Here is a 461,373-nt window from a genome sequence, read left to right on the forward strand (position 1 = left end):
GGCGTTAAGGTAAATGGCAGTTGTTCAAAACCAAAGTGAGCTTGATACATACGACGACCTAGCTTAGTGAGACACTGCCACTCTATATTGAGAAAGTAAGCAATTACTCTTCATCAGGGAACCACTGCTGAAGAAGATCACGTGAACGCTCCAACTCATTTTGCCAAGTATTCACACCCACGATCGTTGGCTTAAGCAAGATCACGAGCTCAGTTTTTTGCGTTAACTGATTGGTATTACGGAACAAATGACCTAAGGCTGGAATATCACCGAGGAATGGAACTTTAGAGGTCACATCACTGGTGTTGGATTTCATCAAACCACCAATAACAACCACATCGCCATCTCGAGCTCGAATCACTGAGTCAGACTCACGAATAGAGCTTTTCGCCAAAGGAAGCTGCACCACACCCGTTGTAGAACCAAGGTTGAGCTCTTTCACTTCTTCCTCGACCTCAATAACGGCTGGGTGAACATGTAAGAATACGCTACCTTTATCATCTATCTGAGGGGTCACATCTAAGGAGATACCCGAAAAGAACGGAGTTAACTCAACCTCAGGTGCGACGTTCGCGTTGTCACCACTGCCTACCGCGCTAGATAAATCCGTCACGTAGTATTCGTCAGTACCCACTTTGATAACCGCTTTCTGGTTGTTTGCAGCTGTGACTCGTGGGCTTGATAGAACGTTCAGGTCACCTTGAGTATCCATAAAGCTCAATACCGCTTCAAAACTGCCATCTGAGATCGTTACGTTGGTTTGCCCGCCTAACAAAGAGCTGATCGCATCTAATGGAGGCAAAGTTCCACCAGGTCGATCAATTACCACACCGCCGCTGCCAATCGACTTAGATAAATTAGACCAGCTAATACCTTGTTGGTAACCATCACTCAAGGTTACTTCCATGATTTTGGCTTCTAGGATAACTTGACGCTGCAGGCGTTTTTGAGAAATACCTAAGAACTCTCGAACCTCACGAATTTCGTCAGGGTAAGCACGCACTGTAATCACACTCGCTTGCGGGGTCACGACAACGCTTTGCCCATCGCCCGAGCCAATTAAGTGAGCAACCGCCGCTTCAAGCTGTGGCCAAAAATCACTTTCAGAGGTCGTTTCAATCTCTGTACCACCATTCGATGTCGAGTTTGATGAATTAGAAGAGTTAGATGAATTTGACGAGTTTGAGTTCGAGTTTGAAGAGCTCGATGAATTCGAATCTGAGTTAGAGATCGTACCGGTGGTGATCGTCGTTAGTGAGCGACCAGAGCGCTTAACTTGTAAGTAATCGACAGGGATCGTTACGGTGCGAAGACCGGCAGGATAAACTTGAATCACTTTGCCACGCTTTTCAATATCGTAGCCATACATATCTTGAGCAACAGCCAGTACCTCATCTAACGTCACGTCCGTTAGATTAAGCGTAAGGTTTCCAGACACACTTGGGTGAATAGCCGCACTATATTCCGTACCTTTCACTAAGCTGGCAAAAAAAGTTCTCGCTTCAACGCCTTTTGCCTGAATACGAAAACGCTTAACCGTTTCCATCCCCGGAGACATCGAGTCAGAATTAAGCTGAGGCATAAGGTCATCTTGAACCGACGAAGGCAGCTCATGAAGCGCTCTGCTATTGGCTTCATTAATTGATTCGTTTAAAGACTCTTTAATCTCAACAGGATCTCTATGCCCCATCGAACAGCCGACTAAAGATGACACTAGGATTGCTACTACAAGTTTACGCATGTCTTCACTCTAACCTTAATTATTCTTAACATCTAAAGAGAACATCTCTAATTTCCACTGCTTAGAGCTTCTCTGCAGAGTGACGTATTCTGGATCTATGTTCTTAACTCGGTACCCTCTGATCGTTTCCCCTTGTCCGAGAATCTGACCATTCATAATCGCATAGCAAGGCGTATCTCCCTTACACACGATGCTTTCTAAAGAAGGCAAGCGATAACGAGTTGGTGCTTTCTTAGCAGGCGCCGTTTTCTGTTGAGGTGAAAGCCAGCCTAATGGCGCCGTGGGATCTTGCTCAGCCCACACAAAAGAGCTACTAAATAGCAAGGACAACAAAAGAGTTCTAACCACCGATAAACTCCTGTCTAGTACCTAATGTGTAAACCTCGAACACCAGTCGAGCTTTAGGATATTCTTCTACTGAGTATTCAAATGTGCGCCAGTAGTAACTCACAGGTAGAGACTCAAGTGCTTGAAGGTAAGCTGAGATATCAAAGTAACTGCCGGTTAGCTCCATTCTTACAGGGTGAAGAAAGTAGCCTGAATATTCGCTGGTCTCTTTATTGTTCGAAATCGCTTCTGGTTTTAATGACTCTAGCGATTCAAGCTTTAGTCCATTACCGGCGTTAAGAACGCTCTCCAGTAACTGCGACATTTGAGAAGGTGTGATTAATCCATCAACAATCTGAGAAAGCTGAAGAGAGAGATCTTGGCTCTCCACCAGCAGCTTTTTGTACTCTCGATTAATTTCTTTGTCTGGGTCTTTGTTTAACTGAGCTTGCAGAACAAGTAACTCACCTTGCTGCCTTTGATTCGATTGAGTCAGGCTGCTCGCCTTGGCATTTTTAGCTTGTAGATCGAGATACGCAGGCTCAACCAATAAGGTGAACAACAACATCGATAGGCCAACAAAACCACACACAAAAAGTAGCCATTTTTCTCTTTGACTTAATGCAAGAAACTTATCGCTCAGCTGGTTCCACTGCTGCATTATTTACTCTCCCGACGAGTACTTAGCTCAAACGTCACCACATCCTGATCATTACGGCCAATTTTTAGTTTTTCAAAAGTGCGTCCGACTAAATTAAGCTCACTTTTAAACTGACCAATCCAGTTCGGAACGACATTTGCGTTACGAGCCAAGCCACTAAGATCTAAAGTATCGTGGGTCATGTAGATGTGCGAAAGAGAAATGTCATTTCGGCCTAATTTAGCTAAGGAATTCATGACGCCAGAATACCCGACTTGTTGGGATTCGTCGTATTGTCCAACAGCCTTCAAAGCCTCTTTTTTAGCCTCAGTCTCACGTTTGAGACGCGCAACCGCCGCGACTTTCTCTGGAGACGGTTTATGCTGAGTTAACTTACTATTCAATTGGTTAACTTGCTTGTTAAGTTGATTCGAGTCTTGTTGCAGGGCTGTTAGCTCTTTATCTAGATTAGAAACTTGATACTGCATTGCGAAGTAACCACCAAGCATCAAAACACAAATTACTCCCCAGCTCGCAACAACATTGGTCAGCGTAAAATATTCTTTTTTAGGCTTAAGGTGTTCAGGGTAAAGATTGACCTTAAACGTCTCTTTTTCAGCTGCAAGTTTAAGCAACAAACTCTCTGAATTATCACGCTCACCTTCAACCAACAGTGAAACTGTCGAGCTCAATGTACTGTTTAAGGCACTTTGTAACTCTGCTTCATCTTCTTCGTCACAACAGATTTTAAGCTGGTGAAGCTGGGTGCCTTTAATTTGAGAAGAAAGGTAATCAATCGAGCGTTGAAGCTCTAAAGCGAGGCCATCTAACTGCAGAGCACTTAACGCAACACCCGTTAAAGGTGGCACAACACTGCGGATGGTTCTTTGAAAACAAACGGTATTTTCGACAAACGCACCCAATTTAAAGTGTGAATTGACGCTACGTTGTAAAAGAATGAAATTAGACAGTTCGCCTGCACTGTAACCCCAGATTTCATCTTCAGGAGCAACACCTATTAATTCAACCTGAGCCGAATTAGTGATATTCAAAAGCTTGTCCAACAGCTTTTTAGGCAGGACATATACTTGCAGCTTGTTCGACGTTGGTAACGCGACCGCACTCGCAGTAATTTCCGTGACTCTTTCTGAAACAAGATCTTTGAGTAAAAAAGGCAGTGCTACCGACCATTCACTCTCTGGAATGTCCGGTTTATCAATTTGGTAGGTTTGGTAGTAGTTAGCACAGACAATCAGTTGGACGCTATTACTGGTAAACGCCTCACTGCTAAGCGATTTTTTTAGCGCACTCTCCCAGTCCCCATTAACCACGGGAATGCTGGCTACTTGAGGATCTTGTTCTGTCGATGAAATATAAATGGCGTCATTGCCCAGCAAGACAACTTGCGAGCTACCTTTATTATTCGTTGGCTTTATTTTGTCTAAAATCGCTTTAAAATTCATTCTTAACTACTACTCTTACGCCATCGATTTCTTCGTCCAACTTTGACAACAGATTCCGCTTTCGCGGCTTTTTCTGCTTGATTAGGCAAAGGGATAATTTGTTGTTCTTCGTCGAAATATCTCCCTTGATAGCCGTTAATGCCTAACTCTATCAAGGTATTCTTTTCTTGTTTTGTCTCGACTCCAACGGCAATAACTTGAGTTGGAGAATCACCACACGCCCCAATTAAGCTGCGAACAAACAGTTGGTTCTCATGCCTTTGGTCGATTTTCTTTATTAGGCTTCGATGAAGCTTAATATAATTAACCTTCAAATCCTTTATATAGTGAGTGCTAACAATGGTTCGCCCAGCTTGGCCAACCACAACTTTACACCCTAAACCTCGCAACACCTTTGCCACCGGTCTCATATAATCAAGATGAGCAATCAAGTGCCCTTCTGGAAACTCAAACGCAAGCTGAGAGCGGTGTTGAGCAGAGAGCTGTAACAACTCACTCCTAAACCACTTAAAGTGCTGTTTATTAGCAAACGGGGTAACATTCAGATTCACTGAATAGTTGATAGGTTGAGTTGATTCTTTCAACGATTTCAACACAACCTTTAGAACCGATTGGTCCATTTGAGCTTGATAACCCACTTGCTCTACCGCAGGCATAAATCGAGACGATTTCAATAAACCTTTGTCAGGATCCTGAATTCTAGTAAATATTTCTCTATGCAATTCATTGACTTGACCAGATTCCGGCATAAGATAACACCGCTGAGCAAAGATTACTAAATTTTCAGGAAGCAGCGCTTTATCAAGTAATGTTCTCCAACGAACACTGCCTCTATCAAGCTCATTCTTATTCTCTTTCGGGTAACGGCTCCAGTTATTAATACGCTCTAACTGAGCACTCTTTAGTGCCGTTTCCGTTTCATCCATGATCTGGCTATGACGCTCACCTTCGGTATACATGGTCACACCAATATGACACCAGTTATCCGACTCTAAAGGCTCTGGCGGAGTTAGCTTATCTAACTGCCTTAAACACTGAGCAGCCAAGGTCGCAATATCTTTTGCGCCCTGATGAGGGATAAATACAGCAAAGTCCGCTTCGTAATAGCGAGAAAAAATGACATCGGGATAGCGTTGAACGATATTCGACAGTACTTCACCGACTTCAATAATAAAGCCGTCTGTGGTTTGCTTATCGTTAGCATCACTAACTTGCTCCCATTCGTCGATACGTATCAGTAACACACCGCCTCGAGCACCACTTTCATGCAGTGCCGATTCCAGCTTATTATCGAATAAAACTCGGTTTGCCGTTCCCGTGAGTTTATCTAGGAAAGTATGGGTACGAATAAAGGTATCAAAGCGACTTCGTTCTTGACGAGCATCTTGTAGCTCTTCAATCAATACATCTAAGGCTTCGCTTGCGGTATAAGGCCACTCTCGCTCATCTCCCTTTGCATGAGCTTCAACCTGACCGGCCAAGATCATTCTTCCTCGCTCTTCCAAGATTTCAGAACCCATGAGTTGTTCTTTCAACCAACGAACACCGCGAGCAAGACAGAACAGAACCAATGCGACAGCCAAAGTAATTGACCACATCGCTTCCATTGAGTAGTTGTAGCCAATATAAGGAGGAAGTGCTTTAAATTCGATTCGGTAGCCTTCATTACGCTCTAAAATGAAGCTTTTCTCATAAAGACGATTGGGATCAATTTGTGGGGAGGTATCTTTGAAACGATAAACGATGCCGGTCTTGTTCGAGAGTTTCATCTCAACAATATTGCTCGCCTGCAACATCTTAGGCATCCAACGCTGCATTGAATACGCGGCGTCAGGGTCTTCCATCTCTTTATCTACAACGTCGACAATGCCAACCAAATAATGGTCTAAATATTCCTGTCCAATACGCTTAAAGGAAAGTGTGCCACCAATAAAAAGAATGAACATCGCGCTGATCACTATCACGGTGACAAATGCGACCAATCGAGTGCTCAATTTTAGTGTCGGGGTATATCTCATGAATAACGAAATCCTTTTCAACTCACATTATACCGTATTGCTACTTATACTATAAATTGACGTTGTAAATAAAGCGTTAAGAATTGTAGGTAACAAAAAGCCGCGATGAACGCGGCTTTTTCCAATTTAATACTGTCTTTATAATATATTAAAAACAGGGATCAAAATGGGATGTCATCATCAAAATCCATTGGCGGCTCATTATATTGAGGTTGAGCCTGCTGAGGAGCTTGTTGAGGTGCTTTTGGCTGCTGTTGAGCGGGAGCACTGTATTGTTGTTGCTGTTGTTGTGGCTGCTGTGGCTGACCCCAACCACCTTGCTGTTGGTTGTTACCCATGCCACCTTGAGCAGGAGCACCACCTTGAGCACGGCCGCCAAGCATTTGCATTACACCATTGAAGCCTTGAACAACCACTTCAGTTGTGTAGCGATCTTGACCGCTTTGATCTTGCCATTTACGTGTTTGAAGTTGACCTTCAATGTAAACTTGAGAACCTTTACGTAGGTACTCACCAGCAACTTCCGCAAGCTTGCCAAACAGAGCAACACGGTGCCATTCTGTTTTTTCACGCTGCTCGCCAGTTGCTTTATCACGCCATGACTCTGACGTTGCAATGGTAATGTTCGCTACTGCGCCGCCATTTGGCATGTAACGAATTTCAGGGTCATTACCTAGGTTACCCACTAATATAACTTTGTTAACTCCACGGCTAGCCATGATTTGCTCCGTCTAAATTCATAGTCTCAGAAAATTTTAGCGCACAAGAATAGCATGCTTTTCTACAGTGATAAATCGCATTCCTATTCTCTCCTCACTACAAAGAATAAAAACGTAACAAATCATGATATTCAGAGCGATGTTGCTTTTTTCTCCACTTACAAACCACTCATTTACTTTGATAATTGATATTCAACGCAAGTCACTATCAAGGCGCTAGAGAAGCTAAAGCCTGCATGACAACGTGGAATCTAATCCCACTCAAACAGGACGTTTCAATGAGAAAATCAAGATACGCTCGCACTTTACACTTTCTGTGCATCGACCCAAACGATACCTATCTACATGTAAAAGAGATAGAAAAGCATTTATCTATTGTTCTCTACAAAATGACACCCGACGAATTAATGCTAGTTGATAGAAAGCAGAGTAACCGGATCTTGCTCGTCGATTACAGAGAGGTACCACAACTACTGATTATTTGTCCTAACCTGACTGTTATGTGGAAAAATCACGAAATCATTTTATTCAATGTCCCCCAGCAACTTCCAACCTCAGAGCTTCTTACCTATGGGGTACTAAAAGGACTCTTTTACAACACTGAACAAAAGGACAAGATTGCTCGTGGTCTTCAAGAAGTCATTGATGGCGATAACTGGCTGCCAAGGAAGGTAACCAATCAACTGTTGTTTTATTATCGCAATATGGTCAATACCAACACCACACCAACCAATGTTGATTTAACCATTCGTGAGATCCAGGTGATTCGCTGTCTTCAATCCGGGTCTTCAAACACACAAATCGCCGATGACTTGTTTATTAGTGAGTTCACGGTTAAATCTCACCTCTATCAAATATTCCGTAAGCTTGCGGTAAAAAATAGAGTTCAAGCGATAGCATGGGCAAACCAGAACCTGCTTGCATAATCGACCCACCTCTTAGTCTGACGATAATTTTGAGGGAAGCTCTAGTAAACCATGGCTATTGTTGCTGAATTTTCTACATAACTTATGCTAGAGTTGCCCTCAGAAATATCAACCACTCAGGTTGAATCAATAATTATTATAGATAAAGGGTCTTATCATGATCAAAAAGTGCCTTTTCCCGGCAGCTGGCTACGGTACACGTTTTTTACCTGCAACCAAGTCAATGCCTAAAGAAATGATGCCTGTAGTAAACAAACCTCTGATTGAATACGGTGTAGAGGAAGCTATCGAAGCTGGTATGGATGGAATGTGCATCGTTACTGGACGTGGTAAGCACTCGATCATGGATCACTTTGATAAAAACTACGAGCTTGAGCACCAGATTAGCGGCACCAATAAAGAAGACCTATTGGTTAATATCCGTGAAACGATTGAAGCGGCAAACTTCACCTACATTCGTCAACGTGAGATGAAAGGCCTTGGCCATGCTATTTTAACGGGTCGCGAACTTGTAGGCGATGAACCGTTCGCAGTAGTACTTGCTGATGACCTTTGTGTGAACGAGCAACAAGGCGTGCTAGCTCAGATGGTTGCGCTATACAAACAGTTCCGCTGTTCTATTGTTGCTGTACAAGAAGTTCCAGAAGAAGAGACTCACAAGTACGGTGTTATCTCTGGCGAAATGATCAAAGATGACCTTTTCCGAGTTGATGACATGGTAGAGAAGCCAGAGCAAGGTACAGCACCAAGCAACCTAGCGATCATTGGTCGTTATATTCTGACTCCAGATATCTTTGAATTAATCGAGCAGACAGAACCAGGTAAAGGCGGCGAAATCCAGATCACTGATGCATTGCTAAAACAGGCAAAAGCAGGCTGTGTATTGGCTTACAAATTTAAAGGCCAACGTTTTGACTGTGGTAGTGTTGAAGGCTATATCGAAGCAACAAACTACTGCTTCGAAAACCTATACAAGAAAGACCAGCAGCAAATCGAGCTAGGTAAACACTCGACCAAGAAAGAAGCATAACGACTGGTTAATCACTAACGTTACTGATTTTAGAAAGGGCGACTCTTTGAGTCGCCCTTTTTGTTTACTGTTTTTTTATCCAGTAAAACTTTGCACAAATCTCACTCTATGTAATACTTTAGCCACTTAAAATTACATGGTCTATTGAGATGGATAAAATAGAAATTAGAGGCGCTCGTACGCATAACCTCAAAGACGTCAACCTAACCATTCCACGTGACAAACTGACTGTCATCACCGGATTATCGGGTTCAGGAAAGTCGTCACTTGCGTTTGACACACTCTACGCAGAAGGTCAGCGTCGTTATGTTGAATCTCTGTCTGCTTACGCTCGTCAATTTCTATCTCTTATGGAAAAGCCTGATGTCGACCATATTGAAGGTCTGTCTCCAGCTATCTCAATAGAACAAAAATCGACTTCACATAACCCTCGCTCAACCGTCGGTACCATTACCGAAGTCTATGATTACCTCAGATTATTGTATGCGCGAGTAGGCGAACCTCGCTGTCCAGACCACAACATCCCTCTAGCAGCACAAACCATCAGTCAAATGGTCGATAAGGTCTTAGAACTGCCTGAAGGCTCAAAGATGATGTTGATGGCACCGATTGTCAAAGAGCGCAAAGGTGAGCATGTTAAAACACTGGAAAACTTAGCTGCGCAAGGCTTTATCCGAGCCCGAATTGATGGTGAAACCTGTGATCTATCCGATCCACCAGCACTTGAACTTCATAAGAAGCACACCATTGAAGTTGTGGTAGACAGATTCAAGGTTCGTCCTGATCTTCAACAGCGTTTAGCCGAGTCATTCGAGACCACATTAGAGCTCTCTGGCGGTATCGCTGTCGTCGGCTGGATGGACGAAACGGATCAAGAAGAGATCGTATTCTCTGCTAACTTCGCTTGTCCTAAATGTGGTTACAGCATGCAAGAGCTTGAGCCTCGCCTGTTCTCATTTAATAACCCAGCAGGAGCCTGTGGTACGTGTGATGGTCTTGGTGTTCAACAGTATTTTGATCCAAGCCGAGTGATTTTAGATGAGAACCTAAGCATTGCTGAAGGTGCGATAAAAGGTTGGGATCAAAAGAACTACTACTATTTCCAGATGCTAACGTCGCTGTCAGAACATTATGGTTTTGATCTGTATGCGCCATTTAATTCTCTACCGAAAAAGACTCAAGAGATCATTCTAAAAGGATCAGGTCGAACTGAAGTGGAATTCAAGTACATCAATGACCGAGGTGATATTCGAGTTAAGCGTCATCCATTCGAGGGCATTTTAAATACCTTAGAGCGCCGTTACCGTGATACTGAATCTAGCGCGGTGCGTGAAGACCTTGCCAAATACATCTCAACCAAGTCGTGTTCTAGCTGTGATGGCACTCGCCTGAGACTAGAAGCTCGCAATGTTTTCATTGGTGATACCACACTTCCGGAAATCGTTGAACTTAGCATTGCTGACGCACTACAATTTTTCCAAGAATTGAAGCTAGACGGTCAACGTGGGCAGATCGCAGATAAAGTGATGAAAGAGATCAATGATCGTCTGCATTTCTTAGTCAACGTTGGTTTGAACTACCTTAACCTATCACGCAGTGCTGAAACGCTGTCTGGTGGTGAGGCGCAACGTATTCGTTTGGCGAGCCAAATCGGTGCCGGTTTAGTTGGCGTTATGTATGTACTTGATGAGCCATCAATTGGTCTCCACCAGCGCGATAATGAACGTCTATTGCAAACCTTAATTCACCTGAGAGACTTAGGTAATACGGTACTTGTTGTGGAACATGACGAAGATGCAATTCGTTGTGCTGACCATGTTATCGATATCGGTCCAGGAGCAGGGGTGCACGGTGGTCACGTGGTGGCAGAAGGTACCATGCAAGACATCATCGAAAACCCGAACTCTTTGACAGGCCAATACCTGAGCGGTGCTAAAGAAATTGCAGTGCCTGAAAAGAGAACGCCTATCGACAAGAAAAAGGTCGTCGAGATCGTTGGCGCAACGGGGAACAACCTAAAGAATGTGACCGCGACAATTCCTGTTGGCTTGTTCAGTTGTATTACGGGCGTATCAGGTTCGGGTAAATCAACGCTTATCAACGATACCTTCTTTAAAGTCGCCCACACTCAATTAAACGGTGCCACGACTGCAGTTCCAGCAAAGCACAAAAAGATTAAAGGGTTAGAACATTTTGATAAGGTAATCGACATAGATCAAAGCCCTATCGGTCGTACACCAAGATCAAACCCTGCGACCTACACAGGGATTTTCACCCCTATTCGTGAACTATTCGCGGGCACTCAGGAATCACGTTCTCGTGGTTACAAGCCAGGTCGATTCAGCTTTAACGTTCGTGGTGGTCGTTGTGAGGCTTGTCAGGGAGACGGCGTAATCAAGGTAGAGATGCACTTCTTACCCGATGTGTATGTGCCTTGTGATGTGTGTAAAGGTAAGCGCTATAACCGTGAGACTCTAGAGGTCCGCTACAAAGGTAAAACCATTGACGAAGTTCTAGAGATGACTGTGGAAGATGCTCGTGAATACTTCAACCCGGTACCTGTTATCGCTCGTAAGCTGCAAACTTTAATGGACGTTGGCCTCTCTTACATTCGCTTAGGGCAAGCAGCTACAACCTTATCTGGTGGTGAAGCTCAGCGTGTTAAATTAGCGCGTGAACTGTCTAAACGAGACACGGGAAAAACCTTATACATTCTCGATGAGCCAACAACAGGCCTTCATTTCCACGATATCCAGCAGCTACTGACGGTATTACATAGACTGCGTGATCACGGTAATACAGTTGTCGTGATTGAGCACAACCTAGATGTCGTTAAAACAGCAGACTGGATCCTAGATCTTGGCCCAGAAGGTGGGCAAGGTGGTGGTGAGATTGTTGCAGAGGGTACACCTGAAGATGTGGCGTTAGTCGAAGGTTCACACACTGCTCGCTTCCTTAAGCCTATGTTAAATTTGAAGTAGGTGTAAAATAGCGCCCTGCGGGCAGACAGAAAAATGTTAAAGTAACAGAGCTTGTTTCAGAAGGAACAAGCTCTGTTTTTATAAGGTTAGGGATTTATGGCAACAATACACACTAGCGGTACTCAGCTAGAAAATCAGGTCACTCAGCTACCACTCAACAAAGCATTTCTGGCTTCTTTAGCTGTTGTATTCTTGTTAGCTATGCATTTTTTTATGCCGAATCCTGGTGGTTCGGGCCTTGCTCTATCCTTTAACCCTACCACTTGGCTAGCGCTAAGCTTCACGCTAGCGATTGGCTTTTACCAACTCGCGACCAATCGAGTACTCAAGTATTCCAAATTAACAATTGGCTTGTTGATTAGCTGCATCATACTCACGCTACCCATTTTATACAGCAATGCTGCACCTCAAGGAGCGTCAGGACGCTTGCTTGGATTGTGGGCGGGCTTTGCCTTATTTGTGGTGCTGCAGCAATTTAAGTTCAGCAATAAACACAAGCAACGTATGTTGTGGTTCATTGTACTTGCTGTTGTTATACAAGCACTATTTGGCTATGTGCAATATTTCTTATTAGAACCTGGCAACCTATTTGGCTACAACACTGCTGCAAACCGACCATATGGGATATTTCAACAACCGAATGTAATGGCAAGCTTTCTTGCTACTGGTTTTGTGCTGTCCGCTTACCTTTTAGCAAGGCAGCCGGCTAAATATAACCATAAGATCAGCGAATCATTCCTACTGTATTTAACTCCAACCTTAACCGTGCCCTTGCTGATCATCATTGCATCACGTACCGGATGGTTGGCCGCTGTCATTGGGTTTATCTGCATTCTGCCCTATCTATACAAGTTCTCGACCAAGAAACGCTTCTACGGATGGTGCGCATCAGTGCTCGTCGGTGTCTTCGTCGCTTTTTCGGTGATCAGCCTAAGTGCGACTGATAGCCTCGCTAGCAAGAAAGCGAACCTAGAAAGCCCGCGCGCTTATACGTTCCCGCAAGCTTTAGATATGATGATCGAAAAGCCATTTACAGGTTATGGTTACGGGAAATTTGAGTCTGAATACACGCTATATACAGCTCGCCAACATCAACTCAACTCGAACTATCATCCAGGTCTTCCTTCAATGGATCACCCGCACAATGAGTTCCTGTTTTGGGGAGTTGAAGGGGGGATTGTACCAATCATCGGAATCTTGATTGCTGCAATATTGGTGATGTCACGCATAACAAGTTCAGCAAAGGGAACACGTCTAGCCCTGCTCGCGTTATTTATCCCAATCCTTTTGCACTCTCAACTTGAGTATCCTTTTTACCACTCGGCGATTCACTGGATAATATTCATTATATTGATTTACTGGGTAGATCAGCGCTCTTCCCGACATTATCAACAGTCGTTCAGTATCATCAGCAAGACCCTATTTAGAGTGTTGAGCTTAGTGCTCCCTATTTTGGTCAGTTTTTATATGTTGAGCGCCCTGCACACCAACTATGTACTGACTAAGTTTGAACTGTCTAAGCCGAAAAATCCGGACATTCTTAAGCAGGTAACGAACCCAGTGGTGTGGAAAGATCGCTACGATTGGGATATATACAGCACTTACCTTAATATCGGCCTCTACAAAGCCGACCCGAGCCTTATACAGCCTTACATCGATTGGTCACTGGAGATCATTAAGAGCAAACCAAGACCGGCTTTCTACAGCAATCTGATTCTGGCGTATCAAGGCCTAGGAGAAGAAAGTAAAGCAGAGCAAATTCGTAGCGAAGCGAACTTTTTATTCCCTAACAGAGACTTTTCAAAGGTTCAGTATAAGAAAGTGTCACAAGCAGAAGATAACGTTTCGTCTGCAGAATAATGTTAAGAATTCGCAACGCAAGCTTCACTTAGTAGGCAGTAGGAGCTTGGGGTAGATACAAAAAAGCGCACGATCTCTCGTGCGCTTTTCTTTTTAATTTCAGTTCATGCAGCTACTTCAAAACATCTTTTAGCGCTTTTAGGCACAACGCGACATTCTCTTTACGAGCACCGTAACCCATTAGGCCGATACGCCATGCCTTACCAGCCAAAGAGCCAAGCCCAGCACCGATTTCAAGATTATATTCTTCTAAAAGCTGCGTTCTGATCTTAGCCTCATCAATTCCTTCTGGGAAATAAAGTGCATTAAGCTGCGGCAGGCGGCTCTCTTCATCAACCACAAACTTTAACCCTAGAGCTTCTACGCCTTCTTTAAGCTCTTGGTGCATCGCATGATGACGAGACCACGCATTATCTAAGCCTTCATTTTTCAACAAAACCAGCGACTCATGCAGAGCATAAAGGCTGTTCACGGGTGCGGTATGGTGGTAGCTACGCTTACCTTCTCCACTCCAGTAACCTAATACTAAACTTTGATCCAAAAACCAGCTTTGCACTGGTGCTTTACGGGCTTTCATTTTATCAACCGCACGCTGAGAGAAAGTCACTGGAGATAGCCCTGGCACACAAGACAGACACTTTTGGCTGCCAGAATAAACCGCATCAAGCTGCCACTCATCAACCAGCAATGGCACACCACCTAATGATGTCACTGCATCAACAATCGTTAACGCATCAAACTGACGAGCGACAGCAGAGATAGCTTGAGCATCAGATAACGCTCCGGTTGATGTCTCTGCATGCACAAATGCAACAGCAACGGCATCGGGGTTTTCTGCCAATGCTTGTTCTACCTTTTCAACTGAAACGGGCTTGCCCCATTCGTCATCAACAAGGATCGCTTCGCCACCACAACGCACCACGTTTTCTCGCATACGCTCACCGAAGACACCGTTACGACAAACAATCACCTTTTCACCAGGCTCAATCAAGTTAACAAAACAGGTCTCCATACCTGCACTGCCCGGTGCAGAAACGGCAATCGTAAATTCGTTTTCAGTCTGGAAAGCGTATTTAAGAAGCTGTTTCAGTTCATCCATCATCGCAATAAACAGCGGATCTAGGTGACCTATGGTTGGACGGCTCAAAGCCTGTAACACTTGAGGTGAGATATCTGAAGGACCAGGTCCCATTAACGTTCGGTGTGGTGGATAAAAGCTATCGATAGCAGTAGTGAGTGGTAAATTAGACATGTACATCCCTTACGTTAATGTTGTGAACAATCCACCCTAAAGCAAATTGATTACCTCAGCAATTAGCCATAAGTATTGAGGTCAAACCACTGTCACATAATTGTTAAAATTATTTTTCAATTATCTCAAGTTACGGATTGACATTGTTACCACAAAAACGTTCAATGAAACGGCTATCTAGCAGAAGAGGAGCACTGCCCAGGCAGATGTTTTGTGGAACCGCATTTCCAATACAAAACATTTATGGGGAGCAGTGCCGAGATAATAAAAGGATGCAGGACCTTTATTATCGGTTGAGCGGGCTGAATCCCGTCAACTGTCGCCATTTCTATATGGTGAAGAGCTTCTGAGGTTACTATTCTAATAATTCCTCTCTTTTTGCTCTAAAACTCTCTTCGAAAAACATCGGACGTTGGATTACCCAACCGTAATTTTATTTTAGGAAGTCGTGGGAGATATATCGTGAGTGCATCTAATGTAGCTGGTTCTTTTAATGTCGCTAAGTTTGGTGGAACAAGTGTTGCCAACTTTGAAGCAATGAGCCGTTGTGCTGCCATTATTGAAAACAACTCAAACACGAAACTGGTCGTGAGTAGTGCATGCTCTGGTGTCACTAACTTGCTGGTTGAACTAGCAAATGGTGTTCAAGACAAAGCTCGTCGTCAGGAACTAATGGCGCAATTAGCGGACATTCACAACGCAATTCTTGACCAACTCGCAGATCCAATCAGCATCGAAAAAGAAGTCCACAGCATTCTTGATGACATTGCGAGCGCTGCAGAGGCCGCATCATTCCAAACAAGTACTAAACTGACGGATCACCTTGTCGCATGTGGCGAGTTGATGTCGACACACATCTTGGCTCAGATCATCTCTGAACGAGGCACTCCTGCTGTTCGCTTTGATATCAGAGATGTGATGCGCACTAATGATGATTTTGGTAAAGCCGAACCTCAACTAGAAGATATTGCCGCTCTAGCGCAAGAGAAACTGATTCCACTTTGCCAACAACAAGTTGTCGTTACCCAAGGTTTTATCGGCGCTGATAGCGAAGGTAACACCACGACTTTAGGCCGCGGTGGCAGTGATTACTCAGCAGCACTGATTGCCGAATCTGTACAGGCGATTGGTCTAGAAATCTGGACGGATGTTCCAGGTATCTACACCACAGATCCTCGTATTGCACCTAAAGCTTCTCCTATCCCAGAGATCAGCTTTAGTGAAGCATCGGAAATGGCAAACTTTGGTGCAAAGATACTGCACCCTTCAACTCTAGTACCTGCATTGCGCCACCAAATCCCGGTATTTGTCGGCTCTTCTAAAGCACCAGAGTTAGGTGGAACTTGGATTCGCCAAGAAGTTGAAAGCTCACCATTATTCAGAGCACTTGCTCTTCGTTGCAACCAAACGATGGTTACGCTTCGCAGTGCAAACATGTTCCATGCTTACGGCTTTTTGGCGAAGGTATTCGAGATCCTTGCTAAACATAAGATCTCAGTCGATCTCATCACGACTTCAGAGATCAGTGTCTCACTGACTCTCGATCAAACAGACACATCAGGTGGTGCTCCTGAGTTACCAGAAGCTGCTCGACTGGAGCTTGAAGAGTTGTGTTCTGTAGATATTGAACACGACCTATGCCTTGTTGCGCTTATTGGCAACAACATGAGTGAAAATAAAGGCTATGCAAAGCAGGTGTTTGGCACTCTGGAAGATTTCAATCTACGTATGATTTGTTACGGAGCAAGCCCACACAACTTGTGCTTCTTGCTAGATGCATCTGTTTCTAAGTTGGCGATCCAAAAACTTCACCAAGAGTTATTTGAATAAGGCGATGGTTAATTAATTGGTTTTAATTAACCAAACCCCAGATACAAAAAGGGTTGCTCTTGAGCAACCCTTTCTCTTTTTTACTTTACGAACCAAAGCTCGTCATAGATTCAAACTAGTTAATGTTTGGACCTAACCACTTCTCAGCTTCCAACATATCCCAGCCCTTACGAGCAGCATAGCTATCCACTTGATCCTGTTGAATCTGTGCAATAGCAAAGTATCTAGCATCAGGGTGTGAGAAATACATACCCGACACTGAGGCACCTGGCCACATTGCGTAACTCGTGGTTAGTGACATGTCGATGGCTTTTTCAACGTCCATCAACTCCCACAACGTGCCTTTCTCTGTATGTTCTGGGCAAGCAGGGTAACCCGGAGCTGGACGAATACCTTGGTACTTCTCTCGAATCAAATCGTCGTTAGACAAATCCTCATCAGGCGAGTAACCCCAAATGTCCTTTCTCACTTCTTTGTGTAAATATTCTGCAAACGCTTCAGCCAAACGGTCCGCAACCGCCTGAATCATAATCGCATTGTAATCATCACCATTAGCTTTATATTCATCAGCAAGCTCTCGCTCACCAATACCGCCAGTAACCGCAAAGCCACCAATCCAGTCAGCTTTACCGCTTTCTTTTGGCGCAATGTAATCAGACAAACAGTAGTTAAAGCCTTTTGGTTTCTCTGTTTGTTGACGAAGATTGTGTAGAACTTTTAGAACTTCGGTACGAGATTCATCGGTATACACCTCAATATCATCACCAACACTGTTCGCTGGGAACATGGCACACATACCACGCGCTTCAAGCAGCTTCTCTTTCTCTACGCGATCCAGTAAATCATTAGCATCTTTGAATAAACGTTTTGCCTCTTCACCCACTTCTTCATGATCAAGGATTGCAGGGTATTTACCAACCAATGACCATGTCATAAAGAATGGAGTCCAATCGATGTACTGACGCAAAGTTGCCACATCAAAATCATTGAAGATATGAACTCCCGGCTTAGCGGGTGCCGGTGGCGTATACGCATCCCAATCGATAGCAACTTTATTGGCACGAGCTCTTTCAAGCGTGACAGGCTTGGTACGAGGCTTCTTACGATTGTGCTGATCTCGAACGCGATCGTAATCGATATCCAGCTTCTCAACGAAAGCGGGTTTCAATTCATCAGAAAGTAGTGAAGTACAAACACCCACTGCACGCGAGGCATTATTTACGTATACAACAGGTTCTGAATAATTCTGCTCAATCTTAACTGCTGTGTGAGCTTTAGATGTGGTTGCGCCGCCAATCAGAAGAGGCAGCTTGAAACCCTGTCTCTCCATTTCTTTAGCAACATGTACCATTTCATCAAGAGACGGTGTAATCAGCCCAGACAGGCCAATAATGTCGACATTCTCTTCTTTCGCTACCTTGAGAATCTTCTCGCAAGAAACCATCACACCTAAGTCGATAATTTCGTAGTTATTACACTGTAAAACCACACCAACGATATTTTTACCGATATCGTGAACGTCACCTTTAACGGTCGCTAACAAAATCTTACCGTTAGTTGCGCCCACTTCTTTGGATGCATTAATGAATGGTTCTAAATGGGCAACCGCCTGTTTCATCACACGCGCAGACTTTACAACCTGTGGTAAGAACATCTTACCTTCACCAAACAGGTCACCAACAACGTTCATTCCGTCCATTAGAGGACCTTCAATCACTTCAATAGGACGAGAGGCATTAACACGAGCTTCTTCGGTATCTTCAACAATAAAGTCGGTGATACCTTTTACCAAAGAGTGCTCCAAACGCTTCTCTACAGGCCAAGTTCGCCACTCTAATGCAGATTTATCTTCAACCTTACCAACAGCACGCTCTAGGTATTCGGTCGCCATATCCAGCAATCTTTCAGTCGAATCATCACGACGGTTTAGTACGACATCTTCAACAGCATCACGCAGATCTTCTGGAACATTATCGTAAATTTCCAACTGACCAGCGTTTACAATGCCCATATCCATACCGTTTTTAAAACAGTGATATAGGAATACCGCGTGAATAGCCTCACGGACGTAGTTATTACCACGGAATGAGAATGAAACATTCGACACACCGCCAGAGATCATCGCATGCGGGAGATCGCGTTTGATGTCTCCTACTGCTTCAATGAAATCAACCGCATAGTTATTATGCTCATCGATACCAGTAGCCACTGCGAAAATATTCGGGTCAAAAATAATATCTTCTGGTGGGAAACCGACTTCATCAACAAGAATGTTGTAGGCATTGGTACAGATTTCGACTTTACGCTCTCGAGTATCAGCCTGCCCGACTTCATCAAACGCCATCACGATGACAGCAGCACCATAACGACGAACTAATTTGGCTTGCTCAACAAACTTCTCTTTGCCTTCTTTTAGAGAGATTGAGTTAACGATGCCTTTGCCTTGAATACACTTTAGGCCAGCTTCGATAACTTCCCACTTAGAAGAATCGACCATAACAGGTACTTTCGAGATTTCAGGTTCTGAAGCACATAGATTCAGGAATTTAACCATACACGCCTCGGCGTCTAGCATCCCTTCATCCATGTTGATATCGATAATCTGAGCGCCATTTTCGACTTGCTCGCGAGCAACACTCAATGCTTCGTCGTAAAGCTCTTCTTTGATCAAACGCTTGAAACGCGCAGAACCAGTGACATTGGTCCGCTCACCTACATTCACGAACAAAGATTCTTTAGCTATCGTCAGTGGCTCTAGTCCCGAAAGACGACAAGAAACTGGTAAGTCTGGCAATTGACGCGGCGTTACACCTTCAACGGCCTCAGCCATTTCACGGATATGCTCTGGAGTAGTACCACAACACCCACCAATTAGGTTCAAGAAGCCACTTTCAGCCCACTCTTTAACATGTTCAGCCATATCCTCAGGAGAAAGGTCATACTCGCCAAATGCATTAGGCAAACCCGCATTAGGGTGAGCAGAAACATTGCACTCTGAGATACGAGACATCTCACCGACATACTCACGCAGTTCATCAGGGCCCAATGCACAGTTCAATCCAAATGAGATTGGTTTTACATGACGAAGGGCGTTGTAGAATGCTTCTGTCGTCTGTCCTGAAAGGGTACGACCTGATGCGTCAGTGATGGTACCGGAAATCATCACTGGAAGAGCAATACCCACCTCTTCAAAAACAGATTCAACGGCAAAGGCACACGCTTTCGCGTTTAACGTATCAAAGATAGTTTCAATAAGAATTAAATCTGAACCGCCCTTAATGAGCGCGCGAGTCGATTCAGAATAGGCTTCAACCAGTTCGTCAAAGCTAACATTACGGTAACCTGGATCGTTTACATCAGGCGAGATAGAACAAGTTCGGTTGGTTGGACCTAATACACCCGCGACGAAGCGAGGTTTATCTGGGGTCTTTGCAGTCCATTCATCAGCTGCTTCACGAGCAAGCTTGGCAGCAGCAAAGTTAATCTCTTCACTAAGGCTTTCCATATCATAGTCGGCCATAGCGATGGTTGTAGCGTTAAAGGTATTGGTTTCGAGGATGTCAGCCCCAGCTTCCAAATACTCCATATGGATATCTTTGATAAGCTTAGGCTGTGTAAGAACTAAAAGGTCATTGTTGCCCTTCAAGTCACTGTGCCAATCAGCAAAGCGTTCACCACGATAGTCTTGCTCTTCCAATTTATAATCCTGAATCATGGTGCCCATGCCACCATCAATCAGTAAAATTCGTTGCTTCAACAGAGCGTCAATCTTTTGCCTTACATTACTTCCCACGGTACAACCTCATTCCTTTAATTATCCCTCCATCCTATCACACATTAAAAAGGAGTCTAGACGTCTAAAAAAGGAAATTGATTACTGAGTCATGACAAAAAAATGTTTGCTATTTGAGCATGAGACAACGAAAATTCATATTCATACTTTGTTACATGTTGGAATCCCAATGTCGGTCTATTACACCTTATGCTTCTTGTCCGCTGCAGCCATGCTTATTGCTTTCGTGAATACAAAAATTGGTAAAATGCAGACAACCATCGCCATCACAGCTGGCTCAATGATGTTATCTCTATTGATTATCATTGCGGGACAAAATAATTGGTTCCAATTGGCAGACATTGCCTCAGAGACCGTTGCCAGTATCAATTTTGAAGATTTCCTTCTAAAAGGGATATTAGGATTCTTACTATTTGCAGGCGGTTTGGGAATCAAATTACCAAACCTAAAAGACCAGAAATGGGAAATAACAGTACTCGCGTTAGGTGCTACGCTGTTTTCAACATTCTTTATCGGTTTTGTGCTGTACGGGTTTTGCCAGTTCATCGGTATTCAATTTGATCTGATTTACTGCCTACTCTTTGGCTCGCTAATCTCTCCAACCGATCCCATCGCCGTGCTAGCAATAGTAAAGAAACTCGACGCTCCCAGAAGAATCTCTACTCAAATCGAGGGAGAATCTCTATTCAACGATGGTTTTGGCTTAGTTATCTTCGTAACCCTATTTACTATCGCATTCGGCACAGAAGCGCCAACCGTCGGTAGTGTGACCATGCTATTCGTTCAAGAGGCAATTGGCGGCATCGTCTACGGTTTTGTTTTAGGTCTTGTATTCCATTACCTAATCAGCAACACCGACGACCACTCGATGGAGTTGCTATTAACCATCGGCATTCCAACTGCTGGTTATGCGTTTGCTGAAGTTCTACATGTATCAGGACCATTAGCGATGGTGGTCTCAGGTATCATGATTGGTAACTGGACTCGCTTTATCGGATTCTCAAAAGAGAGTGAAGATCACTTAGATCATTTCTGGGAATTGATAGATGAATTCTTAAACGGCGTATTATTCCTACTAATTGGTATGTCGATGCTGTTATTCAAATTCCACCAAGAAGATTGGATCTTAATGGCTTTCGCAGTCCCTCTAGTATTGAGTGCACGTTACTTGAGTGTTTTCTTGTCTTACATCGGATTTAAACGCTTTAGAACTTACAACCCGTGGTCGATTAAGATTCTAACTTGGGGTGGTTTACGCGGTGGCTTAGCACTAGCCATGGCACTTTCAATCCCTTCAGGTATCTGGGTAATTGAAGACAAAGCAATCGATGTTAAAGAGATAATCCTTGTCATGACATACGCCGTTGTTGTGTTTTCTATTCTGGTTCAAGGCTCAACTATCACTCCTATGATAGAGAAAGCAAAACAAGCAGAGAAAGAGCTAGATTAACACCTAGATAGATCAACCAAGGCCGCCTACTTTAGGTGGCCTTTTTATACCCAATGGAAGTCAAACTCACCAATTCCCATACTGAAGCTATCGCTGAAAGGTATGCGTGGAACATAGAGCTCATATCGATATTTGATACCACTATTATTGGAGTAATCGAAAGCCTTAATTTCGGGGGAGCACTAAATTTGGCCAGAACTCGTTCAGAAGGTTAAGTCATACTGAGAACTCGTTCTTCTGCTCACTCGTTAGTCTACCCAATAACCCACTCTCAAGTTATATAAGCTTCAATCGAAAGGCTTCACCTTTCACCTGGAAACAAAAATAACGGGACTCAACGTCTCGCTAGAATAGCGTTAGTTATTAACAGGACTACGGAGCTAGATGAGTGGTGAACAGAAAGCTTTAGCTTTGAACTAAGTCATTAAATACAGCAAGGCTGCACTAAATCAGTGTTCGATAGAGATAGCTAAAGGAACACATGGTACTTCAAGTGATACTTGTAAAAATGACAGGAATAAAAAGCGCTAGCATTTCTGCCGAGACGTGCAGACTAGAGTCTTAAATATGGCAAGGCTGGAATGAGTAGGCACTCCGGAGATTCGAGCACGCAGGTGAGCTAGGAGCGCCTAGTTATCCCAACATTACTTCGTAGAAGCAGCAGATACAAAAAAGCCCCAGTATTTCTGCTGAGGCTTAGTATATGGAAAGGTTGGAGGTTTAGACTCCCAACACGCGCTGTTTTGGTAAGTAGGAGAATCCGCGGCTTTGCTAATGGCGTATATTATACCAATCCGGAAAATTAACTGATCAGGTCAATCCAATCTCTTGTACACATTTTTGTGACGCAATCTTTGCACTCAAGAAATCCATTCCAAGCGCTACAGACCTTCGAAACAATATCGTTATAATCAATGAAGTTTTGGTTTGCTAGATAGTGTTGCCTTAACCAACTCCACACTTGCTCTATAGGGTTAAGCTCTGGTGAGTATGGCGGCAATTTGATAATACTGACATTATCAAATGGGTTAGCAATATCATCGGTATGCCATCCTGCGCCATCCATTATTACCACTGAATGACGGTCTTTTTCTGTGACTTTAGATATCTGCTCTAGATGGTTTATCATGATGTCTTTGTTAACCCAAGGGACGACCATTGCCTCACCAATCCCTCTCGATGGGCACACTGAGCCAAACAAATAAGCGTATTCAAATTGCTGCTGTTTTACTACGCGAGGTCTCGTTCCACGAGTAGCCCAAAGACGTGTTGTTGTGTTCTGCTGACCAAACCTAGCTTCGTCTTGAAACCAGACATCAACACTCTCTAGCCCAATATGGTCGGGGATCTTAAGGATCGTTTCGATTTGGAATTTTTTTAAAATCGTCTTGTATTTGCTGTGATTGTTTAGGGTGTTTGGAACGAGAAGTTATCCAAGAAAAACCCATGTGGTCGAGGAGATAATAGATGGAATTAGGGTGGTAGTGCTTGTCAAAGTGTTTAACGATGTAGTCATGTATATCGCTTCCAACAAGGCGGCCACCAGAAGGTGATTCAGCTTCTTTTTTTATGAAGGCACTGAGTTGAGCCCGCTGCTCATCGGTGAGGTATGCAGGCCTACCAGTCCGAGGTTTTTCTTGAAGTCCTTCTAGGCCTTCTTCAAAAAAAATCCGAACCCATTTATTGACACTGGTTCGACTGACTTTGAGAAATTTTGCAATTTGTGTACGAGAGAGGCCGTCTTTAAAGTGTGCGAGCGCAAGTAAACGCATCTTCATCTGAATGGTTTTTTGCTGGCTCGCAAGCTTTTTGAAGTCAGTGTTATTAAGGCTATCCATGGCTAAATTTCACAATAATTCATCAATCTTAATTAGATCACATTTTTACTTTAATTGGTATTAGATTCAGAAAGCAAAAAGGCTCTAGCATTTCTGCTAGAGCCTTAAATGTGGCAGGGGTGGAGAGATTCGAACTCCCAACACGCGGATTTGGAATCCGCTGCTCTGCCAATTGGAGCTACACCCCTAAAACTTTCATTACTTCCAGATTCGAAAAAACCTCGCACTAGGCGAGGTTATCGAATAAGTGGCGGAGTGGACGGGACTCGAACCCGCGACCCCCGGCGTGACAGGCCGGTATTCTAACCAACTGAACTACCACTCCGCAGTGGTCAACTCACTAAGTGAGCGTCCATATCTCCAGGTCGGTCAACCTAAAGATTTAATTTAAAGCCTGGCGATGTCCTACTCTCACATGGGGAAACCCCACACTACCATCGGCGCTATTGTGTTTCACTTCTGAGTTCGGCATGGAATCAGGTGGGTCCACAATGCTATGGTCGCCAAGCAAATTTTAAAATTCGGAAAGCTGCTTCTCTATCTAATAGAGCTATAAAAGTATCTCTTCAAACTCATTCAAGGTCTGGTCTTTCTTTGAGTCCACAAAACCCCTTGGGTGTTGTATGGTTAAGCCTCACGGGCAATTAGTACAGGTTAGCTCAATGCCTCGCAGCACTTACACACCCTGCCTATCAACGTCGTAGTCTACGACAACCCTTTAGGACACTTATAGTGCCAGGGAAAACTCATCTCAAGGCTCGCTTCCCGCTTAGATGCTTTCAGCGGTTATCGATTCCGAACTTAGCTACCGGGCAATGCCATTGGCATGACAACCCGAACACCAGAGGTTCGTCCACTCCGGTCCTCTCGTACTAGGAGCAGCCCCTTTCAATTTTCCAACGCCCACGGCAGATAGGGACCGAACTGTCTCACGACGTTCTAAACCCAGCTCGCGTACCACTTTAAATGGCGAACAGCCATACCCTTGGGACCGACTTCAGCCCCAGGATGTGATGAGCCGACATCGAGGTGCCAAACACCGCCGTCGATATGAACTCTTGGGCGGTATCAGCCTGTTATCCCCGGAGTACCTTTTATCCGTTGAGCGATGGCCCTTCCATTCAGAACCACCGGATCACTATGACCTGCTTTCGCACCTGCTCGAATTGTCATTCTCGCAGTCAAGCGGGCTTATGCCATTGCACTAACCACACGATGTCCAACCGTGTTTAGCCCACCTTCGTGCTCCTCCGTTACTCTTTGGGAGGAGACCGCCCCAGTCAAACTACCCACCAGGCACTGTCCGTAATCCCGATTCAGGGACCAACGTTAGAACATCAAAACTACAAGGGTGGTATTTCAAGGACGACTCCACCACATCTAGCGACGCGGTTTCAAAGTCTCCCACCTATCCTACACATGTAGGTTCAATGTTCAGTGCCAAGCTGTAGTAAAGGTTCACGGGGTCTTTCCGTCTAGCCGCGGGTACACTGCATCTTCACAGCGATTTCAATTTCACTGAGTCTCGGGTGGAGACAGCGTGGCCATCATTACGCCATTCGTGCAGGTCGGAACTTACCCGACAAGGAATTTCGCTACCTTAGGACCGTTATAGTTACGGCCGCCGTTTACCGGGGCTTCGATCAAGAGCTTCGACCGAAGTCTAACCCCATCAATTAACCTTCCGGCACCGGGCAGGCGTCACACCGTATACGTCATCTTACGATTTTGCACAGTGCTGTGTTTTTAATAAACAGTTGCAGCCACCTGGTATCTGCGACTCTCGTCTGCTCCATCCGCAAGGGACTTCACTGATAAGAGCGTACCTTCTCCCGAAGTTACGGTACCATTTTGCCTAGTTCCTTCACCCGAGTTCTCTCAAGCGCCTTGGTATTCTCTACCCGACCACCTGTGTCGGTTTGGGGTACGATTCCTTACAATCTGAAGCTTAGAGGCTTTTCCTGGAAGCATGGCATCAATGACTTCACTACCGTAGTAGCTCGACATCGTATCTCAGCGTTAATAGCGGTCCGGATTTACCTAAACCACCCGCCTACGTACTTGAACCTGGACAACCGTCGCCAGGCCCACCTAGCCTTCTCCGTCCCCCCATCGCAATTGTAAGAAGTACGGGAATATTAACCCGTTTCCCATCGACTACGCCTTTCGGCCTCGCCTTAGGAGTCGACTTACCCTGCCCCGATTAACGTTGGACAGGAACCCTTGGTCTTCCGGCGAGGGAGTTTTTCACTCCCTTTATCGTTACTCATGTCAGCATTCGCACTTCTGATACCTCCAGCAGCCCTTACAGACCACCTTCAACGGCTTACAGAACGCTCCCCTACCCCACATACCCTAAGGTACGTAGCCGCAGCTTCGGTGTATAGCTTAGCCCCGTTACATCTTCCGCGCAGGCCGACTCGACCAGTGAGCTATTACGCTTTCTTTAAATGATGGCTGCTTCTAAGCCAACATCCTGGCTGTCTGAGCCTTCCCACATCGTTTCCCACTTAGCTATACTTTGGGACCTTAGCTGGCGGTCTGGGTTGTTTCCCTCTCCACGACGGACGTTAGCACCCGCCGTGTGTCTCCCGGATAGTACTTACTGGTATTCGGAGTTTGCAAAGGGTTGGTAAGTCGGGATGACCCCCTAGCCTTAACAGTGCTCTACCCCCAGTAGTATTCGTCCGAGGCGCTACCTAAATAGCTTTCGGGGAGAACCAGCTATCTCCAGGTTTGATTGGCCTTTCACCCCTAGCCACAAGTCATCCGCTAATTTTTCAACATTAGTCGGTTCGGTCCTCCAGTTGATGTTACTCAACCTTCAACCTGCCCATGGCTAGATCACCTGGTTTCGGGTCTAATCCTAGCAACTGTACGCCCAGTTAAGACTCGGTTTCCCTACGGCTCCCCTAAACGGTTAACCTTGCTACTAAAATTAAGTCGCTGACCCATTATACAAAAGGTACGCAGTCACACCACGAAGGTGCTCCTACTGCTTGTACGTACACGGTTTCAGGTTCTATTTCACTCCCCTCACAGGGGTTCTTTTCGCCTTTCCCTCACGGTACTGGTTCACTATCGGTCAGTCAGTAGTATTTAGCCTTGGAGGATGGTCCCCCCATATTCAGACAGGATATCACGTGTCCCGCCCTACTCGTTTTCACTGATTATGATGTGTCGGTTACGGGGCTATCACCCTTTACTGCGAGACTTTCCAGACTCTTCACCTGCATCATTAAAAGCTTAAGGGCTAATCCAATTTCGCTCGCCGCTACTTTCGGAATCTCGGTTGATTTCTCTTCCTCGGGGTACTTAGATGTTTCAGTTCCCCCGGTTTGCCTCCTGTTGCTATGTATTCACAACAGGATACTTACTTATGTAAGTGGGTTTCCCCATTCAGGAATCCCAGACTCAAAAGGTTATTACTACCTAATCTGGGCTTATCGCAAGTTATTACGCCTTTCATCGCCTCTGACTGCCAAGGCATCCACCGTGTACGCTTAGTCACTTAACCATACAACCCGAAAGGGTTTCTATTTGCTTTCACTTTAAAAAGTGAAGACAAATAAGCGTATGGCAACTAACCAAGGTTTTTGGTTGTCATCAAGAAGGGTTAATTCTCAATGACTGTTTGCCGGACTCAATTGTGATTCAAACAAGTTTGAATCGAATACAAGACACTTGAATGTGTTTGTTGTGTTTATCTAATGAAAGATAAACATTGAGAACTTTTAAATTTGATTGAATTACTCGTAAGTAAATCAATCAGTCAGCTTTCCAAATTGTTAAAGAGCTAGATTTCTTTCGAAACCATTTTTAAATATTTTCAGATAAAAACACTTAAAGATGGTGGAGCTATGCGGGATCGAACCGCAGACCTCCTGCGTGCAAGGCAGGCGCTCTCCCAGCTGAGCTATAGCCCCATCTTTGTATCTAGTCGATATTGGTGGGTCTGAGTGGACTCGAACCACCGACCTCCCGCTTATCAGGCGAGCGCTCTAACCAGCTGAGCTACAGACCCAATATCGTCTCTTAACTTTTCTAAACCTAATCAATCTGTGTGGGCACTCATCGTGACTATCTTCGTATAAGGAGGTGATCCAGCCCCAGGTTCCCCTAGGGCTACCTTGTTACGACTTCACCCCAGTCATGAACCACAAAGTGGTGAGCGTCCTCCCCGAAAGGTTAAACTACTCACTTCTTTTGCAGCCCACTCCCATGGTGTGACGGGCGGTGTGTACAAGGCCCGGGAACGTATTCACCGTGACATTCTGATTCACGATTACTAGCGATTCCGACTTCATGGAGTCGAGTTGCAGACTCCAATCCGGACTACGACGCACTTTTTGGGATTCGCTCACTATCGCTAGCTTGCTGCCCTCTGTATGCGCCATTGTAGCACGTGTGTAGCCCTACTCGTAAGGGCCATGATGACTTGACGTCGTCCCCACCTTCCTCCGGTTTATCACCGGCAGTCTCCCTGGAGTTCCCGACATTACTCGCTGGCAAACAAGGATAAGGGTTGCGCTCGTTGCGGGACTTAACCCAACATTTCACAACACGAGCTGACGACAGCCATGCAGCACCTGTCTCAGAGCTCCCGAAGGCACACCTGCGTCTCCGCTGGCTTCTCTGGATGTCAAGAGTAGGTAAGGTTCTTCGCGTTGCATCGAATTAAACCACATGCTCCACCGCTTGTGCGGGCCCCCGTCAATTCATTTGAGTTTTAATCTTGCGACCGTACTCCCCAGGCGGTCTACTTAACGCGTTAGCTCCGAAAGCCACGGCTCAAGGCCACAACCTCCAAGTAGACATCGTTTACGGCGTGGACTACCAGGGTATCTAATCCTGTTTGCTCCCCACGCTTTCGCATCTGAGTGTCAGTATCTGTCCAGGGGGCCGCCTTCGCCACTGGTATTCCTTCAGATCTCTACGCATTTCACCGCTACACCTGAAATTCTACCCCCCTCTACAGTACTCTAGTTCACCAGTTTCAAATGCAGTTCCGAGGTTGAGCCCCGGGCTTTCACATCTGACTTAATGAACCACCTGCATGCGCTTTACGCCCAGTAATTCCGATTAACGCTCGCACCCTCCGTATTACCGCGGCTGCTGGCACGGAGTTAGCCGGTGCTTCTTCTGTTGCTAACGTCAAGAGACAGCGCTATTAACACTACCCCCTTCCTCACAACTGAAAGTACTTTACAACCCGAAGGCCTTCTTCATACACGCGGCATGGCTGCATCAGGCTTTCGCCCATTGTGCAATATTCCCCACTGCTGCCTCCCGTAGGAGTCTGGACCGTGTCTCAGTTCCAGTGTGGCTGATCATCCTCTCAGACCAGCTAGGGATCGTCGCCTTGGTGAGCCATTACCTCACCAACTAGCTAATCCCACCTAGGCATATCTTGACGCGAGAGGTCCGAAGATCCCCCTCTTTGGCCCGTAGGCATTATGCGGTATTAGCCATCGTTTCCAATGGTTATCCCCCACATCAAGGCAATTTCCTAGGCATTACTCACCCGTCCGCCGCTCGACGCCCATTAACGCACCCGAAGGATTGTTAGTGTCGTTTCCGCTCGACTTGCATGTGTTAGGCCTGCCGCCAGCGTTCAATCTGAGCCATGATCAAACTCTTCAATTTAAGATTTTGTCGGCTCAATGAATACTGACTTCAAAACTACAAAAAGTAATTCTAAAGCTATTATCTTTCCAACAGAAAGATAATGAATTGACTGTGCCAAATACCTTCTTTCTACAAGAGAAAGTAGTTATTCGTATTGGTCACTCAGTTCATTGAAACCAAATTTGATTCCGAGGAATCTGTTTTACTTCTCTTTAAAAAGGGAAGATAAAACGTTTTGATATTCATCAACGAGTGCCCACACAGATTGATAGGTTTAAATTGTTAAAGAGCTTGTTCTCTAAAAAGAGAACGCTTTCAGTGCCTTAGCACTTAAGCAGGACGCGTATAATACGCTTTCTACTTTGAAAGTCAACATAAAATACTAAGAAAACTCAGAACTCTATGGTGACTTGTCTATTTAATAGACAAAGTCGAATTTAAAGCCTGGCGATGTCCTACTCTCACATGGGGAAGCCCCACACTACCATCGGCGCTATTGTGTTTCACTTCTGAGTTCGGCATGGAATCAGGTGGGTCCACAATGCTATGGTCGCCAAGCAAATTTTGCTTTTACTTTCAGCTTTTTTAAAAACTGAAGGCAAAATAATCTGGAAAACTGATTTAAAAGTCTCTTTCAAACTCATTCAAGCGTTTGGTATTTCTATTGAGTCCACAAAACCCCTTGGGTGTTGTATGGTTAAGCCTCACGGGCAATTAGTACAGGTTAGCTCAATGCCTCGCAGCACTTACACACCCTGCCTATCAACGTCGTAGTCTACGACAACCCTTTAGGACGCTTATAGCGCCAGGGAAAACTCATCTCAAGGCTCGCTTCCCGCTTAGATGCTTTCAGCGGTTATCGATTCCGAACTTAGCTACCGGGCAATGCCATTGGCATGACAACCCGAACACCAGAGGTTCGTCCACTCCGGTCCTCTCGTACTAGGAGCAGCCCCTTTCAATTTTCCAACGCCCACGGCAGATAGGGACCGAACTGTCTCACGACGTTCTAAACCCAGCTCGCGTACCACTTTAAATGGCGAACAGCCATACCCTTGGGACCGACTTCAGCCCCAGGATGTGATGAGCCGACATCGAGGTGCCAAACACCGCCGTCGATATGAACTCTTGGGCGGTATCAGCCTGTTATCCCCGGAGTACCTTTTATCCGTTGAGCGATGGCCCTTCCATTCAGAACCACCGGATCACTATGACCTGCTTTCGCACCTGCTCGAATTGTCATTCTCGCAGTCAAGCGGGCTTATGCCATTGCACTAACCACACGATGTCCAACCGTGTTTAGCCCACCTTCGTGCTCCTCCGTTACTCTTTGGGAGGAGACCGCCCCAGTCAAACTACCCACCAGGCACTGTCCGTAATCCCGATTCAGGGACCAACGTTAGAACATCAAAACTACAAGGGTGGTATTTCAAGGACGACTCCACCACATCTAGCGACGCGGTTTCAAAGTCTCCCACCTATCCTACACATGTAGGTTCAATGTTCAGTGCCAAGCTGTAGTAAAGGTTCACGGGGTCTTTCCGTCTAGCCGCGGGTACACTGCATCTTCACAGCGATTTCAATTTCACTGAGTCTCGGGTGGAGACAGCGTGGCCATCATTACGCCATTCGTGCAGGTCGGAACTTACCCGACAAGGAATTTCGCTACCTTAGGACCGTTATAGTTACGGCCGCCGTTTACCGGGGCTTCGATCAAGAGCTTCGACCGAAGTCTAACCCCATCAATTAACCTTCCGGCACCGGGCAGGCGTCACACCGTATACGTCATCTTACGATTTTGCACAGTGCTGTGTTTTTAATAAACAGTTGCAGCCACCTGGTATCTGCGACTCTCGTCTGCTCCATCCGCAAGGGACTTCACTGATAAGAGCGTACCTTCTCCCGAAGTTACGGTACCATTTTGCCTAGTTCCTTCACCCGAGTTCTCTCAAGCGCCTTGGTATTCTCTACCCGACCACCTGTGTCGGTTTGGGGTACGATTCCTTACAATCTGAAGCTTAGAGGCTTTTCCTGGAAGCATGGCATCAATGACTTCACTACCGTAGTAGCTCGACATCGTATCTCAGCGTTAATAGCGGTCCGGATTTACCTAAACCACCCGCCTACGTACTTGAACCTGGACAACCGTCGCCAGGCCCACCTAGCCTTCTCCGTCCCCCCATCGCAATTGTAAGAAGTACGGGAATATTAACCCGTTTCCCATCGACTACGCCTTTCGGCCTCGCCTTAGGAGTCGACTTACCCTGCCCCGATTAACGTTGGACAGGAACCCTTGGTCTTCCGGCGAGGGAGTTTTTCACTCCCTTTATCGTTACTCATGTCAGCATTCGCACTTCTGATACCTCCAGCAGCCCTTACAGACCACCTTCAACGGCTTACAGAACGCTCCCCTACCCCACGTACCCTAAGGTACGTAGCCGCAGCTTCGGTGTATAGCTTAGCCCCGTTACATCTTCCGCGCAGGCCGACTCGACCAGTGAGCTATTACGCTTTCTTTAAATGATGGCTGCTTCTAAGCCAACATCCTGGCTGTCTGAGCCTTCCCACATCGTTTCCCACTTAGCTATACTTTGGGACCTTAGCTGGCGGTCTGGGTTGTTTCCCTCTCCACGACGGACGTTAGCACCCGCCGTGTGTCTCCCGGATAGTACTTACTGGTATTCGGAGTTTGCAAAGGGTTGGTAAGTCGGGATGACCCCCTAGCCTTAACAGTGCTCTACCCCCAGTAGTATTCGTCCGAGGCGCTACCTAAATAGCTTTCGGGGAGAACCAGCTATCTCCAGGTTTGATTGGCCTTTCACCCCTAGCCACAAGTCATCCGCTAATTTTTCAACATTAGTCGGTTCGGTCCTCCAGTTGATGTTACTCAACCTTCAACCTGCCCATGGCTAGATCACCTGGTTTCGGGTCTAATCCTAGCAACTGTACGCCCAGTTAAGACTCGGTTTCCCTACGGCTCCCCTAAACGGTTAACCTTGCTACTAAAATTAAGTCGCTGACCCATTATACAAAAGGTACGCAGTCACACCACGAAGGTGCTCCTACTGCTTGTACGTACACGGTTTCAGGTTCTATTTCACTCCCCTCACAGGGGTTCTTTTCGCCTTTCCCTCACGGTACTGGTTCACTATCGGTCAGTCAGTAGTATTTAGCCTTGGAGGATGGTCCCCCCATATTCAGACAGGATATCACGTGTCCCGCCCTACTCGTTTTCACTGATTATGATGTGTCGGTTACGGGGCTATCACCCTTTACTGCGAGACTTTCCAGACTCTTCACCTGCATCATTAAAAGCTTAAGGGCTAATCCAATTTCGCTCGCCGCTACTTTCGGAATCTCGGTTGATTTCTCTTCCTCGGGGTACTTAGATGTTTCAGTTCCCCCGGTTTGCCTCCTGTTGCTATGTATTCACAACAGGATACTTACTTATGTAAGTGGGTTTCCCCATTCAGGAATCCCAGACTCAAAAGGTTATTACTACCTAATCTGGGCTTATCGCAAGTTATTACGCCTTTCATCGCCTCTGACTGCCAAGGCATCCACCGTGTACGCTTAGTCACTTAACCATACAACCCGAAAGGGTTTCTATTTGCTTTCACTTTAAAAAGTGAAGACAAATAATCGTATGGCAACTAACCAAGGTTTTTGGTTGTCATTAAGAAGGGTTAATTCTCAATGACTGTTTGCCGGACTCAATTTCGATTCAAACTAAGTTTGAATCACTCTTTATTTCCACTTTTAAAAAGTGAAGACAAAAAGCCAAGACACTTGAATGTGTTTGTTGTGTTTATACCGTTCTTATTAACTAAGAGCAGATAAACATTGAGAACTTTTAAATTTGATTGAATTACTCGTAAGTAATCAATCAGTCAGCTTTCCAAATTGTTAAAGAGCATAAAGCAAAAAGCTTTAATCAATAACTTACGTTATTAATTAAAGCTCTGGCTTTAACTAAATCTAAACCATCAATCTGTGTGGGTACTCATCAAAGATATCTTCGTATAAGGAGGTGATCCAGCCCCAGGTTCCCCTAGGGCTACCTTGTTACGACTTCACCCCAGTCATGAACCACAAAGTGGTGAGCGTCCTCCCCGAAAGGTTAAACTACCCACTTCTTTTGCAGCCCACTCCCATGGTGTGACGGGCGGTGTGTACAAGGCCCGGGAACGTATTCACCGTGACATTCTGATTCACGATTACTAGCGATTCCGACTTCATGGAGTCGAGTTGCAGACTCCAATCCGGACTACGACGCACTTTTTGGGATTCGCTCACTATCGCTAGCTTGCTGCCCTCTGTATGCGCCATTGTAGCACGTGTGTAGCCCTACTCGTAAGGGCCATGATGACTTGACGTCGTCCCCACCTTCCTCCGGTTTATCACCGGCAGTCTCCCTGGAGTTCCCGACATTACTCGCTGGCAAACAAGGATAAGGGTTGCGCTCGTTGCGGGACTTAACCCAACATTTCACAACACGAGCTGACGACAGCCATGCAGCACCTGTCTCAGAGCTCCCGAAGGCACTCCTGCGTCTCCGCTGGATTCTCTGGATGTCAAGAGTAGGTAAGGTTCTTCGCGTTGCATCGAATTAAACCACATGCTCCACCGCTTGTGCGGGCCCCCGTCAATTCATTTGAGTTTTAATCTTGCGACCGTACTCCCCAGGCGGTCTACTTAACGCGTTAGCTCCGAAAGCCACGGCTCAAGGCCACAACCTCCAAGTAGACATCGTTTACGGCGTGGACTACCAGGGTATCTAATCCTGTTTGCTCCCCACGCTTTCGCATCTGAGTGTCAGTATCTGTCCAGGGGGCCGCCTTCGCCACTGGTATTCCTTCAGATCTCTACGCATTTCACCGCTACACCTGAAATTCTACCCCCCTCTACAGTACTCTAGTTCACCAGTTTCAAATGCAGTTCCGAGGTTGAGCCCCGGGCTTTCACATCTGACTTAATGAACCACCTGCATGCGCTTTACGCCCAGTAATTCCGATTAACGCTCGCACCCTCCGTATTACCGCGGCTGCTGGCACGGAGTTAGCCGGTGCTTCTTCTGTTGCTAACGTCAAGAGATAGCGCTATTAACGCTACCCCCTTCCTCACAACTGAAAGTACTTTACAACCCGAAGGCCTTCTTCATACACGCGGCATGGCTGCATCAGGCTTTCGCCCATTGTGCAATATTCCCCACTGCTGCCTCCCGTAGGAGTCTGGACCGTGTCTCAGTTCCAGTGTGGCTGATCATCCTCTCAGACCAGCTAGGGATCGTCGCCTTGGTGAGCCATTACCTCACCAACTAGCTAATCCCACCTAGGCATATCTTGACGCGAGAGGCCCGAAGGTCCCCCTCTTTGGCCCGTAGGCATTATGCGGTATTAGCCATCGTTTCCAATGGTTATCCCCCACATCAAGGCAATTTCCTAGGCATTACTCACCCGTCCGCCGCTCGACGCCCTTAACGTTCCCCGAAGGTTCAGTTAAGTCGTTTCCGCTCGACTTGCATGTGTTAGGCCTGCCGCCAGCGTTCAATCTGAGCCATGATCAAACTCTTCAATTTAAGATTTTGTGACTCAACGAATACTGACTTCAAAACTAATATTTACCGAAGTAAACATGTAATTCTAAAGCTATTACCCCTCTCTTCTTAAATAAATAGGAACAGAATGGTAATGAATTGACTGTGCCGAATAACTACAAGTAGTTAAACGTATTGGTCACTCAGTTCATTGAAATCAAGTTTGTTACCGAAGTAACTGTCATTACGCTCTTTCGAAAAAGAACCAATAACGTTTTGATATTCATCAACGAGTGCCCACACAGATTGATAGGTTTAAATTGTTAAAGAGCTTTGCTTTCAGTGCTTTAGCACTCAAGCAGGACGCGTATAATACGCTTTCCACTTTGAAAGTCAACATAAAATACTAAGAAAACTTAGAACTCTATGGTGACTTGTCTACTTAATAGACAAAGTCGAACTTTTGTCTTCACTTTTAAAAAAGTGAAAATAAATTTAAAGCCTGGCGATGTCCTACTCTCACATGGGGAAGCCCCACACTACCATCGGCGCTATTGTGTTTCACTTCTGAGTTCGGCATGGAATCAGGTGGGTCCACAATGCTATGGTCGCCAAGCAAATTTTGCTTTTACTTTCAGCTTTTTTTAAAAACTGAAGGCAAAATAATCTGGAAAACTGATTTAAAAGTCTATCTCTTCAAACTCATTCAAGGTCTGGTCTTTCTTTGAGTCCACAAAACCCCTTGGGTGTTGTATGGTTAAGCCTCACGGGCAATTAGTACAGGTTAGCTCAATGCCTCGCAGCACTTACACACCCTGCCTATCAACGTCGTAGTCTACGACAACCCTTTAGGACACTTATAGTGCCAGGGAAAACTCATCTCAAGGCTCGCTTCCCGCTTAGATGCTTTCAGCGGTTATCGATTCCGAACTTAGCTACCGGGCAATGCCATTGGCATGACAACCCGAACACCAGAGGTTCGTCCACTCCGGTCCTCTCGTACTAGGAGCAGCCCCTTTCAATTTTCCAACGCCCACGGCAGATAGGGACCGAACTGTCTCACGACGTTCTAAACCCAGCTCGCGTACCACTTTAAATGGCGAACAGCCATACCCTTGGGACCGACTTCAGCCCCAGGATGTGATGAGCCGACATCGAGGTGCCAAACACCGCCGTCGATATGAACTCTTGGGCGGTATCAGCCTGTTATCCCCGGAGTACCTTTTATCCGTTGAGCGATGGCCCTTCCATTCAGAACCACCGGATCACTATGACCTGCTTTCGCACCTGCTCGAATTGTCATTCTCGCAGTCAAGCGGGCTTATGCCATTGCACTAACCACACGATGTCCAACCGTGTTTAGCCCACCTTCGTGCTCCTCCGTTACTCTTTGGGAGGAGACCGCCCCAGTCAAACTACCCACCAGGCACTGTCCGTAATCCCGATTCAGGGACCAACGTTAGAACATCAAAACTACAAGGGTGGTATTTCAAGGACGACTCCACCACATCTAGCGACGCGGTTTCATAGTCTCCCACCTATCCTACACATGTAGGTTCAATGTTCAGTGCCAAGCTGTAGTAAAGGTTCACGGGGTCTTTCCGTCTAGCCGCGGGTACACTGCATCTTCACAGCGATTTCAATTTCACTGAGTCTCGGGTGGAGACAGCGTGGCCATCATTACGCCATTCGTGCAGGTCGGAACTTACCCGACAAGGAATTTCGCTACCTTAGGACCGTTATAGTTACGGCCGCCGTTTACCGGGGCTTCGATCAAGAGCTTCGACCGAAGTCTAACCCCATCAATTAACCTTCCGGCACCGGGCAGGCGTCACACCGTATACGTCATCTTACGATTTTGCACAGTGCTGTGTTTTTAATAAACAGTTGCAGCCACCTGGTATCTGCGACTCTCGTCTGCTCCATCCGCAAGGGACTTCACTGATAAGAGCGTACCTTCTCCCGAAGTTACGGTACCATTTTGCCTAGTTCCTTCACCCGAGTTCTCTCAAGCGCCTTGGTATTCTCTACCCGACCACCTGTGTCGGTTTGGGGTACGATTCCTTACAATCTGAAGCTTAGAGGCTTTTCCTGGAAGCATGGCATCAATGACTTCACTACCGTAGTAGCTCGACATCGTATCTCAGCGTTAATAGCGGTCCGGATTTACCTAAACCACCCGCCTACGTACTTGAACCTGGACAACCGTCGCCAGGCCCACCTAGCCTTCTCCGTCCCCCCATCGCAATTGTAAGAAGTACGGGAATATTAACCCGTTTCCCATCGACTACGCCTTTCGGCCTCGCCTTAGGAGTCGACTTACCCTGCCCCGATTAACGTTGGACAGGAACCCTTGGTCTTCCGGCGAGGGAGTTTTTCACTCCCTTTATCGTTACTCATGTCAGCATTCGCACTTCTGATACCTCCAGCAGCCCTTACAGACCACCTTCAACGGCTTACAGAACGCTCCCCTACCCCACGCACCCTAAGGTACGTAGCCGCAGCTTCGGTGTATAGCTTAGCCCCGTTACATCTTCCGCGCAGGCCGACTCGACCAGTGAGCTATTACGCTTTCTTTAAATGATGGCTGCTTCTAAGCCAACATCCTGGCTGTCTGAGCCTTCCCACATCGTTTCCCACTTAGCTATACTTTGGGACCTTAGCTGGCGGTCTGGGTTGTTTCCCTCTCCACGACGGACGTTAGCACCCGCCGTGTGTCTCCCGGATAGTACTTACTGGTATTCGGAGTTTGCAAAGGGTTGGTAAGTCGGGATGACCCCCTAGCCTTAACAGTGCTCTACCCCCAGTAGTATTCGTCCGAGGCGCTACCTAAATAGCTTTCGGGGAGAACCAGCTATCTCCAGGTTTGATTGGCCTTTCACCCCTAGCCACAAGTCATCCGCTAATTTTTCAACATTAGTCGGTTCGGTCCTCCAGTTGATGTTACTCAACCTTCAACCTGCCCATGGCTAGATCACCTGGTTTCGGGTCTAATCCTAGCAACTGTACGCCCAGTTAAGACTCGGTTTCCCTACGGCTCCCCTAAACGGTTAACCTTGCTACTAAAATTAAGTCGCTGACCCATTATACAAAAGGTACGCAGTCACACCACGAAGGTGCTCCTACTGCTTGTACGTACACGGTTTCAGGTTCTATTTCACTCCCCTCACAGGGGTTCTTTTCGCCTTTCCCTCACGGTACTGGTTCACTATCGGTCAGTCAGTAGTATTTAGCCTTGGAGGATGGTCCCCCCATATTCAGACAGGATATCACGTGTCCCGCCCTACTCGTTTTCACTGATTATGATGTGTCGGTTACGGGGCTATCACCCTTTACTGCGAGACTTTCCAGACTCTTCACCTGCATCATTAAAAGCTTAAGGGCTAATCCAATTTCGCTCGCCGCTACTTTCGGAATCTCGGTTGATTTCTCTTCCTCGGGGTACTTAGATGTTTCAGTTCCCCCGGTTTGCCTCCTGTTGCTATGTATTCACAACAGGATACTTACTTATGTAAGTGGGTTTCCCCATTCAGGAATCCCAGACTCAAAAGGTTATTACTACCTAATCTGGGCTTATCGCAAGTTATTACGCCTTTCATCGCCTCTGACTGCCAAGGCATCCACCGTGTACGCTTAGTCACTTAACCATACAACCCGAAAGGGTTTCTATTTGCTTTCACTTTAAAAAGTGAAGACAAATAAGTGTATGGCAACTAACCAAGGTTTTTGGTTGTCATCAAGAAGGGTTAATTCTCAATGACTGTTTGCCGGACTCAATTTCGATTCAAACTAAGTTTGAATCACTCTTTATTTCCACTTTTAAAAAGTGAAGACAAAAAGCCAAGACACTTGAATGTGTTTGTTGTGTTTATACCGTTCTTATTAAATAAGAGCAGATAAACATTGAGAACTTTTAAATTTGATTAACATGACTCGTAAGTCAGTTAATCAGTCAGCTTTCCAAATTGTTAAAGAGCTTGATTCAATAAAATGAACCATTTTTAAAAACACTTAAATAAATGTGCTTAAAGATGGTATCCCGTAGGGGAGTCGAACCCCTGTTACCGCCGTGAAAGGGCGGTGTCCTAGGCCTCTAGACGAACGGGACTAGGTTACTCTTAACTGTTTAAACATATCAATCTGTGTGGGTACTCATCGTAAATATCTTCGTATAAGGAGGTGATCCAGCCCCAGGTTCCCCTAGGGCTACCTTGTTACGACTTCACCCCAGTCATGAACCACAAAGTGGTGAGCGTCCTCCCCGAAAGGTTAAACTACCCACTTCTTTTGCAGCCCACTCCCATGGTGTGACGGGCGGTGTGTACAAGGCCCGGGAACGTATTCACCGTGACATTCTGATTCACGATTACTAGCGATTCCGACTTCATGGAGTCGAGTTGCAGACTCCAATCCGGACTACGACGCACTTTTTGGGATTCGCTCACTATCGCTAGCTTGCTGCCCTCTGTATGCGCCATTGTAGCACGTGTGTAGCCCTACTCGTAAGGGCCATGATGACTTGACGTCGTCCCCACCTTCCTCCGGTTTATCACCGGCAGTCTCCCTGGAGTTCCCGACATTACTCGCTGGCAAACAAGGATAAGGGTTGCGCTCGTTGCGGGACTTAACCCAACATTTCACAACACGAGCTGACGACAGCCATGCAGCACCTGTCTCAGAGTTCCCGAAGGCACACCTGCGTCTCCGCTGGCTTCTCTGGATGTCAAGAGTAGGTAAGGTTCTTCGCGTTGCATCGAATTAAACCACATGCTCCACCGCTTGTGCGGGCCCCCGTCAATTCATTTGAGTTTTAATCTTGCGACCGTACTCCCCAGGCGGTCTACTTAACGCGTTAGCTCCGAAAGCCACGGCTCAAGGCCACAACCTCCAAGTAGACATCGTTTACGGCGTGGACTACCAGGGTATCTAATCCTGTTTGCTCCCCACGCTTTCGCATCTGAGTGTCAGTATCTGTCCAGGGGGCCGCCTTCGCCACTGGTATTCCTTCAGATCTCTACGCATTTCACCGCTACACCTGAAATTCTACCCCCCTCTACAGTACTCTAGTTCACCAGTTTCAAATGCAGTTCCGAGGTTGAGCCCCGGGCTTTCACATCTGACTTAATGAACCACCTGCATGCGCTTTACGCCCAGTAATTCCGATTAACGCTCGCACCCTCCGTATTACCGCGGCTGCTGGCACGGAGTTAGCCGGTGCTTCTTCTGTTGCTAACGTCAAGAGATAGCGCTATTAACACTACCCCCTTCCTCACAACTGAAAGTACTTTACAACCCGAAGGCCTTCTTCATACACGCGGCATGGCTGCATCAGGCTTTCGCCCATTGTGCAATATTCCCCACTGCTGCCTCCCGTAGGAGTCTGGACCGTGTCTCAGTTCCAGTGTGGCTGATCATCCTCTCAGACCAGCTAGGGATCGTCGCCTTGGTGAGCCATTACCTCACCAACTAGCTAATCCCACCTAGGCATATCTTGACGCGAGAGGCCCGAAGGTCCCCCTCTTTGGCCCGTAGGCATCATGCGGTATTAGCCATCGTTTCCAATGGTTATCCCCCACATCAAGGCAATTTCCTAGGCATTACTCACCCGTCCGCCGCTCGACGCCCATTAACGCACCCGAAGGATTGTTAGTGTCGTTTCCGCTCGACTTGCATGTGTTAGGCCTGCCGCCAGCGTTCAATCTGAGCCATGATCAAACTCTTCAATTTAAGATTTTGTCGGCTCAATGAATACTGACTTCAAAACTACTGTGTAATTTTAAAGCTATTATCTTTCCAACAGAAAGATAATGAATTGACTGTGCCAAATACTTTCTTTCTACAAGAGAAAGTAGTTATTCGTATTGGTCACTCAGTTCATTGAAACCAAAGTTGATTCCGAGGAATCTGTTTTACTTCTCTTAATTAAAAGAGAAGATAAAACGTTTTGATATTCATCAACGAGTGCCCACACAGATTGATAGGTTTAAATTGTTAAAGAGCTTCTCTTCGTTGTGACTTACATCACTTCGGAAGAGGCGGCCATTCTAGCGATTTAATTCTCAGTGTCAAACACTTATTTGGAATTAATTCCTACTTTCTAAAAGTAGAAGCGAATCATCGCTTAAAGCTAGTTGCCTTACTAACATTTCTCGCTGAAGCCTTGTGGCGTCTGCCGTGTCAGTGAGGCGGCATTATAGAGATGTTCATCACATTGGCAAGTGTTTATTAAAGAAAGATGCAAAAATAACGATTACATGGCGAATAAATACTCAAAGCCTTATTTGTGCAAGTTTAACTACAGAGTACTTACAAAATAACCACAGACTTATCCACAATTGCTCTGATTTTCATCCTAGAAAACAAAAAAGCTGCCTCATGGCAGCTTTTTAAATGGCAACGAGTCTAAATCCCAGAACCATATTGCTCTCCATCATCTTCATGGAGACCACATTCGCGTTTCAACCCATTAAAACGAGTTTCCTCTTCAGTCATACCCGGTTCCCACTTCTTAGTTGTATGTGTATCTCCAACAGAAAGGTAACCCTGCTCTCGAAGCGGGTGATAACCGAGACCATGCTCTTCTAGGTAATAGTGAACATCTTTATTCGTCCAATCGATTACCGGCAAAAATTTAAACACACCATTTTGGATAGATAAGATTGGCAAATTTGCACGCGATTGAGATTGCTCTCTTCTTAAACCGGAAAACCATGTCCCAGCCTCGAGCTCATCCAACGCTCTTCTCATCGGTTCAACTTTATTAAGCTTGTTGTACTTCTCTATCCCTTCTATACCTTGATCCCAAAGTTTTCCATATTGCGCTTCTTGCCAATTAGGGCTCTGTTGGGCGCGAAAGACTTGAAGGTTTAGAGTCAACTTCTGACTTAACTCATCAATAAAGCGATAGGTCTCCGGAAATAGATACCCTGTGTCAGTCAAAATAACCGGAATATCTGGTTTTGCTTGGGTCACTAGGTGCAACATCAATGCTGCTTGGATTCCGAAACTAGAAGACACAACATGTGTCCCTTCTAAATTATCTAAAGCCCACTTAACTCTTTCTAATGCGGTTAGCTGCTCTAACTCTGCGTTGATTTGTCCAAGACGAAGTATTTGCTCCGTCTTAGTCAATGCGAGTAGCTCTGCTAACTTCAATTTTGAAGCGACAGAATTATGCATGCAGATCCCTCTTGGAAATGATCACCTCTTCGATGATGCCAGCTCGGATTGTAAAATCACCGAACCCTTCTTTGTCGTTGCGTTCTGTAGCCCAACGTCCCACCAGCGCATCAATCTCTTCTAAGATCTGAGCTGATGTGATGTTCTCTTTATACATCTTAGGGATACGAGTTCCGGCCTTGTTGCCACCTAGGTGCATGTTGTAACGCCCCGGAGCCTTACCCACTAAACCAAGTTCAGCCAACATTGCACGACCACAACCGTTTGGACAACCTGTGATTCGAAGGATGATGTTATCTTCTTCTGGTAATCCATGTTTCTTCAGAATGTCTTCAACATCCGTTACAAACTCAGGAAGAAAACGCTCAGCTTCAGCCATTGCTAAGGGACATGTTGGGAAAGCCACACACGCCATTGAGTTTTTACGCTGCTCGGAAACGGCATCATCCATCAGACCGTATTGACGTGCCAGCTTTTCAATTTTTGCCTTTTGGCTCTTAGGTACACCTGCAACAATTAGGTTTTGGTTCGCTGTCATGCGGAAGTCACCTTTGTGGATCTTCGCTATTTCAGCAACACCTGTTTTCAGAGCTTTACCCGGAAAATCAAGTAAACGACCATTCTCGATGAATAACGCCAAGTGGTGCTTACCATCAATGCCTTCCGCCCAACCAATGCGATCACCACGGCCAGTAAACTCATAAGGACGGCTTTCAGAAAATTCTACGCCTGCACGCTTTTCTACTTCTGCTTTGAATACATCAATACCAACACGGTCTAGTGTGTATTTGGTTTTTGCATTCTTACGGTTTGAACGGTTACCCCAGTCACGCTGAGTCGTTACCACCGCCGCTGCTACATCTAACGTTTTATCTAATGGCACAAAACCAAAGTCGTCAGCTTTACGTGCATAAGTAGAGGTATCACCATGTGTCATAGCAAGACCGCCACCGACTAACACATTAAAGCCCACCAGCTTTCCGTCTTCAGCAATAGCAACAAAGTTAAGATCGTTAGCATGGACGTCCACATCATTTTGCGGAGGAATGACAACCGTCGTCTTGAACTTACGCGGTAGGTAGTTGCTACCAAGGATAGGTTCTTCATCCGTTGTTTCTAGTTTTTCACCATCTAACCAGATTTCTGCATAAGCACGAGTCTTCGGTAATAGATGTTCACTGATCTTTTTCGCCCACTCGTAAGCTTCTTGATGAAGTTCAGATTCAACCGGGTTTGTCGTACATAGAACATTTCGGTTTACATCACCCGCTGTCGCAATTGAATCAATGCCAATGCTATTTAGCGTTTGGTGCATCAACTTAATGTTCGGCTTCAAGACACCGTGGAACTGAAACGTTTGACGAGTTGTTAGACGAATTGAACCGTAAGAGGTACTTTCGTCTGCGAACTTATCAATCGCCAACCACTGCTTAGGGGTAATGATGCCACCAGGCATACGAGCACGAAGCATGACGTTATGTAACGGTTCGAGCTTTTGTTTGGTACGTTCGTTACGAATATCACGGTCGTCTTGTTGATACATACCGTGGAAACGAATCAACTGAAAGTTATCAGCAGTAAAGCCACCTGTTATGCGGTCTTGGAGATCTTGTTCAATCGTACCGCGTAGGTTATTACTTTCACGCTTAAGACGCTCATTGTCAGCCAAAGGTCCAAGTACTTGACCTAGCACTTCTTGCTCTATTACTTGCTTGCTCATTAGTACACATCCCTTTGGTAACGTTTCGCTTTACGTAAATCATTAATATATTGTTCAGCTTGCTCGCGGCTCTGGTTGCCATGCTTTTCCGCTATCGAAACTAACGCTTCATGAACATCTTTAGCCATTCGAGTCGCATCGCCACAGACATAGAGGTACGCGCCCTCTTGCAGCCATTGCCACACCTGCTCTGCTTGTTCGATTAAACGGTCCTGAACATAAACCTTTTCTTTTTGGTCACGGCTAAAGGCAACATCGAGCTTAGTTAGCGCGCCAGACTTGAGGTACTTTTGCCATTCAACTTGGTATAAGAAATCTTGAGTAAAGGTACGGTCACCAAAGAACAACCAGCTTTTTCCTTCAGCATCATTGTTTTCACGCTCTTGAACAAAACTGCGGAACGGTGCGATACCGGTACCCGGGCCGACCATGATGATTGGTGTATTGTCGTCTTGTGGTAATTTGAAGTTATTGTTGTTCTCAACAAACACCTTCACTTCACCACCCTCTTCAAGACGTTGAGCTAAGAAGCTAGAAGCTCCGCCTAAACGAGACTCTTCGCCTTTTTGGTATTCAACCAAACCAACCGTCAAGTGAACTTCTTCATCTACTTCTGCTTGGCTTGATGCAATAGAATAGAGACGCGGTGTCAGCTTACGTAACAGGCCAATTAACTCATCAGCCGATAGCTTAGTTTTCTTCTCAGCTAAAACATCGACAACTTGAGTATTACCCGCGTATTCACGAAGCTTGTCTTTATCTTCCACCAGCTTGATTAACTTCTTGCTGCCCGATAACTCAGCAAACTTAGTCACAAGTTGAGGGTTTGAAGTGGTAATCTCAAATTTACTCACTAGCGCACTATGGATAGATAGATTCTCACCATCGACATCGACACTTTCGATACCCGATAACCCAACCTTAGAAAGAATCTGATTTGCGAGTTCTGAACTGTTTTCATACCATACGCCTAGCGCATCGCCGGGTTGGTAGGTAATGCCCGACTCATCAAGATCAATCTCGATATGACGAACATCTTTACCCGAGTCACGACCCGTGATCTTTTGACTGGTTAATAGTGTCGCTGTATATGGATTTTGTTTGGTGTATTGCGAATGACCGGCAGCTGCTTGGCCTACTGGTAACTGAACGATATCAGCCTCGGCACCTGTCGATAGCGTTTCTTGAACTTGTGATAACGCTTTAGCGCGCCATTCCGTTGCTGACTCTTCGTAATCAACATCACAATCAAGGCGATCGACAAACGATTTCGCACCAAGCTTAGCGAGGAAGTTATCGAAGTCTTTAGCCGTTTGGCAGAAGAACTCATAGCTTGAGTCACCTAAACCAATCACACCGTATTGTAGGTTTGATAATTTTGGCGCTTTCTTCGATTGTAGGAATTCATGCAACTCAATAGCGTTATCAGGGGCTTCGCCCTCACCATTGGTTGAAGCCACAAAAATGACGTGTGTCTCTTTGGCTAGGTTCTTACCTTTATAATCACTTGCATCGAAAAGCTCGACAGCAATACCTAAGGCTTTTGCTTCTGCCTCTAGCGATTCAGCGACGCCTTTAGCATTACCGGTTTGAGAAGCGAAGATAATGCTGAGCTTACCCGCTGGCTTAGCCGCTACTGCAGCGGCCGCTTGAGCGATTGGCGCAGCAGCACCGACAGGCTGAGCTTGGCTCACTCCCCAAAGGTAACCACTGACCCATGCCAGTTGCTGTGAAGACAGTTCAGAAACAGTTTGCTGAAGATGACCCAATTGTTGGTCATTAAGTGGTGCTGCTAGCCCAGGTAACTCATTAGCCCCAGACTGTGCATTATTATTTTGTGAAGACTCTTTCTTATTTAAAGACATGGTCACGACATCCCTAATCATTGCGTGACGATAGATTAACCACTCCTTTTAATAACAAGAAAGAATAGAAAAGTATGTTTTATAACTTTTTGGAAGTAAAAACCGATTGAAACGCAAATTGACTTACTGGTTTTCAATACGCACTTGCTGAAAGCCAACCGCCATTGCCGATTTAGATGCTAGGTCTAAATCCGCGTAATGGCACTCTTCACCATGAACATCAGTAAGCAGAACAAAGCCACCTCCCATATGGCGAAACTCCACAACCCAAGACCCTTCTTGAATTGAGGGCTCTATGATTGCTTCAACTAACAGATTTTCTCTATATAAATTTCGTAATTCATTGAGTGTCATATTCCATCCCTTGCTTTGACCTCACTACATAGACCTTATAAGAATAGACGCAAATTGGCTCTCTGTATTAAGGATGGTCGAAAGTGATGAATGTGCTAACTAATTCCAGAAAGATATAATCAATAGATATAAAAAAACGCCACTTAATAAAGTGGCGTTCTTAAAATTCGTTCTAAATTTGCTTTATATGGCCTAGAAGCGCACTTCAGCACCAGCAAACCAACCATCGACCATGACAAAGCTCTTGCCTAGTTCTGAGCTAAAGAACTCATCCGAATCTAAATCGATAACACGGTAACCACCACGCAGGGCAATTTCAGATTCTGATACTGGAATTCGGTACTGAACACCCGCCATCAAGTCAGTGCTCTTAATACCACTGCTATCACCGAACTCCATCGTACCAATGATATCGAAGTTAGTGTCCGGCACATTGATCTCTGCGTTACCGTAGAAGCTCCACGTGAACTCATCAAACGTCGATGTTTTCGCACCTGTTGCTTTTGGTTCAATGTAATTCGAGTTTGAGTATTGAGTAAACGTCACACCCGCATCGAAGTTCATCTGCTTGTGATCTAACAACGTGTAATAGAAGGTGTAGTCGTACTTATCGAAAGCCAATGAATCTGCATCAACAGAAGTATAGCGAAAGCTAGCGTTTGGTAGCATCGGGGCATTATGCTCAAATGCGAAATACAACGAAGGTGAGTTAGAATCGTCATCTTGTCTAACTTCGTTTAGCTTTGTACTTCCCCACCACATATCGGCACCGACTTTAGCCGTGTAAGAAAACTCTTCTTCAGCAGACACTGCTGAACTTAAAGATAGCATTCCCACTAAAGCAATTAATGGCATTTTATTCATTTGAGATAGCTCCAATTCCATATCGTAGTGCTAATTGTATGCACATTCATAGATTATTGGGGAAAATTCTACCACACATCTTAAATTCTAAAACGATAAACCGCTGACGAGTAAAGATTTGACGGCACGATGACCTTAGTAACGTCTCTGGTTAGAACTGTGTACAAAATTTTTGAAAAACCACACACCGATTGCAATCACGATCAACCAAGGCAGTAACTTAAACACGACGCCCATCATACCTAAGACCAACATGACTAATAACGCCACTCCGGTTGCAGCCAATACCGTCATAAACGTAATACCAGTGACAAGTAGAGTCGCAACGAAAATAAGAACAAATATTAATTCAAACATAATGGTCTCCCTAATGAGTTAATGACCTATCTTTCCTACTTTCTAACATTGCAGCTTCCATACCAAGTATGCCAACCCTATAAAATCCTTATTTATCAGATAAATAAAAAGCCACACATCTTCATGCGTGGCTTTTCGGAAACTTATAGTGGTAAATTTAACCTCTAGTGGCGAATTTAACCTTAAGTTTTTAACTTAGAGGGAGCTTAAACATTTAGCTCTTTAGGGATCTTAGCCAATGCTGTTTGCATCACTTCAATACCTGCACCTTTCTTATGTGCGTTTTCACTGATGTAGCGACGCCATTGTCTTGCACCAGGCATGCTTTGAAACAAACCAAGCATGTGACGAGATATGTGACCTAAGCTTGCGCCATTTGAAAGTTCACGCTCGATGTACGGGTACATCTCTTCGACAACCTGTGAGCGCTTCTTAATTGGTGTGTCTAAACCAAAGATCTGTTGATCAACTTCAGCCAAAATAAATGGGCTATGGTAAGCCTCACGACCAATCATCACACCATCAAGGTGTTGCAAGTGCTCCTTAGTTTGCTCAAGAGTAGTAATGCCACCATTCACGGCAATCACCAGATCAGAGAAATCTTTCTTGATTTGGTATGCACGATCATAATCTAGCGGTGGGATCTCACGGTTCTCTTTCGGGCTAAGGCCACTCAACCACGCTTTACGCGCGTGAATAGTAAATTGCTCACAGCCACCTTTTTCAGAAACCGTCGAAACAAACTTAGTTAGAAACTCATAAGAGTCTTGGTCATCGATACCGATACGCGTTTTCACGGTAATTGGAATATCAGTGACTTCTTTCATCGCTGAAACACAATCTGCCACCAACTCGGGCTCAGCCATCAAGCATGCACCAAATCGACCATTCTGAACTCGGTCTGAAGGGCAACCTACGTTAAGATTCACTTCATCATAACCGCGTTCACCAGCAAGCTTGGCACAAGCAGCAAGATCAACCGGGTTTGAACCACCGAGTTGAAGTGCAAGAGGATGTTCTTGCTCGTTATATTCTAGGAAGTCGCCCTTACCATGTAAGATCGCGCCCGTTGTTACCATTTCCGTGTACAGAAGAGTCTGCTGAGAAAGCAAACGGTGAAAGTAACGACAGTGGCGGTCAGTCCAATCGAGCATGGGTGCAACAGAAAGTCGGTTACTAGCGTATTTACTGGTTTTATTAGTGTTTGTCATGATTCAGTCTCAATTAATACTGTACAAACATACAGTGAATTACCTAGAATTAAACGGAATTACTTCCTGTAGTACCCCTCAAGTACCCCTTTAGGAGTTGGACAATGGCAAGTTATACCATCGAGACCAGAAAGCTAAAAAGCGGTGAACCAAGGTTCAAGGTAACAATCATCGTTAAAAAGAATTCGCGCATTATACACAGGGAAAGCAAAACTCTAAAAAAGAAAGCACTCGCTAAATCTTTCGGTAAAAAAAGGGTAGCTGAACTAGAAGCTCAAGGGGTACTCAATCAGCCAAAAACAGTCCCCCTTTCGGTACTCCTCGATTTATTCATGTCCGAACGAGATCTTTGGGACAATACAGGCCGCACCAAACGCTATGTGATTAAGATGCTTAGGGATTGCGACATCGCCCAAGTTGAGAGTAATCAGCTACGAACTAGCGACTTAATCGAGCACTGTAAAAACAGAAAAGGCGCAGGAACCAAACCCGCAACGATTTATCATGATATTGCTTACCTACGTTCTGTAATGAAAAAGTCTAAGCCTGTCTTCAACATCGACACCAATCACCAGATATTTGATGAAGCCGTACCTGTTCTGATTGATATGGGGTTAGTCGGTAAAAGTCAGAAACGAACACGCCGCCCCACATCTGAAGAACTGAAACTCTTAAAGCTTGGATTAGAACAACGTGAATCTTTCCGGCCAAACGGCACAACTCGAATCCCGTTCACCGATATTCTTGAGTTCAGCATTCTTACTTGTATGCGAATTGGTGAAGTCTGCAAGCTACGTTGGGAAGACCTCAATCAAGAACACAAAACGATACTCGTTAGAGATAGAAAAGACCCAAGGAAGAAAGAAGGTAATCATATGATTGTGCCGTTGCTTGGTGAGTCATTTGAGATTGTGCTAAAGCAGCCAAATAAAGGTGAGCTTATTTTCCCGTACAACTCACGAAGTGTGAGCACGGGGTTTCAGAGAGTTAGGAACGAATTAGGTATTGAGGATTTGAGGTACCACGATTTAAGAAGAGAGGGAGCGAGTCGATTGTTTGAGAAAGGGTACTCCATTGAAGAAGTAGCTCAAGTAACTGGGCATCGAAACTTGAATATTTTATGGCAAGTTTATACTCAGCTATTTCCACATAAACTGCATAATAAATAAAATTTAAACCCGTAAAGCGATTATGGGTCTCACACCCAAAAACAAAATAGGTGTGAGCACCTGAGTGGTCTATCAGTATCGATTTTGCTAATTAAACACTATATCAAGTAGCAAAATGGCTTTTGAATATCTTTCTATCAACTCTTTGGAGCACTACCCCAAAGTAAAGCTGTCTCACTTCCTAAAAGTCCTGCCAAGTAATCAATTCCCTGATGCTGCACAGTGAGGAGTACCCCACTATATGCCCCATTCATTTGCGTCAAAGCACATGATGTAGCACTTGCTTTTTCTACATTGAAATACGCTCCCTTACGCACTAAATTTCCAGTAACAGTACAAATACCATTAACAATAAATGAACCGTCAGCAAAGATTTCCCAAGTAGTACCATCAGTATCAGTATGCGTTCCTACAATTTCAGCCAACGGCAAAGAATCTGAAACTTTGTTCATCGAGTACGCTAAGTTCCTACCGTTAAAAGTAGCTTTTAGCTCCACAGAGGTATCATTAAAGTCTGCTGTTATTTCTTGGCTGCTATCTTTCAAGAAATCAACCTCGTCAGCATACGTTACACCTACGGCCTTCATCTGATTCTTGGTTGTAGTCGCGCTATCGGTAAAATAGACGCTATCACTTCCGAAATCCCCCACAATCAAATTATTTTCAGAACGAGAAGAATCAACTAACAGCACCGCAAAATCTGTACTATTAAAATAAATCCCATTGTTTGAAAATGAATCATTGCTTTCTGAGGTCGAACTGTCCTCATCACCGCCGCCACAACCTCCTACTAGAAGTAATACAGACGTAATTAAAAATACTGTTGATCCTTTCATCTCAATTATCCTTATTTACAAAAGCTCGAGCAAAAACTAGCAATCGCAAATAAGATAAAATAATAAATAATTATAATTTCAGTGTGATTTATGAAGTGAGTTTTGCTTTCACAACACGCCCATCTTTGACAAAGCGATACCCATTTTTTAACGTACCGCTTCTTTTGCCCCCTGTTTTAGCCATTCTTTTTACCCTCTAAAATTGTTTCAATGATGGTTAAGCGTTTATCTTGCTTCCATAACACAACGAGTAACGCTATCCAGGTCGGCGATAAGCCCATGCTGTTCAGTGAGACGAGTAGCTCCATTACTTACCCCTGAATTTAAATGAAAAGAACTCCAGTAAGTAACGCACCATAGAGCGAAAACCAAACGTGTCGATGACCACTGCGCCCACTATGTACCAATAGTACTCGGGCACAAATTCCAACGCTTTGAAGCCTTCTTGCACATACTCGGCATAGTCTGGGATAAACGATAAGATCAGAGGAACAAACACCACCAAGAGAATGAACTCGTCTTTCAGGCCGCGATCTTTGAGGCTCACCCTATCTAAATCGGCGGCCTGTTCATCCCCAGACTGTAAACGCTTCACTTGGGCTCGGTGACGCTCTTGCTCGATCTCATCTTGTCGTTTGAGAGCGTTCGCTTTATTGATGCCATGCTGCTTGTAGGCATCAATACCACCGGTAATGAGGTTTGCGATGGCGCCTATCATGCGTAAACCCGTTTATCGAGCTCCACATGAGGCCCATCTTTAAAGCTAACCCAATCCCCACCCCAGACAATAGGGACATTCAGCTCTTGCGCCGCTTGTTTAAACGCCCAACTGACTTGCTCGTAATAACTAAAGCCCCATGTGACTTTGTTGTTTTCGTCATACACGACAAAATCGATGGCATGCCCCGTTTGGTGCCGGCTTTTTTTGCTGTAGCCGTCTAATTGGCTGGCGCCTTTTTTGAAGAGTGCATTTTGCTCTTTGGCCGTTCGCTTTCCCGAGGTAATACCAAAATCAAAAGGGGTTAACTCAATCGCCCTGCGAACCACGCGCTTGAGATCGCCATGAACCCCAATCATGCGTGACTCACTTCTTGCTGATAACGCAAACTGACTAAGTGCCTTATCCACGGTTTTTTTGTTCATGAAATACACTCCTAGTAAAGTGAAGAGCACAACGAGCGCACTCAACTTTTGAATGACCATTATTCGAAGTCCGGTAACTGAGTCACCAGTAACGCTCTGGCTGTTGCTCGCTTGGAGAGAACCTCTTGAGGGACGTCAGCACCGGTTTCTACTTGGCGTACTAAGTAAAAATCTGTGGCTTCAAGGTATTGCTTAGCGAGCTGTCGTCGAGCGTAGCTCATGCTTTCCCGTACCATCGCCTCGTTAAGAACCACCTCTCTGTCTTGAACAAGGTAGTCACCCAAATTGCTTAATACGTCGTTGGTTAACTCAATATCAAGCGTCTCACAATCCTCTCTAGGCTGCGGTGCATTAACGGAGACAATGAGTCCCATGCGATTAACTTGTACTTTCATTGAATGAAGCCTCATTCTCTTTGCTTACCCTTAAATCGACTCCTGAGCCCATTCGAACTTGCATTTTTGTTGCTCCCTTGGGGATAACAATCGTGTGTATTGGGGAGGTTCTGGTGGTTGATTCGCCTAACTGATAAGTGCATTGCTGATGCATTAGAATGTCATTTTCATCATTGAGAGCCTCAATGCTATACCTTAGATAGGTTCTAAACGCCTCAATCGTAGATCGTCTTGAAGGCGCAACGTTTAAAGTCACCAATGAGAGCTCACAGGGGCGTAAAGGAAATTCCACACTATAGATACTCAAAGCACTGTCTGTGAATGCCACTGAAAAATTGCTATCTACATCAACAGATAAACCTTCGCCGCCTAATCGAGGGCTGTAAGATGGGTTATAAATGTCAATCATACGAACTCACCTACGCGGACCTTGTCACCAGCAACACCTTCTAGCATCAGGGCCTTGTTACTTTTAATCAGCACATGACCACCGGCGACAACCTCAATAAGCCCTTGAACCAAAACAGGGTGATCATTATCTTGAGAGGCTTGAATAAAGAGTCCTTTTCGCTCTTCGTTTCCCGCAATATTTTGCTCATCTCCCGTTAAATCCAGATGGCCCGTCTCAACCTTTTGCAAGGTGTAAAGGTCAGCAAGCTTCTCCACAGTTAGCTTGTCATTTTGAATGCGCGTCTTCACTTCTGCTTGAACGGTACTGACAGTGATGGGGGTTAAGATTTCGCTAATCGTGACGGAATTATTAATATCGATGTTTTGAGATTTGGTGCTGATGGGAATGTCCGCCACTTGATATTCAACCGTGACCAGTTCCGCCTGATGGTTAAAAAGTTCAAGCTCATCAAAACGAGTGATATCCACCGTATCACCCCGCCCGATTTCTGTAGGACGTAACGCGTCTCCGCGAAGCATGAGGGAGTGGCTGGCTTCACGAATGATGAGGTATTTGCCTGCCTGACCCGCGTTAAACTGAATGCTTTCGCCCGCGTTTAAGGTATGGAGTTGTTTCATTTCTTACGCCCCGAGACTAAATAGGCCATGGTCATTAACGTGCCGAGAATGCCCACCATAAGAGACACGTTTTTCAACAGCTCATTATTGCTTTCGTTCTCACCCGTTTGCTCTCTTGCTTTGGAAGCGTTCGCCATGGCAATCGCGGCTTTGGTGGTTTCCGTTTGTTGACCCGCCATGGATTTAATCGAATCTATCGCGTGCTCGCTCAGGTTCGTGTTTGCCCCTATCGCGTACTCACTCAGAGCAGCGTTGGACCCTAATGCACTCTCACCAAAGCTAAACGCGCCATCCAGTGCGCTTTCACCAAAACCAAGCGACGCATCTACGCTATCTGACGCCAAATCTAAGGCGTTATTGCCAAAGTTAAACGCCTCTTCTGCGGTCTTACCCGCCACCGCCATGGCACCGTGATCAGTCATGCTTAAATTAATGTCAGAGTTTTCTATCCCTGACAGAGCAAAGCCGTTGTTATCACCACCAATGCCCAGACTGTTGTTTTTGTTGGTGGTCGTGGTGATGGTTTTCGCATTGCTATTTGATTTACTCCGTCCACCCATATCATCAAACCTTATTTGTAATACGTGCTCATTCTTGTGGGTCTCAATCTCTCGCACGGGCAATTGCAATTTACGTTGAATGTAGCGATAAGCGCCGCGCTGATTAAAGTGAGCGCGAATAGAATCAAACCCATTCGCCACTCCGTGATTGAGAGCACTGAGCGTCCCGATGGCCATGTCACCCGCTAAAGCCACCACAACCAACTCCTTAGCGCCGGAGGGGTATTGCTCGCCGCGTAACAACATGAACGTGTCTTCGACTCGATAGAGGGACTCTCGCCCCGCTTTCACTTCAATTTCAGCTTGCTTGATGTAGTCACCAAGCGCTTTACTTAATTTCGGCTTGGCGTTTCCCCACGTTTCAGGAATTAAGTTACTTTCGAGTAAAAACATACAGCGCAAAAAGCGCCACGAGCGCTATTCCCCACCACGGTATGCCGTTATGACTGCCAAAGTTCATTGCGCCGGCCGTAAAGCCGCTGTTATTGGTGGTATTGGAGGTGTTCCCAGACGTTGCAGGTCCCGATGAGCCCCCCGTCAAGCCTCCGCCCCCCGTTAAAGAGGTGAGTGAGCCTAGCATTAGCGAAATACTCCTAATTTATAAGCAAGGTAGAGCAAAGCCATCACCGCAATCGCGGTTAAGGTTTTGTTGAGCCCCTGACTCACACCAACCCCAAGTGCCGTTCCAAGCCCCAGACCGCCCAAACCGATAAAAAGTAATGGCATGCGCTAATCCTTGAAGAGAACAATGAGAAGAACCACCACCAAGAGCGCCGCTATCCCACCACCGACATAAAGCAAGGTGTTATCTTTCGCCACGACAGCGCCACCTTGTGGCGTCGTCACGGCATTGCCATTATTGTCGACCACTGGGGTGTTTGGCTGCTGCGTGGTGTTGGGATTAGACGAATTCGCGTTGTGGCCAAATAACCAATCGGCATTTTCTCCCACGCTATCGAGTGCCCCTTCACCAAACTCCAACAGGTCATCAAAAAAGCTCATGCGTGCTCCTTAGTATTTACCTGCGAGCATTTCAGGGCGAACCACTTTGACCGATTCAATCAAAATAGGAATTGAGCCGGCTACGTCACTTGTGGTCACTGAAAATTTCAAATTAGAGCTGTGTTGTGTTGGAAAAAGCTCATCAATAGAAAAGCCACGCACAATCGGATCAAAGTGAAAATAACCGGCTTGCGGGGTACGTTCGTTCCGTTTGGCATTCGCTTCATTGATGAACTTGTTGGCTTCGTACTCTTTCACAAAGTCACGCTCAATTTCGAGCTTAGTAATGCCCGCGTGCATAAAGTGCGCTCGGCGCAAACTGATTAACGGGCTTGATACTAAGCTCGTAAACTCGTTTACCCCTGCGGCGTTCGCCGGCATGGTTTCACGCTTTATCATTGGAACCAAGATACGGGCAGGTTGCGCATTGGTGACCCAAGCATGAACCTGGATAGACAGGGGATCACCGCTGGCTTTCTCTTTGAACTGAACATCCAAATGAATGTTATCGCCCGCCTCCGTCACGAGTCCTGTGTAGCGAACCCCATTTTTAGTGCGAGCGGTAATGTCACTGAATGGGATCACGTAATGGCCAGTCGTATGAGCACGTTGCTTGTAGCGCTCTAACATCAGGATTTCACTGCCCGTTAAGACATAGATTTCCTCTGCATTCAGCGTAATCGACAAGCGTTCAATCTCGGCGGCCTCGGCATTCGTCTCTAGCACTAACTCATGGTAAGTTGGCCCAACAGGAATAGGCAGCGTGCCTTTTTGTCCCCAAGCGGCCCCGACCATGGAATTCAGTTTGATTGGTTTTACTGACATGTTTGTCTCCCCTTAAAACCAGCCACGTTTGCCGTTGATGAGTTGTTTGACTGCTTCTAACGTTGAGACGTTATTAATGATGGCAATCATCAGTAAGGTCAGTACAACAGCAATCAAGATGTTTTTATGCTGAGCTTTCATAAACTCCCCTGTCTCTCGACGTTGGATTTCGAACAGATACATTGAGTCTTTATAGAAGTGGAGTTGCGTTTAAAAAGAAAGGGGATTTAACCTATAGGTTGGACGGGTAACCTATAGGTTAAAAAGGCCGGTTATCGGTAGTTCAAATTGAGTCTTGAGCCTGACTGACAGTTCAGCGCCTTATGCTCAATATTACCGATACCATCACGGATCAAGAGGTATTCCGCGATCGGTTTTCCAATACGTTGCTTGTTGACCTTAGCGGATTTCAACGTCGCAATAGTATTCACATCCAACCCGCGTTTATCCGCAATCCATTGAGCATCACTCATGGAATTCACCGCGCCCACCCACCAAACGCTGGATTGCTCGGTCACGGTTTTCGGTACCTCTTGACCTCGTTGAAATATGGAGTGCACCACAAGGCCATACTGACGCCCGCCACGCAACAGCTCACCCGCACGACCTCGAAGTTTGCCAGAGGTTTCTACGCAGGAGGCTAACTCTTCTATCACCGTATAGAGCCGGCTTGCTCGGCCGTTCCCTACCGACCACACCACTGACGCGAAAAATTCTAACTCTTCATAGGTTGCCCCATTGGCTGGAATGTACGCCAACTTAAACGAGCCGCCACGACGACGCGCCATCACCAGCGATTTCACAAACGCTAGACGTGACTTCGTGCCGTGGCACATTTGCCCTTGAAACTTACTCCCCGCGTAATTGGCGTAGGGGTCAAAAAAAACTGCTTGTGCGGTTTTAGGGATTAACCCTAAATACTTAACGGCTGAGGTTTTTCCTCCTCCCGTTCCCGCTACATAGAGGGTGTGTTCAGCATCAAAGGATGGGTTAGCATTAACGGGATTCGGTAGGGCTAGGGGTTTTGGTTTGTTCACCCTCGACCTCCTTAGCTTGTATCAAGACGGCCATTTGTTGTTTAGACGTGTAGATCAAGCCCAAAACAGCAAGCACTAACGTGGCCTCTTCGATGTAGTCCCCAAATACTCCCATCAAGGTTGAACCATGTTTGGCAAAGACCGGTTGCGCGGCATCAATGACGGCTTTTTTACCTTTACCGTCAAATTCAAACTCAACCCCTGAAATAATGGACGTGGCTTGTTCGGTCAAGGCGAACACAATATCCAGTAACCCTGCCATGGCTTCGGTTTTATCTTCGGTTTCGGTTGAATCGGTTAGGTTAACCGAATCGGTCTCACCTTGCTCCTGTTGTTCAAGCTGATCAATGACCGCCCCAAAATCCCCCCAATCATCCACCGCCGCAGGCTCATCCAACAAGACCTCATTAGTTTGCTCCATGCTCCCCTCCTTGCGCTTGTTCGGTTGTGGCTTTCGGTTTGGGTAGCAGTTGAGAAAATGCCCAGAGGAGGAAGATAACCGACACCAACGCTGCTATGACTCGTTTAAAGGAAAACGTGCCTTGGGTGTTTTCTGCTTCTTCATCGTCGGCGGTTTCGGTTACCTCTCGGTTGGAAACCGCGTCTTTACTGGTTTCCTGTGTTTCTTCCTGTTCGGTTAACCCCTCGGTTAGCTCGGTTACCTCTATTCGGTTAGGTTCGGTTATCAAAACCGGATCAACCACCAACGGTTTCTCGGTGACCGTCGGTTGAAGTTCGGTTGAGTCAGCGACAAGATTCGCTTTAATGAACTTAGTCACTTCATGGCTATGTGAGCTGTTACCGCACTTCGGGCAACGGTAATACATCAATCCAATGTTGCGGCTGTTTTTAGGCGGTTCCCCTGTAGCGATGAGCTTCCCTTCCCCCACTTGATGGGCGCTGGCGACCGACTGACAAACTGGACAAGATATATACCCACGGATTGGGTTTTTATGTTCAGCCATGCTCCACCTCTGCACTTTCAATCTCATCAAGCTGCTGCTTTTGAGCCTCTACGACTGAGCGGTATTTCAGGCGAGCCACCCCATTGAGCTTTTCGAGGTGTTCAAGCTGCTCAAACAAGTTAACGGGAAGGCCTAACGCCTCCAGTGAAAGGTTGCCGCTCATCAACATTCCCATGGCTTTTTTCATGAGTGCGCCGGTGTCCATTTCTTTAAAACGGTCAATTTCCACTTTTAGGCTGGCTGTCAGCTTATCAGCCGCATCGAGGGCGGCTAAATCTCGTTGACACTCCTCAAGCGATAGTCTTTTCATTGTCTTCCTCTGTCTCTCGACGTTGGTATTGGATAAAGGCCCCTGATTCACATCGTTGGCGTGGGTTAAGTCACTCCCAACCTTCCATTTATCAGGCTGAGAGTGGTGTGCTTATCAATGGGGATTTTCGCCCCCATCGATAACGGTTTAAGCAAGCATTGAACCCCTTTCACGCTCCAACCCGTCACGTCCATCAACGCTTTTTCGAGCGGGGATATCTCCATTTCCGGCGGTGGGTTACACTTATTTTCAGTGCTCCAAGGTAAAGCGCTCCGCGCTTCTTGCACTTGCTTCAGATCCGATTTTTTAACCAATCGAAAGTGCTCGCTGCATGTCTCAATAAGTTTTCCGAACCAACGAAAACCAACCACACGTTTGGTCTTCTCACCGTACTTATTAAACTGCTCTTCATAGGCTAATTTGGCTTTGTTACCTAATTCACAAAAACCCTTCCATCTAGAGTTATCAGCGTGATCACGAAGTGAATCAAGTTCTTCATCGAATGCGGTATCTAATGGTTTAGCTCTTCGGAGTTGACGCCAAAGCCCCACTGCAGGAGAGCCCGATTGAGAAAATTGCTTAATTCTATGAATTGATGCCCATGCACGAGCCGATAAAGCATTTTCATCCGCTTCTTTCTCTGGCATATGAGCACCATTAATGTTTTTGGAAATGTATTTAATGATGTAGCCCGTTGCCGTCCCTTTCGATGGATCACATTGCTTAGCCAAGAAACGTTTTTCCTGAAGTTTCTTTGTTTTAAGCTCTTCATTATCTTCCTCTATAGCGATCTGACGGCATATATCCACTAGTTGCTCAAGCTGCTGTTTAGGACAATACAAAAACAAATGCGCGTGAGGAGTCCCATCTTTATGTGGTTCCGCCACCCGAAGACCAAACCAATCAACTTGATGTTTTTTGAAGAGAGCTCTCGCTCTTTTCCACTGAGCCATCAAATTTATATGGGCTTCTTTCGGTGTACACCCAACCCAATGCTTTGAGCTTCGGTGATACTTTCCCGGTAAAGTCCAAGTAATAAACACCCCTTCATAACCTAAATCGATCGCTCTTTCTTCGTCACCTCTAGAACGTACCACTAGCTCAATACGACGATTTTCATGATTCGCCGTCGTTCGTTTCACCACTTCACTCAAATCAAAAACGGTGTCGGTCTCTTCACTGACGACAACCATCGACTGAACATAATTTTCGGCTTCTATCTGCTTGCGGCGCCACATTTCAAATGAACGACTCGATACGTAACTTCTTTGCGCTTTTTCGCCCCCAACCCGCTCAAGTGCTATTTGAGCGAACTCAATATATTGATTCCGTAGATAAATGAGCTTGCGCACTAAATATCGAACATCCAAACAACGACGAATTGCACTTTCGTATTCACGCTCACAATCCTCAAGCGGCATCTGTTCGGTAATATATAACTTCGGAGGCTCAAGGTGGATTTCCTTCATCTGGGTTTCAATCGCTTGATAAGCCATATCTAAAGCAGACAAGTAGCTTTCCTTTAGCTCTACTTGGCGGATGTCATAGTGGAACACTTCGGTCAGGTTTAACGCCAAACGTTCCAACGCTTCGTCATTGGTCAGCGTAAAATGATCAAGTTGAATGTACGGTCGCAGCTCTGAGCACACGACTGGTTTGGGTTTGGCCTCTTTACGAGCATCTGCAAAGGGAAACTTATCTTCAATAATGGGTGAAAGTTTTAGGGCATGACTGAACACATCAACAGTAAAGAGTTCGAGATTTTTTCTATCAGGATTCTTACGCTTTTTACGCTTGATAAGTTGATGTTCAATATCCTCCTGAACAACACGGGGGAGCAGCTTAAAAAAATGATGACCAATTGACGTCTCTAGAGAAAAACGAGTCGCTTCATCACGGCTGGCCTGCTCTTTGAGCTGCTCCTCTACATTAAGATTTGTGTCTTGCATAGCTCGATACTCGCTTACTTATCAATTTAGCTTGTTGCTCAATCAACTCGCGTTGACGCGGCGACTTTGCATGACGATATTGATAGCGCTTAATCATCAATTTCAGATCATAGAATCGAATCTCTGTTGGTGTTTGCATGTCTACACCTCAAGACTTTCAAGTAATTCAATAGCTTCTTCAAATTGACCCAAAACAACAGAGAGATAACTATCCTCCTCGGAGTTAATAGATGGGTTCAACTGGCTTTCAATTAATCGATGTAACAACTTAGCTTCACTGGAATGAGTAAAATCGATGTTGATAGAATGCATAGGGGTTTCCATAATTCCTCCTCATCCATTCACTGATTGCCAATCGGTTTTTGCTAGCTCATATCGTTTCTCGATATACATAGCTAAATCTTCCACCCTGATCAGCGTTGGACTCCGTTCAGAGTCGCGTAGTTTGAAAGTAGGCACAGGAAAGTCATACGCCTTAGCTTTCTGCTCTGCGGTTTTCGGCAAAATCCCAAAAAACTCCTGACTTACGGCCTTTAATTCAACTGTCGGACTCTCGAAACGAGCCAGCAATGCGAAGTACATATTCATCTGGTCACCTGTGATACTCTGGTTTATTCAAGACGATCTAGAGCAATTAAGTAGCTCTAATCTTGCTCACTCACGGATGAGCACATAATGAGCTCAAAAAGCAATTTAAACGCTCAATTGTAATTATATAAGCACTTTATTGACTCCAAAGGGAGGGAGAATGGACATAATTGATGATAAATTATTAGAATTAAAAAAGATGACCGGCACGATTCGGAATATCGATTTGGCAGAAAGCTTAGGAGTTTCGTCGTCTACCATTCAGAACTGGCGTGCTCGTGGAAAAATACCGAAACACATAATCACGAAAGCTGAAGAAATCTCCTTGCACGGTAGCCTTGCTCCTACCAGCAGAGGGTATGTCTCAGTCAAACTCTATGAAGTCGAAGCCAGTGCGGGTTCAGGTTCACTTGTCGAAAACGAAGATCCCTCCGCTCTCCTCTTCAGCGAAAAATACCTGCGTAAAGATCTCGGTTACAAACCAGAAAATGTATTCCTCTTGTCTGTTCGTGGTGACAGCATGGCGCCAACGCTCAAAAACCAAAGCTTGGTTATGGTCAATAAAATTGATGATTTTGCGTCAGATGGGATCTATGTATTTCGGTTTGAAGGCGCCTTGTTAGTTAAGCGTCTGCAATTCTTACCTGAAGGAATCGAGGTAGTAAGCGATAACCCAATTTATAAAACGTGGGAGATCAGCAAGAAAGATTTAGAGCACAAAGACTTTCAAATCATTGGTGAGGTGGTTTGGTCAGGTCAGATAATATAGAGGTTATTAGAGTTGGCTATTAAATTTTCCCCTAAAGTAGGGCAAATACTTATGTGTGATTTTTACGGCTTAAAGCAGCCTGAAATGGTAAAGAATCGCCCCGTTTTGGTTGTAGGCACTAAGCCTGACGGTCATCAACTGGTAACCGTCGTTGCATTGAGCACTGTCGCTCCTGAGAAACCACAAAACTACCATATGCAGTTAGAAGACAACCAATTGCCTAGAAATAAGTTTTTTAGCAGAGGGACAACTTGGGTTAAGGCTGACATGATTTATACACTTAGCTTCGAACGTTTTAACTATGTATCTCTTGGAGTGGATAATGGGAAGCGAGTCTACTTCAAAAATAGATTAGGTAGAGAAAGCATGAAGAAGGTCTACTCCTGCGTTCTGCATGGCTTACATTTGGGCAATTTAAGCGATCACCTCTAATCTACTGTAATTACTCCTAATTACTAAAAATTGTACGTATATCGTATAAATGTATTTGCTTTTTCCCAGTCTGCAACATATGATCATCTTGTCAAAGCTTCTTTGGTTTACGCCAAAACGGAGCGCTAAGACTACATTTTTGAAATGTAGCCAGCCCACTTATCAGGCGATAACAAGCCCGCGTGGTGCTGCTGTAAAGACCCTCGCTTAGGCGGGGGTTTTGTCTTTTCTGGAGAAGCAAAACTTCTAACTAGTACTCCTATAGTACCCCTCAAACTAGCTCAGCCCTTGCTAAGGCTGCTTAATCAGTCCAATCGAGCATTGGAGCGACAGACAATCTACATGAATGTGTCATGGTAAAGTACCCTGGTAGCGAGTCAAAAAAATATGCTGGAATACCCAGCAAAAGCAAGGTCGGCTATTGTAAGTGCTATGCCCTGTTTGTGCTATATGAACTTTACCTCATACTTTTTTATAAACCTATTCACCAGTTCTCTAATTCAGCCTCATTAATCAGTTATGCCTTGAGTCACACTGTCATTTTGAGTTACCTTGTCTTATTCAAAGTCGTGGGTCACAATACGCTCTGTACCTGACTTTAATAGAAATCATTGGCTCCCAAAACGTAGTAACCTAGAAATAGGGTTTAAATAGGGATGTCCGATTGAATGGTGAAAAATTTGGACCACACATTAATAGAGCAAGTTGAAGGGATATGTGCATCGCGAGGCGTTAGATTAACACCTCAAAGAAAGCGAGTGTTTGAGCTCATCCTCTCTAATAAAAAAGCCTCCAGTGCTTATGAATTATTAGAGCAGTTGAAAGTCAGTGAACCGCAAGCCAAGCCACCTACAGTATATCGCGCTTTGGATTTCTTGTTGGAGCAAGGTTTCATTCACAGAGTTGAGTCAACCAATAGCTTCATATGCTGCTGCTCTTGCAATGCCAACAAACATTTCTCCCAACTACTGATCTGCGATAAATGTGGCACTGTGATAGAACTGCAGGACGATGCGCTTGTCACCCTACTCGCCAGTAACGCTGAGAAGCATGGCTTTCAATTGACGAATCATGTCATTGAATCGCATGGCATTTGCCAATCTTGCTCCTCCGAGATGAAAGAATAAGATTATAGAAGAACATTATGCGCGCTGAATTTGTAAACCCGTTTTTAGCTTCTTTGATGAACGTATTAAAAACGATGGCTTCTCTAGAATTGAAGCCACAAAAACCGAGAGTTAAGAAAGATGAAATCGCTCGTGGTGATGTATCCGGCCTAATTGGTATGGTGGGTACACAATCTCGTGGCTCTATGTCGATCACCTTTGATGAAGGTCTCGCTCTCGAAATCATGGAAAACATGCTTGGTGAACGACCAAACGGCCTCAACGAAGAAGTGACTGATATGGTGGGTGAAATCACTAACATGGTGACTGGCGGTGCGAAACGTATTCTTGCGGAAAGCGGTTTTGACTTCGATATGGCAACACCAATCGTGGTTTCCGGTAAAGGTCATACGATTCGTCACAAGTGTGATGGGGCAATCATCATCATGCCTTTCTCCTCTCAATGGGGTAATGCTTTCATCGAGATCTGTTTCGAATAACAGCTGTTTATTTCTAGCAGTACTGAGTATCAACTCAAAGAAGGTTGGCATCATGCCAGCCTTTTTTATTACCTGCGATTTAACCAATGCTTGCTATACAGATACAAAAGCGCCAACCCGAAGGTTGGCGTTTTTTTGGTGCTATCAACTCAATTAAGCTTTAAGCGCTTTAAATGCGTTGATTAGACCGTTAGTTGAGCTGTCGTGAGACGTTACTTGAGCATCGTCAGCAAGCTCTGGAAGAATTTGGTTTGCTAGTTGCTTACCAAGTTCTACACCCCATTGGTCGAAGCTGAAGATGTTCCAGATAACGCCTTGAACGAAGATCTTGTGCTCGTACATCGCGATTAGGTTACCTAAAGAGCGAGGGTTGATTTGCTTAACAAGAATAGAGTTCGTTGGACGGTTACCTTCAAATACTTTGAAAGGTACAAGCTCAGCCACTTCTTCAGCTGTTTTGCCAGCCGCTAGGAATTCAGCTTCCACTGTCTCTTTTGTCTTACCGAATGCTAGTGCTTCAGTTTGAGCAAAGAAATTAGACATCAACTTCTGGTGGTGATCAGATGCTGGGTTGTGGCTGATAGCAGGAGCAATAAAGTCTGATGGGATCAGCTTAGTGCCTTGGTGAATCAGTTGGTAGAAAGCGTGCTGACCGTTTGTACCTGGTTCACCCCAGATGATAGGACCAGTTTGGTATTCTACTGGATTGCCGTCACGGTCAACAAATTTACCATTCGATTCCATGTTGCCTTGTTGGAAGTAAGCCGCAAAACGGTGCATATATTGATCGTAAGGTAGAATTGCTTCTGACTCAGCGCCGTGGAAGTTGTTATACCAAATACCGATAAGCGCAAGGATTACTGGAATGTTGCTTTCAAACTCAGTTGAAGCAAAGTGGTTATCCATCTCGTGAGCACCTTCTAGTAGCTCAACGAAGTTATCGAAGCCAACAGATAGTGAGATAGAAAGACCGATTGCAGACCATAGTGAGTAACGACCACCAACCCAGTCCCAGAATTCGAACATGTTGTCAGTATCAATACCAAACTCAGCGACCGCAGTTGCGTTAGTTGATAGTGCTGCGAAGTGTTTAGCTACGTGTGCGTTGTCACCCGCTTCAGCCAAGAACCAATCACGTGCAGAGTGCGCGTTAGTCATTGTTTCTTGAGTCGTGAATGTTTTAGATGCCACTAAGAATAGCGTTGTTTCTGGGTTAAGAGGCTTAAGTGTCTCAACGATGTGAGTGCCATCTACGTTAGAAACGAAGTGCATGTTTAGGCGAGTTTTGTATGGCGTTAGTGCTTCAGTCACCATGTATGGACCAAGATCCGAACCGCCGATACCGATGTTTACAACATCAGTGATCTCTTTACCTGTGTAACCTTTCCACTCACCAGAAACGATGCGGTGTGTGAACAGTTCCATTTTTGCTAGTACAGCGTTAACTGCTGGCATTACGTCTTTGCCGTCAACCATTACTGGCTTGTCGCTACGGTTACGTAGAGCAGTGTGAAGTACTGAACGACCTTCAGTCTTGTTGATTGCATCACCACCGAACATTGCTTCGATTGCAGACTTAACTTCAGTCTCGTTCGCAAGAGCAAATAGGTGCTGCATAGTTTCAGCATCGATAAGGTTCTTAGAGTAATCCACTAAGATGTCAGAACCGAAACGAGTAGAAAAGCTCTCGAAACGCTTTGCATCTTGAGCAAACAGCTCTTTCATATCCATATCTTGAGCAGACTCAAAATGTGCCGTTAGAGCTTTCCACGCTTGTGTTTGCGTTGGGTTGATATTTTTCAACATGGTATCTATCCCGATGTTACTGTAGGTTTTATTCTAAACGTCACCTGGGTGATGAATAGAACCCCCGATTAGGCGAAAGTTTATATTTTTCTGTGATGACCAAACCGCGTCACCACTGAAAGATTCTTTGTAATTTTTTTTCACTACGTATTATGCCGCATATGAAGAGCTGTACCTTGAGATAAATCAGGATTAGATTTCCTGACAGAAGAATCGGTACAGACTCTAGCTCTAACATAATTAAATGTGAGCGATACCTGATAAATTCAAGTTCAAAAGATAGCGTTAAACCACTTTTTTTCCAAATACATTATAAAGGATGGCGTATGTGGATTCAGAAGACTATACACCTAAATGCACGAAAGCGTGGATTTCATCTCATTACTGATGAAATTGAACAACAGATACACGATATCAACTCTCTATCTGTTGGTTTATTACATCTTTTTATCCAACATACCTCTGCCAGCCTCACGCTAAACGAGAACGCTGATCCTACCGTCCGTACCGATATGGAGTCGCACTTTAATAAGTTTGTCCCAGAGCGAGCGCCCTACTACAGACACACCTATGAAGGTGATGATGACATGCCTGCCCACATTAAAGCATCGACACTTGGCACCAGTGTGACAATACCAATTAGCAATGGTCGTTTAGCTTTAGGAACATGGCAGGGTATTTATACCAATCCGGAAAATTAACTGATCAGGTCAATCCAATCTCTTGTACACATTTTTGTGACGCGATCTTTGCACTCAAGAAATCCATTCCAAGCGCTACAGACCTTCGAAACAATATCGTTATAATCAATGAAGTTTTGGTTTGCTAGATAGTGTTGCCTTAACCAACTCCACACTTGCTCTATAGGGTTAAGCTCTGGTGAGTATGGCGGCAATTTGATAATACTGACATTATCAAATGGGTTAGCAACATCATCGGTATGCCATCCTGCGCCATCCATTATTACCACTGAATGACGGTCTTTTTCTGTGACTTTAGATATCTGCTCTAGATGGTTTATCATGATGTCTTTGTTAACCCAAGGGACGACCATTGCCTCACCAATCCCTCTCAATGGGCACACTGAGCCAAACAAATAAGCGTATTCAAATTGCTGCTGTTTTACTACGCGAGGTCTCGTTCCACGAGTAGCCCAAAGACGTGTTGTTGTATTCTGCTGACCAAACCTAGCTTCGTCTTGAAACCAGACATCAACACTCTCTAGCCCAATATGGCCGGGGATCTTAAGGATCGTTTCGATTTGGAATTTTTTTAAAATCGTCTTGTATTTGCTGTGATTGTTTAGGGTGTTTGGAACGAGAAGTTATCCAAGAAAAACCCATGTGGTCGAGGAGATAATAGATGGAATTAGGGTGGTAGTGCTTGTCAAAGTGTTTAACGATGTAGTCATGTATATCGCTTCCAACAAGGCGGCCACCAGAAGGTGATCCAGCTTCTTTTTTTATGAAGGCACTGAGTTGAGCCCGCTGCTCATCGGTGAGGTATGCAGGCCTACCAGTCCGAGGTTTTTCTTGAAGTCCTTCTAGGCCTTCTTCAAAAAAAATCCGAACCCATTTATTGACACTGGTTCGACTGACTTTGAGAGATTTTGCAATTTGTGTACGAGAGAGGCCGTCTTTAAAGTGTGCGAGCGCAAGTAAACGCATCTTCATCTGAATGGTTTTTTGCTGGCTCGCAAGCTTTTTGAAGTCAGTGTTATTAAGGCTATCCATGGCTAAATTTCACAATAATTCATCAATCTTAATTAGATCACATTTTTACTTTAATTGGTATTACTTAGGAGAGCACCGAGATTGTGGTGGAAGCCGAACTGTGATTGCTACGATGCAAGGTGAGTAGACTGATTGAAAACAAGATCTCCTTAATAAAAACAATATCTTGTTAATAAAAAAGAGTGGTGTGTTTCCACGACCACTCTTATAAAAATAGTATTTGGCCTACTGTAGGCCGAAAGGTTTAGAAGGGCTGGTTTATCATAACCCTAAAGGCCCCTTCGTCACCACCTCGCGCCAACTCAGCACGTACAACAATACCTTCCACTTGGAAACGCACCGCGCCACCTAAGCTCCATTTCATGTCCGAGTGCAGTGTTTTGATGTCGTACTCATCGGCAACGCGCCCTAATTCAGCAAACGCTACCCATTGCCACCAAGGCAAATCGTAGTAGTTTATCAGTGGGATATCGCCAAGTGGTTGCCAGTCAGGAAGTACTCGGTACTCAGCAGAATAATGAACTGCAGAGCGACCGTGATAACGACCTCCGGTATAACCTCGTAAACGATACAAGCCACCCAATCGAGCTTGCTCCGTTTCTGGTGGGCGAGCACAATCTTGCCCAGAGCAGTTATCCCACGTTGGCGTGTCAGCGGTATAGAAATCAAATGCTAAAACTTGTTGATCGAATAAGTCCCCTAAAGGACCTAAAGCAAAGTACTGGCTATTTTGGAAGGTCCACTTAAGCCACAAGTCATCGTTAGACCAACTCTCTGCGCCAGTGGTGAACTCAAGGTTAGTGTGAGAACCTCTGGTCGGGTTGCGTGTGCTATCACGGTTATCCCAATCAAACGCCAAACTAAAGCCTGTTGCCTCTTCGGTATTATTTAAACCTTCCAACTCACGAGCAGTATAAAAAGGCGTAAATAGAATCGAACTGACACCCGATTCGATTGGCGAAGCAAAGCTCACATCTTTGATTGGCTGAAAAGCACCGAGTAAACCGTGTTCTGCAACGTTGCCCCAAGGTAGCAAATACTTAAACTCAAACTGATAGTTTTGCTCTAAGCCATCAGCAATGGTTTTGTCATCGATAGATGAATCATTATCGCCTTGAGAACCAATGTAATACGGGTTGTCGTTGAAGCGCGCTTGATACATCTGAGTGCTAAACAATACGTTCTCAGACAAGGCATAGTTAAAAGCCGATAGAAAACCGACGTAACTGTCTTTGTCTGAATAGAGTGCCATACCAAACAGAGCGGCTTGAGGTTGCCAAACACCCTTTGCGACACCCGCAACCCCAAAGGTGTTACCCATGGTTTCGGTGCTGAAGTAGAAAGGAACAAAGGCTGAATCTTTTTCTTCACTCACAGCGGAAGAAGAAAAGCTGACACCGAGTAATGTCATTGCAGACATTAGCCAGCTTCGAGTCGTTCGCTTGAACATAATTTACTTATCAAGATCCATGATTACTTCACATATTCCATCGCAACACGCGAAGTCAGCTTAGTGACTAACTCGTAAGCGATAGTGCCGATATGTTCAGCCACTTCTTCTGAAGGTAAATCTTTACCCCACAGAGTCGCTTCATCGCCGACTTTATCTGCCGCATCAGGGCCTAGATCAACTGTTAGCATGTCCATGGACACACGCCCTGCGATTGGTACTTTTCGTCCATTAACGAATACTGGGGTGCCGTTAGGTGCAGTGCGAGGATAACCATCGCCGTAACCAATTGCGATAACACCAACCTTGGTATCACGCTCACTGGTCCAGTTACCACCATAACCCACACTTTCACCAGCCTTCACATCACGAACCGCAATTAAGTGTGAAGTCAGAGTCATCACCGGCAAAAAGCCCAGCTCTTGCGCTGATTTATCAACAAACGGAGAAACACCATAAGAGATGATTCCCGGACGAACCCAATCAAGGTGGCTGTCTGGCCAAGCGAGTAAACCCGCAGAGGCAGCAAGTGAACGCTCCCCTTCACAACCTTCAGTAAGCGACAAGAAAAGCTCTGTCTGTTCAACGGTGGTTGCTCTATCCAGTTCATCAGCACAACCGAAGTGGCTCATGTAACGTAGAGGTTTGGCAACATTCGCACATTGATGCAAACGCTCAACAAAGTTTTGGTATTGCTCAGGGCGAACACCTAATCGGTGCATACCACTGTCGACTTTTAGCCATACCACAACGGGTGTTTCCAAATCCGCATTCTCTAGCGCGCTTAATTGCTCTTCACAATGCACCACCGTTTGAATGTTATTGGTCACCAAGATTGGCAAATCGCCCGAAGAGTAAAATCCTTCCAGCAACAAAATAGGTTTAACAATGCCACCAGCACGAAGTTGTAACGCTTCTTCAATACGCGCCACACCAAAAGCATCAGAGCTTTTTGAATGCTTGGCTATATGCAGTAAGCCGTGTCCGTAGCCATTGGCTTTCACAACAGACATGACCTTGCACTGAGGAGCCTTCGACTTTATCTGGTTCAGGTTATGTTCGAGCGCGTTTAAGTCAATGCTCGCCGTCGCCGCTTTCATGTAAGTCATTAGCGATTACTCATCATCAAATGCAGGGCCTGCATAGTTATCAAATCGGGAGTGTTGGCCTTGGAACGTAAGACGAACAGAACCGATCGGACCGTTACGTTGCTTACCAAGGATGATCTCAGCAATGCCTTTCAAGGAACTATCTGGGTTATAAACCTCATCACGATAGATGAACATGATCAAATCGGCATCTTGCTCAATCGAACCTGATTCACGCAAATCCGAGTTTACTGGGCGCTTATCAGCACGTTGCTCTAGGGAACGGTTAAGCTGAGAAAGTGCCACAACCGGAACGTTGAGCTCTTTTGCTAACGCTTTCAATGAGCGAGAAATCTCGGCGATTTCAAGAGTACGGTTATCAGATAACGAAGGTACACGCATTAATTGAAGGTAATCTATCATGATCATAGAGATACCATCGTGTTCACGAGCGATACGTCGAGCACGAGAACGCACTTCTGTTGGCGTTAGACCCGAGCTGTCATCGATATACATATTCTTCTTATCCATCAGAATACCCATACTCGACGAGATACGAGCCCAATCTTCATCATCTAGCTGACCAGTACGAATCTTGGTTTGGTCTACGCGAGAAAGTGACGCAAGCATACGCATCATCAGCTGTTCGGCTGGCATCTCTAGCGAGAAGATTAAAACCGGTTTGTCTTGCTTCATCGCCGCGTTTTCACACAAGTTCATCGCAAATGTGGTTTTACCCATCGATGGACGAGCAGCAACAATAATTAAGTCAGAGCCTTGTAGACCTGCTGTTTTCTTGTTGAGGTCGTTGAAGCCAGTATCGACACCTGTCACACCATCTTGCGGCGTTTTGTATAGGATCTCGATACGTTCTAGCGTCTTCTCTAGAATGCTATCAACGTTTTGTGGACCTTCGTTTTCACTTGCACGGCCTTCGGCAATCGCGAAGACTTTACTTTCAGCAAGATCAACCAGCTCTTCCGAAGTACGACCTTGAGGGTCATAACCAGAATCAGCAATCTCATTCGCGACACCAATCAGGCTACGAACAAGTGCACGTTGCGCTACGATATCCGCATACGCATTGATGTTTGCGGCACTTGGTGTGTTTTTCGCTAAGTCAGCAAGGTAAGCAAAGCCACCCACTTCTTCAAGTTGCTCACGCAGCTCTAAATGTTCAGAGAGTGTAATAAGATCCAGAGGAGAACTTTCTTCAAGGATATCCTTTACCGCTTCAAAGATCAGACGGTGAGGACGGCTATAAAAGTCTTTGGCCACAACCTTTTCGGCAACTGTATCCCAGCGTTCGTTATCTAATAACAAACCGCCAATAACAGATTGCTCAGCTTCTAATGAATGTGGCGGGACCTTGATGGCGTCCACCTGATCGTTGGCTGATTTCTGACTTTTGGTATCCACTATGACTACACTCAATAACTAATAATGATCGTTCATTATACCCAAGAACATCCGTTTGTAATCCGATCCTATGAGTTTGTTTTATTCTTCAGGAAGAATTTACCTATTGCTGACGGAATTAACCAAGGGTAGCATTACGATCCTGCCATTCACTCACTGTATAACTAGAGGTATGCGTGTCCAAATTATTGGCTCTGAGCACTGGTCTTCTAAGCACTGGTCTCCTGAGCGCTCCGATGGCCTTAGCTGATGATGCTAAAGACTCTGTTGATGCAATCCTCGACTCTATAGTAGTTTCAGAACCTACTTCTGAGCCGATCGTCGTTGCACCGACACCTGAAGAAAAAGATATGGATATCGCACCGAGTGATACAAGTGATACAGAACTGCCGAGCCCGCTAAAAACGGAAGTCGAATTTGGATATCAGTCGCATACTGGTAACTCTGATTCACGAGCGCTTAACGCACGCCTTAACGGTGAGTACACGGCTGGCCGTCATAGAACCAGTGGTGAATGGAAATACTACAACCTCTACAAAGATGGCGAAGAAGATAAAAGGCAATCGACTTACTCAGCTCAGAGTGACTACAAGTTAAGCCCTAAAACCTACCTTTACGGCAGTTTCAAAGGAGTCGACTCGAGATACAGTGCTTACTTTAAGGACTACACAATTTCGAGTGGTCTGGGTTACCAGTTTTCGAATACCGAAGAGTTTGTATTGGAAGTCGAAGTGGGCCCAGGTTTTCGTTACCAAGAGCCAAACCTCGATGAGATCGACGATGATGACATCATCTTCCCAGAGATTGTTGAAGAGGCAATTTTCCGTGGCAACGTGAATACGTCATGGCAGGTGTTGAAGAATTTGCAGCTCAAGGCAGACGTGACGCTTGTCTCTGGTCACAGTAACCTAAAGTTTGATACTGAGTTAGAAGCCATCAACGATATTACTGACAATATCGCGCTGAAGATCGCTCACTCTCGCCAGTACCACGATAAAGTGCCTGAAGGCTTAAGCAAACAAGACTCTGTTCTATCGATCAACTTGCTCTTCCAGTTCTAATCTTAGGCCACCTCTAACCTTGAGAACAACTTGTTCAGCAATAACAGCTTATGGATCACCGTAAGCTTTTTACCTACTGTAGCACTTCCTTGTACTTTCCTATATTCCAGACATAAAAAACACCAGCCGAAGCTGGTGTTTAAAACTTTCAAAAGAAAGAATTCGTCTTGGTACTGAAATTACTCAGCTGCAACGATAGCGATTTTCGCAGTAGCAAAAACTTCAGAGTGAAGTTGGATGCTTACTTCGAATTCGCCGATGTTACGTAGAGCGCCTTCAGGTAGGCGTACTTCGCTCTTAGCTACTGCAACACCTGCCGCTGTAATAGCGTCAGCGATGTCACGAGTACCGATAGAACCGAATAGTTTACCTTCGTCACCAGCTTTAGAAGCGATTGTAACGCCTTCTAGAGTGTTAACGCTCTCTGCACGAGCTTCAGCAGCAGCTAGTTGCTCAGCAACTTTAGCTTCTAGTTCAGCACGACGAGTTTCGAACATAGCAACGTTGTCTTTAGTTGCCATAACTGCTTTACCCTGTGGGATAAGGAAGTTACGAGCGTAACCAGATTTAACGTTTACTTGGTCGCCAAGGCCACCTAGGTTACCGATCTTATCAAGTAGAATAACTTGCATTATCTTAGTCCTCTTAAACTATTATTAACTATTACCGATTACTGATGCTTGTCAGTGTACGGTAGTAGAGCTAGGTAACGAGAACGCTTGATAGCGCGAGCTAGTTGACGCTGGTACTTAGCGCTTGTACCAGTGATACGGCTAGGTACGATTTTACCAGCTTCAGTGATGTAGTTTTTAAGAGTTGCTACGTCTTTGTAGTCAATCTCTTGTACGCCTTCTGCAGTGAAACGGCAGAATTTACGACGACGGAAGAAACGAGCCATGGGCTATCTCCTGATCTTAAATTTAGTAAAGCGGTCTTTCACAATTATCGAAATAACTATCAATGACCTAAAACAAGTTGAGAATTTTTTAAGGCGTTAAGCCAAAAAAGAATTACTCAGCAGCTGCTTCTGGTTTAGCTTCTGTACGCTCTTCGCGACGAGGAGCACGCTCTGCACGCTCTTCTTTTTGCTTAAGCATAATAGATTGCTCAGTCACAGCGCCTTTAGTGCGCATGATCATGTTACGTAGAACTGCATCGTTGAAACGGAAAGCAGTTTCTAGCTCGTCAATCACTTCTTGACCAGCTTCAACGTTCATAAGAACGTAGTGAGCTTTGTGAAGCTTGTTGATTGGGTAAGCCATTTGACGACGACCCCAGTCTTCTAGACGGTGGATAGTACCGCCTGCTTCAGTGATAGAACCAGTGTAACGCTCGATCATGCCAGCAACTTGCTCGCTTTGATCAGGGTGAACCATGAATACGATTTCGTAATGACGCATTTGGTTGCTCCTTACGGATTATTAGCTTCCACGAGTGGCCCGGTCGTCCAGAGGAAGCAAGGAACTAAAGATAAATGACCGAGTTTTAAGGACGGCAAATGTTATAGAAAGAACCCGGTATTGGCAAGCGCTATTTGGTGAATAATGAAACAGTTTTTCTGTCGCCATCTAGCCATCCGACAAACCGATGGATTTTGCTATAACAGCCTAAAAAGAAACGCCCACCAGCAAGTGGTGAGCGCTAATAAATTCATAGACTTAAAGCAGCGTTAACGCATTACTGAGCTAAACGCTGTCTTACCGCTTCGAACAGGCAAATACCCGACGCCACAGAAACATTTAAGCTCGATACGCTACCTGCCATTGGAATCTTAATCAGATCATCGCAAGTTTCACGAGTTAAACGACGCATACCGTCACCTTCTGCACCCATAACTACCGCAAGAGGACCCGTTAGCTTCGCTTGATAGATATCATGCGTTGCTTCACCTGCCGTACCCACAAACCATACGCCCTGCTCTTGCAGTGCACGCATTGTGCGAGCTAGGTTGGTTACGCGCACGAGAGGAACCGTTTCAGCTGCGCCACATGCAACCTTGCTTACCGTTGCTGTTAACGGCGAAGAGCGATCTTTAGGTACGATAACAGCAGCGACACCTGCGGCATCCGCGTTACGTAGACAAGCGCCTAGGTTATGAGGGTCTGTTACGCCGTCTAGAACTAACAGCAAAGGCTGTTCGTGCTGCGCTAGGATATCGTCTAGGTGAGTTTCATTAAGCTGCTTAGCAGGCTTCACCTTAGCAATAAGACCTTGGTGATTCGCACCTTGTGCTTTTTCATCCAACGGCTTACGACCCATCTGTTGAATCGACACACCAAACTGTTGCAGTTGGTTCAGTAATGGAAGAAGACGCTCGTCTTGGCGACCTTTCAATACATACGCTTCGATAAAACGTGCAGGATCTTTTTCTAGTACGGCTTTCACCGCGTGAATACCGTAAATAAATTCGTTACTCATTGTCTCAAGTTACTCTTATTGCTCAGAGATGAATGACATCAATGCCGATGCATCCCTCTCTGTGTTGTTCATTTCGAGAGTATGCGTCTTACGCCTGATACTCTCGCATTAAATTAAATCAGTTAGGCGCTAAACCTGATTAGCACAGCGCCTTATTAGCCTTAAGATTTATCAGTCTTAAGACTTATCAGCCTTTGGCTTACGGCTTGCTGCACGCTTTTTCTTTGCGCGAGCTTTAGCAGCACCGGTTTTATTCGCTGGCTTTTTCTTCTTAGCAGGGCCTTCGCTGCTTCCGTCAGGTCGCTTAGTTGGCTCAACCATAGGCTTCGCTGATACACCTGGCTTATTACTCTTCACTGCTGAGCGCTTCTTGCTTTTCGCCTTTTTCATCGCTTCTGCTGCACGCTTCTTGGCTGTTTTGCCTTTGCCACGCGGCTGACGATCAGTGTCTTCTAAGTCAAAGTCGATTTGGCGAGTTTCTAAATTAACCGCAGAAACCTTCACTTTAACCGAATCACCCAAGCGGTAGATATTACCTGAGCTTTCACCCACTAGACGCTGACCAACAGCATCAAATTGGTAGTAATCATTCGCTAGCGCTGAGATGTGTACCAAGCCATCAATGTGCAGTTCAGTTAGACGAACAAAGAAGCCAAAACCAGTCACGTTGGCAATCACACCATCCATCACCTCACCGACATGGTCTTGCATGTATTCACACTTCAACCAGTCGTTTACTTCACGCGTTGCGTCATCAGCACGACGTTCAGTCATTGAACACTGCTCGCCGTAGAAGTCCATATCATCGAAAGTGTAGTGGTAACCACCAGTTGGCGTCCAACGTTCGCTGTTACGACCTTCTTCTTTCGCAATAAGGTACTTAATCGCACGGTGCAATAGCAAATCTGGGTAACGACGAATTGGCGAGGTAAAGTGAGCATAGCGTTTAAGAGCTAAACCAAAGTGACCCGCGTTATCCGCGTTGTATACCGCTTGCTTCATTGAGCGTAGCAGCATGGTTTGGATTAATTCACGATCTTCACGTTCATTAATCTGTTGCATCAGTTGTGCATAGTCTACTGGTGATGGCGACAGACCACCTTCCAGTGTTAAACCTAATTCACTTAAAAAGCTCTTGAAGCCCATTAAGCGCTCTTCGCCCGGAGTTTCGTGAACACGGTACAGCGCAGGCTCTTTCGCTTTTTCTACGTAAGATGCCGATGCGATATTCGCAAGAATCATACATTCTTCGATGATCTTGTGTGCATCGTTACGAATTACTGGCTCAATACGGTCAATCTTACGATCCGCATTGAAGATAAACTTAGTTTCTACCGTTTCAAATTCAATCGCACCACGTTCGTCACGCGTTTTCTTAAGCACCTTATACATCTTATGAAGCTCTTCAAGATGTGGTACTTCAGGTTCGTAACGCTCACGTAATTCTTCATTGCCATCTAAGATCGCGCCTACTTTGTTATAAGTAAGACGAGCATGAGAATTCATTACCGCTTCGTAGTGCTTGTAGCCTGACAGTTTACCTTTGTCTGAGATAGTCATCTCACACACCATACATAAACGGTCTACCTGAGGGTTCAATGAACACAAACCATTTGAAAGCACTTCTGGCAGCATTGGCACGACTTGTGACGGGAAGTATACCGAGTTACCACGGTTAATCGCTTCTTTGTCTAGCGCTGTATCTGGGCGAACGTAGTAACTTACGTCAGCAATCGCTACCCATAGACGCCAGCCGCCGCCTTTCTTCGCTTCACAGTAAACCGCATCATCGAAGTCACGCGCATCTTCACCATCAATGGTAACCAATGGCAGTTTACGCAGGTCTACACGTCCTTCTTTTGCTTCTTCAGGAACATGCTCACCTAGGTTTTCGATTTGCTTATCTACCGCTTCAGGCCACTCTTGTGGGATCTGGTGAGTACGGATCGCGATCTGCGTTTCCATACCCGGCGCCATGTTTTCACCAAGAACTTCGGTTACTTTCCCCATCATGTTACGAGAACGACCACCGCGATCCGTAATTTCAATCACAACCACATTACCCATTCGAGCACCGCCTTTATGCTCAGTAGGGATCTGGATGTCGTGACTAATACGTGAATCATCAGCAACAACGTAAGAATGGCCGTACTCTAGGAAGAAGCGACCAACAAGTGGCGTTTTACGCTCTTCAAGCACACGAACCAAGCGACCTTCACGACGGCCACGCTTACTGTTGTCAGTAGGCTGAACCAATACGTAATCACCGTGCATGATGGTTTTCATCTGATGATGCGGCAGCACGATATCATTGTCTTTACCCACACTGCCGTCTGGGCGAACCCAACCATGACCGTCTTTATGACCAATCACATAGCCTTTGATCAGTTCCATCTTCTCAGGCAATGCGTAGCACTGACGACGAGTAAAGATAAGCTGTCCATCACGCTCCATTGCACGCAAACGACGACGCAGCCCTTCATATTGTTCCTCTCCAGCAAGACCCAAAGCTTCGAATAGATCGTTGCGGTTCATCGGAATATTCGCGTCTGTTAGAAACGAAATAATGAACTCTCGGCTTGGTACTGGGTTATCGTAATTTTTCGACTCTCGGTCGGCAAAAGGATCAACAGTGGTTGTCGCTGTCGTATTTTCTGACGTTGGTGTGTTTTTTGACATAGGCGGGCCTGCTTAAGCAAGGAAGGTATATACCCCTAGTATATCTGATGCTAGGGGTAAGCTACAGATATGCTTTAGAAAACACTCAAATAACCTCAGATTGATACATATCTTCACTTTGTGAAACATCGCTTCATAGACGTGGATTATCATCAAAATTTCAAGCAAACGATAAAACAAACGTTTGCGCCATGAATGAAATACACTATTATCCACGCACTTTACCAACTCCTGTTCTGGGTATGATATGAAACTAAAACGCACTTTATTGGCTTCAGCTATGGCGAGCCTAGCGCTGTTCCCATTCGCAAGTTCGGCAATGGAAAAGGCTGACCTGATGATTACCGATGCGATGGTTCTAACCATGAACCAAGACAAAACGGTTTATGAAAGCGGTACTGTTGTCGTCAAAGACAACAAAATCATTGCGGTTGGTGATGCTTCACTAGAGAAGCAGTACCAAGCTAAGCAAGTGTTAGACGTTGATGGCGATATCGTTATGCCAGGTCTCATCAATACCCATACTCATGTATCAATGACAGTTTTTCGTTCGTTGGCCGATGATGTGCCAGATCGCCTACACCGCTACATCTTCCCGCTAGAGAAGAAGCTAGTATCGCGAGACATGGTACGCATTGGTGCCAACCTAGGTAACGTTGAAATGGTGAAAGGCGGTGTGACCACTTACGCCGACATGTACTACTTCGAAGATGAAGTCGCAAAAACCGTCGATAAGATCGGTATGCGTGCCATCCTAGGTGAAACGGTGATTAAGTTCCCAGTCGCCGATGCGGCCAACGCCGAAGAAGGCATTAAGTACGCGTTGAACTTCATTGAAGAATACAAAGATCACCCACGCATCACACCAGCGTTTGCCCCGCATGCGCCTTACACCAACACCACAGAGATCCTTCAGAAAATATCTAAACTATCCCTAGAATTAGATGTTCCAGTAATGATTCACCTTGCAGAATCACACCGTGAAGAAGAGAAAATCGCAGAGCGTTCTGATGGATTGTCCCCGGTTCAATACATGGACAGCATTGGCGCACTCAACAAGAACTTGGTGGGTGCACACATGATCCTCGTTGACGAACATGATATCGAACTGGTGAAGAAATCGGATATGGGCGTGGCTCATAACATGAGTGCTAACATCAAGTCAGCAAAAGGTGTCTCACCTGCCCTTAAGATGTATGACGAGAACGTGCGTATCGGTTTAGGTACTGATGGCCCAATGTCTGGTAACACACTGAGCACCATTGATGAGTTCAACCAAGTCGCTAAAGTTCACAAGCTAGTTAACAAAGATCGTGCTGCGATGCCGCCGATCAAAGTGATCGACATGGCGACCATGGGCGCAGCAAAAGCGCTGCACATGGAAGATAAGATCGGCTCTCTTGAAGCAGGCAAACTGGCTGACATCATAGTGATCGATACTAAGGCGCCAAACATGGTTCCAGTCTACAACCCATACTCAGCACTGGTGTACTCAGCTAACTCAGGCAATGTTCGTCACTCCATCGTTGATGGCAAGATCATCATGCAAGATCGCGACATGCTAACGGTAGACGAAGATAAGATTCGTCAAGAAGCACTCGATTTCACCAAGGCTGTTCGTGAAACGGTGATTGAGTCTGGTGAGGTGGTTCAATAAACTCGCAATCGAATAGCATGACCTCCTAAACGTAAAAAGCCCCGCACTAACTAAATTAGGCGGGGCTTTTTAAGTCTTGTTTCCTGTAACAATGAGTGCAGGGATCATTACAGGTTTTTTGTTCGGTATTACCAGAATACGTCTCGACGCTTTGCTCGAGCAATAATATTGTCTGGCATTCTCTGTTCCAGACCGCTACGAAGCACAGTGATACGTCTGTGTTGTCTTTGGTCTGCGGTTACCGAATTATACAACCAACGGTAAGCATCTTCATAATCCAATGGGCTACCGTAGTCACGTAACAAGAGTTCCGCTAAGTGAATGCTCGCACTTAAGTTACCCATCGAGGCTGCTTCACGTAGATACGGAATCGCACGCTCTTGATCTTGTTGTACCAAAGTACCACGAGAGTAATAACGACCTAACTGCTCTAATGCAGCGGGTAAACCTTGATGTGCCGCGTTTTCCATATAGTAAAGGCCAAGCTCTACATCTTGTGGAACACACACACCCCAAGCCAACATATCACCGTATAAAAACTCATAAGAAGGCAAGCTAATACGCGTTGCACGAGCAACGATATCTTCAACTAACTGGCACTTATCAGCTTTCACTCGCTCTAGATGTTGATTATTTTCGATTAAATTAATCAGTTCAGCTTCTGTATATATTGGAACGGGCTCTCCCACATCAGCCAAATTAGCATGACTCAAGGGTGAGCTCAGCGCCATTATTAATGAAGCTGCCACAATTCGTAGCTTCATACCTGCACTCTATTATCTGTCGCTAAAGTTATCTATTGAGGGGTGCAGAGGATTTCTACACGCACAAAACAGGGTGAACTTCACTTTCCATGATATCTGTATCGGCAATAACCCCGACGGCTTTAGACAAAACTTGCCGCTAATGGGCAATATTTTGCCTGATGACGCTTAAAAGATCACCATCAAAGAGTGAACGGCTAAATTGCAGGTATTAAAAAGCCGACTTAATAAAGTCGGCTTTTAGAAAACTATTTTATTATCAAAGCACTGTTCGTGCCTGGTAATCACTCAGCAGGCATTATGCGCCGTATGGGTGAACCTTGATGATAGTTTCGTTACGATCTGGGCCAGTTGATACGATATCAATTGGAACGCCAGTTAGGTCTTCGATACGCTTGATGTAATCTAGAGCAGCTTGTGGAAGCGCGTCGATAGATTTAGCACCAAATGTGTTTTCAGACCAACCAGGCATTGTTTCGTAGATTGGCGTCGCTTCTTCGAATGACTCAGCAGCCATTGGAGAAACTTCTAGGATAGAACCATCTTTCATCTTGTAACCAGTACAGATTTTTAGTTCTTCTAGCCCATCTAGAACGTCTAGTTTAGTTAGACACATACCAGATAGAGAGTTGATTTGGATTGCACGACGCATAGCAACAGCATCGAACCAACCAGTACGACGTAGACGACCAGTTGTTGCGCCAAACTCGTGACCAACATCGCCTAGGTGTTTACCAACTGGGTCTTGCTTCTCAAGGCCATCGTATAGCTCAGTAGGGAATGGACCTGAACCAACACGAGTACAGTAAGCCTTAGTAATACCAAGGATGTAACCGATGTGACGAGGACCGAAACCAGAACCTGCAGCAACACCACCAGCAGTCGTGTTAGAAGACGTTACGTATGGGTAAGTACCGTGGTCGATATCTAGTAGCGTACCTTGAGCACCTTCGAACATGATCTTGTCGCCGCGCTTACGTGCTGCGTCTAGTTCGTCAGTTACGTCGATAACCATCGCAGTTAACATATCTGCGTAGCTCATCGCTTGCTCAAGAACTTCTTCGTAGCTTACTGTTTCAGCTTTGTAGAAGTGCTCTAGTTGGAAGTTGTGGAATTCCATCACTTCTTTTAGCTTCTCAGCAAATGCTTCTTTATCGAAAAGGTCGCCAACGCGTAGACCGCGACGAGCAACTTTATCTTCGTAAGCAGGACCGATACCACGACCCGTTGTACCGATAGCTTTAGCGCCACGAGCGATTTCACGCGCGTTGTCGATTGCAATGTGGTACGGAAGAATTAGAGGACAAGCTTCAGAGATGAAAAGACGTTCACGTACTGGAATACCGCGATCTTCAAGAGGCTTCATTTCTTTTAGAAGTGCGTCAGGCGATAATACTACACCGTTACCAATAACACATTTAACGTTATTACGTAGGATGCCTGATGGAATTAAGTGAAGAACGGTTTTTTCACCGTCAATTACAAGTGTGTGACCTGCATTGTGACCGCCTTGGTAGCGAACCACGTATTTTGCATCTTCAGTTAAAAGGTCAACGATTTTACCTTTACCTTCATCACCCCATTGGGTGCCTAGAACGACTACGTTATTTCCCATCTTTCCAATTTCTGTTGCTAATTAAAAATGGATTCTAGCACTGAATCACACTTCTTGCAGTCACTTTTTGTTCATAAACGTTAACGCTGTACAAAAATAAACCAGCCATAACTGGGGGCAGATGTGTAAAGATACTGATATCATTGCTTTTTTACAGACAAAAGGCAGAACCATGTCTCAATCAATTTGGCTCGCTATTGGGCTCGTACTTATTGTGGAAGGGCTCGGCCCCTTGATTGCACCCAATGGCTGGAGAAACATGGTCGCGCAACTGAGCGAGCAACCAGACACGCAACTGCGCCGCATTGGAGGCTGTCTTGTGGTGGCTGGAGCGGTTATCGCTTTCATGACCTACCGCTAGGTTTCTATAAGTACTAATCTGTTTATAAGTACCACTCTGTTAAGCGCCTTCCCTCGCGCCCCAATAGCGAATCCGCAAACATGTCTCGTCCTGAAATAGGTCATAGAAAACAAAAAGGCTCCCATAATAGGAGCCTTTTGAGTTTTAACGTATTTTGCTTATTGAACTAAGCATTCGCTAACGCATCAGCTTATTTTGCTGGAGCGCCGCTTGCTTGATTCATGTATTGGAAGAAGTCAGTCTTCGGATCCAGTACTAGAATGTCGCTCTTATCGCTAAATGATGTCTCATAAGCTTGCAATGAACGCATGAAGCCGTAGAACTCAGGATCTTTGCTGAACGCATCAGAGTAGATCTTCGCTGCTTCTGCATCCGCATCACCACGAGTGATTCGAGCTGTACGGTCAGCTTCAGCAAGAACTGTTGCCACTTCTAGCTCAGCTTGAGCACGGATAACTTCCGCTTTCTCACGACCTTGAGAACGGTGTCTACGAGCAACCGATTCACGTTCTGCACGCATACGGCGGTAGATAGATTCACTGATTTCGTCAGGAAGGTTAATCTTCTTCATACGAAAATCAACAACTTCAACACCTAAATCAGCCATCGCACTTTCTGCCGTTCCAGACAAAACGTTTTCCATGATCTTATCGCGTTCGCCATCAACTTCTAGTGCTTCTGCAGCCGCTACCGTTGTGACGACTTCGCTATCAGCAGAGTCTGGCAGGATGTCCTTGTTGCGAGGGCCTGACACGATCTGCTTAATTTCACGAGAACCAATTTCAGAACGAAGAACATCTGTCACTTTACGCTCAAGAAGTGCTTCTGCCGTCATGATATTACCGCCACCGGTACTCAGATAGAAACGTCCAAAATCAGCAATACGCCATTTTGCGTAAGTATCAATTAGAACGTCTTTTTTCTCTGATGTTACGAAACGGTCAGAACGGCCATCCATCGTTTGAATACGAGCATCAAGTACTTTTACGCGATCAAACATCGGTAGTTTAAAGTGCAGACCTGGTTCATAGATTCGTGATACGCCGTTGTCATCGAGAACTCGACCAAAACGAATTACCATGCCACGCTCACCTTCTTGAATCACAAACACTGACATCAATAGAAGGGCAATCGTCACAACTAATACAGGGATCATTAATTTACGCATTATTAGTATCTCCCTTGGCGTGAACTGTCTGAACGAGTTTGAGTGCTAGGCTTTGGATCCGCTTGAGTTTCTAACTCAATTTGATCGTAAGTTGATGATGCTTTTGCAGGGCGAGAGCCCGACTGAGAACCACCTTGTGCGCCTAGCTTATCAATTGGTAGGTATAGCAAGTTACCGCTTGATTCAGAATCAATCAGGACTTTCGATGTGCTTGAGTACACTTTTTCCATTGTATCTAGGTACATACGGTTACGTGTTACTTCAGGAGCAGCTTGGTATTCAGGTAGCAGTTTCTCGAATTGAGCAACTTGACCTAGAGCACCATTAACTGTGCGCTCTGAGTAACCCACCGCTTCTTTCTTCAAACGCTCAGCACGACCTGTTGCTTTTGGAAGAATGTCATTTCGGTAAGCTTCAGCTTCACGCTCGAAACGCTCTTCATCCTCACGAGCCGCGATAGCATCATCAAATGCATCTTTCACTTGCTCAGGTGGACGTGCTGACTGGAAGTTCACATCAACAATCAGAATACCCATATCGTAGCTATCAATAATACGGTTCAACGTTTCTTGAGTGCTTTGACGAATCTGCTGACGACCACTTGTCAGGATACTATCCATTAGTGAGTCACCAATTACCGCACGAAGCGCGGAATCGGTTGCTTGGCGTAAACTGTCGTCTGCATTCGTTACACGATACAAGTACTTGTATGGGTCAGAAACACGGTATTGAACACCCATTTCAACGGTCACAACGTTTTCATCTTTCGTTAGCATCGTGCCAGCAGCACGTAGAGAACGAATCGCTTGAACGTTTACTAGTTGCTCATCACTGATTTCATCGATGAAGCGTGGGTGCCAGTTAAGACCAGGTTCTTCGATACGGTCGAACTGACCCAGTCGAAGTACTACTGCTCTTTCTGCTTCGCCAACGGTGTAGAAACCAGCGAAGAACCAGATAGCAATAGCAATAACGGCAATGACACCAAAGCCAATTGCACCGCCACCACCAATAGATGGCCCGTTACCGTTGCCACCCTTTTTACCAAACTTGCCACCTAACTTTTGACTTAGTTTATTAAATACTTCGTCTAGATCTGGCGGTCCTTGATCTCGGCCGCCGCGATTATTTTTATTACCCCAAGGGTCATTATCGCGGCCGTTATTATCGCCGTTGTTGTTATTTCCAGGCTCATTCCACGCCATTAGAAAGCTCCATCATTTGATATGACGTTATACTGTAGCAGTCTCTTTGGTAACGATAAAGTCACCTAAGAGCGCCCCTTCTCTTTTTTCAAGTTTAGACCAATCTATTTGTTGCATTCGGATATCTATCAACAAGTTACCATTTTCATCATACTCTTCCTGTTGAATACATTTCATCTCGAAGAATAAGCTGCGAATACGGCCCTGATGTTGATGTGGAATACACAACCGGAATTGAACCATCTGGCTAGCTAAACGCTCAGTTAAAGCTTCAAACAGCAGTTCAATACCTTCTCCTTCCATTGCAGAAACCCAAACAGCGCGAGGTGCGCCCTCTTCGTCTCTTTCAATTCGAGGTTTTTGGTCTTCCATGCAGTCAATTTTGTTCATGACTACAAGGGTTGGCACTTCATGAGCATCGATTTCTTCTAATACTTCATGAACAGCCTGAATGTTCTCACGAAAACGGTCATCACTGGCATCAACAACATGTAACAAAATGTCAGCTTCCTGCGTCTCTTGTAATGTTGCCTTGAACGCAGCGACCAAGTCGTGTGGTAGATGACGGATAAAACCTACGGTATCTGCGAGAATTGCAGGCCCGACATCTGCCAAATCAATCTTACGTAGTGTTGGGTCTAAGGTTGCAAACAGTTGGTCTGCCGCATAAACACCCGCACTTGTGATGCGATTGAAAAGTGTTGATTTCCCTGCGTTGGTATAACCAACCAAAGAAATTGTTGGGATTTCAGCTCGATTACGAGCACGTCGTCCTTGTTCACGCTGCTTAGCGACTTTCGCTAAACGACGCAGTATTGCCTTTATACGGTCACGCAACAAACGTCGGTCGGTTTCCAGTTGAGTTTCACCTGGACCACGAAGACCAATACCACCTTTCTGCCTTTCAAGGTGAGTCCAACCACGAATCAATCGGGTAGAGATATGACGAAGTTGAGCGAGCTCAACTTGTAGCTTACCTTCATGAGTTCGCGCACGTTGTGCAAAGATATCTAAGATCAAACCCGTGCGATCAATCACACGACATTTACACAATTGCTCGAGGTTTCGCTCTTGGGCAGGAGATAGGGAGTGGTTAAAAATCACAATTTCAGCACCGGTTAGCTGAACAGCTTGTGCGATTTCTAGGGCTTTACCTTCTCCAACGTAGTATTTAGGGAGTGGGGATTGTCGGCTACCAGTAATCACTTGTAGCGTTTCTACCCCCGCTGAGGAGACCAGCATTTCACATTCACTTAGGTCTTCCCACTCTCCCTCTTGCGTGAAGTTGATATGAACAAGTACGGCTCGCTCGCCGGATTCATAACGGTCAAACAAGCAACCAACTCCTTATTACAGCGTAAGCTGTATCAATTGAACGATTAATCTTCAGTCTTCTCTGGACGATCAGATGGCGTGCGTTGCTCGCCGCTGTGGTGACTAACTGCGCGTGCAGGTACCACAGTAGAAATGGCATGCTTGTAAACCATTTGGTTTACTGTGTTCTTCAATAAGATCACGAATTGATCGAAAGACTCGATCTGACCTTGCAGCTTAATGCCGTTGACAAGATAGATAGAGACTGGAATGCGCTCACGACGGAGTGCATTTAGGAATGGGTCTTGTAGCGATTGCCCCTTAGCCATTTTATTTTCCTTATTTGTATTTTGTTGTAATTATTTAGCTAGTGGTGCACAAAAAGGTGCGGCCTTTGCATCTGAGCTAAATGAATAAAAAAACTCCGTTGTTATTGAAAGGCTGTGATTTTTTAAAAGCCTCAATAACGGATCCTTTCCAGAGTATATTCACGCAAAAGCGATCACATTATACACAGCAATACTAATCAGATGCTATTGCATCTGAAAGAGTTTCTAACGCTTGATCAATGTTTTCGCTATCTAACCAAGTTAAATCATCCCAACTGCGCAACCAGGTGATTTGTCGCTTGGCCAACTGACGGGTTGCACAAACACCACGGAAAACCGCTTCGTCTAAATCACAATTACCGTCTAAATAATCCCACATCTGCCTATAACCAACGCATCGGATCGATGGCAGTTCAGGATGAAGATCTTCTCTGGCGTGCAACGCCTTCATTTCCTCTTCAAATCCTGCTTCTATCATCTTCTCGAAACGCAGCTCAATGCGGCGATGGAGTTCTTTCCTTTCCTTGGGAGCTATTGCAAATTGTTTTACACGAAATGGCAGGCTATCGCCTTTCGTTTGAGTTAGCTCTGTTAATGTTTTACCCGAAATTCGGTAAACTTCCAATGCCCTTGAAAGCCTTTGTGGATCATTTGGGTGTATTCTTTCAGCGGATACGGGATCTATCTCTCTTAATTGATCGTGCAATGCCTGCCAACCTTGTTCGATAGATTCAGCTTCAATCTGCTTACGAATCTCTTGATCCGCTGCGGGTAATGGCGATAAACCTTCCAACAATGCTTTGTAGTAAAGCATTGTGCCACCAACAAGTAGCGGAATTTTGCCTTCCGCTACAATCTTATTCATTTCATTGATCGCATCACGACGAAAATCTGCCGCAGAATATGCTTCGCTTGGATCCAAAATATCAATCAAGCGATGAGGTGCAAGTGCAAGCTCTTGCGCATCCGGTTTAGCGGTGCCGATATCCATGTCTTTGTAGATAAGTGCCGAATCGACGCTGATGATCTCTACTGGGTATTTCTGACGTAAGCGGATAGCTAAATCTGTTTTTCCTGACGCCGTTGGGCCCATTAAAAACAACGCTAAAGGTAATTTTTCAGTCATGATATTTTGTATTTGCTTCTCTGTTTTAGCGCTTTTTAGCAAAGGGCTTTGTGTCGCGACGTATTCAGCTAAAAAGACAAATGTCGTCGCGAAAAAATTAAACCGTAAACGCGGCTATAGTCGCTGAAAAGTCGATAGGATTAACAAACTCAGGATCATCTAATGGAAGTAGACCATGCCAAAGTTGTTCAAGTTCCCCAACTAGTTGAACCGCTTCAGATAAAGTGTAGTCGCTTTTTACTTGTGCGGTTTGAATCCCGATCCAGTTAACCAATGATGGCAACAGGTCACTGGAAACATTAGCCGAGTGATTATCGACAATCTGAGCATTTAATGAAGCCGCGTAAGATAACAGATCTGGGATCAGAATTTGTAAGTTTTGCTGCCTTAAAGGAGAAGGTACGCCCATCACCATTACCGCCTCACTGTTTCGCGCCTTAAGCTCAATCCCCAGTAATGCCAGTGTTTGGCTCAACGCCTTCGCAACTTCGACAAGCTCACTGCCAAGCTTAATCGATAAGGGCACCAATAGTGGTTGGCTTTTTAACGCCCCCCCTCGAGTATCAAGCTGACCAACAACACGCAACAATTCAGCCTTAGCCAAAGAAACCAACACACTGCCGTTCTTATTACCCATCACCAGATACTGACGTTCCACAATCGAGACGGCTTTGCCCAAGTCCGTTACAGGTGCTCTTGGCTTCAAGTTAACGGGATTCTGTTGAGCAGGCTTAGCTTCTTTATTTTCTTTATTTTCTAAGTTGTCTCTGGTTTCTACTGGTGCCACATGCTCTTGAGAAAGTGAAGGCTGTACAACTTGCTCATCAAAATCTGGCGTTTTCAGAAGCTCTTTATAGGCTTTCACTTCTCGCTTAGATGGCGCGGGTTCACCATGATGTTGGTGTGGCTCTTTCTCTTTTTTAGGTTCAGGTCGAGACTCAATCCACTCTTGGCGAGGAGAGCCTGTAAAGTTGCTTTCACTAGCAGACGAGCTTCGGCCAGCTAATGAACTTGGACTGGTTGATGAGCTTGGGCTAATTGATGAAACATAATGTCGCCCGCCATCATTAACGTTGTGTTGAGGCTTGTCATGAACCTGCTCAGATTCGGCTTTTCTCGGGTAGGCTGGTGTTTGCTCAATAGCATGTCGCTCCCTATCTGAGACCTGTGCATCATCCGAGTTAGTCGGTGTCCTGTTTGCTGGCTCAGCGAACCCCGTACTATTACCAATGTCAGACATCGAACCATCTTGTTGATAATTCGACGCTTCCGATTGGTGGAAAGCAGACTGATTGATAGGTGCAGCATCGATCTGCTTGCTCTGCGCTAAACCATCGCTCAATGCTTGGTAAATAAAGTCATGCACAAGGCGCGCTTGATGAAAACGCACTTCATGTTTTGCAGGGTGGACATTCACGTCCACCTGATGTGGGTCGAGTTCAATGAACAACACATACGTCGCGAATTGGTCTGGACGCAGGCTGGTTTCGTAGCTTTGACGAATCGCATGATTGATCAGCTTGTCACGCATCATACGACCATTCACATAGCAGTATTGCAGGTCGCTTTGTTGTCTTGCTCCTTCTGGCGTGGTGATCCAGCCATGAAGTTTTAGGCCTTGATGCTCAAGTTCGATCTTAAGCATATGACGAACAAAAGGATTGCCACATACCGCAGCGATTCGCTTTTCTGCTTGAACTTGTGTTTTTGCAGCGCGGTACTGACGAATCATCTTGCCGTTATGACGAAGGTTGATCGTCACATCAAAACGACTCAATGCGATGCGTTTAAGCAACTCATCAATATGGGTGAATTCAGTTTTCTCGGTGCGTAAGAATTTGCGGCGTGCTGGCGTATTAAAGAACAGGTCCAACACCTCAACCGAAGTGCCAATAGGATGCGCCGCAGGCTGCAGTTTCACCTGCATATCACGGCCTTCACTGTGTGCTGCCCAAGCTTGATCTTGAGTGGCAGGGCGTGACGTCATGGTTAAGCGCGCAACCGAGCTAATACTCGCCAGCGCTTCACCACGGAAACCGAGGCTGACGATCGCCTCTAGGTCATCAAGAGTGTGGATTTTGGAGGTAGCATGACGACTCAGTGCCAAGGCAAGCTCATCTTTTACGATGCCTTTACCATTGTCACGAACGCGGATCATCTTGGCGCCACCTTTCTCGATATCAATATCGATACGAGTGGCACCCGAATCCAAACTGTTCTCAACCAACTCTTTTACAACAGAAGCGGGTCTTTCTACCACCTCACCCGCTGCGATTTGGTTAGCTAACCGAGCTGGCAGTATTTTGATCGTCATATTTATAGCTACCTTACTGCCATTGATGGAAACGCTGCTACGTTTGCACTAGTTCTTATTTTTTATCATTGATATACCTGAAGCTGTTTAGCATTCCCAAGACTACTTGTGAGGAATAATCAACACTTGGCCGATAGCTAGACTGTCAGATCTTAGCTTATTCGCTTGGCGAATGCTGTTGACGCTCACGCCGTATTTCGAAGCTATCTTGCCAAGGTAATCACCTCTTGCAACTTTGTGTTTGCGCAGAGGAACATCTTTAACTTCAACCGTAATACGTAACTTTTGGCCTACTCTCACCGTCTCTGATTTCAAACGGTTCTCACGTTTAATATCAGCCACCGACACTTTATAGCGGCTGGCGATCTTACCTAGGTACTCTCCAGACTTAACCGTGTGAGTGATGGTCTTCGTTTTAACCGCACTGCTTGATGATGAAGTTGAAGCACTGCCTGGAATCTTAAGTACTTGGCCAATTGCTAGGCTGCTCGATTTCAGATTGTTGAACTTCATCAACGTCTGTGTCGACGTACCATATTTGCTCGCAATCACAGACAAATACTCGCCACGAGAGACTTTATGTAGGCTCACGCTGCCCGTTGATGACGTTGCGTTAGACAAAATAATCCCTTCAGGCGGGTTAGCCTTCAAATACTTAACCACCGCTTTAGTCACTGCTCGTGCCAATTTATCTTGGTGCGAACGTTGGAAAAGAAGCTTCTCTTCCGTCGGATTCGAAATAAAACCTGTCTCTACCAGTACTGATGGGATCTGTGGTGAACGTAATACTGCTAAGCTGGTGTTAATCGGCTTGCTATTGTGCAGTTTCGCAACCTTACCCATTTCAGACAGAATTGCCGTTGCCAGTTTGTAGCCCTCTTTTTGAGAGTGGCTAAACTGCAAATCAAGCAGGGTTTGGTTTACGTTCTTATCATCAATATTGCTTGTGAACGCTGCACCGCTACCACCAAGCAATTCAGACTGTTTCTCTTTATTCTCAATCCAGCGTGAGATCTCGGTGTTAGCACGTCGAGTATTCAACACAAATACCGAACCACCTCTTGGTTGAGGCGTCGTAAAGGCGTCGGCGTGAATAGAGATCAACAGGTGAGCTTCATTCTCTCGAGCAATCGCAACACGTCGATTCAGGTTCACAAAGTAATCAGCATTACGAGTCATACGAGTTTTGATCCCCGGGACCGCATTCAGTTGAGCTGCTAACTTCTTAGAAATACTCAGAGTCGCGTCTTTTTCGTATTTACGCGTAGGACCAATCGAACCTGGGTCTTCACCACCGTGGCCAGGATCAATCACAATTAGAATATCTTTCTGGCGCTTAACCTGATTAATGTTCTTACTTACCGTTGGCTTACTCGGTGTCGATGTCGCTTTACTTGCCGCACCATGAGGTAAGTCGATCACCAAACGGTGTCCATACTGACCACCTGGAGTCGGGCTCAGTTTGAATAATTCAGCTTTAGACGACTTCTTTAACTCAAAAACCAAGCGATAGGTGTTTTTGTCTGGCGGTGAGCTCTTACGAATCTTAGATAGAACAGGGCTGTCTTTCACCTCGACCGGTAACTTAGTCGCAAGACTGGTATTTTTTAAATCAACCACTAAGCGACTCGGGCTACTCAGGGTGAAATAGCTAAAGTCCGCTTCTGATTTTAAGTCGATAACCACACGAGTTTCTTCTGGAGAAGGCCAAACCCTTAAACTTTTCAGTGAGTTTGCAGAAACAAGTGAAGAAAACAGTATAGAAAAAACAGCAGCCATCATGGCCACTGTTGAAATAAGGCGTTTAGAAATCAACATAACTCCAACTGACTAAGTAAGCGCTGTCCGTATTCACTATTAGCGGTTAAAGAAACAACACGGTGATCGTCTTGGTAACGAATATCAATATCCAAATCGGCTTCTGGTAGCATCCCATAACCTTTCTCAGGCCACTCAACCAAACAGATAGCATCCGGCGTAAAATAGTCACGAATTCCCATAAACTCTAACTCTTCAGGATCTGCTAGGCGATAAAGGTCAAAGTGGTACACCTGCCAATCTGCAAGTTGATAAGGTTCAACTAGAGTATACGTTGGGCTTTTTACATTTCCTTGATGGCCAAGTGCTTTTACAAAGCCACGACTGAAAGTCGTTTTACCTGCGCCAAGATCACCATGCAGATAAATAGTCGTCTGCTGTGAGCAAAGATTAGAAAGCTCCGTTCCTAATTGAATCGTTGCTTGTTCATCTTTCAAAGTAAATTGTTTCGTGCTCATGAATACGTTCTCTAAAAATCGATCGTTGACTATATAAAAATCAAAAGAACAAGAATAGTAAACCGTGATGCTTTTGGGAGACAAGCACTCAAGTGTAAGTTCTATGAAAAATACTGATCAAAACGCGTCTGTTCTGGTCAACACCACTAAGATCCGTTAAGATCCGCCCCCATTTTTGCCGAACCTAATTTTAATTAGCCTTATCTCTAATTGTAAAACAGAGAAAATAAGAAATAAGCCATGAATCTAGACCATCTTGCTGAAAAAATTAAAATCTGGGGAAAAGAGCTGGGCTTTCAAAAAGTTGGCATCTGCGATGTTGATTTAAGTGAACACGAAGCCCCTCTTCAAGCATGGCTAGATGCTGGCAACCACGGCGAAATGGATTGGATGGCTCGACATGGGATGATGCGTGCACGTCCTGATGAACTTCACCCAGGCACAATTCGAGTGATCAGCGCTCGAATGAACTACCTACCACCAGAAGCTCAGTTCGCCTCTAACCTAAGCGATACCACTCAAGGCTACATCAGCCGCTATTCTTTAGGCCGCGACTATCACAAATTGTTCCGTAACCAGTTGAAAAAGCTAGGACAAAGAATTGAAAAAGAGGTCGAGGGTTTAGACTCACGCCCTTTCGTCGATTCAGCGCCCATTTTGGAAAGACCACTCGCTCAAAAAGCAGGGTTGGGCTGGACAGGTAAACACTCATTAATTCTTGATAAAGACGCTGGCTCTTGGTTCTTTCTAGGGGAGCTGTTAGTTAACATCCCTCTTCCCACGGATGAACCCAGTGTTGATGAGTGCGGCAAATGCACCGCATGTATCACTTCTTGCCCAACGGGTGCCATTATTGCTGATGGCGTGGTTGATGCGCGCAAATGTATTTCGTACTTAACCATTGAATATGATGGTGTGATCCCTGAAGAGTATAGAGATGCCATTGGTAACCGTATCTACGGTTGCGATGATTGTCAGTTAGTTTGCCCGTGGAATCGTCATGCCGAACTCACAGAGCAAACAGACTTTCACCGCAGAGAAGATTTCCAAGAAGCCGATCTGGTTTCACTTTCAAGTTGGGACGAAGCAACCTTCCTAAAGAAAATGGAAGGCTCAGCAATCAGACGTATCGGCCACACCCAGTGGTTACGCAATATCTTTGTTGCGATGGGCAATGCACCATTTCAACAACGCATTATTGAAACCCTGGAGTCTCATCAAGGCAAAAACGAAATGCTTGATGTGCATATTGAGTGGGCTTTGAATAAACAACTACAGCAGTTACCCAACGCTAGCAGTGTGCAAGAAGATAGCTCTACGCAGAAAAATAGCTGTGTGCAAAAAAGTAACAGCAAAATCTCCACCAAAAAGCACAGACTGATACGTATAGTAGAGAAAGGACTACCAAGAGACGCCTAGCCCTTTTGGTATCAACGATTGACAGCGACACCCACATCGATAGTCCAATATTTAAGACAACTCGTTGCACATAATTTTAGAACAATGTTTGACCTTGTTCTCAATTCTAACAATGTGGAAAAAATTCAGAACTCTCGTAAACTTCCGACACCCGAGCAAAGTTAAACACAGTACCGATAAATGATTAAGATCAAAAAACAACAAGTTAACAATCTTTTATTAAATCCAAGATAGGCATCCAACTTGATAAAAAACAACAAGTTACAATCGCTGCAATTCATCTAATATATTGAAAACAAGAAAGATCTTTTAGGGATAGGTAAAGAATTAAGCCTGAAACAACTTTATCAACCAAGTTATCCACACCTAACATTTTGTGGATAAGTCTGTTTATAGATGTGAAAAACCTCAAGTGTCTGCTTCAGAGACCTGATATTTACTAGCATTTCAGTTGCTAAGAAAAATTTAAGACAAAAAAATATCCACCATGATGGAGGATTATTTGCTTTTTTGGGGGATTATGCTTCGCAGCATTAAAGAAAGAGCGTGACCTTTGTGGTCGCCTTTAAACTCTGTGATCTAAAGAAAAACACGGTGGTTTAAAGAGTCTTAATAGCTTTTTTAGAAGAAAGCTGGAGCGATACATCGGGTTCGAACCGATGACCTCAACCTTGGCAAGGTTGCGCTCTACCAACTGAGCTAGTATCGCATAAGTTAACCGCTATCGCGTTTAACTGTAATGTGGTTGCGGGAGCCGGATTTGAACCGACGACCTTCGGGTTATGAGCCCGACGAGCTACCAAACTGCTCCATCCCGCGTCCGGATGCATTGTTTAAGACAATGAGACTAAACCATTTTCATCTTCAGCATAAAGCGTGAGAGAGAATTTGGAGCGATACATCGGGTTCGAACCGATGACCTCAACCTTGGCAAGGTTGCGCTCTACCAACTGAGCTAGTATCGCATTAGTTAGTCGCTGCTCTTACTGCCTTGGGCAATAGATAGCGCTTAACTGTAATGTGGTTGCGGGAGCCGGATTTGAACCGACGACCTTCGGGTTATGAGCCCGACGAGCTACCAAACTGCTCCATCCCGCGTCCGAATGCATTGTTTAAGACAATGAGACTAAACCATTTTCATCTTCAGCATAAAGCGTGAGAGAGAATTTGGAGCGATACATCGGGTTCGAACCGATGACCTCAACCTTGGCAAGGTTGCGCTCTACCAACTGAGCTAGTATCGCATTAGTTAGTCGCTGCTCTTACTGCCTTGGGCAATAGATAGCGCTTAACTGTAATGTGGTTGCGGGAGCCGGATTTGAACCGACGACCTTCGGGTTATGAGCCCGACGAGCTACCAAACTGCTCCATCCCGCGTCCGAATGCATTATTTAAGTCAATGACTCTGTTCTCTAAAAAGAGAGAATTTGGAGCGATACATCGGGTTCGAACCGATGACCTCAACCTTGGCAAGGTTGCGCTCTACCAACTGAGCTAGTATCGCATTAGTTATTCGCTGCTCTTACTGCCTTGGGCAACAGATAGCGCTTAACTGTAATGTGGTTGCGGGAGCCGGATTTGAACCGACGACCTTCGGGTTATGAGCCCGACGAGCTACCAAACTGCTCCATCCCGCGTCCGGATGCATCAATTAAGTTGATGATTCTTCCCTCTCTCTTCGAAAAGAAAGTGGAGCGATACATCGGGTTCGAACCGATGACCTCAACCTTGGCAAGGTTGCGCTCTACCAACTGAGCTAGTATCGCATTAGTTAATCGCTGTTCATACTGCCTTGGGCAACAGATAGCGCTTAACTGTAATGTGGTTGCGGGAGCCGGATTTGAACCGACGACCTTCGGGTTATGAGCCCGACGAGCTACCAAACTGCTCCATCCCGCGTCCGAATGCATTATTTAAGTCAATGACTCTGTTCTCTAAAAAGAGAGAATTTGGAGCGATACATCGGGTTCGAACCGATGACCTCAACCTTGGCAAGGTTGCGCTCTACCAACTGAGCTAGTATCGCATTAGTTATTCGCTGCTCTTACTGCCTTGGGCAACAGATAGCGCTTAACTATAATGTGGTTGCGGGAGCCGGATTTGAACCGACGACCTTCGGGTTATGAGCCCGACGAGCTACCAAACTGCTCCATCCCGCGTCCGGATGCATTGTTTAAGACAATGAGACTAAACCATTTTCATCTTCAGCATAAAGCGTGAGAAAGAATTTGGAGCGATACATCGGGTTCGAACCGATGACCTCAACCTTGGCAAGGTTGCGCTCTACCAACTGAGCTAGTATCGCATTAGTTAGTCGCTGCTCATACTGCCTTGGGCAACAGATAGCGCCTAACTGTAATGTGGTTGCGGGAGCCGGATTTGAACCGACGACCTTCGGGTTATGAGCCCGACGAGCTACCAAACTGCTCCATCCCGCGTCCGGATGCATCAATTAAGTTGATGATTCTTTAAATTGGAGCGATACATCGGGTTCGAACCGATGACCTCAACCTTGGCAAGGTTGCGCTCTACCAACTGAGCTAGTATCGCATTATAAAAGGTCTTTCACCTTTCGATTACCGCTTTCGCCGTAACCTACAAATTGGAGCGATACATCGGGTTCGAACCGATGACCTCAACCTTGGCAAGGTTGCGCTCTACCAACTGAGCTAGTATCGCAATCTGAAAACGTCTTTCTCCGTTCAGGGCTGCGAATTATAAGAGCATTTTTTTGTGATGCAAGTCCTTAATGCAAAATTACGAAACTTTTTACTCAACTGCTGTAAAAGCACACAGATTTGCAAAAAAAACGGCTCTTATGTCCCTGAAAAGTTAGATAAACGTGATCATTTTATTCGACTAGATGTTAATAATCGTTTTTCGGTAGTACTGCAGCTCGGCGATCGACTCTCGAATATCGTCTAACGCAAGGTGACTTCCCGACTTAGAAAAACCATCTAACACTTCAGGTTTCCAACGACGAGTCAGCTCTTTCAGAGTGCTTACGTCAACATAGCGGTAGTGGAAGTACTCTTCTAACTCTGGCATGTGCTTGTATAGGAAACGACGGTCTTGACCAATGCTGTTGCCACAAATTGGTGACTTACCTTTTGGTACCCATTTTTCAAGAAACTCAATGGTTTGTTGGATGGCATCTTGCTCTGAAACCGTGCTTTCTTGAATTCGCTTCACGAGGCCGCTGCCAGTGTGAGTCGTTGTACACCACTCGTCCATCTTGTCCAATTCACTCTGAGGTTGGTGAATAGCCAAAACAGGTCCTTCAGCCAGGATGTTAAGCTCACTATCAGTAACGATAGTAGCAATTTCAATGATTTTATGAGTTTCAGGATCAAGTCCTGTCATCTCTAGATCAACCCAAATGAGGTTCTGATCGCTAAAGGACATAAGGCGTCGCCTATTTGTTTATGTGTAAAAGAGGTACTATACCCAAATAACTATACTCAAACTAGCTTTAGGACCATCGAAATCACGTGGTACCAGCAACATCCTGTTTGAGTCCCCAATCATCAAGTTAGATGTGTTAAGTGAAAAATTGTGGCTAAAAAAAAGAAGTTAACCAAAGGTCAAGTACGTCGTGTACGTAGCAACCAGAACAAGCGACTCAAGAAAGAAGATTCTATCCAATGGGATGAGAACATGCTTGGCGGAACCAAAAGCGGACTCGTGATTACGCGCTTTGGCCAACATGCTGATATCGAAGATCTTGAAACTAACGAAGTTCATCGTTGTAACTTACGCCGTAGTATCGAGACTTTAGTTTCTGGTGACCGAGTGACTTGGCGCGCAGGCTTAGAATCAATGGCCGGTATTTCTGGCGTTGTGGAAGCGGTTGAGCCGAGAACTTCAATGCTGACTCGCCCTGATTACTACGATGGCCTAAAGCCAGTAGCTGCGAACGTCGACCAAATGGTTATCGTATCGGCTGTGCTACCAGAGCTATCACTTAATATTATCGACCGTTACCTAATTGCTTCAGAAACGGTAAACATCGCGCCGCTTGTTGTACTGAACAAGGTCGATCTACTGACTGATGAGCAGATTGCTGAATACCGTGAAACACTTAAAGAGTACGAGAAGATCGGCTATAAAGTGATGTTCGTGAGTAAAGAGTCTGGCTACGGCATCAAAGAGCTGGAAGCTGAACTCAAAGACCGTATCAACATCTTTGTTGGTCAATCGGGTGTGGGTAAATCAAGCCTAGTGAATGCATTAATGCCTACGCTAGACATTGAAGAAGGCGAAGTCTCTGAGAACTCAGGTCTTGGTCAGCACACAACCACGGCAGCTCGTTTATACCACTTCCCTTCTGGTGGTGATCTGATTGATTCACCAGGAGTGCGTGAATTCGGCCTATGGCACCTAGAGGCCGACGAAATCACTGAAGCCTTTATCGAGTTCAAGCCTTACCTTGGCGGTTGTAAGTTCCGTGACTGTAAACACATTGATGACCCAGGCTGCATCCTGCGCGAAGCGGTAGAAAACGGAAAGATCAGTCGATTACGTTTCGACAACTACCACCGCATCATTGAAAGCATGGCGAGTAACAAAGATAACCGTCAGTATTCACGCAACAAAAAAGCCGATCTCTAATCGCGTTTTTGTGAACAAATGTGTGCATTTACTGACAATTGGCGCGAATTTAAGTAACATCTCGCGCCCTAAACCGTCATCGACAGATTTAATTGAAAAACAATTAGCATTGGAAAATTAATACAATGGATAAGATTAAAGTTGGATTGCAGTACTGGATTCCACAACATGGATTAACTCGCCTAGTCGGCAAACTTGCGTCTGCTAAAGCGGGCGGCTTAACGACAGCGATCATCAACTGGTTCATCAAGCAATACAAAGTGAACATGGATGAAGCTCTGCATAGCGATCCAAAACACTTTAAAACATTCAATGAATTCTTCGTGCGTGAATTGAAAGAAGGCATGCGTCCCATCGCCGAAGGTGAATCTGTTATTGTTCACCCTGCAGATGCACGTGTGAGCCAATTTGGCCCAATTACTGACGGTCAACTGATTCAAGCGAAAGGCCATAACTACTCAGCTCGCGAGCTATTGGGTGGTGATGCTGCGCTAGCGGATGAATTTAAAGACGGTGAATTCGCAACGCTTTACCTGTCTCCAAGTGATTACCACCGCGTGCACATGCCATGCGACGGCACACTGCGCCAGATGATCTACGTTCCAGGTGACCTTTTCTCAGTTAACCCGTTAACGGCAGAAAACGTTCCAAACCTATTCGCACGTAATGAGCGTGTCGTTTGTATCTTCGATACGGAATTTGGCCCAATGGCACAAGTGCTGGTTGGCGCAACGATCGTAGGTAGCATCGAGCAAGTATGGGCAGGTACCATCACCCCACCTCGTGGTAACTCGGTTTACAAATGGGATTACCCTGCACAAGGTGACAAAGCAATCATCTTGAAGAAAGGCGAAGAGATGGGCCGCTTTAAGCTTGGTTCAACCGTTATCAACCTGTTCGCTAAAGATGCGATCAAGTTTGACGACACTATGCAAAATGGCGAGAAAACGGTTCTTGGTACACCTTTCGCGCACATTGCTGGCAAAGAAGCGCAAGCAAATGACGATGTTGTTACCGATTCTGCTGAGAACACTGACCAAGCTTAACAATTTGAGTTAACTCATTTAAGCTTTCAAGGCGCGTTACTTTTTCTATTTCAGAGAAGAACGCGCCTTTTTCTTAACTCTACCGATTCATTTGCTACTCAAGCTCTAACAACTCAATCTTTCAAACCCTGCCCAGCCACCTGCTGCTTCTCACTCTTGTCTCTAATTGCCCAGATAAAAGATTGACCAAAAACAAAACAACTGTCGAAACCTTAAACAACTTTTTGATTTTCCAACCCGTCTCCAAGTACCAGAAATCCAGATAACTTACTCTATTTGAAGATATTTTATTTATAGGGTCTTTGTACATGCCTAAACTCAATGTTGGCGTTCTGGTCAAGCTGTTGATTTGTTTTGCGATTCCCTTAGGCGTGTTATTCATGCCGATAGATTCAATACCAATCGATGATCTCACGCTGATTCAACACCGCCTGTTGGCGATATTCTTATTAGCAGCCCTGCTGTGGGTGCTTGAACCTGTTCCGGTATTCGCCACTTCCATTTTGATCATTGCGCTTGAACTGGTGATGATATCTGACAAAGGTTTACACCTATTTAGAAATCCACCAGCGGGGCACGATCTCGGTGAGTTAATCAAATATACCGACATCTTCGGTGCATTTTCGTCACCGATCATCATCCTTTTCATGGGTGGTTTTGCTCTTGCGATATCCGCATCCAAGTATGAACTCGATAACAACCTAGCTCGAGTGCTACTTAAACCATTTGGTACAGAACCGCGCTTCATTATGCTCGGCTTAATGCTGATCACCGCCGTGTTCTCAATGTTCATGTCAAATACCGCAACGACGGTAATGATGCTTGCGCTGCTCGGCCCTATCGTCGCATCTGCACCAAAAGGCGATATGGGTATCAAAGCGCTCGTGTTGTGTATTCCAATTGCTGCCAATACTGGCGGTATCGCAACCCCAATCGGTACACCGCCCAATGCCATCGCGCTGCAATACCTAACGGGTGAAAATACCATCGACTTCCTCAGCTGGATGATGATGGGCTTACCCTTTGTGATCATCCAACTCACCATCGCTTGGTTTCTTCTACAAAAACTCTTCCCTTCTAAAGAAAGAAACATGGTGCTCAAGCTTGATGGACAATTTAGAAAGAGCTGGCGAGCGATTGTGGTTTACATCACCTTCGCTGCGACAATCTTATTGTGGATGACCACCAAACTGCACGGCATGAACACCTATGTCGTGTCTATCATTCCACTGGCTGTGTTTACGCTCACTGGCATCATGGGCAAAGAAGAGCTCAAGCTGATTAACTGGGATGTGTTGTGGCTGGTCGCAGGTGGTATTGCGATTGGTATTGGCTTAGATAAAACAGGCTTAGCCGCTGCACTCGCACACGCAATTGACTATGAATCGCTGTCACCTGCAGCTGTGGTACTGACATTGTCTATCGTGTGTTGGTTAATGGCGAACTTCATGTCAAACACTGCGACGGCCAACTTGCTGATGCCGATAGCCGCTGCAATTGGTGCTTCCATGGAAAGCCTAGTTGCGATTGGTGGTCTGCAAGGCTTGCTGGTTGTGGTCGCCTTCTCTGCGTCACTTGGCATGATTCTGCCCGTATCGACACCACCAAACTCACTGGCCTACTCGACCGGGCTTATCGAAAGCAAAGACATGGCGAAGATGGGCATCATCTTAGGTATTGTGGGCTTGCTGATGGTTTACCTCGCCCTGTTTATCATCACCTAGCACGTTAATCCCTACTAATGCCCTTCCAGATAGTAATCACGTCTTTGCTATCTGGAAGGTTTAGTGCATATTGAATCCCCCACTTCTACATTTTGACACGGACGTACACTTCAATGGGATTCGAATGGCTGGCTCTTGCTGCCGCTTTTCTTTGGGCCATCGCGAGCCTGATGTCAGTAAAGCCTGCTCAACACTTAGGTTCTTTCGCCTATAGCCGTTGGCGCATGGGTTGCACTGCTATCATCTTATCGAGCATGGCTTGGTTTACTGGTGGCTGGTCAACGGTCGAAGCAGACCTAGTCACGCCGATGATGCTGTCTGGGCTAATTGGCATCTTCATTGGTGATACCGCCCTATTTGCTTGTTTGAACAGAATGGGACCGCGCCAAGCAGGTTTGCTGTTCTCTTGTCACGCCGTGTTCTCGGCAATTCTTGGTTACTTCCTATTTAGCGAAAGCATGACTTCGGTGGAGCTGATTGGCTCGGCTTTGGTGTTTAGCGGCGTTTTAACCGCGATATTCTTTGGTCGTCGAGGACAAGCCAACAACCAACTCGAAACCATTAAAGGCACTGTGTGGATTGGTGTTGCACTGGGAATTACAGCTGCGATTTGCCAAGCCTTGGGCGGTATTATTGCAAAACCCGTGATGCAAACCAGCATAGACCCTGTTGCCGCTTCAGCGATTCGTATGATTACCGCTTTTGTTGCTCACTCCGCATTTCGTCTAACTGGCGCTAAGCTCTCACGCGCAATCAACCCGATGAATGGTCAAATATTTGCGATTACCGCAGTGAACGGATTTTTAGCGATGGCGGTGGGAATGACGCTGATCTTGTATGCGCTTCAGGAAGGCAATGTCGGCATGGTTGCTCTGTTATCTTCAACCACACCAATCATGTTGTTACCAATACTTTGGCTGTACACCAAACAGAGACCAAATGCCTACGCTTGGATCGGTGCCATTGTTGCCGTTATTGGCACTGGTATCCTAGTAAGATAGTGGCACTGGGATTCTGGTCAGTTAGCCAAACAGTAAGTAAGACTAACTGAATAGAGAGCTAAGAGCGCGGGAACGGAAAAGCCGTCACGTCATCGATGTGGTCATAACCTAACGCCAGCATGATCAGACGATCAATACCTAAAGCAACACCCGCACAGTCTGGTAAGCCCGCTTTTAATGCCTCAATCAAGTGATGGTCAATCGGTTGAGGCGATAAGCCCATCTCAATACGTTTGGCATTGTCATCTTCAAAGCGCTTGAGCTGCTCTTGTGGCTTATCTAATTCATGGAAGCCGTTTGCCAATTCAATCCCTTTGAAATACACCTCAAAGCGATCCGCCACTCGTGGATCATTCGGGTTAATCTTGGCTAACGCCGCTTGTGATGCTGGGAAGTCATAAACAAACGCAGGCACTTGTTGCCCTATCTTAGCTTCAACCCCAATACTAAACAGCAGCTGCAGCAAGGTGTCGCGGTCTTCTTCTGGTTCTGCAATGTCGCTGAGCCCAAGTTTTGCTGCGGCTTGCTTTAGCGTAGCCATCGAATCTTCCAGGGGACACACACCTAACACGTCAATAAAGGCTTGTTGGTAAGTCATTCGCTCTGCTGAGCCCGATTTAAGTACCTGCTGTAACAGCAAATCCATTTCATCCATCAGGTCATGGTGATCAAAGCCAACGCGATACCACTCCAACATGGTGAACTCAGGGTTGTGGTAACGGCCATTTTCTTCATTCCGGAAAGACTTACAAATTTGATAAATACAGCCACTGCCGGCCGCTAATAGACGTTTCATATGAAACTCAGGGCTAGTCATAAAGAATAGAGGCTGACCGTGCGCATAACCCGGCCCTACGAATTCAGTTTTGAAAGTATGCAAATGCACGTCCGTCACCGTGGCGTGGCTCATCGCAGGCGTATCCACTTCCATCACGTTTCGCTCAGCAAAGAACTGACGGATTTGATTAAGGATATCAGCACGTTGCTTTAACTGCTTAATGGTTGCGGCTGGTTGCCATGTTGAGTGCATTATTAAGTTCCATATTACTGAATTCTAGGCGACGGAAATTACCACCTTTCGCCTCTTTTGTAAGCTTCTATCTTTCTATAGATGGAAGCAAAATGTTGCTTTAATGAAGCCAGAAAATTACGTTCTACAATACAATTATCAATACAGCTTTCACATCCACATTGATAACAAAAATCATACTCAACAAGCCGTTAACACAAGTCTTGTGGGTTAATCGTTATCAACAATTCATTGCCGTGATTGCAGTCACATAACCTATAATTTCTATGCCTCCATATGCACTACCGACCTAAAAACCCAAATGCATCAACTTTTCGAATACCTTCCTCTCTTACACTAAACCTACCACTTAAGGCTTAGGGGTGATAAACGGTTGATGCCGTTTAAGTACTCTCTAAATGCTTTTTATAATAACAAGCGGAATACTCCGCATCACACTGGAGAATAACTGTGAAGACAATTACCACAGATATCGCAGTCATCGGCGCAGGCGGCGCTGGTCTTCGTACAGCTATTGCTGCGGCTGAAGCTAATCCTGAACTGGAAGTAGCACTGATTTCTAAAGTTTACCCAATGCGTTCGCACACGGTAGCGGCAGAAGGCGGTTCAGCAGCGGTAATTAAAGACGAAGATAGCCTAGATAACCACTTCAACGATACTGTTGGCGGTGGCGACTGGCTATGTGAACAGGATGTTGTTGAATACTTTGTTGAAAACTCGACTCGCGAAATGATCCAAATGGAACAATGGGGCTGCCCATGGAGTCGTAAAGAAAACGGTGAAGTAAACGTACGCCGATTCGGCGGTATGAAAGTAGAGAGAACGTGGTTCGCAGCGGATAAAACCGGCTTCCACATGCTTCATACTCTGTTCCAGACTTCGATGAAGTACGACACAATCAAACGATTTGATGAGTACTTTGTGGTGGACCTTCTCGTAGAAAACCAGAGCGGCGTTGAAGATGGCGAAGTACAAGGCCTAATCGCGATTCACATGTCTGAAGGTGAGCTTGTTACCATCAAAGCAAAATCTGTTGTTCTAGCAACCGGCGGCGCAGGTCGTGTTTACCACTGTAATACCAACGGCGGCATCGTAACGGGCGACGGTATGGCAATGGCTTATCGCCACGGTGTACCACTGCGTGATATGGAGTTCGTTCAATACCACCCAACAGGCCTACCGGGCACTGGCATCTTGATGACCGAAGGTTGTCGTGGTGAAGGCGGTATCATCGTCAACAAGAACGGCTACCGTTACCTGCAAGATTACGGCATGGGCCCTGAAACTCCAGTGGGCGAGCCGAAAAACAAATACATGGAACTGGGTCCTCGTGACAAAGTTTCTCAAGCATTCTGGCACGAGCAGCAGAAAGGCAACACCATCAAGCACCCACTTGGTGATGTCGTACACCTTGACCTTCGCCACCTTGGTGAAGAGTACCTGCAAGAGCGTCTTCCGTTCATCTGTGAGCTGGCAAAAGCGTACGTAAACGTAGACCCAGCAAAAGAGCCAATCCCAATTCGCCCAACCGTTCACTACACCATGGGTGGTATTGAAACTAACGGTACCTGTGAAACTCGCATTAAAGGCCTATTCGCCGTTGGTGAATGTGCTTCAGTTGGCCTACATGGCGCAAACCGCCTAGGTTCTAACTCTCTGGCTGAGTTCGTAGTATTTGGCCGCGTTGCTGGTGAAGAAGCGGTGAAACGCGCTGCTGAATTCAAAGGCTGGAACGAAGAGTCTATCGCTAAGCAAGTGAAAGCGGTTGAAGATCGCATCGCAGGTCTACTAAGCCAAGAAGGCGATGAGAACTGGGCTGATATCCGTACTGAAATGGGTCACACCATGGAAGCGGGTTGTGGTATCTACCGTCAAGAAGACTTGATGCAAAAGACCATCGACAAAATCACTGAACTGAAAGCTCGCTACAAGAAGATCAGCATTAAAGACAAAGGCAAAGTGTTCAACACTGACCTACTTTACGCTATCGAGGTGGGTTACGGCCTTGAAGTTGCAGAAGCGATGGTCCACTCAGCGATTCTTCGTAAAGAGTCTCGCGGTGCACACCAACGTCTAGACGACAACTGCACAGAACGTGATGACGTGAACTTCCTGAAACACTCTCTATCTTTCTACAACGAAGATGCAGCACCAACCATCGACTACAGCGGCGTTAAGATTACTAAATCTCAACCTAAAGCTCGTCTGTACGGTGAAGCTGCAGAGAAAGCCGCTGCCGCTGAAAAAGCAGCAGAAGAGAATGCGAAGAAGAGCGAAGAGGAGCAAGCATAATGTCAGCGAATCGAATCCAAAAAATTGAAATCCTGCGTTATGACCCTGAGCACGATGCAGAACCTCACTTTCAAACCTTTGAAGTTCCGTTTGATGAAACCATGTCAGTACTTGATGCGATCGGTTACATCAAAGACAACCTAGATAAAGACCTGTCTTACCGTTGGTCTTGTCGTATGGCGATTTGTGGTTCTTGCGGCATCATGGTTGATGGCGTGCCAAAACTGGCGTGTAAGAGCTTCTTACGTGACTACCCGAATGGCTTCAAGATTGAGCCTTTAGCTAACTTCCCAATCGAAAAAGATTTGATTGTCGACATGACGCCGTTCATCGAGCGCCTTGAAGCGATCAAGCCTTACATCATTGGTAACGACCGTAAGCCAGAAGACGGCACGAACATCCAAACTCCAGAGCAAATGGCGAAATACAAACAGTTCGCTGGCTGCATCAACTGTGGTTTGTGTTACGCAGCATGTCCTCAGTTTGGTCTAAACCCTGAGTTCATTGGCCCTGCGGCACTTGCTCTTGCTCACCGCTACAACCTAGATAGCCGTGACAATGGTAAAGCTGAGCGCATGAAGCTTATCAATGGCGACAACGGCGCTTGGGGCTGTACGTTTGTAGGTTACTGTTCTGACGTTTGTCCGAAGAAAGTAGACCCAGCGGCTGCAGTAAACCAAGGCAAAGTTGAGTCTTCAATGGACTTCGTTATCTCGATGTTCAAGCCTGATGGATCGCAAGTAAAAACAGCAGAGGAGGCATAATATGAGCAATCGTAAGCCTTATGTTCGTGAGATGAAGAGAACGTGGTGGAGCAACCATCCGTTCTACCGCTTCTACATGCTACGTGAAGCGACTGTACTGCCTTTGATTTTATTCACTCTGTTCCTAACCTTCGGTTTGGGTGCACTAGTGAAAGGCCCTGAAGCTTGGGCTGGTTGGTTGAGCTTTATGGCTAACCCTATCGTCGTTGGTATCAACATCGTGGCACTGCTAGGCAGCTTGCTGCACGCTCAAACCTTCTTCAGCATGATGCCTCAAGTAATGCCAATCCGTCTTAAAGGCAAATTGGTTGATAAAAAAATCATCGTACTGACCCAGTGGGCAGCGGTGGCTTTTATTTCTTTAATCGTTCTTGTTGTGGTGTAAGGAGCTTTCGTTATGAACACAAATTACAAAGTAAAACCTGTTAACCACAACCCACAACGCTCTGATGAGCCAATCTGGTGGGGCCTATTTGGCGCTGGCGGTACTTGGTTTGCGATGATCACACCAATCACGGTTCTAGTGTTAGGTATCTTAGTGCCAATGGGCATCATTGATGCTGACGCAATGAGCTACGAGCGTGTGTCTGAATTCGCCACCAGCATTATCGGTGCGCTATTCATCATCGGTACGCTAGCACTGCCAATGTGGCATGCAATGCACCGTCTTCACCACGGCATGCACGACCTTAAGTTCCATGTCGGTGTTGCGGGTAAAGTTGGCTGCTACTTCGTTGCAGGCCTAATCAGCGCGTTGTCTATTATCTTCATTTTTATGATTTAACAGTTAAATAGAAAACGCCTAGGTTTGACCCTAGGCGTTTATTCTATGCTAGATGATAAGTCTATATGCGTTACGGCGATTCAAACCCCACAAATCGCATCACACCCGAGAATATCTCAGCTTCTCCCTCTGCCGGCGCAGGGTTGCTCCAGGTTGGATCGCTCCAGAAGGATTTAGTCGTAATATACTCTCCATCTTGATCAACCTTATTCCAGGTGTCTTTGGCTCCTATAAATTCCTCTTCGGTTATGGTTAAGGTCACCTCACCATTCAAAATCACCCAATCGAACCCGAACAATCCCTCATCATCGTCAAAGTAGCCAGTACCGTTACTATGGAACACAACCTCTTCTTCAACTACAGCCATGACGGTGCCATTTATCTCCCAAAGATCGATGAGCTCCCAACGAGAACTTTCACTGCCATTACCTGTGAAATCAGACTCTATAAACTGAGCACCACCAACGGTACAGTTGGCGACTGCGCTGTCATAGTCCGAACGAGTGCCAAAGTCAGAGGGTTGGTCCGTAAAATCATCCCACGGTGAATCACCATCCTCACAGACCGTTACTGTTCCCTCGTAGGTAACATTTGTAAGCACCTCCTCTGAACCATCCCTAGAGATAGTTAATTCATCATCAGTTTGTGATAAAAGTACCCATTGCTCGGTTGAGGTATCTTCATAAGTTATCATCATGGTATTAGCTGAAGTTTTCATCCAACTGTTCCCATAGGTCTCAGTGCCATCATTGCCGATATAGCTCATACTGCCGTTATCATGGAAAAAGAGGGTGTTACCATCGTACTCCATCAATACCAAGTTAGTCGGGTCAAACTGCAGAGCGTTTCTATCTTGTTGCACCACGGTATCTGCCCATATCCAACTTTCAGTCACACCGCCTAACGTTTCTTCCTCGAAGAACTTAATTGACCAAGTTTGCTCCATTGACTCTAATAACGCCCAGTAAGTCGTGAAGCTCTCCGATTCATCAGAATAGCTAACCTTAATAAAGCCATCTTCTATGGCCCAGTCATCGATATAGTCACCACCCTCACTCTTCAATACATGTACAGTACCATCAGCATTGAACAAGTAATCACGAGTATCTCCATTGCCTTTAACGCGTTGGAAGTTTAGACCCTCGACCATCTCACTGGTAATGTGAGTTCGACCGCCACAATCCGTGATCGCCGTTTCGTAGTCACTCATACTCGGGATAGGTTGCCCCTCAACAGGTTCTGCATCACCGATGTAGCACTCTTCAAGCACAATCGGACGATCTTGTTGAATAATAGTATCCATCCAGATATAGCTACTTGATTGACCGTCCACAACTTCGTTCTCATAGAACTTGATTGACCACGTATCATCCAACGAATCTAACAGTGCCCAGTAAGTCGTGAAGCTCTCCGATTCATCAGAATAGCTGATCTTAACCAAGCCATCTTCTATGACCCAATCGTCAGTATAGTTACCGCCCTCTCCCTTCAATACATGCACTGTGCCATCAGCATTGAACAAGTAGTCACGAGTATTTCCATTGCCTTTAACGCGTTGGAAGTTTAGACCCTCGACCATTTCGCTGGTAATGTGAGTTCGACCGCCACAATCCGTAATCGCAAGCTCATAGTCAGCCATGATTGGGCTTGACTGATCATCGCTATCACCCAAGTAGCAGGTAAATAGGTAATCGCTCAACACTACACCATCTTCTATAGACTGTGCGGCAATACCATTGAAAGCGTACATAGTATCGTCCGACGGTTCAGCACTTGGCGCCTCAATCTCACCTACCGTAAGTTCACCATTGTACATGCTAAAGATCATGGTAGGCGTATCCCCCTCTCCCATGTAGGGCATAGCCTCAACTGGTACGGTAAATTCGACGATATCTTCACCGTGTAATGTGTAACGTAAGTAATCCGCAGTAGCGACGCGACTTGCCGTTCCTGCGTCCCAATCAAAGAAGTAATAATGCGCCGTGCCATCACTCACTAACTCGATATCAAAGTCTAGATAGAGGCCAACAGAGGTAGTAAGATCTGTGGAAACCGACTCACCGACCGACTGCGACACAATAATGTCGTCCAGACTTGTAATAGAGCTACCATCCGTATCATAACCGACGTCAGAGAACCTCACGTACGGACTACCACCCTCCCATAGGAAGTACTGGTTTACGGCTGGAGAGAAGGTAAACATTACCGCTTGTGAGCCTTCAGCGAACCTCGCCTCTTCCATGAAGTCGAACCACTCAAAGTAGACTTCATACAATGCCATACCCGATAGGTTTACCACTTCTGATTCTACTGAATAATAGAAACTGGAATTGTCTTCTGGATAGGCAATAAGTTGCTCTCCAGAGAAGTCTATCGTATAACCTACCGGAGTTTGCCAGCCGTTTTCAGTGAGCTGTACGTCCCCCTCAGCTTCAAGTGGTAGCTGGATAAAGGATTGATCACCACGGTACTGTATGAGTTCCGTAAGGGTTAACGTATCACCGCCATAACTCAAGGTTTCTTTAAACAGAATATCTACGAACGATAGTTCGCTCCAATCGCTGAAGAATCCGTAAAGAGTCCCCTCTTGCTCCGCAAACTCTTGGGCGGTAATAGTCCACTTATTTGGGTCGGTTGGATAAAGGTCTTCACCGTCATAAACGCCGTCTTCATCTGAATCAGCATTATTCGGATCTAAACCTTCGGTTGCATTCTCATGGTTATCGCCTAAACCATCACTATCAGAATCCGCCCACTCTAATGAGTCATAAGGGAAGGCATCGCTATTGTCGCCAACATAGTCACCATCACTATCATCCCATTCATTTGGATCATTAGGGAAAGCATCCTCGTAGTCTTTATAGCCGTCGTCGTCACTATCTTGGTTTAGAACCTCTGTAAGATAATCTTGCGCTTCTGTCTCGTCTAAGAAGAACATTCCTAGGCTATTGTTCCAACTAAAGTCTCCTTCTGTTAGATCCATGCCCCATGTATCTATGCCCCTACGATAGTAGGCATCGTACCAAGACCAAGGATTATCGACGACCGGAACCATAAGCACCATATCAACATCATTCACTCCGGTAAACGAACCAGGAACCACACCACTATCACCAAGATCCAGTGTAACCAGTGTTGGAATACCAGTATCAGTGAACAGATAGTCTTGTGTTACGACGTGCCATTGAATTGGCCCATTGTCATCGTATTGGAAACTGCTTGTAGGTAACAGCGTAGCGTATCGGCTCAGGCCTGGAATGATTTGGTCATCAATAAGCTCCAACTCTGTGCCAGCAACACGGGCATCCTCTACCTGTTGTGGTAGATCCACAACAGCTTGTGTTCCCCACTCATCAAATGAGGTAGCAACCCAAAGGCCATTAGATTGTTTCTGGTAAACGCGATAGGCCTGTCCGACGTTATCTGTGTCAGTCGTAAATGAATAATCAGTTAATGGGTAGTGCTGCCACTCTATGTGTTTATTTTCTTCCACATCACTAACAGAGCGAGACACTGCATTCCATTCATTGAACAAAGTATTTTTTGGATCACTATCGACAATAAGTTGAGTATTCGTCTCCTCGTCTAGAACCGTACGCTCTCCACTTTCAAGAACATCACCATTAATCAGTACCTCTTTGCGGTAGTAATTCCAGTACGCTGTGAGATCGTCCCATTTGCCATCATTAAAGTTAAAGTCTGCGTACTCATGGAATTCACCATCTTGTGGGTTTGCCCATATTGGTGTCGAATATTCGTAGACATAGCTACCATCAGGGATATTATTAAATCGAAGTTCAACATTGATGTAACCGTCTGCACCCCAGTCCTGCTTAGACTCCACGAAACTCTGCACGTAATCCTGCGTTACAGTGGTTAAAGTCTGAGCCCATTGAGCTTGATGGGTTTGAACATCGTCGATATCAAAGCCATTTACCGTGTATTCGGTTAACGTTTCGACCGCTTGAACGCCCTCTGCGACGTCCTCAAATTCCACTGATACACTATGTATTGTATCTATTTGAGATAAGTCATTTGGGTGAACTCTAGATGTTAAGGCTACGCCTTGTTCATAGACACGACCATTACCGCCGAAACCGCCCTCAAGAGATGCATCACCCTCATCGATATAGCGCCAATACGTCTCGCTTGTTTCGGTTCTAGTACCAATTTCAAGAGACATGCCTTCGTAACGTGCAGTACCATCGAGGTTATAATCGTACGCAAAGGTCTGGATACGAGTAAAGTCATCATTTAACAGGTGATCGACACTTTGTGTCGTGCCATATACCACGTCATCAGCAGTGATATATTGAGTAGTTATGGTGGTAACAATCTCTCCGCTATTCAGTGTCTCAACCATTTCTTCGACCTCAATATCCAGTGTAATGATATCGCGATCTGTTATGTTGAAAATTGCTACATCAGTTGCACTAACATTGGCCACAACATCAGCAATTGACTTATTTCCATCCTCTGGATGAACATCGGCATTATTACCAACGCCATCACCGTCCACATCGACCCATTCGGTCGCATCGGTTGGGAATTCATCAACATCATTGTTGTAACTGTCGTTATCCGTATCGTTTGGATACGGGTCATCCTCGTTATCGCCTAAGCCATCATCATCCGTATCTGCCCATTCGGTCGCATCGGTTGGGAATTCATCGGCATTATTACCAACGCCATCACCGTCCGTATCTAAGGACTCGTTGGGATCCGATGGGAATTTATCGGCATTATTACCAACACCATCACCGTCCGTATCTGCCCATTCGGTTGGGTCATTATCAAATACATCTTGATTGTCACCATAGCCATCAGAGTCATTATCAGCCCACTCAGTTGGATCTTGTGGGAAGACATCATCAATACTGTCTACCCCATCCGAATCATGGTCACCAGCACGAGAACGATCCGTTGGAAACGCATCATTGGCATCAGGGTAGATGTCATCTTCTCCGTCCACCGTATCATCATTTAGGTCGGCATTATTACCGATCTCATCACCATCGGAGTCCAGACTTTCATCGGGATCATTCGGAAAGTCATCTAAGTCATTGGGGACGCCGTCATCATCTGTGTCATTAGAAAAATCGACACCCTCTGTCGCACCACCAACATTATCAAATGTCTTATCGCTATCACCTGCAACTTCTTCAATTTTCTTTTTGATTTCATTATTCACAGATGCAGTCACAGAGATAAACTTAGTCCCTTTATCTTCACTTTCAGCAACTTCTTGCAACTCTTGAGGAGATGAAGGCAAAACATTTGAATCAACCAAGTTTTCAGCGGCATAAGCGGCAGCCTCAACACCTGACTCAACAAAATCACCTAAGATTTCATCTTCATCTAAGCCTAGCTGATCAGCGACTTGCTGAATGGCAGCTTGCTTTGCTGCTTCAACCGCAGCAGCATCGTCAGAATCTGTAGTGTTTTGCTCGATCAACACGTGAACTAGCGTACTCAAAGGGGTGACATCTTTTTCACCTGGAGGGGCTGACATAATATAGTCGTCAGACACCGTAACATCAGGTTCATCTTCATCAATCGTCTGCCCGGAGATCGCTTGCACAACGACAGGGTACTGTTCAGGGTTGTCGACATCGGTGACGTCTAAATCTGCAACTCCGCCATCACCAGAAATAGCATTAGGCTCACCGTCGTCTAAGACGTAGTTACCGTTAAGGTCTAACCAAATTCGAGCATGACGTAAATAACCATCAATTGCAGTCACACTGTATTTAGTCGTTTCAGCTGGGGAGCTGGGAGTCGAGGGAGTCTCACTCGGAGTCGTGGTTGACACGGTTGTATCATCGTCATCACATCCTGAAAGCCCGACGATACTAACCAAACCAAGAGCCAACGTAATTGCATTAAGTCTCATATCAATACCCACATAGTTGCTTAATAACATCGCGTATAAAGCTAGTAGACTCTACTCATTCTAACAATATTGTAATCAGCTTCCCTTCCCACCACACACATTCACAAAATCAATATTAAACAGTCACATATTGAATTGAGAGATTTTTGTTGCGATATATAAACGCCAACAACACCTTGTAAATCTATAAGTTAGATAAAATTTTTGATTTTCATCCAGAATACAACCAAAATATGACACTAGTCACATAATGTAGCCTTATAACCAAGGTGAATCGCATCTGGCTTACTCACTCTTGATTTTCCAGCTCTTCGTATCTCGCATCCCGCATCTCGTTTACGCGAATCTGCTCTTCTGCTTTTCCCCGATCTCCAGATACAAAAAAGGCCGCCTAAGCGACCTTTTTCAGATACTTGAAGTCAATTACTTCACACGACCAACGTATTCGCCAGTACGAGTATCAACTTTAACAACTTCACCGATTGCGATGAATAGAGGTACGCGAACTACCGCGCCAGTTGCTAGAGTTGCAGGCTTACCGCCAGTACCTTGTGTGTCGCCTTTAAGGCCAGGATCGGTTTCTGTTACTGCGATCTCAACAAAGTTTGGTGGAGTTACTGTGATAGGGTTATCATTCCACAACGTTAGAGTACATACGTCGTTTTCAACTAACCATTTAGAAGTCTCGCCTACTGCTTTTGCATCAGCAGCGATTTGCTCGAATGTTTCGTTGTTCATGAAGTGGTAGAATTCGCCATCGCTGTATAGGTAGCCTAGTTCAACGTCTACAACGTCCGCTAGTTCTACTGTATCGCCTGACTTAAATGTTTTCTCTAACACTTTGCCTGACAGCAGTTTACGAAGTTTAACACGGTTAAACGCTTGGCCTTTACCTGGCTTAACGTATTCATTTTCGATAATTGAGCAAGGCTCGTTATCCATCATGAATTTTAAACCGCCTTTGAATTCATTGGTGCTTACTGACGCCATGATTTTCTCTTCCACATCTTTGAGTTAATTTCAATGCCGCATATCATAACCCGAAAAGTCGAATCTGTTGAGCAAAACTGGCTCAAACAACTATCGAATGCGATCTCTGACCCGACAAAACTGCTTGAGGCATTGGAAATAGACCCAACACCATGGCAAGCAGGCTTCGCTGCTCGTGAGTTATTTGCACTTCGGGTACCTCTTAGCTTTGTCGAACGAATGGAAAAAGGCAACCCACACGATCCATTGCTACGACAAATTTTACCGCTAAGCGAAGAGTTTGAGGTACACCAAGGCTATTCCGCTGATCCACTGGAAGAGCAAGACAACGCCATTCCTGGGCTACTGCACAAATACAAGAACCGTGCACTGATGATTGTGAAAGGCGGTTGTGCGATTAACTGCCGCTACTGCTTCCGTCGTCACTTCCCTTACCAAGATAACAAGGGCTCGAAGTCTGTTTGGCAAACCAGCCTAGACTATGTGGCTGCTCACCCAGAGATCAACGAAGTTATCTTGTCGGGTGGCGATCCACTGATGGCAAAAGACAGCGAACTAGAGTGGCTAATTCATGCTATCGCACAAATTCCACATGTGAAAACAGTTCGAATTCATAGCCGATTACCGGTTGTGATTCCCGCTCGAGTAACGGATGAACTATGCCAATTGTTAGCTAAAACTCGCCTTAATGTGGTGATGGTGAGCCATATTAACCATGCTAACGAAATCAACTTAGAGCTCAAACAAGCCTTCCACAAGCTTAAGTTAAGTGGTGCTACTCTGCTCAACCAAGGCGTGATGCTTAAAGGCGTAAACAACAGCGCTAACTCATTGAAAGAATTAAGCGAAAAGCTATTCGACGCCGGTATTTTACCTTACTATATGCATGTACTTGATAAGGTTCAGGGCGCAGCGCACTTCTATATTTCAGATGAAGAGGCGAAGCATCACTTTAAAGGATTAATCTCTGAGGTTTCTGGCTACCTAGTACCTAAGTTAACCCGTGAGATTGGCGGACGCAGCAGCAAGACACCGCTCGACCTACACATTGAATAGAGAAGTTGTATCAATGAAACACAATACCTCAGTTGCTCCACCAGCAACCACATCTCAACCAGCGCTTAGGTTCAGCTCAAGAGGTTTCACCATCATCGAGCTGGTCGTGGTGATCGTGATTCTAGGTATTGTGTCGGTCACTGCAGCTTCTAAGTTCCTCAACCTTCAAACCGATGCTCGTATCTCGACATTAAACGGCCTTAAAGGCGGAATGGAGGGCGCAAGTGCTATGCTTTATGGTAAGACATCAGCATTGGGCTTAGATAAAGCAGCTAGCGCATCGATTAATGTTGAGGGTGACAATATCTCAGTGGTCTATGGTTATCCTGCAGCGATGAACGATCAAACTTGGTCACAGCTCATCGAATCAACCTTTCTAGATGCTGTTTGGGATACGGGTCGAGCTGACTGGTTCTTTACCAACACAGATGCGAATGATGGCATTATTCTTTATGCGCCTTCTAGCCGAAAAAAACAGGCTGATAACTGCTACCTTGAGTACCAAGAAGCGACAGAGACCACGACACCAGCCTTCACCTTAACAACAAGCGGCTGCTAGGTTTTAAGTAATCTTTATCAATCGTTAAGACAAAAAGTTTTTGTTCGATCGTCCGGTCTATTATTAGCATACTCGGCTCTATTCTAAATTTTAGGAGGGGTGATATGTCACAATTTATAGAACAAACTCTCAACCTTGCCCCCTTTAGCTGGGCAGGCCTCGCTGCATGCATGCTGTGTGGTTCTTTAATCGGAATCGAAAGGCAAACACGCGGTAAACCCGTCGGAATCCGAACGTCGATTCTGATCATCAGTGGTACCTATTTCTTCCTCACCATGGCGATCAGCCTATCCCCCAACACACTCGATCAAGCTCGTGTGCTTGGTCAGATAATTACGGGTGTTGGATTTCTTGGGGCTGGTGTAATGATGACACTGGATGGCAAGATTCATGGCGTGACTTCAGCCGCAATTATCTGGGTACTCGCAGCATTAGGTATGATGATCGCACTAGGGCATCTTTCCCAATCGGTCATTATCACGCTAATGGCGCTAGTGATTCTGCTTGGTGTCGATAAAGTGGAAAACAGCTTCCAGAGCCTGCGTCGTGGTGTGCATCAGAAGTGGATGAGAAAAGGCCGCGTGAAGAAGTAACCTCAACCTGAAACAGACATTAAAAAGGCCTAGTCACACGACTAGGCCTTTGTGTATCCAACTAATTAATACACCTGAATACACACCTGATTCTTACCCGCAGCCTTGGCCTTATAGAGCTGCTCATCAGACGAACGAATACTCTGGTTTTCCCACAAGTGCCCTACGCTGTCGAACTTATACAAAGAGTAAAGCGTCGCGCCACCAGACACAGAGATACTAATCTTGTCACCCGTAGGGCATCGATAACTCTGTAGGCTAATGTCGTTTTGAATTCGCTCAAAGATCGATGAAAGCAACTCAGACGATTCACCCGTAATCGCGACAACAAACTCTTCGCCACCAAATCGAGCCACGATATCTTGCTGTCTAACGCTGTTCAGCATCAACCGAGCAACATGGCAAATCACCTCGTCCCCCCACTTTATGGCCATGCTGATCATTAACGACTTTGAAATCATCGATATCAAACACGCCAACACCAATAATCGGCTCTTCATCTTGCGCCAGTAATCGAGCCTCAAAACCACGTCGATTCAGCAAGCCCGTTAATGGGTCGCGCATTGCTAGCTCATTTAAACGCTGGTGCTCTTGTCTTGTATAGAAGCGCCATAGCCATAAAACCGAGAGCAGATACAAAACCAACAGTATCGAAAGCTGAATCTTCTCCATCTCCAATACATGCAGAAAGTGCTCGCTCTTATCTTCTTCAATACTCAGATATAGCTGGGTGTTAATGTCATCAACATACAGAGGCTTGGAATACGTAAAATCCATAAACCCGTATTTGTTTGCGCCTCGAGTACTGGTGACTTTATAGCCATGGGTAGGGTTCGATACTAGGTTCGAGACATAACCATCGACACCCAACACCCCTTTAAACTCACCATTAACGTAGATTCCTTTGGTTAAGGTCACCACTTTCTGACCTGTCAGGTAGTCATCATATTGGCCGGTATACACCACTTGGTCTTGCCCTTGAGCTAAGCCAAAGCGAATCGTGTTCACCCAATAAGGCCTGCTATTCACAACCGAATCAAAGGTGTCGCCCTTAATGTAACTGGCAAAATCAGAAGGCGAAGAGATAATGAATTTCTCTTTTGAAATGAAATAAATCGCAGAGATGGTATCAATGGTATTGGCAAAATAAGCCATGGTCGGCGCGATGAACAGGCGCTTACCCGCTTCGGTATAAAGGTCCGATTCCGGGTTGCACATCTCGCGAGGGCCAGAGAACATAAAATCAAAACGAGGGGCATGTTGCTCCTCACTGGTGAAGTAACACGTCTCACCCTCGATCTTTTTGTCATGCGAGAATACGTAGGTATCCCCATGCAGTGGATAAAGCGCAGTGATGTTGTACTCAAGCGCATTTATGATCTGTGTGAGCTCCGCTAAAGAGCGTGTTACGCCTTGGTTTTCCATTCCATACTGTTTATCTGATTCTTCCGCTGAATCAACGAGCAACAAGCTCAAAACTACTAAAAAACTGGCGGTCAGGCCTAAGAAAGCCTTTTTAAAATCGACGGTATGGTGGTTAATCAAAGCATATAAATCATCACTGGGAGTTTATCGCACATTGTACCTATAAATTCAAACATCGCAACAACAAATATAAAACAACATGCTTATTGGGTAATTTGAGAAGTTTATCGTGGAAGTAGAATTGAATGTAATAACGCCCAAACAAGGGTTTAGGCGTTGATAGGCTTAGCGCTTAAAAGCTAATGCACTAACTGAACGTTGCTCGCCAATGGGAGAACCAAAGGCTAAACGACAGCGTTATTTAGCAAAGTTTACAATCGGGAAGCACGGGAAGAAACCGTTGTCAGCACAGTTGATCAGACCAACTTGTACGCCTTCGATTTTGTTGGTTTTGTTGAAGATACCAACCTGAACCGTAGACACTTCTGAAAGGTTCGCAGCGCCAACATCAACCATAGTGTTACCTTCTGAGTAGTTGACGAAACTCACGTTCGCGCCTTTCACATCATTAGTAATGTTCACAGCACCAAGGTTAACACCCGTTGTTTTACCCGTGTTCCAGTTGAAGAAACCTAGAGATGCACCGGTCATTTCTTGGTTCACTTTTGATGCACCCAAAATACCCAGGTTCACACCTGTGGTCGTTTGCGTCTCAGACATACCAACAACAGCAAGATCAAGACCTTTAAGGTCGTTCACTTGTCCGTGAAGTAAAGCCAAGCGCACACCGCCAACAGCATCTGAGTCAGGTGCGTTGAAGCCATTGATCGTTGAAAACATAACAGGCGAAGAAGCAAATGCCGCCGGTGCCATTACTGCTGCAGACACAGCAAGTACTGAAAGTAGTTTTTTCATTGGGGAGTCTCCACTGACTTATTGTTCACTTGATTAATCCATTTTTAATCAAGCATTTATTGTCCTTTATTCAACAGCTACCCATGTTAAATCAATGTAATAACTGTACTGTTGAATATAAGCCGCTAAATCATAAAGAGCAATGGTTAAGAGCAGATGCGGGATTCGAGTGAACGAGATGCGAAAAGCAAAAAAAACAGAGACCGAAACCTCCGCTCTAACGCTTATTATTCCAAACAAAAATCTAGGCGAGAAAATCAACATGTTTCACAAGCTTATAGCCCACACACTTATTGCCGCATCTAAAGCGATGTCATCCTAAAAAATTTATTGATAAAAGCTCAACAGACCTCAGGTATTCAAAAACTAATGTTCGTAAAATTCTGAAAATAAACTAAATTCTAATATAGGAATAGAACGATATGAAACAGTGGGAATATCATGATTAAGGAACCTACGAATAAACAGACCATTAAAGCGATTATTTCGCGTGGTTTTTTGGCTATCGTGTTATTTTTAGGCCTCTATATCTATGTTAGCCATGCTCTGAAGAACAAAGAGCAGGACATGATTAATCTCCAGCTCAGTCTTTCTGAAGCTTATAGCGTTATGCTCTCTGTCAGACGACAAGAGCAGCAGTTTGTTTCCACAAGGCAACCAGAGATTCAAGAACAACTCAATATAAAGCGAAGTCAGCTGATCGAAAAGCTGGCTGAGATCGATGGGAAAATCGTACGAAGCGACCTCAATATTTCTTTTAATTATGCCAAAGTTGTCGAGTATCTCGACGAGTACCACACCGCCTTTACATTATTAGCCCTTGAGTTAGTCAGCATACATGGCAAGAGGGACCAAATTGGGCTCATTGAGAAACTAAAAAATGCAGCGTTGACACTTGAGCGCTTCGTACATGAATCCAATAATGTGCAGCTTGAAGAATTGACTTTAGAAACACAAGATCTCATGTATCAGTTCTTTACCGATTTTGATCAGACAACATTAGATAAGATTGTCGATTCATTGTTCAAAATCCAAGATGAAATAGAACAGAATTCCCGAACGATCAGTGCATTAGCTTCGTTTAATAATTTTAAACGCCACTTTTGGCGATTGCAGCGAGGGTTAAAGAGTGTCGGGTACAGCTCTGATAGCGGCCTCAAAGGAGAACTCACCAGCAGTATTTATCATGTTGAAGATGAGCTCAACTTACTTTTCACCGAAACACCCAAGCAGATCGCAGAGAGCCTGACGCAGATAAAGTCGTACAGCTACTTATCGACAGCCGCATTAGGAGGGGTGACGTTACTGGTGCTGCTTTATGTTGTGTGGCGTGCCAGTCAACTTGAAACTCAATTGATTGTTTCACAAGAGAAAGCACGACAAGCAAACCGTGCAAAAAGTGCCTTTCTTGCCAATATGTCTCATGAGATACGGACACCGCTTAATGGCGTGATTGGTATGTCAGAAATACTGGCAGAAACCAAACTATCCGCAGAACAGAAAGACTGCCTTGGGACTATCTATACCTCTTCTCAAACCTTACTTATGTTGATCAACGATGTTCTCGATCTGTCCAAAATTGAATCGGGTAAACTGGAAATTAATCCACATACGACAGACTTAAGAGAGCTGCTGTTTGATAGCGTGACTCTGATTTCTTCTAAAGCTTATCAAAAGCAGATTAAGTTGGAAGTTGAAATTGATGGCGAGCTCCCAGAGTACATTCATGTTGATGGGAATAAAATTCGCCAAGTGTTGATGAATTTAGCCTCAAATGCGATCAAATTTACAGAACAAGGCTCTATCGTATTCACCGCTAAACGGCTTCCATCATTGGAAACAGAGTGTGTGGTCGAGTTTTCTGTTCGAGATACGGGTATTGGTATCGCAGCAGACCAACAAGAGCACATTTTCAAAGCGTTTTGCCAAGAAGATACCAACATCACCTCCAATATTGCGGGGACCGGATTAGGGCTTAGTATTTCGTCACGTATGGTGGAAATGATGGGAGGCTCGATAAACGTTGAGTCAGAGAAAGACGTGGGCAGTTGCTTTCATTTCCAATTAACCGTAGTGCCATCAGATCATTCTGAACATAAAAATCGTAAACAAACCGTTGTCTATTATTCAGATGCGCCATCGAAACTTTTACTCGATGACTTGTTCCGCCTTGGTTACTCACCACAACTAAAATCAATCGAAACAAACTTGGCGGCAACTGACCTCCCAGAGATCGCTTTGATGGAAGATATTAACCAAGCCAAAACACTGCATCGCTTAGCACCAGAGGTGAAAATCATCATAGTGAAAGATAATCTTAGTGATCCTATGAGTGAGTGTCATTTTATCTCAGGCTATGTGACTCTTCCTATGCTCGGTTCCCGCTTAAGTAGCATGTTGAACTCCGTGCTTGAAAGGTCACAGCCACAACCCCCTCAACATCAACCTGAGCCGATAGAAGCGACTGTACGTCAAAAAGTCCTCGTAGTTGAAGATAACCGCGTAAATCAGAAGGTGGTATGTATCAATTTAGATAAGTTAGGGATTGAATATTGGGTTGCCAATGATGGACAAGAAGCGATTGATTTATATAAAGAGCATCATCAAGACATCGGCCTTATCTTGATGGACTGCATGATGCCGAATGTAGATGGCTTTGAGGCAACAGAGCTAATCAGGCGCTATGAAGAAAACCTGCAACTTCAGGCAACACATATCCTCGCTTTAACGGCATCCGTGCTCGATGATGATATTAAACGTTGCTTCGAGTGTGGAATGAACGATTATCTTCCAAAACCATTTAAGCGTGACATGATGCTGCAAAAAATTGATGAACAACAGTTTACGCACAAGGCAGGCTGACCAAGGAGCTTTGGAAAAAAGGGTGATGGTGAAGCTGAAATACAGATACGGGATGCGAATAAATAAGGCTTAAGAGCAAAAAAACGGAGACCGAAGTCTCCGTTTTCTAAAGCTTATGTGTGACTTTCTCTGCTATAGAGAAAGGGGGATGATTACATCATGCCACCCATACCACCCATACCGCCCATGCCACCCATATCAGGCATTGCAGGGCCAGAATCTTGTGGCTTATCAGTGATCATCGCTTCTGTTGTGATCATAAGACCAGCAACTGACGCTGCGAACTGAAGTGCAGAACGAGTTACCTTAGTTGGATCTAGGATACCCATAGCAATCATGTCGCCGTATTCGCCAGTCGCCGCGTTGTAACCGTAGTTGCCTTCGCCAGCACGAACGTTGTTAGCAACCACTGATTCTTCATCACCAGCGTTCTTAGTGATTTGACGAATCGGTGCTTCCATTGCACGTAGTGCAACACGGATACCTACGTTTTGCTCTTCGTTGTCACCTTCAAGGCCAGCAACTTTAGATGCAGCGCGGATAAGTGCAACACCACCACCAGCAACCACACCTTCTTCAACGGCAGCGCGAGTTGCGTGAAGTGCATCTTCTACGCGGTCTTTCTTCTCTTTCATCTCAACTTCAGTTGCAGCGCCTACTTTGATTACTGCAACACCGCCAGCTAGCTTAGCTACGCGCTCTTGAAGTTTCTCTTTGTCGTAGTCAGACGTTGCATCTTCGATTTGTTGACGGATTTGAGAAACGCGACCTTGGATCATTGTTTCTTCGCCCGCGCCATCGATGATGGTTGAGTTTTCTTTAGTGATAGTTACACGCTTAGCTTGACCTAGGTCTTCTAGCGTTACTTTCTCTAGGTCTAGGCCGATCTCTTCAGAGATAACCGTACCGCCCGTTAGGATAGCGATATCTTGTAGCATAGACTTACGACGGTCACCGAAACCAGGCGCTTTAACAGCAGCCACTTTAACGATGCCACGCATGTTGTTCACAACTAGAGTTGCAAGCGCTTCGCCTTCTACATCTTCAGCGATGATAAGAAGTGGACGAGATGCCTTAGCAACTGCTTCTAGAGTCGGAAGAAGTTCACGGATGTTTGAAACTTTCTTGTCGATAAGAAGGATGAATGGGCTTTCTAGATCAACAGAACCTGCTTCTTGGTTGTTGATGAAGTAAGGAGATAGGTAACCGCGATCGAACTGCATACCTTCAACTACGTCTAGCTCGTCTTGTAGAGCCTGACCTTCTTCAACCGTGATTACGCCATCACGACCTACTTTTTCCATCGCTTCAGCAATGATGTTACCTACTGTCGAATCAGAGTTCGCAGAGATAGTACCTACTTGCGCGATAGCTTTTGTATCTGCGCATGGAACAGAAAGGCCTTTTAGCTCTTCAACTGCAGCGATAACTGCTTTGTCGATACCGCGCTTAAGATCCATTGGATTCATGCCAGCAGCAACGGCTTTTAAGCCTTCAGTGATGATTGCTTGAGCAAGAACTGTTGCTGTAGTCGTACCGTCGCCCGCCGCGTCATTCGCTTGCGAAGCCACTTCTTTAACCATTTGCGCGCCCATGTTTTGGAACTTGTCTTCAAGTTCGATTTCACGTGCAACTGAAACACCATCTTTAGTGATCGTTGGTGCGCCAAATGATTTGTCTAGAACAACGTTACGGCCTTTAGGACCTAGCGTTACTTTTACTGCGTCAGCCAGAACGTTTACACCTTCTAGCATTTTAATACGTGCGTCATTACCAAATTTAACGTCTTTAGCAGCCATCTTAATTTCCTTTCAAATTCTTTGTTTCGGGGCGTCTCAGCTTTATCGCGTCATTCTGAACAGTGAGGGACGAACGTGATTCAGAATCTACTCAAATCGCACTCTGTTTAGATTCCAGATAATTCGTTCCTCATTTCTGGAATGACGATATGAATCATCCAATACTGGCTCTGATAACTTTTACTGAGAGTTAAATGAAAAATAGATTACTCGACGATCGCCATGATGTCGTTTTCAGACATAATCAGAACTTCTTTGCCGTCGATTTTTTCAGTTTTCGTGCCGTAACCTTCAGCAAAGATAACGGTATCGCCAACTTTTACGTCCAACGGTTGCACTGAACCGTTTTCTAGAATGCGGCCTTTGCCGACAGCTAGAATGATACCGCGAGTCGATTTTTCTGCGGCAGAACCAGTTAGAACGATGCCACCAGCAGATTTAGATTCAACTTCTTGGCGCTCAACGATAACTCGGTCATGTAGAGGACGGATATTCATCGGTCTTATCTCCTGATAATTTCCATTTAAATTTTGATAGTTGCCACGATTAGCGTGGGTCAAACAATATGTTGGGGGCGATGTGAAAGATCCCAAGGGGGGAACGAAAAAATTGTGAGCTAAAGTGCAGATTCTCACCCCTCATCTTTCCCTGCTTTTCGTTTACTCGTATCCCGCATCTGTTTATCCTACGCTTTTGGTTTCTATCGGCGTTTTGCATGCAAGATAAGCACGGGCTATTAACTGCCCCAATTGAGAGTACATTGCGTACCATGACCATACCGACCATATTCGGTATGGTGGCGATCTTGATGTTTAACCTCGTCGATACTTTCTTCATCTCATTGCTTGGCACCCAAGCCTTAGCCGCGGTGAGTTTTACCTTTCCAGTCACCTTTGCTATCAACTGCATCACCATGGGGATTGGTATTGGCTTGTCGACATGTATCGGAAGATTACTTGGCCAAGGCAACGCACAAAATGCAGCACGCTTTACCTGTCATGGCTTATTGCTGGCTCTGCTTCTGGTCGGCTGCGCGTCTGCGCTAGGTATTATCGCCTTAGAACCACTGTTTAGCCTGCTAGGAGCAAAGCAAGAGTTGTTGCCGCTGATATCGGAATACATGTCGGTGTGGTATCTCGCGATCCCATTTTTGGTCATCCCCATGGCAGGCAACAGCGCGATTCGAGCGACCGGTGATACGAAAACACCCGCCAAGATTATGCTACTGGCTGGCCTTATCAATGGCGTTTTAGATCCGCTACTCATCTTCGGGTATGGGCCTTTTCCTGAACTGGGGATTCAAGGCGCTGCGATTGCCAGTGGTTTCAGTTGGTTTGGTGCTTTGTGTGGCTCACTCTACGTATTGATGGTGCGAGAAAAACTGCTTGCGCCGCCTAAGCTGACAAACATCGTCAGTGACTGGCGACAGATCTTAAAAATAGGCACCCCAGCGGCTTTGTCTAACGCTCTGAACCCACTTGCCGGCGCTATCATCATGATGATGTTGGCCAAACAAGGGACTGAAGCCGTGGCGGCGTATGGCGCAGCGCAACGTATCGAGTCCATTCTTATCATTGTGTTGATGTCTCTTACTTCGGCGCTTACGCCTTTCATGGCGCAGAACTTTGGCGCAAACAACCCACAACGCAGTTTTAAGGCACTGTTTCTGAGTATGCGTTTTGCTGTGATGTTCCAAGGTTTGATTTTCTTAATGATGGTGCCGTTGAGCATTCCTTTGGCTGCCCTGTTCTCTCAAGAAGAATCCGTCCGAGGCATATTGTGGCATTACCTGTTAGTCGTGCCCTTTAGCTATGGATTCCAAGGCATTGTGATGATGCTGATCAGTGGGATGAATGCCATGCATCAACCACTCAAAGCCTTTCAATGGAGCTTCATGCGTTTGTTTGTCTTTACCTTGCCATTCGCTTGGATAGGCAGCCAAATTGATGGTGTCGAAGGGCTGTTTATAGGCTTAGCCTTGGGGAACATTGTCGGCGGTATTTCAGGGTACTTGTTTGCGCTTCGTGTAAGGGGTAAAGCAGATGCGGGATACGAAAAGATATAAGAGCAGATACGAGATGCGAGTAACCGGGATGCGAAAAGATTTAAGAGCAGATACGAGATGCGAGTAACCGGGATGCGAAAAGATTTAAGAGCTTAAGAGCAGTTACGAGATTCGAAGAGCTTGAGAGCAGAAAAAGACTAAAAAAAGGAAGATGACATGGAAGACACCACTTACAAAATGTTCTATGACGCGCCGATTGGCAAGATGATCATTGTGAGCAATGGTGTGTCGCTTGTTGAAATTGACCATATAAATCACGAAGAGCTAATGATTAGCAATCCAGATGACCTTTGCCAACTGGCAGCGAAACAGTTAGATGAGTACTTCGCAGGTCATCGAATAGAATTCGATTTGCCATTAAGAGCGATAAAAGGCACTGAGTTTCAAAAAGTAGCTTGGCAGGCTTTAACAACCATTCCTTATGGCGAAACCATCAGTTACGGTGAGCAAGCAAAGAGAATGGACAACCCAAAAGCCGTAAGAGCAGTGGGTGGTGCAAATGGCAAGAACCCATTTAGTATTGTTGTGCCTTGCCATAGAGTCATCGGCGCGAATGGAACATTAACCGGCTACACCGGCGGTATGAATCGCAAAGAGTGGTTGTTAGATTTTGAGCGTTCGATCTTAAATAAAAAGAAGTAAACCTTATCTCACTAGATCAATAATATAAAATTTCGCCATCAAGAAGCGCCATTATCACCAGACAACATATAGTCTATATTTAAAATTTCATACAAAGAGGTGATGGTAATGTCCGCTTATACGATTGAATCTTATGAAGATCGAAAGCGTAGAGATGGAGCTATAGCGCTAATGAAACTATTATCGTTTTCTATTGATGATAAAAAACATGGCCGAGTCAATTCAGGTACTCAGATTCGAGATAAACTGGCAAAACGTAAACAATCGGTTCAAGAATCAACATCACCGTTACGCTGATAATAATACGTTCGGTTACTTTAGTTTAATCCCATAAGTGTCAATATGGGCAAGTAACTCGCTTGATGTAATTCTATGCTTAACGAGCAAGTCAACCTTGAATGGAAGTGACGACTGTTCTAAACGATCTTGCAAGCCTGCGACGACACTTAACGAAATCCCATGCCCCTCTATAACAATATCGATGTCGGAGTTATCTTTATAAGTTCCAAGGGCTCTAGAACCGAATACCCAGGCATGAATGACTGCGGCATGACTCAAAACAATATCCTCAATCAACTGATACTGATGAGGCTTAAGGCCGACCGAGTCTGGTTTAACCAAATAACTATCGATCACATTTAACCTCTTGTTCGCATTGACCCTCTTGATCACATTTAAGCTTTAAATAGAGTGTGACTTGCCCTATCACTGGTGAAAATGACTCTAAGATCAGTGACTGAGCTTCAAGGACATTTTCCTCATCATAGGTGTGGGACAATAAATTTCGTTTTATGAGTGCTTCAAGCATAATCTCACACTGCTCCGAAGACAGGTGCTTAGCTTCTAAGGCCGTACGAAAAACGCTCCTCGGCGAAGCCACATCAAACCCTTCAAACTCAAGTAAGTCTTTAAGGGTCTTCCATGTCAGTTCGAAAGAAAATTCAAAAGTTTGTACTAACCCAGCGAGCTCTAACTCATTGTAGCTATCTTGTGAGCACGCTCTCTCAAGCCTTTGCTGCGCTTTCATTAAGTTTTGCAGTCGTTGCTTCCAGCGGTCTGGGTTTGAGTTCATATAAACAGCCTAAATATAAGGTAAAAGACAAGTATAGTATGAGCCTTAAGCTACCTAATCATTCAAGAAATGTCACTCTTTCGATATTCATCAAGACTGTTCTTTTCGTCTTTTGTTTAAGGTCGTGCCCTTATGTTCTCCCCTGCATGTTTTTCTTACCCAATACCTGTCCTTAAGCTCTTCGCTACTCGTTTACCCGTATCTCACATCACGCATCCGTTCTTAAGCTCTTCTCATCTCGCTTACTCGTATCTCACATCTATAAAAAAGCCCGCACTTTTAAGTGCGGGCTTTCAAAATCGTTAAAGCTCAACGTGAGCCGCTGAGCCAAACAACTATTTAACTACTGACTATTTAACGATCACATCGCCTGACATTTCAGCCGGGATTGCGATACCAGATAAAGAAAGCATCGTTGGTGCTAAGTCAGACAGCTTACCGCCCTCTTTGAACTCAACGTCTTTGCTGCCCACGTAGATAAGTGGCACTGGTAGGTTAGTGTGTGCAGTGTGGATGCCACCCGTTTCTGGGTTTACCATCATTTCCGCGTTACCGTGGTCCGCTGTGATTAGCAGTTGGCCATCGGCTTCTTTGATTGCTTCAACCACTTTGCCAAGACATTCGTCTAGCGACTCTACCGCTTTAACTGCTGCATCGTAAACGCCAGTGTGGCCAACCATGTCACAGTTAGGGAAGTTACAAACGATCGCGTCGTATTTGCCGCCTTTGATTGCTGCAACTAGCTTTTCAGTTAGCTCTGGTGCGCTCATTTCTGGCTGTAGGTCGTACGTTGCTACTTTTGGAGAAGCAACAAGCTGGCGCTCTTCGCCTTCAAACTCGTCTTCTTTACCACCGTTGAAGAAGAACGTCACGTGCGCGTATTTCTCTGTTTCAGAGATACGTAGCTGTGTTTTACCTTCCTTCGATAGCCATTCACCGTAAGTGTTCTCTAGAGAAGCCGGTGGGAACGCACATAGAAGTGGGATGTCTGCTGCGTATTGAGTCAGCATCACGAAATCGATCGCTGGGAATACGTTACGAGCAAAACCATCAAAATCAGGCACGAATGCACGTGTAATTTCACGCGCACGGTCAGCACGGTAGTTCATGAAGATAACCGCATCGCCATCGACGATAGCTGCAGACTCTTCACCTTCCGCTTTGATTTCCGTCGCTTTAACGAACTCATCGTTTTCGTCACGAGCATAAGCAGCTTCTAGGCCAGCCACTGCCGTGTCGAATGTGAACTCTGCTTTTGCTTGAGTCAGAAGGTCGTAAGACTCTTGAACGCGATCCCAGTTGTTATCACGGTCCATTGCGTAGTAACGACCAATAAGCGAAGCAACACGGCCTTTGCCTAGTTTAGCGAACAACTCTTGGAAGCGTGCCAGTGTGTTTTCTGCGCTACGTGGCGGCGTATCACGACCGTCTAGGAATGCGTGTAGGTAGATTTTCTCTGCGCCACGTTCTGCTGCCATTTCAACAGCCGCGTAGATGTGATCTTCATGAGAGTGAACGCCACCTGGAGACATAAGGCCCATGATGTGAACCGCTTTCTCAGCTTTCACCGCTTTATCGATAGCGTTCACTAGCGTTTCAGTTTGGCCGAACTCACCATCTGAAATTGACTTAGTAATACGAGTAAGATCTTGGTATACCACGCGACCCGCACCAATGTTGGTGTGACCCACTTCAGAGTTACCCATTTGGCCATCAGGTAGGCCTACATCTAAGCCAGAAGCCGAGATTAGCGTGTTAGGTTGGTTAGCAATAAGACCGTCTAATACAGGTGTATTAGCGTTCGCGATAGCGTTGTCTTGGTTGTCTTCACGGTAACCGTAACCGTCAAGGATCACTAGAGCCATTGGCTTCTTAGCTGACATAGGACTGACCTCGTTCAATTCAAAATAAATCGGTATAAAAACAAATTAGCGTAATTTTACTACAGTTTACAGTCAAAACTGTAGTGGAAGATCAAGAAAGGGCGCAGGTAGGATGATCGAATGTGAAAAAAAGCGTCATTTTAGGAGGGAGTAAAGTACAGGGCAAGATTACGAAGCCCCTTGCCCTGCAAGGACTTGCGAAAGGTAAGCGTTATTGCGGTTCGCTTTTTTCTGCTTTCTTTTGATCCCTGCTTTGAAGCTGATTTCTTCCGTCAGCAGATTTAAAGCTATATGTCTTATAACTGCTAAATTCTCACCGGCTTGCTCTCGACGTATCCGACATTCATCTTCTTTAAAACCAACGTCTAATCGCCAGTGCATCTGATTTTCAATGCTCCAATGTGCTCGCGTGCTCTCTAGTAAAGCTTTAGCCGTTAGTTTTGCTGAGCTTATGTAGTGCTTGATTTGCATTCTTTCTGCTGGCTTATCACCTTCTTGACGAATTGAAACGACCATACCAATGGTGGAGAGTCCCGCCCAATCAAGCGCTATATCGCCTAAGAAATCTGTATTGTGAACAACCATACTCAAACGCGTTTCTGTACGACCATGTCCTTTCTCTTGAGTGACGTATTTATCACCTTCAAAACTATTAAGCATACTAGAATTAAACACTTGGCTAATCGCTTGCTCCAATCGTTTTTGATTACCTTTTACCGCTAAGAGGTAATCTGCATCTTGGCCGATTATCTTTTCAGCTATATCCTTCTGGCATCCCATAGCATCAATCGTCACTAAACAACCTTGTAAGGAAAGCATTTCAAGCAGTTCGGGGATCGCTTTGATTTCATTGCTTTTGTCTGCTGTTTTAACCTGCCCTAACACAACTTGATTTGCAGCACTAAACGCACTAACCATATGGATTGCACCACAACGCTTGTCTTTGTTGTATGTGCCTCTGAGAGTTTTGCCGTCGATAGCAATCACTTCACCCTCAGTCACCTCATGACAGTCTTTCATCCACGCAGTAAAGCATCGTTGCAGTTGCTTGGCGGAAATAAGATTGATAACTCGGGCAATGGTATCGTGTACTGGTATGCCTTGTTTGAAATCACCATACTGTCTAAGCCATTCCAAGTTATCTTCACCAAAATCTTCAATATCCTCCCAACCTTCAGCACCAGCAATCACTGCTGCAATTGTTAAGAAGATAATGTCGGTTAGCGTGTGCTCTATTTTCCAAGCTTGGCGAGGGTCTCGAATAACTGAAATATGGTCCAAAAGGCTTAATCCGTTCATTAGGCTAAATATCTACTGTTAAAAAACAGTATATGATCACACCTAAATCTGATCATCAAATCGATCTTGGATGTATTGAGGTTATTGTGACTTCAGTATCTAATTAGTGAAAATATGACTTCACGTCATCCCTTATTCCATATGGGTTTTTCATGATCTTGCCCTGGAGTAAAGTAGGGATATGAATACTTATATCCCCACCATCTATATTGAAAAAGCGCAACAACGGTAGCCTCGCGGCTCTTCAGTTTAGAAGATTAATTTCAGTGTCATGCTCTTCATCATCGTCCTGTGATTTTAGATCATGCACTGCTGGTTGCTCTATCACTGTGGTTTTGTTGGTAACATATTGAAAGCTAAAATCATCCCACAATATTTGATCCAAACTTTCTTCAATTTCTTGATTAGATGAAATATCTATTATCATGATTACTGCCTCATATCGCTATTAAAGCTCATAGTAATTATGGACAATAAACAGAACACCTTCGCAAGAATTGTGTAAAAAACATGCTAACGGAAGGTCATAATTCAAATAACCGAACCCAATATCGGTTCTAGGCTCTAGGCTCTAGAAGGAGCTCTTCTTGGTTCTGAGCAGCATTCCAAACCAAATCCCCTACCCCATCTGTCGGCTTAAACCCGGTTGGTGCATCGAGAAGAAGCTGGCGAATCGCATCATGTTGTAGGTTATGACAAGCAAAATCCAAAGATTCAAGTAGCGTGTGATATTCATTAATCGGTAAGAACACTTCTTGTGCCGTCATGATTCGCTCATGAGCGGTTGGGGATACATTATCGCCAATCAATAACTCTTCATAGAGCTTCTCACCAGGGCGCAGGCCGGAGAACTGGATTTCAATATCACCATGAGGGTTCTCTTCATTCTTAACAGAAAGGCCTGAAAGGTTGATCAAGTTTGCTGCAAGGTCTGTGATTTTGACCGATTCGCCCATATCAAGAACAAACACATCACCGCCTTTACCCATAGCGCCCGCCTGAATAACCAGCTGCGCCGCTTCAGGGATGGTCATAAAGAAACGGGTAATATCGCGGTGGGTAACAGTAAGTGGGCCACCGGCTTTAATCTGCCTTTTAAACAGAGGAATAACCGAGCCAGACGAGCCAAGTACATTGCCAAAACGAACCATACAGAAACGTGTGCCGTGCTCTTTTGGGTTCTCTTGCTCAGCTAAAGCTTGCAGGCCTAATTCCGCCATACGCTTGGTGGTGCCCATCACGTTAGTTGGGCGTACCGCTTTGTCTGTCGAGATAAGCACGAAAGACTCAACACCCGCTTCAATAGCGGCTTTAGCCGTATAGTAAGTGCCGTAAACATTATTACGCACACCTTCTACCACGTTGTACTCGACAAGAGGAACGTGTTTATAAGCCGCGGCATGATAAACCGTTTGGACACCAAAAGACTGCATTGAGGTCAATAAGCGATGTGAGCGCTGAACGGAACCTAGTAAAGGCACGATTTCAACATCGTAACCTTTGGTTTCTTTAACTAAAGAAAGCTCACGATCAATTTGGTACAAGCCAAATTCAGACACTTCAAACAACACTAATGTTTTAGGTTGTTGTTTAAGGATCTGACGACAAAGTTCAGAACCAATAGAGCCGCCAGCACCGGTCACCATCACCACTTTGCCTTTGATGTTCGCTTCCATCAGAGCTTGCTGAGGTGCAACTGCATCACGACCAAGCAAATCTTCGATAGGTACATCGGTAAGCTCATCAATTTTTGCTTTACCTGACACAATATCCGCCATTTCAGGAACGGTTTGAATCTCAACGGGCAGCTGCGCCAGCAAATCCAATACTTGCTTACGGCGAGCGCGAGAAGCGCTTGGGATCGCGAGCAAGATTTTAGAAACATCGTGCTTCTCAATCAACCTTTCCGCTTTGTCTAATACAATAACGGGCAAACCCAAAATCATCGTATTGGTGAGCGTTTTATCTTCATCAATGAACGCGCGTACTCGATAGTTTTCAGACGCTCTTAACGCGACAGCCAATTGTCGGCCGCCAGAGCCCGCACCGTAAATTAATACTTCTTGACGTGAATCTTTCGACGTCGTCGCGACAAGATTGCGAACCACCAAACGAGAGCCGCCACATAACAAAGCTAAATAAGCACCGTAAATAATAGGCACCGTACGAGGGACTGGTTCTTGCAGATAATACGCAAACAGAGCCAAAGATATTGCCGACAATATTGCGCCAGCCGTTACCACAAACAGCGCTTGAAAGGTGAGATACCTAAGTACTGCGCGATAAAGCCCTAATTTAGTAAATATAAGCACTGTCATTATTACTGTTAAGCCTGTCAGTAATAAGTTGTCGCCATCATTCAAAAATTGGAAATCGCCTAGCCTTGTCCACAACGCAATGTGCAGAGCAAATATAATGAGTAATACATCAATAGAAACACTGATAACCCGTTTTTTAAAACGAGAAAGGTGCCATATGAAGTTTAGACGTTGCATAAAGTTATTCTTATTTATGATTATTTAATAAACCACAAAGACTGCATGAGTGGGATGTGTTGAACGTTATTTAAATTCGCAAAAAGAACTTGCAAAAGATAACCCGAATATTTAATTCGTGCTTTAATTTGTTATTGATATAAAAAACCAACAGTTCGACAACTTTCAGCTATCGAAGTATTGATGATTTATTAAGACAATATCTTACACAAACAATGATCTTATACCTGAAACTCTCAAGCCACTGAGATCATGATTATAAGAGTAAATGTCGAAAATAGAAATATTCGTTCTAAGAATGGGATTATCTTACTTGTCGTAAAACTCGCGGTACCACTGGATAAACTCAGCAACACCTTCTTTTACTGTTACCTTCGGTGTATAGCCCGTAACTGCAAACAAATCTTGTGTATCTGCATAAGTTTGATAAACATCACCAGGCTGCATCTCGCGGAAGTTTTTCTTTGCTTCAATGCCCAGCTCATCCTCAATGGCCTTAACAAAATCCATCAGATTGATTGGAGAGCCATGACCAATGTTATACACCGCATAAGGGGCAGAGCTGGTTGCTGGAGAACCCGCCTCGACTGTCCAATCGTTATCACGCGTAGGCACTACACCCGCGATGCGTACCACACCTTCAACAATATCGCTTACATGGGTAAAATCACGCCACATGTCACCATTGTTGTTAATATCGATAGTGTCGCCATCCAAAGTCTTCTTAGTGAAGATAAAAGGCGCCATATCTGGGCGCCCCCATGAACCATATACCGTAAAGAAACGCAGGCCTGTGGTCGGGATATCGTATAGATGAGAATAGCTGTGCGCCATGAGCTCATTCGATTTTTTGGTCGCTGCGTACAATGAAACCGGGTGATCGACCGAATCTGAGGTTGCGAACGGCGTTTTCGCATTTAAGCCGTACACCGAGCTTGAAGAGGCATACACCAAGTGCTGCACTTTATTGTGGCGACACCCTTCTAGAATATTTAAGTGACCCACTAGGTTTGATTCCGCATACGCATGTGGGTTGTCGATAGAATAACGAACTCCTGCTTGTGCGGCTAAATGGATCACTTGATCAAACTGCTCTACTTCAAACAAGCTAGCAACACCATCGCGGTCGGCTATGTCTAACTCAACCAATTTAAAATTGGCATGCCGAATACGTGCCAGGCGGGCTTCTTTCAAAGCGACATCGTAGTAGTCATTGAGGTTATCGACACCGACAACCGTGTGGCCTTTCGCCGTTAGCTGCTCTGCTACTGCACTGCCGATAAAACCCGCCGCACCCGTTACCAAATACTTCATTTTGCTCCCCTTAATCTGAACCGAATAGATCGCGTGTGTAGACTTTGTCTTTTACATCCACCAGTTCTTGAGCCATGCGGTTTGAGACAATCACATCACAGCTTGATTTAAATTGGTCAAAATCGGTGAGCACTAGTGAACGGAAGAACTCTTTTTCTTTCAGCTCTGGTTCAAACACTACTACTTCAATACCTTTTGCTTTCAAGCGTTTCATAATGCCTTGGATGCTTGAAGCTCGGAAGTTATCAGAACCTGACTTCATCACTAAGCGGTAAATACCGACACGCCTAGGGCTTCTTTTAATAATAGAGTCGGCGATAAAATCTTTACGTGTGGTATTAGAGTCCACAATCGCGCCAATAATATTATTTGGCACATCAGAGTAGTTAGCACGCAGTTGCTTGGTATCTTTTGGCAAGCAGTAACCACCGTAACCAAATGAAGGGTTATTGTAATGCGAACCAATACGAGGGTCTAAGCAGACACCATCAATGATTTGACGTGTATCTAACCCGTGTGACTCTGCGTAAGTATCTAGCTCATTAAAGTAAGCGACACGAAGTGCCAAATAGGTATTTGAGAACAACTTTACTGCTTCGGCTTCGGTTGAGTCAGTAAACAGGATGTCAACGTCTTTTTTAATCGCCCCTTCTAACAATAAGTTAGCAAAAACTTGTGAACGCTCAGAGCGCTCACCCACGACAATACGTGATGGATGCAGGTTGTCGTATAAAGCTTTACCTTCACGTAAGAACTCAGGAGAAAACAGTAGGTTTTCACAACCCAGTTCTTGTTTAATGCGCGAGGTATAACCCACAGGCACTGTAGATTTAATCACCATCACCGCATTTGGGTTAATCGCCATCACATCTTTAATTACGGCTTCAACTGAAGAGGTATTGAAATAGTTAGTCTCAACATCATAATCAGTAGGTGTTGCGATGATGACGTATTCCGCATTGGAATACGCTAACTCTTTATTGAGAGTAGCGGTGAAGTTTAGTTGCTTATTCGCCAAGAAATCTTCAATTTCAGCATCAACGATTGGAGATAATTTATCGTTCAGCAATCTCACTTTTTCTTCGATAATATCGACTGCGACAACATCGTGATGTTGTGCCAGCAACATCGCGTTTGATAAGCCCACATAGCCGGTACCGGCAATTGCAATTTTCATTTTATTTTTTCTTCACTGACGTTGTAATATGTACAATTAAAATTTTCATATGAGGATAATTAGGAAAAGCGCTAACCTTCCCTAACATAATATTTGATTAGATTTGAGCTTCAAGTAAAACAGCACGAAGCACTTTCGCCGTTTTCTCAATCTCACTCTGCGTTAAGGTTGGGTGCACCAAAAACATTAAGCTGGTTTTACCTAACTCAACCGCATTCTTTAACGGTGTTTCTGGCCTGTAACTTGTGCCATCAAACGCTTTTTCTAGATAAACCTCAGAACAACTGCCTTGATATGCGGGTACACCGCGCTCAACAATCGCATCAATAATTTTATCTCGAGTCCAACCTGGTTTTAGATGCTCAGGGCGAATGAACATATAATGCTTATATTCGGCATGTTCAATGCACTCCGGCATATCCACACTTCGAACAATAGCAAGATCAGCCATCGCCGCTTCAATCACTGCTGCGTTTGCTTGACGCTTTTGCGTCCATTCAGCCATACGTTGGATTTGTATACGACCAATAACTGCTTGCATTTCTGTCATGCGCCAGTTGGTACCAAAGCTTTCATGAAGCCAACGGAAGCCCGGTGGGTGTTCGCGGTTGTAAATAGCATCAAAGCTTTTACCATGATCTTTATAAGACCACATAAACGACCATAGTTCTTTGTCGTTAGTGGTTACCATGCCGCCTTCGCCACCTGTGGTCATGATCTTGTCTTGGCAGAAAGACCAAGCACCAATATGCCCAATCGTACCGACACTGCGACCTTTATATTTCGCACCATGCGCCTGAGCACAATCTTCAACTACCTTGAAGCCATGCTGTTCAGAAAGCGCCATAATTGTATCCATCTCGGCTGGCATGCCGGCAAGGTGAACAACAATCACAACTTTGGTTTTTGGCGTAAGTACCGCTTGTATCGATTCAGCAGTGATGTTTTGGCTGTTTAGATCCACATCTGCAAAAACAGGAGTCGCACCAGCCGTTACAATTGACGAAGCCGATGCTAAGAAAGTACGAGATGTGGTGATCACTTCATCACCTTGACCAACTCCGAACGCTTTCAGTGCAACATCTAACGCTAGTGTACCGTTACCCAGAGCCACCGCATATTCACAGCCAACCCAAGCCGCAAACTCTTTTTCGAATTCACGACCTTCTTGACCCGTCCAATAATTTACTTTATTCGAAAGTACTACTTTACTTACCGCGTCCGCTTCTTCTTGAGTAAACGAAGGCCATGGGGAAAATGATGTATTAAGCACGATGTCACCTAATCAGTTTTAATTTTTATGATTTGATAAGCTCATGAGCTGGAGAGCCCACGACGGTTTTAAAATTTGGAACATTATTGATAACCGTTGAACCTGCGCCAACGACGGCATCACCCCCAATAACAACAAGTTGTTTAATTTGACTGCCGATTCCTATCCAAGTGTTTTTGCCAACGTCAACGCCACCAGCTAAGTTAACACCAGGGCTAATATGGACGCCTTCAGCGAGCTTGCAATCATGATCAACAGTGGATCCTGTGTTAATAATGCAGCTCACGCCAATATGACTAAAAGGGTTAACGACCGCATTCGCCATAACAACCGAACCGATACCAATATTAGCGTACTTACTTATTACAGCTTTGGGGTGAGCAAGTACGCCAAAGTTCGCTCCCGCAGAAGTCAATTCACGCTGTTTGGAACAGCGAGTCACATTGTGACCAATCGCGACAACAGTCAGGTCATACTCTTTCACGTTAGAAAGAAGCGTACTTGTGTCACCAGACACCGACCAATGCTCGACAGAGGTTAAGCTGGGCCAGCGCTCATCAAAAAATGTGATGTGTTGATAGTCGTTTAGCTCTGCAATTTCTGCGACTACCTTGCCATGTCCACTGGCTCCTAAAATGGCGCAGCTTTTCATGATTAGCGACGACCTTGCTCTTCTGAGCCAGTAAATGGCTCTATGGTGACGTGACCGTCTGCAGATATGCCTTCCTTTACGAAGACCTTTTTTACCGTCATAAAAAGAATCTTAATATCTAGCCATAATGTTTTGTTATCTACGTACCAAACATCTAAGGCAAACTTTTCTTCCCAACTGATCGCATTTCGGCCATTGATTTGAGCCCAGCCCGTAACACCAGGACGAACATCATGGCGTCTTGATTGTTCTTTGCTATAGAGCGGTAGGTATTGCATGAGCAACGGACGAGGACCGACTAAACTCATGTCCCCTTTCAAGACGTTCCAAAGGCTTGGTAACTCATCTAAGCTACTTGAACGTAACTTGTCACCAAACGGCGTCATACGCTCAGCATCAGGTAGTGGATTACCATTGGCATCAACCGCATCTTTCATACTGCGAAACTTTAGCATGTTGAACGGCTTACCCAATAAGCCTGGGCGTTGCTGTTTAAATAGTACAGGACTACCTAATTTCTTTTTAATCTGCCAAGCAGTAATTAGCATAATTGGCGAAAGTAAAATAAGTGCTATTAATGAGGCTGTAAAATCAATTAGTCGTTTCATTACTTGTTTAATAACCTTAAGTAAAACTCTTTTTGAGCTTGCCAGATATCTTCTTGTGTGAAGTTATCTTGGATATATTTAACACCATTAGTTGAATGCTCTTGGAGTAACTCAGGTGATGTTATATAGGCATCGCAGGCAGCTACAATGGCAGCGTGATCGTTAAAAGGCACGAGTGTACCAGTAGTGCCATTTTTAATTGCATCCTTAATTCCAAAAATATCATAGGCAACACTTGGTGTGCCCACTGCGGAAGCTTCAGCCAATGCCAAGCCAAACCCCTCCCTAACGGACAGAAATAGCTGTAAATCGAACATTTTAAGGTAATGCTCAGGGCTCTCGACTCTATCGATAATTAGTACATTGCCTAGCTCGTTAGGTTCAAATAGTGACTCAATTGAAACAGGCAACTCATTAGGTCCAACAATGCACAATGATACATTGCTATGCTCTTTGAAGAGCAAACGGTAAACCTCAATTAACGATCGAATACCCTTATCTTCATTTACCCTTCCTAAAAAACCTAAAACAAATCTATTGTTAAGATTTAACGTGTTTCGTAATTCAGTTGCGTAGAGAGCTTGTTTGTCAGAAAATTTACCATTGTAGTCAATGCCGTTGATCGTACCATTATTAAGCACTTCGATTTTTTCAGCCTTTACCAGATCGTTTTCTATACAAAACGATTTTAAACTAGGACTAACGGCTAGTACTTTATCTGCGAGCGTTAATGAAAGCTTTTCAAATTTATAAGTAAGTCCAGTAGTAACTTTCCCTCCATTAACCGATACTAACCCATGCAAATGAAACACTACGTTTTTTTTAAGTAAAAACTTTGCTGCTAAGCCACCTAACAATCCAGCTTTAGGCGTATGCAAATGAATAATATCGGGGTTAATGGAGGCAATATGCCTCATAATACTAAACAGCGCTTTCAAGTCAGAAACTGGCTTAATTTTACGTTCAATTGGGATGATACGTACATCGACAGTAGGCAGCCTCTCCCTTACTTTGTTTGCAAAACCATCATTAGGAAGCAGGATTGTGAGGTTAAAGCCGTTATCGCTAAGGTATTCAAATTGTCCAGCCATAAAGTAAAAAGATGATTGAGAAGAAGTGAAAACATACAGTAATTTCATCGACTCAACCTGCTGATTAATTTGGTAAATTCCAATTTAACTTCATCATTCACACCTTTGCCATTAAGTTTAGATAATAATTTCGATTCAAGACCAAATGCAAAGATTAACTTAGAGGCTAATATCTTCAGATAGCTCTTTAATTTGTATTTAATTCCTAAATTATGTTTATTCGCGATAATTAACCCCCCTTTAAATGTATTTACATATTTAGAAACATTAAGAGTTGTATCTGAGCGATAATAATAACCAATATACGATAAGTAGCCAACGTTTAGGTCTTTTGATAGATATGCTCTCAACCAAAGCTCAAAATCTTCAACACGGTGCATATTAGCATCGTATTTATTACGCTGATACCAAGGTTTTCTGACAAGAAGGGAAGCGTGGCAAATTCCGTGTGCTCCATTTAACATATCGATTAATGTTAGCTGCTTAGGAGGCTGAGGGATGGATACACCAAGTACTTGGTTATCATCAATATAAGCCAATCCAGTTGAAACCAAATCCTTTCCCGGGTGGTTAGACAAATACTCATACTGTTTTTTCAGTCGATCTAGTGGGATAATATCATCTGCATCCATACGTGCAATTAGGTCATATTTTGCGAGTTCAACCACCTGGTTTAACCGTGCTGGTAAACCTAAATTACGACCATCCGACACAATACGTATTCGCTCATCTTCAAACGACTTAGCAATTTTCATAGAAGCATCTGTACTACCATCATCAAGAATAATGAGTTCGAAATCGGCAAATGTTTGGTTTAGTACCGAGCTTATCGCTAACTTTAAGTACTTCTCTGCATTGTAAACAGGAATAGCAACTGTAATAGACATACTGTTTAAATATTACCTCTATAATTTGGAAATGGAAATATCATAAAACTAACCTCTATACTTCACCATGATTACCAAGGTAAAAACTCTGAAGCCTTTCCACTAAGTCGGATATCTCATAACCGTTAGCTTTAATTTCAACAAATTTGTCATCACGGATGTAAGGTTCTTTATTTGATAAGATTTTATCTGCCCATAGTTGTACTGGAGCACCCAGTGGCAAGTATTCTAATAAATCAGTTGTTTTTGCCTCTAATGGGACAACATCTTTTGATGTTATAGCTTTGATCCCCGAAGCCTGTGCTTCAACAAGAACAATACCTAAACCTTCGAAATTTGAAGGCAATACCATTACATCCATAGCGCTAAGTAAATTAGGAATATCTTTTCTAGAGTCAGCAAAAATAATTTTTTCGCTTAACCCTTCAATTTCGACTTTACTCCGAATTTTAGATTGTAACGGCCCTTCTCCTATGAGTAATAAAACAGCATCATTGTCTAGCTTAGCTACCTCATGGAAAATATTTACTAAGAATTCATGGTTCTTTTGCTCTACAAATCTACCTATATGCCCAATAACAAACTTGCCGTGTATACCAAATTCCTTTCTAATCTGTTCACGATCCTGTAAATTAAACTTAAACTTGTTGACATCAATAGCATTATTAATAACTTTAAAGCTATCGTTAAACATCCAGTCACCAGCTAATTTAGAGCAAGCAAACCTTTCGGTTACAAGCTTTTTTATTCTAATTTTATTAAATTTATGAATGTATTTTACAAAGCGAAAATTTGCCCCTTGAGTATTATGGCTATGAACAATCCTACAAGGGATATTATATTTTTTTGCTTCAAATAAAGGAGCAATATAGATTAGTGAATTACAATGCACATGAACAACTTGATACTCTGCCGCCCTCTCCTTAAAAAAACGTTTCAGCTCTAAATAGTTACCTAGAATTTTTTTAGGAAAAGGAGGTAATGTATAGATTCTCCCTCCCATAGCTACAACTTCTTTAACAGTACAGGGATCACTATCCTGTCGGAGTAAAAAATCAAACTGGATTTTATTTCGATCTATATTCCTGTATACGTTCATAATAAATGATTCCGTGCCGCCACTATTAAGCCCGGCAAGAACATGTAATACTCTTATAGTCACGAGAACTCCATTATTAAATTAGTCAGTGATAGTATTGTAACGAAATGTAGAGAACAAATATGAATAACCAACACTACTGGCATTCATATAAACAACAATTTATTAAGGGTAATTCTCTATCACAAATTACATGCTTTAAATTAACTACCAAGGTAAATCAATTGACATACGGTAAGGGCTAAGCCCAGAAAAGGAAGATGTGGCTAAATAAAAATAGGCAAATAAAACACTATAGACAACCATGGCAACAACTGTACGTTGTATGCCAGTCGGAAAAGCCATAACTGATATGGGTAAGGCAAATATAGAGAACTGGGTAAAATAAACAATTAATCTTAAAATACCAGATGGATTTAGAGATAATGCAATAGACACCCAACCAATACAGACAGAAACTAGCATTGCCAGAAGTGAATTTTCGTACAGTTTAGATGTGATGCCATTAATTCGCATACTTAACCATAGCCAAACAAAAAGAGCACTGAAAAACAGCGTTGTAACTAAACCACTACCAGAAAATTTGGAATCCGCATAAGATGAATAACTAGCATCATAGCTTGCTGCTAAATCCACTATTACTTGCATGGATAGTGCCGAAAACACTGTAGCTAACACAATCAAGCAAACCGTTTTTGCAGTAAGCCCAACTCTAAAAAAGTAGTAGAATGGCAACATAACTAGGATAGATTTATGGATTAAAAAACCAATAAAAATAAGAATGAAATATTTACCAACTTCACCTGAAATAATATACCTGTAAGAAAATAAAAACAATGCAATGGCAATGGCTTGTCTGGCACCATTAAAATGGAATGTATAGAAGCCTAAAAGAATAAATAGCAGTAACGACTGTACTTTATATTCGGATAGTTTTTCAATTGAGTTTAGGTATAAATAACAAACAGTAAAAGATATCCCTAGAAAGAATAACTGATGTTCAGTATCAAGCATTATTGATAGGAGTCTGCTTAAGTAGTAATACAGGCTAAATAACGGTTCCGATAATAGTGTTAACTCCAAATTCCTACCTAGCGCAGAGTAAAAGAAACCAATATAAGCATGAGAGTCGGTTCCAACATGAGTTGCACGCATAGCAGCAAAAACGGTCAACAACAGCAGTGCTAACGAAGTAAAAATTACACTACCTTGCCTATTCGTGTATTGCAGATATTTTGCTGCCCCGTAACTACTTAAAACGATAAATAGCAAAAAGAAATATGGAATCATTATAAGACCTTATACAGCTTATACAGCTCGTCTGCATTTGAATGGTTAGCATTCTTGTTATATGCAGAAAGCTGTTGCCTCTGGTTTTGGTTTTTATAAAGGGCTTCGATACTATCAGCAATTTCGTTTACTGATTGCCCACAGATAATTCCGTTAAGGCCATCTTCAATCTGGCTACTCGCTGTTGGGTAGTTGGTGATGATTACTGGCTTAGCAAGGATTAATGCCTCGCCTACTGTTACGGCTTTACCCTCATAACGGGATGGCTGCATATAAATATCTGCCGCATGCATATATGGGTAAGGGTTGGTAGTGCTACCAAGCAGTATAAAACTATTTTTAAGGGCATGTTGCTTGATTTTTTCTTCAATTAATCCCCTATCACCACCTTCACCGACAATGTACCAATTAATGTTCGCATATCCCCGATAATGAAGCACTGCTAACACATCTACAGCTCTATCAAACGCTTTTGGGTCACATAAGCGTCCAACACTCAGAAGGTTAAAGCCCTCACTTAAAGTTTGAGCAATTGGCTCGTTTGCCATTTTTCGTACATATTCTGGCGAAGTTAAATTTTCGACAACTATTACTTTATTTTTTAGGCTTGGGTGTGTTGTTAAAAAAGCGGCCGTACAAGCATCTGAGATACTGACTATACAATCGAACTGCCGCCAAATTTTCAAGTCGGCATCAACATCAATATCGATAGTTGAGTAGTCGGTATGGATCCAAGCTATCTTGGTTTTGGCTTTAACATTAAAAGCGGTAAAGTGATGCGGCCAAAGGTAACTAATTGCAACATCGTACTCATTATCTATGCTAGGAACACTATTTACGCAACCATCCCAAATGGTTTGAACCTGAAAATATCCAGCATCTTTACTGCCTGTCGCTTTAGCAAACTGATCGGCTCTAACGCGTGAGAACAAACGTTTTGCTGCCAACAAAGGGTAACCTGAGAGTAGTGTGTCTTTAATGCCTTTTCTGAAGGTCTTACAGGCATTAATTTCTGGTAGTAAATTAACTCGACCGTCGATTAAATCCATTAACGGACCTGTATGGCTGTGCAGATGTAAGTCAACTTTATGGTTACCATAGTCAAAGTTAGCAAGCATGCTAGCAAGGCTGCGCTCTACTCCACCAATTTCCATATCAAAGCTGCTAATTAGTATTGTTTTCATCTGAACCATGACCAAAATTTTAAAGCAAAATGTTTACCAAACAGGTGTACTATCGCAAGTTTGATATACCGTATAAACAGCTCTTTTTTCTTGCCCCATGTAATATCATAGTGGTGTACAGTTAACGTATTTTCTGTACGGTTATCAATCCGATGGATATAATCCAATGGCGATAAATATTCTTGGGGGAGAACTGTTATTAAGGTGGTTTTGTAATTTATTGATTGCAAAGAACCATCTTGGTTTAGTCCTAGCTCTTTTAACCAATTTGTTAGCATATTTACGTTGGTAGTTGTGTCAATTTTGATGCCGGTACTGAAGGTTTTAGTATGGTATGAATCTAAGAAGGCTTTTATAAACTCTGAACCTGAATTTGCAACGATTGTGCTGGTGCACACCCAATTCTTCTCTTCAAAACCTAAAATCACATCCGACTCTTCGCACTCGGCAAGTAATTTATCAAAGTCATTTACAACTTCTACATCTGTATCAAGATACACACCACCGTACTCATACAGAGCTTTTAAGCGTGCATAGTCAGCTACGAAGGCAAACTTTTTAGCAGCGTAGGCCTGTTTAACATAAGCACAGCACTCTATATCGAAATTAGATTCATTCCATTCTTTAATTTCATAATCTGGGAGTTTCTCTCGCCAAACCTGAATATACTTTTGGACAGATTTGGGTTTATCATTAGGGCCGAACCAACAGTAATGGATAATTTTGTTAATCATTATTTTAAACCTAATACAGAAAAAATTGCATTTATAGCAAGCTTGTCAGGTCTGGCATAGTCATGATAATACCTGAAGTTTTCAAGCATCATTTTATATCTAGCCTCTGGGTTACCCATCAAAAACCTAATATTATCAATACATTCATCAATGGTACTAAACTCTAAATAGTTACTATTTTTACGAAAAGAACCAGTTGGCTTGTAATGCAACTTTTCACTAACTATCGCCCTAGATGCCGCTACATATTCGGATAGTTTTCCACCGTTAGATTGATGTAACCCCATGTTGGATAAACATATTTCACTACTTTTCACTTTATCCAGGTAGTTAAACTTGTTTGTGAGTGAACTTGGAGATATTAAGTCAGGGAAATTTTTCTGTGTAAATGCATCATTACTTAAGCCCGCTACAGCTCTATCTCCAAACTCAGCTCGACATTCTCGCACCAAGTTAACTCTATATTGGTTAATAACGTGTCGCTCTTCATTCATTTTGTCAGTAACATACTTAAGCTCTGATCTTGAATGCCGGAGGTTGGGCTCCCACAATCTTGTTAGAAATAATACTGTTGGATTATCACTAATCTTTGGGGTGCACTCAAACGTAGAGTGATGCAAAGACTTAAAAGACTTTTCCAATTTGGAGAGTGGAATTCTTCTTAGTTGAGTATCAATATTTGTTTTAATATCGAGGCTTGAGTTCCATTTATGAGTAAAACAGCCATTAACGGTAGACTTATGATAAAAACCAAGGGGTATAATCCTTTCTGAACCTGCTATACTGTCATTGAAGAGCTCAGAGTAGCTTCGCTTAACTATAAAATCATGGCTAGATAACAGTTCCGAGTAATAACTCTTATAATCAACTTGCGCCTCATTAAAGTCATCATAACCATCATTTAGATCAAAAATCACTCGAAGCCCGTTTATATCTATTCGAACCATTAACTTAGGTAAGTTAGTAGTAGATTTTATGGTCTTAATTTTTACTATATGGTTGTCTCTTAAAATAGTAAATCCAGATAACAATTGCCACAGGTGATAAGCATAATATTTTTCGTGAACAATACACTCAATCATTTCGAATCCATAAATTTTGGCCATTTTAATAAAATTGATTTAAGCTTTCTTAGAAGGCTCATTAACCACCTATAGCTAATCATTAATTTTGGATTATTTCTTTTTATAAGAACAGCCCATACCTTGTCTTCAATACAGGTTAATAATGCCGGCTCGATTCTTTGTACAACATCAAATTCATCAATTGACTTTCTTAGCCATTCGAGTCGCTCTTGATAGGTCATTGGTTTGTCGGGGTGAGGAAGATTGAATCTAATACAATATAAAAATGAATGAAAATAATTAGAGGCAACCTTCCTACTATAAAAATCTGACTTGAGCCAATTATCGTTGAATGAATTAAGCTTTGAATTTACGTTTGAAAATATCTCTAATCTATTTGATATATACCTAGAACGTGCATTACCAGAGGCGTAAACAAAATAATTAACTAATACATCCTGTAACACTAAAAAATTATCCAAAATTGGATAAAATTGAACATTGAACACTTCATCTTGCTGAATACGGTTATCACCAAATCTAAAGCCATGCTCCTCAATAAAATATCTACTGTACATTTTATTCCAATTAAATCCATTTCCATGAGGCACATTTACAAATAAGTCTAAGTAGCTTTGCTTTATATCTTCATTAGTTTTGTATTTTTTATAATCAAACTTAACGGTATCCTTACGTTTAGATGTAACAGAGATTACATTGAAGCCAAACATTAGCATTTGGGTTCCATTATTTTCTTGCAGTTTGCTAACGCAAACCTCTAGCAAGTTTAATTCAACTTCGTCATCTACATCATAAAACCAAATATAGTCACCGGAAGCACTATCTAGGCCCATGTTTCGAGCACTACCTAACCCACCGTTTTCTTTAGAAAATACTTTGATACGTGAGTCACTATCTGCCAACTCTCTACAAATTGACAGTGTCTCGTCTGTGGAGCCATCATTAACTAACAGAACTTCAAAGTTCGCATAGGTTTGGTTTAGTATACAACTTAACTTCTTCTCCCTAAGGAAATTAGCCACATTGTAACAACCGATAATTATTGAGATTTTCATATTAGATAATGTTTCTCATTTTAGATAGAAAGCGTGCTAAAATCAGGGCGAATATCCTTGGTTTTACACGTAGTGCCTGCAGTATTAGCCTGTAATAGTTTGGTATATTTGGGATAGACGAAAGTATAACTTCACTCTGGAATTCGGCACTTAAGACTAATGTTTCAAAATCATCAAACTTCTTTTGGGTAAGCATTAAGTTTACATACTCAAGGGAGGCGTAAACTAAGTTAAAATTAAGCTTATCTTCAATATTATGGAAGTTGAAATGATTAATGTTGAGTTCTAAGAGCTTATCTCTAGTTTCTAAGAATAACTCAAACTGGCCTGGACGATATGATTTCATCACACTTCCAGTCGTTTCTACATGGTAGTTATACATCGCTTTATCGATAAATATGAACTTATCGCATTTCATGTAAACGTAAAGATTGAACCAATAGTCTTCTGCACGAACTCTAGTTTCATCGATAACGAAATTGTTAGCTTGGAGAAAATCACGTCGATAAAGTTTATTCCAAAGGCTCTCTACACCATCGCCACTCCCTTTGTAGTACTTACTTATTACATGCTCTTTGATCATGCTAGAGTCTAGGGCAATATATGGTGGAATATTACAGATTACAGGAGTAGAAGAATTAGCTGTTTGTATATTGAAACCACACATGACTACATCGGGTTTATGTTGGTTGATTTCAGCAGTCATAGCGCTGTAAAAATCATTTTCTACAGTATCATCGGCATCAACAAATCCTATGTATTCTCCTGTTGCTAATTCCATACCTACATTTCGAGCATGGGCAGGCCCTGAGTTAGCAATTTCTTTATAGGTAATACGTGGATCATTATCGGCTAATTCATTACATACCAATGAAGTATCATCTGTTGAACCATCGTTAATAATTATTACTTCTATTGTTGAGTGACTTTGATTTAAAACCGAATTAATCGTGCTAGCGATAGATGCCTGTGCATTGTAAGCAGGTATTATTATTGATAACGTACAGTTACTTTTCATTTTTTATATCGCTTTATTTTTGTAACCATGATATTCCTCACTTTAGAATGCCCGATTAATAACACTACAAAGGCAAAAGTGCCACTTAAAATAAAATATGTGGCTTCTTCCCATTTAATTTTATTATCGAACGCATAGAAACCATAATCAACTAAGGTTGCATATACAATACAAACGACTACCAATTCTGATATCAACGAATACGCTATACTTCTCCATGGTAGATAAAATGCCTTTTTGCAAAGAAAATATGACTTCCATATTATTACAATAAAAAACACGCTTAATGCTGTCCCGAATAGTACACCCACTGGGCCAAAATATAGCCCAAAAGCAATCGATGCAATTAAGTTGATAATGACCTCGAACAAAGGTGCTTTAGTATCAGAAAAAAGTCCGTATGCCTGAATAAAGGTATCATTTGCACCTCTAGAGATCATAAAATAAAGATTTAAAGATATTATAAAAACAAACTCTTGAGGCAATATATAATTGGATCCAAGCCAAATAAATATCACATCATTCACAAATCGACCAAACATAAAAAACACAAATACAGCAATAGTGAAGTACAAATATCTTACAACACGATATAATTCAAATGAATCCTCCCTTGATCTATTCGAAACAAAGTTACCAACACTTGCTGTCAAACCTGATGTAGCGGCAGACTGTAGCATCTTTATTGCACCACTTAATATAGTTGCATTCCCTATCATGGCTACAGTAGACAATTCTGAAAATTTATAGATTAAAATAGAATCGCTGGATCTAAAAACAAAATCACCTGTCTTGTGTAAGACTAGCTGCTTAGTCTTAGTGACGATTTCACTAGAATCTTTATATAGTCTAGTTAAGCCTTTCCCTGTGCTTTGAAGCCAACCATAATGTTTATTCACATATCGATTAATAAAAATTATTGAAATAGAACTAGTAAAAACACCAATAGACAACCAAGCAAATTCGCCTAAACCAACGTATAGCGCACCAATTTGCAAAATAATCTTTGTAATATTTAGCCCATCTCTCCAACATGTAATTACATAACTTTTTTGATTTGCACTTAGAATAATTTGACGATAATTAAATACGTATTCAAGTACAACAGATAGGATAAACACCACATAAGCGAAGTAGATAACACTAAGGTCTATCTCTTGCTCTGGAAAAAAGTATGGAATAAACAGCGCAACTATTGAGCCTAACACTACCATACTAAGACCAATGAGCTTGTAGGCTTTACCTAAAAAATCTATGGTGGTGTTTACTGTTTTGTAATCTTTTTCTGCTAATGGTTTGTACAGTGTTGAAGACACCGCAACCGACAAGCCCATTTCGGCAAGGCTCAAAAAGCCGATTATGCCCAATAGCGTTGTGGTTAGGCCTATAAACTCTGGGCCTAATTCATCTAAAAATAACTTACGAGACGCCATTCCCAATGCAAAGGTTATCACCATGAAAAAAAGGCCTACTTTTGCATTTTTAATTACGTTGCTAATACGGCTCAAACTGCCACCTTAATATGTATCCTCAATTGCACATTATATAACTTTATTATCAATAAGTAGCCCTATAACTCGGACAATAATATTGTGCATTGCTATGTATTGCTTGAAATAACTATATTGGCTAAGCTAATCCCAGTTACCCTCACCAAAACCTTCAATACCCTCCCAACCTTCAAACCCAGTAATCACTGCTAAAATAATTAAGAAAACAATATCAGTTAGCGTGTGATATATTTTAAACCTTAATGAGGATATCGAATAACTGAAAGGGGCGTTGTTGATCAAATCAGCTTGAAGATCAACGACACCATATGTAGCTAGCCGTTAGCTTCTAACGGGCATACCTACAGGGCAAGATTACGAAGCCCCTTGCCCTGCAAGGACTTGCGAAAGGTAAGCGTTATTGCGGTTCGCTTTTTTCTGCTTTCTTTTGATCCCTGCTTTGAAGCTGATTTCTTCCGTCAGCAGATTTAAAGCTATATGTCTTATAACTGCTAAATTCTCACCGGCTTGCTCTCGACGTATCCGACATTCATCTTCTTTAAAACCAACGTCTAATCGCCAGTGCATCTGATTTTCAATGCTCCAATGTGCTCGCGTGCTCTCTAGTAAAGCTTTAGCCGTTAGTTTTGCTGAGCTTATGTAGTGCTTGATTTGCATTCTTTCTGCTGGCTTATCACCTTCTTGACGAATTGAAACGACCATACCAATGGTGGAGAGTCCCGCCCAATCAAGCGCTATATCGCCTAAGAAATCTGTATTGTGAACAACCATACTCAAACGCGTTTCTGTACGACCATGTCCTTTCTCTTGAGTGACGTATTTATCACCTTCAAAACTATTAAGCATACTAGAATTAAACACTTGGCTAATCGCTTGCTCCAATCGTTTTTGATTACCTTTTACCGCTAAGAGGTAATCTGCATCTTGGCCGACTATCTTTTCAGCTATATCCTTCTGGCATCCCATAGCATCAATCGTCACTAAACAACCTTGTAAGGAAAGCATTTCAAGCAGTTCGGGGATCGCTTTGATTTCATTGCTTTTGTCTGCTGTTTTAACCTGCCCTAACACAACTTGATTTGCAGCACTAAACGCACTAACCATATGGATTGCACCACAACGCTTGTCTTTGTTGTATGTGCCTCTGAGAGTTTTGCCGTCGATAGCAATCACTTCACCCTCAGTCACCTCATGACAGTCTTTCATCCACGCAGTAAAGCATCGTTGCAGTTGCTTGGCGGAAATAAGATTGATAACTCGGGCAATGGTATCGTGTACTGGTATGCCTTGTTTGAAATCACCATACTGTCTAAGCCATTCCAAGTTATCTTCACCAAAATCTTCAATATCCTCCCAACCTTCAGCACCAGCAATCACTGCTGCAATTGTTAAGAAGATAATGTCGGTTAGCGTGTGCTCTATTTTCCAAGCTTGGCGAGGGTCTCGAATAACTGAAATATGGTCCAAAAGGCTTAATCCGTTCATTAGGCTAAATATCTACTGTTAAAAAACAGTATATGATCACACCTAAATCTGATCATCAAATCGATCTTGGATGTATTGAGGTTATTGTGACTTCAGTATCTAATTAGTGAAAATATGACTTCACGTCATCCCTTATTCCATATGGGTTTTTCATGATCTTGCCCTGGTTCATCATCTTACCCGGTCATAAAAGCACCATAACAAATGCTTTAAGCTTTAGATTAGTCTTTGGGTACGCTACCGCCCTTAGGTCTGGCTCCTAAAGGCATAGTGGCAACTTTATACGGTTTTTATACGGTTTCTAATTTGCTGCGCATTCTAACAAAGTAAGTGCATATTGACCAGTTTGAAATTCACCATACTCTAACAAGCGTCTGACAAAGCGTTTATCTAGCGAAGACATCGCTGTAGTGGTACCACGATACGAAGCGTTAGTTGTTGTTTACCACTAAGAGTTCTTTAGTTTCAGTGCGTGTTAGCCCTTATGGGTAGTGGTTTACCAACAAGGCTAAGAAATCACCTATGTGTCCTTCTATCCACTCTATCTTTTTTTGTAAAATAGCTAACTTTTCTTTCGTTGTCAGTTTTTCTAAGCTGGTCTCGTCCATGTTGCCCTCTCCCTCATTCTATTTTTATCTCTTCACATTTGTTCGCTGTACTTACTCTTCTGGCTAGTTTTACTATTGGCTTAGCCCTACTACTAGTCTGACTTATCACTGCTTAGAATCCGTGTTCAGCGATTTGGATTGTACTAAGGCCTTGATATACGCTTCTAACGGGTTGGTGGTGCTTTTGGTCTTGTAGTCCGCTAGGGCCTGAGAGACAGGTTTGGGTTACATGGTCTTAGCAGCCTGTATGATTTTTACGAAACCTATAGCTAGCATGGCATACAGTTATTGCTGCACATCTCACTTTGGGTAGGTGCGCTCTAAAATTGTGGTGAACTCATGATAAATTGGCGCGCCGCCCTCTTTGGTGATCAGATAAATAACGGCTTCATCCTGTTGAATCATGGGGTTGGAGTTGTTGGCTTTAGGAGTCGATAACTGTTTTACAAAGAATGTCTGTTTTTTTGTTTTTTATCAAAGATTATGTATGCCTGGTGATCACTCTCCGTGCTGGATCTTGAGTCGCCCTAGTGGATGTATGATTAATCTATTTTCTCTGCATGGTCTATTTTCTCTGCATGGTCTGTCTTCTGTGTATGTTCTGCTTTGTCTAGAGCGACCTGCTGAATGTGGCTGTCGCTGGGTAACCGCAGCTGATATATACTGCTGCGCTGACGCCCTGAATTATCAAACTGCCTTATCCGCTTCACAACCCCTTGTTTTTTTTTGAGCTACTTAACGGTTCTTACCGACACTTCGCAGTATTGCTCTAAGTAATTTAGGGAAGGAAAACACATATGAATAACACTCCCTATTAATTGGTCATTCGTTCGAATAAAAGGCATTAACAACACTTTTGGAACTTTGGGGCGAAAGGCCTATGAGATAAGTTGTAACAAAAGATATCTATTGAATTGCCTCGAATGAATATACAATAGCAAACCTTATCAGAGATGACTTTTCGAAGCACCTCTCACTTTCCTGTATTGCTCCGTTTTGGCGTCATTACCGGCACCCCCAATCAAAAATGTTGAAGTAAATTGTCCTCCCTATACAGCAATAAGGTGCGTAATTAAGTCGATATTCTTTCTGTTTCTTTCAGCGTGCCAACCTGGAATGGCGAGCATCGAGTGTCTTGTTAACTCCCTAACTCAGTCACACCAACCATTGCTGCGTGACGCCCAATATAGCGACACTAGCACTGAAACTTAGCGATTATAAAGACAAGACTTATGACGACAAGCATTTCGAAGAGCCCGACTTGAAATATGCTCGTTTCGAAAATATGTTCTTTGAAGATTCCAGCTATGAGGGCCTTTGTTGGATAATCAGCCGAGCACGTCTCAGCCAACCACTCGGTTATTGCGTGATGTATTTACGCTATGTCAGTCACCACCTAGGTTATACAAAAGGCGTTGCATCCAGCTTGAAACAACACATTACATCGCAATTTAAAAGATTCGTTATCAACGTCTTTAATCACTTGGTTACAACAACACGAGGATTTGTTTTTCAAGCATTCCACCAGCAACTTATCGAATTCCACACCAGCCGTTAGAAGCGCCTGGTTTGCAAGAGCCTGTTGGTTCACGCGACCGGGGTTGCTCACAAGAACAGGCTAATTCTGATGAAAGAGCCCAGCTCACAAGAGCGAAGCCCTTCGTTCGAGCCTTGTTTACCTTCATCATCCTACTCTTTAGTCTGGTTTCGGTTTTACTCCGCTTACTTCATTACCCGCCATACTCTTTTATTACTGTGTATTGCAGCGCCACGCCGCCAAAGCAAGATGTAGACGTAGCCGAGATTAGTCGATGGCATAAAAAGAAAGGCCGACGCAATGTCGGGCATCACTTTGTTGTTCGTCGTAATGGGGATGTCCAATTGGGTAGGCCGCTGGCGCAAACCGGTGTAGATGTGAAAGGACACAACTAGGCAATGTTGGGGTTTGTTTGGTCGGCGGCTGTAATACAGGTCTGCAACCAGAAGATAACTTCACGCTGCTCAACGTAAGGCGTTGTTGGGTTTGATGGCTGCACTGCAAGAGCAGTTCTTGATGTTAGGTGAGAATGTTAAGAGGCATAAAGATTGGAGCGAGAATAAGGCACGTTCGGTTTGAAGATAATAGCTTGAAGAGCAGATCCGGGATGTGAGTAACGAGATTCTAAGGGCTAAAGAGCGGATTCCTGATACTTCGTCCCTCCGTTCTGGAATGACGGGGGGTAGTGACCACACCCCGTACTTTTCGAAACCGGATTACACGAATAACGATACAGCTCTTAGCTTTTCGTTCCCGTTACTGCTCTTTATTTCTTATCGCTCGAATATGCGTAGTTGTAGTAACCGTAGCCGTATGAGCTTGAAGCTTTCTTCTCGATAGCATTGAAGATAACACCTTTCACTTCGATACCTGATTGTTCGAAACGGTTACGAGCAACTTCGATCTCTTTAATGGTATTTTGACCATAACGCGCGACCATTAATGTAGTGCCAGCGAAGGTGCCAACAATGCTCGGGTCGGTTACCGCAAGTACGGGTGGGGTATCTACAATCACCAAGTCATACTCTTGTGATGCCCATTCCATTAACTCAGCAAAGCGCGGGTGCATTAGCAGCTCAGATGGATTAGGTGGTACTTGACCGCGAGTAATAATGTCGAGGTTGTCCACTGAAGTTAACTTCACTGACTGAGTGAACTCTTTCTTGCTACTCAATACATCAGAAAGGCCGTTATCCCATTTTAAACCAAAGCTTTGTTGTAGGTAGCCTTTACGCATATCGGCATCAATCAACAATACTTTTTGACCTGTTTTTGCAGCTACTGCGGCGAAGTTGGTCGAGATGAATGATTTACCGATGCCCGGCGCAGGGCCTGAAATCATCAACACATTGTTTTTAGCTTCTAACATCGCAAAGTGCAAACTGGTACGAAGGCCACGTAGTGCTTCAACCGAAAGATCCGCAGGGTTAGATTCAGCAAGCAGAGCTTCGGAACCATTAGTTAGTTTTTTCTTCGATTTAAAGCGGTTGGTTAGCTCAATCTGTAAATCAGATTTTGGTACCGCAGCATAAACCGGAAGGCCAATTTGTTCAATTTGGTCTGGGCTTTCAACACCACGGCGGAACGCCGAATTCAAGATAACAAACGCTACACTTAGCAATCCACCCAATAGCGTCGCAAATATAACAATAAACGACTTCTTCGGTTTAACAGCACCAGCATAAGCTTGAGCTTCGTCTAATATACGAACGTTACCGACAGTACCTGCTTTAATAATACTTAACTCTTGAACCTTGTTTAAAAGTTGAATATAGATTTGTTGATTGACTTCAACATCACGCGTCATACGCAGTACTTCACGCTGTGTTTTTGGTAGTTTTTGCACTTGCTTATTCAGGCGATCTTTCTCACCCAATAGCGTTTTACGTTTATCAAGTAGGGCTTTGTATGCAGGGTGATCTTTAGTAAAGCGCTGGCTGATTTCACTCTCTTTAAATGTCAGTTCATTCAATTGAGCCTCAAGCTCTACCATTACCTTTAAAGTTGATTGTGCTTCTAAGCCCAAGTCAATGGACTCATTCTTTTGTCGATATTGATTCAGTATGTCTTCATACCCCGTCAATTCTGACTTAATCCCAGGAAGGTGGCTTCTCAAAAAAGTGAGACTCTTCTCTGCTTCCGCTGAATTTCGTTGAACATTTTGCAAAAAATAAGTCTGGCTAATATGATTAAGGATTTCAGATATTTGTTGCTTGTTTTCACCTGTAAAACTCATATTAAGAATGCCAGTTTGCCTACCTTGTTCAGACAGAACTAATGAGCTCTTTAACCATCCAATTGCGGCAAGTCGACTGCGTTTACCTATAGCAAACTCAAAACCATTCCTCGATTCAAAGTCGGTAACGAATATGCTGTAATCACCAGCGGTTGCTAGCTCACCCACTTTACCAGTTAAGATAATGCGCTTATCGTTGCGCACCAGTTGATAAGTACCTTGTTCTGCATCTAAAATTTGAATTTTATGGGGGCCTATTGCATGCAGAGGAGTAACAAAGCGGCTGACTTTTATATAGTTGTTTACGCCTTTTAAACGCGCAAGACGTTTACCTATATAAGGCATGTAGATAGGTGATGTAACAGTGGTCAAATTGAGTTTATCTACTGTTTCGCCCAAGATCATACGAGATTTGATGATCTCTATCTCCGTTGTCACAGAGGACTTCTGAGAGAACGCATCTCCCATATCACCGACCATCGATGAAATGCCGCCAGAACTCTTCTCTTCAATTTGAATCAGGGCATCGGCCTTGTATATCGGAGTTGAAGATAAAGCAAATGCAATACCAAACATTGTAAAGGCAAATGTGGTGAGCATTATTAACCACTTAGCATCCAGCAGGATACCAAGCAATTTACCTAAATCTATTACATCAGGACTATTTGAAGACGGTTGCTGAGATGGTTGTGTTGTCATCAGGTTACTACTTCCTAAACTAGTACTTTAAAGAGAAGTGACATACTGTTTACGTGTCCTTATCTCTGTGTGATTCATTGACGGTTGTGTATATAACTTAGCGATTCGACTTTAGATATCAATTATAGTTTTTTTGCCCAAGCTTGTGCCGCTTCGTCAATCAGCTTATAAGCATATTCAAACGCTTCACGGCTTTGACGGTGCGGATCGGGAATATCTTTTTGACCAATCCACTGACCAAACAGCATGGTTTTACCACGCGCTTCCGGTGAGATTTGAGTGAGCGCCTCCATATGGCCCTTCTCCATCACCAATATCAAATCATACTGAGCACAAAGCTGTGGCGTGACTTGCTGAGACTGATGATTTTCAACATCGACCCCATTTTCTGCGGCGATTAAAATCGCCGTCTCATCTGCGGGCTTACCAATTAAACGACTTTTTTCGGCCGCAATACCAGCAGAGGCCACTTCTTTGTTTGGAAGCAACTTTTTAAGAACGCGCTCTCCCGTCGGGGAACGACAAATATTGCCCACGCAGACCACTAGAATTTTATTAAACATACTTTGTTTTCAACCATAATGAACTGATAAATATAATTAACGTCTAAATATAAAAAATCAGGTTACACGCTAAATGTAACCTGATTATTAATCTTCACTTGTTACCAATTACGGACGCGTAACATACCTTCAGTCAGCTCGTTAAAGCCAGAAATGGTAGGCACAAGTTGGCCAATCACACGGTTCCAACGGCTAATAGGTGCTGCCGTCACATAAACAATATCATAAGATTTCAAATCAAATTCGGTACCAATCACCAATGCTGATGCATCTTCCATATTGAGTTGGTAAATATCGGCCATGCGTTCTGACTTATCATCAGAAGTGCGAATCACAAACACACCGGTAGCATCGGCTGATAGCTGGTTAATTCCTCCGACGCTACTTAGTGCTTCAGTGAGACTCATCCCTGCACGATCAATTTTTAATAGTTGAGGCTCATTGACCTCACCCATCACAAATACTTTTTGAGCATCATTGCGTGGTACATGAACAATATCACCGGCTTGCAGTAACCTATTTTGAGTCAAATCGCCTTTCTGCATTAACGCATATAAAGAAACATACTCTTGCACACCATTACGAGTTAAAGAAACATTGCGCCAATCCGCATCTTCCGACAATCCCTCAGAACGGTTTATTGCATCCAATAACGTTAAAGGGATATTAGTAATCGCTTGTTGACCTGGTTGCTCAACTTCACCGGTAACATAAGTTTTCTGAGAACGAAAACCCGCTACGTTAACATCAACTTGAGGGCTTTCTATATATTTAGACAGACGCATCGTGATATCAGTACGAATCTCATCCACAGTCTTATCTAAAACATCAACGCTACCAATATATGGGTAGAAGATAGTGCCGTTTGAACGAACCCAATTACCTGCCTCTTCAGCACTACGATAAGAACCCGCAGGAATCGTCAATTCAGGATGGTCCCAAATGGTAACGTTTAAGATATCACCGATACCTACTTGGTATTCATATTTTGCAATATCAACATCTAACTTCGGGTTAGCTTGTGAAACCGCTAAAGATTCATTTCGGTACATCGATACTGATTGAGCTGTCAACGGGTAAAGGTTAACCACATCAGAGATATCAGACTCTTGCTGTTCCTCAGAAGGCTGAATCACATTCTTACCACCGGTAGACAGGTGAGTACCTGGAGTCGTACACCCTACAAGCAATGCAGGTATAAGCGCGAAAAGGAGACGATTTTTATTGATCTTCATGTTAACCAAGTAATAGAGATGGAATGTGTTGTGATACCCAAAAGGACACCCAAGGAAGTTAAGCGCGTAATTTTATCAGCTATGCAGTTTTAAATAGAGCTGAAGTGGAGAAATAATAAGATCTAGCTCTCATTTGGCATCGAAAAATCAAGATGCTACCGCCCTTTGATCGTCCGCGACACCACACTGCGTAGTTGATACCAAACGCAGCAAAAACGATGCCTGCATCCGGTCATTTTAATCCGTAAACATTATCCACAATTTGTGTTTATTATCAACCTAGTTGAATGGTTTAGGAGCAGATACGGGATACGGGTAAACGAGATGCGAAGAGCTAAAGAGCAAGAGCAAGAACAAGAGCAAAAAAAGAGCCAACACATGAGGTGCTGGCTCTTAGTTTTAGATGTTACGCTAAATTATTTTACTGCTTCTAAGTATTTTAGGTAAGCGTTGCGTAAGCGCTGTCGGTTTTCATAGTAGTAACTTGCGCCGATACGGTTACGGTTGAAGTACTGCCTTTCAATATTGTGTTGTAAGCCTGTATCAACACCTGAGCCTTCACCTAAACTGTTGCGACTTTCACCAACACGGGTTTGAAGCGCGTATACAAACTGGTCGATACCACGTAATTGAACGTAGTCAGGGCTCATATCACGCCATAGTGTCAGCGGAATCGCGATAGAAAGCGTCACAAAATCTTCGGCTTCACTGCTGCCTACTGCTTTTGTGGTCTGGTATGACGCATCAACTCTTACATCACCCAACCAGTGGCTGGTTGTCACACGTACCCCTTCATCGCCTTTCCAAAATTGACCTGCTTGCACTTTACCTTGCCAGTTCCAGTCCGGTCTTGAATAGGTGTAGTGACCAATCATAGGTGTCGCATCTAAGATAGCTTTCCCTCTTGAGTCATACTTATCTTGAGCAGAAAAGTTGGCGTATTCAGCTCCTAGAATGTGACGACCACTATTGCTCGCATACTGCGTTTCATTCAAAAAGCCCAAAAAGTTTCCGTAAACTTGTCCGAATGAGAATTGAGTGGTGAGGTTGTAAGGCAGTTGGAATGCTTGGTGGAAAAGAAACCTATCGACTTCATTTTCAAAGGCATTATCACCCCAAATTTCGCCCTCTTCAAAGTCGTCACTCTCTGCCAGTGGCATTACGTGTCGAACATCCAACGCGGCGCCCTTCCAAAGAGGCGTATATAAGTTAGTGGCAAGTGCTAAAGAGTAGTCAAATACACCGTATTCTGTCGCAGTATTGTGATACAAAGCTGGAGAAACAATCACCTGCGTACGGCCAAAGCCTGAACGCGCCACCTCTTTATCAAAGTTTGCTTTTGCATAACTCTTTTTCACATCTGAGGTGCGAACAAGAAGGGTTTTGCAAGGTTCACCCGTTTTTACAAATTCACGGTAACATGGTGCGCTCGTGATCACTTCCATCATCGGAATGTCATTCACCAAGTTAAACAGGCGAATGTTTTGTTGTTGGTAGTTTTTAACCCCGAGGTCTTGAAGCATACCTTCTCCGACATAGGAAGAGATAATACCCAAGGCAACACCAACACCATCGACTTGGTTACGGTTATAACGTCGGTTTTCCAGTGCTACGTTTAAACCAATATCATCAGCCGAAATTCTAACGTTAAGAAAGCCTTCATCAACCAGTGCTTTTTTAAGTTGAACCATACCGGCAAATTTATGATGTGCTTGTTCTACTGCGATCTTATCTTCTAGGGTTAACTCATTCACTCGGCGAGACTCAGAGAAGCCCATTAAAGGAGTCGATGCAGCTACCGACCAAATATCGATATCGGCATTACCACTGGTATAAAATTGGTATTGAAAAGATAATTGCGTATCCAGTGGCAGGTAGTGTTCAGGTGTAAACACCTTAAGGCCAGCGTTAAATTGGTGAGAGTCGTGCTCTGCAATAAGCTGAACAAAATCCAACGGCTGATATTCTAAGCTGGCAAAAGGCCCGTTCAGAACGCCATGGCTCACTTCTGATTTACCATAACCGGCACTAAACCTTGCAGGGACAAAGTCAGGCTCAAAATCGGCTACTGCATAGTAGGTTTCAAAGTTGCTGGCCGCGCCACCAAAGTCTTGAACACCTATGGCTAAATCGAATCCTGTCCAATCTTTAACGAAAGGAAGTTGGTATTTAAACGATGCCGACAAATCACGAATACCGTTACCACAATTAGGATTGTAGTTCGGTACATTTGGATAAAGGTGGCAATCGTACGTTTTTGTGACAATTCGACCCGCCGCTTCAAAACCATCGAATAAACCAACGCTGAATAATATGTTATCTAGCTCACTGGTTTTCCCTCTATATGGTACGCCTTGACCATAGAGGTAAGAGATGTCGCCAGTGTCCATCACTTGAGCATTGGGCACAATGATTGCGCCGGTATAACTTTGAGACGACATCAAGTTATCGACGGCGTAAGCATTGGAAGCGATCGCTAATGCGCTAAGAGATGCTATGAAAGATGCGTTTTTAGAATAACTGAGTATTTTCATTGGGATACAATAGGTTTTAACCGTATGTGACAGTGACTATGTTAGATAGTGGCCGTGTTTATTAGTAACAGTGCTTGAAAGTGACTATGTTTAATAGCGACAGAGTTTAATGGTGACAGTGCTCGATATTAATAGCATGCAAAAAAGGCACCGAGTGGTGCCTTTTATTAATGATGCTTAAATTAGCCGCCAGTACCACCGCCGTTACCGCCGCCGCCAGTACCACCAGTACCACCAGTACCACCAGTACCACCAGTACCACCAGTTGGTGGGTTAGTACCATCATCTGGGTCTGGTACAGGTTCTGAATCTTTTGGCGGTGGAAGAGTATCTACATTATTAGGGTCTTTCACTGCATCTTCAATTAACGTTGGGTCTTCAGTCAGATCTAGATAAATCTCACCACCAACCGGCGCTGTAGGGTAATCAGGGTAGCTTATAAGAACTTTTTCAGTGATTGCAACCGCTGCGTCAGACAACTCTGTTGCTGATGCATTCGGGCTTACTACAAGTACGTCTGATAGTACCGCAGCTGTCGCTGACACTAAGCTAGCATCTTTTGCTGGAAGGTCTTCAATAATTTCTTGTGTACGACGCAGGAAGTCAGCTACTGAAGTAACACCATTGTTTAGCAAGCCATCTAAGCCAAGGTCTGTAAGCACTTGAACACCTGTAGCTTCAGTATATGGCTGGCCATCTAGCTCTTTCTCGATCAAAGTAGAGATTGGAGAAGATGTAACAAGGTCATCGTAGTTCGCTAAGCCTTTAGGGAACTTGTAGCTTACCTTGCTCATATCTTTACCGTTAGAAACGTCCACTGCACCTGCTGTTGCGTTGTAAGCAAATGAACAAGTTTCAGGGTAGTTCAGAACAGTAAGTTCAGTAACTTCAGAAACACCGTAATAGTTTGTTTCTTCAAGAGAACCCTTTGTACCATCGTCACAGCTGAATGTGCCTTTCATACCCATAACTGCAGGGTCGAATGCCATAATATTGCGGTACGCTTGCTCAGGTGGCACGCTGTTGTTGTTGTCACTGCCACAACCACCAAGGATTGCACCAACGACTGATAACGCTAAAATTTTATATTTCACAATTTATCCCTACAAATGATTAAAAGCTATGAGACAAGGCAACATTAAACGAGTCGATATCGACACCACCAATATCTTGATATAGCTGGTATTCAATACCAACCTTCATCGCTGATGTAATCGAGTATTCAGTACCAAAAGCAATCGTTGGAGTCACACCAGAATCGTCAGACTCAACACCTGGACCGTTTGCTTTCCAGTCATAAATGGCGATGCCACCTTTTGCGTATAACGCTAAGCTGTCCGTTACATTTCCAGAGGCTTTAAGAACCACATCAAAGCTGCTTGCTTCGTAGCTGCCACCTGCAATGTCTTTAAGATCATACTCGCCAAGGTAGTTATAACCACCTTCGATGGCCAGTGTATCTACGATATGATAACCAACAAACAGACCGTAAGATGTGTCTGAGTCATCAATAGCCGTGCGGCTTTCGACTAATGGTGCAAAGTTATCGGCCGTTACATTACCAACTTTAGCGCCCACGTATAAATTTTCAGCTCCAACAGCTGTTGCTGATAGCAACAACAAAGGAGAAACCCTAGCTAACCACTGCATTTTCATATAATTATATCTTCCATATTTCAAACTGAACTGAGGCTGATTTTCCTAGCAAATCTAAGCGATAGTCTAATCAGTTTTTGTATGAAAGCCCCAAAAGCAGACACTCATACACGCCATTCCGTACCAAAGCTACTGACACAATTGAACAATATTGCATGCTCAAGCTAGAAGCTAGAAGCAACTCAATACTGTACTTTTGAATTTCGCCAGATTTATCAATGTTGTTTAACAAGCACAAAGAACTTGAGAGTAGCTTGCTTAAGCTATTACAAGTGAGCAGTTAGCATAATTTTTTCGTATGACACTACAAAAATGGTACTCACAAGGAATCAACACAAAAAGATTACTGCGTTGCTTTCAATATCCAACTAAGACCACCTAATCAATGATAGATAGCCTAAAAAGGAATTACTCTGATTAAACAACTAATTGAACAACATGATAGGTAATAACCGCTATCAAGTAAATGTATAATTAGTAAACGCACCACAACGATTCAAAAAAACGTCAGGATTGCGTCAGAAAGGGGTAAAAAGATGAGTGGAGAGAAATTGAACGCAGTTGCCCGCACTTTTGCTTAATACTGGTTTAGTGATGTACGGAGGTCGGTCTGGCATTCTATGTGTTAAGGAGAAGCAACCTTAATTTGCCAAACGTTAGGTATCAGTGATTTGGATTGAGTTACGATAGCCATTCGTTACGCAGGCCGTGGCTCTCTCTCATCGAGAAGTTTTTGTTGGTTGAATAAGCATGGCAAGCTCTGCTTCTTAGTACCCTTGTTGCAGCTGTCCTATATAAAAATGAATCAATTAGATATAAAAACCACTTTATGTTTTCACATAAAATGGCTTTAAACGCCTGCTCAAAAGTTATCGAGTAGTTGTTGCGCCGCTTTCGTTAGAAGCAACTGCTACTGCTGTAGCTATACCAGTTGCAGCACCTGAGAAGCTAACTGTTAACGCAGCTGCTAGAGCCATTTTTTCATAATGATTTCCATTGATACAAACGTTTATATACAGAAGATGATTTTTACACCCTCACTCAGTTGCTCAGCTTAAACAACTGATTGATCATAATAAATAATAACCACAATCAAGCAAATGGATAAATCATAAGCAATACCTTATAAAGCATTATTTAGGAAATAGCGTCACATAAAAATGCTCTTCGAGGCTATGTGTAGACTACAACGCTATATTGTTACAAGGCAAAAACTAGTGAAAGCAGAACACCAATACCAAACTGAGAGCATAATCTCATTGTTAAGCTTAGAAGATAAACTGCAGCTAACTATTCGCTATTAGTTATTAGTGGCGTTGTTGCCTAAATTAGTTGAACCTTTTCCAAGTCCTGTGATCTGATCATTTGAAACGATTGGAATGGTGGTGATATGGGTAAAGCAAACAAGAAGATAACTAACTGGACGGCGTACAATAAGGCTCTTTGTAAACGTGGTTCGGTCACATTCTGGATAGATGATTCAGCCGTAGATGCATGGCGATGCAAAACTCATCATGGTAAGCGTGGGAGAGGCTTTCAGTACTCTGATACAGCGATTGAAACCGCCTTGATGATTAAGGGCATCTTCTCTCTTCCTTTACGTGCTCTTCAAGGCTTTATCGACTCTATCTTTGAGCTATTAGATGTTCCACTAACGTCCCCTGACTACACCTGTATCAGTAAACGCTCGAAGACAGTTCAGGTCAAATATCGCAATAAATCGAGAGGGGCTATTCGCCATATAGCCATTGATTCTACTGGCCTCAAAGTCTTTGGTGAGGGGCGTGGAAAGTGAAAAAGCATGGTACAGAAAAACGTAGGACATGGCGCAAACTGCACTTAGCTGTGGATGTGGATACTCACGAAGCGATTAGTGCGGAAGTCAGTCTTGTAAATGTAGGCGATAGTGAAGTGTTACCGACGTTACTCAACCCACTACGTAGAAAGGTCGCTGCCGTATCCGCCGATGGAGCATATGACACAAAAAATTGCCACGAGACTCTGAAAAATAAAGGCTGTACTCCGTTAATACCGCCTCGAAAGAATGCAGCTCTTTGGGAAGACGGTCATCCCAGAAACAAAGCGGTAATGGCTCTGAGAGATGGAACAATATCGGAATGGAAAACAGAGTCTGGTTATCACTATCGTTCAATATCTGAGACTGCTATGTCCCGATATAAAGGACTAACAAGCGATAAATTGAGCTTGAGATGTTACAACGCTCAAGTGGGCGAAATCATGGCGAATGTCAAAGCGATTAACAAAGTCATAGGACTAGGTATGCCCGTTAGAAGCTAACGGCTAGCTACATATGGTGTCGTTGATCTTCAAGCTGATTTGATCAACAACGCCGTTATTAGTTATCAACTACACCCTGTCGCCAGAGCCTTTGCCTAACACGGTTTGAATGATGTTCTAAGGTCGTCTGGCGATCTATGTGTAAAAGGGAAGCAACCCTAACCCACCACACTTTAGGTATCGGTATTTGGTTGGAATTACGATGGCCATTCATTGTGCAGTCTTGGCTCAAGAGGTAGTACGTAAGGAGGAATAAAAAATGGCGAGTGATTAACCACTCGCCATTAAAGGTATTAATCTTCTTTCCTAAACGCAAAACGTATAAGCACAATCACAACACCCAACACTCCACCAAGTAATGTTCCGAGAACGACAATAAGGGAACGCTTGGGCTTATCTCGAGTAATAGGTTGTTCAACGTTTTCTATATAACGAAATGTTTGAAACTCAACAGTACGGTCAATTTCAAGATGACCCAACATCTCTAGTTTTGCATTTAATTGTTGAAGGCGAGGCTCTATAACACTCAGATTTTTAACCGATTCTAAAGCCCTAATTTTTGCATCTAAACCCTTAGCACCCAAATCAATACTAAACAGTTCTTTTTCATTACCTGTTTGGATTGGTCTATCGACGCCTGCAGACTTAGCAATTTGGGCAGCGTATTTTGCTCGCTCAGTTTCGACCAATAATTGATTGCTTGCCTGGCTTTCTAAGATTCTTTTTTGTTGAATCAACTCGTTCCTTTTACCACTAACAACTGCATTCAAGTTATTGAATGCATCTTGATGAACTTTCGACTCAGTCGCCAAAATGTAAGCTGTTAATAAGTTAAAGCTGCTCTCTTTAGTCTCTGTTTGAAAACTGACAATCTGTGGTGAATTACGATCATTTTTATCAACTTTAGACGCGGAAATTTTATTGAACCACGCACTATATCGGACTCTGGTATCACCCACTTCCATATCAGAACTATTGCTAAGCATAGAAGATTGATACTCCTGGAACTCAGCACTATTATCTAAAAAGTTTCTCTTATTATTAGTTGAATTAAAGGTATTCACAAAACGTTGGAACAACACATCTGAATCGACTAAACTATCCAAATCTTTACTGACAAGGACAGTGCCATCATCTTGATAAATATCAAAAACTGGTTGATACTGTTTCACCTGCTGCTGATATGCCGCAATCTCATATGGTTGAGCTTTTGTAACTTTAGCATTGGAAGACCACCATTCTTGAGATAACAAAGCAAAGACAACGCTACTGGCCGTAAATACAGCAACAATCAATATTATTACTAACTTACCATCCCACAATGCCTTGAGAAGCTCTCGCAGATTAATTACATCATTCGAGCTCTGCATCGGTGGATTTTCTGGGGAGTACGACTGTGGTTGGCTCTGTTGCTTCACTATAAATCTCTCAAAGTCTAAATTAATAACTGCTGAATGCTATCACACTGTATGTTGTTAGTATTGTGCAACTTGTTAGCTTTATTAAAGCACTCTTCGGACAACTAACTGTTCATTGTATTCTAGTCGTATTTTAGTTCAACCTGCGTTTTACATGCAAGACAAACACGGGCGATTAACTGCATCACTATGAGGTTGGTATCGGCCTTTCGACGTGTATTGGGCGTTTACTTGGTTAAGGCTGCGCCCAAAATGAGGCAAGATTTACCTGCCACGGATTATTGCTCACACTACTTCTAGTATGTTGCGCTTCCGCCGTTGGCATTGTTACACTCGAAGACTTATTTACCTTTTTGGGTGCCGAGGCTGAGTTACTTCCTTTGATATTTGATTAAATACTGAACTGGCATGTCACCATACCCCTATTAGCTTCCCCAATGGCAGGTTACAGTGCCATTCGTGCCAGTGGCGATACAAAGACGACCGCTAAAATCATGATGCTTGCAAGACTAATCGACGTCATTCTCAAGCCTTTACTTGAACTAGGCACTCACGGCGCGCAATAGCCAACGGTTTCAGTTTGTTTGGTGATTTGTGTTTTTCGTAGCCAGAATGCTCATCCATCTCTGTATTGAGTGCGACCTCAACCGCAATCTTCTTCAGCATTTGGTTTAATACCTTTGGTCGCCCTCTTGGCGAACGCTTCGAGCTCTTTCTTGTCCATAGTGCCTATCCTCAGCCTTTAAGGCTTAGTTTAGGCATTGAGACAGTCTCCTCACATAGATGACTATCCTTTCTTTCAACTCGATGTCAAATGCTCTAAAATACTCTAAAATACATTATTAGGCTGAATCGTGCTCATTTCATTTATTGACCTCCTTTTCCTGTTTTTCTTTTCTCTTGCGACTACTTTTACCATGCGTAAATTTGCAAAAAAAATAGGATTAGTTGACAAGCCAAATGCTCGTAAATTACATAGCGGTGCCATACCTTTAGTTGGTGGTGTGTCGATTTGTATCTCTATTCTCTATTTCTTATTCAATAACCCACACACTTTGCCTAATACACCACTCTATGCAGCATGTATTCTAATACTTGTTGGTATCGGAGTTTTAGATGATAAATACGACATCAGCTTTAAACTAAGATTTGCAGTACAAGCGGGGCTATCTGTTATCATGATGGTTGTGGGCGGTATTGAGCTTAATACAATAGGTGATGTCTTTGGTAGCGGTGATGTTATTACACTAGGCTGGTTTGGTTACTTTGTAACCACACTTGCAGTGGTGGGAGCGATCAATGCATTTAATATGGTCGACGGAATTGATGGCCTACTGGGCGGGTTATCTATCGTAACTTTTGGTGGGCTCGGCATCATGCTTAACCATGACGGGCAATCGAATTTAGCCTACATTTGTTTAGTCTTAGTCGTTGTGATCATTCCGTACATCCTGCTAAACCTCGGTGCCTTTGGCCGAAAAAGAAAGGTATTTATGGGGGATGCAGGGAGTATGTTGATTGGTTTTACCGTGATCTGGCTATTGCTGCTATCTAGTCAAAATGGAAGCTCTCCACCACTGCGTCCAGTTACTGCGCTATGGTTAATTGCTGTACCTTTGATGGACATGGCTGCTATCATGATTCGTAGAATAAGAAGAGGGGACTCTCCTTTTAAGCCTGACCGTGAACACTTACATCACATTTCCCAGCGTTTGGGGTTAAGCTCAACACAAACACTTATCATTATTTGTAGTATTGCAACTCTCTACGCGGTGATAGGTATTTCCGGTGAAATACTAAACATCCCAGAATATGTCATGTTTTATGCTTTTTTCATCTGCTTTGCTGTTTACCTTGTGATATTAAGTAACATTTGGAAGATCACTTCTTATATCAGAAAAGTATACCCTAAATAGCAAAATGCAGAAGTACAACTAAACTAAGACTGTACATAACTTACATACGTGATCATTTAAAGAGAAAAATATCCAATTTCAAAATATGAAATTGGATATTTTCAATATGCAGTTAATTATTTAAAAAAAACTAACCAATATACTTTGTAAAAATAGATTCCATATCCGCCGCCATAATATCTCGGCTAAACTTTGGTGCGGCTTCTGTACTATTGTAACGTATTCGCTGATATAACTTTTTGTCCTCATGCAATTGCAAAATTGCAGCCGCGATTTGATCAACACTCTCACTTTCAACCACTAATCCTGAATCTGTGTCACGGATAATCTCTGTAGCTTCACCCTCTGGTACGCTCATTATCGTTGGTATCCCCATACCCATACATTCAAATATTTTGGAGGGAATAACAGTTCTAAAGAGATCGCTATTAACTAAGGGAACCAATGAAACGTCACACAGAGACCATAGTTTGGGCATCATCTCCTTTGGCTGCCTATCAATCAAGACTACGTTTTTAAGCTGTTTTTTCTGTACAAGATCAACGACTTTTTTCCTTGCAGCACCACCACCTGCAAATACGACTCGGATATCATCATTGTCTTGCAAGCGCTCGGCTACATCTACAATATGTTCTAGGCCATGCGCCATACCGTGAGTACCAATGTAACCGGCTACAAACTTACCTTCCAGGTTATATTGTTTCGCTAAATCAGCATCTTTAAATACAGAAGGCTCATACTTAGTCAGATCGACACCATTTAAAACAACCTCTATTTTTTTTCCATCCACTCCACGTTCAATCAATTCCTTTTTAAAAGCGTGGGTTACTGAAACAATGGAATCGGCTCTTCGATATAAAAACATTTCTATTTTTTCTAACATGCGAATTGCAAAACTGTCCTTCATAGCACCAACAGCCGTGATAGACGCGGGCCATATATCACGTAGCTCAAATACAAACGGTTTTCGACGAACGGCTGACAACGCCCAACCGGCGCAAGCACAGAAGAACTGAGGTGAAGTCGCTACGATGACATCCGGTTTTTTCTGAAACAGCCCTGCGATAAAGCCCGTTACCATGAATGACATGTAATCCAGAATACGTTTTACAAAACCTTCATTAGCAGTGATGAACGTTTTTACACGAACGACATTTATGCCATCGAGATCATGAGTTTGATACCAGCGGTTTTTAAACCCATCAAATACCTTACCTTCAGGAAAGTTTGGTGCGCACGTAATCACTGTCACTTTATGCCCCGCTTTCACCCAACGGATAGCATGTTCATAAGTTCTGGTTGCTGGCGCATTGCCTTCTGGCGGAAAGTTATCAGTAAGAAAAAGAATATGCATTGCTACGCTCGCTTTAGAACAAAGTTCACTTCATTCTGTTTAAAATTTAATACCAGCTTATTATTGGCTATCGATAAGCCAAATTCAGGATGCCATGTCGTCTCAAGTATCTTAATGGCAGCACCTTCAGCGTTAATCGTGTATTGAGTACCGTTCGGCAAGTGGAGTCTGACTTGACTGGCGTTATTTAACCCTTCAACCTTAACATCAGGATGGAGGTGATAATGGGCTTCTGCGTGGTTATACGTACCCGTTAGGTTGTCACTAATAAATAAGTCACCTTCCGTTAATGTCCACTTTCGAGTGTGCATCACTTTACCAGGTAAACGCATGTAACCATCATGAGAACATTCAACACTAATGTCGCTCTCATTATCCGTAATGAACGGTTGACTAGGGTATGCACGTCTTGCTACGCGAAATCCACTCCAGACTTCAGATGAATCCATGTCATCAACCACTACCGTATTATGAGTTTCGGTTTTGCGCTGCCTTAGTCTTTCTTCGCCTAAGCCATAAACCGATGTCCCACTGTTTACAAATACTCGGTGACCATCAATACTCAATTCAAATGAAAGAGTATCTGCATGAGCATGACCGGGGATGTAATCAGGCCCTACTTTTGCGACATCAATCATGAGTTTATTCACATTGTCCTGAACAACTACATAACCACTTTCTTTTAGTTCCGTGACTTTGGCTTTATTAGCGGCAGGAACCGTAACATTGAGCACTTCGGCATAGCGTTGCAAATTAGCCAGCTTGGGAGCAATACCCATTGCTGAGTCATTAAAAAAGGATACGTCACCATCGGGATGTTGCATGTGTTCAGCCCATGACAACATTTTTCCAATGAGTTCACACCAGTATTGACTAATAGCTTTCGGAACCTTATATGGGTAGACAAGGCTTAACTGATACAAATCAAGCATATCGGCAAGGATGGTGTTGTGATACATAGGCGTTAGTTCAAAATTACCGCCATCAGCAAGAATTTGCTCTGGGATTTCTTCATTTAAAATAGCCAGACCACGCTTTAACCATACGTCTGCTAACTCACCCTTGAAATAACAACCAGCAAATAACAAAGCTTTTGCGTTTGCAAATAAGTGATTACCCAATAAATGATATTCTAATTGCTGATCTAAAGCTTGAACCTGCAATGATAAGCTAGCCAACCATTCTTCTTTTGGTTCATTACCCGATAAAAACCACTTGATCCAGTTTACCGAGCGAAGTGAAATAGTATAAGGCTCCCATCCATTTCCTATCATCTTCGGGTTTTGTTCTATCCAAGTATTGACCAAACTATGATGAATTTCAGTTCTGTCTTGCCACCCAAACTGGTTTAAATCATCGAAGTAATGCAAATTATAAAGCCAAAGTTTAGCTTTTGTTGCGTCATTCCAATCACTAACCGTATCTACGACATTCAAAAATCTAAACTGACCATTGCCTTGATAACATGAATTTAATACCGAAAATGTTTGCCAATTTGTTGTTGATATTTCATTTACGGTTGTTTCTGGTGTTGTAAATGTCACCTTAGTGAATCGTCTTGAAATTCGGTTACTAAATTGAATGGGCTTTAAGTACTTGAGGGTGTGGTACATCTTTAAAATTTTATTCATATCTAAAAAAGGGGCCATAGCCCCTTATTACCCTTTACTGGTATTTTACTTTCTAAGTTGCTCTGCCACTTGGCATGAAACCCTCGCAACTTCAATGATTTCATCAAAGCTAATTGGTGATGCAGAGCCTTCTTTGATACTATCAACAAACGCCTTAGAACAATCATTTTGCCCTTTATCTTGGCTCGACAATTTCATTTTACTAAATCCTTTCCAACCAAAACCGACCAGTTTTCTGAAGTTATCGAGTTGTAGAACTGCATCATTAGCGAACACTTCAATACGTTCTTTCGGGAAATCTTTACCGCCATTAGCAAAGTAATGAATAGTACCGATTGAACCATCTTCAAATGACAGTGTGATACTAGCTTTGTCTTCACGAATAGCAACACCAGGTGAATCCCCCATACACATCGCATTAAAGCCTGTAATTTTACACCCGGCTAAATGACGCATTAGGTCAATATAATGACATGCTTCACCGATAATTCGTCCACCACCTACTGTGGGATCTTGGGTCCAATGATCAGAAGGGATATCACCAGCGTTCATTGTCATGATGAACGTTTTAGGCCCTTTAACAGAAGATAAGAGCTCTTTCATTTTCACAACATGTGGTGCAAAACGTCGATTATAGCCAACCATGACTTTAGGTTTAGTTTGGCTTTCATTAAAGGCGTTTTCAATAAGGTCGACTTCAGACTCAGCAAGCGCTAAAGGCTTTTCAACAAATACATGCTTTTCGGCGGCAATAGCATCAAGAGTTTGTTGAGCATGCAGGTTGTGCTGCGTCGCAATAACAACTGTATCTATAGCTTTATCAGCTAACACATCAGCATAGTCTGTTGACGCTTTAGCAAAGCCTTGCTTTTTACCGTGGTGCACTGCACTCATACCAGCACTAGTTACAACAGTATTTAAGCTTGCACCTGCATTTTTAAAAGCGGGCATCAAAACACGTGACGCATAATTCCCTGCACCGACGAATGCGCAAGACGCAGAAGATGGCGCTGAAGCAATTTCAGAATTTAAAGTTATAGAACGAGCGGTTAAAACTGCAGTGTCGTTATTTGGATAATCGAGAACAATACCTAACGATGATTTATCGTCTAGGCATTTGTATGCTTCTAAAGCATCGTCAATCGCATAACGATGAGTAACAAGTGGCTTAACATCCAGCGCTCCGGAAGCCATCATATCTAATACTGCTTCAAAATTTCGCTGCTCTGTCCATCGAACAAACCCAACTGGGTAATCATTACCTTTCTCTTCGTATTCAGTGTCATAACGACCTGGACCATAAGAGCAAGAAACCTGGAAAGTTAACTCTTTAGCAAAAAAGTCCGCACGTGAGATCTCTTGTCCAATAACTCCGACTAAAACAATACGTCCACGTTGACGACACATTGTTGCAGCTTGACTTAGTGGTTCGCTACTTTTAGTTGAAGCGGTAATGATAACTCCATCAACACCACGACCTCGTGAAAATGCCTCAGCCGCTTTAATCGCATCTTCGCCTTTGGATAAATCTACTGTCTCAGCACCAAGTTGTCGTGCTAATTCACATTTGGACGAATCAAAATCAATGCCTAGTACACGACAGCCGTTTGCTCTAAGTAATTGAACTGTAATCAGTCCAATTAACCCCAGACCGGTGACAACTACGCATTCACCCAATGTAGGATTAATAAGACGAACGCCTTGAAGGCCAATAGCACCTAAAACCGTAAACGCTGCAGATTCGTCGTCGACATTATCTGGCACCTTAGCACATAAGTTTTTAGGAACTCTTACCACTTCAGCATGATTGCCGTTGGAAACTACACGAGTGCCTACGTCAAAATTTGTACCACCGTTATCCAGAACTGTACCTACATTGCAATAGCCGAGTGGAAGAGGCTGATCAAGCTTAGAGCGCACGGCATCAACAGTAGGCATCAAGCCATCTGTTTTGATTTTGCCGAGTACCATCTTTACTTTGTCGGGTTGCTGGCGTGCTTTGTCGATGAAGTTAGCTTTTCCAAAATCAATTAGCATTCGCTCTGTACCTGCGGAAACCAAACTTTTCCTTGTCGCAATGAGTACATTGCTGTGTTTGATTTGTGGGCACGGTACTTCCACTAAACTCGTTTCGCCGTTCGAGATGTTTTGTAATATTTGTTTCATTAGGACCTTGTTTTTATAAGTTTTGCAGGTACTCCTGCAACAATAGAAAACGGCGCCACATCCTTTGTCACAATGCTACCAGCCGCGACTACAGAACCTGTACCGATGGTTACTCCAGGCATAATTGTGCAGTTAGCTCCAATCCAACAGTCCTGCTCAATTGTTACTTTCTGATACTCATGACCAGAGCCGAATATTTGACCTTTATTGGCAGGAATTCGATGATTACCGCTTATAATCTGAGTGCGATACCCAACGAGAGTTCTGTCACCAATATGAACCCCACCCGATGTTGTAATTAATACATCTAATGCAAGGTCGACATCAGATCCAATAACCAAATTCTTCCCTGGTTGAATCCAAACCCCAGGATAAAAAATAACTCTTTTATCAATTTTGGCACCCATAATTGATAAAAACCATGATTTAAATCTATTAAAAAGTCTATATCTAGGTAAAGAGAAAATTAATCTTGATAAAAATTCATATGACACAACTAGAAAGTATTTCACTATTAACTCGACCTTTCAATTATAGAGTAATAACTCTGATTTTTTTCATCAGGTGTTGGATGAGACAGAAGTAATTTACTTCCCGATTCAATATAATGATCTTTGCTATTAATTCCCTTTAATATTTCGACACTAGATTGAATAATATTATTTGGTTCAATATAAACTGCAGAACCTTCACAACAACCTCTTGACCAACTAGCATCAGCAACAATTAATAATTTTTTCATAGCCCAAGCTTCAATGAAATTATTTGAGAAGCTCTCTAACCTCGCAATATTAACCACTCCATCAATATAACTAACAACATTTTTTACTGACTGAGGCTGTATAGTTTTCAAGTTTATGATTTTACTTGACACGTTTAAACCCTGAGCCTTAACCATAATTTGATTGAGATAGCTACACTCATTCATTGTAAGTATGATTTTAAAGTCACCGTATTTATTTAGCTCATGAAGAATATCAATAAACTCATATACTCGTTTATTTGGTTGTTCGCCACATAAAAATAAAAATTTATACCCGGAAACATCAGCTAAATTAAATTCGTCATGAGCGTCGGTAACGCCACTAACTAGCCTGCTCACTGCCATTTTGACAACATGAAGTTGACAGTCTTTAAACTCGCTCATCAATGTAGCGCGATTTCGAAGTTCTTCGGTTTCAAAAATAACCTCGTCACTTCTAGACGTAAAATAAAGCCTATATTTATCTATTAAATGCTTTTGGAATCTCTTATATTTTGGCAAGTAACCCCAAAAATCTATATCCTTATAAAACAAATTGGAATACGCACAACCAGAGATATTGTACAAATAGTTCAAACTTCCAATCATTGGTGGTCCAAAAAAGGTAAAGCAAACATCGTCTCTTTTTACATGTAATTTAAATCCTTTTAATTCAAATTTTAACCGCGATAAAAAACCGGAATTAACAGGAACATAAGAAATATCGTTATTTTTACAATAATTCTCGATACTACTTTCAGAGCGACAAAAGACAAGATACTTTGATTTATCTTCGAGTCCGTGTAGAAAACTTAATACGTTTTGTAAACCACCACCGGTTTTTATTGGAATGAAATTTAAAATATACAAGCTGTGCTCACTTTATTAATTATTATGAATTTTTAATGATACTCTTTCGAAAAATCTAAACGCCAATAAAAACAAAAGTAACAATATACTATTCTTCAATAACTGTAACGGTACCACTGAGAACTGTAAAAATAACATAGCATATGTCAGTGATAAGTAATAAGTAATTAATTTACTCCTGGTTAAATTAGCATAAATCACTTCAAAAACAGAAAATGAAACATACAGAAAAACTATTGACATTGAATATAATATATAATTTCCAGAAGAAAGAAAGAAACCCATAAAGCCAGGAAAAGGATAATAAAGAAATAGATCTCTATCATAACTTAAATAACTCAGTTCTCCAGTTACCTGAGAATAGACAGTATATGAACCAGGTAACGTTTTTTCTGTGAGTAGAGATAAAAAAAGGTCAATCGAATTAGATTTATTACCAATAAAGACCATCAAACCTTCAAGTCCGACAAACCTTGAAGTGATCAAATAGAGAAGTTGTTCAACTCCTTTGGGCAATACAGTTGATAAATCTAAAAGATAAGATGTATTAATTTCAAATTCATTTTGTCTTGCTATAGTTACAATACCTAGAATGTAAACCAGAAAAACAAAGCTAATTAAGGAAACATTAAAGAACAACGATGCATTCATTATTTTCCTATTCAATGAATACATTAAAATAGGTATGAATATAAAAACAAAAACTGAACGACTAACAAGAGCTATCGAACTGACTATAGATACACACAAAATAATAAAAAACAGTATCGATGCCTTTTCTTTTAAAGCTAACTTGTATTCAATAAACTTAAACGTCAATATTATAATTCCATAGGAACCCATAAATGAAATTACAAGCGGAAACGGCCACGGTAGCGAAAGTGTTGAGCCAATCGCTGAGTTATTTTTTATCATAACACCAAACACAATGATGGCAACTACTGTAAGAGTGATTATCGAGACTCGTTGATTGTTAGAAAACCACAAAGGTGGATGGTTTAGATGTTCACGTTCTAAAAAGTATTGGTGTAATAAACACTGAATAAATCTACCAATAGTTAACGATAACAGACCAATTGAAATCAAGTTGATCATTTCACTATAACTGACTAAATCGTAATTAAAGTAACCAATAGGTTCGGTCATCGAGCTATCGAAAAGAAGTAACCTAACCAACTTTAAATGGTAACCCAAAAATATCATTATTGTAACGAAAAAGTATAATGGGCTAAACGAACCAAAAGTATTTGAAGATATAAAAATGGTACTGACTATAAATAATATAATCAATTCCAATTTCAAATCAGGATAGTCAACACCTAAAACAACACATATTGAAAGCGTTAACAGTGTCATTACAATCAAAACGTAATTTTTCATATTAATACTTTTTAGCCAACTTAACCTTAATAAAGATTCAATACCATTTTGGGTCTAAAAAATAGAAACTTAATTAATTCTAAATATTTAGAACTTCGCTTAAGAAAAATAGCAGTTTGAAAATCTAAGGCTGATGTAGGCAAGACCTTACCCTTATCGATGAATGACTTTATAATCTGACATTTTTTTTGGTAAATAAAATCTCGATTCGAGCTCGTATTATTATCATGTATCCTATACTTCCCAAGCACTTCAGGAAGACAATATACTGACCCATAAACTAATGACTGAGCTAAAAGCATATGATAATCTTCTAAACCTATATCCTCTTTCATTTCTGATGCAATTAATTTGAAGCGCTGAGCACTCCACATCAGATTTAAGGCTGGCATAAAATAATTTCCATATATGATATCATTTGAAGAATACTCGATAAACATTGGCACTTTGAACTTTTTTCCACTAGGTATTTCCTCATAACCTGCGGAAATGCAATCGACTTTTGCATTCACCATAGTGTGGACCTGAAGCTCTACTTTTTCATTGAGCCATTGATCATCAGAAGCTAAAATACAAACATAATCACCTTCAATATAATTCAAGGAGCGTTTAATTGTTCTAATTAGTCCGATATTTTTATCATTCCTCAAAAATGTCCAATCTAAACAACGTTCGTTAATAAAATCATGAATAATCTGATAACCAGCGTCCGATGAGCAGTCATCAATTATAATAACTTGAATATTTTTGTATGATTGACTATATATAGATTTTAGAGCGTCTATAACATAATATTGATGATTATAATATGGTACTACAACTGTAACTAATGGTTCCATAATTACTATTTTACCTTCTTAACTCTTGCAACCATTAAGATAAATTTGATGAAAATTAACTTTGATAACTGTTTTGTCTTTTTGTCTGACTTCATAATAATTCTTCGCATCTCTTGTCCGTTTATAATGTTCAGCAATGAATTTATCATATCTTCCCATTGATATTTATTCGTTAACTTGAAGTACCACTTGACATATCTCAACAACAAGCCGCTCGCAGTCGAAAAGATATATTGCTTAGCTTGAAATTCCAATTCTATACAATTGTTTCTGATGAACGTTAGTAAATTGAGAGGGGTATTACCTATACGATAAAACTGCTCATGAAACCTTCTTGTTGTTGACGTTAGGTTTTCGATATAAAAATACTTTCCTTGACTTTTATCTATATACCTTGCGAAATAGAAACATAACTTTGAAAACAACTCGTCGTCATTTATGTTATTACCTTTTATATAGCAATCTTTTTCCAATTCTTCATAAACTTTTAACAGTAAAGATTTTCTCGCAATAAAAAACCCATGAAGCCCCCACTTTTCAATACATTGTGAGAAACCTACTTTGCCCTCTATTGGCCATATGTTATTAGAATAAATAAATGGGCGATCATTAACAGAATTTTTAAAAATCAATTGATGACAGACCAAATCAACTTTACCACTGAATTTTTGCATACATGTTAAAATCGCATCTTCGGATAAAAAATCATCACAATCAAGAATGGTAATAAAATCTTTTTGAGTCGCTTTTACTCCCAACTTCCTTGCTAAAAATGCACCTTGATTTTCTTTTTCAATTAACTTGATCTCTATGTTTTTTACTTTAGGTAAATTATTTATTATTTCAGAACTTCTATCAGTAGAACCATCATTTATAATAACCCACTCTATATCTTTCCATTCAATTCTTTTAATGGCTTCATAGCATTTTAATATGTTTTTTTCTTCATTATATATTGGTGTTATTATTGCCACACTCATAATTTAAACCTGCCTTAATTTCTTGCAATGATAGTTAAAAAAAGCGACCGAGAAAACGAAATACAAAATATAGTTGAACGTATATACATAGTTTACAGTTTTAAGTCCTATATCACCCATAAAAACTGAGGTCCCAACCACTAATGATACATTCATTAACACTTCAGCTGCTATATTTGTTTTAAAATATCCTTTTGCTAAAAGTATGGATGCGGGAATAAAGGCTGCAATTCTAAAAAAGTCGCCAATTAAACGGGACTTCAAAAGTTCAGTAGCTTCTAAAAAAACACTTGTAAATAAAATGTTTATTATAAAATCTCTAAATACATATATAATCAACAAGCCAACAAAGGAAACAGGAATAAGAAGTGAAAGTACTTTAAAAGTTGTTGACTTCAACTCAGAATCATTATTAATAGATGCGGCCTTTGGAAAGAAATACATGCCTACCCCTAAAGTGCATATACTAACATAAGCATCTGATATTCTCACCGTTGACTGCCATATACCAGCATCCCCCATTGAATACACGTCTATAATAATGTTTCTAACGAAAATTACTGATGTAGGACCAGTTATAGCCCCAATAACTCCAACTAGGACATAACCCATTAGTTTTTTCCGTTTATTATAATCTACCTTCCCATACCAGTACTTAACTTTAAACCAGGGTTCATTCTTTACTCTAATAAGTACAATCACACCAGAAATAGCACTAGTTACAGAAACTATAACTAGTCCACCAATTACCCCATATAAATACAGGGCCAAAGCAGTTACTACAAGAGTAACAATTATCGATATCATGCTGGTCGTGATATTTTTTTTGTTATCACCAAAGCCGTTCAATACACTTAGACTAAAAGAGTTTGCAGCTGAGAGAGGGAGTACTAAACAAGCAGTTACGATAACCCACCCATATTCATCATTATCAAACAGCCATGCGGATAAAGATGCGTTAAAAATGAGAGTAACTGGGACAATTGTCGATACCATTAGTACAACAATTGAAACAGCAGCTTTCCACCACTCCGCACATGCAACTAAGCCCAAGCGTTGGTTCTCTGCTGAGTATCTAACAACGCCTTGAGATAACTGGTTTACGACCAAACCATTCAAGATACCAACAAAGCTTTGCAACTGTCCCAACATAGCCATGCCTACGGGGCCAGCATAGACAGCTACAAATTTAGAAACTAAAAAGCCTGCCATCATCCTTATAAAAGTTAAAGCTGCACCTAAAAAGGCTACTGATGCCAGTTTCATTTGGAATAGCTATTTATAGTTTCAATTATGAATGAAATATCTTCTCGAGACATAACTTGAGAAATTGGAATGCTAACGATTTCATTGTGAAGACTTCCATCACTCGTTGTACCTTCAAATATCTCATCTTCATAACAAATCTGTTTAGATATAGCGGTTGGATAATGTACCAATGTATCTACACCAGATTTTTTCATATACTCAATAAAATGTTCTCTTTCACATACTCGCACAACAAATAAGTGCCATACATGCCTATTTTGATCATCTAAATGAGGTAGACCAATAAGAGGGTTATCGATTTCAGTCAAATATCTATTTGCTACCTCTCTCCTTATTTTAATATCTTCATCTAAACTCTTCAATTTCACACATAACATCGCAGCTTGAATTTCATCCATACGACTGTTAACACCTCTGTAAGCATGTTCGTATCTTTTAAAAGAACCATACTGCCCTATAGCTTTGACAGTCTTGGCCAATTCAAGATCATTCGTGATTATCGCACCTGCATCTCCTAAAGCACCTAAGTTTTTACCAGGGTAAAAACTAAATGCTCCTGCGTTACCCCAGCTACCAGATTTCTTTCCAGCGATATTAGCACCGTGAGATTGTGCACAGTCTTCTAGAACTAATATATTGTATTCATTAGCTATTTGGATAATTTCAGACATTGGAGAAATATTACCGTATAGATGTACCGGTAAAATTAATCGGGTTTTTTCGGTAATAGCAGCTTGAATAGAAGAAGGTGTCAAATTATACGTAAATTGGTCTGGTTCTACTAAAACTGGAATTAAATTATTTTCCGTTATAGCTAAAACTGAAGCAATAAAAGTATTTGACTGTACAATAACCTCATCACCATCTTTAAGCTTACCCAGCTCCTTCCAAGCTCTTATTGTTATAGTTAGAGCATCGAGGCCATTGGCTAACCCAACACAATATTTGGTACCACAATAATGTGAAAAATCATTCTCGAAGTGCTCGAGCTCTTTTCCCATCAAATACCAACCTGAATCTATTACACGAGAACACGCCTTTTTCAACTCTTTCGCATGCAATTCATTGATTTTTTTCAAATCTAAAAATGGGATCATTTATTTATCTCTTTTGCAGGGTTACCAACGACTGTACTAAACGGCGCAACACTTCTCGTTACAACTGAACCGGCACCAACCATAGCGCCTTCGCCAATAATAATTCCAGGGAGTATTGTGCTATTAGCACCGATCGAGGCACCTTTTTGAATAATGGTTTTAAGAAAATGCTCTGGGTAATTTTTAGAACGCGGTGTTTTATCATTTGTAAATGTAACATTAGGACCAATAAATACGTTATCTTCTATCGTAATGCCATCCCAAACTTGCACTCCACTTTTTATAGTAACGTTATTGGCAATTGAAACATCATTTTCAATCAAGCAGTGAGAGCATATATTGCAATTAGAACCGATTGATGCGTTTGGTAAAACCACGCAAAATTGCCAAATGTTGGTATTCATACCAATATTTTTAGCTTGAACATCAGAGAGTTGGTGAATCACTATTAACTACCTTAATAAATTCCTCATAGTCCCTTATATAGTCTGATTCATCAAATATAGAATCAGCTAGAACCATTAAAACGCAATCATCACTGAAATCAAACATTTCACGCCAAATAAATGAGTCGATAAATAAGCCTTGAGCAGGGTTATCTAAAAGCAATTCAACTTTCTCTTTACCATTATCCAACAAAAACCGACAAGAGCCTTTTAACACAATTGCTAATTGTTTTAGCTTTTTATGCGCATGAAATCCACGCCTGGTTTCTTCTTTAGTATTAAAAATATAATAAACACGTTGTATATCAAAAGGGATATGTTCACATTGTTCAAGACTAACCAACGCCCCTCTATCATCACCGTGGCTTTGAAATTGTATAATCTTAATATCCATAGAAATATTACTCTTTAATTATATTTATCAGATACTTACCATAGTCATTTTTTAACATTGGTTTGGCTAAATTAGTCAGTTCCTCATTTGTTAGCCAACCATTTCTCCATGCTACCTCTTCCAAGCAAGCAATTTTAAAGCCTTGAACATGCTGAACAGTTTCTACAAAGCTTGATGCTTCGTGTAGACTTTCATGAGTACCAGTATCCAACCAAGCAAATCCGCGGCCTAACAACTGAACATTTAAATGACCTTCTTCCAAGTACATTTGGTTTATGCTGGTGATCTCTAGCTCACCACGCTCAGAGGGCTTAACTTGTTTAGCCTTTTTAATAACACTATTATCATAAAAGTAAAGCCCTGTTACAGCATGATTTGACCTAGGTTTTAAAGGCTTTTCTTCTATTGAAATGGCTTTCATTTGTTTATCAAACTCTACTACACCAAACCTTTCAGGATCCTTTACTTGATAGCCAAAGACATAAGCGGATTCACTTCTAGATGACATTTTTGAAGCGTATTGTAAAGAATCAGAAAAACCTTGACCGTAGAAAATGTTATCTCCTAAAACAAGACAAACTGAATCCTCGCCAATAAAATCTTCACCAATAATAAAAGCCTGAGCAAGACCATCTGGATTTTCTTGTACTTTATATTCCAGGTTAATACCAAAATCAACGCCATTACCTAACAGACGTTTAAATCCATTTTGCTCTTCAGGAGTTGTAATAATTAGTATATCTCGTATACCAGCTAGCATAAGGGTTGAGATTGGATAATAAATCATTGGTTTATCATAGACAGGTAGCATCTGCTTTGATGTTCCGCGAGTCAGGGGGTAAAGACGAGTACCAGATCCACCAGCTAATACAATACCTTTCATTACTTCATATCTCCTGTTACTACACCTAGGCGCTCGCGTTGGTAACTACCATCTTGCACATTTTGACACCACTTAGAGTTATCTAAATACCATTGCACTGTCTTACGAAGGCCCGTTTCGAAAGTCTCATCCGGTGTCCAACCTAATTCTCGTTGCATCTTAGATGAGTCAATAGCATAGCGACGATCATGACCTGGGCGATCTTGTACATATGTTATCTGCTCGGCATACTTAGTGTTTTTTGGAACTAATGTGTCAAGGATGTCACAAATAGTGTTTACAACTTCAAGATTCTGCTTTTCATTATGACCACCAATATTGTAGGTCTCTCCTACTTTACCTTCGGACACTACTTTATAGAGCGCTCTAGCATGGTCTTCAACGAACAACCAGTCACGAATTTGGTCACCCTTTCCGTATAGAGGAAGATCTTTTCCTTCCAACGCATTGAGAATAACCAGTGGGATCAATTTTTCAGGGAAATGATACGGGCCGTAGTTATTTGAACAGTTAGTGACGATAGTTGGCAGGCCGTAAGTACGCAGCCATGCACGAACTAAATGGTCACTTGATGCTTTTGAGGCAGAATAAGGGCTAGATGGTTCATAAGATGCCGTCTCCAAGAACATTGGGAGCTCTGTCCCCTCAGGAACTTCATCAGGGTGAGGAAGGTCGCCATAAACTTCATCTGTAGATATATGATGGAAGCGAAACTCTGCTTTTGCTTGATCTTCAAGTTTATTCCAGTACTCGCGTGTAGCTTCCAATAACGTATATGTTCCAACTACATTCGTTTCAATAAATGCAGCAGGACCAGTGATAGAACGATCAACATGCGACTCAGCAGCTAAGTGCATTACCGCATCCGGTTTATGCTCAGCAAAAACACGGTCAAGTTCTGAACGATTACAGATATCGACTTGTTCGAATGCATAACGTTCATTTGAATCAACATCGACAAGTGACTCTAAGTTACCCGCATAAGTGAGCTTATCAACGTTTATAACGCTGTTCGATGTATTACTGATAACATGTCGGATAACTGCTGAGCCAATAAAGCCTGCACCACCAGTAACTAAAATTTTCATTATGCCCATACTCCCTTTGTATCCACAATAACGAGGTTCTCTGGTAGCTTTTGTAATTTTTTAAACTCTGAGTGATCAACTAACAAGACAGCTATATCCGTTTTATTAATTGCTTCATCTAATTCAACTAGTTTTGCATTATTAGAAAATGAAGAAGAAAGCTTAGATATATTTGGTTCAATAAAACTAACTACTGAAGGGTGCTCTGCTGCAATTTTTTGAGCTATCGATAATGATGGGCTCTCACGTAAATCATCAATATCCGGTTTGAATGCAAGACCAAAACAACTAATGCGTACATCTGCAGCTGTTTTAGTCGGGTTTGCCTGTAGAAAGTCTGCAACAGCTAATTTTACTTTATTAATGACCCATTCAGGCTTTGCATCGTTCACTTTTCGCGCTGTATGTATAATTTGCGCTTCAGCTGGTGTTTTTGAAACAATAAACCAAGGATCAACTGCGATACAATGACCACCGACACCTGGCCCTGGTTGTAAGATATTGATTCGAGGATGACGATTTGCTAAAGAGATTAATTCCCACACATCAATATCTAACTTATCGCAAATAACTGACAATTCATTCGCAAAAGCAATTTGCACATCGCGACAACTATTTTCGGTTAGTTTGGCCATTTCTGCAGTACGTGCATTAGTAATAACACAGTCGCCCACAACAAAGTTTTTATATAGCTCCACTGAACGCTCTGAACAACGTTTTGAAATACCACCAATTACTCGATCATTTTCAACTAGTTCACGAACAACATGACCAGGTAGAACACGCTCAGGACAATGTGCAATATTTACATCCGCATGTTCACCAGCGCGTTGTGGAAAACTTAGATCAGCACGAGCTTCGGCCAGCCAATCAGCCATCTGCTCAGTCGCACCAACAGGAGATGTTGATTCTAAAATAACTAAATCACCTTTTTTTAGAACAGGTGCAATTGCTTTGCTCGCAGCCTCAATATAACGAAGATCTGGCTCAGGAACTTCTCCTTTAGCACATCCTTTGAAAGGAGTAGGTACAGCAATTAAAAATGCATCTGCAGGCTCAGGTTTTGTAACCGCTTTTAGGTAGCCTTCAGTTACGGCTGCCTGCACTAACATATCAAGATCAGGTTCAACAATGTGTATTTTACCTTGGTTAATAGTGTCCACTGCATGTTGGCTAACATCTACCCCAATCACTCTTAACTTTCTTGATGCAAACATTGCTGCTGTCGGTAGCCCGATGTAACCTAAGCCTACAACTGAAATTGTTTCAAAAGACATTATGCTTCCCTAAAGTTTTATTTTGCTAATTCGTTCAAAATTATTTTGCAAGCCTGCCCATCCCCGTATGGGTTGTGTGCAAAACTCATTGCTTGATATGCAGCTTTATCAGTCAATAAAATCTGTAAGTTCGCTGTAATCATATTTACGTCAGTTCCAACTAATTTAACCGTACCCGCACCAACCGCTTCTGGTCGCTCGGTCGTATCGCGCATTACCAATACCGGCTTACCTAGAGAAGGCGCTTCTTCTTGAATACCACCCGAGTCGGTTAAAATAATATGCGCGCGACTCATTAAATAAATAAATGGCAGATACTGTTGAGGTTCAATAAGATGAATATTATCGATACCCGCTAATATACGATTGACGGGTTCGCGGACATTAGGATTTAAATGCATCGGATATAGGATTTGCGTGTCCGGGTACGCTTTAGCGGTGATTGCAAGAGATTCACAGATGCGCTCAAAACCGCCACCAAAACTTTCACGGCGATGGCCGGTAACCAAAATTAACTTTTTGTTTTCATCTAAGAACGGGAATTGAGCAGAAAGCGTGGCGTTCAAATTTCTATCAGAATCAATTTTGCTCTTTACCATTAACAAAGCGTCAATTACGGTATTCCCCGTTACTAAAATATCTTCTTGATTAAAGTTCTCTTTTAAAAGATTTTCTTTTGATGTTTGAGTTGGTGCAAAGTGATATTTGGTTAACGCGCCCGTTAATCGGCGATTACCTTCTTCTGGCCACGGTGAGTAAATGTTGCCGGTACGAAGACCAGCTTCCACATGACCTACTGCGATTTGCTCGTAGTAAGCAGCTAGGCTAGCGGCAAACGTCGTTGCAGTATCACCATGCACTAAAACCACATCAGGTTTAAAATCTTCTAGTACTGGTTTAAGCTCTAACAAAATACGCGCGGTGACTTCGTTAAGCGTTTGACCGACTTTCATTAAGTTCAAATCATAGTCTGGCGTGATTTCAAACAACTCTAAAACTTGGTCAAGCATTTCACGGTGTTGAGCGGTTACACAGCACTTTGCTTCAAAGCGATCATCTGCCGCTAGAGCATGAACAAGAGGTGCCATTTTGATGGCTTCTGGACGTGTGCCAAAAACCGTAAGGATTTTTTTCTTAGTCATCTTATGAAGTTTCCAACCGGCAAGTTAAATTAAATAATTGATTTTTATAGCGTTTATTCTCGGTCAATTTTAAGACACTGAAACACTTTTTATTCATTCTAAGACAGTCGACTTTCGCCCATCCCTTATAAAGTCTAAATTTTGCTTACTTTAAAAAACCGCCCAATAGGCCGCAAAACGGCTCTTGTCCAACCCAGGGCAAGATTACGAAGCCCCTTGCCCTGCAAGGACTTGCGAAAGGTAAGCGTTATTGCGGTTCGCTTTTTTCTGCTTTCTTTTGATCCCTGCTTTGAAGCTGATTTCTTCCGTCAGCAGATTTAAAGCTATATGTCTTATAACTGCTAAATTCTCACCGGCTTGCTCTCGACGTATCCGACATTCATCTTCTTTAAAACCAACGTCTAATCGCCAGTGCATCTGATTTTCAATGCTCCAATGTGCTCGCGTGCTCTCTAGTAAAGCTTTAGCCGTTAGTTTTGCTGAGCTTATGTAGTGCTTGATTTGCATTGTTTCTGCTGGCTTATCACCTTCTTGACTAATTGAAACGACCATACCAATTGTGGAGAGTTCAGCCCAATCAAACGCTATATAGCCTAAGAAATCTGTATTGTGAACAACCATACTCAAACGCGTTTCTGTACGACCATGCCCTTTCTCTTGAGTGACGTATTTATCAACTTCAAAACTATTAATCATACTAGAATTAAACACTTGGCTAATCGCTTGCTCCAATCGTTTTTGATTACCTTTTACCGCTAAGAGATAATCTGCATCTTGAGCGACTATCTTTTCAGCTATATCCTTCTGGCATCCCATAGCATCAATAGTCACTAAACAACCTCGCAAGGAAAGCATTTCAAGCAGTTCAGGGATTGCTTTTATTTCATTGCTTTTATCCGCAGTCTTCACTTGTCCTAGTACAACTTGGTTTGCTGCACTAAAGGCACTAACCATATGGATTGCACCACAACGCTTGTCTTTGTTGTATGTGCCTCTGAGAGTTTTGCCGTCGATAGCAATCACTTCACCCTCTGTCGTCTCATGACAGTCTTTCATCCACGCAGTAAAGCATCGTTGCAGTTGCTTGGCGGAAATAAGATTGATAACTCGGGCAATGGTATCGTGTACTGGTATGCCTTGTTTGAAATCACCATACTGCCTAAGCCATTCCAAGTTATCTTCACCAAAATCTTCAATATCCTCCCAACCTTCAGCACCAGCAATCACTGCTGCAATTATTAAGAAGATAATGTCGGTTAGCGTGTGCTCTATTTTCCAAGCTTGGCGAGGGTCTCGAATAACTGAAATATGGTCCAAAAGGCTTAATCCATTCATTATGGCTAAATATCTGCTGTTAAAAAACAGTATATGATCACACCTAAATCTGATCATCAAATCGATCTTGAATGTATTGAATTTGTTGTGACTTCAGTGTACAAATTAGTGGAAACATCACTTCACGCTACCCCTTATTCCATATGGGTTTTTCATGATCTTGCCCTGTTGTCCAACCTTTAGGTTTGCCATTCATTCGAATTTGGGTACGCTACCGCCCCTAGGTTTAGCTCCTAAAGGCAAGATGGTGCTACTTTTATGCAGTTCCATACGGTTCTAATTAGCATTCTAATGTCAATTTTAGCAACATACGTGTGTATTAACCAGCGTATTCCTTTGTCTAACTTACCAGCCTGTGACCACTTACTCACCCAACGAAAACATTGTTCGTTTCGCAAGTACTAGGGGCCTATGAAGTAGCGATTTTTTTGTGCTGTAGTGCAGTAGCGTTTTTCTATATCAATAAATGTTGCCGTTTCGGTACAGCTATTCGAAGCTTTGGTTATTGTTTACCAAAAATAACACTTTGATTTCTTTACATGCTAGTCCGTGTAGGTAGTGGCTCAGCTGCAAGGCTAAGAACTCGCAGATGCGCGCTTCCACTCGCGCTATCTCCTTTTCTAAAATCGTTAATTTCTCTTCCATTGTCAGTTTTTATGTTGGTATCGCCCTTGCTCCAAAAAAGCTTTCTTTTGAAATAAGTCTTTGCTCAATCTTAGTCACGAGTTCTCATTGCTTAGCATCCTCACCAATCGGCTTGGATTGACTTTGGGCCTTGATACGCACTTCAAGCGGGTTGGCTTTAAATTCCGCTAAGGCTGAGTAACGAGCATGGGTTGTTGAGGGTTCATAAGCTAAGTGGCCCGTACCACTTGTTCAGATGATATTGCTTATTTGGACTTTATCGCTCGCACGGCTTGTTTGGGCTTCGCTGTTGTTCTTGATTTAGCTGCCTTTGTTGATTCTGAAGCTCTTGTTGGTGTAGATACCCTTTCTGGTTTACATGTCCTTGTTTGTTTAGAGAGTGGCGATGAAACTGGCTTTACGGCTTCTACGTAGCAAGCCGTTCACGAAGTGGGGTATCACTTTGTTAATCGTCGCAATGGGGAAGTCGAACTTGGTAGGTTGTTGTCGCAAACCGGCACGCATGTGAAAGGACGAAGAGCAGAAGGAGGAGGGATTAGAATGAACGGAATACGAAGTATCAAGAAAGAGAGGTAACGCTGAGTTCCACTACACCCTTCCTCTGTATTCTCCTACCCTTTCTCGCTATACTCCCGATCTATAGTTTTTCGCCCAATAACGAATAAGAGTTCAAGACATGCAAGAGTTAGTTCCATTTGTTCAAGAGAATATGATTTTAGCCATCGTATGGATCGGCTTGGTTGTTGCCATCATTGCGAACGTTATCAAGACATCAAGCGCAGCCTACAAAGAGATCACGGCAGCGCAAACCACACACATGATTAACCGTGAAAACGGTATTGTGGTTGATATTCGTACTAAGGATGAGTTCAAAAAGGGCCATATTACGGACGCAGTTCACATTTTGCCGTCAGATATCAAAGCAAATAGCTTTGGTAGCCTTGAAAGCCAAAAAGCAGACCCAATCATCGTAGTATGCAAGACAGGTCAAACCGCTCAAGAAAGCGCGAACTTGCTGGTTAAAGCAGGTTTCGAAAACGTAAGCGTACTGAAAAGCGGCTTAGTGGCTTGGAGCGAAGCTAACCTTCCTTTAGTTAAAGGTAAGAAATAGGTTAAAGGCAAGAAGCGGCTGACCGATAAACTAACTTTCAGGCTCTGTTCGATAAATACAATGAACAGAGTCTAATTTAAAATTTTTAAGGACAAGAAAATGGCTGAAGCAGCACAACAAGACGCACAACAAAACTTCGCAATCCAACGTATCTTCCTAAAAGACGTATCTTTCGAAGCGCCAAACTCTCCAGACATGTTTCAAAAAGAGTGGAACCCAGATGTAAAACTGGATCTAGACACTCAAAGCCGTGAACTTGGCGAAGGCGTTTACGAAGTAATCCTACGTCTAACTGTTACAGTTAAGAACGCAGAAGACACTGCATTCCTTTGTGAAGTTCAACAAGGCGGTATCTTCTCTGCAAGCGAAATGGAAGCTGGTCAACTGGCTCATTGCCTTGGTGCATTCTGCCCGAACATCCTGTTCCCATACGCTCGTGAAACGATTTCTAGCCTAGTGGTTAAAGGTACGTTCCCACAACTGAACCTAGCACCTGTAAACTTCGATGCTTTGTTCATGAACTACCTACAGAACCAAGCTCAGCAAGCTGAAGGCTAACAGGCTTAAGTCTCAAAGTAGAACTTAACTCTAACGATTCAAGCGCTAGTTCGCTTTTAAATGCACATCGCAACTTCTGCGATGTGCATTTTTTCTTTACACTGTACTAAAGTTGAAAACTCTTCTTATTTTAGTGGAAAGCTTTTCCAGAATTCTTCGATTTCCCTCAATATTTTTAGGTGGAAGCATGACAGACACAACTTACCCGACCAACACGACAGACGCTTACGGTAAAGACAGCGCTTACGGAAAAGAGATCGCCATGACTGTCATTGGTGCAGGTTCTTACGGAACCTCTTTAGCTATCTCTCTAGCGCGTAACGGTGCAAACGTTGTTCTTTGGGGGCATGACCCTGCTCATATGGCTCGCCTTGAATCTGAGCGCGCTAATAATGAGTTTCTACCAAATATAGAATTCCCAGAAAGCCTGATCATTGAATCAGACTTAGAAAAAGCAGTGACTTCAAGCCGAGACCTTTTACTTGTAGTCCCGAGCCACGTATTCGGCGTTGTGCTTAATAGCGTTAAACCTTACTTAGCCTCAGACTCTCGCATCTGTTGGGCGACCAAAGGCTTAGAGCCAGAGACCGGCCGCCTGCTTAAAGATGTCGCGCATGATGTGCTTGGTGATGGTTACTCACTAGCAGTTCTATCTGGCCCTACTTTTGCGAAAGAGCTTGCGATGGGTATGCCGACCGCAATTTCAGTTGCCTCACCAGACAAGAGCTTCTTAAAAGAGCTACAAGAGAAAATTCACTGCGGCAAAACATTCCGTGTGTATGCGAACTCAGATTTCATTGGTATGCAGCTTGGCGGCGCGGTTAAAAACGTTATCGCAATTGGCGCTGGCATGTCGGATGGTATTGGCTTTGGTGCTAACGCTCGTACAGCACTGATCACGCGTGGCTTAGCTGAGATGAGTCGGTTGGGCGCAGCACTTGGCGCACAACCAGAAACCTTTATGGGCATGGCTGGATTAGGCGATTTAGTACTGACATGTACCGATAACCAATCCCGTAACCGTCGCTTTGGTTTAGCGCTTGGCTCAGGTAAGGACGTCGATACGGCGCAAGAAGAAATCGGCCAAGTGGTCGAAGGGTATCGCAACACCAAAGAAGTTTGGTTACTATCAGAACGCATGGGCGTTGAGATGCCAATTGTTGAACAAATTTATCAAGTGTTGTATCAAGGGAAAGATGCCCACTTAGCTGCGCAAGATCTGCTTGCTCGAGACAAGAAGTCAGAGCGATAACACCACGTATCAAGTCGTGGAATGAAATAGATAAGATGGATGGAAAAATGAAACACTGTGAACAACAAAAAGTTTGGCAATGCATTGTGAAGGAAGCTCGACAGCTGTCAGAGCAAGAGCCTATGCTTGCGAGTTTTTACCATGCCACGATCATCAACCACGAAAGCTTGGGCGCCGCGCTCAGTTATATTCTGGCAAACAAGTTAAAGACCGCCTCAATGCCTGCAATGGCTGTACGTGAAGTGGTTGAACAAGCATTTAAGCAGGACCAATCGATTATTGATGCTGCCGCTTGTGATATTTGTGCAACAGTGACTCGAGATCCGGCGGTAGAGATGTATTCAATGCCTCTACTTTATCTTAAAGGCTACCATGCTCTGCAAGGTTACCGAGTCGCTAACTGGCTATGGAAACAAGGTCGTATTGCTCTTGCGACTTACCTGCAAAATCAAATTTCAGTCGCTTGCCAAGTAGATATCCACCCGGCTGCACGTATCGGCAAAGCAATCATGCTCGACCACGCAACAGGCATTGTTATCGGTGAAACGGCTGTAGTCGAAAATGACGTGTCGATTCTTCAAGACGTGACCCTAGGTGGTACCGGTAAAGAAGGCGGTGATCGACACCCTAAAATCCGTGAAGGCGTAATGATCGGTGCCGGCGCTAAAATCCTTGGCAATATTGAAGTGGGTGAAGGCGCTAAGATTGGCTCTTGCTCTGTAGTTCTGCAGGCTGTACCACCTCATACTACCGTGGCGGGCGTGCCAGCAAAGATCGTAGGTAAACCTAAAACTGACAAACCATCTTTAGACATGGATCAGGGATTCAACGGTCGTTCACAGAACTTTATTCATGGTGATGGGATTTAACCAGCAGTAGCGGAAAACGAGCATCAATGAGATTCGCATAAAACATAAACAACCTACAAGTAGATGAATAACAACTAAATGACGATAATGATGAAACAAATTCGAGCCATTAGTTCAACTCTCCTGATATCAGCGAGCCTCTGTGTTGCTCTTTTATCTACATCGTCATTTGCTGCATCTCAAGGTGAACTGAAAGGTGTATCTAGCGAGATATCTCGCCAACAAAAGAATCTATCCTCACAACAGAAAAAACTCGATAGCCTACAAGCGAGCCTCAAAAAACAAGAGCTCTCCATTGCTTCGCTTGAAAAAGCTATCCTAGACAGTAAAAAGCAGCTGAATACCGCTAATGCTAATATTGCGAACTTAGACACCAAGATAAAAGCGCTCACAGCGCAGAAAAAAGTCCATACCGATAAGCTAGAGCAACTAATTCAAACTTACTACATGACAAGCCGCGCTAAAGCCTCATCGCACATCCTCAATACAGGGGTCGAAGAAGATCGCATCAGCCATTATTACCAACATCTTGCCAAAGCCCGCTCTGCAACAATCAAAACGATTGAACAAACTCAACTTGATCTAGAAGAAAGCCATAAGCAGCGCCAACTTGAACAAGAGCAAATCGCGACCCTGTTAAAACAACAAACCACCAAGCGCGATACTTTAGCCAAAACCCAAACACAACGTAAGAAAACCGTTGGTAGCATCAAGAAGAACATTTCGGGTGACAAAAACTATTTGGCAGAACTTCAGCGCAATGAAACGCGCCTTAAAGCTGAAATAGCGAAAGCAGAGAAGGCAGCTCGAGAAAGACGTAATGCTGTACCTATGGACGGTTTAGCTAAGCGTAAAGGCAAACTGCCTTGGCCGATAAAAGATAAAGTTTTACACAGCTACGGTTCGCGCCAAACAGGCCAAGTCAACTGGAAAGGCATGGTGATTAACGCTAAATATGGTCAACAAGTGAAATCTGTTTACTCAGGAACAGTTGTATTCGCCGAATACCTACGTGGTTATGGCTTAGTGGTACTGCTTGACCATGGTAAAGGCGATATGACGCTCTATGGCTTTAATCAAGCGCTTTTAAAGAAAGAAGGTGACAAGGTTAAAGCTGGCGAAGCTATTGCTCTAGCCGGTGACACTGGTGGCCAAACTCGCCCATCACTGTACTTTGAGATTCGTAGAAATAGCCAAGCTCAAAACCCGAAGAGTTGGTTGGTTCGATAAAGAGCAGATACGGGATGCGAGTATCTTTCTTCGAATCCCGTATACCGCTTACTCGTCTCTTTCTATTTAGAGTTCAACGCCCTTACACCATCTTCTAATAATGTCAGCTGTTCAAAACCTTGCGCGGTCGCAATTGGTTTAACGGTCGCTATCATCTGCAGCATTCCTTGATGAACGACTTGCTCGGTAATTTGGGCTTTTGGAGACATCGCAGACTGATACGCCAACCAACCCGATGCGATCAAGTGAAGAGAAGTGACCATCGATTTCATTTCCGTATCCGTTGCTTTGAGCAGGTTCAACTCAACGAAGGCTCGCATGATATCGACAAGATTCGTTTGCAGCTTTTCTTGTACGGCCATGTAATCAAGGTGGAGTTTTTCATCACGTGACAATATTTCAGGCAGATTCGCATAGAAGAATCGGTACTTCCACATCAGTGTGAAGATAGAATCTAAGTAAGTCTTTAGTAACGTCAGGCTTTCTTGTTGGCCTTGAATCGGTGTGAACCTTTCAAGTAACTCTGTCGAATAGAGAGTAAAGATGTCACGGACAATTTCTTGCTTGTTGCGGAAATGGTAGTAGAGGTTACCAGGGCTAATCTCGATATGCTCAGCAATATGATTGGTCGTAATACTACGCTCACCGTGCTCATTAAAAAGCTCTAGAGCAGCGTAAACAATCTTGTCACGTGTTTTCATTAGTTATTAGTATCCCTATCCGTTTAGGGGTTCAGTATATCGCCACTAAACGGATAGATCGAGCTGTTAACATCTGGTCTAATTAGCATTAGCTAAAATAGAGCCGAATCAATCACTGCCAAACAGATCTCGTGTGTACACCTTATCTGCAACGTCTGCGATCTCTTCTACCATTCGATTAGAAACAATCACATCCGATACAGCTTTGAACTCAGCAAGATCAGAATAGACTTTCGAGTTAAAGAAGTGCTCTTCTTTCAATACCGGTTCAAACACGACGACTTCGATGCCTTTGGCTTTTAAACGCTTCATGATCCCTTGGATGGAAGAAGCACGGAAATTGTCAGAGCCCGCCTTCATGATCAAACGATAAATACCGACAATTTTAGGCGAGCGCTTAATAATTGAATCCGCAATGAAGTCTTTTCGGGTACGGTTTGCATCAACAATCGCACCCACAATGTTGTTTGGTACATCTTGATAGTTTGCTAATAGTTGCTTGGTGTCTTTTGGTAAGCAGTAACCACCGTAACCAAATGAAGGGTTGTTGTAATGATTGCCGATACGAGGGTCTAAGCCAACACCTTCTATGATCTGACGAGAATCCAAGCCATGCGCTTCCGCGTAAGAATCAAGCTCATTGAAATAAGAAACTCGCATCGCTAGATAAGTATTTGAGAATAACTTTACTGCTTCTGCTTCCGTTGAGTGAGTAAACAGTACGTCGATGTTTTCTTTTTCCGCACCTTCCACAAGAAGATTCGCAAACACTTTAGCGCGTTCAGAACATTCACCAACGATAATACGTGATGGGTGTAGATTATCGTACAGGGCCTTGCCTTCACGCAAAAACTCCGGTGAGAACATGACGTTTTCGCAGTTCAGCTCTTGCTTAATACGCTCGGTATAGCCAACCGGCACCGTTGATTTAATAACCATCACCGCATCAGGATTGATCTCCATGACGTCTTTGATGACAGATTCTACAGAGCTGGTATCAAAATAATTGTTTTTAGGGTCATAATCGGTAGGTGTAGCAATGATGACAAATTCAGCATTTTTGTAAGCGGCTTTATCCGTTGTTGCCATGAAGTTCAGCGTCTTATTTGATAGAAAGTGCTCAATCTCATTGTCTACAATCGGTGACTGCTTATTGTTTAGCATTGCCACTTTTTCATCGATGATATCTACCGCAATGACTTCATGATGTTGTGCCAAAAGCATAGCGTTTGATAGACCCACATACCCTGTACCGGCTACTGCAATCTTCATGATAATACCTATAGTTTTGAGTAATTAACTCAACATAATTTATAACTTAGCTTGCCGTATCATACTCTGGTTGGGGAATTATTCCACTAGCCCGCTTTATCCATTCCTTGCTATACTCGTGACAGTTTTGTATTCAAAAGAGTTAGAAAATTATGATTATCGTAACGGGTGGTGCTGGCATGATTGGCAGCAATATTGTTAAGGCGCTTAATGAAGCGGGCCACAACGATATTCTAGTCGTCGACAACTTAAAAGATGGTAAGAAATTTAAGAACCTTGTAGACCTAGACATCACGGATTACATGGATCGTGATGACTTCCTAACTCAAGTCATGGCCGGTGATGATTTTGGTCATATTGAAGCTGTTTTCCATGAAGGAGCATGCTCTGCTACCACTGAGTGGGATGGCAAATACATGATGCTCAACAACTATGAATACTCAAAAGAGCTACTTCATTACTGTGTTGAGCGTGAAATTCCTTTCTTGTATGCCTCTTCAGCTGCAACTTACGGTGAGACCGACACTTTCATCGAAGAGCGAGAGTACGAAGGTGCATTGAATGTCTACGGCTATTCAAAACAACAATTTGATAACTACGTTCGTCGCTTAACCGCGGATGCAGCAGCACACAACGAAACGCTTTCGCAAATCGTAGGGTTTCGTTACTTCAATGTTTATGGTCCACGCGAGCAACACAAAGGCAGCATGGCCTCTGTCGCTTTCCACCTAAACAACCAAATGAATGCCGGTGAAAACCCGAAATTGTTCGCAGGTAGCGAAACCTTTAAGCGTGATTTTGTGTATGTAGGTGATGTTGCGGCTGTAAACTTGTGGTTCTTAGAGAATGGGGTATCAGGCCTCTTTAATCTAGGTACTGGCAATGCTGAGTCGTTTGAAGAAGTCGCCAAGGCAGTTATCAAGCACCATGGTAAAGGCGAAATCGAAACGATTCCTTTCCCTGAGCATTTAAAAGGTGCTTACCAAGAATTCACTCAAGCAGACCTAACGAAGCTTCGCGGTACAGGTTGCGATATCGAGTTTAAAGCAGTAGCCGATGGCGTTGCTGAGTACATGAAGATCGTAAACGCTTAACGGTATATTTCAGATTAGGACCAATAATACACCCTACTTTTAGCGTGTATTATTGGGAATGTCTAACGAATATAATCATTCCCAGAGTGACCGATATTAAGTTAACTCTCTGATTTAAATAATGTAGTGAATGAATGACCACACAACGCAATGATTTTGATCCAAAAGCTTACAATCCTGAGTTTGAATGGGGTTTTCTAGCACCTAAATACTGGGGAACTTGGATTGCTGTTTTGTTATCGTCTTTAGTCTGCTTCTTACCTAATAGCATTCGTTTAGCATTAGCTAAGTTTATGGCTAAGCAAGCTGTAAAAATTAAGAATAAGGCTAACCGCCGGGCTCGAGTGAACCTTGAGATGTGTTTCCCTGAGCAATCAATCGAAGAGCGCGAAGAAACTCTCTATCAGTCATACGTTACTTCCATCTCATTTTTGATGGGATTTGCTTCACTGACACTCAAGAGTAAAACTTGGCTAGAGAATAACACTGCGATAAACGGCCTAAGCAACCTAACCGATATTATAGACAGTGGCGAGAATGTGATCTTGCTGGTGCCACACACATGGGCTATCGATATCCCAGCGGTATTATTAGCTTCACGCAATTTACCTGTATCTGCGATGGCGAAAGCACAAAAAAACAAACTCAGTGACTGGCTAATGCACCGACAGCGCGTGCAATACGGCGGTCGTGTTTATGATCGCAGCGGTGGTATCAAACCTTTCATCAAGTCGGTACGTGATGGGTACCTGGGTTACTACCTCCCTGATGAAGATCTTGGCCGTGAGCACAGTGTCTTCGTTGACTTTTTCGCGACTCAAAAAGCAACTATCTCAGGCCTTGGTCGCCTATCAAAACTAAGTAAAGCTAAAATTGTGCCCTTGTTTGCTCAATACGATAGCAGTACAGGCCAATACGCCTTGGACTTCTACCCTGCTCTACCCTTCCCAACAGGAAGCGAAGAACAGGATGCTCGTATGATGAATCAATGTATTGAAGACTACGTAAGCAAAAACCCAGAGCAATATATGTGGATCTTAAGACTGCTTAAGACTCGCCCTGATAGCAATATAAATCCTTATAGTGGTTAGCATTACATTAAACAGTATGAATATTATTAACAGAAAGCAGATTTATACAGCAATCTTACTATTACCTTACTTTTTTGCTGTTACAGGCATGTTAGTTTTAGATAGTGGTGATAAGAAAATGATCCCACTATTTTTGATTAGTATCATCGGCAGTATATTAGTATTTAAAAAAGAAACTATATTAAATAACATACAGAGCCAGTTTGTGTGGTTAATTGGCATTTCATGTATATATACTATCTTTAGCTATTATTATCACGGATCCAGTTCTAGAGAGCTAAGAGCACTGATTGGACTTACTCTTTTCCTTATAGCTTTTCCATACCATATACTTACTCAAAAAGTAATTCAATGGGTAGTTTTGATCGGTAGTTTGGCAATATTTGTCAATAGCGTCTATTTCAATGTTTATATCTGTACAGGGCGTAATGCTGGTTATATAAATCCGATACCTTACTCAACTGCATGCGCATTGATATCCATAATCGCGTTTTCTTTATTGCTAGGTAATTCTCCTTTAAAGGGTAAAACCCTTCCTTTGGTCGCTTTTCTGCTGTCGTTACCTCCTATAATCCTAAGTGAAACTAGAGGGATTTGGTTGGCGTTTACTTTAAGTATCTTTATTATAATCGCAGTTAAATGTATTAAAAATCCTCCTTCGAGAAAATATATACTATTTACACTTATACTCACAGCCATTCTAACTTCTACTGGCGCCTTCTTATTTAAAGATAAAATAAATGAGAGATATAACCAAACCATCTATGAAGTCAAAAAGATTCAATCAGGCGATTATAGTACATCCGTTGGGCTTAGGTTACAAATGTGGATGTTAGCTCCGGAATTAATAAAACAAAAACCAATACTAGGGCACGGACAAGAACAACGGGATATATTAAAAGGTAAGTTAGAACATGGTGAAATATCTAGATCGCTATATCACTATGCTTCAGCCCACTTCCACAATCAGTTTTTAGATAAAATGGTTAAGTCTGGGGTTATAGGAACGATGCTAGTAATTGGACTTCTGCTTTATCCACTAATGATGGTGAGGAAATCACCACCATCCGATGCATATATAATAATTGGTTTGGTTAGCTTATTTTATATCGCAGGTTTAACTGATGTACCTTTTAATCACCCTCAACCTTTAATGTTATATTTATTATTTCTAATTCCTATTTGCTCAAGATGTAAGAGAGTTACCAATGACTAAAATATTTGTCATAAATTTAGAATCTTCCACAGATAGAAAAGAAAACATTAGTCGCCAACTAGATGAACTATCTCTTCCTTTTGAGCTATTTTCTGCTGTGGATGGAAGAACATTCCCCCCTCACCCACTACTAAACCTTTACAATAATGATTTAAGCCAAACATACCGAGCAAAAACACTAAGCGCTGGTCAGTTAGGGTGTTATGCAAGCCATTACTTATTGTGGCAGAAGTGTGTTGAACTCAATCAACCAATAGTCATAATTGAAGATGATGCTCTTATATTTAAAGAGGCATTCCTTAACTTCATACAAGATATTAGTGACATCCCCGAAACTGTAGAGTGCATAAGATTATTCAAAAACAAGCGCCGTAAATATGATTCTTACGAAGTGCTCGAAGCGAAATCTACTAGTATTCACAAGTTCACTAAAGGGCATATGAGTGCCACGGCCTATTTCTTAAGGCCTTCAGGAGCTAGAAAATTCCTTGAACACTCAAAAGAGTGGTATATGGCTGTAGATATTTATATGGACCGATTCTGGCAAAACGAAGTCGAGTGCTACGGCACTGCAGTACCCTGCTTAACGAACGACCCTAAGTTTGATTCCGATATCGGTTATGAAAAACGCACAAGCACCAGAAGTTTATTCAAGAAATGTAAGCGTGAATGGTTCAATTTAAACGAAACTATCCAGCGTCACCTACATAACATAAAATTCAAATACTCGAAGCGGTAATCCAATGAAAATTCTTATTGCTAGTTCCTACTATCATGCTCGAAATAGTGTACGTCCTGAAGCCGAAATGTTTATAGAAATGGTAAAGCAAGGTCATGAGGTCACAGTTCTTACCCAAGGCGATGCAGAATACGCTCAACGGTTTCAAGAAAATGGCGTAAGAGTTGTTGATGCCTACCCAAATAAAAAGATTTGTTTAAAGACTATCAAAGCTTATAGGGCTGAACTGAACAGCAAAGCCTATGACATTTTTTATGCATTTAATTCTAAGACGATACCAAACGCTGCGTTTGCTTGTATTGGTAAGAAAACAAAATTAATCACATATCGCGGGACTACAGGTGGCCTGTATCGCCATGATCCTTCAGCCTACCTCACTCACCTGCACCCAAAAGTCAGTGGTGTTGTATGCGTATCAAAAGCTGTCGCCAATGACGTTAAAAAGAGAGTTTGGTGCAATAAAGATAATGTAGTTACCATCTACAAAGGTCACGAACTAGACTGGTATACTGTTCAGGAAAATAAGCCAGAAGAGTTTGGCTTAGACTCCAATAATGTCATTGCTGTGTGTGCTGCTCATGTTAGGCCCAGCAAGGGAATTGATGTTCTAATCAGAGCTACACACTTTGTTGATAACCCAAACTTTCATCTTCTTTTAATTGGCAGTGGTTACGAACCTTATTTTGATATGGCGAAAGATAGCCCTATGTCAGAGAGAATACACTTCATTGGTCACAGAAAAGATGTTCCATCCATTATGGCTATGGCTGATTTTCAAATTCAACCATCAATCAGTGGAGAGGGGCTCCCAAGAACGATTGTTGAAGCTATGGCAAATGGGACACCGTCAATAGTGACAACAACGGGCGGCTCCCCAGAGCTGATCGAAGAAAACGAAACTGGCCACATTGTTCCTGTAAAAAATGCTCAGTCTTTAGGTGAATCTATAAACAACATGGCAAAGAGTAAAGAACGATGTTCAGAAATGGGATATAAAGCAAAGATCAGACTCCAACGCTACTTTTCGTCATCAGAAACAGTTAAACAACACATTCGCTTTTTTGAGAAATTAACGAACAAATAGCTTAGCAATCAAAGGGCAAGTAAGTGGATAACCAACTTGCCCAAACGACCTACTTGTGGTCTTGAATAATTCTGTTTACCACTGCTTTTTGAGTCTCGACTATCGCATTGAGTTGTGCCAAAGAGCTCAATTGGTAATTGCTCTTGTCATTGGCTAAAACTTTAAGCTTCAATTGTAAATTTTTCATATCGTCATTAGAGGCCAGTTTGTACACAGTCACGAGTGACAGCCACTTTCTCGATGAAGATTTAAATAATTTAGCTACATTTCTCTTAAACGTATTTTCTAACAATTTACCAATGGGCATCTTATTAACACTCATAAAAGGTAAGTCGTGTAATATTAGCTCTACATCCATAGATTCAGCAAAGTCATACCACTTTTCATCGTCAAATGTCGGGGAGAAACGAACTCCTTTCCAAGGGATGCGAAGTGCGTCCGCAATAATTGCACCGTGCATGGCCTCAGTCACAACGGACTCACACTCTTGAAGAGCCAACAAAAAAGTCTCGACCGGTTGTTTTGCTGTAATGTATGTTAAACCTATCTTCTGGCAAACTTTATCCCAATCGATAAAATCTTCACTACGATGATGAGGTATAAAGCCAATCTTCCCTTTTTGTATTTCCGCTTTAGGGAAGTCAACTTCACGAAGGAGATAAGCACCATCTCCAACCACCAGTTCGGGTTTTAACCCTAATTTTTTTGCCGTCCTAGGCCCTCTTACACCATAAACAGTACACTTGTCAGATAACTTGGGGACGTTCCACTCCCATGCACCTGATGAGAAAATAATAACTTCGTCCGCACCTGAAAGCGTTTTATTTAATCGCTTCTCCGTCAAAATCGTCCCTATGCCTAAAAAATAACGAGAGCTATCTTCTACAATCAAGTCACCAAACAGTTGTGGCCATAGCCAAGGGTTAAGATCATCCCCTACATTGTAAGTATCTGACAGGCAGTACTCTAATTTAAAAGCCACTGGTTAACTCCTTTCTTTTTCGATAAGCCACAAGCCGACATATTTATTGAAATTCACCTGAGCGTAAGTCATAGCCATAATGAAACCGACACTACCATCCATAAAGCCACGACGGATAATGTACACAAGGAAAAACGTCCACATCGCTCGAAGTAGAGCAAGGAATAAGCCGTGTGATTTCTTACCTTTACGGTGGTACTTTTGAGAACCAAGCCAAGCATATTGCGCTGCTTTATCTAGGCCGTGGCCATAGTCACGATGGGTGTAATGAAGAAGAAATCCCTTCAATATCCCTGTAGAGCCTTGCTCCGGAACGACGGTCTCGTGAACCTCGTCTAACGTATATCGAGAGCCTTCTCTCTTAAACAGTCTTAATACTGCACGAGCACTGCGGCCATGTTTTAGAGTCGTGCCATAAAGAGTCACTCCCCAAGGAAGTTTATAAGCAGTGTGTTTGATTTGCTCTTGTTTTAATAGTTCAACAAGAGCGTCGCTCATCTCTTTATCGAGAGCTTCGTCAGCATCAATTGATAGCACCCAATCACATGTCGCTTTATCTAGCGCTCGCTGTTTTTGCTTACCAAAGCCAGGCCAATCTGTGATTGTCACGTTATCTGTATATTTTTGGCATATCTCAACGGTTGCGTCCGTTGATCCGCTGTCTAACACAATTAGCTCATCGGCAATATCAACCACAGATTTTAGGCAAGTTTCAATTCGGTCTTCTTCATTCTTGGTAATAACAATGACAGACAGGGTATGTTTTCTCATTATTCAGCCCTAGAATTTCCAATAGTTTAATGATTTGCGGATTTTAAAGTTACGAATCCAATTTTTTGGTTTTTTATCCTGCCAACCGCTTTCTAGCACATCCGTAATAGCACTCAGAACTCTCGCTGAGGATTGACCGTCCAAATATGGCGTTATTGACGGACCATAATTAGCAATGGCTTTATCTCTTGTTTCATCAGGCAGCATAGCTTGTTGAATTGCTGATTCTAACTGCTCTGCTTGGGTAATATTGATGAAGCTCGCTTGAGGCTCTCGGTTATTTACCGTAACAACCGGCTTATTGAGCAACAAAAACTCCTGAAAGATCGATGAGTTGTCACATACCATCACATCAGCACGATGCTGCATTTCAATCACTCGATCATTGTCGAAGAACAGAAGGTTGTCCCCTTCCAACGCCTGGTATTTTTCTCGTGTCTCTTGCTTCATTTTAGGATGCAATGTGACTAACCATTGCCACTGGCTCAGTTTGCTTAGGCGCTTAAGCTCTTCATAAACCAATTCAGCGCAGGATAAACTTGGCGAAAAAGTGGAAGCGAATAGAATTTGAGGTCTTTCAAAATGCTTGTCACTGGTTTGATAATTAAACAAGCTATCGAGCTTCAGCCACCCGGTCTCTTTAACTTGAAAATAGCCGCGCTGCTTAGCTAGCGGCTCAAGCGAGCTTGTTCTTTCATGGCCTTCGGTGCAATACAAATCAAATAGACCACGTTCAGGGTATAAGTTCCCACGTTTGCTCTCGTTCAAACCATGAAATACTTGTACCTTCAACCCTGGAATAAACGCTGGAACACGATCGCCGGGCACTAGAACGGCAGAAGGATTAAAGGCAATAGCTTCTGTCAAAGAGACGCTCTGCTCTTGATCCAGTAAAAGATGTTCAGAAGCGTCTTCACCAACAAGCAACCACTTAACCTCATGGCCGAGTTGCTTCGCGTAATCATAGAATGGGCGAAGAATAGCAAATGAATAATTTTGCTCGACGTAGAGCAAGAAACGATAGGTTTGATCGGTTTGCATAAGCGATGAGATAAAATTCACCATGTCCGTTTGAAAGCGCAACTAAGCATTTAATTATAACGCTCTTTACTTTCGAGATTGAAGAAAATACTCTTCTGATTACTGATTTTACCCTCTGGTGTCACTGTTCTTATGCTTATACGAATTATATACACTCTTATATTGTCATTGGCCTCTCCACTACTCCTCTATGGGCTTTATAAGAGCAAACCCGGAAAACCAAGTTTCGGTAAGCGCTGGAAAGAACATTTCGGTATTACGCCGCAAACTCAAGGTAAAAGCCCTATCTGGATTCATGCCGTGTCAGTGGGTGAATCTATTGCTGCGATACCTATCATTAAACAATTGAAGCTGCGAGATCCAAATCAAGCCATCATTGTTACCACAACGACCAGCACAGGTGCTGAACAAATAGAAAAGCTTGGTGATTTGGTCGAGCACCGCTACATGCCGATTGATTTTTCTTGGTGTGTACAAGGCTTCTTGAAAGCTGTTCAACCTAAACAGATGCTAATCATGGAAACGGAATTATGGCCAAACACACTGCATTGCGTCGCGAAAGCTGGGATTCCTATTTCAGTACTCAACGCTCGCCTATCTGAACGTTCATGCCAACGCTACGCCAAATTCCAATCCGTCTTTAACCTTCTAGCGAAAAACCTTTCTCAAGTACTCTGCCAATACCCAAGTGATGCTGAGCGTTTTATACGATTAGGGTTAGATAAAGCATCGGTGCATGTGACAGGCTCAATCAAGTTTGATATTGAAGTCTCTTCTGAACAAGTAGAAAAAGGTAAAGCTTTGAGGGATCAAGTCGGCTTTAATCGTGATGTCTGGATTGCTGCGAGTACCCACCAAGGTGAAGATGAAATTGTTTTAGATGCTCATAAGCAACTTCTAAAAGACAAACCAAGAGCGTTATTGATGATTGTACCTCGTCACCCTGAACGATTCAGCCAAGTGACGGAACTGGCTAAACAGCAAGAATTCAACACCATCACTCGAACAAGTCAACAACCTATCGCCTCTGATGTTGAAGTGTATATTGCTGATACGATGGGAGAAATGTTGACCTTACTCGGTGGTGCTGATGTGTGTTTTATGGGAGGAAGCCTTGTAGGCGATAAGGTAGGTGGCCACAATCTTCTAGAACCAGCAGCCCTACAACTACCTTTATTGAATGGTCCTAGCTACTTTAACTTCAGCGAGATCACAGACAAGCTACTGGAAGCCAATGCCGTGGTTATATGTCAAGATAGCCAAGATATCGCAGGCCAACTCCAACGACTGTTCAAACAATCAGAGCTGCGCAAAACTAAAGGCTTAGCGGCTTATCAAGTAGTTGAGCAGAACCGAGGGGCGTTGGATAAAACCTTGGAATACATTCTTAGCTAACAACTATTTGACCTAATTAGCCTTGGTAGCCCTTTAACATCGGCTCCCAATCCGACTCTTGCCATTGAATCTGGCGCTTGTTCACTTCTTTTAAGAACGAGCGCTTTAAGCGATTCAAGTTGCCTTCTTTCCAGTCATCACCCGCTTGCTGACCACACTTATCAAAGTCAATAATCCACACCCTTTGCGAGTCATCAAGCAGGATATTATGAATGTTGAGATCGGTATGATTAACCCCAGCATCGTGCATCTTGCGTACCTCTTGGCCAATTCGACGATAAACATCCGCATCTATCGGGCCATTGACCAAGACATCAACCAGATCTTTGGCATTGGGAATTCGTTCAGACATTAAGTCCGCTCGATAAAGTAGTCCGCTTTTAATGGCTCTAGCAGCAATGGGCTTCGGTACATTCACACCTGCGTTTGCCAATATCTTTAGGACATTAAGCTCCATAGCGCAGCGAGTACTCTCCCAATCAGAGAAACGATATTGGTCTTCGACTAGCTTCCCAAACAATCCGCCACGGCGATAATGGCGCAATGCGGCCTGTATTCCATCAAGCTGAATGAACCATGTGGTACCGCGCCCTTGAGCACTGCCTGAAATGGCGTCTTGTTGCTGCCAATATTCAGCCTCAAAAATCTGAGCGATATCGCCCTCTGGTACCTGAGCCAAAAGTTCAGGGTCGTACCAAATTGTTTGGTTCTTGGTGCTAATCGTTTCCATCTATGAGGCCTTTGGGTCGCTTTTCGTCATTGCTATTTTACAACTAATGCGAGTATCTGCATAATTCTGATGTTATTCACTTTTTTCGGGCACTTTATGTCACTGTTCTCAACTGCACCTCAATCTCTTTGCATACTTCGCCTCTCCGCGATTGGCGATGTTTGTCATGCTATTTCTGTGGTTCAAGCCATCCAGAAGCAGTGGCCTGAAACGAAAATCACTTGGATAACGGGCAAAATAGAAGCCATGCTGATCGGCGATCTACCCGGTATTGAGGTGATTGTTTTCGATAAGAAACAAGGCTTCAAAGGAATGCGTGAATTATGGCGTCAGCTATCTGATCGTAAATTTGATGCACTTCTGCATATGCAAGCCGCACTCAGAGCCAGCGTGCTATCTTGGGGAATAAAGGCGAAGTGCAAAGTGGGATTTGGCAAAAACCGTACTCGTGAAATGCAGTCACTCTTTACCAACCACCATCTACCTATTTCAGATAAGTTTCATGTGTTGGATAACTTTGCCGAATTTGCTCGCTACATTGGTGCCCCCTTCGATAAGCCTCAATGGGATATCCCTTTAACACCTGAAGATGAACAACTCGCAATTAGCACCATGGCAGACAAGCCGACCTTGGTTATCTCCCCAGCTGCAAGCAAAGATTCACGCAATTGGTTAACTGAGCGATATGCAGCTATTGCTGATTATGCTGTCGAACAAGGCATGCAAGTGGTGTTATGTGGTTCTCCGGCACCAAGAGAAGTTAACCTTGGTAGCGACATCGAAAAATTATGCCAGTCGCCAGTAACCAACTTGATTGGCAAAACGAACTTGAAGCAACTGACTGCCGTACTGAAACATGCAACGGTGGTATTGGCACCTGATACTGGCCCAGCCCACTTGGCAACTACGCAGTCAACGCCTGTAATCGGCTTGTACGCACACAGCGACCCTCGTAGAACAGGACCTTACAACGATCTCGATATCGTAGTGAGTGTTTATCAACAGCACGTAGAAGCACAACAAGGTAAACCAGTCGCAGACCTTCCATGGGGAACCCGTGCTAAAGGCGATGACCTGATGAAAGACATCACACTCGATATGGTAAAGCAGCAACTCGATAAGGCCTTAAACTCTAGTAAAGCACCGAATTCGAACACTACATTAAGCAAGGACAGCTAAAATGAGCACACACGTTATTTATCCAGGAACTTTTGATCCGGTGACCAATGGCCACCTTGATATCATTGTTCGTGCCGCTAGCATGTTTGACCATATCACTGTTGGAGTAGCAGCGAGCCCAAGTAAAAAAACCATGTTTGAGTTAGATGAACGTGTAGAGTTGTTACGTGATGCGGTGTCTCACTTACCTAACGTATCTGTAGAGGGATTCTCAGGGTTACTAGTCGACTTTGCTAAACAGCAGCAAGCAAACGTATTAGTACGTGGTCTAAGAACAACCATGGACTTTGAGTACGAGTTTGGTCTCACTAGCATGTATCGTAAGCTCCTACCTGGCCTTGAAAGCGTATTTCTGACCCCTTCAGAAGAGTATGCTTTCCTCTCTTCAACCATTGTTCGTGAAGTCGCTATACACGGAGGGGATATTAGCCAGTTTGTACCACAAAAGGTGGCAGCCGAGATAAAGCTGAAGACTGCCAAGTAATTCTCTTTACCTACACCGAAAAAAATAGCGCTCATTGAGCGCTATTTTTTGAGACAGATAAATTCATTTAGACCCCTACATATTAGCTCTGACACTGCAGAACCTATGAATCAGATAATGCGAACCCCGAACACTCTTGAGGTTCGTCACAACCATAACCTCTAACAAAGCGAACAATCATTACAAAAAGCCAAACGAGTGATAACATAATTTCTTGTGAATAAATACATCAATATAGCTTTATGAAATCATACTGTATTACCTTAAAAGCAAACCATTGTAGGCAAAAATCAACAGCTAACGCCCTTAAGGATGCTCAGGTTGATTTTGAGTTTTTTATCGGAGTGGATGCACGAACCGATGAACATCCTCTACTAACAAGAATTCACGATAGAGCTTTTTTACACAATATGGGTAGACCGCATGCAATTGGGGAAGTGGGGTGTTATGCAAGCCATTATCTTATTTGGCAAAAATGCATAGAGTTAAATGAACCCATTTTAGTCTTCGAAGATCATGCCGATATTGATATCGATATATTTCGCAATACTTTGACTATCGCCGAGCAGCATATTGAGCAGTGTGGTTTTATTCGCTTACAAGACAGTAAGAATAGACTACATTATTCAGTTGATAAGTACGATACACAGCATCTTGTAAAGTATTTGAAAGTTCCTCAAGGAACCGCCTGCTATGCTATATCTCCCAAAGCGGCACAAGCTTTCATCGAACAAAGTTCAACTTTTAATTATCCAGTTGATGTATTCTTAAGGAATACTTGGATTCATAAGCACCCCATGTTTGGTGTTTCTTCTGCTGGATTACAGCGTAGTAAACGGCCGTCAATTATCGGTAGTCGTAAACATAAAGGTAGAAAAGACTATTCTGTCGCCTTTATGAAGATTGTGAACAAAATAAAGAGTATGGCACTTAATCTATCAACAAACCTTTATCACCTTGCAGTACTAGATAAAGAGTTCAGACCAAAATTCTAGGTCTAGGAAAAGTACACTCACATTAAATTGCCCCCTCTCTTTATGCTTATACTTATACCTAAAAAGCAATCATGCGATTACCTATAAAAATAGCGCTCAGTGAGCGCTATTTTTTATTCAAAGTTTATCAATTACTACAGCGAGTAATAGGCTTTATACCAATCCGCGAAAGCTTTCGCGCCTTCTTGGATCTTCACTTGAGGTTTATAGCCAACCGCTTCAAACAAATCTTCCGTATCAGCGTAAGTCGCGTACACATCACCAGGCTGCATTGGCATGAAGTTCTTTTTCGCTTCAACACCTAGAGCACCTTCTAATGCTTCGATGTAGTCCATTAATTTAACCGGGCTGCCGTGACCGATGTTAAACACGCGATACGGAGCAGAACTGGTTGCTGGTGACCCTTGCTCAACGGTCCAATCTGGTTGCTTGGCTGGTATACGATCTTGAACACGAATAATACCTTCAACGATATCATCGATATAAGTGAAGTCACGCATCATGTCGCCGTTGTTATAAATGTCGATTTCTTTGCCCGCTACGATTAGATTCGCAAACTTGAACATCGCCATATCAGGGCGACTCCAAGGGCCGTAAACCGTAAAGAAGCGAAGACCTGTCGTTGGTACGTCGTATAAATGAGAATAGGTATGCGCCATCAACTCATTCGACTTCTTAGTCGCGGCGTACAGTGAAATCGGGTGATCAACACTGTCTGCTGTATGGAATGGCATTTTTTGATTCAAGCCATAAACGGAACTCGATGAAGCATAAACGAGGTGTTCAACCTTATTATGGCGACAACCTTCAAGAATAGCTAAGTGACCGACAAGGTTGCTATCGGCATACGCCATTGGGTTATCAATTGAGTAACGAACGCCAGCTTGCGCTGCTAAATGAATCACACGGTCAAATTTTTGCTCAACAAACAGCTTCGCCATGCCCTCTCTATCAGCAAGATCCAGCTCAATAAAGGTCAGGTTTTCATGTTCGATACGTTTAAGGCGGTCATGCTTTAAAGAGACTTCGTAGTAGTCATTCAAGTTATCAATACCGACAACCTCATGGCCTGCTGCGCATAGTCGCTCTGACACTGCAGATCCGATAAAACCGGCAACGCCAGTTACTAAATATTTCATTCTACTATTCTCAATTCATATCATTAATGTAATTGTAGCGACTAGCACTTATATCTACTAGCAGTAAAAAGTGAACGCGCGTTCAGTTTTTTTATACTTGGCACTCTTCGCAAAAAAACGTATTTCTTTGCCCTATTTTCAATTCTTGAATCAGAGCTTCACAGCTTGGGCACTTTTCACCCGCTTTCCCATACACTTGCAGCTCTTGGGCGAAATACCCCGGTTTGCCATCTGCTTGTGCGAAATCTTTTAGCGTAGTACCACCTTGTTTAATGGCGGTGGCGAGCACTTGTTTGATCTCTTTGGTCAACAAGACCCACTCTTGTTTTGTCACTTTGCTTGCAGGGCGCAAAGGGCTAATACGTGAAGCAAATAGCGCTTCATTGGCATAGATATTCCCCACACCAACCACCACTTTGTTGTCCATGATGAACTGCTTGACGGCCACTTTACGCTTTTCTGCCTTCTCAGCGATGTAGTCGGCGTTGAAGTCGTCAGTGAGCGGCTCAGGGCCAGATCCCAGTAGCACAGGGTGTGTTTCGTCGGGAGCAGACCACAGCCAAGCGCCAAAACGACGTGGATCGTTGTAGCGTAGTACTTTTCCATTAGTGAGCTTAAGATCCACGTGATCGTGCTTTGCTGCTGGGAAGTCAGCATCTAATACGCGTAGTGAGCCAGACATACCAAGGTGAACAATGGCAGTGCCAGTATCCGTTTCAATCAATAGGTACTTTGCACGGCGCGAGATAGAGCGAATCACCTGCCCTTCTAATGCTTTTAACTCTTGTGGGATATCCCAACGCAGCTTAGGCGTGCGAAAAGTAAGGGTTTTAATGGTCTCGCCAACTAAATGAGGCGAGATCCCCATACGGCTTACTTCGACTTCGGGTAATTCAGGCATAGTTAGTCGTCCGATTTAGAGGAGTGGTTAGCGTTAAAGCTTGGAAACAGGTAGCTCTCTTCAATAGACACCGCCAACCACTGATCATTCCAGTTTTTTAACAACCAGAACTCAGGCAATTGATAATAGGTAATACGCTGGGGCTCTTCTTGGTCTTGATACCATACTTCGATGGTGTGTGGTGTATTTAACCGAGGCGTAAGGTCTGTGTAGGTCTGTGAGTCGACTTCCGTGCCCACAAGCTCTTTCCAACGTTGTGACAGCTCTTGTGCATTGGTGGCTTGAGGAAAGTCAGTATCTTCGAACTGGTAAACCCATTGATTATCTTGTTGAATGACAGACCACTTAGCAAAGTGTAACGCTTGAAGCTTTGCTGTTGGGTTCAGGAGATAAGGATAAGGGCTATCAACCTGCGGTTCAGGCTCGATAAGGTACGCTTTGATCAATGTTGGAAGGTTTAACACGCCAATAAAAGCGATCACACTGAACATGAGTATGTTGTTCCACCGGCGTCCACGATATCTCATCTGATTCTGCTCATCTAACCTATTGAACATTCAGTATATCGTGAAAGTGGCAATACTTTCTATGTTGTACAGATTTCTATCTATCAGAGGCTATATCAAGCAAGAATAATTGAGTTCCTCAAATTGTAGATATAAAAAAACCCAGCGATTAAACTGGGTTTTTCAATTCTTTCTTCTACTGAAGAAGAGCAAAAAAAGCATCAATTACTTGATTTTAGCTTCTTTGTACATAACGTGTTGGCGAACTACTGGATCAAACTTTTTGATCTCAAATTTGCCTGGCATGTTACGCTTGTTCTTATCAGTTGTGTAGAAGTGACCAGTACCTGCAGAAGATACTAGACGAATTTTCTCACGAATGCCTTTAGCCATTGCTTAATTCCTCTTAAACGTTTTCGCCACGTGCACGGATATCAACAAGAACAGCATCGATGCCTTTCTTATCAATGATACGCATGCCTTTAGCAGTTAGACGTAGTTTAACAAAACGTTTTTCGCTCTCTACCCAGAAACGATGAGTTTGTAGGTTCGGCAGAAAACGGCGCTTAGTAGCATTGCGTGCGTGTGAACGGTTGTTACCCGTTACTGGACGCTTACCAGTTACTTGGCATACTCGGGACATGAATGTCTTCTCCAATCGTTTCAGCTCGATATCAACCTTGGTGGCCGAACCTCTCTATCAATTAAAATAGAAGGTAAAAACCGTTATGGAAAATCCATACAAGGCTATCAAAGGTCGCGCATTATACTAACTTGACACGCATTGCTCAAGACCCGAACAGATCCTTTTTACGGATTTCGTGATCTTTTTTTGTGCAGCGCAGCTTGCTTGAGTAATCAGAGCTGATTTTAGGTCTAAAAATGTGGCCGGAATAATAGCAGATTTAACGCAACTAACAACCTAAAATGTGATTCAAATCCATCCACGCTCTGCAAAAGAGACAACTTCGCCATCTCCAACGACAAAATGGTCGAGAACTCGGATGTCCACCAGCGCTAATGCGTCGGTCAATCGGCGTGTAATCCTCCTATCCGCTTGGCTGGGCTCCGCGACACCCGAAGGATGGTTATGAGCCAAGATTAATGCCGCCGCATTGTGATGAAGTGCCCGTTTAACCACTTCCCGTGGGTAAACCGATGCGGCATCGATGGTTCCTTCAAACATAACTTCGTCTTTGATTACCCTATTTTGGTTATCGAGGAACAATATATAGAAGGCTTCTCGCTGGCGATCACGCAACATGCTCGAAAGATAAAGCTTAGTATGACTAGGGCTAGTGAGTGCATCTCCACGAGATAAAGTCTCTGCTAGATAGCGCTGTGTCATCTCTAACACAGCCTGTAATTGAACATACTTGGCCTGCCCCATCCCTTTATGGGCACAAAATTCTTCCTGCGTTGCTGAAAAAAGATGACGGAGCGAGCCAAAGTCTTTGATCAACTTGTCAGCGAGTTCCAAGACGTTCATTCCTTGTGTCCCTGTTCGCAGGAATATCGCGAGCAATTCCGCATCACTCAAAGAATCAGGCCCTCGACTCAATAACTTTTCTCTCGGCATCGATTCGGCAGGCATTTTATCTATTGGCATATAAAAACTAATCACTAGTCATGAACACGACCCACCACCTTAATGAGATCATAATCGGAGATCCTTCGGTAGAGATAAAAGGAAACGAGTCACTAGCAAAACCGTGTAATTGATAAGTTTGATAACACCAACTTGATGAGCGTCAAATCTGTTCTAATTCTGCTTCTAGGCACTAATCCTTTGTTCTGATATCGTAAGTCCCAGAGAAATTAAGGAACAGAATCATGCAAACATTGGTTAATCAACTGGATAACGCTGACCTACAAGGCCTAGCTGGGAAAAAAATCCTACTTGGCATTAGTGGTGGTATCGCTGCGTATAAATGTGCCGAACTGACTCGACGCTTAATTGAGCGTGGGGCGCAAGTACAAGTCGTGATGACAAATGCAGCCAAGGAGTTCATCACTCCTCTCACCATGCAAGCCGTCTCTGGAAGGCCAGTGTCTGATAGTTTGCTTGATCCTGCTGCTGAGGCTTCCATGGGGCACATCGAGCTCGCAAAGTGGGCTGACTTGGTATTACTAGCGCCAGCAACCGCAGACCTGATTGCTCGTATGACAGCGGGCATGGGTAACGACCTACTGACCACTTTGGTTTTAGCAACCGATGCGCCAGTTGCGGTATCTCCAGCAATGAACCAACAAATGTACAGCCACCCTGCCACTCAAGAGAACATCGCAACGCTAAAACGTCGTGGTTGTGAAGTTTGGGGGCCAGCGGCTGGCGAGCAAGCGTGTGGTGATGTCGGTATGGGTCGTATGTTAGAGCCAATGCAGCTCGTGCATCGCTGTGAAGACTTCTTCCAACCTAAGCCACTTGCTGGCCGTTCTGTGCTTATTACTGCAGGCCCGACTCGTGAAGCGATTGACCCGGTGCGTTACATTACCAACCACAGCTCGGGCAAGATGGGCTATGCACTGGCTGAAGCAGCCGCGAAACAAGGCGCAACAGTGACTCTAATCAGCGGCCCTGTTTCATTAGCAACGCCAAATAAAGTTAATCGTATTGATGTCGACAGCGCACAACAGATGTTTGATGCCGTTACTGCTAACGCTTCTCAACACGATATTTTCATCAGCTGCGCCGCAGTTGCCGATTACCGCCCTGAGACCATTGCAGACCAAAAGCTTAAAAAGGTCGACGGTAAAGACGACATGACCATTCAAATGGTTAAAAACCCAGATATTGTCGCTTCTGTCGCTTCAATGACCGAAGGTCGCCCATTTACTGTCGGCTTCGCAGCAGAAACTCAAGATGTTGAGAAGTACGCACGCGGTAAACTGGAAAGAAAGAACCTCGATATGATCTGCGCCAACGACGTCTCAGTTGAAGGCCAAGGCTTCAATAGCAGTAGCAATGAGCTGCACCTTTATTGGAAAGGCGGCGATAAATCTCTGCCACTGGAAAGCAAAGACACACTTGGTTTCCAGATCCTCGATCAGATCCAACAGCTTATTAATGTATAAACGCACAAATTTGCTCTGATAATCTGCTGACACCTCTCGATTCTGTTGACCTAGGGCTCACAAAACTAGGAAACAGAATTGAATGGTGTTTATAATCCTTCTTCACTCAATCCTCATCTTTAGGAAAGGAAGTAAATAGATGGCTGGTACTCGAAAATCAAACCGTCGTGAAGAAATCCTACAAGCTCTCGCACAAATGTTGGAATCGACCGAAGGTGCTTCTCGTATCACAACGGTAAAGTTGGCCAAGCAAGTGGGTGTTTCTGAAGCTGCGTTATACCGCCACTTCCCAAGCAAAGCCCGCATGTTTGAAGGCCTGATCGAGTTCATTGAAGAAGCGTTGATGTCTCGAATCAACCGTATTCTGGATGAAGAGAAAGACACGCTAGAGCGCATACGCCTAGTACTACAACTTATCTTAGTTTTCTCAGAACGTAACCCAGGCCTGACTCGAATTTTATCTGGTCATGCTCTAATGTTTGAAAATGAACGCCTGCGTGATCGCATCAACCAACTTTTCGAACGCATTGAGACGCAACTTCGCCAGATCCTGCGTGAAAGAAAGCTTCGTGAAGGGAAATCATTCCCGGTTGATGAGAAAATCTTAGCCGCTCAACTGCTCGGTCAAGTTGAAGGCAGCTTGAATCGATTTGTTCGCTCAGACTTCAAATATCAACCAACAGAAAACTTTGATGCTTATTGGGCTCTGCTAAGCGCTCAGATTAAGTAACAATCAAATTAAGTAGCAATCAAATCTTAAGTGATGGTTATGACGACGAAAACTTCTCCGACAAACAGCACTGCACAACACGTTATTACTAAGCCACCCTTTACTCTGGCGTTACTCCACCCTAAATACTGGGGAGTATGGTTCGGTTTTGGGTTATTGGCGCTTATCGTTAACGTTCTCCCTTATCGCCTCTTACTGCTGTTAGGCCGATCGTTAGGCTCTTTGGGGGCTCGCTATGGTAAAAAGCGCGTCGCGGTAGCAACACGTAATTTGGAGCTCGCCTTCCCAGACAAGCCAGCAGATGAAGTCGCGGCAATGGTCAGTGAGAACTTCAAGAACACCGGTATGGCACTCATCGAAACGGGCATTACCTGGTTTTGGCCAACGTGGCGCTTCAAAAGAATCCTAGTAGATAAAGATACCCAAACGCTGCGTACACACAAAGACAACGGTAAAGGTGTTCTACTATGTTGCGTACATGCCTTGAACCTAGAGATCACTGCGCGAGCAATGGCTGTATTAGGTATTTCTGGTTTAGGTGTTTATCGCCCGCACAACAACCCAGCTTATGAATTCATTCAATACCGCGGTCGTACTCAGAACGGCAATCGCCTGATTCACCGTAAAGACGTCAAACGTATGATTCGAATCCTGCGTCAGGGTGAGATCCTTTTCTATCTGCCGGATCATGATTACGGCCGTAACAAATCTGTGTTTGTGCCTTTCTTCGCAGTAGAAGATGCGTGTACCACAACAGGCACCAGTATTCTGGCTTACACCAGCCGATGTGCACTTGTTCCGGGGTCTGGTTTTAGAAATGCCAACGGCAAATATGAAATCATGGCTGATGAGTCAATCGAAGAAAACTACCCGCAGAAAGATGAGAAAGCGGCTGCCGCCTACATGAACCGCTACCTTGAGAAGATTATCTTAAGAGCACCAGAACAGTGGATGTGGCTGCACAAGCGCTTTAAGACCATGGAAGACCCAGAAGTGGAGCGCGGCATTCGTTATAAATAATGAATACTGAACCAAAAGGAAAGGGGCTGATGAATCATCAGCCCCTTGTGCATTCTATAGTCTAATTACGAGTAGTATTAGATGCCGTATTGAGCGCGGTATGCTTTTACTGACTCTAGGTGTGCTGCGTCTGTGCCTTTCTCTTCAAGGAAAGTCACCAAGTCAGTCAGGCTAACGATTGAGATAATCGCACAACCGAAGTCACGCTCAACTTCTTGAATCGCAGACAGTTCGCCTTTGCCCTTCTCTTGACGGTCGATAGCAACAAGCACGCCCGCTAAATCAGCGCCATTTGCTTGGATGATTTCCATCGACTCACGAATCGCAGTACCTGCAGTGATCACGTCGTCCACTAACATGATGCGACCTTCAAGCGCGCTACCGACAAGGTTGCCACCTTCACCGTGGTTTTTCGCTTCTTTGCGGTTGAAGCAGTAAGGCGTGTCTACATCGTGGTGATCCGCTAGTGCAACCGCTGTCGTCGTTGCAATTGGGATACCTTTGTATGCAGGACCAAATAGTACATCAAACTCAATGCCAGAATCAGCCAATGCTGCTGCGTAGAAGCGACCTAAGCGCGCTAGGTCACGACCTGTATTAAACAATCCAGCATTGAAGAAGTAAGGGCTCTTGCGGCCAGACTTTAAAGTAAACTCACCAAACTTAAGTACTTCTTTCTCTAGTGCAAATTCAATAAATTCACGTTGATATGCTTTCATGCTCATCCTCTAAATTAATTTACTTTCCAGTTCCTAACTTCCAATCGCTCAGGAAGCTAACAATGATGTATTTTCTAAATAGATAGCTCTACAACAAGGCAGCAAGGTTTTTCAGCCCTATGAGCATAGGGGACCTATGTGATTAGGGTGAAAAATTGCAGCTAACGCTGGTGTAGAGTTATATATGACGAAAATAAAAAAATAGCCCCTTAAAAAAGGAGCTATCTAAAAACTATTCTGCTAACGCCGACTTCTGCGCTTCAACAATATCAGCAATGCCCTTATTCGCCAGGGCTAAAAGCTGCATCAACTCTTCGTGGCTGAACGGTTCGCCTTCTGCGGTACCTTGAATCTCAATCATCTTACCGTCTTCCGTCATTACAACGTTCATGTCGGTATCGGCTGCTGAGTCTTCAACGTACTCAAGGTCACACAGTGCTTGTGCACCAACGATGCCCACTGAAACTGCCGCTACGTGGCCTTTCATTGGGTTCTTTTTCAGTTTGCCGCTTGCTAGTAGGCTGTTGATAGCATCAGCCATTGCAACGCTTGCACCTGAGATAGAAGCTGTACGAGTACCGCCGTCTGCTTGGATAACATCACAATCGACAGTGATCATAATTTCACCCATTACTTTCAGGTCAACAACAGCACGTAGGCTACGAGCGATCAGACGTTGGATTTCCATCGTACGACCACCTTGCTTGCCGCTCGCCGCTTCACGACGGTTACGAGTGTGCGTTGCACGTGGCAGCATGCCGTATTCAGCCGTTACCCAACCCTTTCCTTGGCCTTTTAACCAACGCGGTACGTTTTCTTCTACCGTCGCATTACATAGAACTTTAGTGTTGCCGAACTCAACTAATACAGAACCTTCAGCATAAGCTGTGTAGTTACGAGTAATTTTAATTGGACGAATTTGATCTACAGCGCGGTCATTTGGACGCATTGGTATCTACCTTATTAACAGTCTGAAGTGATTTACTATCGAAAGAGTGCATCACCTAAGAAAGGGGTGAGACAGTTTTGATTGGGGCAAGATTATATAGCAGTTTATCGTGCAAATCTATTTACCGTTCAAAGCTATTTATCACGAAAGGCTATTTACAGTGAAAAGCGACAGGCTTCGAGAGCACACCATATCGTGATACTATGCGTGCGCGTTATTTTCAGAATGATAAAAGACAGGAAAATTCGATGATTTATAGTATGACCGCGTACGCACGCAAAGAAGTAAAAGGCGATTGGGGCAGCGCAGTATGGGAAATCCGTAGTGTAAACCAACGCTACCTAGAAACTTACTTCCGTATGCCTGAACAGTTCCGTGGTTTAGAGCCAATCTTGCGTGAGCGTTTCCGTAAGCGTCTAGCGCGCGGTAAGGTTGAATGTAACCTACGCTTTGAAGCAAACCCTGCTGCAAAGGGCGAACTAAGCATTAACGAAGGTTTGGCTCAGCAAGTAATCAATGCGGCGAACCAAGTAATGACGATGACTGGCGAAGAGAGCCGTTTGAACCCATTCCAAGTCATGAACTGGCCTGGTGTGATGGAAACGCCAGAGCAAGACATGGATGCCATCAACAAAGACCTACTTGAAGCATTCAACGATGCTATCGCAGAGTTCATTGATGCTCGTGCTCGTGAAGGTGAGAACATGAAGGCGCTAATCGTACAGCGCTTAGATGCAATCACTGAAGAAGTAGTGAAAGTTCGTGCACGCATGCCTGAGATCCTAGAGTGGCAACGTGAGCGTCTTCTTACCAAATTTGAAGATGCGAAAATCGAACTGGAAGGTTCTCGTGTTGAGCAAGAGCTTATCCTACTTGCGCAGAAGTCAGACGTAGCAGAAGAGCTAGACCGTCTAGATTCTCACGTGAAAGAAGCAAATGCAGTACTGAAGAAAGGTGGCGCTTGTGGCCGTAAGCTAGACTTCATGATGCAAGAGTTCAACCGTGAGTCAAACACGCTAGCGTCTAAGTCTATCAGCACAGACATCACAGCATCAGGCGTAGAGCTTAAGGTTCTTATCGAACAGATGCGTGAGCAGATCCAAAACATTGAATAACAGTCTGTAAGCTGTACACGATAAAGAATAATCAGCTTAATCAGTGTTGATTAGATCAAAATGAGCTCCTAATTTTAGGGGCTTTTTTTATGGATACAGTAATAGTAATCAGGATGAGCAAGTGACTGGTTGTTACGTAGAAGGTTGAGTTAGAGCAAAGAACAGATACAACGATAGTTAGAACGAGATAACGGACGTAAAACAGGATTTTTGAATACTTAGAGAGGGTATTGCTAATGGAGAAGAGTGTTGCGGTAAAACTGAGGGGGGAAACAAATTTGAGAGAGAAAGTGACGCAAGTTGCTGTTGCAACCTGCGCCGACCTAAAATCTTATAGAGCTACAACGTTTGCAGCTTGAAGACCTTTTTGGCCTTGCTCTACTTCGAAAGACACTTGTTGGCCTTCTTTAAGAGTCTTGAAACCTTCAGAAGCGATTGCACGGAAGTGTACGAATACGTCAGCGCCGCCGTTGTCTTGAGTTAGGAAACCGAAACCTTTCTCTTCGTTAAACCATTTTACTACGCCGTTTGTTTTGTTAGACATGATGTGTCCCTTATATAAAAATAAAAATTTAATCGCCAAAAGTGCGATGCGCTGAAAGCTTGAATTATTTAATGTATCTATGAAGCCAAGGGAAACACTGAGAATAACAATGAAGCAATACTAAGGGTTTTACTTTACAACTGATGTTTCATTTAATAACTCTGAAAACAGAGCGAGGCCATTCTTGGTGATCTGGGTCGGGTTGTAAAGCTTTATTTGAAAATAATTGATGTTTTTTTGTTCGGTTGGCTTGAATTCAAGCCCAGCTAGGTCGCCGGGCTTGATTTGTAAGACTTTGATCTCAAAAATTTTACTCGTCCGGCTGCTTAGTTCTGAGATCGACATATGGCCAGTAATGGTGACCGACTCGAATCAACAGAGTTGCTGCTGCTAAGATAAATGCCGCTAAAGATAACCAAACGATCAATACCGCATCGAGTTCTTTCATGCCCAAAGTGATGTAACGAGCAATCGCCATCATCGCGATATAGATTGGGTATCGCACTGGGATCTTACCGTTCATCACAAACTGCTGAACCATGGCCAACACTTCTAAATAGATGAACATCAGCAGAATGTCGGTCAGTTGTACACGGCGTTCAGCGAAGACATGCATGAACTCTTCGACCATCGCAAACAAGGTCGCGAGCGTGATCGCCACCAGCAATACCGCTTCCATAATGTGGAATACTTTTAAAAACGGCTTACTAAAAGATTTAGGTAAGTGAGAAGGCATAGTCACTCTTCAAAAAATAATTAATCCAGTCTCTACAATAGCATGCATCAATATAAGTCGCGTACTGTCAAAGCACCGACTTTAGGCTAACGCCATCAACTCATCGGTAACCAACATTAAGAAGCAACGGTAAAAAGCAACAAATACAAAAATGGCCCCGCATTCACTGCAGAGCCATCTGTTTGTCTTTTACTTAGCGACTTCTTAGTGACTAATTAGCCTTAAAGCAGAATCAGGTAAGTTAAGAACACCACACACAGTCCGTAGATAAGCGGGTGTACTTCTTTGCGCTTACCTGCCACAACCATTGTGAATGCGTAGCTGATGAAGCCCATCGCCATACCGTTCGCAGGAGAGAAGCTTAGCACTGTGAACATGATGGTAAAAAAGGCTGCAATGCGTGACTCTTTCTTTTCCCAATTAATCTGACCAAGGCGACCGACCATATAGATGCCAACCACTACCATCGCCGGTGCAACCATTGCAGCCGAGAAGATAGAGAAGATTGGGTATAGGAATAGCGAGATTAGGAACAGACCAGCCACCATAACTGCTGCCAAGCCCGTTTTCGCACCTTGAGAAGAAGCGATGCCAGACTCAGAGAATGCGGTAATTGATGTGGTACCAAGAATAGAGCCAATCACAGTACCGCCCGCATCTGCTACTAGAGCCGATTTCGCGTTTGGCACCTTGCCGTCTTTATCGATGATACCCGCATCACGGCCAACGCCGACAATGGTGCTCAAGCCATCAAAGAAATCGACAATCAAGAAGATAAGTACGATGAACAGTAGGTCGAACATTTTCTCTGGCGTGAAAGCAGAGAAATCGAAGATAGCGCCGAAGCTGCCAGCCATGCTTGGTGGCATAGCAATGAACTGCTCTGGGATTGGTGCGTTTGAAGTGCCCATGAAGACGTCAGCAAGAATCGTCAACACGATAGCAGAAACGAATGAGATGAACGTTGCTAGCTTGATGTCACGAACCATACAACCCAGTGCGATGAAGATGCTCACGTAAGCGATGATCACTTTTGGATCAGAAATGTCGCCTAAGCCTACCAATACGAATGGGTTAGAAACGATGATGCCCGCATTCTTAAGACCTAAGAAAGCAATGAACAGTCCGAGAGACACGGTAATCGCCAACTTCAAATCTTCAGGAATCGATTCAATCATCGATTTACGAATATTGGTCAATGAGAACGCAAGGTACAAAATACCAGATAGGAAGATACCGAACAGCGCTTCATTCCAAAGCACGGCAACAGATCCACTTAACAGCAGACCTTTGAAAAAGCCGTTCATACTCATGCCCGGCGCTAGCATTACAGGGTAGTTGCCCCAAATGCCCATAATTAGGGTTGCGATTGCCGCAGACAGAGCCGTTGCAGTAAACACGGCACCTTTGTCCATGCCTGGAATATCACCCAAAATTGCTGGGTTAACCGCCAGAATGTAACTCATCGCCAAGAAAGTAATGAAACCCGCATACAGCTCAGTGCCAATCGTGGTTTTTCTTTCAGTGATTTTAAACATCGAATCAAGCGAGCCAGAGGTGTTCTGGGCTTTCAGGGTGGAATCGGTACTCACAACAAAACCTTTGCAATAAATTAAGAATTTGGTGATTCAAATGCTGTGAGAATAGAGAGGTCTCTACACTAAAAACTGTAGTCACCAAGGTAGGCTCGGTAGTAGAAACATCTAGTCTAGTAGGGTCTGTTGGCCCTTCGAGATGATTTTTGCAGCGAGTTGTTGGGGATTTCTACAAGGCAGAGACTTTGAAGTGTAGCTAGCCTACATAAGAAGTCGATAACGCAGTAGAAATCACCAACAAACGCTGCCCGAAGGGTTCGGCTAAAATCGTTTTATGCTTTGTTAAGGAGTCTTTACTTAGAATACTAGGCTACAAACTCCTTGCCGCGCCTAAAACGATTTTTTCTCGAACAAAACTCCATCGCGAAAGGTCAACAGACCCTAGATATATACAGCATTTAATCGTTTGCGCGGATTGTAAGGATTGAGATTAAAACTTCAACAAATTTTGTCCAGATCACATAAAAAAGTACCGATGACGAGTCATTACATTTATACAAAGATCCTTGAGAAGATCATTCGCTAATAAATAACGATCAAGCCAGTTGTTCTCAATCATCTAAATATGCTACTCTTCGCCTCCATTTTTCTGACCTAATTTTCACCAGTTGCTTCTATTAGTTTTACTCGTTATCTCTTTATAGACGTAACCAACGGCACAATTAGTAGATGCGCCATCGGAACAAAAATTAGAGTCAGTGCTATCTTTTAAAGTGTAGGTTTATTGCCTTCACTCAATCCAACCAACAGTGGAAATATACAGATGGGCAAAGGTACTCTTTACATCGTATCTGCACCTAGTGGCGCAGGTAAGTCGAGCTTGATCTCAGCAATGCTAGAAACCAATCCAACCTACGCAATGAAGGTATCTGTTTCACACACCACTCGCGGTATGCGCCCTGGTGAAGAAAATGGTGTTCACTACCACTTCGTAGAGAAGCATCATTTTGAAGACCTTATTACTAAAGGTGAATTCCTAGAGTACGCTGAAGTGTTCGGCAACTACTACGGTACTTCACGCGTTTGGATTGAAGAAAACCTAAACCGCGGTATCGATGTATTCCTAGATATCGACTGGCAAGGTGCTCGTCAGATCCGTGAACAAATGCCTCAAGCGAAGAGTGTATTCATTCTTCCACCATCAAATGGTGAACTAGAGCGTCGTTTGAATGTTCGCGGTCAAGACAGCGACGAAGTTATTGCGAAACGCATGAGCGAAGCAAAATCAGAGATTTCTCACTATGCAGAATATGATTATGTGATCGTGAATGACGACTTTGATGCAGCCCTAATGGACTTCAGAGCTATCATTCGTGCGGAGCGCTTAAAAGAAGATAAGCAAGCAGCGAAATACAGCGGCATGCTTACTGCTTTATTAGCGGAATAATCTAGATCCCCTAGATTTTCTATTGAGATAAGTATACGGTGATCTAGAAAGTATCTAGTTAAACTTGTATACTTTCTCGTCATCAAAAATTTATTAGTTAATTACTATTTGGAGTCCTCATGGCACGCGTAACTGTTCAAGACGCTGTTGAAAAAGTTGGCAACCGTTTCGACCTAGTTCTTATTGCGGCTCGCCGCGCACGTCAAATGCAAACTGGCGGTAAAGATTCACTAGTGCCTGAAGAAAACGATAAGCCAACGGTTATCGCTCTTCGCGAAATCGAAGAAGGTCTTATCACTAAAGACGTACTAGATGCTCGTGAGCGTCAAGAGCAACAAGAGCAAGAAGCGGCTGAACTTGCAGCAGTAAGCAGCATCGCTCACACTCGTTAAGAACGTCATTCGAACTAATTAACCTTCCGGGCCTTTAATTTGTATCTATTCGATAGCCTCAAAGACGTTGCCCAAGAATACCTAACAGAGCCTCAAATTGAGGCTCTGCGTCAATCTTATGTGGTAGCGAGAGACGCCCATGAAGGGCAAACCCGCTCAAGCGGTGAACCATACATTATCCACCCTGTAGCTGTTTCAAGAATCCTGGCAGAAATGCGTCTGGATATCGAAACCCTGCAAGCTGCTCTGCTTCATGATGTCATCGAAGACTGTGATGTCACTAAAGAAGATCTAGAGGAAAAATTTGGCAATACCGTTGCTGAATTGGTTGATGGTGTATCTAAGCTGGATAAGCTTAAATTTCGTGATCGCAAAGAAGCGCAAGCAGAGAACTTCCGCAAGATGGTTCTCGCCATGGTGCAAGACATCCGCGTTATCTTGATCAAATTAGCTGACCGTACTCACAACATGCGCACGCTTGGGGCACTTCGTCCTGACAAAAAGCGTCGTATTGCTCGTGAAACCCTAGAGATTTATTCTCCACTAGCTCACCGTCTTGGTATTCATAACATCAAGACCGAACTAGAAGAGTTAGGCTTTGAAGCCCTCTATCCTAACCGTTATCGCGTACTTAAAAACGTAGTGAAAGCTGCGCGTGGTAACCGTAAGGAAATGATCCAACGTATCCATAGCGAAATTGAAGGCCGCCTTGAAGAGGTCGGTTTACCAGCTCGCGTACTTGGTCGTGAAAAGAACCTGTTCTCCATCTACAACAAGATGAAAACTAAAGAGCAGCGCTTCCACACCATTATGGACATCTACGCTTTCCGCGTCGTGGTTGATACCCCAGATACTTGTTATCGCGTACTTGGTCAGGCTCACAGCCTGTACAAGCCTCGTCCTGGCCGCATGAAAGATTATATTGCGGTACCAAAAGCCAACGGCTACCAATCTCTGCACACGTCAATGATCGGCCCTCACGGGGTGCCAGTTGAGGTTCAGATCCGTACTGAAGATATGGATCAAATGGCAGACAAAGGTGTCGCGGCGCACTGGTCTTACAAAGGCAACGGCTCACGCAGCAGTAATGGCACAACCGCACAGGTTAAAGCACAACGTTGGATGCAGAGCTTACTTGAGCTGCAACAAAGCGCGGGTAACTCATTCGAATTCATTGAAAACGTTAAGTCTGATCTGTTCCCAGATGAGATCTTCGTGTTCACGCCGAAGGGTCGCATTGTCGAACTTCCGGCAGGCGCAACAGCGGTCGATTTTGCTTACGCGGTGCATACCGATGTCGGCAACATGTGTGTAGGTGCTCGTGTAGACATGAACCCTTACCCACTCAGCAAATCGCTGAAGAACGGTCAAACCATTGAGATCATCAGTGCTCCGGGCGCACGTCCGAATGCAGCATGGCTCAACTACGTGGTGACATCACGTGCACGTACTAAGATCCGTCAGGTTCTGAAAACCATGCGTCGTGAAGAGTCGATCACGCTAGGCCGTCGTTTACTGAATCATGCACTTGGCGAACACTCTATTGCCGATATCGGCCAAGAGAATCTAGAACATGTATTGTCTGACTTACGCCTAGAAAGCGTTGAAGACTTGCTGGCGTCGATTGGTCTTGGTGAGCTGATGAGTATCGTAATTGCTCGTCGTCTGCTTGGTGATGCTGACGAACTGACTGAAGTAGAAAACAACAGCGACACACCGAGGAAGAAACTTCCAATCCGTGGTGCTGAAGGTCTGCTACTGACGTTCGCTAACTGTTGTCACCCGATTCCAGATGATCACATTATTGCCCATGTATCTCCAGGTCGTGGCCTTGTGGTTCACCGTGAAACTTGTCCAAACGTTCGTGGTTACCAGAAAGAACCAGACAAATACATGGCGGTTGAATGGTCTGACGATTACGACCAAGAGTTCACCGCTGAACTTCAGGTTGATCTGCAGAACCACCAAGGTGCACTGGCTGAGTTAACTAACGTTATCTCAAAAACAGGCTCTAACATTCACGGTATTTCAACCGAAGAACGTGATGGACGCCTGTACACAGTGACTATCTTGCTGACCACCAAAGATCGTGTTCACCTTGCAAGTATTATGAAAAAGCTACGTGTGATGCCACACGCGCTGAAAGTAAGACGTCGTAAGAACTGATCAAAGTAAAGATGAGGGATTCGAGATGGCGAGATGCGAAGAGCAAAAGACTTCGTGACTCACCATCTTGGCTCCACATCTTTTTTAATCTTTTCGTATCTCGTTTACTCGTACCCCGTATCTGCTCTTCATTCCTTCGTGTCTCGTTTACCCGCATCCCGCATCTGCTCCTAATCTGCTCTTACGCTTTATCCTGTACAAAAATCCAGTAAAATGCTTGAATAGATTATCTCTCTTACGTTTATGAGCCTTGTTATGTCACAGCTTTTATCTGCTATCCCTCTCAACTCTTTATCTGGAGTCGGCGCTAAAGTCGCAGAGAAACTAGAGAAGGTTGGGCTTAACAATGTACAAGACCTGCTGTTTCACCTGCCTTTGCGCTATGAAGATCGAACGCGTATCTATCCCATCGTAAAACTGCATGCTGGTTTATGGGCAGCAGTGCAAGGCAAGGTAATGCACGTCGATACCATTTTCGGCAAACGTAAGATGCTCGCAGTAAAGATCAGTGATGGTAATGGCACTATTACCCTACGTTTTTTCAACTTCACTGCAGGCATGAAGAATAACTTTGCCGAAGGCAAACAAGTGCATGCTTATGGTGAGATCAAGCGCGGTAATATGGGGCTTGAGATCGTCCATCCTGACTACAAATTCTTTGCGCCGAGGCAACAGCCAGACGTTGAAGCCAATCTGACTCCGGTGTACCCAACCACCGAAGGGCTAAGACAAGTCACGCTGCGTAATCTTACCGATCAAGCTTTAGAGTTAATCGACAAGGCCGCAGTTAACGAGCTTCTCCCATCCGGTTTATACGACCACCAAATAACACTCGCGCAAGCACTGCATACCATTCACAGGCCTCCTCCAGGCATTGACCTAGAGCTGTTTGATGAAGGTAAACACCCTGCGCAGCTGCGCCTGATTATGGAAGAGCTACTGGCGCAAAACCTATCGATGCTGTCTGTTCGTAGTAAAGGGCAGCAAGACAAAGCGATGCCTTTCCCTCCGGTAAACATCCTCAAAGATAAGTTGTTAGCTCAACTTCCGTTTTCACCAACCAATGCTCAAGTAAGGGTGACTAAAGAGATCGAAGCCGACCTTGAAAAGCCACACCCTATGATGCGTTTAGTACAGGGTGATGTGGGCTCTGGTAAAACCTTAGTCGCTGCACTGGCGGCGGTTCGCGCATTGGAACACGGTCAACAAGTAGCACTTATGGCACCCACTGAACTACTCGCAGAACAACACGCGATTAACTTTGCCAACTGGTTTGAGGCAATGGGTATTCAAGTTGGATGGCTAGCAGGTAAGTTCAAAGGCAAAGCTCGTGAAACTGAACTAACACGTATTGCCAGTGGCGAAGCGCAAATGGTGGTCGGTACTCATGCCCTGTTCCAAGAGCATGTCGAGTTCAAAAACCTTGGTTTAGTGATCATTGATGAGCAACACCGATTTGGTGTCCACCAGCGATTAGAGCTACGTGAGAAAGGCGCAAAGCAAGGCTACTACCCCCATCAGTTGGTCATGACCGCTACCCCAATCCCACGAACGTTAGCAATGACGGCCTATGCCGACCTCGAAACTTCGATTATTGATGAACTGCCACCGGGACGAACCCCAATTCAAACCGTGGCAATTCCTGATACCAAGCGCGATGACATTGTTGAACGTGTGAAAAATGCGTGTCTCAATGAAGGCAAACAAGCCTACTGGGTATGTACGCTAATTGATGAATCCGAAGTATTAGAAGCGCAAGCCGCGGCCGACACTGCAGAAGAGCTGCAACGCAAACTGCCTGACGTAAAAATTGGTTTAGTCCATGGCCGTATGAAACCCGCCGAGAAACAAGCGGTGATGCGAGAGTTCAAAGAGAACAAGCTGCATCTATTGGTTGCGACAACCGTGATTGAAGTGGGCGTGGATGTTCCGAATTCGAGCTTAATGATCATCGAGAACCCAGAACGTCTTGGCCTAGCGCAACTGCACCAACTGCGTGGCCGTGTCGGCCGAGGTTCGGTCGCAAGTCATTGTGTATTGTTGTATCACTCTCCGCTGTCTAAAACCGCTCAGAAACGCCTAGGTGTGCTACGTGAAAGTAACGATGGCTTTGTGATTGCACAGCGCGACTTAGAAATCCGTGGCCCCGGTGAATTGCTCGGTACCAAACAAACTGGCTTGGCTGATTTCAAGATCGCCGATCTAATTCGTGACCAACGTTTGATACCTGAAGTGCAGCGTATTGCGCGTCATATTCACGATAGCTACCCAGACAATGCTAAGGCGATCATCAACCGTTGGTTGGGTGAACGCGATGTTTACTCTAAGGCGTAGTTAACACTAAGGCATAGTTAACACTGAGACCGTATTCAAACGTAAAAAAGGCTTCCTCAAGGAAGCCTTTTTAGTGTGCGTTACTTTCATCAAGCAAGAGCGAGATTCCCTATTCGCTCGTTCCTCACGATAGGGAATGACGATCAAAGTAAACTTTCATCATCAAAGTCCATGGTTAGCAATTCGTCATCCTCGGAGAGGGAAGAATGACCGAGTCGGGGATCTCTTAACCGTTCCTCGAACCGAACTTATCGTCATCAAACGGACCGATGATAACTAGGGCTTAACCGGGAAACTGATCTGCGCTTTTAAGCCACCTTCACTGCGGTTATTGACCACAACAGCACCTTGATGCTGGCTAACGATACGTTTCACAATTGCTAAGCCCAAGCCCGTTCCTTCGCTACCACGAGCCGTGTCACCACGCGTGAAAGGTTCAAACAGCTTTCCGATCTGGTCTTGTGGAATACCCGGCCCGTTATCTTCTACCGTCACCCAAGCAAGCTTGTTATCCGCCGTCATACCAGTTGATACCTTGACCCAACCATTACCGTAACGCAGCGCATTCACCACCAAGTTGCTCACAGCACGCTTCATCGCGATCGGATTACCTAGCGCTGGCTTCATCGATTCTGGAATATCGGTTTCAATCTGAACCTCGTAGCCACCCTCAGAGCTCGATACCTCACGAGCAATATCATCGACAAACACCGCTTGGAATGAATCTCGGTCGACAGGCTTTAGGTAATCCATGAACTGGCTGATGATTTCATTACACTCTTCGGTATCACTGATAATCCCCTCAGCTAAGTAGGCATCCTCTGGTGACATCATCTCAGTCGCTAAGCGAATACGCGTTAACGGAGTACGTAAATCATGGCTGATACCCGCCATCAACAAGGCGCGGTCTTCTTCTAGCTCTTGGATGCCTTTCGACATCTGGTTAAAGGCTCGAGTTACCGAGCGAATCTCTTGTGCGCCTTGAACTGGCAATGGCGGTGGAATATCACCTCGCCCGACACCTTGCGCCGCTTTCTCTAGCGCTATCAACGGACGGTTTTGCAATCGGATAAACAGCCAACCACCTGCGACAATCAACAGCGCCATGATCAGACTGTTACGAAACAGTGGTGCAAAATCCTCTTCTTGCAGCTCTGATAACGGAATACGAATTAAAGAGTTGGGTAACTGCGCAATGTCCATCCAAAGCACATAGCTCTCTTTACCCAAGATCAGCCGCACTTCAGTTTCAGAACCCAGCTCCTTGGTCATCTCCTCACTCATCAGGTCGATTGCGACCGCATGGTAATACTCACCCGCCGCTTCGCTGTCCTTGGCGTGAACGGTTACCCCGAGCTGTTCAAGCACACGCTGACGCAATGGCGCATCGATCTCGATATCACTGCCTTGGTCCAATACCAGGTTTAGCTCGTGAGCCAAAATCTTATTAAACTGCTGCAAACTTGGCATCAACGCATAGTTAAACACCGCGTAATAAGAAAAAATTTGGCTAGCGACCAATAGCGTTAAGAAAAGCACTATCGACTGAGTAAAGGAGCTACGTATACGCATGGGGTACCCGAGATGTAGAAAGATAAAGAAAGTGTTATATGACTATAACTCTAAACCATTGTGCTGAATAGAAAACGGGCCATCGCATATTAATGAGATGACCCGTAAGATTCACAGAATCGATAAAGCTACTGTAGAGCTTATTAAGCTGAATTACACAGCTTTGCCATCTGGAACGAATACATAACCCAAGCCCCACACCGTTTGGATGTAGCGAGGTTTGCTTGGATCTTCTTCAACTAGACGACGCAGACGTGAAATCTGAACATCGATAGAACGTTCCATTGCTGAATACTCACGGCCACGAGCCATGTTCATCAGCTTATCGCGAGACATTGGCTCACGAGCATTCGTTACCAAGGACTTAAGAACCGCAAATTCACCCGAAGTAAGCGGCATTGGCTCTTCACCGCGGAACATTTCGCGAGTACCTAAGTTCAAGCGGAACTCACCAAACTCAACCACAGACTCTTCTGTGCTTGGTGCACCCGGTGCTTCAATGACTTGGCGACGCAGTACAGCTTTAATACGAGCAAGCAGTTCACGTGGATTAAATGGTTTTGGCAGGTAATCATCAGCACCCACTTCCAAGCCCACAATGCGATCCACTTCATCACCCTTTGCAGTAAGCATCAGGATTGGTAGCGAGTTGTTTGCGTTTCGTAGACGACGACAGATCGATAGACCATCTTCGCCCGGCAACATTAAATCCAATACCATCAAGTGAAAATTTTCACGGGTTAACAGGCGGTCCATCTGCTCACTGTTTGCCACGCTACGCACTTGAAAGCCCTGCTCTGACAGATAGCGCTCTAACAGTGCACGTAAACGAGCATCGTCATCGACCACTAAAATTTTGTAGTTTTCTTGCATGTAATGGTTCCACCTATTAAAGCTTAAACCTAAGGTTAAGCATTCTTGGTAAATTGTATATTGGTATAAGACATTAAAAATGTAACATTATTGGAGAAAAAGTCGCCTAAATAATTGTTAACGTATGTTGCCTTTCTATATATTCTATCTTAGATCATCATTTCATTAAGTCAGATTTATGAAAACCAAACTTATTACTCGAGAAGGTTATAACAAGCTCAAAGCAGAACATGACCACTTATGGCACGAGAAACGCCCTGAAATTACTAAGATAGTCACTTGGGCGGCAAGCCTTGGAGATCGCTCAGAAAACGCAGATTACACCTTCAATAAGCGTCTACTTCGTCAGATCGATCGCCGAGTGCGTTTTTTAAGAAAGTTCCTACCTGATGTCACGATCGTTGATTACTCGCCACAACAAGAAGGTAAGGTATTTTTCGGTGCTTGGGTCGAAATTGAGAATGATGATGGGGAAATTAAGAAGTTTCGAATTGTCGGCCCAGAAGAGATCTACGGCGATGCTAAAGGCTATATCTCTATCGACTCACCAATGGCTAGAGCTCTGCTCAAGAAAGAAGTAGATGACGAGTTTACGGTAAAAACACCGGAAGGCGACAAAGAGTGGTTCATTAACTCGATTCGCTACGCAGACAACGAATAACCAAACTTAATAAACACTTAGCGATAAACTGAGTGTTCAGCAAACCCAAACTCCAGATAAAAGAAAACCCCGCAAGGCTTTCGCCTAGCGGGGTTAAGTCTCTATCGCAGCAATCCGGCTACTGTTTATCTCTTCGAGATAAGGTGCTCCCTGCATCTTTCCTTGATAGTGGCTAAATCCTTTAACCAATTTCCTTTTTGTTCATCGCCATCCTAGCGGTGTCCATTCTAGCCTGTCATCCTGACTGGCGAATCTCATCCAGAGATTATCACTTCCTTGCTGACCACTCATCCTAAGTAATCAAATCTTCATCCTGAAGATACCTAGTCCATTAGGCTTTTTCCTGTTCCTGCCAACTCCCTGTCGACAAGTTAAATATTACGGCAAATGGCCGTGTTTCCTAGATAGTCTTAAAAAACATTTCAGGTGAGAAATACGCCCACAAACACACAATCAAATAAAATCAGCAACTTAGTGTAACATCAAGACGATTTCATCGGTCTAAAGCGACTTAGTCTCACATCACTTGTAAGAGATCTCGCACAAAGCGGGTATCAGAAACGGAAATTCGACTTCTGACAGGATAATTACACAGCCAAAGCTAGAAAAAGCGTACGCTCACCCCCATGTATTTGTCATGATATTAAATAAGAGATTCATCGGATGAGCCAAGCTATCTGTCGACTGATCGCTGAAGAACTGAATGTCCGTTCTGAGCAAGTCACTGCCGCAGTAAACCTAATTGACGACGGTAACACCGTTCCCTTTATTGCCCGCTACCGTAAAGAAGTTACGGGTGGCTTAGACGATACCCAACTACGTAACCTTGATAGCCGCCTTTCATACCTTCGCGAGCTAGACGATCGTCGCCAAACAATTCTTAAGTCGATTCAAGACCAAGGAAAACTCACGCCAGAACTCGAGCGTGATATCACTCAAGCAGACAGCAAGACTCGCCTAGAAGATTTATACCTGCCATACAAACCAAAGCGCCGTACTAAAGGCCAGATCGCGATTGAAGCGGGCTTAGAACCACTTGCCGACACACTGTGGAATGAACCACAGCACGATCCAGAAACGGAAGCGGCGAACTTCATCAGCAACGATAAAGGCATTGCCGATACCAAAGCTGCTCTCGATGGTGCTCGTGCGATCATCATGGAACGCATTGCGGAAGACGCAAACCTACTAGAAAAGATTCGCCAACACCTAACACGCAACTCAGAGCTAGTCGCTCGTGTAGTGACAGGTAAAGAGCAAGAAGGCGAGAAGTTCAAAGACTACTTCGAGCACAACGAAACACTCAGCAAAGTGCCGTCTCACCGTGCACTTGCCATGCTGCGTGGCCGCAATGAAGGCTTCCTAACACTGGCGATGAATGCCGATCCTGAGCAAGAAGAAGGTGTACGTGGTTCATACTGTGAGAACATTATCTCTGATCACTACGGCATTACTCTGAGCAGTGCTCCTGCGGACGCGTGGCGTAAGCAAGTGATCAGCTGGGCATGGCGCATTAAGGTTTCTATGCACATGGAAACTGAATTGATGGGCGCAATGAAAGAGCGTGCAGAGATCGAAGCGATTGAAGTATTCGCAACCAACCTAAAAGACCTACTCATGGCAGCGCCGGCTGGACCTCGTGCAACCTTGGGCTTGGATCCGGGTTTACGTACCGGTTCGAAAATCGCGGTGGTAGATTCAACCGGTAAAGTTCTGGCGACAGAAACCATTTACCCTCACCCGCCTCAAAAACAATACGACAAATCTGCGCACGTTGTTGAGCAAATGGTTCGTAAATACAATGTTGATTTAATTGCGATTGGTAACGGTACGGCTTCACGCGAAACCGACAGCTTTGTGGCTGACGTAATTAAACGCGGCAACCTAAAAGCGCAAAAGATCATTGTTAGCGAAGCGGGCGCATCGGTGTATTCCGCGTCTGAACTAGCTGCAAAAGAGTTCCCGAACATGGATGTATCAATTCGTGGTGCGGTGTCTATTGCTCGTCGTCTGCAAGATCCACTGGCAGAGCTAGTGAAGATTGACCCTAAATCGATCGGTGTGGGCCAATACCAACACGATGTGAGCCAAACTATGCTCGCTAAGCGCCTAGATGCGATTGTCGAAGACTGTGTAAACGCCGTAGGCGTTGATGTGAATACCGCGTCTGCCGCGCTACTTACTCGCGTAGCCGGCCTTTCTAGCACCATCGCTCAGAACATCGTGGATTTCCGTGATGAGAATGGTCGCTTCGAAGCACGTACTACGCTAAAGAAAGTCGCTCGCTTAGGGCCAAAAGCCTTTGAACAGTGTGCTGGTTTCCTACGTATTATGGATGGTAAGAACCCGTTAGATGCATCATCGGTTCACCCAGAAGCTTACCCAGTAGTGAAAACCATTGCTGAGAAAAACCACAAAGACATCAAATCTCTGGTAGGTAACACCGACTTCTTACGTGGTTTGCACGCGGTTGATTACACCAATGAAAACTTTGGTGTTCCAACGGTCACCGACATCATCAAGGAGCTGGATAAGCCGGGACGCGACCCTCGCCCTGAGTTCAAGACTGCAACCTTCGCCGATGGCGTAAACAGTGTTTCAGATCTAGAACCGGGCATGATTTTAGAAGGTGTGGTATCGAACGTGGCAAACTTTGGTGCGTTCGTGGATATTGGCGTACACCAAGACGGCTTGGTGCACATTTCAGCACTGACCGATCGTTTTGTTTCTGATCCGCGTGAAGTGGTAAAAGCCGGTGACATCGTGAAAGTGAAGGTAATGGAAGTTGATGTTCAACGTAAACGTATTGCGCTAAGCATGCGCATGAAAGATGAGCTTGGACAAGACAACCGTGCACAGCGCTCAAGCGCGCCTCGCACGCAAAACCGCCCGAACCAAAATTCACAAGGTGGCCAACGCCGTCGTGAAGAGCCGCAACAAAACGCTGCGATGGGTGGTGCGTTCGCTGCTGCTTTTGCAAAAGCGAAAAAGTAATCCGTTAGCTCATTTGAAAAGCTGATTCGCCTAAAACAAAAAACCTGCATCCCTTAGGGTATGCAGGTTTTTATTATATGTTCAAAAAAGACATCGAAGTTTGGCAGGGTCATAAGTTTTCGACTTACAACACGACCAGCATCTCTGATGGAGCATGAGGCGCAACAGCATGACCATAATGATATTTTATGACCTTACGTCGTTTCTCCATCTGTCCCTCTTGAATCGCCGCATCTAAAACATGCTTTGGCAGGCGGAAACGCATGGTATAACCTTTGCCTTGATCAGCACTGTATGTTTTCAGTGCCAATAAGCTGAACAGCCGATCAAAAGGGTCTTGTGGCTCTTCTTGGCTAACCGAATTGGCCTCTGACTCGTTCTCCATTTCATAACCTGGATGGTCTGAAGGATCCCAAGCCGACTGCTGCCTTCGTTTATCGTCTGATTTTACCTTACGCTCTGCATTGGTTCTCGCCAATGCTACTGCGGGAGCAATAGGTTCTCGGACTCTATTATCACGCGCAACTTGCTCTGTTTGCACATTAACGGACGGGGCGATTAGTGGCACACTCACTGCAGTTGCAGGTGACACAATCATCGCGAACTCTCCTCAAGAATCGCCCATCGTTTTTGCTATAACGCTGTTGTACTGTGAGTCAGCACAACAGGCATAGCCCAACTTAGCGCAATCAGCTCAGGAGAGAGTTAGGTCTGAGTATCAAGCAACACGTTGGTGTTATACCAATCGTAGTAAATAACTGATCATCCTAGCTTGTTAAAATGCTCGATAACGGCGTTAAATTTTTTGATTGTAGAATAACTACTTATCGAAACTACTTGTCAAAAAAACTCTGCCTTGTTCTCAAGCCTTTTACCTACGCTATTTTTGAACACTTACTTACTGTGATTGGTATTAGCTTATATATCGACCAAGCCGGATATATATTTAGCAATTATTTTTGTGCGAAGCTGACAAGCTCACTGCAAAAGGCATCCGCTTCGGTCATAAACGGTGCATGCGAAGACTGGGTAAATATGTATTGCTCGGTATGAGGCAAGGCTGTGCCTAAGTCTTTCGCAACCTTGATTGGCACCAATCCATCTAATCGACCATACAAGCGTAGCATTGGTACTGAAATCTCAGGCAGTTGTTCACGCAGATCGACATCCGACAGCATCTTTAATCCTGCCAATAATGAGTCAGGGTTCGGCAACGGGCGAGACAGCACCGCTTGCTTGAGTTGTTTTACATCTTGCCTTGCTGAAGGGCTGCCCATGGCTTGCAATGCCATAAAGCGTTCGATGGTGGTTTGGAAATCTTCAACCAGTTGCTCGGTGAATGCGCTTAATACGTTGGGCTGAATGCCTCGCCATAACACGGGCTCTTTTGCAGCGGCGAATTTGGGAGAACTGGCGACAGTCACCAGCTTGCTCACGTAATCTGAGTGATGGAGAGCCATGTGCGTTGCGACCAAGCCTCCAAGTGACCAACCCACCCAAATCGCTTGCTTTGGTGCTTCGGCCAAAAGCTGCTGAGCAATCTCTTCAAGATCTTGAGCGTGGCAGTGCGCGCTGTGTCCATACCCTGGTAAATCGACAACATGCACTCGAAAATCAGCTTGTAATGCATTAACGGTTTGTTGCCATACCGCACCGTTCATTCCCCAGCCGTGAACCAGTACTAAATCAGGCCCTTGCCCAGAAACATGCCAATATAACGCGTCACTCATTCTCAATATTCCCTACTTTTTCCATCAGCGATAATCCGCGCTTTTCAGTATGGTGAGCAAAAGGAACACCATAACCCAAAAGCATCACGAGCTATGTTATCCGATTGGCTACAAAAACACACACCACGTCTGGTCACACCTCAATGCCACCTGTGCAAACTTGATAAACTGCCCAGTGATACACATCCTCGATGGTGCAATTCTTGTCTCAAACTCTTTCAGCCAGTACCACGCTGCCAACGATGTGGTTTAAAAACACTGCTCACAGTAGAGCAGTGCGGACAGTGCTTATCTCAACCTCCACCTTGGCATCGCCTCTACTGTGTCGGCGATTACACCTTCCCTACAGCAGGTTACATTCAGCAAATGAAGTACGCTGATAAGTTTTGGTTTGCACGTGATCTATCTAAGCTATTGGCATCACGTATCGAATATCCTGCTCCGCTGATCACCAGCGTGCCGCTGCATTGGCGTCGATATACTCATCGCGGCTTTAATCAAAGTAAGCTGCTAGCCGACTACACGGCTCAAGAGCTTGGCGTTGAAAGTGATGTGCTCTTTCGTCGAATTCGCTCAACGGCTTCCCAGCAGGGGCTGACTAAATCCGCACGATTACACAATCTAAAGAGCGCTTTTGCGCTGCGAAAACAAGACGTTCAAGGAACTATCCCCTCTCACGTCGCGATAATTGATGATGTTGTAACCACCGGCAGTACTGTGTATCAATTATGCCAATTACTACTTGAAGTGGACGTTAAAAGGATTGATATTTACTGCATCTGCCGCACTCCTGAGCCCTCTGGATAAAAGCTGTGAATCACTACTTGTACAGCAATCCAACAAAAAAGGGCTGAATTACAAATCTGACAGGAGTAGAATGGCGCTAATAACCTACAAATCTACTCAGGTATTCGTCGTGTCAAATATTACTATTACAGAAACAGCTCAAACTCACTTTGCCAATCTGCTGTCACAGCAGCCTGAAGGTACAAACATTCGTGTGTTCGTGGTAAACCCAGGCACACAAAACGCTGAGTGTGGTGTTTCTTACTGCCCAACAGATGCTATCGAAGCGTCTGACACAGAGCTTAAATTCGAAGCTTTCTCTGCATACGTAGATGAGCTAAGCCTACCGTTCCTAGATGAAGCTGAAATTGACTTCGTTACTGACAAAATGGGCTCTCAGCTAACGCTTAAAGCACCAAACGCTAAGATGCGTAAAGTCGCAGACGATGCACCACTTCTAGAACGTGTTGAATACGCAATTCAAACACAAGTTAACCCACAACTTGCTGGTCACGGCGGTCACGTTAGCTTGGTAGAAATCACTGAAGACGGCGCAGCTATTGTAGCATTCGGTGGTGGTTGTAACGGTTGTTCTATGGTTGATGTAACGCTAAAAGAAGGCATCGAGAAAGAACTTCTTCAACAGTTTGAAGGTGAACTGACTGCTGTTCGTGATGCAACTGAGCACGATCGTGGTGAGCACTCTTACTACTAATCACTGATTTAGTGTTAGTTGTTATTTGAAAGGTTGATGCGCAAACATCAACCTTTTTTGTTATGTGGATAAGCAAGTTAGGACTATCGCGTTCTCTCTATACTCTCTTGCTATACAACCATATTTTCACCTCGTTACCATCTTGAGTAAGGTATTCAAGTGATCGTAATCGATTCCTGCTTCAATAATTTTCGGATATGAAAACTCGGATCTAGGAACTCAAGGTCATTTCCCCTATATTAGAATGACTTTATAAGAAAGAATTCCAATGAGCTAAGGAGCGAGCGCAATGACGAAAAGGACCAAGCCAGAGATTTTGGCTAAACAAACTGTCGCTCAATCAAGACTATTCTCTATCGAGTCTCTCGACTTACGCTTTTCAAACGGCGAAGAGCGCACTTACGAACGCATGAAGCCCAGCGGCCGCAACGCAGTGATGATGGTTCCTATTACTGAGCAAGGCGATATTCTATTAGTACGTGAATATGCAGCGGGAACTGAACGCTACGAACTTGGCTTTCCAAAAGGGCTGATTGATCCAGGTGAGCAGCCAAACGAAGCCGCCGTTCGCGAACTCAAAGAAGAGATAGGCTTCGGTGCCAACAAGCTTACTCCGTTGAAGGAAGTGATCCTTGCACCCTCTTACTTCTCTAGCAAAATGACGCTGTTTATTGCAGAAGACCTCTACCCAGAAAAGCTAGAAGGTGATGAGCCAGAGCCTCTCGATATTGTGCGCTGGCCACTTGCTCAAGCCGAAGAACTGTTAACACATCTCGATTTCTGTGAGGCTCGGAGTATTACAGCCCTGCTTTTAAGCCTTCGTGTATTAAACAATAACTAGAACATTCAGGCTCGCTCTAAGAGTAAGAGAACATTTATGCCAATAACAAAAGATTTGTCTCACCTCCTACCCTCTGTCATTGAGATTGCTCGCTCTGCTGGTCAACTCATCTTAGAGATCTACGAGAAAAAGGATTACGAAGAGTTCATTAAGAGTGATGACACTCCAGTAACCAGTGCCGATCTTGCAGCACATAAGCTGATATTAAAAAAACTCAGTGAATTGACGCCTGATATTCCCGTATTATCCGAAGAAGACGCCGACATCAGCCTAGAGCAACGCTCTCAATGGGATCGCTACTGGTTAGTTGACCCACTGGACGGCACCCAGGAGTTCATCGCACGAAGTGGTGATTTCGCGACAATTATCGCCCTAATCGAGCATAACAAGCCAGTGATGGGCGTGGTATACGCACCCGTTTCAGGTGTGAGCTATTACGCTTACAGTGGCAAAGGCGCTTGGAAGATCCCAGACCTTAATGACAGCGTGAAAATCAAAACGCATCGTCACGAGCTGCCAAACCAGTCAATCGCCATGGCGATCAGCCGTCGCCAGGACATCAATCGCATCACTAGCCGTATGAGCTCAGCATGGAATTATGATTTGGTTCCTCTAGGCTCAGCAGCGCTTAAGGCCTGTTTAGTCGCAGAAGGCGCTGTGGATTGTTATCTGCGCCTTGGACCAACCGGAGAGTGGGATACCGCCGCAACGCAGTGCATTGTTGAAGAAGCTGGCGGACGTATCTTAAGTACTCAACTAGAACCGCTTTCGTACAATGAAAGAGAAACGCTAGAAAACCCGAACTTCATTGTACTCGGTGATGCAGATTTACCGTGGGTAGAAATTTTGCAAGGCAAAGACTAGGCGAGTTTGCTCCCTTTAACTGTCAGATATCCTCTAGATTCTCAGAACAAACAAAACGGGCACCTCAGTGAGGTGCCCGTTTTTTATATCTCGTAATTTAGTGACCCTTAGCCGTTTAGCTAAAAACGACCTTGATAAGTAAACTGGTACTTACCTTGGCTATCAGGATTACCCAACCATTTAAGCTGATTTTGCATCGCTGGCGGGAATTCAACACCCGGTTTAAACCACGCTGCAGATGTGTAGCGCTGGTTAGATGTTAGACTCGCTGAGAACTCACTGTCTACTTGAGTGCTCTTCTGAACGCCTTTGGCTGCAATTGTACTGTCTTCACAGGTTATGTCCGCAATCACAGGACCAAGGTCTAACGAACCAACAGGTGAATCGACTGCAGCACCAGACCAAGCCACAGTACCTTCACCAGACTGACACCAAGGTTGAGCATGAACCGCATGCTTGATCGTCAGCTCAACCTGTCCACCAATTGAAACCGGGACTGGAATGGCTGGGGCGTATTTCATCACCTTCATAGCAGGCATTGAGGCTACTAAGTTCTCTGCATACGCGCCACTCATGCTGTACCCGACACGCCCTTTACCTGACAAGTTCATGTCGCTATTACGACCAAAACGAACCGCCAGTTCTGCTTTGGCTTGAAATAGCTTAGAAAACTGGAAGTCCCACTGCACTGAACCGTAATTAACACGCTGCCAGGCGATATTATTGGCGCTGCCCTGCCAAACCGTTCCTTCAACACCTTCAATATTCAAGCCACGCACAGCCGGTGCATGTTTGAGTACAAAAGAGGCCGGTAGATGCAGCAACAGACTAACCGAGAAAAAGACAATAAAGATGCCGCCAAAAAGTAAACCTAACTTCAAAGATAAACCGCGTTTCACATTAACCTCGTTTAAACTGTAGTCGGTTGACCTCAATAACCCCTGGGTTATCGGAGCGATCAATGTCCATAAACTCAACTTCGACACCCTGCTTCTCTTTCAAGTATGTCAGCCAATCTAAGAACTGATTAAAAGGCACAGGTTTCACCCAGACTTGCAGCATCTCGCCACGTGGTTGCACACGTATCAGCTCGATATTAAAGCGACGCATAGAAGCAGGCACAGATTGATTCAGAGGTTGACTGGCACTAATGCCGCCACTGCCTCGTAGTTCAACCACTTCATTGGCTTTATTGGTTACCCAAGCCAGTAGTTGCTTCTCGCTTTGAATGCGGGTCTGCGCAAGTTCAGCTCGCTGACTGAGTGGCTGGATTAGCCCCCAATAAACGACACCGACCACCAATAGAATTGAGCAACCAATCACTAGTCGTTGCTCTCTTTGACTTATTGAAGTCCACCACGCTTGGAGTGGCTCAATCATATTTCTCATCACTGATCTCCTTACGCAGGTTATTGATGGGGTTTAAGAGTAAAGCTGCCAAATACGGCATCACCATTACGATTCAATGGCCCTTGCTCAACGGTAAACTTCTCTTCAAGTTTCACTCGCGCAGTCTCGAAATATTGGAAGTCAGTACTTTTCGCTTCCAATCTCACCTCTGAGCGGTTGCCGTCGTAGCGAATACTATTCACTTCGATGGCTTTCACTTGTCCTAAAGTTTCTGGCAGTAACGCTAGCCATCCAAGTAAGGAATCACCATCACCCGAGCCACCATACTTCTTAGCTTCGTCGTTCATCTGGCGCTTAAGGTAGCTGACCGTCGGAATACGTTGCTTGCCCGGAAGTACGCTTCTAAAAATACGTTCACTCTCCGTTCGGTACGCTTCGGCTTGTGCTTCGTACTGCTGAACCTTTAAGACTTGCTGAGTGACGATCACCGCCACCAGCAAACAAGCTGCGATCGCTACTTTTTGCCATACACGCCAGTACTTACTGAATGAAGATTTGGTTTTAAAGGTGCCAGTCAGTAAGTTTACGCCACTTGTAATGGCTTGTTGGCTCAGTAAAGACATCACCAGTTCCGCAGGTTTAGCTTGCCACTCAATGCCACTTTGCAGTTGAACGTCATCACTTGGCAGTGCGGTGTAGCTAAAAATCGTTGGTGATTGCTCTTCGTCATCTAAGGCAACCCAATCGCTTTGTAAGAACATCGCTAGCCACGCCTCATTGATCGACACTGCTTGATAGTTGCTTTGACGCAATAACCAATGTTGGTCGATCTGCAGCGCACTGATGCCCTGATCTTCTAAAGGCAACGCTAAGGTATCAGGCAATACTTTACAAAAGATAATGTTCGCTTCGCGGAAAGTATCCAGCGCCTGCTTAAGCCAATCACGTTCCACACCACACACTGTCGCGTGCGTTGCGTCTTTCTCTAAAATAGTCAGGTGTAAGTCTTCGATATCTTGTGCGACTTCGTCTTCTAATAAAAACGGCAGCATAGAATCGAACTGGCGAGCAGCACCTTTCGGGATCTCAACACGCTTAATTAAGCATTCATTTCCCGGCAATAAAGCGATACAGCTACGCTTTTCAGCGTAAGGCGTTAACTCATCCAGCTGCTCCCAGCTAGACAGTTCGCCACTTGCTATCACTTCTTGTTGGCTTGTCGACCAAACTAACCACTGCACAGGGCTTTGTGGTTCGCTACTCAGTCGAACGGTCAGAAACTCGCTCACTGATTCCTCCAAAACGACGGCGTACTACCGTCACTGTTTCTCGATTACTACTATAGAAAAGCGTCCGTATACGTACACGTGACTGCTCAACTAATACCTCTGCATCTAGCTCAAAATAGGCGCTATCTACAGTTAAATATGCTTTCGCTTTTTTGCTGACTTCGGCACTCACACCCACAATAGCAGGCTCAGCCATAAACGCATCCACCGTATCCCAACCATCGAATGGGCGTTTGTCTATCAGCTGTTTGGCATCCGATTCACTTAAGCCGGGGGCAAACATCGCTTCCAATAACGGCGCCTGCTTTTCCGTAAGAGTATTCACATTCAAACGGAAATCGTCGCTCGGCAGAGCACAAACAAAGGGGCGAACCTTATTCATCACCTCACCAGTGACTTGATAAACCGAGCGTAGCTCGGACTCATCGGCCATTAAGCCATTCGCTGCCAAATAAGATGGCTTCATCGCCTCATAAGTACTGTCTTCTACACCAGCTGAAGAGGTGGTTCGGGTATCACTATCAACAAATTCCCAGCTTGAATGTGCAATAACCTCGGCCTGATAAGGCTCAACATCTTGGTTTTCCAACAAGGTTTGCCAAACCGTAATTAAATAAGGTGTTTGGTTACTTGAAGTCGTCGCCACACCAGCCAACGCATTGAGATTAAAACATGCCTGAGCATCAACAATACGGCCTTTAACTTGACCATAATCCAACGGGTATACCTGTTCTTCTAACGCCCATGGTTGACTCAAGTTGACGGTATCACTGTCTTTGTAGCTTTGCCTAATGCCGTCTTGCACCAGCGCTTCGACACCAATGCTGTACCAGTAAGCCTGTTGGTAATTCAGTTGATTGCCCACGCGCTTAAATTGAGTAAACAGGCGTTCCGACATACTGCCTGCGATGGTTGCCATTATCGCCAGTAGCATCAGGATAATGATCAGCACAACACCTCGCTGCTTGCGCCCCATGGCAGACCTTGTCAGTGCAAACTTATTAGTTCGATGAGTCATTATTCCCCTCATTACTACTTGAAGAGTCACTGTTTGAAGAATCATCGGCCTGATCTAGCGTGCCACCAGGGGTGAGATAAATACGCTCTATCTCACCATAATCTTTCAAGGTTAGCTTTAACCTTACCGCTTTCGGTAGCGATTTGTCGGCTTGCCACTCTTTCCCCCAGCGGCTTCCGTCATAAAACTCGAATTCCAAGCTTTCAACATCATCAAGCAAAAGCGTAATCACACCTTCTTGACCTGCAGGGGTATCGGGGTAGCGCCACCACACACGCTCAAGCGTTTCTTCTTTAATGCGGTAACCCACTTTGGTGACTTCTCCGCGAGGAAACTGCTGCTGTGGGTTATGCCAGCCAAGGCGAGTAAACATGATGCCAACGCTGTCGGAATCCAGTAAATACTCTTTAATTAAGATCAGCTTAGATGATGCTTCTTCACCATTGGTACGAAATTGTCGTACCGCCATCTGGCGAAAATCATTATCTAAAATGACTAAGCTACGTTGCAGTTGATTTAAACGAGCACTGCGCTCGATTGAAAGCTCGTTGCTGCGTTGAACCTGATTTACTACCTGATAAGCCGCCATGCTTAACGTGGCAAAGATAGCGATCGAGACCAAAACCTCAATTAAGGTAAAGCCTCTCCCTTTCGAAGATAGTCCTTGTTTACGAGGCACACGCTTATTGGCGGACATGCTCTTACTTAGCGACTTGCTCTTAGCTAACGCCACGCTTTTACTTGACCACATAGCTGCGCACCGTGACCACTGGAGAAGCTTGTTTACTGGTTGCCACACTCACATCAAACGCCTTTAATAAATCATCGCTAGTATCGATTGGCGTGACCTTCCAAAACCACTCTCTCTCGGCCAACTCTTGTGTGCCCTGCGCTTTTTTTAGCTTCTCAGGATGCAACATCACCAAAGCCATTTGATTATCAACGACCATAGCCGCGAAGGTTTTTTCTTCTAGATAACTGAGGGTATTGATGTGCTGAGTGACAGCACGAATCACACTGATCGCCGCAGTCGCAAAGATAGCGAGCGCAACCAATACCTCAAGCAGCGTCATTCCTCGAGAACCAAGGGTCATACCACGAGAACGATAAGGAGAACGGTTATTCCTCTTCATCTTCTTCTCCCGGTTCTAGCAGTCGAATCACACCATTGTCCAATACTCGAATACGCCAACCATCTTGTATGGTGTCTCCGGTATTTGGATAAAACGACAATACAAATGGCGTCATTTCAGCACTCGACAAGATGTAGATCTGTGGTGGTTTCGGCTTCTTTTCCTCTTCAAGATCAGCAAACATATCTTCATCAAACAAGCTTCCTGGGTTGAACAACCGATCATCGTCTTCCCATGCGCCACCACCTAAGGTCAGTGACAATGCGAGTTCTTCCGGTAGTTCAGTTAAAGAGGGGATTTTTTCAAAATCGACTTCTTGCCAGCCTTCAGACTTAAGCGCCATCAGTACATAGGTCGATTTCTTTTCATCAACTCGAACGCCAAAATCTAAGCCGCTCAAAATAGCCTCTTCATTGAGTAATTGAACTCGCTGATAAAAGCTTTGAGCGTATTTTTTAGCAACATCTTTGCTATTGGTAGGAATGGTCGCGATCACCGCAACCGCCGTTACTGACAGTAGTACCAACACCAAGAGAATCTCAATCAAGGTGAAACCTGGCTGTGTTTGCTTAGTTTTCACCTTTAGACTCCATCTGTTTACGTCCTACCATCAATAACGAATCAAACAATAAGTTGAAGCTTATTGGAAATCCTGCATGTTCCAGTTGCCGATATCCGCCGCAATACCTTCACCACCTTCTTGGCCATCAGCACCAAGAGTGAAAATATCAATAGTGCCGTTATCACCAGGGCTTAGGTATTGGTACTCGTTACCCCATGGGTCGTTTGGCAGACGCTTGATGTAGCCACCGTCGCGGTAGTTACGAGGCTCTGGGCTGCTTGGCTTAGAAACCAATGCATCAAGACCTTGATCCGTTGTTGGGTAAACGCTGTTATCCAGTTTGTACATATCTAGCGCGTTCTCTAGCGCCACAATATCAGTGATGGCTTTTTGTTGGTCAGCCTTCTCTTTGTTACCCAATAGGTTAGGTACAACAAAGCTCGCCAATACGCCAAGGATAACCACAACAACCATCACTTCTAATAGGGTAAAGCCTGATTGTTTCTTCATTCTGTTTTTCATTATTTTCTCCAAATTACAGACAGCGAGTTGAAGGTAATAATGTCCTTCTTCTCGTTAATCCAAAAACTAACGTCTTATGAGCAGTTGATTAACCACTCATCAAATTATTCATTTCAAGCATCGGCATCAGAGTCGCCATCACAATGAACAGCACTAAGCCTGCCATCAAAGCGATAAGTGCTGGCGTAAAGATACCTAACGCGATATTCACGGTCGATTCAAAGCTTTGATCCTGGTTATCTGCCGCTCTTGTTAGCATTTGCTCTAACTGACCACTCTGCTCACCACTGGCGATCATATGCAGCATCATTGGAGGGAAGAGTTTGGTTTGATCGAGCGCTTTACGCAGGCTTGCCCCTTCTCTAACACTGTCTGACGCCTGCAGTACTTGTTGCTTCACATGGTGATTCGACATTACATCAACCGCAACCTTCATCCCCTCAAGGATAGGAATCGCACTCGAGGTACAGATAGAGAGTGTTCGTGCAAAACGAGAGGTATTAATTCCTTTCGCGATCTTGCCGATCAGTGGAATGCTTAATAGCTTGCGATCCCAACTCATGCGAACACCCGGCTTTTTCAGAGCGGTCTTAATCAACACAATCACACCGATGATCAACAACAGTAATTGGATGCCCCAATTCTGGATAAATTCACTCGATGCCAATAAAAATTGTGTCGATTGAGGAAGTTCTTGGCCCATTTGGATAATCGGTTCAACGATCTTAGGTACCACGGTTGCCAGCAGGAACGAAACAATCGTCACCGCAAACACCACCAGCACCACAGGGTAGATCATCGCTTGCAGCAACTTAGAGCGCATCTTCTGACGGTTTTCTGCGTAATCAGCCAGTCGCTCCAATACCGCATCTAAGTGACCCGATTTCTCACCAGCCGCGACCATGGCTCTAAACAGTTCATCAAAGATATGTGGGTAATCAGCCAAGCTATCGGCTAGCGAATAACCTTCCGTTACCTTCGAACGAACCGCCAGTAACATGGTTCGAATACGTGGCTTTTCAGATTGCTCCGCCACGGCTTTCAAGCACTCTTCTAGCGGCATGCCTGATTGCACCAAGGTGGAAATTTGGCGAGTAATCAAAGCAAGGTCTGGCGTGCTGATACCACGCTTAAAGCTAGTCGAAGGCTGTGCACCTTTCGCTGTTTTGGCCTTGGCTTCGGTCATCTCAACCGGCATCAAGCCTTGTTCTTTTAAGCGCTGGCGAGCCTGACGAGCGTTATCCGCTTCAATCGAGCCCTTTTTGCTCTTACCCTTGGCATCCAGTGCTTTGTATTCAAATGCCGCCATACTAGACTTCCTTGGTCACGCGCATCACTTCTTCTAAGGACGTTACCCCTTTCAGAACTTTGCTCAAGCCATCATCTCGAATACTTGGTGTTGTGCCACGAATTGCTTTCTCAATCGCCTGTTCGCCAGCCTCACTGTGAATCAGCTCTTGTACCGAATCGTCAATCATCAATAGCTCATGAATACCAGTACGGCCTCGATAGCCTTTGTGACTGCAGCTTTCACACCCTTTGGCATGGTAAAGCGTTAGGCTGTCTTTCTTCTTCAACCCAAACAGTTTTTTCTGTTCTTTATCCGCTTCGTAAGGTTCTTTACAGTCGTTACACAGGGTGCGAACCAAGCGCTGAGCCAAAACACCCAGCAGCGAAGAAGAGATCAAGAAGGGTTCGATGCCCATATCACGCAGACGCGTAATTGCACCGATTGCCGTATTGGTGTGAAGGGTCGACATCACTAAGTGACCGGTCAAAGAGGCTTGAACAGCGATCTCTGCGGTCTCTAAGTCACGTATCTCACCAATCATTACCACATCGGGATCTTGACGAAGAATCGCACGTAAACCACGCGCAAAGGTCATATCAACCTTAGGGTTCACTTGTGTTTGACCAATGCCATCAATATCAAATTCAATTGGGTCTTCAACGGTAAGGATGTTGCGTTCGTTGCTGTTAAGCTCTTGCAGGCCAGCGTACAAGGTCGTTGATTTACCTGAGCCTGTCGGACCAGTCACCAAGATAATGCCATGTGGGCGCTGAATCAGCTTACGGAAGTTTTCATGGTTTTCTGCTGTCATACCTAAACTGTGCAAGTCTAGACGAGTGGCGTTTTTGTCCAACAGACGCATTACCACACGCTCACCGTGTGATGAAGGCATGGTTGATACACGAACGTCGACCGCTCGACCACCAATACGCAGAGAAATACGACCGTCTTGTGGCACGCGTTTTTCTGCAATATCCAACTTCGCCATAACCTTTACACGTGACACGAGCAGCGGCGCCAATTTACGGCTTGGTGCAAGAACATCACGCAGCACACCATCAATACGGAAGCGGATCGATAGCGACTTCTCAAAGGTCTCGATGTGTATATCCGAAGCACCCTCTTTGATCGCCTCACCCAGCATCGCATTGATTAACTTGATGATTGGTGCATCATCTTCTGATTCAAGTAAGTCTTCGTCTTGAGGCAGTTCTTCCGCTAGTGAGAAGAAATCATCACTATCAGCACCAATGTCTTCCATGAGCTGACGAGCTTCCGACGAGTCACGCTGATAAGCATCGGTCAGTTTTTTATCAAACTCATCGAGAGTAATCGCTTGTGGCGTGAAACCATTTTTCACAACACGACTCACTTCAATGATCGCCGCCGATTTCAGTGGCTCAACATAATAAAGTATCGGTGCGCGCTCTGGATGTTGATACTCCAACACCATCTTATAGCGATTCGCAAAGCTAAACGGCAAGCGCTGATAAGTACGTGCCGCCCCTACCAATTCAGCCATTATTCTGTTTCCATCTGATCAATGAAGGCTTGAAGTTCAGCCGGGTAATTCATGCTTTCGCCAAATTTAGGCAATACCGGGATGTTATCGTCTGCCATTAATTTCAGTCCTTGCTCAGCCTTGTACAACTGCTCAGCACGGATGAAGTTGTATTTACGCTGCGTGATACCATCGGCTGTCATACCATCACGAATAATGGTTGGTTTGATGAAGACCATTAGGTTCTTTTTCTCAACCTGAGTACTGGTTGATTTGAACAGGTGTCCAAGAACAGGGATATCGCCCAAGAACGGCACCTTAGATTCACTTTCCAGCGCTCGCTCGTCAATCAAGCCACCCAGCACCAGCATTTGACCGTCTTGAACAATCACTGACGTATTTAGCTGACGCTTAGCAAAACGAACATCTACTGCCCCGTTTGCGCCTAATACGTTCGATACTTCTTGTTCTATTTGCAGCTGAACTGAGTCACCTTCATTGATTTGTGGCACGACTTTTAGCTTGATACCCACTTCTTTACGTTCAACCGTTTGGAATGGGTTATCGTTACTTGAGCCTGCGGTCGAGCCAGTTAAAACAGGCACCTCTTCGCCCACAATGAACGACGCTTCGCCGTTATCCATCACGGTGATACTTGGAGAAGATAGGATATTTGAATTTGAATCGGTCGCTACTGCACTGATCAAGGCAGTCCAGTCACCCATCACTACGCTCATTGCCGCGCCATTAACGCCAGAAAGAGCAGAAGCTAACGTTGAGTAGTCACCGGATTCTGTGGTCGTTTCATTACGCAAAAAGGCGCCATTATCATCATAGACTGCGGTGGTCGTTTCAGTGTCTTTCGCTTCTTCTAAACCAACCATTACGCCACCGATTGACGCACCTGTGTTGCCATACTGAATCACAGCACCAGTATCAAGGTTACCCCATTGCACACCAAGGTTAATGCCATCACCCTCTGCCATCTCGACAATTAGGGCTTCAATCAAGACTTGAGCACGACGAATATCCAACTGTGCGATCACATCTTGAAGCGCATTCATGATGTCCGGTTGTGCGGTAATCACCAACGAGTTGGTATCACTGTGAGCGGAGATCATCACTTGGTTACGTTGCGATGAGCTGCCTTTGGTTGAAGATTGCTTTTCTGATTGCAGGTTGTCCGACACGCCTTTCAGCACATCGACTAAATCTTCTGCTTTGGCGTATTTAAGGTAAATTACTTGGTTGTTGCCCTTGGTTGCCATTTCCACATCAAGCTGTTCAATCAGCTTTCTTAAACGGCTACGTACCTTTGGGTCACCGGAAATAAGAATTGCATTAGTACGCTCATCGGCAACCAATTTAGGCTGTAGGAATGCAGGTGTGTTTTTCGCATCAGTGGTTTTGCTTAACGCATCAACGATACGTACCATTTCTGCCGCAGAAGCATTCTTTAGCTCAACGACTTCAATCTCTTTATCACCCGCTTGGTCAACACGCTTGATGATTTCAGCTAAACGGTTTACTACCGCCGCTCGGCCTGTAATAAGGATGATGTTGGCTGGGTCGTAGTGCACAACGTTACCCGCGCCTGCATTGTCGTTTAGTTGACGAAGCAGAGGAGAAAGTTCACGCACCGAGACATTACGAACCGTCACAACACGTGTCACCACGTTGTCGCCTTTGATCGTATCACTGTCTCCAACGACTGGAATTGCCGATGTTTTCGAATCCTTGGCTTTGATGATCTTAAGAACACCCGAGTCCATTTCAACGACCGCGTAGCCATACACCTCTAATACGTTTAAGAAGAAGCTGTAATATTGCTCTTCATTGAGTACGTCATAACTGCGCACATCAATTTTCCCGCGTACCGAAGGGTCAACGATGATGGTCTTCTCTAAGTTGCGGCCAACAATATTAATAAACTCTTGAATGTCAGTGCCCTTAAAGCTGGCACTAAAATCACTCGCGATGGCTGCGGGTGTGCAGATCAAGCTTCCTGCCAATAACCATGCACTTTTCTTAAACCAATGCTTCACGTACTTCTCCTACACTTTCGTCCTTCGTTAGACGCAAAGTTTTAAAATTCAATAAACACTTCATGTTGTTGACCATCTCTCTCGACCACCAGATTTAGCTCTGTTAGTTCTGAGATGGAACGGAATATGTTGCCCATAGCAGCAGGGTCTGTCAGGTCTTGTCCATTTAACTGAGTGGCAATATCTCCGTTTTGGAGCCCAACAGAGTTAAAAAGTTCTGAATCTTTGCCAGGGCTCACACGATAACCAATCACTTTATCGTCACGCTTCACCTGAGACAGTCGAACATATTGGAAGATTTGTTGTGGATCTTGCATTATCTTCGCTTTAATTTCGTCTAGCTTCTCTTCTTCGGAAGCGGGGTTATTGCCACGAACAGAAGAAGTGGTACGAGGTGGCGCAGGTGCTGATACCGCTAAACGCTTGTACTCAATACCTTCAAGCATCAAGGTTTCGTCTCGTCCTGAGTTATCAATGATAACGCGGTCGATTAATACCGCTTTTAACTTGGCTCGAGTGCCTTCAATCTCTTCATTAATTCCGTAGGTCGCTTGCGTGCCGCGATTGGCGATCACCGCTAAGCTCAGTTTTGGATTCGAGCTCGCGACTGCACCCACTAAAACGAGGTTTAATCGCGTCTTAGGCGCATCTTGGATAACTTGCTGTTCAACCACAGCGGGCGTGCTTGGGTTGTAAGCACCAAACATGTTGCTCTGCTGCAAAGAAGAGATATCAAGGGTCGATTGAGGTGCTGAAGACGATGAAGCCGTTGCTGTCCAAGGCGCGATAGTTTGCTCAGCAGGTTCGATAAACCATGCAAGCTGCCCTAAGATCCATGCGGAAGCTGCAATCAATACACAACAGGTCGCTAAGCTTAGTTTCTGCTGAAGTACAAATCCATTCTCTAATAAGCGGCTCAACATAGGAGAATTCCCTACGCGATTTTTGAGCTCTAAAAAGTTCACTTTCCTAGTCCCTTTTCATGACGACAAACGCTGCAAATCATTAAACTTTCAGCTTTTTTATTCATTCGTTCGATACCAAGCTTATTTAAGCAATAAGATCCTGAACTATATCATAGCAAATCGATAAATCGGCATAACATGGCTATTTTGTATTATGACTTGAAAAAAATGCCAACCGCCTCCACTTTAAGCTTCTACTTAATGTGATAAGCATCATCAAAAACATGTTGCGCACTGTTCGTTACAGTTAAACCGCATTCATTTCTAACTGAAAAGGCACTGTCCTATATGAAAACGACTAATGAAGCTGTCAGACTCGATAAATGGTTGTGGGCAGCACGCTTTTATAAAACTCGTTCAATTGCTCGCAACATGGTCGATGGTGGCAAAGTCCACTATAATGGTCAGCGCAGTAAACCCAGCAAAATCGTAGAACTTGGGGCAGTGGTTACCCTGCGCCAAGGGAATGAAGAAAAGACGGTCACCATAGAGAAAATATCCGCACACCGCGGCGGGGCGCCAGTCGCTCAAACCCTCTATGAAGAAACCACCGAAAGCTTGGCAAAAAGAGAAGAGTTTGCACAACAACGCAAGCTAAATGCTCATAGCCCAGCACCAGAACGTCGCCCAGATAAAAAGCAACGTCGTGACATCATCAAGTTCAAGACTCAATAAGCTAGAAGGAATAGCCAAATGGCAGACCCAATGTCTACAAGTAATGTTTTAAATCGCTACCTATTTGAAGACCTATCAGTACGTGGTGAATTGGTACAGATGGACGAAGCGTACCAACAGATTATTTCTAGCAAGGAATACCCAGCTCCAGTACAAAAGCTGTTGGGTGAGCTACTGGTTTCAACGACGCTACTAACGGCGACCCTAAAGTTTGAAGGTTCTATCACGATGCAGCTGCAAGGTGACGGCCCAGTATCTCTAGCAGTTATCAATGGCGATCACGATCAGAAGATCCGTGGTGTTGCTCGCTTTGAAGGCGATATCGCAGACGACGCAGGTCTACACGCCCTAATGGGTAAAGGTCATCTAGTGATCACTATCGATCCTAAGAAAGGTGAGCGTTACCAAGGTATCGTTGGTCTTGAAGGTGACACGCTTGCACAAGTGCTTGAAGGCTACTTCGCTAACTCTGAACAGCTTAAGACTCGTCTATGGCTGCGCACTGGCGAGCATGAAGGCAAAGCACACGCTGCAGGTATGTTGCTACAAGTAATGCCTGACGGCACCGGTACTCCAGACGACTTCGAGCACCTAGAGCAACTAACAGACACCGTGAAAAACGAAGAGCTATTCACTCTAGAAGCGAACGAACTGCTTTACCGTTTGTACAACCAAGAGAAAGTACAGCTATTCACACCACAACCGGTTGAGTTCTTCTGTGGCTGTTCACGCGATCGAAGTGCAGCAGCAATCATTACTGTTGCTCAAGAAGAGATCTACGACATCCTAAGCACCGAAGGAAGCGTTGGTCTACACTGCGATTACTGTGGCACAAACTACTCGTTCGACAAGAATGATGTTGATGCACTGTACGCAGAAGCAGCAGATAAAGGCAGCAATACGGTTCATTAATTTACGGCGTACCAAAAACACGTAATTTACCCCAAAAAGGTCAGCCCTCAGCTGGCCTTTTTTGTGATCAAAATAGCGCAAACTCCGTAACATCTCGTAATAAAATCACCGCTTAATTTTAATCAATTAATAATGTTCTCGCCCCTAGCGCAAAGGTTTGCGTACAGGATAGACTAGTTGGGCCAATATGTGACGAGACGCTTAAAACCCCATGGCTAATATGGATATTTTTTGAGCTATATCCCTGTTTCCCCCGAGTCTCGTTGCTAGCATGGTGAGCAGATAACAATAAAAAATTAATACAAAATCCCTACAAAATATCCTACAAGGAGCACCTATGACCGTTATGGAACATACAAAGGCTGCACAAATTGATCTAACTAAGCACGGACTGACTGGCGTTACTGAAGTTCTTCGTAATCCTAGCTACGAGCAGTTATTCGTTGAAGAAACACTGCCAGGTTTGGAAGGCTACGAAAAAGGCGTAGTAACGGAACTAGGCTCTGTTGCGGTAGACACTGGTATCTTTACTGGCCGCTCACCAAAAGATAAGTACATTGTTAAAGATGACACGACCCGCGATACCATGTGGTGGTCAGATCAAGGCAAAAATGACAACAAACCGATTACAACTGAAGTATGGAATGAGCTGAAAGAGCTTGTGACAACTCAGCTATCTGGCAAGCGCCTGTTTGTCATCGACGGTTATTGTGGTGCTAACCCTGATACGCGCTTAAGCGTGCGTATTATCACTGAAGTAGCGTGGCAAGCGCACTTCGTTAAGAACATGTTCATTCGTCCAACTGACGAAGAGCTAGCAACGTTCGAACCTGATTTCGTGGTAATGAACGGTGCTAAAACAACTAACCCTAACTGGGAAAAGCAGGGTCTAAACTCTGAAAACTTCGTTGCTTTCAACCTAACAGAGCGCGTTCAAATTATCGGTGGTACTTGGTACGGCGGTGAGATGAAGAAAGGCATGTTCGCAATGATGAACTACCTGCTTCCTCTGCAAGGCATTGCTTCAATGCACTGTAGTGCAAACGTCGGCGAGAAAGGCGATGTAGCCATCTTCTTCGGTCTATCTGGTACAGGTAAAACTACGCTTTCAACCGATCCTAAGCGTGAGCTAATCGGTGATGATGAGCACGGTTGGGATGACGATGGTATCTTCAACTTCGAAGGTGGTTGTTACGCGAAGACGATTCGTCTATCTAAAGAAGCAGAACCTGAAATCTACAATGCAATCCGTCGTGATGCACTACTAGAAAACGTAACAGTTCGTGGTGATGGTTCTATCGATTTTGATGACGGTTCAAAAACTGAGAACACTCGTGTTTCTTACCCGATTCACCACATCGATAACATCGTTAAACCAGTATCAAAAGCCGGTCACGCTCAAAAGGTTATCTTCCTGACTGCTGATGCATTCGGTGTACTGCCACCCGTTTCTAAACTGACTCCAGAGCAAACGAAGTACCACTTCCTATCTGGCTTCACTGCAAAACTAGCGGGCACTGAGCGTGGTATTACTGAGCCAACGCCAACGTTCTCTGCTGCATTTGGTGCGGCATTCTTAACTCTCCACCCAACTCAGTACGCTGAAGTGCTTGTGAAGCGTATGGAAGCAGCTGGCGCTGAAGCTTACCTAGTGAACACAGGTTGGAACGGTACTGGTAAACGTATCTCTATCCAAGATACGCGAGGCATCATCGACGCTATCCTAGATGGCTCAATCGACAACGCTGAAACTAAGGTTATCCCTATGTTTAACCTAGAAGTACCGCTAGCGTTGCACGACGTAGATCCTACGATTCTTGACCCGCGTGATACGTACACTGATCCATTGCAGTGGGAAAGCAAAGCGAAAGATCTAGCAGAGCGCTTCATCAACAACTTTGACAAGTACACAGATAACGCTGAAGGTAAGTCACTGGTTGCTGCTGGTCCTCAACTGGACTAATCCAACCATCTGCTCGGGCTTAGCCAAAAGCAAACGCCCAATTTAAAATGATATTTTTGTAGCAAGCCCCTCTTTTGAGGGGCTTTTTTGTTGATGCTTGACCCTTTTTGTTCCACTCTGTTTTAAGACTATTGAAATTTAAGGCTTTCAGGGAATGAAAAAGGTATTCATGGTGTTCGGCATTGTGTTGGCTATCGCCGTTGCAACTATCGCAGCGCTGCTATTAAGCCTGCAGACCCAATACCGTGCGGATGTTGCCAACTTTTTTATCAAACATACGATTGAACAACCTGTATTCATTGAAGATGTTGAGTATCAGGCGCCTTATCACATCACCTTAATGGGCATTACCCAAAGCCAACCAGAAAAGCAAACACCTCTGTATATCGACAAGATCGATCTTTGGTTCAGCCCCAGCTCGATGACAGAGGCCAAACTGGTCTTTGAATCTGTTTTGATCAGCGGCCTACAATTAGAGGCAGACGATCTAAAAACACTGACTTCTTTATTTACCCAACCAAACATCAAGCTCCACCAGCTGGCCATCAACAATCTCGACTTTTCGACGCCAGAGTTTAATGCGCGAGGCATCGACCTACAGATCTCCGCCCCAACGTGGAACAACGATAACTCGCTGCTACCTTATGGAAAAACCCAACTCTCTGCCTCACAACTGTATTGGCAAGGTGAGGCATTCGATAATCTGTTGATTGACCTAGACTTAAAACCTAGCGACAGCACCCTTTATGGTGCTTCGTTTGACTGGCGTGGCGCCAAGATTTCTGGGCAAGCTGAACAATATCAACAAGATTGGTCGTTGGTGAATGTGACCGTCGATGGCTTACGACTCAATCAGAAGCAGACCCAAAACCTACTAAGCAAAGAATGGGATGTGGCAGGTATTCAGATCAATCACATCAATAGCTTAGATATTCTACGCAGCGACGTAGAGTGGCAAGATGGGCACCTCGCTGCCTTTGATGCCTCACTAGAAAATATCCAACTGCCTTTTGAAATCTGGAAACAACAGAAAGCCATTTTTTCTCTGCAAGCTGAAGGAGTGACCATTGATGATGACATGTTCATCGAGCCAAGCCTCAAGCTCAATCTAGAAACAAACCAGATTCTGATTGAAGATTTCTATACTCAATTCCTGCAAGGCACTGTTCAGCTCAATGGCGAAGTCACCCCTAGCAGCATTGAATTAGCGCAACTCGACCTACAAGGCATCAAGTGGATTACCGAAAACCAAGATAGCCCTCTAGTCGCAGCTCGACTAATACCTTGGCTTACACAAATCCAGAACGTCGAGATTAACCGACTTAATATAGAACGCAGCCAACTTATCCAACTAGCACAAACGCCTTACTGGCAGGTCTCTGGATTACATGTCGAGGGGCATCAAGTTCAACTGCTGCAAGATAGAAAACTGGGCTTATGGCAAGGGAAGCTGATGGCGAGCGCCAATGATGCCAGCTACCAAAATATTCTCAGCGCACAGCCCGTGGTTGAGATGAATAGCGAACAAGGAAAATGGACGCTGACTCGTCTGTTTGCACCACTCAGGAATGGCTACATTGAAGCCAATGCAACGCTCGATTTTAACCAAATCAGCAAGCCATGGAGCTTAGATATTTCTGCCGATGGGTTACCCATTGCGCCTATGCTGCAGCGACTTGAATTACCACTCGATGCAACCGGCTATGGCGAGTTTGAACTTCAAGCCGCAGGTTTATATGGCGACTCACTGATGCTCGGTTACTCAACCACAGGGCAACTCACTGGCAGCGTTCGCCAGGGTGTGATGACCTTTAATGACAAGCTTTCTGAAACATCGACTGATAACGTGTTTGAAATTCCAGAGCTTAATGCGCATTTTGACCGTGGGCGCTTCACTCTCGAACCGATGCATATTATTGGTGCATCATCAGCAGAGCAAGGCGAACAAAGGGTTCAAACGCTCAATGGCGAGGCTTCTGGAGAACTCGACTTGCTTAAAGCTGAGCAACACACCCTCTCGATTACCCTATCGGACCCATGCCATCAAATCTCAGGAAAGCTCACCCAAGCTGAGTATTCGGAGATTAACGACTGCCAACAAAAAAACGCCACTCCTCAGGAATAGCGCTTTCAATCATTCAATCTAGCTACAAGTGGCGGGAGTTATTCACTCGCCTTGCCATCAGTCGATAGTATTTTCTTGTAGTCAGGGATCAGCATATAGGTTCCCGTAAACTCTACCGCTTCCACATCGCCGCTATGAATGGTCACGTGAATGATGATACGTGCCTTTCTTCCTGACGCAAGGCGGTCCAAGTCACCACTGATCCCATCCAATGAAGTAGAGGCAACAGGGTTTTGCTCAACCGGGTGACGATAACGAATATTACTGTCTGCCAGCACGATATCACCGGTCAGCCCGCGTTCTTTCATCAATAACCAAGTCATCCCCCAACCAGTTAAGGTCGCTAAGGTAAAGGCAGAGCCTGCAAACATGGTATTATGCGGGTTCAAGTTGGGATTCAGCTGAGCACTACACTCAAATTGGTAACCCGTGTATTGGTTGATCTTGATGCCCATCTTGTCACTGATCGGGATCTGATGTTCCCAGCGCTGCTGAAGCTCATTACACCACTCAGGCTTACGCAGAACGTCTGCCATTGGGTCAAGATGCTTAACCATCTGTTGGTGACGCACAGGGCCACGTTGATCGTTAATCTCACCGCGACGTTCAAATTCATTCTTCTCATAGAATGAGATCGCATCTTCACGTGCATTACACACCAAGCGCTTAGCACCCTCTTGGCGAGCCAATGACTCAAGTGCGACTAGAATCAACGAACCCATGCCTTTACTTTGGCGAGATTTCTTCACCGCCATATAGCGGATCTGACCTTCCAGATCTGGGGTGATATACAGACGACCAATCGCCATCGGGCGACCACGACCATCAACAATCATGCGATGGTGACTCATTGGGTCATATTCATCGCGCTCAGAACCTACCGGCATTCGCCAAGGTTCACGGAGCATCTGCCAACGAAAATGGTAATACTTGTTTAGCTGATTTTCGGTGGTTGGTGTTATGAGTTTAAACATGCTTATTCCTTTAAGCCTAAACCTGCAGCCAGAATGTCACTGGGCCATCATTAACCAAAGACACTTTCATGTCGGCTGCGAATCGGCCACGTTCCGTTGGTAACACTGATTCACACTGGTCAGAGAAATAGTTATAAAGACGCTCAGCATCTTCTGGGTGAGCACCACGAGAGAACCCTGCTCGAGTCCCTTTCTTGGTATCGGCCGGCAGAGTGAATTGAGACACCACTAATACCTTACCTTCTACTTGCTTCACGTTGAGGTTCATTTTATCGTCTTCGTCTCCAAAGACACGATAAGTGGTCACTCGTTCCATCAAACGTTTGGCTTTGGCTTCGTCGTCACCTTTTTCTACGCCTAACAAAACTAATAAGCCTTGTTCAATCTCACCAACTACTTCGCCATCAACACGGACGGCAGCTTCACTTACTCTCTGGATCAGTGCTATCACTGTTGTTTCCTTGCTCTGTGATTTTGTCGTTATCCGAAGAGTGTACCATTTCTTTCGAGTCACTCCACTGTTCCTGCTCACCCAATGCAGCGGTCACCTCAGCACCCACCAGCACAATCAACCAGCACAAATAAACCCAGACAAAAAGAATGGGAATCGCCGCCAATGCGCCATAAATCAACTGGTAAGAAGGGAATTGAGTAATGTAGGCCGCGAAGCCTTTCTTACTGAGTTCGAACAACAGAGCCGCCACTAGAGAACCTGCAGCCGCATGAGAAAAGTGTATCTTTTTGTTGGGAACCAACAGGTACAGACCGAAAAACGCAAAGAAAGAGAGAATCAAAGGCAGTTTGCGAATTACGGTATTAAAGGCGCCAGATACGACTTCATTTTGTAGCAGACTGAGCGATGTCACATACGAAGTGGCAGCAATACTCGCCCCAACCAAGATCGGCCCAAGTGTTAGCACCATCCAGTACATTGAGAACGACAATACCGCACGTCGCTTCTCATTAACACGCCAGATGTAGTTTAGGTTCTTATCGATATTCGAGATCAACATCAGTGCCGCAATGAACAAGAACACACTACCGACCGCCGTCATCTTACCCGTGTTGGCAACAAACTCGAGCAAGGCACCGTGCACCGCATCTCCTGACGCTGGAACAAAGTTGATAATAACGAAGTTTTGAATCACGATACCAACATCAGCAAAGATGGAAAATGATGACAAGATAGAGAGCAGAACCGTCAACATCGGTACGATCGAGAGCAAAGTAATGTACGCCAAGTAGCCCGCATTCACGTTGACTCTATCGTGCGTCATTCGCGCCAAAAGATAGCGAGAAAACTGAATACTGAGTGTGGCGACCTTTTTTATCTTCAACTTGTAACTCCCTTGTAACTCGTTCATAGTCCTAATTAATATTCCGACATATTAATCACAGTAAGTAAATGTTCAAAAATAGCGCAGGAAAAAGGCTTGAGAACAAGGCAGATTTTTTGATAAGTAGTTATTCTACAATCAAAAATTCTAACGCCGTTATCGAGCATTTTAACAAGCTAGGTTGGGCAGTTATTTACTACGATTGATATTATTTAACTATAGGAAACTAGGATGCCTTATTTAATAGTTATAGTCCTCTCTATTTTTACTCTTACTGGATGCCAGTCAGCTTATTACTCCGCCATGGAGCAAGTGGGTTACCACAAGCGTGACATTATGGTCGATAGAGTGGAAGACGCTAAAGAGTCGCAGCAGGATGCTCAGGAAGAGTTTACCAGCGCACTTGAAGCCTTGAGTAGCCTGACTAATTTCAGTGGCGGCGACCTTGAAGACATGTACAACCAAATCAATGATAAATACCAAGACAGCGAGAAAGCCGCGCAAAATGTCAGTGACCGCATTGCTGCGATTGAAGATGTGTCGGATGCGCTGTTTGAAGAGTGGCAGAGTGAGTTAGATCTCTACACCAGTGACTCACTGCGCCGCTCGAGTGAGCAAAAGCTTCGTGAAACTAAATCGTCTTACCAAACGATGCTGTCAGCAATGAAGCGCGCCGAGAAGAAAATGGACCCCGTGCTCAATACCCTTCGCGACAATACGCTTTACTTGAAGCACAACCTCAATGCGAGCGCTGTCGGTTCACTGCAGGGCGAGTTTATGAGCTTAGAAAAAGACATCGCCTACGCGATTAAGCAGATGAATGCAGCGATCGCCGAATCGGATAAGTTCCTAGCTCAGTTGAACCAAAAATAACGCCCGTAGACACAAATAAACATAAGCCCGTATGAACCCAATCATTATTACTGGCGGCCCTGGCGCCGGAAAAACCAAACTGATCAATGCCTTGGGTGATGCGGGTTACCCCACCTTCGCAGAGTCCTCTCGCCAGTTAATCGAACAGCAGAGCCAACTTGAGAACGGTATCTTACCTTGGTTAGACCTTCCGGGCTTTGCACGCCTATGTTTAACCGTCATGAGCGAACAAAAAGACCAAGCCAGTCAGCATCCTGTTGCCTTTCTCGATCGTGCCATTCCAGACATTTGTGGCTATTTGGCTCAGGCGAAACTAGAGATAAACACAACCTACCGAGAAGCGAGCCAAGGTTATCACCCCCAAGTGTTGTTCTGTCGCCCTGAGGCTTCAATTTATGTACAAGATGATGTGAGACCTTATCCGTTTGAGGAGGCGCTAGAGATTCACCACGCGTTAGAAAGAGTCTACCAAGAACTTGGCTATGAGGTGGTTGAAGTGCCGTTTATGCCAGTCGAAGAACGGCTTCAATTCGTTGAGCGTTACTTATGTATCAAAAGCTAAATCCCCAACTCGGTCGTTCCTCCCTCTTGAGGATGACGAAGACTTAAACACTCTTCGTATCTCGTTTAACCGTATCTAAACAAACTAAAAAACAAAAGCCCCGAGCAGCTAGGCTACTCGGGGCTTTCTTATCTACTTAGCTAGAAGCTAGTCAGCTGGCAATTAAGCCTTAGCTGGACGTGCTGCACGCTTACGTTCGTTTTCAGTAAGAAGCTTCTTACGGATACGAATGCTTACTGGCGTTACTTCTACTAGTTCGTCTTCGTCGATGAACTCAAGAGCTTGCTCTAGAGTGTGACGGATAGGTGGCGAAAGAACCTGTGCTTCATCAGTACCAGATGCACGAACGTTCGTTAGCTGCTTACCTTTCAGACAGTTTACTGTCAGGTCGTTTGAACGGTTATGAATACCGATAATTTGACCTTCGTATACTTCATCCGCGTGCTCAGCAAATAGACGACCACGTTCTTGTAGGTTGAATAGTGCGTAAGTCAGAGCTTTACCAGTTGCGTTCGAGATTAGAACACCGTTGTTACGTTGACCGATTACGCCGCCTTTGTGAGGGCCGTAGTGATCAAATGAGTGGTAAAGAAGACCAGAACCAGACGTTAGAGTTAGGAACTCAGTTTGGAAACCGATAAGACCACGAGAAGGCATCATGAAGTCCATGCGAACACGGCCTTTGCCATCTGGAGACATATCAGTTAGCTCACCTTTACGTAGACCGATGTTTTCCATGATGCCACCTTGGTGCTCTTCAAGCACGTCGATAGTCACAGTTTCAAACGGTTCAGTTAGGTTGCCATCTTCGTCTTTCTTGATGATAACTTCTGGACGAGATACAGCTAGCTCGAAACCTTCACGACGCATGTTTTCGATCAGGATAGATAGGTGAAGTTCACCACGACCTGAAACACGGAAACGATCTGGGTTATCAGTTTCTTCAACACGTAGTGCAACGTTGTGTACTAGTTCTTTCTCTAGACGCTCAAGGATGTTACGTGAAGTAACGAACTTACCTTCTTTACCCGCGAACGGAGAAGTGTTTACTTGGAACGTCATTGTTACTGTTGGTTCATCAACAGAAAGCGGAGTCATTGCTTCAACATTGTTTACGTCACAGATAGTGTCTGAAATTTTCAGCTCACCAAGACCAGTGATTGCAATGATGTCGCCAGCGTTAGCTTGCTCAACTTCGTGACGGTCAAGACCTAGGTAACCAAGAACTGTACCTACTTTACCGTTACGTTTTTTGCCTTCTGCATTTACGATAGTTACTTGTTGGTTTGGTTTAACAGAACCACGAGTAACACGAGCAACACCGATAACACCTACGTAAGAGCTGTAATCAAGTTGCGAAATTTGCATTTGTAGTGGACCGTCAAGGTCAACTGCAGGCGCGTCTACTGTATCAACAACAGCTTGGAACAATGGTTCCATGTTCTCGCCAGTTTCGCCTTCAGTCATTGTTGCCCAACCGTTCAGAGCTGAAGCGTAAACAACTGTGAAGTCTAGTTGCTCATCAGTAGCACCTAGGTTGTCGAAAAGGTCGAATACTTGATCCATAACCCAATCAGGACGAGCGCCTGGGCGGTCAATCTTGTTGATTACAACGATTGGCTTAAGACCGTGTGCGAATGCTTTTTGCGTTACGAAACGAGTTTGAGGCATTGGGCCATCAACTGCGTCAACGATAAGCAGAACAGAGTCAACCATAGACATGATACGCTCAACTTCACCACCGAAGTCCGCGTGTCCCGGAGTATCTACGATGTTGATGCGGTAATCATTCCAGTTGATTGCTGTGTTCTTAGCAAGAATGGTAATGCCACGCTCTTTTTCGATGTCATTCGAATCCATGACACGCTCTTCAGCTTCACCACGAGACTCAAGAGTGCCTGACTGTTGTAGCAGTTTATCAACCAAAGTCGTTTTACCGTGGTCAACGTGCGCGATGATCGCGATATTTCTTAACTTATCAATCTGTGGAGTAGACATGGATTCTCGATTCACTCATAAAAGTAGCCGTCACTTATCTCAAAAGTTTGGATAATAACCGCTAGCTTGATTTAAAAAACGGTCAATAATATACCAGATTCTAGACAAAAACCCAGAAATATGTGATCTGAACCGGGGCTTTTTTCTTTATTAGCGATTCATATCCGCTTAACTTTGATTCAGTACAGTGTTGAACAGCCCAATTCGTAGGACTCTAAAAAAGTATCACCTGCGAGTGGCGAACCAAATCTCCCGCAAAATAACAAAAGTGGATTGACAACTTAGGCAATTCATTGCTGAATGGTGCTCGCTTATGTCTCATATTGGTGCACAGACAAACAATTGCACCAATAAGGTGCGCCCGGAGATCATTTTGGTGCAAAAACCAAATTAAGCAAAACCGAAAAACAAGTAAATCATTGAAATTAATGGAATAATTTTTTTGGCACGTTTTTGGCTATAGATAAATCAGCATCGATTAATGCACTTATAGACATTAATCAATGCTAGTTTCAACCGAATCGAGCTAATACCGAATTAATAACACTGGAGGTTATCCAAGATGTCAGTAGAAAATGTACTATCCCTGATCCAAGAGAACGAAGTTAAATTTATCGACTTACGTTTTACTGATACAAAAGGTAAAGAGCAGCATATCTCTATTCCTTCTCACCAAGTTGATGCAGACTTCTTCGAAGAAGGCAAAATGTTTGACGGCTCTTCAGTAGCTGGTTGGAAAGGCATTAACGAATCTGACATGGTAATGATGCCAGACGCAGCATCTGCTGTACTGGACCCATTCACAGAAGACGCAACACTAAACATCCGTTGTGACATCCTTGAGCCTGCAACAATGCAAGGCTACGACCGTGACCCACGCTCTATCGCTAAACGTTCTGAAGAGTACCTACGTTCTACAGGTATCGCAGACACAGTTCTAGTTGGTCCAGAGCCAGAATTCTTCCTATTTGACGACGTTAAGTTCTCAAACGACATGTCTGGTTCTTTCTTCAAGATCGATGACGTAGAAGCAGCTTGGAACACAGGTTCTGACTTCGAAGGCGGTAACAAAGGTCACCGTCCTGGCGTTAAAGGCGGTTACTTCCCAGTAGCTCCAGTAGATTCATCTCAAGACATCCGTTCAGCAATGTGTCTAGTAATGGAAGAGATGGGCCTAGTTGTTGAAGCTCACCACCATGAAGTAGCAACTGCGGGTCAAAACGAAATCGCTACTCGCTTCAACACGCTAACAGCGAAAGCTGATGAAACTCAAATCTACAAGTACGTTGTACACAACGTTGCTCACGCATTTGGTAAAACAGCGACATTCATGCCTAAGCCACTAGTTGGTGACAACGGTTCTGGTATGCACGTTCACCAATCTCTAGCAAAAGACGGCGTTAACCTGTTTGCTGGTGATAAGTACGGCGGCCTATCTGAAATGGCTCTTTACTACATCGGTGGTGTAATCAAGCACGCTCGTGCAATCAACGCGTTTGCTAACCCATCAACTAACTCGTACAAGCGTCTTGTACCTGGTTTCGAAGCACCTGTAATGCTTGCTTACTCAGCACGTAACCGTTCTGCTTCTATCCGTATCCCAGTAGTACCAAGCCCTAAAGCACGTCGTATCGAGCTACGTTTTGGTGACCCAGCAGCTAACCCATACCTATGCTACTCAGCAATGCTTATGGCTGGCCTTGACGGCATCAAGAACAAGATTCACCCAGGCGAAGCTATGGATAAAGATCTATACGACCTTCCTGCAGAAGAAGCAGCTGAAATCCCAACAGTTGCAGAATCTCTACAAGAAGCTCTAGCAGCGCTTAGCGAAGACCGTGAGTTCCTAACAGCTGGCGGCGTATTCTCTGACGATTTCATCGATTCTTACATCACTCTGAAATCTGACGACGTACAACGCGTGAACATGGCTACACACCCACTTGAGTTTGAACTGTACTACTCAGTTTAATCTCCTGTAGAGATAAGCCATTTCTTACTGCAACCTTGTAAGAATCGCTGACTAAATATTAGGCTCGCCTCGCAGGCGGGCCTTTTTTATATTCTCCCTCCCCCCGCTTCCTCGTACCATACCTTAGACAAAAGCCCTCAGAGGCTGTCGCGCTAAATACAATAAAACCAACGCCAAACGTGAAATCACCTAGCGGTGAAAAGAGGCTAAAGATATGAAAAACATACTGTTCCTAATCGGGTTAACAGTCGCGCTCTCGTGCTCTGCTCAAACTGTGTATACCTGGGTAGATGAAGATGGCGTGCTCCACTTTAGTGATAACCCTAGCGCTCAAGATGCCGAGGCTCTTCGCCTGCCAGATGTGCAAGCTTCAGCACCCGCCCCTAAATTTGAGGCCTCGACTCCGGTTGACGCCGCAGCTTCCTCTACAACTAAAACGCCAGCTAAAACCCAGGCAGAAACCGAAACCACAGAGCGCGAGGTTCCCACTCAATTAACTCTCACCATGCTGACTCCAGTTCATGATCAAACCATTCGCAACAACCGCGGCTTAATCCCGATTCAGATAGAGCTCAACCGAAAACTTGGTATTGGGGAGCAATTACAATTGATGCTTGATGGCCGTCGATATGGCGCCCCACAGACCCAGCCTATTTGGGAATTAAAAGGTATCGATCGAGGTACTCACACCATTGCAATTCAAGCACATAGAAGCGGCAAGCTTATTGCATCTACTAGTCCAGTCACCGTGTATTTACATCGAGCGACGCTCAAGTAGGCCAATGTGTTAAAAGAGGCCAAATAACCTCTACTTTTCACCTAATCGAAGCAGCTTTCAGCGACTCTAATGAATTATCTTTAGCTTCTGGTTGATATGCGCCATACTTGAACTTAGCTACGCACCAATTTGGTGCAGTGAGAAAAACACCAGTTCAAGGACGAAATAGTGAATCGATCAGCCAAAAGCGACAGCATAGATACACACCATCTTTCCAGCGCCATTCTCGACAATATGGTGACTTCGACATTAATGCTCGATGAGCAATTGTATGTCCGATACGCAAATCCGGCGGCTGAGCAGCTCTTTTCACAGAGCGCACGACGCATCGTTGATCATCCACTGAGCCAACTTATCCAACACGCTTCACTTGATTTGGCGCTTCTGACGCAACCGCTACAAAGTGGCCAGAGCATTACCGACAGTGACGTTACCTTCGTTGTTGATAACCGCCCACTGATGCTTGAAGTCACGGTTAGCCCAATATCTTGGCAGCGAGAGACGCTGTTATTGGTTGAGATGCGCAAGATAGACCAGCAAAGACGCCTTAGCCAAGAGCTCAACCAACATGCACAACAACAAGCGGCTAAGTTGCTGGTACGCGGGTTAGCACATGAGATCAAAAATCCACTCGGTGGCTTAAGAGGTGCGGCGCAGTTACTTGGGAAAATGCTTCCTGATCAGTCTCTTAATGAATATACGCAGATCATTATTGAGCAAGCCGACCGCTTAAGAGCATTAGTCGACCGTCTGCTTGGCCCACAGAAGCCGGGGACTAAATCAGAAGAGAACCTTCACCAGATACTTGAGAAAGTCAGGCAGCTCGTAGAGCTCGAATCGGGTTCAACGCTCGCCATCGAAAGGGATTACGACCCGAGCCTACCGGACATCTTGATGGATTCGGCACAGGTTGAACAAGCGATGCTCAATATCGTGAGCAATGCAGCGCAGATTCTAAAGACTCAAGATTCTGGCAAAATCACCATTCGCACCAGAACGGTGCATCAAGCAAATATTCACGGGCAGCGACACAAACTCGCAGCTCGTATTGAGATCAGCGATAACGGTCCGGGCATCCCCGATGATTTAAAAGACACGCTGTTTTACCCAATGGTCAGCGGACGAGAAGGTGGAACAGGGCTGGGGCTATCGATTTCTCAAAACCTGATCGATCAACACAATGGGAAAATTGATGTTGAAAGCTGGCCAGGCAACACCACATTCACGATTTATCTACCGATTTAGGTCATAAGAACCTCGCTATTGGACAGCGAGATGAAAGGCTTAGCTCGGTAACACAAAGATTAAGACATCATAAAAACAACAATGATTATCACAATAGATTTGGCTGCAAAGGAATTGAATTATGAGTAAGGGATACGTTTGGGTCGTCGATGACGACAGCTCTATCCGCTGGGTAGTAGAGAAAACACTTTCATCTGCGGATATTAAGTGTGAAACATTTGCTGATGCTGAGAGCGTGTTGCTTGCGCTTGAGCGCGAGACACCGGACGTATTGGTGTCTGACATTCGCATGCCCGGCATTGACGGGATTGAGCTGTTGCATCAGGTTCATCAACGCTCTCCCGACCTGCCCGTGATCATTATGACCGCGCACTCAGACCTTGATGCGGCGGTGAATGCTTATCAAAAAGGCGCCTTTGAATATCTTCCAAAGCCGTTCGATATTGATGAAACACTGACTCTAGTCGAACGAGCGATCGCGCACAGCCAAGAGCAGAAACGCGAACAAGCCAGTGAGGTCGCTGAAGACACCAACGCGCCAGAAATCATCGGTGAAGCACCGGCAATGCAGGAGGTTTTCCGAGCTATTGGCCGTTTGTCTCGTTCATCCATTTCGGTTCTTATTAATGGTGAATCGGGGACTGGTAAAGAATTAGTCGCGCACGCGCTGCATCGTCACAGCCCAAGAGCTAAAAAGCCCTTCATTGCGTTAAACATGGCGGCAATCCCTAAAGACTTGATCGAATCAGAGCTGTTTGGCCACGAGAAAGGCGCCTTTACTGGCGCTAACAGTGTTCGCCAAGGACGATTCGAACAAGCCAACGGCGGTACTCTGTTTCTTGATGAAATAGGCGATATGCCACTCGATATTCAGACTCGACTACTGCGCGTGCTTTCTGATGGCCAATTTTATCGCGTCGGTGGACATTCTGCGGTTAAGGTTGATGTTCGTATCGTTGCAGCAACCCACCAAGATCTTGAGCGCTTGGTGCATGACGGTGGTTTCCGTGAAGACCTTTTCCATCGACTGAACGTTATCCGAATCCATATTCCGGCACTGCGCGAACGTAAACAGGACATTGAAAAGCTGACTCACCACTTCCTAGCATCCGCCGCTGAAGAGCTTGGTGTAGAAGTGAAGACACTGCACTCAGAGACCATCATGAAGCTCAATCAGCTAAATTGGCCGGGTAACGTACGTCAGCTTGAGAACATCTGTCGTTGGCTCACAGTCATGGCGAGCGGCAGTGAAATACTCCCTTCAGACTTGCCTCCAGAACTGTTGGAAGAAAAAGTGGTGACGACCTCAGGGACAGGAGACAACTGGCAACAACTGCTGGCTAATTGGGCAAAATGTGCGCTTGATTCAGGAGAAAAAGAGCTACTAACTTATGCGCTGCCAGAGTTTGAACGTATACTGCTAGAGGCTGCACTCAACCATACCAATGGTCATAAACAGGATGCAGCCAAGGTTTTAGGTTGGGGAAGAAACACCCTAACTCGTAAACTAAAAGAACTGTACTAGACCTTATATGACTCTCGATGCAGCTACTTTTTTAACCAAAAAAGGTCGCTTGGTTTGAATAGTGTCGGTACAATTAAAGTATGCCATCCACTAAAGTTGTAGCTAAAGATGTCTTTGAAAACACAAATTACCTTGAGAACTGCTGTGGTTCTGCCATTCGTGATGATTTTTCTGTTCACTATGAGCGTAATGGTTTTCACTCAAAAGCAAAGCTACAAAGAGATGGTGAGTGATGTTAGTGCACGCCAACTAACATCACTTACTGACCATGTTCATCAAAGCCTGTCCAACTTTTTAGAAAAGCCATTTCACGCGAACCTCTCGCTCAGCCATAACATCGGCTACCACCACCTTTACCAAGCGGGAAACCTTAGCAAGGTCCAAGACTACATTCTTTATACGTTTTCAGACCATTTCACTGCTATACCTCAACTCGATGTGATCGGCTTTGGTTCTGAAGATGGTAACTATGTCGGTTTTCGTAAAGAAGCTAACAACGGCTATACCTTGATGGTACAAGACGAGCGTACTAGCGATCAGCTGGTCATTTACCGTGGCAGCAAGATCAGCGAAGACATTCGATCTGTGATTTCAAGTTACGACCCGAGAGTCCGCCCTTGGTACACACCCGTTGCGACGCAAAAAAAGGCTGTATGGTCGCCAATTTATGCCAATGCAGATGAACGCCAAGAGATCACCTTATCTGCCCTCGCCCCTATCTATGATGACAACGAATTCAAAGCCGTCGTCGTTAGCGACATTAAGATCAATACCTTCAATGCGTTTCTCAAAGAACTCAAAGATAAAACGGATGCCTCTGTTTATATCATTGATAAGCAGCAACGCTTGGTCGCTCACTCGGGCGGAGGTAGCGTGGTCTCTTGGGGAACAGGGAAAACCAATAAGGGCCAACGCTTACTGGCATCAGAGAGTGCTAACCCGGTAATACGTGAAAGTGCGAGCTACGTAGACCAATTTCACCTAATCGATAATTTGGGCGTGCAGCGCTTTAGCTTTCGCCTAGACAACGAACGATACTTCAACCAGATCACCCCTTATGAAGATGAGCACGGCATCACTTGGTTTATTGGTATGTCGATCCCTGAAAGCAACCTACTCGGTGAACTACCTGAAAACCAAAGAAACAGTTGGTTGCTCGGGCTAGCGCTGAGTTGCATTGGTGTCATTGCTGGGTTAATTGCCTTTAATCGCGTAACCCAACCCATCACCTCAACAGCGGATGCGGCAAAGCGTCTTGCTAAAGGCGATTGGGACACAAGTATGCCAAAGACAGGGCATATCTATGAAACCAGCATGTTGGTGGAGTCATTCAATGAAATGGCCAACAACTTAAAGGCTTCCTTTCAAGCATTACAGTCTCAGCTTACCTATGACTCATTAACCAAACTATACAGCCGCGAAGGCTTTATCGACGCTGCCAAGAAAAACCCAGCAAACGAAAAAGGCACACTTTATTTAGTGGGTATTGATCGCTTCCGAGACATCAATGACAGCCTTGGTCATTACAATGGTGACCAATTGCTTATCATTGCGGCCGCTCGTTTAAGAGGCACATTGCCATCCGAGTACCTATTAGCTCGCACTGGCGGTGATGAATTCGCCATTTACGCCCCGAACGTCATCCAAAGCGAGGAAGCTCAACTACTGACGAATCGCCTGCTTCAAACCTTTGCTTCCCCATTTTCAATGGAATCAGAAAGTGTCGTTATTAAGGTATCGATGGGCGTCGTCGGTGTATCTAACGTCCACGACATTGCGCTATTGCTGCGTAGTAGTAGCATTGCTTTGAGCAACGCAAAACAAGACAAAGCTAGTGTCAGCATTTACAGCCCTGAGATGGGTAAAGCATCAAGACATCGCACTAAGATGCTGGCGCGGATGAACCGAGCGATTGAACTTCAACAGTTCGAACCGTTTTATCAACCTATTATTGATCTGGAATCTGGCTCGACCATTGGGGCTGAAGCTCTAGCACGCTGGATAGCCGATGAAGGCGTAATTTCACCACTTGAATTCATTCCTCTCGCTGAAGAGAGCGGGCTGATTTACGATATCGGCAAGCAAATTCTACATAAGTCGTGTCGAGATACTGCCATCGCGATTGAGTCAGGAAAATGGAGCAAGGACTTCTCTATTCACGTCAACCTGTCGGTCGATCAACTGAGTGAAAGTGGCTTTGTTGAACAAGTAAAAGGCACGCTACGTGACACCAAGCTACCAGCAAGCAACCTAACACTTGAGATCACTGAGTCACGCATCGTCGACAATGACCCAGCCATCATCGATAACATGCTGACGCTAAAAGCATTAGGCATCTCGATTGCAATTGATGACTTTGGTACCGGCTATTCGTCACTGGCTTATTTACACAAACTGCCATTTGATTGCCTGAAGATCGATCGCAGCTTCGTCAGCAAGCTCGAAAAAGAGAACCTAGACAGCTCGATCGTCGCGGCCATCGTTAACATCACCAAAGGTTTCAAAGTGAGCTTAGTGGCAGAAGGCGTTGAAACACAGCAACAGGCAGAACTCCTCAAGCAACTAAAATGCCCACTGGCTCAAGGGTTCTTATACAGTCGTCCAGTTCCGTTTGATCAGTGGCCAACCGACCTGACTAACACCAAACAAAGCACCAAAAAGGGTGTCACCTAGTCAGGTAGAAAGTCTTCCGTTAGCAAGACACAGATACAAAAATGCCAGCATAATGCTGGCATTTTTTATGTTTCTATTCTCAATCGAGCGATTAAATCACACGAGAGAACTGCTGTTGACGAGCCTTAGCACGTAGGTATTTATCGAAACACATACAGATGTTACGAATCAACAAACGGCCACGCAAAGTCACGCGGATTTCTTTGTCGTCAACTTCAACCAACTCATCGTTGATAAAGGTTTGCAGTAGCCCTAAATCTTCTTTGAAGTAACGATTAAAGTTAACCGAGAACTCAGATTCGATCATGTTTTTATCAAGCTTAAAGTTACAGATAAGCTGTTTGATCACTTCACGACGTAGAAGGTCGTCACTGTCTAGAGCAACACCTTTCCAAAGCGCGTGGCGCAGGTCATTCACTTGAGCGTAGTACTTCTTCAGCTCTTTTTGGTTTTGTGCGTAAGCATCACCAACCATAGAAATCGCAGAAACACCGAAACCAATTAAGTCAGCTTCACCTTGGGTGGTGTAGCCTTGGAAGTTACGATGCAGAATACCTTCACGCTGTGCTACGGCTAGCTCATCTTCAGGTAGTGCGAAGTGATCCATACCAATGAACTGGTAACCCGCTCCCGTTAGCGTCTCGATGGTATCTTGCAAGATAGCCATTTTCTCTTTCGCTTCAGGTAGATCTTCGTCTTTAATCTTACGCTGCGCCGCAAACAGCTGAGGCATGTGTGCGTAGTTAAATACCGATAAACGGCCCGGCTTCATTTCTAACACTTGCTTCAATGTTTCAGCGAACAAAGCTTGAGTCTGCTTTGGTAGGCCGTAGATCAAATCCAGGTTAGTTGAACGGAAGCCTAGCTCTTTCGCTCGTTTAACCATCGCAATGATGAACTCTTCATCTTGCTCACGGTTAACCAGTTTCTGCACTTCTTTATTGAAGTCTTGCACGCCAATGCTCAGGCGGTTGAAGCCTTCGTTACGCAGGTGGTCAAGTACGTCTAGCTCAATCTCACGCGGGTCAACTTCAATACTGATTTCAGCGTCAGCGGTGAAGTTAAACTCTTCACGCAAAATACTCATCAAACGAGTGATTTGTGTTTTGGTCAAGAACGTTGGCGTACCACCACCGAAGTGCAATTGCGTCACTTCACGGCCATTCAATAAAGAGGCGCGTTGGCGGATTTCATGTTCAATCACATCAAGGTACTCATCCGCTTTATGCGAGTGACGAGTAATGACTTTATTACAACCACAGTAGTAACAAAGCTTGTGGCAGAACGGGATATGCACGTAAAGAGAGAGTGGACGCTCAGGATATTGAGTACACGCCATGTCGTAATCAGCGACGGTAAACGCTTCATGAAACTCCAACGCAGTTGGGTATGAGGTGTAACGAGGTCCCGAATAGTTGTACTTGTTTAAGATCTCTTGATCCCAAACGATTTGCTGATTCGTTGTTACTGGCTTGCTCGACATAGCGGTATTTCCAATTTAGATCCGCGAGAACCTAAGGTCTCTCAAATCATTTTACATACATTAAAATATAGACGGGTTATTTTGCCACACGACCTGTAAGGTCGTTCCAAGACAAAAACAATTTTTTAGACAAAAACTCAGAACTGCTAGCTTGATCACTAACAAAGCGTCGGGATTAACGAAACGCAAAAGGTAAGAAGGCTCATTTAACACTATCTATAAAGATAAGGTGTCTCAAGAACACCCTGTATTAAACAAGCCTCTATTTTAAATAGTCTTAGCGACTAGATCATCTGAATGTTGATTTGGTTGTTGAGAGGCTTAACCTTCTCTTGCAACCTTTTCAGATCTTCAATGACCGCATCATTCAAGCGAGTCTCTGCCTTATGGCGCGTGAGATTCTGCTGCATGCGCTCTTTCTTCGTCAGTTCCTGTCTTGCCTCTCCGCGAGCCATATCTTTTACGATATGGTACAGCTCAGAAAGAGCAGGATACTCAGAATCAAAATCGACACGCTCATCACCCTGAACATTATCCATAATGATACACACTCGGATACTGATCTCAGGTAAGTCACATTGCCCTTGAATGCCCGCTAAGCACAAAGTATTTACGTTTTCGTAAATCGTCGCGTTGCGTTTTTCAATGGCTAGTGCTTGATGCTGCTTTTGCAACTCCGTCTGCTTCTTCACTTGAAGTAGAAGGTAACCTGCGTAAGAGCCCAAGCCGAGAATGATAATTCCACCAGCAATTGCTAATAAGGTTACGTTCATTGGCTATTAACCTTTAAAGCTGTCTAAATCGAAATCTTCGAATTGAGATAGCAAGTCTTCGTCAGAGCTCGCTTTCTTCTTAGAGGCAACCGGTGCTTCTTCGAAGATCTCTTCTTCATCGTCTTCTGGCTCTAGTAGACCTAAGCGTCCCATTAGGTGTTCGATACGATCAAGTTTCTCATCAACAAACTTCTGTAGACCAGCACCTAGGTTTTCACCATTTTCGATACGATCTAGGAGTGTGTTCAGTTGAGCGTCATTCTCAAGCATCTCTAACTCTTGTTCGTTAGATAGCTTGCGCTCTTGTTTAGTCGGCTTCTTCGCTGGTTCAACGATCAGCGGAATTTTTTTCTTGCTGCCTAAACGTGGATCACGAGCTTGTGCAGCTTTACGCTGTTTTGCTTCGCTACCATCTGAGTGACGGCTGCCAGACTTAAGGCCTTTACGCTTTTTAACACGCTTACGTTCACGACCTTCAACATCAGATTCACTACGGTTACGAGTAACCATAGGCTCCGGAGCGCCAAGTGCTCCCGGCTTTCTTGATTTCTTACTACGACCCATTACTGCACTTTCCTCAGTAAAATTACATCATTTCCAAAAAATTCTAGTTCGAGCTTATCCCGCTCTGCCAAAAACTGGAATGTTTGACGACTAAAGAAGACGACATGTGTCGGGTCATTCTTGTAGTGCCAACCAGCAAACGCGTCTACGTCTATTACTAGTTTAGTCATAAGACCAATCCAGCCCTTGGGTTTAACTAAATTCAACCATTGCTGCCACACTTTGTCTGGGTGATAAAGATGCTCTATCACCTCCGTGGCAGTCATAAAGTCGTACGTTTTTTCCAACACAGAGGGTTCTGGGTGGTAATAGATATCGTACAACTCCATGGTGTGTCCGGCTTCTTCTAACATAATAGATAGCGTAGGGCCTGGGCCACAACCAAAATCCAACCCGTGTGAGTTAGATGAAATTTTGTCTGTTAGTGGATCCGCGATGCGAGATAAAAAGCGGCGATAGCCTGCATCACTAGGATCGTTCTCATGGAGATCATAGTGTGCTTTTTCTTCTTTTGCTTCTAACCTTTGTTCAGGTTTAACAAATACCAGTTCACATTGCTGACACTGCAGATAGGCTCTGCGTTTGTCTTCAAAATAGTGATTCACGCCTTGGTGATGGCATAAGGGACAAGTATACATAGCACATCCTTAAACAGGGATGCGAAACATACCAGAAACTGAGTTTATAGTGGAGAGGTATTGGGTGTTTTTTCATCAAATCAATAAAAAAAGCGATAGGAAAACCTATCGCTCTCTAAATCTGCCTATATCGGCCAAAATTTGCATACTCAACTTGGTACACAAATCTCCATTTGTTATTGGTGCTTTCCATGCCAAATTTGTTTGTTGTTCATCGTCCTGATGAGTTTTGGCTATCCTTTTCTAACACCTTGTTGCTGGGCTGTCCTAGCCTGATCCATTTCTGTCTATACCGTTAGACTAGATGATCATCCATATCTAAGTCAGCTCCTAGCTGATGGCGGTTACTTTACCGTGTTACAAAAAGACTACAAGAGTGCGACTTCACACTTTTGTACACAAATCGATCACACATTGATAAATCAGACATAAACACAAAACGCATTAATAAAACCAATACAAAAGAAAACGCCCCGACCATTACTGATCGGGGCGTCTCTTCAATCTCGCTCGAACGTACATTCCTTTACTCTGGCTAAGAGCAAGAAACCGACAAATTAGTGTAAACCACCAACGTACTTCGATAAGGTATCAATATCAGCGTCTGTTAACTTTTTAGCTACATCACGCATCATCGCATTCATGTCGTTATTGCGGTCACCATCGCGGAATTTTTCAAGTTGAGCCTTGATGTAATCTGCGTGCTGACCTGAAATCTTAGGGAAACCAGAAAGTTCGGTACCATTACCACGAGGGCCATGACAAGCAATACACGCCGTTACGCCGCGTTCTGCGTTACCCGCTGTGTAAAGAACCTTACCTTCATCTACTACATTTTCAGGAGTAGAGTTACTAGAGATAGGTAGAGAGGCGTAGTATGCCGCTAGGTCAGCCATATCTTCTTCAGATAAAGGCATCGCCATTGCACCCATTACAGGTTCGTAACGACCTTGCTTACCACCACTTGTCATACCTAGCTTAAGCTCTTTTAACTGCTTCTCTAGATACTTCTCATGTTGACCAGCCAGCTTAGGGTACTGAGTGATCAGGCTGTTGCCGTCAGCACCGTGGCAGGCAACACATGTTTGTGATTTGGCTTTACCAGCTTCAATACTACCTTGAGCCCATACTGAGCAGCTGGCTAAAAGACTCAAAATTAGCGCTAATTTCTTCATGACATTCCATTATAATTATCAAGCTTCCAGTACCACTCTATGTTGCCACTCATGGTACAATAGGCGACCTTATGCCGAGCACGGTTATTTTACACAAATTCACAAAAAAGTAATCAATCGACTACACAAAGTCGAGATGGAGTTAACAGTGAGCGTAAAAATTCATTATCAAAACACGCATTTCATTACCAGTGCACCTGATATTCGTCATTTACCAGAAGACGAAGGGATCGAAATTGCGTTTGCAGGACGCTCCAATGCTGGTAAATCTAGCGCGCTAAATCGCGTTACAAACCAAAAAAGCTTGGCGAAAACCAGTAAAACACCCGGTCGAACTCAGCTAATCAACCTATTTAAGGTAACGGACGGTTGTCATATCGTCGATTTACCTGGATATGGCTTTGCTCAAGTACCACTTGAGATGAAGAAAAAATGGCAGAAGTCGCTAGGTGAATACCTACAACGACGTGAAAGCCTGAAAGGTTTAGTGGTATTGATGGATATCCGTCACCCAATGAAAGACCTTGACCAACAAATGATCTACTGGGCTATCGATAGCCGCATCCCAGTACAGGTTTTGTTAACAAAAGCAGACAAACTGAAAAGTGGTGCGCGTAAAGCACAGCTACTGAAAATCCGTAACGATGCAAAATCTTTCGGTGGTGATGTTGCGGTTGATGTCTTCTCTTCAATGAAGGGCATCGGCGTTGACCAACTGCGTGCCAAGATGGATGAGTGGTTTGCGCCTGCGCTTGCTGATCAAATCATTGATGAGTTAGCAGACGAAGAGCACAACGACTCAGAGTAGTTCCTCTACTTATCGCTATAGGTTAGAGCACTTACAACACGTGATTTAGCCTTATCAATGCCCCTCCTTATATAGGTGGGGTATTTTTTTGCCCAAAAATGAGTGAGTTAAGCATAAGTTTTTAGTGTTAAAAATCGGATTTAGCCACTAAAACCAATAGAAGTGAACCATACTAAAAGACACATCTAAATAATCAGAACAATGAGAAAGGAATACTCATGTGGAAAACACCATTGGCCATCATTGCACTTATGTTGGTCTCACTGACAGGGTTTGCCTCTGAAGCAGAACAAGAACAAGCCCCACTGATCAATGTCGATATGACCTTAGACCTCGATGGCATGGAAAAGTACGCCCAAGACGCGAGTGAGTCTCTTGAGGTGATATCGCAATCTTTGCAAGCGATAGTCAACAACCCCAACCTAAGCGACGACCAGCAACAAGCCCTCAATCAAACGGTTGAAAGTATCAATAAGCTTGCGAGCTCCACCAAGACATCACTCAATCAACTGCCACAAGCCTTAGACCAATCTCGACTCGCCTTTAAACAAACCAGTCAAATGCTGTTGGATGACATTCAGACCAAGATCATCATTGCGCTGGCGGCCGTTATCGCCGTCATTATTATCGCTTTGACCGCTATCTATCTGCTTATCCTGAAACCCATGCAGCAAACCTTGGTAAAAGCGACCAACAATATCTCTTCGATGGCACAATCCATCCAGATCACCGCCGAAGCACTGAAATACAGCACCGAGAAACAACAGAAAATCATGGATTACATTGAGCATTTACCGACTCAATACACTGATAAATAAGGCGTGATCCATCAATCCTTTATCGATAACTTGTAAAATAAAAGTTATTTCAAGTGATAAAACAATCGACTTAGAGACGGATTTAAATTACCAAAAGCTGATCGAATTCCAGATCTAAGGCAAATCAGGGGCTTATCACTGTGCTTGAGAAAGTGTAATAAAAGGCACTAAAAATGAGAGGTTTTACGGGGGAATGGTAGGTTGGAAATATTTTTCTTTCGCACAAGAAAAAACGCCCCAGTCAAATACTGACTGGGGCGGCTGAATCAGCCTAATCCAATAACGTGAAACAAAAGGTCTGAAAGATAGAACATCTTACCTCTGTACCCTACGAGATTTAATGTACAACAATTGCTCAGAAATGAAAACAACTTTTGTAGTTTTTTTTCATGAATGTTTTATTAAAACACCTAAACCCTTTTTACGATTCAACTTTATTCGAGACAAAAAAAAGCCAGTGTTTGTGCACTGGCTCATACTAATTTGCTCAATAAGGTCAAAAACTGATTAGTGGGCTTGATCCCAGTTGTCACCGTGGCCAGCTTCCGCAACCAGCGGCACTTCTAGCTCTGCAGCTGATTCCATCAATTCTTGTACTTTACTTTCAATTTCGGCTAAAGATGACTCTTCCACTTCAAATACCAATTCATCGTGTACTTGCATCAATAACTTAACTCGACCATCGCCTTCCGCTTGGATCCATTCATCAACCAATAGCATCGCTTTCTTGATGATGTCTGCCGCTGTACCTTGCATTGGCGCGTTGATCGCCGCGCGTTCAGCAGCTTTACGACGCATGCCATTACGAGATTGAATCTCAGGAAGGTGCAGTCGACGACCGTAAATGGTTTCAACGAAGCCTTGCTCTGAAGCAGCACTGCGCGTATCTTCCATATACTGCATTACGCCAGGGTAACGCTCGAAGTAAGTGTCCATGTAGTGCTGTGCTTCGCCACGAGGAATACCCAGTTGCTTAGCCAAGCCAAAGGCACTCATACCGTAGATAAGACCGAAGTTAACGGCTTTAGCACGACGACGCTGCTCAGTCGTTACCTGCTCAATATCAACACCAATGATCTCAGCAGCCGTTGCCGCGTGAATATCTTTGCCTTGTTGGAATGCTTCCAGAAGCGCTTTATCACCCGACAGGTGCGCCATGATACGCAATTCAATTTGAGAGTAATCGACCGCTAGAATCTTCCAGCCATGTTGTGCAACGAATGCTTGGCGGATACGACGACCTTCTTCATTACGAATTGGGATGTTCTGTAGGTTTGGATCTGTTGAAGACAAACGACCCGTTGCTGTCACCGCTTGGTGATAAGACGTATGAACACGACCCGTTTCAGCGTTGATCATCTTCGGCAGTTTATCTGTGTAGGTAGACTTGAGTTTCGCAAGGCCACGATACTCAATGATCAGCTTAGGTAGCGGGTAATCAAGAGCCAGCTCTTGCAGCACTTCTTCGTTGGTTGAAGGTGCACCTGATGGCGTTTTCTTGATAACAGGCAAGCCCATTTTTTCAAAAAGGATCGCTTGCAGCTGTTTTGGTGAGTTCATGTTGAACTCTTGCTCTGCAATCTCGTAAGCTTTCTGCTCTAGCTCATCAAGACGAACCGCAATCTCTTGCGATTGAGCGCCTAGCAACATGTCGTCGATGAATACACCTGTGCGTTCAATACGAGACATCACTGGAATCAGTGGTACTTCGATCTCTTCATAAATCGCTTTTAGCTTTTCGTCTTGCTCGATGTTTTCCATTAAACGGTTATGAAGACGTAGCGTGACGTCCGCATCTTCTGCAGCGTATGGAGACGCCTCACCCAGCTCAATCTGGTTGAAAGTAAGCTGCTTCTTACCTTTACCTGCGATTTGCTCAAATGAGATGCAGCTGTGCTGAAGGAAACGCAGCGCTAGGCTATCCATATCATGCTTGCCGCCAACGCTATTAAAAACATAAGACGCTAGCATGGTGTCGTGCTTGATGCCTTTCATCTCGATACCGTAGCGCGCTAAAACGCTCATATCGTACTTCAGGTTTTGACCGACTTTAGCCTGTGCGTCATCTTCAAGAATCGGCTTAAGCTGTTCAAGTACCCAATCACGATCCAGTTGTTGAGGTGCATCTAGGTAATCATGGGCAACCGGTACGTAAGCGGCAACGCCTTCTTCGGTTGCGAATGATAGACCAACAAGGTTAGCCACCATGTAGTCCAAGCTATCTGTTTCAGTATCAAAGGCAAACACCTCTGACGCTTTCAGTTTCTCTAGCCACGCATTAAAAGAGGCTTCATCTAAGATGGTTTCGTAGTTGCTGCGATCAATCGTCACTGCAGAGGTGTTCATTTCTACGGTAGAAGTGGTTGATGCCGTGCTGCTGCGCACTGCACCCGACTTCTCATCCGCCTCAACCACACCGCTGCCGCCTTCAAGTAGCTCGTTCAACCAAGATTTGAAGACCAGTTGACCGTATAGCTTAATCAGCTCATCCGTATTTGGTTGTGCTTTTACAAGCGACTCAGGTGTCTCTTCTAACTCGACGTCCAGTTTGATCGTTGCAAGCTCGTAAGACATCTCAGCGTTGTCTTTATTATCAATCAGCTTCTTAGCCATGGTTTTTGAACCACGGAAGCCAAGAGCGGCAATATCATCCAGGTTTTGATACAGCTTTTCGATGCTACCAATGCCTTGTAGTAGAGCAGTTGCTGTTTTGTCACCAACACCTGGAACGCCAGGAATGTTATCCACTTTATCGCCCATCAGTGCAAGGTAGTCGATAATCAGCTCAGGTGGGATGCCAAACTTCTCTATCACGCCTTCGCGATCCATAACCACGTTGGTCATGGTGTTGATCAAAGTAACGTTGTCATCAACCAGCTGCGCCATATCTTTATCGCCAGTACTGATCAAAACCGGCATGCCCGCTTTAGATGCTTGAGAAGCTAGCGTACCAATCACATCATCCGCTTCAACGCCTGGGATCGAGATAAGTGGTAGACCCATTGCGCGAATCACGTTGTGCAAAGGTTCGATCTGACAACGTAGATCATCCGGCATAGGTGGACGATTAGCCTTGTACTCTGGGTACATGTCATCACGGAACGTCTTTCCTTTTGCATCAAAAATAACCGCAATACGATCAGAAGCAAATTGACGCATCATGCTGCGCAGCATGTTAACTACACCGTAAACCGCGTTAGTCGGGATATCACCATTGCTCATGGTGCCAGGGTAAGCATGAAACGCGCGATATAGGTAAGAAGAGCCATCGATCAGAATCAATGGATTATCAGGAATACGAGCCATAATGTTTGTGTATCCAGTAAGTACAGAAATTATCTGTTAAGAATGCCACGTCTGTTGGTTGGATTCCACGTTGTCGATCTGTATCCGTTCACTCGGTTGTGTTCGATATAATCGATTTGTTGTTATTTTTTGTTCTTAGACGCAAGCGTTCTGTGGATAACTCTGTTTATATTATTTATCCACCTTGTTGAAAACTAAGCACAACAAGCAACAAAACAACAATAAGCACATGAAAACAAAGAATAAAATTACAGATCGAACATATGATCAACGATCTTTTTACGATCTTGCGTTGTGGAAAAGAATACTGATGCCGTTTTATTCATAAAAATATGTGCCACTAAATATGCATCTTGTTGAAATGAAGGTATAAAAAAAGCGACACCCGAAGATGTCGCCTAGCAAAAACCGGTAAAGCCATTCAAATTGAATACCACAGCTTTACCTAAAAGCTATAAATTACACTGGAAGCAATGTGAGCAATGTCGTGTCAAAAAGAACTTAGTACAAGTTCGCGAGAATTCTGTTGGGTAACCAAGTAGATACTTGAGTACTTAACATCCTTGTGAACATTTCCTCATTCCCTAAGACAAAGTTAATAATAATGATTCTCATTTAATAGTCAACACTTAAATGATAATAAATCTCATTTAATTTATAAACCGTTAACAGCAGTGCTCAAATTTGCTTCAAAAAATGGATTCTATGGGCATTAATGTCTTCTTTTTCTTCAAATCTTTCGATTAGGTAACCGTTTCTCAATAACAGGCGCAACATTGCAGGGAACTGGTTACGAGACTTAACCTTTAACTGTCTGTAGCCCCGCTCTTTCGCCCACTGTTCCTGAACGTCTAATTGCGCCTGTGCAACGCCTTTGTTCCTCGCGAGCGGTGACACGCCACCAAACCAGCTGTAAAAAGTATCTTGATCCAATTCATAGCCGATCTTAAAGCCAAGCAACACGCCAGCTTCTTCAGCCACTAAGATAAGGCTCTTTTTCCCTGCCAGCCGCTCTGACAGAGAAGCGACACTCTCTTTTTTAGCGAACTCAGAGATCTGCTCGACCACAGACACCACTTCTTCTAAAGAACCTTCACGTACGACAACTGACATCTTATTCATCCTTATAAACGAAAGGGCTGGCACAATGGCCAACCCTTTACTGATCACTTAAGTGAGATCTACACGGTTACTTTTCTTTTAAATGCTCAGCAGCTTGTGCGTTATCTTCAGCAAGCCACTCTGCGACATCTTTAGCGAAGTAAGTAAGAATGCCATCAGCGCCAGCACGCTTAAAGCACAACAGTGATTCCATGACGGTTTCGCGCTCTTTCAGCCAGCCGTTTTGAATCGCCGCTTTGTGCATCGCGTATTCACCAGATACTTGGTAAGCAAACGTAGGCGCTTGCAGTTCGTGCTTAACACGACGAACAATATCAAGGTAAGGCATGCCTGGTTTCACCATCACCATGTCCGCACCTTCATTAAGATCCATCGCGACTTCATGAATCGCTTCATCGCTGTTGGCTGGATCCATCTGGTAGTTCTTCTTGTTACCACCTTTCAGGTTCGAAGCACTGCCAACTGCATCACGGAATGGGCCGTAGTAGCACGATGCATATTTTGCAGAGTACGCCATAATCTGAGTATGAATATGGCCCGCTTCTTCTAACGCTTCACGGATCTTACCAATGCGACCATCCATCATATCCGATGGGGCAACTACGTCAGCACCCGCTTCAGCGTGTGATAATGCTTGCTTGATCAAGACTTCAGTCGTCTCGTCATTCATCACGTAACCATCTTCATCGATGATGCCGTCTTGGCCGTGAGTGGTGAACGGGTCTAGTGCTACGTCAGTAATAACGCCAATGTTTGGCACATGCTCTTTTAGTAAACGTACAGCGCGCTGCACCAAACCTTCTGAGTTATGAGCTTCAGCTGCGCATAAACTTTTAGCATCTTGGTTCACGACTGGAAATAGAGCAATCGCAGGAACACCCAGCTTTGACAGGTAATCTGCTTCCTCAAGCATGTAGTCGATCGACAAGCGTTCAACACCTGGCATTGACTCGACAGGCTCGCGGCGGTCTTTACCCATCAGGATAAACATTGGGTAGATTAGATCATCCACAGACAATTGATTTTCTGCCATTAGGCGACGGCTAAAGTCGTGCTTACGCATACGGCGCATACGGCGACCTGGGAATTGACCTTGAATTGAAACAGACACTAGATTCTCCTTGCCTAGTCTAAGCACCGAAATACTTAGATATGAAAAGTGCTAAATACAGGCAAAAGCATATCACTGATGGCTCAGGACGCTAGCAGTAAAATATGAAACCCACTCAAAAATAGGGATAAATGGCAAAAAATGACCTTCTCCTCACACTGCCGTATACTCATGACAACTCAGTAAAGACCGCTTTCAGGACAAAACAATGATCGACACCCATGCTCATATTTACGCTAGCGAATTCGATGAAGACCGCGAACAAGTTGTGCAGCGCGCACTGGCTCAAGGGATTGATACCATTCTATTGCCGAACATCGATTTAGAATCTATCGAACCAATGTTAGCAACGGAAGCGCAGTTTCCTGATGTGTGCCTTTCAATGATGGGCTTACACCCTTGTTATGTGGATGCGAATATCGAGCAAACCCTCAAAACCATTCGAGCTTGGTTTGATAAGCATGACTTTATCGCCGTGGGTGAGATTGGTATCGACTTGTACTGGGATAAAACCTTCAAGGCTGAACAAGAGATGGCGTTTGTGACTCAACTGCAGTGGGCAAAAGAGCTTGATCTACCTGTGGTGATCCACACTCGTGATTCCATTGAAGAGACACTTGCCCTACTTCGTAAAGAACAAGATGGCAGCTTACGCGGGGTATTCCACTGCTTTGGTAGCAGCTTAGAGGAAGCTCAAGCGATCAACGAGCTAGGCTTTCATTTAGGTTTAGGCGGCGTTTCGACCTTTAAGAACTCTGGGATGGACAAGGTGATCCCACATCTCGATATGGATTACGTCATTCTAGAGACAGATTGCCCATACTTGGCACCAACACCGAATCGCGGTAAACGCAATGAACCAGCCTACACAGAATTAGTAGCAAAACGCATCGCCGAATTACGCGGAATTACCCTTGAAGAAGTCGAAAACATAACCACCAAAAATGCTAAGGCATTGTTTAATTTATGACAAATCTATTAATAAGTAATTATTACGGATTTTTCCTGAATTTATTTGAGAAAGCTAAGTGACATGTATATTATCAACCACCTGCATATGGAGGTAGTTGATTATGTGTGACCATTCACAACACTTACAACGTCAACATCGAACCCTATGGCATAAAATTTTGGGCATCAAAGAGCTCTATATATGTCAGAACTGTGGCTATCAGTTAAAGATTCGATAAACAGACATAATAAAAAAGCGGCCCTAGGCCGCTTTTTTATTATGTGATTTTTACTGAAGCATTCCGAATCAAGATTCAGCTTCTTCCTCTTCATCCGCATCTGGCTTACGCGTATAAAAGCGTGCGAAAAACAGACCAATCTCAAACAGAATACACATTGGAATCGCCAACAGTGTTTGCGAGATCATATCTGGTGGTGTCAGCATCATACCGATGATGAAAGCACCCACCACAATGTAAGGACGCTTTTCAGACAGAGATTGAGGCGTTGTTGCCCCCGTCCAACACAACAAGATAATCGCAACAGGCACTTCAAAGGCAATACCAAAAGCAAAGAACAGCGCGAGTACAAAATCAAGATAGCTTGAGATGTCGGTTGCGAACTCTACTCCCCCTAATGATATGGCCGTAAAAAAGCCAAATACCAACGGGAATACAATAAAGTAAGCGAACGCCACACCACAGTAAAACAGCAATGAACTTGAAGCCAATAGCGGCATGATCAAGCGTTTTTCATGCTTGTATAAACCCGGAGCAACAAAAGCCCACACCTGATACAAAATAAACGGAACCGCGAGGAATATAGACGCGATCAAGGTTAATTTCAGCGGTGTGAAAAATGGCGATGCAACATCGGTTGCGATCATCGTCGCCCCTTCCGGTAGACGATCTACCAAAGGTGCTGATACGAATTCATAAATATCATTAGCAAAATAAATTAGCCCGACAAATATCACTAGCACCGCGACAATCGCACGTAGTAGGCGATTACGTAGTTCTAGAAGGTGGCTAATTAAAGGCTGTGTCTGCTCAGTCGAAGACATGTCAAACCTCTTAAACAGGAAGATCGAAAAGGAGCCGCGCGTGTATCTATCCAGTTGAATTGGTATCCACTTGAATAGTTATTTACTTGAATAGATATCTATTTAAACATCTAGCGAATCAAGTATCCGGCGACTCCTCCTTGCGAGACTATTCGGCTTTCTTATCTGACGGTGCTGAAGCTTCGCTGTTGACCTGAATGGTTTCAGATTCCACAGTTTCCATGACACTAGGTTTAGTCTCACTTGGCTTATCAGACTCAGGCTTAGCATACGGACGTTGAACCTCAGCAGCGGCCTGCTTGAGTTCATCGACTGACGCTTTAAGGTCTGGAGATAAATCTTCCATACCCATTTTTTCCGCCTTGCGTAGGTTTTCTTGCAGCTCTTGCACCTTAAGCTCATGAGAAAGTTCATCTTTCACACTGTTTGCCATGCTTTTCGCTTGTCCAACAAACTTGGAAATACTGCGAATCGCCACGGGCAAACGCTCAGGCCCTAAAACCACTAACCCAACGACAGATATTAATACCAGTTCCCAAAAACCGATATCAAACACGATTTACGCCTGCTCTTTGTCTTTCTTTGTTTCAGCAGTTGTTTCAGCGTGAGCTTCTGTCTTCTGCTGTTCAATATTCTTTGGTTCGAAGTCTGCATCTTTCTTATCTGCAGGCTTGTCTTCATCGCTCATCGCTTTTTTGAAGCCTTTAACCGCTGAACCTAAGTCACCACCCATACCGCGCAGTTTCTTTGTTCCGAATAGCAAAATTACAATTACAGCAATGATTAGAAGTTGCCAAATACTGATACCACCCATTGTCATTGTCCTCGGGTCTGTCTACACATAAAAATATTAAGAGAGTCTACTGTCTAACGACGGTAAGCTCGCCAACTAAGCAACCAAAATGTGACACCTGCGATGCCACAGCCCATAGATAGCTGCTCATAAGGGCTTGAAACTAATATTGCGGAGCATACGACTAAAGTGGCTCCAACGCCAAACAAAAACTTTCCAGTTGCTTGCTGACGCTTACTATCTCGGTAACCTTGATAAAGCTGATCCATTCTGTGGTTCATCGCTTTACCTTGGCGCAAGCTGTCATAAAGTAGCTCTGGCAGCTCTGGCAGTTTTTCTGCCCAGAATGGCGCACGCTCTTTTACTGCGTTGATCACAGCTTGCGGCCCCACCTGATTCATCATCCAGGTTTCAAGGAAAGGCTTGGCGGTTGCCCACAAATCAAGTTGCGGATACAACTGACGACCTAGGCCTTCCACATACAACAAGGTCTTCTGTAGAAGTACCAACTGAGGCTGAACCTCCATGTTGAAACGTCTTGCTGTATTAAATAAGTTTAGCAACACATGGCCAAATGAGATCTCGCCAAGTGGTTTTGCAAAGATTGGCTCACACACCATACGGATCGCGAACTCAAAATCATTGACGTTAGTGTCGTGTGGCACCCACCCCGAATCAACGTGTAGCTCAGCAACTTTACGGTAATCTCGATTGAAGAAAGCCAACAAGTTCTCTGCTAAATAGCGCTTATCTTCGCTATTGAGCGTACCAACAATGCCACAATCCAAACCAATCCACTGAGGGTTATCTGGATTCTCTGGGTTAACAAATACGTTGCCCGGGTGCATGTCTGCATGGAAAAAGCTATCTCGGAATACTTGGGTGAAGAATACCGTCACACCGCGTTCCGCGAGCAATTTCATGTTGGTGCCGTTGGCTTCTAGCGTCTCAATATCGGAGACTTGAATACCATAGATTCGCTCTGACACCATCAGGGTTTCGCTGCTTAGATCAGGGATAACCTCTGGAACATACAGCTCTTCACTGCCTTCAAAATTACGTCGCAGTTGAATGGCATTGGCCGCCTCACGGCGCAGGTCGAGTTCATCAAGTAACGTTTTCTCGTACTCGTGAACCACTTCAACCGGTTTCAAACGACGTGCTTCAGGAAGCGACTTAGCGACTATACGCGCCATTCGGTGCATCAGTTTTAGATCTGCGTCAATCACCGGGCGAATATCAGGTCGAATTACCTTCAGAACAATCTCACGACCGCTCTCTTTAAGCTTTGCGGTATGCACCTGAGCGATAGAAGCAGAAGCCAGTGGCTCGATATCAAAGTCGGTAAACCAGTTGTCTAAACTGCCACCCAACGCCTTTTCCATATCTTGCTTCGCCAGTTGACCATCAAACGGCGCAACTTGGTCTTGCAACAACGCCAACTGATCGGCGATATGAGGAGGGAACAGATCACGACGTGTCGACATCATCTGTCCAAACTTGATCCACACTGGACCAAGTTCTTGCAGCGCAAGGCGCAAGCGATGACCCAACTCTTTATCTTGATGCTTGTTCTTAAGCCAAAACAGTGACTTTCGCGCCAACAAAGGAGCTTTAGTCAGTTGGTGTTCCGGCATCAACTCATCAAGGCCGTATTCCAACTGTACCTTGATAATATGATAAAGACGTTTCAGTTCTGCTGGGGTCATGCTTTCTCCAACAGAGCGTTCAACTTAGCTTCAAGACGAGCAGCGGAGCTTTTTACGTCATCAACTTGGTCGCAAAAGTGCGCAACTTCTAACGGTGCAGGTGCGATCTTCCACTCTTCAGTCAGAACTTGAGCAACATGATTTTGATGCTTAGTTGCCTGTTTTGCTACAAAGCCACCGACGTTTTTAACGCCTTGCACCAAGGTATGCGCAACCACATCACCCGTTACGCGCGATAACCACTCTTCCAAATCAGGCTTGCAGTCTGTCATCAGTTGAGCGAATTTCTGAGCCAGTTGAATATCACCTTCTAAGATCAGCTTATCTTGCTTGATCAGCTTGGTGATGTTCGATTGCTCACGCAGTTCAGGTAACACCGATAGGTTCAAAGATAGGTAGCAGTCAGGCTGCCCTTCGTATTCTGACAACACATCAATCTGTTGGCTGAAAACGAAAGTGAGTGTTTTATTCAACTCTTTCAAATTGACTTGAATGATCTGCCCCTTTAAACGAGACAAACGACGAACCAGTGCTGGATCATCGTTCACGAAAGTATTTAAAGAGGTTTCAATAACCGCGGTTACCAATGGATCAAATGGCATGACTGTCCTTACCTTTGAAAACGGATAAGCCTTAACCTATCCGTTCTATCTTTATTCTTATTGTTTAGCACGCTCAGCGAGCCTGCTACCAAGCTCGACTAGAACTTGTAACCGCGGTGCAGCGCAACAATGCCGCCCGTTAGGTTGAAGTATTTTGTATTTTCAAAGCCCGCTTCTTGCATCATGCCTTCCAAAGTCTCTTGATTTGGGTGCATACGAATAGATTCTGCAAGGTAACGGTAGCTGTCTGCATCGTTAGCAATCAACTCACCCATTTTTGGCAACAGGTGGAAAGAGTATGCGTCGTAAACCTTTGATAGTGGCTCAAGCACTGGCTTAGAAAACTCAAGAACCAACAGACGGCCACCCGGCTTAAGTACGCGGTACATAGAACGCAGCGCTTGGTCTTTATCGGTTACGTTACGCAGACAGAAGCTGATCGTAATGCAATCGAAGTAGTTATCTGGGAATGGCAACTCTTCAGCGTTCGCTTGTACGTAGTGTACGTTGCCAACAATGCCGCTATCACGCAGCTTATCACGGCCAACATTCAGCATTGAGTTGTTGATATCAGCAAGAACCACGTGGCCTTTTTCACCAACGATACGCGAGAATTTCGCAGTAAGGTCGCCAGTACCACCACCAAGATCTAGGATACGCTGACCAGGGCGAACGCCACTGCAATCAATCGTGAATCGCTTCCACAAGCGGTGAACACCACCCGACATTAAGTCATTCATGATGTCGTATTTAGCGGCTACAGAGTGAAATACCTCTGCTACTTTCGCGACTTTTTCGTCTTTCGCGACTGTTTCGAAACCAAAGTGTGTGGTTTCTGACTCTACTGCTGAATTTGTCTGCACGCTTGTGTCCATAATGCTGTTATCTACCATGGTAAGTTCTCATCGACAGCACGCTCTCTATTTAGAGGCGCTGCGGCCGATTAGTTTACTTTATCCTCAGTAGGTTGTCTTTCTACTAAAGAGACATTTTCTGAAAAAGCCTCATTTTGAGCCATTTCAGCCAAGCCTACCGAAATCGGTTTCTTCACCTCAACACCGAGTTGCTTGAAGCTTTCCGCCTGACGGATCACATTGCCACGCCCAGTCACTAGCTTATTCATCGCTCCTTGGTAGCTTTGGTTGGCTCTATCTAATGAGCTTCCAAGACCTTCCATATCATCAACGAACAGGCGTAATTTGTCGTAAAGCTTGCTCGCACGTTCTGCGATAACCTGTGCGTTCTGGTTCTGTCTGTCGTTACGCCACAGGTTATCAATGGTACGCAGTGCCACCAGCAAAGTGGTTGGGCTGACCAAGATGATATTTTGCTCCATCGCGTCTTTCACCAAGCTAGGATCCGCCTGAATCGCCACTTGGAATGCTGGTTCAACCGGGATAAACATCAACACGTAATCCAGACTCTGTATGCCTTTGAGCTGATGATAATCTTTCTGGCTCAAGCCTTTGATGTGCGCTCGCAGTGACACCAAGTGATCGCGCAATGCAGCATCGCGTTGCTGATCGGTTTCGGCATTGAAATAGCGTTCAAATGCCACCAGCGCCATTTTTGAATCGACCACCACTTGCTTGTCTTGTGGCAGATGCACAATCACATCCGGTTGATAACGCTTGCCCGCATCGTTTTGCAGGTTCACTTGCGTTTGGTATTCGTGGCCTTCGCGCAGTCCTGATTCAGCAAGCACGCGAGCCAGCACCACCTCGCCCCAGTTACCTTGTTGTTTGTTGTCACCCTTTAGCGCTTGAGTCAGGTTCACCGCTTCACGTGTCATGCTCTCATTAAGACGTTGCAGGTTTTTAAGCTCATGAACTAAGGTATGACGCTCTTTGGCTTCTTGGCTAAAGCTGTCGTTCACTTGTTTCTTGAAGCCTTCTAGTTGCTCTTTCAGCGGCGACAACAAACCCTCTAAGCTTTGCTTGTTTTGTTGATCGACCTTAGCGGTTTTACTCTCAAACAGTTGATTCGCTAACAGTTCAAACTGCTGCTTAAGTCGAGATTCTGCTTGTTCTAGCAGTTGCAGCTTTTCACTGTTGGCGAGGTTTTCTTGGTCATGCCTAGCTTCTTGCTCGCGAAGCTCAGCCTCCAACTCAGACTTATGCTCCTTAAGAACATTGATATCATCGGCATACTGTTGGCGCTCTTGCTTGACCGCCTCAAAGTAGCGCAGCTTTTCCATCGCGGCCATCACCTTGCCATGCGCTTGCTTGAGCTCGAATGCCGCTTTGTCTCGGTCATCATCCAGTTCATTGAGCTCTTGTTGAGCCTCTGCGAGCGAGGATTTGAGCTGAGATTGTTGAGACTCATGCAGCAAACGGTCGGACTCTAGCTGCTGTTCAAGAAGTCGCTGTTGAAAAGAGAACTTCTGTTTGATCCACCAACCCACCACACCGCCGCTGACGAGCGCGCCAGAAATAGCAGCAATAAGCGGTGCTTGATGTTCGATAATCCATTGCATGATAATGATTTAGCCTAATTGGAAGTAACTCATTAAATGGTATTTTGATACTGGATAAATGTCCAGTTTGCCGTATTAAATTTCGACAGATAGACTAGGCGCTCCGTATTCTGTCCCATCAAATTAGAATGAGTTGCTATGAACGAACGTCGTGCCTTGGGCTTTGGCCTTTCCGCGGTATTACTGTGGTCAACAGTTGCTACTGCTTTTAAGCTGACCCTTGCTGAGTTTTCGCCGATTCAAATGCTGACCATTGCCAGCATAGTGTCATCAATGGCACTGATCGCCATCTGCGCCTTTCAAGGCAAGCTTTCTCAGCTGAGTACTACGTTTCTTTCAAACCCTTGGTATTACCTACTGCTCGGCTTGGTCAATCCACTGGCCTACTACCTGATTCTATTCAAAGCATACGACCTATTGCCAGCATCTCAAGCGCAGGCCATTAACTACAGCTGGGCAATCACGCTAACCTTGATGGCGGCGGTTTTTCTCGGACAAAAGATTCGTAAGCAAGATTGGATTGCTTGTACCTTCAGTTATGCCGGTGTGGTGGTCATTGCCACCAAAGGCGATGTGCTAGGAATGCAGTTCGATAGTCCACTCGGTGTGGCTCTGGCGCTACTTTCAACCTTGCTTTGGGCGGGATACTGGATTCTAAACACCAAAAACAAGGCTGACCCTGTGATTGGCGTATTGCTTGGTTTCTTAGTGGCATTACCTTTCGCGATCGGTTTAACCCTTTACGAAGGCGAGAGCTTTAGTCAAATCACAGCAAAAGGTTGGATGGCTGTGACTTACGTAGGCCTGTTCGAGATGGGCATTACCTTTGTCTTATGGCTATCAGCACTGAAGCTGACCAACAACACAGCGCGTATCAGCAATCTGATTTTTGCGTCACCGTTTATCTCGTTGATGCTACTTTCGACCATCATTGGTGAAGATATTCACCCAGCGACCCTGTTTGGCTTGGTACTTATCATTGCCGGCCTTGTTATCCAGCAGATCAAATGGGGAAAGAAGAAAAACAACCTCAGCCCTGAAAGTTAATGCCCAGAAAGATTAGGATTATCGCACTACGCGACTTCCCGAATTATCAACGATAACAAGCTTTGAATACAAAAATGGCGAGTCCTATGACTCGCCATTTTTATTTTAATTATTAAGCATCTACCTCTAGAGTCATGTTAGTTCCCTAATATTTCACTGAAGTCATTTTCAGCGAATAACCCCCAACACCTCCGATATTCAAAAACACCACATCAAAAAGTTCGATATAGATTGCTATAAGTTTTACTAATAAGACTATTACGCATCCAACTAGGTAATACGACACCGTCATGATTATATGTTATGAAAATGTTACCTAAGGAAATGACGTGTCCCTATTACAAGAACTAGAAGAGTGGCTACCAGAAATGGTAGAAATTAGACGAAATATTCATCAACACCCAGAACTGGGTTTTGAAGAGCACAACACACAAAGTATGGTAATCGCCAAGCTCAAGGAATATGGCGTTGAACAAATAGACTCTCGCTTTGGAGGAACAGGCGTTGTTGCGGTTATCCAAGGGGAACTCGGTGACGGAAAAACTTTAGGTTTAAGAGCCGATCTGGACGCATTGCCGATCCACGAAGAAAACAACTTTTCTCACCGTTCTTGTCAGGCCGGAAAAATGCACGCATGTGGGCATGATGGACATACCACAATGCTGCTATATGCAGCAAAATACCTCGCAAAAAACCGTCAATTTAATGGTAAAGCCGTACTCATTTTTCAACCCGCTGAAGAAGGCGTTGGTGGCGCGCAAAAAATGCTTCAGGATGGCTTACTTGAGTGCTATCCATTAGATGCATGTTACGCACTTCATAACATGCCAGGAATACCAGAAGGGCATTTCGCATTCAAAGAAGGACCGATCATGGCAAGTTCCGATCGTCTCTTTATTCAGATTAATGGCAAAAGTGGGCATGCGGGCCTACCACAAAACACTCAAGATCCTTTATTAGTTGCGACCCATATCTATCAAGGTATACAAGGCTTAGTTAGTCGAACTTATAGCCCGTTTGAACCGCTTGTCGTTTCAGTCACACAGTTACATTGCGGTGAGACAACTAACGCTATCGCTGATACCGCTCAAATGAGTGGCACCTTCAGAACTCTCTCCCAAAATGTGCGAGACCGCTTGGTCTCTCAACTTGATACTTTGGTTTCTCACACTGCCATGGCTTTCGACATGACCGCACAATTCTCCCTAGGTCCAATATCTCACCCACCCACCGTCAACAGCTTCCCCGAAGTCGAGACAGCAGTGAAAGCCGCCTCTTCAGTCGTTGGTAATGATCAGGTTAACGCAACATGTGAGGCTTTATTAGCCAGCGAAGACTTTTCTTTTTTTCTAGACCAAGTACCGGGATGTTATGGGTTCATCGGCAACGGATTAACCATCAATGGAGAAACGATAGGCTTGCACCACAAGAACTACGATTTCAATGATCGAGTGTTACCGACCGGAGCCGCATACTTCATCTCTCTACTTCAACAAAACTAGCTCATAAAAATTAGCACAGGGGTCACGGTGACCCTCAATAATCACAGGAGTGTGAAATGTCAGGTTTACTAGATCAAAAACAACTCCCTCAGAAAGTCAGCATAATTGATCGTATTGAGAAGTTTGGTGACCGAATACCCCATCCATTCTATATGTTTATTACCTTATGCTTAGCGGTCATATTCTTGTCTTGGATAGTGTCGACTTTTGGTGGGAATATAGCGCACCCTTTGAGCGGAGATGAAATCAAAGTAAAGAACCTGCTCAGTGGCGAAGGGTTTGTGTACATTCTAAATTCAGCTGTATCAAATTTTATCGCGTTTAAACCTCTTGGTTTGGTACTTTGCATGATGCTCGCAGTAGGGCTTGTTCAAGAAGTAGGATTAGCAGACTCAGCAATTAAACAATCGCTTTTAAACGCACCCAAAAATTTCGTAACTGCCTCTATATTTCTAACCGGGATCATCGGTAACTTAGCATCTGATGCGGCGTTTATCTTAGTGCCTCCTTTAGCTGGCATCATTTTCTCTGCGACCAATCGAAACCCTGTCGTAGGAATTGCTGCTGGCTTTGTTGCTGTGGCCGCAGGCTTTACTGCCAACGTATTTATCGCAGGAACGGATGTTTTACTCTCCGGTATTTCAACAGAAGCTGCCCGCATTGTTGAACCTGTAGAAGTTAGCCCCGCGGCTAACTGGTACTTCATGCTTCTTTCGGTACCTCTCTTGGTCATACTTGGAACACTTATAACAGACAAATACATAGAACCGCGATTTGATAAGCAAACAAAACGCTCTGCCGAAGAGTCTCCACTGAGCACTGAAAACCCTGAGAAATATAGTGTCACCGACATTCAAAAACGAGCTTTAAAATGGTCTGGGTACGCATCAATTGTTTTTATCCTAGGAATGGTGGCGCTACTACTTCCAAGTGATTCGCCATTGAAAAACGCCGATGGCGGCTTAGTTCCATCTCCCTTCCTTACTGGCATAATCCCAATAATTATGGCGTTTTTCATTATGAATGCCGTGGTTTACGGTGTAAAAGCCGGAGAGATAAAGAAAGCGAGTGATGTGCCCGATCTGATGGCGAAGTCATTGCATGGTATTGGGGGTTACATCGTCTTAGTTTTTGTTATTGCCCAATTTATTGCTTGGTTTAATTGGTCTAACTTGGCTATATTTTTCGCTGTGAATGGCGCTGAAATGCTCGCTCAGGTTGAAGTGCCAAAGCTATTAATGTTAGCCATGTTTATGATACTTGCAGGGTTCATGAACCTGATTGTTTTCAGTGGTTCGGCTCAATGGGCAATCATGGCCCCAGTCTTTATTCCACTATTCATGCTACTGGATATATCACCTGAATATACTCAGATGGCTTACCGAATCGCAGACTCAACAACCAATATTATATCTCCAACAAACCCTTACGTGCCGATGGTATTAGCGTTGATAGCCAAATATAACCCCAACGTAAAATTCGGTACATTTCTAGCTATGATGGTCCCATATGCATTCTTTCTATTTACAATCTGGGGAGCTGTATTCTTGACCTACACTATGCTAGGTCTACCTGTTGGACCTATGTAGACCGCGTAAACTACAGTTTGAGACTGACTTGCTTTCTGAGCATTAGATTAAACTCATCGATGATCTGTCGGTGAGTTTCTTTTCTTGTAATTAGCCCAATTGAACGATATTGAATTGGTTTTACTATTGGGATAAATCTCAAGTTCTCATGAGCATGTAATGAAGCGATGGTTGAGGATAAAATAGCAGAACCTAAACCGCTATCGATCATACCAAGCAATGTTGAAGTGTGTGACGCACTAATTTCAGGATCATAGGTAAGACCTGCTCGCATAAATGCCTGGTCAGCAAGTGTTCTTAAACTATTTCCTGGACTGATACCAATAGAAGCATACTGATGAGCCTGCTTCCAGTTAACCTCACTCTCTGCACTCAAGTGATGAGCCTTATTACAGGTAAAGCATAAGTGATCACGAAACAGCAGTTCAAAATTTAGTTCCGAGTTATTAGGGGGAGTACCAATACCTATATCCGCACGTCCTTCTAGAACTGAATTATGGATATCATTAACTCGCTCCTCAATTAACCGAAACGAAAAAGATGGGTGCGTTCTTTTCAGCTCACTGATGGTTTTCGGAACCAATGAAGAACACATTGAATACAAAGACGAGATAACCAGCGTTCGATGGTAGCCTTGCTGACGAGCTTTATTTTCCAACTCCCACTTATCCAAACGGTTAACAATGAACAAAGCTTCTTGATAGAACGTACGACCAGTTTCAGTTAGCAGTATTTTTCGGCCTCTTTTCTCAATAAGTTCTGAGGCAGTTTGTACCGCAAGTTTTTGCATCATTTGGCTCAATGCAGATTGCGTAATGTGTATTTGTTCAGCCGCGGCTGTAAAACTTTTAGTTTCAGCAAGAGTAATAAACGCTTTAAGTTGTCGATAACTCACATCCATAAGACTGACACCACCTTAAGTATTTTCTTTGCACAAAGTTATCGATTACGAAACATCAATAAGAAGACTCACAATATAAGATTCACACAAAGCGATAGAGTCAGTTCAGCGTCATGGGTTGCTACAATGTGTGTGGCTTCTCATTAAAAATCATATCAAGCAGAAAGTTTTACAACCGTTCTGTGCCCTTCCAATTTAGAGTGCGAAGTGACTAAGGAGTTGGACTTTACTGATGCTTATGGTTGTTCAGTGTTCCATGAGATGTGAGGTGCGTTAACAGTTTAGCGTTAGATAGGAAATTATTGCGGGTTTAGATTTGAAAGTTAAATTAACCGTGAAGCATATATGTTATCCAAACTAGGCTCTAACAACTCAGAGCCCAATAAAGACGATTACAAATTGAGTTTTGGTTTGAAAGTTGAAATTTAGTCACCAAAGAAACTAAATGTAAGAATGCAAAATAGCTACTCTCGAGGGATAATTAGTGGCTGTCACTATTAAGAGACAAACCTGTTGTCTGTCACTCTTAAACCCACTGGCCTGCTGCAAAGCCAGAGCTCCAGCACCATTGGAAGTTATATCCTCCTAACCAACCTGTTACGTCCATTACTTCACCGATGAAGTAGAGGCCAGAAACCGTCTTACATTCCATGGTTTTTGAAGATAGATGATTGGTGTCCACACCGCCTAGAGTCACTTCCGCTGTTCGGTAACCTTCCGTGCCGTTTGGCGCAATTTTCCAGTTCTCTAAATGCTCTACAATGTCATTCAGCTGTTTTTCATTGAACTGCTTGAGCGGCTTGTCTTCAAGCTCTTTGCGGTCAATCAGTACTTCTACAAAACGCTTTGGTAATGCTTTCGCTAAGGTGTTTTTCAGGCTCTGATTTGGGTGCTTCTCGCGAGAGTTAGCCAGCAACTCAGCCACATCCACTTCTGGTACTAGATTAATCGAAACCGATTGACCCGCTTTCCAGAAAGAAGAAATTTGCAGTACTGAAGGACCCGATAGGCCGCGGTGAGTAAACAGCAACGCTTCTTTGAATAAGGTGCCGTCTTGCGCGGTGATCTCGGCAGGAATCGCGATTCCTGAAAGCTCAGCAAAGGCTTCTTTGTCTTCTTTATGCAGAGTAAATGGCACCAAACCGGCTGTAGTCGGCATCACAGACAAGCCAAACTGCTCGGCAATCTTATAGCCAAATGGCGTCGCACCTAGTTTCGGCATCGATAAACCGCCCGTCGCCACGACAATTGAGTCACACTCAACTTCGTCGGTATTAAGGTGCATCTTGAAGCCAGCGTCTGTTTTTTCGATGGAGTGAACATCACAACGGTAGCGCTGTTCTACTTTCGCCTGCTTACACTCGTCAAGCAGCATGCTCACGATGTCTTTTGCTGTGTGGTCATTTACACAGAACAACTGGCCGTGATCGCGCTCTTCGAACTCAATACCGTACTTGCTCACCATCGAGATAAAATCCCAGTTGGTGTATTGAGATAAAGCTGACTTCACGAAGTGAGGGTTGTTACACAGGAAGTTGTTGGCTGAAACATCATAGTTAGTGAAGTTACAACGACCGCCACCTGAGATTAAAATTTTTCTGCCTGGTTTCTTTGCATGATCAACCACCAGCACTCGTCGGCCACGTTTACCAGCTTCCGCAGCACACATTAAGCCTGCGGCGCCCGCACCAATTACGATTACATCAAATTTTTCACTCATGTGGTTCTGCTTTTCTTCACTTTTGCAGCCCGAGTACACCCTGTTCTCGAAATGCCATCAATAAAAAAGGATGTGCATAAACAGCACATCCTTACTAATTGCTCGCTATTTTAGCGGCAATTTTAAACTTTGCAATTGATGTTCAATTGTACAATTAGCAGACAGCAGCAAAACCACTACTTAACTTAGCGAACCAACAACCGAAGCTTCACACCAGAACCTAAGCTCTACTTCACACGTACTAAAAACTCAGACGATGAAAGAAGACAGCAAGGTTACACCTAGCAGAGTGGAAGAGAGTATGAATAACTGTCTTACGCGATCGCACTTCGAAGTAAAAACTTCGTCATGATGATGGTGATACTCTTTGCTTTTGATGTAACTGAACAGGCGAACCTGTTTGGTCATATTGCCATGGGTTGTGAAAAAACCGCCTCCGTCTACTTGTTGATAAAGTAGAGGATGTGCTTCTCGCATTATATAAATGAGTGTTCTTAGCGCAGTAAAATATCGCGCCCAGTTCACGCAAGTCACAACCATTAGTGCAAATAGAATAGTGTCGCCGCTGATCATCCTTTCCTCCCTACATCTTCATAAGAAAACTCAAAAGAAAAAGATAATCAGTGTCTTTCCCGTACTACCTAAACGGCAGGAGCTTCCATAATTGAAGATGAACCATCTTTTGCCAATTGCGCTAGGTCTTTATCAATAAAGAACAGTGCTTTACCGTCTTCACCAACAAGCTCTAGCTTATCCAATACACCTTTAAACAACTTCTCTTCTTCGTGTTGCTCTGCAACGTACCATTGCAGGAAGTTAAAGGTTGAGTAATCTTGTGTGCTGAAAGCAACGTGAGCCAGTTTGTTGATCTTTTGAGTAATCATTTGCTCATGTTCATAAGTTTCACGGAACACAGCACCAAGGCTATCAAATTCATGTTTTGGCGCTTCAATCGCACCTAGAATTGGCATTGCACCTGTTTCACTTACGTAAGTGAAAAGACGCTGCATATGTTCCATTTCTTCTACTGCATGAACACGCAGAAACTCTGCTGCACCTTCAAATCCTTTGTCTTCACACCAAGCACTCATTTGTAAGTATAGATTGGATGAGAAAAATTCTAGGTTAATTTGATCATTCAGTTGCTCAACCATAGTTTTTGACAGCATTTAAGACTCCTAATTACATCCTCAATTTTCTCTACTATATCACTATTTAATGAATATCTCGCAGGCCATTAGTTAACCAATATTTCGAGCTGTCATTACGCAAGACAGTGGATATGAGATCACTTCAGCAAAAAAAGCCATCGCATAGTGCTAATCTTAAATCAGACAATGAATAAAGGAGGTAGCGATATGAGTTACAAACATATTTTGGTCGCGGTCGATTTATCAGAAGACAGCAAATTAATTGTGGATAAAGCGGTAGCATTGGCTAAGCCATTGGAAGCCAAAGTCTCTTTTATCCATATCGATATTAACTACGCAGAGCTGTATACCGGCCTGATTGATATCAACATGGCCGAAACCCAGCACAACGCGATGGAAGCGTCTCGTATTCAGCTGCAAAATTTTGCGGAGCACGCCCAATACCCGATCACCCATACCCTAGTAGGCAGTGGTGATTTGAGTCATGAGCTGTGTGACACCATCAACGAGTTCAATGTTGATCTCGTGGTTTGCGGTCACCATCAAGACTTTTGGAGCAAGCTGCTCTCTTCAACACGCCAACTGATCAACGCCTCTCCGGTTGATATGCTGGTCGTGCCTCTAAGAGATTCAGAAGACTAATGATTTAAGGTTAGGTAACATACAGCTCATATCTTATTAACGAAGTTTTACTATGAGCTATTTAGCTGGTGTTACCCTCCTATGGGCCTTCTCCTTTAGCCTGATCGGCGTTTACCTTGCGGGTCAGGTTGATTCTTGGTTCTCTGTTTTAATGCGTGTTGCCCTTGCTGGCGTCGTATTTCTTCCTTTCCTAAAGTTTCGCGGCGTATCGCGTAAGCTGATCGCTAAATTGATGGCAATTGGTGGTATCCAGCTTGGCCTGATGTACTGCTTCTACTATCAGTCTTTCTTACTGCTATCCGTTCCTGAAGTCCTTTTGTTTACCGTTTTCACGCCAATTTACGTCACGCTTATTTATGACTTTCTCAAAGGGCAATTCTCTCCGTGGTACCTAGTGACAGCGGCAATTGCGGTATTGGGCGCGGTATTCATTAAGTTCGCAGGTATTAACGAAAACTTTTTAGTCGGCTTCCTCGTCGTGCAAGGCGCGAACCTGTGCTTTGCTATTGGTCAGGTGGGCTACAAGGTGGTGATGGAGAAGGAATCGACCGAGTTGCCTCAGCGAACCGTATTTGGTTACTTCTACTTAGGGGCGCTATGTGTCGCGTCAGTGGCTTTCATGCTACTAGGCAACCCAGAGAAACTGCCCACCACCACACTTCAATGGGGAATCCTGATCTACCTTGGCTTGATTGCGTCGGGGCTGGGTTACTTTATGTGGAATAAAGGCGCGTGCATGGTGAATGCTGGCGCGCTGGCAGTGATGAACAATGCCTTGGTTCCTGCTGGTCTGGTGGTGAATATCCTGATTTGGAACAGAGATGTCGATTTGGTTCGCTTGTCTATTGGTGGCGCCGTTATCTTATTCTCTTTATTCGTCAATGAGACGTGGGTGAAGAAGCGCGTAGCAAGATCCGCAAGCAACGCTTAGCTGATTTGAACGAGCTACATGAGTCAGCTCGGATAACCCCAAAAAGCAAAAGAGCGACCTAAGGTCGCTCTTTTTAAATCATCGCTGTAGCAATAAACCATTCAAATCAACTTCAGTGAATTTGATTGTGGCTCACTACCTGAGTCTTGGTTTCAGTGAAGGCAACATCATCAAGTTGTAGGTTGATTCGTTCCAATTCACTTTCCAGCTTCTGACTTTTCTTAAACAGCTTTTGCTGCTTCTTAATCATCTTCGCCAGTTTCTTATTGTACTTCTCTTGTTTCTTAGCCGCTTTCTTCGCTTGTTTGAGTTCAGCTTTCTCATCACCGCTCGCCTTCGCCATCAGTTTTTTCAGCTTGGCTTTTTTCTGTGCGGCTTCTTTTTTGGCAAGCTCAGGGGCCATATCAGCGGCGGCTGGATCGAACATTTGTACGCTCGGTTCAATTGCCTCGTTGATTTCCGCAAGCGACAGTTCTGGTGCAGGTAATGTTTCCGCTAGCAGGCCGCATGCGACTTTCTCTTCAACGGGTTTGTTTTGACAACCAAGAGGTGGAATTGCGGTGGGTTTGCATAGATTCGCTTGATCCGCCGAAGAACGCGCGCAAGAACGACACACGAACTTAGGTTCAGTCACCAAGCTGTGGATCTCGCCCAAGTGTTCGGTGATATCTCGACGGTTTAACTTACAAAAGCGTTTAGCCATGCTTCAACTCCAGCTAAGAATAATAATGATTCTTAGTTAGATATACATCTGTAACGCGACTATCGCAAGTGTTAAATGGCAATTTATCGTATTTATGACGGGAAATTTTCTTAGCGTGTATCTAAGTTATTGATGCTTCAATTAAGTCATTGATGCTTTCACATAGACGTCAAAACGGTTCTTTTTGGTTTCAATCGCCATGCTCGGTTTTTGTTCGTCTAACCAAGCAGCGTAATCCGGTCTTTTAACCACAACTCGCTTCGATGCCAATTTCATCGCCGGCTCAAATAGACCATCAGCATCCAGATCGGCACCCACCAAAGATTGGAATACGCGCATCTCTTTTTTAACCAAAGCCGATTTCTTTTTGTTCTCTGGGTGTGGGTACATTGGGTCGAGGTACACCACGTCTGGCTGTTCGAAGTCAGGATCGTTGCTGAGCTTATCCAACGCATCGTGACTGGATGCGTGAATCAGCTTCATACGCTCACTTACCCAACCACCGATGTCTGGGTCTTGTTGCGCTCGCTGCAAGCCATCATCAAGCAGTGCGGCCACAACGGGGTGACGCTCGACCATTTGCACCTTACAACCTAGAGAAGCCAACACAAACGCATCGCGCCCTAAGCCTGCAGTACCATCAAGAATAGTTGGCGTTGCGCCTTTGTTTAAACCAGCTGCTTTGGCAATCGCCTGACCTTTACCACCGCCAAACTTACGTCGGTGACCAACAGCGCCTCCCACTAAATCAACAAAGATAGCGCCAAGCTTAGGCTCATCGACTTTACGTAGCTCAAGTCGCTCACTAGTCAGTACCAAAGAAAAATCACTGCTTTCATCATGAGATAAGTTCCAGCGGGTCGCTAAGTCATTCAAATGATCGATTTGGGTAGCATCTTCGCAAATCAGTTGTAGTTGCAAGGTCGTCTCCAACAGACAGTAGTATTCAAAACAAAAGAGGCAACCAGTTTACCTGATTGCCTCAACAATACATATTAGCGGTGAAAAGTATTCCCAGCTAAAGTCGGCTTACCTAAACCAATGGCTCTGTCTCTCGCTCTTGTCTTAACTCTTCAACAAGCTCTGCGAGTGGCTTAGGTCGCCCTATGATGTAGCCCTGCGCGTAGTTCACACCCAGTTCGATAAGCTTGTCGATAATCTGGGTATTTTCAACGAACTCAGCCACGGTGTGCTTGCCCATCTGCTTGGCAAGATCATTGATCGAGCGAACCATCACATGGTCCATCTCATTCACATCAATATCACGTACAAACAAGCCATCGATCTTCACAATATCGACAGGCAGCTTTTTCAGATAGCCAAATGACGATAGCCCTGAGCCAAAATCATCCAATGCAATCATGCAGCCAAGCTCTTTGATTCGAGTGAAGAACTTGATCGCCTGCTTCATGTTACTCATGGCCGCTGTTTCGGTGATCTCTAAACAAATCTTATGGCACGGTATCGATGAATCGCTCAGGCTATCTATCAAAAATTCGACAAACTCACGGTTACCCATCGAGTGACCGGAAAGATTGATTGAACACATCCCCAGTTCCTCAATAACCTCAGGGCGTTGCTCCAACCAACCCAAGGTTTGACTGACGACTTGGCGGTCAATCAAATGCGCGATGTTATAACGCTCTGAGGCTGGCATGAAGATCCCCGGGGAGATGTATTCCCCTTGGATGTTCTTGATGCGGACCAAGATTTCAAAGTGCATTTTATCGCTGTCTTCATCTAGGCCAAGAATTCGCTGCGCAAACAACTCTAAGCGATCGTTAGCCAAGGCCTCATGCACTAGGTTAACGCACTCCATCTCAAGATGGCGACGACGCAGGTCTTCATCATCTTGATGGTAAAGATGATAGCGATTGCGACCTTCTTCTTTAGCGGCATGACAAGCTGCATCCGCCTGAGCGTGCACCATCTGTGGTGAAGCTGCTGTATGGTCGATCAATCGAATACCGATAGAGCACGTCAGGTTGAGTCGAATATCATCCCACAAGAATGGATTCTCACTCATCATCGAGATAATACTGCGACACACATTCACCGCATCTCGTTCAGTACAGTCTTTCATCAGCACAGCAAACTCATCACCACCCATTCGCGCTAACACCGCATTGTAAGGCAGTACGTCTTCTAGCAGTTTGGCGCTAAACAAGATCGCAGCATCACCCGCTTCATGTCCTGCGGTATCGTTCAGCACTTTCAGCTGATCCAAATCTAGGAACAACATTGCGTGAGTTCGCATGTGGCTCTCAACCTCTTTCAGCGCCTTTTGCAGCTCTTGCTCAAAGTGGTTGCGGTTAAAGGTGTCAGTCAGTAGGTCATAGCGAGCCTGATACTCTAGCTTTTCAGAAAGCTCGTGCGTTTCGGTGATGTCTTCACCCACAATCAACAGCTGATCAGACTCCACCAACGGGCGGATATTTTCACGAATCCAGCTCTTGCTGCCGTCGGCATGGCGATATTCGATATCACGACGCCACACACCACGAATCTTATGCTGAGGTTGCAGCAAGATATGACGAGGAATCATCGCGTTCTCATCAACATAGAATTCTCTAGGGCGATGGCCCAACAACTGATCGAGAGGGTATCCCAAAAGCTCTTCGGCAAACTGGTTCACTTGTTGAATGCGATTATTGCCATCGAGCGTAATCATCATCACCGGCTGTTTGTCGTAATACAGCTTCAAGTTTGCTTCACGTTGGAACAGCTTATTCTCAGCAAGCTTACGTGAGGTCACGTCGCGCGCCTCAAAGAGAAACTGAATGTCTTCGTCTTCACTGCCCGGCATCGGCTTCAATGAAATATCCAACACCATCGCACCGCGATCTCGACACCACACCTCGGCTTCAAATCGTAAGGCTGGGTGCTCACTTTTTGCGATGAAATATTCGGCTAGCACTTCTCGCGCAGAACTTTCCCAATGTTGGTGTTGTTGCAGCGGCGTTCCCAGTTTATAGCCTTGATTATAAAGCAGCTCATGTAACTTGCTGTTACTCGACAGCAGCACGCCACCCTTATCAATGATGCCCATAAATTGCAGGCTCTGATGAAATATCGACTCCAACAGTCGTTGGCTTTGGCGACTTGCACGTTCGCTCTTCTTCAGACGGTTAAGGTAATACACCAACACCGCGATAACACACGACATGCTCAAGAACATTAAACCGATGGTGCGAATTTCATCGCGATAGCGCATTAAGAATGACTTCGGCTTATTGAGGAAGGTTACTGAGGCTTCATTCTCTGCACCCAAATCCCAACGTGAGATCTGTTGGTAATCGAGTTTGATTTCTGGCGCGCCAGCAACCACCAATGGCAATGGAGCCTTAGGATTGTTCAGCACGCTCAACAGCACGCGCCCCGTGTCTCGACCTTGCGTTTCTCCACTGTGGATCACGCCACCAATGGCACCAAACCCAAGTCCTAAATCATGCACAATATACAATGGCATCTGAGTTTTTTTGTTGAGCTGACGCCAGTCTTCTTTGCTGCTGACCCGACCATTGATGTCGCGGTAGTAGGCCCAGAACAACAAGCTTTTAGTTAGATCAGCGCGTTGCGCGAACGTCATCAGTTCTTGATAAGAATCAGGCGTATATTGCTCCACCATCCCAGAAAACTCAGGGCGTTTTTGTAGAAATAAATCCACTTGAGCGCGAATAGCTTCACCCGTTACCGAGTGATCGGTAACCACGTAAACTTTTTTAACCGTCGATTGAAGTCGATTGATCAGCTCAATATTGCTCGCCATATCAATATCTTCAGTGATACCGGTTGCGTGCAAGCCTTCAATCATTTGCGGAGAAAAATTGTTGATGCCACCAAAAATAACGGGCGTGCCATTGAGTTCGGGCGCTAAGCGTTTCATCAGATTGAGGGCGTTATTATCACTGACGACTACAGCGGCAAACTCTTCATGCGACAGCTTAGTGCGGTATAGCTGATAAATTCGCTCTAAGTATTCAGCGTTTTGAGTTCGCTTGGTATCGAGATAAACAACCCGGTAAGATAACCCATCGCGATCGAGCTCATCAGATAGTCCTTTATGGAAATCATCTGTCCAGAAAAAGCCTTGATGATAAGAGTGAATAACCAACACATCTTTTGCCTGAGCTGAAGCAAAAACACTCCAACACATCACAATAAAAAATAACGAAAATCGCACTGAATTCACCCTAACCCTATAGTTACTGCTAATATTATCACCCTTGGCTATGATGTGTACTCAAGCCGGTATGTTTTTCATTCAACCTAAGGATTATGCATGTCCACAACCACAGCTCGTCTAGATGATCTAGACCGTGCCATTCTCAAAACCTTGATGGAAGATGCACGAACTCCTTACGCTGAAATGGCAAAGCAGTTCGATGTCAGCCCTGCGACGATTCACGTTCGCATCGAAAAGATGAGATCGGCAGACATTATCGAGCGAACGGAAGTTGTGGTAAACACCAAAAAACTGGGTTACGACGTGTGTTGCTTTATTGGCATCAACCTTAATGCTGCCAAAGATTACCACTCGGCGATCGCTAAGCTGAATGCCTTAGACGAAGTGGTTGAGGCGTACTACACCACTGGTGCTTACAATATCTTTGTAAAGCTGATGTGTAAGTCGATAGAAGAGCTGCAGTTTGTATTGATCGATAAGCTGCAAGCGATCGATGAAGTTCAGTCGACAGAGACACTGATTTCATTGCAGAACCCTATCAACCGCAATGTGAATCCATAACATTGATTCGCCTTGCTTGGCATAACGCACAGACAAAAAAAGAGCCTCTAACTAGAGGCTCTTTTCGCAATAAACTAGATAGTTACCGTGATTATGCGTTGATTCCCGCGTGGCGCAGCATTGCGTCGATTTGTGGCTCACGACCACGGAAGCGTTTGAACAGCTCCATTGGCTCTTCACTGCCACCCATTTCAAGGATGTTGTTCAGGAAGCGATTACCCGTTTCAGTGTTGAAGATACCCTCTTCTTCAAATGCTGAGAACGCATCTGCCGATAGCACTTCTGCCCACAGGTAGCTGTAGTAGCCCGCGCTGTAACCACCAGCAAAGATATGACCAAAGCTGTGTGAGAAACGGTTCCAATCTAGGCTTGGCAGTACCGACACCTTAGACTTAACATCCGCTAGCGTTTCTAGTACGCGAGCACCCACTTCAGGGTCGTATTCTGTGTGTAGCGTGAAATCGAACAAACCAAGCTCTAGCTGACGCAGGATAAACATCGCAGATTGGAAGTTCTTCGCCGCTAGCATCTTCTCTAGCATCTCTTTTGGTAGCGCTTCACCCGTTTCGAAGTGACCAGAGATGAACGACAGCGCTTCTTCTTCCCAACACCAGTTTTCTAGGAACTGACTTGGTAATTCAACCGCATCCCAAGGCACGCCATTGATACCCGCAACTGCGCCCGCTTCTACTTGCGTCAGCATGTGGTGGATACCGTGACCGAATTCGTGGAACAAGGTCACCACTTCATCGTGAGTAAACAGTGCTGGCTTATCACCAACTGGCTTATTGAAGTTACACGTTAGGTAAGCAACCGGGGTCTGTAGCTCGCCAGATTCGGTAATACGACGACCACGACAGTCATCCATCCAAGCGCCACCACGTTTGTGTTCACGTGCGTATAGATCTAGGTAGAAGCTACCACGCAGTGTTCCAGTCGCATCAAAGATATCAAAGAAACGCACTGACTCATGCCAAGTGTCTACGCCTTGACGCTCTGTTACCGACATACCAAACACGCGGTTCAGTACCTCAAACAGACCTGAAACCACATTAGATTCTGGGAAGTAAGGACGAAGCTCTTCATCAGAGATCTCGAACAGTTTCTGTTTTTGTTTCTCACTGTAGTAAGCGATGTCCCACAGGTTTAGCTCAGAGACACCAAATTCTTTCTCAGCAAACTGGCGTAGCTCTTCAACTTCTCGCTCACCTTGCGGTTTGGCTTTTACTGCTAGGTCGTTTAGGAAGCCAAGCACTTGGTCTGGCGTTTCTGCCATCTTAGTCGACAGTGATTTTTCGCTGTAAGTACTGAAACCAAGCATGCGCGCGATCTCGTGGCGCAGCTTAAGTTGCTCGGTGATGATCTCAGTGTTGTCCCACTTACCTGCGTTTGGACCGCGATCTGAAGCGCGCGTTACGTACGCTTCATAAAGCTCTTTACGCAGTTCTTGGTTATCACAGTAGGTCATCACAGGTAGGTATGATGGGATATCTAAAGTCAGTAGGTAGCCTTCTTGCTCTTTAGACTCAGCCGCCGCTTGAGCTGCCGCCAGTGCTGATTCAGGCATACCTGCCAGCTCAGCTACGTCTGTGATCTGCTTGCTCCAACCCATGGTTGCATCAAGCACGTTATTTGAGAATTGAGAGCCTAACTCAGACTGGCGCTTGCTGATCTCACCATAACGGTGCTGCTCGTCAGCGGGTAAGCCAATGCCCGACAATTCAAAGTCGCGCAGTGCGTCGGTAATAGTTTTTTGTTGAGCTCGGTTCAGTGCAGAGAATGCTTCACTCGCCTTGATCGCTTTATACGCTTCGAACAAGCCTTTGTGTTGGCCAACCCAAGTGCCGTATTCAGATAGCACAGGTAAGCAGCTCTCATACGCTTCACGCAGTTCGTCACTGTTCACGACAGAGTTCATATGGCTTACAGGTGACCAAATGCGACCTAAACGATCATCCACTTCTTCAATTGGAGCAACTAGGTTGTCCCAGCTTGGTGAAGTATTACCTTCAAGTACTTGTTCTATCTTGTTGCGACACGCTTCAATCACTTGCTCAACTGCAGGCTTTACGTGCTCTGGCTTGATCTGTGAAAACGGAGGTAAGTCCGTGAAGGTTAATAGCGGATTAGACATATAAACATTCCTTTGGCTTTAGAGACTTTCGTCTTTTTTGTAATGAGGTCGTCTTACAGTCATCAGGCTAAAGTTCGCCCTAAAAAATCACCTGCGAATAGTTATTAAATAGTGCCCATAAAGGCAAATTTCAATAGTAGAACCAATAACTAACTGCAGATAGCTGACGACTGTCCCTGAATTGTTCGAGAATTTATGGTCCATTGAGGGTTATAATAGTCTGATTAACCCCACCTACACTAACCACACTCTAATTCGAGAGTGTTACGAGAGTTTAATTTGTTAAGTTATCGCCACAGCTTCCACGCAGGTAACCATGCCGACGTAGTAAAGCATATCGTACAGAGCCTTATTCTTAATTCTTTGAAACAAAAGGATAAGCCTTTTGTTTATCATGACACTCACTCTGGTGTAGGTCGTTACGACTTAACGCATGAATGGTCTGAAAAAACCGGTGAATACAAGCAAGGTATTGCTCGTGTGTGGGAGCAAACAGACCTTCCTGAAGACATTCAAAGCTACCTTGAGTCTATTTCCATTCTCAATAATGGCGAGAAACTGCGTTACTACCCAGGTTCTCCACGTGTTGCACGTGCACACCTGCGTGACCAAGACCGCATGGTACTGACTGAGCTTCACCCAGCCGATCACCCGCTGCTTGAGCAAGAGTTCCACCGTGATCGTCAGGTATCTATCTACAAAGAAGATGGTTTTAAGCGCTTAAAGGGCAGCCTGCCACCAAAAGAACGTCGTGGTTTAGTACTGATCGACCCACCTTACGAGCTTGCAAAAGAGTATCGTGATGTCGTGACTGCAATCGCTCAAAGCCACAAGCGCTGGGCAACCGGTATCTACGCAATTTGGTACCCGGTAGTAAATCGCTGTGATATCGAAGATATGATCGAAGGTCTCGAAGGCTTAGGCATCAACAAGATTCTACAAATCGAACTTGGCGTATCACCAGACACCAACGAGCGTGGCATGACGGCATCAGGCATGATCGTGATTAACCCGCCTTGGAAGCTAGAAAGCCAAATGAAAGAGATTCTTCCATTCTTGAAGGAAGCAATTGCGCCGGCGACCGGTCACTTCAAAGTAGAGTGGATCGTACCCGAGTAATCTCGAACTTAACGTCATGCTCTGACAAATATTAAGCAGATTGTGACGTACACGAATAAATTTTAAACAGGGAGATTGAGTTCAACCGATCTGCCCTCAATATAATAATTAGACAATTTAAGAATCTATAGGACGTAGGTATCCAGTGCTCTCACTGTGACTACAACCTTCAATAAATGGAGAAAGTAATGGCGACTCATTTTGATTACATCTGTATCGGTGGCGGTTCAGGCGGCATCGCATCGGCTAACCGCGCAGCTATGCACGGTGCAAAAGTTGCACTTATCGAAGCTCAAGACCTTGGTGGTACTTGTGTAAACGTTGGTTGTGTTCCTAAAAAGGTAATGTGGCACGGCGCTCAAGTCGCTGAAGCAATCAACCTATACTCTGAGGACTACGGCTTCGACGTTGAAGTAAAAAGCTTTAACTGGAGCAAGCTGATTGAAAACCGCCAAGCGTACATTGGTCGTATCCACCAATCTTACGACCGCGTACTAGGTAACAACAAAGTAAACGTAATCAAAGGCTTTGCTAAGTTCGTTGATGAAAAGACAGTTGAAGTGAACGGTGAACACTACACAGCAGATCACATCCTGATCGCGGTAGGTGGTCGTCCAACAATTCCAAACATCCCAGGTGCAGAATACGGCATCGACTCAAATGGCTTCTTCGACCTAATGGAGCAACCAAAACGCGTTGCGGTTATCGGTGCTGGCTACATCGCAGTTGAGATCGCAGGTGTACTAAGCGCACTAGGCACAGAAACACACTTGTTCTGTCGTAAAGAATCTCCACTACGTAGCTTCGATCCAATGATCATCGAAACGCTAGTAGAAGTAATGGAAGCAGAAGGTCCAACACTTCACACGCACTCAGTGCCTAAAGAAGTTGTGAAAGAAGCGGATGGCACACTAACTCTACACCTAGAGAACGGCAACACTCAAAACGTTGACCACCTAATCTGGGCTATCGGTCGCCATCCAGCAACTGACGCTATCAACCTAGCATCAACTGGCGTTGAGACGAACGATCGTGGCTACATCAAGGTAGACGAGTTCCAAGCGACTAACGTTCCTGGCATCTACTGTGTTGGCGACATCATGGAAGGCGGTATCGAGCTAACTCCTGTAGCGGTTAAAGCAGGTCGTCAGCTTTCTGAGCGTCTATTCAACGGTCAAACTAACGCGAAAATGGACTACAACCTAGTTCCTACTGTTGTATTCAGCCACCCACCTATCGGCACGATTGGTCTAACGACTCAAGAAGCTGAAGAGAAGTACGGCAAAGACAACATCAAGGTTTACACATCTGGCTTCACTGCGATGTACACAGCAGTAACCAAGCACCGTCAACCTTGTAAGATGAAGCTAGTATGTGCTGGCGAAGAAGAGACTGTCGTTGGCCTACACGGCATCGGTTTCACGGTTGATGAGATGATTCAAGGCTTCGGCGTTGCAATGAAGATGGGCGCAACCAAAGCAGACTTCGACTCTGTTGTGGCGATTCACCCAACGGGCAGCGAAGAGTTCGTAACGATGAGATAATCAACACTATTTGTTGATATCTCTTAAAAGCAGGCCTTGTGCCTGCTTTTTTTATGTCCACTCTTGAACCTTACCCCTCAACTCCACGTAACACAGATACTGACCTATCTAGAACAGCAACGGAGTTTGTGATGAATCTACTAATTGAATCATTTGAAGGCGGGATCTACTTGGCTTACCAAATTATTGGCGAGCAAAAGCAGTTAATCAAAGACGACCAACAGCACCCAATGAAGTTTTTAAGTGTTAACCAAGCGCGCGACCACTTTAGCGATCGAGGCGTAGCATCGGCAATGTTGGTTCACAACAGTGCCTACGACGAGATGTGTGGTGAGCATTGTGGTAATACCCAACCATTCGAGATTGATTTGAAATGGAGTTGAATCAAATTCAAATCAATCGTGATAAAAATAGAAAGGCTTGTACTAGTGCAAGCCTTTTTCTTTTGGGTCATATTTCTTATCGAGCTGTGCGTTTTTGTCTTCGCTTGATATTTTGCTCTTTCACAACAAAGTCGAACAATGGTGCGAACAAGTTAGCAAACAAGATAGCGAGCATAATGCCCTCTGGATAAGCAGGATTGAGCACTCGGATGCCGACCGTCATCACGCCGATCAAAATCCCATAGGCCCATTTACTCTGATTGGTAAACGCGGCAGATACTGGGTCTGTCGCCATGAAGAAGGTACCAAACGCTACACCACCCAACACAAAGTGCCAGTAAAACGGCATCGAAAACATCGAGTTAGTATCCGACCCTATCCAGTTCAGTAAACTCGAGGTCGCCACAAGCCCAACAATCACACCGGCGACAATGCGCCAAGACGCTATCTTCATCACAATCAAAATCAACCCCGTCAGCATGATAAGCAGTGACGACACCTCACCCATCGAACCTGGAATATTACCGATAAAGGCATCCATCCAGGTGATCGCCTCGCCAGTCATATTATTGATTAGTGACGGGCTGCCCCCCTCATACCATTGGCTCAGTGGGGTCGCGCCTGAATAGCCGTCAGCAGCAACCCATACCAACCCACCGGACATGTTGGCGGGATAGGCAAAGTAAAGGAACGCGCGTCCTGCAAGGGCTGGGTTAAGGAAATTTCGCCCTGTGCCGCCGAATAACTCTTTGGCGACAACAATACCAAAGGTGATACCTAACGCGGCTTGCCAAAGCGGGATGGTTGGCGGGAGGATGAGTGCAAACAGCACAGAGCTAACAAAAAAACCTTCATTAACTTCGTGCTTACGAACGACAGCAAACAGTACCTCCCAGACGCCACCTACTACAAACACCGTGGCATAAACGGGTAGGAAATAGAGTGCACCAAGCAACATCTGACTTGCCCAGCCACTTGCCATCAATGACTGCGCATCACCAAATGCCCACGACAGACGCCAGCTACTCTCGATAACCGAGGCAAGTTCATTTAATTGATAACTGGATGTGAGTGCGAGAACGCTTTGGTGTCCGACGTTATACATTCCCCAGAACATTGCCGGGAAGGTCGCCAACCACACCAAAATCATAATGCGCTTTAGGTCAATGCTGTCACGAACATGGGTTATGCCGCGGTTTACGTTTCCGGGTGTATAGAATATTGTCGCGAAAGCTTCATACACTGGGTAGAGCTTTTCGTACTTACCACCGGCTTCAAAGCGTGGAGCCACGTCTTCTAATCGTTTTTTTAAACTCATAATCTCAATCACCTTATTGCTTGAGTTATGGTTTTCTACGCATCAGCCGCGCTATTTGAACAATTTTTAATCAAATTCGTCTTGAAGAACGAGTGTCTAAAAGTCGAACCGATGTCGAAAAAGAGAGGCGTATAAACAACAAAGCCCCAGCAATGGCTGAGGCTTATTTGGTTTGGTAACGGTCGTCGTTACTTAACGCACATCACATTAAGCAATGAAGAACCTTTCAACTGGTTGACGTTACCGTTGGTAAACAGACCTTTCTTATCTGCGCCCCAATAAGGGAGATGCATTGGCCAGTTCTGTTTTTCCATAACCTTTGAGCTCAAGATGCTTTGCCATTGCTTCTCACTCATCAGCTTCATGTTGACCTGATTACACACCAATTCAGCGCTATCGTAATCTAGGCGGCTCCAAGGCTTACCTTGCTCCATGTAGAACTGTTGTTGATGATCTAGAAGGTAAGGAATAGCATATTGGCTACCCGCAATGTCTGCTTTCACGCGAATCTCGATCTCTAGATCATTGTCTGAACTCGCGTTACCGCTTGGTAGCGTCTGAATTGCTGCAGCGCTCGCTACCGCCGCCACTTGCTTAGTAGCCACAGGTTTCGGTGCAGGCTTAGCTTCTACTTTTGCAGGAGCCTTGTGCGTCACCGCTTTTGGCTCTGCTGGTTTTGCCACAATAGGCTGTGATGAGGTTTTCGACTTATCGACCATACGAATAAAGGCTTCACCGTAACCAGAAACCTTACGCACCTGAGCTAGGTCTTTTCTCGCATCAGAGAAGGTAGAATAAGGTCCGATTAAGCAACGGTAGTCTCCGCCTTCCGGCTTCATCCAAACGTTGGTCGAGATCTTCTCATACAGAGGCTTTGCTCGGCTCAGTGACAAAGGCTTGTTCAGCAGGCCACATTGAACCCAAAACAGTTCGTTATCTGAATGACGTTTTGGTGCTTTACTGCCCCACACGCCCTTACCGATCGGACATGATTGCTCTAGCTGTGGTAATTGGTTGGTGCTTGCCTGAGTTGCATCACATAGAACCGACTCTGCATTCACTTGGCTCGATACCAAAAGAGATGCAGCGATAAGTCCCATACGATAATTTCTCGTCACAGCACGACATACAGCATTCATTGTCAATTTCATAACCACCACTTAAACCCTTGCGGGCTAATTATTACCGAATCTATGTCGATAAAACATGAATTCCATTTTAACTATTATTGACACTGTCAATAATACTAAGTTCCAGATCCATTAAGCAAAAAAAGAGCCGTAATTGCTTACGGCTCTTAATTTAGTGACTTTTTTTACTAAAAATCAAACCGGGCTATCACCCTTTATAAATTTTCGGGTTAAACACGTCACGTAACCAGTCGCCTAATAGGTTAATAACGAGAACCAATGTTACCAAAAGCACACCTGGGAATGCTGTGATCCACCATGCTCCTGAGAAAATGTAGTTAAAACCAGTACTGATCAGGGCACCGAGTGATGGTTGGTCTACCGGAAGACCTAAACCTAGGAAAGAAAGTGCCGCTTCTGACATGATGGCATTTGCCACCTGTACCGTAGAGATAACCAAAATCGGTGATAAACAGTTAGGCAGAATATGGCGGAACATGATGCGAGGTGCTCTAAAGCCCATCACACGTGCCGCTTCTACGTACTCTTTCTTCTTCTCTGCCAATACCGATGCACGAATCGTACGAGCATACTGCGGCCATTCAGCAATACCGATGATCACCACCAGCATAACAACCGCATATTGCGCGTAGAAGTCACTACCGAAACTCGCCTTAAAGATGGCCGAGACAATGATCGCAACCATCATGGTTGAGAACGAAAGCTGAACATCGGCAAAACGCATCAGGAAGCTATCAATACGACCACCGAAGTAACCTGCAGACAAGCCAATGATGATACCGAGAGTCAGCTGAAGACCTACCGCTAGGAAACCGATCGTCAATGACAGACGCGAGCCGTAAAGCATCGTAGATAAGATGTCACGACCCTGCTCATCAGTACCCAGTAGGAAGCGTTCTTCGCCGTCTTCCATCCAAGATGGTGGCAACTCAGAATCCATGATGTCGATAGACGTCACGTCATACGGGTCTGTTGGCGCTAGAATAGGTGCCGCTAATGCCATAACAAGGAAAGCTGCAAAGATAGCGAAGCTCACCATTGCCACTTTGTCACGTAAGAAGTAGTACAGAATGTCTGACTGCTTGAATCGCTCCCAACGAGATGGAGCTGTTGTTGTTTGTTCCATGATTATGCTCCTTTCCCTGTGATGTTCACTGTTGGGTTAATGATGCCGTATAGCAAGTCAACAATGGTGTTAGTTACTACGAAGATCAGGCCAACGAAGATAACGTATGCGGTAATCAGTGGTGTATCCACTCGGTTAATCGCTTCAAGGAATAGGAAGCCGGTACCCGGCCACTGGAATACAGTTTCAGTAAGAATGGTGTAAGCCACCATAGTACCGATTTGAACACCGCCTACCGTTAGTACTGGCAGCATTGTGTTTTTCAAAGCGTGTTGGTAGTAAATCTTGTTCAGCGCTAGGCCTTTTGCTTTACCAAACTTGATATATTCAGAGCTAAGAACCTCTAGCATTTCAGAGCGTACTAGACGAATGAACAGAGGCAGCATGATAGATGCTAGAGCAATACTCGGCAGCACTAAGTGTGCAAGGCCATCTATCGTTAAGAAACCAGACTCCCAGCCAAACCAGTTTGCGGTCTCACCACGTCCAAACGACGGCAGCCAACCTAACTCAATAGAAAATACATACATCAACATGATTGCGGTTAAGAAAACAGGCACAGAAATGCCGATACTACTGCCCGCCATCACCAGTTTAGTGAAGAAGCTTTTTGGGTGTATTGCAGAATAAACGCCAAGTGGAATCGACAGACAAACAATGATCAGAGAAGCGCCGAACACAAGCTCAAGCGTTGCGACTAGTTTATCTAAGATTACGTCCACAGCAGGGCGTTTAAAGAAATATGAAGTACCAAGATCACCTTGTAGAGCTGCGCCCACAAAGCGAGTGTATTTTGTAATGAAGGGATCATTTAAGCCGAGTTCATCACGCAGCGCTTGACGCTCCGATTCTGAAACAGATTGACCGACTAACTCACGCAACGGGTCGCCCAGGTTATCCTGAATGGCAAACGCCACCAAACTGATCACAAACATCACTATCAGTGCCTGAAACAGGCGCTTGACCAGAAACGTAACCATTCCTTGCCCCTTATCTATCCATGACTATCTAGTCGAAATCCGCGACTAGATAACAAAATTCAGTCTTAAAAAAGGTATTTAGCCAGACTGAAGGAAGACCAAATACCGAAACTTAAATCTATTTCTTAATAATTTGAGAGCCTGAAAAGCTTCAGGCTCTCGATTCTAGCAAGCTAGATTATTTTACAACTAGGTCGCCGAAGTAAGGCATAACCATTGGGTTTACTACGTCTGCTGCACCTACATTAGACTTCGCGCCCCACGCTTCACTTTGCCAGTGTAGCGGTACGAATGCTGCGTCGTTGTAAAGTGTTGCTTCAACGCCTTTCAGCATTTCAGAACGCTTAACTGGGTCAGTTTCAGTGTTAGAAGCTTCTACGATCGCATCCATTTCTGGGTTTGAGTAACCAGAACAGTTGTATTGACCACGGCCAGTTTCTTCGTTACGAGTCATAGTTAGGAACTCGTTGAAGTTAGCTGAATCTTCTGTATCTGAGTGCCAGCCGATCATCATCATATCTGCTGAACATAGGTCAAACTCAGGCCAGTACTGTGCTTTAGGCATAGTCTTAAGATCAACTTTGATACCAATCTTAGATAGCATTGCCGCAGACGCTTGCGCTACTTTCGCATCGTTCACGTAACGGTTGTTTGGTGCCATCATAGTTAGCGTAAAGCCATCTTCGTAGCCCGCTTCTTTCATCAGCTCTTTCGCTTTTTTCAGATCGTAACGAGGAACTAGGTCTTCGTTGTGACCCGCGTAGCCTGTTGGGCTTTGCTGACCAGCGGCTGTTGCGAAGCCTTTCATGATCTTCTTAACGATACCTTCGTTGTTGATTGCGTGAACAATCGCCTGACGAACGCGAACATCTTTAAGTGCTTCGTTGCTGTTTTGGTTCATTTGGAACGTGATTATACGAGTACCAGGTAGCGTCACTAGATCGATGTTCTTAGCGTTTTTAACACGCTTGTGATCGTTTGGTGCTACTGGGTGAATCATATCAACGTCGCCAGAAAGAAGTGCTGCAACACGTGTCGCGTCTTCTTTGATTGGCACAAGTGTTAGCTTGTCTACGTTGCCTTCAGTTTCTGTGTCCCAGTAATCGTTGAAACGCTCGAACGTTACTTTAACGCCTTGCTCACGCTGCGTTACGATAAATGGACCAGTACCTGAAACGTTAGTCGAAGCAAACGAGTTACCGTGCTTAACTAGCTCAGACTTGTCTTTACCTTCCGCTGTTTGGCCAGAGTAGAACTTGCTGTCCATTGGGAAGATGTAAGTTGCTGTTTGTAGTACTAGTGGGTAAGCCGCTTTTGATACTAGCTCAACTGTGTAGTCATCCACTTTTACCATTTTTTCGTATGGCGTGAAGATAGACTTAAAGTCTGGAGAAGCTTGTAGACGTTCAAAAGTCCACACAACATCATCAGCAGTCAGTTCGTTACCAGAGTGGAATTTCACACCTTTACGTAGGTTGAAGCGGAAAGTCGTTTCATCAACACGCTCCCAGCTAGATGCTAGGCGGCCTTCAAAATCCATCTCTTGAGTGAAACGTACTAGAGGGTCAAACACCATGTGAGACATTTGCAGTGTGCCACCAGACAGCTGCTCGTGCGGGTCAAGTGATACTGGGTCAGCTGCGTAGCCAACGGTAATATCTGCTGCTGCTGCACTAAAGCTTAGGCCAGCTGCCATTAAAGCTACTGCTAATTTGCTTTTCATGGTTTTCATTGCATAACTCCTTCATGCGGGAATCCAGATCCCTAGTTGTTGTATTTGCGTCTGTTTATTGTTGTTAGCAAGCTAATCCAGCCTGCTGATTTTTATACCGCGGCTTGTGCCACTGCTTTTTCTTCTCTTAAGCCTGTAAATTCAGGCATTAAAGAAATCAGTTGTTTGCTGTATTCATGCTGAGGTGATTGGAACAGCTGCTCCGTTGGCGCAACCTCCAATAATGTCCCCATCTGCATCACACCAACACGGTCACACATTTGGCGAATAACCGGTAGATCGTGACTGATGAACAGCATGGTTAGGTTTAGCTCGTCTTGTAAGTCTTTTAGTAGGTTAAGAATCTGAGCCTGTACCGACACGTCCAGTGCCGATGTTGGTTCATCACAAATCAAAAGACGTGGGCGAGTCGCCAAAGCGCGAGCGATAGAAATACGCTGACGTTGACCACCTGAGAATTCGTGTGGGTACTTCACCCCAGCCATTTTGCCTAAACCCACGTGCTCTAGCAGGTCGTTCACGATCTGACGAGTTTCATTTTCGTTGCGAGTAAGCTTATGGAATCGGATAGGTTCAGCAATGATGTCGAATATCTTCATTCGAGGGTTCATTGATGTGTAAGGGTTTTGGAAAACCATCTGCATTTGACGACGCATAGGGCGACGTTCTTTTTCAGATTTCAGACCAGTAAGATCAACGCCTTCAAACGTTACCTTGCCTGAGTTTGGTGCGTACAAGCCAGCAATCACACGAGCAATCGTTGATTTACCTGAACCTGATTCACCTACTAAACCAAACGTCTCACCTTCATGCACTTCAAAGCTCACGTTGTTTGATGCTTGAACGTACTCACGACGGCTCTCAAAGAAAGAATCTTTGGTAGTAAAGCGTAAGTTTACGTTCTCAACGTTCAACAGAGGGCCAGTGTAATCACGGTGATCTTGGCTTTGACCTAACCAGTGGTTCTTCACATCCAATGGTTCCATCTCTTGTGCTTCTTCGATGTAGCTAACAAGAGGGAAACGATCGAGTTTGCGATCCGAACGAGGAACCGCAGAGATAAGACTGTGTGTATATGGGTGCTCAGGAGTACCCAGAACTTTCGCTGTTGGGCCAAACTCAACTAAGTCACCACGATACATAACGGCTACGCGGTCGGTAACGTTAGATACCACGCCCATGTCGTGCGTGACCAACATGCAACCTACGTTCTTCTTAATACATAGGTCGCGAATCAAACCCAAGATCTGGTCTTGGATAGAAACATCCAGTGCTGTTGTTGGTTCATCTGCGATGATTAGGTCAGGTTCACCTGCCAATGCGATCGCGATAACCACACGCTGACGCATACCGCCAGAGAATTGGTGAGGGTACTGCTTTAAACGGTTTTCTGGTTGTGGGATACCCACTTGGTTCATCAAGTCTAATGAGCGCTGGTAGGCTTCTTGATCCGAAACCTTCATGTTGGCATGAATCGTCTCTTTTAACTGCTGTTCTACTGTGAATAGAGGGTTAAGAGAAGTCATTGGGTCTTGGAAGATAAAACCAATCTTTGAGCCGCGAACAGAACGCATCTGTTCAGGAGATAAACCAGAGACTTTTTCGCCATCCAGAAATACCTCGCCGCTAGCAATGCGGCCAGGAGGGCTCAGCAAATCGATCACAGCATTACCTACTGTTGATTTACCTGCACCAGACTCGCCTACAACACCAACAATCTCACCACGTTCAATGTTGAACGAAAGTGATTTAACTGCGGCGTGAACTCCATGACGAGATGGGTATTCGATACGAAGATTTTTTACTTCTAAAAGTGACATTACCAGACCTCTACTGCTTTGGCAGCTTTCTGCCCTGTCTGCAAAATTGAATCCATTCTTACCAGAATATTGTTCTGATATTTTATACGGTTGACAATTTGGCAAATAATTCACAGAAAAGCAACAAAAATAGGATAAAAAGTCGACATTAAACGCTTAGCAAGCAAAAGTGCCACATAACTATTCACCAAAAGAGCATATAGTAAGAAAAATCAACATTATATTATCGGCAAGAAATACTCACAAACTCCTTACCACTACTTACTTGTAGAGTTAAAGCCGTGCTTCAAAGCAGATCTCACTACCAGTCACTAAAAACAAATAATTATTCCAAAAAAACAATTAACACTATAGAAACAAGCGCTAATTTTGTTAATTTGAACAAATAAAACAACCAGATAAACGTTAATTAGCCATACATTTAACCATCTGTATTATTTTGGTAAATACAAAACAGACAAACGAAAGGCCTAATAAATCAGAGGAGTTTTTGAACGACCAAATGCGTACAAAGCTGTCAAATTCAGGCCTTAGTGAGCAAATTTAGGGTCAGGTTTCACTTTTCATAAAAGTCTTTAGACCAAACCCATTAATATGTCGAATTATTGAGCACTCCATTTATATAAAATTAGATATAGAAGTGTACATTTGATAAAGAAAGCAACTCTGTAGCAGCACCATTATCAAGCAGATCGTTAGGAATCTGTCTTATATAAGAAGGGGAGATAGATGTAAGAAGCCCCGTCATTTCTGACGCGGACGGCTAGTTGAGGCTTCTTAAGTGATCAGTGAAGAGACATTCTTTGAACATCAGGCGAACCCCACTCTGTTCAAGTTATCTAAGTTTCAGATGTAAAAAAGCCCTAGTCTTTCGACTAGGGCTTCTTAAGGTGGTCGGTGAAGAGGGATTCGAACCCCCGACCCTCTGGTCCCAAACCAGATGCGCTACCAAGCTGCGCTATTCACCGAGACGTTTCGTTTGATTTCTCAAACTGGGAACTTCAAAGAAGCTACCAAAATTAATGGGGTGGCTAACGAGATTCGAACTCGCGACCACCGGAATCACAATCCAGGGCTCTACCAACTGAGCTATAGCCACCACTAATTTTTTATATAACCGCTTAAAAGCGATTATTGAAATAGTGGTCGGTGAAGAGGGATTCGAACCCCCGACCCTCTGGTCCCAAACCAGATGCGCTACCAAGCTGCGCTATTCACCGACTAGTTTTGTATCAACTCTTGGGAATAATGAATCAACACTGGAAGCCGAAGCTACCGATATTTTGTAAAGAAAGAATGGGGTGGCTAACGAGATTCGAACTCGCGACCACCGGAATCACAATCCAGGGCTCTACCAACTGAGCTATAGCCACCATTATTTCTTTTTGCCAATTTCTCACTTACCGAAGTAAGAGACCGGATGGCGCGCCTGAAAGGATTCGAACCTTCGGCCTTTGGCTCCGGAGGCCAACGCTCTATCCAGCTGAGCTACAGGCGCATGCCCTGTCGGCGGAGTGGAATAATACGTATATCACCCAATGCCGTCTAGTACTTTTTTAACTTTTTTTTCTGTTTGGTCTCTTTTTCGACAGTTAATATGTGATAAACCCCTTATTTGAGTACTACAACCCGCCACAGCTTATAAGTTGTTGTTTATTGCAACAACTTATCGGGATATAATCACCCATTATTTACATTGGTTTAACAGTTGCTCTTTACTGCTTAAAGCCAAAACACCCCTCCAACACTATAAATTGGTAAGCATGTACTTACCTTGGGAATGTAAAGTGAGTTTAATGGATATGTCTCGTCGAATTTTAAGCGTTGTCATCGCAGTTCTAACCTTTTCAACTGGTGCAATGGCTTCAGGCCTAAGCGAAGCAGAGCAAGATGCAATTGCTGAGCGCATCAAACCAGTTGGCCAAGTATACCTTGTCGGCAGTGAGCCAGTAGCCGCAGAACCAACAGGCCCTCGTGATGGCGCAGCAGTTTACGGTACCTTTTGTATCGCTTGTCACGCATCTGGCGTAAGTGGCGCACCTAAAACAGGTGATGCTGGCGATTGGGGTCCTCGTATTGCTCAAGGTCGCGATATCCTAGCTGACCACGCAATCAACGGCTTCAACGCAATGCCAGCGAAAGGTTCATGTATGGACTGTTCAGACGATGAAATCAAAGATGCTATCGAGCACATGATTGCTGGTCTGTAATTTACCAATCTGTAATTAAAAATGCCAAATTCAAAAAAGGTGACCAACAGGTCACCTTTTTTATTGTCTTCTATATAGTGCTAATCAATCAGAACATTACTTCTTATTGAACATCGCACGAATGTTAGCAATGTGCGCCTGCCCTTTCTCCATTCGCTCTTCAGCGGACTGTGGCTTCTTCACGCTTTCCCACTCCACATCATCATGTGGTAACTCATCTAAGAAGCGGCTTTGTGTTGGCTTAATCAACTCGCCATACTGACGACGTTCACGACACTTAGTAAAGGTCAGCTCTTTCTGAGCTCGGGTAATACCCACATACATAAGGCGACGCTCTTCCTCTACGTTACCTTCATCAACACTGGTTTGATGCGGCAAGATGCCCTCTTCAGTACCCATAAGGAATACATATGGGAACTCTAGACCTTTCGATGCGTGCAGTGTCATTAGTTGAACTTGGTCTGCATCGTCATCATCTTCACCACGCTCCATCATATCACGCAGTGTTAAGCGTTGAACAACCTCACGAAGTGTTTTCTCTTCTTTATCGTAATTGTCACCCTCGAGGTCAGCCACGATCCAGCTATACAGGTCAGAGACGTTCTTCATTCGCATCTCTGCGGCTTTCGGGCTTGCTGAGGTTTCATATAACCAATCTTCGTAGTTAATATCACGAACCAACGCACGAACCGCATCCACAGTGTTACCACGTTCAGCGTTATCCGAGATACGAACAATCCAATCAGTGAATCGACGCAAGTTTTCTAAACCTCGACCAGTCAGCGTTTGTTCCAAGCCCATCTCAAAGCTGGCTTCAAACAAGCTCTTGCCACGCATATTGGCGTAGCTGCCTAACTTCTCAAGCGTCACCGGACCAATCTCTCGGCGCGGTGTGTTTACAATACGTAGGAAGGCGTTGTCATCATCAGGGTTCACCAACACACGCAGGTAAGCCATGATGTCTTTAATCTCGGCTCTCGCGAAGAAAGAGGTACCGCCAGAGATCTTGTAAGGCACACGGTTCTGCATCAGCGCTTTTTCAATCAAGCGTGATTGGTGGTTACCACGGTAAAGCACTGCGTAATCTTTGTATTCAGTACGGTTCAAAAACTTGTGGGCGATGATCTCGCCGGTAATACGCTCTGCTTCATGCTCTTCATTCTTAGCATTCAGTACCTTGAGCTTTTCACCGTCTGGGATCTCTGAGAATAGTGACTTTTCATAAACGTGTGGGTTGTTGGCGATCAAGATGTTCGCCGCACGTAATATTCGGCTGGTTGAGCGATAGTTTTGCTCGAGTTTGATCAAGCGAAGATTTGGATAGTCCTCACCCAGCAACACCAAGTTTTGCGGTTTTGCACCACGCCATGAATAGATAGATTGGTCATCGTCACCTACTACCGTCAAGCGACCACGCTCTCCCACCAGTAAACGAACCAACTCATATTGGCTGGTGTTGGTATCTTGGTATTCATCGACCAGTAAATAGCGGATACGCGACTGCCAGCGCTCACGCACCTCTTGATTGGTTTTCAGTAGTAATACAGGCATCGCGATCAGATCATCAAAATCGAGTGCGTTGTATGCCTTCATCTGTTTCTGGTACATCTCAAAACAGAATGCAAACAACTGCTCTTGTTCGCCTTGAGCACGTGCTTTCGCCTGATCTGGCGTCAGCATGTCATTCTTCCAATTCGAAATCGCACTCATCAATGCACGCAATAAATCTTTATCGCCATCGATCTGTCTCTCTGTTAGCTCTTTTAACAGAGCTAACTGGTCTTGGTCATCAAACAGAGAGAAGCCAGCTTTTAAGCCCAGTGCTTTGTACTCGCGACGAATAATAGTTAGGCCCATGGTGTGAAACGTCGAAACAATCAGTCCTTTCGCTTCCCCTTTACCCAGAGTTTGTCCAACACGCTCTTTCATCTCACGTGCCGCTTTATTGGTAAAGGTTACCGCTGCAATATTACGCGCCTTATAGCCACACTCTTGAACCAAGTAAGCGATCTTATTCGTGATAACACGTGTTTTACCGGATCCAGCGCCCGCTAATACTAAGCAGGGGCCCGAAACATATTTCACGGCTTCATCTTGTCTTGGGTTCAGTTTCATTTGATTCTCAGTTTGGTCTAGAGGGGCGAATTCAATTGCGCGCCTATAATAATGCTGCAACAGCACGAATGCTACGTTCTCTTATACAAGATTTTTACGCTGAGTATGTAAAACTTTGTTGCACATGTGTGTGGTTATTAGGCTACAATGAATGAACGTTCATTCATTGGTGGTTGAAATATGACAACTCATGCACCTCGGGATAAACGCCAGCAAATACTTTCTGCAGCTGAAAAGCTAATTGCAGAGGTCGGTTTCCAAGGCCTTTCAATGCAAAAATTAGCCAAAGAAGCGGGAGTGGCTGCAGGCACTATCTATCGCTACTTCGATGATAAAGAGCATTTGATAGAAGATGTTCGAATGCTCGTGACTCAAAGAGTAGCTGATGCTGTTCAACAAGGGGTTAATGATTCGGATCCAATTAAACAACGCTACCGTACTATGTGGTTGAACATATGGAACTTAGCAGGAACGAATTTAGCCGCAATAAAAAATCGGGTTCAGTATGACTCTCTACCCATCACAAATAGCCTAAACTTCAGGGAACTAGAACGTAAAATGTTTGCCCAAGTTGAGCTGCTATTTAATGAGGGGAAAGAACAAGGATTGTTTAAACCACTTAACAATGAAGTATTAGGTGGATTGAGCTTGGCGGCTAGTGTTTCTCTAGCACGCAAGCATTCTTTAGGATTTTACCAACTTGATGAGGCAGAACTAGAATCTGCAATCGAAGCCAGTTGGGACGCAATAATTAAACACTAGATTGGAGTTTTGACCATAATGAAAAAGTGGACTTTCTTCATGTTACTCATCGCTGTACTACTTTTCGGCAGCGTTATTGGGTTTAACATGTTCAAACAACAAAAAATTGCTGAGTATATGGCCAACCGCCCTGAACCAGAGTTTCCAGTAACGGTTACTGAAGTTCAGCCGATTGATTGGGTTCCGGTGATTGAAGCTATCGGCTTCATTGAACCAAACCAAGGTGTCACGCTAGCAAACGAAACTAGCGGTGTAATCGACCAAATTTCTTTTGAGTCAGGTACTGAAGTTAAGAGCGATCAACTACTCGTTCGCCTTGATTCAGACGTAGAGAAAGCGAACCTTAAGAGTTCTGAAGCTCGCTTACCTGCAGCAAAAGCTAAGTACAAGCGTTACCAGGGTCTATTCAAGAAAGGCTCTATCTCTAAAGAAGCTTACGATGAAGCAGAAGCTAACTACTTCTCTCTTTCAGCTGATATTGAAAGTCTAAAAGCGTCTATCGATCGTCGCGAAATTCGCGCACCATTCGATGGTACCGTTGGTATCCGCAATGTTTACCTAGGCCAATACTTACAATCAGGTACTGATATTGTTCGTCTAGAAGACACCAGTGTTATGCGCCTACGCTTCACGGTTTCTCAAACTGACATCTCTCGCATCAGTGTGGGTCAAGCAGTTGATATCTTCGTTGACGCTTACCCTGAAATCCCATTTGAGGGCTCTATCAGCGCAATTGAACCTGCAGTAAGCGTGCAAAGTGGTCTTATTCAAGTTCAAGCAGACATTCCAAACAATGATGGTAAGCTTCGTAGCGGTATGTTCGCTCGCGCTAACATCATTCTGCCTAAATTAGAGAACCAAGTAACTCTGCCTCAAACAGCGATTACTTTCACTCTATACGGCGACAATGTTTACATCCTAACTGAAGAAGACGGCGTTCAACGCGTTACTCAACATGTTGTAAAAGTAGGTGAACGTACTGCTGATATCGCACACATCCTTGAAGGTGTGAAAGCGGGCGATACCGTTGTGACTTCTGGCCAAGTACGTCTAAGTAACGGTGCCAAAGTTAAGGTTGTGGAAAGTGATGCAATCACACCACCATCTGAAACACCTATGCTGTAACCGGAGGCACAATGCGCTTTACTGATGTTTTTATTAAACGTCCAGTTCTAGCGGTATCCATCAGCTTTTTGATTGCGCTGCTTGGCTTACAAGCAATCTTCAAAATGCAGGTGCGTGAATACCCTGAAATGACGAATACCGTCGTAACCGTGACCACGAGTTACTACGGTGCAAGTGCCGATCTTATCCAAGGCTTTATCACCCAGCCCCTCGAACAGGCTGTGGCACAAGCGGATAACATCGATTATATGACTTCATCTTCTGTACTCGGTAGCTCTACGATTACCGTTAACATGAAATTGAACACCGACCCGAATGCAGCGCTGTCTGACATACTGGCCAAGACAAACTCGGTTCGTTCTCAGCTTCCAAAAGAAGCGGAAGATCCAACTGTAACCATGTCGACCGGTTCAACAACGGCGGTACTCTACATTGGTTTTACTAGTGATGAGTTGGTGTCGAGCCAAATTACCGATTATCTAGAGCGTGTAATCAACCCGCAGCTATTTACGGTAAACGGTGTATCGAAAGTTGACCTATACGGTGGTATGAAATACGCACTACGCGTATGGCTAGACCCGTCAAAAATGGCTGCAGTTGATCTAACCGCTAGCGATGTGATGTCGGTACTGAATGCCAACAACTACCAATCGGCAACGGGTCAAGCAACCGGTGAGTTCGTTCTCTACAATGGCAGTGCTGATACACAAGTATCAAACACTGAAGAGTTAGAGAACTTAGTCGTTAGAAGTGGTGAAGGTGAGATTATCCGTCTGTCTGACATCGCTAAGGTTTCTCTAGAGAAAAGCCATGACGTTTATCGTGCAAGTGCGAACGGTCAGGAGGCGGTTGTTGCAGCAATTAATGCGGCACCAAGTGCGAACCCAATCAACATCGCTGCAGATGTACTTGAGCTTCTTCCTCAGCTAGAGAAGAACCTTCCAAGCAACATCTCAATGAACGTAATGTACGATTCAACCATTGCGATTAACGAGTCAATTCAAGAAGTTATCAAGACAATTCTTGAGGCGGCATTAATCGTATTAATCGTAATCACATTGTTCTTAGGTTCATTCCGAGCGGTACTGATTCCTATCGTTACTATCCCACTATCTCTGATTGGTGTGGCAATGGTAATGCAGGCGATGGGCTTCTCTTGGAACCTGATGACACTACTGGCAATGGTACTCGCCATCGGTCTGGTGGTAGATGATGCGATCGTGGTACTTGAGAACGTCGACAGGCATATCAAGCTCGGTGAGTCCCCTTTCCGCGCTGCGATCATCGGTACTCGTGAAATTGCGGTGCCTGTTATCGCAATGACACTCACGCTAGGTGCGGTTTATGCTCCAATCGCGATGATGGGCGGTATCACGGGCTCACTATTTAAAGAGTTCGCATTAACCCTAGCCGGTTCTGTATTTGTATCAGGTATCGTGGCACTAACGCTGTCGCCAATGATGTGTTCAAAAATGCTGAAAGCTCACGCTGAGCCGAGCAAGTTTGAGCAGAAGGTTCATAGCGTTTTGGATGGTATGACTAACCGTTACGAGCGTATGCTTGGCGCGGTAATGCAACATCGTCCAGTATTTATTGGCTTTGCTATCATCGTATTTGCAAGTTTGCCGATGTTGTTCAAGTTCATCCCTAGTGAATTAGCACCTTCAGAAGATAAAGGTGTAATCATGCTGATGGGTACTGCACCATCTAATGCAAACTTAGACTTCATGCAAAATACCATGAACGACGTAAACAAGATTCTGTCTGATCAGCCAGAAGTAGCTTACGCGCAGGTGTTCACAGGTGTTCCTAATGCAAACCAAGCGTTTGGTATTGCATCTATGGTTCCTTGGAGTGAGCGTGAAGCAAGCCAATCTGAGGTAGCAAACCGCGTTGGTGGTTTGGTGAAAGATGTTCCAGGAATGGCCGTAACAGCCTTCCAAATGCCAGAACTACCAGGTGCAGGTTCAGGCCTTCCAATTCAGTTTGTTATTACAACGCCAAACAGTTTTGAAAGCTTGTTCCAAATCACCACTGACATTTTGACTGATGTAGCGACAAACCCACTATTCGTATACTCGGATCTCGATCTGAACTACGACTCAGCAACGATGAAAGTACACATCGACAAGGATAAAGCGGGCGCATACGGCGTAACCATGCAAGATATCGGTATCACGCTAGGTACAATGATGTCAGATGGCTACGTAAACCGTATCGACTTGAATGGTCGTTCTTACGAGGTTATCCCTCAGGTTGAACGTAAATTCCGTTTGAACCCAGAATCGATGAATAACTACTACGTACGTGCTGCGGACGGTAATGCTGTACCACTAGGCAGTTTGATTACGATTGATGTTGTGGCAGAACCTCGTTCTCTTCCTCACTTCAACCAATTGAACTCAGCGACGATTGGTGCGGTACCTGCACCAGGTGCGGCAATGGGTGATGCAATTGCTTGGTTTGAAGATACAGCAGCAAATAAACTACCAAGTGGCTACAACCACGATTACATGGGTGAAGCGCGCCAATACGTAACAGAAGGTAGCGCACTTTACGCAACCTTTGGTCTGGCGCTAGCAATCATCTTCTTGGTACTGGCGATTCAGTTCGAATCTCTAAAAGATCCACTGGTTATCATGGTATCTGTACCACTGGCGATCTGTGGTGCCCTAATTGCTCTAGCTTGGGGTGCGGCAACGATGAACATCTACTCACAAGTAGGTTTAATCACGCTGGTCGGCCTGATTACCAAGCACGGTATATTAATCTGTGAGGTTGCAAAAGAAGAACAACTGCATCACCACAAGACTCGTATTGAAGCGGTGATGGAAGCAGCAAAAGTTCGTCTTCGTCCAATTCTGATGACAACAGCTGCGATGATCGCGGGTCTAATCCCACTGATGTACGCAAGTGGTGCAGGTGCAGCTCAGCGCTTTAGTATCGGTATCGTAATCGTTGCTGGTCTAGCGATTGGTACTATCTTTACGCTATTTGTACTGCCAGTGATTTACAGCTACCTAGCTGAAAAACACAAACCTCTTCCTGTATTTGTGGAAGACAAAGATCTAGAAAAACTAGCTCGCGTCGATGAAGCAAAAGCAGCACACAGAGAATTAGCAGATAACAAGTAATCGCTAAGTCGTAAAACAATCAAAAAGGCTACTTCGGTGGCCTTTTTTTATACGCGATAGGCGACATCTCAAGTGTGATTAAATAGAATAGTGATAAATAGTCAGGAGTTTTAATCGATATGTTTGATCCAAAAAAACTAGAGCAAATTGCTAAGCAGATCCACGATTCTATGCCTCAACCAGTAAAAGAGCTTGGTTCAGACGTAGACCAAAAAGTTCGCCAAGTTATCCAAGGCCAACTCAACAAGCTAGACGTTGTGAGCCGTGAAGAGTTTGATGTTCAAACACAAGTACTGCTTCGCACTCGCCAGAAGCTCACTGAAATGGAACAAAAGCTTGCAGAGCTAGAAGCTAAGCTTGCAGACAAGTAAGCACTCAAGCGAGCAAAGATAAGAGGGCTGACGTGAAAACGTCAGCCCTTTTTTATGCACTCGAGTTTTTCGGTCTAGACTCCTAACAACACTCCGAGTCGCGATACATCTTTCCCAATAAACAAAAAGGCTTGGTCAACGGCGACCAAGCCTTTTAATTAGATGTTGTGTTTTTATTTATGACTCCAGTTTTTGGAGCTCTTTAAATTTGTTCGATGTTATCGAGTTAAGAGATTAACCGCCTACTGCGATGCGCTTCATGTCGCTCATGTAGCTACGTAGCTCTTCACCGATGTACTCAACTGGGTGGTTACGGATAGCTTCGTTAACTTCGATTAGTTTAGCGTTATCTACTTGGTTAGATACTTCACCTAGACCACGACCGATTACGTCTGTTGCTACTGAAGGCATGAACTTCTCACGTAGTAGTGGTGTTGCAACGTTAGCGAACAGGTAGTTACCGTATTCAGCAGTATCAGAGATTACAACGTTCATTTCGTATAGGCGCTTACGAGCAACCGTGTTCGCGATTAGTGGAAGCTCATGTAGAGACTCGTAGTATGCAGACTCATCGATGATGCCAGATGCTGTCATTGCTTCGAACGCTAGCTCAACACCCGCACGAACCATAGCAACAAGTAGGATGCCGTTGTCGAAGTACTCTTGCTCTGAGATTTCTACGTCAGAAGCTGGGTAGTTTTCGAATGCAGTTTCGCCTGTCTCTTCACGCCAGCCTAGTAGGTTCACGTCATCGTTCGCCCAGTCAGCCATCATTGTGCTAGAGAAGTGACCAGAGATGATGTCATCCATGTGCTTGTTGTAAAGCGGACGCATTAGGTCTTTAAGCTCTTCAGAAAGCTCAAACGCTTTAACTTTAGCCGGGTTAGATAGGCGATCCATCATGTGAGTTACGCCACCAAACTTAAGTGCTTCAGTAATCGTTTCCCAACCGTATTGTAGAAGCTTGCCTGCGTAGCCAGGTTCGATGCCATCAGCAATCATCTTCTCGTAAGATACGATAGAACCCGCTTGTAGCATGCCACAAAGGATAGTTTGCTCACCCATCAGGTCAGATTTAACTTCTGCTACGAAAGAAGACTCTAGGCAACCTGCACGGTGACCACCAGTACCTGCAGCCCAAGCTTTAGCGATATCCCAACCTTCGCCTTTAGGGTCGTTTTCTGGGTGAACAGCGATAAGTGTTGGTACACCGAAGCCACGTTTGTACTCTTCGCGAACTTCAGAGCCTGGACACTTAGGTGCAACCATTACTACAGTAAGGTCAGCACGTAATTGCATGCCTTCTTCCACAACGTTGAAGCCGTGAGAGTAACCAAGAGCAGCGCCTTGCTTCATTAGAGGCATTACTGTTTCAACAACGTTTGTGTGTTGCTTATCAGGAGTAAGGTTGATTACTAGGTCTGCTTGAGGGATTAGCGTTTCGTAGCTACCCACAACAAAGCCGTTTTCATCAGCATTTTTGAATGATTGACGCTTTTCATCAATTGCCGCTTGGCGTAGAGCGTAAGATACGTCTAGACCAGAATCACGCATATTTAGACCTTGGTTTAGGCCTTGAGCACCACAACCAACAATTACGATTTTCTTACCTTCAAGGTATTCAGCTTCTGTCGCGAATTCTTCACGATCCATAAAGCGGCAACGACCTAATTGGTCTAGTTGTTCACGAAGGTTTAATGTATTGAAATAGTTAGCCATTCTAGGGCACTCCTTTAAAAATAAGTCCGTAAGGTCGATATCTCTCTATCGAATGACTTCATACTAAAACAGACACTCCGTTGCTGAAAGTGATATATTCACAATTAGTTATTGCAATAAATGCAACATGGAAACGATCGCAGAACATGAACATAAAATCTCTACAATTATTTATACATTTATGCGACAGCAAGAGTTTCAGCAAAACCGCTGCTGCTATGCACGTCAGTCCTTCAGCGCTGAGCCGTCAGATACAAAAGCTTGAAGAGGAAACAGGACAAGAACTGCTAATCAGAGACAACCGCAGTGTTGATCTCACTCCAGCAGGAAAGCACCTATTGCCAGTAGCATTAAGCATCGTTGGAGAGTGGCAGCAATACAATCTTCACCTGAAAGGTGGTGAGCAAGAACTTAAAGGTGAAATTCGCATATTTTGCTCGGTAACGGCTAGTTACAGCCACCTACCTGAGCTCATAACCGAATTCAGAGCTATTCATCCGTACATTGAATTTAAGCTCTCTACAGGCGATCCGGCTCAATCCATCGACAAGATTTTAAATGATGGAGCAGATATTGCTATCTCAGCGAAGCCAGACATTCTTCCCTCAAGATTAGAGTTCGAAACCATCAGCGATATACCACTGTCAGTCATCATCCCATCCGGTGTGAGTAGTTTTAGCCAGCAGCTGCAATCAGATAAACCAAACTGGAATGAAGTACCTTTTATCATCCCAGAAGCAGGTACTGCACGAGAACGTGCGAACGCGTGGTTCAAAAAGATGAAGATAAAACCCAATATTTACGCTCAGGTATCTGGTCATGAAGCGATCGTCAGTATGGTTGCCCTTGGTTGTGGTGTTGGTATTGCGCCAGACGTTGTAATCAACAACAGTCCTGTGAGAGATAAAGTCGACCGCTTAAAAATAGAGCCAATCAAGCCGTTTGAATTGGGAGTGTGCTGTAAGCGATCGCAGTTAGAAAATCCATTAATTAGAGCATTTTGGCAGGTAGCTGAAGGTAAATACCTCCAAGACTAGTTATCTATAAGTGATAACAAGCCGGTGTGGAGTCACAGATAAAGAGCACGTTATACCAATTAAAGTAAAAATGTGATCTAATTAAGATTGATGAATTATTGTGAAATTTAGCCATGGATAGCCTTAATAACACTGACTTCAAAAAGCTTGCGAGCCAGCAAAAAACCATTCAGATGAAGATGCGTTTACTTGCGCTCGCACACTTTAAAGACGGCCTCTCTCGTACACAAATTGCAAAATCTCTCAAAGTCAGTCGAACCAGTGTCAATAAATGGGTTCGGATTTTTTTTGAAGAAGGCCTAGAAGGACTTCAAGAAAAACCTCGGACTGGTAGGCCTGCATACCTCACCGATGAGCAGCGGGCTCAACTCAAAAGAAGCTGAATCACCTTCTGGTGGCCGCCTTGTTGGAAGCGATATACATGACTACATCGTTAAACACTTTGACAAGCACTACCACCCTAATTCCATCTATTATCTCCTCGACCACATGGGTTTTTCTTGGATAACTTCTCGTTCCAAACACCCTAAACAATCACAGCAAATACAAGACGATTTTAAAAAAATTCCAAATCGAAACAATCCTTAAGATCCCCGGCCATATTGGGCTAGAGAGTGTTGATGTCTGGTTTCAAGACGAAGCTAGGTTTGGTCAGCAGAATACAACAACACGTCTTTGGGCTACTCGTGGAACGAGACCTCGCGTAGTAAAACAGCAGCAATTTGAATACGCTTATTTGTTTGGCTCAGTGTGCCCATCGAGAGGGATTGGTGATACCAATTAAAGTAAAAATGTGATCTAATTAAGATTGATGAATTATTGTGAAATTTAGCCATGGATAGCCTTAATAACACTGACTTCAAAAAGCTTGCGAGCCAGCAAAAAACCATTCAGATGAAGATGCGTTTACTTGCGCTAGCACACTTTAAAGACGGCCTCTCTCGTACACAAATTGCAAAATCTCTCAAAGTCAGTCGAACCAGTGTCAATAAATGGGTTCGGATTTTTTTTGAAGAAGGCCTAGAAGGACTTCAAGAAAAACCTCGGACTGGTAGGCCTGCATACCTCACCGATGAGCAGCGGGCTCAACTCAGTGCCTTCATAAAAAAAGAAGCTGAATCACCTTCTGGTGGCCGCCTTGTTGGAAGCGATATACATGACTACATCGTTAAACACTTTGACAAGCACTACCACCCTAATTCCATCTATTATCTCCTCGACCACATGGGTTTTTCTTGGATAACTTCTCGTTCCAAACACCCTAAACAATCACAGCAAATACAGGACGATTTTAAAAAAATTCCAAATCGAAACAATCCTTAAGATCCCCGGCCATATTGGGCTAGAGAGTGTTGATGTCTGGTTTCAAGACGAAGCTAGGTTTGGTCAGCAGAACACAACAACACGTCTTTGGGCTACTCGTGGAACGAGACCTCGCGTAGTAAAACAGCAGCAATTTGAATACGCTTATTTGTTTGGCTCAGTGTGCCCATCGAGAGGGATTGGTGAGGCAATGGTCGTCCCTTGGGTTAACAAAGACATCATGATAAACCATCTAGAGCAGATATCTAAAGTCACAGAAAAAGACCGTCATTCAGTGGTAATAATGGATGGCGCAGGATGGCATACCGATGATATTGCTAACCCATTTGATAATGTCAGTATTATCAAATTGCCGCCATACTCACCAGAGCTTAACCCTATAGAGCAAGTGTGGAGTTGGTTAAGGCAACACTATCTAGCAAACCAAAACTTCATTGATTATAACGATATTGTTTCGAAGGTCTGTAGCGCTTGGAATGGATTTCTTGAGTGCAAAGATCGCGTCACAAAAATGTGTACAAGAGATTGGACTGACCTGATCAGTTAATTTTCCGGATTGGTATTAGTACTCTTTTTTGTTTTTCTACACAGATATGAAAAAAGCCCGCTGATTTCTCAGCGGGCTTTTCAATGGTGGTGGAGGGATAGGGATTTGAACCCTAGAACCGCTATTAACGGTTGCCGGTTTTCAAGACCGGTGCTTTCGACCACTCAGCCATCCCTCCAACAAATTGTCATCAACAGATTAGTACACTGTAGATGTTGTTACATGTATACACAGGTAACGATATTTAAAGCCTGGCGATGTCCTACTCTCACATGGGGAAACCCCACACTACCATCGGCGCTATTGTGTTTCACTTCTGAGTTCGGCATGGAATCAGGTGGGTCCACAATGCTATGGTCGCCAAGCAAATTTTGCTTTTACTTTCAGCTTTTTTAAAAACTGAAGGCAAAATAATCTGGAAAACTGATTTAAAAGTCTCTTTCAAACTCATTCAAGCGTTTGGTATTTCTTTGAGTCCACAAAACCCCTTGGGTGTTGTATGGTTAAGCCTCACGGGCAATTAGTACAGGTTAGCTCAATGCCTCGCAGCACTTACACACCCTGCCTATCAACGTCGTAGTCTACGACAACCCTTTAGGACACTTATAGTGCCAGGGAAAACTCATCTCAAGGCTCGCTTCCCGCTTAGATGCTTTCAGCGGTTATCGATTCCGAACTTAGCTACCGGGCAATGCCATTGGCATGACAACCCGAACACCAGAGGTTCGTCCACTCCGGTCCTCTCGTACTAGGAGCAGCCCCTTTCAATTTTCCAACGCCCACGGCAGATAGGGACCGAACTGTCTCACGACGTTCTAAACCCAGCTCGCGTACCACTTTAAATGGCGAACAGCCATACCCTTGGGACCGACTTCAGCCCCAGGATGTGATGAGCCGACATCGAGGTGCCAAACACCGCCGTCGATATGAACTCTTGGGCGGTATCAGCCTGTTATCCCCGGAGTACCTTTTATCCGTTGAGCGATGGCCCTTCCATTCAGAACCACCGGATCACTATGACCTGCTTTCGCACCTGCTCGAATTGTCATTCTCGCAGTCAAGCGGGCTTATGCCATTGCACTAACCACACGATGTCCAACCGTGTTTAGCCCACCTTCGTGCTCCTCCGTTACTCTTTGGGAGGAGACCGCCCCAGTCAAACTACCCACCAGGCACTGTCCGTAATCCCGATTCAGGGACCAACGTTAGAACATCAAAACTACAAGGGTGGTATTTCAAGGACGACTCCACCACATCTAGCGACGCGGTTTCAAAGTCTCCCACCTATCCTACACATGTAGGTTCAATGTTCAGTGCCAAGCTGTAGTAAAGGTTCACGGGGTCTTTCCGTCTAGCCGCGGGTACACTGCATCTTCACAGCGATTTCAATTTCACTGAGTCTCGGGTGGAGACAGCGTGGCCATCATTACGCCATTCGTGCAGGTCGGAACTTACCCGACAAGGAATTTCGCTACCTTAGGACCGTTATAGTTACGGCCGCCGTTTACCGGGGCTTCGATCAAGAGCTTCGACCGAAGTCTAACCCCATCAATTAACCTTCCGGCACCGGGCAGGCGTCACACCGTATACGTCATCTTACGATTTTGCACAGTGCTGTGTTTTTAATAAACAGTTGCAGCCACCTGGTATCTGCGACTCTCGTCTGCTCCATCCGCAAGGGACTTCACTGATAAGAGCGTACCTTCTCCCGAAGTTACGGTACCATTTTGCCTAGTTCCTTCACCCGAGTTCTCTCAAGCGCCTTGGTATTCTCTACCCGACCACCTGTGTCGGTTTGGGGTACGATTCCTTACAATCTGAAGCTTAGAGGCTTTTCCTGGAAGCATGGCATCAATGACTTCACTACCGTAGTAGCTCGACATCGTATCTCAGCGTTAATAGCGGTCCGGATTTACCTAAACCACCCGCCTACGTACTTGAACCTGGACAACCGTCGCCAGGCCCACCTAGCCTTCTCCGTCCCCCCATCGCAATTGTAAGAAGTACGGGAATATTAACCCGTTTCCCATCGACTACGCCTTTCGGCCTCGCCTTAGGAGTCGACTTACCCTGCCCCGATTAACGTTGGACAGGAACCCTTGGTCTTCCGGCGAGGGAGTTTTTCACTCCCTTTATCGTTACTCATGTCAGCATTCGCACTTCTGATACCTCCAGCAGCCCTTACAGACCACCTTCAACGGCTTACAGAACGCTCCCCTACCCCACATACCCTAAGGTACGTAGCCGCAGCTTCGGTGTATAGCTTAGCCCCGTTACATCTTCCGCGCAGGCCGACTCGACCAGTGAGCTATTACGCTTTCTTTAAATGATGGCTGCTTCTAAGCCAACATCCTGGCTGTCTGAGCCTTCCCACATCGTTTCCCACTTAGCTATACTTTGGGACCTTAGCTGGCGGTCTGGGTTGTTTCCCTCTCCACGACGGACGTTAGCACCCGCCGTGTGTCTCCCGGATAGTACTTACTGGTATTCGGAGTTTGCAAAGGGTTGGTAAGTCGGGATGACCCCCTAGCCTTAACAGTGCTCTACCCCCAGTAGTATTCGTCCGAGGCGCTACCTAAATAGCTTTCGGGGAGAACCAGCTATCTCCAGGTTTGATTGGCCTTTCACCCCTAGCCACAAGTCATCCGCTAATTTTTCAACATTAGTCGGTTCGGTCCTCCAGTTGATGTTACTCAACCTTCAACCTGCCCATGGCTAGATCACCTGGTTTCGGGTCTAATCCTAGCAACTGTACGCCCAGTTAAGACTCGGTTTCCCTACGGCTCCCCTAAACGGTTAACCTTGCTACTAAAATTAAGTCGCTGACCCATTATACAAAAGGTACGCAGTCACACCACGAAGGTGCTCCTACTGCTTGTACGTACACGGTTTCAGGTTCTATTTCACTCCCCTCACAGGGGTTCTTTTCGCCTTTCCCTCACGGTACTGGTTCACTATCGGTCAGTCAGTAGTATTTAGCCTTGGAGGATGGTCCCCCCATATTCAGACAGGATATCACGTGTCCCGCCCTACTCGTTTTCACTGATTATGATGTGTCGGTTACGGGGCTATCACCCTTTACTGCGAGACTTTCCAGACTCTTCACCTGCATCATTAAAAGCTTAAGGGCTAATCCAATTTCGCTCGCCGCTACTTTCGGAATCTCGGTTGATTTCTCTTCCTCGGGGTACTTAGATGTTTCAGTTCCCCCGGTTTGCCTCCTGTTGCTATGTATTCACAACAGGATACTTACTTATGTAAGTGGGTTTCCCCATTCAGGAATCCCAGACTCAAAAGGTTATTACTACCTAATCTGGGCTTATCGCAAGTTATTACGCCTTTCATCGCCTCTGACTGCCAAGGCATCCACCGTGTACGCTTAGTCACTTAACCATACAACCCGAAAGGGTTTCTATTTGCTTTCACTTTAAAAAGTGAAGACAAATAAGCGTATGGCAACTAACCAAGGTTTTTGGTTGTCATTAAGAAGGGTTAATTCTCAATGACTGTTTGCCGGACTCAATTGTGAATCAAACTAAGTTTGATTCGAATACAAGACACTTGAATGTGTTTGTTGTGTTTATCTAATGAAAGATAAACATTGAGAACTTTTAAATTTGATTGAATTACTCGTAAGTAATCAATCAGTCAGCTTTCCAAATTGTTAAAGAGCAAGAGTTTTAAGTGTTAAACTTTTAAACCCATTTTTAAATACTCTCTTACGAGAATGCTTAAAGATGGTGGGCGATACCGGGCTCGAACCAGTGACCCCCTGCTTGTAAGGCAGGTGCTCTCCCAACTGAGCTAATCGCCCATAAAGTTTTAATTCCTAATGGAAGGAATGGTGGAGCTATGCGGGATCGAACCGCAGACCTCCTGCGTGCAAGGCAGGCGCTCTCCCAGCTGAGCTATAGCCCCATATTTTTATTTCCTTGGGAGGAAATGGTGGGTCGTGCAGGATTCGAACCTGCGACCAATTGATTAAAAGTCAACTGCTCTACCAACTGAGCTAACGACCCAATGGTATCCCGTAGGGGAGTCGAACCCCTGTTACCGCCGTGAAAGGGCGGTGTCCTAGGCCTCTAGACGAACGGGACACTGCAATTCATCTCTACTTTAAAAGTAGAAGCAAACTTCGAAGAACTTGGGAGTTCTTCATCTCTTTACTTTTCTAAACCTAATCAATCTGTGTGGGTACTCATCGCAAATATCTTCGTATAAGGAGGTGATCCAGCCCCAGGTTCCCCTAGGGCTACCTTGTTACGACTTCACCCCAGTCATGAACCACAAAGTGGTGAGCGTCCTCCCCGAAAGGTTAAACTACCCACTTCTTTTGCAGCCCACTCCCATGGTGTGACGGGCGGTGTGTACAAGGCCCGGGAACGTATTCACCGTGACATTCTGATTCACGATTACTAGCGATTCCGACTTCATGGAGTCGAGTTGCAGACTCCAATCCGGACTACGACGCACTTTTTGGGATTCGCTCACTATCGCTAGCTTGCTGCCCTCTGTATGCGCCATTGTAGCACGTGTGTAGCCCTACTCGTAAGGGCCATGATGACTTGACGTCGTCCCCACCTTCCTCCGGTTTATCACCGGCAGTCTCCCTGGAGTTCCCGACATTACTCGCTGGCAAACAAGGATAAGGGTTGCGCTCGTTGCGGGACTTAACCCAACATTTCACAACACGAGCTGACGACAGCCATGCAGCACCTGTCTCAGAGCTCCCGAAGGCACACCTGCGTCTCCGCTGGCTTCTCTGGATGTCAAGAGTAGGTAAGGTTCTTCGCGTTGCATCGAATTAAACCACATGCTCCACCGCTTGTGCGGGCCCCCGTCAATTCATTTGAGTTTTAATCTTGCGACCGTACTCCCCAGGCGGTCTACTTAACGCGTTAGCTCCGAAAGCCACGGCTCAAGGCCACAACCTCCAAGTAGACATCGTTTACGGCGTGGACTACCAGGGTATCTAATCCTGTTTGCTCCCCACGCTTTCGCATCTGAGTGTCAGTATCTGTCCAGGGGGCCGCCTTCGCCACTGGTATTCCTTCAGATCTCTACGCATTTCACCGCTACACCTGAAATTCTACCCCCCTCTACAGTACTCTAGTTCACCAGTTTCAAATGCAGTTCCGAGGTTGAGCCCCGGGCTTTCACATCTGACTTAATGAACCACCTGCATGCGCTTTACGCCCAGTAATTCCGATTAACGCTCGCACCCTCCGTATTACCGCGGCTGCTGGCACGGAGTTAGCCGGTGCTTCTTCTGTTGCTAACGTCAAGAGATAGCGCTATTAACGCTACCCCCTTCCTCACAACTGAAAGTACTTTACAACCCGAAGGCCTTCTTCATACACGCGGCATGGCTGCATCAGGCTTTCGCCCATTGTGCAATATTCCCCACTGCTGCCTCCCGTAGGAGTCTGGACCGTGTCTCAGTTCCAGTGTGGCTGATCATCCTCTCAGACCAGCTAGGGATCGTCGCCTTGGTGAGCCATTACCTCACCAACTAGCTAATCCCACCTAGGCATATCTTGACGCGAGAGGCCCGAAGGTCCCCCTCTTTGGCCCGTAGGCATTATGCGGTATTAGCCATCGTTTCCAATGGTTATCCCCCACATCAAGGCAATTTCCTAGGCATTACTCACCCGTCCGCCGCTCGACGCCGTTATCGTTCCCCGAAGGTTCAGACAACTCGTTTCCGCTCGACTTGCATGTGTTAGGCCTGCCGCCAGCGTTCAATCTGAGCCATGATCAAACTCTTCAATTTAAAGTTTTGATTACCTAAATTAATAGGTGTGACTCAACGAATACTGACTTCAAAACTACAAAAAGTAATTCTAAAGCTATTACCATTCCAACAGAATGATAATGAATTGACTGTGCCGATAATAAATTATCGATTGGTCACTCAGTTCATTGAAATCAATGTGATTCCTAAGAATCAATTTTTGATATTCATCAACGAGTGCCCACACAGATTGATAGGTTTAAATTGTTAAAGAGCTTTTCCTTTTTGAGCTTCGCTCAAATCGGACGGCCATTTTAGCGATTTAAGTTTTAGTGTCAACCACTATTTTCAAAACTTTTTTCAAGCGCTTGGCTTGGCTAATTTGGCTTGCTGATTCGTTCTGGTTTCCTAAGAAGCCATCCCGTGTCAGCGAGGTGGCATTATAGAGATTTCGATCACACTGGCAAGCCCTTTTTTAAGTTTTTTCCGTTTTTTTATTCGTTCGATTAAAAAGAACTCAAAACGCCTCAAAAGTAGGCTTTTATCTTACATATTCTTCAGTTTTTCAGTGAACAAAGAGACTTTTTCCCAGTTTGTGTACTCAACTTCCTTCGTTGTATCCGTTTCACCACCTGTCATATTCATAATAAAGCGGATCATGGTTCTATCGAACCAGTTATAACGTGGGTAATAGAGGGCACCTGCAAATACACCGATTAAAGTCGGCTGCCATGGAGACTTGGTAAGGAACTTCTTAATATACGCACTGCCTTCTGGTGTATCTTTGCCTTGGTCTTCTTTACGCGCCGTTAAGTTAACACAGAAGAACGCAACCTTGCTTGATTGCAACTGAGTAAGGTTGGCATCAATAAATTGATATAGCTTCTTATTAAGGTGGCCATAACGAATCGATGCGCCAATCAACACTCTGTCGTACTGAGCAAAGTCCACCTTGCCAATAGTGTGCAGATCTTGAAGCTCACATTCGAACTCATTCATTTCTTCTTTTATATAGTTCAAGATCTTCTTGGTTTGCCCTTCACGGCTTGAATACAAAAATAGAGCTTTTGCCACAATGTTGTCCTTAGCTACGCCAAAACGTAGGGGTCAATAAAATTAATAAGGTGAATATCTCTAAACGACCAAACAGCATAGATACGATCAACACCCATTTGGCCTTATCATTCACATCGCCGAAGTGCATTGCCACTTCACCTAAGCCCGGGCCAAGGTTATTCAATGTTGCCGCTACGGCAGAGAAAGCACTCAGCTCATCCATCCCAGTAGCAATAAGAGCCAACATACAAACCACAAAAACCAATGCGTATGCAGAGAAGAAGCCCCAAACCGCATCAACAACACGTTGTGGTAACGCAGAACCACCAACCTTGATGGTATAGACAGCACGCGGGTGGACAAGGCGCTTCATTTCACGAGCACCTTGCAGAGTAAGCAATAAGATTCGAATGACTTTCATACCACCGCCCGTTGAACCTGCACAGCCCCCTATAAAAGAAGAGAACAGAAGCAGCACAGGTAAGAATAACGGCCACTCAGAGAAACCTGTGGTGGTGAAGCCTGCGGTTGTTGAAATAGACACCGTTTGGAACAACGCTTGATCAAAAGCATCATAATACGAGTCATAAGAGTGGTGATTAAGCAGTAATAAGAAACAAACTAAGAACAAGACTACTTGAATAAAGATAAAGGCGCGAAATTCAGGATCTTTCCAATAATACTTAGGATGCACACCACCAGAAGCAAATGCAGCAAAGTGAAGCGAATAGTTACACGCAGAGATAAGAAGGAACACGACCGTAATCATGTTGATCGCAGGGCTATTGAAATACCCCATGCTCGCATCGTGAGTCGAGAAGCCACCAATCGCAATAGTAGAGAAGCTATGACTGATGGCATCAAAGAAGCTCATCCCAGCAAGCCAAAACGCCACTGCACAAGCAATGGTTAAGCTCAGGTAGATGTACCAAAGCGCTTTTGCCGTTTCAGCAATACGCGGAGTCATCTTGCTATCTTTTACTGGACCCGGGATTTCAGCACGATATAACTGCATACCACCGATACCCAGAACAGGGAGGATAGCTACCGCTAATACGATGATACCCATACCACCAAACCATTGTAGGAACTGACGATAAAAAAGAATCGCCTTAGGCAGATCATCGAGGCCGACAATTACGGTCGCACCTGTCGTAGTTAATGCAGAGAAGGATTCGAAGAAAGCATCGGTTACCGACACATTGGGGTTATCGGCGATCAAAAACGGCAGCGCACCCGCACTACCGATTACCGTCCAAAACAGAACAACAATCAAAAAGCCATCACGCGCTTTCAATTCATGCTTATAACGTCGGTTTGGAAACCAGCAAGTTGCTCCACAGAATAAGAGAACGAAGAAGGTCGTCACAAATGGCACACCCGCACCATCTCGATAGATCAGTGCGACGAGCGCAGGAGCAAGCATTGATACACTAAAAAGTGCTAATAATAATCCGACGATTCGAATAATTGAGCGAAATTGCATGAGCTATTGAACGAAGCGAAATGCTTCACACTTCCTAGTTGTCTTTGACTTTCGTTACCAGTGCCTTAGCACCGCTTTTATTGATCATGGTTTGGGTAAACGAATCTACCTGAAGGAGCTCTATTTCAATAATAAGCTCAACTTGAACACCATAATCCGCTTGGACCTCAACAGCCTGATGCTGAGCCATGATGGATTGTGCGATCGGCACAAAGCCATAGTCTAACTCTAGCCGTAATTTTGTGGTTATTTTTTTCTCGATAGTTTGAAGCAGCTTGAGAGCTTGTTGTACGCCACCGCCGTAAGCCTTAACCAAACCGCCGGTTCCAAGCTTAATTCCGCCAGAGTAGCGCGTCACAACAGCCGTTAATTCACCGACACCAGAGCCCGATAGTTGCGCCAAGATAGGCTTACCCGCTGTACCCGAGGGTTCACCATCATCACTGAAACCCCAAAGCATTGAGTCTTCAGGTCGACCAGCAACAAAACCCCAACAGTTATGTCGTGCTGAAGAATGCTCTTTTTTCACCTGTTCTACGAACTGTTTTGCAGCTTCAACACTTGGAGTATGAGCAAGATGCGTAATAAAGACGCTCTTTTTTATCTCTTCTTCAAACAGAGCCGACGCAGAAGGTATTAAATAAGGCTGTTCATTCATATCGTTAACTTAGTTAATAAGAGCGACGAAGTGTATCACGCGTGAATAATAAGGGTTAGAGGATCTGTGCCATCGCACAATGTTAAACAATTGTTTAAAAAATGTATTGAAATTAATCAAGCAGAGGTACAGACTAAGATAACTGGTCTTACCAGGTATTCTACAATAATAGAAAGATAACAAGATTCTCTCAAACAATCGTGGATTGTATGTCATGGAGATAGACAATGATTTACCAAGCTAACACCCTACAGGTAAAGGAATTACAAGATGGTATTGCGGAATTAAGCTTCTGTGCACCAGCCTCTGTAAACAAACTCGACCTTGCTACTTTAGAATCACTAGATAAAGCGTTAGATGCTCTTAATGCTCACGCAGGATTACGTGGTTTAATCTTAACTTCAAACAAAGACGCGTTCATTGTAGGCGCAGACATCACTGAATTTCTTGGCCTATTTGCTAAGCCAGAAGCAGAACTTGATGAATGGTTAAGATTCGCTAATTCAATCTTCAGCAAGCTCGAAGACCTTCCTGTCCCAACTCTTTCAATGATGCGTGGCCATGCCCTTGGCGGCGGCTGTGAATGTGTACTCGCTACCGATTTCCGTATCGGTGACAAGACCACCAGCATTGGTCTACCTGAAACCAAACTTGGCATCATGCCTGGTTTTGGTGGTTGTGTGCGCCTACCTCGTGTTATCGGTGCTGACAGCGCAATGGAAATTATCACGCAAGGCAAAGCATGCCGTGCAGATGAAGCGCTTAAAGTTGGCTTGTTAGATGCGATTGTTGAAACAGACCAGTTACTAGAATCGGCAATCAATACCGTTTCTCTGGCTGCTAATGAAAAATTAGACTGGCAGCTACGCCGTAAACAAAAGACATCAGCGCTTTCACTAAGCAAACTCGAAGCGATGATGAGCTTTACCATGGCGAAGGGCTTAGTTGCTCAAAAAGCAGGGCCTCACTACCCAGCTCCGATTACTTCTGTGATTGCGATTGAAGAAGCAGCACGCAGCAATCGCGATGCAGCACTCGACATCGAACGTAAGCACTTCGTTAAGCTAGCGAAATCGGAAGAAGCAAAAGCATTAGTTGGCTTATTCCTGAATGACCAGTACATCAAAGGCTTAGCGAAACAAGCGGGTAAGTCAGCAAACAAAGCAACTGAGCGTGCAGCCGTACTTGGTGCAGGTATCATGGGCGGCGGTATTGCTTACCAATCAGCTCTAAAAGGCGTGCCAGTGATGATGAAAGACATCGCACAAGCATCGCTTGATCTAGGTATGAACGAAGCATCTAAGCTGTTGAATAAACGCTTATCACGCGGTCGCTTAGATGGATTCAAGATGGCAGGTATTCTGTCTTCTATTACTCCAAGCCTGCATTACGCGGGTGTAGAACAGTCGGATGTGATTGTTGAAGCAGTAGTAGAAAACCCGAAAGTAAAAGCAGCAGTACTGAGCGAAGTGGAAGGTTTGGTTGGTGAAGACACGGTTCTAACATCAAACACCTCTACAATTCCGATCAACCTGCTAGCGAAATCACTGAAGCGCCCAGAAAACTTCTGTGGCATGCACTTCTTTAACCCTGTGCATCGCATGCCTTTGGTTGAGATCATCCGTGGTGAACAAACTTCAGAAGAGACCATCAATCGCGTGGTTGCTTACGCAGCGAAGATGGGTAAATCCCCAATCGTTGTTAACGACTGCCCAGGCTTCTTCGTTAACCGTGTACTTTTCCCTTACTTTGGCGGTTTCAGCATGTTGCTACGCGACGGTGCTGATTTCACTAAGATCGATAAAGTGATGGAGCGCAAGTTCGGTTGGCCAATGGGCCCGGCTTACTTACTAGACGTTGTAGGCCTAGACACTGCACACCACGCACAAGCTGTGATGGCGCAAGGTTTCCCAGAGCGTATGGGCAAAGAAGGTCGTGATGCGATTGATGCACTTTACGTTGCTGAAAAATACGGTCAGAAAAACGGTAGCGGTTTCTACACATACAGCGTAGACAAGCGTGGTCGTCCGAAGAAGACCTTCTCTGAAGACATTCTTCCTATCTTGGCTGACGTATGTCAAGCACCACAAGATTTTGATGACCAAACAATTATCCAGCGCGTGATGATTCCAATGATCAACGAAGTGGTGCTTTGTCTAGAAGAAGGCATTATCGCGACACCGCAAGAAGCGGATATGGCACTGGTTTACGGTTTAGGCTTCCCTCCATTTAGAGGCGGCGTATTCCGCTACTTAGACAGTGTGGGCATTGGTAACTTCGTTGAAATGGCGAAAGGCTACCAAGACTTAGGTGCAATGTACCAAGTTCCTCAGCTATTGCTTGATATGGCAGCGAAGGGCGAAAGCTTTTACGACAGCCAACAAGCCAGTTCTCTGTAACCCACATTTGGAAAAGGAATAGCAAAATGAAAAATGTAGTTGTTGTTGATTGCCTTCGCACCCCAATGGGACGTTCCAAAGGTGGAGCTTTCCGTCACACTCGTGCTGAAGATCTGTCTGCACATTTGATGAAAGGCATTTTAGAGCGCAACCCAGAAGTAAACCCTGTCGAAATTGAAGATATTTACTGGGGTTGTGTACAACAAACACTAGAGCAAGGCTTCAACGTTGCACGTAACGCTGCCTTGCTTGCTGGTCTACCGATTGAGATTGGTGCTGTAACAGTCAACCGTTTATGTGGTTCATCTATGCAAGCTTTACATGATGCAACTCGCTCTATCATGGTTGGTGATGCTGAAATCTGCCTGATTGGTGGTGTGGAGCACATGGGCCACGTACCAATGAACCATGGTGTTGATTTTCACCCAGGCATGTCAAAACACGTAGCAAAAGCGGCCGGCATGATGGGGCTAACCGCTGAGATGTTAGGCAAAATGCACGGTATTAGCCGTGAAGACCAAGATGCATTCGCAGCACGCTCACATGCTCGCGCTCAAGCAGCTACGGTTGAAGGTCGTTTCAAAAATGAAATCCTGCCAACCGAAGCTCACGCTGCAGACGGTTCTCTGTTCACTCTGGATTACGACGAAGTCATTCGCCCAGAGACAACAGTTGAAGGCTTATCCCAGCTGCGTCCGGTATTTGACCCAGCAAACGGCACAGTAACAGCAGGTACTTCATCAGCTCTGTCTGATGGTGCTTCTGCAATGCTTATCATGAGCGAAGAGAAAGCTAACGCACTTGGCCTTAAGATTCGCGCTCGCGTGAAGTCTATGGCTATCGCTGGCTGCGATCCTTCAATCATGGGTTACGGCCCAGTACCAGCAACCCAAAAAGCACTTAAACGTGCAGGACTAACCATTGAAGACATGGGTGTGATTGAGTTAAACGAAGCGTTTGCTGCTCAATCTCTACCTTGTGCTAAAGACTTAGGTCTACTGGATGTTGTTGACGAGAAAGTAAACCTTAACGGCGGTGCGATTGCTCTGGGTCACCCACTAGGCTGTTCTGGTTCTCGTATCTCGACGACGCTAATCAACCTGATGGAAGCACAAGACGTGAAATACGGCTTGGCGACTATGTGTATTGGTTTAGGCCAAGGTATTGCAACGGTATTTGAACGCCCATAGCGTTTACTGACTGTAATATTTGAAGGGTAATCTTTTGTGCAGCTATATTTATATAGCTGCACTTTTTATTGCTTGGCATCCAACAATGCATCGATTGTGTTCAGCGAACTCAACGAGAGAAAAACCAACCCTGACATCTATGCACAAAACGCATATATTCAATGTTGATGTTTCATTATTTTTTCTCGGATGATTCAACTAAAGTTACTTCAGTTTCCTAATATTCCTCCACGGAGCAGATCATGTTTAAAGCACTTGTACTAAACCAAGAAGACAAAAAAACTATCGCGTCAGTTTCTCAAATTGAAGAATCTCAATTACCAGAAGGTAACGTGAAGATTGATGTTAGCTACTCTTCTTTGAACTACAAAGATGGTTTGGCGATTACAGGTAAAGGGCGCATTGTTCGCAACTTCCCTATGGTTCCTGGTATCGACCTTTCTGGTGTGGTTTCACAATCTGATGACCCTCGCTACAAAGCAGGCGACGAAGTGGTTCTAACTGGTTGGGGTGTTGGTGAAGGTCACTGGGGCGGCATGGCTGAGAAAGCAAGTCTAAACGGTGACTGGTTAGTGCCGATGCCTAAAGGTCTAGACGCTAAGAAAGTAATGGCGATTGGTACAGCAGGCTTCACAGCAATGCTTTGTGTTCAAGCTATTGTCGATGCTGGCATCAAGCCTGAAGACGGTGAAATCCTAGTTACCGGCGCAAGTGGCGGTGTAGGTAGCGTATCTATCACTCTACTAAACCAACTGGGCTACAAAGTGGCAGCAGTGACTGGCCGTGCTTCTGTAAACGGTGAACTACTTAAATCACTAGGCGCGACACGTATTGTAGAGCGTGCTGAACTAGAAGAACCAGCTAAGCCACTAGAAAAACAACTGTGGGCTGGCGCTATCGATACGGTAGGCAGCAAAGTGCTTGCGAAAGTATTGGCGCAAATTGATTACAACGGTGCGGTTGCGATGTGTGGTCTAGCTGGCGGTTTTGACTTACCAACCACGGTAATGCCATTCATTCTGCGTAACGTTCGCCTACAAGGTGTTGATTCTGTAATGTGCCCTCGTGAAAAACGTATTAAAGCGTGGGAACAACTGGCTGAGCTACTACCAGAATCTTTCTACGCTCAAGCGACCAAAGAAGTGTCTTTAGACGGTGCAATTCAAGCAGCAGAAGACATCACTAACGGTCAAATCACTGGTCGCGTAGTCATTAAACTATAGGCTCTCAAACATAAAGTTATCAAACCTTAAGCAACAGCTTTAGGCTTGGATAACCCAAAACAACAAAGGGCTGATTTTTATCAGCCCTTTTGCGTTTTTGTCATTCGGGTCAAGTGAACTCAGACTCAGATCCGGTTACCCCAAACCGACATCCGCAATCCGTTTTTGAATCAACTCACCACACTCTTCTTTTACCACTCTTCTTAACCATTGTTGTGAAGCAGAAGAATCGCAACGCGAGTGCCAGATCAGTGAGTAATCAAACGGCATAAATTCAAATGGTAATGGCTTAACAACCAAGTCATAACGCTCTGCTACCAAATAAGCCAAATCAGCAGGCACAGTAATCACCAACGGCATTCTATCGACAATCGCCAATGCCGCTTCAAGGTGATAAGCACGCAGTACCATTTTTCTGGGTTGTTGATTAGCTAAAGCGTTGTCCAATAAAGCCTTAACACCATCACTGATCGCAATCATCGCATGTGGGAGTGAAACATAGTCTGCAAGGCTTAAAGGTTGATCGGCTAATGGATGGTTTTTAGATAACAGACACGACACACCAACCGGCCCCAAGACTTCTTGATGAAGTGGTGCAATGCTGCCACTCGGACGACAGATCGCCATATCAACGCGTTCGGTGCTGAGCTGTTTAAACAAATGCTCATGCTGCAACGGAGCAAACTCCAAAGAGATATTGGGTGCTTGTTCATAAATCTTAGGCAACGCATAAGGCAAGATGGTTTGCATCGCATAATCGGTGGTAGCGATCAGAAAACGTTCGCTGCAATAGTAAGGGTCAAAGTCACTCGGACTCAGCAATTGGCGAAAAGACTCCAAAGGCTGATCAATACGCTGACTGATCTCGAGTGCTTTCTTGGTAGGAATAAGGTGCTGACCTTGACGTGTAAACAACGGATCGTTTAGTAATTCTCTTAAACGCCCTAATACTCGACTGGTTGCGGATTGGCTTAAGTTAAGACGAAGCGCGGCCTGGCTTACGCTGCCCTCTTCAATCAATACCTTTAAAGCGACCAATAAATTAAGGTCTCTACGATAGATGTCTTCTAATTCCACGCCACTTACCTAGCTGTATACGATTGCCATTAGTCACTAAGTTGTTTATAGCATGCTTTAGATAAAAAAAATCCCGCAATTACGCGGGGAAGCCCAAGAAAATTGGGGGATAGTGTCGGAATGTTGTCGTATCGGAATTCGCTTGCTGTATTCGGGTTAGTGCTCTTGCTCTTCGGCTATACCTTGCCAACGGCGCATCTCTACCCAAATACCAATAATCGTTGCTACTATGCCAAAAATAGGCATCAGTGAGGTCTCTGTCGATGAGCGTAGTACTAACGCACAAAAAGAAATAAAACAGAGAACCGAATAAATTGTTAATCTATCTAATCCTGTCAACATCGCCACTCCTTAGCTAGTTGCCTTTGCTTCAAGTTGTTATCAACTTGTTAACTAAGTTATAGGAAATGATTCTGTTTGCCAAGCACTTATTGCATATTTTTTCTGCAGACGTATTATTCACTCGTTAGATAGATATAGAGATACAAACCATGACATTCAAACCTGAACTGGCAACCCATACTTTAGAAGCTGAAGGCCTGCGTTGCCCGGAACCAGTAATGATGGTCAGGAAGACAATTAGAAACATGCAGGATGGCGATGTGTTACTGGTAAAAGCTGACGATCCTTCGACAACTCGAGATATTCCGAGCTTTTGTCGATTCATGGATCACCAGTTGGTAGGCCAAGCAACAGAAACGTTGCCTTACCAGTATTTGATCAGAAAGGGATTGGAGGCGTAACGCCCCACCGACTATCAAGTATCAAAAAAGCCGCTCGTACCTTATGTTCTTAAACAGAACTCAGAGTACGAGCGGCTTTTTGTTTATTCGCTTCTAGATTTGTTTTGCAGATGCTCCAGCTGATGCTGAATTTCTCGGATATCTTTGCGCATCGGAATAATATGCGCGACCCGAATCCAAGCCTCTACCGCAAGTGCAGTCATGATGATGGCACCCGCGACCATTGGCAGCCACATGTCCGTCAACACCATGCCTAACAGTGTAAGTGCAAGACCAAAAGTAAATAGATAACTTTGGCTTTGTGGAGTAATACCCATATAACGCGTCAACATAATCATGCCCTCGTGTTCTTAACTCACAAGATTAAAATATCATGACAAGTATGACAGTTATATGTCCATTCGCTCGATAAACCCCACAATACTGTAAGAGTATGACCTACAACACATTACTCTACTGATTGAGTATAATAAGACTCAATACCACCTGTTAATAGAAAGCAGCAGCGATAGCTAAACCCACGAATAGCAAGGCTGTGATCTTACGAATCAGATCAAGCGGCATCTTATCCGCAGAGAGCTTACCGATGATCACCACAGGCACATTCGCCAGCAGCATACCGATCGTAGTACCCAGAATCACCCACGTTAATGCATCAGAATATTGAGCCCCTAGAATAGAGGTCGCAATTTGGGTTTTATCACCGATCTCAGCAATGAAGAAGGCGATGAAACTGGCGACAAACGGGCCTCGGTTTGATATCTGCTCATCGTCATCCAACTTATCCGGAATCAGAATCCAGCCCGCCATAGCGATGAAACTAACCACCAGCACCCACTTTAATACTTCAGGTGAAAGATAGTCGGCGACCACAACCCCGAGCCATGCAGCAAGGGCATGATTGGCAATGGTGGCAAAGAAGATAGCCGCAATGATAGGTATCGGTTTTCGATATCGACTGGCTAATAAAAGGGATAGCAACTGGGTCTTATCACCGATCTCGGCTAAGGCGACAGTTGTAATTGAAATTGCTAAAACGCTCACGACATGCTCATTTGGGATGGAGATTATTATGTTTAACCAAAGACAAACCTCGCGCCCCATCCCGGTTCACGATGCTTGTCTAAGGTCTTGCTAAGCGCCACCAAGGTGGTGGTTGCCTCGAACGCCATGATGATTTTGCATCAATTATGTTGACGAACGAACTCATTCAATAGGATATGAATAAGTAAGCTACTCCCCAAAGACCGCGAGATTTTAATCACCCACGCTTTCAAACACAAGTGTCAAACTTATCAAAATATCCACTTGTGCCGAAAAACAAACATTAAAGGCAAAAAAATCCACTAAACGACATTTTAGACCACTAATTAAACAAGATTACCCCTACTCGCTTTACGAATATCTCGGTATACTCAGAGGTTATTTTTCTCATTCATTTAAAAGAATCGCGCGAACCTGACTATGCAAAAATACGATATCAAAACCTTCCAGGGAATGATCCTCGCGCTGCAGGATTACTGGGCTCAAAACGGTTGTACCATTGTTCAACCTCTAGATATGGAAGTAGGTGCAGGCACCTCTCACCCAATGACATGTCTACGAGCACTTGGCCCAGAGCCAATGTCTACAGCTTACGTTCAACCTTCTCGTCGTCCGACCGATGGCCGTTACGGTGAAAACCCTAACCGTCTGCAGCACTACTACCAATTCCAAGTAGCGCTAAAACCATCGCCAGACAATATCCAAGAGTTGTACCTAGGCTCCCTAGAGGTTCTTGGTGTTGACCCACTTGTTCACGACATTCGCTTCGTTGAAGATAACTGGGAAAACCCAACACTAGGCGCATGGGGCCTTGGTTGGGAAGTATGGCTAAACGGCATGGAAGTAACTCAGTTTACTTACTTCCAACAGGTTGGCGGCCTTGAGTGTAAGCCAGTAACTGGCGAGATCACTTACGGTATCGAGCGTCTAGCAATGTACATCCAGGAAGTAGATTCTGTTTACGACCTAGTATGGAACGTAGCACCAGACGGTTCTAACGTGACTTACGGTGACATCTTCCACCAAAACGAAGTTGAGCAATCGACGTACAACTTCGAGCACGCAGACGTAGATTTCCTATTCACTTTCTTCGACCAGTGCGAGAAAGAGTGTAAAGAGCTACTTGAGCTTGAGAAGCCACTGCCGCTTCCAGCTTACGAGCGCATTCTAAAAGCAGGTCACGCATTCAACATCCTTGATGCGCGTAAAGCTATCTCTGTAACAGAGCGTCAACGTTACATCCTTCGTATCCGCAACCTGACTAAATCAGTTGCTGAAGCGTACTACGCGTCACGTGAAGCGCTTGGCTTCCCAATGTGCCGATCTGTAGAAGAAAAGGAAGGTAAATAATCATGGCGAAGAATTTTCTAATTGAACTGGGTACGGAAGAGCTTCCACCAACAGCACTTCGTTCTCTAGCAGAAGCGTTTGCTTCTAACTTTGAAGCAGGTCTTAAAACGGCTGAGCTTTCTCACGAAGGCATCAAGTGGTACGCAGCACCTCGTCGTCTAGCACTTAAAGTAACTGCACTGGCTGAAGGCCAAGCAGACAAAGTGGTTGAGAAACGTGGCCCTGCTGTTTCTGTGGCATTCGATGCTGAAGGCAACGCGACCAAAGCGGCACAAGGTTGGGCTCGTGGTAACGGTATTACTGTTGAGCAAGCTGACCGTCTGAAAACAGACAAAGGCGAGTGGCTTCTTTTCAAACAAGAAGTAGCTGGCAAACCAGTTCAAGAATTGGTGATGGACATTGCTGCGAAAGCACTGGCTGGCCTACCAATTCCTAAAGCAATGCGCTGGGGTAACTCAGACATTCAATTTATCCGTCCAGTAAAAACACTGACAGTGCTACTAGGTGATGAGCTTGTTGAAGGCGAAATCCTAGGCGTAGCATCTGCTCGTACTATCCGTGGCCACCGTTTCATGGGCGAACAAGAGTTCACAATCGACTCTGCTGACCAATACCCTGCGATCCTAGAAGAGCGCGGTAAAGTAATGGCAGATTACGAAGCGCGTAAAGCGATCATCCTTGCTGATTCGCAAAAAGCGGCAGCTGCGGTTGGCGGTACAGCTGACCTAGAAGATGACCTTGTTGAAGAAGTAACGTCTCTGGTTGAATGGCCAGTAGTACTGACAGCGAAGTTTGAAGAAGAATTCCTAAAAGTCCCTTCTGAAGCTTTGGTTTACACCATGAAGGGTGACCAAAAGTACTTCCCTGTTTACGATGACAACAAGAAGCTACTACCGAACTTCATCTTCGTATCGAACATCGAGTCTAAAGAGCCTCGTCACGTTATCGAAGGTAACGAGAAAGTGGTACGCCCACGTCTTGCTGATGCTGAATTCTTCTTCAACACAGACCGTAAGCGCCCGCTTATCGACCGTCTTGCTGAACTAGACCAGGCTATCTTCCAGAAGCAATTGGGTACTATCAAAGACAAAACAGACCGCATCACAGAGCTTGCAGGCTACATTGCTGAGCAAATCGATGCTGACGTTGAAAAGTCTAAGCGTGCAGGCCTACTGGCTAAGTGTGACCTAATGACCTCTATGGTATTCGAATTTACGGATACTCAAGGTGTGATGGGCATGCACTACGCGACTCACGACGGTGAAGACGAGCAAGTTGCACTGGCACTTTACGAGCAATACATGCCTCGTTTCGCGGGTGACGATCTACCAAGCACTGGTATCTCTTCAGCAGTAGCAATGGCAGACAAGCTAGACACTATCGTAGGTATCTTCGGTATTGGCCAAGCACCAAAAGGTTCTGACCCATTTGCACTTCGTCGTGCGTCTCTAGGTGTGCTACGTATCATCGTTGAAAACGGCTACAACCTAGACCTAACCGATCTGATCGGCAAAGCGAAAGAGCTACTAGGCGACAAGCTGACTAACAAAAACGTAGAAGCTGACGTTATCGACTTCATGCTAGGTCGTTTCCGCGCATGGTACCAAGATGCTGGTTTCAGCGTTGATATCATCCAAGCGGTACTAGCACGTCGTCCAACTAAGCCTGCTGACTTTGACCAACGTGTTAAAGCGGTTTCTCACTTCCGTGAACTGGAAGCAGCAGAAGCACTAGCAGCAGCGAACAAGCGTGTAGGTAATATCCTTGCGAAATTCGATGGCGAGCTACCAGCTGAAATCGACCTAACGCTTCTTCAAGAAGACGCAGAGAAAGCACTGGCTGAAAACGTTGAAGTAATGACGGAAGCACTAGAACCAGCATTCGCAACAGGTAACTACCAAGAAGCCCTAAGCAAGCTTGCTGATCTACGTGAACCAGTTGATGCATTCTTCGATAACGTAATGGTGATGGCTGATGACGAAGCGCTTAAGAAGAACCGTCTAACGCTACTGAACAACCTACGTAACCTGTTCCTACAGATTGCTGACATCTCTCTACTGCAAAAATAAGCACAAGTGAGACAATTACTCTAAGTTATACTCTGAGTAATTAACGGTAAACACCCAAAGGGAAGCGAAAGCTTCCCTTTTTGTTTTTGTGAACCAAGCATTTGTTTGTAGAGGTCTTATTGATTAACTGAATGAAACAGCACTCAGACTGTAGAGGGCATTGTTTGCTATAACTGACCTGTTTATTCAGGGGAAGGGAACAATGAAAAAAACAGTACTCGCGCTTTCAATACTCGCACTCAGCGCATGCAGCCAAACCAGTGACAACAACCTATTACTGACAATTGATAACGACACTGTCGTATTCGAATCATCCGGTAAAGGCACCGTGATTGCAGAACAGGAACTCGCGAAAGGTAGCTATACCTTCTCTATCAGCGATACTCAAAATACCTGTGGCACCAACTATGCGCTGGCTGAAGAAAACCGCATCAAATTCAATAAACCCCTTCGCCTAGACGACTGCGCCGAGAAGTCTGAATTAGATATCAAGATCTTTCGCGCTAACACCTATCAGTTTATGCTCAACCCACAAACCAATGAACTGACCGTTCAGATAAAGCCGAAGCAACAACAAGTACAAAGCTTTGCTTGTCCGGTTCCTAGTGACGAACCAACCATCATCGACGTTGCTCAAACCTTTGATGATGGCACCGTGGTTAGAGACGCTCTTTCAGGCAAACAAGTCACAGTAACGAATGGCAGCGTCACCATGCAGCCAGCAGAAAATAGCCAAGGTGTTCTGCTGCTTGAGAAAGTAGAACCAGAAACCAAAGCTGACTTTAGTTGGGATAACGCCACGGTTTACTTCGTAATGACTGACCGTTTCCACAATGGTAATCCTGATAACGACAACAGTTACGGTCGCAGCCAAGATGGACAAGACGAAATCGGCACCTTCCACGGTGGTGACTTGGCAGGCTTAACCGAAAAACTCGATTACATAGAATCACTCGGTGCTAATGCTATCTGGATAACGTCTCCGTTAGAGCAAATCCACGGCTGGGTTGGCGGCGGTGATCGAGGTGACTTCAAACACTACGGCTACCACGGCTACTACCATCAAGATTGGACCAAGCTCGATGACAACATGGGCACCGAAGACGAGCTAAAAACCTTCATCGATACCGCGCATAGCAAAGGCATTCGTGTTGTTTGGGATGTGGTAATGAACCACACCGGCTATGCGACGCTTGCCGACATGCAAGAGTTTGATTTTGGTAAGCTCAACCTAACTGACGAAGAAGCCAAACAAACACTTGGCGAAAACTGGACAGATTGGCAACCTGCCAAAGGTCAGAACTGGCACTACTTCAACAACTACATCTCTTACAGCGACAAAGAAGCGTGGGAAAAGTGGTGGGGCAAAGCTTGGCTACGCAGCGATATCGGCGCCTATGACTCTCCGGGCTACAATAACCTCACCATGTCTTTGGCGCATCTGCCCGATTTCAAAACAGAGTCGACAGAGACAATCGGGCTGCCTAATTTCTATCGCAATAAGTCCACCAGCGCGACCGATGAACTCAAAACACCTCGTAACCATTTAATCACTTGGTTATCGGATTGGGTGCGCGAATATGGTGTCGATGGTTTCAGGGTCGATACCGCTAAACACGTTGAACTCGAAGCATGGGCAGAACTGAAAGAGAGCACCAACCAGGCACTTGCCGAGTGGAAACAGAACAACCCAGACAAGGCCTTGGATGACTTACCCTTCTGGATGACTGGCGAAGTATGGGCACACAGCGTGGTCAAATCAGATTACTTCGCTAACGGATTTGATTCGATCATCAACTTTGAATTCCAGAGTGATATCGCACCAAAGGCGCTCAAGTGCCTATCCGATCTTGATGCTGATTACCTTCGATACGCAGAGAAGGTCAACAACGACAGCGAGTTCAACGTACTGAGTTACCTTTCGTCTCACGACACCTCGCTATTCTGGACACAACATGGCAGTGACTTTGCAAAACAAACCAAAGCTGCAAACGCGTTGATGCTGGCTCCCGGTGCGGTACAGATCTATTACGGCGATGAAATCGCCCGAGACTTTGGCCCAACGGGTTCTGATCCAATGCAAGGCACACGCTCAGACATGCCTTGGGATCAAATCACTGGCGAACGTGCAGAGCTGCTAGAACACTGGCAAGCGCTTGGCCAATTCCGCCAACGCCACCCAGCCGTTGCTCAGGGTAAGCACATCATCCGTAACAGCAAGGGCTACTATGCGTTCGAACGCCAATACCAAGATGACAAGGTATTAGTCGTTTATACCGGTTCGAACTAAACCTTCATTAACATAAACACCAGAAACTAAAGGGGAAGCTTAGGCTTCTCCTTTTTTTATCGCTAAAGGTACGTTCAATAAGCAAGCTGTCACTCATTAACCAAACTTTATAGAAGTTTTTTACGTGTTAGAGCATTTGGCGCTATGCGTCGCAAAAACATTGCGGTATGTTCAAGGAATACACTGATGGCAGACATAAGGTCTGCCTTAATGACACGTAACAAGCAATCACAATGAATTAGGTAAAATTAGTAATGCAGTTCTCTAAGTTTGGCGAAAAGTTTAATCGATACTCTGGAATCACTCGTTTAATGGATGATTTGAATGATGGCCTGCGCACTCCTGGCGCTATCATGCTCGGTGGTGGCAACCCAGCCGCTATCCCTGCCATGCTCGATTACTTTAACCAAGCCAGTGCCGACATGCTCGCCAGTGGAGAACTCATCGCCGCCCTCGCCAACTACGATGGTCCGCAGGGTAAAGACAGCTTCATCAAATCGTTAGCAGCAATGCTGAAAGAGACCTACGGTTGGGACATCAGCGAGAAGAACATCAGCCTGACTAATGGCAGTCAAAGTGGCTTCTTCTACCTATTCAACCTGCTAGCAGGCCAACAGCCTGACGGCTCACATAAGAAAATCCTACTGCCGATCGCACCGGAATACATCGGCTACGGCGACGCGGGTATTGATGACGATATTTTTATCTCTTACCACCCAGAGATCGAACTGCTAGAAAACCGTCAGTTTAAATACCACGTTGATTTTGAACAACTAAAGGTTGATGACTCAGTCGCGGCTATCTGTGCATCTCGTCCAACCAACCCAACGGGTAACGTACTGACCGACGAAGAAGTGCGTAAACTGGATAAACTGGCGCGTGAAAACAACATCCCACTGCTGATCGACAATGCTTACGGCCTGCCGTTTCCTAACATCATCTTTGAAGATGTCGAACCGTTCTGGAATGAAAATACGATTCTGTGCATGAGCCTTTCTAAGCTTGGTTTGCCGGGTGTGCGTTGCGGTATCGTAATTGCGAGTGAAGAAGTAACACAAGCATTGACCAACATGAATGGCATCATTAGCTTAGCGCCAAACAGTGTTGGCCCTGCAATTGCCAATCACATGATTGAAAAAGGCGATTTACTGCGCTTAAGTAGCGAGGTAATCAAACCTTTCTATAAAGATAAGTCACTACGTGCAGTTGAACTGTTACAAGACGCTATCGACGACCCTCGCTTCCGTATTCACAAGCCTGAAGGCGCTATCTTCTTATGGCTATGGTTTGATGAGCTGCCGATCACCACAATGGAACTGTACGACCGCCTTAAAGCTCGCGGCGTATTGATTGTTCCGGGTGAATACTTCTTTATCGGCCAAGAAGACGAGTGGGATCATGCTCACCAGTGCTTACGCATGAACTACGTACAAGATGATGAGGCGATGCAGAAAGGCATTGCTATCATTGCTGAAGAAGTGAAAAAGGCTTACTCAGAGCAGTAATAAGAGCTTTTAGCTTACCGCAGGTCAAATACAAAAAGAGCACCTCATTAGGTGCTCTTTCACTTTTACTTCCCGATATTTTTTAGCTCTAAGGAGCTAACAGTAATTAGCCTTCTAGTAAACTATTACCATTGATAGCAATCTTACGTGGTTGCATCGCTTCTGGGATTTCGCGTTCGAGGTCGATGTGAAGAAGACCATTTTCCATGCTTGCACCTACCACTTTTACGTAGTCAGCCAGTTGGAATTTACGCTCGAAATCGCGCTCTGCGATACCTTGGTATACGAAGGTTTTCTCTGCTTCTGCTTTACGCTCACCTTTCACAATTAGCATGTTCTCTTTCTGAGTCAGATCTAATTGGTCATCAGCAAAACCAGCGACTGCCATAGTAATACGGTAGTTGTTCTCGTCTTTTTGCTCGATGTTGTATGGAGGGTAACCGCCAGAAGAGTTCTTCGATGTATTCGCTTCCATCATGTTGAATAGACGATCGAAGCCGATTGCGTTGCGGTAAAGTGGAGTGAAATCTACAGTTCTCATAATGCTATCCTTTTAGTAAGCAATAGTCTTAGCTGCGAATTTTACTTGGATCTAACCTGTGTGTGACCCAGTAAACAGCTAAGAGATTCAATTCGCATTCCTCGGGTTTCACCTCTATTGGCGACAACGCTGGGACATGGCAATGAATCAATTTTTAAGTTGTGTGCTGCCAAAGTTATCCTCTATTGAGCGATACTTCGTTAGCGGTAATGAAGGTTCTGTTTCTTCTCTTGTAGAGCAAGACAGTCATCCTCTTCACAAATAGATATATGGATTGAGCAAAATAGTTTCAAGGGGTTATTTTCAATTATTTTTGCAACTCAATATTTTTCAATATCTTACAAACATAAAAAAGCACCATCCAAAGGATAGTGCTTTAAAATGATTTTAGTTTTTTGAGACGAAGCTATTTGGCTTTAGTTCAAGGAAGAGGCGCGGAGCATACGAATGTATGTGAGCACCTCTGACACAGAAATTAAGCCAAAGAGCGAAGTATCAAAGAGACTAAACGTCTAGGTTTGCTACTTTCAGTGCATTCTCTTCGATGAAGTTACGACGAGGTTCAACTTGGTCACCCATTAGCGTCGTAAACAACAAATCAGCACCAACAGCGTCTTCAATTGTTACTTGCATCATACGGCGAGTTTCAGGATCCATCGTGGTTTCCCAAAGTTGATCAGGGTTCATCTCACCTAGACCTTTGTATCGCTGTAGGCTTAGACCACGACGAGACTCTTTCACTAACCAGTTCAGAGCATCAACGAAGCTAGAAACTTCTTGAGTACGCTCACCACGCTTAATGTAAGCGCCTTCTTCAATCAAGCCATCAAGAGCTTCAGAAAGATCCGCTAGCTTACCAAACTCTTTAGAGTTAATAAGATCGATGCTTAGTAGGTGTTCATGAGTCACACCATGAGTACGAACCACAATCTTAGGAACGCTTAAGCCTAGCTCTTCGTGTTTTTCAACTTCAAGGCTGTATTGGCTTGCACCTACTTCTTTCGCGTTTAGCTGTTCAACAAGCTGCTTACCCCAAGCTTCAACTGCCGCGTCATCATGACACTGCTCGGCCGTTAGACGAGGAACGTAAATCAGTTCGTGAACCAATGCGCGTGGGTAACGGCGGCTCATACGATCAACAAGCTTGATGCCTGCATTGTATTGCTGAACAAGCTTCTCTAAACCTTCACCTGCAAATGCTGGCGCTTCAGGGTTTACGTGCAGTTCTGCGTTGTCTAAAGCCAAAGATACTTGATACTGGTTCATCGCATCTTCATCTTTAATGTACTGCTCTTGCTTACCTTTCTTCACTTTGTAAAGTGGCGGTTGAGCAATGTAGATGTAGCCACGTTCAATCAGCTCTGGCATTTGACGGTAGAAGAACGTCAGTAGCAGGGTACGGATGTGAGAACCATCGACATCGGCATCGGTCATGATGATGATGTTGTGGTAACGCAGTTTATCTGGGTTGTATTCGTCACGACCAATACCACAACCAAGAGCGGTGATTAGCGTTGCTACTTCTTGAGAAGACAGCATTTTATCGAAACGTGCTTTCTCTACGTTAAGGATTTTACCTTTCAGCGGTAGGATTGCTTGGTTCTTACGGTTACGCCCCTGCTTAGCTGAACCGCCAGCAGAGTCTCCTTCCACAATATATAGTTCAGACAGTGCAGGATCTTTTTCCTGACAGTCAGCAAGCTTACCAGGAAGACCCGCTAAATCTAATGCGCCTTTACGACGAGTCATTTCACGAGCTTTACGCGCTGCATCACGAGCACGTGCTGCATCAATAATTTTAGAACAAACTGTTTTCGCTTCACCTGGGTTCTCAATAAGGAACTCAGACAACTTCTCACCCATTGTAGATTCAACGGCAGACTTCACTTCTGAAGAAACCAGCTTATCTTTAGTTTGGCTTGAGAACTTAGGATCAGGCACTTTAACAGAAACAATCGCCGTCAGACCTTCACGAGCATCATCACCAGAGGTCGCAGTCTTCGCTTTCTTAGAGAAGCCTTCCTTGTCCATGAAGCTGTTCAGAGTACGCGTTAGCGCCGCACGGAAACCTGCTAAGTGAGCACCACCATCGCGTTGAGGGATGTTGTTGGTGAAACAGTAGATGTTTTCTTGGTAGCCGTCATTCCACTGCATCGCAACTTCAACGGTAATACCGTCTTCGCGCTCAGAGTTAAAGTGGAAGATTTTTTGGATGATTGGCGTTTTGTTAGTATTAAGGTGTTCAACAAACGCTTGGATACCGCCTTCGTATTCGAAGTGATCCATTTTGTCTTCTTCGCGCTCGTCAATTAGCTTAATTGATACACCTGAGTTCAAGAATGATAGCTCACGTAGACGCTTAGCTAAAATGTCGTAATGGAACTCGATGTTAGTGAAGGTTTCTTCACTCGGCCAGAAACGAATCTCTGTACCTGTTTTATCCGTGTCACCGATAACCGCTAGTGGCGCTTGAGGCTCACCGTGGCTGTAGGTTTGAGTGTGGATTTTGCCACCGCGGTGGATAGTAAGAGTAACTTGCTTAGAAAGTGCGTTAACTACTGAAACACCAACACCGTGCAGACCACCAGATACCTTGTACGAGTTATCATCGAACTTACCACCAGCGTGAAGAACCGTCATGATTACTTCGGCTGCAGATACGTTTTCTTCTGGGTGCAATTCTGTTGGAATACCACGGCCGTCATCGCTCACAGACACAGAACTATCTTCATGGATAGTTACAATGATGTCATTACAGTGACCAGCTAGCGCTTCATCAATAGAGTTATCTACCACCTCAAAAACCATGTGGTGCAGACCGGTACCATCATCCGTGTCGCCAATGTACATTCCAGGACGCTTACGTACCGCATCCAGACCCTTCAGTACTTTAATACTCGATGAATCGTAATTATCTGACATAGTTACTCTCTGACTAATTATCCTTGCTCTATTTTGCCATGTTCCACATGAAACATCCTGCTATTTTCGTCATGCATATCTGCAATCTGATCAGCGGTAATAGAGCTTACAAAAACTTGAGCCTGGGTCGCCTTTAAACACTCAGCAAGACGTGCTCGGCGTTGGCTATCTAATTCGGAAGCGAAGTCATCTATCAAATAGATGCACTGCTTACCTGTCATTTGAGTGAGGTGTTGCCCTTGTGCTACTCGTAGCGCGCACACCATCAACTTCAATTGACCTCGTGACAAGACATCTTCCACTGGAGTGCCGTTCACTTTTATCTTCAGATCCGCTTTGTTTGGCCCACTAAAGGTGTAACCAAGCTGCTGATCCCTTTCAAAATTCTTTTCTAATATATCGGCGTACGGGGTGTCTTTGTCCCAGCCACGATAGTAGTTAATCTTTATCTCAAACTCAGGAAGGAAGGTCGCACAGATTTCTTCGGCGACTTCTTTGAGCTGATCAACGTAGGTGGCACGCCACTGACTGATGCTTTCTGCTAAACGGGCCAATTCTTGGTCCCAATAGCTCAGCTCTCGATAGTGCGTTGCCGTTTTCAATAAGGCGTTTCGCTGCTTATTGAGGCGCTTTACCCTGCCCCACGCATCATAAAAGCCCGACTCACTGTGGAAGACTCCCCAATCAATGAATGCTCGGCGATGCTTAGGTCCATCGGTTAGTAAATCAAACCCTTCAGGGTGAATCAACTGCAAAGGTAAGACTTGAGCTAACTGAGCCAACTTTTGCCCAGTTTGACCGCTTATTTTAACCTCTGTCGTGCCATCGCGCTGCTTATTAATGCCAATTGGCAGCTCAAATTGATCCGAGGTCATAAAACGGCCATGTACAAACAGCTCACTACACTCGTTTTGTATGATACGACCGGTAAGTGAACTCTTGAATGAGCGACCATGTCCGAGCAGATACACAGCTTCAAGGACACTGGTTTTGCCGCTTCCGTTAGCCCCTATAAGAAAGTTAAAGCCTGATGACGGTTGAATGTCACAGGCTTCAATATTTCTAAACTGCTTAACGATTAAGCGCGATAAAGGCATAACGTCTTCATATTAATCTTCAATCACGACTCGGTAGGTCAACATAGGGCTGCTTATAAGCGAATTGGCATAACAACGTACATCGCGCTGTCATCTTGTGCGTTCTCGATAAGAGCACTCGCATTGGCGTCTGACATTGAGATGCGAACCTGTTCACAACGCAGTGTGTTCAGAACATCCAATACGTAGCTTACGTTGAAGCCAATCTCTAGCGCGTCACCGTCGAAGTTAACATCGAGTACTTCTTCTGCTTCTTCTTGCTCTGGGTTGTTCGCGGTAATGCGCATCTCGCTATCCGCAAGGTTAACGCGAACACCACGGAATTTTTCATTCGATAGAATCGCAGCACGAGAAAATGCTGAACGTAATTCATCACAGCCAGCTTCAAGTGTCTTGGTGGTATTTTGCGGCATTACGCGGCGATAATCAGGGAAACGACCATCAACCAGCTTAGAAGTGAAGACATAGTTGTTCACTTCAGCTCGCACGTTAGAGTTACCAATTTGCAGTGTTACTGGCTGTTCAGGTGCATCCAATAGCTTCACTAACTCTTGAACACCTTTACGAGGAACAATGATCTGCTTCTGAGCAAAATCCGCACCCAGTTGTGCTTGAGATACTGCCATACGGTGACCATCGGTCGCTACGCTGCGCAGGATAGAGCCTTCAATCTCAAACAACATACCGTTGAGGTAGTAACGAACATCTTGGTTCGCCATTGAGAATTGTGTTTTCTCGATAAGACCGCGAAGTTCAGCTTGTGTCACTGACACTTCAACTTCACTGCTCCAGTCTTCAATATTTGGAAAATCTGCCGCAGGTAATGTTGCTAAAGAGAAGCGGCTACGACCAGAGCGAACCTGAATACGGTCACCATCCAATACCACCGTGATCACTGAGTTATCTGGCAATCCACGGCAGATATCTAGGAATTTACGTGAAGGTACGGTAATGCTACCCGCTTCGAAATCACCTTCAAGCGTTACACGGCTGATCAGTTCAACTTCTAGATCCGTCGCTGTCATCGACAACACGTTATCTTCTACTTTAATCAGTAGGTTTCCTAGAATTGGAAGCGTTGGCCTGCCACCGAGTGCGCCAGATACTTGTTGTAATGGCTTAATCAGGTGACTACGTTCAATGGTAAATTTCATATCTTGCTCTTACGGTCTAAATGGCACTGCGTAATAGTACGTGGCCAAGATTCTGCTTATTAAGGTTAAGAATACTGTGTATTAAGAAGAAAGGGTACGAATCAAGTTCGAATAATCTTCTTTAATGTCGTGGCTCTCTTCACGCAGCTGAGCAATCTTACGACAAGCATGCAGTACCGTCGTGTGGTCACGACCACCGAATGCATCGCCAATCTCAGGCAAGCTATGGTTTGTTAGCTCTTTCGCCAGTGCCATCGCCAATTGACGTGGACGAGCAACAGAACGAGAACGACGCTTAGACAATAGATCAGCGACTTTGATTTTGTAGTACTCGGCTACTGTCTTTTGAATGTTATCAATAGTGACCAGTTTTTCTTGCAGTGCAAGTAGGTCACGCAGTGCTTCACGCACGAAGTCGATCGTGATCGGGCGGCCAGTGAAGTTTGCATTCGCAATAACACGGTTCAATGCGCCTTCCAGTTCACGAACGTTAGAGCGTAGACGCTTGGCAATAAAGAACGCCACTTCATCCGCAAGGTGAATTTGGTGGTCTTCGGCTTTCTTCATCAAGATCGCAACACGTGTCTCAAGCTCTGGTGGCTCAATCGCTACCGTCAAACCCCAGCCGAAACGAGATTTAAGACGATCTTCTACCCCGTTGATCTCTTTTGGATAACGGTCAGACGTTAGGATGATCTGTTGATTGCCTTCAAGCAGCGCGTTAAAGGTATGGAAGAACTCTTCTTGAGAACGCTCTTTATTAGCAAAGAATTGGATGTCATCGATAAGCAATGCATCAACACTACGGTAGTAGCGCTTAAATTCTTCGATCGCGTTGTTTTGCAGAGCCTTTACCATATCCTGAACAAAACGCTCTGAGTGCATGTAAACCACTTTCGCATTCGGCTTATTATCAACAATGGCGTTACCCACCGCATGCAACAAGTGCGTTTTACCTAAACCAGTGCCGCCGTATAGGAACAACGGGTTGTAGGCTGTACCTGGGTTATCAGAAACCTGACGTGCCGCAGCCAAACCGAGTTGGTTCGACTTACCTTCAACAAAGTTATTGAACTTATGTTTTGGGTTCACGTTTGAGCGGTGATTCAAGTCAACCGCGACAGGCTCTTCATCACGCCAGATATTATGGACAGGTTTGCGAGCTTGTAATTGCGCAGGTGCTGATGACTCAGCGGCCACATCAGCTGCAGTGCGAGTCTGAGTTGGTGTCGGTGTCGGTGTCGCAGGCTTTGGTGCAATCACACGCTTGCTTCCCACTTCAAAATGAAGATGTGGGATATCGTTACCGCAATATTCTTGCAGCAGACGGTTAATGCTATTTAGATACTTATCACGAACCCAATCGAGTACGAAACGGTTCGGTGCAAATAGAGTTAGAGTATTGTCATTGAGTTCCGCTTGTAACGGACGAACCCACATACTGAATTCTGTAGCTGGTAACTCTTCTTGAAGCTGTTGCAAACACTGCAACCAAAGCGAAGATGACACGGTGCCCTCACTCTATTTAAAGTAATATGAAATGACCGCTAATTTTACCTGTTGATAAGTCAGATCACCAGCAATTGATCACAGATCCAGTGAATAAGATCCAAGTTATTCACAATAAATTTGTAATTTATCGGTGGATCCACACATCTTGCCCCTAATTTACTCACACAATGATCCACTTATGCCCGGATCCTTGCTAGTTATCCCCAAATCGGGAATTCAATCTGGTTATGGTTAATAACATCTGGTTATTTATTCTAGTGAGCATTTTCCCAGTAACATCCAAACCCATAAATATAAGGAGTTACCAAATGAATAACTGGATTAAGGCTGCAATTGCGGCTATCGCACTCTCTGCTGCTACTGTTCAAGCTGCGACTGAAGTTAAAGTCGGCATGTCTGGTCGCTATTTCCCGTTTACGTTCGTTAAACAAGACCAGCTACAGGGTTTTGAAGTGGATTTATGGGATGAGATCGGTAAGCGTAACGATTACAAGGTTGAATACGTAACGGCAAACTTCTCTGGTCTGTTTGGTCTTCTTGAAACGGGTCGCATCGATACCATTTCAAACCAAATTACAATGACGGATGCACGTAAAGCGAAATACCTATTCGCAGACCCATACGTAGTAGACGGCGCACAAATTACCGTTCGTAAAGGTAATGACAGCATTAAAGGCATCGAAGACCTTGATGGCAAGACGGTTGCGGTAAACCTAGGCTCAAACTTTGAACAACTGCTTCGCAGCTACGACAAAGATGGCAAGATCAATGTAAAAACCTACGATACAGGTATTGAACATGACGTGGCACTGGGTCGTGCCGATGCATTCGTAATGGATCGCCTATCAGCACTAGAGCTTATCAAGAAGACTGGTCTACCATTACAACTAGCAGGTCAGCCATTCGAAACAATTGAAAACGCTTGGCCTTTCGTCGACAACGATAACGGCAAAAAACTGCAAGCAGAAGTAAATGAAGCATTAGCAGCAATGCGCGCAGATGGTACGCTAGAAAGTATCTCTCAGAAATGGTTTGGTGCGGACATTACTCAGAAGTAATTAATCACTTTCTCCATTCAAGGCCCACTGCTTTATACAGCGGTGGGCTTTTTGCTTTTGTGCACTGATTAAAAAACCTGATACAACAGTACTTACATATAGAACAACACTGCCAATAAAAATACGAGATAGATTATGGGATTTGACTTTAATTACATGCTAGAGCTGTTGCCAATACTACTGAAGTATTTAGGCACCACGATGGAGATGGCGACCTGGGGCTTGTTCTTTGCTCTGATCCTGTCTCTGATACTGGCGAATATTCGTGTATTCAAAATCCCAGTGCTCGACCAACTGAGCCAGCTGTACATTAGCTTCTTCCGAGGCACACCACTGTTGGTGCAGCTGTTCCTCCTTTATTACGGCTTACCACAAGTCTTCCCGTGGATGGTTGGGTTGGATGCCTTCAGCGCCGCTGTGATTGGCTTAACCCTGCACTTTGCCGCGTATATGGCAGAAAGTATTCGTGCCGCGATTATCGGTATTGATCGCAGCCAGATGGAAGCCAGCCTTTCGGTCGGTATGACAACCAGCCAAGCGATGCGCCGAGTGATCTTACCGCAAGCAACTCGCGTGGCACTGCCGTCGTTGATGAACTACTTCATCGATATGATCAAGTCGACTTCACTTGCCTTCACCCTAGGTGTCGCCGAAATCATGGCTAAAGCTCAGATGGAGGCTTCTTCAAGTTTCCGCTTCTTCGAGGCTTTCTTAGCAGTCGCACTGATTTACTGGGGCGTGGTGGTTATCCTCACTCGTATTCAAATTTGGGCCGAAGTGAAACTGAATAAGGCGTATGTACGATGATCAAATTACAAAATATCCACAAGCAGTTTGGTGACACCGAAGTTTTGAAAGGGATCGACCTAGAAATCAAACAAGGTGAGATAATTGTCATCATAGGTTCAAGTGGTACGGGTAAATCTACCCTACTGCGTTGTGTGAATTTTCTAGAGCAAGCCGATCAAGGCACGATTTCGATTGATGATATCAAGGTTGATACTCAGAAACACACTAAGGCAGAGGTGCTTGCACTGCGTCGTAAGACCGGTTTTGTGTTCCAAAACTATGCACTGTTCGCTCACCAAACCGCGAGACAGAATATTGCTGAAGGTTTAATTACCGTTCGTGGTTGGAAAAAACAGCAAGCCCATGAAAAAGCACAACAAATACTTGATGATATTGGCTTAGGTGACAAAGGTGATAGCTACCCAGCCGCGCTCTCTGGTGGCCAGCAACAACGGGTGGGTATTGGCCGTGCAATGGCACTACAACCCGAGCTTTTACTGTTTGATGAGCCGACTTCAGCGCTCGATCCTGAGTGGGTTGGCGAAGTGCTTAACCTAATGAAAAAACTGGCAAATCAGCATCAAACCATGCTGGTGGTTACCCATGAAATGCAGTTCGCGAGAGAGGTCGCAGACCGAGTGATCTTCATGGCTGACGGTCATATTATCGAGCAGGGATCTCCACAGGATATTTTTGGTAATCCACAGGATCCTAAATTAAAAAAATTCTTAAATAAGGTTGGGATCGACTAAGGATCCTTGTGATTTTAGTTATTCTACGTATAATCCCCCGACCGGAATTTTAGTTAACCCAATCATTGACACTTTTTGTGACAGTGATTACAATTCCGCCTCTTTGTTGAGAGGCGTCGGTTTTCCTTTCTTATATAAAGAAGAGAAAAAATGCCCACGCCGGGTTTAACAAAAACCTAAAACTACTGATCAGTAAGGTAATTACAATGAAACGCACTTTTCAACCTACAGTTCTAAAGCGTAAGCGTACTCACGGTTTCCGTGCTCGCATGGCTACTAAGAACGGTCGCGCAACAATCAATGCACGTCGTGCAAAAGGCCGTAAGCGTCTTTCTAAGTAATCTTTGATTATTTTGAATAAGCTAGCCTTCGGTCGGGAGTTACGCTTGTTAACTCCCGAACATTATCAAAATGTCTTCAAGCAAGCTCATCGAGCTGGCTCCCCTCATTTCACCATCATTGCCCGAAATAACTCTCTTTCAAATCCTCGTCTTGGATTAGCCGTTCCGAAAAAGCAGATTAAAACCGCCGTGGGTCGTAACCGATTCAAGCGTCTTACTCGTGAAAGCTTTCGTAACACTCAACACAAACTTCCTAACAAAGATTTTGTTGTAATCGCTAAGAAGAGCGCGCAAGATTTAAGCAATGAAGAAATGTTCAAGCTACTCGACAAATTATGGCTTCGCCTGTCTCGCCCTTCGCGTGGATAGCGCTAATACCCATCTATTTTTATAGATGGTTTATTAGTCCACTCATCGGCCCACGCTGCCGATTTACTCCAACCTGCTCTTTATATGCGATAGAAGCGTTGAAAGCTCACGGTTTTGTAAAAGGGTGTTGGTTATCAGGCAAACGTCTATTAAAATGCCATCCTTTGAACGAAGGGGGCTTTGACCCCGTTCCACCAGTCCAAAAACAAGACAGAGATAAATAACGATGGATTCTCAACGTAATATCCTGTTAATCGCATTGGCTTTGGTTTCTTTCCTACTGTTCCAACAATGGAACGTAGCTCAGAATCCAGCACCACAAGCGGTTGAGCAGGCACAATCTGGCAGCACCCTACCAGCGCCATCTTATGCAGATGATCTAGACCCGGCTCCTGGTCAAGTTGCTTCTTCTGCTAAAACTATCACAGTAACAACTGATGTACTGACTCTGTCAATTGATACGGTTGGTGGTGATGTCGTTAAAGCAAACCTAAACGATTACTCTGCTGAGTTCGATTCTGAAGATACGTTTGTTCTTCTTAAAAACGAACCCGGTCACCAATTTATCGCACAAAGCGGTCTAGTGGGTCCTCAAGGTATCGATTTAAGCAGCACAAACCGCCCAAGCTACACAGTTTCAGCAGACAGCTTCACGCTTGCTGATGGTCAGGATGAACTACGCATCCCGATGACTTACCAAGCGAACGGCCTTGATTACACGAAAACATTCATCCTTAAGCGTGGCAGCTACGCAATGGATGTTGAATACGATGTAGTCAACAACTCTGGTAACAACGCGACATTCGGCATGTACGCTCACCTGCGTCAGAACGTAATGGATGACGGCGGTAGCCTAACAATGCCAACTTACCGTGGTGGTGCTTACTCTACGGAAGATACGCGTTACAAAAAATACAGCTTCGACGACATGCAAGATCGCAACCTGTCTCTTAACCTAGCAAACGGTCAAGGTTGGGCAGCGATGATTCAGCACTACTTTGCAAGTGCATGGATCCCACGCGACGAAGCAGGCAGCAACCTTTACACTCGTGTAATTGGTAACCTTGGCGACATCGGTGTTCGCATGCCGAACAAAACCATCGCTACTGGCGACGAAGCAAACTTCAAAGCAACGCTTTGGGTTGGTCCTAAACTTCAAGACCAAATGGCTGCTGTTGCACCTAACCTAGACCTAGTAGTTGACTACGGTTGGTTATGGTTCATTGCTAAACCACTTCATACTCTGCTTTCGTTCATTCAAGGCATCGTTGTGAACTGGGGTCTGGCAATCATCTGTCTAACTTTCATCGTTCGTGGTGCTATGTACCCACTAACGAAAGCTCAATACACGTCTATGGCGAAAATGCGTATGCTTCAGCCTAAGCTGACTGCAATGCGTGAGCGTATCGGCGACGACCGTCAACGCATGAGCCAAGAAATGATGGAGCTTTACAAGAAAGAGAAAGTAAACCCACTAGGTGGCTGTTTACCTATCCTTCTGCAAATGCCTATCTTCATTTCGCTATACTGGGCACTAATGGAGTCTGTTGAACTGCGTCACTCACCGTTCTTCGGTTGGATTACTGACCTTTCAGCACAAGACCCATACTACATCTTGCCACTTCTGATGGGTGCTTCAATGTTCCTAATCCAGAAGATGAGCCCGACAACTGTAACGGATCCAATGCAGCAGAAGATCATGACCTTTATGCCGGTTATGTTCACATTCTTCTTCCTGTTCTTCCCTTCAGGTCTGGTTCTATACTGGCTAGTATCGAACATCGTAACTCTGATTCAGCAAACGCTTATCTACCGCGCGCTGGAAAAGAAAGGCTTACATTCTAAGTAAGTTCGATAATAGAAAGAGACAAAGAAAGGCGACCAAAAGGTCGCCTTTTTGTTTTTAGCTGATTACAATTCAGCTAATTGATTAATCGTGAGCGCCCCTTTTTGGCTTTCACATGCTAGCAGGCACAACTATGACTACAGATACGATTGTTGCTCAAGCGACTGCACCCGGCCGTGGCGGCGTCGGTATTATTCGCGTTTCAGGCCCACAAGCAGCCCAAGTTGCGCTTGAAGTTACCGGCAAAGTACTGAAACCACGTTACGCTGAGTACACCCCTTTTAAATCTCACGATGGTTTAGAGCTAGACCAAGGCATCGCGCTTTACTTTCCTAACCCGCACTCGTTTACCGGTGAAGACGTATTAGAGCTACAAGGCCACGGTGGCCCTGTGGTAATGGATATGCTCATCAAGCGCATCCTCGCGATTCCAGGGCTACGCGCAGCACGCCCTGGTGAGTTCTCGGAGCGTGCCTTCTTGAACGACAAGATGGATTTAACCCAAGCAGAAGCGATTGCTGACCTCATTGATGCCAGTTCAGAAGAAGCGGCGAAATCAGCTCTGCAATCGTTGCAAGGTGAGTTCTCGAAACGCATTAATACGCTGGTGGACTCTCTGATTCACTTACGCATCTATGTTGAAGCCGCTATCGACTTCCCAGAAGAAGAGATTGATTTCCTTGCTGACGGTAAAGTAAGTGCTGACTTACAAGCTATCATCGACAACCTCGAAGCGGTTCGCCAAGAAGCCAATCAAGGTGCCATCATGCGTGAAGGTATGAAGGTGGTGATTGCAGGTCGTCCTAATGCCGGTAAGTCGAGCTTACTGAATGCATTATCGGGTAAAGACTCCGCGATTGTGACTGATATTGCAGGTACAACCCGTGATGTACTTCGTGAACATATCCATATTGATGGTATGCCACTGCACATTATTGATACCGCAGGCCTGCGTGAAGCCTCGGATGAAGTCGAAAAAATCGGTATTGAACGCGCTTGGGAAGAAATTGCTCAAGCCGATCGCGTTTTATTTATGGTCGATGGCACCACTACCGATGCAACCGACCCGAAAGATATCTGGCCAGATTTCGTTGATCGTCTGCCGAATAACATCGGAATGACCGTGATTCGTAACAAAGCCGATCAAACCGGTGAAGATCTCGGGATTTGCCATGTTAATGATCCAACTCTGATTCGACTATCAGCAAAGACGGGACAAGGCGTTGATGCACTACGTAATCACTTAAAAGATTGCATGGGCTTTGCTGGTGGCAATGAAGGTGGCTTCATGGCACGTCGTCGCCACTTAGATGCCCTAGAACGCGCATCTGAGCATCTAGATATTGGCCAGCAACAGCTCGAAGGCTATATGGCAGGGGAAATCTTGGCAGAAGAACTGCGTATAACGCAGCAACACCTTAACGAGATTACTGGTGAATTCAGTTCCGATGACCTACTCGGCCGTATCTTCACCTCTTTCTGTATTGGTAAATAACCTTTAAAGGCCGGCTCATGCTGGCCTTTTTCTTTAGTAAGGACAGCTTAATGATCCACATTATTACAGGCAGCACCTTAGGTGGTGCAGAGTACGTTGGCGATCACCTTAATGATCTTCTTGAAGAGCAAGGCCACGAGATCACCCTTCATAATCAGCCTGAATTCGATGATATTCCCCAACAAGGCTTTTGGTTGCTGGTGACTTCAACTCATGGTGCGGGTGAATTTCCAGATAATATTAAGCCGTTTATCGACGCATTGACCCAGCAATCTCCAGATTTAAGCCCGGTTCGCTTTGCTGTCGTGGCGCTTGGTGATTCGAGTTACGATACCTTCTGTTTGGCGGGAAAATCAGTCCACAGCCAGATGAAAGAGCTCGGTGCTCAGCCTATTTCTGACTGTTTTACCATCGATGTATTGGAAACTCCGGTACCAGAAGACGCAGCAGAAGCTTGGTTCAACGATCATAGCGACCAGTTTTAACCTCTCTCCTCTCTCAAAAAGCGGCTTATGCCGCTTTTTTTGTCTCTGAACATCGTGATTGTGAATAACTTTTTTCAAAAACATCGAAAATTAGCGATCTATTTTCAATTTCTGCTGTGGATAAGATCATACATATACGGTGATTAACCTATAGTTATCCAAATAACAAGTTTTAGGCTAATTTCCCCCTGTGAATAAGTAGCCATTTTGATCCCAGCTAATCCTCATCCTGATCAAAGTTAGATCACATCATTTGATCCAAAAAAGATCCATGATCTCGTTGATCATTTCCGACTTATCCACAGATACCCTCGATCCTAATAATAGATCTAATAAAAGATCTCCTTAAAGATCTTATCTATATTAATTAAAAACAGCTTTTTCGAAAAATCCCAAAAACGTTTTCTCAGGCTATGAAAACAGGTAGAATATCGCTCCTTTTTATCAATCTAGAAAACGTTTGAATACCTGAGGTCGGTTCATGCTTTATCACGAAAAATTTGACGTCATCGTTGTTGGTGGTGGCCATGCAGGAACGGAAGCCGCACTCGCATCTGCACGTACTGGTCAAAGTACGTTATTACTTACTCATAATATCGATACACTAGGACAAATGTCTTGTAACCCAGCCATTGGCGGGATCGGTAAGGGCCACTTGGTAAAAGAGGTCGATGCAATGGGTGGATTAATGGCGCAAGCTATTGATCATGCAGGTATTCAGTTCAGAACATTGAACGCATCAAAAGGCCCTGCGGTTCGTGCTACTCGTGCACAAGCTGACCGCGCACTGTACAAAGCCTTTGTTCGTAACGTTCTTGAAAACACGCCAAACCTGACTTTGTTCCAACAGTCGGTTGATGACTTGATCGTTGAACAGGATCAAGTGGTAGGTGTGGTAACGCAGATGGGCCTTAAGTTCCGCGCAAGCGCTGTGGTTCTGACTGTGGGCACATTCCTAGGCGGCAAGATCCATATTGGTATGGAAAGTTCTTCAGGTGGCCGTGCTGGTGATCCACCATCGATCGCACTGGCTGACCGTCTTCGTGATCTTCCATTCCGAGTTGATCGCCTGAAAACAGGTACTCCTCCTCGTATCGATGCGCGTAGCGTTGATTTTTCTGAGCTTGAGGTTCAGCACGGTGATAACCCGACGCCTGTTTTCTCGTTCATGGGCAGCCGAGCTCAACAACCTCGTCAAATTCCATGTTACATCACGCATACCAATGAAAATACGCATGACGTAATTCGTGCCAACCTTGATCGCAGCCCTATGTACGCGGGTGTGATTGAAGGCATTGGCCCTCGTTACTGCCCTTCGATTGAAGACAAAGTAATGCGTTTTGCTGACAAGAACAGTCACCAAATTTTTATTGAGCCAGAAGGTCTAACGACTCACGAGCTATACCCGAATGGTATCTCTACCAGTCTGCCGTTTGATGTACAGGTTCAAATTGTTCGTTCGATGAAGGGCTTTGAAAATGCTCATATCGTTCGCCCTGGCTATGCGATTGAGTACGATTTCTTTGATCCTCGCGACCTTAAGCTGACTTACGAAACTAAGTTTATCAAAGGTCTATTCTTTGCGGGTCAAATCAACGGTACCACTGGCTATGAAGAAGCGGCTGCACAAGGCTTGATGGCCGGTCTGAATGCAAGTTTGTTTACTCAAGGCAAAGAAGGCTGGAGTCCACGTCGTGACCAAGCTTACATGGGCGTGCTTATCGACGACCTATCTACCATGGGTACCAAAGAACCTTACCGCATGTTTACGTCTCGCGCGGAATACCGTCTGCTGCTTCGTGAAGACAACGCCGATATCCGCTTGACTGAAAAGTCGCGTGAACTTGGCCTTGTTGATGACGCTCGTTGGGCTCGTTTCAACGAGAAGATGGAAAACATGGAGAAGGAGCGTCAACGTCTGAAAGAGACTTGGATTAATCCAAAATCTGAAGATATTGATCAACTGAACCAAATTCTGAAAACACCAATGTCTCGTGAAGCGAGCGGTGAAGATCTTCTTCGTCGCCCTGAAATGACTTATTCACAGTTAACCGCATTGGATCGTTTTGGTCCTGCACTGGAAGATCAACAAGCGTCTGAGCAAGTTGAGATCCAAGTGAAGTACGATGGTTACATTCAGCGTCAACAAGACGAAATTGAAAAATCACTGCGTCATGAAAACACCAAACTGCCTGCTGATATCGATTACAGCAAGGTAAAAGGACTTTCTAACGAAGTGGTTCTTAAACTAACGACAGCTAAGCCTGACTCAATTGGTATTGCTTCGCGAATTTCAGGTATCACACCTGCAGCAATCTCAATTCTGTTGGTTTACTTGAAAAAACACGGCCTGTTGAAAAAAGGTGAGGAAGCATAATGAGCGCATTACGCGAAAAACTGGATCACCTTATTGGCCAGACTGAACTTGAAGTATCTGAAAAACAACGTGGCCAGTTGGTTGGCTACGTTGAGTTACTGAACAAGTGGAACAAAGCTTATAACCTAACATCAGTTCGTGACCCACAAGAAATGATGGTGAAACATATCTTAGATAGCATCATTGTTAGCACTCACTTACAAGGTAAGCGCTTTATCGATGTGGGTACGGGACCTGGTCTTCCTGGGATTCCGCTCTCAATCATGAATCCAGACTGCGAGTTTTACTTGCTAGACAGCCTAGGTAAGCGTATTCGTTTTATCAAACAGGTGATTCATGAGCTGGGTATCGACAACGTGGTACCGGTTCAAAGTCGCGTTGAAGAATTTCAACCAGAAGAAAAGTTTGATGCAGTGCTCAGTCGTGCATTTGCGTCAATGACAGACATGGTAGAGTGGTGTCACCATTTACCTAAAGAGCAATCCGGTGTATTTTTGGCTCTTAAGGGACAACATCCTAGAGACGAAATCGACCTGTTACCTGAATGGTGTTCAGTGACAGACATTAAAGCTTTGCAAGTGCCAGAGCTTGATGGAGAGCGTCATCTAGTTACTTTATCGCGTCAGGGATAATCAGCGAGGCCATAGTGGGTAGAATCGTAGCAATTGCCAACCAGAAGGGTGGCGTAGGAAAAACAACAACTTGCATTAATTTAGCAGCATCAATGGCGGCAACAAAACGCAAGATATTGGTTGTTGACCTCGATCCTCAAGGTAATGCCACTATGGCGAGCGGTGTCGACAAGTATCAAGTTGAAGCAACAGCTTACGATTTGTTGGTTGAAGACACCCCATTTGATGAGGTGGTTTGCCGGAGTACATCTGGCAATTATGACCTCATCGCCGCGAACGGTGATGTTACTGCGGCAGAAATCAAGCTGATGGAAGTGTTTGCTCGTGAAGTTCGTTTAAAAAATGCACTCGAACCCATTCGCAATAACTATGATTTTATCTTTATTGATTGCCCTCCCTCATTAAACCTTCTTACAATCAACGCGATGGCTGCGGCCGACTCCGTATTGGTTCCTATGCAATGTGAATACTTTGCTTTGGAAGGTTTGACTGCATTGATGGATACCATCAGTAAGCTAGCGGCTGTTGTAAACGAGAACCTGAAGATCGAAGGTCTTCTGCGTACTATGTACGATCCTCGCAACCGCTTATCGAACGAAGTATCTGATCAACTCAAAAAACACTTTGGTAGCAAAGTCTACCGAACTGTGATCCCTAGAAATGTGCGTCTGGCAGAAGCCCCGAGTCACGGCAAGCCAGCAATGTACTACGACAAATATTCCGCAGGAGCTAAGGCTTACCTTGCTCTTGCTGGCGAAATGTTGCGTCGTGAAGAAGTCCCAGTATAGGTCCAACCAAAGGAATTCGCTCAATGTCTAAGCGTGGTTTAGGAAAAGGGCTAGATGCATTGCTTGCAACTAGCTCATTGGCTCGTGAAAAACAGCAAGTTGCTTCTCATAGTCAAGCGTTATCGGCTGATGGTGAGCTCATCGAACTTGCTGTCGGTTGCTTAAAGCCAGGTGTATATCAACCGCGTAAGGATATTGCGCCGGAAGCGCTAGAAGAGTTAGCGGCATCTATACAATCTCAAGGCATTATCCAACCGATCGTTGTACGCCCTTTAGCGCACGACCAATTTGAGATTATTGCTGGTGAACGTCGTTGGAGAGCGGCTCGTCAAGCTGGTCTTAAACAAGTTCCATGCTTGATCAAGAGAGTAGAAGACAAGGCCGCGATTGCGATGGCATTGATCGAGAACATTCAACGTGAAGATCTGAATGTTATCGAAGAATCACAAGCGCTAGAGCGCTTGCAGAACGAGTTTTCACTGACACATCAGCAGGTCGCCGATGTGATTGGTAAATCCAGAGCTACCGTTAGTAACTTATTACGTCTAAATCAGCTCGAAAATGAAGTAAAAGGTTTAGTTTCCAGTAAACAACTAGAAATGGGGCATGCTAGAGCACTGCTTGCGCTTGAAGGTGTTACCCAGGTTGAGGCAGCGAATACTGCAGCAACCAAAAAAATGACCGTGCGTCAAACTGAGCAACTTGTCAAAAAGTGCTTAAAACCAGACGTTGAAGCGGAATCGAAGCCCGAAGACACTGAGGCCATCGAACTTTCACGAAGACTCACGGAAAAATTGCAAGCAAACGTTTCAGTTACTCGTTCTGTTAGCGGTAAGTCAAAAGTGACAATTACTCTTGATGAGCCTCACAAATTAGAGCAACTTATTGCTAAACTAGAGTACTAAATGAGATAATTGATTTAGGTCAATTATGTAATAAACAAGTAATTTCTTACAAAAGTTGTCGGTTTGTATACAGAAATGTAAATGATTGCTGCATTCTTATTGCAATCAATTTGGCTGAACGTATAATTTTCGCCAATTTCTCAGCACGCTTTTAAGCGAGTGGTAAAGTGGGCTTAAAGAGGAACGAATACATGGTAGCGGCGTTAGCAAGACCAGGACGAGTGCTTGCAAAGCAAATGTTATTGATCGAGCTTAGCGCGGTTATATTAGTGGCGATAGGGTTAGGTTTAGCTGTTAATCCTGATTGGGGTTTTGCTGCATTGGTTGGTGGCGGTATTTTTGTCATCGCGAATGTGGTTTTTTGTGTGTGTGCTTTCCTATTTTGTGGAGCTCGCGCAACTAAGTTAGTTGCGGCGTCGTTCTATGCAGGTGAAGCACTAAAGATCCTTATCACAGTTCTACTATTCTCTATTGTCTACATGTATATGCAGGTGGAATTAATTCCCCTCAAACTGACCTATTTACTGGTTCTAGGTATTAATATCTTTGCGCCAGTGCTTTTCATTAACAATAAAAAATAGGATGAGTTATGGCTGCGCCAACAGCATCCGGATACATTGAACACCATTTACAAAACCTTTCTTTAGCTAAGTTTGGTCTTGTAGAGGAGACAAGTTTCTGGAACGTACATATAGACAGTCTGTTTTTTTCGGTGTTGACAGGGATGTTATTCCTTTGGGTTTTTCGCTCAGTCGCTAAGAAAGCAACAGTAGGTGTACCTGGTAAGCTTCAGTGTTTTGTTGAAATGGTAGTGGAATTCGTTGGCGACAACGTTAAAGAAACTTTCCATGGTCGCAACCCTCTGATTGCCCCACTAGCACTGACTATATTCTGCTGGATTATCATTATGAACTTGATGGACTTAGTGCCTATCGATTTCTTACCATATCCTGCAGAGCATTGGCTAGGTATCCCTTACTTGAAAGTGGTTCCTACAGCTGATGTAAATATAACCATGGCAATGGCTTTGGGTGTTTTTGCTCTGATGATCTACTACAGCATCAAAGTGAAAGGCCTAGGCGGATTTGCTAAAGAATTGGCACTGCATCCATTTAATCACCCAATCATGATCCCATTTAACTTGGTACTTGAGGTAATTTCGTTATTAGCGAAGCCACTATCTCTAGGTATGCGTTTATTTGGTAATATGTTTGCGGGTGAGGTGGTGTTTATTCTTATCGCGGCAATGCTACCGTGGTACTTACAATGGGTAGGTGCACTACCTTGGGCTATCTTCCATATCTTAGTTATATTGATTCAAGCGTTTGTTTTCATGATGTTGACAATCGTTTACTTATCAATGGCTCATGAAGATAGTGATCACTAAAAAATTTTTAAGCTTTATTCTAACTATTAATGTTAATCGGAGAACGTAAATGGAAACTGTACTAAGTTTTTCAGCAATCGCTGTTGCTATTATTGTTGGTCTTTGTGCCGTAGGTACTGCAATTGGTTTTGCTATTCTTGGTGGTAAATTCCTAGAAGGCGCTGCGCGTCAACCTGAAATGGCTCCAATGCTACAAGTTAAGATGTTCATCATCGCTGGTCTACTGGATGCTGTTCCAATGATCGGTATCGTAATCGCACTACTATTCACGTTTGCTAACCCATTTGTTGGTCAACTAGCAGGCTAATTAACTCTTTAATAGTTAATTAAATTTTTGTAGTTGATTCTTAACGAGGGGTAGCTGTTGTGAATATGAACGCAACTCTGCTAGGTCAAGCAATTGCTTTTTCACTGTTTGTTTGGTTCTGCATGAAATATGTATGGCCACCAATCATGCAAGCAATTGAAGAACGTCAGAAAAAAATTGCTGACGGTCTTGTAGCCGCTGAACGCGCTGCTAAAGACTTGAACCTGGCACAAGCCAACGCTTCTGAGCAAATGAAAGAAGCAAAGCGCACTGCAACTGAGGTTATTGATCAGGCAAACAAACGTAAAGCTCAAATTATTGATGAAGCACGCGAAGAAGCTCAGGCAGAACGCCAGAAAATCTTAGCGCAAGCTGAAGCAGAAATTGAAGCAGAGCGTACACGTGCCCGTGATGACCTGCGCAAACAAGTCGCAACTCTGGCTATAGCTGGTGCTGAGAAAATCCTTGAGCGTACAATCGATAAAGATGTACACGATGATCTTCTTAACAACATTACTGCAAAACTTTAAAGCAAGGGGCTGTATATGTCTGATTTGACTACAATCGCACGCCCCTATGCTAAAGCAGCGTTTGACTTTGCGGTAGATAAAGGTGAGCTAGACCAATGGGGTCAAATGCTTACTTTTGCTGCCGAAGTGGCACAAAATGATGATGTTCACAATTTATTAAGCGGTTCTATGACTGCTGAAAAATTAGCTGAAGTATTCATTGTAATTTGTGGCGAACAATTTGATGAATTCGGCCAGAACTTAATTAAAGTGATGGCAGAGAATGGCCGCTTAATGGCTTTTCCTGATGTTTGTAAAGAGTTCTTTATACTCAAAAAAGAGTATGAGAAAGAGATCGACGTTGAAGTTACTTCAGCTGTTGAACTTTCTGAAGAACAACGCACAAGCATTATCAGCAAATTGGAACTGCGCCTTGCGCGCAAAGTTCAGCTGAATTGCAGTATAGATGAGACTCTACTTAGTGGAGTTATTATTCGAGCCGGAGACCTAGTCATCGATAACTCAGCGCGCAGTCGTTTAGACCGCCTGAGCGATGCATTGCAGTCTTAATGGGGATTGGAGCATGCAACTTAATTCCACTGAAATTAGCGATCTAATTAAACAACGTATTGAATCTTTCGACGTTGTTAGTGAAGCTCGCAATGAAGGTACTATCGTTTCTGTAAGCGATGGCATCCTTAGCATCCACGGCCTAGCGGACGTGATGCAAGGTGAAATGATCGAACTACCGGGTGGCCGTTACGCTCTAGCACTGAACTTGAACCGTGATTCGGTTGGTGCTGTTGTAATGGGCCCGTATGCTGACCTACAGGAAGGCATGAAAGTTACAGGTACTGGTCGTATTCTAGAAGTACCAGTAGGTCCTGAAATGCTTGGTCGTGTTGTAAACACGCTAGGTGAGCCAATTGATGGTAAAGGTCCAATCGAAGCTAAATTGACTTCGCCTGTAGAAATTATCGCACCAGGTGTAATCGACCGTAAATCGGTAGATCAACCTGTTCAAACTGGTTACAAGTCTGTTGACTCAATGATCCCTATCGGTCGTGGTCAACGTGAACTAGTAATCGGTGACCGTCAGACTGGTAAAACAGCAATGGCGATCGATGCGATTATCAACCAGAAAGACTCTGGTATTTTCTCTATCTACGTAGCTATCGGCCAAAAAGCGTCGACTATTGCTAACGTAGTTCGCAAACTAGAAGAGCACGGCGCACTGGCTAACACTGTTGTTGTTGTTGCATCTGCTTCTGAATCTGCTGCGCTGCAATACCTTGCACCGTATGCTGGTTGTGCGATGGGTGAATACTTCCGTGATCGCGGCGAAGATGCACTGATTGTTTATGATGATCTATCTAAGCAAGCGGTAGCTTACCGTCAAATTTCACTACTACTTAAGCGTCCACCTGGCCGTGAAGCGTTCCCTGGTGATGTTTTCTACCTTCACTCTCGTCTACTAGAGCGTGCTGCTCGTGTAAGCGAAGCATACGTAGAAAAGTTCACTAACGGTGAAGTGACAGGCAAGACTGGTTCTTTAACTGCTCTTCCTATCATCGAAACGCAAGCTGGTGACGTATCTGCATTCGTACCAACAAACGTAATCTCGATTACTGATGGTCAGATCTTCCTACAAACTGAACTATTCAACGCGGGCGTACGTCCAGCTGTTGACCCTGGTATCTCAGTTTCTCGTGTAGGTGGTTCGGCGCAGACTAAAATCATCAAGAAGCTATCTGGCGGTATCCGTACTGCTCTAGCTCAATACCGTGAACTAGCAGCATTTGCACAGTTCTCATCGGATCTTGATGAAGCGACCAAAAAGCAACTAGACCACGGTCAAAAAGTTACAGAACTGATGAAGCAGAAACAATATGCTCCTATGTCTGTATTTGACCAAGCTCTAGTAATCTTCGCTGCAGAGCGTGGATACCTTCAAGACGTAGAACTGTCAAAAGTTCTAGATTTTGAAGCTGCTTTACTGTCGTTTGCTCGTGGTCAATACGCTGATCTAGCAACACAGATCGACGCAACGGGTGCTTTCAACAAAGAAATCGAAGCTGAGCTGAAGAAGCTTGTTGACGATTTCAAGGCAACCCAGACCTGGTAATTGGTAGGTGGTCTTAGGGCCACCTCATACCATTAACGGAGAGTAACGATGGCCGGCGCAAAAGAGATACGTAATAAAATCGGTAGTGTTAAAAGCACACAGAAGATTACGAAAGCAATGGAAATGGTAGCAGCTTCGAAAATGCGTCGTTCTCAAGACGCAATGGAAGCTACTCGTCCATATGCAGAAACAATGCGTAAAGTGATCGGTCATTTGGCTAATGGTAGCCTCGAGTATAAGCATCCTTATCTTGAGGAACGTGAAGCCAAACGTGTTGGTTACATCATCGTTTCTACAGACCGTGGTCTTTGTGGTGGTTTGAACATTAACTTGTTCAAAAAAGCTATGAACGACATGAAAGATTGGTCTGAGAAAGGTGCTGATGTAGAACTTGCAATTGTAGGTTCAAAAGCGACAGCATTTTTCAACAACAGCGGCGCGAAAGTAGCAGCTCAAGTTTCTGGTCTGGGCGATCGCCCAAGCCTTGAAGACTTGATTGGCTCTGTAAGCGTTATGCTGAAGAAATATGATGAAGGCGAATTGGATCGCCTGTTCGTAGTGTTCAACAAGTTTGAAAACACTATGGTACAAGAACCAACGATCGATCAATTACTTCCTTTGCCTAAATCAGACAGCGAAGACATGAAACGCGATCATGCTTGGGACTACATTTATGAGCCTGAGCCAAAACCACTACTAGATGCACTACTGGTTCGCTACGTCGAATCTCAAGTATATCAAGGTGTGGTCGAGAACCTTGCTTGTGAGCAAGCGGCTCGAATGATTGCTATGAAATCAGCAACAGATAACGCTGGTGACATTATTGATGACTTAGAACTTGTGTACAACAAAGCGCGTCAAGCGGCAATTACACAAGAACTTTCTGAGATCGTTTCAGGCGCAGCTGCGGTTTAAGCTTAGGTAAAACTAAATAGTTAGAGGATTAACGATGGCTACAGGTAAGATCGTACAGATCATCGGTGCGGTAGTCGACGTAGAGTTCCCACAGGGTGAAGTACCTCGTGTATACGACGCTCTGAATGTTAATGAAGTACAAGAACGTCTAGTTCTTGAAGTTCAGCAACAACTTGGCGGTGGCGTAGTTCGCGCAATCGTAATGGGTAGCTCTGATGGTTTACGTCGTGGTTTGACAGTTGAAAATACTGGCGCTCCAATCTCAGTACCAGTAGGTACTAAGACATTGGGTCGTATCATGAATGTCCTAGGTGACGCGATTGATGAGTGTGGCGAGATTGGTGCTGAAGAGCATTACGCCATTCACCGTGAAGCTCCAAGCTATGAAGAGCAGTCTAACGAGACAGCTCTTCTAGAAACTGGTGTTAAAGTAATCGACTTGATTTGTCCATTCGCTAAGGGTGGTAAAATCGGTCTATTCGGTGGTGCTGGTGTAGGTAAGACCGTTAACATGATGGAACTTATCAACAACATCGCACTTCAACACTCAGGCCTATCTGTATTTGCAGGTGTAGGTGAGCGTACTCGTGAAGGTAACGATTTCTACTTTGAGATGCAGGAAGCAGGTGTTGTAAACATCGAAAAACCTGAAGAATCAAAAGTAGCGATGGTTTACGGTCAGATGAACGAGCCACCAGGTAACCGTCTACGTGTTGCCCTGACTGGCCTAACAATGGCAGAGCGCTTCCGTGACGAAGGTCGTGACGTTCTACTGTTCGTTGATAACATCTACCGTTACACACTAGCAGGTACTGAAGTATCAGCACTTCTAGGTCGTATGCCTTCTGCGGTAGGTTACCAACCTACACTGGCTGAAGAAATGGGTGTTCTACAAGAGCGTATCACGTCAACTAAAGCTGGTTCTATCACGTCTGTACAGGCGGTATACGTACCTGCGGATGACTTGACTGACCCGTCTCCAGCAACAACGTTCGCTCACTTGGATGCAACGGTTGTACTTAACCGTAACATCGCATCTATGGGTCTATACCCTGCGATCGACCCGCTAGATTCTACTTCACGTCAACTGGATCCATTGGTAGTTGGACAAGAGCACTACGACATCGCTCGTGGCGTTCAGTCTACTCTTCAGCGCTATAAAGAGCTGAAAGATATCATTGCTATCCTAGGTATGGACGAGCTATCTGAAGAAGATAAGCAAGTTGTATCTCGTGCTCGTAAGATTGAGAAGTTCCTAACTCAGCCTTACCACGTAGCGGAAGTATTTACAGGTGACCCAGGCATTTACGTACCTCTTAAAGAGACTCTACGTGGCTTCCAAGGTCTTCTATCTGGTGAATACGATGACATTCCAGAGCAAGCGTTCATGTACTGTGGTGCAATTGACGAAGCTATCGAGAATGCTAAGAAGCTATAAGGCTAACTAGGAGGCGATATGGCAGCAATAACCTTTCACCTAGACGTTGTAAGTGCAGAGAAACAAATTTTCTCAGGCCTTGTTGAGACGTTTCAGGTGACCGGTAGTGAGGGTGAACTTGGTATTTTCCATGGTCACTGTCCACTGCTGACCGCTATCAAGCCTGGCATGGTGCGTATTGTTAAGCAGCACGGCCACGAAGAAATCATTTATGTTTCTGGTGGTATGGTAGAAGTTCAGCCTGGTACAGCAACTGTACTGGCTGATACAGCTATCCGTGGTGAAGAGCTAGACGCAGCAAAGGCGGAAGAAGCTAAGCGCAAGGCTGTGGAGAATATCCAAAATCAGCATGGCGACATAGACTTCGCACAAGCGGCCGGTGAACTGGCTAAAGCCATTGCTCAGTTACGAGTTATCGAACTGACAAAACAGCGTCGTTAATCTTTTTAAGATTACAGACTCTGAGATAAAGGCGACCTAAGGGTCGCCTTTTTGCATTTTTAGATTCTCAAAAATGCTTCTTTTACGTATCACTACTGGTTAAATGGTTATTGCGATTTAATTTTTTGCCCAAAAACGGTTACAATATCGGCTTAATAAAAATAACGTTGGATAGGTTTACAATGAAGTTTAGCGCGGTAATTCTCGCGGCGGGCAAAGGCACTCGCATGTATTCAAACACACCAAAGGTTCTGCACACACTTGCGGGTAAGCCAATGGTGAAGCATGTTATCGATACATGTAATGGTTTAGGCGCTCAAAACATCAACCTGGTTTACGGCCACGGTGGTGATCAGATGAAGGCTACTCTAGCTGAAGAATCTGTAAACTGGGCACTGCAAGCTGAGCAGCTGGGTACGGGTCACGCTGTGGATCAAGCATCTGCACATTTCGCTGATGATGAAAAAGTATTGGTGCTATACGGTGATGTTCCACTGATCTCACCTGAAACCATTGAAAACCTATTAGACGCTCAACCAAACGGTGGCATCGCGCTACTTACTGTCGTGTTAGACAACCCGATGGGCTACGGACGTATTATTCGTCGTAATGGCCCTGTTGTGGCTATCGTTGAACAGAAAGATGCAACGGATGAGCAGAAGCTTATCAAAGAGATCAATACCGGCGTTATGGTGGCGACTGGTGGCGATCTGAAGCGCTGGTTGTCAGGTCTAAGCAACGACAACGCACAGGGTGAATATTACCTGACTGACGTTATCGCTGCGGCTCACGACGAAGGTCGTGCAGTTGAAGCGGTACACCCAGTAAGCCCAATTGAAGTGGAAGGCGTTAACGATCGTTCGCAACTGGCTCGCCTAGAGCGCGCTTACCAAGCTACGCAAGCCGATAAGCTATTGAAGCAAGGCGTGATGCTACGCGACCCAAGCCGCTTTGATCTGCGTGGTGAACTGCAGTGCGGTATGGACGTTGAGATTGATACTAACGTTATCATCGAAGGCAGCGTAAGCATTGGCGATAAAGTGGTTATCGGCACTGGCTGCGTGCTGAAAGACTGTGAGATCGATGACAACACAGTTATTCGTCCATACAGCGTAATCGAAGGAGCGACTGTTGGTGAAGACTGTACGGTTGGTCCATTTACTCGCCTACGCCCTGGTGCAGACATGCGTAACGATTCGCACGTCGGTAACTTTGTTGAAGTGAAGAACACTCGCCTTGGCGAAGGCTCTAAAGCCAACCACCTGACTTATCTTGGGGATGCTGAAATTGGTCAGCGCGTAAACGTGGGTGCGGGTGCAATTACTTGTAACTACGATGGGGCGAATAAGTTTAAGACCATTATTGGTGATGACGTATTCGTTGGTTCAGACAGCCAATTAATCGCGCCTGTTACGATTGGTAATGGTGCTACCGTTGGAGCTGGCTCTACCGTAACACGCGATGTTTCTGAAAATGAGCTGGTTATCAGCCGTGCGAAAGAACGTAAGATTGCTGACTGGCAGCGTCCGACTAAGAAAAAGTAGTCTCTTAATAAATAAGATGATTTAAATGAAAGTCAGTAGTACCGCTACTGGCTTTTTCTTATTTATCTAGATATAAAAAAAGAGCGAGTAATCTCGCTCTTTTTTGTTTTCGTTAACTTAGAAACTAGTCTTGTTTCTCGTCAGCGACTACTCGAGAGTTGTCAGGTGTCGCGAAGTGTTCAGAAAGCTCTTTGTTCGAAACAATATAGCCAACCCACAACGCACCCAAACAGATCACAACGGCAATACCCGTCGCGCTTAGTGCTTGGCTAGCCATTGCCGCGACCAATGCACTTGATAGGCCACTGATACTGATTTGCAGGCTGTTTTGTAGGCCAGCAGCTGTTGCTGGGCTTTGTTTAGCGCTTGATAGGGCACGGTTTACTACGATTGGGTAAAGAGCACCGTTTGCGACAGCAATCAAACAGAAAGGTGCTAGTAGAGGCCAGATTGACGTCAGTTCCCATTGTGATGCAATAAAGATAAGCATCGCTGCTACGCTGAACAAACCGATAAGATTTCTTAGTACAACACCATCGCCATATTTCTTCACCGCTTGCTTACCGAAGTAACCACCCGCCATGAACGCGATTGTCTGTGGGATGAAGCTCAAACCGATGTCTTTTGCTTCATAACCTAGCTGAGCCATGATCTCTGGCATACCCGTTAGGTAAGCGAAGAACGCGGCAGATGCTGATGCAAACATTAAAACATTACCCATGTAAGGCTTTGATTTAAGCAACATCTTGATGTCTGTCTTAATCGATGTCTGTTTTACTTCAGGCGCTTCTTTTGGTTGAGCCATTGTTGTCGCCACTAGCAGTGCACCCATCAAGGTCAACGTGATGAAGATACTGTGCCAGCCAAAGCTATCCGCCAGTAACACACCTAGCTGAGGTGCTAGTGCAGGAGATAGCGCAACCAAAGGCATGATGGTTGCAAAAATTTGCTGGCTACTGCTTTGCGAGTAACGCTTGATAACCATTGCTTGCCAGATTACCGCAGGAGCACATACGCCGATCGCTTGAATGAATCGTAGTGTCAGTAGGTGCCATACCTCGGTGCTGAATGCTAAGCCGAATGAAGCTGCAGTAAAGATAACAAGACCAACCGCCAGCGTATTACGGTGACCATACTTGTCACTCGCCAGACCCCAAAGAAGCTGACCCATTGCCATACCACCAAGGAATACCGTTAGAGACAGAGCAATCTGCTCTGGGCCGGTTGCGAAATCAACTTCCATTGCCTTAAATGCAGGAAGGTACATATCGGTCGCAATAAAGCCAAGCATTGAAAGAACTGCAAGGTAGACCAATTGAAATTTAGAAATATTCATAAGATGCCATTAAGCTAAAGGTAGTGATGTTTTTATCATCAAAAAAATTGTTTGATATACAGAAGTGAAAGCCCCTGTTTATTTATGCTGACATTCTATTTTTCAGACCTGATAAAATAAAACGCTAAAATATGTGGTTATCAATCAAAAAATTTGAAGGCTTATGTTCTCTAAATCCTCTTTAGAAATGCTCGATACGGTTGCTCGCTTAGGCAGTTTTACTGCGGCGGCAGAACAATTGCACAAAGTACCATCGGCGATCAGCTACGGTGTTAGGCAGGTTGAGCAAGAACTGGATGTTCTACTTTTCAGACGTTTACCAAGAAAAGTAGAGCTGACACCGGCAGGTGAATTGTTCATTGAAGAGGCACGTGCGTTACTGAGGCAGATGGAAGAGGTCAGTGCTCAGACTCGCCGAGCGGCGCGTGGCTGGAAGAAAACCTTGCGCCTAACGCTCGATAACGTGGTTAAGCTCGACAAAATGAAGCCGATGATTGAAGAGTTCTACCAAACCTTTGAGTTTGCAGAGCTTCAGATCAACATGGAGGTGTTTAATGGCTCTTGGGAAGCGATTGCACAGGGCAGAGCGGATATTGTGATTGGCGCAACCTCAGCGATACCGGTCGGTGGCGACTTTGAGGTTAAAGATATGGGACGCCTAGATTGGGCGTTTGTAATGTCGCCAAGTCACCCGTGTGTGCGAGAGCAAAACCTCAACGAAGAATTTGTTAGCCAGTATCCCGCGATATGTTTGGACGATACCTCTAGTGTGCTCCCCAAGCGACACACAGGTCACTACTCAAGTCAAAGACGCCTGTTGTTACCCAACTGGTATAGCGCCATAGAGTGTCTTAAAAATGGAGTAGGAGTGGGTTATATGCCAAGGCACATTGCCGCGCCAATTATCGAACAAGGCCTGCTGGTGGAGAAAATACTGCCTGAACCGAGTCCGCAGAGTCATTGTTGTTTGGTATGGCGAAAAGACGATAACCATAAACTGATCGAATGGATGGTGAAGTACCTAGGATCGAGTGAGCAACTTCACCAAGATTGGTTGGATCATCGCAAGGCGATCTAATGATCTGTTTACAAGAAGATCCTTTTCAAGCTTGAGCTGAATCAGCACCAATAAAAAGAGCGAGTAAATACTCGCTCTTTTTTGATTCGGTCGTTAACTCTTATGACAAGAAGAACTTGTAGGAAGGGTTATCGGTTTCATCTTTACACTGATAGCCAAGCTCTCGTAGATGTGTTGAGAACTGAGCTAAATCATCATCATCCAGTTCGAATCCACACAATACACGGCCGTAATCAGCGCCGTGGTTACGGTAGTTGAACAGGCTGATATTCCAATGGGTACCTAAGGTATCAAGGAACTTAATCAATGCTCCTGGGTATTCAGGAAACTCGAAGCTGTATAGGCGCTCTTTCAATGGTTTTGATGGTTTGCCACCAATCATGTAACGAATGTGCAGTTTTGCCATCTCATCATCAGAGAGATCGACAACCGGGTAGCCGCCCTCACGTAAGTCATTGATGATGTGTTCGAGTTCTTCTTGACCACCTTGTAGGCGTACACCAACGAAGATATTCGCTAGGCTTTCGTCGTTGTGGCGGTAGTTAAACTCAGTTACCGCTCGACCACCAATAATATTACAGAACTCTAGGAATGCTCCTTGTCGCTCTGGAATCGTAACCGCAAGTAGACCTTCTCGCTTCTCACCTAGTTCACAACGTTCAGAGACATAACGCAGACCATGGAAGTTGGTATTAGCACCAGAAAGTACAGTTGCCAGTTGTTTGCCTTGCAGTTGGTTCTGCTCTGCAAACTTCTTTAAACCAGCCAGAGCAAGCGCACCAGAAGGCTCTGCAATCGCACGAGTGTCTTCAAAGATGTCTTTGACCGCAGAGCAGATCTCATCGCTAGACACGGCAATGTGACCATCGATGTACTGCTGACACAGACGGAATGTCTCTTCACCAATGCGCTTAACCGCAACGCCATCGGCAAACATGCTGACTTGATCCAGTACTACTGGCTCACCGGCATCCAGTGCTGCTTTCAAGCAAGATGAATCTTCAGGTTCAACCGCGATGACTTTTATTTCCGGCATCAATTGCTTAACTAGCACGGCAACACCCGCAGCCAAACCACCACCACCGACAGGCACAAAGATGTAATCCATGTGACCATTTTGCTGAAGCATTTCCATACCCATGGTGCCCTGTCCGGCGATCACCAATGGGTGATCGAATGGAGGCACAAAGGTGTAGCCATGTTCAGCGGAAAGGCGTTCTGCTTCAGCTTTAGCTTCATCAAAGTTGCTGCCGTGTAGAACTACGTTACCGCCAAAGCCACGTACCGCATCAACCTTGATGTCTGGTGTGGTTTTTGGCATCACAATCGTGGTTTGAATACCAAGCTTAGAACCGGACAGCGCCATACCTTGAGCATGGTTACCTGCCGATGCTGCAATCACACCTGCGGCTTTCTGTTGCTCTGAAAGGCTTGATACCATGTTGTAGGCACCACGTAGCTTGAACGAGTGGACCGGCTGACGGTCTTCACGCTTTAGCTGAACCTGATTACCAATGCGAGCACTTAAGCGAGGCATCTCTTGCAGAGGTGTCACGATTGCGGCTTCGTAAACTGGCGCTCTCAGGATCTGACGCAGATAATCTGCGCCAGTTTGTTTTTGGGGACTGACCGTGTCATCACTCATAGACTAGCCCTCTAGCTTAGACTTATCACGCACGGCGCCTTTGTCGGCACTGGTCGCCATGCTTGCGTAAGCTTTCAGTGCGAAAGACACTTCACGCTGACGGTTTTCTGGTTTCCAGCCTAGTGCGTCTTGCTTAACACGACGCGCTTCTAGTTCAGCTTCAGGCACATCAAGTGTGATCGAACGGCTAGGGATGTCGATAGTGATGATATCGCCAGTGTTTACTAGACCAATCACACCGCCACTTGCTGCTTCTGGAGAAGCGTGACCGATAGACAGACCCGATGTACCACCCGAGAAACGACCATCTGTTAATAGAGCACAAGACTTGCCTAGACCCATAGATTTTAGGTAAGTGGTTGGGTAAAGCATTTCTTGCATGCCCGGACCACCTTTAGGACCTTCGTAACGAATAACAACCACTTCGCCCGCTTTCACTTTGCCACCTAAGATGCCATCAACAGCACTATCTTGGCTTTCAAATACGATAGCAGGACCTTGGAATTTCAGGTTCTCTTCATCAACACCTGCTGTCTTAACGATACAACCGTCAACGGCGATGTTGCCTGAAAGTACGGCTAGGCCACCTTCTTGGCTGAATGCATTCTCTTTAGTACGGATACAACCTTCTTTACGGTCGTCATCAAGACGATCCCAACGGCAATCTTGTGAGAAGGCTTTGGTGGTACGAATACCTGCTGGGCCCGCGCGGAAGAACTTAAGTACCGCTTCGTCTTCTGTCTGCATGATGTCGTATTGAGCTAGCTGCTCTTGCATGCTTAGGCCAAGTACAGTGCGAGTTTGGTTGTTCAGTAGGCCTGCGCGGTCTAGTTCACCTAGGATAGCCATAACACCACCAGCGCGGTGAACGTCTTCCATGTGGTATTTAGGTGTTGAAGGCGCAACCTTACATAGGTGTGGAACGCGGCGAGACATCTCGTCGATATCACCCATATCAAAGTCGACTTCACCTTCTTGAGCTGCTGCCAATAGGTGAAGAACGGTGTTACTCGAGCCACCCATTGCGATATCTAGAGCCATTGCATTTTCAAAGGCTGCGCGGTTCGCGATGTTACGAGGCAGTGCTGATGCGTCATCTTGCTCGTAGTAACGCTTAGTCAGGTCAACGATACGCTTACCAGCATTGATGAATAGCTCTTCACGGTCAGCGTGCGTTGCTAGCATAGAACCGTTACCAGGCTGAGATAGGCCTAGCGCTTCAGTTAGACAGTTCATTGAGTTAGCCGTGAACATACCTGAACAAGAACCACATGTCGGACACGCAGAACGTTCTACTTGCTCACTTTGCTCATCAGAAATCGTTGGATCGGCACCTTGAATCATTGCATCAACAAGGTCTAACTTGATGATTTGATCGGAAAGCTTGGTTTTACCTGCTTCCATTGGGCCGCCTGATACAAAGATCACTGGGATGTTAAGGCGCATTGCAGCCATCATCATTCCCGGAGTGATTTTGTCACAGTTAGAGATACATACCATCGCATCCGCACAGTGAGCATTCACCATGTACTCTACTGAGTCTGCGATAAGCTCACGTGATGGCAGTGAGTACAGCATGCCACCGTGACCCATTGCGATACCATCATCAACTGCGATGGTGTTGAATTCTTTAGCGATACCGCCCGCTTTCTCGATTTCACCTGCTACCAATTGACCCATATCTTTAAGGTGAACGTGGCCTGGTACGAATTGAGTGAAAGAGTTTACAACTGCGATGATTGGCTTACCGAAGTCATCATCTTTAACGCCAGTTGCACGCCATAAAGCGCGCGCACCAGCCATGTTGCGTCCGTGGGTAGTCGTTGCTGAACGATAGATTGGCATTGCTTAAATCCTTATAAAATATTTGGCTGTTGCTTACTTAGTTGTTTGCGTTTGGTTTTCTGAAGTTTGGTCTGCTGGGTAAACGTAGTCTAACCAGCCCCACTTATCTTCAGTGGTTCCATTGAATAGACCAAAGTAAGCCGCTTGAACTTTTTCAGTGATAGGACCGCGTTTGCCTTCACCTACTGTAATTTTGTCTACGCTGCGAACCGGAACGATTTCCGCCGCTGTGCCTGTCATGAATACTTCATCGGCAAGGTATAGCGCTTCACGAGCAATGTTCTCTTCACGGATCTCATAACCCATGTCTTTTGCTAGTGTCATGATCGAATCACGCGTGATACCCGGCAGAATCGCACTGGTCGCTGGTGGTGTGGATAGCACGCCGTTACGTACCACAAAGATGTTCTCACCAGCCCCTTCAGAAAGGTAACCATCAACACTCAGTGCGATGCCTTCATCGTAACCATGACGGCGAGCTTCGCCACCAACTAATAGTGAAGATAGGTAGTTACCACCGGCTTTTGCTGCGGTTGGGATCGTGTTTGGAGCGGCACGGTTCCAGCTAGAAATCATTGCATCAACGCCGTTTTCTAGTGCTTCTTCGCCTAGGTAAGACCCCCAAGGGAAAGCAGCGATGATCAGTTCCATCTCAGTATTTTCTGGCGGGCAGACACCCAAACCAACGTTACCTACGAAACCTAGAGGGCGGATGTACGCTGACTCTAGCTTATTTTGGCGTAGCGTTTCGCGAGTCGCTTCCATAATTTCTTCCTCAGTGTAAGGAATAGGGAAGCGATAGATTTTTGCTGAGTCTTTTAGGCGCTTAGCATGTTCAGGGTGACGGAAGATAACCGGCCCTTTTGGTGTGTTGTAACAACGAACACCTTCAAACACAGAAGTACCGTAGTGCATTGCGTGAGTCAGGACGTGAACGTTCGCCTCTGCCCAAGGAACCATCTCACCGTTAAACCAAATATAGTCTGCTGTTTTAGCTGTCATGTTTGCGGTTCCTTATGCGTTTATCTTTTGTTGTAAGTTGTTGTTTGGCAGTTCATTACGGCTGATCGAGATAACGTCAACGGTACGTACATCCCACAGCTTTTCGATTTGGTTTACCAAGAACGAGATCGGACGGTCACTGTCTACGATGATCTCAACACTCGCCACTTTGCTTTCGTGGTTTTGAGTGCCCGCAACTTGCTTAACAATGAAGCCACGGTGGCGGATAACACGAAGAACACGCTCTAGTAGTACAGGCTTATCATCGGCTTTGATGTCTAATAGGTATCTTTTCATGTTATGTGTTCTCCAACATCTCACTGTTTGAAGCACCTGGCGGTACTAGTGGCCATACGTTTTCTTCTTCATCGATAAGAACATGAAGTAGGTAAGCGGTTTTGCTCTCTAGCATCTCTTTCAATGCTGGTTCTACTTCTTCTTTACGAGTGATGGTTTTGCCCGGGATATCGAACGCTTTCGCGAGCATCACGAAATCAGGGTTGTCATCTAAGATAGTTTCACTGTGGCGGCCATCAAAGAACAGCGATTGCCATTGGCGAACCATGCCCAAACGAGAGTTATTAAGCAGTACCATCTTCACTGGGATCTGACGACGCTTCAATGTGCCAAGCTCTTGAATGTTCATCATGAACGAGCCGTCACCAGAGATAAGTATAGATTGGTCGTCAGGACGCCCAACCGATGCACCCATTGCAGCTGGCAAGCCAAAGCCCATGGTGCCTAAACCGGCAGAGGTAATGAAGTTCTGTGGATCGCGAGGCTGAATGTGCTGAGCTGCCCACATTTGGTGTTGGCCCACATCAGTCGATACGATAGAGCTTGCTGGCATCATGTCTGACAGTTGCTTCAACAGCAGTGGAGCAAAAATCAGATCACCAGGGTGGTCGTAACGCCATTTGAATGAGCTACGAAGACCTTCAGAGTGATGAACCCAAGAGGAGATGTCTTGGCTTAGCTCTAGTTGAGGCATGATCTTGTTGATGTCACCGCGAATTGGCGCATTGGCAAGACGCAGTTTGCTGAACTCAGCGGCATCGATATCGATATGGATAACCTTAGCATGCGGCGCAAAGGTATCGAGTTTGCCAGTTACTCGGTCATCAAAACGAGCACCGACAACAATCAACAGGTCACTCTCTTGAACCACAAGGTTAGCGGCTTTAGTGCCGTGCATACCCAGCATGCCAAGGTAGTGTGGGTCGTCACGTTCGATAGTGCCCAAGCCTTTCAGTGTGCTTACTGCTGGCATTGGGTTTAGGCGTAAAAACTCACGAACCGCATCGGTTGCTTTAGCAAGTTGAACACCACCACCTACGTATAAAACAGGACGGGTCGCTTGAGACAAAAAGTACTGTGCCTGTTCAATGGCATCAGTTGTCGCAACAGGAATTGCGGGTGGAGTAAATTCAGGAAGAGCGTTAACAGGTGCTTCTGCTAGTTGAACGTCTTTAGCGATATCGACGATAACCGGGCCAGGGCGGCCAGACTTTGCTACCACAAACGCTTCAGCGAGGGTTGGAGCTAGCTCTTCAATATCAGTTACTAGGTAGCTGTGTTTAGTACATGACAGAGACATACCAATCACATCCATTTCTTGGAATGCATCGGTACCAATGTGGGAACTTGCAACCTGACCTGTGATAGCAACCAATGGGATTGAATCCATAAAGGCATCAGCAAGGCCAGTGACTAGGTTGGTTGCACCTGGTCCCGAGGTTGCCATACAAACAGCGACATCTTGTGTTGCTCTAGCCATGCCGATCGCGGCCATAGCGGCGCCTTGCTCATGGCGACATAGGATATGTTCAACCCCGCCGTCATAGAGTGCATCGTAGATTGGCATGATGGCACCACCGGGGTAACCAAATACGGTCTCAATTCCTTGTTGCTTGAGTGCGGATACGACTAGTTCTGCGCCTTTCATCGGAATTCTCCCGTATTACCTTTATTTTGGTAACTGTTTCCTTTGTCTCTGCACATCTTGTGCTCCCATTCTTCCTGTAAATCGGCAAAGCCGAAAATGCTCAAAAATATAAAAATCGAATGTTTAAATTAGAAAAAACCCCCGGACTTGTCAGTGCGGGGGTTTTTTCTAATTCGTGGTTACTTTCTTCCCACTCGCCCCCGCGCAGTCTTAATAATGACTACGATAATCAGGTTAATCAGGTTAATCAGTGCGTAAATGCGAGCGTTAAAAATCATAATATTCGAGTTTTCTCGTTTATTGTCTTCAGTAAATGTCTACATCTCTAGTGTTATCACACAAATCTGCCGCATGACAAGGGAAATGTCATTCTTTTTTCACATTAAAATACCATTCCACCAAGCTATATAACAACCTTATCGCTTTGGTGAGCAACGAATATCCAGAGCGAATACTTTTAAATCAAAGACAAAGGAAAGTTATGGGACTCGCGATAATTCATAGCCGAGCTAGTGTGGGTGTAGAGGCGCCAGAAGTGACCGTTGAGGTGCATATAAGCAACGGAATGCCTGGCTTCACGCTGGTGGGTCTACCTGAAACAACGGTCAAGGAATCTAAAGACCGAGTGAGAAGCGCGATCATCAATTCTCGCTTTGAGTTTCCATCGAAAAGAATCACGGTCAATCTCGCCCCAGCCGATTTGCCCAAAGAAGGTGGCCGTTTTGACCTGCCCATCGCGCTTGGGATTTTGGTGGCGTCAGATCAGCTTCCGACATCAAAAATAGCTCAACATGAATTTATCGGTGAGTTGGCATTGTCAGGAGAACTTCGCTCGGTAAAGGGCGTTTTGCCTGCGACGTTAGCCGCCGACAGTGTAGAGCGATGCTTAGTTGTCCCACATCATAACGGTGATCAGGCTGCGCTGGTGGGCAAGGGAGCGCATAAATCTGCACAAACCTTGTTGGAGGTTTGTGCTGACATGTGTGGACAGGCTCAGCTTGGGCTATATAGAACGGAACATCATCAGGCTGATGTTTCAGTGCTTCGCGACCTACAAGATATTATCGGCCAACAACAAGGAAAGCGAGCTCTAGAGATAGCCGCTGCTGGGAATCATAACTTATTGTTTCTTGGCCCACCCGGAACCGGAAAAACTATGCTCGCTTCTCGACTGCGTGACCTATTACCTGAAATGAGTGATGACGAAGCGATGGAAACCGCGTCGGTGGCCTCGTTAACGCAACAAGAAATCAATCAATACAACTGGAAGCAACGACCTTTTCGCTCTCCTCACCATTCCAGTTCAATGGCGGCATTAGTGGGTGGTGGTTCGGTGCCTCGCCCCGGAGAGATCTCTTTAGCGCATAACGGCTTATTGTTCTTAGATGAGATGCCGGAGTTTGAGCGCAAGGTGCTTGATTCATTACGAGAGCCACTAGAGTCGGGCGAGATCATTATCTCCCGTGCTGCGGGCAAGACTCGTTTTCCTGCGCGTTTTCAATTGGTCGGTGCACTTAACCCAAGTCCAACGGGTTATTACGAAGGTAACCAGGCGCGCGCCAACCCACAGATCATCCTGCGTTACCTCAATCGCTTATCTGGGCCCTTGCTGGATAGGTTCGATATGTCATTGGAGATACCTCTGTTGCCAAAAGGAATGTTGGCCGAAGGCGGTGATCGCGGTGAAACCACTCAAGTAGTTAAGCAAAGGGTTAGGCAGGCGCGAGAGTTAATGCTATCTCGCAACCATAAATCGAATGCACTGTTAGGTAGCCGAGAAATTGAGAAGTATTGCCCACTGCGACGCGAAGATGCAGAGTTTCTTGAGACAGCACTACATCGCTTGGGTTTATCGATTCGTGCTTATCATCGAATTATTAAGGTGGCACGAACCATTGCCGACCTTGACGGTAACGAGCAGATCGAAAAGAAACATCTATCAGAAGCGCTAGGCTATCGCGCGATGGATCGCTTGCTGAAACAACTCACGGCTCAAGCTGTCTAGCAAGCAGAAAAAGCCTGCTTAGATGCAGGCTTTCGTTGGATTGCAGTTCATACTCGCTAAGGTTAGAACTTGTAGTTCAAGCCAACTGAAACTATATATTGAGACTCGTCGTAGAAGGTAATGTTCGAGTCGCTGGTGCCGTAGCCTGCCAGTGAAATAAACGACCAGTTTTCCCAATCCATGAATTGATCATACTCATAGGCGGCGAATAGGTTGATATTGTCGTCGCTGCGTTTCTTGTCGTAGATCGGGTTGCTCGCATCGTAAGAGCGTTGGTTGTAACCCGCTGTTAGTGCGTACTTGTGACGCCCCATGCCACCAAACAAGCTTACCTCACCACCGAATTGGTCGTAAGATTCAGCTTTACCATCAGCATCACGTGTTTGATAGATGACGGATGGAATAAGCATCATGGTACGACTAAGTGGCAGGCGATATTGACCTTTCAAGTAGAGAGTATTGGCATCTCGTTTGAGCTCTTGATCTTGAATATCATCCTTGTCGACATCTTTGGTCGCATAGGCCATGTCTAGCGAGAAAGCTGAGCCCGCAATGTTGCTTAGCTTCAAACGAAACGCATTGCCAGTTTCATCGGTCTTGGTGCGAGCTGATGTGGTGTTGTATGGATCAGCCCAAGTTTCACCAGACATAATGGTTGGCAGCAGTGAAGCGTCGATCACCATGCCTGACTCAAGTTGGTATTTGTAACCGACTTCGAGAACTACAGTACCTGTTGCTACATCATCTCGCGCGGTACCTGTGTATACCTGATGGTTTAGCTTTTCACCAAAGGTATAAGCAACACTACCTAAAGGAGCAACCAGAAAAGAGCTTTCCGAAGAAGCCTTCTGATCTGTGGATGAAAGATTGCTATCAGCATCGGTATTAAAGTTCGAGGTGGAAGAGGTAACCCCGGTATTGAGAGAGATTTCACCACTGAAACCTTGTTGGTCTGCAAGCTTGGCAAAAGCGGGAGAAGCCGCAACGCTCAATGCCAAGAGAGTTATTTTTATTTTCATTCAAGGGCTCCTTGCCCACCGGTTCTTAGGACGGGTTATTAATAGCAGTAAAGCTTTAAACTTCCAGGTTAATTATTTATCAATAATGATTTTTGAACTAGCAAAAAAAAGGAAGCCGAAGCTTCCTTTCATCAATGGCTTACTTCTTTAATAAGAAGTTCACGAGCTCGAAGTACTCATCAAGAGAGTTGATACCTTGAGCTTCTACTAGGTAGCGGTTGTTAACCACAACAGCGGGTACACCTGAAAGGCCGCTGTCTTTGAATGCTTTGTCGAAGCGACGAACCATAGAATCTACAGCAAAGCCGTTATACGCAGCATCGAATTTCTTCGCATCAACGCCTTCGTCTAGGAAGATTTGACGCAGTTCTTCTTCATCACGTGGTGGCTTGTTCATTGTGTGGATGCGGTTAAACATCACTGGCACCATTTTATCTTCAACTTTCAGTGCAATCATTGTCGCGTAAGCTTTGCTCATTGGCAGACCCATGTTGCCACCCATGAATGAAACATGGTTCTTCTGTAGCTTAGCGTCTTTAGGTAGCTGTTGTTTTAGCTGCTGGATGATTGGCTCAAAGCTATTACAGTGTGGGCAGTAAAAAGAGAAGAACTCTGTCACCATTGGTTTTTTTGATGCTTCTAGGTCGAGAACTTTGTAGTGTTCACCTTCGTTAAATTTCGCAGCGTGAGCGGTAAGGCTCAACATGATCAATGAGAAAAATGCGAATAGCTTTTTCATTTATCCAATCTCCATTATGTTTGAATTTTTATCTAGTTGTATGTTGCGATTGCTGTTACCACTGAGGCATTAACGAAAGTGGTGGCTCTTGCAGGGTAGCAATTTGCTCTTTACAAGCAAGTACTTGTTGCTCCCAATATTTCGGATCATTAAACCACGGGAAGGCCAGAGGAAACGCAGGATCGTGCCATCGTTTCGCCAACCATGCCATGTAATGCACCATACGTAGACCGCGTAGTGGTTCGATTAGTTTCAGTTGTGCGGTATTAAAATCGCAAAACTCTTGGTAACTCTCTAGCAAAATATCCAGTTGCATCAGCTTATCTTGGCGCTCGCCATTGAGCAGCATCCACAGATCTTGTATCGCAGGGCCGTTACGTGCGTCATCAAGATCGACGAACATTGGCCCATCGCGCCACAAAATATTGCCAGGGTGGCAGTCACCGTGCAGGCGGATATTCTCAATGTTGCTCGGCCACTGGCTCTCTAGCTCTTTGATCAGAAGGTCAACGTCATTGAAGAAGGCATTTTCTAGGTGCGTCGGGATAAACTGAGAGTTCTCTAGAATCTTACGTGGCTGATAAAGGTATTCATCTAAGCTGATGGTCGGGCGATGCTGGAATGTTCTTCCCGCGCTGGCTTTATGAATACGACCAAGAAAGCGTCCTACGCCTTCCAATTGATCTAGATTGTCAACTTCATACTGTCTGCCGCCAACACTTTCAAATAGTGCAAATAGGTAGCCTTGGTATTCATGTAAGGTTGCACCGTTGATTCGCATTGGAGGCGCAACCGGCATCTCTTGCTCGATAAGCTCGAGTGCGAAGTCATGCTCTTCTTGGATCTGTGCCTTGTTCCAGCGTTGCGGACGATAAAACTTAACGACGTAGCGCTTACGGTCTTCATCGGTGAATTGATACACCCGGTTTTCGTAGCTGTTGAGAGCGAGAAGCCCGGATTCAGCACGAACTCCAATGCTCTCCAGTGCGTACCACATGAAGTCAGGAGTCAGGTTATCAAAGTTAAAGGCTTGCATCGTCATAGAATAAAAAAGGCTCATTACTGAGCCTTTTTCCATTTATTGGGTTGTTATACCAAGCACTAAGGTGCGGGTATCAGAGCTTCTTGATAAAGCGGCTTTCGACTTCCATCGTAAACTCTTCATTATCCGAGAGTATAAACTGAATTGTCGAAACTGGTGAGCTCAGTTTTTCTGGGTCGGCGCCTAAACTGATAGGTAGGTTCAAAACCTCGCCTGGATCGACAGTAATCGTCTGTTTACCATACCAGATAGAATCGGGCAGTCCGCTAACACCGAGTTTGTACTCTTGCTCTTGTTGAGTCTTGTTGATCACTTTCAAGGTGTAGGTGTTTTCAACCAACCCTTGGTTATTGACTCTAAACAGTTGGTTTCGGTCACGCAGAACACTTAGGCCGGCAGGATCAACGCTCGCGATTTGGGCGAAGAACAAGCCCAGCATCACGATCAAGATAGCGCCATAGCCCAACAGCTTGGGACGCATTACCTTGGTCGAGTGACCTTCAAGTCTGTGCTCGGTGGTGTAATTGATCAGGCCTTTCTCATAGCCCATACGCTCCATCGTGTTGTCACAGGCATCAATACACGCGCCGCAGTTAATACACTCGTATTGCAGGCCGTCACGGATATCGATACCCGTAGGGCACACTTGTACACACAGATTACAGTCAATACAGTCGCCTAGACCAAGCTCTTTTGGATCGGCTTTACGAGAGCGAGGGCCACGGCTTTCACCACGTTCTGTGTTGTAACCAACGATGAAGGTGTCTTTATCGAACATTGCCGACTGGAAACGCGCGTAAGGACACATGTGCAGACAAACAATTGAACGCATCCAACCCGCATTGGCATAAGTACATCCAGCAAAGAACAGTACCCAAAACACCGGCCAGAAAGACGAGTTAAAGGTAAAGAAGCCAACCACTAACTCTTTGATTGGGATGAAGTAACCAACAAAGGTTAAGCCCGTCGCAATGGCAATCGCCCACCACGCAATGTGTTTGAGGGTTTTTCTGAGGATTAAATTGCTCGTCAGTTTGCCCGAGTCTTGTTTTCTTCGCTTATTGGCAGCGCCTTCTAGCTTCTCTTCGAACCAGATATACATGAAGGTCCAGACGGTTTGTGGGCATAAATAGCCACACCAGACACGGCCTAAGAAGGTGGTTATGAAAAACAGGCCAAACGCGGCAATCATAAATAGGATCGCGAGTAGGGTCAGATCTTGCGGGTATAAGGTGGTGCCAAAGAAGTTGAACTGTTGGCTGCCGATATCGAGCAAGATCGCTTGACGTTCACCAAAGGGAATCCATGGGATAAGCGCAAAAAGTAAAAGTAAGAACCAACCGCCATAGCGACGCAGTTGTTGGAATTTACCTTTGCTTTCTCGAACATAGATTCGGTTACTTGGGTTAAATCGATCTCCATTACCTTTATGTGTTTTCGGGTTAAAGGTTTTAGGAGTCACATCTTTGATATCGATTTTATCCTGACTCATGGACTATCCTTTTTGTGGCTTGTTTGCCCGGTTAAGTCGGGCATGACGACATTACTTGAAAGTATGGTTTAGAGAACCTGTTGAAATTGAGCTTGGTGCATTTGTTGTTATCGCACTCACTCTTATTATTTTAGAAGATTCTTATGGATGGCGATTATAGCGACAATCTTGTTCTCATTTCTTTAACGCTATCAACCTTTAACAACAAAAGTCATAACAGTTGTGACGAAAAAATAGCGAACAGAAACAAAAAAGCGACCTGGTGGTCGCTTTTTAAAATTGAGTGTCTTATCTATACGGCAATTGAGCTCTAAACTAACGGGCGACTAAAGAAGGCCACGTGCTTTTAGAATTGCGGTTTTGAAATCATCTTCTTGGTCTTTTTTCAGGCCCGGGATCATCTCATCTTTTTCGCTGTTGCGCATTTTTAGGTGATAGATAAGAACATCGTCAGTCAGTTCTTCAAGCTTGCCTTGGTAGCCCGCTTCTTTTGATAGCTTAATGATGAACTCTAATAGGTTAAGCTCTTGATCTTTCTGCCACTCAGGCTCCATCAGTTCAAGCAGTTCTTCAATGCGGTGACACTTCATACTTTATTTCTCCACAAATTTTATAATGATTTGTGGCTAAGGTATCAAATCGGGTAGGGAATACCAATGTGTAAACACATTTCAAGATGGGAGCGGGCAAGAAAAAAGCGCAGTAAAAACTGCGCTTTTTGTTAAGCGGCTTTAATCACTTTCGTTGTAGTCGGTGCTAATAAAGCAGTCTTCTCAACTAGAGTCATTGTAGGAGCCAATTTCTTAGCCGTTGGAGCAGCAACAAAGCCACTACGACGACGCATCGCACTACGGTTGGTGTGCGAGAACCTGACAGCTGTTGGGCGCATTAATTTACCTAACGGTCAGGCATATCCATTGCCAATCTAATGGCCTGATTTACCATGAGCTCCACCTCAATTGCTTGAAGCGTCACTCGTCTGGCTTTCGCCAATCCGAAGAATAAATCAGGATAATGATATGCATGCATATCAAGGCTTAGATTATCACTATCTAAGTTATCGATCGACGCCTGAGTGATAAATAGACGATATTAGAGCTAAAATAGTGTGAGCAGTATATTTGAGTTTGAACCTCTTTCAGGCTTAAGATGATGCTTTAAAGGAGGTGCATATGTCGTTCTTAAAGAAAACGTTAGCAAGTTTTGGAATTGGATCTGCCAAGGTGGATTCTGTATTGCAACAGGAAGTGCTTTATCCAGGCAAGAAGGCGAGCATTATTGTGCATGTCTATGGTGGCGCTCAGCCACAAGAGATCGACAATATCGATCTCAACTTGTGCTGTCGTTACGTCAAAGAAATTACTATGAATTCGCAAAGGCAAGAGGGCGGTCAAACACGTCGAATGCACCAGACATACTCGTTGGCCAAATGGAGCCTGCCGTATGCCTTTGTTATTCAGCCGGGTGAAACCCGTGATTTTGAATGTGAGTTTGATGTCCCGCTGAACACACCTGTCACGATTGGTGATTCAAAGGTGTGGCTAGAAACCGGGCTCGATATTGCGATGGCGATTGATCCATCGGATAAGGATATTTTAACGGTTCGCCCAGATGCACTTCTTGATGGTATTTTTAATGAACTAGAAGCTCAAGGTTTACGCATTCGCCAAGTTGAGTGCGAAGCAGTAGAGGGCTTTGAACTGCCATTTGTTCAAGAGTTTGAGTTTGTCCCTACCACTGGTCCATATCATGGCCGCTGGCGTGAACTGGAAGTGGTTGCTCATCGTGATGAAACCGAGCTTAAGTTGTGGTTTGAGATAGACCGTAATCGCGATGGTGCAAAAGGCATGTTGGCGAGCTTGTTAGGCATTGGCCAACTGCAGCGTCAATTGAGTGTGCCATTGGATACGTCACCACAAGATGCGGGCAAGATGGTACTTGAGTATCTAGACAACGCATCTTAGTTAGCTCTTTGGTTCTGTAGCTTTAGAGACCTTAGCTTCATCACACCGTTTAGGCGTTATTAATGTCATAAAAGATGTCATAAAAATTTAAGCTTACACGTGTAAGCTTAATGTGCAATACTAGGCAAATCGAACATTTACTCTAGTAGGATAATCATGTCTGCATCATCGGCGAGCGAATACAGTGACATCGAAGAACGCGCCAATGCGATAACCCATGGCTTGGGTGTTGTGCTTGGCGTGGTTGGTTTAATCCTGCTGCTGATTCGTGCGTTTGACCATCAAGCCGACATACTGACTATTGCGAGTATGGCGGCATATGGCAGCAGTATTATCCTACTCTTTCTCGCTTCCACGCTTTATCACTCGATCACCACAGAAAAGACCAAGCGATTACTGAAAACTCTCGATCACTGTGCGATCTACTTATTGATCGCTGGCAGTTACACGCCATTTTTATTGGTGAGTTTAAGAACACCATTGGCGATGGGTTTGATGGCAGTGATTTGGGGTATCGCGCTAGTCGGAATCATTATGAAGATTGCCTTCGTCTACCGATTTAAGCGTTTGTCATTGGTGACTTACTTGGCGATGGGTTGGTTATCGCTGATTGTGGTTTATCAACTGGCGATGAATATCGAGATGGGTGGTTTGGTGCTACTAGCACTCGGTGGCGTGATTTACTCGTTGGGTGTGATTTTCTATGTGGCAAAACGCATCCCTTACAATCATGCCATCTGGCATTTGTTTGTGTTGGCGGGCTGCGCTTGCCATTTCTTCGCTATCTATCTGTACGTGACTCCGGTTTAACGAGTCAGCACCTCAGTAATCTCAGCTTTAATCTGATATTCAGGGTGTTGTTCTAGGTCGAGCTTGATGAGCTTGCCTTCTTCACCCGTCTTTGGTCGTAGGTATGTGTCGGCCATTCGTTTGATTGATTTCCACACAGCAACTTCTTCTTCTGCCAACAACTCACCTTCTGCAGTAAATACGCTGATGTTAAGTGATACCAAAATGACCGCTTGAGTGCCTTGGTTAGTGATGGCTGTCGGAATGATAAGCTCACCGTCTTCATAGCGACTTGCACCCAGTACAACATCCACTCCTGACTGAGACAGCTGTAAGCTTGGCTTTTTACTATTAACCACAATCGTAGTGCCACGCGTGTTCGTTGCGACAGGTACGGCTACGACAGGCACTGCAGTCTCTGATGTTGTCGTTGCTGCTTCCGTTTGCTTTGGTGCCACGTATTGCCAAGTAAAATCATCTTTGAGTAACACTTGCTTGCCATCAGGCAAGGTGACCATTTGATCAGCAAAGGCAGAACTTACGAATACTGAGTTTGCGAGCAATGCGCTAGCGAGAAGTACGTATGATTTCATCTGTGTTTCCTTGATTTTGTGCTTGGTTAACGTCGCCAAAAGGCTGGGAAAAATAGAACAATGAGCGTCAATATCTCGAGTCGCCCCATCAGCATTCCTAAGCTTAGCAACCATTTAGCGGCGTCGGGCAGTGGAGCAAAGTTCCCGGTTGGACCGATAACGCTGCCCATACCAGGACCAACGTTGGCAACGGCTGTGATAGCGCCAGATATACTGGTCACGGGATCAAGCCCCATCGCGCTCAAGCCACCTGCAATTAAGATAATCGTAATAAAGAACATCAAACCAAATGCGACTAGTGAACGCACAATATCGTCATTCACCGGTCGCTGATTGTAGCGTTGAACAAACACGCCCGACGGGTGAATCAGTTTCATCATCTGCTTATGAAGCATGGTCATCGCGATCTGGAAGCGGAAGATCTTGATACCACCAGAGGTTGAACCTGAGCACGCGCCCGCCATCATTAAAAAGGCAAACAGCGTGGTAGGCAAAGCGCCCCACGCGGTGAAATCTTCTAAGCCAAAACCGGTTGTGGTTACGACTGACACAATATTGAACATCGAAACACGCATCGCATCCATGACCGTGTAGCCATCTCTAACCACCAACCATGTCGATATCACGGCACTGGTGACTAAGAATAGATAGGTGAAGCCTCTCACTTGCGCGTCTTTGTAGAGGATTGAGAGTTTTCTGCCACGCAGTGCGCTAACGAACAGTAGGAACGGCAGACCACCAAGGAACATGAACAGGGTTCCCACCCAGTGAGCACTGTTAGAGAAGTGGTTCATCGAGCCATCTGATGTTGAGTAACCACCCGTAGACAGTGTTGTGAAGGCATGATTGATCGCGTCAAAGATGCCCATGCCTGCAAAGAGATAGCTAATGATGCACAAGCCAGTCAGAACCAGATAAACCGCCACGATGTTCTTCGCGACCGTTTTTGCTCGTGGGCTGCTTTTATCTGACCAGTCGGATGATTCGGTTTGGAACAGGCGCATACCACCGACGTTGAGCATTGGCAGAACCGCTACCGCCATAACGATGAAGCCGATGCCACCTAACCATTGCAATATAGAACGCCACAACAGAATGCTTGGTGCCATGCTGTCTAAGCCGCTTAATACGGTTGAGCCTGTTGTGGTGATACCAGACATGGTTTCAAAATAGGCGTCAGTGAAGCTGATGTGGTTGATGAAGACAAACGGCAGTGCAGCAAAGGCACTGGCTATCGTCCATACCAGAGAGGTGATCAGGAACATGTCCCGCACCCCAAGTCGGAACTTAGCGGAGCGCCCTAAGCTCAAGCAGATGAACGCCACAATGTGCGTGATCACTACCGATTGACCAAACTCGAGGAAGCCACCGGTGCCTGTGAAAAAGGCAACCAATGTGGGGATGTACATGAAAAGGGCGAGTTTTGATAACACTAACCCTATCACTAATAATATCGGACGAAAGTTGACCATAGCTTAATAGACCATAGCTTTAATTGATTACAGCTTTGTGCCGGAGCGTCGTTCTCACAAGAAGAAGGTTGCGAGAAGATACTTACGAGAACAAGGCTATAAGAAGAACGGGCTCGGTTGGAATAGAGACTCAACATCAGGTACGTATTTCTTGTCCACTAGGAACATCACTACGTGGTCATCTTGTTCGATTACGGTTCTATCGTGCGCGATGAGTACTTCTTCTCCGCGAACAATCGCACCAATAGTGGTGCCCGGTGGTAGCTTGATGTCGCCAATCGCTCGGCCAACCACTTTCGATGTGGTTTCGTCACCGTGAGCAATGGCTTCGATCGCCTCTGCAGCGCCGCGACGTAGAGATGATACGTTAACAATATCAGCACGACGAACGTGAGTAAGCAGCGCAGAAATGGTCGCTTGCTGTGGAGAGATAGCAATATCAATCACGCCACCCTGAACAAGGTCTACGTAAGCACCACGCTGAATCAGTACCATTACCTTCTTGGCACCCATTCGCTTCGCCAGCATTGCTGACATGATGTTGGTTTCATCTTCATTGGTTAGGGCAATGAACACGTCCACTTGATCGATGTTCTCTTCGGTTAGCAGCTCTTGGTCTGCCGCATCGCCACAGAAGACGATGGTGTTTTCTAATTCTTCAGACAGCTTTTCGGCACGAGTGTAGCTGCGCTCGATAAGCTTGATGCTGTAGCTCTGCTCAAGGCGTTTTGCCAAGCTTGCACCAATGTTACCACCACCGACAATCATGATGCGGCGGTACGGTTTCTCTAGGCGTTGTAGCTCACTCATTACTGAGCGGATATGGTTACTCGCTGCCACAAAGAAAACCTCATCATCGGCTTCAATGATGGTGGTGCCTTGTGGGCGAATAGGGCGACCTTGACGGAAAATAGCGGCAACACGGGTATCAATGTGCGGCATGTGCTCACGCAAAGCAGACAGTGCGTTACCCACCAGTGGACCACCGTAGTAGGCTTTTACTGCTACTAGGCTAACCTTCTGTTCAGCAAAGCTCACAACCTGCAGTGCGCCTGGGTATTGAATCAGGCGCTCGATGTAGCTGGTCACTAGTTCTTCGGGTGCGATCAGGTGATCGACTGGGATGGCACCTGATTTGAATAGCGCTTCTTTCTCTTCTAGGTATTGAGGAGAACGAATACGAGCAATTCGGTTCGGCGTATTGAAAAGAGAGAAAGCAACCTGACACGCAGCCATGTTGGTTTCATCCATGTTAGTTACGGCAACCAACATGTCGGCATCTTGCGCACCCGCTTCACGTAGTGTGTTTGGGTGGCTGGCATAACCGTTTACAACCCTAAGGTCGTACTTATCCTGAAGTTCACGAAGTCGGTCAGCATTACGGTCGACAATGGTGATGTCGTTGTTTTCACCAACCAGGTTTTCAGCAAGGGTACCGCCAACTTGTCCAGCACCTAGGATAATGATCTTCATAGCCTTTCTCTTTTCTTTACCGTGGTAATTCTAGTTATCTAACTTTGTTTTGATAATGCACTAGAAAGAAACAGCGGCTAAGAAATAAATTCTTAGCCGCTGTTAGTTGTTATGCCTGTTTTACTAGAACTGCGTAGTAGAAGCCATCCATATCTTCTTCTCCAGGTAGTATTTGACGACCCGGATTTTCGATATCAGACCCAACCAGCGTTGCGTTTTCAGTACGTGCTAGGAATGCTTTCACTTGCAGCACGTTTTCTTGCGGCGTGATAGAACATGTCGCATAAACCATGGTGCCGCCTTCTTTCAGCTGACGCCACATTGCATCCATAATTTCGCTTTGCAGTTCAGCCAGCGCATCAATGTCAGATGCACGACGTAGCCACTTGATGTCAGGGTGACGGCGAATTACGCCAGTCGCTGAACAAGGTGCATCAAGTAGGATACGGTCGAACTTATCGCCCATCCACCACTCTTCAGGGTAGCGAGCATCACCACAAATTACGTCGGCACGCAGTTGTAGGCGCTCAAGGTTATCGTAAACACGGTCTAGACGTTTGATGTCGCAGTCAATCGCAACCACTTCAGTATCTTGAGTGTGCTCAAGAATGTGTGCCGTTTTACCACCTGGTGCAGCACAACAATCTAAGATCAGCTCACCATCTTTTGGTGTTAGGTAATCAACCGAAAGCTGAGCGGCAGCATCTTGCACTGATACCCAACCCCTGTCGAAGCCAGGAAGCAAAGTAACATCACAAGGTACAGCTAATTTTATGGCATCAGCTGCTTCTGGGTGCAATGTGTATTCAATGTTTTCGTTTTTAAGCAGTTCTACATACTCGTCACGAGTGTGGTGTTGGCGGTTAACGCGCAGCCACATTGGTGCCTTGCTGTTGTTTGCTTCAACCAGTTGCTCCCATTGATCTGGGTAGCTCTCTTGAAGCATTTTTAGAATCCAGCTTGGGTGGCCGTATTTGCCTGCATTGTGGCTAACGGCTTTCTCGTCTAGTTCTTCTTGGTCACGTAGGTAGCTACGTAACACAGCGTTGATCAAACCACTCAGGCTTGGACCGCGCAGTGTCTTAGTACCCTCAACCGTTTCAGCAACCGCGGCATGCGAAGGGATACGCATGAAGCTTAGTTGGTAAATGCCCACCAAGATTAGGTGGTGGAATACACGCTTTTTACCTTTAAGCGGGTTTTCCATCAGTTCGTTAGCGATTGACTCTAAACGAGGCAGATAACGAAGTGCGCCGTAGCAAATCTCTTGCAGTAGAGCATGGTCTCGCGGACGGATCGTTTTTTGAGCCGCAGGGAGAGCGTGTGAAAGAGAGTGGCCTTTATCGACAACTTGGAATAGGACATTTGCAGCAGCAGCGCGAACATTCATGAGGGGTACCGAATATTTATTTGAATACATGAGGACATCTCTGCCCTCGTAAAGGTTTTCTAAGCTGTGTAATTAACAGCTTTAAAAGCGGATTAAGAAAGTTGAGTACCAACTTCAAACCAGCTTGCACGTGAGTTCAAGATATCCTGAACTGACATGGCTTTCTTACCTGGAACTTGTAGCTGTTCAAGAACAAGTACGCCTTGTCCTGTCGCTACGTAGATACCAGTTTTATCCGCTTGCAGAATTGTACCTGAAGGCTTATCAGAAGTTTGCTCTGCCACACGGCTTTGCCATACTTTGATGCTGTTCTCAGCAGCTTCAAAGTGGCTCATTGGCCATGGGTTGAAGGCACGAACGCAGCGTTCAATATGCGCAGCTTCATCACTCCAGTTGATACGCGCTTCTTCTTTGCTTAGCTTCTTCGCGTAGTTCGCAAGCTCATCGTCTTGCTTTTCTGCAACTGCTTTGCCAGAAGCGATGTCCGCTAGACATTCAACAAGCGCGTCAGGGCCAAGGCCCGCTAACTTCTCGTACATTGATGCGCTAGTATCTGTCGCTTCGATAGGCAGCGTTGCGATGCTTAGCATGTCGCCAGTATCTAGGCCGATATCCATCTGCATGATCGTCACGCCTGTCTCTTTATCACCTGCCCAAATAGAGCGTTGAATCGGAGCAGCACCACGCCAGCGCGGTAGGATAGAGCCATGTACGTTGATACAACCTAAGCGAGGCGTATCTAATACAACCTGCGGAAGCAATAAGCCGTAAGCGACAACAACCATGATGTCAGCGTTCAATTCAGCTAGCTCTTGCTTAGCCTCATCTGACTTGAAGTTTTCTGGTTGGTAAACCGGAATATTGTTTTCAAGTGCGATGTTTTTTACTGGGCTCGCAGTGAGTTTTTTACCGCGGCCTGCTGGGCGATCTGGCTGTGTGTAAACAGCAACAACTTCATGCTCCGAAGACAACAACGCCGCCAAGTGACGGGCGGCGAAATCCGGAGTACCTGCAAAGACAATTCTTAAAGACTGACTCAAGGTAGGCTTCCTTCTAATTTAGTAATAGCAGCGGTTATTAACCTTGTTTCTCGTTGAAACGTTTAATCTTCGCTAGCTTATCTTGGATACGTTTACGCTTTAGTGGCGATAGGTAATCAACAAACAACTTGCCTTCTAGGTGGTCAAGTTCGTGCTGAACACAGATAGCCAGAAGGTCGTCAGCGTCGAATGTGAATTCGTTGCCGTCACGGTCTAGTGCTTTAACCGTTACTTCTGCAGCGCGAGGTACTAGAGCTCGAGCGCCTGGTACAGATAGGCAGCCTTCTTCGATTCCATCTTCGCCGCGCTTCTCAGTAATTTCAGGGTTGATAAGCACCATTGGCTCATCACGTGTTTCTGAAATATCGATAACAACGATGCGTTGATGGAAATCTACTTGCGTTGCCGCAAGGCCGATACCTTCTTCGTCGTACATGGTTTCAATCATGTCATCAACGAACTTTTGAATCTCTGGGGTAACTTCTTTTACCGGTTTCGCCACGGTACGTAGACGATCATCTGGTAATGTTAATACTTGTAATACAGACATATACACTCGAAATATTGAACTGTGCCGAAACAGCTTAAACCTTGTTGGCTCAATTCTAGACATTTTAGAGGTCAAATGACAGCATCCTGAAGGTAATTCTCAAATCAGATGTCATATATTCAGACCAAGGAACCTAGGTCATGCGTCATTTTTCTCCCATTTTTTCTCTTGTTTGTGCCTCGCTTTCGTTCGCCGCTACGGCTGAAAATAGCGCTCAACCTTTAACCATTAAGCAGGGCGCACCTGAGGCGTATGTGGTGGTAAAGGGCGATACCTTATGGGATATATCTGCGATGTATCTTGATAGCCCGTGGTTGTGGCCAAGGTTATGGCAGGTAAACCCTGAGATAGAAAATCCTCACCTTATTTATCCCGGAGACAAACTGTCGTTGGTTTGGATTAATGGTGAACCTGTCTTGAGCCTCAAGCCTGTTATCAAACTCAGCCCTAAGATTCGTGTTTCTGAGAAGAAAGCAGTACCTACCGTCAACGAGGGACTGGTTCTACCTTATTTACAGTCTGATCGCTTGGTAGAGCAGCAAGATATCGAATCGGCACAACGAGTATTAGGAACCAGTGATGGTAAACGTTTCTTATCGGGTGCAGACCGGTTGTTTATCTCAGGTAACCAACAACATCAAAAGTGGGGTATCTACCGCGCAGTTGAAACCTACCAACGGCAGCAACCCCAAGCGAGTATTACCTCTTTGCGACTGGTCGCCACTGCGCGCTTAAAAGAGGTGGATGCTGAGTTCAGCAGCTTGCAGATAGACACTCAGCTGCAAGAGGTATTGCTGAACGACCTTGTGCTACCAGAACTTGGTGTTGATCAGGTGAAGCTCTCTACCACGTTTTATCCTGCACCTAGTGCGGCGGGTCAATTTGCTAATATCTTGGGCTCATTAGATGGCAGCCAATACAGCGCGAAGAATCAGGTGGTAGTGATCAACAAAGGTTCACAGGATAACCTTCGCCAAGGTTCTATGTTTACCCTCAGCGAAAGCGGTGCGGTGGTGTTTGGTAAGCAAGGTGAATACAGTTATAAAGAGTCTGCGGCGAGCGATAAGGTGCAATTGCCAAGTACCTCGCTGGGTAGCTTGATGGTCATTCGTCCTTATGAGTATTTTAGCCTCGCGTTGATCACTCAGAGCTCTAAGCCTGTTAGCAAGGGCATTCTGGCAGTATCGCCTTTGGATCTTGCTTTGACAGAAGAGGTTAAGGGCACCGAGTGAATGAGCAACAACTGAGTGCTTGGCTAACTCTAAGTTTTGTTCCTCAATTGGGTGGCAAACGCCTTTCTCGCCTGCTGAGTATCGATTCCCCTTCGAACATTGTTGGCTACTCAAGCCAGCAGCTGCAAGTGATGGGTTTATCAGGCAAACAAATTTCTTATCTAAGAGAGCAAGCCCCAAGAGAAGTGGAGGCTTGCTTATCATGGCAAGCAAAACAGCCTAACCATCACATCATTACCCCTAATTGCCCCCATTATCCCAAACTGCTTAATGAGATTGCCTCTGCGCCCAGTGTTCTTTTCGTTAAAGGTCACGTTGAAAAACTGATCGAGCCTCAAATCGCGATGGTCGGCAGCCGCAATGCCAGTATTGAAGGACTGCAGACCGCCAAGTCCTTCGCCAAAGAGTTTGTCCAAAACGGTTTAATTGTCACCAGTGGCTTAGCTTTAGGTATCGATGGCTATGCTCATGATGGTGCTCTAGATAAAAGAGGGGAAACTTTTGCAGTGTTGGGGTCTGGCTTGGACTCCATTTATCCTGCCCGCCACCGAAATCTAGCTGAGAGGATCTGTGAGAACGGAGCGCTGATTTCAGAGTTTCGACCGAGTGCTAAACCAAGACCTGAACATTTCCCCCGTCGTAACCGTATTATAAGTGGCTTGTCGTTAGGAACCTTGGTGGTGGAAGCGGCTGAGAAGAGTGGCTCTTTAATTACCGCTCGCTATGCCATGGAGCAAGGTCGAGATGTGTTTGCGCTGCCCGGTTCTATTCATAGCCCAACCAGTCGCGGAGGTAACAGTCTCATCAAAGCTGGAGCATGTTTAGTGCAAAATGCTCAAGATGTTCTGATTGAAATAAAGAGTCTGTTAAACTGGTCTATAGATCAGCAGCCGAGCTTATTCGAACCTACGCCGAATGAGGGTGAAAATGAACAATTGCCATTTCCACAGCTGTTAGCTAACGTAGGATTAGAGGCGACACCCGTTGATATTTTGGCACAGAGAACCCATATACCTGTGCATGAAGTCATGATGCAGCTTTTAGAGCTTGAGCTCTCAGGGCATGTTGTTGCAGTTTCCGGTGGCTATATTCGAAAGGGGAGAGGCTAAGCTATGATGATGGACATACTGATGTACTTGTTTGAAACCTACATCCATAGCGATTCTGAATTGCAGGTGGATCAAGACGAACTTGAAGATGAACTTCTTCGAGCGGGGTTTCACCAAGATGATATTTATAAGGCTCTCCATTGGTTAGAAGACCTTGCTGCACTGCAAGATACCGATAACCAAGCGGCGATTACTATGTGCTCTAATACCTCGATGCGTGTTTACACAAGTAAAGAGATATCACGTATTAATATGGAGTGTCGTGGTTTCTTGTTGTTCCTTGAGCAGATCAACGTCCTCACGACAGAGATTCGTGAAATGGTGATTGATCGTGTCATGGGGTTAGAGACCAATGAATTTGAGTTGGATGATCTGAAGTGGATTATCTTAATGGTACTGTTCAATGTACCGGGTAATGAAAGTGCTTACACGCAAATGGAAGAGCTGTTGTACACCAAAGAGCAAGGTATCTTGCATTAATACAGGCTTATCATGAGTAGTAAGATTGATAATCAGCTTTTTTCAGCACATGAACATGCGTTAGAGCATGAACCATGTCCACAGTGTGGTGGGGAGCTTCAGCTTCGCCATGGTAAGCACGGCCCATTTTTAGGCTGTAAGCAGTATCCGAGCTGTGATTACATCAAGCCTCTTCATCAAAATGATGGTCATGTGGTGAAAGAGCTGGGCGTTCCGTGTCCTAAATGCCAAAACGAATTGGTATTAAGGCAAGGTCGCTTTGGGATGTTCATTGGCTGTAGCAGTTATCCAGAGTGTAATCACATCGAATCTTTGGACCAACCGAAAGAACAACCTGAAGAGCAGCCACTTGTTGCCTGCCCTGAGTGTGGTCGAGGCCACTTGGTTGAGCGTAAATCTCGCTATGGCAAAACCTTCTATGCGTGTGATAACTACCCTAAGTGTAAGTTCGCCGTTAATCAGCCACCTGTTATAGGTCGTTGTGAACAGTGCCAGTTCCCGTTGTTACTTGAGAAGAAAACAGCCAGTGGTACCAAGAAGCAATGCGCTGATCGCAAGTGTCACCACATTCAATCTCAATAACTCGATATTATAGACACAAAAAAACGGCGCTCACTGAGCGCCGTTTTTGTATCCAATAAACTTTTTATATCAATAAGCCAATGTAGGCTTACTTCATCTGCTCAGCAAACTCATGCACAGCAGGGTAGGCTTGCTTATCAAGAATCTCAGCCAATGAGCACAAAGCTCTTTGTAATTCTGCGTTGTAGTCAGCGCTCACGTTAATGTGACCCATCTTGCGACCTGCACGCTTTTCTTTGCCATACCAATGAACATGACAACCACCTTGAGCAAGAATAGCCTCAGGAAGAGTATCTTCGCCAAGAATGTTGATCATTGCGGTTGGACGAATCAGTTTAGTGCTACCTAGTGGCATGCCACACACTGCACGTAGGTGGTTTTCAAACTGACAAGTCTCTGCGCCTTGTTGCGTCCAGTGGCCCGAGTTATGAACACGTGGTGCAATCTCATTAACAAGCAGTGAACCTTGAACATCAAAGAACTCAAGTGCTAGCACGCCAACGTAATCTAAACGCTCAGCAATGGCAGTGAACATGGCTTTAGCTTGCTCTTGCAGTCCAATGTCATCAATCGCTGTCGATAAGCTCAACACGCCGTCGGTGTGAACATTCTCAGCCAGTGGATACACTTGAACCTCGCCATTGGTATCACGAGCACCAACCAGTGATACTTCGCGGTCAAACGGAACAAACTCTTCAGCCACAATCGCTTGGTTGTCGGTCGCGGTAATGCACTCAGCCATTTCTGCCCAAGTCGCGTCAACATTGTCTAATGTCTTTAAGCGCCATTGGCCCTTGCCGTCGTAGCCGCCAAGTGTGCTCTTCAACACCATTGGTAAGCCAACGTGAGCAATTGCAGCGTCAAAGTCTTCGCGAGAGTTAACCACGTAGTACTTAGCATTCTTCACGTTCGCTTCGTCTAACAGGGCTTTTTCAAGACGACGGTCACCGCCAGCTTTGATTGCTTCTGTTGTCGGTAAGAACTTACCGCTGCGCTCACACACCTCAAGTACATCGTGAGGAATATGTTCGAATTCAGCAGTAATGACGTCCGCACGCTCAATCGCATTTTCTAAGCCGTTACCTAGAATCGCTTGCGTTAATGGGTGAACAATATTTTTGCTGCCAACATCAAAAGCAGAAATTTCAATATTCAGCGGTGCCCCAGCTAGGGACATCATGCGAGCAAGTTGGCCCGCGCCTAACACAAGAACATGCATGGAAATTAGTCCTCTGCAGGGTTTGGATTAGCCAAAACCGTTTCTGTTTGCTCAGAACGGAATGCTTCTACTTTTGCCATTACTTCTTCATTGTGTGTACCAATGATTTGAGCCGCTAGGATGCCTGCATTGGCAGCGCCAGCTTCACCGATAGCCAAAGTACCTACCGCGATACCTTTTGGCATCTGCACGATAGAAAGCAGAGAGTCCATGCCTTTCAGTGCTTTAGACTGAACTGGAACACCCAGAACTGGTACGCTTGTGAAAGCAGCAGCCATGCCCGGAAGGTGCGCTGCACCGCCAGCACCAGCAATAATTACTTTAATACCGCGCTCTTTCGCACTGGTTGCGTAGTCTGCAAGCAACTGAGGTGTGCGGTGAGCAGAAACCACTTTTGTTTCGTACGCCACGCCAAACTGATCCAACATTTCTGCAGCTAGCTTCATTGTTGGCCAATCAGATTTAGAACCCATGATAATACCGACAGTCATCTCAAACTCCTTCAGGTACGATTTAATTAGTGATTAGATATTTTGCGCGCATTATACGGGTAAAATTACTTAAGGAAAACGTTTGCGTCAGTCTAAGTTGTTAATTGATACATTTTATAAACAAATAGCTTTAGTCACAGTGAATGATAATTTGTACACTTAGCGAGTTCGATAACTGACTTAATGAGGCAACCCGTGGATAACTTTCAACATACATTGCAGGCATTACAACAAGGTGAAGTCATTGCTTACCCGACCGAAGGCGTTTTTGGGGTTGGTTGTGATCCTGATAATCCACATGCCATCAAGAAATTACTCGAGTTAAAACAGCGTCCAGTTGAAAAGGGCTTGATCTTGATTGCTGCAAGTTACGAGCAGCTGCTTCCTTATATTGATGAAAGCCAGTTGACGGAAGAACAGTTGGTAACAGTGAAAGCGACATGGCCAGGTCCGGTCACTTGGATTATGCCAACCAGCAGCAAAGTTACTGACTGGGTCAGCGGCCAGTTTGATTCCATCGCGGTACGAGTGACGGATCACCCTTTGGTTCAAAGAATGTGTAATGAGTTCGGCAAGCCGTTAACCTCTACCAGTGCCAACCTGACTGGCGAGCCGCCTTGTATGACGACTGAAGATGTTCAACAGCAACTGGGTCAACACTTAGTCGCGATTCTAGAAGGCCAAACGGGTGGCCGTGAGAAGCCAAGCGAAATTAGAGATGCAAAAACGTCGAAAATATTAAGACAGGGTTAAACCCTGCAAAGGAAGTAAGATGTCAGCAATTGATAAAGAAGCAGTAAAGCAGTTTTTACTGAGCCTACAAGATTCGATTTGCCAGCAGCTTGAGCAAGCTGATGGTGTAGCGTTGTTTGAAGAAGATGCATGGGAGCGAGAACCTGGCGATCGTCTAGGTGGCGGTGGTCGTACTCGCGTGATGACCAATGGTGCTTTATTTGAACAGGGTGGAGTTAACTTCTCTCACGTCGCTGGTAAAGCAATGCCTGCCTCTGCAACCGCTCACCGTCCTGAGTTAGCCGGACGTAAGTTTGAGGCGATGGGGGTTTCATTAGTTATCCACCCTAAAAACCCATATATCCCAACCTCACACGCGAACGTTCGATTCTTCATTGCGGAAAAAGAAGGGGAAGACCCGATTTGGTGGTTTGGTGGTGGTTTTGACTTAACGCCATTTTATCCTGTCGATGAAGATTGCCAATCTTGGCATCAAACTGCTAAAGATCTTTGTGCGCCGTTTGGTGATGATGTTTATCAAGAACACAAAGAGTGGTGTGATAAGTACTTCTATCTTCCTCACCGAGACGAAACACGTGGTGTTGGTGGTCTGTTCTTTGATGACTTAAATGAGTGGGGTTTCGATAAGAGCTTTGCTTATATGCAGGCTGTCGGTGAAGGTTTTGCTGCGGCGTACTTACCTATTGTCGAGCGTCGCAAAGATACACCTTATGGCGAACGTGAGCGTGACTTCCAACTATACCGTCGTGGCCGCTATGTTGAATTCAACCTAGTTTACGACCGTGGTACCTTATTTGGCCTGCAAAGCGGTGGGCGCACAGAGTCTATATTGATGTCGATGCCGCCGTTGGCTCGTTGGGAATATCGCTATGAACCGCAAGCGGGCTCACCAGAAGCTCTGCTTTATAGTGACTACCTCAAACCTCGAGTTTGGTAGTTCTTCCTTCCTTATAGGGATAGTGATAGGGTCATCTATATAGATGACCCTTTTTATTATTTCTGTTAGGTAAGGATATGACACAGCAAGTAGATCGTTATGCCGTTTTCGGTAATCCTATTGGGCAAAGCAAATCGCCATTCATTCACACATTATTTGCTCGCCAAACCAGCCAACAACTTACCTATACAGCATTACAGCCAGAGCACGGTCAATTTATCACTGCTGCCAAAACCTTTTTCAGCGAAGGTGGTCGAGGGTGCAATGTCACAGCGCCTTTTAAAGAAGATGCCTATCAGTTAGCCAATCGCCTAACTGAGAGAGCTGAACTAGCTGGTGCCGTAAATACCCTTAAGAAGTTAGATGATGGAGAGATCATTGGTGATAACACCGATGGTGAGGGCTTAGTTCAAGACCTGCTTCAACATCAAGTCACGCTAAAAGGAGCACGTGTTCTTCTTCTTGGCGCTGGTGGTGCTGCGAGAGGAGTGATTCAACCTCTTCTCGACCAAAAGCCACAACAGCTGGTGGTCGCTAATCGAACCAGCTCCAAGGCTGAACTTCTGGCTGAGATGTTTTCGTCGCATGGCAACATCAAGGGGATGGGGCTAAGTGATGTTAATGAAGGCTTTGATGTCATTATTAACTCTACCTCATCTGGTCTAAGCGGGCAGCTTCCTGAAGTGTCTGAGGTGATTTTCAATTCTACTAGCGCCGTTTATGACATGGTTTATGGATCTGGAACGACGGTATTCAATCAATGGGCATTAGATAATGGTGTTCATGCTGCTTATGATGGTTTGGGTATGCTAGTGGGGCAGGCAGCAGAAAGCTTTATGCTTTGGCGTGGTCTTCGTCCGGGAACAAAACAGATTTTAAGAGAATTACGTAAAAATCTAGAGATGTAATGGGGTGTTTATAAAAAATGAATCAATCAATTCTATTTCCTGATATCCAAGATTGGGATGAAGAGAGCCGAACAATCACGTTCCCAGCACAACAGTCGGGCGCATTGATTGAATGTGTCATGTCTATTGAGGAATTATCACGATTGGCAGGTAAAGATATAGAAGAAGGCGATCAAGCTTTAGTTATCTTTTCAGAGTTACGTTTCGATATTGAAGAGCTAGCGGAAGAGTTAATAGAAGAAGAGGAGTATGACTCCTCTAATCGGATTCAGATCAAAGCGCTTTAGACTGAAATTACAGAGTCTAGATAGTCATTTTTATTCTGAACGTAGTTGTCTGCAGACTTCTGTAGAAAGGCACGCTCTTTATCATTTAATGGGCGAGCTTGTTTTACTGGGCTTCCTACATAGAGGTAACCGCTTTCAAGTACCTTGTTTGGTGGCACTAAGCTACCAGCACCAATCATCACTTCTTTTTGGATAATCACGCCATCCAACACGATCGCTCCCATACCAACAAGTACACGATCCTCAATAGTGCAGCCATGCAGCATTACTTTATGCCCGATAGTGACATCATTACCTATTAAGAGAGGATAACCGTCAGGGTTTTCAGCATTCTTATGGGTGACGTGCAAGACACTACCATCTTGGATATTCGTTCTCTCTCCAATATGAATGTGGTTCACATCCCCTCGAGCTGCAACCAAAGGCCACACGCTAGAGTCGTTACCGATTTTGATATCACCAACCAGTACTGAACTGGTATCTATATAGACACCTTGCCCAATCTGAGGGGATATTCCTTTATAACTGCGTATTGAACTCATAAATCCTCCTTTATATAGGCACCTTAAGCCCTTAATTAAGAGGAATACTAGTGAAAATGGGGTGTTTTGAACAAAAAACGCTCGAACAATCAAAAAAGTAAGAAAAACTTCAAAAAGGGCTTGCCAGTGTGATCGAAATCTCTATAATGCCACCTCGCTGACACGGGATGGCTTCGTAAGAAACCAAAACGAATCAGCAGGTCAAATTAGCCAAGCTAAGCGCTTGAAAAAAGTTTTGAAAATAGTGGTTGACACTAAAACTTAAATCGCTAAAATGGCCGTCCGATTTGAGCGAAGCTCAAAAAGGAAAAGCTCTTTAACAATTTAAACCTATCAATCTGTGTGGGCACTCGTTGATGAATATCAAAAATTGATTCTTAGGAATCACATTGATTTCAATGAACTGAGTGACCAATCGATAATTTATTATCGGCACAGTCAATTCATTACCATTCTGTTGGAATGGTAATAGCTTTAGAATTACATGTTTACTTCGGTAAATATTAGTTTTGAAGTCAGTATTCGTTGAGTCACACCTATTAATTTAGGTAATCAAAACTTTAAATTGAAGAGTTTGATCATGGCTCAGATTGAACGCTGGCGGCAGGCCTAACACATGCAAGTCGAGCGGAAACGACACTAACAATCCTTCGGGTGCGTTAATGGGCGTCGAGCGGCGGACGGGTGAGTAATGCCTAGGAAATTGCCTTGATGTGGGGGATAACCATTGGAAACGATGGCTAATACCGCATAATGCCTACGGGCCAAAGAGGGGGACCTTCGGGCCTCTCGCGTCAAGATATGCCTAGGTGGGATTAGCTAGTTGGTGAGGTAATGGCTCACCAAGGCGACGATCCCTAGCTGGTCTGAGAGGATGATCAGCCACACTGGAACTGAGACACGGTCCAGACTCCTACGGGAGGCAGCAGTGGGGAATATTGCACAATGGGCGAAAGCCTGATGCAGCCATGCCGCGTGTATGAAGAAGGCCTTCGGGTTGTAAAGTACTTTCAGTTGTGAGGAAGGGGGTAGCGTTAATAGCGCTATCTCTTGACGTTAGCAACAGAAGAAGCACCGGCTAACTCCGTGCCAGCAGCCGCGGTAATACGGAGGGTGCGAGCGTTAATCGGAATTACTGGGCGTAAAGCGCATGCAGGTGGTTCATTAAGTCAGATGTGAAAGCCCGGGGCTCAACCTCGGAACTGCATTTGAAACTGGTGAACTAGAGTACTGTAGAGGGGGGTAGAATTTCAGGTGTAGCGGTGAAATGCGTAGAGATCTGAAGGAATACCAGTGGCGAAGGCGGCCCCCTGGACAGATACTGACACTCAGATGCGAAAGCGTGGGGAGCAAACAGGATTAGATACCCTGGTAGTCCACGCCGTAAACGATGTCTACTTGGAGGTTGTGGCCTTGAGCCGTGGCTTTCGGAGCTAACGCGTTAAGTAGACCGCCTGGGGAGTACGGTCGCAAGATTAAAACTCAAATGAATTGACGGGGGCCCGCACAAGCGGTGGAGCATGTGGTTTAATTCGATGCAACGCGAAGAACCTTACCTACTCTTGACATCCAGAGAAGCCAGCGGAGACGCAGGTGTGCCTTCGGGAACTCTGAGACAGGTGCTGCATGGCTGTCGTCAGCTCGTGTTGTGAAATGTTGGGTTAAGTCCCGCAACGAGCGCAACCCTTATCCTTGTTTGCCAGCGAGTAATGTCGGGAACTCCAGGGAGACTGCCGGTGATAAACCGGAGGAAGGTGGGGACGACGTCAAGTCATCATGGCCCTTACGAGTAGGGCTACACACGTGCTACAATGGCGCATACAGAGGGCAGCAAGCTAGCGATAGTGAGCGAATCCCAAAAAGTGCGTCGTAGTCCGGATTGGAGTCTGCAACTCGACTCCATGAAGTCGGAATCGCTAGTAATCGTGAATCAGAATGTCACGGTGAATACGTTCCCGGGCCTTGTACACACCGCCCGTCACACCATGGGAGTGGGCTGCAAAAGAAGTGGGTAGTTTAACCTTTCGGGGAGGACGCTCACCACTTTGTGGTTCATGACTGGGGTGAAGTCGTAACAAGGTAGCCCTAGGGGAACCTGGGGCTGGATCACCTCCTTATACGAAGATATCTTTGATGAGTACCCACACAGATTGATTAGGTTTAGAAAAGTAAAGAGATGAAGAACTCCCAAGTTCTTCGAAGTTTGTTTCTACTTTTAAAGTAGAGATGAATTGCAGTGTCCCGTTCGTCTAGAGGCCTAGGACACCGCCCTTTCACGGCGGTAACAGGGGTTCGACTCCCCTACGGGATACCATTGGGTCGTTAGCTCAGTTGGTAGAGCAGTTGACTTTTAATCAATTGGTCGCAGGTTCGAATCCTGCACGACCCACCATTCTTTCTCCACGAAGGAATTAAAACTATCGTGGGCGATTAGCTCAGTTGGGAGAGCACCTGCCTTACAAGCAGGGGGTCACTGGTTCGAGCCCGGTATCGCCCACCATTCTCTAAATATTCTTGGAAGTTAAATCTCCAAACCACTTCTTATGTCGCTGGTTGGATTTTTCGACTGTGAGAGTCTTTAGAAAATGAACTTCACAAGAAGTCTCATTGCTCTTTAACAATTTGGAAAGCTGACTGATTGATTACTTACGAGTAATTCAATCAAATTTAAAAGTTCTCAATGTTTATCTTTCATTAGATAAACACAACAAACACATTCAAGTGTCTTGTATTCGATTCAAACTTGTTTGAATCACAATTGAGTCCGGCAAACAGTCATTGAGAACTAACCCTTCTTGATGACAACCAAAAACCTTGGTTAGTTGCCATACGCTTATTTGTCTTCACTTTTTAAAGTGAAAGCAAATAGAAACCCTTTCGGGTTGTATGGTTAAGTGACTAAGCGTACACGGTGGATGCCTTGGCAGTCAGAGGCGATGAAAGGCGTAATAACTTGCGATAAGCCCAGATTAGGTAGTAATAACCTTTTGAGTCTGGGATTCCTGAATGGGGAAACCCACTTACATAAGTAAGTATCCTGTTGTGAATACATAGCAACAGGAGGCAAACCGGGGGAACTGAAACATCTAAGTACCCCGAGGAAGAGAAATCAACCGAGATTCCGAAAGTAGCGGCGAGCGAAATTGGATTAGCCCTTAAGCTTTTAATGATGCAGGTGAAGAGTCTGGAAAGTCTCGCAGTAAAGGGTGATAGCCCCGTAACCGACACATCATAATCAGTGAAAACGAGTAGGGCGGGACACGTGATATCCTGTCTGAATATGGGGGGACCATCCTCCAAGGCTAAATACTACTGACTGACCGATAGTGAACCAGTACCGTGAGGGAAAGGCGAAAAGAACCCCTGTGAGGGGAGTGAAATAGAACCTGAAACCGTGTACGTACAAGCAGTAGGAGCACCTTCGTGGTGTGACTGCGTACCTTTTGTATAATGGGTCAGCGACTTAATTTTAGTAGCAAGGTTAACCGTTTAGGGGAGCCGTAGGGAAACCGAGTCTTAACTGGGCGTACAGTTGCTAGGATTAGACCCGAAACCAGGTGATCTAGCCATGGGCAGGTTGAAGGTTGAGTAACATCAACTGGAGGACCGAACCGACTAATGTTGAAAAATTAGCGGATGACTTGTGGCTAGGGGTGAAAGGCCAATCAAACCTGGAGATAGCTGGTTCTCCCCGAAAGCTATTTAGGTAGCGCCTCGGACGAATACTACTGGGGGTAGAGCACTGTTAAGGCTAGGGGGTCATCCCGACTTACCAACCCTTTGCAAACTCCGAATACCAGTAAGTACTATCCGGGAGACACACGGCGGGTGCTAACGTCCGTCGTGGAGAGGGAAACAACCCAGACCGCCAGCTAAGGTCCCAAAGTATAGCTAAGTGGGAAACGATGTGGGAAGGCTCAGACAGCCAGGATGTTGGCTTAGAAGCAGCCATCATTTAAAGAAAGCGTAATAGCTCACTGGTCGAGTCGGCCTGCGCGGAAGATGTAACGGGGCTAAGCTATACACCGAAGCTGCGGCTACGTACCTTAGGGTATGTGGGGTAGGGGAGCGTTCTGTAAGCCGTTGAAGGTGGCCTGTAAGGGCTGCTGGAGGTATCAGAAGTGCGAATGCTGACATGAGTAACGATAAAGGGAGTGAAAAACTCCCTCGCCGGAAGACCAAGGGTTCCTGTCCAACGTTAATCGGGGCAGGGTAAGTCGACTCCTAAGGCGAGGCCGAAAGGCGTAGTCGATGGGAAACGGGTTAATATTCCCGTACTTCTTACAATTGCGATGGGGGGACGGAGAAGGCTAGGTGGGCCTGGCGACGGTTGTCCAGGTTCAAGTACGTAGGCGGGTGGTTTAGGTAAATCCGGACCGCTATTAACGCTGAGATACGATGTCGAGCTACTACGGTAGTGAAGTCATTGATGCCATGCTTCCAGGAAAAGCCTCTAAGCTTCAGATTGTAAGGAATCGTACCCCAAACCGACACAGGTGGTCGGGTAGAGAATACCAAGGCGCTTGAGAGAACTCGGGTGAAGGAACTAGGCAAAATGGTACCGTAACTTCGGGAGAAGGTACGCTCTTATCAGTGAAGTCCCTTGCGGATGGAGCAGACGAGAGTCGCAGATACCAGGTGGCTGCAACTGTTTATTAAAAACACAGCACTGTGCAAAATCGTAAGATGACGTATACGGTGTGACGCCTGCCCGGTGCCGGAAGGTTAATTGATGGGGTTAGACTTCGGTCGAAGCTCTTGATCGAAGCCCCGGTAAACGGCGGCCGTAACTATAACGGTCCTAAGGTAGCGAAATTCCTTGTCGGGTAAGTTCCGACCTGCACGAATGGCGTAATGATGGCCACGCTGTCTCCACCCGAGACTCAGTGAAATTGAAATCGCTGTGAAGATGCAGTGTACCCGCGGCTAGACGGAAAGACCCCGTGAACCTTTACTACAGCTTGGCACTGAACATTGAACCTACATGTGTAGGATAGGTGGGAGACTTTGAAACCGCGTCGCTAGATGTGGTGGAGTCGTCCTTGAAATACCACCCTTGTAGTTTTGATGTTCTAACGTTGGTCCCTGAATCGGGATTACGGACAGTGCCTGGTGGGTAGTTTGACTGGGGCGGTCTCCTCCCAAAGAGTAACGGAGGAGCACGAAGGTGGGCTAAACACGGTTGGACATCGTGTGGTTAGTGCAATGGCATAAGCCCGCTTGACTGCGAGAATGACAATTCGAGCAGGTGCGAAAGCAGGTCATAGTGATCCGGTGGTTCTGAATGGAAGGGCCATCGCTCAACGGATAAAAGGTACTCCGGGGATAACAGGCTGATACCGCCCAAGAGTTCATATCGACGGCGGTGTTTGGCACCTCGATGTCGGCTCATCACATCCTGGGGCTGAAGTCGGTCCCAAGGGTATGGCTGTTCGCCATTTAAAGTGGTACGCGAGCTGGGTTTAGAACGTCGTGAGACAGTTCGGTCCCTATCTGCCGTGGGCGTTGGAAAATTGAAAGGGGCTGCTCCTAGTACGAGAGGACCGGAGTGGACGAACCTCTGGTGTTCGGGTTGTCATGCCAATGGCATTGCCCGGTAGCTAAGTTCGGAATCGATAACCGCTGAAAGCATCTAAGCGGGAAGCGAGCCTTGAGATGAGTTTTCCCTGACGCTATAAGCGTCCTAAAGGGTTGTCGTAGACTACGACGTTGATAGGCAGGGTGTGTAAGTGCTGCGAGGCATTGAGCTAACCTGTACTAATTGCCCGTGAGGCTTAACCATACAACACCCAAGGGGTTTTGTGGACTCAAAGAAAGACCAGACCTTGAATGAGTTTGAAGAGACTTTTAAATACAGTTTTCCGAATTTTAAAATTTGCTTGGCGACCATAGCATTGTGGACCCACCTGATTCCATGCCGAACTCAGAAGTGAAACACAATAGCGCCGATGGTAGTGTGGGGCTTCCCCATGTGAGAGTAGGACATCGCCAGGCTTTAAATTTGAACACTTGTCAGCGACGACAAGTATTCCACTGCGGAGTGGTAGTTCAGTTGGTTAGAATACCGGCCTGTCACGCCGGGGGTCGCGGGTTCGAGTCCCGTCCACTCCGCCACTTATTCGATAACCTCGCCTAGTGCGAGGTTTTTTCGAATCTGAAGTAATGAAAGTTTTAGGGGTGTAGCTCCAATTGGCAGAGCAGCGGATTCCAAATCCGCGTGTTGGGAGTTCGAATCTCTCCACCCCTGCCATATTTAAAGCTCCAGCAGAAATGCTGGAGCTTTTTTGTATCTGTCACTTTTTCAAAGTGACGTTGAGGACCGGAGTGTCAGCCAAGTCGACTATATTGATCCCCATCGAAGCAGAAATCCTAGAGTCTTTTTGATTTATATTTGTTCGATTTTTAATTGATAATTATACCAATTAAAGTAAAAATGTGATCTAATTAAGATTGATGAATTATTGTGAAATTTAGCCATGGATAGCCTTAATAACACTGACTTCAAAAAGCTTGCGAGCCAGCAAAAAACCATTCAGATGAAGATGCGTTTACTTGCTCTCGCACACTTTAAAGACGGCCTCTCTCGTACACAAATTGCAAAATCTCTCAAAGTCAGTCGAACCAGTGTAAATAAATGGGTTCGGATTTTTTTGAAGAAGGCCTAGAAGGACTTCAAGAAAAACCTCGGACTGGTAGGCCTGCATACCTCACCGATGAGCAGCGGGCTCAACTCAGTGCCTTCATAAAAAAAGAAGCTGAATCACCTTCTGGTGGCCGCCTTGTTGGAAGCGATATACATGACTACATCGTTAAACACTTTGACAAGCACTACCACCCTAATTCCATCTATTATCTCCTCGACCACATGGGTTTTTCTTGGATAACTTCTCGTTCCAAACACCCTAAACAATCACAGCAAATACAGGACGATTTTAAAAAAATTCCAAATCGAAACGATCCTTAAGATCCCCGGCCATATTGGGCTAGAGAGTGTTGATGTCTGGTTTCAAGACGAAGCTAGGTTTGGTCAGCAGAACACAACAACACGTCTTTGGGCTACTCGTGGAACGAGACCTCGCGTAGTAAAACAGCAGCAATTTGAATACGCTTATTTGTTTGGCTCAGTGTGCCCATCGAGAGGGATTGGTGAGGCAATGGTCGTCCCTTGGGTTAACAAAGACATCATGATAAACCATCTAGAGCAGATATCTAAAGTCACAGAAAAAGACCGTCATTCAGTGGTAATAATGGATGGCGCAGGATGGCATACCGATGATATTGCTAACCCATTTGATAATGTCAGTATTATCAAATTGCCGCCATACTCACCAGAGCTTAACCCTATAGAGCAAGTGTGGAGTTGGTTAAGGCAACACTATCTAGCAAACCAAAACTTCATTGATTATAACGATATTGTTTCGAAGGTCTGTAGCGCTTGGAATGGATTTCTTGAGTGCAAAGATCGCGTCACAAAAATGTGTACAAGAGATTGGATTGACCTGATCAGTTAATTTTCCGGATTGGTATTACCTACCTTGAATAGAATATTGTCTTAGAAATGTAAGTGCTTACTTATCCCAGTCTCTTTTATAAACAACCAACAGCACAAACTACGCTTCTTTATGAGAACTGTTCTCAATATTTTGTTAAATTTTAGTCGTTATTACTAAAAGGCAACAAATATGGATATCTCCCGTCGTAAGTTTATTCAATCATCTCTCGCTATATCTGCACTCACTGTACTGCCCGCTTGCTCAATGAAACGGTCGGTTGATGAACAAGGAAAGTATGTTTATGACTTAACGGCAGAGCCTTCAACCGCTGAACTCGTGACGGGGTTTGAGACTGATATTCTAGGCTTTAATGGTCAGATTCCAGCACCAACGATTCGATGTCGACAAGGTGAAAAGGTAACGATCCGTTTTACCAACAAGCTATCAGAACCGACAACTATTCATTGGCATGGTTTAAGGATTCCTATCGAAATGGATGGGGTTCCCTTCTTGAGCCAACCACTGATCATGCCAGGTGAAACATTCATTTATGAATTTACGCCACCAGATGCTGGCACGTTTTGGTATCACCCACATATGAACAGCGTTAAGCAGCTTGGTATGGGCTTGGTTGGTCTAATTATCGTAGACGAGAGCATTCCAGTGCAGTTTGATGAAGAGCACGCACTGATGCTTAAACATTGGCATATCGATAAGCAAGGTCAATGGAAAGACTTAATGATTCCAAGACTCAGTGCTCGTATGGGCACTCCAGGAGAGTGGAGTAGCGTTAATGGAATACATGAGCCTGTCTATCAGTTAAAACAACATGCAACGACTAGGCTACGTATCGCTAATGTCGATAATACGATCACTTATCCTATTGCTGTCGAAGGGGCTGAGGCATGGGTGATTGCCATTGATGGTAACCCTGTAAAAACGCCTTGTAAACTGACTCAACATAAAATTGGCCCAGGGATGCGAGTGGATATTGGATTGGTAGCACCCAAAGCAGGTGGGCGAGTGAGCGTCCTTCAAATGAAAGGACGCTTTCCTTTCTCTTTGTGTGAGTTCGAGGTTGTAGATTCAACCCTTGTTGAGAATCGCTCTCTGCCTTCTTTACCCCTTAATCCTGTGCCCAATTTAGATTTGGCTAATGCAGAAGAAATCGACTTTTTATTTGAATGGGAAGGGGCGGTTTCTCCAGTATCTAAAGATGGAAAATCTATGCCTAAGTTTTGGCTAACTAATAAACGAGCATGGGAGGGGATGAGTAAAGATAATATCCCTGAACCGTTGGCGACTTTAGAGCTGGGAAAAACCTATATATTCGATCTTAAGAACGTCACTCAATATCATCACCCGATTCACATTCACGGCCATACATTCACTGTATTGGAACTTGATGGGAAGAAAGTTGAAGAACCTTTCCATACTGATACAGTGTTACTTGGAAAAAATGGCCGAGCTAAAGCTGCATTTGTAGCCGACAACCCTGGCCGCTGGATGTATCATTGTCATGTTATAGAACACATGAAAACGGGTTTGATGGGATATATTGAAGTTAAGTGACACCTGTAACGTTTAATATTTGCGCATGCATTCTTAGTTTCTACCCTCGCTTTTATCGGCGTTAAAGCTAGAATATAGGGATTATTGTTTGGGAGGATTCATGGGTCAGTTATCTATTCTAGGTTTTATCGCCATCGGTGGCGCGTTTGGTGCTTGTTCACGTTACTTGATTTCAGAGTTATGCGTTGTGATGTTAGGGCGTGGTTTTCCTTACGGTACGCTGACTGTTAACGTAATTGGCTCTTTGATTATGGGATTGCTCATCGCCGCGTTTGAAAATGAGATGGTTGCGACGGAGCCGTGGAGACAAATTATCGGTCTTGGTTTCCTTGGAGCCCTGACGACATTTTCTACGTTTTCGATGGATAACGTGCTTCTTATGCAGCAGGGTGCGTTCTTCAAGATGGGGCTCAATGTACTGCTCAATGTGGTTCTCAGTATTTCAGCCGCATGGATCGGCTTCCAACTTCTGATAAAGTCTTAAAACTTTCTTACGATTTGTTAACAACTCGGCTTGGTTTATCCAAGCCGTTTTTATATACTCGATCGTACTTGTCGGAGTGCCATATGGCTGAGACCGTTAACTCGGGATCCGTTGAACCTGATCAGGCTAATACCTGCGAAGGGAACAAGAGTAGATATCTAACTAGAATCCTTCTAGAGATCTATCTCCAGATCACAACTGCATTTTCTTGCTGTGATCCCTCTTGTAGCATCTTATCCGTCAAGCATTTTTATCCCTATAAATAATGGCTAAAAGCCAAGGAAAAATGCTATGTCGAGTCGTAAACAAGCAAGACTGGAAGCGAAGAATTTTATTGATTCTTTATCTGTACAACCTTATCCAAACTCAAAAAAAGCTTACATCCAAGGGTCTCGAGCGGACATTCAAGTCCCTGTCCGAGAAATATCCCTCGCAGATAGCCTTGTTGGTGGCAGCAAAAAAGAGCCTGTATTCGAACCTAATGAGCCAATTCATGTCTACGACACCTCAGGTGTTTATACCGATCCTACGCATGAAATAGACCTTTATAGTGGCCTTCCTAAGTTGCGAGAGCAATGGATTGAAGAGCGTGGTGATACGGAATTGCTCGATGATGTAAGCTCTGTTTACACCAAAGAACGTTTAGAAGATGAAACCCTAGACGACCTTCGTTACGGAAACCTGCCTCGAATTCGTCGCGCTACTGGCGACCAATGTGTAACTCAACTGCATTATGCTCGTCAGGGAATTATCACTCCTGAGATGGAGTACATTGCGATACGTGAGAACATGGGGCGTCAGAAGTTCGCTGATGAACAGCTTAATCACCAACACCCAGGCCATAACTTTGGCGCAAACCTGCCAAAAGAAATTACCCCTGAGTTCGTGCGTAAAGAGGTCGCTGAAGGCCGAGCTATCATCCCTTCAAACATCAACCACCCAGAATCAGAACCTATGATTATTGGCCGAAACTTCTTAGTGAAAGTGAACGCCAATATCGGTAACTCTTCTGTAAGCTCTTCGATTGAAGAAGAAGTTGAGAAGCTAGTATGGTCGACTCGCTGGGGCGGCGATACCGTAATGGATCTTTCTACTGGCCGTAATATCCACGAGACTCGTGAATGGATCCTACGTAATAGCCCAGTGCCGATTGGTACGGTTCCTATGTATCAGGCGCTTGAGAAAGTGAATGGCGTAGCCGAAGACCTTAACTGGGAAGTGATGCGCGATACTTTGATTGAACAAGCGGAGCAGGGCGTTGATTACTTCACTATCCATGCTGGTTTGCTTCTTCGTTATGTTCCTATGACGGCTAAGCGTGTGACAGGTATTGTTTCTCGTGGTGGCTCTATTATCGCGAAATGGTGTCTTGCACATCACCAAGAAAGCTTCCTATACACACACTTCCGCGAGATCTGTGAGATCTGTGCGAAGTACGATGTGGCTTTGTCACTAGGTGACGGCCTACGTCCTGGCTCTATTGCAGATGCCAATGATGAGGCTCAGTTCTCGGAGTTACGTACTCTAGGTGAGTTAACTAAAGTGGCTTGGGAATACGATGTTCAGGTGATCATTGAAGGTCCTGGACATGTACCTATGCATCTTATTAAAGAGAACATGGATGAGCAGTTAGAGCACTGCCATGAAGCGCCTTTCTATACGTTAGGCCCGCTGACCACTGATATTGCACCGGGTTATGACCACATTACCTCTGGTATTGGCGCGGCGATGATTGGTTGGTACGGCTGTGCGATGCTTTGTTATGTAACACCTAAAGAGCATTTGGGCTTACCAAATAAAGAAGATGTGAAGACTGGCTTGATTACTTACAAGCTGGCAGCACATGCAGCAGACTTGGCAAAAGGGCATCCGGGCGCACAAATCCGAGATAATGCATTATCTAAAGCTCGTTTTGAATTCCGTTGGGAAGACCAATTTAATCTAGCTTTAGATCCAGAAACAGCCCGTTCTTTCCACGATGAAACCCTGCCACAAGAATCGGGCAAGGTTGCTCACTTCTGCTCTATGTGTGGACCTAAATTCTGTTCAATGAAGATCTCTCAAGAAGTTCGAGAGTACGCGAAAGACACTGAACAAGTGGCTGCTGATCAGGCTATCGAGATTAAGATGCTTGATAATCCGTTGGAAGGGATGCGTCAGAAATCACAAGAGTTCCGTGATACTGGCTCTGAACTTTATCACCCAGCAGTAGGCGCAAAAAAAGCTCAATTAGAGGAATAATGACAGTGAAGATTCTTATCCCATCTCAAAATATTGAGCTAACGGGAGAGGTGCAAAGCTGTCTATTGGTTGCTAAGCGACAAGGCTTGGCAACCGATGCAGTTGAGTTGGGTGTAAGCCCAACTCAATGCTTCTCTATCGTTGATGCTCAGCAAGCGTTATCTATTGGTTTTGCTCATGATGTTGATTCATTGGCGGAGTGTCGCTCAAGTGAGCTTGATCATATCGTTTATTACAGTCATTCAGTGGCGCTAGCTGGTGTCCGCGATGCCTTGGCACAAACTCCGAATACCATCTATATCGGTGTCTTAGATGACTCAGCTGCATTGGATATCTGGTCACAGCTAGATTCTAATCGTGCTATCAAGAGTGAAACTCCAGCTCATCAGGAGTTAGATAGTCGTGGCCACTTTGCTTGGTTACTTACTTTGTTGGCGTTGGAATTCCCATTAGAAGATGCACTGGTTTTAGCTCGCGCAGCATCTAGTGTTTCACGTGGAACATGGCCAGCAAACTATCAAAACTTTCCTATTCCCGTTCTCGAAGATGAGCGACTGGATATTAGTGTTGGTTGGGCGCACCAAGGAACATCACTGTCGTTCCCGGAATTGAGTAAGAGTAGCCTAGGACTATACCCAGTGGTTGATGATGTTGAGTGGATCGAAAGGCTGCTCAAGCTTGGAATTAACACAGTTCAACTGCGTATTAAGAACCCACAGCAAGCAGATTTAGAACAACAAATCGCGCGATCTATCGAACTCGGTAGAGAGCACAACGCTCAGGTTTTTATCAATGACTATTGGCAATTGGCACTTAAGCATGATGCTTTTGGTGTTCATTTGGGGCAAGAGGACATCGAAGAATCCAACCTATCTCAACTGAGCCAAGCTGGTATTAAGATCGGTCTATCGACTCATGGTTATTACGAGTTGCTACGCATTGTGCAAATCAACCCAAGCTATATTGCGCTGGGGCATATATTCCCAACCACCACTAAGCAGATGCCATCGAAGCCTCAAGGACTTGTGCGTTTATCTATCTATCAGCAGCTGATTGATACTATCCCATACACAGAAGAACTCACCGGTTATCCGACAGTTGCGATTGGTGGAATTGACCAGTCGACGGCCGCACAGGTGTGGAGTTGTGGGGTATCGAGCCTTGCTGTTGTACGTGCGATTACGTTAGCCGAAGACCCAAAACAAGTGATTGAGTTCTTCGAAGCATTAATGGCTGACCGTTCTTCAGGTGCTGCTAAAGAGGTAACTCAGGAGCTAAGTCATGCTGAATGATTTCGAATTCATTCGTTATCAACGACAACTCGCACTTCCTGAAGTGGGTGAGCAAGGGCAACGCAATCTATTAGATAGCCATGTATTGGTCATCGGTTGTGGTGGCTTAGGCAATGCTGCGGCTCTCTATCTTGCGGCTTCCGGTATCGGGAAAATCGTATTAGTTGATGATGATTGTGTGGATTCGTCTAACCTTCAACGACAAGTTGCGTTCAAGGAAAGCCAGTTAGGTTCGCCTAAGGTCGAAGCTCTGAAGCAAAAACTGACTGAGCTTAATGGTCGAAACCAAGTGAGAACCATCAATAGGCGAATGACTCAGAGCCAGCTTGAGCTTGAGGTGATGCTCGCTGATTTGGTGTTGGATTGTACTGACAACTTTGAGTCACGTCAGCAGGTTAACCAAGCATGTTTTGGTAGCAAGACACCTTTGGTTTCTGGTTCTGCGATCGGATGGAAAGGTCAGTTTATTGTCTTTGATTATCAGATGCAGAAAGGGTGCTATCACTGTTTGTTCCCGTTCAGTCATCATCCACAAACGACACGTTGTAGCGATAGCGGCATCATCGGCCCAGTTGTTGGCACCATAGGCAACCTCCAAGCACTGGCAGCGATTCAACGTATTAGCACTGGCGAGTTCCAGGTTGCAACACATCAGCTCAAACTGTTTGATGGTCAGACGATGAACTGGCAAAACTTAAGTGTCACTCAAGATAGTGAATGCCCCGTTTGCTGCACATCTACAGTTAACTATTTAGAAGAAGAAACCCAATGAGCAACATAACGATCTCTATCAATGAGCAACCAGAACAGGTTGCACAATCGTCGTCTCTAGCGGATATCATCCAAGCGCTTTCACTACCCGATCTGGGTTGTGTCTTTGCTATCAATAATGCGGTTGTCCCGCGTAGTCAGTGGCAACAAAGGGTCGTCAATGAAGGCGATGCTATTTCTCTTTTCCAAGCTATTGCAGGAGGCTAACTATGTTAACTATCGCAGATAAAACATTTCAATCACGACTCTTTACTGGAACGGGCAAGTTCGCGAATAAACATTTAATGGCGAGTGCTATCGAAGCTTCCGGTTCTCAACTGGCAACCATGGCGTTGAAGAGAGTTGATATTCGCTCTGAGCAAGATGATATTTTACAGCCCATCATTGATGCTGGCGTGAACTTGTTACCAAATACCTCCGGGGCGAAGAACGCGAAGGATGCCATCTTTGCTGCGCATTTGGCTCGCGAAGCGCTAGGCACAAACTGGCTCAAACTGGAAATTCACCCTGATCCAAAGTACTTGATGCCAGACCCAATTGAGACATTAAAAGCGGCTGAGCAAATGGTTAAAGATGGCTTTGTTGTGTTGCCTTACTGTCATGCTGACCCAGTGTTGTGTAAACGATTGGAAGAGGTGGGTTGTGCTGCGGTTATGCCGCTAGGTGCGCCGATTGGGTCGAACAAAGGTATCGCTTCGGCAGACTTCTTAGAGATCATTATCGACCAAGCGAACGTCCCTGTGATTGTTGACGCTGGTATTGGTGCGCCATCTCATGCTACTCGTGCAATGGAAATGGGCGCGGATGCCGTGTTAGTTAATACTGCAATTGCGGCTTCTCAACAACCCGTTGATATGGCGATTGCTTTTAAACTGGCAGTTGAAGCTGGCCGTATGGCTTACCTTTCTGGTCTTGCTGGACAGGTGTCTCATGCGGTTGCTTCTAGTCCGCTAACTTCATTCCTAGACGAGTAGTGTCCTTATGACGTTTGTTGATCGATTTAAACAGCTCAACTGGGATGACATTGGTATGTCCATCTTCAGTAAAACGGCAGCGGATGTTGAGCGCGCTCTGAGTAAACCTAAACGCGACTTGGAAGACTTTAAGGCTCTTATCTCTCCGGCAGCAGAACCTTACTTAGAGCAGATGGCGCAACAATCGTTGGCACTCACACGCAAGCGATTCGGCAATACAATGTCGTTGTATATTCCATTGTACCTCTCAAACTTATGTGCGAATGCGTGCACGTATTGTGGTTTCTCAATGGAGAACCGCATTAAGCGTCGCACACTTACTTTAGATGAAATCGATGCTGAAAGTGCCGCTATCAAAAAGATGAAGTTTGATAGTGTATTGTTGGTGACTGGTGAACATGAAACCAAGGTCGGGATGAAGTACTTCCGTGAAGTGCTACCGAATATTAAGGCACAATTTAACTATCTTGCGATGGAAGTGCAGCCGCTTGATCAAGATGACTACGCAGAGCTTAAAACTCTCGGCTTAGATGCGGTGATGGTTTACCAAGAAACGTATAGCCCAAGTACCTACGCGGAACACCACTTGCGTGGCAATAAAATGGATTTTGAATACCGGCTCGAAACGCCCGATCGTTTGGCAAAAGCGGGTATTGATAAGATAGGTATTGGCGCTTTGATTGGCTTGGAAGATTGGCGTACCGACTGTTTCTTCGTGGCCGCTCACTTAGACTATCTTGAGCGTACTTATTGGCAAACACGTTACTCGATTTCATTCCCACGTCTTCGTCCGTGTGAGGGTGGTTTGCAGCCTAAATCGATTATGAGTGATAAACAGTTGGTTCAACTTATCTGTGCGTATCGTTTATTAAACCCTGAGGTTGAATTGTCTCTCTCGACTCGTGAGTCTGCAGCTTTCCGTGACAATGTGTTGCCATTGGGAATCACCAGTATGTCGGCTGCGTCTAAAACCCAGCCTGGTGGTTATGCTTCTGATGAAGAAGAACTCGAGCAATTTGAAATAAGTGATGAGCGAAGTGCTGCCGATGTTGAGTCAATGATTCGTCAACGTGGTTTTGATCCTGTGTGGAGAGACTGGCACAGTGCTTACTCTGGTTAGCGAACACGCAGATTTATGTTCCACGTGAAACATCGACGAAGTTAAATCGACAAATAAAAACGGCTACCCTAAGGTGGCCGTTTTTCATTTCATTAAGTTTGAATTAGCTAAGCATTAAGCATTAAGCATTAAGCATGAGCAAGTGGAGTGGTTGATTGGCGTAACCATTCCAATGTATCACCTTCAACTAATGGGCTAACATCGTTCCATACTTTCTGGTGGTAATCATTAAGCCATGCAAGTTCAGGTCGTGTCAGTAAATCGACGTTGATGTTGCGCTTATCGATAGGGCAACGTGTTAGCGACTCAAACGTTAGTACTGAGAAGTCACCTTGAGTTGGCAGCTCAACCACCAGTTCTAGGTTTTCGATACGGATACCAAATTCATCTGCACGGTAGTAACCCGGCTCGTTTGATAACACCATGCCTTCAACAAGAGGTACATCGATTAGCTTCTTAGAGATGCTTTGCGGACCTTCATGAACACTTAGGAAATGACCAACACCGTGACCAGTGCCGTGGTCGTAGTCGAAGCCTTCTGCCCATAAGTGTTGGCGAGCTAGAATATCAAGTTGGAAACCACGAGTACCCTGTGGGAAACGTGCACGCGCGATACCGATGTGACCTTTAAGCGCTAACGTGAACTGCTGGATCATTTCGTCGCTTGGCTGGCCAATCGCGATAGTTCGAGTGATGTCGGTTGTACCATCTAGGTACTGACCGCCTGAATCGACTAGGTAAAGAGTATTCATCTCTAACTGACCTGGTTCAGGTTGGTTCTCGTGGTTGTAGTGACACATTGCTGCGTTGCCGCCTGCTGCTGAAATCGTGTCAAAACTTAGGTCCATCAGCGTTGGGTCTTGTTCGCGGAATGATTGAACTTTGTCTGCTAGCACAGCTTCATTGTGCAGATTACCTTGCGTGACTTCTGCATCAATCCAAGATAGGAACTTCGCCATCGCAACACCATCACGAATGTGACACGCTTTCATGCCGGCAATTTCAGTTTCATTCTTTGCTGCTTTTGGCATTAGGCATGGGTCTGCTGCTTCAATGATATGAGCACCAGAGTTTTGTAGAACCAGTGTGTACCAAGCGTTACTGGTACCTGAATCGACAGATACATTTTTGCCTTCCAAAGATTGAAGGCGTGCTTCAAGCTCTGATGGGTGAGATACGCGAATACCATTGCCAACGTGTGCTTCAAAGCCCGTAGGAATACGAGCTGGGTCTAGGAAGAAGTCGACGCTTTCATCGGCGTGGATGATCGCATTGGATAACACAACAGGTAGGCGAGATACGTCCAAGCCGCGAATGTTAAGCAACCAACAGATCGAATCGAGTTCCGTAAGGATAGCGGCATCAGCACCTTTGGCTTTTAGTAAGCCAGCAATCTCCGCACGTTTGCTTTCACTTGATTGGCCTACTGCGTCTGTTGCCATTAAGCGAACATCAGATACCACCGGCTCAGGACGATCAGACCAAAGCTCATCAATTGGATTCGAAGATAGTGTTGTTAGTTCAACTTTCTCTGCCAGTTTAGCTTGAGCGCCTTTCAACCAAGCAGCAGTGTGCATGCGTGGGTCGAATGCAACCTTGCTGCCTTGTGCTAGAGAACTGGTGATCCAATCTAAAGCCGGCTCTTCAATAAGGTGGCGATACTCAAATAACTCTGCTGGTACCTGCTTACGAACCTGAACCGTGTAGCGACCATCAACAAAAATAGCAGCGTTCTCACGAGTGATAACTGCCGCACCAGCAGAGCCAGTGAAACCTGTTAACCAGTGAAGTCGCTCGTTATGAGCAGGAACGTATTCACCTAGATATTCGTCTTCATGTGGAATGATAACGGCATCTAGGTTGTTTGTTTCAAGCCAAGCTCGAACCGCAGCAACGCGTTCAGCAGTGATATTGTGCATCTGTGTTTATCCTTATTGTTAGGGTCCTTGTTAACACTCACAGTCGATATACATGCGAGGGGACTTATTAGGTCAATAAGCTAGCGCTTTTGTTCGTTTGCTGCAAACGCTGTACGCCATTTTTATCTAAGGTGCAGAGTTTTTTCTTTGATGATATCTCGTAGCCAAGTTAACGCTGGGTCATTTTCTCTGTCACGGTGCCAAAACAGAGTGTATGCCATCGGTGGGAATTCCATCGGTAAAGGGACAACCACTAAGTCGAGTTGCTTGGCGACGAGGTAAGTAAAGTGGCTTGGTGCAGTAAACACAAAGTCGGTGTAGGTACATAGGCTTGCGGCGCTATTGAAGTCTGGAACAGAAATAGCGATATCACGTTGGTGACCAAGGTCGGCAAGCTTATAGTCGAGCAGCCAACGATCGTTACCATCACATCTTACTTGTACATGACGCTGTGCAAGGTAGGTTTCCAGATCCCATTTGCCATTCAGAGCGGGGTGGTTGCGTCTTAGCACACACATCTGCGCGTCACGGTAGATCTCTTGCTCGCAAATATCATCTGGCGGCAGCATAGTTAAACGTGCGTCGTTGATGTCGATGTCTTTACCTGTGAGTCCGATATCGAGCTCACCGAGCTGCAGCTTCTTAAAGGTTTGCTCCGTCCAAGCGTGGGTGTTGATATTCACCTTAGGGGCTTGTCGAAATATCGCTGGTAAAAAGTGGGGAAGAATAAGTGGGTAAACGCTCTCAACAGCCGCAATGTGAAAACTGTGGTCACTGTTGTTGGGAATGAAGGTCTCTGGTTGGGTGAGCACATCAAGTTGGTTGATCAGCGTTTCTAATCGAGGTTTGAGAAAGACCGCCTTTGGTGTTGGTCGCAGACCATGAGCACTTCGCGTGAAAAGGGGATCATTAAATTGCTCACGAAGTTTGGCCAATGACTTACTAACCGCTGACTGGCTTAGGCACAATCGGTGGGCGGTGCGAGTCACACTTAGCTCTTCCATCAGCACCTGCAAGCAAACTAATAGATTGAGGTCGAGGCGCGATAGTTTCTCAATATTCATATGAGTTTCCTATTTGGAATAATGCTAATGAGTATATGCCATTTTTGTTCATATCTTTAGTTGGTTATTATGCACCTAAATTAACTCATTCGGAGAATCTTGTGCCTTCTAACGCGCTTCCAACCCCTAGTAAACTGCAGGTTGCTTTATTGGCAATGTTGGTTTTATTTAGCCCTCTGGCTATTGATATCTACCTACCAGCTCTGCCACAAATTTCGACAGCGTTTCACGTGGAACATGCACTAGCACAAGATACGATTACCTGGTTTTTATTCGCCATGGGTGTCGGGCAATTATTTGCTGGCCCTTTGGCTGATAAGCTAGGACGTCGAACCGTTGCATTGGGAGGTGTTAGTATCTATGCATTGAGTGCTTGCTTGGCGTGGGCAGCTCAATCGATTGATATGATGCTAATGGCTCGGCTGCTACAAGGCTTAGGAGCTTGTGCGACTTCTGTAGCAGCCTTTGCAACGGTTCGCGATCTATTTGGCCCAGAGAAGAGTGGCCGTATGATCAGCTACCTTAATGGTGCAATCTGTTTTATTCCTGCTTTGGCACCCATTCTTGGCGCTTGGTTAACACATCAATTTGGTTGGCGCTCGAACTTTAGCTTTATGGCAGGCTTTGCTGTCGTTGTTGGCACTATCTTATTCTTCCAAATGAAAGAGTCTAACCCTGCGACAGAAAAGGTTGCGGTATTCAAGCTTGAGCGATACTGGTCAGTATTGAAAACACCATCATTCCTTTTCCACGCAACCTTGTGTCTGATGGCGATGGCGGTTATCCTCGCTTATGTAACCTCTGCACCAGTTGTGTTGATGGAAAACCTAGGCCTGACCATGAAAGAGTTTACTTTCTGGTTTGGTGTTAATGCGGCCATCAACATTGCAGCTGCGTTTACTGCACCTAAATTTATGGACCGTTTTGGTACCTATAAAGCACTGGTGGTTGGTATCTCGACGCTGGGCTTAGCGGGTGTGATTATGTTGGTGCTTGCTGAGCACGCTACTCCAATCGCGTTCATGCTACCGATCTTCTTATCGTCAGTTGGCTTTGCTTGGATTCTTGGTGCTGCGGCAGGTAAAGCTCTAGAACCTTTCGGTGACCGTGCGGGTACAGCTGCTGCGCTGCTTGGCTTGTTCCAAATGAGCGGTTCAGGGCTTCTTGTGGGTACCATGCAACGTCTTGATTTAACGTCGCAAGTGATGATTGCTCTGCAAATGTTCCTGATTGTTCCTGCGTTATTAGTGCTTGCGAGCAAAGCGGGTAAGTCTTGGCACACGACGTTTGCTAAGGCATAAGTTACAAGGGTGACAAAATATACAAATGGCGGTTTTCGAAACGTTAAAACATGGTATATTTGTCACTCATTGAAACGTTAGTCCCCAACGGAAAATACTGTAATGTCATTAACAACCTACGAAATGGCGCGCGTCTTAGAACAAATGGAAGATGCACCTGAAAAGGTCATGTTTGGTAAACTGCTTAAAGAGCTAGGCAACCAAAGTGAAGAGCGTATTCGCAGTGCGGCAAAACAAGTTCCAATCGATACTTTGCGAGATATCATTTACCAATTTCAGCGTGTGGTAGAGTCTCGTAAGGGTGAGCAGGTTCAGCTATTGGCAAAAGAACTTGCAGAGCAAGGCATCTCTGCTGAAGAGCTACAAGCTTTTCTAAATAAGTAAGCTTATCCCAGTTAAAAAAGAAACCACTCAATTGAGTGGTTTCTTGCGTTTGGGCTGTAGCATTTAGCTTTAGCAGTTCAAAAGAGGTGAAAACTTATTTTAATTCCTGAACTGCGCTTTCAAAACTCTATCAAGTGAGAATGGTCCTGCGCCCCACACGACAACGATAAGAATCATTAACCCCCAAAGCTGATGATCGTAGAAGCCTTGATCCCACAATACAGGGTAAGACACGACAGCAATGATATTGAAAACGAACAACACCGCAGCCATAGGTCGTGTTAATAAACCGAGCGCTAAAAACATCGGTAGAATTAACTCAGCGGCAGTGCCCATGTAAGCAGCCAATTCCCAAGGTAGCAGTGGCACTTGGTATTCCAATTCAAACAAGTAAAGCGTGCTATCCCAAGTAGCTATCTTGGTGAGTCCAGAATTAAAGAATACCCACGCCACCCAAAGGCGACAAAATAGTAGAAGCACTGGAACAAAAAGTGCCTGTGATTTCTCAATCAAACTGTCGTATTGAGCCATCATGTTCGTGACTGTGTTGTTATCCATGTTATGCCTCCAATTCGGCATTGATTGAAAAACCTGAGATGACGTTTAGCGCCATAACAGTATTCAGATGTTGTAGTAATAAAGGATCGATTGCTGAGAGTGTTCGACCTGATTGCAATTCAGTGAGGAGTTGGTGGCTCTCTTCACTCAAACTATGGCTCTCAACCTGTGAATTCTCAGCTCGGATTAACACCCCAAATTCAGCTTGGTTGATGTCTAGCCCATCAAGTTGCTGCTGATAGATGGCGTGTTCAAGCGCGATAATCGTGTAACTAGAATGAATCAGTGTTATTGAATCTTTGAGATGAAAGACTAAAGCGCCTTGTTGCTCTTGTGGTACATCTGCAAGGCAAGAAAGAGGTCTCTGGTCGACATGTGCTTGTGACGAAAACCTTACCAAGCTATCTTTCTGCCATTCATACAAAGCCACTTCACCGAGATAAGGTGCAGCCTCAATAACGGCAGGAAAGGCTTGGATAGTCTGTTCAAAGTGTTCACCGTAACCACTGACATCACCAGAGGTCGATGGATAATGTAAGACATGTTGACGAGCCATCTGTTGGAAGCACTCTTCACCAACCAACATTTCAGTGAGTGGGTAGGTTGCTGCCAGAACTTCGCTCAAGCTGATCACAAAGTTATTACGGTAAATCTGGATGCGTTGTTCATCGGTAAAATGGTCGCTCACTATGTCGCAGTACTCACCATTGTTTTGATAGCGTAGGGCGTTAGCAAACTCCAATTGAACCTCTGCTAGGGAGTGGCTCATGAGGCGCGACTCCTTTGGTTGAACTTGTCGTGTTGATACAAGATATCACTGGCTTTGGTTGCTTCAGCCAATAAAACTTGTGGCTCTGGGATATCGAGATCCCACTCAATCAAGGTATGGCGCAAACCATGTTGTGCAACCCAGTCAGTGTAGAGTTTCCACACTTCGTCACAGACAGGTTTACTGTGTGTGTCTATCCAGATCTCACCTTGTTCAAGCTTCTTTTTGGTAAAACCTGCCAAGTGAATCTCTTCCACTTTGTCTGCAGGTATTCCACTTAGATACTCTTCACAGCTGAAGCCATGATTGAAAGATGAGACAAAAATATTATTGAAATCGAGCAGTAGGCGACACTCAGTGCGCTTCTGTACCTCGGCTAAAAATTCCCACTCTGGGATGGTTGAATGCTTGAAGGCAAGGTAGCTCGATGGGTTCTCAATCAGCATAGGGCGTTGCAGGCTATCTTGTACCTCGATGACATTGCGACAAAAGACCTCTAGCGCTTCTTCGGTATAAGGCAGCGGTAGCAAGTCATTGAAATAATGACCACTTGTCTGACTCCAACTGAGATGATCAGAAACCAAGAAGGGTTCGATATCATCAATGAGCTCTTTTAATTGCACAAGATGATGTTGATTGATGCGCTCAACAGAACCTAGCGACAACCCAACACCGTGACAACTGATGTTGTGTGCGTGACGAATTTCTCTGAGTTGTTGTCGTTGCGGTGATTGAGCTAAGAAGTAGTTCTCGCTGTGAACTTCTAACCAACTTACTAAGGCTGGATTTTGGCTAAAGAAGTCCAAGTGCGGTGTTCTAAGGCCAACCCCTGCGTAGGGGTGAAGAGTTTGAGTCACAACGATTCTCCTAACAAGAAGTGGAGGTGAGCTGAATGTCAGCTCACCATACTAAGCAGCTCAATTATGATGATTGAGTGTTACCACCTGATAATTTGCCACATAGCCCTTTAGGTACGACTACGAACGCATCGGATTGGTTGTCTTCTTTTGCTGTACCCGCACATGAGCTTGTTTTGGTTGCACAATCATTTTGGCCAGCTTTTGCCACGCCGTAGCATTTTTCTTTTGCTGCTGCTTCCGCAGGTGCTGATGTAAGAACTGCACCGCCGAACGCTAGTACACTTGTGATTGCAGCTGTAACAGCAAGATTAGAATTTTTCATAGTCATTCCCTCTAGGACTTAATAGTATTTTATATCGCAGGTTAATGGATTGTTAACTTGCTTACTAAAAAGGATAGGAAGAACTAGGAAATAATTTCACGACATTATAAGAAATATCAATATTAATGATGTGTTAGCTATTAAGTTACTGATTATATGATGTTATTTTTTGATTGTTTTTTCTTCTTATTATCCTAAACGCAGCCTAGTGTTTAGGTTATAATCAACTTTTATGTATAAATACCCAGTAGTGAGCATATCCAATGATAGATCCTTCGCTTTTACTCGATGGCCTAAACGATAAACAACGTGAGGCGGTCGCGGCACCTTTAGAAAACCTACTTATTCTGGCAGGTGCAGGCAGTGGTAAAACGCGAGTGTTGGTGCATCGTATCGCTTGGCTGCAAAGCGTAGAGCAAGCATCACCGTTCTCTATTATGTCGGTTACCTTCACCAACAAAGCGGCAGCAGAGATGCGTGGTCGTATTGAAGAGTTGATGATGGGTAGTTCGTCAGGCATGTGGAACGGCACCTTCCATGGTATCTGTCACCGCATCCTTCGTGCTCACTACCTAGATGCAAAACTGCCAGAAGATTTCCAGATCATTGATTCTGATGATCAGATTCGTTTGCTACGCCGCTTAATCAAGGCGCAAAACCTCGATGAAAAGCAGTGGCCTGCTAAGCAAGCTTCTTGGTGGATCAATGGCAAGAAAGACGAGGGGTTACGCCCAAGTCACATTGACGCCTACCATGATCCAATAACTCAAACGTGGTTAAAGATCTATTCTGCTTACCAAGAAGCATGTGACCGTGCTGGTTTGGTCGACTTTGCGGAAATCTTGCTGAGATCGCATGAACTATTACGCGATAAGAAACACATTCGAGAGCATTACCAAGCACGCTTTAAGCATATCCTTGTCGATGAATTCCAAGATACCAACAACATCCAATACGCTTGGCTTCGGATGATGGCTGGCCCAGATTGTCGCGTGATGATCGTAGGTGATGATGACCAATCTATCTATGGTTGGCGTGGTGCGAAGATCGAAAATATTCAGAAGTTCTTGGATGAATTCCCAGGAGCTTCGACGGTTCGACTTGAACAAAACTACCGTTCAACTAAAACCATTCTGCAGGCGTCGAACGAGCTTATCTCGAACAACACCGAACGTATGGGTAAAGAGCTGTGGACCGATGGTAACGATGGCGAGCCAATCTCTGTGTACTCAGCTTATAACGAGCTAGATGAAGCACGTTTCACGGTCAGCAAAATCAAAGAGTGGCAAGAGAAAGGCGGTGCGTTAGAAGATACCGCGATGCTTTATCGTAATAACGCCCAATCTCGTGTTCTTGAAGAAGCTTTGATCCAAGGTGGTCTACCTTACCGAATCTACGGCGGCATGCGATTCTTCGAGCGTCAAGAAATCAGAGACGCCTTGAGCTACATGCGCCTCATGAGCAACCGCAGTAATGATGCCGCGTTTGAACGTGTGGTTAATACGCCAACGCGTGGCTTGGGTGATAAAACGTTAGAAACGATTCGTCTTGCTGCTCGTGATCGTGGTGCAACCATGTGGGAAGCCAGTGTTGCTTTGATAGAAGAGCAAGTGCTACCCGGTCGTGCTGCGGGCGCATTAAGTCGTTTTATCGAGCTGATTAATGCGCTTGAAGATGACACGTTGGAACTTAGCCTGCATGAACAAACCGACCACGTGATTAAATCGTCGGGTCTGTTTGCTATGTACGAGCAAGAGAAGGGTGAGAAGTCGAAGGCACGTATCGAGAACTTGGAAGAATTGGTAACGGCAACGCGCCAGTTTGAAAAGCCGGAAGAAGCGGATGAGATGAGCATGCTGACGGCGTTCTTAACTCACGCAGCTTTGGAAGCGGGTGAAGGTCAGGCCGATGAGTTTGACGATGCGGTTCAGTTAATGACTTTGCACAGTGCTAAAGGCCTAGAGTTTCCAATGGTGTTTATGGTGGGTGTCGAAGAAGGCATGTTCCCAAGCCAGATGTCGGCCGAAGAAGCGGGGCGTTTAGAAGAAGAGCGTCGCCTGTGCTATGTCGGTATGACCCGTGCGATGGAGAAGCTCTACATCACTTATGCTGAAATGCGTCGTTTGTATGGTCAAGACAAGTACCACAAGCCATCTCGTTTTATTCGTGAACTACCAGAAACCTGTCTGGATGAGGTTCGTATGAAAGCGCAAGTGAGTCGTCCTGCTAGCAGTGGCCGCTTTAGCCAAACCGCCGTGAAAGAGAACTTTAACGAAACAGGCTTTAGTTTGGGTTCTCGCGTTAAGCACCCTAAGTTTGGTGAAGGCACTATCATCAACTTCGAGGGAAGTGGCCCGCAGAGCCGAGTTCAAGTCGCGTTTAACGGTGAAGGCATCAAGTGGTTAGTAACGGCTTACGCGCGTTTAGAACAGTTGTAATCTGCTACTTCGGTATCTAAAAATCGTTCATTATTAAAAACAGAAAGAGCAGCCAATGGCTGCTCTTTTTATTACTTTGTACCGACCTAAATTAGGTTAATACGAGCTGAAGACATTGTTGCCTCAAAGTGAGACTTACAGTGCTGCAAGTGCCGCTTCGTAGTTTGGCTCTTCAGTGATCTCTGCAACCAACTCGCTGTGTGTCACCACACCTTTTTCATCAACAACGACAACGGCACGTGTTGTTAGGCCTGATAGTGGGCCTTCAGCGATCGCTACGCCGTAGTCTGATGCGAATGTAGGAGAACGGAAAGTTGAAGCGTGTTGAACGCCTTCAATGCCTTCTAGTTCACAGAAGCGGCCCGCAGCAAACGGTAGGTCAGCAGAAATACAAACAACAACCGTGTTCTCAAGTTCTGCTGCTTTTGCGTTGAACGTACGTACGCTCGTTGCACAAGTTGCTGTGTCGATGCTTGGGAAGATGTTTAGAACCACTTTCTTGCCTTCAAGAGAAGCAAGAGTCAGTTCAGAAAGGTCGCCTGCAGTCAGTGCAAAGCTTGGTGCTTGTTCGCCAGTTTGTGGGAATGTGCCTGTTAGTGGTACAGCAGCGCCTTTGAAGGTAACGTGTGACATGAATTTGTCCTTAGTTTAATTATGGTTATGAAACTAGTTGAGCCTAGTAAGACTTACGTTACTCGGAAGTGGTTAAGAAGTGAATGCTTTAAATGTCAGAATTGTAATTAAAGGTCTTTGATTTATTTGTTTGAGAGAGGAATAAGTGAAACGACAGATAAAGAAAAACCCCGAGAGCTTGCGCTCATCGGGGTCTATAGTCTTACTCGCAGCAATCCGGCTACTAAGTGTGCTCCATGCATCAAATCCATGATAGTGTGCTGTTATCCTTCAGCGTATTCCTTTCATCGCCTTCCTAGCGGTGTCCTTGATCTTATCCTGATCTGCCAACAATCCTCGTTAGCGCGCGTCACTTGTTCCTTGAGCGGTGTCCTTTACATCATCCTGATGTTCAGTCCTTTCCTCGTCCAGAGGTGTCCATTGTCTTTCCTTAGTAGCAACCATCCTAGTTACTATTGCGTCCATTCAATGTCCATTTCGCTATCCATGCCGATTATTCATCCTGAGTAATCGAATCTTCATCCTGAAGATAACCAAGTCCTTGGCGTTTCCTGTTCCGTGTCAGCATCCTTCCGACACCATTCATATTACCGATTCCTTATTTATCAGCAATGGTGCATAAGCGAATTTCTATATAATTATTTGAACGATAAATGTACGTATCTTTTAATTTCAATTGGTTACGATGTCGAGGTGATTAATTTCGTCATCAAATATCGATATTTACTCACTACCTTGTGAGAGATCTCGCACAAGGCAGCGAGTAAAAAGGGAGGATTATTCCCTACTGACCAATGGCTGCACCTTCACGACGAGGGTCTGCAGCACCTTCTAGACCATCTTTTGTGATGCGAATAGCGTGTAAACCCGAGTTAAGATCGCGAACGTTGACCTCAAATCCCATCTTTTCTAGCTCAGGTTTGAAGTTTTCCGCTGATGTTCCTTTTTCCAAATCTAAGGTACCGAAGCGATTTAGGAAGTGTGGTTGGTTGATCGCTTGTTGGATATCCATGTCCCATTGGGTGTGAGCAATGATCGCTTGTGCCACATAACCGATGATACGGCTGCCTCCCGGAGAGCCAATTGCCATGTAAGGTTTATCGTCTTGCATGATAATGGTCGGCGCCATTGAAGAACGTGGACGCTTACCTGGTTCAAGTCGGTTCGCGATAGGCTTGCCATCGTTATGAGTCTTGAATGAGAAGTCGGTCAGTTCGTTGTTGAGTAGGAATCCTCTTACCATCAGGCGTGAGCCAAATGCGTTCTCGATGGTGGTGGTCATCGATACGACATTGCCATCACTATCGACAATGTTGAAGTGGCTGGTGGACGGCAACTCAATAGAAACATCTTGGCTTCTCTGCATCGCATGATCCCACGGTGGGGTGCCTGAAGGTGCGCTGTCTAATGCCTTACCTGCGGTAATTAACTGAGCACGCTCCTGCAAATAGTCAGTATTCACTAACCCTTGGGTTGGCATAGGCACATAATCTTGGTCTGCCATGTACATACCACGGTCTGCAAAGGCTAAGCGAGAAGCGTCTGCTAACACTTGCCAAGATTTTGCGTCGTTTGGCCCCCATGATTTGAGGTCAAACTGCTCAGTCATTGCAAGGATTTGTCCAACCGTTAACGCACCAGAGCTTGGTGGCCCCATTCCGCAAATATCGTAGCTTTCATAAGCAGAACAAACCGGTTCGCGCTGCTTGATCGAATAGGCGTCGAAATCTTTCTGTGCCAATACGCCCGGGTTACCTTTCGCTGTTTGTACTGTGTTAATGATGTCGGCAGAAATCTCACCTTGGTAGAAAGCTTTAGCACCATCCTTCGAGATAGCGTGTAACGTTGCCGCGTATTCAGGGTTCTTAAGTTGCGTGCCAGCGGCTTTCGGGCTGCCATCGGCATTGAAGAAGTAGGCTTTAGTTGTCGCAAAGCGGCTCAGACGTTCTTGGTCGTTTTCGATCAAGGTGGCTAAACGTGGGCTGATAGTAAAACCTTCTTCAGCTAACTGAGCGATAGGTTTAATCAGTGATGCCCATTCGAGCTTGCCGTATTTCTGGTGAGTGTCCCACAGCAATTGCACCGTGCCCGGCGTGGCAACAGAACGACCGCCAACCACGGCATCATAGAATTTAAGCGGTTGTCCGTTTTCGTCTTGGAATAGACGTGGGGTGGCATCAAGTGGCGCAGTTTCACGGCCATCGTAGGTCTTGAGCTGTTTGTCTTTGCCATCAAAATAGACAAGGAACGCGCCGCCACCAATACCTGATGACTGAGGTTCCACTAAGCCAAGCATAAGCTGCACGGCAACCATGGCGTCAATTGCGTTACCACCACGGGCAAGTACATCAGCACCGGCTTGTGTTGCAAGAGGGTTGGCTGCGGTGACCATCCAATCGTTGGCTTTAACGAGTTGTTTGGTTTCTAAACCACTACTTTGTTCGGGTGCGACGGAATCGGCAGCTTGATTTGCCCAACTGACGTGAGAGGCAAAAAGTAGGGTAGAAGTGGCGAGGGTTGTTAGTTTTGTTTTCCACTGCATGATCTTCTCCTTTTAATATGCAGAGCTAGATTGGCAGCGGAAAGATTAGATAGCCAGTGCGTTGTTAACGAATTGTAATCTTGATTCGAATTTAAGCGATTAAACCGGACAGCGACTGCCAAAGAATACTCGCGCCAATCAGGCTGAATACCACGCCACATAAGCCATCGATGTATACCGTTGCTTCGCTAAGTTTCTTCTGTAGAGCCTTAGTCGAAAGCATCCACGCCAGTAGTGAAAACCAAAACAGAGACAGACCAAACAAGATAATAAGCGCAAAGCCTTTACCTGATAGAGACATGTCGGCAGGCACTAAGCTCGACATCAAGCTAATAAAGAACACCAAAGCTTTTGGGTTGAGAATATTGGTCGCAAACCCTTTCGAAAATGCCTGACGCTTGTTGGTCAGAATCAGATCTTTGGCATTGACGGTATCGTCGTCATCGTCGTGGTTCTGAATGATTTGCCAGGTTGCTTTAAGTGCACCGTAGCCTAAGTACAGCAAGTAGCTACCGCCAGCCAACTGGATAATGGCAAATAGGGTTGGTTGCTGGTGGACTAGGTAACTGATTCCCGTCAGGCTGAGCAACGAATGCAGTAAGATCCCGCAAGATAAACCAAGCGCAATGTACAAGCCTGTTTGTCTGCCGTGGCGTGTCGCATTTTGCACGACTAACGCAAAGTCAGGGCCGGGGCTCATCAAAGCGATGAAATGGATAGAGGCGAGGGTGATCAGTATGGTGACTTCGTTCATGTCAGTTCTCAATAACGTTGCCGCTATTATTAAATAAGTAATCGTATTGAGCGTAGCTTACCGCGATTTGAAATCGAGCAATTGTAAATTATCAACACTTAGTTGATTTGTGAGGGTGGTACGCCGAATGTGGTTTTGAATGCCTTGGAGAAGTGTGCTTGATCATAGAAGCCTACTTGGTGCGCGACTTTAGTACCACAGATCCCAGATTTAATCAGGCGCATGCTCTGTTCCATACGTAAACGGCTCAGCCACGCGTAAGGGGTGATGCCCATTCTGTTCTTAAAGTGGCGTTGGAATTGAGTTGTGGTTAAGCCGCACAGCTCAGACAGTTGTTCTAATCGCACTGGCTGGTCCAAATTCGCCATCAAATAGTCTTTGAGTGTATTAATCGATTGATTACCCAGTTTGATGTCACTCTTCGATCCAAATTTTGCATAACGATCGACAATCGTTGAGAACCCCTCGAATGGTAAGCAATCTTGAGCGAGTTGGCTGATGCTTTGATTGATTAACAGGCCGTGTAAGTTGCGTAATTGTAAAAACGCAGCTTGATCGGAGAGGATCAACTCAGAAAAGCCTAATGTGTGACCATTTTGCTTGGGATCGGCAAGATCTTGAAACCATTGAGGAGAAACTGCAAACACACTGACTTGATAACCTGAATCGAGTTTGGAGTGCCCATCATGCAGCTCATCAGGTGGCATGATAACCACTTGGCCTGCACCGACATGGTGGCTCGCCCCTTTATAGGCGAATTTTTGCTGCCCTTGGGTAATTAAGCCGATGTGAAAGTCCAAATGATAGTGACGCTGAAAAGCAAACTCTTGGTATTGAGCTTGGATCAGGCTGATATCTTCTGTTGGGGTAGAGTAGTAGTGGACTTTATCCATGGTACAAAAAAGCTTGGTCAAATAGTCATCAATTCAACCAAGCTTATCTGCGTATTAAGGGATTGTCTTGTAAAAAACGATCAATATCACTGTTTCGCGCGTTTGTTCTTCTTGTTGTTACGCAGGCCATCAAAGCTGAAAATAACCAGTGCTCCCCATATGAAAGCAAAGGTGATCGCTTTATCTGAGGTAAAGGCTTCGCCGTAGATCAGAACCGCCAGTAAGAACATCAAGCTTGGACCGATGTACTGGAAGAAACCGAGTGTTGATAGCTTCAAGCGAGTTGCAGCGCCAGTAAAACACAGCAATGGAACCGTGGTGATCACACCGGCAGCAACCAGTAATAGGTTGAGTTGCATCGGGTTCATCGATAAGTTTGAGGTCGGGCTATCGGCAATAAACAGTAAGTAGGTTGCGGCTAGAGGCAGCATCACCAGAGTTTCAATGAACAGACCCGTTTGTGCTTCTAAGCTGACTTTCTTACGCAGCAAGCCATAAAAGCCAAAGCTAAAGGCTAGGGCAATGGCGACGATAGGCACTGAGCCGAAGGCAATTAATTGGATTAATACGCCAATCGCAGCCAGAGCCACAGCAAACCATTGCAGCTTACGTAAGCGTTCGCCAAGGAAGAGCATCCCAAGTAACACGTTAATCAGCGGGTTGATGTAATACCCCAAACTGGCATCGAGCATGTGATTGGAGTTCACCGCCCAGATAAAGATCAGCCAGTTAGCACCCACCAAAATAGACGTCGCTACCAAATAGAGCATTTTTGGTTTTGAGGTCAGGGTATCGCGGACTTTACGCCAGCTGCGGCCAATGTGTAGTAAGAAAGCGAGTAGGAAAAAAGACCATACTACACGGTGGCTGAGGATCTCTAACGGGGAAACGTCACTTAAAGATTTGAAATATATAGGGGCGATACCCCACATTGTGTAGGCGCCGACGGCAAGCAAAACTCCTTGGCGCGTACGTTGTTGTTCTTCCTGTGTCATGCATCTTTCTCTAGCACTGAGTGCTTATTAATAAGATTTATAAGAGAGTTGGTCAGTATAGGAGCGATAACCCTTTTCACCTAACAATTTGCGGTTTAATTCGCCAGCGTTCCCCTCTACAATGTGCGACTTGCTTGCCGAAGATGCTTGCTGATTTCATACCTCGATTAGGAACCACAATGACCGCCACTCTGATTGCTGAGCAAATACCAACTCCCGCGAATGATGCGCAAACCATCTTACAAGATGTGTTTGGCTATCAAAGCTTTCGCGATGGTCAGCAAGAGGTCATTGATTTGGCCGTTGAAGGCAAAGACAGCTTGGTGATTATGCCAACCGGTGGTGGTAAATCTCTGTGTTACCAAATCCCTGCTTTGGTTCGTGAAGGGCTGACTCTGGTTATCTCGCCGCTGATCTCGTTGATGAAAGACCAAGTCGATCAACTGAAGGCCAATGGTGTTGCTGCTGAGTGTATTAACTCTTCAATGCCACGTGACCAATTGCTGAATGTGTTCAATCGCATGAACTCAGGTCAGCTGAAAATGGTGTATGTGTCACCAGAGCGTGTGTTGATGCGTGATTTTATCGAGCGTCTTCAAGGTTTACCGCTTTCGATGATTGCAGTCGATGAAGCGCACTGTATCTCTCAATGGGGTCACGACTTCCGCCCTGAATACGCATCATTAGGTCAGCTTAAACAGTATTTCCCGCATGTGCCTTACATGGCGCTCACAGCAACCGCTGATGATGCGACGCGCAAAGATATTATCTCGCGCTTACAGCTCCTGGACCCGCATACTTACTTAGGCAGCTTTGATCGCCCTAATATTCGCTACAACTTGGTTGAGAAGCACAAACCCGTGTCACAGGTGGTTCGCTACCTAGAAACACAAAAGGGCAATTGCGGCATCATCTACTGTGGTAGCCGTAAGAAAGTGGAGATGGTGACCGAGAAGCTGTGCAATAACGGTATTCGCGCCGCGGGTTATCACGCTGGTATGGACACCGATGAGCGTGCTTACGTTCAAGAAGCCTTTCAACGCGATGATATTCAGATCGTGGTCGCGACTGTGGCTTTCGGTATGGGCATCAACAAACCCAACGTACGTTTCGTGGTGCACTTTGATATCCCACGTAATATCGAGTCTTACTATCAAGAGACAGGCCGTGCAGGTCGTGATGGTTTGCCTGCTGAAGCGATGATGTTGTTTGACCCGGCTGATATGGGTTGGCTGCGTCGTATGCTAGATGAGAAAGAAGAAGGCCCACAGAAACAAGTTGAGATGCACAAGCTGAATGCGATGAGTGCCTTTGCTGAAGCGCAAACGTGTCGTCGTCAGGTTCTGCTTAACTATTTTGGCGAATATCGCGAGAAGCAATGTGGCAACTGCGATATCTGCTTAGATCCACCAAAACACTTTGACGCGACCCAAGAAGCACAGAAGGCGTTGTCTTGTGTGTACCGTGTCAATCAGTCGTTTGGTATGGGCTACGTAGTCGAAGTGATGCGTGGTATGCAGAATATTCGTGTCCGCGATAATGGTCACGATAAGCTGTCTACCTACGGTATTGGCCGCGACCATAGCCACGATTACTGGATCAGTATCTTCCGTCAGTTAATCCACAAAGGCTTGCTGTTCCAGAACATCACTCGTAACTCGACATTACAGCTAACAGAAGAAGCCCGCCCGCTGCTGCGCGGTGAGATGTCTTTGGAATTGGCTGTTCCTCGTTTAGATACAGCGGTGCGTAATGCTAAGTCCGATAAGTTAAGCAGCAAGAATTACGATAAGAAGCTGTTTGCGAGACTGCGTAAGCTGCGTAAGTCGATTGCTGATGAAGATGGCTTGCCACCATATGTGGTATTCAGCGACGCGACCTTGATTGATATGGCTGAAATACTACCTACTTCATACGGAGAAATGCTGGCAGTCAACGGTGTCGGTCAACGTAAACTCGATAAGTACGCAGACCCATTCTTAGATTTGATTCAAGAACACATCACCACACACGGTTAGTTTGCAAGAAACGTCTAACTAATAGAAAAAGAATAAGGTTGATAGGGACATGACAACACAAACAGAATTTGGCTTAAGAGAGTATTTAGCTGAGGAAGGGCGTTTATTGATTACGTCTCCAAGTTTTGATTTTGATTCTTACGAAGTGCTAGGTGAAAAGCTGGTGGCGTTGCTGTCAGCGTCTGTTGTTGAAAAGCAATGGGACGCCGATATGCATTCTTGGTTGATTGATTTTGAAGATTGTCGAATGTTCTTAAAGTCTGAGCATTACAGTGAATCAATTTGGTTTGAGTCGTTAAACGCGGAAGAAAGCCGAGAAGAGTTTGATTATCTCGCGACGCTTTTCAAGCGCGGTTTTTAACTTTAGGCATAGCTTCTAAAGCACAGCTTCTAGCGCTATTCACCAATAAAAGTGAGGATAAACGTTTGCGTTTGTTCTCACCATTGCAGCCAATATTGATTAATGTATAATCGCCCGCCGCTCAATAGAGCAAATTATAGAAACATTTTTAATTCACATTATTGGTAAGAGCTTTCTTGGATTATTCGAAGAAATGACTCGATTTGGGTTCCCTCACCCCCAAACCAAACTAAAAAGGTACAGCATGAGTAACTTTACCCCTGCGCAACAGCGCAAAGCCTTAGCACTATTAGTTTTGTTCCATTTGGTGATTATTGCGTCAAGCAACTATCTGGTTCAGCTACCTTTTACCGTCTTCGGTATGCACACCACTTGGGGTGCTTTCACTTTCCCGTTTATCTTCCTAGCGACCGATCTGACCGTACGCATTTTTGGCGCGCAGCTTGCCCGTAAAATCATTTTCTTAGTGATGCTACCAGCGCTGGCCGTTTCTTATTTCTTGTCAGTGGTGTTCTTTGAAGGTTCATTCCAAGGCTTTAGCCAACTAGGTGAGTTCAACTTGTTTGTTGCGCGTATCGCCGCGGCGAGCTTCATGGCTTATTTACTGGGTCAGATCTTGGATGTGCATGTTTTCAACCGCCTACGTCAGCTTAAACAGTGGTGGGTTGCCCCAACGTGTTCAACGTTATTCGGTAATGCTATTGATACCATCGCTTTCTTTGCGATTGCTTTCTACCAAAGCCCAGATCCATTTATGGCCGAGCATTGGACTGAGATTGCCTTAGTCGATTACGGATTCAAACTTATCATCAGCTTAGGCTTGTTCGTGCCTATGTACGGCGTGCTTCTTAACTACATTGTTAGAAAGCTAACCGCAGTGAACCCTGACTTTAAAGCGACAGGCGTGAACGCTTAAGTTTGAGATTTGTAACACAAAGCATTAATGCAGCGATAAGAAAAAGTCCAAGTTAGTCTACTAACTTGGGCTTTTTTAATTTCTAGCGTCAGATACTAATATCAGAGGCATTTAATATTCAATGGCCAGCCAATATCGGTTTGTCTATTCGACTCGATCTCTAGCTCTGCAGCGGTCAGCGGATTGTCAGCTAACCATTGCTTAGAAAGCGTTAGGGTTAGATTGTTGTCATTCGTCGTCAGTTTGAACTCAGGCTCTAGCGCTGGGTTACGACGGTGAGTTAACAAAATAGCCAAACGCAGAATACGTAAAATACGCTTGCTGCTGGTGCCTGAGATAGCGTGTTGCTCTGGTAATGAGGTTAACTGTTCACGGTAGCGACGAGTTAACTCACCCAAGTAGTGCTTTTGCGCTCGAGTAAAGCCAGGTAGGTCTAAGTTTTGCAGCAGATAAGCGCTGTGCTCACCGCCTTTTTTGAAATCGATGGTTAAACCAATCTCGTGAAGCTTAGCTGCCGTTTGCAATAGCACACCAGCTTGAGGTTCTGAAACCCACGCTTCGGCGCCCGCTTGGTCTAGCAGCGTTTGTGCGACTACAGCAACTTGTTCACCGTAGCTTACGTCCATTTGGTAGCGTGATTGAACACTCTTAATGGTACGCGCTCGGATATCTTCTTGGCGAAGCTCATCAACCATCTCGTAGGCTAGGCCTTCCCGGAGTGCGCCGCCTGCGAGTGTCATTGAATCTATTTCAAGCAACTCAAAAATAGCAATAAGAATGGAAAGGCCACTCGGGAACACTAATGCGCGTTCAAGGGTAAGTCCTTCGATTTCTAGCTCTTCCAAGCGCTCAGTAATCATCGCTTGTTTCTGTAGACGCTTAAGTTTGGCATGAGTAATCACTTCATCCATGCCTTGCGCCAACATGATCTCTTGCAGTGCTTGAACGGTACCGCTGGCGCCCACACACACATCCCATCCGATATCAGTGTAGCTATCTAGGATAGGAGCCAACGTCGACTTCGCCGCTTCAATGGCGTTGTTAAAGTTGGTAGCGGTTAATTGGCGGTTTTTAAAGTGGCGCTCAAGCCAAGTAACACAGCCCATCTTTAGGCTGGTTAGTGCTTTCGCTGAGAAGCCTTCACCAATGATCATCTCGGTGCTTGCGCCACCAATATCAACAACCAGTCGGCGGCCGCTGCCACCAGAAGTGTGTGCTACGCCTTTATAGATAGTCGCAGCTTCTTCTTCTCCGGAGATAACATTGATGTCGTAACCAAGGATCTGGTTCGCTTTCTCTAGAAATATATCCACATTGATAGCAGTACGTAGGGTCGCTGTACCGACAATGCGGATATTTTCTTTCGGAATATCTTGCAGTCGCTCTGCAAAGAGACTCAAACAGTCCCAACCGCGCTGCATGGCTTCTGTACTAAGCGCATTATTTTCATCTAAGCCTGCAGCTAAACGCACTTTGCGCTTAATTTTAGCCATGGTTTGTACGCTGCCATCGATATGACGCACAACGAGCATATGAAAACTGTTCGACCCGAGGTCGATTGCAGCGTAAAGCGGGGGTGACACTGTTTGACTCATAAGCGACTAAGCTTCCTTGTTATGACGCGGTTGGCGTGGGCGACGGTTCTGGTTTGGTTTACGGTTCCCGTTGCGTGGGCCATTGTTGTTTGAGCGGCGTTGTTGCGGGTTACGTGTACGTAAGCGCAATGGTGCTGGTAGATCTTCTAGCAGTGCAGAAGCATCGTAGTCAGACACAGGGATCGCGTGCTCAATGTATTCTTCGATTGGTGGCAAGTTGATTGCGTAATCTTCACAAGCAAAGCTGATCGAGTGACCACTTGCACCAGCACGACCTGTACGGCCGATACGGTGAACGTAATCTTCACAGTCATCAGGTAGGTCGAAGTTGAATACGTGTGTTACTTGAGGAATGTGTAGACCACGTGCTGCAACGTCGGTTGCGACAAGCAGGTCAACATCACCTTTAGTGAATTGCTCAAGAATCTTTTCACGTTTCTTCTGAGGAACATCGCCAGTTAGCAGGCCAACACGGTGACCATCTGCAGCTAGGTGACCCCAAACAGACTCACATTTGTGCTTAGTGTTAGCGAAGATGATAGCGCGCTCTGGCCACTCTTCTTCAACTAGAGTCTGCAGCAGTGCCATTTTGTGTTCGTTTGATGGGTAGAACAGCTCTTCCTGAATGCGGTGACCTGTTTTACGCTCTGGCTCAACAACAACATGCTCTGGGTTGTGCATGTGTTCGAACGCTAGCTCTTGTACGCGGTAAGACAATGTCGCAGAGAACAGCATGTTCAGGCGATCTTTTGGCTCAGGCATACGGCGGAACAAGAAGCGGATGTCTTTGATGAAACCAAGATCGAACATGCGATCAGCTTCGTCAAGAACAACAGCTTGAATGTGGTTAAGGTTAAATACCTTCTGCTTGTAGAAATCGATGATGCGGCCAGTCGTACCAATTAAGATATCTGCGCCTTCTTCGATTTTACCTAGTTGCTTGTCGTAGCTTTCGCCACCGTAAGCAAGTGCTGCCTTGATACCTGTGCTTTCAACCAGAGAGTCAGCATCGTTGTAGATCTGAATCGCGAGTTCACGCGTTGGTGCCATAATAATCGCACGTGGCTGGTTAGGCTTACGCCCTTCATGCTCAGATGTTTTTAGCAGGTGGTTAAAAGTAGCAGTAAGAAACGCAAGCGTTTTACCAGTACCCGTTTGGGCCTGGCCTGCAATGTCTTGGCCGGTGAGCAGTACCGGGAGCGCCAAGGCTTGGATAGGGGTACAATAATCGAACCCTTTTTTCTCCAATCCTTCAATGACTTGCGGAAGTAAATCCAAGTCGGCGAACTTTTGCTCTGTGATATGCGTCTTTTTCATTGCTATAGAATATCAGCTTAAGCTTGCAATACGAAAGTAAATACATTCCAATAGGGCATCTATTTACTGGTTATCATCCAACCAGTTCTAAAAAATACATTGGAGTGGAAGATGAGTGATAAGATTTTGCAGCTAACTGATGACGGTTTTGATAACGATGTAATCAATGCTGCAGGCCCTGTTCTTGTTGATTTTTGGGCAGAATGGTGTGGTCCATGTAAAATGATTGCGCCGATTCTTGATGAAATCGCAGACGAGTACGAAGGCAAGCTCACAATCGGTAAATTAAATATCGACCAAAATGCTGGTACTCCACCAAAGTTTGGTATTCGCGGTATTCCAACGCTACTTCTTTTCAAAGATGGCGGCGTAGCAGCGACTAAAGTTGGTGCATTATCTAAAACTCAACTTAAAGAGTTCTTAGACGCTAACCTTTAATCAGGTCAGCATTTGAAAAGAAACCGTGCAGTTAACAAATGCGCGGTTTTGTTTTTTCTAAGCTATGGACTAGTCTTAGTTTTAGTGCTAATTTATCGCACGTTAATTGAACGAATTTCTCTTCTTGGTCAATCCTGTGACCAAATCCTTCTTAACTTAAGAAAACAAATCCTATTTTGACTAAACAAACTTCCACCACTATGAATCTTACTGAACTGAAGAACAGACCTGTGTCTGAGCTTGTTAAACTTAGCGAAAGCTTAGGTCTTGAAAATCAAGCTCGCCTAAGAAAACAAGACATTATCTTCTCCATCCTTAAAGCGCATGCAAAAAGTGGTGAAGACATCTTTGGTGATGGTGTTCTAGAAATTCTTCAAGACGGTTTTGGTTTCCTACGTAGCGCCGACAGTTCATACCTGGCTGGCCCAGATGATATCTACGTATCACCAAGCCAAATTCGTCGTTTTAACCTACGTACAGGTGACTCTATTGGCGGTAAAATCCGTCCACCTAAAGACGGTGAGCGTTACTTTGCACTGCTTAAAGTAAACACGGTTAACTACGACAAGCCAGACAACGCACGTAACAAGATTCTTTTCGAAAACCTTACTCCTCTTCACGCTAACGAACGTATGGTGATGGAAGCGGGTAATGGTGCGACTGAAGATATTACGGCTCGTATTCTTGACCTTGCATCTCCAATTGGTAAAGGTCAGCGTGGTCTGATTGTTGCTCCGCCTAAAGCGGGTAAGACAATGCTTCTGCAAAACATTGCTCAAAGCATTGCACGTAACCATCCTGAGTGTGAACTAATGGTTCTACTTATCGATGAGCGTCCAGAAGAAGTAACAGAAATGCAGCGTCTAGTTAAAGGCGAAGTAGTTGCTTCAACATTCGATGAGCCAGCATCTCGCCACGTACAAGTTGCAGAAATGGTTATCGAGAAAGCGAAGCGCCTTGTTGAACACAAGAAAGATGTAGTTATCCTACTGGATTCTATTACTCGTCTAGCTCGTGCTTACAACACTGTGATTCCTTCATCAGGTAAAGTTCTTACTGGTGGTGTTGATGCGAATGCTCTACATCGTCCAAAGCGTTTCTTCGGTGCGGCACGTAACGTAGAAGAAGGCGGTAGCTTAACGATCATCGCAACAGCACTGGTTGATACTGGTTCTAAGATGGATGAAGTTATCTACGAAGAATTCAAAGGTACAGGTAACATGGAACTGCACCTTAACCGTAAGATTGCTGAAAAACGCGTATTCCCAGCGATTGATTTCAACCGCTCTGGTACTCGTCGTGAAGAGCTTCTTACCAAGAACGATGAACTACAGAAGATGTGGATCCTGCGTAAGATTGTTCACCCAATGGGCGAAATCGACGCAATGGAATTCCTTATCGACAAGCTAGCAATGACGAAAACGAACGATGAGTTCTTTGACGCAATGCGTCGTCAGTAATATTGATTAGCTGATCGTATTTAATAAGCGCTGCCCTCGGGTGGCGCTTTTTATTTGCATTTTGTAGCGCCAGCTTGCAGAATGAGCAAAAGTGTTACAAGGACGTTAAAATGCAACATGGACTGTTGTCATCATTACTCCTGTCTACTTCACTGTTATTTTCACCGGTTGGTATGAGCTATGCCACCGAGATGTCTCCACTTACAGTAGAGTCTTGGCTTGAGAATGATCAAGTAAAACTGAAAACTGCTGAACTACTCGAGCTTGTCGTACGTGACGAAGTCAATTCGCTACGCTTTGCGCTTGAGCGCCTGACATTTCCCCAGCAAGAGGTGGCTCGTTACCAACTCTTGAAGAAGCTTGAACAGCAAAAAATCGTACTCACACCCAAGATGTCTATCTTCATCGAGCAGCAACTTGCTATCACGCCCACTTATCAAGTCTTAGAACGTGGCGATGGCTATGAGTTTACGGTACCTGCCTTTAATTACCCTTCAATTGCTAATCGCCTCATTAAACAATGGCGTCAAGATCAGAAGACATTGGTATTTGTGCTAGATGCAGAGAAACAGGAACTCGACCTAAAAGAGTGGTTATCTGGATCTGAACATCAAGTTCAAACGCGAGAAGCGTTGCTCATTAGAGAGCTAGACAGTTTGTCTCCTGAAGCGGTTGATTACCTAACTAAGCAACTCACCGCATCTTCTATTGTTAGTTGGTTACCTTCTACTGAGGTGGTGGTTCGATTAGCGCAAGTGAGCGAAGCCCCAGAGGTTTACAAAATTCTATGGCGAATGAAGGCCGATTATCATAGCCAAGCTGAGCTAGTTCGCCTTGCTGAAACCAAACAAACGTTCGCGCTTGAACAGGTGATGGCAGCGACTAAGAACCCGCGTTTGAAAGATGAAGCGATTACTTTGCTTACCAAAGTTAACCCGTTATCAGAAGAGGTGAAGCTGTTCCTTGTCTCTAGGATGGCGATTGCTGATGAAGCACCATTAGTTGCGCGTGAACTCGCCAAACAAGGTCATACGCGATGGTTGCAAGATCTCGTCAATGATAACCCTCAGGTGAAGAGTTCTTTGATCGAGCAAGCATTACCGTAAAGTGGATTTTGCCTCTCAATAACCACACTAAAAAGGGGGACCTCAGCGTCACCCTTTTTGATATACTGAGCGCAGAATAATCAGCATGTAGAAGTCCTATGAGTTTTAAAGATTTACGTGATTTTATCGACCATCTTGAAAGTATTGGTCAGTTGAAACGCATTTCTCACCCAGTCGATCCAGACTACGAAATGACCGAGATTAGCGACCGTACTCTACGTGCTGGTGGCCCGGCTCTTTTGTTTGAAAATCCAGTAGGCTATGACATGCCCGTTTTGACCAATCTATTTGGTACACCTAATCGGGTTGCTATTGGTATGGGACGTCAAGAAGTCAAAGAACTGCGTGAAGTGGGCAAGTTGCTTGCTTACCTAAAAGAACCTGAGCCACCAAAAGGCTTTAAAGACGCTCTTGATAAACTACCTGTGTTTAAGCAAGTCTTAAACATGCCAGCTAAACGCCTTCGCAAAGCGGCTTGCCAACAAGTGGTATGGCAAGGCGATGATGTCGACCTAGATAAAATCCCTGTGATGAGCTGTTGGGCTGATGATGTCGCGCCATTGCTAACATGGGGTTTAACGGTTACTCGTGGTCCAAACAAGAAACGCCAAAACTTAGGTATCTATCGTCAGCAGAAGATCGGCAAGAATAAAATCATCATGCGTTGGTTAGCCCACCGTGGTGGAGCATTGGATCTGCGTGATTGGATGGAAACTAACCCTGGGAAACCATTCCCAGTATCGGTAGCGTTTGGTGCTGATCCTGCCACCATTCTTGGTGCGGTTACGCCAGTGCCGGATAGTTTATCTGAGTACGCGTTTGCAGGCTTACTACGTGGTAGTAAAACTGAGGTCGTTAAATCAATCAGCAACGACTTAGAAGTTCCCGCAAGTGCAGAAATCGTGATGGAAGGTTACATCGACCCGAATGAATTCGCAGATGAAGGGCCTTACGGAGATCATACTGGTTACTACAACGAGAAAGAAAAGCACCATGTGTTTACTATTACTCATGTAACCATGCGCGAGAACCCTATCTATCACAGCACCTATACTGGCCGTCCACCTGATGAGCCAGCGGTATTGGGTGTTGCGCTAAATGAAGTGTTTGTGCCTATTCTTCAAAAGCAGTTCCCAGAGATTGAAGATTTCTATCTACCGCCTGAAGGTTGTTCGTACCGAATGGCAGTCGTGACCATGAAGAAGCAATACCCAGGTCACGCTAAGCGAGTGATGATGGGTGTATGGTCTTTCTTACGCCAATTCATGTACACCAAATTTGTATTGGTGTGTGATGAAGATGTGAATGCACGTGATTGGTCTCAAGTAACCGCAGCGATGTGCGAACATATGGATCCGTCACGCGATAGCCTGATGATAGAGAACACGCCGATCGATTCATTGGATTTTGCCTCACCCGTGGTTGGGTTAGGTTCTAAGATGGGTCTAGATATTACTAAGAAGTGGGACGCAGAGTTAGCGTTATCGCCAGATGTCCAAACAGCACCTGTAAATAGTGAACATATTGAGGGTAGCTTGGCTGAGTTAACCAAGGTTCATCCTGAAATTATTGATGTTCACCTGCAAAACGACAATGCCAGCATGGTTGTGGTGTCTATTGATAAGCAAGCTGCCGGTAATGGTAAGAAAATCATGGAAGCGGTTTGGTCTCAATTTGATGAGAACAAGTTTGTTATCGTGTGTGATGGCGATGTCAATGTGAGTGATTGGAATGACATCATTTGGGCTGTAACGACAAGAATGGATCCGGCGAGAGATACGTTATTCCTGCAGAACGAAACTGGACACTCAAAAATGGGTCTCGATGCGACCAATAAGTGGGAAGGTGAATGCCTGCGTGAGTGGGGTGTACCAATCACAAAAGATCCTGATGTTGTGAAAAAGATTGATAGCATCTGGGAACAGCTAGGAATTTCATGAGCTACCAAGTAGTCTTATACCCAGAAAACATCAGTTTCACAGTAGAAAAAGGGCAAACGGTCTTGGATGCTGCGCTCAACAGCGATATCTATTTCCCAAACCGTTGCCAAGTTGGCGCATGCGCAATGTGTATGTGCAAAAAATTAGAAGGGCAAGTGAGTTACCACCTTGAACCCATGCTCACAGAGAAAGAGCAGCAACAAGGCTGGATTTTTGCTTGCCAAGCATTTGCAGAAAGTAATTTAGTTCTAACCTTTGCCGATTAAGGGTTAGTAAGAGGAAGAACATGACTATTAAATGTAAAGTGAAGTCTATCGAGCCTTTGGCTTGTAATACTTACCAAATCCTACTTCACCCAGAAACACCGGTCGCTTTTAAAGCGGGCCAGTACCTGATGGTTGAAATGGGCGAGAAAGATAAGCGCCCATTCTCTATCGCAAGTAGCCCTTGCCGCCACGAAGGTGAGCTTGAGCTGCACATTGGTGCTGCCGAGCACAACGCTTACGCACTAGAAGTGGTTGAAGCGATGAAGAAGGCACAAGCTGAAGATGGCGATATTGCGATTGATGCTCCACACGGAGATGCTTGGATCAAAGAAGAAAGCGATCGCCCTCTATTACTTATTGCTGGTGGCACGGGTTTCAGCTACGTGCGCTCTATTCTTGATCACTGCATCGCGCAAAATAGCTCGAAAGAGATCTACCTATACTGGGGCGCAAAAGATGAGTGCCAGTTATATGCTAAAGAAGAGTTGGTTGGCATTGCAGAAAAGCATAGCAATGTGCACTTTGTACCGGTAGTAGAAGAAGCACCGGAAGTTTGGCATGGCCAAACAGGTAATGTGCTTGAGGCTGTTATGCAAAGTTTCGAATCATTAGCTGATTTCGATATCTATATTGCAGGTCGTTTTGAAATGGCGGGCGCTGCAAGAGACCTATTTACTCAGAATAAAGAAGCAAAGCGTGACCATATGTACGCTGATGCTTACGCATTTATCTAACAATACCCTTAGATTTTGAGCAAAAAGAGAGCAGAAATGCTCTCTTTTTTACGTTTAGGTGAACTATTAGGCAGTTAACCCCTATTTATTCATTTTTCATGAAAAAGTAGTTGCTAAGCTGAGAGGGTTCCCTATAATGCGACACCACTGAGACGGCAGACGCCACAAGGCTTCAGCAAGAATCAGTAAGACGGAAAGCGACAAAAAATTAATTTTCAAAAAGTGTTTGACACTGAATGTTAATTCGCTAGAATGGCCGTCCACTTCGAGAGGCTCCTTACTTAAAAGGAACGCTCAAGAAGTTAAGCTCTTTAACAATTTAAACCTATCAATCTGTGTGGGCACTCGTTGATGAATATCAAAACGTTTTATCGTTAGATAAAACAGATTCTTCGGAATCAAAATTGATTTCAATGAACTGAGTGACCAATACGTTTAACTACTTGTAGTTATTCGGCACAGTCAATTCATTACCATTCTGTTCCTATTTATTTAAGAAGAGAGGGGTAATAGCTTTAGAATTACATATTTACTTCGGTAAATATTAGTTTTGAAGTCAGTATTCGTTGAGTCACAAAATCTTAAATTGAAGAGTTTGATCATGGCTCAGATTGAACGCTGGCGGCAGGCCTAACACATGCAAGTCGAGCGGAAACGACATTAACAATCCTTCGGGTGCGTTAATGGGCGTCGAGCGGCGGACGGGTGAGTAATGCCTAGGAAATTGCCTTGATGTGGGGGATAACCATTGGAAACGATGGCTAATACCGCATAATGCCTACGGGCCAAAGAGGGGGATCTTCGGACCTCTCGCGTCAAGATATGCCTAGGTGGGATTAGCTAGTTGGTGAGGTAATGGCTCACCAAGGCGACGATCCCTAGCTGGTCTGAGAGGATGATCAGCCACACTGGAACTGAGACACGGTCCAGACTCCTACGGGAGGCAGCAGTGGGGAATATTGCACAATGGGCGAAAGCCTGATGCAGCCATGCCGCGTGTATGAAGAAGGCCTTCGGGTTGTAAAGTACTTTCAGTTGTGAGGAAGGGGGTAGCGTTAATAGCGCTATCTCTTGACGTTAGCAACAGAAGAAGCACCGGCTAACTCCGTGCCAGCAGCCGCGGTAATACGGAGGGTGCGAGCGTTAATCGGAATTACTGGGCGTAAAGCGCATGCAGGTGGTTCATTAAGTCAGATGTGAAAGCCCGGGGCTCAACCTCGGAACTGCATTTGAAACTGGTGAACTAGAGTACTGTAGAGGGGGGTAGAATTTCAGGTGTAGCGGTGAAATGCGTAGAGATCTGAAGGAATACCAGTGGCGAAGGCGGCCCCCTGGACAGATACTGACACTCAGATGCGAAAGCGTGGGGAGCAAACAGGATTAGATACCCTGGTAGTCCACGCCGTAAACGATGTCTACTTGGAGGTTGTGGCCTTGAGCCGTGGCTTTCGGAGCTAACGCGTTAAGTAGACCGCCTGGGGAGTACGGTCGCAAGATTAAAACTCAAATGAATTGACGGGGGCCCGCACAAGCGGTGGAGCATGTGGTTTAATTCGATGCAACGCGAAGAACCTTACCTACTCTTGACATCCAGAGAAGCCAGCGGAGACGCAGGTGTGCCTTCGGGAGCTCTGAGACAGGTGCTGCATGGCTGTCGTCAGCTCGTGTTGTGAAATGTTGGGTTAAGTCCCGCAACGAGCGCAACCCTTATCCTTGTTTGCCAGCGAGTAATGTCGGGAACTCCAGGGAGACTGCCGGTGATAAACCGGAGGAAGGTGGGGACGACGTCAAGTCATCATGGCCCTTACGAGTAGGGCTACACACGTGCTACAATGGCGCATACAGAGGGCAGCAAGCTAGCGATAGTGAGCGAATCCCAAAAAGTGCGTCGTAGTCCGGATTGGAGTCTGCAACTCGACTCCATGAAGTCGGAATCGCTAGTAATCGTGAATCAGAATGTCACGGTGAATACGTTCCCGGGCCTTGTACACACCGCCCGTCACACCATGGGAGTGGGCTGCAAAAGAAGTGGGTAGTTTAACCTTTCGGGGAGGACGCTCACCACTTTGTGGTTCATGACTGGGGTGAAGTCGTAACAAGGTAGCCCTAGGGGAACCTGGGGCTGGATCACCTCCTTATACGAAGATAGTCACGATGAGTGTCCACACAGATTGATGGTTTAGATTTAGTTAAAGCCAGAGCTTTAATTAATAACGTAAGTTATTGATTAAAGCTTTTTGCTTTATGCTCTTTAACAATTTGGAAAGCTGACTGATTGATTTACTTACGAGTAATTCAATCAAATTTAAAAGTTCTCAATGTTTATCTGCTCTTATTTAATAAGAACGGTATAAACACAACAAACACATTCAAGTGTCTTGTATTCGATTCAAACTTAGTTTGAATCGAAATTGAGTCCGGCAAACAGTCATTGAGAATTAACCCTTCTTAATGACAACCAAAAACCTTGGTTAGTTGCCATACGATTATTTGTCTTCACTTTTTAAAGTGAAAGCAAATAGAAACCCTTTCGGGTTGTATGGTTAAGTGACTAAGCGTACACGGTGGATGCCTTGGCAGTCAGAGGCGATGAAAGGCGTAATAACTTGCGATAAGCCCAGATTAGGTAGTAATAACCTTTTGAGTCTGGGATTCCTGAATGGGGAAACCCACTTACATAAGTAAGTATCCTGTTGTGAATACATAGCAACAGGAGGCAAACCGGGGGAACTGAAACATCTAAGTACCCCGAGGAAGAGAAATCAACCGAGATTCCGAAAGTAGCGGCGAGCGAAATTGGATTAGCCCTTAAGCTTTTAATGATGCAGGTGAAGAGTCTGGAAAGTCTCGCAGTAAAGGGTGATAGCCCCGTAACCGACACATCATAATCAGTGAAAACGAGTAGGGCGGGACACGTGATATCCTGTCTGAATATGGGGGGACCATCCTCCAAGGCTAAATACTACTGACTGACCGATAGTGAACCAGTACCGTGAGGGAAAGGCGAAAAGAACCCCTGTGAGGGGAGTGAAATAGAACCTGAAACCGTGTACGTACAAGCAGTAGGAGCACCTTCGTGGTGTGACTGCGTACCTTTTGTATAATGGGTCAGCGACTTAATTTTAGTAGCAAGGTTAACCGTTTAGGGGAGCCGTAGGGAAACCGAGTCTTAACTGGGCGTACAGTTGCTAGGATTAGACCCGAAACCAGGTGATCTAGCCATGGGCAGGTTGAAGGTTGAGTAACATCAACTGGAGGACCGAACCGACTAATGTTGAAAAATTAGCGGATGACTTGTGGCTAGGGGTGAAAGGCCAATCAAACCTGGAGATAGCTGGTTCTCCCCGAAAGCTATTTAGGTAGCGCCTCGGACGAATACTACTGGGGGTAGAGCACTGTTAAGGCTAGGGGGTCATCCCGACTTACCAACCCTTTGCAAACTCCGAATACCAGTAAGTACTATCCGGGAGACACACGGCGGGTGCTAACGTCCGTCGTGGAGAGGGAAACAACCCAGACCGCCAGCTAAGGTCCCAAAGTATAGCTAAGTGGGAAACGATGTGGGAAGGCTCAGACAGCCAGGATGTTGGCTTAGAAGCAGCCATCATTTAAAGAAAGCGTAATAGCTCACTGGTCGAGTCGGCCTGCGCGGAAGATGTAACGGGGCTAAGCTATACACCGAAGCTGCGGCTACGTACCTTAGGGTATGTGGGGTAGGGGAGCGTTCTGTAAGCCGTTGAAGGTGGCCTGTAAGGGCTGCTGGAGGTATCAGAAGTGCGAATGCTGACATGAGTAACGATAAAGGGAGTGAAAAACTCCCTCGCCGGAAGACCAAGGGTTCCTGTCCAACGTTAATCGGGGCAGGGTAAGTCGACTCCTAAGGCGAGGCCGAAAGGCGTAGTCGATGGGAAACGGGTTAATATTCCCGTACTTCTTACAATTGCGATGGGGGGACGGAGAAGGCTAGGTGGGCCTGGCGACGGTTGTCCAGGTTCAAGTACGTAGGCGGGTGGTTTAGGTAAATCCGGACCGCTATTAACGCTGAGATACGATGTCGAGCTACTACGGTAGTGAAGTCATTGATGCCATGCTTCCAGGAAAAGCCTCTAAGCTTCAGATTGTAAGGAATCGTACCCCAAACCGACACAGGTGGTCGGGTAGAGAATACCAAGGCGCTTGAGAGAACTCGGGTGAAGGAACTAGGCAAAATGGTACCGTAACTTCGGGAGAAGGTACGCTCTTATCAGTGAAGTCCCTTGCGGATGGAGCAGACGAGAGTCGCAGATACCAGGTGGCTGCAACTGTTTATTAAAAACACAGCACTGTGCAAAATCGTAAGATGACGTATACGGTGTGACGCCTGCCCGGTGCCGGAAGGTTAATTGATGGGGTTAGACTTCGGTCGAAGCTCTTGATCGAAGCCCCGGTAAACGGCGGCCGTAACTATAACGGTCCTAAGGTAGCGAAATTCCTTGTCGGGTAAGTTCCGACCTGCACGAATGGCGTAATGATGGCCACGCTGTCTCCACCCGAGACTCAGTGAAATTGAAATCGCTGTGAAGATGCAGTGTACCCGCGGCTAGACGGAAAGACCCCGTGAACCTTTACTACAGCTTGGCACTGAACATTGAACCTACATGTGTAGGATAGGTGGGAGACTTTGAAACCGCGTCGCTAGATGTGGTGGAGTCGTCCTTGAAATACCACCCTTGTAGTTTTGATGTTCTAACGTTGGTCCCTGAATCGGGATTACGGACAGTGCCTGGTGGGTAGTTTGACTGGGGCGGTCTCCTCCCAAAGAGTAACGGAGGAGCACGAAGGTGGGCTAAACACGGTTGGACATCGTGTGGTTAGTGCAATGGCATAAGCCCGCTTGACTGCGAGAATGACAATTCGAGCAGGTGCGAAAGCAGGTCATAGTGATCCGGTGGTTCTGAATGGAAGGGCCATCGCTCAACGGATAAAAGGTACTCCGGGGATAACAGGCTGATACCGCCCAAGAGTTCATATCGACGGCGGTGTTTGGCACC

Annotated in this window: 383 protein-coding genes, 36 tRNA genes, 17 rRNA genes, 9 pseudogenes and 3 riboswitches (2 of these 448 only partly in view); of the genes and pseudogenes, 173 read left to right on the forward strand and 272 right to left on the reverse strand. The window is 44.8% G+C overall.

The window, feature by feature from the left end; translation table 11 throughout:
• The 7 genes from LMH68_RS06205 to LMH68_RS06235 form a co-directional block, all read right to left on the reverse strand.
• Positions 1-50: the start of an ExeA family protein gene (locus LMH68_RS06205; RefSeq protein WP_017061348.1), read on the reverse strand. It extends 790 nt beyond the left edge of the window; 50 of the gene's 840 nt are visible here — the first part of the coding sequence; its start codon is at positions 48-50; its stop codon lies off the left edge, out of view.
• Between the two features lie 53 nt (positions 51-103).
• A complete protein-coding gene (gene mshL / locus LMH68_RS06210; protein WP_017065932.1) occupies positions 104-1,741 on the reverse strand; it encodes a pilus (MSHA type) biogenesis protein MshL in 1,638 nt (545 codons plus the stop codon).
• A 15-nt stretch (positions 1,742-1,756) separates the two neighbouring features.
• The gene (locus LMH68_RS06215) at positions 1,757-2,089 is read right to left on the reverse strand and encodes a hypothetical protein (protein ID WP_017061346.1); all 333 of its coding nucleotides are present in this window, start codon (positions 2,087-2,089) and stop codon (positions 1,757-1,759) included.
• The gene (gene pilO / locus LMH68_RS06220; protein ID WP_017061345.1) at positions 2,082-2,729 is read right to left on the reverse strand and encodes a type 4a pilus biogenesis protein PilO; all 648 of its coding nucleotides are present in this window, start codon (positions 2,727-2,729) and stop codon (positions 2,082-2,084) included. Before pilO ends, LMH68_RS06215 begins: the two co-directional genes overlap by 8 nt.
• Complete coding sequence (locus LMH68_RS06225; RefSeq protein WP_229648292.1) at positions 2,729-4,171, reverse strand: MSHA biogenesis protein MshI; 1,443 nt, start codon at positions 4,169-4,171, stop codon at positions 2,729-2,731. Before LMH68_RS06225 ends, pilO begins: the two co-directional genes overlap by 1 nt.
• Positions 4,172-4,173: 2 nt before the next feature.
• On the reverse strand, positions 4,174-6,189 hold the full coding sequence (gene csrD / locus LMH68_RS06230; protein WP_229648293.1) for an RNase E specificity factor CsrD: 2,016 nt from the start codon (positions 6,187-6,189) through the stop codon (positions 4,174-4,176).
• Positions 6,190-6,350: 161 nt separating this feature from the next.
• Complete coding sequence (locus LMH68_RS06235; protein WP_017061342.1) at positions 6,351-6,908, reverse strand: single-stranded DNA-binding protein; 558 nt, start codon at positions 6,906-6,908, stop codon at positions 6,351-6,353.
• 278 nt (positions 6,909-7,186) lie between these two features.
• On the opposite strand from LMH68_RS06235, the gene LMH68_RS06240 reads away from it, so the two are divergent.
• The 4 genes from LMH68_RS06240 (at position 7,187) to LMH68_RS06255 (ending at position 13,705) form a co-directional block, all read left to right on the forward strand.
• On the forward strand, positions 7,187-7,834 hold the full coding sequence (locus tag LMH68_RS06240; RefSeq protein WP_029235590.1) for a LuxR C-terminal-related transcriptional regulator: 648 nt from the start codon (positions 7,187-7,189) through the stop codon (positions 7,832-7,834).
• Positions 7,835-7,991: 157 nt separating this feature from the next.
• The gene (gene galU / locus LMH68_RS06245; RefSeq protein WP_017061340.1) at positions 7,992-8,864 is read left to right on the forward strand and encodes a UTP--glucose-1-phosphate uridylyltransferase GalU; all 873 of its coding nucleotides are present in this window, start codon (positions 7,992-7,994) and stop codon (positions 8,862-8,864) included.
• A gap of 149 nt (positions 8,865-9,013) precedes the next feature.
• Positions 9,014-11,845, forward strand: a complete 2,832-nt coding sequence (gene uvrA / locus LMH68_RS06250; protein WP_017061339.1) for an excinuclease ABC subunit UvrA — start codon at positions 9,014-9,016, stop codon at positions 11,843-11,845.
• Positions 11,846-11,941: 96 nt separating this feature from the next.
• On the forward strand, positions 11,942-13,705 hold the full coding sequence (locus LMH68_RS06255; RefSeq protein ID WP_229648294.1) for a PglL family O-oligosaccharyltransferase: 1,764 nt from the start codon (positions 11,942-11,944) through the stop codon (positions 13,703-13,705).
• 112 nt (positions 13,706-13,817) lie between these two features.
• Here the strand turns inward: LMH68_RS06255 and LMH68_RS06260 are convergent, their stop codons facing one another.
• A complete protein-coding gene (locus tag LMH68_RS06260; RefSeq protein WP_017061337.1) occupies positions 13,818-14,957 on the reverse strand; it encodes a pyridoxal-phosphate-dependent aminotransferase family protein in 1,140 nt (379 codons plus the stop codon).
• Between the two features lie 176 nt (positions 14,958-15,133).
• A riboswitch (Lysine riboswitch) is annotated at positions 15,134-15,311 on the forward strand.
• A 108-nt stretch (positions 15,312-15,419) separates the two neighbouring features.
• Here LMH68_RS06260 and lysC point away from each other — a divergent pair.
• On the forward strand, positions 15,420-16,787 hold the full coding sequence (lysC, locus tag LMH68_RS06265) for a lysine-sensitive aspartokinase 3 (RefSeq protein ID WP_017062973.1): 1,368 nt from the start codon (positions 15,420-15,422) through the stop codon (positions 16,785-16,787).
• A 115-nt stretch (positions 16,788-16,902) separates the two neighbouring features.
• Here lysC and metH read toward each other — a convergent pair whose 3' ends face one another.
• The gene (gene metH, locus LMH68_RS06270; protein WP_229648295.1) at positions 16,903-20,580 is read right to left on the reverse strand and encodes a methionine synthase; all 3,678 of its coding nucleotides are present in this window, start codon (positions 20,578-20,580) and stop codon (positions 16,903-16,905) included.
• Positions 20,581-20,749: 169 nt separating this feature from the next.
• Between metH and LMH68_RS06275 the strand changes: the two genes are divergently transcribed.
• On the forward strand, positions 20,750-22,030 hold the full coding sequence (locus LMH68_RS06275) for a cation:proton antiporter (protein ID WP_017061334.1): 1,281 nt from the start codon (positions 20,750-20,752) through the stop codon (positions 22,028-22,030).
• Positions 22,031-22,832: 802 nt separating this feature from the next.
• Here LMH68_RS06275 and LMH68_RS06280 read toward each other — a convergent pair.
• The 22 genes from LMH68_RS06280 to dusA all read right to left on the reverse strand — a co-directional run bounded on the left by LMH68_RS06280 (position 22,833) and on the right by dusA (position 48,582).
• Positions 22,833-23,868 (reverse strand): IS630 family transposase gene (locus tag LMH68_RS06280; protein ID WP_413755655.1). Its coding sequence is split into 2 segments (ribosomal slippage): positions 22,833-23,408 and positions 23,410-23,868, totalling 1,035 coding nucleotides; the frame shifts between segments, so codons are not numbered across the junction.
• A 111-nt stretch (positions 23,869-23,979) separates the two neighbouring features.
• Positions 23,980-24,056 (reverse strand) — tRNA-Trp (locus LMH68_RS06285).
• A 60-nt stretch (positions 24,057-24,116) separates the two neighbouring features.
• Positions 24,117-24,193: transfer RNA gene (locus LMH68_RS06290), tRNA-Asp, on the reverse strand.
• Between the two features lie 67 nt (positions 24,194-24,260).
• A 5S ribosomal RNA gene (gene rrf, locus LMH68_RS06295) occupies positions 24,261-24,376 on the reverse strand.
• Between the two features lie 115 nt (positions 24,377-24,491).
• A 23S ribosomal RNA gene (locus LMH68_RS06300) occupies positions 24,492-27,385 on the reverse strand.
• A gap of 333 nt (positions 27,386-27,718) precedes the next feature.
• Positions 27,719-27,794 (reverse strand) — tRNA-Ala (locus tag LMH68_RS06305).
• 21 nt (positions 27,795-27,815) lie between these two features.
• Positions 27,816-27,892, reverse strand: a tRNA-Ile gene (locus LMH68_RS06310).
• 67 nt (positions 27,893-27,959) lie between these two features.
• Positions 27,960-29,514, reverse strand: a 16S ribosomal RNA gene (locus LMH68_RS06315).
• Positions 29,515-29,938: 424 nt separating this feature from the next.
• Positions 29,939-30,054: ribosomal RNA gene (rrf, locus tag LMH68_RS06320) — 5S ribosomal RNA — on the reverse strand.
• A 135-nt stretch (positions 30,055-30,189) separates the two neighbouring features.
• Positions 30,190-33,083, reverse strand: a 23S ribosomal RNA gene (locus LMH68_RS06325).
• A gap of 436 nt (positions 33,084-33,519) precedes the next feature.
• Positions 33,520-35,074 (reverse strand): 16S ribosomal RNA (locus LMH68_RS06330).
• 458 nt (positions 35,075-35,532) lie between these two features.
• Positions 35,533-35,648 (reverse strand): 5S ribosomal RNA (gene rrf / locus LMH68_RS06335).
• Between the two features lie 137 nt (positions 35,649-35,785).
• Positions 35,786-38,679 (reverse strand): 23S ribosomal RNA (locus LMH68_RS06340).
• Positions 38,680-39,064: 385 nt separating this feature from the next.
• Positions 39,065-39,140 (reverse strand) — tRNA-Glu (locus LMH68_RS06345).
• Between the two features lie 64 nt (positions 39,141-39,204).
• Positions 39,205-40,759, reverse strand: a 16S ribosomal RNA gene (locus tag LMH68_RS06350).
• Positions 40,760-41,434: 675 nt separating this feature from the next.
• Complete coding sequence (locus LMH68_RS06355) at positions 41,435-42,211, reverse strand: phosphoadenylyl-sulfate reductase (protein ID WP_017059954.1); 777 nt, start codon at positions 42,209-42,211, stop codon at positions 41,435-41,437.
• Positions 42,204-43,931 carry an assimilatory sulfite reductase (NADPH) hemoprotein subunit gene (gene cysI, locus LMH68_RS06360; protein ID WP_136974912.1) on the reverse strand — a complete coding sequence of 576 codons (1,728 nt, stop codon included), beginning with the start codon at positions 43,929-43,931 and terminating at the stop codon, positions 42,204-42,206. The genes LMH68_RS06355 and cysI overlap by 8 nt, the downstream gene beginning before the upstream one ends.
• On the reverse strand, positions 43,931-45,796 hold the full coding sequence (locus tag LMH68_RS06365; protein WP_017059952.1) for an assimilatory sulfite reductase (NADPH) flavoprotein subunit: 1,866 nt from the start codon (positions 45,794-45,796) through the stop codon (positions 43,931-43,933). Before LMH68_RS06365 ends, cysI begins: the two co-directional genes overlap by 1 nt.
• Positions 45,797-45,919: 123 nt before the next feature.
• Complete coding sequence (locus LMH68_RS06370) at positions 45,920-46,150, reverse strand: hypothetical protein (protein ID WP_004735813.1); 231 nt, start codon at positions 46,148-46,150, stop codon at positions 45,920-45,922.
• 192 nt (positions 46,151-46,342) lie between these two features.
• Entirely contained in the window at positions 46,343-47,014 is a 672-nt protein-coding gene (locus LMH68_RS06375) for a TIGR04219 family outer membrane beta-barrel protein (protein WP_102333451.1), read from the reverse strand.
• 135 nt (positions 47,015-47,149) lie between these two features.
• The gene (pspG, locus tag LMH68_RS06380) at positions 47,150-47,371 is read right to left on the reverse strand and encodes an envelope stress response protein PspG (protein ID WP_017059950.1); all 222 of its coding nucleotides are present in this window, start codon (positions 47,369-47,371) and stop codon (positions 47,150-47,152) included.
• Positions 47,372-47,577: 206 nt separating this feature from the next.
• Positions 47,578-48,582 carry a tRNA dihydrouridine(20/20a) synthase DusA gene (dusA, locus tag LMH68_RS06385; RefSeq protein ID WP_019822275.1) on the reverse strand — a complete coding sequence of 335 codons (1,005 nt, stop codon included), beginning with the start codon at positions 48,580-48,582 and terminating at the stop codon, positions 47,578-47,580.
• A 104-nt stretch (positions 48,583-48,686) separates the two neighbouring features.
• On the opposite strand from dusA, the gene LMH68_RS06390 reads away from it, so the two are divergent.
• Entirely contained in the window at positions 48,687-49,751 is a 1,065-nt protein-coding gene (locus LMH68_RS06390) for a site-specific integrase (protein ID WP_102428675.1), read from the forward strand.
• A gap of 137 nt (positions 49,752-49,888) precedes the next feature.
• On the opposite strand, the gene LMH68_RS06395 is transcribed toward LMH68_RS06390, so the two are convergent.
• The 21 genes from LMH68_RS06395 to LMH68_RS06495 form a co-directional block, all read right to left on the reverse strand.
• A complete protein-coding gene (locus tag LMH68_RS06395) occupies positions 49,889-50,587 on the reverse strand; it encodes a hypothetical protein (RefSeq protein WP_229648344.1) in 699 nt (232 codons plus the stop codon).
• A 176-nt stretch (positions 50,588-50,763) separates the two neighbouring features.
• On the reverse strand, positions 50,764-50,895 hold the full coding sequence (locus LMH68_RS06400; protein WP_258166914.1) for a hypothetical protein: 132 nt from the start codon (positions 50,893-50,895) through the stop codon (positions 50,764-50,766).
• Positions 50,895-51,305 carry a hypothetical protein gene (locus LMH68_RS06405; RefSeq protein WP_229648345.1) on the reverse strand — a complete coding sequence of 137 codons (411 nt, stop codon included), beginning with the start codon at positions 51,303-51,305 and terminating at the stop codon, positions 50,895-50,897. Before LMH68_RS06405 ends, LMH68_RS06400 begins: the two co-directional genes overlap by 1 nt.
• Positions 51,302-51,730, reverse strand: a complete 429-nt coding sequence (locus tag LMH68_RS06410) for a M15 family metallopeptidase (protein WP_229648346.1) — start codon at positions 51,728-51,730, stop codon at positions 51,302-51,304. Before LMH68_RS06410 ends, LMH68_RS06405 begins: the two co-directional genes overlap by 4 nt.
• Positions 51,731-51,789: 59 nt before the next feature.
• Positions 51,790-52,125 (reverse strand): hypothetical protein, encoded by a 336-nt coding sequence (locus tag LMH68_RS06415; protein WP_229648347.1) that lies wholly within the window; start codon positions 52,123-52,125, stop codon positions 51,790-51,792.
• The gene (locus LMH68_RS06420; RefSeq protein WP_229648348.1) at positions 52,109-52,534 is read right to left on the reverse strand and encodes a hypothetical protein; all 426 of its coding nucleotides are present in this window, start codon (positions 52,532-52,534) and stop codon (positions 52,109-52,111) included. Before LMH68_RS06420 ends, LMH68_RS06415 begins: the two co-directional genes overlap by 17 nt.
• Positions 52,531-53,154: a hypothetical protein gene (locus LMH68_RS06425; RefSeq protein ID WP_229648349.1), complete on the reverse strand. Its 624-nt coding sequence runs from the start codon at positions 53,152-53,154 to the stop codon at positions 52,531-52,533. Before LMH68_RS06425 ends, LMH68_RS06420 begins: the two co-directional genes overlap by 4 nt.
• Positions 53,151-54,107, reverse strand: coding sequence for a hypothetical protein (locus LMH68_RS06430; protein WP_229648350.1), 957 nt, complete (start codon positions 54,105-54,107; stop codon positions 53,151-53,153). Before LMH68_RS06430 ends, LMH68_RS06425 begins: the two co-directional genes overlap by 4 nt.
• Positions 54,088-54,294: a hypothetical protein gene (locus LMH68_RS06435; RefSeq protein ID WP_048658788.1), complete on the reverse strand. Its 207-nt coding sequence runs from the start codon at positions 54,292-54,294 to the stop codon at positions 54,088-54,090. The genes LMH68_RS06430 and LMH68_RS06435 overlap by 20 nt, the downstream gene beginning before the upstream one ends.
• Positions 54,294-54,440: a hypothetical protein gene (locus tag LMH68_RS06440; RefSeq protein ID WP_165901754.1), complete on the reverse strand. Its 147-nt coding sequence runs from the start codon at positions 54,438-54,440 to the stop codon at positions 54,294-54,296. Before LMH68_RS06440 ends, LMH68_RS06435 begins: the two co-directional genes overlap by 1 nt.
• A gap of 3 nt (positions 54,441-54,443) precedes the next feature.
• Entirely contained in the window at positions 54,444-54,716 is a 273-nt protein-coding gene (locus LMH68_RS06445) for a hypothetical protein (RefSeq protein ID WP_048666224.1), read from the reverse strand.
• A 9-nt stretch (positions 54,717-54,725) separates the two neighbouring features.
• Complete coding sequence (locus LMH68_RS06450; RefSeq protein ID WP_229648351.1) at positions 54,726-55,541, reverse strand: major capsid protein P2; 816 nt, start codon at positions 55,539-55,541, stop codon at positions 54,726-54,728.
• A gap of 12 nt (positions 55,542-55,553) precedes the next feature.
• Positions 55,554-55,682, reverse strand: coding sequence for a hypothetical protein (locus tag LMH68_RS06455; RefSeq protein ID WP_017081565.1), 129 nt, complete (start codon positions 55,680-55,682; stop codon positions 55,554-55,556).
• Between the two features lie 131 nt (positions 55,683-55,813).
• Positions 55,814-56,578 (reverse strand): hypothetical protein, encoded by a 765-nt coding sequence (locus LMH68_RS06460; RefSeq protein WP_229648352.1) that lies wholly within the window; start codon positions 56,576-56,578, stop codon positions 55,814-55,816.
• Positions 56,538-56,999, reverse strand: a complete 462-nt coding sequence (locus tag LMH68_RS06465; protein ID WP_229648353.1) for a hypothetical protein — start codon at positions 56,997-56,999, stop codon at positions 56,538-56,540. The genes LMH68_RS06460 and LMH68_RS06465 overlap by 41 nt, the downstream gene beginning before the upstream one ends.
• Positions 56,986-57,558 (reverse strand): hypothetical protein, encoded by a 573-nt coding sequence (locus LMH68_RS06470; RefSeq protein WP_229648354.1) that lies wholly within the window; start codon positions 57,556-57,558, stop codon positions 56,986-56,988. Before LMH68_RS06470 ends, LMH68_RS06465 begins: the two co-directional genes overlap by 14 nt.
• Positions 57,536-57,853, reverse strand: coding sequence for a hypothetical protein (locus tag LMH68_RS06475; RefSeq protein WP_229648355.1), 318 nt, complete (start codon positions 57,851-57,853; stop codon positions 57,536-57,538). Before LMH68_RS06475 ends, LMH68_RS06470 begins: the two co-directional genes overlap by 23 nt.
• Before the next feature lie 65 nt (positions 57,854-57,918).
• The gene (locus LMH68_RS06480; RefSeq protein WP_229648356.1) at positions 57,919-59,802 is read right to left on the reverse strand and encodes a replication endonuclease; all 1,884 of its coding nucleotides are present in this window, start codon (positions 59,800-59,802) and stop codon (positions 57,919-57,921) included.
• Positions 59,783-59,941, reverse strand: a complete 159-nt coding sequence (locus LMH68_RS06485; protein ID WP_229648357.1) for a hypothetical protein — start codon at positions 59,939-59,941, stop codon at positions 59,783-59,785. The genes LMH68_RS06480 and LMH68_RS06485 overlap by 20 nt, the downstream gene beginning before the upstream one ends.
• A 2-nt stretch (positions 59,942-59,943) precedes the next feature.
• Positions 59,944-60,126, reverse strand: coding sequence for a hypothetical protein (locus LMH68_RS06490; RefSeq protein ID WP_171342286.1), 183 nt, complete (start codon positions 60,124-60,126; stop codon positions 59,944-59,946).
• Positions 60,127-60,135: 9 nt separating this feature from the next.
• The gene (locus LMH68_RS06495; RefSeq protein WP_102428663.1) at positions 60,136-60,390 is read right to left on the reverse strand and encodes a pyocin activator PrtN family protein; all 255 of its coding nucleotides are present in this window, start codon (positions 60,388-60,390) and stop codon (positions 60,136-60,138) included.
• A 160-nt stretch (positions 60,391-60,550) separates the two neighbouring features.
• Here LMH68_RS06495 and LMH68_RS06500 point away from each other — a divergent pair, with 160 nt between their 5' ends.
• The 4 genes from LMH68_RS06500 (at position 60,551) to LMH68_RS06515 (ending at position 63,197) form a co-directional block, all read left to right on the forward strand.
• The gene (locus LMH68_RS06500) at positions 60,551-61,159 is read left to right on the forward strand and encodes a S24 family peptidase (RefSeq protein WP_229648358.1); all 609 of its coding nucleotides are present in this window, start codon (positions 60,551-60,553) and stop codon (positions 61,157-61,159) included.
• A gap of 12 nt (positions 61,160-61,171) precedes the next feature.
• On the forward strand, positions 61,172-61,591 hold the full coding sequence (locus tag LMH68_RS06505) for a type II toxin-antitoxin system PemK/MazF family toxin (RefSeq protein WP_102533707.1): 420 nt from the start codon (positions 61,172-61,174) through the stop codon (positions 61,589-61,591).
• A gap of 668 nt (positions 61,592-62,259) precedes the next feature.
• The gene (gene zur / locus LMH68_RS06510; protein WP_017059941.1) at positions 62,260-62,718 is read left to right on the forward strand and encodes a zinc uptake transcriptional repressor Zur; all 459 of its coding nucleotides are present in this window, start codon (positions 62,260-62,262) and stop codon (positions 62,716-62,718) included.
• A gap of 17 nt (positions 62,719-62,735) precedes the next feature.
• On the forward strand, positions 62,736-63,197 hold the full coding sequence (locus LMH68_RS06515) for a chemotaxis protein CheX (RefSeq protein ID WP_017059940.1): 462 nt from the start codon (positions 62,736-62,738) through the stop codon (positions 63,195-63,197).
• Positions 63,198-63,350: 153 nt separating this feature from the next.
• Here the strand turns inward: LMH68_RS06515 and pgi are convergent, their stop codons facing one another.
• Positions 63,351-65,003 (reverse strand): glucose-6-phosphate isomerase, encoded by a 1,653-nt coding sequence (gene pgi, locus LMH68_RS06520; RefSeq protein ID WP_017071572.1) that lies wholly within the window; start codon positions 65,001-65,003, stop codon positions 63,351-63,353.
• A gap of 326 nt (positions 65,004-65,329) precedes the next feature.
• Here pgi and LMH68_RS06525 point away from each other — a divergent pair, with 326 nt between their 5' ends.
• The gene (locus LMH68_RS06525; RefSeq protein WP_229648359.1) at positions 65,330-65,704 is read left to right on the forward strand and encodes a secondary thiamine-phosphate synthase enzyme YjbQ; all 375 of its coding nucleotides are present in this window, start codon (positions 65,330-65,332) and stop codon (positions 65,702-65,704) included.
• Here LMH68_RS06525 and LMH68_RS06530 read toward each other — a convergent pair.
• A protein-coding gene (locus tag LMH68_RS06530; protein WP_413754964.1) for an IS630 family transposase occupies positions 65,701-66,736 on the reverse strand; the annotation gives its coding sequence in 2 pieces (ribosomal slippage) (positions 65,701-66,276 and positions 66,278-66,736; 1,035 coding nt in all). The two genes, LMH68_RS06525 and LMH68_RS06530, sit on opposite strands and share 4 nt — an antisense overlap.
• 61 nt (positions 66,737-66,797) lie before the next feature.
• On the opposite strand from LMH68_RS06530, the pseudogene LMH68_RS06535 reads away from it, so the two are divergent.
• A pseudogene (locus LMH68_RS06535) lies at positions 66,798-66,863 on the forward strand (YjbQ family protein); the annotation flags it as partial.
• A gap of 117 nt (positions 66,864-66,980) precedes the next feature.
• Here the strand turns inward: LMH68_RS06535 and LMH68_RS06540 are convergent.
• From LMH68_RS06540 to LMH68_RS06550, 3 genes are read right to left on the reverse strand one after another with little or no spacing between them, the layout of a single operon-like run.
• Positions 66,981-68,186: a BamA/TamA family outer membrane protein gene (locus LMH68_RS06540; protein WP_017059937.1), complete on the reverse strand. Its 1,206-nt coding sequence runs from the start codon at positions 68,184-68,186 to the stop codon at positions 66,981-66,983.
• A 23-nt stretch (positions 68,187-68,209) separates the two neighbouring features.
• Complete coding sequence (gene alr, locus LMH68_RS06545) at positions 68,210-69,295, reverse strand: alanine racemase (protein ID WP_017065624.1); 1,086 nt, start codon at positions 69,293-69,295, stop codon at positions 68,210-68,212.
• A 6-nt stretch (positions 69,296-69,301) separates the two neighbouring features.
• Positions 69,302-70,693, reverse strand: a complete 1,392-nt coding sequence (locus LMH68_RS06550) for a replicative DNA helicase (protein ID WP_016767560.1) — start codon at positions 70,691-70,693, stop codon at positions 69,302-69,304.
• A gap of 176 nt (positions 70,694-70,869) precedes the next feature.
• On the opposite strand from LMH68_RS06550, the gene LMH68_RS06555 reads away from it, so the two are divergent.
• Positions 70,870-71,754 (forward strand): DUF481 domain-containing protein, encoded by an 885-nt coding sequence (locus tag LMH68_RS06555; RefSeq protein ID WP_017071573.1) that lies wholly within the window; start codon positions 70,870-70,872, stop codon positions 71,752-71,754.
• A 179-nt stretch (positions 71,755-71,933) separates the two neighbouring features.
• On the opposite strand, the gene rplI is transcribed toward LMH68_RS06555, so the two are convergent.
• From rplI to rnr, 5 genes are all read right to left on the reverse strand, one after another.
• Complete coding sequence (gene rplI / locus LMH68_RS06560; RefSeq protein ID WP_010434182.1) at positions 71,934-72,386, reverse strand: 50S ribosomal protein L9; 453 nt, start codon at positions 72,384-72,386, stop codon at positions 71,934-71,936.
• A gap of 38 nt (positions 72,387-72,424) precedes the next feature.
• A complete protein-coding gene (gene rpsR, locus LMH68_RS06565; protein ID WP_000090472.1) occupies positions 72,425-72,652 on the reverse strand; it encodes a 30S ribosomal protein S18 in 228 nt (75 codons plus the stop codon).
• Positions 72,653-72,764: 112 nt separating this feature from the next.
• On the reverse strand, positions 72,765-73,154 hold the full coding sequence (gene rpsF, locus LMH68_RS06570) for a 30S ribosomal protein S6 (RefSeq protein ID WP_004741278.1): 390 nt from the start codon (positions 73,152-73,154) through the stop codon (positions 72,765-72,767).
• 277 nt (positions 73,155-73,431) lie between these two features.
• Complete coding sequence (gene rlmB / locus LMH68_RS06575; RefSeq protein ID WP_017063180.1) at positions 73,432-74,172, reverse strand: 23S rRNA (guanosine(2251)-2'-O)-methyltransferase RlmB; 741 nt, start codon at positions 74,170-74,172, stop codon at positions 73,432-73,434.
• Between the two features lie 177 nt (positions 74,173-74,349).
• Positions 74,350-76,851 (reverse strand): ribonuclease R, encoded by a 2,502-nt coding sequence (rnr, locus tag LMH68_RS06580; protein WP_229648341.1) that lies wholly within the window; start codon positions 76,849-76,851, stop codon positions 74,350-74,352.
• 247 nt (positions 76,852-77,098) lie between these two features.
• Between rnr and LMH68_RS06585 the strand changes: the two genes are divergently transcribed.
• Positions 77,099-78,508 carry an amidohydrolase gene (locus LMH68_RS06585; RefSeq protein ID WP_136979333.1) on the forward strand — a complete coding sequence of 470 codons (1,410 nt, stop codon included), beginning with the start codon at positions 77,099-77,101 and terminating at the stop codon, positions 78,506-78,508.
• 128 nt (positions 78,509-78,636) lie between these two features.
• Here LMH68_RS06585 and motX read toward each other — a convergent pair whose 3' ends face one another.
• Positions 78,637-79,272, reverse strand: a complete 636-nt coding sequence (gene motX / locus LMH68_RS06590) for a flagellar protein MotX (RefSeq protein WP_017063177.1) — start codon at positions 79,270-79,272, stop codon at positions 78,637-78,639.
• Positions 79,273-79,570: 298 nt separating this feature from the next.
• The gene (locus LMH68_RS06595; protein WP_010434108.1) at positions 79,571-80,887 is read right to left on the reverse strand and encodes an adenylosuccinate synthase; all 1,317 of its coding nucleotides are present in this window, start codon (positions 80,885-80,887) and stop codon (positions 79,571-79,573) included.
• Between the two features lie 172 nt (positions 80,888-81,059).
• Here LMH68_RS06595 and LMH68_RS06600 point away from each other — a divergent pair, with 172 nt between their 5' ends.
• Positions 81,060-81,248: a DUF2065 domain-containing protein gene (locus tag LMH68_RS06600; protein WP_010434105.1), complete on the forward strand. Its 189-nt coding sequence runs from the start codon at positions 81,060-81,062 to the stop codon at positions 81,246-81,248.
• A gap of 190 nt (positions 81,249-81,438) precedes the next feature.
• Here the strand turns inward: LMH68_RS06600 and hflC are convergent, their stop codons facing one another.
• The 8 genes from hflC to tsaE all read right to left on the reverse strand — a co-directional run bounded on the left by hflC (position 81,439) and on the right by tsaE (position 90,980).
• Positions 81,439-82,416 carry a protease modulator HflC gene (gene hflC, locus LMH68_RS06605; RefSeq protein ID WP_017059930.1) on the reverse strand — a complete coding sequence of 326 codons (978 nt, stop codon included), beginning with the start codon at positions 82,414-82,416 and terminating at the stop codon, positions 81,439-81,441.
• Between the two features lie 2 nt (positions 82,417-82,418).
• Positions 82,419-83,621, reverse strand: coding sequence for an FtsH protease activity modulator HflK (hflK, locus tag LMH68_RS06610; RefSeq protein ID WP_017063176.1), 1,203 nt, complete (start codon positions 83,619-83,621; stop codon positions 82,419-82,421).
• Between the two features lie 27 nt (positions 83,622-83,648).
• Complete coding sequence (gene hflX / locus LMH68_RS06615) at positions 83,649-84,956, reverse strand: ribosome rescue GTPase HflX (RefSeq protein WP_017059928.1); 1,308 nt, start codon at positions 84,954-84,956, stop codon at positions 83,649-83,651.
• Positions 84,957-85,000: 44 nt separating this feature from the next.
• The gene (hfq, locus tag LMH68_RS06620) at positions 85,001-85,264 is read right to left on the reverse strand and encodes an RNA chaperone Hfq (RefSeq protein WP_017059927.1); all 264 of its coding nucleotides are present in this window, start codon (positions 85,262-85,264) and stop codon (positions 85,001-85,003) included.
• A 193-nt stretch (positions 85,265-85,457) separates the two neighbouring features.
• Entirely contained in the window at positions 85,458-86,390 is a 933-nt protein-coding gene (gene miaA / locus LMH68_RS06625) for a tRNA (adenosine(37)-N6)-dimethylallyltransferase MiaA (RefSeq protein ID WP_048661597.1), read from the reverse strand.
• Between the two features lie 97 nt (positions 86,391-86,487).
• A complete protein-coding gene (gene mutL, locus LMH68_RS06630; protein ID WP_229648342.1) occupies positions 86,488-88,704 on the reverse strand; it encodes a DNA mismatch repair endonuclease MutL in 2,217 nt (738 codons plus the stop codon).
• 102 nt (positions 88,705-88,806) lie between these two features.
• Positions 88,807-90,522, reverse strand: coding sequence for an N-acetylmuramoyl-L-alanine amidase (locus LMH68_RS06635; RefSeq protein ID WP_229648343.1), 1,716 nt, complete (start codon positions 90,520-90,522; stop codon positions 88,807-88,809).
• On the reverse strand, positions 90,516-90,980 hold the full coding sequence (gene tsaE / locus LMH68_RS06640) for a tRNA (adenosine(37)-N6)-threonylcarbamoyltransferase complex ATPase subunit type 1 TsaE (protein ID WP_017059923.1): 465 nt from the start codon (positions 90,978-90,980) through the stop codon (positions 90,516-90,518). The genes LMH68_RS06635 and tsaE overlap by 7 nt, the downstream gene beginning before the upstream one ends.
• A gap of 240 nt (positions 90,981-91,220) precedes the next feature.
• On the opposite strand from tsaE, the gene queG reads away from it, so the two are divergent.
• Positions 91,221-92,399, forward strand: a complete 1,179-nt coding sequence (gene queG / locus LMH68_RS06645; RefSeq protein WP_017059922.1) for a tRNA epoxyqueuosine(34) reductase QueG — start codon at positions 91,221-91,223, stop codon at positions 92,397-92,399.
• Positions 92,400-93,032: 633 nt separating this feature from the next.
• Here the strand turns inward: queG and LMH68_RS06650 are convergent.
• The 17 genes from LMH68_RS06650 to orn all read right to left on the reverse strand — a co-directional run bounded on the left by LMH68_RS06650 (position 93,033) and on the right by orn (position 95,804).
• A tRNA-Gly gene (locus LMH68_RS06650) sits at positions 93,033-93,108 on the reverse strand.
• A 33-nt stretch (positions 93,109-93,141) separates the two neighbouring features.
• Positions 93,142-93,218 (reverse strand) — tRNA-Met (locus LMH68_RS06655).
• A 70-nt stretch (positions 93,219-93,288) separates the two neighbouring features.
• Positions 93,289-93,364, reverse strand: a tRNA-Gly gene (locus LMH68_RS06660).
• A gap of 56 nt (positions 93,365-93,420) precedes the next feature.
• Positions 93,421-93,497: transfer RNA gene (locus tag LMH68_RS06665), tRNA-Met, on the reverse strand.
• Between the two features lie 70 nt (positions 93,498-93,567).
• Positions 93,568-93,643: transfer RNA gene (locus LMH68_RS06670), tRNA-Gly, on the reverse strand.
• A 56-nt stretch (positions 93,644-93,699) separates the two neighbouring features.
• Positions 93,700-93,776 (reverse strand) — tRNA-Met (locus LMH68_RS06675).
• 51 nt (positions 93,777-93,827) lie between these two features.
• Positions 93,828-93,903 (reverse strand) — tRNA-Gly (locus LMH68_RS06680).
• A gap of 56 nt (positions 93,904-93,959) precedes the next feature.
• Positions 93,960-94,036: transfer RNA gene (locus LMH68_RS06685), tRNA-Met, on the reverse strand.
• Positions 94,037-94,089: 53 nt separating this feature from the next.
• A tRNA-Gly gene (locus LMH68_RS06690) sits at positions 94,090-94,165 on the reverse strand.
• Positions 94,166-94,221: 56 nt separating this feature from the next.
• Positions 94,222-94,298 (reverse strand) — tRNA-Met (locus tag LMH68_RS06695).
• 51 nt (positions 94,299-94,349) lie between these two features.
• Positions 94,350-94,425, reverse strand: a tRNA-Gly gene (locus tag LMH68_RS06700).
• A gap of 56 nt (positions 94,426-94,481) precedes the next feature.
• A tRNA-Met gene (locus LMH68_RS06705) sits at positions 94,482-94,558 on the reverse strand.
• Positions 94,559-94,628: 70 nt separating this feature from the next.
• Positions 94,629-94,704, reverse strand: a tRNA-Gly gene (locus tag LMH68_RS06710).
• A gap of 56 nt (positions 94,705-94,760) precedes the next feature.
• Positions 94,761-94,837, reverse strand: a tRNA-Met gene (locus LMH68_RS06715).
• Positions 94,838-94,873: 36 nt separating this feature from the next.
• A tRNA-Gly gene (locus LMH68_RS06720) sits at positions 94,874-94,949 on the reverse strand.
• Positions 94,950-95,002: 53 nt separating this feature from the next.
• Positions 95,003-95,078 (reverse strand) — tRNA-Gly (locus LMH68_RS06725).
• Between the two features lie 180 nt (positions 95,079-95,258).
• Positions 95,259-95,804, reverse strand: a complete 546-nt coding sequence (orn, locus tag LMH68_RS06730) for an oligoribonuclease (RefSeq protein WP_010434065.1) — start codon at positions 95,802-95,804, stop codon at positions 95,259-95,261.
• 150 nt (positions 95,805-95,954) lie between these two features.
• On the opposite strand from orn, the gene rsgA reads away from it, so the two are divergent.
• The 4 genes from rsgA (at position 95,955) to LMH68_RS06750 (ending at position 100,781) form a co-directional block, all read left to right on the forward strand.
• Complete coding sequence (rsgA, locus tag LMH68_RS06735) at positions 95,955-97,010, forward strand: small ribosomal subunit biogenesis GTPase RsgA (protein WP_017061306.1); 1,056 nt, start codon at positions 95,955-95,957, stop codon at positions 97,008-97,010.
• Positions 97,011-97,135: 125 nt separating this feature from the next.
• Complete coding sequence (gene asd / locus LMH68_RS06740) at positions 97,136-98,056, forward strand: archaetidylserine decarboxylase (protein WP_017063172.1); 921 nt, start codon at positions 97,136-97,138, stop codon at positions 98,054-98,056.
• A gap of 308 nt (positions 98,057-98,364) precedes the next feature.
• On the forward strand, positions 98,365-99,780 hold the full coding sequence (locus LMH68_RS06745) for an SLC13 family permease (RefSeq protein ID WP_017061303.1): 1,416 nt from the start codon (positions 98,365-98,367) through the stop codon (positions 99,778-99,780).
• Between the two features lie 113 nt (positions 99,781-99,893).
• Entirely contained in the window at positions 99,894-100,781 is an 888-nt protein-coding gene (locus LMH68_RS06750) for a DMT family transporter (RefSeq protein WP_017063171.1), read from the forward strand.
• 58 nt (positions 100,782-100,839) lie between these two features.
• On the opposite strand, the gene epmA is transcribed toward LMH68_RS06750, so the two are convergent.
• Complete coding sequence (gene epmA, locus LMH68_RS06755) at positions 100,840-101,811, reverse strand: elongation factor P--(R)-beta-lysine ligase (protein WP_065677189.1); 972 nt, start codon at positions 101,809-101,811, stop codon at positions 100,840-100,842.
• A 450-nt stretch (positions 101,812-102,261) separates the two neighbouring features.
• Here epmA and frdA point away from each other — a divergent pair, with 450 nt between their 5' ends.
• The 4 genes from frdA to frdD are packed head-to-tail and all read left to right on the forward strand — an operon-like array spanning position 102,262 to position 105,651.
• Positions 102,262-104,103: a fumarate reductase (quinol) flavoprotein subunit gene (gene frdA, locus LMH68_RS06760; protein ID WP_065584499.1), complete on the forward strand. Its 1,842-nt coding sequence runs from the start codon at positions 102,262-102,264 to the stop codon at positions 104,101-104,103.
• Complete coding sequence (locus LMH68_RS06765; protein ID WP_009847917.1) at positions 104,103-104,867, forward strand: succinate dehydrogenase/fumarate reductase iron-sulfur subunit; 765 nt, start codon at positions 104,103-104,105, stop codon at positions 104,865-104,867. Before frdA ends, LMH68_RS06765 begins: the two co-directional genes overlap by 1 nt.
• 1 nt (position 104,868) lies before the next feature.
• Complete coding sequence (frdC, locus tag LMH68_RS06770; protein WP_017061300.1) at positions 104,869-105,252, forward strand: fumarate reductase subunit FrdC; 384 nt, start codon at positions 104,869-104,871, stop codon at positions 105,250-105,252.
• Positions 105,253-105,264: 12 nt separating this feature from the next.
• Positions 105,265-105,651 carry a fumarate reductase subunit FrdD gene (gene frdD / locus LMH68_RS06775; protein WP_065584500.1) on the forward strand — a complete coding sequence of 129 codons (387 nt, stop codon included), beginning with the start codon at positions 105,265-105,267 and terminating at the stop codon, positions 105,649-105,651.
• 70 nt (positions 105,652-105,721) lie between these two features.
• Here the strand turns inward: frdD and LMH68_RS06780 are convergent, their stop codons facing one another.
• Together LMH68_RS06780 and efp are read right to left on the reverse strand one after the other, a co-directional pair.
• Positions 105,722-111,544 (reverse strand): hypothetical protein, encoded by a 5,823-nt coding sequence (locus LMH68_RS06780; protein ID WP_229648329.1) that lies wholly within the window; start codon positions 111,542-111,544, stop codon positions 105,722-105,724.
• A gap of 423 nt (positions 111,545-111,967) precedes the next feature.
• Entirely contained in the window at positions 111,968-112,534 is a 567-nt protein-coding gene (gene efp / locus LMH68_RS06785) for an elongation factor P (RefSeq protein ID WP_017067165.1), read from the reverse strand.
• Positions 112,535-112,567: 33 nt separating this feature from the next.
• Between efp and epmB the strand changes: the two genes are divergently transcribed.
• The 3 genes from epmB (at position 112,568) to LMH68_RS06800 (ending at position 114,742) form a co-directional block, all read left to right on the forward strand.
• Positions 112,568-113,590, forward strand: coding sequence for an EF-P beta-lysylation protein EpmB (epmB, locus tag LMH68_RS06790; protein WP_229648328.1), 1,023 nt, complete (start codon positions 112,568-112,570; stop codon positions 113,588-113,590).
• Between the two features lie 13 nt (positions 113,591-113,603).
• Positions 113,604-114,149, forward strand: a complete 546-nt coding sequence (locus LMH68_RS06795; RefSeq protein WP_017067163.1) for a prepilin-type N-terminal cleavage/methylation domain-containing protein — start codon at positions 113,604-113,606, stop codon at positions 114,147-114,149.
• A 104-nt stretch (positions 114,150-114,253) separates the two neighbouring features.
• On the forward strand, positions 114,254-114,742 hold the full coding sequence (locus LMH68_RS06800; protein WP_004733333.1) for an MgtC/SapB family protein: 489 nt from the start codon (positions 114,254-114,256) through the stop codon (positions 114,740-114,742).
• A 65-nt stretch (positions 114,743-114,807) separates the two neighbouring features.
• Here the strand turns inward: LMH68_RS06800 and LMH68_RS06805 are convergent.
• Together LMH68_RS06805 and LMH68_RS06810 are read right to left on the reverse strand one after the other, a co-directional pair.
• Positions 114,808-116,287: pseudogene (locus LMH68_RS06805) on the reverse strand (diguanylate cyclase).
• Between the two features lie 237 nt (positions 116,288-116,524).
• Positions 116,525-117,082, reverse strand: a complete 558-nt coding sequence (locus LMH68_RS06810) for a VC2662 family protein (protein WP_017061293.1) — start codon at positions 117,080-117,082, stop codon at positions 116,525-116,527.
• A gap of 441 nt (positions 117,083-117,523) precedes the next feature.
• Between LMH68_RS06810 and LMH68_RS06815 the strand changes: the two genes are divergently transcribed.
• Positions 117,524-119,944: an ATP-binding protein gene (locus tag LMH68_RS06815; RefSeq protein ID WP_229648327.1), complete on the forward strand. Its 2,421-nt coding sequence runs from the start codon at positions 117,524-117,526 to the stop codon at positions 119,942-119,944.
• A gap of 152 nt (positions 119,945-120,096) precedes the next feature.
• Here LMH68_RS06815 and groL read toward each other — a convergent pair whose 3' ends face one another.
• Entirely contained in the window at positions 120,097-121,743 is a 1,647-nt protein-coding gene (gene groL, locus LMH68_RS06820; protein ID WP_017061290.1) for a chaperonin GroEL, read from the reverse strand.
• 206 nt (positions 121,744-121,949) lie between these two features.
• Positions 121,950-122,240, reverse strand: coding sequence for a co-chaperone GroES (locus tag LMH68_RS06825; RefSeq protein ID WP_010433998.1), 291 nt, complete (start codon positions 122,238-122,240; stop codon positions 121,950-121,952).
• A 218-nt stretch (positions 122,241-122,458) separates the two neighbouring features.
• Between LMH68_RS06825 and LMH68_RS06830 the strand changes: the two genes are divergently transcribed.
• The 3 genes from LMH68_RS06830 (at position 122,459) to LMH68_RS06840 (ending at position 124,747) form a co-directional block, all read left to right on the forward strand.
• Positions 122,459-123,808 carry an MATE family efflux transporter gene (locus LMH68_RS06830; RefSeq protein ID WP_229648326.1) on the forward strand — a complete coding sequence of 450 codons (1,350 nt, stop codon included), beginning with the start codon at positions 122,459-122,461 and terminating at the stop codon, positions 123,806-123,808.
• A 156-nt stretch (positions 123,809-123,964) separates the two neighbouring features.
• Positions 123,965-124,450 (forward strand): methylated-DNA--[protein]-cysteine S-methyltransferase, encoded by a 486-nt coding sequence (locus tag LMH68_RS06835; protein WP_229648325.1) that lies wholly within the window; start codon positions 123,965-123,967, stop codon positions 124,448-124,450.
• A gap of 171 nt (positions 124,451-124,621) precedes the next feature.
• Positions 124,622-124,747, forward strand: a complete 126-nt coding sequence (locus LMH68_RS06840) for a hypothetical protein (RefSeq protein ID WP_258183539.1) — start codon at positions 124,622-124,624, stop codon at positions 124,745-124,747.
• Between the two features lie 15 nt (positions 124,748-124,762).
• Here the strand turns inward: LMH68_RS06840 and LMH68_RS06845 are convergent, their stop codons facing one another.
• The 24 genes and pseudogenes from LMH68_RS06845 to LMH68_RS06960 all read right to left on the reverse strand — a co-directional run.
• Positions 124,763-125,086 (reverse strand): nucleotidyltransferase family protein, encoded by a 324-nt coding sequence (locus LMH68_RS06845; protein ID WP_017063157.1) that lies wholly within the window; start codon positions 125,084-125,086, stop codon positions 124,763-124,765.
• Positions 125,076-125,522 carry an HI0074 family nucleotidyltransferase substrate-binding subunit gene (locus tag LMH68_RS06850; RefSeq protein WP_017093683.1) on the reverse strand — a complete coding sequence of 149 codons (447 nt, stop codon included), beginning with the start codon at positions 125,520-125,522 and terminating at the stop codon, positions 125,076-125,078. Before LMH68_RS06850 ends, LMH68_RS06845 begins: the two co-directional genes overlap by 11 nt.
• A gap of 350 nt (positions 125,523-125,872) precedes the next feature.
• A complete protein-coding gene (gene gpmM / locus LMH68_RS06855) occupies positions 125,873-127,405 on the reverse strand; it encodes a 2,3-bisphosphoglycerate-independent phosphoglycerate mutase (RefSeq protein ID WP_052880191.1) in 1,533 nt (510 codons plus the stop codon).
• Positions 127,406-127,573: 168 nt separating this feature from the next.
• Positions 127,574-128,704: an ISAs1 family transposase gene (locus LMH68_RS06860; protein WP_413755675.1), complete on the reverse strand. Its 1,131-nt coding sequence runs from the start codon at positions 128,702-128,704 to the stop codon at positions 127,574-127,576.
• Between the two features lie 244 nt (positions 128,705-128,948).
• The gene (locus LMH68_RS06865; RefSeq protein WP_017063154.1) at positions 128,949-129,131 is read right to left on the reverse strand and encodes a hypothetical protein; all 183 of its coding nucleotides are present in this window, start codon (positions 129,129-129,131) and stop codon (positions 128,949-128,951) included.
• Positions 129,132-129,261: 130 nt separating this feature from the next.
• On the reverse strand, positions 129,262-131,199 hold the full coding sequence (locus LMH68_RS06870; protein WP_229648391.1) for a polysaccharide biosynthesis protein: 1,938 nt from the start codon (positions 131,197-131,199) through the stop codon (positions 129,262-129,264).
• A 309-nt stretch (positions 131,200-131,508) separates the two neighbouring features.
• Positions 131,509-132,513 carry an NAD-dependent epimerase gene (locus LMH68_RS06875; RefSeq protein WP_229648390.1) on the reverse strand — a complete coding sequence of 335 codons (1,005 nt, stop codon included), beginning with the start codon at positions 132,511-132,513 and terminating at the stop codon, positions 131,509-131,511.
• 10 nt (positions 132,514-132,523) lie between these two features.
• Positions 132,524-133,690, reverse strand: a complete 1,167-nt coding sequence (locus LMH68_RS06880) for a nucleotide sugar dehydrogenase (protein WP_229648389.1) — start codon at positions 133,688-133,690, stop codon at positions 132,524-132,526.
• A gap of 97 nt (positions 133,691-133,787) precedes the next feature.
• Positions 133,788-134,963, reverse strand: coding sequence for a DegT/DnrJ/EryC1/StrS family aminotransferase (locus tag LMH68_RS06885; protein ID WP_229648388.1), 1,176 nt, complete (start codon positions 134,961-134,963; stop codon positions 133,788-133,790).
• 25 nt (positions 134,964-134,988) lie between these two features.
• The gene (locus tag LMH68_RS06890; RefSeq protein ID WP_229648387.1) at positions 134,989-135,615 is read right to left on the reverse strand and encodes an acetyltransferase; all 627 of its coding nucleotides are present in this window, start codon (positions 135,613-135,615) and stop codon (positions 134,989-134,991) included.
• Between the two features lie 2 nt (positions 135,616-135,617).
• Complete coding sequence (locus tag LMH68_RS06895; protein WP_229648386.1) at positions 135,618-136,223, reverse strand: sugar transferase; 606 nt, start codon at positions 136,221-136,223, stop codon at positions 135,618-135,620.
• A complete protein-coding gene (locus tag LMH68_RS06900; RefSeq protein ID WP_229648385.1) occupies positions 136,223-137,362 on the reverse strand; it encodes a glycosyltransferase in 1,140 nt (379 codons plus the stop codon). The genes LMH68_RS06895 and LMH68_RS06900 overlap by 1 nt, the downstream gene beginning before the upstream one ends.
• On the reverse strand, positions 137,359-138,201 hold the full coding sequence (locus LMH68_RS06905) for a glycosyltransferase family 2 protein (RefSeq protein WP_229648384.1): 843 nt from the start codon (positions 138,199-138,201) through the stop codon (positions 137,359-137,361). Before LMH68_RS06905 ends, LMH68_RS06900 begins: the two co-directional genes overlap by 4 nt.
• A gap of 55 nt (positions 138,202-138,256) precedes the next feature.
• Positions 138,257-139,363 carry a glycosyltransferase family 1 protein gene (locus tag LMH68_RS06910; RefSeq protein WP_229648383.1) on the reverse strand — a complete coding sequence of 369 codons (1,107 nt, stop codon included), beginning with the start codon at positions 139,361-139,363 and terminating at the stop codon, positions 138,257-138,259.
• Between the two features lie 144 nt (positions 139,364-139,507).
• Positions 139,508-140,590: an EpsG family protein gene (locus LMH68_RS06915; RefSeq protein ID WP_229648382.1), complete on the reverse strand. Its 1,083-nt coding sequence runs from the start codon at positions 140,588-140,590 to the stop codon at positions 139,508-139,510.
• Positions 140,590-141,774: a glycosyltransferase gene (locus tag LMH68_RS06920; RefSeq protein WP_229648381.1), complete on the reverse strand. Its 1,185-nt coding sequence runs from the start codon at positions 141,772-141,774 to the stop codon at positions 140,590-140,592. Before LMH68_RS06920 ends, LMH68_RS06915 begins: the two co-directional genes overlap by 1 nt.
• Positions 141,771-142,508 carry a glycosyltransferase family 32 protein gene (locus LMH68_RS06925; protein ID WP_229648380.1) on the reverse strand — a complete coding sequence of 246 codons (738 nt, stop codon included), beginning with the start codon at positions 142,506-142,508 and terminating at the stop codon, positions 141,771-141,773. Before LMH68_RS06925 ends, LMH68_RS06920 begins: the two co-directional genes overlap by 4 nt.
• Positions 142,508-143,590 (reverse strand): hypothetical protein, encoded by a 1,083-nt coding sequence (locus LMH68_RS06930; RefSeq protein ID WP_229648379.1) that lies wholly within the window; start codon positions 143,588-143,590, stop codon positions 142,508-142,510. Before LMH68_RS06930 ends, LMH68_RS06925 begins: the two co-directional genes overlap by 1 nt.
• Positions 143,587-144,648: a glycosyltransferase family 2 protein gene (locus LMH68_RS06935; RefSeq protein WP_229648378.1), complete on the reverse strand. Its 1,062-nt coding sequence runs from the start codon at positions 144,646-144,648 to the stop codon at positions 143,587-143,589. The genes LMH68_RS06930 and LMH68_RS06935 overlap by 4 nt, the downstream gene beginning before the upstream one ends.
• Position 144,649: 1 nt before the next feature.
• Positions 144,650-145,666, reverse strand: coding sequence for a glycosyltransferase family 2 protein (locus LMH68_RS06940; protein WP_229648377.1), 1,017 nt, complete (start codon positions 145,664-145,666; stop codon positions 144,650-144,652).
• Complete coding sequence (locus tag LMH68_RS06945) at positions 145,663-147,174, reverse strand: lipopolysaccharide biosynthesis protein (protein ID WP_413755682.1); 1,512 nt, start codon at positions 147,172-147,174, stop codon at positions 145,663-145,665. The genes LMH68_RS06940 and LMH68_RS06945 overlap by 4 nt, the downstream gene beginning before the upstream one ends.
• A gap of 357 nt (positions 147,175-147,531) precedes the next feature.
• Positions 147,532-148,662, reverse strand: a complete 1,131-nt coding sequence (locus tag LMH68_RS06950) for an ISAs1 family transposase (protein ID WP_120459716.1) — start codon at positions 148,660-148,662, stop codon at positions 147,532-147,534.
• Positions 148,663-149,144: 482 nt separating this feature from the next.
• On the reverse strand, positions 149,145-149,270 hold the full coding sequence (locus LMH68_RS06955; protein WP_267869032.1) for a hypothetical protein: 126 nt from the start codon (positions 149,268-149,270) through the stop codon (positions 149,145-149,147).
• A gap of 303 nt (positions 149,271-149,573) precedes the next feature.
• Positions 149,574-150,067 (reverse strand): annotated as a pseudogene (locus LMH68_RS06960) (helix-turn-helix domain-containing protein); the annotation flags it as partial.
• A gap of 274 nt (positions 150,068-150,341) precedes the next feature.
• Here LMH68_RS06960 and LMH68_RS06965 point away from each other — a divergent pair.
• A pseudogene (locus tag LMH68_RS06965) lies at positions 150,342-150,828 on the forward strand (hypothetical protein).
• Positions 150,829-150,839: 11 nt separating this feature from the next.
• Positions 150,840-151,386: pseudogene (locus tag LMH68_RS06970) on the forward strand (N-acetylmuramoyl-L-alanine amidase).
• A 187-nt stretch (positions 151,387-151,573) separates the two neighbouring features.
• Here the strand turns inward: LMH68_RS06970 and LMH68_RS06975 are convergent.
• The 6 genes from LMH68_RS06975 to LMH68_RS07000 all read right to left on the reverse strand — a co-directional run bounded on the left by LMH68_RS06975 (position 151,574) and on the right by LMH68_RS07000 (position 159,730).
• Positions 151,574-153,742: a polysaccharide biosynthesis tyrosine autokinase gene (locus LMH68_RS06975; RefSeq protein ID WP_229648324.1), complete on the reverse strand. Its 2,169-nt coding sequence runs from the start codon at positions 153,740-153,742 to the stop codon at positions 151,574-151,576.
• A gap of 122 nt (positions 153,743-153,864) precedes the next feature.
• Entirely contained in the window at positions 153,865-154,305 is a 441-nt protein-coding gene (locus tag LMH68_RS06980) for a low molecular weight protein-tyrosine-phosphatase (protein WP_229648323.1), read from the reverse strand.
• Between the two features lie 101 nt (positions 154,306-154,406).
• Complete coding sequence (locus LMH68_RS06985; RefSeq protein ID WP_229648322.1) at positions 154,407-155,540, reverse strand: polysaccharide export protein; 1,134 nt, start codon at positions 155,538-155,540, stop codon at positions 154,407-154,409.
• A 416-nt stretch (positions 155,541-155,956) separates the two neighbouring features.
• Positions 155,957-158,074, reverse strand: coding sequence for a YjbH domain-containing protein (locus tag LMH68_RS06990; RefSeq protein ID WP_229648321.1), 2,118 nt, complete (start codon positions 158,072-158,074; stop codon positions 155,957-155,959).
• A gap of 182 nt (positions 158,075-158,256) precedes the next feature.
• On the reverse strand, positions 158,257-159,168 hold the full coding sequence (locus LMH68_RS06995; protein WP_229648320.1) for a serine/threonine protein kinase: 912 nt from the start codon (positions 159,166-159,168) through the stop codon (positions 158,257-158,259).
• Positions 159,169-159,187: 19 nt separating this feature from the next.
• The gene (locus tag LMH68_RS07000; protein WP_050652060.1) at positions 159,188-159,730 is read right to left on the reverse strand and encodes an outer membrane beta-barrel protein; all 543 of its coding nucleotides are present in this window, start codon (positions 159,728-159,730) and stop codon (positions 159,188-159,190) included.
• A gap of 1,390 nt (positions 159,731-161,120) precedes the next feature.
• Between LMH68_RS07000 and LMH68_RS07005 the strand changes: the two are divergent.
• Positions 161,121-162,028, forward strand: a pseudogene (locus LMH68_RS07005) (IS5 family transposase).
• 293 nt (positions 162,029-162,321) lie between these two features.
• Here the strand turns inward: LMH68_RS07005 and LMH68_RS07010 are convergent.
• A complete protein-coding gene (locus LMH68_RS07010) occupies positions 162,322-163,446 on the reverse strand; it encodes an LPS O-antigen chain length determinant protein WzzB (protein WP_229648319.1) in 1,125 nt (374 codons plus the stop codon).
• 165 nt (positions 163,447-163,611) lie between these two features.
• Here LMH68_RS07010 and LMH68_RS07015 point away from each other — a divergent pair.
• Positions 163,612-164,050: pseudogene (locus tag LMH68_RS07015) on the forward strand (MATE family efflux transporter); the annotation flags it as partial.
• A 250-nt stretch (positions 164,051-164,300) separates the two neighbouring features.
• Entirely contained in the window at positions 164,301-165,362 is a 1,062-nt protein-coding gene (gene wecA / locus LMH68_RS07020; protein ID WP_229648318.1) for a UDP-N-acetylglucosamine--undecaprenyl-phosphate N-acetylglucosaminephosphotransferase, read from the forward strand.
• 130 nt (positions 165,363-165,492) lie between these two features.
• Here the strand turns inward: wecA and LMH68_RS07025 are convergent, their stop codons facing one another.
• The 18 genes and pseudogenes from LMH68_RS07025 to LMH68_RS07110 form a co-directional block, all read right to left on the reverse strand.
• The gene (locus LMH68_RS07025; protein WP_229648317.1) at positions 165,493-166,716 is read right to left on the reverse strand and encodes a glycosyltransferase family 4 protein; all 1,224 of its coding nucleotides are present in this window, start codon (positions 166,714-166,716) and stop codon (positions 165,493-165,495) included.
• 2 nt (positions 166,717-166,718) lie between these two features.
• Positions 166,719-168,347: an alginate lyase family protein gene (locus LMH68_RS07030; protein ID WP_324295276.1), complete on the reverse strand. Its 1,629-nt coding sequence runs from the start codon at positions 168,345-168,347 to the stop codon at positions 166,719-166,721.
• Between the two features lie 45 nt (positions 168,348-168,392).
• The gene (locus LMH68_RS07035) at positions 168,393-170,513 is read right to left on the reverse strand and encodes a bi-domain-containing oxidoreductase (protein WP_229648315.1); all 2,121 of its coding nucleotides are present in this window, start codon (positions 170,511-170,513) and stop codon (positions 168,393-168,395) included.
• Complete coding sequence (locus tag LMH68_RS07040; protein ID WP_229648314.1) at positions 170,513-171,025, reverse strand: acyltransferase; 513 nt, start codon at positions 171,023-171,025, stop codon at positions 170,513-170,515. The genes LMH68_RS07035 and LMH68_RS07040 overlap by 1 nt, the downstream gene beginning before the upstream one ends.
• A 2-nt stretch (positions 171,026-171,027) precedes the next feature.
• Positions 171,028-172,125 (reverse strand): hypothetical protein, encoded by a 1,098-nt coding sequence (locus LMH68_RS07045; RefSeq protein WP_229648313.1) that lies wholly within the window; start codon positions 172,123-172,125, stop codon positions 171,028-171,030.
• Between the two features lie 15 nt (positions 172,126-172,140).
• A complete protein-coding gene (locus tag LMH68_RS07050; protein ID WP_229648312.1) occupies positions 172,141-173,505 on the reverse strand; it encodes a hypothetical protein in 1,365 nt (454 codons plus the stop codon).
• Positions 173,506-173,531: 26 nt separating this feature from the next.
• Complete coding sequence (locus LMH68_RS07055; RefSeq protein ID WP_413755688.1) at positions 173,532-174,344, reverse strand: glycosyltransferase; 813 nt, start codon at positions 174,342-174,344, stop codon at positions 173,532-173,534.
• A gap of 5 nt (positions 174,345-174,349) precedes the next feature.
• Entirely contained in the window at positions 174,350-175,324 is a 975-nt protein-coding gene (locus tag LMH68_RS07060) for a glycosyltransferase family 2 protein (protein ID WP_229648310.1), read from the reverse strand.
• Between the two features lie 3 nt (positions 175,325-175,327).
• Positions 175,328-176,590 carry an O-antigen translocase gene (locus LMH68_RS07065; protein ID WP_229648309.1) on the reverse strand — a complete coding sequence of 421 codons (1,263 nt, stop codon included), beginning with the start codon at positions 176,588-176,590 and terminating at the stop codon, positions 175,328-175,330.
• Positions 176,587-177,690: a DegT/DnrJ/EryC1/StrS family aminotransferase gene (locus LMH68_RS07070; protein WP_229648308.1), complete on the reverse strand. Its 1,104-nt coding sequence runs from the start codon at positions 177,688-177,690 to the stop codon at positions 176,587-176,589. Before LMH68_RS07070 ends, LMH68_RS07065 begins: the two co-directional genes overlap by 4 nt.
• Positions 177,687-178,136: an acyltransferase gene (locus LMH68_RS07075; RefSeq protein ID WP_229648307.1), complete on the reverse strand. Its 450-nt coding sequence runs from the start codon at positions 178,134-178,136 to the stop codon at positions 177,687-177,689. Before LMH68_RS07075 ends, LMH68_RS07070 begins: the two co-directional genes overlap by 4 nt.
• Positions 178,117-178,530 carry a sugar 3,4-ketoisomerase gene (locus tag LMH68_RS07080; protein ID WP_229648306.1) on the reverse strand — a complete coding sequence of 138 codons (414 nt, stop codon included), beginning with the start codon at positions 178,528-178,530 and terminating at the stop codon, positions 178,117-178,119. Before LMH68_RS07080 ends, LMH68_RS07075 begins: the two co-directional genes overlap by 20 nt.
• A 7-nt stretch (positions 178,531-178,537) precedes the next feature.
• Positions 178,538-179,413, reverse strand: coding sequence for a glucose-1-phosphate thymidylyltransferase RfbA (gene rfbA / locus LMH68_RS07085; RefSeq protein WP_229648305.1), 876 nt, complete (start codon positions 179,411-179,413; stop codon positions 178,538-178,540).
• Positions 179,413-180,501 (reverse strand): dTDP-glucose 4,6-dehydratase, encoded by a 1,089-nt coding sequence (gene rfbB, locus LMH68_RS07090; protein ID WP_229648304.1) that lies wholly within the window; start codon positions 180,499-180,501, stop codon positions 179,413-179,415. The genes rfbA and rfbB overlap by 1 nt, the downstream gene beginning before the upstream one ends.
• Positions 180,501-181,778, reverse strand: a complete 1,278-nt coding sequence (gene wecC / locus LMH68_RS07095) for a UDP-N-acetyl-D-mannosamine dehydrogenase (protein WP_229648303.1) — start codon at positions 181,776-181,778, stop codon at positions 180,501-180,503. The genes rfbB and wecC overlap by 1 nt, the downstream gene beginning before the upstream one ends.
• Before the next feature lie 17 nt (positions 181,779-181,795).
• Positions 181,796-182,920 (reverse strand): non-hydrolyzing UDP-N-acetylglucosamine 2-epimerase, encoded by a 1,125-nt coding sequence (gene wecB / locus LMH68_RS07100; protein ID WP_229648302.1) that lies wholly within the window; start codon positions 182,918-182,920, stop codon positions 181,796-181,798.
• A 204-nt stretch (positions 182,921-183,124) separates the two neighbouring features.
• Positions 183,125-184,255 (reverse strand): ISAs1 family transposase, encoded by a 1,131-nt coding sequence (locus LMH68_RS07105; protein WP_413755693.1) that lies wholly within the window; start codon positions 184,253-184,255, stop codon positions 183,125-183,127.
• A gap of 401 nt (positions 184,256-184,656) precedes the next feature.
• Positions 184,657-184,900: pseudogene (locus tag LMH68_RS07110) on the reverse strand (hypothetical protein).
• 213 nt (positions 184,901-185,113) lie between these two features.
• Between LMH68_RS07110 and LMH68_RS07115 the strand changes: the two are divergent.
• The 6 genes from LMH68_RS07115 (at position 185,114) to LMH68_RS07140 (ending at position 189,920) form a co-directional block, all read left to right on the forward strand.
• Positions 185,114-185,314, forward strand: a complete 201-nt coding sequence (locus LMH68_RS07115; protein WP_229647998.1) for a hypothetical protein — start codon at positions 185,114-185,116, stop codon at positions 185,312-185,314.
• A 262-nt stretch (positions 185,315-185,576) separates the two neighbouring features.
• Positions 185,577-186,011, forward strand: coding sequence for a rhodanese-like domain-containing protein (locus LMH68_RS07120; protein WP_229647999.1), 435 nt, complete (start codon positions 185,577-185,579; stop codon positions 186,009-186,011).
• A 99-nt stretch (positions 186,012-186,110) separates the two neighbouring features.
• Positions 186,111-186,569, forward strand: coding sequence for a protein-export chaperone SecB (gene secB, locus LMH68_RS07125; protein ID WP_229648000.1), 459 nt, complete (start codon positions 186,111-186,113; stop codon positions 186,567-186,569).
• A gap of 187 nt (positions 186,570-186,756) precedes the next feature.
• Positions 186,757-187,821, forward strand: coding sequence for an NAD(P)H-dependent glycerol-3-phosphate dehydrogenase (gene gpsA / locus LMH68_RS07130; RefSeq protein ID WP_229648001.1), 1,065 nt, complete (start codon positions 186,757-186,759; stop codon positions 187,819-187,821).
• A 47-nt stretch (positions 187,822-187,868) separates the two neighbouring features.
• A complete protein-coding gene (cysE, locus tag LMH68_RS07135; RefSeq protein ID WP_017063106.1) occupies positions 187,869-188,690 on the forward strand; it encodes a serine O-acetyltransferase in 822 nt (273 codons plus the stop codon).
• 78 nt (positions 188,691-188,768) lie between these two features.
• Positions 188,769-189,920 (forward strand): murein hydrolase activator EnvC family protein, encoded by a 1,152-nt coding sequence (locus LMH68_RS07140; protein ID WP_229648002.1) that lies wholly within the window; start codon positions 188,769-188,771, stop codon positions 189,918-189,920.
• 62 nt (positions 189,921-189,982) lie between these two features.
• Here the strand turns inward: LMH68_RS07140 and LMH68_RS07145 are convergent, their stop codons facing one another.
• Together LMH68_RS07145 and LMH68_RS07150 are read right to left on the reverse strand one after the other, a co-directional pair.
• Positions 189,983-190,621 carry a TetR/AcrR family transcriptional regulator gene (locus tag LMH68_RS07145; RefSeq protein WP_017063104.1) on the reverse strand — a complete coding sequence of 213 codons (639 nt, stop codon included), beginning with the start codon at positions 190,619-190,621 and terminating at the stop codon, positions 189,983-189,985.
• Positions 190,622-190,729: 108 nt separating this feature from the next.
• A complete protein-coding gene (locus LMH68_RS07150; RefSeq protein WP_017071086.1) occupies positions 190,730-191,893 on the reverse strand; it encodes a nucleotide sugar dehydrogenase in 1,164 nt (387 codons plus the stop codon).
• A 152-nt stretch (positions 191,894-192,045) separates the two neighbouring features.
• Here LMH68_RS07150 and rfaD point away from each other — a divergent pair, with 152 nt between their 5' ends.
• From rfaD to LMH68_RS07175, 5 genes are all read left to right on the forward strand, one after another.
• On the forward strand, positions 192,046-192,987 hold the full coding sequence (gene rfaD, locus LMH68_RS07155) for an ADP-glyceromanno-heptose 6-epimerase (protein WP_010433822.1): 942 nt from the start codon (positions 192,046-192,048) through the stop codon (positions 192,985-192,987).
• Positions 192,988-193,121: 134 nt separating this feature from the next.
• Entirely contained in the window at positions 193,122-194,078 is a 957-nt protein-coding gene (gene lpxM / locus LMH68_RS07160) for a lauroyl-Kdo(2)-lipid IV(A) myristoyltransferase (protein ID WP_229648003.1), read from the forward strand.
• Between the two features lie 16 nt (positions 194,079-194,094).
• Positions 194,095-195,294 (forward strand): O-antigen ligase family protein, encoded by a 1,200-nt coding sequence (locus LMH68_RS07165; RefSeq protein WP_229648004.1) that lies wholly within the window; start codon positions 194,095-194,097, stop codon positions 195,292-195,294.
• Entirely contained in the window at positions 195,287-196,033 is a 747-nt protein-coding gene (locus tag LMH68_RS07170) for a glycosyltransferase family 25 protein (RefSeq protein WP_229648005.1), read from the forward strand. The genes LMH68_RS07165 and LMH68_RS07170 overlap by 8 nt, the downstream gene beginning before the upstream one ends.
• A gap of 4 nt (positions 196,034-196,037) precedes the next feature.
• A complete protein-coding gene (locus LMH68_RS07175) occupies positions 196,038-197,117 on the forward strand; it encodes a glycosyltransferase family 4 protein (RefSeq protein WP_229648006.1) in 1,080 nt (359 codons plus the stop codon).
• A 49-nt stretch (positions 197,118-197,166) separates the two neighbouring features.
• Here the strand turns inward: LMH68_RS07175 and LMH68_RS07180 are convergent, their stop codons facing one another.
• The 3 genes from LMH68_RS07180 to LMH68_RS07190 are packed head-to-tail and all read right to left on the reverse strand — an operon-like array spanning position 197,167 to position 199,911.
• A complete protein-coding gene (locus LMH68_RS07180) occupies positions 197,167-198,099 on the reverse strand; it encodes a polysaccharide pyruvyl transferase family protein (protein WP_229648007.1) in 933 nt (310 codons plus the stop codon).
• Between the two features lie 3 nt (positions 198,100-198,102).
• On the reverse strand, positions 198,103-198,870 hold the full coding sequence (locus LMH68_RS07185) for a glycosyltransferase family 2 protein (RefSeq protein ID WP_229648008.1): 768 nt from the start codon (positions 198,868-198,870) through the stop codon (positions 198,103-198,105).
• 9 nt (positions 198,871-198,879) lie between these two features.
• Positions 198,880-199,911: a CDP-glycerol--glycerophosphate glycerophosphotransferase gene (locus tag LMH68_RS07190; protein WP_017069245.1), complete on the reverse strand. Its 1,032-nt coding sequence runs from the start codon at positions 199,909-199,911 to the stop codon at positions 198,880-198,882.
• A 132-nt stretch (positions 199,912-200,043) separates the two neighbouring features.
• Between LMH68_RS07190 and waaA the strand changes: the two genes are divergently transcribed.
• Entirely contained in the window at positions 200,044-201,306 is a 1,263-nt protein-coding gene (waaA, locus tag LMH68_RS07195; protein ID WP_229648009.1) for a lipid IV(A) 3-deoxy-D-manno-octulosonic acid transferase, read from the forward strand.
• Between the two features lie 16 nt (positions 201,307-201,322).
• Here the strand turns inward: waaA and LMH68_RS07200 are convergent, their stop codons facing one another.
• Entirely contained in the window at positions 201,323-202,036 is a 714-nt protein-coding gene (locus LMH68_RS07200; RefSeq protein ID WP_229648010.1) for a 3-deoxy-D-manno-octulosonic acid kinase, read from the reverse strand.
• A 96-nt stretch (positions 202,037-202,132) separates the two neighbouring features.
• Here LMH68_RS07200 and LMH68_RS07205 point away from each other — a divergent pair, with 96 nt between their 5' ends.
• From LMH68_RS07205 to LMH68_RS07215, 3 genes are all read left to right on the forward strand, one after another.
• Positions 202,133-203,215: a glycosyltransferase family 9 protein gene (locus tag LMH68_RS07205; RefSeq protein WP_017063093.1), complete on the forward strand. Its 1,083-nt coding sequence runs from the start codon at positions 202,133-202,135 to the stop codon at positions 203,213-203,215.
• A gap of 1 nt (position 203,216) precedes the next feature.
• Entirely contained in the window at positions 203,217-203,699 is a 483-nt protein-coding gene (coaD, locus tag LMH68_RS07210; RefSeq protein WP_010433787.1) for a pantetheine-phosphate adenylyltransferase, read from the forward strand.
• A gap of 242 nt (positions 203,700-203,941) precedes the next feature.
• The gene (locus LMH68_RS07215; protein ID WP_016792613.1) at positions 203,942-204,694 is read left to right on the forward strand and encodes a glycosyltransferase family 25 protein; all 753 of its coding nucleotides are present in this window, start codon (positions 203,942-203,944) and stop codon (positions 204,692-204,694) included.
• A 134-nt stretch (positions 204,695-204,828) separates the two neighbouring features.
• On the opposite strand, the gene LMH68_RS07220 is transcribed toward LMH68_RS07215, so the two are convergent.
• The 6 genes from LMH68_RS07220 to radC form a co-directional block, all read right to left on the reverse strand.
• Positions 204,829-205,833, reverse strand: a complete 1,005-nt coding sequence (locus LMH68_RS07220) for an NAD-dependent epimerase (RefSeq protein ID WP_229648011.1) — start codon at positions 205,831-205,833, stop codon at positions 204,829-204,831.
• 91 nt (positions 205,834-205,924) lie between these two features.
• Positions 205,925-206,734: a bifunctional DNA-formamidopyrimidine glycosylase/DNA-(apurinic or apyrimidinic site) lyase gene (gene mutM, locus LMH68_RS07225; RefSeq protein WP_229648012.1), complete on the reverse strand. Its 810-nt coding sequence runs from the start codon at positions 206,732-206,734 to the stop codon at positions 205,925-205,927.
• Between the two features lie 2 nt (positions 206,735-206,736).
• Entirely contained in the window at positions 206,737-207,261 is a 525-nt protein-coding gene (locus tag LMH68_RS07230; RefSeq protein ID WP_032546317.1) for a hypothetical protein, read from the reverse strand.
• Positions 207,262-207,465: 204 nt separating this feature from the next.
• A complete protein-coding gene (gene rpmG / locus LMH68_RS07235) occupies positions 207,466-207,633 on the reverse strand; it encodes a 50S ribosomal protein L33 (protein ID WP_002535344.1) in 168 nt (55 codons plus the stop codon).
• 13 nt (positions 207,634-207,646) lie between these two features.
• Positions 207,647-207,883, reverse strand: coding sequence for a 50S ribosomal protein L28 (rpmB, locus tag LMH68_RS07240; RefSeq protein WP_004728407.1), 237 nt, complete (start codon positions 207,881-207,883; stop codon positions 207,647-207,649).
• A 291-nt stretch (positions 207,884-208,174) separates the two neighbouring features.
• Positions 208,175-208,849: a RadC family protein gene (gene radC / locus LMH68_RS07245; RefSeq protein ID WP_048607667.1), complete on the reverse strand. Its 675-nt coding sequence runs from the start codon at positions 208,847-208,849 to the stop codon at positions 208,175-208,177.
• Positions 208,850-209,073: 224 nt separating this feature from the next.
• Here radC and coaBC point away from each other — a divergent pair, with 224 nt between their 5' ends.
• From coaBC to lpxL, 3 genes are all read left to right on the forward strand, one after another.
• Positions 209,074-210,315, forward strand: coding sequence for a bifunctional phosphopantothenoylcysteine decarboxylase/phosphopantothenate--cysteine ligase CoaBC (gene coaBC, locus LMH68_RS07250; protein WP_065584549.1), 1,242 nt, complete (start codon positions 209,074-209,076; stop codon positions 210,313-210,315).
• A 139-nt stretch (positions 210,316-210,454) separates the two neighbouring features.
• Complete coding sequence (slmA, locus tag LMH68_RS07255) at positions 210,455-211,045, forward strand: nucleoid occlusion factor SlmA (RefSeq protein WP_004741428.1); 591 nt, start codon at positions 210,455-210,457, stop codon at positions 211,043-211,045.
• 39 nt (positions 211,046-211,084) lie between these two features.
• The gene (gene lpxL, locus LMH68_RS07260) at positions 211,085-212,065 is read left to right on the forward strand and encodes an LpxL/LpxP family Kdo(2)-lipid IV(A) lauroyl/palmitoleoyl acyltransferase (RefSeq protein WP_229648013.1); all 981 of its coding nucleotides are present in this window, start codon (positions 211,085-211,087) and stop codon (positions 212,063-212,065) included.
• A 77-nt stretch (positions 212,066-212,142) separates the two neighbouring features.
• Here lpxL and pyrE read toward each other — a convergent pair whose 3' ends face one another.
• Complete coding sequence (gene pyrE / locus LMH68_RS07265) at positions 212,143-212,784, reverse strand: orotate phosphoribosyltransferase (RefSeq protein WP_017059267.1); 642 nt, start codon at positions 212,782-212,784, stop codon at positions 212,143-212,145.
• Between the two features lie 232 nt (positions 212,785-213,016).
• Positions 213,017-213,733 (reverse strand): ribonuclease PH, encoded by a 717-nt coding sequence (rph, locus tag LMH68_RS07270; protein ID WP_019826449.1) that lies wholly within the window; start codon positions 213,731-213,733, stop codon positions 213,017-213,019.
• A gap of 248 nt (positions 213,734-213,981) precedes the next feature.
• Between rph and LMH68_RS07275 the strand changes: the two genes are divergently transcribed.
• On the forward strand, positions 213,982-214,848 hold the full coding sequence (locus LMH68_RS07275; RefSeq protein ID WP_017063084.1) for a YicC/YloC family endoribonuclease: 867 nt from the start codon (positions 213,982-213,984) through the stop codon (positions 214,846-214,848).
• A 331-nt stretch (positions 214,849-215,179) separates the two neighbouring features.
• On the opposite strand, the gene LMH68_RS07280 is transcribed toward LMH68_RS07275, so the two are convergent.
• From LMH68_RS07280 to LMH68_RS07290, 3 genes are all read right to left on the reverse strand, one after another.
• The gene (locus LMH68_RS07280) at positions 215,180-215,392 is read right to left on the reverse strand and encodes a cold-shock protein (protein WP_004735656.1); all 213 of its coding nucleotides are present in this window, start codon (positions 215,390-215,392) and stop codon (positions 215,180-215,182) included.
• A gap of 310 nt (positions 215,393-215,702) precedes the next feature.
• A complete protein-coding gene (locus LMH68_RS07285) occupies positions 215,703-216,128 on the reverse strand; it encodes a phosphate-starvation-inducible protein PsiE (protein WP_017062464.1) in 426 nt (141 codons plus the stop codon).
• 221 nt (positions 216,129-216,349) lie between these two features.
• Complete coding sequence (locus LMH68_RS07290) at positions 216,350-217,720, reverse strand: NCS2 family permease (RefSeq protein WP_017062465.1); 1,371 nt, start codon at positions 217,718-217,720, stop codon at positions 216,350-216,352.
• Positions 217,721-218,486: 766 nt separating this feature from the next.
• Between LMH68_RS07290 and gmk the strand changes: the two genes are divergently transcribed.
• The 4 genes from gmk (at position 218,487) to recG (ending at position 224,002) form a co-directional block, all read left to right on the forward strand.
• On the forward strand, positions 218,487-219,110 hold the full coding sequence (gene gmk, locus LMH68_RS07295) for a guanylate kinase (RefSeq protein WP_017062466.1): 624 nt from the start codon (positions 218,487-218,489) through the stop codon (positions 219,108-219,110).
• 119 nt (positions 219,111-219,229) lie between these two features.
• Complete coding sequence (rpoZ, locus tag LMH68_RS07300) at positions 219,230-219,502, forward strand: DNA-directed RNA polymerase subunit omega (RefSeq protein ID WP_009848003.1); 273 nt, start codon at positions 219,230-219,232, stop codon at positions 219,500-219,502.
• Positions 219,503-219,541: 39 nt separating this feature from the next.
• Positions 219,542-221,668, forward strand: coding sequence for a bifunctional GTP diphosphokinase/guanosine-3',5'-bis pyrophosphate 3'-pyrophosphohydrolase (gene spoT, locus LMH68_RS07305; protein ID WP_048612458.1), 2,127 nt, complete (start codon positions 219,542-219,544; stop codon positions 221,666-221,668).
• Positions 221,669-221,923: 255 nt separating this feature from the next.
• Positions 221,924-224,002, forward strand: a complete 2,079-nt coding sequence (gene recG, locus LMH68_RS07310; RefSeq protein ID WP_229648014.1) for an ATP-dependent DNA helicase RecG — start codon at positions 221,924-221,926, stop codon at positions 224,000-224,002.
• Between the two features lie 276 nt (positions 224,003-224,278).
• Here the strand turns inward: recG and envZ are convergent, their stop codons facing one another.
• Both envZ and ompR read right to left on the reverse strand, forming a co-directional pair.
• Positions 224,279-225,574 (reverse strand): two-component system sensor histidine kinase EnvZ, encoded by a 1,296-nt coding sequence (envZ, locus tag LMH68_RS07315; protein WP_102332605.1) that lies wholly within the window; start codon positions 225,572-225,574, stop codon positions 224,279-224,281.
• Positions 225,575-225,727: 153 nt separating this feature from the next.
• Complete coding sequence (ompR, locus tag LMH68_RS07320; RefSeq protein WP_008218409.1) at positions 225,728-226,447, reverse strand: two-component system response regulator OmpR; 720 nt, start codon at positions 226,445-226,447, stop codon at positions 225,728-225,730.
• A gap of 178 nt (positions 226,448-226,625) precedes the next feature.
• Between ompR and greB the strand changes: the two genes are divergently transcribed.
• Together greB and LMH68_RS07330 are read left to right on the forward strand one after the other, a co-directional pair.
• Positions 226,626-227,108, forward strand: a complete 483-nt coding sequence (gene greB / locus LMH68_RS07325; protein ID WP_017062470.1) for a transcription elongation factor GreB — start codon at positions 226,626-226,628, stop codon at positions 227,106-227,108.
• Positions 227,109-227,771: 663 nt separating this feature from the next.
• Positions 227,772-230,102, forward strand: coding sequence for a Tex family protein (locus tag LMH68_RS07330; protein ID WP_229648015.1), 2,331 nt, complete (start codon positions 227,772-227,774; stop codon positions 230,100-230,102).
• A 124-nt stretch (positions 230,103-230,226) separates the two neighbouring features.
• Here LMH68_RS07330 and LMH68_RS07335 read toward each other — a convergent pair whose 3' ends face one another.
• A complete protein-coding gene (locus LMH68_RS07335) occupies positions 230,227-230,700 on the reverse strand; it encodes a hypothetical protein (protein ID WP_017066129.1) in 474 nt (157 codons plus the stop codon).
• A 355-nt stretch (positions 230,701-231,055) separates the two neighbouring features.
• Complete coding sequence (bioH, locus tag LMH68_RS07340) at positions 231,056-231,832, reverse strand: pimeloyl-ACP methyl ester esterase BioH (protein ID WP_017063077.1); 777 nt, start codon at positions 231,830-231,832, stop codon at positions 231,056-231,058.
• Between the two features lie 93 nt (positions 231,833-231,925).
• Here bioH and LMH68_RS07345 point away from each other — a divergent pair, with 93 nt between their 5' ends.
• The 4 genes from LMH68_RS07345 (at position 231,926) to cysQ (ending at position 235,038) form a co-directional block, all read left to right on the forward strand.
• Positions 231,926-232,639: a ComF family protein gene (locus LMH68_RS07345; RefSeq protein ID WP_170962812.1), complete on the forward strand. Its 714-nt coding sequence runs from the start codon at positions 231,926-231,928 to the stop codon at positions 232,637-232,639.
• A 109-nt stretch (positions 232,640-232,748) separates the two neighbouring features.
• Positions 232,749-233,333 carry a Fe-S biogenesis protein NfuA gene (gene nfuA, locus LMH68_RS07350; protein ID WP_004741449.1) on the forward strand — a complete coding sequence of 195 codons (585 nt, stop codon included), beginning with the start codon at positions 232,749-232,751 and terminating at the stop codon, positions 233,331-233,333.
• Positions 233,334-233,622: 289 nt separating this feature from the next.
• Positions 233,623-234,174, forward strand: a complete 552-nt coding sequence (nudE, locus tag LMH68_RS07355; RefSeq protein ID WP_017062476.1) for an ADP compounds hydrolase NudE — start codon at positions 233,623-233,625, stop codon at positions 234,172-234,174.
• Between the two features lie 36 nt (positions 234,175-234,210).
• Positions 234,211-235,038, forward strand: a complete 828-nt coding sequence (gene cysQ / locus LMH68_RS07360) for a 3'(2'),5'-bisphosphate nucleotidase CysQ (RefSeq protein WP_017062477.1) — start codon at positions 234,211-234,213, stop codon at positions 235,036-235,038.
• A gap of 119 nt (positions 235,039-235,157) precedes the next feature.
• Here the strand turns inward: cysQ and LMH68_RS07365 are convergent, their stop codons facing one another.
• The 12 genes from LMH68_RS07365 to gspC form a co-directional block, all read right to left on the reverse strand.
• Positions 235,158-235,937, reverse strand: coding sequence for a type II secretion system protein N (locus LMH68_RS07365; protein ID WP_229648016.1), 780 nt, complete (start codon positions 235,935-235,937; stop codon positions 235,158-235,160).
• A 1-nt stretch (position 235,938) separates the two neighbouring features.
• On the reverse strand, positions 235,939-236,427 hold the full coding sequence (locus LMH68_RS07370; protein ID WP_017062479.1) for a type II secretion system protein M: 489 nt from the start codon (positions 236,425-236,427) through the stop codon (positions 235,939-235,941).
• 20 nt (positions 236,428-236,447) lie between these two features.
• A complete protein-coding gene (gene gspL / locus LMH68_RS07375) occupies positions 236,448-237,677 on the reverse strand; it encodes a type II secretion system protein GspL (RefSeq protein ID WP_229648017.1) in 1,230 nt (409 codons plus the stop codon).
• Entirely contained in the window at positions 237,646-238,695 is a 1,050-nt protein-coding gene (gene gspK, locus LMH68_RS07380) for a type II secretion system minor pseudopilin GspK (protein WP_229648018.1), read from the reverse strand. Before gspK ends, gspL begins: the two co-directional genes overlap by 32 nt.
• Positions 238,679-239,446 (reverse strand): type II secretion system minor pseudopilin GspJ, encoded by a 768-nt coding sequence (gene gspJ, locus LMH68_RS07385; RefSeq protein WP_229648019.1) that lies wholly within the window; start codon positions 239,444-239,446, stop codon positions 238,679-238,681. The genes gspK and gspJ overlap by 17 nt, the downstream gene beginning before the upstream one ends.
• Positions 239,433-239,828, reverse strand: a complete 396-nt coding sequence (gspI, locus tag LMH68_RS07390) for a type II secretion system minor pseudopilin GspI (RefSeq protein ID WP_048612449.1) — start codon at positions 239,826-239,828, stop codon at positions 239,433-239,435. The genes gspJ and gspI overlap by 14 nt, the downstream gene beginning before the upstream one ends.
• Entirely contained in the window at positions 239,815-240,408 is a 594-nt protein-coding gene (gene gspH, locus LMH68_RS07395; protein WP_017062484.1) for a type II secretion system minor pseudopilin GspH, read from the reverse strand. Before gspH ends, gspI begins: the two co-directional genes overlap by 14 nt.
• A 60-nt stretch (positions 240,409-240,468) precedes the next feature.
• Positions 240,469-240,912, reverse strand: a complete 444-nt coding sequence (gene gspG, locus LMH68_RS07400; RefSeq protein WP_017062485.1) for a type II secretion system major pseudopilin GspG — start codon at positions 240,910-240,912, stop codon at positions 240,469-240,471.
• Between the two features lie 88 nt (positions 240,913-241,000).
• Entirely contained in the window at positions 241,001-242,221 is a 1,221-nt protein-coding gene (gene gspF, locus LMH68_RS07405; RefSeq protein ID WP_048661299.1) for a type II secretion system inner membrane protein GspF, read from the reverse strand.
• Between the two features lies 1 nt (position 242,222).
• Positions 242,223-243,725 (reverse strand): type II secretion system ATPase GspE, encoded by a 1,503-nt coding sequence (gene gspE / locus LMH68_RS07410; RefSeq protein ID WP_102394588.1) that lies wholly within the window; start codon positions 243,723-243,725, stop codon positions 242,223-242,225.
• The gene (gspD, locus tag LMH68_RS07415) at positions 243,725-245,749 is read right to left on the reverse strand and encodes a type II secretion system secretin GspD (RefSeq protein ID WP_229648020.1); all 2,025 of its coding nucleotides are present in this window, start codon (positions 245,747-245,749) and stop codon (positions 243,725-243,727) included. Before gspD ends, gspE begins: the two co-directional genes overlap by 1 nt.
• A 41-nt stretch (positions 245,750-245,790) precedes the next feature.
• Entirely contained in the window at positions 245,791-246,672 is an 882-nt protein-coding gene (gene gspC, locus LMH68_RS07420; protein WP_136979216.1) for a type II secretion system protein GspC, read from the reverse strand.
• A gap of 330 nt (positions 246,673-247,002) precedes the next feature.
• Here gspC and hslR point away from each other — a divergent pair, with 330 nt between their 5' ends.
• From hslR to LMH68_RS07440, 4 genes are all read left to right on the forward strand, one after another.
• A complete protein-coding gene (hslR, locus tag LMH68_RS07425) occupies positions 247,003-247,389 on the forward strand; it encodes a ribosome-associated heat shock protein Hsp15 (protein ID WP_017090220.1) in 387 nt (128 codons plus the stop codon).
• 18 nt (positions 247,390-247,407) lie between these two features.
• Complete coding sequence (gene hslO / locus LMH68_RS07430) at positions 247,408-248,301, forward strand: Hsp33 family molecular chaperone HslO (RefSeq protein ID WP_017063067.1); 894 nt, start codon at positions 247,408-247,410, stop codon at positions 248,299-248,301.
• 337 nt (positions 248,302-248,638) lie between these two features.
• Positions 248,639-250,264, forward strand: a complete 1,626-nt coding sequence (pckA, locus tag LMH68_RS07435; protein ID WP_229648021.1) for a phosphoenolpyruvate carboxykinase (ATP) — start codon at positions 248,639-248,641, stop codon at positions 250,262-250,264.
• Positions 250,265-250,418: 154 nt separating this feature from the next.
• The gene (locus LMH68_RS07440) at positions 250,419-252,389 is read left to right on the forward strand and encodes an AsmA family protein (RefSeq protein ID WP_229648022.1); all 1,971 of its coding nucleotides are present in this window, start codon (positions 250,419-250,421) and stop codon (positions 252,387-252,389) included.
• Between the two features lie 38 nt (positions 252,390-252,427).
• Here the strand turns inward: LMH68_RS07440 and LMH68_RS07445 are convergent, their stop codons facing one another.
• From LMH68_RS07445 to LMH68_RS07455, 3 genes are read right to left on the reverse strand one after another with little or no spacing between them, the layout of a single operon-like run.
• Complete coding sequence (locus tag LMH68_RS07445; protein WP_229648023.1) at positions 252,428-253,363, reverse strand: bifunctional GNAT family N-acetyltransferase/hotdog fold thioesterase; 936 nt, start codon at positions 253,361-253,363, stop codon at positions 252,428-252,430.
• A 16-nt stretch (positions 253,364-253,379) separates the two neighbouring features.
• Entirely contained in the window at positions 253,380-253,814 is a 435-nt protein-coding gene (dtd, locus tag LMH68_RS07450; RefSeq protein ID WP_004735590.1) for a D-aminoacyl-tRNA deacylase, read from the reverse strand.
• Positions 253,786-254,727: a virulence factor BrkB family protein gene (locus LMH68_RS07455; protein ID WP_229648024.1), complete on the reverse strand. Its 942-nt coding sequence runs from the start codon at positions 254,725-254,727 to the stop codon at positions 253,786-253,788. Before LMH68_RS07455 ends, dtd begins: the two co-directional genes overlap by 29 nt.
• Positions 254,728-254,931: 204 nt before the next feature.
• Here LMH68_RS07455 and LMH68_RS07460 point away from each other — a divergent pair, with 204 nt between their 5' ends.
• Entirely contained in the window at positions 254,932-255,573 is a 642-nt protein-coding gene (locus tag LMH68_RS07460) for a DUF2959 domain-containing protein (RefSeq protein ID WP_123285155.1), read from the forward strand.
• Between the two features lie 31 nt (positions 255,574-255,604).
• A complete protein-coding gene (locus tag LMH68_RS07465; protein ID WP_229648025.1) occupies positions 255,605-256,135 on the forward strand; it encodes an AAA family ATPase in 531 nt (176 codons plus the stop codon).
• A gap of 162 nt (positions 256,136-256,297) precedes the next feature.
• Here the strand turns inward: LMH68_RS07465 and typA are convergent, their stop codons facing one another.
• Positions 256,298-258,133, reverse strand: a complete 1,836-nt coding sequence (typA, locus tag LMH68_RS07470; RefSeq protein WP_017059220.1) for a translational GTPase TypA — start codon at positions 258,131-258,133, stop codon at positions 256,298-256,300.
• Positions 258,134-258,695: 562 nt separating this feature from the next.
• On the opposite strand from typA, the gene glnA reads away from it, so the two are divergent.
• The 5 genes from glnA to LMH68_RS07495 all read left to right on the forward strand — a co-directional run bounded on the left by glnA (position 258,696) and on the right by LMH68_RS07495 (position 266,326).
• Positions 258,696-260,105, forward strand: a complete 1,410-nt coding sequence (glnA, locus tag LMH68_RS07475; protein ID WP_017059221.1) for a glutamate--ammonia ligase — start codon at positions 258,696-258,698, stop codon at positions 260,103-260,105.
• Between the two features lie 214 nt (positions 260,106-260,319).
• Positions 260,320-260,883 carry a DUF4124 domain-containing protein gene (locus tag LMH68_RS07480; RefSeq protein WP_102394311.1) on the forward strand — a complete coding sequence of 188 codons (564 nt, stop codon included), beginning with the start codon at positions 260,320-260,322 and terminating at the stop codon, positions 260,881-260,883.
• 168 nt (positions 260,884-261,051) lie between these two features.
• Positions 261,052-262,128, forward strand: coding sequence for a nitrogen regulation protein NR(II) (glnL, locus tag LMH68_RS07485; RefSeq protein ID WP_019826501.1), 1,077 nt, complete (start codon positions 261,052-261,054; stop codon positions 262,126-262,128).
• Positions 262,129-262,249: 121 nt separating this feature from the next.
• A complete protein-coding gene (gene glnG / locus LMH68_RS07490; protein WP_004735581.1) occupies positions 262,250-263,653 on the forward strand; it encodes a nitrogen regulation protein NR(I) in 1,404 nt (467 codons plus the stop codon).
• 108 nt (positions 263,654-263,761) lie between these two features.
• Positions 263,762-266,326 (forward strand): EAL domain-containing protein, encoded by a 2,565-nt coding sequence (locus tag LMH68_RS07495; RefSeq protein ID WP_229648026.1) that lies wholly within the window; start codon positions 263,762-263,764, stop codon positions 266,324-266,326.
• 91 nt (positions 266,327-266,417) lie between these two features.
• On the opposite strand, the gene hemN is transcribed toward LMH68_RS07495, so the two are convergent.
• The 5 genes from hemN to LMH68_RS07520 form a co-directional block, all read right to left on the reverse strand.
• On the reverse strand, positions 266,418-267,809 hold the full coding sequence (gene hemN / locus LMH68_RS07500) for an oxygen-independent coproporphyrinogen III oxidase (RefSeq protein WP_017063057.1): 1,392 nt from the start codon (positions 267,807-267,809) through the stop codon (positions 266,418-266,420).
• Positions 267,810-268,093: 284 nt separating this feature from the next.
• Positions 268,094-268,582 carry a DUF2489 domain-containing protein gene (locus LMH68_RS07505; protein WP_017060164.1) on the reverse strand — a complete coding sequence of 163 codons (489 nt, stop codon included), beginning with the start codon at positions 268,580-268,582 and terminating at the stop codon, positions 268,094-268,096.
• Between the two features lie 6 nt (positions 268,583-268,588).
• Positions 268,589-269,146, reverse strand: a complete 558-nt coding sequence (gene yihI / locus LMH68_RS07510; protein ID WP_017060163.1) for a Der GTPase-activating protein YihI — start codon at positions 269,144-269,146, stop codon at positions 268,589-268,591.
• Positions 269,146-269,784: a class I SAM-dependent methyltransferase gene (locus LMH68_RS07515; RefSeq protein WP_010433503.1), complete on the reverse strand. Its 639-nt coding sequence runs from the start codon at positions 269,782-269,784 to the stop codon at positions 269,146-269,148. Before LMH68_RS07515 ends, yihI begins: the two co-directional genes overlap by 1 nt.
• Before the next feature lie 557 nt (positions 269,785-270,341).
• Positions 270,342-270,959: a c-type cytochrome gene (locus LMH68_RS07520; protein WP_012602993.1), complete on the reverse strand. Its 618-nt coding sequence runs from the start codon at positions 270,957-270,959 to the stop codon at positions 270,342-270,344.
• A gap of 148 nt (positions 270,960-271,107) precedes the next feature.
• Here LMH68_RS07520 and yihA point away from each other — a divergent pair, with 148 nt between their 5' ends.
• Together yihA and LMH68_RS07530 are read left to right on the forward strand one after the other, a co-directional pair.
• Entirely contained in the window at positions 271,108-271,767 is a 660-nt protein-coding gene (gene yihA, locus LMH68_RS07525) for a ribosome biogenesis GTP-binding protein YihA/YsxC (protein ID WP_017060162.1), read from the forward strand.
• 218 nt (positions 271,768-271,985) lie between these two features.
• Complete coding sequence (locus LMH68_RS07530; RefSeq protein WP_229648027.1) at positions 271,986-272,585, forward strand: GTP-binding protein; 600 nt, start codon at positions 271,986-271,988, stop codon at positions 272,583-272,585.
• A 507-nt stretch (positions 272,586-273,092) separates the two neighbouring features.
• On the opposite strand, the gene polA is transcribed toward LMH68_RS07530, so the two are convergent.
• The 3 genes from polA to hemB form a co-directional block, all read right to left on the reverse strand.
• Entirely contained in the window at positions 273,093-275,891 is a 2,799-nt protein-coding gene (gene polA / locus LMH68_RS07535; RefSeq protein ID WP_229648028.1) for a DNA polymerase I, read from the reverse strand.
• A 678-nt stretch (positions 275,892-276,569) separates the two neighbouring features.
• Positions 276,570-277,004, reverse strand: coding sequence for a GNAT family N-acetyltransferase (locus LMH68_RS07540; protein ID WP_229648029.1), 435 nt, complete (start codon positions 277,002-277,004; stop codon positions 276,570-276,572).
• Between the two features lie 76 nt (positions 277,005-277,080).
• Positions 277,081-278,124, reverse strand: a complete 1,044-nt coding sequence (gene hemB, locus LMH68_RS07545) for a porphobilinogen synthase (RefSeq protein WP_017060158.1) — start codon at positions 278,122-278,124, stop codon at positions 277,081-277,083.
• A 208-nt stretch (positions 278,125-278,332) separates the two neighbouring features.
• Between hemB and LMH68_RS07550 the strand changes: the two genes are divergently transcribed.
• Positions 278,333-279,094: a TatD family hydrolase gene (locus tag LMH68_RS07550; protein WP_229648030.1), complete on the forward strand. Its 762-nt coding sequence runs from the start codon at positions 278,333-278,335 to the stop codon at positions 279,092-279,094.
• A gap of 288 nt (positions 279,095-279,382) precedes the next feature.
• On the opposite strand, the gene tatC is transcribed toward LMH68_RS07550, so the two are convergent.
• The 7 genes from tatC to rmuC form a co-directional block, all read right to left on the reverse strand.
• Positions 279,383-280,138: a twin-arginine translocase subunit TatC gene (tatC, locus tag LMH68_RS07555; protein WP_017060156.1), complete on the reverse strand. Its 756-nt coding sequence runs from the start codon at positions 280,136-280,138 to the stop codon at positions 279,383-279,385.
• A gap of 148 nt (positions 280,139-280,286) precedes the next feature.
• On the reverse strand, positions 280,287-280,694 hold the full coding sequence (tatB, locus tag LMH68_RS07560) for a Sec-independent protein translocase protein TatB (RefSeq protein WP_017060155.1): 408 nt from the start codon (positions 280,692-280,694) through the stop codon (positions 280,287-280,289).
• Between the two features lie 3 nt (positions 280,695-280,697).
• Positions 280,698-280,952 carry a Sec-independent protein translocase subunit TatA gene (gene tatA, locus LMH68_RS07565; RefSeq protein WP_017060154.1) on the reverse strand — a complete coding sequence of 85 codons (255 nt, stop codon included), beginning with the start codon at positions 280,950-280,952 and terminating at the stop codon, positions 280,698-280,700.
• A gap of 53 nt (positions 280,953-281,005) precedes the next feature.
• A complete protein-coding gene (ubiB, locus tag LMH68_RS07570) occupies positions 281,006-282,640 on the reverse strand; it encodes a ubiquinone biosynthesis regulatory protein kinase UbiB (RefSeq protein ID WP_017065813.1) in 1,635 nt (544 codons plus the stop codon).
• Positions 282,637-283,242, reverse strand: coding sequence for an SCP2 domain-containing protein (locus tag LMH68_RS07575; protein ID WP_017063051.1), 606 nt, complete (start codon positions 283,240-283,242; stop codon positions 282,637-282,639). The genes ubiB and LMH68_RS07575 overlap by 4 nt, the downstream gene beginning before the upstream one ends.
• 98 nt (positions 283,243-283,340) lie before the next feature.
• Positions 283,341-284,120, reverse strand: a complete 780-nt coding sequence (ubiE, locus tag LMH68_RS07580) for a bifunctional demethylmenaquinone methyltransferase/2-methoxy-6-polyprenyl-1,4-benzoquinol methylase UbiE (RefSeq protein WP_026012235.1) — start codon at positions 284,118-284,120, stop codon at positions 283,341-283,343.
• A 65-nt stretch (positions 284,121-284,185) separates the two neighbouring features.
• Positions 284,186-285,718 (reverse strand): DNA recombination protein RmuC, encoded by a 1,533-nt coding sequence (gene rmuC / locus LMH68_RS07585; protein ID WP_229648031.1) that lies wholly within the window; start codon positions 285,716-285,718, stop codon positions 284,186-284,188.
• A gap of 138 nt (positions 285,719-285,856) precedes the next feature.
• Between rmuC and LMH68_RS07590 the strand changes: the two genes are divergently transcribed.
• The 3 genes from LMH68_RS07590 (at position 285,857) to LMH68_RS07600 (ending at position 289,856) form a co-directional block, all read left to right on the forward strand.
• The gene (locus tag LMH68_RS07590; protein WP_108100385.1) at positions 285,857-286,765 is read left to right on the forward strand and encodes a DMT family transporter; all 909 of its coding nucleotides are present in this window, start codon (positions 285,857-285,859) and stop codon (positions 286,763-286,765) included.
• Positions 286,766-287,094: 329 nt separating this feature from the next.
• Positions 287,095-288,267, forward strand: a complete 1,173-nt coding sequence (locus tag LMH68_RS07595; protein ID WP_017079350.1) for an amidohydrolase — start codon at positions 287,095-287,097, stop codon at positions 288,265-288,267.
• 56 nt (positions 288,268-288,323) lie between these two features.
• Positions 288,324-289,856 (forward strand): AbgT family transporter, encoded by a 1,533-nt coding sequence (locus tag LMH68_RS07600; protein WP_102332585.1) that lies wholly within the window; start codon positions 288,324-288,326, stop codon positions 289,854-289,856.
• Positions 289,857-289,866: 10 nt separating this feature from the next.
• Here LMH68_RS07600 and LMH68_RS07605 read toward each other — a convergent pair whose 3' ends face one another.
• The 4 genes from LMH68_RS07605 to ftnA form a co-directional block, all read right to left on the reverse strand.
• Entirely contained in the window at positions 289,867-290,757 is an 891-nt protein-coding gene (locus tag LMH68_RS07605; RefSeq protein WP_017079352.1) for a LysR family transcriptional regulator, read from the reverse strand.
• A 526-nt stretch (positions 290,758-291,283) separates the two neighbouring features.
• On the reverse strand, positions 291,284-292,477 hold the full coding sequence (locus tag LMH68_RS07610; protein ID WP_229648032.1) for an NAD(P)/FAD-dependent oxidoreductase: 1,194 nt from the start codon (positions 292,475-292,477) through the stop codon (positions 291,284-291,286).
• 249 nt (positions 292,478-292,726) lie between these two features.
• On the reverse strand, positions 292,727-293,050 hold the full coding sequence (gene uspB / locus LMH68_RS07615; protein ID WP_229648033.1) for a universal stress protein UspB: 324 nt from the start codon (positions 293,048-293,050) through the stop codon (positions 292,727-292,729).
• Between the two features lie 68 nt (positions 293,051-293,118).
• The gene (gene ftnA, locus LMH68_RS07620; RefSeq protein ID WP_004735556.1) at positions 293,119-293,646 is read right to left on the reverse strand and encodes a non-heme ferritin; all 528 of its coding nucleotides are present in this window, start codon (positions 293,644-293,646) and stop codon (positions 293,119-293,121) included.
• 189 nt (positions 293,647-293,835) lie between these two features.
• Here ftnA and uspA point away from each other — a divergent pair, with 189 nt between their 5' ends.
• Positions 293,836-294,270 (forward strand): universal stress protein UspA, encoded by a 435-nt coding sequence (uspA, locus tag LMH68_RS07625; protein WP_017060149.1) that lies wholly within the window; start codon positions 293,836-293,838, stop codon positions 294,268-294,270.
• Positions 294,271-294,322: 52 nt separating this feature from the next.
• The gene (locus tag LMH68_RS07630; protein ID WP_017060148.1) at positions 294,323-295,201 is read left to right on the forward strand and encodes a carboxylate/amino acid/amine transporter; all 879 of its coding nucleotides are present in this window, start codon (positions 294,323-294,325) and stop codon (positions 295,199-295,201) included.
• A 112-nt stretch (positions 295,202-295,313) separates the two neighbouring features.
• Here the strand turns inward: LMH68_RS07630 and LMH68_RS07635 are convergent, their stop codons facing one another.
• The 3 genes from LMH68_RS07635 to LMH68_RS07645 form a co-directional block, all read right to left on the reverse strand.
• The gene (locus LMH68_RS07635) at positions 295,314-295,904 is read right to left on the reverse strand and encodes a hypothetical protein (protein ID WP_017060147.1); all 591 of its coding nucleotides are present in this window, start codon (positions 295,902-295,904) and stop codon (positions 295,314-295,316) included.
• A gap of 141 nt (positions 295,905-296,045) precedes the next feature.
• Positions 296,046-296,825, reverse strand: a complete 780-nt coding sequence (locus LMH68_RS07640; RefSeq protein ID WP_229648034.1) for a class I SAM-dependent methyltransferase — start codon at positions 296,823-296,825, stop codon at positions 296,046-296,048.
• A gap of 112 nt (positions 296,826-296,937) precedes the next feature.
• Positions 296,938-300,060 carry an EAL domain-containing protein gene (locus tag LMH68_RS07645; protein ID WP_229648037.1) on the reverse strand — a complete coding sequence of 1,041 codons (3,123 nt, stop codon included), beginning with the start codon at positions 300,058-300,060 and terminating at the stop codon, positions 296,938-296,940.
• Between the two features lie 126 nt (positions 300,061-300,186).
• Between LMH68_RS07645 and asnC the strand changes: the two genes are divergently transcribed.
• A complete protein-coding gene (gene asnC / locus LMH68_RS07650; protein WP_008218581.1) occupies positions 300,187-300,651 on the forward strand; it encodes a transcriptional regulator AsnC in 465 nt (154 codons plus the stop codon).
• Positions 300,652-300,742: 91 nt separating this feature from the next.
• Here the strand turns inward: asnC and prlC are convergent, their stop codons facing one another.
• Positions 300,743-302,785, reverse strand: a complete 2,043-nt coding sequence (prlC, locus tag LMH68_RS07655) for an oligopeptidase A (RefSeq protein WP_017071475.1) — start codon at positions 302,783-302,785, stop codon at positions 300,743-300,745.
• Positions 302,786-303,064: 279 nt separating this feature from the next.
• On the opposite strand from prlC, the gene LMH68_RS07660 reads away from it, so the two are divergent.
• From LMH68_RS07660 to LMH68_RS07670, 3 genes are all read left to right on the forward strand, one after another.
• A complete protein-coding gene (locus LMH68_RS07660; RefSeq protein WP_017060143.1) occupies positions 303,065-303,904 on the forward strand; it encodes a 23S rRNA (adenine(2030)-N(6))-methyltransferase RlmJ in 840 nt (279 codons plus the stop codon).
• A gap of 188 nt (positions 303,905-304,092) precedes the next feature.
• Entirely contained in the window at positions 304,093-305,448 is a 1,356-nt protein-coding gene (gene gorA, locus LMH68_RS07665; protein ID WP_017070093.1) for a glutathione-disulfide reductase, read from the forward strand.
• A gap of 131 nt (positions 305,449-305,579) precedes the next feature.
• The gene (locus LMH68_RS07670; protein WP_010433424.1) at positions 305,580-305,831 is read left to right on the forward strand and encodes a DUF6482 family protein; all 252 of its coding nucleotides are present in this window, start codon (positions 305,580-305,582) and stop codon (positions 305,829-305,831) included.
• Positions 305,832-305,907: 76 nt separating this feature from the next.
• On the opposite strand, the gene LMH68_RS07675 is transcribed toward LMH68_RS07670, so the two are convergent.
• From LMH68_RS07675 to LMH68_RS07725, 11 genes are all read right to left on the reverse strand, one after another.
• The gene (locus tag LMH68_RS07675; protein WP_017060137.1) at positions 305,908-307,149 is read right to left on the reverse strand and encodes an NADH:ubiquinone reductase (Na(+)-transporting) subunit B; all 1,242 of its coding nucleotides are present in this window, start codon (positions 307,147-307,149) and stop codon (positions 305,908-305,910) included.
• A gap of 188 nt (positions 307,150-307,337) precedes the next feature.
• Complete coding sequence (locus LMH68_RS07680) at positions 307,338-308,300, reverse strand: SPOR domain-containing protein (protein ID WP_029235875.1); 963 nt, start codon at positions 308,298-308,300, stop codon at positions 307,338-307,340.
• Positions 308,301-308,487: 187 nt separating this feature from the next.
• Entirely contained in the window at positions 308,488-309,426 is a 939-nt protein-coding gene (locus LMH68_RS07685) for an ABC transporter permease (protein ID WP_017060135.1), read from the reverse strand.
• Between the two features lie 2 nt (positions 309,427-309,428).
• The gene (locus LMH68_RS07690; protein ID WP_008218600.1) at positions 309,429-310,406 is read right to left on the reverse strand and encodes an ABC transporter permease; all 978 of its coding nucleotides are present in this window, start codon (positions 310,404-310,406) and stop codon (positions 309,429-309,431) included.
• A gap of 178 nt (positions 310,407-310,584) precedes the next feature.
• On the reverse strand, positions 310,585-312,138 hold the full coding sequence (locus LMH68_RS07695) for an ABC transporter substrate-binding protein (RefSeq protein ID WP_017631993.1): 1,554 nt from the start codon (positions 312,136-312,138) through the stop codon (positions 310,585-310,587).
• Positions 312,139-312,230: 92 nt separating this feature from the next.
• Positions 312,231-313,958 carry a dipeptide ABC transporter ATP-binding protein gene (locus tag LMH68_RS07700; protein ID WP_017060132.1) on the reverse strand — a complete coding sequence of 576 codons (1,728 nt, stop codon included), beginning with the start codon at positions 313,956-313,958 and terminating at the stop codon, positions 312,231-312,233.
• Between the two features lie 891 nt (positions 313,959-314,849).
• A tRNA-Pro gene (locus LMH68_RS07705) sits at positions 314,850-314,926 on the reverse strand.
• A 55-nt stretch (positions 314,927-314,981) separates the two neighbouring features.
• Positions 314,982-315,057: transfer RNA gene (locus LMH68_RS07710), tRNA-His, on the reverse strand.
• A 44-nt stretch (positions 315,058-315,101) separates the two neighbouring features.
• A tRNA-Pro gene (locus tag LMH68_RS07715) sits at positions 315,102-315,178 on the reverse strand.
• 77 nt (positions 315,179-315,255) lie between these two features.
• Positions 315,256-315,331 (reverse strand) — tRNA-His (locus tag LMH68_RS07720).
• Between the two features lie 48 nt (positions 315,332-315,379).
• A tRNA-Arg gene (locus LMH68_RS07725) sits at positions 315,380-315,456 on the reverse strand.
• A gap of 298 nt (positions 315,457-315,754) precedes the next feature.
• Between LMH68_RS07725 and LMH68_RS07730 the strand changes: the two genes are divergently transcribed.
• Positions 315,755-316,168: a c-type cytochrome gene (locus LMH68_RS07730; protein WP_009848079.1), complete on the forward strand. Its 414-nt coding sequence runs from the start codon at positions 315,755-315,757 to the stop codon at positions 316,166-316,168.
• A 96-nt stretch (positions 316,169-316,264) separates the two neighbouring features.
• Here LMH68_RS07730 and rep read toward each other — a convergent pair whose 3' ends face one another.
• Positions 316,265-318,283 carry a DNA helicase Rep gene (gene rep / locus LMH68_RS07735; RefSeq protein WP_229648035.1) on the reverse strand — a complete coding sequence of 673 codons (2,019 nt, stop codon included), beginning with the start codon at positions 318,281-318,283 and terminating at the stop codon, positions 316,265-316,267.
• Between the two features lie 180 nt (positions 318,284-318,463).
• Here rep and LMH68_RS07740 point away from each other — a divergent pair, with 180 nt between their 5' ends.
• The 4 genes from LMH68_RS07740 to ubiK all read left to right on the forward strand — a co-directional run bounded on the left by LMH68_RS07740 (position 318,464) and on the right by ubiK (position 323,675).
• Positions 318,464-319,045, forward strand: coding sequence for a TetR/AcrR family transcriptional regulator (locus LMH68_RS07740; RefSeq protein WP_017061961.1), 582 nt, complete (start codon positions 318,464-318,466; stop codon positions 319,043-319,045).
• A gap of 18 nt (positions 319,046-319,063) precedes the next feature.
• Positions 319,064-320,170 (forward strand): efflux RND transporter periplasmic adaptor subunit, encoded by a 1,107-nt coding sequence (locus LMH68_RS07745; protein WP_061033076.1) that lies wholly within the window; start codon positions 319,064-319,066, stop codon positions 320,168-320,170.
• An 11-nt stretch (positions 320,171-320,181) separates the two neighbouring features.
• Complete coding sequence (locus LMH68_RS07750; RefSeq protein WP_210449409.1) at positions 320,182-323,304, forward strand: multidrug efflux RND transporter permease subunit; 3,123 nt, start codon at positions 320,182-320,184, stop codon at positions 323,302-323,304.
• A gap of 119 nt (positions 323,305-323,423) precedes the next feature.
• Positions 323,424-323,675 (forward strand): ubiquinone biosynthesis accessory factor UbiK, encoded by a 252-nt coding sequence (ubiK, locus tag LMH68_RS07755; RefSeq protein WP_004740921.1) that lies wholly within the window; start codon positions 323,424-323,426, stop codon positions 323,673-323,675.
• Positions 323,676-323,909: 234 nt separating this feature from the next.
• Here the strand turns inward: ubiK and ilvC are convergent, their stop codons facing one another.
• Positions 323,910-325,394 (reverse strand): ketol-acid reductoisomerase, encoded by a 1,485-nt coding sequence (gene ilvC / locus LMH68_RS07760; protein WP_229648036.1) that lies wholly within the window; start codon positions 325,392-325,394, stop codon positions 323,910-323,912.
• Between the two features lie 146 nt (positions 325,395-325,540).
• Between ilvC and ilvY the strand changes: the two genes are divergently transcribed.
• The 4 genes from ilvY to LMH68_RS07780 all read left to right on the forward strand — a co-directional run bounded on the left by ilvY (position 325,541) and on the right by LMH68_RS07780 (position 328,301).
• Positions 325,541-326,431: an HTH-type transcriptional activator IlvY gene (ilvY, locus tag LMH68_RS07765; RefSeq protein WP_065583844.1), complete on the forward strand. Its 891-nt coding sequence runs from the start codon at positions 325,541-325,543 to the stop codon at positions 326,429-326,431.
• A 113-nt stretch (positions 326,432-326,544) separates the two neighbouring features.
• Entirely contained in the window at positions 326,545-326,814 is a 270-nt protein-coding gene (locus LMH68_RS07770) for a helix-turn-helix domain-containing protein (protein WP_413754931.1), read from the forward strand.
• A complete protein-coding gene (locus tag LMH68_RS07775) occupies positions 326,783-327,019 on the forward strand; it encodes a helix-turn-helix domain-containing protein (protein WP_413754933.1) in 237 nt (78 codons plus the stop codon). Before LMH68_RS07770 ends, LMH68_RS07775 begins: the two co-directional genes overlap by 32 nt.
• Positions 327,020-327,265: 246 nt before the next feature.
• A protein-coding gene (locus tag LMH68_RS07780) for an IS630 family transposase (RefSeq protein ID WP_141707904.1) occupies positions 327,266-328,301 on the forward strand; the annotation gives its coding sequence in 2 pieces (ribosomal slippage) (positions 327,266-327,724 and positions 327,726-328,301; 1,035 coding nt in all).
• 87 nt (positions 328,302-328,388) lie between these two features.
• Here LMH68_RS07780 and LMH68_RS07785 read toward each other — a convergent pair.
• From LMH68_RS07785 to LMH68_RS07835, 11 genes are all read right to left on the reverse strand, one after another.
• A tRNA-Ser gene (locus tag LMH68_RS07785) sits at positions 328,389-328,479 on the reverse strand.
• 71 nt (positions 328,480-328,550) lie between these two features.
• Positions 328,551-328,666: ribosomal RNA gene (gene rrf / locus LMH68_RS07790) — 5S ribosomal RNA — on the reverse strand.
• Between the two features lie 134 nt (positions 328,667-328,800).
• Positions 328,801-331,694: ribosomal RNA gene (locus LMH68_RS07795) — 23S ribosomal RNA — on the reverse strand.
• A gap of 345 nt (positions 331,695-332,039) precedes the next feature.
• Positions 332,040-332,115 (reverse strand) — tRNA-Val (locus tag LMH68_RS07800).
• A 28-nt stretch (positions 332,116-332,143) separates the two neighbouring features.
• Positions 332,144-332,219: transfer RNA gene (locus LMH68_RS07805), tRNA-Ala, on the reverse strand.
• Positions 332,220-332,244: 25 nt separating this feature from the next.
• Positions 332,245-332,320 (reverse strand) — tRNA-Lys (locus LMH68_RS07810).
• 2 nt (positions 332,321-332,322) lie between these two features.
• A tRNA-Glu gene (locus LMH68_RS07815) sits at positions 332,323-332,398 on the reverse strand.
• 121 nt (positions 332,399-332,519) lie between these two features.
• A 16S ribosomal RNA gene (locus tag LMH68_RS07820) occupies positions 332,520-334,074 on the reverse strand.
• Between the two features lie 507 nt (positions 334,075-334,581).
• Complete coding sequence (hemG, locus tag LMH68_RS07825; protein WP_229648146.1) at positions 334,582-335,109, reverse strand: menaquinone-dependent protoporphyrinogen IX dehydrogenase; 528 nt, start codon at positions 335,107-335,109, stop codon at positions 334,582-334,584.
• Between the two features lie 10 nt (positions 335,110-335,119).
• Positions 335,120-336,577, reverse strand: coding sequence for a TrkH family potassium uptake protein (locus tag LMH68_RS07830; protein WP_010433127.1), 1,458 nt, complete (start codon positions 336,575-336,577; stop codon positions 335,120-335,122).
• A gap of 34 nt (positions 336,578-336,611) precedes the next feature.
• The gene (locus LMH68_RS07835) at positions 336,612-337,235 is read right to left on the reverse strand and encodes a YigZ family protein (protein WP_017058823.1); all 624 of its coding nucleotides are present in this window, start codon (positions 337,233-337,235) and stop codon (positions 336,612-336,614) included.
• Between the two features lie 227 nt (positions 337,236-337,462).
• Here LMH68_RS07835 and fadB point away from each other — a divergent pair, with 227 nt between their 5' ends.
• From fadB to LMH68_RS07850, 3 genes are all read left to right on the forward strand, one after another.
• Positions 337,463-339,634, forward strand: coding sequence for a fatty acid oxidation complex subunit alpha FadB (gene fadB, locus LMH68_RS07840; RefSeq protein WP_017058822.1), 2,172 nt, complete (start codon positions 337,463-337,465; stop codon positions 339,632-339,634).
• Positions 339,635-339,660: 26 nt separating this feature from the next.
• Positions 339,661-340,824, forward strand: a complete 1,164-nt coding sequence (gene fadA, locus LMH68_RS07845; RefSeq protein ID WP_017058821.1) for an acetyl-CoA C-acyltransferase FadA — start codon at positions 339,661-339,663, stop codon at positions 340,822-340,824.
• Positions 340,825-341,066: 242 nt separating this feature from the next.
• Entirely contained in the window at positions 341,067-342,047 is a 981-nt protein-coding gene (locus LMH68_RS07850; protein WP_017058820.1) for an MDR family oxidoreductase, read from the forward strand.
• A 135-nt stretch (positions 342,048-342,182) separates the two neighbouring features.
• On the opposite strand, the gene LMH68_RS07855 is transcribed toward LMH68_RS07850, so the two are convergent.
• Entirely contained in the window at positions 342,183-343,124 is a 942-nt protein-coding gene (locus tag LMH68_RS07855) for a LysR family transcriptional regulator (RefSeq protein WP_017058819.1), read from the reverse strand.
• A 156-nt stretch (positions 343,125-343,280) separates the two neighbouring features.
• Entirely contained in the window at positions 343,281-343,466 is a 186-nt protein-coding gene (locus tag LMH68_RS07860; protein ID WP_004736674.1) for a hypothetical protein, read from the reverse strand.
• A 149-nt stretch (positions 343,467-343,615) separates the two neighbouring features.
• Between LMH68_RS07860 and tusA the strand changes: the two genes are divergently transcribed.
• Positions 343,616-343,867 (forward strand): sulfurtransferase TusA, encoded by a 252-nt coding sequence (tusA, locus tag LMH68_RS07865; protein ID WP_004736675.1) that lies wholly within the window; start codon positions 343,616-343,618, stop codon positions 343,865-343,867.
• A gap of 83 nt (positions 343,868-343,950) precedes the next feature.
• Here the strand turns inward: tusA and LMH68_RS07870 are convergent, their stop codons facing one another.
• On the reverse strand, positions 343,951-344,205 hold the full coding sequence (locus LMH68_RS07870; RefSeq protein ID WP_017058818.1) for a hypothetical protein: 255 nt from the start codon (positions 344,203-344,205) through the stop codon (positions 343,951-343,953).
• A gap of 151 nt (positions 344,206-344,356) precedes the next feature.
• A complete protein-coding gene (locus LMH68_RS07875; protein ID WP_017055491.1) occupies positions 344,357-344,911 on the reverse strand; it encodes a TMEM165/GDT1 family protein in 555 nt (184 codons plus the stop codon).
• Positions 344,912-344,945: 34 nt separating this feature from the next.
• Positions 344,946-345,121, reverse strand: a riboswitch (yybP-ykoY riboswitch).
• Positions 345,122-345,331: 210 nt separating this feature from the next.
• On the opposite strand from LMH68_RS07875, the gene glyQ reads away from it, so the two are divergent.
• The 4 genes from glyQ (at position 345,332) to LMH68_RS07895 (ending at position 352,125) form a co-directional block, all read left to right on the forward strand.
• Positions 345,332-346,261: a glycine--tRNA ligase subunit alpha gene (glyQ, locus tag LMH68_RS07880; protein WP_102405545.1), complete on the forward strand. Its 930-nt coding sequence runs from the start codon at positions 345,332-345,334 to the stop codon at positions 346,259-346,261.
• A gap of 2 nt (positions 346,262-346,263) precedes the next feature.
• Entirely contained in the window at positions 346,264-348,330 is a 2,067-nt protein-coding gene (glyS, locus tag LMH68_RS07885; RefSeq protein WP_017058814.1) for a glycine--tRNA ligase subunit beta, read from the forward strand.
• 202 nt (positions 348,331-348,532) lie between these two features.
• Positions 348,533-350,620: an alpha-amylase gene (locus LMH68_RS07890; protein WP_229648147.1), complete on the forward strand. Its 2,088-nt coding sequence runs from the start codon at positions 348,533-348,535 to the stop codon at positions 350,618-350,620.
• A gap of 254 nt (positions 350,621-350,874) precedes the next feature.
• Entirely contained in the window at positions 350,875-352,125 is a 1,251-nt protein-coding gene (locus LMH68_RS07895) for a valine--pyruvate transaminase (RefSeq protein WP_048611244.1), read from the forward strand.
• A 106-nt stretch (positions 352,126-352,231) separates the two neighbouring features.
• On the opposite strand, the gene LMH68_RS07900 is transcribed toward LMH68_RS07895, so the two are convergent.
• Complete coding sequence (locus LMH68_RS07900) at positions 352,232-352,666, reverse strand: Hsp20 family protein (protein ID WP_009848140.1); 435 nt, start codon at positions 352,664-352,666, stop codon at positions 352,232-352,234.
• A gap of 142 nt (positions 352,667-352,808) precedes the next feature.
• On the opposite strand from LMH68_RS07900, the gene LMH68_RS07905 reads away from it, so the two are divergent.
• Positions 352,809-352,931, forward strand: coding sequence for a hypothetical protein (locus LMH68_RS07905; RefSeq protein ID WP_267869012.1), 123 nt, complete (start codon positions 352,809-352,811; stop codon positions 352,929-352,931).
• Positions 352,932-353,170: 239 nt separating this feature from the next.
• Here the strand turns inward: LMH68_RS07905 and gyrB are convergent, their stop codons facing one another.
• The 4 genes from gyrB to dnaA form a co-directional block, all read right to left on the reverse strand.
• Positions 353,171-355,588: a DNA topoisomerase (ATP-hydrolyzing) subunit B gene (gene gyrB / locus LMH68_RS07910; RefSeq protein WP_017058811.1), complete on the reverse strand. Its 2,418-nt coding sequence runs from the start codon at positions 355,586-355,588 to the stop codon at positions 353,171-353,173.
• A gap of 17 nt (positions 355,589-355,605) precedes the next feature.
• Positions 355,606-356,685, reverse strand: coding sequence for a DNA replication/repair protein RecF (gene recF / locus LMH68_RS07915; protein WP_017058810.1), 1,080 nt, complete (start codon positions 356,683-356,685; stop codon positions 355,606-355,608).
• A 53-nt stretch (positions 356,686-356,738) separates the two neighbouring features.
• The gene (dnaN, locus tag LMH68_RS07920) at positions 356,739-357,839 is read right to left on the reverse strand and encodes a DNA polymerase III subunit beta (protein ID WP_017058809.1); all 1,101 of its coding nucleotides are present in this window, start codon (positions 357,837-357,839) and stop codon (positions 356,739-356,741) included.
• 81 nt (positions 357,840-357,920) lie between these two features.
• The gene (dnaA, locus tag LMH68_RS07925; protein WP_229648148.1) at positions 357,921-359,348 is read right to left on the reverse strand and encodes a chromosomal replication initiator protein DnaA; all 1,428 of its coding nucleotides are present in this window, start codon (positions 359,346-359,348) and stop codon (positions 357,921-357,923) included.
• 311 nt (positions 359,349-359,659) lie between these two features.
• On the opposite strand from dnaA, the gene LMH68_RS07930 reads away from it, so the two are divergent.
• From LMH68_RS07930 to glmU, 23 genes are all read left to right on the forward strand, one after another.
• Entirely contained in the window at positions 359,660-360,409 is a 750-nt protein-coding gene (locus LMH68_RS07930) for an amino acid ABC transporter substrate-binding protein (RefSeq protein ID WP_009848135.1), read from the forward strand.
• 135 nt (positions 360,410-360,544) lie between these two features.
• Positions 360,545-361,216 carry an amino acid ABC transporter permease gene (locus LMH68_RS07935; protein ID WP_009848134.1) on the forward strand — a complete coding sequence of 224 codons (672 nt, stop codon included), beginning with the start codon at positions 360,545-360,547 and terminating at the stop codon, positions 361,214-361,216.
• Positions 361,213-361,950: an amino acid ABC transporter ATP-binding protein gene (locus LMH68_RS07940; RefSeq protein ID WP_017058807.1), complete on the forward strand. Its 738-nt coding sequence runs from the start codon at positions 361,213-361,215 to the stop codon at positions 361,948-361,950. Before LMH68_RS07935 ends, LMH68_RS07940 begins: the two co-directional genes overlap by 4 nt.
• 206 nt (positions 361,951-362,156) lie before the next feature.
• Complete coding sequence (rpmH, locus tag LMH68_RS07945) at positions 362,157-362,291, forward strand: 50S ribosomal protein L34 (RefSeq protein ID WP_004735800.1); 135 nt, start codon at positions 362,157-362,159, stop codon at positions 362,289-362,291.
• Between the two features lie 45 nt (positions 362,292-362,336).
• Positions 362,337-362,660: a ribonuclease P protein component gene (gene rnpA, locus LMH68_RS07950; RefSeq protein WP_017055478.1), complete on the forward strand. Its 324-nt coding sequence runs from the start codon at positions 362,337-362,339 to the stop codon at positions 362,658-362,660.
• Positions 362,627-362,884 carry a membrane protein insertion efficiency factor YidD gene (gene yidD / locus LMH68_RS07955; protein WP_004735802.1) on the forward strand — a complete coding sequence of 86 codons (258 nt, stop codon included), beginning with the start codon at positions 362,627-362,629 and terminating at the stop codon, positions 362,882-362,884. The genes rnpA and yidD overlap by 34 nt, the downstream gene beginning before the upstream one ends.
• A 2-nt stretch (positions 362,885-362,886) precedes the next feature.
• Positions 362,887-364,509 (forward strand): membrane protein insertase YidC, encoded by a 1,623-nt coding sequence (yidC, locus tag LMH68_RS07960; protein WP_017058806.1) that lies wholly within the window; start codon positions 362,887-362,889, stop codon positions 364,507-364,509.
• 130 nt (positions 364,510-364,639) lie between these two features.
• The gene (mnmE, locus tag LMH68_RS07965) at positions 364,640-366,001 is read left to right on the forward strand and encodes a tRNA uridine-5-carboxymethylaminomethyl(34) synthesis GTPase MnmE (RefSeq protein ID WP_029235098.1); all 1,362 of its coding nucleotides are present in this window, start codon (positions 364,640-364,642) and stop codon (positions 365,999-366,001) included.
• Positions 366,002-366,051: 50 nt separating this feature from the next.
• The gene (gene mioC / locus LMH68_RS07970) at positions 366,052-366,486 is read left to right on the forward strand and encodes an FMN-binding protein MioC (protein WP_017058804.1); all 435 of its coding nucleotides are present in this window, start codon (positions 366,052-366,054) and stop codon (positions 366,484-366,486) included.
• 481 nt (positions 366,487-366,967) lie between these two features.
• Positions 366,968-368,863: a tRNA uridine-5-carboxymethylaminomethyl(34) synthesis enzyme MnmG gene (gene mnmG / locus LMH68_RS07975; RefSeq protein ID WP_017058802.1), complete on the forward strand. Its 1,896-nt coding sequence runs from the start codon at positions 366,968-366,970 to the stop codon at positions 368,861-368,863.
• A complete protein-coding gene (rsmG, locus tag LMH68_RS07980; protein WP_017058801.1) occupies positions 368,863-369,495 on the forward strand; it encodes a 16S rRNA (guanine(527)-N(7))-methyltransferase RsmG in 633 nt (210 codons plus the stop codon). Before mnmG ends, rsmG begins: the two co-directional genes overlap by 1 nt.
• 14 nt (positions 369,496-369,509) lie before the next feature.
• The gene (locus LMH68_RS07985) at positions 369,510-370,283 is read left to right on the forward strand and encodes a ParA family protein (RefSeq protein ID WP_029235097.1); all 774 of its coding nucleotides are present in this window, start codon (positions 369,510-369,512) and stop codon (positions 370,281-370,283) included.
• Positions 370,284-370,306: 23 nt separating this feature from the next.
• On the forward strand, positions 370,307-371,188 hold the full coding sequence (locus LMH68_RS07990) for a ParB/RepB/Spo0J family partition protein (RefSeq protein ID WP_017063024.1): 882 nt from the start codon (positions 370,307-370,309) through the stop codon (positions 371,186-371,188).
• Positions 371,189-371,379: 191 nt separating this feature from the next.
• Positions 371,380-371,769, forward strand: a complete 390-nt coding sequence (locus LMH68_RS07995; RefSeq protein ID WP_010433210.1) for a F0F1 ATP synthase subunit I — start codon at positions 371,380-371,382, stop codon at positions 371,767-371,769.
• Positions 371,770-371,777: 8 nt separating this feature from the next.
• Positions 371,778-372,575, forward strand: coding sequence for a F0F1 ATP synthase subunit A (gene atpB / locus LMH68_RS08000; RefSeq protein ID WP_009848124.1), 798 nt, complete (start codon positions 371,778-371,780; stop codon positions 372,573-372,575).
• 49 nt (positions 372,576-372,624) lie between these two features.
• Positions 372,625-372,882, forward strand: coding sequence for a F0F1 ATP synthase subunit C (atpE, locus tag LMH68_RS08005; RefSeq protein ID WP_004411110.1), 258 nt, complete (start codon positions 372,625-372,627; stop codon positions 372,880-372,882).
• A gap of 59 nt (positions 372,883-372,941) precedes the next feature.
• Complete coding sequence (gene atpF / locus LMH68_RS08010) at positions 372,942-373,412, forward strand: F0F1 ATP synthase subunit B (RefSeq protein ID WP_010433231.1); 471 nt, start codon at positions 372,942-372,944, stop codon at positions 373,410-373,412.
• A gap of 15 nt (positions 373,413-373,427) precedes the next feature.
• Positions 373,428-373,961 carry a F0F1 ATP synthase subunit delta gene (atpH, locus tag LMH68_RS08015; protein ID WP_010433233.1) on the forward strand — a complete coding sequence of 178 codons (534 nt, stop codon included), beginning with the start codon at positions 373,428-373,430 and terminating at the stop codon, positions 373,959-373,961.
• 13 nt (positions 373,962-373,974) lie between these two features.
• Positions 373,975-375,516: a F0F1 ATP synthase subunit alpha gene (gene atpA / locus LMH68_RS08020; protein ID WP_004735737.1), complete on the forward strand. Its 1,542-nt coding sequence runs from the start codon at positions 373,975-373,977 to the stop codon at positions 375,514-375,516.
• Between the two features lie 48 nt (positions 375,517-375,564).
• Positions 375,565-376,431 (forward strand): F0F1 ATP synthase subunit gamma, encoded by an 867-nt coding sequence (gene atpG / locus LMH68_RS08025; RefSeq protein ID WP_017058793.1) that lies wholly within the window; start codon positions 375,565-375,567, stop codon positions 376,429-376,431.
• A gap of 34 nt (positions 376,432-376,465) precedes the next feature.
• Positions 376,466-377,869 carry a F0F1 ATP synthase subunit beta gene (gene atpD / locus LMH68_RS08030; RefSeq protein WP_017058792.1) on the forward strand — a complete coding sequence of 468 codons (1,404 nt, stop codon included), beginning with the start codon at positions 376,466-376,468 and terminating at the stop codon, positions 377,867-377,869.
• Positions 377,870-377,887: 18 nt separating this feature from the next.
• On the forward strand, positions 377,888-378,310 hold the full coding sequence (locus LMH68_RS08035; RefSeq protein WP_017058791.1) for a F0F1 ATP synthase subunit epsilon: 423 nt from the start codon (positions 377,888-377,890) through the stop codon (positions 378,308-378,310).
• Between the two features lie 182 nt (positions 378,311-378,492).
• Positions 378,493-379,854 (forward strand): bifunctional UDP-N-acetylglucosamine diphosphorylase/glucosamine-1-phosphate N-acetyltransferase GlmU, encoded by a 1,362-nt coding sequence (gene glmU / locus LMH68_RS08040; RefSeq protein ID WP_229648149.1) that lies wholly within the window; start codon positions 378,493-378,495, stop codon positions 379,852-379,854.
• A 124-nt stretch (positions 379,855-379,978) separates the two neighbouring features.
• Here the strand turns inward: glmU and punC are convergent, their stop codons facing one another.
• Complete coding sequence (gene punC, locus LMH68_RS08045; protein ID WP_017063021.1) at positions 379,979-381,190, reverse strand: purine nucleoside transporter PunC; 1,212 nt, start codon at positions 381,188-381,190, stop codon at positions 379,979-379,981.
• A 163-nt stretch (positions 381,191-381,353) separates the two neighbouring features.
• Between punC and punR the strand changes: the two genes are divergently transcribed.
• The gene (punR, locus tag LMH68_RS08050) at positions 381,354-382,268 is read left to right on the forward strand and encodes a DNA-binding transcriptional activator PunR (protein ID WP_017067697.1); all 915 of its coding nucleotides are present in this window, start codon (positions 381,354-381,356) and stop codon (positions 382,266-382,268) included.
• Positions 382,269-382,368: 100 nt separating this feature from the next.
• Here punR and ilvA read toward each other — a convergent pair whose 3' ends face one another.
• From ilvA to ilvG, 5 genes are read right to left on the reverse strand one after another with little or no spacing between them, the layout of a single operon-like run.
• The gene (ilvA, locus tag LMH68_RS08055; protein ID WP_102429012.1) at positions 382,369-383,913 is read right to left on the reverse strand and encodes a threonine ammonia-lyase, biosynthetic; all 1,545 of its coding nucleotides are present in this window, start codon (positions 383,911-383,913) and stop codon (positions 382,369-382,371) included.
• Positions 383,914-383,916: 3 nt separating this feature from the next.
• Positions 383,917-385,758, reverse strand: coding sequence for a dihydroxy-acid dehydratase (ilvD, locus tag LMH68_RS08060; RefSeq protein WP_065584155.1), 1,842 nt, complete (start codon positions 385,756-385,758; stop codon positions 383,917-383,919).
• Between the two features lie 33 nt (positions 385,759-385,791).
• Positions 385,792-386,760, reverse strand: coding sequence for a branched-chain amino acid transaminase (locus tag LMH68_RS08065; protein ID WP_017063017.1), 969 nt, complete (start codon positions 386,758-386,760; stop codon positions 385,792-385,794).
• Between the two features lie 12 nt (positions 386,761-386,772).
• Positions 386,773-387,057 carry an acetolactate synthase 2 small subunit gene (gene ilvM / locus LMH68_RS08070; protein ID WP_017055442.1) on the reverse strand — a complete coding sequence of 95 codons (285 nt, stop codon included), beginning with the start codon at positions 387,055-387,057 and terminating at the stop codon, positions 386,773-386,775.
• 1 nt (position 387,058) lies between these two features.
• Positions 387,059-388,705, reverse strand: a complete 1,647-nt coding sequence (gene ilvG / locus LMH68_RS08075; protein ID WP_102321080.1) for an acetolactate synthase 2 catalytic subunit — start codon at positions 388,703-388,705, stop codon at positions 387,059-387,061.
• A gap of 481 nt (positions 388,706-389,186) precedes the next feature.
• On the opposite strand from ilvG, the gene LMH68_RS08080 reads away from it, so the two are divergent.
• Positions 389,187-390,710, forward strand: a complete 1,524-nt coding sequence (locus LMH68_RS08080; RefSeq protein ID WP_017058783.1) for a YifB family Mg chelatase-like AAA ATPase — start codon at positions 389,187-389,189, stop codon at positions 390,708-390,710.
• 62 nt (positions 390,711-390,772) lie between these two features.
• Here the strand turns inward: LMH68_RS08080 and LMH68_RS08085 are convergent, their stop codons facing one another.
• The 6 genes from LMH68_RS08085 to LMH68_RS08110 all read right to left on the reverse strand — a co-directional run bounded on the left by LMH68_RS08085 (position 390,773) and on the right by LMH68_RS08110 (position 395,891).
• Entirely contained in the window at positions 390,773-391,729 is a 957-nt protein-coding gene (locus LMH68_RS08085; protein ID WP_017066751.1) for a DUF2860 domain-containing protein, read from the reverse strand.
• A gap of 139 nt (positions 391,730-391,868) precedes the next feature.
• Positions 391,869-392,468: a thiol:disulfide interchange protein DsbA/DsbL gene (locus LMH68_RS08090; protein ID WP_017063015.1), complete on the reverse strand. Its 600-nt coding sequence runs from the start codon at positions 392,466-392,468 to the stop codon at positions 391,869-391,871.
• Between the two features lie 55 nt (positions 392,469-392,523).
• Complete coding sequence (locus LMH68_RS08095) at positions 392,524-393,510, reverse strand: serine/threonine protein kinase (protein ID WP_017058781.1); 987 nt, start codon at positions 393,508-393,510, stop codon at positions 392,524-392,526.
• A gap of 73 nt (positions 393,511-393,583) precedes the next feature.
• Positions 393,584-395,002, reverse strand: coding sequence for a cytochrome c oxidase accessory protein CcoG (ccoG, locus tag LMH68_RS08100; RefSeq protein ID WP_017058780.1), 1,419 nt, complete (start codon positions 395,000-395,002; stop codon positions 393,584-393,586).
• 326 nt (positions 395,003-395,328) lie between these two features.
• Positions 395,329-395,592, reverse strand: coding sequence for a YihD family protein (locus LMH68_RS08105; RefSeq protein WP_009848104.1), 264 nt, complete (start codon positions 395,590-395,592; stop codon positions 395,329-395,331).
• Positions 395,593-395,723: 131 nt separating this feature from the next.
• A complete protein-coding gene (locus LMH68_RS08110) occupies positions 395,724-395,891 on the reverse strand; it encodes a hypothetical protein (RefSeq protein ID WP_004739323.1) in 168 nt (55 codons plus the stop codon).
• Between the two features lie 283 nt (positions 395,892-396,174).
• Here LMH68_RS08110 and LMH68_RS08115 point away from each other — a divergent pair, with 283 nt between their 5' ends.
• Positions 396,175-396,966, forward strand: coding sequence for a sporulation protein (locus tag LMH68_RS08115; protein ID WP_017058778.1), 792 nt, complete (start codon positions 396,175-396,177; stop codon positions 396,964-396,966).
• Between the two features lie 156 nt (positions 396,967-397,122).
• The gene (gene trhA / locus LMH68_RS08120; protein WP_229648150.1) at positions 397,123-397,776 is read left to right on the forward strand and encodes a PAQR family membrane homeostasis protein TrhA; all 654 of its coding nucleotides are present in this window, start codon (positions 397,123-397,125) and stop codon (positions 397,774-397,776) included.
• On the opposite strand, the gene LMH68_RS08125 is transcribed toward trhA, so the two are convergent.
• From LMH68_RS08125 to def, 6 genes are all read right to left on the reverse strand, one after another.
• Positions 397,773-398,348 (reverse strand): DUF3157 family protein, encoded by a 576-nt coding sequence (locus tag LMH68_RS08125; RefSeq protein WP_136982685.1) that lies wholly within the window; start codon positions 398,346-398,348, stop codon positions 397,773-397,775. The genes trhA and LMH68_RS08125 overlap by 4 nt on opposite strands.
• Positions 398,349-398,374: 26 nt before the next feature.
• A complete protein-coding gene (locus tag LMH68_RS08130) occupies positions 398,375-399,820 on the reverse strand; it encodes a TrkH family potassium uptake protein (protein WP_017077319.1) in 1,446 nt (481 codons plus the stop codon).
• A gap of 96 nt (positions 399,821-399,916) precedes the next feature.
• Entirely contained in the window at positions 399,917-401,293 is a 1,377-nt protein-coding gene (gene trkA / locus LMH68_RS08135) for a Trk system potassium transporter TrkA (RefSeq protein WP_004735766.1), read from the reverse strand.
• A 109-nt stretch (positions 401,294-401,402) separates the two neighbouring features.
• Positions 401,403-402,683 carry a 16S rRNA (cytosine(967)-C(5))-methyltransferase RsmB gene (gene rsmB, locus LMH68_RS08140; protein WP_017067183.1) on the reverse strand — a complete coding sequence of 427 codons (1,281 nt, stop codon included), beginning with the start codon at positions 402,681-402,683 and terminating at the stop codon, positions 401,403-401,405.
• Positions 402,684-402,775: 92 nt separating this feature from the next.
• Positions 402,776-403,723 carry a methionyl-tRNA formyltransferase gene (gene fmt / locus LMH68_RS08145; protein ID WP_017063006.1) on the reverse strand — a complete coding sequence of 316 codons (948 nt, stop codon included), beginning with the start codon at positions 403,721-403,723 and terminating at the stop codon, positions 402,776-402,778.
• Between the two features lie 37 nt (positions 403,724-403,760).
• Positions 403,761-404,273: a peptide deformylase gene (gene def, locus LMH68_RS08150; protein ID WP_017058772.1), complete on the reverse strand. Its 513-nt coding sequence runs from the start codon at positions 404,271-404,273 to the stop codon at positions 403,761-403,763.
• A 140-nt stretch (positions 404,274-404,413) separates the two neighbouring features.
• Between def and LMH68_RS08155 the strand changes: the two genes are divergently transcribed.
• From LMH68_RS08155 to LMH68_RS08170, 4 genes are read left to right on the forward strand one after another with little or no spacing between them, the layout of a single operon-like run.
• Positions 404,414-405,505 carry a LysM peptidoglycan-binding domain-containing protein gene (locus LMH68_RS08155; RefSeq protein ID WP_229648151.1) on the forward strand — a complete coding sequence of 364 codons (1,092 nt, stop codon included), beginning with the start codon at positions 404,414-404,416 and terminating at the stop codon, positions 405,503-405,505.
• The gene (gene dprA, locus LMH68_RS08160; protein ID WP_229648152.1) at positions 405,502-406,614 is read left to right on the forward strand and encodes a DNA-processing protein DprA; all 1,113 of its coding nucleotides are present in this window, start codon (positions 405,502-405,504) and stop codon (positions 406,612-406,614) included. Before LMH68_RS08155 ends, dprA begins: the two co-directional genes overlap by 4 nt.
• Positions 406,615-406,617: 3 nt before the next feature.
• Positions 406,618-407,094: a DUF494 family protein gene (locus LMH68_RS08165; protein ID WP_029235095.1), complete on the forward strand. Its 477-nt coding sequence runs from the start codon at positions 406,618-406,620 to the stop codon at positions 407,092-407,094.
• A gap of 12 nt (positions 407,095-407,106) precedes the next feature.
• A complete protein-coding gene (locus tag LMH68_RS08170; RefSeq protein WP_017063003.1) occupies positions 407,107-407,676 on the forward strand; it encodes a type I DNA topoisomerase in 570 nt (189 codons plus the stop codon).
• A gap of 88 nt (positions 407,677-407,764) precedes the next feature.
• Here the strand turns inward: LMH68_RS08170 and LMH68_RS08175 are convergent, their stop codons facing one another.
• Together LMH68_RS08175 and purE are read right to left on the reverse strand one after the other, a co-directional pair.
• Positions 407,765-408,895: a 5-(carboxyamino)imidazole ribonucleotide synthase gene (locus LMH68_RS08175; RefSeq protein ID WP_229648153.1), complete on the reverse strand. Its 1,131-nt coding sequence runs from the start codon at positions 408,893-408,895 to the stop codon at positions 407,765-407,767.
• Between the two features lie 5 nt (positions 408,896-408,900).
• Entirely contained in the window at positions 408,901-409,386 is a 486-nt protein-coding gene (gene purE, locus LMH68_RS08180; RefSeq protein WP_004735777.1) for a 5-(carboxyamino)imidazole ribonucleotide mutase, read from the reverse strand.
• A 195-nt stretch (positions 409,387-409,581) separates the two neighbouring features.
• Between purE and LMH68_RS08185 the strand changes: the two genes are divergently transcribed.
• The 4 genes from LMH68_RS08185 to LMH68_RS08200 all read left to right on the forward strand — a co-directional run bounded on the left by LMH68_RS08185 (position 409,582) and on the right by LMH68_RS08200 (position 412,271).
• Positions 409,582-410,139: an L-threonylcarbamoyladenylate synthase gene (locus LMH68_RS08185; RefSeq protein ID WP_229648154.1), complete on the forward strand. Its 558-nt coding sequence runs from the start codon at positions 409,582-409,584 to the stop codon at positions 410,137-410,139.
• Positions 410,140-410,158: 19 nt separating this feature from the next.
• Positions 410,159-411,076, forward strand: a complete 918-nt coding sequence (gene hemF, locus LMH68_RS08190; protein ID WP_017069580.1) for an oxygen-dependent coproporphyrinogen oxidase — start codon at positions 410,159-410,161, stop codon at positions 411,074-411,076.
• Positions 411,077-411,153: 77 nt separating this feature from the next.
• Positions 411,154-411,984 carry a shikimate dehydrogenase gene (gene aroE / locus LMH68_RS08195; RefSeq protein ID WP_017067739.1) on the forward strand — a complete coding sequence of 277 codons (831 nt, stop codon included), beginning with the start codon at positions 411,154-411,156 and terminating at the stop codon, positions 411,982-411,984.
• 17 nt (positions 411,985-412,001) lie between these two features.
• Positions 412,002-412,271: a DUF1488 domain-containing protein gene (locus LMH68_RS08200; RefSeq protein ID WP_017058764.1), complete on the forward strand. Its 270-nt coding sequence runs from the start codon at positions 412,002-412,004 to the stop codon at positions 412,269-412,271.
• On the opposite strand, the gene LMH68_RS08205 is transcribed toward LMH68_RS08200, so the two are convergent.
• Positions 412,268-412,813: a gamma carbonic anhydrase family protein gene (locus tag LMH68_RS08205; RefSeq protein ID WP_017058763.1), complete on the reverse strand. Its 546-nt coding sequence runs from the start codon at positions 412,811-412,813 to the stop codon at positions 412,268-412,270. The two genes, LMH68_RS08200 and LMH68_RS08205, sit on opposite strands and share 4 nt — an antisense overlap.
• A gap of 562 nt (positions 412,814-413,375) precedes the next feature.
• On the opposite strand from LMH68_RS08205, the gene LMH68_RS08210 reads away from it, so the two are divergent.
• The 17 genes and pseudogenes from LMH68_RS08210 to thiH all read left to right on the forward strand — a co-directional run bounded on the left by LMH68_RS08210 (position 413,376) and on the right by thiH (position 428,760).
• Positions 413,376-414,930: ribosomal RNA gene (locus LMH68_RS08210) — 16S ribosomal RNA — on the forward strand.
• A gap of 121 nt (positions 414,931-415,051) precedes the next feature.
• A tRNA-Glu gene (locus LMH68_RS08215) sits at positions 415,052-415,127 on the forward strand.
• A gap of 2 nt (positions 415,128-415,129) precedes the next feature.
• Positions 415,130-415,205: transfer RNA gene (locus tag LMH68_RS08220), tRNA-Lys, on the forward strand.
• Between the two features lie 32 nt (positions 415,206-415,237).
• A tRNA-Val gene (locus tag LMH68_RS08225) sits at positions 415,238-415,313 on the forward strand.
• Between the two features lie 388 nt (positions 415,314-415,701).
• Positions 415,702-418,595 (forward strand): 23S ribosomal RNA (locus LMH68_RS08230).
• Positions 418,596-418,691: 96 nt separating this feature from the next.
• Positions 418,692-418,807 (forward strand): 5S ribosomal RNA (gene rrf / locus LMH68_RS08235).
• A 43-nt stretch (positions 418,808-418,850) separates the two neighbouring features.
• A tRNA-Asp gene (locus LMH68_RS08240) sits at positions 418,851-418,927 on the forward strand.
• A 59-nt stretch (positions 418,928-418,986) separates the two neighbouring features.
• Positions 418,987-419,063, forward strand: a tRNA-Trp gene (locus LMH68_RS08245).
• A gap of 226 nt (positions 419,064-419,289) precedes the next feature.
• Positions 419,290-420,324 (forward strand): annotated as a pseudogene (locus LMH68_RS08250) (IS630 family transposase).
• 171 nt (positions 420,325-420,495) lie between these two features.
• Positions 420,496-421,878 (forward strand): multicopper oxidase family protein, encoded by a 1,383-nt coding sequence (locus LMH68_RS08255; protein ID WP_229648296.1) that lies wholly within the window; start codon positions 420,496-420,498, stop codon positions 421,876-421,878.
• 100 nt (positions 421,879-421,978) lie between these two features.
• Complete coding sequence (crcB, locus tag LMH68_RS08260) at positions 421,979-422,362, forward strand: fluoride efflux transporter CrcB (RefSeq protein WP_004736665.1); 384 nt, start codon at positions 421,979-421,981, stop codon at positions 422,360-422,362.
• Positions 422,363-422,424: 62 nt separating this feature from the next.
• Positions 422,425-422,523, forward strand: a riboswitch (TPP riboswitch).
• 130 nt (positions 422,524-422,653) lie between these two features.
• Entirely contained in the window at positions 422,654-424,603 is a 1,950-nt protein-coding gene (gene thiC, locus LMH68_RS08265; RefSeq protein WP_229648297.1) for a phosphomethylpyrimidine synthase ThiC, read from the forward strand.
• Positions 424,603-425,895 (forward strand): thiamine phosphate synthase, encoded by a 1,293-nt coding sequence (locus tag LMH68_RS08270; protein WP_229648298.1) that lies wholly within the window; start codon positions 424,603-424,605, stop codon positions 425,893-425,895. The genes thiC and LMH68_RS08270 overlap by 1 nt, the downstream gene beginning before the upstream one ends.
• A complete protein-coding gene (locus LMH68_RS08275; RefSeq protein WP_017062994.1) occupies positions 425,885-426,667 on the forward strand; it encodes a HesA/MoeB/ThiF family protein in 783 nt (260 codons plus the stop codon). Before LMH68_RS08270 ends, LMH68_RS08275 begins: the two co-directional genes overlap by 11 nt.
• On the forward strand, positions 426,664-426,873 hold the full coding sequence (gene thiS, locus LMH68_RS08280; RefSeq protein ID WP_017061316.1) for a sulfur carrier protein ThiS: 210 nt from the start codon (positions 426,664-426,666) through the stop codon (positions 426,871-426,873). The genes LMH68_RS08275 and thiS overlap by 4 nt, the downstream gene beginning before the upstream one ends.
• A 2-nt stretch (positions 426,874-426,875) precedes the next feature.
• Complete coding sequence (locus LMH68_RS08285; RefSeq protein WP_065584384.1) at positions 426,876-427,640, forward strand: thiazole synthase; 765 nt, start codon at positions 426,876-426,878, stop codon at positions 427,638-427,640.
• Positions 427,641-427,647: 7 nt separating this feature from the next.
• Entirely contained in the window at positions 427,648-428,760 is a 1,113-nt protein-coding gene (gene thiH / locus LMH68_RS08290) for a 2-iminoacetate synthase ThiH (RefSeq protein WP_017061318.1), read from the forward strand.
• Between the two features lie 128 nt (positions 428,761-428,888).
• Here the strand turns inward: thiH and LMH68_RS08295 are convergent, their stop codons facing one another.
• Together LMH68_RS08295 and LMH68_RS08300 are read right to left on the reverse strand one after the other, a co-directional pair.
• Positions 428,889-430,679 (reverse strand): aminopeptidase P family protein, encoded by a 1,791-nt coding sequence (locus tag LMH68_RS08295; RefSeq protein WP_102393433.1) that lies wholly within the window; start codon positions 430,677-430,679, stop codon positions 428,889-428,891.
• Between the two features lie 122 nt (positions 430,680-430,801).
• Entirely contained in the window at positions 430,802-431,743 is a 942-nt protein-coding gene (locus LMH68_RS08300) for a LysR substrate-binding domain-containing protein (RefSeq protein ID WP_017061320.1), read from the reverse strand.
• Between the two features lie 101 nt (positions 431,744-431,844).
• Here LMH68_RS08300 and LMH68_RS08305 point away from each other — a divergent pair, with 101 nt between their 5' ends.
• Both LMH68_RS08305 and LMH68_RS08310 read left to right on the forward strand, forming a co-directional pair.
• Positions 431,845-433,044, forward strand: coding sequence for a multidrug effflux MFS transporter (locus LMH68_RS08305; protein ID WP_029235524.1), 1,200 nt, complete (start codon positions 431,845-431,847; stop codon positions 433,042-433,044).
• 102 nt (positions 433,045-433,146) lie between these two features.
• Positions 433,147-433,428 (forward strand): hypothetical protein, encoded by a 282-nt coding sequence (locus LMH68_RS08310; protein WP_009848181.1) that lies wholly within the window; start codon positions 433,147-433,149, stop codon positions 433,426-433,428.
• A gap of 99 nt (positions 433,429-433,527) precedes the next feature.
• On the opposite strand, the gene LMH68_RS08315 is transcribed toward LMH68_RS08310, so the two are convergent.
• The 4 genes from LMH68_RS08315 to LMH68_RS08330 form a co-directional block, all read right to left on the reverse strand.
• Entirely contained in the window at positions 433,528-433,986 is a 459-nt protein-coding gene (locus LMH68_RS08315; RefSeq protein ID WP_017061322.1) for a DoxX family protein, read from the reverse strand.
• A 1-nt stretch (position 433,987) separates the two neighbouring features.
• Positions 433,988-434,755 (reverse strand): DNA-binding domain-containing protein, encoded by a 768-nt coding sequence (locus tag LMH68_RS08320; RefSeq protein WP_017061323.1) that lies wholly within the window; start codon positions 434,753-434,755, stop codon positions 433,988-433,990.
• Positions 434,752-435,612 carry a DUF692 domain-containing protein gene (locus LMH68_RS08325; RefSeq protein ID WP_229648299.1) on the reverse strand — a complete coding sequence of 287 codons (861 nt, stop codon included), beginning with the start codon at positions 435,610-435,612 and terminating at the stop codon, positions 434,752-434,754. Before LMH68_RS08325 ends, LMH68_RS08320 begins: the two co-directional genes overlap by 4 nt.
• Positions 435,613-435,676: 64 nt before the next feature.
• On the reverse strand, positions 435,677-435,937 hold the full coding sequence (locus LMH68_RS08330) for a DUF2282 domain-containing protein (RefSeq protein ID WP_004736650.1): 261 nt from the start codon (positions 435,935-435,937) through the stop codon (positions 435,677-435,679).
• 263 nt (positions 435,938-436,200) lie between these two features.
• On the opposite strand from LMH68_RS08330, the gene uvrD reads away from it, so the two are divergent.
• The gene (gene uvrD, locus LMH68_RS08335) at positions 436,201-438,375 is read left to right on the forward strand and encodes a DNA helicase II (RefSeq protein WP_017061325.1); all 2,175 of its coding nucleotides are present in this window, start codon (positions 436,201-436,203) and stop codon (positions 438,373-438,375) included.
• Positions 438,376-438,510: 135 nt separating this feature from the next.
• On the opposite strand, the gene tpx is transcribed toward uvrD, so the two are convergent.
• From tpx to rarD, 5 genes are all read right to left on the reverse strand, one after another.
• The gene (gene tpx, locus LMH68_RS08340) at positions 438,511-439,008 is read right to left on the reverse strand and encodes a thiol peroxidase (protein WP_017062986.1); all 498 of its coding nucleotides are present in this window, start codon (positions 439,006-439,008) and stop codon (positions 438,511-438,513) included.
• Between the two features lie 784 nt (positions 439,009-439,792).
• On the reverse strand, positions 439,793-441,550 hold the full coding sequence (ggt, locus tag LMH68_RS08345; protein WP_017062985.1) for a gamma-glutamyltransferase: 1,758 nt from the start codon (positions 441,548-441,550) through the stop codon (positions 439,793-439,795).
• A gap of 91 nt (positions 441,551-441,641) precedes the next feature.
• Positions 441,642-442,304, reverse strand: coding sequence for a LysE family translocator (locus LMH68_RS08350; protein ID WP_017061328.1), 663 nt, complete (start codon positions 442,302-442,304; stop codon positions 441,642-441,644).
• A 98-nt stretch (positions 442,305-442,402) separates the two neighbouring features.
• Positions 442,403-443,197, reverse strand: coding sequence for a helix-turn-helix transcriptional regulator (locus LMH68_RS08355; protein WP_017065745.1), 795 nt, complete (start codon positions 443,195-443,197; stop codon positions 442,403-442,405).
• A gap of 86 nt (positions 443,198-443,283) precedes the next feature.
• The gene (rarD, locus tag LMH68_RS08360) at positions 443,284-444,192 is read right to left on the reverse strand and encodes an EamA family transporter RarD (protein WP_017061330.1); all 909 of its coding nucleotides are present in this window, start codon (positions 444,190-444,192) and stop codon (positions 443,284-443,286) included.
• 179 nt (positions 444,193-444,371) lie between these two features.
• Here rarD and recQ point away from each other — a divergent pair, with 179 nt between their 5' ends.
• From recQ to LMH68_RS08375, 3 genes are all read left to right on the forward strand, one after another.
• Complete coding sequence (gene recQ, locus LMH68_RS08365; protein WP_229648300.1) at positions 444,372-446,210, forward strand: ATP-dependent DNA helicase RecQ; 1,839 nt, start codon at positions 444,372-444,374, stop codon at positions 446,208-446,210.
• 49 nt (positions 446,211-446,259) lie between these two features.
• Complete coding sequence (locus LMH68_RS08370; RefSeq protein ID WP_017061332.1) at positions 446,260-446,571, forward strand: DUF3630 family protein; 312 nt, start codon at positions 446,260-446,262, stop codon at positions 446,569-446,571.
• Between the two features lie 244 nt (positions 446,572-446,815).
• On the forward strand, positions 446,816-447,487 hold the full coding sequence (locus tag LMH68_RS08375; protein ID WP_017061333.1) for a 7-cyano-7-deazaguanine/7-aminomethyl-7-deazaguanine transporter: 672 nt from the start codon (positions 446,816-446,818) through the stop codon (positions 447,485-447,487).
• A gap of 101 nt (positions 447,488-447,588) precedes the next feature.
• Here the strand turns inward: LMH68_RS08375 and gppA are convergent, their stop codons facing one another.
• Together gppA and rhlB are read right to left on the reverse strand one after the other, a co-directional pair.
• The gene (gppA, locus tag LMH68_RS08380) at positions 447,589-449,082 is read right to left on the reverse strand and encodes a guanosine-5'-triphosphate,3'-diphosphate diphosphatase (protein WP_017062980.1); all 1,494 of its coding nucleotides are present in this window, start codon (positions 449,080-449,082) and stop codon (positions 447,589-447,591) included.
• Positions 449,083-449,088: 6 nt separating this feature from the next.
• Entirely contained in the window at positions 449,089-450,399 is a 1,311-nt protein-coding gene (gene rhlB, locus LMH68_RS08385) for an ATP-dependent RNA helicase RhlB (RefSeq protein WP_017062979.1), read from the reverse strand.
• Positions 450,400-450,510: 111 nt separating this feature from the next.
• Here rhlB and trxA point away from each other — a divergent pair, with 111 nt between their 5' ends.
• The 8 genes from trxA to LMH68_RS08425 form a co-directional block, all read left to right on the forward strand.
• Entirely contained in the window at positions 450,511-450,837 is a 327-nt protein-coding gene (gene trxA, locus LMH68_RS08390) for a thioredoxin TrxA (protein ID WP_010440700.1), read from the forward strand.
• Positions 450,838-451,037: 200 nt separating this feature from the next.
• Positions 451,038-452,297 carry a transcription termination factor Rho gene (gene rho / locus LMH68_RS08395; RefSeq protein WP_017062978.1) on the forward strand — a complete coding sequence of 420 codons (1,260 nt, stop codon included), beginning with the start codon at positions 451,038-451,040 and terminating at the stop codon, positions 452,295-452,297.
• 110 nt (positions 452,298-452,407) lie between these two features.
• Positions 452,408-453,403 carry a hypothetical protein gene (locus LMH68_RS08400; protein ID WP_229648301.1) on the forward strand — a complete coding sequence of 332 codons (996 nt, stop codon included), beginning with the start codon at positions 452,408-452,410 and terminating at the stop codon, positions 453,401-453,403.
• Positions 453,404-453,501: 98 nt separating this feature from the next.
• Positions 453,502-455,343, forward strand: coding sequence for a 4-hydroxy-3-polyprenylbenzoate decarboxylase (gene ubiD, locus LMH68_RS08405; protein ID WP_017059250.1), 1,842 nt, complete (start codon positions 453,502-453,504; stop codon positions 455,341-455,343).
• The gene (locus LMH68_RS08410; RefSeq protein WP_008224727.1) at positions 455,340-455,609 is read left to right on the forward strand and encodes a 2Fe-2S iron-sulfur cluster-binding protein; all 270 of its coding nucleotides are present in this window, start codon (positions 455,340-455,342) and stop codon (positions 455,607-455,609) included. Before ubiD ends, LMH68_RS08410 begins: the two co-directional genes overlap by 4 nt.
• A gap of 20 nt (positions 455,610-455,629) precedes the next feature.
• Positions 455,630-456,343: an NAD(P)H-flavin reductase gene (gene fre / locus LMH68_RS08415; RefSeq protein WP_017059251.1), complete on the forward strand. Its 714-nt coding sequence runs from the start codon at positions 455,630-455,632 to the stop codon at positions 456,341-456,343.
• 583 nt (positions 456,344-456,926) lie between these two features.
• Positions 456,927-458,481, forward strand: a 16S ribosomal RNA gene (locus LMH68_RS08420).
• A 403-nt stretch (positions 458,482-458,884) separates the two neighbouring features.
• A 23S ribosomal RNA gene (locus tag LMH68_RS08425) occupies positions 458,885-461,373 on the forward strand (it continues 405 nt past the right edge of the window).

This window comes from Vibrio sp. F13 (assembly GCF_020806305.2).
Taxonomy (GTDB): domain Bacteria; phylum Pseudomonadota; class Gammaproteobacteria; order Enterobacterales; family Vibrionaceae; genus Vibrio; species Vibrio crassostreae_C.

Bases quoted from the DNA above. Each gene is read 5' to 3' on its own strand.
- hemF (WP_017069580.1), top strand. From the start codon at position 410,159: ATGTCAGCAATTGATAAAGAAGCAGTAAAGCAGTTTTTACTGAGCCTA.
- LMH68_RS07000 (WP_050652060.1), bottom strand. From the start codon at position 159,730: ATGAAAATGCAGTGGTTAGCTAGGGTTTCTCCTTTGTTGTTGCTATCA.
- coaD (WP_010433787.1), top strand. From the start codon at position 203,217: ATGAGCACACACGTTATTTATCCAGGAACTTTTGATCCGGTGACCAAT.
- LMH68_RS08080 (WP_017058783.1), top strand. From the start codon at position 389,187: ATGGGACTCGCGATAATTCATAGCCGAGCTAGTGTGGGTGTAGAGGCG.
- LMH68_RS07465 (WP_229648025.1), top strand. From the start codon at position 255,605: ATGAACCCAATCATTATTACTGGCGGCCCTGGCGCCGGAAAAACCAAA.
- epmB (WP_229648328.1), top strand. From the start codon at position 112,568: ATGCCGCATATCATAACCCGAAAAGTCGAATCTGTTGAGCAAAACTGG.
- LMH68_RS06445 (WP_048666224.1), bottom strand. From the start codon at position 54,716: ATGAGCTTTTTTGATGACCTGTTGGAGTTTGGTGAAGGGGCACTCGAT.
- ggt (WP_017062985.1), bottom strand. From the start codon at position 441,550: ATGCAGTGGAAAACAAAACTAACAACCCTCGCCACTTCTACCCTACTT.
- LMH68_RS07540 (WP_229648029.1), bottom strand. From the start codon at position 277,004: ATGTCAGTTGTCGTACGTGAAGGTTCTTTAGAAGAAGTGGTGTCTGTG.
- pspG (WP_017059950.1), bottom strand. From the start codon at position 47,371: ATGTTTGAATTAATATTTGTTCTTATTTTCGTTGCGACTCTACTTGTC.
- LMH68_RS06940 (WP_229648377.1), bottom strand. From the start codon at position 145,666: ATGAAAAGTAACTGTACGTTATCAATAATAATACCTGCTTACAATGCA.
- glmU (WP_229648149.1), top strand. From the start codon at position 378,493: ATGAAGTTTAGCGCGGTAATTCTCGCGGCGGGCAAAGGCACTCGCATG.
- LMH68_RS07770 (WP_413754931.1), top strand. From the start codon at position 326,545: ATGGATAGCCTTAATAACACTGACTTCAAAAAGCTTGCGAGCCAGCAA.
- atpD (WP_017058792.1), top strand. From the start codon at position 376,466: ATGGCTACAGGTAAGATCGTACAGATCATCGGTGCGGTAGTCGACGTA.
- frdD (WP_065584500.1), top strand. From the start codon at position 105,265: ATGAACACAAATTACAAAGTAAAACCTGTTAACCACAACCCACAACGC.
- LMH68_RS08155 (WP_229648151.1), top strand. From the start codon at position 404,414: ATGCGTCATTTTTCTCCCATTTTTTCTCTTGTTTGTGCCTCGCTTTCG.
- LMH68_RS08170 (WP_017063003.1), top strand. From the start codon at position 407,107: ATGAGTAGTAAGATTGATAATCAGCTTTTTTCAGCACATGAACATGCG.
- uspA (WP_017060149.1), top strand. From the start codon at position 293,836: ATGAGTTACAAACATATTTTGGTCGCGGTCGATTTATCAGAAGACAGC.
- gppA (WP_017062980.1), bottom strand. From the start codon at position 449,082: ATGAGTCAAACAGTGTCACCCCCGCTTTACGCTGCAATCGACCTCGGG.
- rfbA (WP_229648305.1), bottom strand. From the start codon at position 179,413: ATGAAAGGTATTGTATTAGCTGGTGGATCTGGTACTCGTCTTTACCCC.
- LMH68_RS06925 (WP_229648380.1), bottom strand. From the start codon at position 142,508: ATGATTAACAAAATTATCCATTACTGTTGGTTCGGCCCTAATGATAAA.
- LMH68_RS07675 (WP_017060137.1), bottom strand. From the start codon at position 307,149: ATGAGTTTAAAAAAACGATTAGAAGACGTGGCTCCACGCTTTGAAGCC.
- LMH68_RS06400 (WP_258166914.1), bottom strand. From the start codon at position 50,895: ATGGAGCTACTCGTCTCACTGAACAGCATGGGCTTATCGCCGACCTGG.
- LMH68_RS06515 (WP_017059940.1), top strand. From the start codon at position 62,736: ATGCGCGCTGAATTTGTAAACCCGTTTTTAGCTTCTTTGATGAACGTA.
- rep (WP_229648035.1), bottom strand. From the start codon at position 318,283: ATGAAACTGAACCCAAGACAAGATGAAGCCGTGAAATATGTTTCGGGC.
- LMH68_RS07170 (WP_229648005.1), top strand. From the start codon at position 195,287: ATGACTAAAATATTTGTCATAAATTTAGAATCTTCCACAGATAGAAAA.
- LMH68_RS07480 (WP_102394311.1), top strand. From the start codon at position 260,320: ATGAAAAACATACTGTTCCTAATCGGGTTAACAGTCGCGCTCTCGTGC.
- hflC (WP_017059930.1), bottom strand. From the start codon at position 82,416: ATGCGTAAATTAATGATCCCTGTATTAGTTGTGACGATTGCCCTTCTA.
- LMH68_RS06920 (WP_229648381.1), bottom strand. From the start codon at position 141,774: ATGAAAACAATACTAATTAGCAGCTTTGATATGGAAATTGGTGGAGTA.
- LMH68_RS06450 (WP_229648351.1), bottom strand. From the start codon at position 55,541: ATGTCAGTAAAACCAATCAAACTGAATTCCATGGTCGGGGCCGCTTGG.
- ftnA (WP_004735556.1), bottom strand. From the start codon at position 293,646: ATGCTGTCAAAAACTATGGTTGAGCAACTGAATGATCAAATTAACCTA.
- LMH68_RS06850 (WP_017093683.1), bottom strand. From the start codon at position 125,522: ATGAACTCAAACCCAGACCGCTGGAAGCAACGACTGCAAAACTTAATG.
- fadB (WP_017058822.1), top strand. From the start codon at position 337,463: ATGATTTACCAAGCTAACACCCTACAGGTAAAGGAATTACAAGATGGT.
- LMH68_RS06830 (WP_229648326.1), top strand. From the start codon at position 122,459: ATGCAAGATAAGCACGGGCTATTAACTGCCCCAATTGAGAGTACATTG.
- thiC (WP_229648297.1), top strand. From the start codon at position 422,654: ATGTCGAGTCGTAAACAAGCAAGACTGGAAGCGAAGAATTTTATTGAT.
- LMH68_RS06750 (WP_017063171.1), top strand. From the start codon at position 99,894: ATGGGATTCGAATGGCTGGCTCTTGCTGCCGCTTTTCTTTGGGCCATC.
- LMH68_RS07550 (WP_229648030.1), top strand. From the start codon at position 278,333: ATGATCGACACCCATGCTCATATTTACGCTAGCGAATTCGATGAAGAC.
- LMH68_RS06365 (WP_017059952.1), bottom strand. From the start codon at position 45,796: ATGTCTTTAAATAAGAAAGAGTCTTCACAAAATAATAATGCACAGTCT.
- gpsA (WP_229648001.1), top strand. From the start codon at position 186,757: ATGACAGACACAACTTACCCGACCAACACGACAGACGCTTACGGTAAA.
- queG (WP_017059922.1), top strand. From the start codon at position 91,221: ATGAATCTAGACCATCTTGCTGAAAAAATTAAAATCTGGGGAAAAGAG.
- LMH68_RS08105 (WP_009848104.1), bottom strand. From the start codon at position 395,592: ATGAAGTGTCACCGCATTGAAGAACTGCTTGAACTGATGGAGCCTGAG.
- LMH68_RS07145 (WP_017063104.1), bottom strand. From the start codon at position 190,621: ATGAAAACACGTGACAAGATTGTTTACGCTGCTCTAGAGCTTTTTAAT.
- LMH68_RS08300 (WP_017061320.1), bottom strand. From the start codon at position 431,743: ATGAATATTGAGAAACTATCGCGCCTCGACCTCAATCTATTAGTTTGC.
- LMH68_RS06980 (WP_229648323.1), bottom strand. From the start codon at position 154,305: ATGTTTAATAAAATTCTAGTGGTCTGCGTGGGCAATATTTGTCGTTCC.
- ccoG (WP_017058780.1), bottom strand. From the start codon at position 395,002: ATGAGTCAGGATAAAATCGATATCAAAGATGTGACTCCTAAAACCTTT.
- LMH68_RS08165 (WP_029235095.1), top strand. From the start codon at position 406,618: ATGATGATGGACATACTGATGTACTTGTTTGAAACCTACATCCATAGC.
- groL (WP_017061290.1), bottom strand. From the start codon at position 121,743: ATGGCTGCTAAAGACGTTAAATTTGGTAATGACGCACGTATTAAAATG.
- LMH68_RS07930 (WP_009848135.1), top strand. From the start codon at position 359,660: ATGAATAACTGGATTAAGGCTGCAATTGCGGCTATCGCACTCTCTGCT.
- LMH68_RS07940 (WP_017058807.1), top strand. From the start codon at position 361,213: ATGATCAAATTACAAAATATCCACAAGCAGTTTGGTGACACCGAAGTT.
- LMH68_RS06410 (WP_229648346.1), bottom strand. From the start codon at position 51,730: ATGAACAAAAAAACCGTGGATAAGGCACTTAGTCAGTTTGCGTTATCA.
- gspC (WP_136979216.1), bottom strand. From the start codon at position 246,672: ATGTTGAGCCGCTTATTAGAGAATGGATTTGTACTTCAGCAGAAACTA.
- bioH (WP_017063077.1), bottom strand. From the start codon at position 231,832: ATGAGTGACGCGTTATATTGGCATGTTTCTGGGCAAGGGCCTGATTTA.
- polA (WP_229648028.1), bottom strand. From the start codon at position 275,891: ATGGCTCGTATTCCTGATAATCCATTGATTCTGATCGATGGCTCTTCT.
- punC (WP_017063021.1), bottom strand. From the start codon at position 381,190: ATGAATATTTCTAAATTTCAATTGGTCTACCTTGCAGTTCTTTCAATG.
- epmA (WP_065677189.1), bottom strand. From the start codon at position 101,811: ATGCACTCAACATGGCAACCAGCCGCAACCATTAAGCAGTTAAAGCAA.
- LMH68_RS07530 (WP_229648027.1), top strand. From the start codon at position 271,986: ATGTGGAAAACACCATTGGCCATCATTGCACTTATGTTGGTCTCACTG.
- LMH68_RS07190 (WP_017069245.1), bottom strand. From the start codon at position 199,911: ATGCAAACCGATCAAACCTATCGTTTCTTGCTCTACGTCGAGCAAAAT.
- pyrE (WP_017059267.1), bottom strand. From the start codon at position 212,784: ATGAAAGCATATCAACGTGAATTTATTGAATTTGCACTAGAGAAAGAA.
- envZ (WP_102332605.1), bottom strand. From the start codon at position 225,574: ATGCGTATACGTAGCTCCTTTACTCAGTCGATAGTGCTTTTCTTAACG.
- mutM (WP_229648012.1), bottom strand. From the start codon at position 206,734: ATGCCTGAATTACCCGAAGTCGAAGTAAGCCGTATGGGGATCTCGCCT.
- def (WP_017058772.1), bottom strand. From the start codon at position 404,273: ATGTCTGTATTACAAGTATTAACATTACCAGATGATCGTCTACGTACC.
- LMH68_RS07105 (WP_413755693.1), bottom strand. From the start codon at position 184,255: ATGAATGGATTAAGCCTTTTGGACCATATTTCAGTTATTCGAGACCCT.
- LMH68_RS07200 (WP_229648010.1), bottom strand. From the start codon at position 202,036: ATGGAAACGATTAGCACCAAGAACCAAACAATTTGGTACGACCCTGAA.
- crcB (WP_004736665.1), top strand. From the start codon at position 421,979: ATGGGTCAGTTATCTATTCTAGGTTTTATCGCCATCGGTGGCGCGTTT.
- LMH68_RS07935 (WP_009848134.1), top strand. From the start codon at position 360,545: ATGGGATTTGACTTTAATTACATGCTAGAGCTGTTGCCAATACTACTG.
- LMH68_RS07695 (WP_017631993.1), bottom strand. From the start codon at position 312,138: ATGAAAACCATGAAAAGCAAATTAGCAGTAGCTTTAATGGCAGCTGGC.
- atpA (WP_004735737.1), top strand. From the start codon at position 373,975: ATGCAACTTAATTCCACTGAAATTAGCGATCTAATTAAACAACGTATT.
- LMH68_RS06475 (WP_229648355.1), bottom strand. From the start codon at position 57,853: ATGAAAAGACTATCGCTTGAGGAGTGTCAACGAGATTTAGCCGCCCTC.
- rmuC (WP_229648031.1), bottom strand. From the start codon at position 285,718: ATGCAATGGATTATCGAACATCAAGCACCGCTTATTGCTGCTATTTCT.
- LMH68_RS08285 (WP_065584384.1), top strand. From the start codon at position 426,876: ATGTTAACTATCGCAGATAAAACATTTCAATCACGACTCTTTACTGGA.
- LMH68_RS06435 (WP_048658788.1), bottom strand. From the start codon at position 54,294: ATGCTAGGCTCACTCACCTCTTTAACGGGGGGCGGAGGCTTGACGGGG.
- LMH68_RS07740 (WP_017061961.1), top strand. From the start codon at position 318,464: ATGACAACTCATGCACCTCGGGATAAACGCCAGCAAATACTTTCTGCA.
- LMH68_RS07185 (WP_229648008.1), bottom strand. From the start codon at position 198,870: ATGAGAAAACATACCCTGTCTGTCATTGTTATTACCAAGAATGAAGAA.
- rfbB (WP_229648304.1), bottom strand. From the start codon at position 180,501: ATGAAAATTTTAGTTACTGGTGGTGCAGGCTTTATTGGCTCAGCAGTT.
- LMH68_RS07505 (WP_017060164.1), bottom strand. From the start codon at position 268,582: ATGAACGTAACCTTATTAGCAATTGCTGGTGGAATTATCATTCTCGGC.
- rpmG (WP_002535344.1), bottom strand. From the start codon at position 207,633: ATGGCTAAAGGCATTCGTGAGAAAATTCGTCTAGTATCTTCTGCAGGT.
- LMH68_RS07645 (WP_229648037.1), bottom strand. From the start codon at position 300,060: ATGTGTTGGAGTGTTTTTGCTTCAGCTCAGGCAAAAGATGTGTTGGTT.
- LMH68_RS07520 (WP_012602993.1), bottom strand. From the start codon at position 270,959: ATGAAGAAATTAGCGCTAATTTTGAGTCTTTTAGCCAGCTGCTCAGTA.
- LMH68_RS07460 (WP_123285155.1), top strand. From the start codon at position 254,932: ATGCCTTATTTAATAGTTATAGTCCTCTCTATTTTTACTCTTACTGGA.
- LMH68_RS07630 (WP_017060148.1), top strand. From the start codon at position 294,323: ATGAGCTATTTAGCTGGTGTTACCCTCCTATGGGCCTTCTCCTTTAGC.
- LMH68_RS08035 (WP_017058791.1), top strand. From the start codon at position 377,888: ATGGCAGCAATAACCTTTCACCTAGACGTTGTAAGTGCAGAGAAACAA.
- LMH68_RS08125 (WP_136982685.1), bottom strand. From the start codon at position 398,348: ATGAAATCATACGTACTTCTCGCTAGCGCATTGCTCGCAAACTCAGTA.
- LMH68_RS07600 (WP_102332585.1), top strand. From the start codon at position 288,324: ATGTCAGGTTTACTAGATCAAAAACAACTCCCTCAGAAAGTCAGCATA.
- LMH68_RS06900 (WP_229648385.1), bottom strand. From the start codon at position 137,362: ATGAAATTACTGTATGTTTTCACTTCTTCTCAATCATCTTTTTACTTT.
- LMH68_RS06950 (WP_120459716.1), bottom strand. From the start codon at position 148,662: ATGAACGGATTAAGCCTTTTGGACCATATTTCAGTTATTCGAGACCCT.
- aroE (WP_017067739.1), top strand. From the start codon at position 411,154: ATGACACAGCAAGTAGATCGTTATGCCGTTTTCGGTAATCCTATTGGG.
- LMH68_RS06585 (WP_136979333.1), top strand. From the start codon at position 77,099: ATGAAACTAAAACGCACTTTATTGGCTTCAGCTATGGCGAGCCTAGCG.
- fre (WP_017059251.1), top strand. From the start codon at position 455,630: ATGACTATTAAATGTAAAGTGAAGTCTATCGAGCCTTTGGCTTGTAAT.
- punR (WP_017067697.1), top strand. From the start codon at position 381,354: ATGTTCTCTAAATCCTCTTTAGAAATGCTCGATACGGTTGCTCGCTTA.
- LMH68_RS06375 (WP_102333451.1), bottom strand. From the start codon at position 47,014: ATGAATAAAATGCCATTAATTGCTTTAGTGGGAATGCTATCTTTAAGT.
- LMH68_RS07995 (WP_010433210.1), top strand. From the start codon at position 371,380: ATGGTAGCGGCGTTAGCAAGACCAGGACGAGTGCTTGCAAAGCAAATG.
- LMH68_RS06795 (WP_017067163.1), top strand. From the start codon at position 113,604: ATGAAACACAATACCTCAGTTGCTCCACCAGCAACCACATCTCAACCA.
- LMH68_RS07055 (WP_413755688.1), bottom strand. From the start codon at position 174,344: ATGGAACCATTAGTTACAGTTGTAGTACCATATTATAATCATCAATAT.
- LMH68_RS07275 (WP_017063084.1), top strand. From the start codon at position 213,982: ATGATTTATAGTATGACCGCGTACGCACGCAAAGAAGTAAAAGGCGAT.
- ubiK (WP_004740921.1), top strand. From the start codon at position 323,424: ATGTTTGATCCAAAAAAACTAGAGCAAATTGCTAAGCAGATCCACGAT.
- rph (WP_019826449.1), bottom strand. From the start codon at position 213,733: ATGCGTCCAAATGACCGCGCTGTAGATCAAATTCGTCCAATTAAAATT.
- cysE (WP_017063106.1), top strand. From the start codon at position 187,869: ATGAAACACTGTGAACAACAAAAAGTTTGGCAATGCATTGTGAAGGAA.
- recQ (WP_229648300.1), top strand. From the start codon at position 444,372: ATGACCGCCACTCTGATTGCTGAGCAAATACCAACTCCCGCGAATGAT.
- mioC (WP_017058804.1), top strand. From the start codon at position 366,052: ATGATCCACATTATTACAGGCAGCACCTTAGGTGGTGCAGAGTACGTT.
- prlC (WP_017071475.1), bottom strand. From the start codon at position 302,785: ATGTCTAATCCGCTATTAACCTTCACGGACTTACCTCCGTTTTCACAG.
- LMH68_RS06985 (WP_229648322.1), bottom strand. From the start codon at position 155,540: ATGAAGATCAATAAAAATCGTCTCCTTTTCGCGCTTATACCTGCATTG.
- tpx (WP_017062986.1), bottom strand. From the start codon at position 439,008: ATGTCACACGTTACCTTCAAAGGCGCTGCTGTACCACTAACAGGCACA.
- tatC (WP_017060156.1), bottom strand. From the start codon at position 280,138: ATGTCTTCGACTGAGCAGACACAGCCTTTAATTAGCCACCTTCTAGAA.
- LMH68_RS06635 (WP_229648343.1), bottom strand. From the start codon at position 90,522: ATGTTGATTTCTAAACGCCTTATTTCAACAGTGGCCATGATGGCTGCT.
- rpsR (WP_000090472.1), bottom strand. From the start codon at position 72,652: ATGGCTCGTTTCTTCCGTCGTCGTAAATTCTGCCGTTTCACTGCAGAA.
- LMH68_RS06255 (WP_229648294.1), top strand. From the start codon at position 11,942: ATGGCAACAATACACACTAGCGGTACTCAGCTAGAAAATCAGGTCACT.
- gmk (WP_017062466.1), top strand. From the start codon at position 218,487: ATGGGCAAAGGTACTCTTTACATCGTATCTGCACCTAGTGGCGCAGGT.
- lpxL (WP_229648013.1), top strand. From the start codon at position 211,085: ATGACGACGAAAACTTCTCCGACAAACAGCACTGCACAACACGTTATT.
- tatA (WP_017060154.1), bottom strand. From the start codon at position 280,952: ATGGGTGGTATCAGTATTTGGCAACTTCTAATCATTGCTGTAATTGTA.
- gyrB (WP_017058811.1), bottom strand. From the start codon at position 355,588: ATGTCAGATAATTACGATTCATCGAGTATTAAAGTACTGAAGGGTCTG.
- LMH68_RS06815 (WP_229648327.1), top strand. From the start codon at position 117,524: ATGATTAAGGAACCTACGAATAAACAGACCATTAAAGCGATTATTTCG.
- LMH68_RS06955 (WP_267869032.1), bottom strand. From the start codon at position 149,270: ATGGACGAGACCAGCTTAGAAAAACTGACAACGAAAGAAAAGTTAGCT.
- LMH68_RS07635 (WP_017060147.1), bottom strand. From the start codon at position 295,904: ATGGCTAAACGCTTTTGTAAGTTAAACCGTCGAGATATCACCGAACAC.
- glyS (WP_017058814.1), top strand. From the start codon at position 346,264: ATGGCGAAGAATTTTCTAATTGAACTGGGTACGGAAGAGCTTCCACCA.
- nudE (WP_017062476.1), top strand. From the start codon at position 233,623: ATGACGAAAAGGACCAAGCCAGAGATTTTGGCTAAACAAACTGTCGCT.
- gspI (WP_048612449.1), bottom strand. From the start codon at position 239,828: ATGAAGAGGAATAACCGTTCTCCTTATCGTTCTCGTGGTATGACCCTT.
- LMH68_RS07835 (WP_017058823.1), bottom strand. From the start codon at position 337,235: ATGAATGAACAGCCTTATTTAATACCTTCTGCGTCGGCTCTGTTTGAA.
- rarD (WP_017061330.1), bottom strand. From the start codon at position 444,192: ATGACACAGGAAGAACAACAACGTACGCGCCAAGGAGTTTTGCTTGCC.
- asnC (WP_008218581.1), top strand. From the start codon at position 300,187: ATGTCCACAACCACAGCTCGTCTAGATGATCTAGACCGTGCCATTCTC.
- LMH68_RS08275 (WP_017062994.1), top strand. From the start codon at position 425,885: ATGCTGAATGATTTCGAATTCATTCGTTATCAACGACAACTCGCACTT.
- ubiD (WP_017059250.1), top strand. From the start codon at position 453,502: ATGAGTTTTAAAGATTTACGTGATTTTATCGACCATCTTGAAAGTATT.
- LMH68_RS07455 (WP_229648024.1), bottom strand. From the start codon at position 254,727: ATGAACGAGTTACAAGGGAGTTACAAGTTGAAGATAAAAAAGGTCGCC.
- LMH68_RS08370 (WP_017061332.1), top strand. From the start codon at position 446,260: ATGACAACACAAACAGAATTTGGCTTAAGAGAGTATTTAGCTGAGGAA.
- LMH68_RS07440 (WP_229648022.1), top strand. From the start codon at position 250,419: ATGAAAAAGGTATTCATGGTGTTCGGCATTGTGTTGGCTATCGCCGTT.
- LMH68_RS07025 (WP_229648317.1), bottom strand. From the start codon at position 166,716: ATGCATATTCTTTTTCTTACTGATAACTTTCCGCCAGAAGGCAATGCG.
- LMH68_RS07050 (WP_229648312.1), bottom strand. From the start codon at position 173,505: ATGAAAAATTACGTTTTGATTGTAATGACACTGTTAACGCTTTCAATA.
- LMH68_RS06455 (WP_017081565.1), bottom strand. From the start codon at position 55,682: ATGAAAGCTCAGCATAAAAACATCTTGATTGCTGTTGTACTGACCTTA.
- ilvY (WP_065583844.1), top strand. From the start codon at position 325,541: ATGAACATAAAATCTCTACAATTATTTATACATTTATGCGACAGCAAG.
- LMH68_RS07680 (WP_029235875.1), bottom strand. From the start codon at position 308,300: ATGAAATTGACAATGAATGCTGTATGTCGTGCTGTGACGAGAAATTAT.
- mutL (WP_229648342.1), bottom strand. From the start codon at position 88,704: ATGACGATCAAAATACTGCCAGCTCGGTTAGCTAACCAAATCGCAGCG.
- pilO (WP_017061345.1), bottom strand. From the start codon at position 2,729: ATGCAGCAGTGGAACCAGCTGAGCGATAAGTTTCTTGCATTAAGTCAA.
- asd (WP_017063172.1), top strand. From the start codon at position 97,136: ATGGATAAGATTAAAGTTGGATTGCAGTACTGGATTCCACAACATGGA.
- LMH68_RS07610 (WP_229648032.1), bottom strand. From the start codon at position 292,477: ATGAGTGAAAAATTTGATGTAATCGTAATTGGTGCGGGCGCCGCAGGC.
- LMH68_RS06895 (WP_229648386.1), bottom strand. From the start codon at position 136,223: ATGAAACGACTAATTGATTTTACAGCCTCATTAATAGCACTTATTTTA.
- fadA (WP_017058821.1), top strand. From the start codon at position 339,661: ATGAAAAATGTAGTTGTTGTTGATTGCCTTCGCACCCCAATGGGACGT.
- LMH68_RS07370 (WP_017062479.1), bottom strand. From the start codon at position 236,427: ATGAGAAATATGATTGAGCCACTCCAAGCGTGGTGGACTTCAATAAGT.
- LMH68_RS06495 (WP_102428663.1), bottom strand. From the start codon at position 60,390: ATGAATATGTACTTCGCATTGCTGGCTCGTTTCGAGAGTCCGACAGTT.
- LMH68_RS06915 (WP_229648382.1), bottom strand. From the start codon at position 140,590: ATGATTCCATATTTCTTTTTGCTATTTATCGTTTTAAGTAGTTACGGG.
- rpmB (WP_004728407.1), bottom strand. From the start codon at position 207,883: ATGTCCCGAGTATGCCAAGTAACTGGTAAGCGTCCAGTAACGGGTAAC.
- trhA (WP_229648150.1), top strand. From the start codon at position 397,123: ATGTCTGCATCATCGGCGAGCGAATACAGTGACATCGAAGAACGCGCC.
- LMH68_RS06990 (WP_229648321.1), bottom strand. From the start codon at position 158,074: ATGAAAATACTCAGTTATTCTAAAAACGCATCTTTCATAGCATCTCTT.
- LMH68_RS07775 (WP_413754933.1), top strand. From the start codon at position 326,783: ATGAGCAGCGGGCTCAACTCAAAAGAAGCTGAATCACCTTCTGGTGGC.
- LMH68_RS07700 (WP_017060132.1), bottom strand. From the start codon at position 313,958: ATGTCACTTTTAGAAGTAAAAAATCTTCGTATCGAATACCCATCTCGT.
- rpsF (WP_004741278.1), bottom strand. From the start codon at position 73,154: ATGCGTCATTACGAAATCGTATTCATGGTTCACCCTGATCAAAGCGAG.
- LMH68_RS07060 (WP_229648310.1), bottom strand. From the start codon at position 175,324: ATGAGTGTGGCAATAATAACACCAATATATAATGAAGAAAAAAACATA.
- LMH68_RS06465 (WP_229648353.1), bottom strand. From the start codon at position 56,999: ATGGAGCAAACTAATGAGGTCTTGTTGGATGAGCCTGCGGCGGTGGAT.
- miaA (WP_048661597.1), bottom strand. From the start codon at position 86,390: ATGACTGAAAAATTACCTTTAGCGTTGTTTTTAATGGGCCCAACGGCG.
- LMH68_RS08175 (WP_229648153.1), bottom strand. From the start codon at position 408,895: ATGCATGTTCTTGTGTTAGGCGCGGGCCAACTTGCTCGCATGATGTCC.
- LMH68_RS08130 (WP_017077319.1), bottom strand. From the start codon at position 399,820: ATGGTCAACTTTCGTCCGATATTATTAGTGATAGGGTTAGTGTTATCA.
- atpE (WP_004411110.1), top strand. From the start codon at position 372,625: ATGGAAACTGTACTAAGTTTTTCAGCAATCGCTGTTGCTATTATTGTT.
- LMH68_RS07150 (WP_017071086.1), bottom strand. From the start codon at position 191,893: ATGAAGATTGCAGTAGCCGGTACAGGGTATGTGGGTCTATCAAACGCT.
- LMH68_RS07890 (WP_229648147.1), top strand. From the start codon at position 348,533: ATGAAAAAAACAGTACTCGCGCTTTCAATACTCGCACTCAGCGCATGC.
- LMH68_RS06825 (WP_010433998.1), bottom strand. From the start codon at position 122,240: ATGAATATCCGTCCTCTACATGACCGAGTTATCGTTGAGCGCCAAGAA.
- rsmG (WP_017058801.1), top strand. From the start codon at position 368,863: ATGAGCGCATTACGCGAAAAACTGGATCACCTTATTGGCCAGACTGAA.
- LMH68_RS07575 (WP_017063051.1), bottom strand. From the start codon at position 283,242: ATGCCATTTGATCCATTGGTAACCGCGGTTATTGAAACCTCTTTAAAT.
- LMH68_RS07685 (WP_017060135.1), bottom strand. From the start codon at position 309,426: ATGGAACAAACAACAACAGCTCCATCTCGTTGGGAGCGATTCAAGCAG.
- LMH68_RS07445 (WP_229648023.1), bottom strand. From the start codon at position 253,363: ATGTTTAAACTCATAACACCAACCACCGAAAATCAGCTAAACAAGTAT.
- LMH68_RS06370 (WP_004735813.1), bottom strand. From the start codon at position 46,150: ATGACACTCAATGAATTACGAAATTTATATAGAGAAAATCTGTTAGTT.
- thiH (WP_017061318.1), top strand. From the start codon at position 427,648: ATGACGTTTGTTGATCGATTTAAACAGCTCAACTGGGATGACATTGGT.
- LMH68_RS08115 (WP_017058778.1), top strand. From the start codon at position 396,175: ATGTCGTTCTTAAAGAAAACGTTAGCAAGTTTTGGAATTGGATCTGCC.
- cysI (WP_136974912.1), bottom strand. From the start codon at position 43,931: ATGAGCAAGCAAGTAATAGAGCAAGAAGTGCTAGGTCAAGTACTTGGA.
- greB (WP_017062470.1), top strand. From the start codon at position 226,626: ATGAAAACCAAACTTATTACTCGAGAAGGTTATAACAAGCTCAAAGCA.
- ompR (WP_008218409.1), bottom strand. From the start codon at position 226,447: ATGCAAGAAAACTACAAAATTTTAGTGGTCGATGACGATGCTCGTTTA.
- LMH68_RS06890 (WP_229648387.1), bottom strand. From the start codon at position 135,615: ATGAAAAGCTGCGCCATTTTAGGAGCCAGTGGACATGGCAAGGTAGTC.
- LMH68_RS07850 (WP_017058820.1), top strand. From the start codon at position 341,067: ATGTTTAAAGCACTTGTACTAAACCAAGAAGACAAAAAAACTATCGCG.
- LMH68_RS07330 (WP_229648015.1), top strand. From the start codon at position 227,772: ATGAGCCAAGCTATCTGTCGACTGATCGCTGAAGAACTGAATGTCCGT.
- orn (WP_010434065.1), bottom strand. From the start codon at position 95,804: ATGTCCTTTAGCGATCAGAACCTCATTTGGGTTGATCTAGAGATGACA.
- LMH68_RS06765 (WP_009847917.1), top strand. From the start codon at position 104,103: ATGTCAGCGAATCGAATCCAAAAAATTGAAATCCTGCGTTATGACCCT.
- LMH68_RS07205 (WP_017063093.1), top strand. From the start codon at position 202,133: ATGTCACTGTTCTCAACTGCACCTCAATCTCTTTGCATACTTCGCCTC.
- LMH68_RS06840 (WP_258183539.1), top strand. From the start codon at position 124,622: ATGAAACTATTATCGTTTTCTATTGATGATAAAAAACATGGCCGAGTC.
- LMH68_RS06480 (WP_229648356.1), bottom strand. From the start codon at position 59,802: ATGCAAGACACAAATCTTAATGTAGAGGAGCAGCTCAAAGAGCAGGCC.
- LMH68_RS06415 (WP_229648347.1), bottom strand. From the start codon at position 52,125: ATGAAAGTACAAGTTAATCGCATGGGACTCATTGTCTCCGTTAATGCA.
- LMH68_RS07065 (WP_229648309.1), bottom strand. From the start codon at position 176,590: ATGAAACTGGCATCAGTAGCCTTTTTAGGTGCAGCTTTAACTTTTATA.
- LMH68_RS06975 (WP_229648324.1), bottom strand. From the start codon at position 153,742: ATGACAACACAACCATCTCAGCAACCGTCTTCAAATAGTCCTGATGTA.
- LMH68_RS06810 (WP_017061293.1), bottom strand. From the start codon at position 117,082: ATGAAAAAACTACTTTCAGTACTTGCTGTGTCTGCAGCAGTAATGGCA.
- trxA (WP_010440700.1), top strand. From the start codon at position 450,511: ATGAGTGATAAGATTTTGCAGCTAACTGATGACGGTTTTGATAACGAT.
- LMH68_RS06225 (WP_229648292.1), bottom strand. From the start codon at position 4,171: ATGAATTTTAAAGCGATTTTAGACAAAATAAAGCCAACGAATAATAAA.
- LMH68_RS08085 (WP_017066751.1), bottom strand. From the start codon at position 391,729: ATGAAAATAAAAATAACTCTCTTGGCATTGAGCGTTGCGGCTTCTCCC.
- LMH68_RS07900 (WP_009848140.1), bottom strand. From the start codon at position 352,666: ATGAGAACTGTAGATTTCACTCCACTTTACCGCAACGCAATCGGCTTC.
- LMH68_RS07120 (WP_229647999.1), top strand. From the start codon at position 185,577: ATGCAAGAGTTAGTTCCATTTGTTCAAGAGAATATGATTTTAGCCATC.
- LMH68_RS08315 (WP_017061322.1), bottom strand. From the start codon at position 433,986: ATGGATAACAACACAGTCACGAACATGATGGCTCAATACGACAGTTTG.
- atpB (WP_009848124.1), top strand. From the start codon at position 371,778: ATGGCTGCGCCAACAGCATCCGGATACATTGAACACCATTTACAAAAC.
- radC (WP_048607667.1), bottom strand. From the start codon at position 208,849: ATGCCAATAGATAAAATGCCTGCCGAATCGATGCCGAGAGAAAAGTTA.
- LMH68_RS07140 (WP_229648002.1), top strand. From the start codon at position 188,769: ATGACGATAATGATGAAACAAATTCGAGCCATTAGTTCAACTCTCCTG.
- slmA (WP_004741428.1), top strand. From the start codon at position 210,455: ATGGCTGGTACTCGAAAATCAAACCGTCGTGAAGAAATCCTACAAGCT.
- glnG (WP_004735581.1), top strand. From the start codon at position 262,250: ATGAGTAAGGGATACGTTTGGGTCGTCGATGACGACAGCTCTATCCGC.
- LMH68_RS08090 (WP_017063015.1), bottom strand. From the start codon at position 392,468: ATGAAAAAGCTATTCGCATTTTTCTCATTGATCATGTTGAGCCTTACC.
- LMH68_RS06870 (WP_229648391.1), bottom strand. From the start codon at position 131,199: ATGCAACGTCTAAACTTCATATGGCACCTTTCTCGTTTTAAAAAACGG.
- LMH68_RS08320 (WP_017061323.1), bottom strand. From the start codon at position 434,755: ATGAGCCACTCCCTAGCAGAGGTTCAATTGGAGTTTGCTAACGCCCTA.
- hslR (WP_017090220.1), top strand. From the start codon at position 247,003: ATGAAAACGACTAATGAAGCTGTCAGACTCGATAAATGGTTGTGGGCA.
- LMH68_RS07035 (WP_229648315.1), bottom strand. From the start codon at position 170,513: ATGAAACAAATATTACAAAACATCTCGAACGGCGAAACGAGTTTAGTG.
- LMH68_RS06490 (WP_171342286.1), bottom strand. From the start codon at position 60,126: ATGGAAACCCCTATGCATTCTATCAACATCGATTTTACTCATTCCAGT.
- waaA (WP_229648009.1), top strand. From the start codon at position 200,044: ATGCTTATACGAATTATATACACTCTTATATTGTCATTGGCCTCTCCA.
- LMH68_RS07590 (WP_108100385.1), top strand. From the start codon at position 285,857: ATGAACGAACGTCGTGCCTTGGGCTTTGGCCTTTCCGCGGTATTACTG.
- LMH68_RS07905 (WP_267869012.1), top strand. From the start codon at position 352,809: ATGAATCAATTTTTAAGTTGTGTGCTGCCAAAGTTATCCTCTATTGAG.
- LMH68_RS06390 (WP_102428675.1), top strand. From the start codon at position 48,687: ATGGCAAGTTATACCATCGAGACCAGAAAGCTAAAAAGCGGTGAACCA.
- LMH68_RS07495 (WP_229648026.1), top strand. From the start codon at position 263,762: ATGTCTTTGAAAACACAAATTACCTTGAGAACTGCTGTGGTTCTGCCA.
- LMH68_RS06440 (WP_165901754.1), bottom strand. From the start codon at position 54,440: ATGCCATTACTTTTTATCGGTTTGGGCGGTCTGGGGCTTGGAACGGCA.
- ilvD (WP_065584155.1), bottom strand. From the start codon at position 385,758: ATGCCAATCTATCGTTCAGCAACGACTACCCACGGACGCAACATGGCT.
- rplI (WP_010434182.1), bottom strand. From the start codon at position 72,386: ATGCAAGTTATTCTACTTGATAAGATCGGTAACCTAGGTGGCCTTGGC.
- pckA (WP_229648021.1), top strand. From the start codon at position 248,639: ATGACCGTTATGGAACATACAAAGGCTGCACAAATTGATCTAACTAAG.
- LMH68_RS07230 (WP_032546317.1), bottom strand. From the start codon at position 207,261: ATGAGATATCGTGGACGCCGGTGGAACAACATACTCATGTTCAGTGTG.
- uvrA (WP_017061339.1), top strand. From the start codon at position 9,014: ATGGATAAAATAGAAATTAGAGGCGCTCGTACGCATAACCTCAAAGAC.
- LMH68_RS06860 (WP_413755675.1), bottom strand. From the start codon at position 128,704: ATGAACGGATTAAGCCTTTTGGACCATATTTCAGTTATTCGAGACCCT.
- rnr (WP_229648341.1), bottom strand. From the start codon at position 76,851: ATGTCAAAAAACACACCAACGTCAGAAAATACGACAGCGACAACCACT.
- gspJ (WP_229648019.1), bottom strand. From the start codon at position 239,446: ATGTGGTCAAGTAAAAGCGTGGCGTTAGCTAAGAGCAAGTCGCTAAGT.
- cysQ (WP_017062477.1), top strand. From the start codon at position 234,211: ATGCCAATAACAAAAGATTTGTCTCACCTCCTACCCTCTGTCATTGAG.
- gspK (WP_229648018.1), bottom strand. From the start codon at position 238,695: ATGACTCATCGAACTAATAAGTTTGCACTGACAAGGTCTGCCATGGGG.
- frdC (WP_017061300.1), top strand. From the start codon at position 104,869: ATGAGCAATCGTAAGCCTTATGTTCGTGAGATGAAGAGAACGTGGTGG.
- LMH68_RS08400 (WP_229648301.1), top strand. From the start codon at position 452,408: ATGCAACATGGACTGTTGTCATCATTACTCCTGTCTACTTCACTGTTA.
- LMH68_RS08410 (WP_008224727.1), top strand. From the start codon at position 455,340: ATGAGCTACCAAGTAGTCTTATACCCAGAAAACATCAGTTTCACAGTA.
- LMH68_RS08375 (WP_017061333.1), top strand. From the start codon at position 446,816: ATGAGTAACTTTACCCCTGCGCAACAGCGCAAAGCCTTAGCACTATTA.
- thiS (WP_017061316.1), top strand. From the start codon at position 426,664: ATGAGCAACATAACGATCTCTATCAATGAGCAACCAGAACAGGTTGCA.
- recF (WP_017058810.1), bottom strand. From the start codon at position 356,685: ATGCCTTTATCGCGCTTAATCGTTAAGCAGTTTAGAAATATTGAAGCC.
- lpxM (WP_229648003.1), top strand. From the start codon at position 193,122: ATGACCACACAACGCAATGATTTTGATCCAAAAGCTTACAATCCTGAG.
- ilvM (WP_017055442.1), bottom strand. From the start codon at position 387,057: ATGAAAAGATACCTATTAGACATCAAAGCCGATGATAAGCCTGTACTA.
- coaBC (WP_065584549.1), top strand. From the start codon at position 209,074: ATGCAAACATTGGTTAATCAACTGGATAACGCTGACCTACAAGGCCTA.
- rho (WP_017062978.1), top strand. From the start codon at position 451,038: ATGAATCTTACTGAACTGAAGAACAGACCTGTGTCTGAGCTTGTTAAA.
- uspB (WP_229648033.1), bottom strand. From the start codon at position 293,050: ATGATCAGCGGCGACACTATTCTATTTGCACTAATGGTTGTGACTTGC.
- ilvG (WP_102321080.1), bottom strand. From the start codon at position 388,705: ATGAAAGGCGCAGAACTAGTCGTATCCGCACTCAAGCAACAAGGAATT.
- LMH68_RS07070 (WP_229648308.1), bottom strand. From the start codon at position 177,690: ATGATCCCATTTTTAGATTTGAAAAAAATCAATGAATTGCATGCGAAA.
- atpH (WP_010433233.1), top strand. From the start codon at position 373,428: ATGTCTGATTTGACTACAATCGCACGCCCCTATGCTAAAGCAGCGTTT.
- rfaD (WP_010433822.1), top strand. From the start codon at position 192,046: ATGATTATCGTAACGGGTGGTGCTGGCATGATTGGCAGCAATATTGTT.
- LMH68_RS07860 (WP_004736674.1), bottom strand. From the start codon at position 343,466: ATGTTGACAGGATTAGATAGATTAACAATTTATTCGGTTCTCTGTTTT.
- LMH68_RS06275 (WP_017061334.1), top strand. From the start codon at position 20,750: ATGTCGGTCTATTACACCTTATGCTTCTTGTCCGCTGCAGCCATGCTT.
- LMH68_RS08205 (WP_017058763.1), bottom strand. From the start codon at position 412,813: ATGAGTTCAATACGCAGTTATAAAGGAATATCCCCTCAGATTGGGCAA.
- hemN (WP_017063057.1), bottom strand. From the start codon at position 267,809: ATGTCGAGCAAGCCAGTAACAACGAATCAGCAAATCGTTTGGGATCAA.
- hfq (WP_017059927.1), bottom strand. From the start codon at position 85,264: ATGGCTAAGGGGCAATCGCTACAAGACCCATTCCTAAATGCACTCCGT.
- LMH68_RS07165 (WP_229648004.1), top strand. From the start codon at position 194,095: ATGAATATTATTAACAGAAAGCAGATTTATACAGCAATCTTACTATTA.
- LMH68_RS06880 (WP_229648389.1), bottom strand. From the start codon at position 133,690: ATGAAAATTGCAATTGCCGGTACCGGCTATGTGGGCTTATCAAACGCG.
- LMH68_RS07345 (WP_170962812.1), top strand. From the start codon at position 231,926: ATGTTATCCGATTGGCTACAAAAACACACACCACGTCTGGTCACACCT.
- LMH68_RS06865 (WP_017063154.1), bottom strand. From the start codon at position 129,131: ATGATAATAGATATTTCATCTAATCAAGAAATTGAAGAAAGTTTGGAT.
- LMH68_RS07670 (WP_010433424.1), top strand. From the start codon at position 305,580: ATGAATCTACTAATTGAATCATTTGAAGGCGGGATCTACTTGGCTTAC.
- trkA (WP_004735766.1), bottom strand. From the start codon at position 401,293: ATGAAGATCATTATCCTAGGTGCTGGACAAGTTGGCGGTACCCTTGCT.
- gspG (WP_017062485.1), bottom strand. From the start codon at position 240,912: ATGAAAAACAGAATGAAGAAACAATCAGGCTTTACCCTATTAGAAGTG.
- csrD (WP_229648293.1), bottom strand. From the start codon at position 6,189: ATGAGATATACCCCGACACTAAAATTGAGCACTCGATTGGTCGCATTT.
- LMH68_RS07515 (WP_010433503.1), bottom strand. From the start codon at position 269,784: ATGTATACTTGTCCCTTATGCCATCACCAAGGCGTGAATCACTATTTT.
- LMH68_RS06260 (WP_017061337.1), bottom strand. From the start codon at position 14,957: ATGTCTAATTTACCACTCACTACTGCTATCGATAGCTTTTATCCACCA.
- LMH68_RS06835 (WP_229648325.1), top strand. From the start codon at position 123,965: ATGGAAGACACCACTTACAAAATGTTCTATGACGCGCCGATTGGCAAG.
- galU (WP_017061340.1), top strand. From the start codon at position 7,992: ATGATCAAAAAGTGCCTTTTCCCGGCAGCTGGCTACGGTACACGTTTT.
- LMH68_RS08330 (WP_004736650.1), bottom strand. From the start codon at position 435,937: ATGAAAAATTCTAATCTTGCTGTTACAGCTGCAATCACAAGTGTACTA.
- rlmB (WP_017063180.1), bottom strand. From the start codon at position 74,172: ATGAGTAACGAATTTATTTACGGTATTCACGCGGTGAAAGCCGTACTA.
- LMH68_RS06235 (WP_017061342.1), bottom strand. From the start codon at position 6,908: ATGGCTAGCCGTGGAGTTAACAAAGTTATATTAGTGGGTAACCTAGGT.
- typA (WP_017059220.1), bottom strand. From the start codon at position 258,133: ATGTCTACTCCACAGATTGATAAGTTAAGAAATATCGCGATCATCGCG.
- LMH68_RS07730 (WP_009848079.1), top strand. From the start codon at position 315,755: ATGGATATGTCTCGTCGAATTTTAAGCGTTGTCATCGCAGTTCTAACC.
- tsaE (WP_017059923.1), bottom strand. From the start codon at position 90,980: ATGAGCACGAAACAATTTACTTTGAAAGATGAACAAGCAACGATTCAA.
- rsmB (WP_017067183.1), bottom strand. From the start codon at position 402,683: ATGAATGTTCGCGCTGCTGCTGCAAATGTCCTATTCCAAGTTGTCGAT.
- glyQ (WP_102405545.1), top strand. From the start codon at position 345,332: ATGCAAAAATACGATATCAAAACCTTCCAGGGAATGATCCTCGCGCTG.
- ilvC (WP_229648036.1), bottom strand. From the start codon at position 325,394: ATGGCTAACTATTTCAATACATTAAACCTTCGTGAACAACTAGACCAA.
- hslO (WP_017063067.1), top strand. From the start codon at position 247,408: ATGGCAGACCCAATGTCTACAAGTAATGTTTTAAATCGCTACCTATTT.
- yidD (WP_004735802.1), top strand. From the start codon at position 362,627: ATGGCTTCGCCTGTCTCGCCCTTCGCGTGGATAGCGCTAATACCCATC.
- LMH68_RS06875 (WP_229648390.1), bottom strand. From the start codon at position 132,513: ATGAAGTATTTGGTAACGGGTGCGGCGGGTTTTATCGGCAGTGCAGTA.
- uvrD (WP_017061325.1), top strand. From the start codon at position 436,201: ATGATAGATCCTTCGCTTTTACTCGATGGCCTAAACGATAAACAACGT.
- LMH68_RS07215 (WP_016792613.1), top strand. From the start codon at position 203,942: ATGAAATCATACTGTATTACCTTAAAAGCAAACCATTGTAGGCAAAAA.
- LMH68_RS08200 (WP_017058764.1), top strand. From the start codon at position 412,002: ATGAATCAATCAATTCTATTTCCTGATATCCAAGATTGGGATGAAGAG.
- LMH68_RS06355 (WP_017059954.1), bottom strand. From the start codon at position 42,211: ATGCATAATTCTGTCGCTTCAAAATTGAAGTTAGCAGAGCTACTCGCA.
- recG (WP_229648014.1), top strand. From the start codon at position 221,924: ATGTCACAGCTTTTATCTGCTATCCCTCTCAACTCTTTATCTGGAGTC.
- LMH68_RS06420 (WP_229648348.1), bottom strand. From the start codon at position 52,534: ATGATTGACATTTATAACCCATCTTACAGCCCTCGATTAGGCGGCGAA.
- LMH68_RS07285 (WP_017062464.1), bottom strand. From the start codon at position 216,128: ATGCCTTCTCACTTACCTAAATCTTTTAGTAAGCCGTTTTTAAAAGTA.
- pgi (WP_017071572.1), bottom strand. From the start codon at position 65,003: ATGTTGAAAAATATCAACCCAACGCAAACACAAGCGTGGAAAGCTCTA.
- rpoZ (WP_009848003.1), top strand. From the start codon at position 219,230: ATGGCACGCGTAACTGTTCAAGACGCTGTTGAAAAAGTTGGCAACCGT.
- LMH68_RS08065 (WP_017063017.1), bottom strand. From the start codon at position 386,760: ATGACAGCTAAAACAGCAGACTATATTTGGTTTAACGGTGAGATGGTT.
- gspF (WP_048661299.1), bottom strand. From the start codon at position 242,221: ATGGCGGCATTTGAATACAAAGCACTGGATGCCAAGGGTAAGAGCAAA.
- LMH68_RS06745 (WP_017061303.1), top strand. From the start codon at position 98,365: ATGCCTAAACTCAATGTTGGCGTTCTGGTCAAGCTGTTGATTTGTTTT.
- gorA (WP_017070093.1), top strand. From the start codon at position 304,093: ATGGCGACTCATTTTGATTACATCTGTATCGGTGGCGGTTCAGGCGGC.
- efp (WP_017067165.1), bottom strand. From the start codon at position 112,534: ATGGCGTCAGTAAGCACCAATGAATTCAAAGGCGGTTTAAAATTCATG.
- atpG (WP_017058793.1), top strand. From the start codon at position 375,565: ATGGCCGGCGCAAAAGAGATACGTAATAAAATCGGTAGTGTTAAAAGC.
- alr (WP_017065624.1), bottom strand. From the start codon at position 69,295: ATGACTTACATGAAAGCGGCGACGGCGAGCATTGACTTAAACGCGCTC.
- LMH68_RS08350 (WP_017061328.1), bottom strand. From the start codon at position 442,304: ATGAACGAAGTCACCATACTGATCACCCTCGCCTCTATCCATTTCATC.
- LMH68_RS06485 (WP_229648357.1), bottom strand. From the start codon at position 59,941: ATGCAAACACCAACAGAGATTCGATTCTATGATCTGAAATTGATGATT.
- LMH68_RS08310 (WP_009848181.1), top strand. From the start codon at position 433,147: ATGTCATTAACAACCTACGAAATGGCGCGCGTCTTAGAACAAATGGAA.
- purE (WP_004735777.1), bottom strand. From the start codon at position 409,386: ATGACTGTCGGTATTATCATGGGTTCTAAATCTGATTGGCCAACAATG.
- yihI (WP_017060163.1), bottom strand. From the start codon at position 269,146: ATGGGTCGTAGTAAGAAATCAAGAAAGCCGGGAGCACTTGGCGCTCCG.
- ilvA (WP_102429012.1), bottom strand. From the start codon at position 383,913: ATGAGTGATGACACGGTCAGTCCCCAAAAACAAACTGGCGCAGATTAT.
- zur (WP_017059941.1), top strand. From the start codon at position 62,260: ATGGTGAAAAATTTGGACCACACATTAATAGAGCAAGTTGAAGGGATA.
- LMH68_RS08355 (WP_017065745.1), bottom strand. From the start codon at position 443,197: ATGGATAAAGTCCACTACTACTCTACCCCAACAGAAGATATCAGCCTG.
- gpmM (WP_052880191.1), bottom strand. From the start codon at position 127,405: ATGTCAGCTAAGAAGCCAATGGCTCTAGTGATCCTTGACGGTTACGGT.
- LMH68_RS06780 (WP_229648329.1), bottom strand. From the start codon at position 111,544: ATGAGACTTAATGCAATTACGTTGGCTCTTGGTTTGGTTAGTATCGTC.
- LMH68_RS07280 (WP_004735656.1), bottom strand. From the start codon at position 215,392: ATGTCTAACAAAACAAACGGCGTAGTAAAATGGTTTAACGAAGAGAAA.
- wecC (WP_229648303.1), bottom strand. From the start codon at position 181,778: ATGTCTTTTGAAACAATTTCAGTTGTAGGCTTAGGTTACATCGGGCTA.
- LMH68_RS07605 (WP_017079352.1), bottom strand. From the start codon at position 290,757: ATGGATGTGAGTTATCGACAACTTAAAGCGTTTATTACTCTTGCTGAA.
- gspE (WP_102394588.1), bottom strand. From the start codon at position 243,725: ATGGCTGAATTGGTAGGGGCGGCACGTACTTATCAGCGCTTGCCGTTT.
- LMH68_RS07895 (WP_048611244.1), top strand. From the start codon at position 350,875: ATGCAGTTCTCTAAGTTTGGCGAAAAGTTTAATCGATACTCTGGAATC.
- secB (WP_229648000.1), top strand. From the start codon at position 186,111: ATGGCTGAAGCAGCACAACAAGACGCACAACAAAACTTCGCAATCCAA.
- mnmE (WP_029235098.1), top strand. From the start codon at position 364,640: ATGACTACAGATACGATTGTTGCTCAAGCGACTGCACCCGGCCGTGGC.
- LMH68_RS06600 (WP_010434105.1), top strand. From the start codon at position 81,060: ATGTCTCAATCAATTTGGCTCGCTATTGGGCTCGTACTTATTGTGGAA.
- LMH68_RS08270 (WP_229648298.1), top strand. From the start codon at position 424,603: ATGACAGTGAAGATTCTTATCCCATCTCAAAATATTGAGCTAACGGGA.
- LMH68_RS06595 (WP_010434108.1), bottom strand. From the start codon at position 80,887: ATGGGAAATAACGTAGTCGTTCTAGGCACCCAATGGGGTGATGAAGGT.
- LMH68_RS06935 (WP_229648378.1), bottom strand. From the start codon at position 144,648: ATGAAAATCTCAATAATTATCGGTTGTTACAATGTGGCTAATTTCCTT.
- LMH68_RS06430 (WP_229648350.1), bottom strand. From the start codon at position 54,107: ATGTTTTTACTCGAAAGTAACTTAATTCCTGAAACGTGGGGAAACGCC.
- ubiB (WP_017065813.1), bottom strand. From the start codon at position 282,640: ATGACCCCAGCAGAACTGAAACGTCTTTATCATATTATCAAGGTACAG.
- dusA (WP_019822275.1), bottom strand. From the start codon at position 48,582: ATGACAAACACTAATAAAACCAGTAAATACGCTAGTAACCGACTTTCT.
- hflK (WP_017063176.1), bottom strand. From the start codon at position 83,621: ATGGCGTGGAATGAGCCTGGAAATAACAACAACGGCGATAATAACGGC.
- LMH68_RS07220 (WP_229648011.1), bottom strand. From the start codon at position 205,833: ATGAAATATTTAGTAACTGGCGTTGCCGGTTTTATCGGATCTGCAGTG.
- rpmH (WP_004735800.1), top strand. From the start codon at position 362,157: ATGAAACGCACTTTTCAACCTACAGTTCTAAAGCGTAAGCGTACTCAC.
- mnmG (WP_017058802.1), top strand. From the start codon at position 366,968: ATGCTTTATCACGAAAAATTTGACGTCATCGTTGTTGGTGGTGGCCAT.
- LMH68_RS08255 (WP_229648296.1), top strand. From the start codon at position 420,496: ATGGATATCTCCCGTCGTAAGTTTATTCAATCATCTCTCGCTATATCT.
- LMH68_RS06930 (WP_229648379.1), bottom strand. From the start codon at position 143,590: ATGATTGAGTGTATTGTTCACGAAAAATATTATGCTTATCACCTGTGG.
- LMH68_RS07830 (WP_010433127.1), bottom strand. From the start codon at position 336,577: ATGCAATTTCGCTCAATTATTCGAATCGTCGGATTATTATTAGCACTT.
- LMH68_RS07030 (WP_324295276.1), bottom strand. From the start codon at position 168,347: ATGAATAAAATTTTAAAGATGTACCACACCCTCAAGTACTTAAAGCCC.
- LMH68_RS06425 (WP_229648349.1), bottom strand. From the start codon at position 53,154: ATGAAACAACTCCATACCTTAAACGCGGGCGAAAGCATTCAGTTTAAC.
- mshL (WP_017065932.1), bottom strand. From the start codon at position 1,741: ATGCGTAAACTTGTAGTAGCAATCCTAGTGTCATCTTTAGTCGGCTGT.
- yidC (WP_017058806.1), top strand. From the start codon at position 362,887: ATGGATTCTCAACGTAATATCCTGTTAATCGCATTGGCTTTGGTTTCT.
- LMH68_RS08295 (WP_102393433.1), bottom strand. From the start codon at position 430,679: ATGCACAATATCACTGCTGAACGCGTTGCTGCGGTTCGAGCTTGGCTT.
- LMH68_RS06525 (WP_229648359.1), top strand. From the start codon at position 65,330: ATGTGGATTCAGAAGACTATACACCTAAATGCACGAAAGCGTGGATTT.
- tusA (WP_004736675.1), top strand. From the start codon at position 343,616: ATGACATTCAAACCTGAACTGGCAACCCATACTTTAGAAGCTGAAGGC.
- LMH68_RS06540 (WP_017059937.1), bottom strand. From the start codon at position 68,186: ATGTTCAAGCGAACGACTCGAAGCTGGCTAATGTCTGCAATGACATTA.
- LMH68_RS07745 (WP_061033076.1), top strand. From the start codon at position 319,064: ATGAAAAAGTGGACTTTCTTCATGTTACTCATCGCTGTACTACTTTTC.
- LMH68_RS07175 (WP_229648006.1), top strand. From the start codon at position 196,038: ATGAAAATTCTTATTGCTAGTTCCTACTATCATGCTCGAAATAGTGTA.
- LMH68_RS07690 (WP_008218600.1), bottom strand. From the start codon at position 310,406: ATGGTTACGTTTCTGGTCAAGCGCCTGTTTCAGGCACTGATAGTGATG.
- LMH68_RS07750 (WP_210449409.1), top strand. From the start codon at position 320,182: ATGCGCTTTACTGATGTTTTTATTAAACGTCCAGTTCTAGCGGTATCC.
- LMH68_RS06240 (WP_029235590.1), top strand. From the start codon at position 7,187: ATGAGAAAATCAAGATACGCTCGCACTTTACACTTTCTGTGCATCGAC.
- LMH68_RS07335 (WP_017066129.1), bottom strand. From the start codon at position 230,700: ATGATTGTGTCACCTGCAACTGCAGTGAGTGTGCCACTAATCGCCCCG.
- LMH68_RS06395 (WP_229648344.1), bottom strand. From the start codon at position 50,587: ATGAAAGGATCAACAGTATTTTTAATTACGTCTGTATTACTTCTAGTA.
- LMH68_RS07080 (WP_229648306.1), bottom strand. From the start codon at position 178,530: ATGGATATTAAGATTATACAATTTCAAAGCCACGGTGATGATAGAGGG.
- LMH68_RS06800 (WP_004733333.1), top strand. From the start codon at position 114,254: ATGTCACAATTTATAGAACAAACTCTCAACCTTGCCCCCTTTAGCTGG.
- motX (WP_017063177.1), bottom strand. From the start codon at position 79,272: ATGAAGCTACGAATTGTGGCAGCTTCATTAATAATGGCGCTGAGCTCA.
- LMH68_RS06405 (WP_229648345.1), bottom strand. From the start codon at position 51,305: ATGATAGGCGCCATCGCAAACCTCATTACCGGTGGTATTGATGCCTAC.
- LMH68_RS08110 (WP_004739323.1), bottom strand. From the start codon at position 395,891: ATGCGCCCAACAGCTGTCAGGTTCTCGCACACCAACCGTAGTGCGATG.
- wecB (WP_229648302.1), bottom strand. From the start codon at position 182,920: ATGACTAAGAAAAAAATCCTTACGGTTTTTGGCACACGTCCAGAAGCC.
- glnA (WP_017059221.1), top strand. From the start codon at position 258,696: ATGTCAGTAGAAAATGTACTATCCCTGATCCAAGAGAACGAAGTTAAA.
- LMH68_RS06905 (WP_229648384.1), bottom strand. From the start codon at position 138,201: ATGTCTATTACAGTTGCTATTCCTGTTTACAATGCAGAGAAGTACTTA.
- LMH68_RS06500 (WP_229648358.1), top strand. From the start codon at position 60,551: ATGGACATAATTGATGATAAATTATTAGAATTAAAAAAGATGACCGGC.
- LMH68_RS07870 (WP_017058818.1), bottom strand. From the start codon at position 344,205: ATGATTATGTTGACGCGTTATATGGGTATTACTCCACAAAGCCAAAGT.
- LMH68_RS08095 (WP_017058781.1), bottom strand. From the start codon at position 393,510: ATGACGATGCAAGCCTTTAACTTTGATAACCTGACTCCTGACTTCATG.
- LMH68_RS07990 (WP_017063024.1), top strand. From the start codon at position 370,307: ATGTCTAAGCGTGGTTTAGGAAAAGGGCTAGATGCATTGCTTGCAACT.
- dnaN (WP_017058809.1), bottom strand. From the start codon at position 357,839: ATGAAATTTACCATTGAACGTAGTCACCTGATTAAGCCATTACAACAA.
- rhlB (WP_017062979.1), bottom strand. From the start codon at position 450,399: ATGAAAAAGACGCATATCACAGAGCAAAAGTTCGCCGACTTGGATTTA.